401 protein-coding genes, 5 pseudogenes and 1 riboswitch (1 of these 407 only partly in view) are annotated in these 461,373 nt (G+C 72.9%); of the genes and pseudogenes, 220 read left to right on the top strand and 186 right to left on the bottom strand.

What is annotated here, in order from left to right; genetic code table 11:
• Both FHX81_RS38840 and FHX81_RS38835 read left to right on the top strand, forming a co-directional pair.
• A protein-coding gene (locus FHX81_RS38840; protein WP_170232338.1) for a ScbA/BarX family gamma-butyrolactone biosynthesis protein crosses the window boundary here: on the top strand, positions 1-908 show its 3' portion. It extends 19 nt beyond the left edge of the window; 908 of the gene's 927 nt are visible here — the last part of the coding sequence; its start codon lies off the left edge, out of view; the stop codon is at positions 906-908.
• The gene (locus FHX81_RS38835) at positions 905-1,798 is read left to right on the top strand and encodes an NAD-dependent epimerase/dehydratase family protein (RefSeq protein WP_170232336.1); all 894 of its coding nucleotides are present in this window, start codon (positions 905-907) and stop codon (positions 1,796-1,798) included. The genes FHX81_RS38840 and FHX81_RS38835 overlap by 4 nt, the downstream gene beginning before the upstream one ends.
• 12 nt (positions 1,799-1,810) lie before the next feature.
• Here the strand turns inward: FHX81_RS38835 and FHX81_RS38830 are convergent, their stop codons facing one another.
• From FHX81_RS38830 to FHX81_RS38775, 13 genes are all read right to left on the bottom strand, one after another.
• On the bottom strand, positions 1,811-2,410 hold the full coding sequence (locus tag FHX81_RS38830) for a helix-turn-helix domain-containing protein (protein ID WP_170232334.1): 600 nt from the start codon (positions 2,408-2,410) through the stop codon (positions 1,811-1,813).
• Complete coding sequence (locus FHX81_RS38825) at positions 2,340-3,365, bottom strand: DMT family transporter (protein WP_170232333.1); 1,026 nt, start codon at positions 3,363-3,365, stop codon at positions 2,340-2,342. Before FHX81_RS38825 ends, FHX81_RS38830 begins: the two co-directional genes overlap by 71 nt.
• Positions 3,362-4,381 (bottom strand): threonine aldolase family protein, encoded by a 1,020-nt coding sequence (locus FHX81_RS38820; RefSeq protein ID WP_281291771.1) that lies wholly within the window; start codon positions 4,379-4,381, stop codon positions 3,362-3,364. The genes FHX81_RS38825 and FHX81_RS38820 overlap by 4 nt, the downstream gene beginning before the upstream one ends.
• Positions 4,378-5,568 (bottom strand): MFS transporter, encoded by a 1,191-nt coding sequence (locus tag FHX81_RS38815; protein WP_211363700.1) that lies wholly within the window; start codon positions 5,566-5,568, stop codon positions 4,378-4,380. Before FHX81_RS38815 ends, FHX81_RS38820 begins: the two co-directional genes overlap by 4 nt.
• Positions 5,565-6,842 carry an oxamate carbamoyltransferase subunit AllG family protein gene (locus tag FHX81_RS38810; protein WP_141983414.1) on the bottom strand — a complete coding sequence of 426 codons (1,278 nt, stop codon included), beginning with the start codon at positions 6,840-6,842 and terminating at the stop codon, positions 5,565-5,567. The genes FHX81_RS38815 and FHX81_RS38810 overlap by 4 nt, the downstream gene beginning before the upstream one ends.
• Positions 6,839-8,125 carry an ATP-grasp domain-containing protein gene (locus tag FHX81_RS38805; protein WP_141983413.1) on the bottom strand — a complete coding sequence of 429 codons (1,287 nt, stop codon included), beginning with the start codon at positions 8,123-8,125 and terminating at the stop codon, positions 6,839-6,841. Before FHX81_RS38805 ends, FHX81_RS38810 begins: the two co-directional genes overlap by 4 nt.
• The gene (locus tag FHX81_RS38800) at positions 8,122-9,102 is read right to left on the bottom strand and encodes an aspartyl/asparaginyl beta-hydroxylase domain-containing protein (protein WP_141983412.1); all 981 of its coding nucleotides are present in this window, start codon (positions 9,100-9,102) and stop codon (positions 8,122-8,124) included. The genes FHX81_RS38805 and FHX81_RS38800 overlap by 4 nt, the downstream gene beginning before the upstream one ends.
• A gap of 13 nt (positions 9,103-9,115) precedes the next feature.
• Positions 9,116-10,909: an asparagine synthase (glutamine-hydrolyzing) gene (gene asnB / locus FHX81_RS38795; RefSeq protein WP_141983411.1), complete on the bottom strand. Its 1,794-nt coding sequence runs from the start codon at positions 10,907-10,909 to the stop codon at positions 9,116-9,118.
• 2 nt (positions 10,910-10,911) lie between these two features.
• Complete coding sequence (locus tag FHX81_RS38790; protein WP_141983410.1) at positions 10,912-12,123, bottom strand: phenylacetate--CoA ligase family protein; 1,212 nt, start codon at positions 12,121-12,123, stop codon at positions 10,912-10,914.
• Between the two features lie 58 nt (positions 12,124-12,181).
• A complete protein-coding gene (gene sbnB, locus FHX81_RS38785) occupies positions 12,182-13,189 on the bottom strand; it encodes a 2,3-diaminopropionate biosynthesis protein SbnB (protein ID WP_141983409.1) in 1,008 nt (335 codons plus the stop codon).
• 26 nt (positions 13,190-13,215) lie between these two features.
• Positions 13,216-14,172, bottom strand: a complete 957-nt coding sequence (sbnA, locus tag FHX81_RS38780; protein ID WP_246108185.1) for a 2,3-diaminopropionate biosynthesis protein SbnA — start codon at positions 14,170-14,172, stop codon at positions 13,216-13,218.
• A gap of 425 nt (positions 14,173-14,597) precedes the next feature.
• Positions 14,598-14,747, bottom strand: coding sequence for a hypothetical protein (locus FHX81_RS41020; protein ID WP_170232331.1), 150 nt, complete (start codon positions 14,745-14,747; stop codon positions 14,598-14,600).
• 188 nt (positions 14,748-14,935) lie between these two features.
• Complete coding sequence (locus FHX81_RS38775) at positions 14,936-15,460, bottom strand: GNAT family N-acetyltransferase (protein ID WP_141983407.1); 525 nt, start codon at positions 15,458-15,460, stop codon at positions 14,936-14,938.
• A gap of 21 nt (positions 15,461-15,481) precedes the next feature.
• Here FHX81_RS38775 and FHX81_RS38770 point away from each other — a divergent pair, with 21 nt between their 5' ends.
• Positions 15,482-16,078, top strand: coding sequence for a helix-turn-helix domain-containing protein (locus FHX81_RS38770; RefSeq protein WP_141983406.1), 597 nt, complete (start codon positions 15,482-15,484; stop codon positions 16,076-16,078).
• Positions 16,079-16,176: 98 nt separating this feature from the next.
• Here the strand turns inward: FHX81_RS38770 and FHX81_RS38765 are convergent, their stop codons facing one another.
• The 13 genes from FHX81_RS38765 to FHX81_RS38705 form a co-directional block, all read right to left on the bottom strand.
• Positions 16,177-17,322 (bottom strand): glycosyltransferase, encoded by a 1,146-nt coding sequence (locus FHX81_RS38765; RefSeq protein WP_141983405.1) that lies wholly within the window; start codon positions 17,320-17,322, stop codon positions 16,177-16,179.
• A 117-nt stretch (positions 17,323-17,439) separates the two neighbouring features.
• Complete coding sequence (locus FHX81_RS38760) at positions 17,440-18,351, bottom strand: alpha/beta hydrolase (RefSeq protein ID WP_141983404.1); 912 nt, start codon at positions 18,349-18,351, stop codon at positions 17,440-17,442.
• 14 nt (positions 18,352-18,365) lie between these two features.
• Entirely contained in the window at positions 18,366-19,334 is a 969-nt protein-coding gene (locus FHX81_RS38755) for an alpha-ketoacid dehydrogenase subunit beta (RefSeq protein ID WP_141983403.1), read from the bottom strand.
• A complete protein-coding gene (locus tag FHX81_RS38750; protein WP_246108184.1) occupies positions 19,334-20,335 on the bottom strand; it encodes a thiamine pyrophosphate-dependent dehydrogenase E1 component subunit alpha in 1,002 nt (333 codons plus the stop codon). The genes FHX81_RS38755 and FHX81_RS38750 overlap by 1 nt, the downstream gene beginning before the upstream one ends.
• Entirely contained in the window at positions 20,323-21,222 is a 900-nt protein-coding gene (locus FHX81_RS38745; RefSeq protein ID WP_141983402.1) for a phytanoyl-CoA dioxygenase family protein, read from the bottom strand. The genes FHX81_RS38750 and FHX81_RS38745 overlap by 13 nt, the downstream gene beginning before the upstream one ends.
• A 13-nt stretch (positions 21,223-21,235) precedes the next feature.
• Positions 21,236-22,324, bottom strand: coding sequence for a 4-hydroxyphenylpyruvate dioxygenase (hppD, locus tag FHX81_RS38740; RefSeq protein ID WP_141983401.1), 1,089 nt, complete (start codon positions 22,322-22,324; stop codon positions 21,236-21,238).
• Positions 22,305-22,559, bottom strand: coding sequence for a hypothetical protein (locus tag FHX81_RS38735; RefSeq protein WP_141983400.1), 255 nt, complete (start codon positions 22,557-22,559; stop codon positions 22,305-22,307). Before FHX81_RS38735 ends, hppD begins: the two co-directional genes overlap by 20 nt.
• Complete coding sequence (locus FHX81_RS38730) at positions 22,556-23,938, bottom strand: class I adenylate-forming enzyme family protein (protein ID WP_246108183.1); 1,383 nt, start codon at positions 23,936-23,938, stop codon at positions 22,556-22,558. Before FHX81_RS38730 ends, FHX81_RS38735 begins: the two co-directional genes overlap by 4 nt.
• A 124-nt stretch (positions 23,939-24,062) precedes the next feature.
• The gene (locus tag FHX81_RS38725; RefSeq protein WP_342787249.1) at positions 24,063-25,436 is read right to left on the bottom strand and encodes an aminotransferase-like domain-containing protein; all 1,374 of its coding nucleotides are present in this window, start codon (positions 25,434-25,436) and stop codon (positions 24,063-24,065) included.
• Positions 25,433-27,085, bottom strand: coding sequence for a condensation domain-containing protein (locus FHX81_RS38720; RefSeq protein WP_141983398.1), 1,653 nt, complete (start codon positions 27,083-27,085; stop codon positions 25,433-25,435). Before FHX81_RS38720 ends, FHX81_RS38725 begins: the two co-directional genes overlap by 4 nt.
• Positions 27,086-27,088: 3 nt before the next feature.
• Positions 27,089-28,735 carry a class I adenylate-forming enzyme family protein gene (locus FHX81_RS38715; RefSeq protein ID WP_141983397.1) on the bottom strand — a complete coding sequence of 549 codons (1,647 nt, stop codon included), beginning with the start codon at positions 28,733-28,735 and terminating at the stop codon, positions 27,089-27,091.
• Between the two features lie 158 nt (positions 28,736-28,893).
• On the bottom strand, positions 28,894-29,841 hold the full coding sequence (locus FHX81_RS38710) for a thioesterase domain-containing protein (protein ID WP_170232329.1): 948 nt from the start codon (positions 29,839-29,841) through the stop codon (positions 28,894-28,896).
• 26 nt (positions 29,842-29,867) lie between these two features.
• Positions 29,868-31,010 carry a glycosyltransferase gene (locus FHX81_RS38705; protein ID WP_141983395.1) on the bottom strand — a complete coding sequence of 381 codons (1,143 nt, stop codon included), beginning with the start codon at positions 31,008-31,010 and terminating at the stop codon, positions 29,868-29,870.
• Between the two features lie 117 nt (positions 31,011-31,127).
• Here FHX81_RS38705 and FHX81_RS38700 point away from each other — a divergent pair, with 117 nt between their 5' ends.
• The 3 genes from FHX81_RS38700 to FHX81_RS38690 are packed head-to-tail and all read left to right on the top strand — an operon-like array spanning position 31,128 to position 33,080.
• Positions 31,128-31,997: a 3-oxoacyl-[acyl-carrier-protein] synthase III C-terminal domain-containing protein gene (locus tag FHX81_RS38700; RefSeq protein WP_246108182.1), complete on the top strand. Its 870-nt coding sequence runs from the start codon at positions 31,128-31,130 to the stop codon at positions 31,995-31,997.
• 25 nt (positions 31,998-32,022) lie between these two features.
• Positions 32,023-32,304: a phosphopantetheine-binding protein gene (locus FHX81_RS38695; RefSeq protein ID WP_141983393.1), complete on the top strand. Its 282-nt coding sequence runs from the start codon at positions 32,023-32,025 to the stop codon at positions 32,302-32,304.
• Positions 32,301-33,080, top strand: a complete 780-nt coding sequence (locus FHX81_RS38690) for a 2-hydroxy-acid oxidase (RefSeq protein WP_141983392.1) — start codon at positions 32,301-32,303, stop codon at positions 33,078-33,080. Before FHX81_RS38695 ends, FHX81_RS38690 begins: the two co-directional genes overlap by 4 nt.
• A gap of 52 nt (positions 33,081-33,132) precedes the next feature.
• Here FHX81_RS38690 and FHX81_RS38685 read toward each other — a convergent pair whose 3' ends face one another.
• The 3 genes from FHX81_RS38685 to FHX81_RS38675 are packed head-to-tail and all read right to left on the bottom strand — an operon-like array spanning position 33,133 to position 36,030.
• Complete coding sequence (locus tag FHX81_RS38685) at positions 33,133-34,545, bottom strand: condensation domain-containing protein (protein WP_141983391.1); 1,413 nt, start codon at positions 34,543-34,545, stop codon at positions 33,133-33,135.
• A complete protein-coding gene (locus FHX81_RS38680) occupies positions 34,538-35,773 on the bottom strand; it encodes a beta-ketoacyl-[acyl-carrier-protein] synthase family protein (protein WP_141983390.1) in 1,236 nt (411 codons plus the stop codon). Before FHX81_RS38680 ends, FHX81_RS38685 begins: the two co-directional genes overlap by 8 nt.
• Positions 35,770-36,030, bottom strand: coding sequence for an acyl carrier protein (locus tag FHX81_RS38675; protein WP_141983389.1), 261 nt, complete (start codon positions 36,028-36,030; stop codon positions 35,770-35,772). Before FHX81_RS38675 ends, FHX81_RS38680 begins: the two co-directional genes overlap by 4 nt.
• Positions 36,031-36,181: 151 nt before the next feature.
• Here FHX81_RS38675 and FHX81_RS38670 point away from each other — a divergent pair, with 151 nt between their 5' ends.
• Genes FHX81_RS38670 through FHX81_RS38645 form a run of 6 tightly spaced genes read left to right on the top strand, consistent with a single transcriptional unit; the run spans position 36,182 to position 43,037 of the window.
• Positions 36,182-37,603 (top strand): AMP-binding protein, encoded by a 1,422-nt coding sequence (locus FHX81_RS38670; RefSeq protein WP_141983388.1) that lies wholly within the window; start codon positions 36,182-36,184, stop codon positions 37,601-37,603.
• Positions 37,594-38,370, top strand: coding sequence for a hypothetical protein (locus FHX81_RS38665; RefSeq protein ID WP_141983387.1), 777 nt, complete (start codon positions 37,594-37,596; stop codon positions 38,368-38,370). Before FHX81_RS38670 ends, FHX81_RS38665 begins: the two co-directional genes overlap by 10 nt.
• On the top strand, positions 38,364-38,873 hold the full coding sequence (locus FHX81_RS38660; RefSeq protein ID WP_141983386.1) for a phosphopantetheine-binding protein: 510 nt from the start codon (positions 38,364-38,366) through the stop codon (positions 38,871-38,873). Before FHX81_RS38665 ends, FHX81_RS38660 begins: the two co-directional genes overlap by 7 nt.
• Positions 38,874-38,875: 2 nt before the next feature.
• Positions 38,876-40,345: an AMP-binding protein gene (locus FHX81_RS38655; protein WP_141983385.1), complete on the top strand. Its 1,470-nt coding sequence runs from the start codon at positions 38,876-38,878 to the stop codon at positions 40,343-40,345.
• A complete protein-coding gene (locus FHX81_RS38650) occupies positions 40,342-41,277 on the top strand; it encodes a thioesterase domain-containing protein (protein ID WP_141983384.1) in 936 nt (311 codons plus the stop codon). The genes FHX81_RS38655 and FHX81_RS38650 overlap by 4 nt, the downstream gene beginning before the upstream one ends.
• Positions 41,278-41,282: 5 nt before the next feature.
• Entirely contained in the window at positions 41,283-43,037 is a 1,755-nt protein-coding gene (locus FHX81_RS38645; RefSeq protein WP_141983383.1) for a condensation domain-containing protein, read from the top strand.
• Positions 43,038-43,067: 30 nt separating this feature from the next.
• Here the strand turns inward: FHX81_RS38645 and FHX81_RS38640 are convergent, their stop codons facing one another.
• On the bottom strand, positions 43,068-44,258 hold the full coding sequence (locus tag FHX81_RS38640) for a serine hydrolase domain-containing protein (RefSeq protein WP_141983382.1): 1,191 nt from the start codon (positions 44,256-44,258) through the stop codon (positions 43,068-43,070).
• A 383-nt stretch (positions 44,259-44,641) separates the two neighbouring features.
• On the opposite strand from FHX81_RS38640, the gene FHX81_RS38635 reads away from it, so the two are divergent.
• From FHX81_RS38635 to FHX81_RS38530, 22 genes and pseudogenes are all read left to right on the top strand, one after another.
• On the top strand, positions 44,642-46,624 hold the full coding sequence (locus FHX81_RS38635) for an ABC transporter ATP-binding protein (RefSeq protein WP_141983381.1): 1,983 nt from the start codon (positions 44,642-44,644) through the stop codon (positions 46,622-46,624).
• Complete coding sequence (locus FHX81_RS38630; RefSeq protein WP_141983380.1) at positions 46,621-48,408, top strand: ABC transporter ATP-binding protein; 1,788 nt, start codon at positions 46,621-46,623, stop codon at positions 48,406-48,408. The genes FHX81_RS38635 and FHX81_RS38630 overlap by 4 nt, the downstream gene beginning before the upstream one ends.
• The gene (locus tag FHX81_RS38625; protein ID WP_141983379.1) at positions 48,401-49,486 is read left to right on the top strand and encodes an alpha-hydroxy acid oxidase; all 1,086 of its coding nucleotides are present in this window, start codon (positions 48,401-48,403) and stop codon (positions 49,484-49,486) included. The genes FHX81_RS38630 and FHX81_RS38625 overlap by 8 nt, the downstream gene beginning before the upstream one ends.
• Before the next feature lie 66 nt (positions 49,487-49,552).
• The gene (locus FHX81_RS38620; protein ID WP_141983378.1) at positions 49,553-50,128 is read left to right on the top strand and encodes a DUF4240 domain-containing protein; all 576 of its coding nucleotides are present in this window, start codon (positions 49,553-49,555) and stop codon (positions 50,126-50,128) included.
• A 191-nt stretch (positions 50,129-50,319) separates the two neighbouring features.
• Positions 50,320-50,643: a hypothetical protein gene (locus FHX81_RS38615; RefSeq protein ID WP_141983377.1), complete on the top strand. Its 324-nt coding sequence runs from the start codon at positions 50,320-50,322 to the stop codon at positions 50,641-50,643.
• A gap of 80 nt (positions 50,644-50,723) precedes the next feature.
• Positions 50,724-51,299 carry a TetR/AcrR family transcriptional regulator gene (locus tag FHX81_RS38610; protein WP_141983376.1) on the top strand — a complete coding sequence of 192 codons (576 nt, stop codon included), beginning with the start codon at positions 50,724-50,726 and terminating at the stop codon, positions 51,297-51,299.
• A gap of 41 nt (positions 51,300-51,340) precedes the next feature.
• Positions 51,341-52,534 carry a Cmx/CmrA family chloramphenicol efflux MFS transporter gene (locus tag FHX81_RS38605; RefSeq protein WP_141983375.1) on the top strand — a complete coding sequence of 398 codons (1,194 nt, stop codon included), beginning with the start codon at positions 51,341-51,343 and terminating at the stop codon, positions 52,532-52,534.
• A gap of 65 nt (positions 52,535-52,599) precedes the next feature.
• On the top strand, positions 52,600-53,478 hold the full coding sequence (locus FHX81_RS38600) for an NAD(P)-dependent oxidoreductase (RefSeq protein WP_141983374.1): 879 nt from the start codon (positions 52,600-52,602) through the stop codon (positions 53,476-53,478).
• 245 nt (positions 53,479-53,723) lie between these two features.
• Positions 53,724-55,382, top strand: coding sequence for an FAD-binding oxidoreductase (locus tag FHX81_RS38595; protein ID WP_141983373.1), 1,659 nt, complete (start codon positions 53,724-53,726; stop codon positions 55,380-55,382).
• 21 nt (positions 55,383-55,403) lie between these two features.
• Entirely contained in the window at positions 55,404-56,234 is an 831-nt protein-coding gene (locus FHX81_RS38590; RefSeq protein ID WP_170232328.1) for a maleate cis-trans isomerase family protein, read from the top strand.
• A complete protein-coding gene (locus tag FHX81_RS38585) occupies positions 56,231-60,298 on the top strand; it encodes an amino acid adenylation domain-containing protein (RefSeq protein ID WP_141983372.1) in 4,068 nt (1,355 codons plus the stop codon). Before FHX81_RS38590 ends, FHX81_RS38585 begins: the two co-directional genes overlap by 4 nt.
• 36 nt (positions 60,299-60,334) lie before the next feature.
• A complete protein-coding gene (locus FHX81_RS38580) occupies positions 60,335-61,534 on the top strand; it encodes an MFS transporter (RefSeq protein WP_141983371.1) in 1,200 nt (399 codons plus the stop codon).
• Between the two features lie 70 nt (positions 61,535-61,604).
• Positions 61,605-62,108, top strand: coding sequence for a VOC family protein (locus FHX81_RS38575; protein ID WP_141983370.1), 504 nt, complete (start codon positions 61,605-61,607; stop codon positions 62,106-62,108).
• Between the two features lie 71 nt (positions 62,109-62,179).
• Positions 62,180-63,256, top strand: a pseudogene (locus tag FHX81_RS42465) (IS30 family transposase).
• A gap of 359 nt (positions 63,257-63,615) precedes the next feature.
• Positions 63,616-64,077: a hypothetical protein gene (locus FHX81_RS38565; RefSeq protein ID WP_141983369.1), complete on the top strand. Its 462-nt coding sequence runs from the start codon at positions 63,616-63,618 to the stop codon at positions 64,075-64,077.
• Between the two features lie 8 nt (positions 64,078-64,085).
• On the top strand, positions 64,086-66,002 hold the full coding sequence (locus FHX81_RS38560) for an Hsp70 family protein (RefSeq protein ID WP_170232327.1): 1,917 nt from the start codon (positions 64,086-64,088) through the stop codon (positions 66,000-66,002).
• Positions 65,983-67,479: a tetratricopeptide repeat protein gene (locus FHX81_RS38555; protein ID WP_141983367.1), complete on the top strand. Its 1,497-nt coding sequence runs from the start codon at positions 65,983-65,985 to the stop codon at positions 67,477-67,479. The genes FHX81_RS38560 and FHX81_RS38555 overlap by 20 nt, the downstream gene beginning before the upstream one ends.
• Entirely contained in the window at positions 67,476-69,074 is a 1,599-nt protein-coding gene (locus FHX81_RS38550) for a hypothetical protein (protein ID WP_141983366.1), read from the top strand. The genes FHX81_RS38555 and FHX81_RS38550 overlap by 4 nt, the downstream gene beginning before the upstream one ends.
• The gene (locus FHX81_RS38545) at positions 69,034-69,270 is read left to right on the top strand and encodes a hypothetical protein (RefSeq protein WP_141983365.1); all 237 of its coding nucleotides are present in this window, start codon (positions 69,034-69,036) and stop codon (positions 69,268-69,270) included. The genes FHX81_RS38550 and FHX81_RS38545 overlap by 41 nt, the downstream gene beginning before the upstream one ends.
• Positions 69,267-70,910, top strand: coding sequence for a tetratricopeptide repeat protein (locus FHX81_RS38540; protein WP_141983364.1), 1,644 nt, complete (start codon positions 69,267-69,269; stop codon positions 70,908-70,910). Before FHX81_RS38545 ends, FHX81_RS38540 begins: the two co-directional genes overlap by 4 nt.
• 11 nt (positions 70,911-70,921) lie before the next feature.
• Positions 70,922-72,640: a toll/interleukin-1 receptor domain-containing protein gene (locus FHX81_RS38535; RefSeq protein WP_141983363.1), complete on the top strand. Its 1,719-nt coding sequence runs from the start codon at positions 70,922-70,924 to the stop codon at positions 72,638-72,640.
• The gene (locus tag FHX81_RS38530; RefSeq protein ID WP_141983362.1) at positions 72,637-76,107 is read left to right on the top strand and encodes a hypothetical protein; all 3,471 of its coding nucleotides are present in this window, start codon (positions 72,637-72,639) and stop codon (positions 76,105-76,107) included. Before FHX81_RS38535 ends, FHX81_RS38530 begins: the two co-directional genes overlap by 4 nt.
• 334 nt (positions 76,108-76,441) lie before the next feature.
• On the opposite strand, the gene FHX81_RS38525 is transcribed toward FHX81_RS38530, so the two are convergent.
• Complete coding sequence (locus tag FHX81_RS38525; protein ID WP_246108181.1) at positions 76,442-76,912, bottom strand: MarR family winged helix-turn-helix transcriptional regulator; 471 nt, start codon at positions 76,910-76,912, stop codon at positions 76,442-76,444.
• A 121-nt stretch (positions 76,913-77,033) separates the two neighbouring features.
• Between FHX81_RS38525 and FHX81_RS38520 the strand changes: the two genes are divergently transcribed.
• Positions 77,034-77,984, top strand: a complete 951-nt coding sequence (locus FHX81_RS38520; protein ID WP_211363697.1) for a hypothetical protein — start codon at positions 77,034-77,036, stop codon at positions 77,982-77,984.
• 64 nt (positions 77,985-78,048) lie between these two features.
• Here FHX81_RS38520 and FHX81_RS38515 read toward each other — a convergent pair whose 3' ends face one another.
• Entirely contained in the window at positions 78,049-81,303 is a 3,255-nt protein-coding gene (locus tag FHX81_RS38515) for a S8 family peptidase (protein WP_141983360.1), read from the bottom strand.
• A 191-nt stretch (positions 81,304-81,494) separates the two neighbouring features.
• Here FHX81_RS38515 and FHX81_RS38510 point away from each other — a divergent pair, with 191 nt between their 5' ends.
• A complete protein-coding gene (locus tag FHX81_RS38510; RefSeq protein WP_141983359.1) occupies positions 81,495-81,983 on the top strand; it encodes a DUF5980 family protein in 489 nt (162 codons plus the stop codon).
• Positions 81,984-82,054: 71 nt separating this feature from the next.
• Here the strand turns inward: FHX81_RS38510 and FHX81_RS38505 are convergent, their stop codons facing one another.
• Positions 82,055-83,443: a hypothetical protein gene (locus FHX81_RS38505; RefSeq protein ID WP_211363696.1), complete on the bottom strand. Its 1,389-nt coding sequence runs from the start codon at positions 83,441-83,443 to the stop codon at positions 82,055-82,057.
• A gap of 279 nt (positions 83,444-83,722) precedes the next feature.
• Here FHX81_RS38505 and FHX81_RS38500 point away from each other — a divergent pair, with 279 nt between their 5' ends.
• Positions 83,723-86,083, top strand: coding sequence for a helix-turn-helix domain-containing protein (locus tag FHX81_RS38500; protein ID WP_211363695.1), 2,361 nt, complete (start codon positions 83,723-83,725; stop codon positions 86,081-86,083).
• Here the strand turns inward: FHX81_RS38500 and FHX81_RS38495 are convergent.
• The 9 genes from FHX81_RS38495 to FHX81_RS38455 are packed head-to-tail and all read right to left on the bottom strand — an operon-like array spanning position 86,035 to position 92,323.
• Positions 86,035-86,781 (bottom strand): hypothetical protein, encoded by a 747-nt coding sequence (locus tag FHX81_RS38495; RefSeq protein ID WP_141983356.1) that lies wholly within the window; start codon positions 86,779-86,781, stop codon positions 86,035-86,037. The genes FHX81_RS38500 and FHX81_RS38495 overlap by 49 nt on opposite strands.
• 10 nt (positions 86,782-86,791) lie before the next feature.
• Positions 86,792-87,142 (bottom strand): hypothetical protein, encoded by a 351-nt coding sequence (locus FHX81_RS38490; RefSeq protein ID WP_141983355.1) that lies wholly within the window; start codon positions 87,140-87,142, stop codon positions 86,792-86,794.
• A 15-nt stretch (positions 87,143-87,157) separates the two neighbouring features.
• Positions 87,158-87,787 (bottom strand): hypothetical protein, encoded by a 630-nt coding sequence (locus FHX81_RS38485; RefSeq protein ID WP_141983354.1) that lies wholly within the window; start codon positions 87,785-87,787, stop codon positions 87,158-87,160.
• A complete protein-coding gene (locus FHX81_RS38480; RefSeq protein WP_141983353.1) occupies positions 87,784-89,220 on the bottom strand; it encodes a WXG100 family type VII secretion target in 1,437 nt (478 codons plus the stop codon). Before FHX81_RS38480 ends, FHX81_RS38485 begins: the two co-directional genes overlap by 4 nt.
• Complete coding sequence (locus tag FHX81_RS38475; protein ID WP_141983352.1) at positions 89,217-89,522, bottom strand: type VII secretion target; 306 nt, start codon at positions 89,520-89,522, stop codon at positions 89,217-89,219. Before FHX81_RS38475 ends, FHX81_RS38480 begins: the two co-directional genes overlap by 4 nt.
• Positions 89,519-89,944, bottom strand: a complete 426-nt coding sequence (locus tag FHX81_RS38470) for a YbaB/EbfC family nucleoid-associated protein (protein WP_141983351.1) — start codon at positions 89,942-89,944, stop codon at positions 89,519-89,521. The genes FHX81_RS38475 and FHX81_RS38470 overlap by 4 nt, the downstream gene beginning before the upstream one ends.
• Positions 89,941-90,762, bottom strand: a complete 822-nt coding sequence (locus tag FHX81_RS38465; protein WP_246108180.1) for an ESX secretion-associated protein EspG — start codon at positions 90,760-90,762, stop codon at positions 89,941-89,943. Before FHX81_RS38465 ends, FHX81_RS38470 begins: the two co-directional genes overlap by 4 nt.
• Positions 90,759-91,136 carry a hypothetical protein gene (locus FHX81_RS38460; protein ID WP_141983350.1) on the bottom strand — a complete coding sequence of 126 codons (378 nt, stop codon included), beginning with the start codon at positions 91,134-91,136 and terminating at the stop codon, positions 90,759-90,761. Before FHX81_RS38460 ends, FHX81_RS38465 begins: the two co-directional genes overlap by 4 nt.
• Positions 91,137-91,171: 35 nt before the next feature.
• Positions 91,172-92,323 (bottom strand): WXG100 family type VII secretion target, encoded by a 1,152-nt coding sequence (locus FHX81_RS38455; RefSeq protein WP_141983349.1) that lies wholly within the window; start codon positions 92,321-92,323, stop codon positions 91,172-91,174.
• A 414-nt stretch (positions 92,324-92,737) separates the two neighbouring features.
• Here FHX81_RS38455 and FHX81_RS38450 point away from each other — a divergent pair, with 414 nt between their 5' ends.
• From FHX81_RS38450 to FHX81_RS38435, 4 genes are all read left to right on the top strand, one after another.
• Positions 92,738-93,190 carry an RNA polymerase sigma factor gene (locus FHX81_RS38450; protein ID WP_170232325.1) on the top strand — a complete coding sequence of 151 codons (453 nt, stop codon included), beginning with the start codon at positions 92,738-92,740 and terminating at the stop codon, positions 93,188-93,190.
• 293 nt (positions 93,191-93,483) lie between these two features.
• On the top strand, positions 93,484-93,789 hold the full coding sequence (locus FHX81_RS38445) for a WhiB family transcriptional regulator (RefSeq protein WP_141984380.1): 306 nt from the start codon (positions 93,484-93,486) through the stop codon (positions 93,787-93,789).
• Between the two features lie 6 nt (positions 93,790-93,795).
• Positions 93,796-94,203 carry a hypothetical protein gene (locus FHX81_RS38440; protein ID WP_141983347.1) on the top strand — a complete coding sequence of 136 codons (408 nt, stop codon included), beginning with the start codon at positions 93,796-93,798 and terminating at the stop codon, positions 94,201-94,203.
• Between the two features lie 161 nt (positions 94,204-94,364).
• The gene (locus tag FHX81_RS38435; RefSeq protein ID WP_141983346.1) at positions 94,365-94,628 is read left to right on the top strand and encodes a hypothetical protein; all 264 of its coding nucleotides are present in this window, start codon (positions 94,365-94,367) and stop codon (positions 94,626-94,628) included.
• Positions 94,629-94,685: 57 nt separating this feature from the next.
• Here the strand turns inward: FHX81_RS38435 and FHX81_RS38430 are convergent, their stop codons facing one another.
• The 4 genes from FHX81_RS38430 to FHX81_RS38415 form a co-directional block, all read right to left on the bottom strand.
• Positions 94,686-95,969 carry a family 2 encapsulin nanocompartment cargo protein terpene cyclase gene (locus FHX81_RS38430; RefSeq protein WP_425473869.1) on the bottom strand — a complete coding sequence of 428 codons (1,284 nt, stop codon included), beginning with the start codon at positions 95,967-95,969 and terminating at the stop codon, positions 94,686-94,688.
• The gene (locus FHX81_RS38425) at positions 95,966-96,826 is read right to left on the bottom strand and encodes a geranyl diphosphate 2-C-methyltransferase (RefSeq protein WP_141983345.1); all 861 of its coding nucleotides are present in this window, start codon (positions 96,824-96,826) and stop codon (positions 95,966-95,968) included. The genes FHX81_RS38430 and FHX81_RS38425 overlap by 4 nt, the downstream gene beginning before the upstream one ends.
• Before the next feature lie 62 nt (positions 96,827-96,888).
• A complete protein-coding gene (locus tag FHX81_RS38420; protein ID WP_141983344.1) occupies positions 96,889-97,548 on the bottom strand; it encodes a hypothetical protein in 660 nt (219 codons plus the stop codon).
• 246 nt (positions 97,549-97,794) lie between these two features.
• Positions 97,795-98,826, bottom strand: coding sequence for a saccharopine dehydrogenase NADP-binding domain-containing protein (locus tag FHX81_RS38415; protein WP_141983343.1), 1,032 nt, complete (start codon positions 98,824-98,826; stop codon positions 97,795-97,797).
• Between the two features lie 71 nt (positions 98,827-98,897).
• Here FHX81_RS38415 and FHX81_RS38410 point away from each other — a divergent pair, with 71 nt between their 5' ends.
• The 3 genes from FHX81_RS38410 (at position 98,898) to FHX81_RS38400 (ending at position 102,449) form a co-directional block, all read left to right on the top strand.
• Positions 98,898-99,839, top strand: a complete 942-nt coding sequence (locus FHX81_RS38410; RefSeq protein ID WP_141983342.1) for a GlxA family transcriptional regulator — start codon at positions 98,898-98,900, stop codon at positions 99,837-99,839.
• Positions 99,840-100,022: 183 nt separating this feature from the next.
• Positions 100,023-100,778 (top strand): class I SAM-dependent methyltransferase, encoded by a 756-nt coding sequence (locus FHX81_RS38405; protein ID WP_141983341.1) that lies wholly within the window; start codon positions 100,023-100,025, stop codon positions 100,776-100,778.
• Positions 100,779-101,390: 612 nt separating this feature from the next.
• Positions 101,391-102,449, top strand: coding sequence for a hypothetical protein (locus FHX81_RS38400; protein ID WP_141983340.1), 1,059 nt, complete (start codon positions 101,391-101,393; stop codon positions 102,447-102,449).
• Here FHX81_RS38400 and FHX81_RS41015 read toward each other — a convergent pair.
• From FHX81_RS41015 to FHX81_RS38385, 4 genes are all read right to left on the bottom strand, one after another.
• A complete protein-coding gene (locus tag FHX81_RS41015) occupies positions 102,338-102,811 on the bottom strand; it encodes a hypothetical protein (protein WP_170232324.1) in 474 nt (157 codons plus the stop codon). The genes FHX81_RS38400 and FHX81_RS41015 overlap by 112 nt on opposite strands.
• A 400-nt stretch (positions 102,812-103,211) precedes the next feature.
• Positions 103,212-104,108: a hypothetical protein gene (locus FHX81_RS38395; RefSeq protein WP_141983339.1), complete on the bottom strand. Its 897-nt coding sequence runs from the start codon at positions 104,106-104,108 to the stop codon at positions 103,212-103,214.
• Positions 104,105-106,219 (bottom strand): hypothetical protein, encoded by a 2,115-nt coding sequence (locus FHX81_RS38390; protein WP_141983338.1) that lies wholly within the window; start codon positions 106,217-106,219, stop codon positions 104,105-104,107. The genes FHX81_RS38395 and FHX81_RS38390 overlap by 4 nt, the downstream gene beginning before the upstream one ends.
• Positions 106,216-106,821 (bottom strand): toll/interleukin-1 receptor domain-containing protein, encoded by a 606-nt coding sequence (locus FHX81_RS38385; protein WP_141983337.1) that lies wholly within the window; start codon positions 106,819-106,821, stop codon positions 106,216-106,218. Before FHX81_RS38385 ends, FHX81_RS38390 begins: the two co-directional genes overlap by 4 nt.
• Before the next feature lie 398 nt (positions 106,822-107,219).
• Here FHX81_RS38385 and FHX81_RS38380 point away from each other — a divergent pair, with 398 nt between their 5' ends.
• From FHX81_RS38380 to FHX81_RS38360, 5 genes are all read left to right on the top strand, one after another.
• Complete coding sequence (locus FHX81_RS38380; RefSeq protein WP_141983336.1) at positions 107,220-109,484, top strand: SNF2-related protein; 2,265 nt, start codon at positions 107,220-107,222, stop codon at positions 109,482-109,484.
• Between the two features lie 1,224 nt (positions 109,485-110,708).
• A complete protein-coding gene (locus tag FHX81_RS38375) occupies positions 110,709-111,950 on the top strand; it encodes a PQQ-dependent sugar dehydrogenase (RefSeq protein WP_141983335.1) in 1,242 nt (413 codons plus the stop codon).
• 106 nt (positions 111,951-112,056) lie between these two features.
• Entirely contained in the window at positions 112,057-112,869 is an 813-nt protein-coding gene (locus FHX81_RS38370) for an alpha/beta fold hydrolase (protein ID WP_141983334.1), read from the top strand.
• Positions 112,870-113,261: 392 nt separating this feature from the next.
• Positions 113,262-115,376 carry a PQQ-dependent sugar dehydrogenase gene (locus FHX81_RS38365; RefSeq protein WP_141983333.1) on the top strand — a complete coding sequence of 705 codons (2,115 nt, stop codon included), beginning with the start codon at positions 113,262-113,264 and terminating at the stop codon, positions 115,374-115,376.
• Between the two features lie 64 nt (positions 115,377-115,440).
• Complete coding sequence (locus FHX81_RS38360; protein ID WP_141983332.1) at positions 115,441-116,445, top strand: SMP-30/gluconolactonase/LRE family protein; 1,005 nt, start codon at positions 115,441-115,443, stop codon at positions 116,443-116,445.
• A gap of 744 nt (positions 116,446-117,189) precedes the next feature.
• On the opposite strand, the gene FHX81_RS38350 is transcribed toward FHX81_RS38360, so the two are convergent.
• The 3 genes from FHX81_RS38350 to FHX81_RS38340 form a co-directional block, all read right to left on the bottom strand.
• On the bottom strand, positions 117,190-117,960 hold the full coding sequence (locus tag FHX81_RS38350) for a class I SAM-dependent methyltransferase (RefSeq protein WP_246108179.1): 771 nt from the start codon (positions 117,958-117,960) through the stop codon (positions 117,190-117,192).
• Positions 117,961-118,129: 169 nt separating this feature from the next.
• Positions 118,130-118,756 carry a hypothetical protein gene (locus tag FHX81_RS38345; RefSeq protein WP_141983331.1) on the bottom strand — a complete coding sequence of 209 codons (627 nt, stop codon included), beginning with the start codon at positions 118,754-118,756 and terminating at the stop codon, positions 118,130-118,132.
• A gap of 297 nt (positions 118,757-119,053) precedes the next feature.
• Complete coding sequence (locus FHX81_RS38340; RefSeq protein WP_170232323.1) at positions 119,054-119,647, bottom strand: PadR family transcriptional regulator; 594 nt, start codon at positions 119,645-119,647, stop codon at positions 119,054-119,056.
• Between the two features lie 203 nt (positions 119,648-119,850).
• On the opposite strand from FHX81_RS38340, the gene FHX81_RS38335 reads away from it, so the two are divergent.
• On the top strand, positions 119,851-120,288 hold the full coding sequence (locus FHX81_RS38335; RefSeq protein ID WP_141983329.1) for a hypothetical protein: 438 nt from the start codon (positions 119,851-119,853) through the stop codon (positions 120,286-120,288).
• Positions 120,289-120,344: 56 nt separating this feature from the next.
• Entirely contained in the window at positions 120,345-121,553 is a 1,209-nt protein-coding gene (locus FHX81_RS38330; protein WP_141983328.1) for a hypothetical protein, read from the top strand.
• A 25-nt stretch (positions 121,554-121,578) separates the two neighbouring features.
• Here the strand turns inward: FHX81_RS38330 and FHX81_RS38325 are convergent, their stop codons facing one another.
• The gene (locus FHX81_RS38325; protein ID WP_141983327.1) at positions 121,579-122,739 is read right to left on the bottom strand and encodes a cytochrome P450; all 1,161 of its coding nucleotides are present in this window, start codon (positions 122,737-122,739) and stop codon (positions 121,579-121,581) included.
• Between the two features lie 217 nt (positions 122,740-122,956).
• Here FHX81_RS38325 and FHX81_RS38320 point away from each other — a divergent pair, with 217 nt between their 5' ends.
• The 3 genes from FHX81_RS38320 to FHX81_RS38310 all read left to right on the top strand — a co-directional run bounded on the left by FHX81_RS38320 (position 122,957) and on the right by FHX81_RS38310 (position 129,424).
• Positions 122,957-124,846: a multicopper oxidase family protein gene (locus FHX81_RS38320; RefSeq protein ID WP_141983326.1), complete on the top strand. Its 1,890-nt coding sequence runs from the start codon at positions 122,957-122,959 to the stop codon at positions 124,844-124,846.
• Between the two features lie 124 nt (positions 124,847-124,970).
• A complete protein-coding gene (locus tag FHX81_RS38315; RefSeq protein ID WP_211363694.1) occupies positions 124,971-127,646 on the top strand; it encodes a hypothetical protein in 2,676 nt (891 codons plus the stop codon).
• A gap of 56 nt (positions 127,647-127,702) precedes the next feature.
• Complete coding sequence (locus FHX81_RS38310) at positions 127,703-129,424, top strand: serine/threonine-protein kinase (protein WP_141983325.1); 1,722 nt, start codon at positions 127,703-127,705, stop codon at positions 129,422-129,424.
• A gap of 12 nt (positions 129,425-129,436) precedes the next feature.
• Here FHX81_RS38310 and FHX81_RS38305 read toward each other — a convergent pair whose 3' ends face one another.
• On the bottom strand, positions 129,437-129,991 hold the full coding sequence (locus FHX81_RS38305; protein ID WP_141983324.1) for a hypothetical protein: 555 nt from the start codon (positions 129,989-129,991) through the stop codon (positions 129,437-129,439).
• A gap of 116 nt (positions 129,992-130,107) precedes the next feature.
• Here FHX81_RS38305 and FHX81_RS38300 point away from each other — a divergent pair, with 116 nt between their 5' ends.
• From FHX81_RS38300 to FHX81_RS38285, 4 genes are all read left to right on the top strand, one after another.
• Complete coding sequence (locus FHX81_RS38300) at positions 130,108-130,698, top strand: TetR/AcrR family transcriptional regulator (protein ID WP_141983323.1); 591 nt, start codon at positions 130,108-130,110, stop codon at positions 130,696-130,698.
• 368 nt (positions 130,699-131,066) lie between these two features.
• Complete coding sequence (locus tag FHX81_RS38295; protein WP_141983322.1) at positions 131,067-131,498, top strand: hypothetical protein; 432 nt, start codon at positions 131,067-131,069, stop codon at positions 131,496-131,498.
• A gap of 507 nt (positions 131,499-132,005) precedes the next feature.
• Positions 132,006-133,562: a hypothetical protein gene (locus FHX81_RS38290; protein ID WP_141983321.1), complete on the top strand. Its 1,557-nt coding sequence runs from the start codon at positions 132,006-132,008 to the stop codon at positions 133,560-133,562.
• 24 nt (positions 133,563-133,586) lie between these two features.
• A complete protein-coding gene (locus tag FHX81_RS38285; RefSeq protein ID WP_141983320.1) occupies positions 133,587-134,690 on the top strand; it encodes a hypothetical protein in 1,104 nt (367 codons plus the stop codon).
• A 259-nt stretch (positions 134,691-134,949) separates the two neighbouring features.
• Here the strand turns inward: FHX81_RS38285 and FHX81_RS38280 are convergent, their stop codons facing one another.
• Positions 134,950-136,173, bottom strand: a complete 1,224-nt coding sequence (locus tag FHX81_RS38280; protein ID WP_141983319.1) for a PP2C family protein-serine/threonine phosphatase — start codon at positions 136,171-136,173, stop codon at positions 134,950-134,952.
• A gap of 692 nt (positions 136,174-136,865) precedes the next feature.
• A complete protein-coding gene (locus FHX81_RS38275) occupies positions 136,866-137,930 on the bottom strand; it encodes an outer membrane protein assembly factor BamB family protein (protein ID WP_141983318.1) in 1,065 nt (354 codons plus the stop codon).
• Between the two features lie 100 nt (positions 137,931-138,030).
• On the opposite strand from FHX81_RS38275, the gene FHX81_RS41010 reads away from it, so the two are divergent.
• A complete protein-coding gene (locus tag FHX81_RS41010) occupies positions 138,031-138,198 on the top strand; it encodes a hypothetical protein (RefSeq protein ID WP_170232322.1) in 168 nt (55 codons plus the stop codon).
• A 198-nt stretch (positions 138,199-138,396) separates the two neighbouring features.
• Here the strand turns inward: FHX81_RS41010 and FHX81_RS38270 are convergent, their stop codons facing one another.
• The 6 genes from FHX81_RS38270 to FHX81_RS38245 form a co-directional block, all read right to left on the bottom strand.
• Positions 138,397-139,041 (bottom strand): hypothetical protein, encoded by a 645-nt coding sequence (locus FHX81_RS38270; protein WP_141983317.1) that lies wholly within the window; start codon positions 139,039-139,041, stop codon positions 138,397-138,399.
• Positions 139,038-139,613, bottom strand: coding sequence for an RNA polymerase sigma factor (locus FHX81_RS38265; RefSeq protein WP_141983316.1), 576 nt, complete (start codon positions 139,611-139,613; stop codon positions 139,038-139,040). Before FHX81_RS38265 ends, FHX81_RS38270 begins: the two co-directional genes overlap by 4 nt.
• Before the next feature lie 43 nt (positions 139,614-139,656).
• Positions 139,657-139,920 carry a hypothetical protein gene (locus FHX81_RS38260; RefSeq protein ID WP_141983315.1) on the bottom strand — a complete coding sequence of 88 codons (264 nt, stop codon included), beginning with the start codon at positions 139,918-139,920 and terminating at the stop codon, positions 139,657-139,659.
• A gap of 246 nt (positions 139,921-140,166) precedes the next feature.
• Entirely contained in the window at positions 140,167-140,874 is a 708-nt protein-coding gene (locus FHX81_RS38255; protein WP_141983314.1) for a DUF6875 domain-containing protein, read from the bottom strand.
• A 36-nt stretch (positions 140,875-140,910) separates the two neighbouring features.
• Complete coding sequence (locus FHX81_RS42750) at positions 140,911-143,340, bottom strand: ATP-grasp domain-containing protein (protein ID WP_211363693.1); 2,430 nt, start codon at positions 143,338-143,340, stop codon at positions 140,911-140,913.
• Positions 143,341-143,387: 47 nt separating this feature from the next.
• Complete coding sequence (locus tag FHX81_RS38245; protein ID WP_141983313.1) at positions 143,388-144,626, bottom strand: MFS transporter; 1,239 nt, start codon at positions 144,624-144,626, stop codon at positions 143,388-143,390.
• 228 nt (positions 144,627-144,854) lie between these two features.
• Between FHX81_RS38245 and FHX81_RS38240 the strand changes: the two genes are divergently transcribed.
• From FHX81_RS38240 to FHX81_RS38225, 4 genes are all read left to right on the top strand, one after another.
• On the top strand, positions 144,855-147,770 hold the full coding sequence (locus FHX81_RS38240; RefSeq protein ID WP_141983312.1) for an AfsR/SARP family transcriptional regulator: 2,916 nt from the start codon (positions 144,855-144,857) through the stop codon (positions 147,768-147,770).
• 87 nt (positions 147,771-147,857) lie between these two features.
• On the top strand, positions 147,858-150,212 hold the full coding sequence (locus FHX81_RS38235; protein ID WP_246108178.1) for a xanthine dehydrogenase family protein molybdopterin-binding subunit: 2,355 nt from the start codon (positions 147,858-147,860) through the stop codon (positions 150,210-150,212).
• Positions 150,209-151,054, top strand: coding sequence for an FAD binding domain-containing protein (locus FHX81_RS38230; protein WP_141983311.1), 846 nt, complete (start codon positions 150,209-150,211; stop codon positions 151,052-151,054). The genes FHX81_RS38235 and FHX81_RS38230 overlap by 4 nt, the downstream gene beginning before the upstream one ends.
• Positions 151,051-151,539, top strand: a complete 489-nt coding sequence (locus FHX81_RS38225; protein ID WP_141983310.1) for a (2Fe-2S)-binding protein — start codon at positions 151,051-151,053, stop codon at positions 151,537-151,539. Before FHX81_RS38230 ends, FHX81_RS38225 begins: the two co-directional genes overlap by 4 nt.
• 4 nt (positions 151,540-151,543) lie before the next feature.
• On the opposite strand, the gene FHX81_RS38220 is transcribed toward FHX81_RS38225, so the two are convergent.
• The 3 genes from FHX81_RS38220 to FHX81_RS38210 form a co-directional block, all read right to left on the bottom strand.
• On the bottom strand, positions 151,544-153,430 hold the full coding sequence (locus FHX81_RS38220) for a DNRLRE domain-containing protein (protein WP_141983309.1): 1,887 nt from the start codon (positions 153,428-153,430) through the stop codon (positions 151,544-151,546).
• A 457-nt stretch (positions 153,431-153,887) separates the two neighbouring features.
• Positions 153,888-154,352 (bottom strand): PaaI family thioesterase, encoded by a 465-nt coding sequence (locus tag FHX81_RS38215; protein ID WP_246108177.1) that lies wholly within the window; start codon positions 154,350-154,352, stop codon positions 153,888-153,890.
• Between the two features lie 128 nt (positions 154,353-154,480).
• A complete protein-coding gene (locus FHX81_RS38210) occupies positions 154,481-154,966 on the bottom strand; it encodes a MarR family winged helix-turn-helix transcriptional regulator (protein ID WP_141983307.1) in 486 nt (161 codons plus the stop codon).
• An 84-nt stretch (positions 154,967-155,050) separates the two neighbouring features.
• Here FHX81_RS38210 and FHX81_RS38205 point away from each other — a divergent pair, with 84 nt between their 5' ends.
• The 4 genes from FHX81_RS38205 to FHX81_RS38185 all read left to right on the top strand — a co-directional run bounded on the left by FHX81_RS38205 (position 155,051) and on the right by FHX81_RS38185 (position 159,265).
• Positions 155,051-155,554: a carboxymuconolactone decarboxylase family protein gene (locus FHX81_RS38205; RefSeq protein WP_141983306.1), complete on the top strand. Its 504-nt coding sequence runs from the start codon at positions 155,051-155,053 to the stop codon at positions 155,552-155,554.
• A 15-nt stretch (positions 155,555-155,569) separates the two neighbouring features.
• Entirely contained in the window at positions 155,570-156,001 is a 432-nt protein-coding gene (locus FHX81_RS38200; protein ID WP_141983305.1) for a hypothetical protein, read from the top strand.
• Between the two features lie 692 nt (positions 156,002-156,693).
• Complete coding sequence (locus FHX81_RS41545; protein WP_211363692.1) at positions 156,694-157,773, top strand: RICIN domain-containing protein; 1,080 nt, start codon at positions 156,694-156,696, stop codon at positions 157,771-157,773.
• A gap of 34 nt (positions 157,774-157,807) precedes the next feature.
• Positions 157,808-159,265 (top strand): RICIN domain-containing protein, encoded by a 1,458-nt coding sequence (locus FHX81_RS38185; protein WP_246108176.1) that lies wholly within the window; start codon positions 157,808-157,810, stop codon positions 159,263-159,265.
• Positions 159,266-159,327: 62 nt separating this feature from the next.
• Here the strand turns inward: FHX81_RS38185 and FHX81_RS38180 are convergent, their stop codons facing one another.
• Positions 159,328-160,869, bottom strand: a complete 1,542-nt coding sequence (locus FHX81_RS38180) for a S8 family peptidase (RefSeq protein ID WP_141983303.1) — start codon at positions 160,867-160,869, stop codon at positions 159,328-159,330.
• A 395-nt stretch (positions 160,870-161,264) separates the two neighbouring features.
• Between FHX81_RS38180 and FHX81_RS38175 the strand changes: the two genes are divergently transcribed.
• Positions 161,265-163,985 (top strand): hypothetical protein, encoded by a 2,721-nt coding sequence (locus tag FHX81_RS38175; protein ID WP_141983302.1) that lies wholly within the window; start codon positions 161,265-161,267, stop codon positions 163,983-163,985.
• A 99-nt stretch (positions 163,986-164,084) separates the two neighbouring features.
• Here FHX81_RS38175 and FHX81_RS38170 read toward each other — a convergent pair whose 3' ends face one another.
• On the bottom strand, positions 164,085-164,714 hold the full coding sequence (locus FHX81_RS38170) for a superoxide dismutase (protein ID WP_141983301.1): 630 nt from the start codon (positions 164,712-164,714) through the stop codon (positions 164,085-164,087).
• 229 nt (positions 164,715-164,943) lie between these two features.
• Between FHX81_RS38170 and FHX81_RS38165 the strand changes: the two genes are divergently transcribed.
• The gene (locus FHX81_RS38165) at positions 164,944-166,056 is read left to right on the top strand and encodes a glycoside hydrolase family 43 protein (protein WP_141983300.1); all 1,113 of its coding nucleotides are present in this window, start codon (positions 164,944-164,946) and stop codon (positions 166,054-166,056) included.
• A 28-nt stretch (positions 166,057-166,084) separates the two neighbouring features.
• Here the strand turns inward: FHX81_RS38165 and FHX81_RS41540 are convergent, their stop codons facing one another.
• The gene (locus FHX81_RS41540; protein ID WP_211363691.1) at positions 166,085-169,228 is read right to left on the bottom strand and encodes a toll/interleukin-1 receptor domain-containing protein; all 3,144 of its coding nucleotides are present in this window, start codon (positions 169,226-169,228) and stop codon (positions 166,085-166,087) included.
• A 228-nt stretch (positions 169,229-169,456) separates the two neighbouring features.
• Between FHX81_RS41540 and FHX81_RS38155 the strand changes: the two genes are divergently transcribed.
• Entirely contained in the window at positions 169,457-170,857 is a 1,401-nt protein-coding gene (locus tag FHX81_RS38155) for a hypothetical protein (RefSeq protein WP_141983298.1), read from the top strand.
• Entirely contained in the window at positions 170,854-172,020 is a 1,167-nt protein-coding gene (locus tag FHX81_RS38150; RefSeq protein WP_141983297.1) for an ARPP-2 domain-containing protein, read from the top strand. The genes FHX81_RS38155 and FHX81_RS38150 overlap by 4 nt, the downstream gene beginning before the upstream one ends.
• A gap of 441 nt (positions 172,021-172,461) precedes the next feature.
• Here the strand turns inward: FHX81_RS38150 and FHX81_RS38140 are convergent, their stop codons facing one another.
• A complete protein-coding gene (locus FHX81_RS38140; protein WP_211363690.1) occupies positions 172,462-173,472 on the bottom strand; it encodes a PaaX family transcriptional regulator in 1,011 nt (336 codons plus the stop codon).
• Positions 173,473-173,684: 212 nt separating this feature from the next.
• Between FHX81_RS38140 and FHX81_RS38135 the strand changes: the two genes are divergently transcribed.
• On the top strand, positions 173,685-174,983 hold the full coding sequence (locus FHX81_RS38135; protein ID WP_211363689.1) for a poly(ethylene terephthalate) hydrolase family protein: 1,299 nt from the start codon (positions 173,685-173,687) through the stop codon (positions 174,981-174,983).
• Positions 174,984-175,431: 448 nt separating this feature from the next.
• On the opposite strand, the gene FHX81_RS38130 is transcribed toward FHX81_RS38135, so the two are convergent.
• Entirely contained in the window at positions 175,432-176,475 is a 1,044-nt protein-coding gene (locus FHX81_RS38130) for a DUF2330 domain-containing protein (protein ID WP_141983296.1), read from the bottom strand.
• A gap of 374 nt (positions 176,476-176,849) precedes the next feature.
• Here FHX81_RS38130 and FHX81_RS38125 point away from each other — a divergent pair, with 374 nt between their 5' ends.
• The 3 genes from FHX81_RS38125 to FHX81_RS38115 all read left to right on the top strand — a co-directional run bounded on the left by FHX81_RS38125 (position 176,850) and on the right by FHX81_RS38115 (position 179,186).
• Positions 176,850-177,089 (top strand): hypothetical protein, encoded by a 240-nt coding sequence (locus tag FHX81_RS38125; RefSeq protein WP_141983295.1) that lies wholly within the window; start codon positions 176,850-176,852, stop codon positions 177,087-177,089.
• A gap of 497 nt (positions 177,090-177,586) precedes the next feature.
• A complete protein-coding gene (locus FHX81_RS41535) occupies positions 177,587-178,135 on the top strand; it encodes a hypothetical protein (RefSeq protein WP_211363688.1) in 549 nt (182 codons plus the stop codon).
• Between the two features lie 337 nt (positions 178,136-178,472).
• Positions 178,473-179,186 (top strand): hypothetical protein, encoded by a 714-nt coding sequence (locus FHX81_RS38115; RefSeq protein WP_141983294.1) that lies wholly within the window; start codon positions 178,473-178,475, stop codon positions 179,184-179,186.
• Between the two features lie 17 nt (positions 179,187-179,203).
• Here the strand turns inward: FHX81_RS38115 and grrM are convergent, their stop codons facing one another.
• Complete coding sequence (grrM, locus tag FHX81_RS38110; RefSeq protein WP_141983293.1) at positions 179,204-180,334, bottom strand: cyclophane-forming radical SAM/SPASM peptide maturase GrrM/OscB; 1,131 nt, start codon at positions 180,332-180,334, stop codon at positions 179,204-179,206.
• Positions 180,335-181,227: 893 nt separating this feature from the next.
• On the opposite strand from grrM, the gene FHX81_RS38100 reads away from it, so the two are divergent.
• Entirely contained in the window at positions 181,228-182,037 is an 810-nt protein-coding gene (locus tag FHX81_RS38100; RefSeq protein ID WP_141983292.1) for an IS3 family transposase, read from the top strand.
• Positions 182,038-182,070: 33 nt separating this feature from the next.
• A complete protein-coding gene (locus FHX81_RS38095) occupies positions 182,071-182,511 on the top strand; it encodes a site-specific integrase (RefSeq protein ID WP_211363687.1) in 441 nt (146 codons plus the stop codon).
• Positions 182,512-182,695: 184 nt separating this feature from the next.
• On the opposite strand, the gene FHX81_RS38090 is transcribed toward FHX81_RS38095, so the two are convergent.
• Complete coding sequence (locus FHX81_RS38090) at positions 182,696-184,957, bottom strand: ATP-binding protein (protein ID WP_246108175.1); 2,262 nt, start codon at positions 184,955-184,957, stop codon at positions 182,696-182,698.
• Between the two features lie 497 nt (positions 184,958-185,454).
• Between FHX81_RS38090 and FHX81_RS38085 the strand changes: the two genes are divergently transcribed.
• The 7 genes from FHX81_RS38085 to FHX81_RS38060 all read left to right on the top strand — a co-directional run bounded on the left by FHX81_RS38085 (position 185,455) and on the right by FHX81_RS38060 (position 194,650).
• Entirely contained in the window at positions 185,455-185,817 is a 363-nt protein-coding gene (locus tag FHX81_RS38085; RefSeq protein WP_141983291.1) for a hypothetical protein, read from the top strand.
• A 394-nt stretch (positions 185,818-186,211) separates the two neighbouring features.
• A complete protein-coding gene (locus tag FHX81_RS38080; protein ID WP_246108348.1) occupies positions 186,212-189,829 on the top strand; it encodes a nitrate reductase subunit alpha in 3,618 nt (1,205 codons plus the stop codon).
• A complete protein-coding gene (narH, locus tag FHX81_RS38075; RefSeq protein WP_141983290.1) occupies positions 189,829-191,490 on the top strand; it encodes a nitrate reductase subunit beta in 1,662 nt (553 codons plus the stop codon). Before FHX81_RS38080 ends, narH begins: the two co-directional genes overlap by 1 nt.
• Positions 191,487-192,164 carry a nitrate reductase molybdenum cofactor assembly chaperone gene (narJ, locus tag FHX81_RS38070; protein WP_141983289.1) on the top strand — a complete coding sequence of 226 codons (678 nt, stop codon included), beginning with the start codon at positions 191,487-191,489 and terminating at the stop codon, positions 192,162-192,164. Before narH ends, narJ begins: the two co-directional genes overlap by 4 nt.
• Positions 192,161-192,886, top strand: a complete 726-nt coding sequence (narI, locus tag FHX81_RS38065; RefSeq protein ID WP_141983288.1) for a respiratory nitrate reductase subunit gamma — start codon at positions 192,161-192,163, stop codon at positions 192,884-192,886. The genes narJ and narI overlap by 4 nt, the downstream gene beginning before the upstream one ends.
• 191 nt (positions 192,887-193,077) lie before the next feature.
• Positions 193,078-193,254 carry a hypothetical protein gene (locus FHX81_RS41000; RefSeq protein WP_170232321.1) on the top strand — a complete coding sequence of 59 codons (177 nt, stop codon included), beginning with the start codon at positions 193,078-193,080 and terminating at the stop codon, positions 193,252-193,254.
• A gap of 472 nt (positions 193,255-193,726) precedes the next feature.
• Positions 193,727-194,650: a LacI family DNA-binding transcriptional regulator gene (locus FHX81_RS38060; protein ID WP_141983287.1), complete on the top strand. Its 924-nt coding sequence runs from the start codon at positions 193,727-193,729 to the stop codon at positions 194,648-194,650.
• A gap of 1 nt (position 194,651) precedes the next feature.
• Here FHX81_RS38060 and FHX81_RS38055 read toward each other — a convergent pair whose 3' ends face one another.
• Positions 194,652-195,956: an APC family permease gene (locus tag FHX81_RS38055; RefSeq protein ID WP_141983286.1), complete on the bottom strand. Its 1,305-nt coding sequence runs from the start codon at positions 195,954-195,956 to the stop codon at positions 194,652-194,654.
• A 66-nt stretch (positions 195,957-196,022) separates the two neighbouring features.
• Between FHX81_RS38055 and FHX81_RS38050 the strand changes: the two genes are divergently transcribed.
• From FHX81_RS38050 to tenA, 4 genes are all read left to right on the top strand, one after another.
• Positions 196,023-196,877, top strand: a complete 855-nt coding sequence (locus FHX81_RS38050; protein WP_141983285.1) for a DUF4253 domain-containing protein — start codon at positions 196,023-196,025, stop codon at positions 196,875-196,877.
• Between the two features lie 177 nt (positions 196,878-197,054).
• A complete protein-coding gene (locus FHX81_RS38045; protein ID WP_141983284.1) occupies positions 197,055-197,636 on the top strand; it encodes a DUF3558 domain-containing protein in 582 nt (193 codons plus the stop codon).
• A gap of 135 nt (positions 197,637-197,771) precedes the next feature.
• Complete coding sequence (locus FHX81_RS38040; RefSeq protein ID WP_141983283.1) at positions 197,772-199,091, top strand: amidohydrolase family protein; 1,320 nt, start codon at positions 197,772-197,774, stop codon at positions 199,089-199,091.
• A gap of 60 nt (positions 199,092-199,151) precedes the next feature.
• Positions 199,152-199,835 (top strand): thiaminase II, encoded by a 684-nt coding sequence (tenA, locus tag FHX81_RS38035; protein WP_141983282.1) that lies wholly within the window; start codon positions 199,152-199,154, stop codon positions 199,833-199,835.
• Between the two features lie 3 nt (positions 199,836-199,838).
• Here the strand turns inward: tenA and FHX81_RS38030 are convergent, their stop codons facing one another.
• The 6 genes from FHX81_RS38030 to thiE all read right to left on the bottom strand — a co-directional run bounded on the left by FHX81_RS38030 (position 199,839) and on the right by thiE (position 204,633).
• On the bottom strand, positions 199,839-200,612 hold the full coding sequence (locus FHX81_RS38030) for an HAD-IIA family hydrolase (RefSeq protein WP_170232320.1): 774 nt from the start codon (positions 200,610-200,612) through the stop codon (positions 199,839-199,841).
• Positions 200,609-201,085 (bottom strand): nucleoside 2-deoxyribosyltransferase, encoded by a 477-nt coding sequence (locus FHX81_RS38025; protein WP_211363685.1) that lies wholly within the window; start codon positions 201,083-201,085, stop codon positions 200,609-200,611. Before FHX81_RS38025 ends, FHX81_RS38030 begins: the two co-directional genes overlap by 4 nt.
• A gap of 1 nt (position 201,086) precedes the next feature.
• Positions 201,087-201,845: a class I SAM-dependent methyltransferase gene (locus FHX81_RS38020; protein ID WP_141983280.1), complete on the bottom strand. Its 759-nt coding sequence runs from the start codon at positions 201,843-201,845 to the stop codon at positions 201,087-201,089.
• A 35-nt stretch (positions 201,846-201,880) separates the two neighbouring features.
• Entirely contained in the window at positions 201,881-202,906 is a 1,026-nt protein-coding gene (locus FHX81_RS38015; RefSeq protein WP_211363684.1) for a thymidylate synthase, read from the bottom strand.
• A 66-nt stretch (positions 202,907-202,972) separates the two neighbouring features.
• Entirely contained in the window at positions 202,973-203,785 is an 813-nt protein-coding gene (thiD, locus tag FHX81_RS38010) for a bifunctional hydroxymethylpyrimidine kinase/phosphomethylpyrimidine kinase (protein WP_342787247.1), read from the bottom strand.
• A 182-nt stretch (positions 203,786-203,967) separates the two neighbouring features.
• Positions 203,968-204,633, bottom strand: a complete 666-nt coding sequence (thiE, locus tag FHX81_RS38005) for a thiamine phosphate synthase (RefSeq protein WP_141983278.1) — start codon at positions 204,631-204,633, stop codon at positions 203,968-203,970.
• 145 nt (positions 204,634-204,778) lie between these two features.
• Here thiE and thiS point away from each other — a divergent pair, with 145 nt between their 5' ends.
• The 3 genes from thiS to FHX81_RS37990 are packed head-to-tail and all read left to right on the top strand — an operon-like array spanning position 204,779 to position 206,503.
• Entirely contained in the window at positions 204,779-205,000 is a 222-nt protein-coding gene (gene thiS, locus FHX81_RS38000) for a sulfur carrier protein ThiS (protein WP_246108174.1), read from the top strand.
• Positions 204,993-205,748, top strand: coding sequence for a thiazole synthase (gene thiG, locus FHX81_RS37995; RefSeq protein WP_141983277.1), 756 nt, complete (start codon positions 204,993-204,995; stop codon positions 205,746-205,748). The genes thiS and thiG overlap by 8 nt, the downstream gene beginning before the upstream one ends.
• Positions 205,748-206,503, top strand: a complete 756-nt coding sequence (locus tag FHX81_RS37990; protein WP_141983276.1) for a tyrosine-protein phosphatase — start codon at positions 205,748-205,750, stop codon at positions 206,501-206,503. The genes thiG and FHX81_RS37990 overlap by 1 nt, the downstream gene beginning before the upstream one ends.
• Positions 206,504-206,547: 44 nt before the next feature.
• Here FHX81_RS37990 and FHX81_RS37985 read toward each other — a convergent pair whose 3' ends face one another.
• From FHX81_RS37985 to FHX81_RS37970, 4 genes are all read right to left on the bottom strand, one after another.
• Positions 206,548-207,687: an MFS transporter gene (locus FHX81_RS37985; RefSeq protein ID WP_170232319.1), complete on the bottom strand. Its 1,140-nt coding sequence runs from the start codon at positions 207,685-207,687 to the stop codon at positions 206,548-206,550.
• Between the two features lie 30 nt (positions 207,688-207,717).
• Complete coding sequence (locus FHX81_RS37980; RefSeq protein ID WP_141983274.1) at positions 207,718-208,491, bottom strand: ABC transporter ATP-binding protein; 774 nt, start codon at positions 208,489-208,491, stop codon at positions 207,718-207,720.
• Positions 208,484-209,272, bottom strand: a complete 789-nt coding sequence (locus FHX81_RS37975) for an ABC transporter permease (protein WP_141983273.1) — start codon at positions 209,270-209,272, stop codon at positions 208,484-208,486. The genes FHX81_RS37980 and FHX81_RS37975 overlap by 8 nt, the downstream gene beginning before the upstream one ends.
• Positions 209,269-210,306 carry an ABC transporter substrate-binding protein gene (locus FHX81_RS37970; protein ID WP_141983272.1) on the bottom strand — a complete coding sequence of 346 codons (1,038 nt, stop codon included), beginning with the start codon at positions 210,304-210,306 and terminating at the stop codon, positions 209,269-209,271. The genes FHX81_RS37975 and FHX81_RS37970 overlap by 4 nt, the downstream gene beginning before the upstream one ends.
• A riboswitch (TPP riboswitch) is annotated at positions 210,299-210,412 on the bottom strand. Its footprint overlaps the gene before it by 8 nt.
• A gap of 279 nt (positions 210,413-210,691) precedes the next feature.
• Here FHX81_RS37970 and FHX81_RS37965 point away from each other — a divergent pair.
• Positions 210,692-211,567: a serine hydrolase gene (locus FHX81_RS37965; protein ID WP_246108173.1), complete on the top strand. Its 876-nt coding sequence runs from the start codon at positions 210,692-210,694 to the stop codon at positions 211,565-211,567.
• A gap of 43 nt (positions 211,568-211,610) precedes the next feature.
• The gene (locus FHX81_RS37960; RefSeq protein WP_141983271.1) at positions 211,611-212,360 is read left to right on the top strand and encodes a class I SAM-dependent methyltransferase; all 750 of its coding nucleotides are present in this window, start codon (positions 211,611-211,613) and stop codon (positions 212,358-212,360) included.
• A gap of 45 nt (positions 212,361-212,405) precedes the next feature.
• Here FHX81_RS37960 and FHX81_RS37955 read toward each other — a convergent pair whose 3' ends face one another.
• The 11 genes from FHX81_RS37955 to FHX81_RS37905 all read right to left on the bottom strand — a co-directional run bounded on the left by FHX81_RS37955 (position 212,406) and on the right by FHX81_RS37905 (position 224,402).
• Positions 212,406-213,515, bottom strand: coding sequence for a DegT/DnrJ/EryC1/StrS family aminotransferase (locus tag FHX81_RS37955; protein ID WP_141983270.1), 1,110 nt, complete (start codon positions 213,513-213,515; stop codon positions 212,406-212,408).
• 27 nt (positions 213,516-213,542) lie between these two features.
• Complete coding sequence (locus tag FHX81_RS37950) at positions 213,543-214,778, bottom strand: FAD-dependent monooxygenase (RefSeq protein WP_246108172.1); 1,236 nt, start codon at positions 214,776-214,778, stop codon at positions 213,543-213,545.
• Position 214,779: 1 nt separating this feature from the next.
• A complete protein-coding gene (locus tag FHX81_RS37945) occupies positions 214,780-216,654 on the bottom strand; it encodes an anthranilate synthase family protein (RefSeq protein ID WP_141983269.1) in 1,875 nt (624 codons plus the stop codon).
• Positions 216,651-217,304, bottom strand: a complete 654-nt coding sequence (locus FHX81_RS37940) for an isochorismatase family protein (RefSeq protein WP_141983268.1) — start codon at positions 217,302-217,304, stop codon at positions 216,651-216,653. Before FHX81_RS37940 ends, FHX81_RS37945 begins: the two co-directional genes overlap by 4 nt.
• Before the next feature lie 16 nt (positions 217,305-217,320).
• Positions 217,321-218,106 (bottom strand): 2,3-dihydro-2,3-dihydroxybenzoate dehydrogenase, encoded by a 786-nt coding sequence (locus FHX81_RS37935; RefSeq protein ID WP_211363683.1) that lies wholly within the window; start codon positions 218,104-218,106, stop codon positions 217,321-217,323.
• Entirely contained in the window at positions 218,094-219,317 is a 1,224-nt protein-coding gene (locus FHX81_RS37930; RefSeq protein ID WP_246108171.1) for a 3-deoxy-7-phosphoheptulonate synthase, read from the bottom strand. Before FHX81_RS37930 ends, FHX81_RS37935 begins: the two co-directional genes overlap by 13 nt.
• Positions 219,314-220,318 (bottom strand): dTDP-glucose 4,6-dehydratase, encoded by a 1,005-nt coding sequence (rfbB, locus tag FHX81_RS37925; RefSeq protein ID WP_141983267.1) that lies wholly within the window; start codon positions 220,316-220,318, stop codon positions 219,314-219,316. The genes FHX81_RS37930 and rfbB overlap by 4 nt, the downstream gene beginning before the upstream one ends.
• The gene (locus FHX81_RS37920) at positions 220,315-221,376 is read right to left on the bottom strand and encodes a glucose-1-phosphate thymidylyltransferase (protein WP_141983266.1); all 1,062 of its coding nucleotides are present in this window, start codon (positions 221,374-221,376) and stop codon (positions 220,315-220,317) included. Before FHX81_RS37920 ends, rfbB begins: the two co-directional genes overlap by 4 nt.
• A gap of 67 nt (positions 221,377-221,443) precedes the next feature.
• The gene (locus FHX81_RS37915) at positions 221,444-222,328 is read right to left on the bottom strand and encodes an LLM class flavin-dependent oxidoreductase (protein ID WP_141983265.1); all 885 of its coding nucleotides are present in this window, start codon (positions 222,326-222,328) and stop codon (positions 221,444-221,446) included.
• Entirely contained in the window at positions 222,325-222,975 is a 651-nt protein-coding gene (locus tag FHX81_RS37910; protein ID WP_170232317.1) for an antibiotic biosynthesis monooxygenase family protein, read from the bottom strand. The genes FHX81_RS37915 and FHX81_RS37910 overlap by 4 nt, the downstream gene beginning before the upstream one ends.
• Positions 222,976-222,995: 20 nt before the next feature.
• The gene (locus FHX81_RS37905; protein ID WP_141983263.1) at positions 222,996-224,402 is read right to left on the bottom strand and encodes an NDP-hexose 2,3-dehydratase family protein; all 1,407 of its coding nucleotides are present in this window, start codon (positions 224,400-224,402) and stop codon (positions 222,996-222,998) included.
• A 732-nt stretch (positions 224,403-225,134) separates the two neighbouring features.
• Here FHX81_RS37905 and FHX81_RS37900 point away from each other — a divergent pair.
• Entirely contained in the window at positions 225,135-225,920 is a 786-nt protein-coding gene (locus tag FHX81_RS37900; RefSeq protein WP_141983262.1) for an AfsR/SARP family transcriptional regulator, read from the top strand.
• A 52-nt stretch (positions 225,921-225,972) separates the two neighbouring features.
• Here the strand turns inward: FHX81_RS37900 and asnB (FHX81_RS37895) are convergent, their stop codons facing one another.
• Positions 225,973-227,817 carry an asparagine synthase (glutamine-hydrolyzing) gene (gene asnB, locus FHX81_RS37895; protein WP_141983261.1) on the bottom strand — a complete coding sequence of 615 codons (1,845 nt, stop codon included), beginning with the start codon at positions 227,815-227,817 and terminating at the stop codon, positions 225,973-225,975.
• A gap of 45 nt (positions 227,818-227,862) precedes the next feature.
• Positions 227,863-228,993 carry a nucleotide disphospho-sugar-binding domain-containing protein gene (locus tag FHX81_RS37890; protein WP_141983260.1) on the bottom strand — a complete coding sequence of 377 codons (1,131 nt, stop codon included), beginning with the start codon at positions 228,991-228,993 and terminating at the stop codon, positions 227,863-227,865.
• Between the two features lie 225 nt (positions 228,994-229,218).
• On the opposite strand from FHX81_RS37890, the gene FHX81_RS37885 reads away from it, so the two are divergent.
• The 3 genes from FHX81_RS37885 (at position 229,219) to FHX81_RS37875 (ending at position 232,900) form a co-directional block, all read left to right on the top strand.
• Positions 229,219-230,787, top strand: a complete 1,569-nt coding sequence (locus FHX81_RS37885) for an MFS transporter (protein WP_141983259.1) — start codon at positions 229,219-229,221, stop codon at positions 230,785-230,787.
• Between the two features lie 101 nt (positions 230,788-230,888).
• Positions 230,889-231,374 (top strand): redox-sensitive transcriptional activator SoxR, encoded by a 486-nt coding sequence (gene soxR, locus FHX81_RS37880; RefSeq protein WP_425473867.1) that lies wholly within the window; start codon positions 230,889-230,891, stop codon positions 231,372-231,374.
• 56 nt (positions 231,375-231,430) lie between these two features.
• The gene (locus FHX81_RS37875) at positions 231,431-232,900 is read left to right on the top strand and encodes an MFS transporter (protein WP_141983257.1); all 1,470 of its coding nucleotides are present in this window, start codon (positions 231,431-231,433) and stop codon (positions 232,898-232,900) included.
• Here the strand turns inward: FHX81_RS37875 and FHX81_RS37870 are convergent.
• Positions 232,848-233,324, bottom strand: coding sequence for an SPW repeat protein (locus FHX81_RS37870; RefSeq protein WP_141983256.1), 477 nt, complete (start codon positions 233,322-233,324; stop codon positions 232,848-232,850). The two genes, FHX81_RS37875 and FHX81_RS37870, sit on opposite strands and share 53 nt — an antisense overlap.
• Positions 233,303-233,488: a hypothetical protein gene (locus FHX81_RS37865; protein ID WP_141983255.1), complete on the bottom strand. Its 186-nt coding sequence runs from the start codon at positions 233,486-233,488 to the stop codon at positions 233,303-233,305. Before FHX81_RS37865 ends, FHX81_RS37870 begins: the two co-directional genes overlap by 22 nt.
• Positions 233,489-233,735: 247 nt before the next feature.
• Here FHX81_RS37865 and FHX81_RS37860 point away from each other — a divergent pair, with 247 nt between their 5' ends.
• Positions 233,736-233,954 (top strand): hypothetical protein, encoded by a 219-nt coding sequence (locus FHX81_RS37860; protein WP_141983254.1) that lies wholly within the window; start codon positions 233,736-233,738, stop codon positions 233,952-233,954.
• Between the two features lie 2 nt (positions 233,955-233,956).
• Entirely contained in the window at positions 233,957-234,373 is a 417-nt protein-coding gene (locus FHX81_RS37855) for an SRPBCC family protein (protein ID WP_170232316.1), read from the top strand.
• A 4-nt stretch (positions 234,374-234,377) separates the two neighbouring features.
• On the opposite strand, the gene FHX81_RS37850 is transcribed toward FHX81_RS37855, so the two are convergent.
• Positions 234,378-234,938 (bottom strand): EF-hand domain-containing protein, encoded by a 561-nt coding sequence (locus tag FHX81_RS37850; RefSeq protein ID WP_141983252.1) that lies wholly within the window; start codon positions 234,936-234,938, stop codon positions 234,378-234,380.
• 134 nt (positions 234,939-235,072) lie between these two features.
• Entirely contained in the window at positions 235,073-235,225 is a 153-nt protein-coding gene (locus FHX81_RS40995; protein ID WP_170231863.1) for a hypothetical protein, read from the bottom strand.
• A gap of 94 nt (positions 235,226-235,319) precedes the next feature.
• Here FHX81_RS40995 and FHX81_RS41530 point away from each other — a divergent pair, with 94 nt between their 5' ends.
• The 4 genes from FHX81_RS41530 to FHX81_RS37835 all read left to right on the top strand — a co-directional run bounded on the left by FHX81_RS41530 (position 235,320) and on the right by FHX81_RS37835 (position 238,300).
• Entirely contained in the window at positions 235,320-235,475 is a 156-nt protein-coding gene (locus FHX81_RS41530) for a hypothetical protein (RefSeq protein WP_211363682.1), read from the top strand.
• 195 nt (positions 235,476-235,670) lie between these two features.
• Positions 235,671-235,901, top strand: a complete 231-nt coding sequence (locus tag FHX81_RS41525; RefSeq protein ID WP_211363681.1) for a hypothetical protein — start codon at positions 235,671-235,673, stop codon at positions 235,899-235,901.
• A 9-nt stretch (positions 235,902-235,910) separates the two neighbouring features.
• On the top strand, positions 235,911-236,627 hold the full coding sequence (locus FHX81_RS37840; protein ID WP_141983251.1) for a spermine/spermidine synthase domain-containing protein: 717 nt from the start codon (positions 235,911-235,913) through the stop codon (positions 236,625-236,627).
• Between the two features lie 113 nt (positions 236,628-236,740).
• Positions 236,741-238,300, top strand: a complete 1,560-nt coding sequence (locus FHX81_RS37835) for a serine/threonine-protein kinase (protein WP_141983250.1) — start codon at positions 236,741-236,743, stop codon at positions 238,298-238,300.
• Between the two features lie 9 nt (positions 238,301-238,309).
• Here the strand turns inward: FHX81_RS37835 and FHX81_RS37830 are convergent, their stop codons facing one another.
• The gene (locus tag FHX81_RS37830; RefSeq protein ID WP_141983249.1) at positions 238,310-238,702 is read right to left on the bottom strand and encodes an ATP-binding protein; all 393 of its coding nucleotides are present in this window, start codon (positions 238,700-238,702) and stop codon (positions 238,310-238,312) included.
• A 169-nt stretch (positions 238,703-238,871) separates the two neighbouring features.
• Entirely contained in the window at positions 238,872-240,542 is a 1,671-nt protein-coding gene (locus tag FHX81_RS37825) for a sigma-70 family RNA polymerase sigma factor (protein ID WP_170232315.1), read from the bottom strand.
• A gap of 245 nt (positions 240,543-240,787) precedes the next feature.
• Here FHX81_RS37825 and FHX81_RS37820 point away from each other — a divergent pair, with 245 nt between their 5' ends.
• A complete protein-coding gene (locus FHX81_RS37820) occupies positions 240,788-241,825 on the top strand; it encodes a LacI family DNA-binding transcriptional regulator (protein WP_170232314.1) in 1,038 nt (345 codons plus the stop codon).
• Between the two features lie 302 nt (positions 241,826-242,127).
• Positions 242,128-244,437 carry a M4 family metallopeptidase gene (locus tag FHX81_RS37815; protein WP_141983247.1) on the top strand — a complete coding sequence of 770 codons (2,310 nt, stop codon included), beginning with the start codon at positions 242,128-242,130 and terminating at the stop codon, positions 244,435-244,437.
• A gap of 51 nt (positions 244,438-244,488) precedes the next feature.
• Here the strand turns inward: FHX81_RS37815 and FHX81_RS37810 are convergent, their stop codons facing one another.
• Positions 244,489-245,646 carry a trans-sulfuration enzyme family protein gene (locus FHX81_RS37810; RefSeq protein ID WP_141983246.1) on the bottom strand — a complete coding sequence of 386 codons (1,158 nt, stop codon included), beginning with the start codon at positions 245,644-245,646 and terminating at the stop codon, positions 244,489-244,491.
• 63 nt (positions 245,647-245,709) lie between these two features.
• On the opposite strand from FHX81_RS37810, the gene FHX81_RS37805 reads away from it, so the two are divergent.
• The gene (locus FHX81_RS37805) at positions 245,710-247,110 is read left to right on the top strand and encodes an aminotransferase-like domain-containing protein (RefSeq protein WP_141983245.1); all 1,401 of its coding nucleotides are present in this window, start codon (positions 245,710-245,712) and stop codon (positions 247,108-247,110) included.
• A 16-nt stretch (positions 247,111-247,126) separates the two neighbouring features.
• Here FHX81_RS37805 and FHX81_RS37800 read toward each other — a convergent pair whose 3' ends face one another.
• Both FHX81_RS37800 and FHX81_RS37795 read right to left on the bottom strand, forming a co-directional pair.
• Positions 247,127-247,960, bottom strand: coding sequence for an inositol monophosphatase family protein (locus tag FHX81_RS37800; RefSeq protein WP_141983244.1), 834 nt, complete (start codon positions 247,958-247,960; stop codon positions 247,127-247,129).
• A gap of 90 nt (positions 247,961-248,050) precedes the next feature.
• Positions 248,051-248,293: a heavy-metal-associated domain-containing protein gene (locus FHX81_RS37795; protein ID WP_141983243.1), complete on the bottom strand. Its 243-nt coding sequence runs from the start codon at positions 248,291-248,293 to the stop codon at positions 248,051-248,053.
• 179 nt (positions 248,294-248,472) lie between these two features.
• Between FHX81_RS37795 and FHX81_RS37790 the strand changes: the two genes are divergently transcribed.
• Positions 248,473-249,006 carry a hypothetical protein gene (locus FHX81_RS37790; protein WP_141983242.1) on the top strand — a complete coding sequence of 178 codons (534 nt, stop codon included), beginning with the start codon at positions 248,473-248,475 and terminating at the stop codon, positions 249,004-249,006.
• A gap of 54 nt (positions 249,007-249,060) precedes the next feature.
• Here the strand turns inward: FHX81_RS37790 and FHX81_RS37785 are convergent, their stop codons facing one another.
• Both FHX81_RS37785 and FHX81_RS37780 read right to left on the bottom strand, forming a co-directional pair.
• Positions 249,061-250,314, bottom strand: coding sequence for an SGNH/GDSL hydrolase family protein (locus FHX81_RS37785; protein ID WP_246108170.1), 1,254 nt, complete (start codon positions 250,312-250,314; stop codon positions 249,061-249,063).
• 11 nt (positions 250,315-250,325) lie between these two features.
• Positions 250,326-250,982, bottom strand: a complete 657-nt coding sequence (locus FHX81_RS37780; protein ID WP_246108169.1) for a polysaccharide deacetylase family protein — start codon at positions 250,980-250,982, stop codon at positions 250,326-250,328.
• Positions 250,983-251,279: 297 nt separating this feature from the next.
• On the opposite strand from FHX81_RS37780, the gene FHX81_RS37775 reads away from it, so the two are divergent.
• On the top strand, positions 251,280-251,771 hold the full coding sequence (locus tag FHX81_RS37775; protein ID WP_141983239.1) for a helix-hairpin-helix domain-containing protein: 492 nt from the start codon (positions 251,280-251,282) through the stop codon (positions 251,769-251,771).
• A 10-nt stretch (positions 251,772-251,781) separates the two neighbouring features.
• On the opposite strand, the gene FHX81_RS37770 is transcribed toward FHX81_RS37775, so the two are convergent.
• A complete protein-coding gene (locus tag FHX81_RS37770; protein ID WP_141983238.1) occupies positions 251,782-252,567 on the bottom strand; it encodes an endonuclease/exonuclease/phosphatase family protein in 786 nt (261 codons plus the stop codon).
• Positions 252,568-252,622: 55 nt separating this feature from the next.
• Here FHX81_RS37770 and FHX81_RS37765 point away from each other — a divergent pair, with 55 nt between their 5' ends.
• The 3 genes from FHX81_RS37765 (at position 252,623) to FHX81_RS41515 (ending at position 255,648) form a co-directional block, all read left to right on the top strand.
• Positions 252,623-253,516 (top strand): LysR family transcriptional regulator, encoded by an 894-nt coding sequence (locus tag FHX81_RS37765; RefSeq protein ID WP_141983237.1) that lies wholly within the window; start codon positions 252,623-252,625, stop codon positions 253,514-253,516.
• A 71-nt stretch (positions 253,517-253,587) separates the two neighbouring features.
• The gene (gene kdgD, locus FHX81_RS41520; RefSeq protein WP_246108168.1) at positions 253,588-254,496 is read left to right on the top strand and encodes a 5-dehydro-4-deoxyglucarate dehydratase; all 909 of its coding nucleotides are present in this window, start codon (positions 253,588-253,590) and stop codon (positions 254,494-254,496) included.
• Between the two features lie 15 nt (positions 254,497-254,511).
• Entirely contained in the window at positions 254,512-255,648 is a 1,137-nt protein-coding gene (locus tag FHX81_RS41515; protein ID WP_211363679.1) for an L-talarate/galactarate dehydratase, read from the top strand.
• Between the two features lie 281 nt (positions 255,649-255,929).
• On the opposite strand, the gene FHX81_RS37755 is transcribed toward FHX81_RS41515, so the two are convergent.
• Positions 255,930-257,420 (bottom strand): alpha/beta fold hydrolase, encoded by a 1,491-nt coding sequence (locus FHX81_RS37755; protein WP_141983236.1) that lies wholly within the window; start codon positions 257,418-257,420, stop codon positions 255,930-255,932.
• Between the two features lie 147 nt (positions 257,421-257,567).
• Here FHX81_RS37755 and FHX81_RS37750 point away from each other — a divergent pair, with 147 nt between their 5' ends.
• Positions 257,568-258,290, top strand: a complete 723-nt coding sequence (locus FHX81_RS37750; RefSeq protein WP_141983235.1) for an alpha/beta fold hydrolase — start codon at positions 257,568-257,570, stop codon at positions 258,288-258,290.
• A gap of 256 nt (positions 258,291-258,546) precedes the next feature.
• Here FHX81_RS37750 and FHX81_RS37745 read toward each other — a convergent pair whose 3' ends face one another.
• Entirely contained in the window at positions 258,547-260,142 is a 1,596-nt protein-coding gene (locus tag FHX81_RS37745) for a pectate lyase family protein (protein WP_141983234.1), read from the bottom strand.
• A 282-nt stretch (positions 260,143-260,424) separates the two neighbouring features.
• Positions 260,425-261,270 carry a PaaX family transcriptional regulator gene (locus FHX81_RS37740; protein WP_246108167.1) on the bottom strand — a complete coding sequence of 282 codons (846 nt, stop codon included), beginning with the start codon at positions 261,268-261,270 and terminating at the stop codon, positions 260,425-260,427.
• Positions 261,271-261,372: 102 nt separating this feature from the next.
• Between FHX81_RS37740 and FHX81_RS37735 the strand changes: the two genes are divergently transcribed.
• Positions 261,373-263,214, top strand: coding sequence for a cellulase family glycosylhydrolase (locus FHX81_RS37735; RefSeq protein ID WP_141983233.1), 1,842 nt, complete (start codon positions 261,373-261,375; stop codon positions 263,212-263,214).
• Positions 263,215-263,217: 3 nt separating this feature from the next.
• Here FHX81_RS37735 and FHX81_RS37730 read toward each other — a convergent pair whose 3' ends face one another.
• A complete protein-coding gene (locus tag FHX81_RS37730) occupies positions 263,218-263,766 on the bottom strand; it encodes a hemerythrin domain-containing protein (RefSeq protein WP_141983232.1) in 549 nt (182 codons plus the stop codon).
• 232 nt (positions 263,767-263,998) lie between these two features.
• Between FHX81_RS37730 and FHX81_RS43115 the strand changes: the two are divergent.
• Positions 263,999-264,274 (top strand): annotated as a pseudogene (locus FHX81_RS43115) (DUF6055 domain-containing protein); the annotation flags it as partial.
• A 138-nt stretch (positions 264,275-264,412) separates the two neighbouring features.
• A complete protein-coding gene (locus tag FHX81_RS37725) occupies positions 264,413-265,567 on the top strand; it encodes a hypothetical protein (protein WP_141983231.1) in 1,155 nt (384 codons plus the stop codon).
• Here the strand turns inward: FHX81_RS37725 and FHX81_RS37720 are convergent.
• From FHX81_RS37720 to FHX81_RS37710, 3 genes are all read right to left on the bottom strand, one after another.
• Entirely contained in the window at positions 265,543-266,451 is a 909-nt protein-coding gene (locus FHX81_RS37720; RefSeq protein WP_141983230.1) for a bifunctional methylenetetrahydrofolate dehydrogenase/methenyltetrahydrofolate cyclohydrolase, read from the bottom strand. The two genes, FHX81_RS37725 and FHX81_RS37720, sit on opposite strands and share 25 nt — an antisense overlap.
• Entirely contained in the window at positions 266,448-266,957 is a 510-nt protein-coding gene (locus tag FHX81_RS37715) for a cyclodeaminase/cyclohydrolase family protein (protein ID WP_170232313.1), read from the bottom strand. Before FHX81_RS37715 ends, FHX81_RS37720 begins: the two co-directional genes overlap by 4 nt.
• Positions 266,958-267,050: 93 nt before the next feature.
• Positions 267,051-268,547, bottom strand: coding sequence for a DUF8189 domain-containing protein (locus FHX81_RS37710; RefSeq protein WP_141983228.1), 1,497 nt, complete (start codon positions 268,545-268,547; stop codon positions 267,051-267,053).
• Between the two features lie 146 nt (positions 268,548-268,693).
• Here FHX81_RS37710 and FHX81_RS37705 point away from each other — a divergent pair, with 146 nt between their 5' ends.
• Entirely contained in the window at positions 268,694-269,650 is a 957-nt protein-coding gene (locus tag FHX81_RS37705) for a LuxR C-terminal-related transcriptional regulator (RefSeq protein ID WP_141983227.1), read from the top strand.
• 4 nt (positions 269,651-269,654) lie between these two features.
• Here the strand turns inward: FHX81_RS37705 and FHX81_RS37700 are convergent, their stop codons facing one another.
• Together FHX81_RS37700 and FHX81_RS37695 are read right to left on the bottom strand one after the other, a co-directional pair.
• A complete protein-coding gene (locus FHX81_RS37700; RefSeq protein ID WP_141983226.1) occupies positions 269,655-269,852 on the bottom strand; it encodes a hypothetical protein in 198 nt (65 codons plus the stop codon).
• 410 nt (positions 269,853-270,262) lie between these two features.
• Positions 270,263-271,708 carry a serine hydrolase domain-containing protein gene (locus FHX81_RS37695; RefSeq protein WP_246108166.1) on the bottom strand — a complete coding sequence of 482 codons (1,446 nt, stop codon included), beginning with the start codon at positions 271,706-271,708 and terminating at the stop codon, positions 270,263-270,265.
• An 84-nt stretch (positions 271,709-271,792) separates the two neighbouring features.
• Between FHX81_RS37695 and FHX81_RS37690 the strand changes: the two genes are divergently transcribed.
• Together FHX81_RS37690 and FHX81_RS37685 are read left to right on the top strand one after the other, a co-directional pair.
• Positions 271,793-272,920 carry a sensor histidine kinase gene (locus tag FHX81_RS37690; protein WP_141983225.1) on the top strand — a complete coding sequence of 376 codons (1,128 nt, stop codon included), beginning with the start codon at positions 271,793-271,795 and terminating at the stop codon, positions 272,918-272,920.
• A gap of 34 nt (positions 272,921-272,954) precedes the next feature.
• Positions 272,955-273,569 (top strand): response regulator, encoded by a 615-nt coding sequence (locus FHX81_RS37685; protein ID WP_246108345.1) that lies wholly within the window; start codon positions 272,955-272,957, stop codon positions 273,567-273,569.
• A 3-nt stretch (positions 273,570-273,572) separates the two neighbouring features.
• On the opposite strand, the gene FHX81_RS40990 is transcribed toward FHX81_RS37685, so the two are convergent.
• Entirely contained in the window at positions 273,573-273,719 is a 147-nt protein-coding gene (locus tag FHX81_RS40990) for a hypothetical protein (protein WP_170231862.1), read from the bottom strand.
• Positions 273,720-273,793: 74 nt separating this feature from the next.
• On the bottom strand, positions 273,794-275,038 hold the full coding sequence (locus tag FHX81_RS37680) for a YncE family protein (RefSeq protein ID WP_425473904.1): 1,245 nt from the start codon (positions 275,036-275,038) through the stop codon (positions 273,794-273,796).
• Between the two features lie 296 nt (positions 275,039-275,334).
• On the opposite strand from FHX81_RS37680, the gene FHX81_RS37675 reads away from it, so the two are divergent.
• From FHX81_RS37675 to FHX81_RS37645, 7 genes are all read left to right on the top strand, one after another.
• Entirely contained in the window at positions 275,335-276,498 is a 1,164-nt protein-coding gene (locus FHX81_RS37675) for an RsbRD N-terminal domain-containing protein (protein WP_246108165.1), read from the top strand.
• 64 nt (positions 276,499-276,562) lie between these two features.
• The gene (locus tag FHX81_RS37670; RefSeq protein ID WP_141983223.1) at positions 276,563-277,261 is read left to right on the top strand and encodes a TetR/AcrR family transcriptional regulator; all 699 of its coding nucleotides are present in this window, start codon (positions 276,563-276,565) and stop codon (positions 277,259-277,261) included.
• 372 nt (positions 277,262-277,633) lie between these two features.
• A complete protein-coding gene (locus FHX81_RS37665; RefSeq protein ID WP_141983222.1) occupies positions 277,634-278,386 on the top strand; it encodes an SDR family oxidoreductase in 753 nt (250 codons plus the stop codon).
• A 37-nt stretch (positions 278,387-278,423) separates the two neighbouring features.
• Positions 278,424-278,987, top strand: a complete 564-nt coding sequence (locus FHX81_RS37660) for a hypothetical protein (RefSeq protein WP_141983221.1) — start codon at positions 278,424-278,426, stop codon at positions 278,985-278,987.
• 21 nt (positions 278,988-279,008) lie between these two features.
• Positions 279,009-279,692: a DJ-1/PfpI family protein gene (locus FHX81_RS37655; protein ID WP_141983220.1), complete on the top strand. Its 684-nt coding sequence runs from the start codon at positions 279,009-279,011 to the stop codon at positions 279,690-279,692.
• Between the two features lie 31 nt (positions 279,693-279,723).
• Positions 279,724-280,767 carry a pyridoxal-phosphate dependent enzyme gene (locus tag FHX81_RS37650; RefSeq protein ID WP_141983219.1) on the top strand — a complete coding sequence of 348 codons (1,044 nt, stop codon included), beginning with the start codon at positions 279,724-279,726 and terminating at the stop codon, positions 280,765-280,767.
• Positions 280,764-281,945 (top strand): ATP-grasp domain-containing protein, encoded by a 1,182-nt coding sequence (locus tag FHX81_RS37645; RefSeq protein ID WP_141983218.1) that lies wholly within the window; start codon positions 280,764-280,766, stop codon positions 281,943-281,945. The genes FHX81_RS37650 and FHX81_RS37645 overlap by 4 nt, the downstream gene beginning before the upstream one ends.
• 8 nt (positions 281,946-281,953) lie before the next feature.
• Here FHX81_RS37645 and FHX81_RS37640 read toward each other — a convergent pair whose 3' ends face one another.
• The gene (locus tag FHX81_RS37640; RefSeq protein WP_141983217.1) at positions 281,954-282,676 is read right to left on the bottom strand and encodes a zf-HC2 domain-containing protein; all 723 of its coding nucleotides are present in this window, start codon (positions 282,674-282,676) and stop codon (positions 281,954-281,956) included.
• A 64-nt stretch (positions 282,677-282,740) separates the two neighbouring features.
• Here FHX81_RS37640 and FHX81_RS37635 point away from each other — a divergent pair, with 64 nt between their 5' ends.
• Positions 282,741-283,313, top strand: a complete 573-nt coding sequence (locus FHX81_RS37635; RefSeq protein ID WP_141983216.1) for a sigma-70 family RNA polymerase sigma factor — start codon at positions 282,741-282,743, stop codon at positions 283,311-283,313.
• 6 nt (positions 283,314-283,319) lie between these two features.
• The gene (locus FHX81_RS37630; RefSeq protein WP_425473866.1) at positions 283,320-284,516 is read left to right on the top strand and encodes an MFS transporter; all 1,197 of its coding nucleotides are present in this window, start codon (positions 283,320-283,322) and stop codon (positions 284,514-284,516) included.
• A gap of 19 nt (positions 284,517-284,535) precedes the next feature.
• Here the strand turns inward: FHX81_RS37630 and FHX81_RS37625 are convergent, their stop codons facing one another.
• Both FHX81_RS37625 and FHX81_RS37620 read right to left on the bottom strand, forming a co-directional pair.
• Positions 284,536-285,435 (bottom strand): serine hydrolase, encoded by a 900-nt coding sequence (locus tag FHX81_RS37625; RefSeq protein WP_141983215.1) that lies wholly within the window; start codon positions 285,433-285,435, stop codon positions 284,536-284,538.
• On the bottom strand, positions 285,432-286,319 hold the full coding sequence (locus tag FHX81_RS37620; protein WP_141983214.1) for a LysR family transcriptional regulator: 888 nt from the start codon (positions 286,317-286,319) through the stop codon (positions 285,432-285,434). The genes FHX81_RS37625 and FHX81_RS37620 overlap by 4 nt, the downstream gene beginning before the upstream one ends.
• A gap of 82 nt (positions 286,320-286,401) precedes the next feature.
• Here FHX81_RS37620 and bla point away from each other — a divergent pair, with 82 nt between their 5' ends.
• Positions 286,402-287,334, top strand: a complete 933-nt coding sequence (gene bla / locus FHX81_RS37615; RefSeq protein ID WP_141983213.1) for a class A beta-lactamase — start codon at positions 286,402-286,404, stop codon at positions 287,332-287,334.
• Entirely contained in the window at positions 287,334-287,918 is a 585-nt protein-coding gene (locus FHX81_RS37610; protein ID WP_141983212.1) for a D-alanyl-D-alanine carboxypeptidase family protein, read from the top strand. The genes bla and FHX81_RS37610 overlap by 1 nt, the downstream gene beginning before the upstream one ends.
• Before the next feature lie 4 nt (positions 287,919-287,922).
• On the opposite strand, the gene FHX81_RS37605 is transcribed toward FHX81_RS37610, so the two are convergent.
• Both FHX81_RS37605 and FHX81_RS37600 read right to left on the bottom strand, forming a co-directional pair.
• Complete coding sequence (locus FHX81_RS37605) at positions 287,923-288,288, bottom strand: DUF1330 domain-containing protein (RefSeq protein WP_141983211.1); 366 nt, start codon at positions 288,286-288,288, stop codon at positions 287,923-287,925.
• A 76-nt stretch (positions 288,289-288,364) separates the two neighbouring features.
• Complete coding sequence (locus FHX81_RS37600; protein ID WP_141983210.1) at positions 288,365-289,411, bottom strand: glucose 1-dehydrogenase; 1,047 nt, start codon at positions 289,409-289,411, stop codon at positions 288,365-288,367.
• Positions 289,412-289,559: 148 nt separating this feature from the next.
• On the opposite strand from FHX81_RS37600, the gene FHX81_RS37595 reads away from it, so the two are divergent.
• The 3 genes from FHX81_RS37595 (at position 289,560) to FHX81_RS37585 (ending at position 293,131) form a co-directional block, all read left to right on the top strand.
• Entirely contained in the window at positions 289,560-291,713 is a 2,154-nt protein-coding gene (locus FHX81_RS37595) for an amylo-alpha-1,6-glucosidase (protein ID WP_141983209.1), read from the top strand.
• Entirely contained in the window at positions 291,710-292,813 is a 1,104-nt protein-coding gene (locus FHX81_RS37590) for a glycosyltransferase family 4 protein (RefSeq protein ID WP_141983208.1), read from the top strand. The genes FHX81_RS37595 and FHX81_RS37590 overlap by 4 nt, the downstream gene beginning before the upstream one ends.
• Positions 292,814-292,879: 66 nt before the next feature.
• Complete coding sequence (locus FHX81_RS37585; protein WP_211363678.1) at positions 292,880-293,131, top strand: putative antibiotic biosynthesis monooxygenase; 252 nt, start codon at positions 292,880-292,882, stop codon at positions 293,129-293,131.
• Between the two features lie 3 nt (positions 293,132-293,134).
• Here FHX81_RS37585 and FHX81_RS37580 read toward each other — a convergent pair whose 3' ends face one another.
• A complete protein-coding gene (locus FHX81_RS37580; RefSeq protein WP_141983207.1) occupies positions 293,135-294,181 on the bottom strand; it encodes an alpha/beta fold hydrolase in 1,047 nt (348 codons plus the stop codon).
• Positions 294,182-294,256: 75 nt separating this feature from the next.
• Here FHX81_RS37580 and FHX81_RS37575 point away from each other — a divergent pair, with 75 nt between their 5' ends.
• Positions 294,257-295,150 carry a LysR family transcriptional regulator gene (locus FHX81_RS37575; RefSeq protein ID WP_141983206.1) on the top strand — a complete coding sequence of 298 codons (894 nt, stop codon included), beginning with the start codon at positions 294,257-294,259 and terminating at the stop codon, positions 295,148-295,150.
• A 180-nt stretch (positions 295,151-295,330) separates the two neighbouring features.
• On the top strand, positions 295,331-295,834 hold the full coding sequence (locus FHX81_RS37570) for a YflT domain-containing protein (protein ID WP_141983205.1): 504 nt from the start codon (positions 295,331-295,333) through the stop codon (positions 295,832-295,834).
• 200 nt (positions 295,835-296,034) lie between these two features.
• Here the strand turns inward: FHX81_RS37570 and FHX81_RS37565 are convergent, their stop codons facing one another.
• Together FHX81_RS37565 and FHX81_RS37560 are read right to left on the bottom strand one after the other, a co-directional pair.
• Positions 296,035-296,448 (bottom strand): cold-shock protein, encoded by a 414-nt coding sequence (locus tag FHX81_RS37565; protein WP_211363677.1) that lies wholly within the window; start codon positions 296,446-296,448, stop codon positions 296,035-296,037.
• 133 nt (positions 296,449-296,581) lie between these two features.
• Positions 296,582-297,213, bottom strand: a pseudogene (locus FHX81_RS37560) (SAM-dependent methyltransferase).
• Positions 297,214-297,490: 277 nt separating this feature from the next.
• Between FHX81_RS37560 and dacB the strand changes: the two are divergent.
• On the top strand, positions 297,491-299,041 hold the full coding sequence (gene dacB / locus FHX81_RS37555) for a D-alanyl-D-alanine carboxypeptidase/D-alanyl-D-alanine endopeptidase (RefSeq protein WP_141983203.1): 1,551 nt from the start codon (positions 297,491-297,493) through the stop codon (positions 299,039-299,041).
• 8 nt (positions 299,042-299,049) lie between these two features.
• Here the strand turns inward: dacB and FHX81_RS37550 are convergent, their stop codons facing one another.
• On the bottom strand, positions 299,050-300,012 hold the full coding sequence (locus FHX81_RS37550) for a hypothetical protein (RefSeq protein ID WP_141983202.1): 963 nt from the start codon (positions 300,010-300,012) through the stop codon (positions 299,050-299,052).
• A 99-nt stretch (positions 300,013-300,111) separates the two neighbouring features.
• On the bottom strand, positions 300,112-300,849 hold the full coding sequence (locus FHX81_RS37545; RefSeq protein ID WP_141983201.1) for a FadR/GntR family transcriptional regulator: 738 nt from the start codon (positions 300,847-300,849) through the stop codon (positions 300,112-300,114).
• A gap of 110 nt (positions 300,850-300,959) precedes the next feature.
• Between FHX81_RS37545 and FHX81_RS37540 the strand changes: the two genes are divergently transcribed.
• The 4 genes from FHX81_RS37540 (at position 300,960) to ilvD (ending at position 305,573) form a co-directional block, all read left to right on the top strand.
• Positions 300,960-301,550, top strand: coding sequence for a gluconokinase (locus FHX81_RS37540; protein ID WP_141983200.1), 591 nt, complete (start codon positions 300,960-300,962; stop codon positions 301,548-301,550).
• Positions 301,551-301,553: 3 nt separating this feature from the next.
• A complete protein-coding gene (locus tag FHX81_RS37535) occupies positions 301,554-302,927 on the top strand; it encodes a GntP family permease (protein ID WP_141983199.1) in 1,374 nt (457 codons plus the stop codon).
• Between the two features lie 88 nt (positions 302,928-303,015).
• A complete protein-coding gene (locus FHX81_RS37530; RefSeq protein WP_141983198.1) occupies positions 303,016-303,783 on the top strand; it encodes a hypothetical protein in 768 nt (255 codons plus the stop codon).
• 92 nt (positions 303,784-303,875) lie between these two features.
• A complete protein-coding gene (gene ilvD, locus FHX81_RS37525; protein ID WP_141983197.1) occupies positions 303,876-305,573 on the top strand; it encodes a dihydroxy-acid dehydratase in 1,698 nt (565 codons plus the stop codon).
• 52 nt (positions 305,574-305,625) lie between these two features.
• Here ilvD and FHX81_RS37520 read toward each other — a convergent pair whose 3' ends face one another.
• Complete coding sequence (locus FHX81_RS37520; protein ID WP_211363676.1) at positions 305,626-307,503, bottom strand: hypothetical protein; 1,878 nt, start codon at positions 307,501-307,503, stop codon at positions 305,626-305,628.
• A gap of 202 nt (positions 307,504-307,705) precedes the next feature.
• Here FHX81_RS37520 and FHX81_RS37515 point away from each other — a divergent pair, with 202 nt between their 5' ends.
• The gene (locus FHX81_RS37515; RefSeq protein ID WP_141983196.1) at positions 307,706-308,452 is read left to right on the top strand and encodes an SAM-dependent methyltransferase; all 747 of its coding nucleotides are present in this window, start codon (positions 307,706-307,708) and stop codon (positions 308,450-308,452) included.
• Positions 308,453-308,583: 131 nt separating this feature from the next.
• Here FHX81_RS37515 and sigJ (FHX81_RS37510) read toward each other — a convergent pair whose 3' ends face one another.
• The 3 genes from sigJ (FHX81_RS37510) to FHX81_RS37500 all read right to left on the bottom strand — a co-directional run bounded on the left by sigJ (FHX81_RS37510) (position 308,584) and on the right by FHX81_RS37500 (position 312,314).
• Positions 308,584-309,495, bottom strand: coding sequence for an RNA polymerase sigma factor SigJ (gene sigJ / locus FHX81_RS37510; protein WP_141983195.1), 912 nt, complete (start codon positions 309,493-309,495; stop codon positions 308,584-308,586).
• Positions 309,492-310,223 carry an SDR family oxidoreductase gene (locus FHX81_RS37505; RefSeq protein ID WP_141983194.1) on the bottom strand — a complete coding sequence of 244 codons (732 nt, stop codon included), beginning with the start codon at positions 310,221-310,223 and terminating at the stop codon, positions 309,492-309,494. The genes sigJ (FHX81_RS37510) and FHX81_RS37505 overlap by 4 nt, the downstream gene beginning before the upstream one ends.
• Positions 310,224-310,298: 75 nt before the next feature.
• Complete coding sequence (locus FHX81_RS37500) at positions 310,299-312,314, bottom strand: MMPL family transporter (protein WP_141983193.1); 2,016 nt, start codon at positions 312,312-312,314, stop codon at positions 310,299-310,301.
• 74 nt (positions 312,315-312,388) lie between these two features.
• On the opposite strand from FHX81_RS37500, the gene FHX81_RS37495 reads away from it, so the two are divergent.
• The gene (locus FHX81_RS37495; RefSeq protein WP_141983192.1) at positions 312,389-312,859 is read left to right on the top strand and encodes a MarR family winged helix-turn-helix transcriptional regulator; all 471 of its coding nucleotides are present in this window, start codon (positions 312,389-312,391) and stop codon (positions 312,857-312,859) included.
• Between the two features lie 78 nt (positions 312,860-312,937).
• Positions 312,938-314,077, top strand: a complete 1,140-nt coding sequence (locus FHX81_RS37490) for a glycosyltransferase (RefSeq protein WP_141983191.1) — start codon at positions 312,938-312,940, stop codon at positions 314,075-314,077.
• A 41-nt stretch (positions 314,078-314,118) separates the two neighbouring features.
• Here FHX81_RS37490 and FHX81_RS37485 read toward each other — a convergent pair whose 3' ends face one another.
• The gene (locus FHX81_RS37485) at positions 314,119-314,919 is read right to left on the bottom strand and encodes a hypothetical protein (protein ID WP_211363675.1); all 801 of its coding nucleotides are present in this window, start codon (positions 314,917-314,919) and stop codon (positions 314,119-314,121) included.
• Between the two features lie 154 nt (positions 314,920-315,073).
• On the opposite strand from FHX81_RS37485, the gene FHX81_RS37480 reads away from it, so the two are divergent.
• Positions 315,074-316,291, top strand: a complete 1,218-nt coding sequence (locus FHX81_RS37480) for an SGNH/GDSL hydrolase family protein (RefSeq protein ID WP_141983190.1) — start codon at positions 315,074-315,076, stop codon at positions 316,289-316,291.
• Positions 316,292-316,396: 105 nt separating this feature from the next.
• A pseudogene (locus FHX81_RS42440) lies at positions 316,397-316,608 on the top strand (trypsin-like peptidase domain-containing protein); the annotation flags it as partial.
• 23 nt (positions 316,609-316,631) lie between these two features.
• Here the strand turns inward: FHX81_RS42440 and FHX81_RS37465 are convergent.
• Complete coding sequence (locus FHX81_RS37465) at positions 316,632-317,261, bottom strand: GNAT family N-acetyltransferase (RefSeq protein WP_141983189.1); 630 nt, start codon at positions 317,259-317,261, stop codon at positions 316,632-316,634.
• A gap of 297 nt (positions 317,262-317,558) precedes the next feature.
• Between FHX81_RS37465 and FHX81_RS37460 the strand changes: the two genes are divergently transcribed.
• Complete coding sequence (locus FHX81_RS37460) at positions 317,559-317,864, top strand: GNAT family N-acetyltransferase (RefSeq protein WP_141983188.1); 306 nt, start codon at positions 317,559-317,561, stop codon at positions 317,862-317,864.
• 20 nt (positions 317,865-317,884) lie between these two features.
• Here FHX81_RS37460 and FHX81_RS37455 read toward each other — a convergent pair whose 3' ends face one another.
• Positions 317,885-318,472 carry a superoxide dismutase gene (locus FHX81_RS37455; protein ID WP_141983187.1) on the bottom strand — a complete coding sequence of 196 codons (588 nt, stop codon included), beginning with the start codon at positions 318,470-318,472 and terminating at the stop codon, positions 317,885-317,887.
• Between the two features lie 183 nt (positions 318,473-318,655).
• Here FHX81_RS37455 and FHX81_RS37450 point away from each other — a divergent pair, with 183 nt between their 5' ends.
• A complete protein-coding gene (locus FHX81_RS37450) occupies positions 318,656-319,174 on the top strand; it encodes a hypothetical protein (protein ID WP_141983186.1) in 519 nt (172 codons plus the stop codon).
• Positions 319,175-319,178: 4 nt separating this feature from the next.
• Here FHX81_RS37450 and FHX81_RS37445 read toward each other — a convergent pair whose 3' ends face one another.
• A complete protein-coding gene (locus FHX81_RS37445) occupies positions 319,179-321,134 on the bottom strand; it encodes an endo-1,4-beta-xylanase (protein ID WP_141983185.1) in 1,956 nt (651 codons plus the stop codon).
• Between the two features lie 381 nt (positions 321,135-321,515).
• On the opposite strand from FHX81_RS37445, the gene FHX81_RS37440 reads away from it, so the two are divergent.
• From FHX81_RS37440 to FHX81_RS37415, 6 genes are all read left to right on the top strand, one after another.
• A complete protein-coding gene (locus tag FHX81_RS37440; protein WP_246108164.1) occupies positions 321,516-322,109 on the top strand; it encodes a CocE/NonD family hydrolase in 594 nt (197 codons plus the stop codon).
• A gap of 17 nt (positions 322,110-322,126) precedes the next feature.
• Positions 322,127-322,396: a hypothetical protein gene (locus FHX81_RS37435; protein WP_141983184.1), complete on the top strand. Its 270-nt coding sequence runs from the start codon at positions 322,127-322,129 to the stop codon at positions 322,394-322,396.
• 373 nt (positions 322,397-322,769) lie between these two features.
• Complete coding sequence (locus tag FHX81_RS37430) at positions 322,770-323,078, top strand: lycopene cyclase domain-containing protein (protein WP_211363674.1); 309 nt, start codon at positions 322,770-322,772, stop codon at positions 323,076-323,078.
• Positions 323,071-323,394: a lycopene cyclase domain-containing protein gene (locus tag FHX81_RS37425; RefSeq protein WP_141983183.1), complete on the top strand. Its 324-nt coding sequence runs from the start codon at positions 323,071-323,073 to the stop codon at positions 323,392-323,394. The genes FHX81_RS37430 and FHX81_RS37425 overlap by 8 nt, the downstream gene beginning before the upstream one ends.
• Complete coding sequence (locus FHX81_RS37420) at positions 323,372-324,088, top strand: class I SAM-dependent methyltransferase (RefSeq protein WP_141983182.1); 717 nt, start codon at positions 323,372-323,374, stop codon at positions 324,086-324,088. Before FHX81_RS37425 ends, FHX81_RS37420 begins: the two co-directional genes overlap by 23 nt.
• Positions 324,085-325,611, top strand: coding sequence for an FAD-dependent oxidoreductase (locus FHX81_RS37415; RefSeq protein WP_141983181.1), 1,527 nt, complete (start codon positions 324,085-324,087; stop codon positions 325,609-325,611). Before FHX81_RS37420 ends, FHX81_RS37415 begins: the two co-directional genes overlap by 4 nt.
• A gap of 67 nt (positions 325,612-325,678) precedes the next feature.
• Here FHX81_RS37415 and FHX81_RS41510 read toward each other — a convergent pair whose 3' ends face one another.
• From FHX81_RS41510 to FHX81_RS37395, 4 genes are all read right to left on the bottom strand, one after another.
• On the bottom strand, positions 325,679-326,545 hold the full coding sequence (locus FHX81_RS41510; protein WP_141983180.1) for a MerR family transcriptional regulator: 867 nt from the start codon (positions 326,543-326,545) through the stop codon (positions 325,679-325,681).
• 10 nt (positions 326,546-326,555) lie between these two features.
• Positions 326,556-326,840 carry a WhiB family transcriptional regulator gene (locus tag FHX81_RS37405; protein ID WP_141983179.1) on the bottom strand — a complete coding sequence of 95 codons (285 nt, stop codon included), beginning with the start codon at positions 326,838-326,840 and terminating at the stop codon, positions 326,556-326,558.
• Between the two features lie 78 nt (positions 326,841-326,918).
• Entirely contained in the window at positions 326,919-327,881 is a 963-nt protein-coding gene (locus FHX81_RS37400) for a DUF5914 domain-containing protein (RefSeq protein ID WP_141983178.1), read from the bottom strand.
• 16 nt (positions 327,882-327,897) lie between these two features.
• On the bottom strand, positions 327,898-328,824 hold the full coding sequence (locus tag FHX81_RS37395) for a phytoene/squalene synthase family protein (RefSeq protein ID WP_141983177.1): 927 nt from the start codon (positions 328,822-328,824) through the stop codon (positions 327,898-327,900).
• Positions 328,825-328,969: 145 nt separating this feature from the next.
• On the opposite strand from FHX81_RS37395, the gene FHX81_RS37390 reads away from it, so the two are divergent.
• The 3 genes from FHX81_RS37390 to FHX81_RS37375 all read left to right on the top strand — a co-directional run bounded on the left by FHX81_RS37390 (position 328,970) and on the right by FHX81_RS37375 (position 332,465).
• Positions 328,970-330,076 (top strand): polyprenyl synthetase family protein, encoded by a 1,107-nt coding sequence (locus FHX81_RS37390; protein ID WP_246108163.1) that lies wholly within the window; start codon positions 328,970-328,972, stop codon positions 330,074-330,076.
• 13 nt (positions 330,077-330,089) lie between these two features.
• Positions 330,090-331,556: a phytoene desaturase family protein gene (crtI, locus tag FHX81_RS37385; protein ID WP_141983176.1), complete on the top strand. Its 1,467-nt coding sequence runs from the start codon at positions 330,090-330,092 to the stop codon at positions 331,554-331,556.
• Between the two features lie 504 nt (positions 331,557-332,060).
• Entirely contained in the window at positions 332,061-332,465 is a 405-nt protein-coding gene (locus tag FHX81_RS37375; RefSeq protein WP_170232312.1) for an STAS domain-containing protein, read from the top strand.
• 64 nt (positions 332,466-332,529) lie between these two features.
• On the opposite strand, the gene FHX81_RS42430 is transcribed toward FHX81_RS37375, so the two are convergent.
• The 4 genes from FHX81_RS42430 to FHX81_RS37355 all read right to left on the bottom strand — a co-directional run bounded on the left by FHX81_RS42430 (position 332,530) and on the right by FHX81_RS37355 (position 337,847).
• On the bottom strand, positions 332,530-332,913 hold the full coding sequence (locus tag FHX81_RS42430; protein WP_246108162.1) for a Maf family protein: 384 nt from the start codon (positions 332,911-332,913) through the stop codon (positions 332,530-332,532).
• 39 nt (positions 332,914-332,952) lie between these two features.
• On the bottom strand, positions 332,953-335,292 hold the full coding sequence (locus FHX81_RS37365) for a SpoIIE family protein phosphatase (RefSeq protein WP_170232311.1): 2,340 nt from the start codon (positions 335,290-335,292) through the stop codon (positions 332,953-332,955).
• Between the two features lie 375 nt (positions 335,293-335,667).
• The gene (locus FHX81_RS37360; protein WP_141983173.1) at positions 335,668-336,525 is read right to left on the bottom strand and encodes a hypothetical protein; all 858 of its coding nucleotides are present in this window, start codon (positions 336,523-336,525) and stop codon (positions 335,668-335,670) included.
• 143 nt (positions 336,526-336,668) lie between these two features.
• Positions 336,669-337,847, bottom strand: a complete 1,179-nt coding sequence (locus tag FHX81_RS37355; RefSeq protein WP_141983172.1) for a serine hydrolase domain-containing protein — start codon at positions 337,845-337,847, stop codon at positions 336,669-336,671.
• A 786-nt stretch (positions 337,848-338,633) separates the two neighbouring features.
• Between FHX81_RS37355 and FHX81_RS37350 the strand changes: the two genes are divergently transcribed.
• Positions 338,634-342,152 carry an ATP-binding protein gene (locus FHX81_RS37350; RefSeq protein ID WP_211363673.1) on the top strand — a complete coding sequence of 1,173 codons (3,519 nt, stop codon included), beginning with the start codon at positions 338,634-338,636 and terminating at the stop codon, positions 342,150-342,152.
• A 52-nt stretch (positions 342,153-342,204) separates the two neighbouring features.
• On the opposite strand, the gene FHX81_RS37345 is transcribed toward FHX81_RS37350, so the two are convergent.
• Genes FHX81_RS37345 through FHX81_RS37335 form a run of 3 tightly spaced genes read right to left on the bottom strand, consistent with a single transcriptional unit; the run spans position 342,205 to position 345,037 of the window.
• Positions 342,205-343,344: a DegT/DnrJ/EryC1/StrS family aminotransferase gene (locus tag FHX81_RS37345; protein ID WP_141984350.1), complete on the bottom strand. Its 1,140-nt coding sequence runs from the start codon at positions 343,342-343,344 to the stop codon at positions 342,205-342,207.
• Positions 343,345-343,349: 5 nt separating this feature from the next.
• Positions 343,350-343,916, bottom strand: coding sequence for a cupin domain-containing protein (locus FHX81_RS37340; protein WP_141983170.1), 567 nt, complete (start codon positions 343,914-343,916; stop codon positions 343,350-343,352).
• Entirely contained in the window at positions 343,904-345,037 is a 1,134-nt protein-coding gene (locus FHX81_RS37335) for a type III polyketide synthase (protein WP_211363671.1), read from the bottom strand. The genes FHX81_RS37340 and FHX81_RS37335 overlap by 13 nt, the downstream gene beginning before the upstream one ends.
• A 455-nt stretch (positions 345,038-345,492) precedes the next feature.
• On the opposite strand from FHX81_RS37335, the gene FHX81_RS37330 reads away from it, so the two are divergent.
• A complete protein-coding gene (locus FHX81_RS37330; protein ID WP_246108161.1) occupies positions 345,493-347,061 on the top strand; it encodes a class I adenylate-forming enzyme family protein in 1,569 nt (522 codons plus the stop codon).
• Between the two features lie 61 nt (positions 347,062-347,122).
• The gene (locus tag FHX81_RS37325; protein ID WP_246108160.1) at positions 347,123-348,193 is read left to right on the top strand and encodes a methyltransferase; all 1,071 of its coding nucleotides are present in this window, start codon (positions 347,123-347,125) and stop codon (positions 348,191-348,193) included.
• 130 nt (positions 348,194-348,323) lie between these two features.
• Here FHX81_RS37325 and FHX81_RS37320 read toward each other — a convergent pair whose 3' ends face one another.
• The gene (locus FHX81_RS37320; protein WP_141983168.1) at positions 348,324-349,322 is read right to left on the bottom strand and encodes a class I SAM-dependent methyltransferase; all 999 of its coding nucleotides are present in this window, start codon (positions 349,320-349,322) and stop codon (positions 348,324-348,326) included.
• 262 nt (positions 349,323-349,584) lie between these two features.
• Complete coding sequence (gene wrbA, locus FHX81_RS37315; RefSeq protein WP_141983167.1) at positions 349,585-350,196, bottom strand: NAD(P)H:quinone oxidoreductase; 612 nt, start codon at positions 350,194-350,196, stop codon at positions 349,585-349,587.
• A 206-nt stretch (positions 350,197-350,402) separates the two neighbouring features.
• Between wrbA and sigJ (FHX81_RS37310) the strand changes: the two genes are divergently transcribed.
• The 5 genes from sigJ (FHX81_RS37310) to FHX81_RS37290 all read left to right on the top strand — a co-directional run bounded on the left by sigJ (FHX81_RS37310) (position 350,403) and on the right by FHX81_RS37290 (position 354,667).
• Complete coding sequence (gene sigJ, locus FHX81_RS37310; RefSeq protein ID WP_141983166.1) at positions 350,403-351,368, top strand: RNA polymerase sigma factor SigJ; 966 nt, start codon at positions 350,403-350,405, stop codon at positions 351,366-351,368.
• An 83-nt stretch (positions 351,369-351,451) separates the two neighbouring features.
• A complete protein-coding gene (locus FHX81_RS37305) occupies positions 351,452-352,522 on the top strand; it encodes a methyltransferase (RefSeq protein WP_211363670.1) in 1,071 nt (356 codons plus the stop codon).
• A gap of 148 nt (positions 352,523-352,670) precedes the next feature.
• Positions 352,671-353,150 carry a carboxymuconolactone decarboxylase family protein gene (locus FHX81_RS37300; protein ID WP_141983165.1) on the top strand — a complete coding sequence of 160 codons (480 nt, stop codon included), beginning with the start codon at positions 352,671-352,673 and terminating at the stop codon, positions 353,148-353,150.
• Between the two features lie 107 nt (positions 353,151-353,257).
• Complete coding sequence (locus FHX81_RS37295) at positions 353,258-354,157, top strand: LLM class F420-dependent oxidoreductase (protein ID WP_141983164.1); 900 nt, start codon at positions 353,258-353,260, stop codon at positions 354,155-354,157.
• 66 nt (positions 354,158-354,223) lie between these two features.
• Positions 354,224-354,667: a Clr5 domain-containing protein gene (locus FHX81_RS37290; RefSeq protein ID WP_246108159.1), complete on the top strand. Its 444-nt coding sequence runs from the start codon at positions 354,224-354,226 to the stop codon at positions 354,665-354,667.
• A gap of 14 nt (positions 354,668-354,681) precedes the next feature.
• Here FHX81_RS37290 and rpmF read toward each other — a convergent pair whose 3' ends face one another.
• Positions 354,682-354,843: a 50S ribosomal protein L32 gene (gene rpmF / locus FHX81_RS37285; protein ID WP_141983163.1), complete on the bottom strand. Its 162-nt coding sequence runs from the start codon at positions 354,841-354,843 to the stop codon at positions 354,682-354,684.
• Positions 354,843-355,094 (bottom strand): type B 50S ribosomal protein L31, encoded by a 252-nt coding sequence (locus FHX81_RS37280; protein ID WP_141983162.1) that lies wholly within the window; start codon positions 355,092-355,094, stop codon positions 354,843-354,845. Before FHX81_RS37280 ends, rpmF begins: the two co-directional genes overlap by 1 nt.
• Before the next feature lie 343 nt (positions 355,095-355,437).
• Here FHX81_RS37280 and FHX81_RS37275 point away from each other — a divergent pair, with 343 nt between their 5' ends.
• On the top strand, positions 355,438-356,235 hold the full coding sequence (locus FHX81_RS37275; RefSeq protein WP_141983161.1) for an alpha/beta fold hydrolase: 798 nt from the start codon (positions 355,438-355,440) through the stop codon (positions 356,233-356,235).
• Between the two features lie 132 nt (positions 356,236-356,367).
• On the top strand, positions 356,368-356,763 hold the full coding sequence (locus FHX81_RS37270) for an STAS domain-containing protein (RefSeq protein ID WP_141983160.1): 396 nt from the start codon (positions 356,368-356,370) through the stop codon (positions 356,761-356,763).
• 118 nt (positions 356,764-356,881) lie between these two features.
• On the opposite strand, the gene FHX81_RS37265 is transcribed toward FHX81_RS37270, so the two are convergent.
• The 6 genes from FHX81_RS37265 to FHX81_RS37240 all read right to left on the bottom strand — a co-directional run bounded on the left by FHX81_RS37265 (position 356,882) and on the right by FHX81_RS37240 (position 363,601).
• Positions 356,882-357,559 (bottom strand): response regulator, encoded by a 678-nt coding sequence (locus tag FHX81_RS37265; protein WP_141983159.1) that lies wholly within the window; start codon positions 357,557-357,559, stop codon positions 356,882-356,884.
• The gene (locus FHX81_RS37260; RefSeq protein WP_141983158.1) at positions 357,541-358,650 is read right to left on the bottom strand and encodes a hypothetical protein; all 1,110 of its coding nucleotides are present in this window, start codon (positions 358,648-358,650) and stop codon (positions 357,541-357,543) included. The genes FHX81_RS37265 and FHX81_RS37260 overlap by 19 nt, the downstream gene beginning before the upstream one ends.
• Positions 358,643-359,761 (bottom strand): sensor histidine kinase, encoded by a 1,119-nt coding sequence (locus FHX81_RS37255; RefSeq protein ID WP_141983157.1) that lies wholly within the window; start codon positions 359,759-359,761, stop codon positions 358,643-358,645. Before FHX81_RS37255 ends, FHX81_RS37260 begins: the two co-directional genes overlap by 8 nt.
• A gap of 291 nt (positions 359,762-360,052) precedes the next feature.
• Positions 360,053-361,804 (bottom strand): acetyl/propionyl/methylcrotonyl-CoA carboxylase subunit alpha, encoded by a 1,752-nt coding sequence (locus FHX81_RS37250; protein ID WP_141983156.1) that lies wholly within the window; start codon positions 361,802-361,804, stop codon positions 360,053-360,055.
• Between the two features lie 19 nt (positions 361,805-361,823).
• Positions 361,824-362,006: an acyl-CoA carboxylase epsilon subunit gene (locus FHX81_RS37245; protein WP_141983155.1), complete on the bottom strand. Its 183-nt coding sequence runs from the start codon at positions 362,004-362,006 to the stop codon at positions 361,824-361,826.
• Positions 362,003-363,601 (bottom strand): acyl-CoA carboxylase subunit beta, encoded by a 1,599-nt coding sequence (locus FHX81_RS37240; RefSeq protein WP_141983154.1) that lies wholly within the window; start codon positions 363,599-363,601, stop codon positions 362,003-362,005. The genes FHX81_RS37245 and FHX81_RS37240 overlap by 4 nt, the downstream gene beginning before the upstream one ends.
• Before the next feature lie 150 nt (positions 363,602-363,751).
• On the opposite strand from FHX81_RS37240, the gene FHX81_RS37235 reads away from it, so the two are divergent.
• Positions 363,752-364,255, top strand: a complete 504-nt coding sequence (locus FHX81_RS37235; protein ID WP_141983153.1) for a flavin reductase family protein — start codon at positions 363,752-363,754, stop codon at positions 364,253-364,255.
• A gap of 4 nt (positions 364,256-364,259) precedes the next feature.
• On the opposite strand, the gene FHX81_RS37230 is transcribed toward FHX81_RS37235, so the two are convergent.
• Entirely contained in the window at positions 364,260-365,168 is a 909-nt protein-coding gene (locus tag FHX81_RS37230; RefSeq protein ID WP_141983152.1) for an MBL fold metallo-hydrolase, read from the bottom strand.
• Between the two features lie 506 nt (positions 365,169-365,674).
• Here FHX81_RS37230 and FHX81_RS37225 point away from each other — a divergent pair.
• Positions 365,675-366,316: an AfsR/SARP family transcriptional regulator gene (locus FHX81_RS37225; protein ID WP_246108158.1), complete on the top strand. Its 642-nt coding sequence runs from the start codon at positions 365,675-365,677 to the stop codon at positions 366,314-366,316.
• Between the two features lie 139 nt (positions 366,317-366,455).
• Here the strand turns inward: FHX81_RS37225 and FHX81_RS37220 are convergent, their stop codons facing one another.
• The 4 genes from FHX81_RS37220 to FHX81_RS37205 form a co-directional block, all read right to left on the bottom strand.
• On the bottom strand, positions 366,456-367,340 hold the full coding sequence (locus FHX81_RS37220) for an NmrA/HSCARG family protein (RefSeq protein ID WP_141983150.1): 885 nt from the start codon (positions 367,338-367,340) through the stop codon (positions 366,456-366,458).
• 113 nt (positions 367,341-367,453) lie between these two features.
• Positions 367,454-368,368 (bottom strand): NADP-dependent oxidoreductase, encoded by a 915-nt coding sequence (locus FHX81_RS37215; protein WP_141983149.1) that lies wholly within the window; start codon positions 368,366-368,368, stop codon positions 367,454-367,456.
• A 31-nt stretch (positions 368,369-368,399) separates the two neighbouring features.
• On the bottom strand, positions 368,400-370,001 hold the full coding sequence (locus FHX81_RS37210; protein ID WP_141983148.1) for an MFS transporter: 1,602 nt from the start codon (positions 369,999-370,001) through the stop codon (positions 368,400-368,402).
• A 46-nt stretch (positions 370,002-370,047) separates the two neighbouring features.
• Positions 370,048-370,464 (bottom strand): DUF6069 family protein, encoded by a 417-nt coding sequence (locus tag FHX81_RS37205; protein WP_141983147.1) that lies wholly within the window; start codon positions 370,462-370,464, stop codon positions 370,048-370,050.
• 102 nt (positions 370,465-370,566) lie between these two features.
• Here FHX81_RS37205 and FHX81_RS37200 point away from each other — a divergent pair, with 102 nt between their 5' ends.
• Positions 370,567-371,034, top strand: a complete 468-nt coding sequence (locus FHX81_RS37200) for a MarR family winged helix-turn-helix transcriptional regulator (RefSeq protein ID WP_246108157.1) — start codon at positions 370,567-370,569, stop codon at positions 371,032-371,034.
• A 42-nt stretch (positions 371,035-371,076) separates the two neighbouring features.
• Here the strand turns inward: FHX81_RS37200 and FHX81_RS37195 are convergent, their stop codons facing one another.
• Positions 371,077-371,898 (bottom strand): DUF6081 family protein, encoded by an 822-nt coding sequence (locus FHX81_RS37195; protein WP_141983145.1) that lies wholly within the window; start codon positions 371,896-371,898, stop codon positions 371,077-371,079.
• Between the two features lie 24 nt (positions 371,899-371,922).
• Positions 371,923-372,708: an SDR family NAD(P)-dependent oxidoreductase gene (locus tag FHX81_RS37190; protein ID WP_141983144.1), complete on the bottom strand. Its 786-nt coding sequence runs from the start codon at positions 372,706-372,708 to the stop codon at positions 371,923-371,925.
• A 178-nt stretch (positions 372,709-372,886) separates the two neighbouring features.
• Between FHX81_RS37190 and FHX81_RS37185 the strand changes: the two genes are divergently transcribed.
• Positions 372,887-373,315, top strand: coding sequence for a nuclear transport factor 2 family protein (locus FHX81_RS37185; RefSeq protein WP_141983143.1), 429 nt, complete (start codon positions 372,887-372,889; stop codon positions 373,313-373,315).
• A 65-nt stretch (positions 373,316-373,380) separates the two neighbouring features.
• On the opposite strand, the gene FHX81_RS37180 is transcribed toward FHX81_RS37185, so the two are convergent.
• Positions 373,381-373,725 (bottom strand): antibiotic biosynthesis monooxygenase family protein, encoded by a 345-nt coding sequence (locus tag FHX81_RS37180; protein WP_141983142.1) that lies wholly within the window; start codon positions 373,723-373,725, stop codon positions 373,381-373,383.
• Positions 373,722-374,882: an acyl-CoA dehydrogenase family protein gene (locus FHX81_RS37175; RefSeq protein ID WP_141983141.1), complete on the bottom strand. Its 1,161-nt coding sequence runs from the start codon at positions 374,880-374,882 to the stop codon at positions 373,722-373,724. Before FHX81_RS37175 ends, FHX81_RS37180 begins: the two co-directional genes overlap by 4 nt.
• Before the next feature lie 270 nt (positions 374,883-375,152).
• Here FHX81_RS37175 and FHX81_RS37170 point away from each other — a divergent pair, with 270 nt between their 5' ends.
• The 7 genes from FHX81_RS37170 (at position 375,153) to FHX81_RS37135 (ending at position 382,001) form a co-directional block, all read left to right on the top strand.
• On the top strand, positions 375,153-375,845 hold the full coding sequence (locus FHX81_RS37170; RefSeq protein ID WP_141983140.1) for a hypothetical protein: 693 nt from the start codon (positions 375,153-375,155) through the stop codon (positions 375,843-375,845).
• A 197-nt stretch (positions 375,846-376,042) separates the two neighbouring features.
• Entirely contained in the window at positions 376,043-377,317 is a 1,275-nt protein-coding gene (locus FHX81_RS37165) for a beta-ketoacyl-[acyl-carrier-protein] synthase family protein (RefSeq protein WP_141983139.1), read from the top strand.
• The gene (locus FHX81_RS37160) at positions 377,314-378,531 is read left to right on the top strand and encodes a ketosynthase chain-length factor (protein WP_141983138.1); all 1,218 of its coding nucleotides are present in this window, start codon (positions 377,314-377,316) and stop codon (positions 378,529-378,531) included. Before FHX81_RS37165 ends, FHX81_RS37160 begins: the two co-directional genes overlap by 4 nt.
• A 37-nt stretch (positions 378,532-378,568) precedes the next feature.
• The gene (locus FHX81_RS37155; RefSeq protein WP_141983137.1) at positions 378,569-378,826 is read left to right on the top strand and encodes an acyl carrier protein; all 258 of its coding nucleotides are present in this window, start codon (positions 378,569-378,571) and stop codon (positions 378,824-378,826) included.
• Complete coding sequence (locus FHX81_RS37150; RefSeq protein ID WP_141983136.1) at positions 378,823-379,773, top strand: aromatase/cyclase; 951 nt, start codon at positions 378,823-378,825, stop codon at positions 379,771-379,773. Before FHX81_RS37155 ends, FHX81_RS37150 begins: the two co-directional genes overlap by 4 nt.
• A gap of 439 nt (positions 379,774-380,212) precedes the next feature.
• Complete coding sequence (locus FHX81_RS37140; RefSeq protein ID WP_141983135.1) at positions 380,213-380,941, top strand: SDR family NAD(P)-dependent oxidoreductase; 729 nt, start codon at positions 380,213-380,215, stop codon at positions 380,939-380,941.
• Positions 380,942-380,969: 28 nt separating this feature from the next.
• Positions 380,970-382,001 carry an LLM class flavin-dependent oxidoreductase gene (locus FHX81_RS37135; RefSeq protein ID WP_141983134.1) on the top strand — a complete coding sequence of 344 codons (1,032 nt, stop codon included), beginning with the start codon at positions 380,970-380,972 and terminating at the stop codon, positions 381,999-382,001.
• On the opposite strand, the gene FHX81_RS37130 is transcribed toward FHX81_RS37135, so the two are convergent.
• Positions 381,955-383,115, bottom strand: coding sequence for a Cmx/CmrA family chloramphenicol efflux MFS transporter (locus FHX81_RS37130; protein WP_141983133.1), 1,161 nt, complete (start codon positions 383,113-383,115; stop codon positions 381,955-381,957). The two genes, FHX81_RS37135 and FHX81_RS37130, sit on opposite strands and share 47 nt — an antisense overlap.
• A 494-nt stretch (positions 383,116-383,609) precedes the next feature.
• On the opposite strand from FHX81_RS37130, the gene FHX81_RS37125 reads away from it, so the two are divergent.
• The 5 genes from FHX81_RS37125 to FHX81_RS37105 all read left to right on the top strand — a co-directional run bounded on the left by FHX81_RS37125 (position 383,610) and on the right by FHX81_RS37105 (position 388,233).
• Positions 383,610-384,455, top strand: coding sequence for an alpha/beta hydrolase (locus FHX81_RS37125; RefSeq protein WP_141983132.1), 846 nt, complete (start codon positions 383,610-383,612; stop codon positions 384,453-384,455).
• Positions 384,456-384,544: 89 nt separating this feature from the next.
• A complete protein-coding gene (locus FHX81_RS37120) occupies positions 384,545-385,342 on the top strand; it encodes an SDR family NAD(P)-dependent oxidoreductase (RefSeq protein ID WP_141983131.1) in 798 nt (265 codons plus the stop codon).
• On the top strand, positions 385,339-386,571 hold the full coding sequence (locus FHX81_RS37115; protein WP_141983130.1) for an aminotransferase class I/II-fold pyridoxal phosphate-dependent enzyme: 1,233 nt from the start codon (positions 385,339-385,341) through the stop codon (positions 386,569-386,571). The genes FHX81_RS37120 and FHX81_RS37115 overlap by 4 nt, the downstream gene beginning before the upstream one ends.
• Entirely contained in the window at positions 386,568-387,500 is a 933-nt protein-coding gene (locus tag FHX81_RS37110) for a diiron oxygenase (RefSeq protein ID WP_141983129.1), read from the top strand. The genes FHX81_RS37115 and FHX81_RS37110 overlap by 4 nt, the downstream gene beginning before the upstream one ends.
• 37 nt (positions 387,501-387,537) lie before the next feature.
• On the top strand, positions 387,538-388,233 hold the full coding sequence (locus FHX81_RS37105) for a tryptophan 2,3-dioxygenase family protein (protein WP_170232310.1): 696 nt from the start codon (positions 387,538-387,540) through the stop codon (positions 388,231-388,233).
• A 4-nt stretch (positions 388,234-388,237) separates the two neighbouring features.
• On the opposite strand, the gene FHX81_RS37100 is transcribed toward FHX81_RS37105, so the two are convergent.
• Entirely contained in the window at positions 388,238-389,932 is a 1,695-nt protein-coding gene (locus tag FHX81_RS37100) for an HAL/PAL/TAL family ammonia-lyase (RefSeq protein ID WP_141983127.1), read from the bottom strand.
• 309 nt (positions 389,933-390,241) lie between these two features.
• Here FHX81_RS37100 and FHX81_RS37095 point away from each other — a divergent pair, with 309 nt between their 5' ends.
• Positions 390,242-391,720 (top strand): cellulose binding domain-containing protein, encoded by a 1,479-nt coding sequence (locus FHX81_RS37095; protein WP_211363669.1) that lies wholly within the window; start codon positions 390,242-390,244, stop codon positions 391,718-391,720.
• Between the two features lie 24 nt (positions 391,721-391,744).
• Here the strand turns inward: FHX81_RS37095 and FHX81_RS37090 are convergent, their stop codons facing one another.
• Entirely contained in the window at positions 391,745-392,707 is a 963-nt protein-coding gene (locus FHX81_RS37090) for a hypothetical protein (RefSeq protein WP_141983126.1), read from the bottom strand.
• Between the two features lie 206 nt (positions 392,708-392,913).
• On the opposite strand from FHX81_RS37090, the gene FHX81_RS37085 reads away from it, so the two are divergent.
• From FHX81_RS37085 to FHX81_RS37070, 4 genes and pseudogenes are all read left to right on the top strand, one after another.
• Positions 392,914-393,726 carry a cupredoxin domain-containing protein gene (locus tag FHX81_RS37085; protein WP_141983125.1) on the top strand — a complete coding sequence of 271 codons (813 nt, stop codon included), beginning with the start codon at positions 392,914-392,916 and terminating at the stop codon, positions 393,724-393,726.
• A pseudogene (locus tag FHX81_RS43110) lies at positions 393,719-394,051 on the top strand (multicopper oxidase domain-containing protein); the annotation flags it as partial. The gene FHX81_RS37085 and the pseudogene FHX81_RS43110, both read left to right, overlap by 8 nt.
• Positions 394,052-394,133: 82 nt before the next feature.
• Complete coding sequence (locus FHX81_RS42745) at positions 394,134-395,060, top strand: multicopper oxidase family protein (RefSeq protein ID WP_281291770.1); 927 nt, start codon at positions 394,134-394,136, stop codon at positions 395,058-395,060.
• Between the two features lie 10 nt (positions 395,061-395,070).
• Positions 395,071-395,964: an aminoglycoside phosphotransferase family protein gene (locus FHX81_RS37070; RefSeq protein WP_211363668.1), complete on the top strand. Its 894-nt coding sequence runs from the start codon at positions 395,071-395,073 to the stop codon at positions 395,962-395,964.
• A gap of 4 nt (positions 395,965-395,968) precedes the next feature.
• Here FHX81_RS37070 and FHX81_RS37065 read toward each other — a convergent pair whose 3' ends face one another.
• Complete coding sequence (locus FHX81_RS37065) at positions 395,969-397,951, bottom strand: APC family permease (protein WP_141983123.1); 1,983 nt, start codon at positions 397,949-397,951, stop codon at positions 395,969-395,971.
• 369 nt (positions 397,952-398,320) lie between these two features.
• Between FHX81_RS37065 and FHX81_RS43160 the strand changes: the two genes are divergently transcribed.
• From FHX81_RS43160 to fxsT, 4 genes are all read left to right on the top strand, one after another.
• The gene (locus FHX81_RS43160) at positions 398,321-398,542 is read left to right on the top strand and encodes a helix-turn-helix domain-containing protein (protein ID WP_141983122.1); all 222 of its coding nucleotides are present in this window, start codon (positions 398,321-398,323) and stop codon (positions 398,540-398,542) included.
• Positions 398,543-398,617: 75 nt separating this feature from the next.
• The gene (locus FHX81_RS37055; RefSeq protein ID WP_246108156.1) at positions 398,618-399,394 is read left to right on the top strand and encodes a DeoR/GlpR family DNA-binding transcription regulator; all 777 of its coding nucleotides are present in this window, start codon (positions 398,618-398,620) and stop codon (positions 399,392-399,394) included.
• Positions 399,391-400,572 carry an MFS transporter gene (locus FHX81_RS42410; protein WP_170231861.1) on the top strand — a complete coding sequence of 394 codons (1,182 nt, stop codon included), beginning with the start codon at positions 399,391-399,393 and terminating at the stop codon, positions 400,570-400,572. The genes FHX81_RS37055 and FHX81_RS42410 overlap by 4 nt, the downstream gene beginning before the upstream one ends.
• Before the next feature lie 51 nt (positions 400,573-400,623).
• On the top strand, positions 400,624-402,687 hold the full coding sequence (fxsT, locus tag FHX81_RS37045; RefSeq protein ID WP_141983121.1) for an FxSxx-COOH system tetratricopeptide repeat protein: 2,064 nt from the start codon (positions 400,624-400,626) through the stop codon (positions 402,685-402,687).
• Positions 402,688-402,694: 7 nt separating this feature from the next.
• Here the strand turns inward: fxsT and FHX81_RS37040 are convergent, their stop codons facing one another.
• Positions 402,695-403,591: a DUF4231 domain-containing protein gene (locus FHX81_RS37040; protein WP_141983120.1), complete on the bottom strand. Its 897-nt coding sequence runs from the start codon at positions 403,589-403,591 to the stop codon at positions 402,695-402,697.
• Between the two features lie 107 nt (positions 403,592-403,698).
• Positions 403,699-409,374, bottom strand: coding sequence for a CHAT domain-containing protein (locus FHX81_RS37035; RefSeq protein WP_141983119.1), 5,676 nt, complete (start codon positions 409,372-409,374; stop codon positions 403,699-403,701).
• A gap of 69 nt (positions 409,375-409,443) precedes the next feature.
• On the opposite strand from FHX81_RS37035, the gene FHX81_RS37030 reads away from it, so the two are divergent.
• The 3 genes from FHX81_RS37030 to FHX81_RS37020 all read left to right on the top strand — a co-directional run bounded on the left by FHX81_RS37030 (position 409,444) and on the right by FHX81_RS37020 (position 412,405).
• On the top strand, positions 409,444-409,842 hold the full coding sequence (locus FHX81_RS37030; protein ID WP_141983118.1) for a hypothetical protein: 399 nt from the start codon (positions 409,444-409,446) through the stop codon (positions 409,840-409,842).
• Positions 409,839-410,654, top strand: a complete 816-nt coding sequence (locus FHX81_RS37025) for a hypothetical protein (protein WP_141983117.1) — start codon at positions 409,839-409,841, stop codon at positions 410,652-410,654. Before FHX81_RS37030 ends, FHX81_RS37025 begins: the two co-directional genes overlap by 4 nt.
• A gap of 98 nt (positions 410,655-410,752) precedes the next feature.
• The gene (locus FHX81_RS37020) at positions 410,753-412,405 is read left to right on the top strand and encodes a glutamate--tRNA ligase (RefSeq protein ID WP_141983116.1); all 1,653 of its coding nucleotides are present in this window, start codon (positions 410,753-410,755) and stop codon (positions 412,403-412,405) included.
• Between the two features lie 56 nt (positions 412,406-412,461).
• Here the strand turns inward: FHX81_RS37020 and FHX81_RS37015 are convergent, their stop codons facing one another.
• A complete protein-coding gene (locus FHX81_RS37015) occupies positions 412,462-413,904 on the bottom strand; it encodes an RICIN domain-containing protein (protein WP_141983115.1) in 1,443 nt (480 codons plus the stop codon).
• A 288-nt stretch (positions 413,905-414,192) separates the two neighbouring features.
• On the opposite strand from FHX81_RS37015, the gene FHX81_RS37010 reads away from it, so the two are divergent.
• The 3 genes from FHX81_RS37010 (at position 414,193) to FHX81_RS37000 (ending at position 417,808) form a co-directional block, all read left to right on the top strand.
• Positions 414,193-414,831 carry a VOC family protein gene (locus tag FHX81_RS37010; protein WP_141983114.1) on the top strand — a complete coding sequence of 213 codons (639 nt, stop codon included), beginning with the start codon at positions 414,193-414,195 and terminating at the stop codon, positions 414,829-414,831.
• Positions 414,832-414,942: 111 nt separating this feature from the next.
• The gene (locus tag FHX81_RS37005; RefSeq protein ID WP_211363667.1) at positions 414,943-416,340 is read left to right on the top strand and encodes a family 43 glycosylhydrolase; all 1,398 of its coding nucleotides are present in this window, start codon (positions 414,943-414,945) and stop codon (positions 416,338-416,340) included.
• 16 nt (positions 416,341-416,356) lie between these two features.
• On the top strand, positions 416,357-417,808 hold the full coding sequence (locus FHX81_RS37000; protein ID WP_141983113.1) for a glycoside hydrolase family 43 protein: 1,452 nt from the start codon (positions 416,357-416,359) through the stop codon (positions 417,806-417,808).
• Between the two features lie 48 nt (positions 417,809-417,856).
• On the opposite strand, the gene FHX81_RS36995 is transcribed toward FHX81_RS37000, so the two are convergent.
• The 6 genes from FHX81_RS36995 to FHX81_RS36970 form a co-directional block, all read right to left on the bottom strand.
• On the bottom strand, positions 417,857-419,041 hold the full coding sequence (locus FHX81_RS36995; protein ID WP_141983112.1) for a glycoside hydrolase family 88 protein: 1,185 nt from the start codon (positions 419,039-419,041) through the stop codon (positions 417,857-417,859).
• Positions 419,042-419,081: 40 nt separating this feature from the next.
• On the bottom strand, positions 419,082-419,741 hold the full coding sequence (locus FHX81_RS36990) for a hypothetical protein (RefSeq protein WP_141983111.1): 660 nt from the start codon (positions 419,739-419,741) through the stop codon (positions 419,082-419,084).
• A gap of 5 nt (positions 419,742-419,746) precedes the next feature.
• Positions 419,747-420,598, bottom strand: a complete 852-nt coding sequence (locus tag FHX81_RS36985; protein ID WP_141983110.1) for a carbohydrate ABC transporter permease — start codon at positions 420,596-420,598, stop codon at positions 419,747-419,749.
• On the bottom strand, positions 420,598-421,524 hold the full coding sequence (locus tag FHX81_RS36980; protein ID WP_141983109.1) for a carbohydrate ABC transporter permease: 927 nt from the start codon (positions 421,522-421,524) through the stop codon (positions 420,598-420,600). Before FHX81_RS36980 ends, FHX81_RS36985 begins: the two co-directional genes overlap by 1 nt.
• Positions 421,525-421,597: 73 nt before the next feature.
• Positions 421,598-422,905 carry an ABC transporter substrate-binding protein gene (locus tag FHX81_RS36975; protein ID WP_141983108.1) on the bottom strand — a complete coding sequence of 436 codons (1,308 nt, stop codon included), beginning with the start codon at positions 422,903-422,905 and terminating at the stop codon, positions 421,598-421,600.
• 69 nt (positions 422,906-422,974) lie between these two features.
• Positions 422,975-424,930 (bottom strand): DUF2264 domain-containing protein, encoded by a 1,956-nt coding sequence (locus FHX81_RS36970; RefSeq protein WP_141983107.1) that lies wholly within the window; start codon positions 424,928-424,930, stop codon positions 422,975-422,977.
• Positions 424,931-425,128: 198 nt separating this feature from the next.
• Between FHX81_RS36970 and FHX81_RS36965 the strand changes: the two genes are divergently transcribed.
• Positions 425,129-426,289, top strand: a complete 1,161-nt coding sequence (locus FHX81_RS36965; RefSeq protein WP_246108155.1) for a substrate-binding domain-containing protein — start codon at positions 425,129-425,131, stop codon at positions 426,287-426,289.
• An 18-nt stretch (positions 426,290-426,307) separates the two neighbouring features.
• On the opposite strand, the gene FHX81_RS36960 is transcribed toward FHX81_RS36965, so the two are convergent.
• Both FHX81_RS36960 and kduI read right to left on the bottom strand, forming a co-directional pair.
• On the bottom strand, positions 426,308-427,078 hold the full coding sequence (locus tag FHX81_RS36960) for an SDR family oxidoreductase (protein ID WP_141983106.1): 771 nt from the start codon (positions 427,076-427,078) through the stop codon (positions 426,308-426,310).
• Positions 427,075-427,911, bottom strand: coding sequence for a 5-dehydro-4-deoxy-D-glucuronate isomerase (gene kduI, locus FHX81_RS36955; protein WP_211363666.1), 837 nt, complete (start codon positions 427,909-427,911; stop codon positions 427,075-427,077). The genes FHX81_RS36960 and kduI overlap by 4 nt, the downstream gene beginning before the upstream one ends.
• Before the next feature lie 137 nt (positions 427,912-428,048).
• On the opposite strand from kduI, the gene FHX81_RS36950 reads away from it, so the two are divergent.
• Positions 428,049-429,125 (top strand): substrate-binding domain-containing protein, encoded by a 1,077-nt coding sequence (locus FHX81_RS36950; protein WP_246108154.1) that lies wholly within the window; start codon positions 428,049-428,051, stop codon positions 429,123-429,125.
• A gap of 123 nt (positions 429,126-429,248) precedes the next feature.
• Here FHX81_RS36950 and FHX81_RS36945 read toward each other — a convergent pair whose 3' ends face one another.
• Entirely contained in the window at positions 429,249-430,190 is a 942-nt protein-coding gene (locus FHX81_RS36945) for a sugar kinase (RefSeq protein WP_170232308.1), read from the bottom strand.
• A gap of 179 nt (positions 430,191-430,369) precedes the next feature.
• Between FHX81_RS36945 and FHX81_RS36940 the strand changes: the two genes are divergently transcribed.
• The 3 genes from FHX81_RS36940 to FHX81_RS36930 all read left to right on the top strand — a co-directional run bounded on the left by FHX81_RS36940 (position 430,370) and on the right by FHX81_RS36930 (position 434,678).
• The gene (locus FHX81_RS36940; RefSeq protein ID WP_141983105.1) at positions 430,370-430,732 is read left to right on the top strand and encodes a hypothetical protein; all 363 of its coding nucleotides are present in this window, start codon (positions 430,370-430,372) and stop codon (positions 430,730-430,732) included.
• Positions 430,733-430,833: 101 nt separating this feature from the next.
• Entirely contained in the window at positions 430,834-432,177 is a 1,344-nt protein-coding gene (locus FHX81_RS36935) for a BNR repeat-containing protein (RefSeq protein ID WP_246108152.1), read from the top strand.
• 305 nt (positions 432,178-432,482) lie between these two features.
• Positions 432,483-434,678 carry a tetratricopeptide repeat protein gene (locus FHX81_RS36930; RefSeq protein WP_141983103.1) on the top strand — a complete coding sequence of 732 codons (2,196 nt, stop codon included), beginning with the start codon at positions 432,483-432,485 and terminating at the stop codon, positions 434,676-434,678.
• 316 nt (positions 434,679-434,994) lie between these two features.
• Here FHX81_RS36930 and FHX81_RS36925 read toward each other — a convergent pair whose 3' ends face one another.
• Positions 434,995-436,188 carry a hypothetical protein gene (locus FHX81_RS36925; protein WP_246108151.1) on the bottom strand — a complete coding sequence of 398 codons (1,194 nt, stop codon included), beginning with the start codon at positions 436,186-436,188 and terminating at the stop codon, positions 434,995-434,997.
• 299 nt (positions 436,189-436,487) lie between these two features.
• Between FHX81_RS36925 and FHX81_RS36920 the strand changes: the two genes are divergently transcribed.
• The 11 genes from FHX81_RS36920 (at position 436,488) to FHX81_RS40980 (ending at position 449,713) form a co-directional block, all read left to right on the top strand.
• Positions 436,488-439,454, top strand: coding sequence for an ATP-binding protein (locus tag FHX81_RS36920; RefSeq protein WP_170232307.1), 2,967 nt, complete (start codon positions 436,488-436,490; stop codon positions 439,452-439,454).
• Between the two features lie 142 nt (positions 439,455-439,596).
• Positions 439,597-439,722 carry a hypothetical protein gene (locus FHX81_RS42740; RefSeq protein ID WP_281291769.1) on the top strand — a complete coding sequence of 42 codons (126 nt, stop codon included), beginning with the start codon at positions 439,597-439,599 and terminating at the stop codon, positions 439,720-439,722.
• Positions 439,723-440,085: 363 nt separating this feature from the next.
• Positions 440,086-441,003, top strand: a complete 918-nt coding sequence (locus FHX81_RS36915; RefSeq protein ID WP_141983101.1) for a carbohydrate ABC transporter permease — start codon at positions 440,086-440,088, stop codon at positions 441,001-441,003.
• A 5-nt stretch (positions 441,004-441,008) separates the two neighbouring features.
• Positions 441,009-441,878 (top strand): carbohydrate ABC transporter permease, encoded by an 870-nt coding sequence (locus tag FHX81_RS36910; protein WP_141983100.1) that lies wholly within the window; start codon positions 441,009-441,011, stop codon positions 441,876-441,878.
• 31 nt (positions 441,879-441,909) lie between these two features.
• Positions 441,910-443,259, top strand: coding sequence for an ABC transporter substrate-binding protein (locus FHX81_RS36905; protein WP_141983099.1), 1,350 nt, complete (start codon positions 441,910-441,912; stop codon positions 443,257-443,259).
• An 82-nt stretch (positions 443,260-443,341) separates the two neighbouring features.
• Entirely contained in the window at positions 443,342-445,102 is a 1,761-nt protein-coding gene (locus tag FHX81_RS36900) for a glycoside hydrolase family 35 protein (RefSeq protein ID WP_141983098.1), read from the top strand.
• A 154-nt stretch (positions 445,103-445,256) separates the two neighbouring features.
• Entirely contained in the window at positions 445,257-446,243 is a 987-nt protein-coding gene (locus FHX81_RS36895; protein ID WP_141984336.1) for a LacI family DNA-binding transcriptional regulator, read from the top strand.
• 233 nt (positions 446,244-446,476) lie between these two features.
• Entirely contained in the window at positions 446,477-447,604 is a 1,128-nt protein-coding gene (locus FHX81_RS36890) for a transcription termination factor Rho, short form (protein WP_342787245.1), read from the top strand.
• Positions 447,605-447,756: 152 nt separating this feature from the next.
• Positions 447,757-448,866, top strand: coding sequence for a glycoside hydrolase family 53 protein (locus FHX81_RS36885; protein WP_141983097.1), 1,110 nt, complete (start codon positions 447,757-447,759; stop codon positions 448,864-448,866).
• 335 nt (positions 448,867-449,201) lie between these two features.
• Entirely contained in the window at positions 449,202-449,546 is a 345-nt protein-coding gene (locus tag FHX81_RS36880; protein ID WP_246108150.1) for a hypothetical protein, read from the top strand.
• Complete coding sequence (locus FHX81_RS40980; protein ID WP_170232306.1) at positions 449,543-449,713, top strand: hypothetical protein; 171 nt, start codon at positions 449,543-449,545, stop codon at positions 449,711-449,713. Before FHX81_RS36880 ends, FHX81_RS40980 begins: the two co-directional genes overlap by 4 nt.
• Before the next feature lie 68 nt (positions 449,714-449,781).
• Here the strand turns inward: FHX81_RS40980 and FHX81_RS36875 are convergent, their stop codons facing one another.
• A complete protein-coding gene (locus FHX81_RS36875) occupies positions 449,782-451,044 on the bottom strand; it encodes a COG1470 family protein (protein ID WP_141983095.1) in 1,263 nt (420 codons plus the stop codon).
• Between the two features lie 176 nt (positions 451,045-451,220).
• Here FHX81_RS36875 and FHX81_RS36870 point away from each other — a divergent pair, with 176 nt between their 5' ends.
• The 8 genes from FHX81_RS36870 to FHX81_RS40975 all read left to right on the top strand — a co-directional run bounded on the left by FHX81_RS36870 (position 451,221) and on the right by FHX81_RS40975 (position 460,813).
• Entirely contained in the window at positions 451,221-451,844 is a 624-nt protein-coding gene (locus FHX81_RS36870; protein ID WP_141983094.1) for a helix-turn-helix transcriptional regulator, read from the top strand.
• Positions 451,845-451,954: 110 nt separating this feature from the next.
• Entirely contained in the window at positions 451,955-454,993 is a 3,039-nt protein-coding gene (locus tag FHX81_RS36865; RefSeq protein ID WP_246108149.1) for a hypothetical protein, read from the top strand.
• Positions 454,994-455,039: 46 nt separating this feature from the next.
• Positions 455,040-455,822 (top strand): Pvc16 family protein, encoded by a 783-nt coding sequence (locus FHX81_RS36860; protein WP_141983093.1) that lies wholly within the window; start codon positions 455,040-455,042, stop codon positions 455,820-455,822.
• Positions 455,823-455,967: 145 nt separating this feature from the next.
• Positions 455,968-458,067, top strand: coding sequence for an ATP-binding protein (locus FHX81_RS36855; RefSeq protein ID WP_141983092.1), 2,100 nt, complete (start codon positions 455,968-455,970; stop codon positions 458,065-458,067).
• Between the two features lie 138 nt (positions 458,068-458,205).
• On the top strand, positions 458,206-459,732 hold the full coding sequence (locus FHX81_RS36850) for a phage tail sheath family protein (RefSeq protein WP_141983091.1): 1,527 nt from the start codon (positions 458,206-458,208) through the stop codon (positions 459,730-459,732).
• 21 nt (positions 459,733-459,753) lie between these two features.
• On the top strand, positions 459,754-460,197 hold the full coding sequence (locus FHX81_RS36845; protein WP_033440650.1) for a phage tail protein: 444 nt from the start codon (positions 459,754-459,756) through the stop codon (positions 460,195-460,197).
• Positions 460,197-460,658 (top strand): hypothetical protein, encoded by a 462-nt coding sequence (locus FHX81_RS36840; protein ID WP_141983090.1) that lies wholly within the window; start codon positions 460,197-460,199, stop codon positions 460,656-460,658. Before FHX81_RS36845 ends, FHX81_RS36840 begins: the two co-directional genes overlap by 1 nt.
• Entirely contained in the window at positions 460,655-460,813 is a 159-nt protein-coding gene (locus tag FHX81_RS40975) for a DUF6760 family protein (protein WP_170232305.1), read from the top strand. Before FHX81_RS36840 ends, FHX81_RS40975 begins: the two co-directional genes overlap by 4 nt.
• Positions 460,814-461,373: the final 560 nt, after the last annotated feature.

The raw sequence follows: 461,373 nt of genomic DNA, 5'->3' as shown, positions 1-461,373 counted from the left end.
CCACTTCCGGCTCCACCGGCCTGCTGGCTCGCCCCGACGCCGCCCAGGCGCCGCCGAGGTTCGCCGCCACCGTGCCCCGCCAGTTCGTCCACCGCTCGGCCATCGCCGAGGTGTTCCTGACGGGCTGGCGGCGGCGCGGTGACCACCGGATGCAGGTGGACGCGCAGTGGCCCAGGAGCCACTCCTTCCACCGCCCGGACGCCACCGGCAGGCACGATCCGCTGCTGGCCGCGGAGACGATCAGGCAGACATCCCTGCTGATCAGCCACGCGGCCTACGGCGTGCCGTTCGACCGGCACTTCCTGCTCAAGCACTTCGACCTCGACCTGGTCGACGGTCCGCCGGTGGTCGGTGCCACGGCCACCGAGGTGGAGCTGGACGTGCGCTGCACCGACGTCCGCGAGCGCGGTGGCGTGCTGTGGTCGATGGACCTGCACGTGGCCATCACCGGTGACGGCGTGCCGCTCGGGACCGGCCGGTTCGGCCTGTCGTGCGTCCCGCCGGCCGTCTACCGGCGATTACGGGGCGACCACGCGCACAGCGCGGCGCGAGTGCCGCTGCAACCGCCCGTGCCCGGCCGGGAGGTCGACCGCACTGCGGACCACGACGTGGTGCTCACCCGCGGTAGCGAGGGCACCTGGACGCTGCGGGCCGACGAGTCCCACCCCGTGCTGTTCGACCACCCGGTGGACCACGTGCCGGGCATGGTCCTGCTCGAAGCCGCCCGACAGGCCGCCTTCGCCCGGTCCGGCGCCCGGCTGGTCGGGTTCCGCAGCACCTTCGCGAAGTTCGTCGAGCTGGACGCGCCGTGCGTGGTCGACGCGACCCCGGTGGGGCCGCGCACCCTGTTGGTGCGGGCCGAGCAGCACGGCGAGGTCCGGTTCAGGTGCGAGGTGGACCTGCGGTGACCGTGCTCGTCACCGGGGCGAGCGGGTTCGTCGGCTCGGCGGTGCTGCGCCGACTCGCGCTCAGCGGTCGCGCGGTACGGGTCCTGGTCCACGAGCAGGAACCGGACGTGCCACGGGGCACGGAGGTGGTGCGCGGCGACGTCACCGATCCGCGGTCGCTGCGCGGCATCGGCGACGGCGTCGACGTCGTGCTGCACCTGGCGTCGTACGTGGGCACCGACCCGCAGCGCTGCGCGGCGGTCAACGAGCGGGGCACCCGCCACCTGCTGGCCGAGGTCGGCGCCCGCCCCGTGGTCCGGCTCGGCACCGCGGCCGTGTACGGATCGGGGCCCTTCACCGCCGCGACGGAACGGATCACACCGCAGCCCGCGTCGGTCCGCAGCGCGACCCGGCTGGCGGGAGAGCGCCTGGTGCTCGCGGCCGGCGGGGTGGTGCTGCGGCCGTACTTCGTGTTCGGCGCGGGTGACCGCTGGGTCGTTCCCGGCCTGCTGGACGTGCTGGAGCGGGTCGGCGGCGTGCCGGGTGACGCGCGGCTCTCGCTGACCGACGTGCGCGACCTGGCGCGCTGGCTGGTCGCCCTCGCCACCCCGGACGGGCCGCGGGGCGCGTTCCTCGCCTGCCCGCGCACCCCGACGGGTCTGGTCGAGCTGGCGAGCGCGGTGACCCGGACCCTCGGCCTCGCGGTGCCGCCGGTGGTCGACCCCGACGAGGCGGCGCGGCGCTGGACCGCTGCGGGCGGCACGCGGCACCACCTCGACCTGTTCGCCGTGGACCACTGGTTCGACGGGTCGGCGCTGCACGACCGGCTCGGTGGCGGGGACCGCGGGTTCGCCGCGGCCTTCGCCGACCACGCCGCGTGGTACCGGACGGCCCTCCAGCGCTCCGGTTGACGGGTGCCGGCCTCAGCCCGGCGCGGCGTCCACCGACGGGGTCGGGGTCACCGTGGGCAGCGCCGCGGCGGTCACCAGTTGCGGCAGGATCAGGCGCCACCAGGTTGCCGGCTCGACGGCCGGGACGTCGGCGAGCACGCCGAGCAGCGGCATCGCGGTGATCACCGGTTCGGCCGCGGCGGCGCCGGCGGTGGTGACGCCCTCGACGCGGGCCGCGTCGAGGGCGTGGCGCACGAAGTCCCGCCAGGCCGCGTACGCCGTCGCCGGGCCGCGGCGGGCGCGGTCGCAGCCCAGGACGAAGCCCGCCCGCACCACGACCTCCCCCTCCACCGCGGCGGCCAGGGCGTGGCTGCCGTCGATGAGCCGCTGCACGGCCGACCCGGCGCCGGTGCGGCGGAGCGCTCCGCGCACCTCGTCGAGGGCCAGCGCCTCCACCGCGTCGGCGAGGGTGCGCTTGCCCTCCGGGAAGTGGAAGTAGAGCGCACCCTTGCTCATGAGGGCGTCGGCACAGATGTCCTGCAAGGTCGACAGGGCGTAACCGTCACGGTCGAAGATCCGGGCCGCCGACCGGATCAGCCGGTCGTGGGTCGTCCAGGCCCGCGCTTGGCGCACTGCGTTCATCATCCCGAGACCAAACCACATGGGCGGTTTCTTTTGGCTTTCCACTCACGATCAGGACGCTCGCCAGGAGCAACGCCGAGCAGAGCACCACCACGACGAACTGGGTGGTGCCGGCCGTCCTCCCGACCGCCACGTCGATCACCACCGAGCCGACGACCTGGCCCGCGATCATGCCCAGCGCCGCGATGAGCACACCGCTGCGCCGCACCAGCAGCACCGACGACAGCACGAACACCGCGCCGAACACACCACCGGCGTACAGCACGGGTTCGTCGGGCCACCCGGAGGGCACGCCGTGCGCCGCGAAGTCCACGACCGCCGCGGTGCCGAGCACGACGACCCCGGCGATGAAGCTCATCAGCACCGACGGGTACGGGCTGCGCACCGCCTCGTCGACCCGGCCGTTCACGGCGAGCTGGAACGCCAACCCCGCGCCCGCCGCCAGCGGCAGCAGGACCAGCCAGGCCGCGTCACCCGGCCCGGTCGCGCCGAACACCGGCGGCACGACGGCCACCACGGTGAGCACGGCCCCGGCCACCCGCCGCGCGGTGATCGCCTGCGGTGAGCCCGGCCCGAGGCCGACGCGATCGACCACCACGCCGGCCGCGGTCTGCCCGGCCACGAGCGCCAGCGTGTAGAGGGCGGCGCCGAGCCGGTCCACCGCGGTCGCCTGGGTCAGCACCATCGCCCCGCCCGCTACCCCGCCGAGGCAGTGCCACGGGCGGAGGGTGCGTAATCGCAGCGCGGTGCGCAGTTCCCCGAACGCCCGCGACAGCCCCGGCAGCAACGGCGCCACCGCCAGCACGATCACCAGGCTGAGCACGTTGGAGAACGCCGCCGCGGTGACCGGCCGCACGGCCGCGCCCAGCCCGCCGTTGACGGTGATCTCCAGTGCCAGGACCGCGCCGGCCGCCAGCGATCCGACGACCGGCCACCCCGCCTTCACGCCGCCACCGGGACGAGTCGCCCCAACGCGTCGACCACGTCCTCCCGTCGCACGTCCCGGTGTGTCGTCCAGCGCACCCGCCCACCCACCGGCACGGTCAGCACGCCGCGCCGGGCCAGCCACGACACCGCCGCCCCCGGGTCGTCCGCGCGGGCCATGACGATGTTCGTCTCGGGCGGGTCGACCTCCCAGCCGAGCTCGGCCAGGCCCTCCGCGAGCAGCCTGGCGTTGTCGTGGTCGGTGGACAGCCGGTCCACCCGGTCCAGCGCCACGAGCCCGGCCGCCGCGAGCACGCCGCCCTGGCGCACGCCGCCGCCGAGCATCTTGCGCACCCGCCGCGCCTCGGTGACGAAGCTCGCCGACCCACCGACGAGCGACCCCACCGGCGCGCCCAGGCCCTTGCTCAGGCACACCTGCACGGTGTCGACACCCGCCACGAGGTCGGCGGCCGGGACGCCCAGCGCCACGGCCGCGTTCCACAGCCGCGCGCCGTCCAGGTGCACCGCGAGCCCGCGGTCGCGGGCGGCCTCGACCAGCGCCAGGTGCTCGGCCACGGGAGTGACCGTGCCACCCGCGGCGTTGTGGGTGTTCTCCAGGCACAGCAACGCGGTGCGCAGGGCGAAGTAGGGGCCGCCCGGTGCGGCGTGCGCCCGCACGGTGGCGGGCGTCGGCCGGCCGGGGCCACCGTCCCAGGGCAGTGGCTGGGGCGTGCCGCCGGCCAGCCAGGACGCGGTGCCGACCTCGTTGTCGAGGATGTGCGCCCGGTCCGGGACCAGCATCCGGTCACCGGGGCGCAGGTGCAGGAACAGGGCGACGAGGTTGCCCATCGACCCGCTCGGCACCCACAGCGCCGCCTCGACACCGAGCACCTCGGCGACCCGCTCCTCCAGTGCCCGCATGGTCGGGTCGCGGTCCAGCACGTCGTCGCCGACCTCCGCGCGCGCCATCGCGCCGCGCATCGCCGCGTCCGGCTTGGTCACGGTGTCGGAGCGGAAGTCGATCACGCGCCCGGTCACCGGGGCACCTCGCCGCGTTGGTGGCGCAGCGCCATGACGGCGGCGGCGACCAGGCTGAGCACGACGCCGAGCACCATGACCGCGGTGGGGCCCGCGTTGTCGATGGCGATGCCGCCGAACAGCGCGCCCAGCGAGATGGAGACGTTGAACGCCAGGATGTAGAGCGAGGTCGCGGCCTCGGGCGCCTCCGGCGCGCTGCGGAACACCAGGGTCTGCAACGCCACCGGCAACGCCGTGTACGCCACGCCCCACAGCAGGAGCAGGGCGATCGCGCCGGGGTGCCAGGTGCCGACGACCACCAGCAGCGCCACCGAGCCGCCCAGCCCGACCAGGCAGGCGATGATCGTGCCGCGCAGGGCCCGCGCCGCCGCCGCGCCCGCCGCGAAGTTGCCGACGATGCCGGCCACGCCGTAGAGCAGCAGCAGGCCGCTGATCCAGCGGGTCTCCACGCCCGTGTTCCGTTCCAGGAACGGGGTGACGTAGGTGTACGCGGCGAAGTGCCCGATCACGACGACGGCGGTGACCAGGAGGGCGACGCGGAGGTTGCGGACCCGGAGCAGCCGGGGCAGCTCCCGCAGGTTCACGACGCCCTGCGGCGCCAGGGGCGGCAGCAGCACGGCCGCGGCGACCGCCGTGACCGCGCCGAGCGCCGCGATCACCCAGAACGCGGTGCGCCAGTCGGCCACCTCCCCGATGAACGTGCCCAGCGGCACGCCGATCACCGACGCGACGGAGATGCCGGAGAACACCACGGCGGTGGCGCGCACCGAGGCCTCCGGCGCGACGAGCCGCACGGCGATGCTCGCCGAGATCGACCACATGACGCCGTGCGCGAACCCCGTGAGCAGGCGGGAGAACATGAGCAGGCCGTAGGTGGCCGACAGCGCGGTCATGGCGTTGCCGACGACGAACACCGCGAGCACCACCAGCAGCAGGGTGCGCCGGTCCAAGCGCCGCGTCGCGGAGGTGAGGACGGGGGCGAACAGGCCCGCGATGGCGCCGTAGAGCGTCACCGTGAGCCCGGTCGAGCCCTCCGACACCCCCAGGTCGCCGGACATGGTGGTGAGCAGCCCGATGGGCACCATCTCGGTGGTGGTGAACGCGAAGACGCCCAGTCCGACGGCCACCACGGCCAGCCAGTCCCGGATCGACGTCGACGCGCGCACGTCGACGGAGGTTGTGGTCACGGTTGTTCTCCAGTGTGTCCCGACCTGGCGGTCAACGTGTCGGCGGCGGCTCGGAAGGCCGCCACCGGCGGGGTGAACAGCCCCGCGCCCGCGTGCCCGCCGTGGCGCAGGGTGGCTCCCAGGTGGATCGCGGGCACGATGCCCGTGGTGGCGACGGCGCGGACGTCGATGCCGCAGGGCACGCCCCGGTACCGCAGGGCCGGGATGCGGTACTCGGGGTGCTCGGCCACGGTGATGCCGTACATCCGCTCGGTCAGCTCGACCATCGCCTCGGGTGTGCCAGCCGAGAAGTCCTGGAGCGGGAACGACGCCGCCGCGGCGAGCCCGCCGAGACCGGTGGTCTCGGTGATCAGGCTCTCCCCGCCCACGTAGTCGAGGTCGTCGGTCGTCCAGTCGTCGAACAGCCTGCCGCGCAGGTCGGCCGGCGGTGGCAGCGGCGCGCGGAACCACTCGCGCCCCAGGCCGGACACGCGCAGCGCGAACTCGTCGCAGCTGAGGACCATCGCGGTGACGACACCGCTGCCGGGCACGCCGGACGCGGCGTCCGCGGCGGCCTTGGACGCGGCCATCGCCACGTGCAGGAACAGGTACTCGGCCTCCTCCAGGTACTCGGCCAGGGCCCGCCGCGCGTCGGGCGGCACGAGGCCCGGCTCGCGGACGAGCGCGTCGAGCAGGTGCAGGCGCAGCAGCGCGCCCGACGCGGTGTGCCTGCTGTGCAGGTCGTCGCCCATCGCCAACGCCCGCCGCACGACCGGCCGCACGGGCAGGCCGCCGGTGGCGCGCAGCACCGCCCCGAACGCGGGCGCGACGACGTCCCGCACGTGCGCGAGCTGCTTGGCGACGCCCTCCGACCACACGCCGAAGGTCAACGACTCGGTCGAGCCGCCCTCGTTGAGCCGGCAGAAACCCCTGGTGCCGTTGGCCCGGTCGTGGACCACCACGACCGGCATGGACCACGTGGTCACGCCGGTCAACGAGCCGACCGCGCCGTGGTCGTGGCACGGCCGCAGCGCGATGTCCCCCGACGCCAGCCGGGCGTCGGCGTCGTCCTCGTCGGCCGCCAGCCCCTCGAACACCGCCGCACCGAGGATCGCCTGGCGCTGCCCGCCGCGGTACCGGTGCCACGGCAGGGGCGCGCCGGAGGTGAGGATGGTGCGCCGGGTCATCCCGGGCACCACCTCACCGGCCGGCGCGACGTCCTCGAAGACCGGGTCCGACCGCTGGATGCGCCGCACCGCCACGGTGTCGGCCGTTGTCGTCTCCGCCACGCTCACGACGCCACCTCCTCCACGACGAACGAGACCGTGCCCGCGAACCGGGCGCCCACCTCGTCCACGTCCTCGCCCAAGGGGCAGTCCACGACCACGGACACCGACCGACCGCCGGAGTCTGCGACCTCGCCCAGCACGTCGCCGCGGCGGCGCGTCACGACGACCGCGCACAGCCGGGCGGGTGCGTCCGGCTGGGCCGGGGCGAACCCCGGCCACCGCCCGTCGTCGGTGATCCACGAAACCTCCGCCGCGTCGCACCGCACGTCGCGGAGCACACCGCGCGGGTGGTCCAGGTACACCTGCTGCGCGCGCCGCAGCCGCGCGGGCGGCTTGGGCCGCACGCCCAGCGCGAGGTCGAGCAGGGCGGGCTCCAGCGGAGCCCCGGACGACAGCAGCCACAGCTTGGTGATGGCGTCACCGGGCGGCCGGGCCGCGACCTCCATCAGCACCACTCGGCCGCCGTCCAGCCGGAACTCCGCGTGGCTCATGCCGCTGCCGAAGCCGAGCGCGTCGAGCAGCACGGCGTTGGCGTCGAGCAGCAGGTCCTCCTGCCTCGCGTCCAGCCCTCCGGCCGGCGACGTGTGCCCCATCTCGGTGAAGAACGCGGTGCCGCTCTCGTTGGTGCGCTTGGCGGTGACGCCCGCCCAGACCACCTCGCCGTCGTGCACCAGCGCCTCGACGGAGTACTCGGGGCCGCGCACCCGCTCCTCGACCAGCAGCAGCTCGTCGCCGGGGGTTGCGGCGAGGGCGGCGTCCAGCTCCGCCCGCGAGCCGACCTCCAGCACACCGGAGCTGGACATCCGGCCGATCGGCTTGAGCACCGCCGGGAACTCGTCCCACTCGACCCGGCGGTCCGGGCCGACCAGCCGCCAGCGGGGCGCCAGGGAGGGCGCGGTCAGCCGCTGGAGCAGCTTGTTCCGCGCCACCCTGGCCGCCTGGCCGCCGGGGCCCGGCAGGCCGAGGGCCTGCGCGAGCGCACCGGCGGCGTCGACGAACAACTCGCCGCACGAGACGATGCCGCGCACGTCGAGGCGGTCGCCCAGGCCGACCACGGCACCGAGGAGGGTGTCCAACCCGTAGTCGGGGACGTGCACGACCTCGGTCACCGACGACAGCGGGTGCGCCGGGTCCGCCCGACGGGCGGCCAGCTCGGCCGCGGGCGTCTCGGGACCGAACACCAGGACCGGTTCCAGGTCCCGGCCGCGGATCTCCGCCACGAGGTCGAGGTGGCGGCACAGCACCACCAGGTCGGTGACGACGACGACGGCCGGGCGACCGGCGCTCATCGCCGGTCCAGCGGCACGGTCGCTTCCCGCACCTCACGACCCGCACGCACGCGCAGCACGGCACCGGGCGTCGGGCCGTCCACGAACAGCTGGATCGTGCGCTCCTCGCTCCAGCCGGCGAACCGGTACTCGCCGTCGCCGAGGTGCACCAGGCCCAGCCGCTGGCCGCTCTCCACCTCCAGCACGAGCAGGTCTCCCGAGTCGCGGACGGTGGCGGCCGTGGTGGGGCCGTCGAAGTCGGTCTCCTCCTCCCACAGCGTGAAGCCCGCGGGCAACCGGAAGTCCACCTCGTAGCGCCGGCGCTCGTGCGGGCGCTGCGGCTGGCTCTGCCGGTTGAACAGCACGTCCCCGTCGTCGAAGTACTCCTGCCACTCCGGGGGGAACACCGCGGCCAGGCCGGGCACCACGAGCGCGTCGATGACCAGGTGGGTGCGGGTCTCGGCGCCGTGGTTCTGCACCCGGTGCAGGCGGCTGAAGTCGCCGAACCAGAAGGTGCCCGGCTGCCAGTTGTGCTCGACGCCGTCGAGCACGAGCACCGCGTCGGGGTTGGTGACGACCGGCACGTGCAACCGGGCCACGCCCCAGCGGGGGCCGTACTTCGGGTCGTGGTGGTCGATGCCGACGGTGTCCGGCCCCAGCGCCATCAGGCGCACGGCGTGCAGCGGGGCGGGGATCGCCTCCAGCACCTCGCGCAGGTAGGGCAGTCGGTCGAGCCAGGACGTGTCGGCGAAGTCCTGCGCACCCGGGCCGCCGGGGTCGGTGCGGGTGGGGTCGCCGCCGGGGCTGCGCAGCGCCAGGCAGCGCCAGTCGACGTCGGTCTCGGCGCCGACGCCCTTCTCGTCGTACACCCGCTGGCGGTCCCACTTGTGCTCGCGGACGGACGTCAGCTCGTCCAGCATCCGCTCGGCGTCGAAGGAGGGCAGGAGGCGCGCCGCCTCGGCGGGCATGGGCACGAGGCGTGTCTCGGTCGTGGTCATGGTCTCCTCAATCTCAGTGAGCCGGTTCCAGTGCGAGATCGGTGCGGTCGACGTGCAGGCGGTGCCAGCGTTCGAGCATGTGGAGCGTCCAGAGCGCGTAGCTGTGCTCGGGGCGGAACTCCAGGGCGAGCGCCCGCAGCGCGTCGGGGTTGAAGTAGCCGCGGTCCAGGGAGCTGTCGGCGAGGAGGGTCGACTGGATGTCGGCGCGCAGCTCGGTGCCCAGCCAGCGCTCCAGCGGCACGGCGAGCTCCTGCTTGCGCCGGTTGACCACCTCGTCGGGCAGGTACCGGGCGGCGACCTTCTTCAGCAACGCCTTCTCGTTGCCGCCCACCAGCTTCCGGGAGGCCGGGATGCGGGCCGCGACGTCGATCAGGCGGTGGTCGAGCAGCGGGCTGCGCGGCTCGACCGAGTGCGCCATGGACATCCGGTCGATCTTCACCAGCTGGGCGTCGAGCAGCCACGCGCCGGAGTCGACGTGCATGACGCGGTCCAGGTCCTCCGCCCGCGGGTGGGTGCGCGCGAACTGCTCCCGCAGGTGGTTGACCGGGAAGTCGGGCAGGTGGTCGAGCAGGCCGCGGCCGTACAGCACCTTCTTCAGGTGGGTGGGCACGCCGTCGACCAGGACCGATTCGTAGCGGTCGGCGAGGTCGCCGCCGGGTGCGGCGAGGAAGCGCTTGTACCGGTTGTAGCCCGCGAACACCTCGTCCGAGCCGTCGCCGGTGAGCACCACCGTGACCTGCCGGGCCGCCAGCTCGTACATCGCGTGCGAGGCGATGGCGGAGGGGAACGCGAACGGCTCCCCCACGTGCCGCAGGATCGTGTCGGCGGTGCGCCGGGCGTCGGCCGCGGTGAGCCGCCGGGTGTGGTGCACGGTGCCGAAGTGCGCGGCGACGAACGCGGCGGCGGCCGACTCGTCGAAGGCCGGGTGGTCGAAGCCGACGGAGAACGTGTGCAGCTCCCGGCCGAGCAGGCGGCGGGCCACCGCGACCACGAGGCTCGAGTCCAGCCCGCCGCTGAGCATCGCGCCCAGCGGCACCTCGGACTCCAGCCGGTCGGCCACGGCCTGCCGGAGCAGGGCGTCGAGCCGGTCGACGGCCTCGTCCTCGTCGACGTCGGCCAGCTCACCGGTGTACGGGAAGGACCAGTACCGCCGCTCGTGCGTCGAGCCGTCGGCCTCGAAAACCAGGACCGTCGCCGGCGGCACCTTGCGCACGCCGCGGTAGATCGTGCGGGGTGAGTGCACCACCCGGTAGGACAGGTACTGGTCGACCGCCACCGGGTCGATCTCGCGGTCGATCCCGCTGTGCTCCAGGACCGCGGCCAGCTCGGAGGCGAAGGCGACGGTGTCGGGCGCGGGCCGCGCGTGGAACAGCGGCTTCTTGCCGACCCGGTCGGTGACCAGCAGCAGCCGCCGCCGGCGGCCGTCGTGCAGGGCGATGGCGAACATGCCGTGCAGGTGCTCGACGAACGCGTCCCCGAACTCCTCGTACAGGGCGGGGATGACGTGGACGTCGCTCGTGCCGCGCACGTGCCTGCCGCGGCGAGCCAGGAGCTCGCGCAGCGCCCGGTGGTTGTAGATCTCGCCGTTGACGACGCACACGACCCGCTCGTCCGCGCCGTAGGCGGGTTGCGAGCCGCCTACCAGGCCGATGACCTTCAGCCGGCACATGCCGAGCGAGACGTCGGCGCCGTGGTGGGTGCCGTCCTCGTCGGGCCCGCGGTGGCGCATGGCCGCGCAGGCCGCGGCGACGAACTCCCGGTCCGGTGCGGACCGCCCGAACGCGGTGGTGCCCGCGATGCCGCACATGGTCAGGACTCCTTGAGGTGGAAGCGGCGCTTGGCACCCCCGGACCGCATGGCCTCGGCGCGGATGGCCTCGACCTCGATCGGGCGCACGAGGCCGGACGCGACCATGGTCGCGACGTCGGGCGCGGCGGCGTCGACCGCGGCGCGGAAGGCGCGCACCTGCTCGGGGGTGACGTGGTCGGCGACCACGCGGACGCGCAGCCCGCCGTCGTCGACGACCTCGAACGCCCGGCCGGGGAACACCAAAGCCGCGGCCTCGCACAGGTCGTGGCTGCTGACCCGCTCACCGTGCTTGAAGTCGCCGGTCAGCCTGCCCTCGACCCGGTCGAACGCGGTCACCGGGCGGCCGCGGTGCTCGATCACCCGCAGGCCCGAGACGAGGTCGCCGGTGACGTAGCGCAGCGCCGGGAAGTTCGGCCGGGTCAGCGAGGTCAGCAGCAGCACCCCGTCGCCCGGCGGCAGGTCCCGTTCGGGGAGGTCGGGCAGCAGCACGTGCGGCGGCACGACCTCCGCGATGATGTGGTCGTGGAAGTGGTAGAGGCCGGTTTCCGGGTCCGTGTGGGCGATGGCGCCGATCTCGATGCTGCCGAAGACGTCCATCACGTCCTCGGGGCGCAACCCGAAGTGCCGGGCCGCGTTGGCCCGCCACGCCGCCGGCGCCAGGTCGCCGACGACCATGATCCTGCGTGGGCTGATCCGCAGCGGTTCGGGCGAGCGCACCAGCCGGTCGAGGATCATCGGCATGGTGAACAGCACGTCCGGCTGCCACCGGTTGAGCTTGGCGACGTGCTCGGGCAGCGGCGCGCGGAAGTCGATGTCGTGCGCGGTGAAGCCCATCTCCTCGAAGATCCGGCGGGCGGAGGCGGCGGCGTGACCGGTGCCCAGGTCCGCCACGGCCGTCGAGCCCGCCGGGATGCCGCGGGTGAACCGCTCGAACAACGCGCGCCGTTGCGCGACGTAGGCGTTCTCGTCCTCGACGCCGTAGAGGATCCGCTTGCGCCTGCCGCCGGACGTGCCGGAGGTGAAGAACGCGTGCGTGCCGGGCGGTTGGTCGTCGGACGAGTAGTAGTGGTGCTCCAGGGTGGCCTGGTCCATCAGCGGCAGGTCGGCGAGCCGGTCGCTGTGGCGCACGCCCAGCGAGTCGAGCAGGCGGCCGTACCAGGGGAAGCGGAGCGCGTAGCGCTCGACCAGGTTGCGCGGCGCCCGGACGGGCACCTCATGGTGGATCAGCGTTGTCGGTAACACGGGGAGCCTTTCCGCTCGGGAGGGCTGCTCAGGACCACCGTTCGGTTTCGCCGAAGAACTCCGGGACGGCGTCGGCCAGACCGCGGTCGACGGCGGCGCGGTGCAGGTGCCTGCCGACGGCGAGGTCGAGCACGCCGAGCCCGAAGGGCGAGAAGATCCGCGGCTTGTCCGCGCCGAGGGTGATCTCGCCGGTGAGGAGCTGGGCGAGCGTGCCGTCGATGAAGTCCGTGTGGCCGTAGCGCTGCTGGGCCAGGTGCGGCGAGGTGCCGGCGTTGAGGCAGTGGTCCACGTCGTCGACCACGTTGTGCGCCTCGGCGATGAGCTCCGGGCCGATGTCCCGCAGCGAGATGTTGAGCACGACCTGGCCGGGCCGCAGCGAGCCCGGCTCGACGACCCACGGCTCGGCGGCCGTGGTCAGGAACACGACCAGGTCGGCGGTGCGCAGCTCCGCTCGGACGTCGGGCGCGACCCGCGCCGGGTAGCCCAGCCGCTCGACGTGACCGGCCAGCGCCGCGGCGTGGCCGGGGACCTTGTCGTGGACGGCGACGTCGCCGAACTTCCAGCCGCCGGCGGCGAAGAAGTCGGCGGTGGTGCGCGCCAGGACGCCCGCACCGACGATCAGCACCCGGTCGGCGACCTGGCCACCGGTGAGCTGCTCCGCGCCCAGCACGGCGGACGCCGCGGTGCGCGCGGCACTGATCTGCGACGCCTCCAGCAACGCGAACGGGTAGCCGGTGGCGTAGTCGTTGAGGACGAGCACGGCCGACGCGCGCGGCACGTTGCGCTCGATGTTCTCCGGGAAGCTGCCGATCCACTTGATGCCCGCGACGTCGTGCTCGCCGCCGAGGTAGGCGGGCAGGGCGATGATCCGCGCGGAGGGCTTGTCGGGGAAGCGCAGGAAGTAGCTGCGCGGGTTGACCGAGAGGCCGGCGTGGTGCTCGAGGTAGGCGGAGCGCACGACGTCGGCGATCGCCCGGCGGTCTTCGGCGATGAGGGCGCGGATCACCGGTCCGCGCACGAGGTCGAAGTCGAACACGGGTCGTCCTTCGGGGAGTGTGGTGGTCAGACGGCAACCCGGTCCACACCGGGCACGAGCGGCAACAGGGCGTCGGGGCCGTAGGTGGCGGCGGCCCAGTCGTCGTTGTAGACGGTCTGCACGTAGCGGTCGCCCAGGTCCGGGGACAGGGCCACCACGCGCGAGCCCGGCGGTACGTCGGTCTGCATGACCGCCGCGACGATCGAACCCGTCGAGCCGCCGGCCAGCAGCCCGTACCGGCCGGCCAGGTGGCGACAGGTCCGCACGGCGTCCACTTCGGACACCAGCACGACGGTGTCCACCGAGCCCGGGCGCAGGATCTCCGGTTTGCGACTGGCGCCGAGGCCGGGGATGTACCGCGGCCCGGGCGGCGCGTCGAACGTCACCGAGCCGACCGAGTCGACCGCCACGATGCGCGTCGACGGGGAGAACGTCCGGAAGTGGCGCACGCAACCCATGAGCGTGCCGGTCGTGCCGGCGCCGACGAACAGGTAGTCGACCCGACCGATCTCGCGCAGGATCGAGGTCGCGGTGCCGGTGGCGTGGGCGTGCGGGTTGGCGGGGTTGGCGTACTGGTTGAGCCACACCAGTTCCGGGTCCCGGTCGAGCCGTTCCCGCACGGCCGCGATGCGCGTGCCGAGGTAGCCGCCGTTGGCGTCGCGCCGGTCCACCCGGACGACCTCCGCGCCGAGCGCCCGGATGACGTCCAGGCTCTGCGGGGAGACGTTGGGGTCGACCACGCACGTGAACGAGTAGCCCTTGCTCGCCGCGATCATCGCCAGCGCGATGCCGAGGCTGCCGGACGAGGACTCGATCATCCGGCCGCCCGGCCACAGCACGCCGCGGCGTTCGGCGTCCTCGACCATCGCGACGGCCGGTTTGAGCTTGATGGAGCCGGCGGGGTTCATCCCTTCCAGCTTGAGGAACACGTCGCTTCCACCGACCAACCCCTCCAGGTCGAGGAACACGTCGTCAGTGACCATCTCGTGTGGTTGTCGGAAGATCATCACTTCTCCGTCTCCACGGGTTCCGGTCCCGAACCCGCACGGGAGGACCGCATCCGTCCTCGGTGGCGAGCCACCAGGACTACTGGAAACAAACCTATCAAGCGGTTTGTTTTGACGCAAGAACCAGGTGTCATGCCTGTTCAGAGCAGATTCATCGCGTGGTCACTAAACCTGTCAAGCGGTTTGTTACGGCGATCGGCCGAGCCGGCTGCTCCAGCGCCACGGTTCCGGGTGTGGGTGCGCGCGCCGGCCGTGGTGGACACCATCGCGGTGGTCGTCGGTCTGGCGCTGTCGAACCCCGGCGAGGTCGCGGCCCGGCCGCTCGTGGCCGCGGGGATCGCCGCGCTCATCACGTTCGCCGCGGTGACCTGGAAACGGCGGAGCCGATCCCGACCGGCCCGTCAGGCGCAGTCGGCGAGAACCCGGCGTCCGACGCCGCCGACGGTGGTGCAGCCGCCGTGCGGGAGGTCCGCCGCGGGCCTGGCGTGGCCGACCGCGATGCCGACGAGGACGACCGCCTCCGGGTGGTGGCGGCGCACCACCTCGGCCACCACGTCACGGTGTTCGGCGCGCGACCGCTCCTGAACGGGCGGCCGGCGGTGAGGTCGACGCCGGCGGGCGGGCCGCGACGACCGCCTCGACCTCGCCGTCGGCGGAACGGTGGACCAGGTCGAGTGCCGCGTCCCGAACCCGAGCAGGTCACCGACGGGCACGCAGGGCGTTCACCTCCGCGCCGGTGTCAGGCTTGCGCGGACGGGGAGGTGGTGAGGTCGAGCGTCATGAACTCGCTCGTCGGGTCCGGGCGGTAGTCGGCGAACGGTGGGCACGGCACGAAGCCGTGGCGGGCGTAGAGGCGGCGGGCCGGGGCGAAGAAGTCCTGGGTGCCGGTCTCCAGGTTGAGCCTGCGGTAGCCGCGTCCGCGGGCCTGCTCGACCAGGAACGCCAGCAGGCGCGCGGCCACGCCGCGGCCACGGGCCTCCGGCCGGGTCCGCATCGCCTTGACCTCGCCCTCGACCGGGGACAGTTCCTTCAACGCGCCACACCCGAGCAGCACGCCCTCGCTCCACGCCGTCCAGAACGACACCCCCGGTTCGCGCAGTTCCACGTGGTCCAGGGCGTGCACGCCCTCGGCGGGCGAGGTCGCGTACATGTCGGCGAGGTGCTCGGTGATCAGGTCCCGGACCGGCCGGCGGGTGAGGTCGTCGGGTTCGATCGTCAGCACGAGCCCGGCTGACGGGCCCCGCAGCGGGTCCTGGTGTCCCATATTCGGGATACTATCCCTGATATGGGACACCTTGAAGGTGGCGCCGACCACGGCGACCACGGCGACCCGCTGGAGCTGCGCCTGGCCGCCCGGCTCGCCGAGCTGCGCACCGAACGGGCGTGGTCGCTGGACGAGCTGGCCCACCGGGCGGGTGTCAGCCGGTCGACGCTGTCCCGGCTCGAACGCGCCGAGATCAGCCCCACCACGGCACTGCTGGCCAAGCTGTGCGCGACCTACGAGCTGACGATGTCGCGGTTGCTGGCCGAGGTGGAACCGGCGGCGTCACCGCTGGTGCGCGCCGACCGGCAGGCCGTGTGGCGGGACGAGGACGCCGGGATCACCCGCAGGTCCGTGTCGCCGCCCTCGGCCGGGCTGCGCGGCGAAGTCATCGAGGTGACCCTGCGCCCCGGTGCGGACATCGCCTACGAGGGCTCCCCCGTGCCGGGCCTGGAGCACCACGCCTGGATCCTGGAAGGCGCGGTGGAACTCACCGTCGACGGCACGGTGCACGAAGCGCAGGCCGGCGACTGCCTGCGCTTCCGGCTCTGGGGCAACTCCCGGTGGCGCTGTCCGGGACCCGCACCAGCCCGCTACGTGCTGGCGATGGTTCTGCCCTGACCTGACGGTGGGAACGGTGTGCCGATGGTGTTCCGGACCGCGGCACGGTCGACGGGACGGACCGGTCGAAGCGGTGCCGCCCGGGCGCGGCCGGTCGGTCAGGCGTAGTCCGGCAGGGTGCGGGCCACGTCGTGCGGTGACGGCATCGCGGCCACCTCGGCGGCCATCGCGCGGGCCGCGTCGCGCACGGCCTCGTCGGTCAGCAGCCGCCGCGCCTTGGTCGTGATCGCCTCGGCGGTCACGTCCTCGGGCAGCAGGTGGTCGCCCAGCCCGGCCTCGGTCACCACCTCGGCGTTGTTGAACTGGTCGGCGGCCTGCGGCAGGACGAGGTGCGGCACGCCCGCGCCGAACGTGCCCATCGTGGTGCCCGCGCCGCCGTGGTGGACCACGAGGTCGGCGTGGGGCAGCAGGTCGCCCTGGCGCAGCCACGGCAGCACCACGACGTTGTCCGGCAGGTCGCTCAGCACCGCCGGGTCGACCTTCCGCCCGGCGGACACGAGCACCCTCGCGCCCAGCACCGCCAGCCCGTCGATGGCGGTCCGCAACAACGCCGCCTCGCTGAACGCCGTCCCCAACGTCAGGTACACCAACGGCTCCCGGTGCTCCACGACCCACGTCGGCAGCTCGCCCGGTGCGGCGAACGCCACCGGCCGCAACGGGATGCGGTGCGCCGACGAGGCCAGGAACGCCGGGTTCTGCACCGAAGGCGGGCAGATGTCGAGGTACGGGTGGCCCAGCGCCATGGAGTCCGTCCGGGGCACCTCGACACCCAGCTCCGCGCCGAGGGCGGTGAGGTAGTCGCGCGCGGGTTCGGCGAAGTCGGGCTCCTGCCACATCCGCCCGTACGAGTGGCACAGCGCGGGCACGCCCGCGACCTTCGCGGCCAGACCCGCGCCCGGGTTGCCGAACTCGTGCACGACCAGGTCGGGCTCGCGCTCGGCGAGGACCGGCGCGAGCCCGGTGGCGAAGGCGCGTGGCAGCACCGAGGCGAACGTGAACGCGACCCGTTCGACGGCGACGTCGCTCGGCGTCCGGGGCGTGGTGTCCGCGATGGCGGACTCGAACGCCTTGCGCGGCGACATGCCGCCCTCGACGTGCCCGATGCCGTGCGCGGCCAGGACGTCGGCGAAGAGCTTGCCGGTGAAGTAGTCGACGTCGTGGCCGAGCTCCCGCGCGGCGACGGCGAGCGGTAGCAGGGGGAACGTGTGCCCGTACAAGCCGAGGCTGGAGAAGAGGATGCGCACGTGATCAGCCTAGTGCTCCGGTCGCCCCGAACGACCGTGCGCGCCGACGAACCCTTTTGCGGGCAAGGGGAATTCGCGCGGCGAGCCATCTCGCACGCACCGTCACCGAGGTGGGCTTCACCGCGCGAGGTGGGTGCGCAGGAACCCCACGACCTCGGCCCGCGCCTCACGGGCCGCGGCCACCACGCCCGACATGGCGAAGAAGCCGTGCGCCGTCCCGGGATAACGGGTCGCGACCACGGGCACGCCGGCGTCACGCAGCCGTTCGGCGTACTGCTCGCCCTCGTCGCGCAACGGGTCGTGCTCGGCGGTGATGACGAGCGCCGGCGGCAGCCCGGTCAGGTCCTCGGCGAGCAGCGGTGACGCCCGGGGGTCGCGGCCGTCGTCCGGGTGCGCCAGGTAGTGGCCCCAGTACCAGGCGACGGATCGGCGGTTGAACGCGGCGGGGTCGTCGTTGTCGCGCATGGACGCGGTGTCGCCGCGGTGGTCGGTGTTGGGGTAGACCAGCACCTGGGCGGCCAGTGGGGGCCCGCCGCGGTCGAGGGTCACGGCGGCCGCGAGGTTGCCGCCGGCGCTGTCGCCCGCCACGGCGAGGCGGGCAGGGTCGACACCGAGGTCCGCCGCGTGCGCGGCGATCCACGCGACGGCCGCGCGGCAGTCGTCCACCGCGGCGGGGAACTTGTGCTCGGGCGCCAGCCGGTAGCCGACGGTGATCACCTGGCACGGCACCGCGTTCGCCAGGGCGCGGCAGATCTCGTCGGAGGTCTCGATGCTGCCCAGCGCCCAACCGCCGCCGAAGAAGTAGACGACGGTGGGCAGGGCCCCGGTCGCGTCCACCGGGCGGTAGACCCGGATCGGCAGGTCGCCACCCGGTCCGGGGAGGTGCCGGTCGGTGACGTGGCGCACCGGCTCGCCCGCACCCGCCGCCGCCCGGATCGCGGCGAGGTCCGCGGCCCGCGCCTCCTCGACCGAGAGGGTGTAGAGCGGCGGGTCGGCCGCGCTCCCGCGCACCCGCGGGTCCAGTGGCATGCGGGCTTCCGTCGTCACTGCTTGAGCACCTTCCGGATCGCGGCGGTCAACTGGGCCCGGTCGGGTTGCACGGCGAGGTCGAGCCCGAGGGCGAACGGCACCACGGCGCCGTCCGGCCTGGTCACCCTGGCGGGCGGCACGGCCAGGTCGCACCGCTCGGCCGCGGTGGCGACGACCTCGGCCGCGATGCCGCACATGCGGTTGGAGTCGTCGACCACGACCAGCCGACCGGTCTTGGCCAGCGAGGCGGCCAAGCCGTCCCAGTCGAAGGGGTACACCGTGCGCGGGTCGAACACCTCGACCGACACCTCACCGGCCAACTCCTCGGCCACCGCCAGCGCGTCGTGCACGAGGTGCCCGACCGCCACGACGGTGACGTCCTCGCCCTCGCGGTGGACCCGGCCGACGCCGAGCGGCACCGGCGCCAGACCCTCGTGATCGAGGTCCGCCCGGACGCCGAGCGCCCCCGCCGGTGCGAACACCACCACCGGGTCGTCGTCCCGGATCGCCGTGGTCAGCAGGCCGTAGGCGTCTTCGGGGGTGGCCGGCACCACCGTCTTCACCCCGGCGTGGGCGAACAGGGCGTACGGGTGGTCGGAGTGCTGCCCGGCCCAGCCGGTCTTCGACCCGGAGCCGGGCACCAGGTACGTCACGGGCACGCGGGTCTGGCCACCGGTCATCAGCGAGAACTTGTGCGCCTGGTTGACGATCTGCTCGAACGCCAGGTACAGCAGCGCCGGGATCTGGAACTCGATCACCGGCCGCCGGCCGCTCATCGCCGCGCCGGTGGCGAAGCTGGTGAACGCCTGCTCCGACAGCGGCGTGTCCAGCACCCGGTCCGGTCCGAACCGCTTGAGCAGGCCGGCGGTGACGTTGGAGACCGCGACCCGCACGTCCTCGCCCAGCACGAACACCGCCGGGTCACGGGCCAGCTCGTCGCCCAGCGCGCGGTTGAGCGCCTTGTGGTAGGACAGCCACGGCATCACCCACCACCGCCCGGACGGGCCCGCATCCCCGTGGCGTACAGGTGGTCGAGCGCGCCGACCGGGTCGGGGTGCGGGCTGTCGAGCGCGAACGCTACCGCGGCGTCCACGACGGACTGCACTTCGGCGTCGACCCGTGCCCGCTCACCGTCGTCCAAGCGCGCGCCCTGGATCTCCACCGGATCCCTCTGCCGTCCACTTCGGACCTCGTCGTCCTCGCGGTAGCGGACCCGGGCCTTGTGCTCCCACGTGTGGTGGGCGTCGAACCGGTAGGTCAGGCACTCGATCAACGACGGCCCGTCGCCCGCGCGGGCGCGGTCCACCGCCTCCCGCGCCGCGTCGAGCACCGTCCGCGGGTCCATCCCGTCCACCGTCGCCGACGGCATCCCGAACGCCGCGCCACGCCCGGTGATCGTGCCCGCGACGGCGTCCGACACGGTCAGGGTGGTGGCGTAACCGTTGTTCTCGCAGACGAACAGCACCGGCAGCCGCCACAGGGCGGCCAGGTTCATGGCTTCCAGCAGCACGCCCTGGTTGACCGCGCCGTCACCGAAGAAGCTCACCGCGACCCGGTCGCTCCCCTCCTGCCGGGCGGCCCAGGCCGCGCCCGCCGTGATCGCGCCGTTCGCGCCGACGATCGCGTTCGCGCCCAGGATGCCCAACGCGAAGTCCGCGGCGTGCATCGACCCGCCACGCCCACGGTTCAGGCCGGTGGCGCGACCGGCCAGCTCGGCGAGCACCCGGGCGGGATCGGCGCCCTTGGCGAGCACGTGCCCGTGCCCGCGGTGGGTGCTGGTGATCGTGTCGTCCACGCGCAGCGCCGCGCACACACCGGCGGCGATGGCCTCCTGGCCCGTGTACGGGTGGATGCCGCCGATGATGTCGCCGGAGCGGACGAGGTCGACCGCCCGCTCCTCGAACCGGCGGATCAGCCGCACCGCGCGGTACAGGCCGACGTCGGAGTCCGGGGGGTGCGCCACCACGGTGATCAGGACCGCCACACGGGCGGGCAGAACTCCGGGTCGGCGTAGTCCGGCCTGCCGTCGGGGGTGCGCCGCACGAGCGAGTCGTGGTTGTAGAAGGCCAGGCCGCCGTCGGACAGGGGGAACTCGCGGTAGGCGTTGTCGCCGTCCTGCAGGTGCAGCGAGATGGCCTGGCGCGGCCGGGTGGAGCGGTTGGGCCCGCTGCCGTGGTAGGTCCGGCAGTGGTGGAAGCTCATGTGCCCCTTGGGGATGACCATCGGGATCTTGGTGACCGTGGTGCCGTTGTGCTCGGCGTTGGCCGTGAGCAGGTTCTCCAGGTGGTCGCGGTCCCGTTCGGCGAAGTGCTTGGTGGCGCTGTCGTCCGAGCCGACCTCCTCCCAGCGGTGACTGCCGTCGACCATGGTGATCGTGCCCAGTTCCTCGTCGCAGTCGTGGAACGGGATGAACGCGGTGAGCATCCGGTCCGAGGAGGACGACGACCAGTAGTGCTTGTCGAAGTGCCAGGGCACGACGTTCGACGGCTCCTCGGCGATCGGCGGCTTGTAGATCAGGGTCGACTGGAACACCCGGATCTCGTCGGCCTCCGCCAGCCGTGCGGCCACCGCGCCGATCAGCGGCTTGAGCAGCGCCTTGGCGATCGCGTCGCTCTCGTAGTGCACGTAGTCGTTGTGGCGCTGGACGTCGCCGTGCTCGGGCGTCCAGTAGGCCAACCGGGGCGGCCGGGTCGGCAGCCTGCGGCTCCGCTCACCCGTGTAGTACCGGTCCACCGCCGCGGCCAGCTCGTCGACCTCGTCGTCGGAGAACAGCTTCTTCGACAGGTACCAGCCGTGCTCGGCGTAGAACCGGACCTCGTCGTCGGTCGGGAGCAGGGCGCGCTCCTGCTCGGTCAGCGTGAACTCGTTCACCGTGGTCTCCCCTTCAGCCGGCCGTCGTGCCGGACAGTTCGCCCCGCTTCGCCTCGTACAGCGCCTTGATGTTCCCGCTGCCGAAGGTCAACGCGCCCCGCCGCTCGATGATCTCCAGGAAGAGCGTCCGGCGCACGTGCATCGACTCGGTGAAGATCTGCAGCAGCCGGCCCCAGTGGTCCCGGTCGACCAGCACGCCGAGCCGGCGCAGTTCGTCCACCGGCTCGTCCAGGTGGCCGACCCGCTCCTCGAGCGCGTCGTAGTAGGTGCTCGGCGTGCCCAGGAACCGCACTCCCCTGTCGCCGAACGTGCTCACCGCCTTGACGATGTCGTCGGTGCCGAAAGCGACGTGCTGGACGCCCGCGCCCGCGTGCCAGGTCAGGAAGTTGTCGATCTGACCGGGCTGCCGCCGCGGGTCCGGCTCGATCAGCGTGAAGGTGACGTGCCCGGACGGGCTCTGCACCACCTTGGAGTCCATGCCCTGACCGCCGACCTCGACGTACTCCTCGAAGATCTGCGTGAACCCGAACACGTCCACGTAGTACTGGGCGGTCGGGGCAAGAGCGCCCGCGGGCACGCAGATCGCCAGGTGGTCGATCGTGCGCAGCAGCTTGTCGTCGGTGTGCGGCTCGGGGTCGGTCACCTCGATCGCGCCGGGCAGGAACTCCTTCGGCGAGCCGTGGCGCTCGACCAGCCGGTGCGTCACGTCGGAGAAGCCGGACACCTCGGCCACGACGACCCGCTGGTCGCGCCCGGCCGGTCCCCCGGACGCGTACTCGCGCGGCGGCGACACCGGCACGGCTCCGCGCTCGGTGAGGCCTCGGTAGGCGGCTTCGACGTCGTCCACGCCGATACCCACGACCGCCACGCCGTCGCCGTGCTTGCGCACGTACTCGGTCGCGGGGTGGTCGGGGACCAGGCCGGTGGTCAGGACGACCTGGATGTCGCCCTGCCGCAGCAGCAACGAGCGCACGCCCTCCAGCCCGGTCTCGGGTCCGCCCTGACCGCAGATCGTGAACCCGAACGCCGTGCAGAGGTAGAACGCCGCCTGCCTCGCGTCACCGACGTACAGCTCGATGTGGTCAATCCCGGAGATGTTCATCAGGCATCCCGATCACTTCCCGGAGCACGTCAGCGGCTCCCGAGACGGTGGTCATGCGGCCGTACTGGCCGCTGTCGAGTTCCATGCGCACGCCGTAGCGCTGTTCCACCTGGTGCACGAGCCAGGCCAGCTCCATCGACTCGATCAGCTCGGGGACGTCCTGCGCCGGCCTGCCGTCGAGGCTCGCGAGCATCGCCAGGATGTCGTCCCGACCGGGTGTGCCGCCCTGGTTCACCTCGGCACCCCGTTCCCGGCCGCGGCCGCGCGGAGCACCGAGCGGTCGCGCACCAGCTTCCCCGTCGTGGTCCGGGGCATCGCGTCGAGCACGTGCACCCGGCGTGGCCTCTTGTAGGCGGCGAGCCGTTCGGCCAGACCCGCCTGGACGGACGCCGCCGTGGCCGGCGCGTCGAGCTGCGCGTAGGCCGTGATGACGTCGTCGTGCAGCACGACGGCCGCCACCACGCCCGGCAGCTCGGCCAGCGTCGCCTCCACCTCGGTCAGGTCGACCTTGAGGCCGCCGACCGACACCTGCGAGTCGAGCCGTCCCTTGACGGTGACCAGACCCGTGTCCGGGTCGACCGCGCCCGTGTCCCTGGTGTGCAGCCAGCCGTCCGCCCAGCGGTCCGGGTCGGACAAGCCGACGTACGGCGACTCGGGGCGGCTCACCCACAGCTCGCCCCCGCGTTCGACGACCTGCAGACCCGGCGCGGGCGTGAGCGCGGGCCGGTGCTCGCCGAACAGGTCGGTCGCGATCACACCGACCTCGGTCATCCCCCACATGTTGCCCAGCGGAACGCCGTACCTCTCGGTGAAGGCGGTGGCGGTCGCCGCGGGCACCGCCTCGCCACCGGTGGTCATCCGCTTGAGCTGCGGCAGCCGCGGGGGGTCCACGACGGACGCGAGCAGTCCGATGTGGAACGGCACGCCCAGCACGGTCGCCGGGGTGGCCTCGGCGGCCACCGCGTCGAGCACGCTGTCGCCGGTGAGCCGTTCCGGCGGTCTCACCTGCACGCCCGCGTGCAGGCCGTACAGCAGGGCGCCGACCAGCCCCAGGACGTGCACCATCGAGGCCAGCACGATGATCCGCTCACCCGGCAGCGGCACGCCGTCGATCCGCGTGTACCGCTCGATCTCGGCGACCAGGTCGGCGGCCGTGCGGCCGATCACCTTGGACGGGCCGGTGGAGCCGGAGCTGAGCTGGATCACCGCGTGCGGTGTGCCCGCCGGACGGCCGGGGCGGGCCGTGACGGTCTCCTCCACGTCCGCGAACGGGCTCAGCGGACTGCTCGTGATCCGTCCCGGCTCGACCACCACCTGCGGTGCGAGCCGGTCGAGCGCGGCGTCGACCTCGAACGCGGTGAGCCGGTGGTCGAGCAGGCTCACCTGGGCCCCGATGCGCCACCCGGCGAGCAGGTTGGCCACGTACGCGACCGAAGGCGGCAGGCGCAGCGCCAGCGACCCGCCCGCGCGCAGCCCCGCCTCCGTGAGGCGCGCCTGCCGTTGCGCGACCAGCCGGCGCAGCGCGGCCCGGTCGACCGGGCCGCCCGAATAGAGGCAGCGGTCGTCGTCCGCGCCGCGGAGCAGGACTTCGTCGACCCATTCCGGACTCGTCACGAGTGCCGATCCGGCCGACGCCAGGCCTTTTGTCATCAGTTCTCCCGCCTGGTCCCGCAGATCATTTCGAAAAAGTTTCGCCGACGTTCCGGACCGACCGCGGCCGAGTGAGCCGAATCGTACGTCAGGGTTCACCCGACGCACCATCGGCCAATCGGCCGTGATGAATCAGGTTTTCCGATACACCCGGCCGGTCATTGATCAACGCGGCCAGCCGGTCGAGCGCGAGGTCGATGCGGTCGACCGAAACGACACTGCAGGAAAGGCGCAGCGCGCGGACTTCCGAACTGTCGTCGTAGAAATGCCCCATTGGTGTCCACAGCACCCCGTAGTCGCGGGCGGAGCGTTCCAGGAGCGCGTCGTCGACCACGAACGGGACGGTGACCACGACGAAGAACCCACCGGTCGGCACGGTCCAGGTGACGCCCGTTCCGCTCGGGAAGCGCTGCGCGAGCCCGGCCACGAGGTGCCGCAGGTTCCGGTCGTAGAGCCGCCGTTCCGGTTCGGTCGCCCCCGTGAGGCGGCAACCGTGCGCCAGCAGCTTGCCGCCGACGACGGCCTGCGCGATCGGCGACGTGTTCACCGTCAGCATGCTCTTGATCTTGGAAAGCTGGTCCGCGAACAGGCCGACCACCCCGCCGGCGGCGACCACCCGCTGATCCGCGACCACGTAGCCGACCCGTGCGCCGGGCAACACGGATTTGGCGAAAGAGCCCAGGTAGACGACCCGTCGGGCCTCGTCCAAGGCCTTGAGCGTGGGTATCCGGTCCGACTCGCCGTGGAACAGCCCGTAGGGGTTGTCCTCGATCAGCAGGACGTCCTCGGCGGCGGCCACCTCCAGCAACCGGCGCCTGGTCGCCACGTCCAGGCTCAGCCCCGACGGGTTGGCGAAGTCGGGCACCACGTAGCAGGCGCGCGGGCGGCGGCCGGCGGCGCGCTCCCGCCGGATCACGGCGACCAGGTCGTCGAGGTCGATCCCGTGCTCGCCGGTGCGCACCGGCCGCACGGGCAGGTCGACGAGCCGCGCCGCGCCGGTCAGCCCGACGTACGTCGGCGACACCGCGAGCAGGACGTCGCGCTCGTCGGCGCGCAACGCGCGCAGCACGAGGAACATCGCCTCCTGACAACCCGCGGTGACCACCACCGATTCCGGGTCGACCGCGATGCCCTCGTCGAGCCGTAGATTTTCCGCGACCAGTTCGTGGATGATCCCCTTGGTCCGACCGTACTGCAATACGGTGCGCCGCACCTGTTCTTCGGTGCACCCGCGCTCGTCCGCGAGATACCGGCAGAACTCACGCAGATATCGGTGCACGTCCGCCAGGTCGAAGAACTCCTCGCTCGGCCGGCCGGCCGCCAGCGGTATCGCATCCGGATAGTGGATCGCGACTTCGTTGAGGAAATTCATCGAGTTGAGCGCCGGATCCTCCAACGCGCCGAACAACGTCCCGACGGCCAGGTCGGCGACGTGCTCCGCGGTTCCCGGCGACGTGCTCACCGAAGGTCTCCCTCGGTGGTCCGACGGCGGTCGCGAGCGGCCACGACCGCGCGCAGCAGGTCGTCCAGCTCGTCGTCGGAGAGGTCGGCCAGCGCGGCGTCGCGAGCGGCGTCGTCGGGCGGGCCGGGAGCGAGTTCGGCCGACACGACCTCGGCCAGGGCCGCGATCGTGGGGGACGTGACGATGCGGTCCATCGGCAGGGTGACGCCGTAGAGGTCGGCGATCCGGGCGGCGAACCGGACCGCGGTCAACGACCCGCTCCCGAGGCCGAACAGGTTGTCGTGCCGGCCGATCGGCTCGGTGGTGCGCAGGAGCTCGGCCCAGATCCCGGCCATGGTCTCCTCGATCCGGTCCCGCGACGGCACCGGGTCCTCGGCCACCCCGGGCTCCGTCATCGCGGTGACGGGCCCGACCACGCCGTTCGACGACGACTCGACCCCCGCGGACCAGTCTCCCTCGGGCGCGGGCACCGGCAGCTCCGCCACCGCGGTGTCCGCAGCCGCGTGCTCCAGCACGGCCACCACCGACCGCAGCACCCAGTCGGCGAACCGCGGGTCGGTGCGGTGCTCCAGGGTCAGCGTGCCGCTCCCGTCCGCGCGCAGGTCGAGATCGGCTTCGGCGGCACCCGTCAGGACGACGTGGCTGCGCACGGTCACACCGGGGAGGTCCAGCGACGGCACGGCCGGCGACCCGAAGGTGAACCGCGCACCGGACAGGTCGGCCCCGAGCTCCGCGGCGAGCTTCGTCAGCGGAACCTCGTCGTGCGCCACCGCGTGCGCTACGGCGTCCCGCACTCGCAAGAGCAGGTCGCCGAACGCCGGGTCGCCCTCCAACGACACCCTGACGGGGACCACGTCGGCGAACGGGCCCGCGATCGGCTCCAGCTCCACCCGCACGCGACCGCTCACCGGGATCCCGACCACGAGGTCGGCCCGCCGGGCATACCGGGACAGCACCACGGCGTACGCGGCGAGGAACGCCGCGGACGGGGTGGCCCCGATCCCGTCCGCCACATCGGACAGCCGGCGGACCGCGGCCGGGTCGACCACCGCCGTCGACCGCGCGGCGGGGTGTCCGGCCGGGAGCCGCACCGGCGCGGGCGCGTCGCGCAACACCTCGCGCCAGTGCTCCAGTTGACGCGCCAGCTCCTCGCCGTCCAACCGCTCGCGCTGCCACACGGCGTAATCCCCGTAATCCATCCACGACGGCTGAAGCGCGGCCGGCCCCTCGCGGTACGCAGTGGACAGATCGGCGAGCAGCATCCCGAGCGCGGAGGCGTCGGCGATGACCCGGTGGGCCACCAGCACGAACAGGAACCGGTCCGCCCGGACCTCGATCACCGCGGCCCTCAGCAGCGGCTCGCGGTGCAGCTCGAACGGCCGCGCGACGAGCGCCGCGGCGGTCGACTCGGCCCGCTCGACGTCGTCGGGCAGGACGACGTGCTCGACCACCACACCACCCCGCTCCGAGACGACCTGCTCACCGGAGGCGGTGACGCTCGTCCGGAGCGTCGGGTGCCGGGCGACCACGACGTCCATCGCCCGTTGCAGCGCGACGGGGTCGACCGGACCGTCCAGCCAGGTCGCGTGGGACAGGAGCTCGGGCAGGGACAGCGCGTGCGCCTGCGCGAACGACAGCGGATAGCGCACGAACTACCTCCCGTTCGGCGCGTCCGCCAGGACCCGTTGCCGCATGAGGAACTTGCGGACCTTGCCGGTCGGCCCGACCGTCAGCTGCGCGTCGGGCACGACGTCGACCCGGCGCAGGGTGCGCGCCACCGCCTCGCCGACCGCGGCGCGGACCTCCTCACCCCGGTCCGACCCGGGGTCGGCGCCCTCGTGCAGCACCAGCAGCACGTCGGTGACCGGCGGACCGTCGTCCCGCGCGGCCGCGAGGACCGTGCAGTCGCGCACGTCCGGGCACCGCGCGAGGATGCGCTCCTCGGTCAACGCGGTGTAGAGCCAGTTCCCGTCGCCGAGGTCGATCGCGTCGTTGGCCCGGTCGAGGTGGTAGTAGTAGCCCTCCTCGTCCCGGTACATCAGGTCGCCGGTGAGGTAGTAGCCGTTGAGGCGGTTGCGGTAGGTGGCGGCCGAGTCGTTCCAGTAGCCGGGAGCGAGCGTCGGCGACTTGAGCCCGCACTGACCGACCTGGCCGACCGGCACCTCCTCGCCGGTCGTCACGTCCAGCAGCGCCACCTCCGCGAACGGGTACGGCTTGCCGACGCAGCGGTCGTAGCGGTCGCTGCCGAGCCGGTGGCTGATGGCGAACGCGGCGTGGCCCATCTCGGTCGAGCCGAGCGTGTCGATGAACTTCGAGCCCGGCACGTCGACCACGCCGTCCGGCGTCCACACGGGGTGGCTGCCGACCGCGACGAGCTTGCGGATGTGCGCCTCGTGCGCGCAGTCGCCGGTGCTGGACCAGTTGCGCACCGAGCTCAGGTCGCGCCGGGTCAGGTCGAACCGCGCCAGCTCCGCCCAGGTGACCGCGAAACCGAACACCCCGGTCGGCCGCCACCTCTCGATGGCGTCCAGGACCACCTCGCCGCTGTGCTCGAACGGCCCTCCCTGCCCGGACAGGCACAGCAGCTCGTACCCGTTGCACAGCGCCTGGTTCACCACGATGATCCCGGCGGCGTGCGCGGCCGGCAGCACGGACAGCTCGCGCACCCGGCCGTGCGGCCTGGCTTCGGTGAGCCGCACCGCGCGCACCGCGGCGAACAGGGAGTGGTGCGAGTGGACGACCGGCGTGGGCATCCGGGTGGTGCCCGACGAGTGCGTGATCACCACGGGGTCGTCGGCGTGGTGGCGGTAGGGCGGGGGCGCCTGGGCCGGATCGCCGGTGCCGGTCTCCGCGACGTCGCCCAGGACCGGCACGCCCAGTTCGTGGTCCCGCAGCGCCGCGTGGTCGGCGTCGACCACCACGCCGACACCGCGCAACCGGCGGACGAACTCCGCGGCGACCTCCACCGGCATGGAACCGTTCATCAGCGCCGGGATCGCGCCGAGGTGGTTGAGCGCGAAGAAGGTGAGGAACACGTCGGCCGCCGACGTGACGAACACGGCGACGGGGTCGCGTCGGCCGATCCCCTTGCGGGCGAACCAGTCCGCCCGTGCCGCGACCCGGTCGGCCAGGTCGCGCAGCGACAGCGGCGTCCACGCGGGTATGCCGTCCACGTCGACGTCGAAGGTCAGCCGCGGGGCGTCCGGGTCGGCGCCGTGCTCCAGCAGCATGGGCAGCACGTTGCCCGCACCGACCCGCATGTCCTGCGCCAGCGCGGTGCGCAGGTTCGCCCGACTCATCAGACCTCCCGTTTGCGACAGAACAATGGACCACCGATCGGACGCCACCAAGTCGGGTTCCCGCATCGGCAGGGTGAGGTGGGGCGCTGTGCGGACTGCGGCGCCGGCCGCCGGTCTCGTGAACCTGGCGACCGCGGGCGCGGGCGTGTGATCCGAGACTAGGTTCGCGATTCCCCTGTGGCAATCGGGCTTTCGGACGCGTCCGCGATCGGCGCGGACGACTTCGGGTTCCCGGCGAGGCGGGCCGCGATCGCGGCGCCGATCCGCGCGACCGGGGCCGGCAGCAGCATGTGCTCGTGCAGGCAGTCCACTTCGACGACGTCGACCGGCCCGCTCACGCAGTCGTCCCACGAGGCCACCTTCGCCCCGGTGGTCCGCCCGTCCTCGGTGGCCGACAGGAACAGCACCGGGCAGCGGACCCGGCCGGGGCGGTGCCGTTGTGCCAGCGCGAGGTTGTTCCTGATCACGTGCGGCAGGGCGAGCAGTTGGCGATCCGGCCACTCGTGCAGCCCCAGCCCCGGCCGGCCGCGGACCACGTCGAGCATCCGGCGCGCCGGGTCGGGATCGTCCGGCTCGACCACCGGCTGGTAGCCGAACTCGCGCAGCACGAAGTCGCACACCAGCCACAGGTTGTCGTCGGCCACGCTGAGGCTGTTCGGCAGGCCGGGCATCGTGTCGCCGAGGACGAGAAGGCCGACCTCGTGACCACGCCGCTCCAGCTCCTCGGCTATCGCGTGCGCCACGTTGCCGCCGATCGACCACCCGAACAGGTGGTACGGGCCGTGCGGCTGGGTGAGCCTGATCCGATCGGCGAAGTCCCGCGCCAGCTCGGCCATGTCGACCGGCAGCGGTTCGGGCCTGCGCAGGCCCCGCAGTTGCAGGCCGTACACCGGGTGCCCGGGTGGGAGGTGCGGCAGCAGCGCGAGGTAGCACCAGCTCGCGCCGACCAGCGGCGGGGCGCAGAACAGCGCGGGACCGGCACCACCCGTCCGCAGCGGCGCCACCAGGTCCAGCACACCACCCGCGCGGCGGATGTCGGCCCGCCGCTGCCTCGCCCACGCGAACTCCTCGGCCGCCGGCAGCGCCTTCACCCCGGACCCGTCCACCGGACCACCCTCCCCCTCGCGCGTGATCACGTGCGGGACGCCAACTCGACCAGGTGGGCCGCAGCGGCCGCCGCGCCACCGGCGGCGGCGAACTCCGCCCCGATCCGGCGGGCGTGCCGCCGGTAGTCCGGCTCGTCGAGCACCGCCCGCACCGCGGTGTCCAGTTCGGCCACCGTGACGTCGAGGATGGACACCTCGACGCCCGCGCCCGACCGGGCGACCTGCCGCGCCAGCGCCACCTGCTCGGCCCGGACCGGCGCGACGACCATCGGTACCCCGAAGGTGAGCGCCTCGTTGACGGCGCCACCGGCGTGGCACACCACCGCGTCCAGCTTCGGCATCAGGTCGAGCATCGGCACCAGCTCGGCGGTGATGGCGTTGTCCGGGAAGGACTCCGCGGCCACGCCGGAGGTCACGAAGACGGCCTGCACCTCGTCCGCCATGGGCGCGAGCACCGCCGCGGCCCGGTCGTAGAAGTCGCCGACCATGTGGCCGACCAGCGTGCCGACCGTGACCAGCACGTGCCTGCGGTCCGGATCCCAGAGGTGCCAGGGGAAGTCGGGTGCGTTCGGCCGGATGCCCAGCGCCGCGCCGGTGAGCACGCAGCGGTCGGGCAGCACGGAGTCACCCACCAGCCCGGGCGTCATCAGGGCGATCACCAGGTGCGGCGAGAACCGGGGGTCGATCGGTTCGTCGGACAGCCCCGCCATCGCCACCGCCTGCGCCATCTTCCCGGCCAGGTAGTCGTCGAACCCGACGAGGTCCTCCGGCGGCGTCAGCTCCAGCGTGCCGGTGCACAGGGTCGCCCACGGCACGCCGTGGCGGTGCGCCACCAACGCGCCGGCCAGCGCGTACTGCTCGGTGACGACGACGTCCGGCTTGTGCTCCAGCACCGCCTCGTCCACGGGGCCGAGGGTGAAGCGGGTGAACGGGATCAGGTACCCGTCCCACATCGCCCGCACACCGGCCATGCCCGTCTCCTCGTAGCGGCGGTAGGCCCGGGTGCCGGTGGGGTGCACCGTCGCATCCGGACCGACCAGCGGGCGCAGCACGTTCTCCGGACCGCACCAGACGACGTCGTGACCCGCGCGGGCGAGCTCCTGCCCGATCGCGAGCATGGGGTAGAGGTGACCTTGCAGCGGCAGTACGACCAGCAGAAACCGCGACACCGCAACATCGTGGCACACATTGACGTTCCCCGGAACGACGTGGTGGGATCCCGAAGTGTGACCGCTCTCGACGCGGTGTCGGTGTACACACCGGCTTTTCGCGTTCCCATCGAGGACTTGGCCGACCCGCTCGGCCTGACCGACATCCAGGTCAGGCTCTTCCGCCGGTTCCACGGGCTCGACCAGGTCCGGTTCGCCCCGGACCGGACTCCCGCCGAGCTGTTGCGGGCCGCCGCCGAAGGACTCGACGAGCTGCGCGGCCGGGAGCACCGCGTCCGGTACGTCATCCACGGCCGGGCGATGCCGGTCGTCGTGCCGTACCCGCACAACCCGCTGCACGACGTCTGCCGCCGGCTGGGACTCGGTCACGCGCTGGCCTTCACCGTCACGCACCAGAGCTGCGCCAGCGGGCTGCTGGCGGTCGAGCTGGCCGGCCGGCTGCTCGCCGGCGACCCGGACGAGGACGCGCTGGCGTTGGTGCTCACGGGCGAGAAGGCGTTCACCCGGCACGCGCGGCTGCTGCCGGGCACGTCGCTCTTCGGCGAGGGCGCGTCCGCCTGCCTGGTGAGCGCCAACGGGCCGCGTGACCGGATGTTGTCCTTCGTGTGCGCGCAACGCGGCGAGTTCGACGGCGAGTTCGGCGACCGGGAGGACGAGTTCCAGCGCCAGTACCGCCCGTCGCTGGCCGAGGTGATCACCCGGGCGGTCACCGACGCCGGACTCGTCCTGGACGACATCCGGTTGGTCCTGCCGCACAACGTCAACGTCGTGACCTGGCAACGCCTGTGCTCGCTCATGGACTTCCCGGTGCGGCGCGTATTGCTGTCGAACGTGCCCGACAACGGTCACCTGTTCTGCACCGACGCGTTCGCCAACTACCGCACCGCCCGGGAGCTGGACCTGCTCCGCGAGGGCGACCACTACCTCGTCGCGACCGTCGGCGCCGGAGCCGGGGCGACGTTCTCCGCGATGGTGTTCCAGCACTGACACCCGTACCACCCAGGAGGCCGACATGACCGCACCCGACGCCCAGATCGACATCGCCCTGCGGGACCGCGTGGTCCAGGCCATGACGACCGTGCTCAAGCGACTGGTCGAACGCGAGGAGCCGATCACCGAGGACATGCACATGGCCGACGAGCTGGGCGTCAGCTCGTCGCTGGGGTTGGAGCTGCTGCTGGAGGTGGAGGAGCAGCTGGGCATCCAGATCGACGTGGAGCGGATGCGCCCGGACGAGCTGCTGACCGTCGGCGAGCTGGCCACGTTCATCGCCGGCCACAGCCGGCCCTGGTGATGCGCCTGGTCCGCGCCGGGCGCAGGGGTTTCACCGGTGACGCCGCGGTGCTCGCCGACGACGAGCACCGCGCACAGGTGACCGACTACTTCGCCGACCTGGTCCGTCCCTTCGGCGCCGGGCCCGTCACCGCGTTGTCCGGCCAGTCCTACGGTGAGATGGCGCGGGCGTTGGTGGCGGGGGTCGTGCCCGCGACCGAGCCGGTCGACCTGCTGGTGCTGGCGTTCTCCATCCACGACGTGTGGCCGGGCCGCGCGACCGCGACCTACCTCAGCCACGTCTGCCCGGGCACGCCGATGTCGTTCGCCATCTGCGACCAGGGCAGCGCCTCGCCGTTCACCGGCTTGCGCGTCATCGGCGACTACGGCGCGCGGCGGGCGCTGCTCGTCGTGGTCGAGCAGTCCTCGCTGCCCTACGAGTCGGCGGCCGCGACACCGGCGGCGCACCGGGGCGTGGCCATGCTCTACGAATCGGCGCGGGGCACCCGGGTGACCGAGGTCCGCCAGTACCCCGACGTGGCGCCGGAGGCGGTCCCGGAGGCGGCTCGCCTCGAGGTGGCCGAGCTGTCGGCCGGCCACCCCCGCGCACGACTCGTGCTCAGCGACTCCCTCGTCGGGGTGTGGCCGGACCGCCCCGACCACACCGCGGCACCGGCCGGGCAGCCCACGACGGGCGTGTGGTGGCAGTTGGCCGGTGCGCCCGAGGGCGCGGTGCTGGTGGGCGACTACGACCGGGAGCTGCGGTACCTCTGCTTCGCCGTGGTCGAGGTCGAGTAGTCCTCAGTGGACCGTGACCCGGGCGGTTCCCGTCCGGGTCTCCGCCGGCCCGTCACGGCACCGGCGACAACCGGGCGGGCGATGCGCCCGTGGGCACGTCCGGGTGGAACGCGGCCTCGATGGCCAGTTCCTCAACCAGGTGCAGCATCGCTTCGACCTGCTCGGCGGGGAACACGTCGGTGTCGCTGACCACCTGGAGGTAGAGGGTGTCCGAGTGGTCCTCGATGTTGACGAACAGCTGGTCGGTCCACCGGTACACGAACTTGTTCCACTTGAGGTACGTCTCGGGCAGCCGGGCCCTGATCTCGTCCTTGGTGAGCGGCGCGGCGTCCGCCACCGCGTCGGCCCGGGTCCTGGTGCTGAACCGCCGGTCGTTGATCCGGCACGTGATCCGGGCCGGGTAGCCGCGTTCGGCGTCCAGGCGCGCGGTCAGCTCCGCCAGCCGGTCGGGGTCGTAGTAGGAGTTCATCAGGGCCGCGGTCGTGGCCTGGCGCGCCTGCGCGACCACGTCGTCGACCGTGCCGTCGAGGTCGAGGGTGAGCACGGCGTTCTGGACCACCGAGCCGATGACGTCGGCCAGCCCGGGCCGGTACCGGTTGCCGGCGGCCACGTGCAGGGTCAGCGGGGAGACGCCGGTGGTCCGGGCGATCGCGGTGGCGATCACCGCGAGCAGCACCCGTCCGGTGTCGGTGCGGGTCCGCCGGGCGAGCTCGACCACGGCCAGGTAGGCGGCCCGCGACTGGAACCGCACGTTGCGGCACCGCCGTCCCGCTTCGTAGTCGGGTGCGTCCGGTCCGCCGAACGTCAGCGGTGGCAGGGAGCGGAGGTGGGTCTCCCAGTGGCGCATGGCCCGGTCGCTGACCCGTCGCAGCTCCGGCGTCGCCTCGCGGCGGGCGAGGTCGGCGAGCCGCACCGCGTCCGGGTCCACCCGGCGGCCGACCAGCTCGCCCAGCCCGAGGTCGGTCATGAGCAGCAACCCGCCCACGCCGTCCACGACCAGGTGGCCGAGGGTGAGCACCAGGTACACGGCTTCGCCGCGGTGCTGCATCACGCCCATGCGCAGCGGCCACGGCGTGTGCTCTTCCAGCGGGGCCGCCATCCACTTGAGCCACAGCTTGTTGCCGTGGTCGACGGCGTCGGTGCGGTCGACGTGGTCGGCGAAGGTCATGACCTCGAGGTCGATCTCCCCGGAGCCGTGCACCACCTGGCACGGGTTGCCCTCGTCGTCGGTGCCGATCCGCGTCCGCAGCGCGGTGTGCTTGCCCATCAGCCGACCCAGGCGTTCGGCGACGTCGGCGACGGTGAGGCGCTCCGGCAGGTGGTGCGCACCGCTGATGTTGTAGGTCCAGTCGCTGTTGCGCATGTCCTGGAGGATGCTCTTCTGGCCCCAGCTGAGCGGCGCGGTGCCCGCGCCGGGCCCGGAGAACGGCACGGTGACGCGGTCGTGGACGACCTGCTCAGCCATCGGCACTCCCGAAGATCACGCTCACGTTGTGGCCACCGAAGCCGAACGAGTTCGACATGACCGCGCCGACCGCGGCGGGCAGCGCCTCACCGCGGACGTGGTTGAGGTCGCAGGCCGGGTCGGGGTCGTCCAGGTTGTGGGTCGGTGGGAGCAGCCCCTTGCGCAGGGCGGCGATGCCGATCGCCGCTTCGACCACACCGGACGCGCCCAGCATGTGCCCGGTCACCCCCTTGGTCGAGCTGACCGGCGGCATGGCGTCGCCGAACACGCCCCGGATCGCCGACGCCTCGGCGGAGTCGCCCGCCTTCGTGCCGGTGCCGTGGGCGTTGAGGTAGTCGATGTCGCCTGTGGACAGTCCGGCATCCCGAAGTGCGATCCGCATGCTCTCCGCCGCGCTGGAACCGTCCGGCCGGGGCGTGGTGGGGTGGTGCGCGTCGCTCGTCGCACCCCAGCCGAGCACGCTCGCGTGCACCGCCGCGCCGCGCGCCCGCGCGAAGTCGGACCGCTCCAGCACGAGCACACCGGCGCCCTCACCGAGCACGAAACCGTTGCGGCGCCGGTCGAACGGGCGGCTCGCGCCGGCCGGGTCGGGCCAGCCGCGGGCCAGTGCCAGCGCGTTGCCGAAGGCGTCGGCGAACGTCGGGAACAGCGGCGCTTCGGTGCACCCGCACACCACCACGTCCGCTTCGCCCGACCGGAGGATGCGCATCGCCTCGCCGATGGACTGGCCGCCGGCGGCGCACGCCGTGCCGGAGGACGACGTGTACCCGCGGACGCCGAACTTGATCGCGACCCGCGCCGCCGCCATGTTGGGCAGCACGCCGGGCAGCAGGAACGGGCTGACGCCCAGCCGGCCGCGCCGGGACCGCTCCACCGCCTGGTCCGCCAGCGTCGCGAGCCCGCCGACGCCGGAGAGCACGACCGCGACGCGGTACGGGTCGACGTCCCGGCCGATCTCGATCCCGGCGTCGGCCAAGGCGTCGTCCGCGGCGCGCACGGCCATCACGATCGAGCGGTCGACGACCCGCGCTTCCTTCGGCGGCATAACGCTTTCCGGGTCGATGACCGGCCCGATCGCGGCCGCGTCGAGCACACCGTGCAGCGGGTGGCCCGCCGGCGGGCGCACGACCGCGGACCGGCCTGCGCACACCGCCTCGAAGACCTCCTCGACCGCGGTGCCGACCGGGCTGACCAGCCCGATCCCCGTCACGGCAACGCTTGCGCTCACGTCGCCGTGGCGGTCTGCGCGCGTCGGGCCACCTCGGCGCAGAACTCGCCGACCGTCATGGCCGCGAACCGCTCGGCCTCGTCCTCGTTGAACCGGACGCCGAAGTGGTCCTCCACCCGGAGCGAGAGCTCCGCCAGGGCGAGCGATTCGAGGTCGGCGCCTGCCGGGCCGAGCACCGTGTCGTCGTCCATGTCGGCGGTGCTGTACTTCATGACCGTCAACGAGTCGAAAAGGAACTGGCGGATCTCAGAATTCATGGCGGCACTTCCCCTCTCCGGGAGGTCAACGGGAATCTGCCCCACCGGGGTCGAGGCCGTCAAGCACGAGTCCGCACCCGAATACGGGCTATGGACCGCCGTCCGGAACAGCCGCAGAATGTGCGCCATGCCCTCGGCGATGCTCGATCTCGTGACGCACGGAGAGGCGCCGCCGCGGTCACCTGCCGTCCACCTCGTCGGCGGGCGGACGCTGTCCTACGGCGACCTGGCCGCGCTCGTCGGCGAAGCCGAGCGGTCACTGCGCCACGACACCAAGGCGTTGGTGCTGTGCGCGGGAGACCGCGACCCGGCCACGCTGTTGACCTACCTGGCCGCGCTGCGGCTCGGCCACACGGTCGCATTCCTGCCCGCCTCGTCCGAAATACTTTCGAAGTACCAACCGGAATTCGTGGTACCGGCACCCGGTGGAGGGTCGGACCTGACCGCGCTCGGCTACGAGCCCGGTGCGGACGTGGGAGGTTCGCACGTCTTCCGCAGGCGTTCGACGCGGCCCGCGGGCGACATCTTCCCGGACACGGCACTGCTGCTGTCGACTTCCGGAACGACGGGGAGCCCCAAAGCCGTGCGGCTGTCGTACGACGCGTTGGCCGACAACGCGGCCGCCATCGTCCGCGCCTTGGGCGTCACGGCCGCGGAACGCGCCCCGACCACGTTGCCGATTACCCATGCCTATGGCTTATCGGTCGTGAACAGCCACCTGAGCGCGGGCGCTAGCATCGTGCTGACCGACCGGTCACCGCTGTCCTTGGCGATGTGGGACCACGCGACCAGGGCGGGTGCCACCTCGTTCGCCGCCGTGCCGACGACCTACGCGGCGTTCGGCCCGGCACACCTGAACCTGCTGGAACGCACCGAGATCCGCACGATGACCCAGTCGGGCGCCCGTCTCGGCGACGAGCTGACGATGCGGCTGGTGCGGATGATGGAGCGGCGGCGGGGCCGGTTCTTCCCCATGTACGGCCAGACCGAGGCCACGTCGCGGATCACGTGCCTCGACCCGGCCGCCCTCCCGGACCGCCTCGGCTCGGTCGGGACGGCCGTGCCCGGTGGCGTCATCACCATCGCGCCCACCGAGGCGCACGACCGGGCCGCGCCCGGCGAGGGCGCCGTGCACTACCGCGGCCCGGGCGTGATGCTCGGCTACGCGAGCGGTCGCGACGACCTCGGCCGGGGACCCGAGGTCGACCTCCTCGACACGGGCGACCTGGGATACCTGCGGGACGGCTACCTCTACCTGACCGGGCGCACCAAGCGGATCGTCAAGGTGCTCGGCGTCCGCACCAGCCTGGACGACCTGGAGCGCGTGGTCGAGCGGTCCGGTCACCCGTCCGCCGTGGTCCGCGGCGAGGACGACGTGGTGTACCTGTTCGGCGCGGGCGACCCGGAGGTGCACGAGCAGCAGCGGCGGCGGTTGGCCGAGACCCTGGGGGTGCCGAGCCGGCACGTGGCGGTCCGCCACGTGGACCGCCTGCCCCAGACGCCGGGCGGCAAGGTCGACTACCGGGCGCTGGCGGCGGCCGTGGACACCCGGGAGGCGGGGTCGTGGAACTGACGCACTGGCGGTGGCTGTCCGACCGCGGGCCGGACCTCGTGCTGTGCCTGGACTTCCCCGGTGGTCGGGCCGCGGCGGGGTTCGCCGACCTGGCGTCCGGTGTTGCGGTGGACGCCTCCTTCCTGCACATCACCCAGCCGGGCGCGGGGCCGCTCGACGCGTGCGTCGACCGCTGGGTGGCGGACGTGGAGGCGACCGGCCGCCCGGTCCGCGCGGTGCTGGGGTACTGCGCCGGGTCGTCGCTGGCCACCTGTGTCGCCGACGCCGTCGCGAAGTCCGCCCCCGCACCGGTGACCCTGCTCTTCGACGCCGTGGCGACCACGGCCGGTTCGGTGGGCCACCAGTTCACGTCCACCATCGAGACCTCCGCGGACCACCTGACCACCGAGGAGCTGGACGACGCGCGTGCCCTGGCGGACGGCCTGGTCGAGGCGCACCCGGACGACCTGCCCCGGATCGCCGCGGCCCTGGTCGACCGGTACGACGCGCTGATGGGCGAGGTCGCCGCCCGGCTGTCGCTCAACCAGTTCTTCCGGCAGCAGCTCACCGGCGGGTTCACCGCCTACGTGGACTACATGCTGCTGGCCGCCCAGGGCCGGTTCGACACCCGCTCCGGGACGCCGTTGTTCCTGTCCTCGAAGGACCAGGAGCCGCCCGTGGACGACGCCCGGCGCCTCGACCTGGACTTCGACCACGCCGACCTGCTGCGCGAGTCCGCGGTGCACGACCTCGTCGCCGAACTGTTGAGAGGAGAGCGTCCATGGTGAGCGTGGCCGAGATAGCCGACGTCCTGTCCGCGCACCCCGGTGTGAGCCGGGCCGGCGTCGCCGTCGTGGCGCACGACGGCCGTGAGGTCACCGTCGCGGCCGTCGAGCTGACCGAGTACCTGAGCGGGCCGGTGCTGCGCAACCACGTGCGGCAGCAGCTCGGCGAGGACTGCGGGCTCAACGGCGTGCTCGTCGTGGACCGGCTCCCGGTGGTCGACGGCGCGGTGGACGCCGCGCAGGTGGCGGCGGCCGTCGCCGACGGCCGGTGCACCCTCTTCGAGGACCCGCGCGACGACGTCGAGCGGCGGGTGGCGGCGATCTGGTCGGCGCAGATGGACGTCCGGCCGGTCGGCGCGACCGACGACTTCCTGGAGCTGGGCGGCGACTCGCTGTCCGCGCTCGGCATCATCGCCGCGCTCGAAGCGGAGTTCGACCGGCCGCTGGACGTGTACGAGTTCATGAGCGCGTCCAGCGTCCGGCGACTGGCCGAGATGCTGCGGTAGCGATGACCCTCCCCGTGCACCGGCGGATCGCCGACATCGCCCGCGCCGAACCCGGCCGGACGGCCCTGATCGGGTTCGACGCCGACCTGGCCGAGCGGACCCTGTCGTGGGGTGAACTCGCCGGGTCGGTGCGGGACGCGGTGGACGCGCTGCGGGCGGCGCTCGACCCGGACGTGCCGTCGTGCGTCGTAGTGGAAGCGGCCAACACCCTGGCCGCGGCGACCGGCATCGCGGCGGCGCTCGCGGCCGAGGTGCCCGTCTTCCCGTTGCACCCGGCCACCCCCGCGGCCGAGCGGGACGTCCTGTTCGGACTGCTCGGCCGCCGGTACGGGCACGTGCACCTGATGGACGCCGGGAACCGGCCGGGGCCGGCGGTGGTGTCGGCCGCCGCGCCGTCGACCCGGGACGGCGTCGCGGCCTACCTGCTGGCGACCGGCGCGAGCACGGGCGTGCCGAAGATCTCCGCACGACCGGGGCCGTTGCGCTACGACCCCGCGCGGACGCCGTCGCTGGTGATCCGGCAGACCGGGTGGCGGACCGGCCAGCGGCAGCTCATCGTCGGTCCGCTGTACCACGCGGCGCCGTTCACCGCGTTCGTGGACGCGCTGCTGGACATGAACACCGTTGTGCTGCAACCGTTCTTCGCCGCGCAGTGGACCGTCGACCTGGTGCGGCGGTACCGCGTCGAGTGGGTGCAGCTGACGCCGACCCACATGCGCGAGATCCTGATGCTCGCCGAAGCAGACCCGGCGGCCTTCGACAGCCTGCGGGCGCTCCTGCACACCGCGGCCGCCTGCGACGCGGACACCAAGCGCGGGTGGATCGACCTGCTCGGCCCCGAGCGGGTCTTCGAGCTGTACGGCGCGACCGAGGGCATCGGCGTGACGCTGGCCCGCGGTGACGAGTGGCTGGCCCGGCCGGGCACGGTCGGGCGCGGTGTGCTGACCCAGCTCCGCGTCCTGGACGACGACGGCGCACCGGTCGCGCCGGGCGAGGCCGGCACCGTGTTCATGCGCACCCCCCAGCGGGTGGGCCGGTCCGACTACGTCAACGACCAGGTCGTCCGCACCACTCCGGACGGCTTCGCCACCGTGGGCGACCGCGGCAGGCTCGACCGCGACGGCTACCTCTACCTCGAACCCCGCGACCACGGCACGATCAACGTGGGCGGTGAGAAGGTCGACCCGAACGAGGTCGAGGCCGCGTTGCTGGCCCACCCCGCGGTGGTCGACGCCGTCGCGCTCGCCGTGCCGCACCGGACCCTCGGGTCGGTGGTCGGCGTGCAGGTGGTGCTGCGCCCCGAGGTGCACGTCCGCAAGGCCGACCTCGCCGCGCACTGCGGTCGGCGGCTGGCCGGCTACAAGATCCCGAAGCACTTCGCGTTCGTCGACCGACTCCCCCGCTCCGCGGCCGGGAAGATCCAGCGCTGGCGGCTCGCCGCCGATCACGAAGGTGGTGCACCCACACCATGAACCCGATCGTGGACGACGTGCTCGACAGCGGCTACCGGTACCCCCGCGACCCGGTGGAGCTGTGGCTGGCCCGGCAGTGGCAGGAGGTCATCGGGTTCGCCGTCGGCATCCGGGAGAACTTCTTCGAGCTGGGCGGCAACTCGCTCGACGCGGCCCGGGTCGTCAACGCCGTGTTCGAGGAGCTGGGTGTCCAACTGCCCCTGAACGTGGTGACCGAGCACCCCACCGTGGAGGGGCTCGCCGCCCTGCTGCGCGACCACAACGGACGGTTGTCCGGCCCGCTGGTGGAGGTCCAGCGCGGCGACGGGACCGCTCCCCCGCTGTTCCTGGTCCACCCGACCAACGGGCAGGTCGGCGCGTACGCCGGACTGGCGCAGGCGCTGGGCGAGGACTTCACCGTGTTCGGGCTCCAAGCGGCCGGGCTGTACTCCGACGTCGACCCGGTCGCCTCGGTGCCGGCCATGGCGCACACCTACGTCGAGGCCGTCCGCGCGGCCTGGCCGACCGGCCCCTACCTGCTCGGCGGCTGTGCGACCGGCGCGCCGATCGCGCACGAGATGGCCGTCCGGCTCACCGAGGGCGGCGCCGAGGTGCGGCTGCTGGCCCTGGTCGACGACGGTCTCCTCGACCTCGGACCGCGGCTCGACCAGCCACCCGGTGACCTGGTCGAGGTCCTGGACCGGTGGAAGGAGCTCGACCTCGTGCCGTCGGACGCGACCACCGAGTCGGTCAGGCGTTCGGTGCGGGTGTGGCAGGCGAACGAGGACGCCGTCCGCGACTGGGAACCCCGGCCGTACCCCGGGCCGGTCGACGTCTTCCCCGGCCCCTCGCCCGACCGGCCGGCGTTCGCGGACTGGCCGTCGGCGGTGACGCGCGAGCACACGCCCCCGGACGGGGACGTCGCCGGCGTGCTGCGCGGGTTGATCGGCTGACCGGGATGAGCACCTCGACCGACACCGGTCGGCGCAGGCGGCGCGTCCGGCTCACCCCCGTCGACGCCATCCAGGTCACCGCCACCGGGTCGCGTGCGGCCGAGGGGCCCGTGACCCTCGGCCAGCTCAACACCATGCAGTGGCTGGGGCCCGACGACGACCACATCGCCGCCGTCCTGCGCGTCGAACTGCCCGTGCCCGACGGGCGGTCCGTGGCCGACGTGGTCGAGACGGCCGCCGTGCTGGTGGCCAGGCACGAATCCCTGCGGACCACCTACGTCCGGGGCGAGGACCCCCGCCAGGTGGTCTCGGCGACCGGCGCGTTCACGCTCCACGTGTGCGCCCTCGGCGAGGGCCCGTGGGGTCCCCGCGACCGCACCGCCGTGGCGGTGCGGCTGCTCGCGTGGTTGCAGGAGCGGCGGGACACGGCGGCCACCACGCTGCGGATGGCGGTGGCCACCGACGAGCACGGCACGGTCATCGCGTGCGTCGCGGGCTTCTCGCACATGGCCGTCGACTTCGGCTCCATCGAGGTGCTCAAGCGCGAGTTCGCCGGGATGCTCGCGCACCCGGACCGCCGGCAGGTGGGCGAACCCCGCCACCAGCCGCTGGACCAGGCCGAGCTGGAGGCGACGCCCGCCGAGCGACGGCGGACCCGGGCGGCGAACGACTACGTCCGCGACCTGGCGCGGCGGCAACCCCGCTACGTGCTCGCGCTGCCGGGGACCAGCCCGTCCGGCGAGTCGCTGGCGGTGGAGCTGTCGTCACCGGCCGCCGCGATGGCGGTGCGGCAGGTGGCGGCCCGCACGCGGTCCAGTCGGTCCTCCGTCGTGCTGGCCGCGACGTGCGCGGTGCTGGCCCGGCGCACCGGTTACCGCGAACTGGTGTTCCCGTCGCTGTCGAGCAACCGCTTCGAGCGCCACCTCGTCGACTTCGTCGGTTCCCTGGCGCAGGGCAACCTCGTCGCCGTCGAGGTCGGCGACCGCGGCTTCGACGCGCTGGTCAAGCACACGTGGGCGGCCGTGCTGGAGGCGAGCAGGCACTCCCGGTACGACGGCGTCGAGCGCGGCGCGGCGGACGCGCGGACCCAGCACGAGCGGGGCATGCACTTCCTCTACGACCCGTTGTTCAACAGCCTCGTGCCCGAGTCGTGGTCCGGCGTCACCGCGGGCGTCAAGCACCGGCCGGAGGAGATCACCGCCGCGTTGCGCCAGACGGAACTCCGAGGACGCCCGGTGCCCCACAACGGGACGCCACTGCGGTTCGGCCTGACCGAGGTGGACGGTCGGGTCCGGCTCGACCTGTGGAGCTCGGACACCGGGCTGGTGCCCCGGGCCGAGATGGAGTCGTTGTTGCTGGCCGTCGAGCGCCTGTTGGTGGCCGCGGCGGCGGGTGACCTCGACGCCCAGGGCATCCGCGAGGCCACCGGCGTGGAAACCATCACCCGCACGTCCGACTGGGTGCTGGTCGACTCGTGCTGGGTCGACCTCGTCGAGCTGCAGCGGTTGCTGGACGAGGCACTGGCACCCGCGACGGCTCGCGCCTTCGGCTCGGTCGACGGCCGCGACCTGGTCGCTTACCTGACCGCGACCGACGCCGTGCGTACGCCCGAGCAGGCACACGCCCGGTGCCTGGCCGCGTTGCCCGGTTACCTCAACGTCCTCACCCCGCGCCACTACGTCCTGTGCCCCACCGCCCCGACCGACCCGACGGACCCCGCCGCGTGGCCGGCACCCCTCGCCACCGGCACCGGGCGCTGACCGCTACCCGGTGACCCGGCCGCCTCGCGTTCAGTCCTCGATCGCCTGGTAGACCGCGGGCCAGAGTTCCTGCCACACCGGCAACCTCTGGTCACCCGCGTGCCCCCGTTGCATGAAGAACAGGGCGGTCAGGTCCTGGGCGGGATCGTTGTACCAGGCGGTGCCGTAGAAGCCGGACCACCCGTAGCTGCCGGCCGACGGGCCGTGGTGGCTGGGGCGGGTCAGGACCGACATCCCGAAGCCCCAGCCCATCTCGTTGAAGAACCCCGGCCAGAACCCGGAGTTCTCCCGCTGCGCCGGCGTCAGCTGGTCGGTGGTCATCAGCGTGACCGCCGACCGGGAGAACACCCGCCGGCCGCGGTGGGTGCCGCCGGCCAGCAGGGCGGCGGCGAAGGCGAAGTAGTCCTGTGCGGTCGAGACGAGGCCGCCGCCACCGGATTCGAACACCGGCGGCCGGCTCCACCGCCCATCGGGGCCGTCGTCCACCACCCGCGCGCCGGTGGCGGGACTGTCGCGTTGGTACGCCGTCGCCAACCGGGCGATGTCCTCGCCGCTCACGCTGAAAGCGGTGTCCTTCATCCCGAGCGGCTCGCAGAGCCGTTCCCGGAAGGCGTCCCCGAAGGACATCCCGGTGGCGCGGGCGATGAGCACGCCGGTCACGTTGGAGGCGGTGTCGTACAGCCAGCGCTCACCCGGCTGGTGGGCGAGGGGCAGCGCGCCCAGCCCGCGCATCCACTCGTCCGGCGTCGAGTAGTCGAGTGCGTTCAGCGCGTCGATGAGCGGTACCTTCCCCGGCTTGGTCGGGATCACGCCGATGCCGCAGGTGTACGCCAGCAGGTCCCGCAGCGTGATCCGGCGTCGCGCCGGGACGGTGTCGTCCAGCGGACCGTGGAAGTCGGCGAGCACGGTCATGTCCGCCAGCTCCGGCAGGAGGTCGTCGACCGGGTCGTCGAGGCGCAGGGTCCGGTCGTCGACGAGGGTCATCGCGCACGCGGCGACGAGCGGCTTGGTCATCGAGGCCGTGCGGCAGATCGTGTCGGCCGCCATGGGCGTCCCCGCGCCCGTGCCCTCGAAGGCGAGGGTGCCCGACGCCACGACGTGCACCTCGCCGCGGCGGGCGAGGACGCCCACCGCACCGGGCGCGAAGCCGGACTCGACCTGGTGCGCCACCACGTCCCGCACGCGCGCCAGCCCTTTCGACGAGAAGCCGCCGGTGGCCATCCGCCTCCACCCCATCCCATCCGCCCGCACGTCGCCTGTCGCGCGACGACCGTAGCCGTCCGCGACGACACCGGGGAGGAGGCATCGTCCCGGCACTACGGCTTGTCGGCACGGTCGACCGCCCGCTCTTCGGTCCGACGCCGGCACTGGCACCCGGTCGACCCGGCACCGTCGCCGGAGTTGCGCAAGAAATCGTTGCGGATCCACGAAATCACCTGCTTGAAGGTGCTCGCGCCCCCGTGCTTGGATGCCCTGGGGCGCCTGGCCGGCCGGTTGCGATCAGCGTCCCTCCGGGATCACGAGAACCGCGGCGGTGCGCCTGCGGCCGATTCGACGAGCGGTCGGTCTCCGAACCGCACGACCGAAGGACTCGCGGGAGCGCCATGACGACCGGAACACCTCCCGCGGCGGGGTCCGCGACGTCCGGGTTGCACGCCACGTGGGCGAACTGGGTGGACGAGGCGGTGCGGCCGCGGGTGCGGATCGCGCGGCTGCTGCCGTCCGGCGGTGTCGGCCTCGTCGTGTTCCTGGCCGTGCTGCACTTCGTGCTCGGCCTGTTGCCGGTGGCCTTCGTGGTGGCGACGAGCACGCTGCTCGGTGAGGTGCCGGCCGCGGTCGGCGGCGGAGTCGGCAGCCCGGCCTGGGACCGGCTGACCTCGATCTTCCTGTTCGCCGCCGCCGCCTTCCTGCTCACCCAGATCCTCACGCCCGTGGGCAACGCCTTCGGGCAGCAGTTGCGGCGCCGGGTGGACAGCGCGCTGCGGGACGACGCGATGGCGTTGATGCTGCGCCCGGTCGGCATCGGTCCGCTGGAGGACCAGCGCACGCTGGACGAGCTGAACGAGGCCGTGCGCGCCTTCGAGCGCGACTGGGGCACGCCGGGGCAGGCGTGCTTCGGCCTGGTGGCGCTGATCGCCCGCTACACCCGCCTGGCGGCCCTGGTCGTGGCCATCGGGCCGGCGATCGGCTGGCTCTCCGGGCTCGGGGTCGGCGCGGCGGTGCTGGCGTTCCGCTACGGCCAGCGCGGCGGGCTGCGCAAGTACTCGCGGGTCGGCCGCGACCTCATCGGCCGGATGCGCGAGATCGGTTACCTGCACGAGCTCACGATGACCGACGTGGCGGCGAAGGAGATCCGGGTGTTCGGCCTCACCGGCTGGCTCGCGGATCGCTACGCGGCCGTGTGGGAGGCCGTGCGCAACACCTTCGAACGGGCGCGCCGCCGCGTCTACCTGAAGCCGTACCTGGTGCTGACGGCACTGGGCCTGCTGCTGGCGGGTGGCGCGATGGTGCACGCCGCCCAGCTCGCCGCGACCGGGCGGGTGAGCCTGACCGCGTTGGCGCTCGGGGTGCAGGCGGTCGTGCTGGCGATCTCGCTGGGCGGCTACTACCCCGAGTCGGACACCAGCACCCAGTACGCGATGCAGTCGTTGACGGCCCTGCAACTCCTGCGCGACCGGCTGGACGAGCTGGACGCGGGTCAGCCACCGCGGGGTCGGGCCGAGGTTCCCCCGGGCACGCCGGCCGCGTCGCTCACGTTCGACCGCGTCGGCTTCCACTACCCCGGTTCGGACCGCGCCGTCCTCGACGGCATCGACCTGGAGCTGCCCGCCGGGCGGTGCACGGCCGTGGTCGGCGTCAACGGGGCGGGCAAGACCACGCTCGTGAAGCTGCTCGCGCGGCTGTACGAGCCGACGGCGGGTGCGGTGCGCGCGGACGGCGTGGACATCGCGGAGTTCGACCCGGTGCTCTGGCGGCGCCAGGTCGGCGTGATCTTCCAGGACTTCGTGCGCTACGAGCTGACGGCGGTGGAGAACATCGCGCTGGGCGCGGCGCACGTGCCGGTGGACCGCGCGGTGGTGCTGCGCGCGGCGGAGCGCGCCGGGATCGCCGAGGCGCTGCTCGCGTTGCCCGACGGCCTGGACACGCCGCTCTCGCGGGCTTATCCGGGCGGGACGGACCTGTCCGGTGGGCAGTGGCAGCGGATCGCCATCGCCCGGGCGCTCTACGCGCTGGAGGCGGGCGCCCGGGTCCTCGTGCTGGACGAGCCCACGGCGGCGCTGGACGTCCGCGCCGAGGTGGCGTTCTTCGACCGGTTCGTGGAGCTGACGCGCGGCGTGACGTCGTTGCTGATCTCGCACCGGTTCTCCAGCGTCCGGCGGGCCGACCACATCGTGGTGGTGGACGGCGGGCACGTGGTGGAACGGGGTTCGCACGACGAGCTGATGGCGGCGGGCGGCCACTACGCGCGCCTGTTCACCTTGCAGGCGAAGCGATTCGCCCACGGGCTGGGTGTCGAGGACGGTGGTGTCGAGGACGGCGGCGTACTGGACGGCGCGGACGTGGTGGCGGAGGGGGTCAGCCGGTGATCGAGGTCGTCCGCGGTGGCTGGGAGCTGCTCCTCATCGCCTGGCAGGAGAGCCGCTACCGCCTGGTGCTCGCGGTCGTGCTCATGATCGCCCAGGCGTCGGCGATGCCGCTGGCCGCGCCCGCCCTGGCCGCGCTCACCGACTCGGCGCTGGCGGGCGACGTCCGGGGCGCGACCGTGGCGGCGGTGCTGGTCGTGGTCGCGGTGATCGCCGCGCTGACGGCCGGGCACTTCGCGCACATCTTCTACTTCGAGCTGGGCGACCGCGCCGTGCCGCGCCTGGAGCGCGAGCTGATCGAGATGACCAACGGCTCGGCCGGGCTGGAGCACCACGAGCGGCCCGAGTACGCCGACAAGATCCAGGTGCTGCGGCAGGAGCTGCACCGGGCCGGGTGGGGCTCGATGGAAGGCCTGCTGAACAGCCTCGGCCTGCTGGTGGCGATCTCGATCACCGCGGTCCTGCTGGCCCGGCTCAACCCGCTGCTGTTGCTGCTGCCGCTGGCCGCCGTGCCGCCGCTGCTGCTCGGCCGGCGCGCCGAGTCGATCGTCAACGCCGCGCGGGAGCGTTCGGCACCGCCGTCCCGGCACGCCAAGCACCTCTTCGGGCTCGTGGCGAACGCGGCGTCGGCCAAGGAGCTGCGGGTCGGCGGGCTGGAGTCGGAGCTGCGCGCGCGCCAGCGCCGCGCTTGGGACGACGCGTCGGACCTGCTGTGGCGCGGTGAGCGCCGGGCCGTGGTGCTGCGCACCGGCGGTGAGCTCTTCTTCGCCGTGGCCTACGTGCTGGGCACGCTGCTGGTGCTGCGCGACGCGGTGGCCGGGCAGCGCGGCGTGGGCGACGTCCTGCTCGTGCTGACCCTGGCGTCCCAGGTGAACCAGCAGGTGACCTCGTCGGTGGCCACGTTGCAGGAGATGCAGCGCACCGGGCGGGTCATGGGCAACCTGCGGTGGGTCCGCGCGCTGGTGGCGGACCAGGCGCCGCCACCGCCCGACCGGGACGTGCCCGGGCGCGTCCGGGACGGCATCGAGCTGCGTGGCGTGTCCTTCACCTACCCGGGCACCGACCGGCCGGTCATCGCCGACGTCGACCTCACCCTGCCCGCGGGCGGCACGGTCGCGTTCGTCGGCGAGAACGGCGCCGGGAAGACCACCCTGATCAAGCTGCTGTGCCGGTTCTACCCGGTCACCACCGGCACGGTCGCGCTGGACGGCACGGACTTCACCCGCTTCCCCGTGGACGGGTGGCGCGCCCGCATCGCGACCGGGTTCCAGGACTTCGCCCGGTTCGAGCTGCTGGCCCGCGAGAACGTCGGTGTCGGCGAGCTGGCCGAGATCGACTCGACCGACGCCGTGCACGACGCCCTGCGCCGCGCCCGCGCCGAGGACGTCCTGGAACGCCTCGAGGACGGTGTCGAGACCCGGCTCGGCAAGACCTACGCCGACGGCGTGGAGCTGTCCGGCGGCCAGTGGCAGAAGCTCGCGCTGGGCCGGGCCATGATGCGCCGCGAGCCGTTGCTGCTCGTCCTGGACGAGCCGACCTCGGCGCTCGACGCGCAGGCCGAGCACCGGTTGTTCGAGCGGTACGCGGCCGGCGCGCGCGAGGTCGGGCGGCGGACCGGTGCCATCACCCTGCTCGTCTCGCACCGGTTCTCCACCGTGCGCATGGCCGACCTCATCGTGGTGGTGGCCGACGGACGCGTGCGGGAGCACGGTTCGCACGACGAGCTCATGGCCGCGAACGGCCTGTACGCCGAGCTGTACTCGATGCAGGCGGCGGCTTATGCGTGAGGTGTGGTCGACGGCCGACGTCGAGCGGTTGGCCGCCGAGCGGTCGGCGCCGGACGTGTGGGACTACATCGCGGGCGGCAGCGGTGAGGAGGTCACGCTCGCCGCGAACCGGGCCGCGTTGGACCGGGTCGCGGTCGTGCCGCGGGCGCTGGTCGACGTCTCCACCTGCGACCCGGGCTGCGAGCTGTTCGGTGCCTGGTCCACGCTGCCGCTGGCCGTGGCCCCGATGGCCTACCAGCGGCTGATCCACGAGGGTGGCGAGCGCGCGGCGGCCGCTGCCGCGGCGGCGGCCGGTGTGCCGTACGTCGTGAGCACGCTCAGCTCCGACCCGATCGAGGACGTGGCCGCGGCGGGCGGCACGACGTGGTTCCAGCTGTACTGGCTGCGCGACCGCGAGGTGGTGGTGAAGCTGCTGCGCCGCGCCGAGGAGGCGGGGTGCCGCGCGGTGGTGCTGACGGTCGACGTGCCGGTGCTCGGGCGGCGGCTGCGGGACCTGCGCAACGGGTTCGCGCTGCCGTCGTGGGTCAAACCGGTGAACACCGACGGCGAGGTCGGCGAACGGGTGCCCGGCGACTCGGCGATCGCCCGGCACACCAGCGCGGTGTTCGACCCGTCGTTGAGCTGGCGTGACCTGGAGTGGATCCGGGCGCGCACGAGCCTGCCGCTGGTGCTCAAGGGGGTGCTGGACGCGCGGGACGCGGCCCGGGCCGTGGATCTCGGCGTGCGGGGCGTGGTGGTGTCCAACCACGGCGGCCGGCAGTTGGACGGCGCGGTGCCGAGCGCGGTCGCGCTGCCGGAGGTCGTCGCCGCGGTGGCCGGGCGGTGCCCGGTGCTGCTGGACAGCGGTGTCCGCAGCGGAGTGGACGTCCTGCGGGCCTTGGCGTTGGGTGCCTCGGCGGTGCTGGTCGGCCGGCCCGTGCTGTGGGGTCTCGCCGCGGGCGGCGAGCGGGGTGTGACCGCGGTGCTGGACGTCCTGCGCGCCGAGTTCGAGACCGCGCTCCGCCTGGCGGGCTGCCCGGACGTGGCCTCGGCCCGCCACCTGACCGTCGCACGAGGGTCCTGCGTCCACGGCGCGTGAGTCCTGCGTTCAGCGCACCTGGATTCAACGCTCAGACACCACATCCGCGACCTATACGATGCGCCGGTGGAGATCGACGACTGGTGGGCCGTGGTCGAACGGGCCCGCACCGCGGTGGGCGACCGCGCCGGGGACCGCAACCACGCGGACGACCCGCTGCCCGACGCGCTGACCGACGAACTCGCACGGCTCCGCCCGGCCGACATCGTCGACTGGGAGATCACCTTCATCCGGGTCACGGACTCGGCGTACCGCCAACCGCTGTGGCTCGCGGCGTACCTGATCGAGGGCGGCTGCGGTGACGACGGGTTCATGGACTTCCGCGACGGGCTCATCCTCCAGGGCCGGGACGTGTTCACCCGCGCGGTCGACGACCCGGACACGCTCGCCGACGTGCCCGTGGTCCGCGCGATGGCCGGTGAGGACGGCGACGGCCGGCTGGGCTTCCAGGCGATCGGCGCGTGCGTCGAAGAGGCCTACGGACGCGTGTGCGGCGAGACGGACTCGTTCCACGAGGCGGTCGACAAGGCGCTCGCCGCCCTGACGCGCCCGGACGAGCCGGCGGGACCGACCTGGCACTGGTCCGACGACGACGCGTTCCGCGAGCACCTGCCCCGGCTGTCCGCGCTGTTCCCGCCGTGAACCTCAGCCCCGCGCGGGTCGTGCTCGACCGGCCCAAGACCGGCCGCCTCGGTTGCAGCCCGTGAGGTGGGGTGACGTCGACAGGATGAGCCCTCGGCCCGGTCGGGTGGATCGGTCGCGGCGCGGCGGATCGGGGTCGTCGGTCCGGTACTCCTGTGCCATGTCCGGGTAAGCGACGCGGGAGGCACGGCATGGCGATCATCAAGAAGCCCTTCGACTCCTACTCGATCGTGCACTCCAGCAACAACTCCCAGTACGAGGCCGACATCGCGTGCTTCGTCACCGGCACCACCGACATGATCGGGCGGATCATCTTCTTCGCGGATGACGGACCCGTGCCGCCGAACGTGCCGTTGTCGTACGGCCCGGAGATCCACTTCCCGCTCGGCAGGTTCGGCGAAGTGGTCGACACCCTGCGCCGGGAGAAGCCGCTCTACCTGTGGTTGGACACGGACTCCCTGGTCAGCGCGGTCGGCACCGCCGACAAGGAACCGGCGGGGGAAGAAGAGGGCTGAGGCCCCGCCCCGCGCACCGCTCTGAGCTGCGCGAACCCCCTGATTTGAACGTACGTTACAGAACTGCTACCGTCGATGTCATGGTCCGACCGAAGGCGTTCGACCCCGACTCGGTCCTCGACCACGCCATGAAGACGTTCTGGTCGAAGGGCTTCATGGCGACCACCGTGCAGGACCTGGTGGAGTCGACGGGCCTCGGGCGGGGCAGTCTGTACAACGCCTTCACCAGCAAGGAGCACCTGTTCCGCGACGCGCTGCGCCGTTACGACTCCGTGTGGACGGCGCGGCAGGAGCAGGTGCTCGCCGGGCCCGGCAGCCTGCGTGACCGGGTCTCCGCGTTGCTGATGACCGTCGTCGACGAGGAGACCACCCAGGGCCCGCCCCGCGGGTGCCTCGCCGTGAACGCGGCGCTGGAGCTCGCCGACCAGGACCCCGCGGTGCGCGAACTGGTCCGCGAGGTGTTCGTGCGCATGGAGAACGCGCTGCACGAGGCGATCCGCGTCGCCCAGGCCACCGGTGAGGTGACCGCCGACGACGACGCGCGCGCTCTGGCCCTGTACGTCCTGAACTCGATGTACGGCCTGCGCGTACTGGGGAAGACCGCCTCCCGCGAGTCCCTCGTGGGGGTCGTAGAGATGGTCCTGCGCGCTTTGTAGGGCGCACGGCGCGACCATCACCGATTCCGACGGGAGATGGAATGCCGCTCGCTGTGTACGTTCTCGGACTCAGCGTGTTCTGCATCGGCACGAGCGAGTTCATGGTCTCCGGCCTGCTGCCCGAACTGGCCTCGGACCTCGCGGTGTCCATTCCGGACGCCGGGCTGCTGATCTCGGGGTACGCGCTCGGGGTGGTCGTCGGCGGCCCGGTCCTCACCCTCGCCACGCTCCGGGTGCCGCGCAAGACCGCGCTGGCGGGGCTGCTCGGCCTGTTCATCGTCGGGCAGACCATCGGCGCGCTCGCCTCCGGCTACGCGGTGCTCATGACCGGCCGCGTCGTCGCCGCGCTGGCGCAGGGCGCGTTCTTCGGCGTCGGCTCGGTCGTGGCCGTCGAACTGGCCGGGCCGCGACGACGCGGGCGGGCGCTCGCGATCATGTTCAGCGGGCTCACGGTGGCCACGGTCCTGGGCGTGCCCGCGGGGACGGTGCTCGGCCAGTACGGCGGGTGGCGCACGAGCTTCTGGGTGGTCGACGCCCTGGCCGTGCTGGCGCTGCTCGGCGTGCTGTTCCTCGTGCCGCGCCTGCCGCCGCCCCGGCACGTCGGCGTGCGGGCCGAGTTCGGCGCGTTCCGCCGGCCGCGGGTGTGGGTGGCGCTGGCCACCAGCATGCTCACCCAGGCCGCCGTGTTCTGCTGCTTCAGCTACCTGGCGCCGCTGGTCACCGACGTCTCGGGCTTCCCGCAGGGCGCGGTGTCGCCGTTGCTGATGCTGTTCGGCGTCGGCTGCTTCGCGGGCAACCTGATCGGTGGCCGCTTCGCCGACCGCCACTTGCAGGCGACCCTGTACGCGGGGACGACCGCGATGGCGGTGGTGCTGGCGCTGCTGTCGGTGCTCGCCCACGACAAGTGGGCCACCGCGGTGGCCGTGGCGGCGTTCGGCGTCGCGGCGTTCTCGATCAACCCGGCGTTGCAGGCGCAGGTGATGCGCGAGGCCGGTGGCGCGCCGACGCTGGCCACCACGACCAACACCTCGGCGTTCAACGTCGGCAACACCCTCGGGCCGTGGCTCGGCGGCCTGGCGATCAGCGCGGGCCTCGGGTTCACCGCACCCGCCTGGCTCGGCGCGGTGCTCGCGGTCGCGGGACTCGGCGCGGCGCTGGTCGCCGGAGCGCTGCGCCGCGGCGAATCCGTCGAATCCGACAAATCCGACGAGATGTCGACTGCCATTCGCGGTTGACGACCGCCGCGAACGGGAAAGCAGGAAGCAGCGACACCCATCCCACGATAAGGAGACAACTTTCCATGAGCACGTCCGAAGCACCCGTCGTCGCTGTCCTGGGTACCGGGACAATCGGTTTCCCGGTGGCCCGGAATCTGGCCGAGAAGGGCTTTTCCGTTCGCGCGTGGAATCGTACCGCGAGCAAAGCTCAGGAATTGGCCGGACACGGCGTCGAGGTGGCCGACTCACCAGCCGAAGCGGTTCGGGAAGCCGATGTGGTGGTCACCGTCCTCAAGGACGGTCCGGTGGTGTCCGACACCATCAAGGCCGCCGAGCCGGGGCTGCGCGAGGGCGTCGTGTGGGTTCAGCTGAGCACGGTGGGCGAGGACGTCGGCAGCCTCGCCGCGTTCGCCGCCGACCGGGGCCTGGTGTTCGTGGACGCGCCCGTCCAGGGCACCCGCCAGCCTGCCGAGAACGGTCAGCTCGTCGTGATGGCCGCGGGTCCGCGGGACGTGCGGCCGAAGGTGCAGCCGCTGTTCGACGCCATCGGCAAGCGCACCCTCTGGGTCGGCGAGGACGGCGCGTCCGGGGCCGCGAGCAGGCTCAAGCTGGTGCTCAACACGTGGGTCATCGCCCTGACGCACGGCGTGGGCGAGTCGCTGGCGCTGGCCAAGGGCCTCGGGGTGGACCCCGCGCACTTCGTCGACGTGGTCACCGGCGGCCCGATGGACAACGGCTACTTCCAGCTCAAGTCCGCGGCCGTGCTGACCGAGGACTTCACCCCCAGCTTCACCGTCGACAACGCGGAGAAGGACGCCCGGCTGGTCCTCGACGCCGCCGAGCGCGCGGGCGTGCGGATGGACTCGACCGCCGCCGGCCACGCCCGGTTCGCGCGCGCCTCCGCCCGGGGCCACGGCGGCCAGGACATGGCCGCGGGCTATTTCGCCAGTTTCACCGACTGAGCACACCTTTCCCGATTCACCTCGGCACGCGGCCGGGCAGGTGCTTCCCACCTGCTCCGCCGCGACCTCCGCCACCCCTGATCGCAACGGCAGTTCCCACGTTCTTCGCGTGGTCGATGGCCGTGCCGTGGCGTTGATTTTCCCCGACCTCTGGAATATGAGATCCCGCTCGCACCGCTTGACAAATAGTCACCCGATCGTGAAAAGCTGGATTCACATCAGGAAATACCACCCGGAGGTTTCGCATGGGCTTTGTGACCCGTCGTGCCGTGCTCGCGGGCGCCGGTGCCGCGCTCGCCGGCACGGCCGTGTCCCCGCACTTATCCGTCGCGGCACCGGCCGCCGCCGACCCCGTCCACACCGACCCCGTCCACACCGTGCGCCCCGACGACCCCCGCTACCCGCAACTGGTCACCGGCAACAACCAGCGGTTCGTCGCCGCACCCGAGTACTTCCGGATGCTCCGCTCCCCCGCCGACGCCGAGCGGGCCGTGCGGCAGGCCGTCGAGACCGGCAAGCGGGTCTCCGTGCGCAGCGGCGGACACTGCTTCGCCGACCTCGTGTGCCACCCGGGGGCACAGGTCGTGCTGGACCTGTCCGGGATGCACGGCGTGGGCTACGACCCGGCGATGCGCGCGTTCTCCGTCGAGCCGGGCGCCCGCCTGCTCAACGTCTACGAGGACCTGTTCACCGGCTGGGGCGTCACGATCCCCGGCGGCATGTGCTGGAGCGTCGGCGCGGGCGGGCACGTGGCCGGTGGCGGCTACGGCCTGCTCTCCCGGGCCCACGGCCTGGTGGTGGACCACCTGCACGCCGTCGAGGTCGTCGTGGTCGACCAGGACCGTCGCGTCCGGACCGTGGTCGCCACCCGGGACCCGCAGGACCCCCACCACGACCTGTGGTGGGCCCACACCGGTGGCGGCGGCGGCAACTTCGGTGTCGTGACGCGCTACTGGTTCCGCTCACCCGACGCTCGGGGCGCCGACCCGGCCGGGCAGCTCGTGCGCCCGCCGTCGACGGTCCTGGTGCGCGCGGTGTCCTTCCCGTGGGAGGACCTCGGCGAGCGCGAGTTCACCCGCCTGTTGGCCAACTTCGGCCGCTGGCACGAGGAGCACAGCGCCCCCGACGCGCCGCAGCGCAAGCTGAGCAGCGTGTTCAACGTCTGCCACCGGGCGCACGGCTCGTTGGACATCTTCATCCAGGTCGACGGCGACGCGCCGGACGCGCAGCGGATCCTGGACGACTACCTGGGGCGGCTCACCGACGGCACCGGCCTCACCCCGAAGGCCCTGCGGAAGGGGTCCGGCGACCTGGCCGCGATGCCGGAGCTCGGCGAGGCGCAACGCCTGCCGTGGCTCAACGCCGCACGCCTGGTGGGTCTGAACAACCCGACCATCACCCACCCCTCGCTGCGCGGCGCGCACAAGTCGGCGTTGATGCGCAGGGGTTTCACCGACGCGCAACTGTCCACGATGTACCGGCACCTCACCTCGGCCGAGTACGCCAACCCGAACACGATGATCGTGCTGTTCTCCTACGGCGGCCGGGTCAACTCCGTGGCGCCCGACGCCACCGCCGCCGCCCAGCGCTCCTCGATCTTCAAGATGCTCTTCCAGACCTTCTGGGGCGACGCGTCCGGCGACCGCGCCGGGCTCGGCTGGACCCGCGGCATCTACGAGGAGTTCTTCGCCGACACCGGGGGCGTTCCGGTGCCGAGCGACCGGTACGAGGGCTGCTACGTCAACTACCCCGACACCGACCTGAAGGACCCGGCGCGCAACCGCTCCGGCGTCCCCTGGCACGACCTGTTCTACGGCGCGAACCACCGCCGCCTGCAAGAGGTCAAGCGCCGGTGGGACCCGACCGACTACTTCCGGCACTCGCTGTCGGTCCGACCGCGATAACCGACGACTCCAGGAGGAGCGATGACCGACCAACTGGGATACAGATTCAAGATCGGTGTGATCATCCCGTCCACCAACACCTCCTGCCAACCGGAGATGGACGCGCTGCGCGTGCCCGGTGTGACCAACCACGTCGCGCGCATGTTCATCCACGACGACTCCATGGAGGAGAAGCCGGGTTTCGACCACGTGATGCACAGCATCCGGTCGTCCACGGAACCCGCGATCCGCGCCGTCGTCACGTGCGCACCGGACCACCTGATCATCGCCGTGTCGCCGGAGAGCTACTGGGAGGGCCCCGAGAGCCACGGCCGCATCCTGGAGTCGATGCGGTCGATCGGCGGTGGCCTGCCGGTCACCATGAGCCCGGACGCGATCAAGGCGGCCCTGGGCTGTTACGGCGACGTGCGCCGCATCGCCGTCATCACGCCGTACCTGCCGCTGGGTGACGACCCCGTGTCCCGGTTCTTCACCGACAGCGGTTACGAGGTCGTCGCCATCACCGGCTTGGGCTGCACGAGCCCCGCGCAGATCGCCCACGTGTCCGAGGCGCGCCTGCGCCAGGCGGTGCGCGAGGTCGACGGGCCCGACGTGCAGGCGATCGTCCAGGTCGGCACGAACGTCGCCATGGCCCGGGTCGCGACGGCCGCCGAGGCGTGGCTGGACAAGCCGGTGCTCTCCAACAACGTGGCCCTGTACTGGCACGCCTTGCGCCAAGGCGGCGTGCACGACCCGATCACGGGCTTCGGCAGCCTGCTGGAACGGCACCTCGAACTGCCGCGGCACACCAACGGCACCACCCCCACCAACCCGCACTTAACGTACTCGACCACAGGAATCACAGGGCGATGAGTTCGAGCAACCAGAAGACCGGCACGATCGGCGACTTACCCGCGCTCCGGCCCACCCTGCCGGAGATGCTGCTGCACCAGACCGCGACCCGACCCGACGACCTCGCCGTCATCGCGGACGACCAGGCGCTGACCTTCGCCGAGTTGACGGGACGCGCCGCCCACCTGGCCGAACGGCTGCGCTCGGCCGGAGCCGGCCCCGACGACCTCGTCGGCCTCTACCTCTCACCGTCCGCCGGGCAGGTGACCGCGACCTGGGGTGCCCTCCTCGCGGGCGCCGCCTACGTGCCGCTGGCACCGGACTACCCCGAGGACCGCGTCTCGTACATGATCGCCAACTCGCGGCCGGCCGCGATCGTGACGGAGCCCGCGCTGCGCGCCGAGCTGGCGGACCTGCTGCCGCACGACCTCCCGGTGATCGCGCTGGACGACGCGGTGACCGCGACCGCGACCCCGCCGCGGGTCCACCCGGCCGAGGCCGACGCCGCTTACGTCATCTACACCTCCGGCACCACCGGCCGGCCCAAGGGCGTGGTGGTCGAGCACGCCGCCATCGCCAACCAGATGCTCTGGCTGCGGGACGAGATGGGGATCGACCCGAGCCGCACGATCCTGCGCAAGACGCCCGTCAGCTTCGACGCCGCCCAGTGGGAGACGCTCGCGCTCGCCGTGGGCACGCGGGTCGTCGTCGGCGCACCGGGGGTGCACCGCGACCCGTCCGGCCTGATCGAGTCGATCATCGAGCACGGCGTGACCGACCTCCAGTGCGTGCCGACGCTCTTGCAGGCGTTGGTGGACGACGAGCTGTTCGAGCGCTGCACGTCGCTGCGCGCCGTGTTCAGCGGTGGCGAAGCCCTGTCGAAGCGGCTCGCGGCCCGGTTCCGCCAGGTGCTGCCCGACTGCCGCCTGGTCAACCTGTACGGCCCCACCGAGTGCACCATCAACGCCTCCTCGCACGTGGTCACCGCCCGCAGCCTGGAGGGCGAGCAGCCCTCCGTCCCGATCGGGCGACCGGTCGCCGACACCACGTTCCACGTCCTGGACGCGCAGCACGCGCCCGTCGCGGACGGCGTGGTCGGCGAGCTGCACATCGGCGGCGTCCAGCTCGCCCGCGGCTACCTCGACCGGCCGGAGGAGACCGAGGCGCGGTTCGGGCACGTGACCATCGACGGGACGGCGCGCCGGCTGTACCGCACCGGTGACCTGGTCACCCGGGACGCCGACGGCGTGTTCCACTTCGTCGGGCGCGTCGACAACCAGGTCAAGCTGCGCGGCCACCGCATCGAGCTGGACGAGGTCCGGGTCGCGATCGAGAACCACGACTGGGTGAAGAACGCGGCGGTCCTGGTCCGACCCGACGACCGCACGGGCTCGCAGCACCTCGTGGCGTGCGTGGAGCTGAACCCCCGCGAAGCGGCCCTGATGGACCAGGGCAACCACGGCGCGCACCACCAGTCCAAGAAGGGACGCGTGCAGGTCCGCGCCCAGTTGGCCAACCTCGGGCTGCGCGACGACGACCCGGGTGCGAGCACCTTCCCGCTGCCCGGCAAGTACGGCACCGCGGCGCAGCGGCGACGCGCGTTCGCGCGCAAGACCTACCGCTTCTTCGAGGGCGGTCCGCTGACCGCGTCCGACGTGCTGGACCTGCTCCACCACGACGTCGACCCCGACCGGCCGTCCACCCGGGTCGAGGACGTGGACCCGGTCCGGCTGGGCGCGGTCCTGCGGAACTTCGGCCAGTTCCACAGCGACCAGCGCATCCTGCCCAAGTACGCCTACGCCTCGCCCGGCGCGCTGTACGCCACCCAGCTGTACGTGGAGGTCGCGGGCATCCCCGGCCTGCCGTCCGGCATCCACTACCACCACCCGGTCCGGCACGAGCTGGTGCTCGTCGCCCCGGTCGGGGAACCCGCGGTCGGGCCGCGGCTGCGCGTGCACCTGCTGGGCAAGCGGTCGGCGATCGAGGCGGTCTACCGCAACAACGTGCTGGAGGTGCTGCGGATCGAGGCCGGGCACATGCTCGGGCTGTTCGACGAGGTCCTGCCCGAGGAAGGGCTGGGGCTCGGCGCGACCACGTTCGATCCGGCCGTGCCGCGCCTGCTGCACGCCTCCGAGGACCACCACTACCTGGGCGGCTACGACGTGGTGCCGTTCGCCGAGCGGGTCGACCCCGGTCCGCTCGACACGTACGTGCAGGCGCACCCCGACCGGATCGCCGACCTGGCGGCCGGGCAGTACCGGTACGAGGACGGCGGGCTGCGCCGGATCTCCGACGCGCTGGTGCTGCGCAAGCACGTGATCGCGATCAACCAGCAGGTCTACGACCGGGCCGACCTGGGCATCTCGCTGATCAGCCGGTCCGACGACCCCGCGACGGCCTACGTGGACCTGGGCCGGCGGCTGCAGCGGTTGCAGCTCAACCCGTTCGGGATCGGCTTCATGTCCTCCGGCTACAGCTCGGAGACCGGCAACGACCTGCCCTCGGCCCGCCGGATCACGTCGGTGCTGCGCGAGAGCGGCTTGCCGTCCGGGCCGTCGTACTTCTTCCTGGGCGGCCGGATCAGCCCGGAGCAGATCGCCTCGGAGGGCATGAAGGAGGACGCCGTCCACACCATGGGCCCGGCCGAGATGATCAAGCAGGACATCGCCAAGTTCCTGCCGCGCCACATGATCCCGGGCCGGGTCGTCGTCCTCGACGAGCTGCCGCACACCGCGAACGGCAAGGTCGACCTGCGCGCCCTGGAGACGTCCGCCGAGGTGGTGGCCGGCCAGTCGGAACGGGTCGTGGTCGCGCCGCGCACGCCCGCCGAGCACCAGGTCGCCGCGGCCTGGGCGAAGGTGATGAAGACCGACGACGTCTCCGTGCTGGACGACTTCTTCGAGTCCGGCGGCAACTCGCTGCTGGCGGTGCTGCTCGTCCAGGAGGTCAACCGGTCGGCGAACGTGACGCTGCCGATCCAGCTGATCTTCGACGAGCCGACCGTCGAGGGCCTGGCCCGTCGGGTGGACCGCATCGCCGAGGAGGCCGTGTCACGCCTGGTCGCGCTCCAGCCGAAGGGCTCCGGCCGGCCGGTGGTGTGCTGGCCGGGCCTGGGCGGCTACCCCATGAACCTCAAGCCGCTGGCCCGGGCCATGGGCGCCGACCGGCCGTTCTACGGGGTGCAGGCCGCCGGGATCAACCCCGGCGAGGAGCCGGACGGGACGGTCGCCGACATGGCGCGCCACGACGTCGCGCTGATCAAGCAGGTGCAACCGACCGGCCCCTACACGCTGTGGGGGTACTCGTTCGGCGCGCGGGTCGCGTTCGAGGTGGCGTACCAGCTGGAGCAGCGCGGTGACACCGTCGACCAGCTCGTGCTGATCGCTCCCGGCTCGCCGGTCCAGCGCGAACGGCCCGCCGACGGGGTCGGGCCGTACGGCGACCCGGCGTTCGTGCGCCTGCTCTACTCCGTGTTCGCGGGCAGGCTCACCGGCGCCGACGCCGACGACTGCGTCGCCCGGGTCCGCGGCGAGGCCGACTTCGTCGACTTCGTCTCCGCGCGGTTCCCCGGTCTCGACGAGGGCACCGTCCGGCGGATCGTCACCATCGTCCGGCTGTCCTACAGCTTCCGCTACACCTTCGAGGAGATGCTCCACCGGCGGGTCCAGGCGCCGATCACGATCCTCAAGGTCCGCGGCGACGACTACTCCTTCCTGGAGGAAGCGGTCGACTCGCTGCCCCGGCCGCCGGAGGTCGTGGAGCTCGACTTCGACCACTACAGCGTCCTGCGCTCGCCCGACGTGGAACAACTGGCCGCCGTCATCCGCGACCGCACCCGCACGCCGGAGGAGGGGATCCACATGCCGCACGTCAGCATCAAGCACTTCCCCGTGCAGCTCAGCAGCGAGAAGCAGGACCGACTGGTCGACGCCATCAGCACCGCGGTGCAGCAGGCGTTCGGCGTCGACAGCGACGCGATCTCCATCGCCATGGAGCCCGTGCGCGCTTCGGACTGGAAGGCGGAGGTCTACGAGCCCGAGATCGAGGGCCGTCGGCACCTGCTGGCCAAGACACCCCGGTACTGACCGACCGGAACACCCACTCACGGAGGAAGAGCACCGATGGTCGACACGACCGAGCGAACGCGGGCACGGGCGGCACTGCCGCTGCTCGGGCTGCTGGCGTTCACCCTGGCGGGCTTCATCGCGATCATGACCGAGACGCTCCCGGCCGGCCTGCTGCCGCAGATCAGCCGAGGGCTCGGGGTATCGGAGGGGTTGGCGGGCCAGCTCCTGACGCTGTACGCGATCGGCTCGGTCGTGGCGGCCGTCCCGGTCATCGCCGCCACCCGCGGCTGGAACCGGCGGCCGTTGCTGCTGCTGGCGATCGGCGGGCTGCTGGTGTTCAACGCCCTCACGGCGCTGTCCACCGACTACGTGCTGACCCTGGCCTCGCGGTTCGTCGCCGGCATGGCCGCGGGTGTGGTGTGGGGCCTGCTCGCCGGGTACGCGCGCCGCATGGTCGCGCCGCAGGTGCAGGGCCGCGCGGTGGCGATCGTGGGCGTCGGCCAGCCCATCGCGCTGTCCCTGGGCGTGCCGCTGGGCGCGTGGCTGGGGTCGCTGGCGGACTGGCGCGGCGTGTTCTGGCTGATGTCCGCGGTCGCGCTGGTGCTGATGATCTGGATCCGGGTGGCCGTGCCGGACTTCCCCGGCCAGGAGGCGGGCGCCCGCAAGCCGATCCGCGAGGTGTTCACCATGCCGGGCATCCGGCCGATCCTGGCCGTGATCCTGCTGTGGATCCTCGGCCACAACGTGCTCTACACCTACATCGCGCCGTTCGTGTCCGAGCACGGGCTGGGCGGCCAGGTGCCGCTCATGCTGCTGCTGTTCGGCGTGGCCGCGGTGGCGGGCATCTGGATCTCCGGCGCGCTCGTGGACCGGCGGCTGCGCCTGGTCACGCTCGCCTCGCTGGCGGCGTTCGCCGTGTCGGCGGTCGTCCTGGCCGCCGGCACCGCGTGGACACCGCTGGTCTACGTCGGCGTGGCCCTGTGGGGCTTGACGTTCGGCGGCGCGCCGACGCTGCTGCAGACCGCCATCGCCGACGCGGGCGGCGACTCCGCCGACGTGGCCCAGTCCATGCTGGTCACGATCTTCAACCTCGCCGTCGCCGGTGGTGGCGCGCTCGGCGGCGTGCTGCTCGAGCGCGTCGGCCCGGGCTCGTTCCCGTGGACCCTGCTGGTGATGGCGCTGGCCGCGCTGGCGATCGTCTGGTCGGCCCGCTCCCACGGCTTCCCGTCGGGCCACCGCGTCACCACCGGTTGACCACGAGCCAGGAGCGGCCCACGACCCCAGCGTGGGCCGCTCCCTCCCACCACCCAGCGAGGAGGCGCCCATGCCCATGACCCTGCTCAACCACGTCGGTGTCACCGTTCCCGACATCGACGCGGCGTTCGCGTGGTACCGGGACGTGCTCGGCCTGTACCCCCACCGACCGCCGGAGGAGGTGGTCGACGACGGCTCCCACTTCGGCGACCTCGTCACCGACCTGTTCGGCCCGCGGCTGCACGGCATGCGCATCGCCCACCTGACCGCCGCCGACGGCCTGGGCGTGGAGCTGTTCGAGTTCACCGACCCGGCCACCGAGGCCGCCGACGAGACGTTCGCCTACTGGCGGACCGGCATCTTCCACTTCTGCCTGACCGTGGAAGACGTCACGGCCACCGCGGCGGCCATCGCGGCAGCCGGGGGCAAGCAGCTCAGCGGCGTGTGGCGCCTGTTCCAGAACAAGGACTACGAGGTCGTCTACACGCAGGACCCGTGGGGCACGGTCATCGAACTGTGCAACCGCCCCTACACCGCGGTCTGGGCCAACCACGAGCCTCCTACCAACGCCTGACCGTCGAGGAGGGGCCCGACGGCGCCCTTGGGTACTGGGAGTCGGCGCAACATCCCAGCTCAGCGGGTGCGATGGACTTCGAGATCCGGGCCGACCGGACTCCGCGGGGACCGAGGAAGCTCTCCGCTGAGCGAGTCGAACACCTGCGGCTCGTGCAGCGGGGTGTGAGCAACGAAGAGGCGTGCCGGCTCGTCAAGGTCAACCCGAAGACCGGCCGACGCCGGCGTAACGGGCGCAACGCGTCCGGCAGGAACAAGGCGGCGCCACCGATCCGGTCGGTGGCGCCGCCGTCCGCGTCTTCATCGGTGTCCTCCCGCTACCTGTGCGAGGACGAACGCGTCCGCATCGCCGACCGGTGGTGCGAGGGCGCGAGCATGAGCGCGATCGCCGTCCAACCGGGCCGTGACCGCTCCCACTCGGCCGGGAACTCAAGCGCAACAGCCATCCGTTCACCGGCGACCACCGGCCGCACGCCGCCCAGGCCCGCCGCCCGCGCCCGAAGACGCGCAAGCTCGCGGCCGACCCGGAGCTGCACCGGGTCGTGCAGGACGATCTGGCCAGGAGGCACAGTCCCGAGCAGATCGCGGCATCGCCACGCCGGGGACTTCTCCGAACGGCCCGCCGAGGGCGAGGACCGCGCGGTGCCCGGCCACTGGGAAGGCGACCCGATCATCGGCAAGGACGGAGTCTCCGCGATCGGCACACCGGTCGAGCGCTCCACCCGCTACGTCATGCTGCCGCACCTGCCCCACGGCCGCACCGCCGAACACGTCCGCGACGCCCTGGTCACGACCGTGACCACACTGCCCGCCCACCTCACCCGCTCGCTGCCCCGGGGCCAGGGTGCCGAGATGGCGAACCACGCCGCCTTCACCACGGCCACCGACATCCCGGTCCACTTCCGCGACCCGGCCAGCCCTTGGCAACGCGGCTGCAACGAGAACACCAACGGCCCGTTGCGCCAGTACTTCCCCGAAGACACCGACCTGGCCGTCCACGACCCCGAGCGCCTGGCCTTCGTCGCCACCGAACTCAACCAGCGCCCACGCAGAACGCCCGGCTGGACCACCCCGGCCGAGCGCTCGGCAAGATCCTGGCCGCAGCCGGTTGATCACTGTGTTGCGACGACCCTTCGAATCCACGCTTGACGGGTTGGGCCATGTCGTCTCGTCCGGCATGCCGCCTCCAGCGCTCCACTCGCCGGCGACCGCTCACGACGACGGTTCGTGACCGCGAAAGCGTCACCCGATCCGATGATGCGGGCACGAGGTGGTCACGGCAATACCTCGATGAATCGCCGTGAATTCGACACGCGTTGGTCCAACCGATCGAATCCGCAATCGTGTCGAGCGGGCTGCGCCAATCGAGTGAGGCTGCCCGGAACGCCCTTCGAGTGGACGCGGTCTGCTGGGATGATCGCAGTACCGATGGCAATCAGGGGACGCATCGATCAAAAATCCGGAACCGGCCGGGTCGTTGCCGCGGGCAACTCCATTCAACGTCGCAAGTGATCGGATCTGAGCACATGGACGTCACCTCGCTCTTCGCGCTGCCGCTGCTGGTGCCCCGCGCGAACCGCTATGCACAGCTCGGCATCGCACCGGAGGCGACGGCCGCCGAGGTCCGTGCGGCGACCGACCGGCACATCGCCCGGTTGAAGGCCGCGGGCGCGGGCGACGAGGAGATCGCGCAGGCGCACCGGCTCAGCCTGGAGAAGCCGGAGGATCGGGCCGCGTACGACGCCGAGCACCCGCCGCTGCCGCTGCTGCGGCTCGAGCCCGCGGGCGATCCGGTCTTCGACGACCGGGCGACGAGCCTCGCCGCGCTGCGCCGTGAGCTCGAACGGTTCCTGCTCGACGCCGGGGAGGTGGTCCACCACCCGGACGACACGACCCGGACCGACTTCACCGCGGACTTCCGCCCGACCCCCTTGCTCGACGACCAGCGATCCGGCCGCACCGACGGATGACGGGGAACATGGACGACCACAACCCGAACCTGCACCGGGTCGTCGGCATCGACCTGGGCACGACGTACTCGGCGATCGCGATGTTCGACACCGACGAGGACACCGCGGTGATCGTCCCGGATCGGACGTTCGACCCGCCCGCCGATACCACGCCCTCCGTGGTCGGCTTCGACCCGGGCGCCGGCGTCGTGATCGTCGGCGCTGCGGCGAAGCAGGCCATGTCGCTGCCCGGTCGCGGTCGGGAGACGATCATCGAGATCAAACGCGAGATGGGTGCGCTCTTCAGCGAGGAGACGCTCGAGCTGTTCGGGGCCAAGGGCACCTCGTTCCGAGTGGACGACCCGCTGCGCGTCCGCCTGCACGGCGAGTGGTTGCGGCCGCAGGAGGTCAGCGCGCTGGTGCTGATGCGGATGAAGGAGATCGCCGAACGGGAACTCGGACGCGGCGTGCACGACGCGGTCGTCACCGTGCCCGCCTACTTCACCGAACGCCAGAAGAAGGCCACCGAGGAAGCGGCGCTGCTCGCGGGCCTGCACCCGCGGCAGCTGATCCCGGAGCCCACCGCGGCGGCGATCGCGTACGGGGTGGACCGCGCCGAGGAGGAAGCGCGGATCTACCTGGTCTTCGACCTCGGCGGCGGCACGTTCGACGTGTCCATCATCGAGACCGAGGACCGGCAGATCACCGTCCTCGCCACCGCCGGCGACGCGCGGTTGGGCGGCGGCGACTTCGACGCCGCGATCGCGAAGTGGCTCAACGAGAGACTCGGCCGCTCGTCCCCCGGCGACGACGAGCGCATGCAGGCGCTGGCCGCCGCCGAGAAGGCCAAGCGAGAGCTCTCGCTGCACGAGACCACCACGATCGACCTCGGTGGCGGCACGGCGCCGATCGAGCTCGACCGCGCCACGCTCAAGTCGTTGATCAAACCCACGCTGGACCGGTCGCTGAAGAAGGTCCTCGAGGCGCTGGAGATGGCGAAGGGCGGACCGGACGAGCCGCCGCTCGACGTCGACGCCGTCCTGCTGGTCGGCGGGTCGACCCGCATCCCGCTCGTGCGGGAGATGCTCGTCGACCATTTCGAGAAGGACGACGACTTCGTCCGCGCCGACGGCGATCCCGACACCCTGGTCGCGCGGGGCGCCGCGATCCTCGCCGGCCGGTTCGAGGCGTCGGACTCCTTCGACCTCAACCGGCGGCCGACCGCCGAGCGCCAGTCCGACGCCGGCGACTTCGAGATCCGGCTCATCACCGAGCACACCCTCGGCGTCGGCGTGCAGGACAACAGGTTCGACCCGCTGATCGAGCGCGGCGCGAAGATCCCGACGCGCCGGGAGAAGCGCTACACCAACCAGAAGGACTCCGAGAACGTCGAGGTGCCGATCTACCAGGGCGAATCGGACCTGGTGTTCGACAACACCCGCGTCGGTACGATCGTGCTGGACAAGATCGAGCCGCGGGAAGCGGGTCACCACCAGTTCGACATCACGTTCAAGCTCGACGTGAACGGGCTGCTCGATGTCGAGGTGTTCCACGTCAACGCGGGGCGCAAGTACGAGGCGACGTTCCGGCAGAGCACCAGTATCAACAAGATCGACATGCTGGCCGAGAGCAGGCGGCGGCTGCTGCGGTTGCTGGAGCCGGGCGCGCCGGACGCGGGCACGGCGGAGAGCGCCGACGCGTCCCCGTTCACCGTTCCCCCGCCCGTCGACGTGATCGCCGACGGCCCTCCCGCAGTGGCGCCCGAGGCCGTGCCCGCCGAGTTCCGGCGGCTGTTCCGCAAGGTCACCGCGTGGGCTTCGGAGCGCGGAGCGCCGCAGGAGCTCACCGCCGCGCTGCGCGAGTTCACCGACGCCGTGCGCGCCGGCGGCGAACTGGACGACGTCGCCGACCGTCTCGAGGACGCCTATGACCGCGCCCGGCGGTGAACCCGTCCGGCTGATCGAGCACGAGCTGGACGCCGAGTACGTCGGAGTCGGCAGGCGCGGCACCCTCTACCGCGCGCCCGCCCGACAGCGGTGCTACCGGCTGATCAGGCCCGCCGAGCTCAGCGCCGACCACCGCGACGAGCTGAAGCGCTGGCAGCACCGGGGGTGGCGCCCGGGCCTGGCCACCGTGGTGCCCGCCGACACGGCGGGCGACCAGCAGCGCCTCGGCGGCCGCTGGTACCAGGTCGTCTGCTACGAGACGAACGGCAGGCGCAGCCTCGCCGACGCCATCGCCGACCCGGACCCGGCCCGGCGCGTGGACGCGGTCGTGACGGCACTGCGCGCGTTACCCGGCTGGTGGGAGTCGCTGGGGCCGGGGATGATGCCGATGCCCGCCGACATCGTGCTCACCGACGCCGGGCCGCAGTTGCTGCCGCTGCCGTGCTGGGGCGCGCCGTCGTTCACGGAGTTGCTGAGCGCTCCGGAACGGGTGCTGCACCTCGCCCCGGACCTCGCCCGCGGGCAGACGGCGGTCGGCCGGGCGGAAGACCTGTTCGCGCTCGGGGTCGCCGCGTTGCGCTGCTTCGGCACCACCCCGGACACCGACGCGGAGCGGTTGCTGCACCGCGCGGCCTGCGCGGTGGCACCCTCCGGGGAACGGCTCGACGGCAGGCTGCCGACGTGGATGCGGCGCGTCGGTCCCATCCGGGCGGTGCTCGAGGACCTGTGCGAGATGACCACCGCGCCCCGGCGCGGCGACGTCGACGTCACCTGGCTGGCGGACCGGTTGCAGCACGCCCGGGACGCGATGGACCCCGTGGCCGCGGTTCAGGGGCTGCGGGACGCCGGCGAGCCGGAACAGGCGCTCTCGCTGGCCCGCGCGGTGCTCGTCGACGCACCGCACTACGACGTGCTGGTGCTCGCCGCGACCATCGCCTACCAGGACACGGCCGCACCGCTCGAAGCGCTGACCCTGCTCGACCGCGCGGTGGAGATCGCCCCGGACCGCGTCGAGGCGTACGGGGAGCAGATGTCGGTCGTCGCCATCGGCGAGGTGTGGGCGGTGGTGCAGGCGCTGCTGTCGGACGCCATCGACGACTCCTTCACCCGCCGGCTCGACGCCACCGTGCAGACCGCGTTCCACCGCCTGCCCCGTGCGTTGCGCGGCAGGCACGCGCCCGCGATGGCGAGCCACCTCATCCGGCAGGGCCGGGTGCGCGAGGCGAACGCGTTCGCGCACAAGTGGTTGCACGACGGCAAGACGCTGATGTGGTGGCGGTTCGACCTGATGATCGTCTACGCCACCACGTTCTGGTTGCTCGGTCGCCACGCCCAGGCGTTCCAGGTCGTCGGCGTGATCCGGCAGGGCCTTGCGCGGGTCCGGGAGAACGGGTCGGTGGACATCGCCGCGATCGAACTGTACGAGCTGCTGCTCGGGCAACTCGAGGACGACATGACCGAGGAGGAGGGCCGGTGACCGCTGCACTGCTCGTGGTGTGCGTGGTGCTTTCGCTGGTGTGCCTGGCCGGTGCCTGGCACTTCCTCGTCGTCGTGCCGAGCCGGTGGCGCGGGCCGTTGCACGAGGCGCTCGGCATCCTCGCGCGCGGCCGGCACCCGCGAGCACAGCTCGAGAAAGCCGGACGGCTGCTCGACGAGGTGATGAACGCGGGTCCTCGGGGGCGTGACCTGGCCGAAGCGCGGTTCGCGCACGCCTACGTGCGAGCGATGCTCGGCACCTACCAGGCCGACCAGTACTGGGCAGCCGCGGGCACCGTCGACAGCCTCGCCACCGCCTCCGAGCCCGACCCGGCGGCCGCGCACCTCGCGGTGTGGTTGCAGCACAAGCTGGAACGCCACGAACGCGCGGTGGAGTTGTACCGCGAGCACGAGACGGCGCTCGCCGACCGGCCCGCGGCCCGTCTCGCGGCCGCCGCGTCGCACCTGCACCTGGCGGGCGCGCACTGGCGGCGCCGGGAGACCGACCAGGCCTTGCACCACTTCGACCGGGTCCGCGACCTCGGCGTGCTGACCGAGGAGATCCCGAAGGCCGCGGAGAACCTGCACGTGCTCAAGGGCATCCAGTTGTTCTTCGACCACCGGTACGCCGAGGCCCGCGAGGCGTTCGAGGCGGCTCGCGAACGCGCCACCGAGCGCGGGTTGAGCACCGCCGAGGCGGAGCTGGGGCTGTTGGCCTGCGACTGGGAGAAGGGCGACCCGGACGACCTCGACGAGCGGTTGGGCCGGGTGGAGCGGAACCCGCGCACGGGCGAGGAGTACCGCAAGCACCTGGGCACGGCGGTGGCGCTGCTCTCGGTGGTGGTTCTGCTGCGGCGTTGGGCGGACCGGCCGGAGATGTCCGGCGCGCCGGGCTCCGAGGACCGCCGGGAGCTGTCGGAGCGGGTCAACGCGATGCTCGAAGTCGATCCGGAGTTGGGCGACGCGTTCCTCGTCGAGGGCTTGCTCTGGTACTACTTCGCGGCCGGCGAGAGCGAGCGCGAGACGGCGCTCGCGATCCTGGAGCGCGGCATGGGGTTGAACGGCGCCAAGGCCATCACCGTGCCCGAGGTGCTGCACCTGGTGGAGAAGGAGCGGGCGCTGGGCGGGCAGGGTGACGCCCTGTCGCGCTTCCTGCGGCTGGTGCACGAGTTCCTCGCCGATCCCGCTGTGCCTTCGGGGCAGCGCAAGGAGCTGCGCTCGTTGCGCGACCGGTTCGCCCGTTACGCCGACGACCTCGGCGAGGACCTGGCACTACCGGTGCGACCGGCGTCACCCGAGGAACTGCGACAGCGGATCGAGGCGGTGCGCAGGCGCATCGAGCTGATCGTCTACCCGCGGTTGCGCGACCTGCCCGACGACGCGCCCGCCCGGGTCCGGCTGCGGGAGCGGTTGGCGGAGCTGGACGCGGTCGCCGACCTCTTCGCCGCGCAGGCGCAGGCGCTGCACCAGAGCGAGCACCAACTCCTGATCACGACCGGAGAGTTCCTGCTGCCGCAGGAGGAATGGGATGATCATGCGGTCACCGCTGACCCGGATGCGAACGGTGTGGAAGCGGCTGCCGAGGCTGGACCGTGAACGCCTGGTCGGGTTGCTGCCACCGGTGGAGTACCGCCGGGCGCCGGGCGAGCAGCAGCTGTTCGACGAGGCTTCGCTGCCGGTCTCGCTGCCGCTGATGCTGAAGCTCGACCAGGAGACCGAGTACCTGCTCTGCCGCGAGGTCGCCCGACGCGCACTCGGTTCCGTGCCCGAGCCAGAATCGCTGCCCGGATGACGGGCGACCGACGCGACACGCCGGCCCTCCCCCACCTGACGCCCCAGCTCCCCGACCTCTCGGGGCTGAGCTTCGGCGGCGGCGGGGATCTCGGCGAGCACTTCCGGCGGCTGGAGGAGATCACGCGGCGGCGCGCCGACCGCGCGGAGCCGTCCACGCTCTTCCTGCCCGAGTTCACCACGCTCGCCGCGGAGGACTCGCTCGATGTCGGCGACGACGGCGAGGACCTGCTCGAGGACGCCCGCGCGAACATCACCCGCGGCGAGTACGCGCTCGCGCTGGAGCAGCTCGCGGAGTTCCTCGACCTCTCGCCCGGTCACGCCGAGGCGCGTTATCTGCGAGGGTACTGCCACTACCGGCTCGGCGACCTGATGACGGCGCTGGAGATCACGCTGCCGATGCGGAGCGAGCGGCTGGACGACCGCCGCGTGCGCAGCGGCGTCCTGGAGCTGCGCGCCACGCTGCGCCGGATGGTCACGCCCGAGGAGACCGACGCGTTCCTCGATACCCGCGGCCGCGACCCGCGTGGCGCGGACGAGAGGTTCCGGCGGTTCATCGCGCTCGCGCCCGAGGAACCGGAACCGCCGTACCTGCTCGCGGTCATGCTGGTGCTGGACGGTGACCTCGCGGCGGCGTACCGAACCGCGCAGGCCGCCGTCGACGAGGTCGAGGGCGACGCGAGCCGGCTCCGCGCGCTCGCGGACGCGCTCCAGACGGCGGCGCTGGGGTCGTTGGCGGGCGACGCCGTGCGCGCACTCGCCGACGGGGCCTACTCGCGAGCCCGCAAGGCGTTGCAGCGACTGGACCGCGAGTGGCGGGAAACGGAGCTGGTGCGCGACTTCGACGCGTACCTCGGAGGACTGATCCGCACCGGCCGTTCACCCGCGAAGCCGTTGCCCCCGCCCGCGCTGTCACCCGAACGCGCCACGCGGCTCTACGGGCTGATCGCCGACCCGTACCGGGAGGAGGCCGTCGAGCTGGTGACGGACCGGCGCTGGGCCGAGGCCGAGCGGGTGCTGGCGAAGGTCCTGCACCTCGTACCCGCCTACCCGCCGCCGAACTACCTGTACGCGATCTGCCTCCTCGTCCAGGGCAAAGAGCCGGAACGCGCCATCACCGCCGCCGGGATCGCCGTGCGCGACCCGATGTTGCCCGAGGCGGAACTGCTGCTGCGACGGGCGGTGGAGGCGAAGGCCGTACTGGCCATCAACGCGGCGTTCGACGAGCACAACGCCGCGATGGCCGCGATCGGCAGTCCACCCACCCGCCAGCAGCTCATCACCTTGCGCCGCACCATGGAAGGCCTGCGCGACCGCATGCCCGGACTGCGGGAGCAGGCCGGTACCGGGGAGAACGAGCGGCACGTGCGCAAGCTCGCCGACGCCGTCGCGCAGCGGCTGGCGGAAATCGACCGCGCGACGGCCACCATCGAGGTCAACGAGCTGGTCAGTCGCTTCAACCGGTGGGCCGAGAGGTCGGGTCCCCACCCGCTGTACGCGGACTTGGACTTCGGCCAGACGGAGCTCGCGCTCATCGACCGGGACGTGCAGCGGTTGCTCCGCTCCACCACCGACCCCCGGGCGCGGAAGGTGCTCCAAGACCTCCGGGACGTCCTGGCCTCAGTCAACCGGTTCGGGTGAAAGGGCAGCAGATGACCGGGGCCGAGAGCCACGACGGTTGGGACGTCTTCATCAGCTACGCGCGCGAGGACTACCAGAAGGCGAGAGACCTCGCTGACAGCCTGCACAAGTGCATCACCTCCCGCGGTGTGCCACCGCGGATCTTCATCGACGTCGACCGGGAGGGCGTACCCCCGGGCGTCGACTGGGAGCAGTACCTGGAGGCGGCACTGCCCCGGTCCCGGTACTTCGTCGCCCTCTACTCGCTGCGTTACTTCAGCAAGAACGTCTGCCAGTTCGAGCTCCAGCGCGCCGTCGACCTGAACAAGGCCGGCAAGGTGGGGCTCATCCCCGTGTTGATGGAGGAGGCGGCCAAGGACAAGATCTGGTTCACCGCGAGCAAGTACAACTGGGTCGCCGTCACCCACCCGGACTGGTTCGAGACGCTGCGCGACGCGCTGGACCTGCGCCCCGCGCGGAACCGCCGGCAGCTCCGGTTCGAGGGACAGGTGCCCGGCGCAGTGGTCAACCACACCCTGCCCACCCTGCGCGTGTCGGTGACCGGCGCCGACGGCACGACGGTGCGGGAGAGCGGTGAGCCGATCACGCTCACCACCGTGCCGCCCGACTCCGGTCTCAACGGCACCCTCGTCAACCCGACCGCGCACGGCACGGCGACGTTCGCCGACCTGTCGTTCCGCCGGGCGGTCGACTCCGTTCGGCTGCTCGCGCAAGCGCCCGGCTGCGAACCCGTCGAGACCGCGCCGATCCAGGTGAGCCCGCCCGCGCCGCAACCGAGCGGCCCGGACCGCGTGCACCCGCGCCTGCCCGCGAGCGGCCGCCAGGCGTTCTTCCCCGACGCGCGGCGCGTCGTCGTGCTGAACGGTGAGCACCTGTCCGTTCACGCGCTCGACGAGCCCGGCCGCGTGCAGGGCACCGCCCGCCTCGCCGGACGACCGCGGCTGTGGGCGCGCGGCGACGCCCGGCTGGCGGTCGCCGACTGGACGGGACGGGTCGTGGTGGTGGCAGCCGACGGGAGCACCCGCACGGCCGAGCTCGCCCGTGCGCCCGGCCTCGCCGTGCCGGGAGCGCTGGTGTTCGACGGGGACACGCCGCTTGTCGGCATGTGGAGCGGCGCCGTCTGGTCGCTGGCGGGAGCGGAACCCGAGATGGTCCTCGATCACCGCGCGGGTGTGCAACTGCTCGGGATCGACGACGAAGGGCGGCTGCTCGTCGGTGGCCTGGACGGCGTGCTGACCGTGTACGACGGGGGTCGGGTCGAAGCGGAGCACCCGCTGGAACGACTGCTGCTGGGCCTCCACCACCGGTCGGGGTACACCCTGATCGCGGGCGAGCACCACATCTACCGCCTGGGCAACGGATCCGAACGCCCGCTCATCGTGGACTCGCCGGTCAGGCAGGTCGCCGACGCACTGGTCGGCCCGGGCCTGTCGATCGTGCTCAACGACGAGGGTCTCGGTGTCTGCTTCGACGCCGAACTGGCCGTGCACCTGGGTTTCCGCACGGTGCCCGGCGCCCGCGTCGTGTGCGCGTCGCGTGACGGCGCACTGGTCGTCTTCGAGTACCCGGACGGCTCGCACGTGCTGATGCAGGACGGCCGCATCGAGGTCACCTCGGCCCACCCGCTCGCGATCGCGCCTGACGGGCGTCTCGCGGCGACGTCGGACGGGCGGGGCACGCTGATCCTGCCGGTCGACAAGCTGCGCACCGGTGCGGAGGAACAGCCGTGACCTCTCCGGAGAACCGACCCGAGGTGCTGCGCCCGATCGCGGACGAGCTGCTCGCCCGCTACGAGCGGGGTGCCCGGCTCGGCGCCGACGAGCCGGCCGCGTTGGCGGAAGCGTGCTTCCGGCTGGCCGTGCACCCCGCGACGTCGTCGGACGAAGCGCTTTCGCTGCTCGCGACGGCACACCGCGTCGACCCGCTCGATCCCCGGCACCCCTACCACGTCGGCCTGATCCACCTGCGGCACGGACGGCTCGACGCCGCGCTGAGCTGGTTGACCGCGGCGGCCGAGGCCGCGCCGACCAACCACCGCGTCTGGGCACACCTGTCGATCGTGCACCAGGGCCTGCACGAGCGGCGCGTCGGTGATCCCTCCTACGAAGGCGAGGACCGACAACGGGTCGATGAGATCACCGCGGCCGTGCGCGAGGGCGAGGACCTCGACGGCGACGCGCCGTCGACGCTGGTGCGACCGGGTGAGTCCCGCTGGTCCGGTATCCACGACATCAGCGCGGAACGGATGATGCGCCGGCCTGCGGGCGAGCGCGGCCGAGACCTGGTCGCCCAGGACCTGCGACGGATCGCCGAGTTCGCCGGACGGCGGGGCGGCGGCGCCGCGGCGTTCACCGTGTCGGCCGTGCAGTGGCTGGTGCACGGGTATCCGACCGCGACGGTCCGCAGGCTGGCCGCGCCGCTGCCGGACGGACCGGCCCGCCGCGTGCTCGACCTGGTGTGCGAGTTGTTCGAGGTCGATGAGCAGTCGTTGCCCGCCCGTCTGGCCGAGTGCCTCGCACGACGTGAGTTGCCCGATCTGCTCGTCGCGCTGGTGCACCAGCGGCGGCTGCTGTGGCGGCCGCTGCAGGTGTCGAACCTGAGCGCGTACGCGGCGGCGCGGCGGTTCGTCGCCGGCGACCCGGCACCCCACCTCGACGCGATGACGTCGGCACTGCGGGCCGTCACCACCGCCGCGCCGCCGCGAACACCGGCCGACGTCACCGCGGAGAAGGTCCCCGGTGCCGACCCACGCGAGGTGCTGGCGGGATTCGAGCGGGATGTCGACTCGATCGCGCGGCACAAGAAGAGCGCGGGCGACCTCGCCAAGGCGCTGCGGCGGGCCGACCTGGCGGACGCTGCGGTGCGCGCCCGGGCCCACGCGGATCACGCGCTCCTGACCGTCATCGCGAAACGGCTCGAGCAGACGCGCGTCGAACGGGGCCGGGAACTGCTGGCGTTCAAGCAGACCGCGGTGCCGGCCGTGCGGGACGAGGAGTTCGACCGGCGCGTCGAGCGGTGCGAGAAGGCGCTGCAACAACCGATCGGGGTGAACGGGCACCTGAGCGCGGTGCGCAAGAAGCTGCTGTCGCACGGGGTTCCGCCCGCAGTGCCGATGTCGGCAGGTGTCGCGGAGCTCGCCGCGGAGCTCGGAGCACCCACGGCCACGCCGACCCCTACGCCCGTGACGACGCCGGGTTCCACGGACCCCGGGACCCGCGTGGCCGCCGCCGTGGCAGAGGTAGACCGCGCGCTCGCGGACAACGCCGCTCGCGCCTGGAAGTCGTTCGATGCGTATCCGCCGGAGCTGCGCCGCCGCTCCGCGCTCGTGCTGCTGCGATCCCACCTCAACGGTCGCCTCGCCGAGGCGCTCCACCGGATGGGCGCTCACACACCGGCTCGCAGGCACTGGCAGGCGATGCTCACCGAGAACCCGATGTCGACCGCGGTCCTGCGCAACCTCGCGGTCGCGCACACGGCGGCGGGCGAACTGGCCGAGGCGAACCGGTCGTGGAGCCGCTACCTCGAAGCCCTCTACGCGGAGTCGCTGCTGGCGGGCCAACCCGCGCGGGGCGCGGCCGAGCGGGCCGGGGTCCACCGCGTGCTGGCGGGCTCGTTCGGCACCGCGGCGTTGTGCGGCAGACCTGCCGACGACGGCACGCCCGACCCGCCGCCGCGCGGTGTCGCCGCCGAGCTGACCAGCCCGGCGCGGGTGGCGCTCGCCCTCGCCCACCTGCGCTTGGAGGAGCTCAACCGCGCGCTGTCGTACCGGTCCCCGGTGCTGCGCCTCGGTGTCACCCGGTCGGGGCGGCGGGCACAGCTCGACGAGGCGTTCGACGCCCGGCTGGGCCTCGTCGAGGCTGCTTGCGCGCCCCTGCCGGAACGGGTGCGCGCACCGTTCGAGGAACTGTGCCGCACGGCGTTCCAGGCCGCCCACGAAGCCGCGTGCGACCCCGGCAGCCGCGTGCGTGGGGCCACCGACCAGGACGAGGAGGAGGCGCACGTCGCCTGGACCCACGAACGCGTCCGGTGGAAGTCGCGCATCGCCGCCGAGCTGCTCGGCTCGGACGACTGGCCCGTCACCGAGAGCTCCGGCGAGGTCCTCACCAGCCTGCGCCTGCTCGACCAGGTGCGGCTGGACCCGTCCGACGACACCGTGCGCAAGGCGGTCCTGCGGCTCGGCGCGCCGATCACGTACCTCAGGCAGCTCAACGACCTGTCCGGCCTCGCCGCCGGGTTCGCCGTCGAACGGATCTTCCGCGCCGCGGAGAACAGGCTCGACTCCTCGGTCGACTTCCCCCTCCGCTACCAGCGCCTCTGCCGGTCCTGGCGCCGCAACGGCGCACCCGAGCGCCACCTCGACCTGCTGGAGGACCCGCACCCGGTCTACCTGCCGTCGGTGGAACACGCGATCGACCTGCTCAACGACGGCGCCTCGGACCGGGAGGTCCGGGAGGCGGTGTTGGCGGCGTTGCCCACCATGGCGCACTGGATCACCCGGCTGCGCGGCGCCCCCGGCCCGGCCGCCATGCTCGGCGAACTGCTGAACGCCGTGGGCGAGCAGGACCGGGGACGGTCCCTGCTCGCCGAAGCCCACGCCACCTGCGTCCCGCGCGACTCGCCGGCCTACGTGCGCCTCTGCATCCAGTGCGACGAACTCGAGGACGCCCGCACGCGGCTGCTGCGGATCGCCCGCAAGGGAGAACACCTGGAGGAGGTGCACCGGCTGCTGGTCGCGGTCCACCGCCGCCGGATGCTGTGGAACGGGGCCTTGCCCACGTCCACCGAGATCGAGGAGGACTTCGACCTGATGTCCCACCTCGACGCCGGCGACGCCCGACGCCAGCTCGTGGTCGAGGTGACGATCGCCAAGCACCGGCGCCGCCCCGGCGACGTGGACCCGGACTCGCTGGCCAACGATCTGCGCCGGCTGCTGCGTGCCGACAAGGGCAACTCCTACGCCCGCTACCAGCTCACCCAGCTGCTCTACCAGCACGCGGTCTCGGTCCGCACCGCCATGCGCGCGACGTTCGGCGCACGTCGCGAGGCCCTGCGCGACGAGCTGACCCGCTTGCGCACCGAGTGCGCCGACCACGCCGCCACCTTGCTGCTGGACCACGACCCGACCGACGACCGCCACGCCCTGGCCGACGCGTCCCGGTTCGAGGAGGTCCAGCGGATCCACACGAAGGTCGGCTGAGCACCCCGCGGCGACCGGGTGGTTCGGGATCAGTCGGATCCGCCCGGTCGTCGCTCCGCGAAGTCGCGGAACCGGGCCGGCAGACCCGGCAGGGACCGCAGGTCACAGGACGCCTGGCGGACCTTGCCGTCGAAGGAGGACCGGTGCCGGCGGTCGGGTTCCGGCTCGTGCTTCGCCCCGACAGGGTCTCGAGCCTGGTCCCGAACTCGTGCTCCCATTCGCCGTCGCACCGCTCCGCGTACCAGCGGTACAGGAAGTCCAACGCATCGGCAGCCATCGGGCAGCTCCTCGGGACACGGGTCGAGCGCCGTTCCGGCCGCACCGACGCCGGGCGTCAGCGGTCGGTGGTGGCGGCGGCGATCAGGGTGATCAGTTGGCGGCGGAAGTGGTGGTAGTCGTCGACGGCGCCCAGCAGCGACTCCGACTCCTGCTCCGCGCGGCGGGCGGCGGTCAGCACGTCGCGGCCGGTCGGGGTGATGCCGACCAGCGTGCGGCGGCGGTCGCGGGTGTCGGGGGTGCGGGTAACGTGCCCGGAGCGGTCCAGGCGTTCGATGGTGCGGCTCATCGTCTGGTCGGTCACCTTGCACAGGGTGGCCAGCTCGCGCTGCGCGCGCGGGCCGTCGGCGAGGTGGTGCAGCACGATCAAGCCCGCGTGGGTCAGGCCCAGGCCGTTGAGCACCTCGTCGAACCTGCTCTCCACGACGCGTGCCGCGACCGACAGCAGTCGCCCGGTCGGCCAGGAGTCGACGTCGGCGCGCACCCGGTCCGGCCGGTGCGACACCTCCCGCTCGTCCCCTTGGCCCACGCCGCCATCTTCGCAGAGCAGTCCGGGGGCCGATTGTTCAGCCTGCTGAGCGTTTGCCATGATGTTCAGCGTGCTGAACGTCGCGCGTGGTCGAGGTCGAGTGCCGGTACTCGGGGTGGTCGTGAGCTTCGCGCTCACCGGCCTGGTGTGGCTGCTCGGGCAGCGGCTGCACGGGATCGCCCTCCTGCCCGACCAGGGAGCCTCCTGGTACTACTGGAAGCTGCCCGACCCCACCTTCTGGACGCGCGCGTCCGCGTGGGCCGGGTACGCGGCGCACCAGGTCGTGTCCTGGGGGCTCATCCACCACGCGCAGACCAGGGTCCGCCGCTACACCGGCGGCCTGCACCGGGTGAACGTCGTAGCGCTCGCCGCCAACGGCGCGTTCATCGCCCTGCACGCCGTCCAGACGCAGGTGTTCTACGACGGCATCGCCCAGGACGTGTCGATCTTCAGCTCGCAGGGCTCGGTCGTGCTGCTGCTGGTGGCCGTGCTGCTGATGGAGAACAAGCGGCGCGGGTTGTTCTTCGGCCGGCGGGCGCCGATCTCGGCCGACGTCGTGGACTTCGTGCGGCGCTACCACGGTTACCTGTTCAGCTGGGCCGCGATCTACACGTTCTGGTATCACCCGATGGAGTCGACCAGCGGGCACCTGATCGGGTTCTTCTACATGTTCCTGCTGCTGTTCCAGAGCAGCCTGATGTTCACCGCCGCCCACACGAACCGCTGGTGGACGCTCACGCTGGAGCTGATGGTGGCGCTGCACGGCACGCTGGTCGCCGTGATGAACTCCGGCCCGGACGGTGTCTGGCCGATGTTCCTGTTCGGGTTCCTGGCCGTCTTCGTGATCACCCAGTTGCACGGCGTGGGGCTGAGCCCGGCCGCGCGCTGGTGGACCGCCGGGACCGTCGGCGTGGCGGTGCTCGCCGTCTACGCCTGGCGCGGCTTCGACCGGGTCGACGAGGTGGTGCGCATCCCGGCCATCGAGTACCTGCTGGTGGCCGTGCTCGCCCTGCTGGTCTGGGCGCCTTTGCGACTGGCCCGCAGGCAGCCCGCCGCGATCCCCGACCGGTGACGTGCGCCGGTGGCGGGCCCTTCGACGAAGGGCCCGCCACCGCGTCACGCACTGCGCGGAACCGCTAGCGGAGCTTGTACGCGCGGATCAGGGTGTGTTCGAAGGTGTTGCCCTTGCTGTCCGAGCCCGTCACCCGCAGCGAGGCGTACGTGCCCGCCCCCGCGGCGTTGTGGACCATCGCGGTGTGGCCGAGGACCGGGACCTTCTTCCACGTGCCGCCGTCGTCGAAGGACGCCTCCACGCGCAGGGCGCGCACGCGCCCGTTGTCGCCGCCGGCCTGCTGGGTGATCACCAACGGCACGGCGAGGAGCCGCCCCGCCCCGGCCGCGCCGGTGCCGTCCAGCTTCGGGGTGAAGCGGACGACGGTCATCGGCAGGGCCCGACGGTCCGCGCCGGGTGCGGCGTCGGCGCGGAAGGTCCAGGCCGTGTGCACGCGGGTGCCGAACTCGGAGACGTCGCCGGACCGCGAGCTCTCCGCCTCCAGCCGGTAGGCCGCCGATCCCGGCTCCATGGGGAACACGCCGATGCCGGGCAGCGGCGTCTCGCCCACCAGCTCCCCGTTGCGGTGCAACGTGGTCCGGGAGGTGCCGGTCATCGAGTCGCCGCGGTTGCCCGCGCCGTCGCCGAACAGCCACAGGTCGGCCACCAGGACGTCTCCCACGCGGAACAGGTAGGGCGCCGCCGAGTGCGGCGGGGTCGGACCGATGACCGGGAAGCCGAACGCCTCCGCGTACCGCCGGCCGGTCCGGTAGGTGCGGTCCGGGCTGATGAACACCGCCTCCGCCTCCTCCGGCGTGCCCTGGAGCACCTGCCAGCGCCAGGTCGCGTTGGCCGCCAGGACGTGGTCGATCACGCCCGACGGTTGCGCCGCGGTCGCTCCCCCGATCCCGTAGATGCCGTCGGAGGTCGTCGCGGCACCGGAGTGCTCTGCGACCCGACCGGGCCGACGCGGGCCGAACGCGGTGCGGACCTCGGTCAACTCGCCCTTGCCCGGGCTGCGCGCGAACCCGGTCGGCGCCTTGCCGCGCTCCTCCCACGCGAGCCGGTAGGTCACCGGTGTCCCGTCGACCGGCGTGCCCGTGAACTCCGCGCCGATCAGCACGCCGTACTGCGCCGCCGGCAGCTCCGGACCGCTGGAGCCCAGCGCCATGCCCGCCGGGAACCCCTGCGGGTACACGAGGCCCGTCACGACCGACGCGTCCTCGTGGTGGCGGCCGAACGCGATGTAGCCCGACCTCGGCGTGGCGGCCGAGTCCGGGGGTGTGATCTTCACCGGGGCCGCGGTGCGCGCGTCGAAGACCACCTCGGTGTCTCCTGTGACGGTGAGGTCCGGCCGCAGCAGCAGCGTCGTGTCGGCCTCCCCGAAGCCGTGCTCGGTCATGGCGGTGTAGACGCCCTTGGGCACGCGGGCGGTCACGTCGCCGTCCTGGTCGCTGATGACCGTGAACCGGTCGTTGCTGAGGCCGATGAGCAGGGTGGAGTAGTTGTCCTCGGGTTGGCCCGACCGGTCGAGCTGGGTGAAGCGGACGTCGTAGCTCTCCACCTCGCGGCCGAGTGACACGGGCGTGCGCAGCAGCACTTCCTCGCCGCTCCCGGCCAGGACCACGCCGGAGTACGCGCCGTCCACCGCGCCGGACCTGCCGTCACCGACCACGGTCACGGACACCTCACCGCCCGCCGGCACGGTGACCGACGACGGGGTGACGGTGAACAGGCCGGCGGGGGCGGGTGCGCCGTCGGGACCGCGCGCCTCGGTGGTCAGGTCGAGCGTCACCGGCGCGGAGCCCGCGTTGCGGTAGGTCAGCGCCTTGTCCAGCGGCACGTCGTCGTCGTGCGGCCACTCCTGCACGCCCAGGCTGACGTTCACGGGTGACGTGGTGAGCGTGGTCGTCATGACCCGGGCGGAGTCGACCCGGCCGGAGCCCTGGTCGAACACCGTCAGGTCGGGGTTGTACCGGGCCGCCGCCGTCAACGCGGCCTTGAGGCGGTCACCCGGCCAGTCGGGGTGCTGCTGCGCGAGCAGCGCGGCGGCGCCCACGACGTGCGGTGTCGCCATGGACGTGCCGGACATGGCGTGGTGGTCCGCCGGACCGGCGCCCGGCACGCCCCGCGACTTGGCGGCGACGATGTCGACGCCCGGTGCGGTGATGTCGGGCTTGACCCCGGCGTCGCCGACGCGCGGGCCGCGGCTGGAGAAGCCCGCGATCCGGTCCTCCCGGTCGACCGCGCCGACCGTCAGCGCGGCCTCCGCGCTGCCCGGCGACCCGACGGTCTCGGGGGCACCGCTGTTGCCGGCGGCGACGACGAACAGCGTGCCGTGCGTCGCGGACAGGGTGTTGACCGCTTCCTCCAGCAGGTCGACCTCCGGCCCGTCGGTGCCGCCCAGGCTGACGTTCACCACGTCCGCGCCCTGCTCGGCGGTCCAGCGCAGGCCGTCGACGATCGCCGACTCGCGGCAGCCCTCCCGCCCGCACACCTTGGCGTCGAGCAGCTGCACGTCCGGCGCGACACCGCGGTACGGCGTGCCGTTGCCCGCGATGGTCGACGCGACGTGCGTGCCGTGGCCGATGGTGTCGGTGGCGTCGGGGTCGGTGGTGAAGTTGTGCTCGGCGACCTCCCGGCCCACCAGGTCGGGGTGCCCGCCGTCCACGCCGGTGTCCACGACGCCGACCTTGACGCCCGCGCCGGTGTACCCGGCCGCCCACGCGGCGGGTGCGCCGATCTGCGGGACGCTGCGGTCCAGCACGGGCCGGCGCACGCCGTCCAGCCAGACCTTCGCCACGCCGGGCGCGGTCAGCAGCGCCTGCCAGTCGGCCCCGGACGCCTTGGCCGCCGTGGTGGCCGCCGCGCGCACGGTCGGCAGCTCCCGGTCGACCCGCAACGCGCCCAGCGCCGCGACCCGGTCACCGCTGCGCGTGACGATCAGCGGCACCCGGTCCTGGCGCGCGTCGTCGTAGCCCGCTTCGACCAGGCCCGTGACGTCGAACAGCCGCGGGTCGAGCCTGCCCTCCGCCAGCGGGCGCACGGCGTCGCGCGGGACGACGTGCACGTGGCCCCGGCGTTGGAAGGTCAGGTAACCGATGCTCTCCCGGCCCGCACCCGCGGTGACCGATGTGACCCGGTCGCCGTCGAGCACGACCCGGTCCCCGCTGACGAGCGTGACGACCCGCGTCGCGCCGGCCGTGCCGCTCCCCTGTGCGCCGCCGGCCGGAGCCGCCGCCGCGGGTGTCGCCGGGACCGCCACCGCGGCGGCGACGACCCCCAGGGCGAGCACCGCGGCCGGCCAGCCCTTGCGCCTTCTCGATCTCGAACCCGACACGATTCCTCCCGTTCGTTCGGTGATCGGGCCGGACGTTATGGGCCGCGGCCTTGTTCAGGTTCGTGTCCGCCGAGCTGAACAACGTTCTCCGAACAAAAGCGCAGGCCGCGCCGGGTGGAATATCAGTGGACCCTGAGATGCGGTCGCTAGCTTCGACCGGGCCATTTCCACGCTGGTTCGGGAGGATTTCCGTGAGAGCGATTCTTCGGTCCGTCAGGTCGGCGCTCACCTTCACCGCGGCGCTGTTGCTGCCGCTGGTCGGCTCGTCCGCCGTCGCTTCGGCGCAGGTCGACCCGCGGGCGCACACGTGGCACCTGGAGGACTTCGGCGACGCGCAGCGGATGTGCGTCCACTACAGCCCCGACCGGGTCCACGGGTCCTACTTCCTCTTCGCGGTGACCGGGGCCTGGTCCACGAACCTCCGGTTCGGGGTGCACGGACTGCCACCGGGGTGGACCGCCACGGAGGGCCACCTGGCACCGGGCTCCAACCACCCCGACCCCGACGACGGCTCGTTCAGGATCAACGGGGGGATGTCGGTGAGCGGTCCGGCGTCGGTTCCGATCGACGTGTACGACGGCAAGATCTGGGTGTCGGACGGAGTCGTGACCGAAACCACCGCGGTGGAGATCGTCGTCACGACCGCGTCCTGGCTGGAGTGCATGCAGGCACGGGACTGACCTCGTGCTCGTCCCGCCGACGACCGCCACGGGTCGCCGGCGGGACGAGCACGCCGGTCGAACCGCCGCCGTCAGGGGCGGTCGTCGAACAGCTGGGTCCAGCGACCGTCGAACCCGCCGTTGGCGGCGAGGTGCCACTGGGCGGGGAGCCAGGTGCCCGCCTCCCGCCGATCCGCGGTGTCGACGACGCCGGTGTGGACGAAGAAGTCGTGCTGGCGCCAGTACGCGCCGTGCGAGACGAGGTCACCGCTGACCACGCCCCGGCTCCGCCCGTGGCTGTCGAGCCCGAGCCCTTCGTACCCGCCGAAGTCGTCGGAGCTCGCGCTGTCGTCCGCGTTCGCCTCGCCCGAGTACGCGCCGTACAGCCAGCTCTTGGACGGGATGCCCTCGCGGCCGTCGGTGAGGTCGCCCGCGCCGACGTCGAGCGAGGCGGTGTAGAAGCGCCGGAGGCCGGCGGGCACCTCCGCCTGTCCCGCTTCCGACGTCACCGGGGACTCCAGCAGCACGTCGCTGGTCTCGGTGTCCCGCCAGTGCAGCTGCCAGTCCTGCCAGTGCGTCGGCAGGACGTCGGCCAGGTCCTGCAGCTCGTAGGTGACGCGCTTGACCGACCGCCAGGCCGTGGAGTCGCCGTTGTCGAGCCGGCTGGCCAGGACCGGGGCCGACGCGGAGGTCACGGCCCGCGCGCCCCACGTGGCGACGGCAGCCGAGGAGGCTTCCGGGACGAACACGTAGTGGACGTTCTTCTCGCTGTCGTTGTTGATGTCCACCTCGGCCTTGCCGGTGCCGTTCACGCCCGCCGCGACCGAGCTCCACGGCGTCGTCGCGAACCGGAGCTCGTGGCCGCGCGTGGTGGTGGGCAGCGCTGCGCTGCCGTCCGCCTGCCACAGCATCAGGTGCTTGCCCGTGGCCGTCGTCATGAACTGCACCGCGCTGTCGGTGGAGCGGCGCATGATGTGCTCGTGGTGGGTGGTCACCGTGGCGTGGGTGACGCTCTCGCCGGTACCCGGGTTCCCGGTCACGCCCCGCAGCACGATCTCGACGCGCTCCCAGTCGTGGATCTGGTCGAAGTCCTTGTCCGCCGCGTTGTAGACGTGGTAAAGCAGGACGAGGTTCTTCGTCCCGTTCTCGGCGTACTCGAGCAACGCGGTGTAGAGCGTCGGGCGGATGCGCCAGTGGGTGTTCGCGCCCTGCACGTACTGGTTGACGGTGCGCCAGTTCACCCGGTTGTCGGAGAACCGGCCGTTGCGGTCGAAGTCGTAGTTGGACAACCAGTCCGCGCCCTCCTGGCTGTTGTTCTCGTCACCGCGCTTGAAGATCAGCGGCGCGTAGTGGTACAGGTACGCCTGCCGCTGCGCCGTGGTCAGGGTCCACGGGACGGCACCGGCGCTGCCGGCCCCGGACCAGGTCACGGCCGTGGTCATCACCACGGCGGCGAGCAGCACGCGAACGGTTCCCAGCACCGCACAACCCCTTCGTCGACGGTTGCGACCCGGCCAGACCGCCCAGGTCGCGGCACAGTGGGCCAGAGTGCCACCCGCCCCGGCGGGCGCGACCCGCGATTCACCGGCCCGGACCAGCGCTGTCAGCACTGGGGAGCAACCGGGACTACGGGTGTCCGCAAGCGCGAGCCCCGGCAGCGGGCGGAGGCGGGCGCGACCCGGTGTTCACCCGTCCGCGCGTCGGAGAAGTCCTTTTGCGGATACGAGTGGTCCGGCCTTCGCTACGTTGGGGCCTCGGACGTGATCCGTGGTCGGGGGTACGAGGTGGCAGACCGGTTCGGCTCGTTGTTGCGCCAGTTCCGCCGGGAGGCCGGGTTGACGCAGGACGAGTTGGCCGTGCGGTCGGGGGTCGCGGTGCGGACCGTCCGGCGGTTCGAGACCGGGTCCGGGTCGAACCCGCAGCTGAGCACGGTGCGCCAGTTGGCGGAAGCGCTGGCGCTGTCCCCCTCGGAGCGCGCGACCCTGCTGGCCGCGGTGGGACAGGCCGCCGCGCCCGCCGAACCGTCCACACCGGACTCGCCGGTGGCGTCCGCACGACCGGCCTCCACCGGGTCCGTGCGCTACCTGACCGCGAACGAACGCGAGCTGATCGACGCGGCCGACGAGCTCGCCGACGTGGTCCGGGCGCGGTGGCAGCAGGAGGAGATCCGGCGTCGGATCCACGATCCCGGCCCGTTGCCACTGCGGTGGCGCTCGGCGGGCGCCGAGCTGACCGACCCGGACGCGCCGACCGACCTGGCCGGCGCGCTGGACGGGATCGTGGCCTGTTACCGGCGCGTCCCGTCCGGGCGGCTCGTCGTGCTCGGCCGGGCGGGAGCGGGCAAGAGCATGCTCGCCGTGCGGCTCGTGCTGGACCTGCTCAACCCGTCGACCGCGGCCGGCGCGGTCCCGGTCGTGCTCGGCATCGGCTCGTGGCACCCGCGCAAGACGTCGCTGCACGAGTGGCTGGTCGCCGAGCTGACCCGGCACTACCCCGGCCTGGCGGGGCCGAGCCGCAGCGGTTCGACGCTCGCCGCCCGGCTGATCGAGAGCGGTCGGGTGCTGCCGGTGCTCGACGGCTTCGACGAGATCGCCGACGGGCTGCACCGGGCGGCCCTCGTCGCCCTCAACCAGACCGTCCTGCCGCTCGTGCTGACCAGCAGGCCGGACGAGTACCGGGAGGCGGTCACGGCTTCCCGGGTGCTGCGCGGCGCGGCCGCGGTCGAGCTGGCCGACCTCACCGTCGCGGACCTCGCCGACTACCTGCCGCGCACCGCGCGCCGGACCGCGGCCGAGGGTGCGACGGTCTGGGACCCGGTGCTGCGCGAGCTGGCCCGACGGCCGGACCACCCGCCGGCCGTCGCGCTGTCCACCCCGCTGATGGTCGGCCTGGCCCGCGCCAACTACGGCGACGCGACCGGACGTGACCCGGCCGAGCTGCTGGACGCGCGGAGGTTCCCCACCGCGGAGAGCATCGCCGACCACCTGCTGGCCGGCTTCGTGCCGACCGCGTACCGCCGCCGACCGCTGGACCGCGCCGTGGGCCTGGACCAGCGCTGGTCGGTCGAGGACGCCACGCGGTGGCTGCGCTTCCTGGCCACGCACCTGGACCGGCGGCGCACCACCGACCTGGCCTGGTGGGAGTTCGGCACGGCGTCGGGGCGCTGGTCGCGGACCCTGGTGCTCGGGCTGTTCGCGGGCGTCACGGCCGCCGTGGTCGACTGGCTGGTGGAAGGGGTCGCGGCCGCGTTCGGGGTGCGGATCGGCGTCGGTTCCTGGTTCCCCTCGGGTCTGCTGGTCGGTGTCCTGGGCGCGGCGCTGATGGTGGTCAGCTACGCGGTGACGGTCGGCCGCGAGGTGCCGGCGCCGTTGTACCTCCGGATCAGCGTGTGGGGTGGACGACGGCGGTTGAGCGCGGAGACGGGAGGTCGGCTGCGGTTGGGCACCCTGTGCGGGTTCGTGTTCGGCGTCTGCCTCGGCACGGCGCACCGGCTGCTCGACGTGGTGACCTCCCGCTCCGCGTCCGCGCTCGGCACCTGGGTCTTCGACGCGGTGGCGTTCGGGATCGTCTACGCGGTCGGGGTGGGGCTGGTGTTCCGGGTCCTCGGCATGATCGAGACCCCGGTGGACCTCGGCTCCGCCGGCAGGCCCGCCGACCTCATCCGGGCCAACCGCGCGCTGTTGGCCGGACCGGCGCTCGTGCTCGCACCGTTGTTCGGCTGCTTCATCGTGGCGGCCGCCGAGGTGGTGGACGCGCTGGACGTCGGTCGTCCGTTCGGGATCGACCTCGACTGGGCACCGTCGCTGGTGGTGGCGGCCGGCCTGGTCAGCGCGATCGCCGGCGCGGCCGGGTACGTGCTCGGCATGACCCCGTGGGGCCACTGGCTGGTGTTCGCCCGGGTCTGGCTGCCGCTCACCGGCCGGCTGCCGTGGGCGGTCGTGGCGTTCCTCGAGGACGCGTGCCGGCGCGGTGTGCTGCGCCAGTCGGGCCCCTACTACCAGTTCCGCCACGCCCGCCTGCAGGCCCACCTCGCCGAGCGCGACCACGACCGCGGGCGCGCGGACCCCGGCGGTCAGCCCGCCACGGCCTCCGGCCACTTGCCGCCGGGGAACTTGGTGTAGTCCGCGAGCTGGCTCTCCACCTCGCGGATCTTGCCCAGCGTGGCCATGAACCGATCGGCCTCCTTGACCAGGTTCTTGAGGCCCTTGTCGACGAGGTTGCCGACGATGTCGGCCGCGTCGGCGGCGGCGAGCGGGAGCAGGACGATGGTGCCGGCCTTGACGGCGAGCTGGGCGACCTTCCCGGCCACCTCGGCGGCTATCCCGGCGAGCTCGACCATGTAGTTCACGTTGGCCTGGGCGATCTCGAACAGCCACTTGCTGATGAACTCCGCCTTGGCGGCGATGTCGTCGATCGCGCCCTGCTGCGCGGTGGCCTTGGTCCGGTAGGCGAAGCCCGCCGCCTCGCGCCAGTACTCGAAGTCCTGGTCGCGCCAGACGCTCGTGCGCGACGACATCTCCGACATCGGCGCCTTCACGTTCTCCAGCCAGTTGAAGCTCTGGTTGATCAGCGAGACGACGGGCAGGTGGTGCTGCACCGCGTAGTCCGCCAGGTCGATCACCTTCTGGACGAGCTCGCCCAGGTCCTCCACGTCGTTCCTGGTGAGGTACAGCGGGACGGGGCCCAGGACGAGGGCGACCTCCGGGCTCGACAGCTTGTCGGTCACCTCGTCGAACTTCGTGGTCATCTCCTCGACCGCGCGCTTGACCTTGTCGAACGCTTCGTTGAGCGGGTTGAGCAGTTCTTCTCTGGTGGTCATGTGACGGCCTCTACGGGTGGGCGCTGTAGGTCTGGTTGAGGTCGAGCTCGATGAGCTGCTCGGCCTCGTCGTAGCGGTTGGCGATGTCGATCAGCACGTCGCCGATCTGCGGGAACTCGGTCACCGCACCGCGCAGCGCGGATTCGACGAACGAGCGGAACTGCTCGTAGGCGTCCCGGTGCAGCTCGGACCGGAGGGTGCCGACCAGGGCCAACGCGCTGGGATCGCCGACGAAGAACGCGGAGACCTCCAGGTTGCCCGCCACGACCTGGCCCAGGACCTGCCTGGCCCGCTCGGCGAACTCGTCCCACTTCGGGGACTCGTTGCGCAGCGCCCGGGTGATGACTTGGTATCCGGCCAACGTTCTCCTCCTCGCTCAGCGCTCGGCCGTCAGGTCCGCGGCACGGAACGCGTCCGTGGCGTCCTCGCGGAGCGTGCCGGGTTTGGCCCACTTCAGGGCCTTGGTGTTCGCGGTGACGGCGGTGACGCTCCCGGCGGTGAGCCGCAGCGTCAGGTACCCGTTCGGGCTGCGGACCTCGCGGTCCGGCACCGCGGTGCCCGTGGGCAGGTCGCGCAGTTGCTCGTCGACCCGGTGCAGCTTGGCCCGCGTCGCGGCCAACCACTCCGCCACGGAGTGGCCGTCCGGGTCGGGGGGCGGCTCGCTGCCGGGTGTCGCGGTCGGCCGGGAGCGCTTCGCGGTCGACTCGGCGGCGAGCGCGGCGCGCACCGCCTCCCGGTACGCGTCGTGCAGCGCGCCGGCGAACCGGTCCGGCTCCAGGCGGCTGCGCCAGGTGGGTGCGATGTCGATGCCGAGCACGAGGCCGCGCGGGTCGACCTCCACCCGGATGGACCTGGTCGGGTCCGTGCCGTCGTAGCGGTCGCCCGGTTCGGGCTTCTCCGCCGCCAGGAACGCCTCGGCTCGCGCGCGGAGGGTGTCCGGGTCACCGAGCACGTCCAGCTTGGCGAGGGAACGGCCGATGTCGCCGCTGTCCACGGAAGGTGTCACGGGGCCGGCTCTCCCGGTTCCTCGCCGGCGATCGAGGTGATGACCCCGGAGTCGAGCAGGGCGGGCTGCTCCTCGGCGGTGAACGAATCGTCGTCGCTGATCTCGTAGCGCCGCTGGTGCTCGGCGTCGTCGGCGCCCTGGCCCCGGCCGGCGAGCGGCATGGACATCGGCATGGCCGACCCACCGGTCGACGGCGTGCCGCCGCCGGTGGCGGCGGTCGGTCGGTCCGCGCTCGTCTCCTTCGGCGCGCCCACCGCGGTGGAGCCGCCGGCGGCCAGGCGGTTCGACGAGCGGGCACCGGACGTGCCGGTGCCCGACCAGGCGGCCATCGGGGCCACGCCGCCGAGCGGTGGCGCACCCGTGGTGCCGAGGGAGGACGTGCTCGTGGTCGGCGAACCCGGGCTGGAGCTCGGCGTCGTGAGCGAGGACGGCGCGCCGACGGCGGTCGTGGTGCCGGCCGGGAGCGGAGCGGCCCGGTCCCGGTCGCCGGTCGTGCCGGTGGTCGTGCCGGTCGGGTCGGTCCGGGTGGAGGTCGCCTCCTGGCCGGCTTCGGCGGACGCGGGGGTGCTGTCGGTGGCGGGGTCGTCGGTGGCGGCGGGCCGGTCGTCGTCGGTGGCCGCCCCCTCGCCGGATTCCGGCGATTCCGGCGAGGTGCCGCCGGTGGCCGGTGTGTCGCCGCCGCTGCCCCGGGCGAGCTCGGCCAGCTTCCGCAGGAGCTGGACGACCGCGTCCACGATCGTCAGCACCATGGTGACGAGCTTCATCAGGTTCGCGGCGTTGGCCAGCAGGTTGGCCATGACCTTCGCGATCTCCGCGCCGCACTCGTTGGCGATGGCGACGCACTTCGCGATCGCCTCGGGGATGCTCGCGCCCATCGTCAGCGGGGCGCGGGCGATGCCGTCCGCCATCACCGGGACCATCTCGCCGACCGCCTCACCGATGAGCCGGACGATCTCGGCGAGCGCCTTGACCACCTCCTCGCCCGCGCCGGAGATCGCGCCGGAGATCGTCTTCGCCGCCTCGGAGATCGCCGTGACGCCCTCGGCGAACTGGGCGCTGGTGGCCCGGTGCTCGTCCGCGGCCTCGCCGGTCCACCCGCTGGTCTCGGTGGTGCCGGTCTGGCGGAGGGTGTCGGCGAGCGCGCGGAGGTCCGTGGCCGCGGTCGCCATGCCCTGCGCCGGCGTGCTGACCGCGCCCGAGTCGCCGCGGAACTGGTCGAGCGGTTTGGCCAGGAACGACACGTGCGGGGTCAGCATGCCCACGCCCGAGCTGCTCAACCCGGCCAGCGGGTTCGGCGACGAGATCAGCGCGCCGAAGTCCGCCGGTGCGGGCAGAGCGGCCAACGGGCCGGTGGACCACCGCGACTCGCGCACCGCGGTGGACACCTCGGAGAGCTCGGCCAGCAGCTGGGTGGTCGTCTTGTCGGTGCTCATCGGTGGTACTCCCGGACGAGGTGGTCGGCGGAGTTCCCGTCGGTGCGCTGGTAGCCGTCGGCGGAGCGGCGGATCCCGACGCTCATCGTGTCCACCGCGGCGGACACGTCGCCGATCGCGGCGTTGACCTGCCCGACCGCGCCGGACAACCCGGCGGTCAGGAACCGGGCGAACGAGCCGAGCGCGCCGTCGGCCACGCGGTCGGGCGCCCGACCGGACACCCCGGAAAGCTGGTCGGCGATGCCGGCGACCGTGGTGGCGTGCCACCGCAGCTGCTCGACGTCGACGTCGAAACCACTCATTCGCCTCGTACCTCCGGGTTCTCGAAGTAGTCGTCCTCGTCCGCGGCGGACCGCCGGGGCCGCCGGCCGCCGGTGTCCGCGGTCTCGGCAGGCAGGTGCGCCTCGACCAGGTCGAGCGCCGCGCCCGGGCCGACGAAGTCGGTCATGATCTCGGTGATCTGCCCGGCCGCCGACCGCTGTGCCGCCTTGGCGGTCGCCACGACCAGGTCGGCCAGCACGTCGGGTTCGAGCGCGCGGGCCTGCGCGGTCAGCCGCAACCGCTCCAGCGCGCCGCTCACCCCGACCCACGCCTCGACCTCGCCGCGTGGCGCGATGGCGTGCCCGCCGACCTGGCGCAGCCGGGCGTTCGCCCGCGTCGCGCCGTCCACCGCGCCGGCCAACTCCCGTTGGTAGTCGGCCAGCCACTGCTCTGCGCTGCTCACTGTCGTTCCTCTCCTGTTCCCGGTGCCGCCCCACCGCCGGTGAGTCGGTGGATGAAGCGGTGGATGTCCTTGGGGTGCAGCGGGTTCACGCTCACCCACCCGTCACCGCCGCGGTCGATCCGGACCCGCCCGGACGGGCCGTCCAGCCAGGACAGCTCGTGGGTGCGCCGGCCCGCGCTGGTGCCGCCGAGCTGTCCCCGGCTCGTCACCGCCGGCAGCAGGTCGGCCAGCCGGTCCAGCTCGTCCGGGTCACCGCCGGCGGCCGCGGTCATCGCGCGCAGGTCGTCCCGCGTGACGCCGCGCGCCCCGCCCGCAGCGGCCACGGCCCCGGCGTCCAGCGAGATCGGCACCACGAGCGCGCCGGGCAGCCTGGGCACGTCCCGGTACACCGCGTCGGCCAGCTCGTCCCAGGCGAGGCGGGTGACCGCGACCGGGTTGCCGTGCCCGCGGGTCAACGCCTGCCGGCACACCAGCGCCACCGACCCGTGCCGCAGTGCCAGCACGCCGACCGGGCCACCCACGCCCCCGGTCACGACCAGGTCGACGGTGTGCTGCCGGGCCCGCAGCGCGGTCACCAGCTCGGCCGCCGGGCCGACCGGCCCGGTGTCGTCGGCGAGGCCCCGCGCGGTCAGCGTCGCGCCCGCCATGGCCAGCACCGCGGCGCGTTCCCCGCCCGTCCGCCCGTAGGACGGCACCCTCACCGGGTACGGCATCCGCACACCGGCGTGCGTGGTGAGCAGGTCGAGCTCGGCGAGCCCGAGGTGGACGGCGGGGTGGCGGCCGGCGGACGCGCCGACCGGGTGCTCGGTGGCGATCACGGGAGCAACCTCCCCGCCCCGTCCGCGGCCGTGTCGAGCACGGTCTTCGCGGTGCCGAGCGTGGCCGACACGGTCTCGTCGAGGTCGACGTAGCCGGACAGCGCCGAGATCAGCGACCGGTGGTAGTCCCGCAGGTGGCGTTCCGCGGTGCCCAGCTCACCGGTCAGCCCGACCTCGCCCGCGGTGGCGCGCAGCCGGTCGGCCAGCACCAGCGCGAACGGCGAGGTGCCCAGCAGCGGCGGTCGCCGCCCGAGCCGCTCGGCGGAGGCGAGCAGCTCCCGGACCGCGTCCGCGACCTCACCCAGCGTCTTGAGCAGGGCGTTCAGCTCCTCGGGCGCGACCACGTAGCCGCGTCCGGATTTCTCGTCCGGCATGTCGTCTCCCCCTGTCCGTGCGTGCGCCTGGCCGGTCATTCGCCGATGATCGGTTTGCTGGGGACCCGGTCGTCGTCGAACAGACCCCGCACGACGTTCGGTTGCTGCCGCTTGTGGTCCTTGTCGCCGTCCGACCTCGCCATCGGGGTCATGAAAGGTGCGAACCCCGCACCGGCCGCAGCGCCCGGCCCGCGTCCGGACGCCTGGAGGTGGTTCACGGCGTTGTGGAGCACGGGCGCGCCGGCACCGGGCGGGACCGGGATCCGGCCGGTCGCACCACCGTGGTCGGGGGCACCGCCGTGGGTGAGCTGGGACCACGGCACACCACCGCCGGCGCTCCCACCGCCACCACCGGGCACACCCGCGGCCGCAGCGCCCGGCGTGACGCCGGCCGTGGTCGTCACGCCGCCCAGGTCCGTCTCGCCCACCGCGGCCTCGACCGGCGGCGTGATCAGCGCGTCGCTGCCGCGCAGGCTCGACTCGTAGCCGCGCATCACCTCCTCGGCCCGCGACTTGGCGGAGCCGGAGAGGAAGTCGGCGTCGAACATGCTCGTGCCGCCGGTGAACACCGCCCCGACCGCGAACACCACGCCGTCGTCCGGGGCGGTGCCGCCGGGCGGGCGGACGGTGTCGGGAACGTCGCTCGCGGCGGTGAGCGGCGGTTGTCCGGGCGGCGGGGGCATGGTGTTGCGGGCCAGCGCGAGCGCGTCCGCCGAGTCCTGCGCGGCCTGCCGGACCTGGCGGGCCCGCGCGCCGATCGCGCCGACCAGCCCGGCGAGCTGGTCGATCCGCTCGGCCGCCCGTTCGGCGGCCCTGCCCTGCCAGTTCGCGGCGAGCGCCGCGCGTTGCTCGCGCAACGTGTCGGCGTGGCCGGTCAGGGCGTCGGCGTGGCGTGCCCACTCGGCGGCGATCTCGCTGACGCCGCCGACGTCCGCCTGCTCCCGCAGCATCCGGTACAGCTCGTCGTGGCTGTAGGCCGCCCAGTTGGTCGGCCCGGACGAGGCCGCCTCGGCCGCGCCGGCCGAGGCGACCGGGTAGCGGGCGCCCGCCAACGCGGCGTTCAACGCGGCGACGACCGCCTGCCCGGCGACGTCGATCTCCGTGAGCACCGCCGTGATGGCGTCGGCCATCTCCGCCACCCCCGCGGAGACCTCGCCCGCCATCGCCGCGACCGGGTCGTCGATCATTCGTGCGCTCCCACCAGTTCGTCGGGGCTCGTGGCGACCGATGCTCGGCGCAGTGGGGCGGCCATCACCAGGCCACCGTGAGGCCATCGACCGGCCATCCATGTCCGGTGCCCCCGACCTGCGCGAACCCCTGCCGATCCGGGCGTGCGCGGCCTTGTGGGGCAGGAGGAAGGGCTGCGACGAACGAGTGAAGTCCGACCGATCGCCTGGACGAACCGGCACCGTGCGACGGCATGGGAGGTGAACGGTGGGCGACAGCCGGTCGGGCACGGTGGCTGATGGCGGGGTGAGGTGGTCGTGACCAGCATGAGCACGTGTCCGCGCGCGTCGTGCGCGTGCCCGCGTGACGCTCGGACCTGTCGGGCCCGGAAGTTGTCGGACACGTGGTTCGCGGAGTTCCACCGAGCGCACCGCGTGACCTTCCTCAAGTACCTGGCACTGCGCGGGCTCACCCGGCACGACTCCGAGGACGTCGTCAGCGACGCCTTCCTGGCCCTGTACCGGGCCCGAACCGCGCTCCGGGCCGCCCGCTCCCCCGAGGCGTTCGCGTTCAAGGTCCTGCGGGACGCGCTCGTCGACTTCCGGCGCGAGCGCGGCAGACAACCGGTGCCGGTGGCGGACCAGGCCGACGGCTGGACCGCGCCCGACGACGTCGCCGGCCTCGTGGCCCGGCTCGACTTCCGGCGGATGCTCGCGCGGCTGACCCCGCGACAGGCCGAGTGCCTGGAGATGCGCGTCCTGCTCGGCGAGGACGTCGCGGAGATCGGCCGGTACCTCGGGATCAGCCCGTCCGCTGTCCACTCCCACCTGTCGGACGCCCGACGGCGGCTCGAGGACCACGACGACCGACGGAAGGAGGAGCGGTGAACATCGACGACACGCTGCGCCGGATCGCGGCGGACCTGGACGCGCGTTACGCCGACTACGACCTGGGCGCGGCGCAGGAGGACCTGGAGAACCGCCTCCTCGCCGGTTCGGCCGGTGAGCAGGCACCGCGGACGACCGGCCGGCGCGGGTCGGCGGTCGGAGCCGGGTCGGCGGAGGCGCGGATGGCACCTGCGGAGCTCTCCGACCTCCTGGTCGCCGTCGCCGTCGACCTCACGGAGAACCCGTCCGCGGCGGACGAGGGGTGGGGGCCCCGGCTGCCCACCGCGGTGGTCGTGCGCCCGCCCGCCCGGACGGACGACTGGCGTGCGCGGGCGTCCTGTCGCGACGAGGAGCCGGACCAGCTCTTCGTCCGCGGTGCCGAGCAGCGCAAGGCGAAGCTCGTCTGCCTGGGGTGCCCGGTGCGGACCGAGTGCCTGGCCGAGGCGCTGGACAACCGGATCGGGTTCGGCGTGTGGGGCGGCATGACGGAGCGGGAACGGCGAGCACTGCTGCGTCGAAGGCCGGATGTCACGTCGTGGCGGGAGCTGCTCGACCTCGCTCGCCGCGAACACGGCTCCGACGACGCGGCGGCGGGGTGAGGGACAGTGCCCACCACTCCCGCGCGTCGCCCGAACCGCCCGACACCCGACCGCCCGACACCCGACCGCCCGACACCCGACCGCCCGACACCCGACCGCTCGGAGCCGGACTACTCGGAACCCGACCTGTCGGCGCTGGACCGGTCAGCGCCGGACCGGTCGGTGCCCGGCCGTCCGGCGCCCGGTCTGCTCGGTTACGTCCTGGCCGACGAGCAGCGCACCCGCAACGCGTTGTCGCTGCTGCGCTGGGCGCTCGGCGGTGCCGTGGCGGCCGTCGCGGTCGTCGCCGCCGTCATCGCGATCCTCGCCTTGCACGCCCCCGGTGGGGCGTGGCTGTACGGCGGGGTGTCGGGGCTCGCGGCGGGTGGCACGGCATTGTGCACCCGACGTGGTCGTGGCCGACGCCGTCGATAACGCGTTATCGGCACTCCACGTGATGCGCGACGACGGAATTCGCACGGATCGGGGGAATTCGTCGCGCGGAGGTCGGATTCCCTCTCGCCCCGGTGGCGAGGTCGACGGGTGGTGCGTGTACTGGGGCCGTCGAACCGGACGAGATGTATGGGGAGTCAACCGTGGGATCATTGTTGTCGAAGGGCTTGGTAGTGGGCGCCGCCTTCGCGTTGGCCGGGGCTTTCGTGCCCATGTCGGCGTACGCGGCCTCGGCACCGCGCGACTTCGGCGCGTGCATGACCATCGCGACCGACCACGACGCCGAGGCGTGGATCGCCCACGACGCGTGCGACTCGGACTCCCTCACCGGCTGCTACCGCATCTTCTACCAGGAGTACGGCCGGCAGCAGTGGGCGTTGGAGGCGTGCCAGGCACGCGGCGAGTAGGCACCACCCGGGCGTCGGCGAGCGGGCCGTGACCCCTCGCCGACGCCGGAACCCACGTCAGGACTCGGTCCGGTAGCGCGGGTTGGTGTTGTGCCACTCGAAACCGCCGCCCATCCAGGCGCGGAGGCCGCGCAGGAACCGGTGGAGTTCCGGTGACGGCACGACGGCGAGTTCCGCGTGCAGCTCCTCGAAGTCGCGGACGAACTTGTTGTGCAGGGTGACGGTGGCCTCGGTCGCCTCCTCGATCGAGCAGTTCCGGTCCGCCGCGATCTGCAGCACCATGTTGCAGACCGGGTTCTCGTCCGCCGCGTCCTTGGCCACCGACAACAGGTCGTTGATCAGGACGGACGCGGTGCCCGCCTGGGTGATGGCGCGCCGCACGCGCGGGTCGTAGTAGAGGTTGGCCGGCACCTCGTAGCCGCCGACGGGGTCGACCAGCGTCATCGAGGTGGCGAAGGTGTCGTGCTGCCGGGTGGCCAGGTACTTCCACGCCGGCGGGTACTCGCCGGTGTACCGCCACGCCGCATAGGTGTTCCAGCTGACGAACATGGTGAAGGTGGAGTAGCAGATCCGCTGCACCTGGGCCGGGGTGCCGGCGCGTTCCAGGTGCTTGACGGCCGACCGCAGCGCCACCAGCACCGGCTCGGCGCGGACCGCCTCCTCCAGCGGCTCGTCGAACTCGCCGGCGGGTGCCACGGGGTCCATCGCCGCCATCGCGAGCGCCAGGCGCGGCGGTAGTTCGGCGGGTGTGGCGCCCATGTCGGTGTTGTCCGCGTAGAGGTCGTCGGCGGCCCACCACGCGGCGTTGAGCCGGGCGGCGATCAGCAGTTGCTCCGGGTCGTCGGTGTCGGTGTGGGTGAGCATCGCCAGCCGCCCGAACCCGGCCCTGCGGAGCTGGTCGAGCTCTTCGCCCTGGAAGCCGCACTGCTCGCCCCACCGGACCAGCCGGTCGTCGACCTCGTCGGCGAGCGCGTCGTCGATCCGCTCCACCACGGGCACGTAGACCGGGGACGCGGTCCCGTCGCCCCACTCCCGCTCCACGTAGCCCGGGTTGGCAGTGGGAGTGGCCGACGGGGTGGGAGGGGCCGGAACGGCCTCGGCGAGGCCGCCCGTGAGGTGGGCCGCGAGCCGGGCCGCCGACGTGCCGAGCCCGGACGGCCCTCCCCGCACCACACCGGAGAGGGCCATGTCGAGAGGCCCGCCCTCCGCCGCGCCGGCCATCGCGCCAGGAGTGCCCGCGGCCAGGCCGGTCGCGAGCAGCCCTGCCGGGAGCGCCTCCACCGGCCGGCCGGGCGCGCGCGACACCCGCCCGGCCGGACCCTGCGTCGCCTCCGCGGTCATCGCACCCGGTCCGCCACGATCATCAGGTAGTGGAAGCTGCCCTCCCGGTACGCCGTGAGGAACGACTTCTCCACCCCCGTCGCCACCGACGACCGCTCGCGCAGCTCCCAGTACGGGATGGTCTGCGGCGTCAGGTCGACCACCTGGATCGGCACCAGGTTGTTGGCGGTGAGCGCCTTGAAGTACTGGCTGCGCGCGTGCACGCTGCACGTGTAGCGCTCGTCGATCTGGCTGACGGCCTTGGACCGGCCACCGGTCACGTCGTTGTAGCAGCCGGTGATGCACACGTACCGCCCGCCGTGGCGCAGCAGGCGGGAGAACTCGCCGAACAGCTCGAACAGGTCGACGTACATGGTCGTCTCGTTGGTCCAGACGCCCGCGAAGTCACCGGTCTCGAAACCCGTGTCCAGCATGTTCCTGAAGTGGAACGCCACCTTGTCCGCCACACCCCACCGCGCGGCCTGGGCGTTGGCGAAGTCGACCTGCTTCTGGGAGATCGTCACGCCGTCCACCCGGCACCCGAACCGGTCGTGGGCCATCAGGCTGGTGCCGCCCCGGCCGGATCCGCCGTCCAGCAACCGGTCTTCCGGCCGGATCGGGGCGAGGTGGTCCAGCAGCACGTCGGCCTGCGCGCTCTCCAGCCGGTGCAGCTCGGCGATGATGCGCGCGTCGCGGGTCTCCTCGGGACCGGACAGCACCGACTCGTCGTACTCGCCGAGCCCGTAGTGGTGGTGGTAGATCCCGTCGACCTCACCGAGCTTGATGTTCACCGGGTCCTGCTCGTTGTTCCAGTACTCCGCGATGGACCGCTGGTAGTCGGTGCGCAGGACGGTGGACGCCGGGGTGGTCGTCGTCATGTGGGGGTTCTCCTTCGGGTTGTTCGTCGGCTGGAGGTGACGCGCTGGTCCGGGACGGGTCGTCAGCGGGTGATCCCGACGTCGTCCAGGCCGCCCCGGGTGTCGGGGACGAGCACGGCCACCGAGTGGTGGGCGGTGACGAGGTACGAGGTGACCGCCTTGGCGTCGGTGCCCCTGTCCTTCACGGTCAGGCCGGGTTCGCGCTCGTGCGGCAGCCCGGTCTGGTGCGGGCCGATGACCCCTTCGGTCGGGTCGCCGTAGTCGCCGGCGCCGATCTCGTGGAGCCTGCCGTGCACGATCAGGAACGCCTCGTCCGACCGCGCGCCCGCCTCCACCACCACGTCACCGGGTTCGTGCTCGCGGCGCTCGGACCGGTCCGCCGGCGCGGCCGGCACGTCCGGCTCGTCGAACCCGCGCGGCAACGGCGACCCGCCCGGTTCCGCGGGGACGACGGCCGGTCCCGATCCGGTGTCGACGAACGTGACGCGGCCGTCGCCGACCCCGTGGCCGAGCCGGCGGTCGACCCGGAACGCACCGCCCTTCGCCTCGATCCGGGGCAGCACCTTCAGCAGCCGGCGCGACGAGACGGCCTGCGTCCGCGGCACGGACCCGGTGGTGGTGGCGAGGTTGCGCGCGGCGGCCGGGCCGAGGCTCAGCCGGGTGCGGGGCGCGTCGGGCGCCACCACGGGTTCCGCGAGGGTCACGAGCACCACCCAATCCACGTCACGGACGATTCACCGTCTTGCGGCCACGGCGAATCCGCGCTGCGGATGGTGATTGCGCGGCGCGATTCCGTGGCACGATCGATTCGACGCTAGCAGCGCGAATCGACCACGTGAAGTCACCCGAACGAGGAAAGAGTATCTCCTGGACCATTATGCCGTGCGAGTGATCTTCTACCCCGACAAGGTGAATTGTTGGGACAACGCCCGCTGTTTGAGTAGTGCTCGATTCACAGAAGGGGTCTCTTATCGAGAAGACTCGCGCGAGACGGTGATGACGTCGGCGTCCGCGCCCAGGGTGGACAGGATGTCGGTGGCGTCGAACGCTTCGCCGGGCGCCACGGCACCGGGACCCCGGTGCCGACCGTCGAGGAGGCGGACGGCGCCTTCGACCACGATCGGGGCGCTGACGGCGTAGATGTCACGGCCGGTCGCCGTGGTCCGGAGGGTGGTGGTGCCCCGGCGCACGACGACGTCCACGACGAACCGCTGCGCCGATCGCCCGCGCTCGTCGGTCGGGGTCGGCGCCGGGGTGTCGGCGTCGCGGAGGTCGTCGAGCGAGGCGGTGTCGAGGTAGGACCGGAGTTCGCCCACGTCCAGGTGGCGGGCGATCGTGATCACCTCGGAGAACGGCAGCTCCACGACCGACCGGTCGCCCAGGGGCGCCGGGTAGGACCAGGTGCGCGTCGGCGCGGGGCTCTCCAGCGCGGTCAGCCCGCCACCGCGGATCACCAGGCGGGCCGCGGTGTTGCGCTCGCCGGTGGTCCTGGTGCCGGCGGTCGGCCACCAGCGGTCCAGGCCGATCGCGACCTCGACCTCGTCGGCCCCCGACCCGCCGTCGAGCGCGGCGGTGACCAGCAGGTCGGCGAGACCACCGTAGAAGGCCATGGCCGGGACGACGGCGACGCCCGCGGCGCGAGCGGGTCCGTCGAGGTCGCGGTACAGCGCCCGCACGACGGGCTGCTCGGCGGTGACGTCGAGGTAGTGGGCGCCGACCTCGACGGCGGCGCGGGCGAGGGGAAGCGCGGTGTCGAGGAACGGCCCGGCGCAGTTGACGACCGCGCCGACACCGACCACCGCCCGACGGAGCAGGTCCGCGTCGTCGACGCCCACGACCCGGCGTTCCAGGGCCGCGTGCCGGGAGGGGACGGCGGCCAGGCGTTCGGCGCTGCGGCCCGCCACCACGGGGGTCAGCCCGCGCCGCAGCAGTTCATCGACGACGAAGCGCCCCGTGTGACCCGTGGCGCCGTAGACCAGGACTCGGTTGTTCGCGTTCACGTGATCATCGTCGTGCGCGACGCCGGTCCGCGACGAGTGTCCGAAACGACGCCGGCCGTACGATATGAGACATGCTCAGGACCGCGCTCGTCCTGCATGGCTCCGCGATGCTCTACGAGATCGCCATCGCCGCCGAGGTCTTCGGCGTCGACCGCTCCGAGCTGTCGCCCACCGCCACCTGGTACGACCTCGTGGTCTGCACCGCCGACGGTGCCGCGCACCCCTGGCTGCCGCACCTGACCACCACGTCGTACGACGGGATCGCCCGGGCCGACACCGTCCTCGTGCCCTCGTGCGACGACCTGGCCGACAACCCCGATCCGACGCTGCTCGACGCGCTGCGCGCGGCCCACGACCGCGGCGCGCGCATCGCCTCCCTGTGCACCGGCGCGTTCGTCCTGGCGGCGGCCGGGGTGCTCGACGGCCGGGTCGCCACGACGCACTGGATGCACGCCGACGACCTCGCCCGCCGCTACCCGCAGGTCGACGTCCGGCCCGACGTGCTCTACGTCGACGAGGGCGACGTGCTCACCTCGGCCGGCAAGACCGCCGCGCTCGACCTGTGCCTGCACCTGGTGCGCCGCGACCTCGGCGCCGCCGCCGCCAACGGGATCGCGCGACGGCTCGTCGTGCCCGCCCACCGCAGCGGCGGTCAGGCGCAGTTCATCACCCCACCCGCGACCCCGCGGAACCCGGACGGGCTCGCGCCCGCCCTGGAGTGGGCCCGCGCCCGCCTCGACCAGCCCCTGACCGTGCGCGACCTCGCCGGCCGGGCCAACCTCAGCACCCGCCAACTCGCCCGCCGGATGCGGGCGGAACTCCAGCTCGGGCCGCTGGACTGGCTGCACCACCAGCGCATCGCCCGGGCCCGGGAGCTCCTCGAGCGCACGGACGCCCCGATCGACCGGGTCGCCGTCAGCTCCGGCATGGGCACCGCCGCCACGCTGCGCCGCCACTTCCACCGCGCCCTCGGCGTCACCCCCACGGCGTACCGGGCGACGTTCCGCCTGTGACACCGCGAAATCCGTTCCGCGATCGGGCCTCGCACTGCTAGCGTCGGCGGCGAACGCCGACTGTGGAGGAAGCCATGGTTGCCCGGGACCTCACACCGGGCCACCGCACCGAGGCCGTGTGACGGACCGGTGCCGCCCGGTGACATCGCCCTGACGAGCCGATGCACCGCAAGGAGCTTTCCCATGTCCGGAATTCCTTCCTCCACCTGGTACGAGGACTTCTTCACCGAACTGCCCAACGAGTTCTGGCGGCGCGCCGTGCCGCCGGAGGTCACCGTCGACGAGATCGACTTCGTCGAGCGACACCTCGGTCTCGCGCCGCGCTCCCTGGTCCTGGACGTGCCGTGCGGCAGCGGGCGGCACAGCCTGGAACTGGCCCGGCGCGGGCACCGCGTGACCGGCGTGGACCTGTCCGCCGAGGCGATCGGGCACGCCCGACGCGCGGCCGCCGGCCTCGACGTCGACTTCGTCCGCGCCGACATGCGGGCGATCCCGCGCGAGGGCGGGTTCGACGCCGCGGTGTGCCTCGGCAACAGCTTCGGCTACCTGGAGCTCGACGGCCTGCGGGAGTTCGCCGCCGCGCTGGGTGCCGCCGTGCGGCCCGGCGGCGGTCTGGTCGTCGACTTCGCCTCGGCCGCCGAGTCGATCCTGCCCGGCTACCGGGCCGAACCGCGCACGATGCGGACCGGCGACATCACCGTGCACGCGACCGGCGAGTACGACGTCGCCGGGAGCCGGATGTTCAGCCGGTACCGGTTCACCCGGGGTGACGAGGAGCTCGACGTGACCGCGATCCACCACGTGTACACGGTGGCGCAGATCGTGGAACTGCTGTCCGACCACGGTTTCGCCGACGTCGGCCTGTTCGGCGGGACGGACGGCGAACCCTTCGCGGTCGGGGGTGGGCGACTCCTCCTGGTCGCACGTCGAACGTCCTGAGTAGACGGTCCGACGCAAGCGGATCCCGTCGCGGTCGGTTCGGGCGGTGCTCCGGGCCGACCGCGACGAGCCGCGGGCGCGCGCGTTTCGCCCGTCCGGTTGGTCAACGGCCGCCACCGGCCGCCGACCTCTCCACCCTCCCGACCGCGACTGGACGGCGGCTGGACGACGACTGGACCGCGCGGTCGCCGGCACCGGCGCCTCTCGTGCTGCACGCCGAACGAATACGTCCAGGTGGCCGAGGCAGCACGCCGAGCGGGTCGACCTTGCCCCGCAGGCACCGGCGGCGCCGCCAAGGTGCTTCGGAGTCCCTCTGACGGCGCGGGAACGTCTATGAGCAAAACATTTCGTCATGCACACTCGCCGCTGCGTAGACACCACTCACCTGAGTGACTACCGACTGACCACCTTATTCCGTTCAAACTGATCGTCGCACTCCTGTTGAGGCCGACGCGGTATTCCAGGTCACGATCGGCGCAACCCTTCCCATCCGTACACCCGAGCCCGTAGTATTGACACTTCGGACCGCATCGAGCACCCGATCGGCCGCTGGACATCGCGTCGACCCGGCTACAACACTCGAGCCATGTCATCCTCGACCAGAGGCCGGCGGTGATCGACCACTCGGTCCTCATCACCCGGATGTTGGCCATAGAATTACGCGCCATGCGAAGAGGGCTCGGTATCCATGACGCGCGGTTGCCGGCACGAATGGGCAGTACGGCGAAGCGGGTGTTCGCGGTCACGGACGCGGACAGCACCACAACAGTGCGGTGGAAGGTCACGGGAGCCTTGGAAAAGGCTCTGGTCCGCCTCCTCACGCACGAACGAGGCATTCTCACCGCGGCGTTCAACCTCTCCGCGGAGAACGTCCTATACCGTCACCGCGTGGAGCAGTACGGCAAGGAAAGCGGTGTCGGTGAGAGGACTGCCCGGCGGTGGGCCGACCGCAGCACGGAGATCCTCGCCCAAGTGCTGCTCGACACCGGGGTACCTGGTGTGCGCAGCACCTTGTGGACCGACCACCTGGCCATGACACTGGCCCTGGACCGATCGCGTGCCGAACTGCTGGAGGTGCGGCGGATCGTCACGGCCGAAGACGTCTCCGAAATTCCCCTTTCCCTCCACGTCGCGGGCCTGTCGTCGGGCGATTTGGCAAGGCACGCCTCCTTCGAGGTCTTCCACGGCGGATCACTGCGCATCGTCGGGCCCGAATCCTCTTCGCGGCTGGGACTGGCGCTGAAGCTGCCGCGGATCCTGCACGCGGGCGAGGCGCACGAGTATGCGATGCTGGTTCGACTGCCCGCGCGGTATGCGCCGGCAGCGCACTTCGTGTACGTCCCCCCGCACACGTGCACCAGGGTCGAAATCCGGGTGCGGTTCCCGCACGACGCCGTACCCCGCGGTCTGACCAGCATCATCGACGTGCACCACCAGGACGTCGACGACCCGGCTGCGGGAGGTGTTGCCGTCGACATGAACGACGCTTCCGAGGTGCACGTCGAGTTCGCTCATCCTACGCCAGGGCTGGCCTCCGGTATTCGCTGGCAGGTGCCCGTTCACGGTGAGTACGGCGTCGCGCTCTCGTCCACGAGCACCTCACCCGGCCTCGTCACGGTCAACCGGGACGCGGTCACGCGATACACAGTCGACCCATTGCGCGCGACGTAACCGGAAATGCTCTCCTCTGCGGGCAGCACGATGTGGGTGTCCGGCGTGACGGGGCGGTTCCTCTTGCGCCCGTCGTAGCGCAGTGTTCCGCTGCCGTCCCGACAGATCACCACGTCGAACGATGCGGTCCGGTAAGCCGCGACGAGCTCCGCGTCCGATCCTGCCGCCAGGTACCCGCGGACCTCGCCGGGGCAGTCGACGCGCTGCTTGGCCGAGGGCATCGGGAGCTTCCCGACGTCCAGCTGCGTGCTGACGACCAGCACGACGGCGACGCCGATGGCACTCTTCGCCCACTTCGGGACCTTCCGCTTGCGGATCAGGGTGCGCCACCACCCCCACGTCCTCCGCACGACGTGGGCCATCGGACGAGCCCGTGATGGTCGACTCGTGCTCTGCGGCGCGGACGCCTGACCGGTGCCACCAGCCGATGCCGAAGGCGGCGGCGCGAGTGGCGGAGGGGACACCGGCGGAGGTCCGAGAGTGATCTGGACCGGTTGCGGAACAAGCGGTTCGCCGGGCGAGGATCCATTGTCGTAGCCGCACAACACGCACCTGCCGCTCGACGCCAAGGCGGTCGTGCCGCAGGAATCACACCTTGGCACCGCACCGGTCACGAGGCACCGCCACGTGGTCGCAGCAGCGGCCACTCACCGCGCCCGCGGTCCGGGCCCAGCGTCGCGGCCCGATGTCCCGCCGGTACTCGACGTCGGTTCCTCCCGGGTTGCAGCGGAAAGGTGAGGCACACGAGCACGATGGACGACATCAGTCGCCCTCCGCCTCGGCCTGACCGGTCGCGTCGATGACGGGCCTCGCCCCGCCGGGTACGCCTGGCGGCGCCTTGGGGAGCCGGCCCCGGTACTGGCCGCTGCGGAGGTGCTGCGACGACGGCAACATGTGCTCCAGCATCCGCTTGCTGATGCGGGAACTCTCGCCCGCGGGCAATCCCCCGGACTCGAGCAGCACCTTGACCAGGTCAAGGTGGTTCTTGTCGTCCCTCTCCTGCGCTTCGCGCTCCAGCCGCAGGTAGGCCGACGGATCGCCACCGTTGATGGCCATGAAGTGAGCCAGCATCTCGTCGCGGGAGCCCTTCGCCACGTCCCGCCGCGCCTCGCGGTTGATCTGCTCCAACAGCAGGTTGCGCCTCGTCGTCATGAGGTCCTGCGCGTCCGCGGCCTCGACGTCGACGCTGACGACCGAGAGGTCGAGCCCATCAGGGGAGCGGGCGTCGCGCAACACGTCCTGGATCTCGATCGTCGCCCGGTCGGCTGCGAGGACGCCGAACTTCGGGGTGATGTTGCGAGCCACGCCGGCCATCGACTCGTACACCGCCGCAGCCATGTCGCGGCAGCTACTCCGCACGACGACCGTGGGATCGACGACTCGACACGACAGCCGGAAGGTGACCGAGAACGACCACGGGTCGGCACTCCTCGCCGGCACCGCGAAGGTCAGCCCGTGCACACTCGTGTCGACCAGGTAGGACGCCCGGTGGCCGCCACTGCGCCGGCCGGGCACCGGAACCCCGGCCACGACGACGTCGAGCCGGCCGTCCCGGCGTTCCAGAACCAGGGCGGTGCCGCGCTGCGGGCGCAAGGGCACGAGGAGCAGCGGGAGGCCGCTCCTCTGCTGGACGATCGGATCGTAGGTCTCGTGGATCACGCGCTCTGCCCCTCTGCTCGGAGGAAGTGGTCGTGGAATCGCGCCGCCGTCGGTGATGGCGGGTAGGTGTCGAAGGCCCACGTCGTGATCAGGTCATCGAGCCTCGCGACGTCGTCGTCTGATCTATCGGCGATACCCGCCAGGACGCGGAGAACCGACCCTTGTGGGACACGAGCGCTGTCGGCCGCGTCGAGCCACCCGTGCAGGGCGTTCTCCGCGATCTCCCGCACCGGTCCGCAGTCCAGGGCTCGGCCCCAGAGTTCGGCCAGCAGGTCCAAGTGGTGCTCCGGGCCAACGAGGAGGGACGGCAGCACATCGTTCGCACCGCCGGTGTGGCGTACCGCGTAGGTGAACACGGTCAACGCCTTGGCCGTGACCTGCTCATCGGACGGTGTACCGCTCCAGTCGAGCAAGGACTCCAGCAACGGTGTCACCGCGCCCGATTCCACCAGCGCGCGAGCACTGATCGAGACGGAGGTCATCGGCGCCCACTGTCGGTTGTGCACGAGGCTGCACAGGACATCCAACGCGCGTTCCGGATCGGCGGCGCCCAGTCGCCCCGCCGCCGCCAAGGCGGCGGTGTCGGCCAGGTGGCGGGACCGGGCGGTCGCCCCGAGGTCGTCGGCCCACCGCTGCACCTGCTCCCAGAAGACGTCCGCTTGTCCGCTCATCGCGCCCGCGACGTCGAGGCCAAGCGCCGCGCCCTGCCGGAGCACCGGGGACTTGTCCGTCGCCCAGGGCAGCAGGAGTTGGTGGACGCCGTAGTCGAAGTCCACAGCCGCGAGCACTCCCGCCGCGTTCGCCGCTCGGGCGTGGATTTCCACGTTCGGGTGGGCGGCGAGCCGGGTCAACCACGCCGCGATCTTGCCGCGGGCACCGTCGAGCTGGAGCCAGAGCCCGGCGAGCACCGCTTCGCGCAGGTCGTCGTGGCGGAACCGGAGCGTGTCAGGTCCGTCGGGATGCGTGACCCGCTTGATCCACGTCCGTTCTGCGACGAGCTTGCGCGAGTAGCGGAGGGTGGAACCCGCACCGCCGCCAAGCGCGCGTGACAACTGCACAGCCGCGTCGACCACCCACAGGTAGCTGAGCTGTTCGAGCACTGCGGTCGCCGCCACGAGCGCGATCTCCGACAGTGGTGGAGGGGCACTCAGCCACTCCGCCGCCTGCTCGTGAGGGCTTCGCAACTGCGCCACGGCCGCCCGCGGGTCCGTCCCCGTCCGCACTGACTCCACGACCGCCTGGGCCACACGGGTGGCGAAGTGCGGATCGTCCCGCTCCGCCAGGAGGTCGACGAGCTGCGTCCGCTCTACCAGCTCGTCGAACAGCGAGCCGTTCGTCTTCGGCAGCGCGGTCGTCACCCTCTTCCGCACGATCTCCACGGGATCAGGCAGGGCGAGGTCTTCCAGCACGTACTCGAAGCGGTGGACGGCGGAAGCGAGGATTCCTTCCGGCGGTCCGGTGACGACAACCAGGAACCTGTTCTGGTCGCGCAGAAGACCGGACACGCGGGTGAGCCACCCGTCGTCGAGCCGATGGGCGGCATGCCCGCCCCGAGTCGGCTGGTCGAACACGACGAACCCGCGCCCGCGGGCAGGCGGCTCCCATCGGGAATTGCCCAGGACGCTCACCGGCAGGTCCACGATCTCGGGGTACCTGGCACCGCCGAGGACGTGTCCCAGCATCGCCAGTGCCCGTGACGACCTCCCGGTCCGCGCTGGTCCCGAGAGGATCACCAGGTGCGAGTTCTCGAGGAGGTCGACCCCCGACTCGAACCCATCCGGTCGCACGTAGTTGACGAGGTCTGCCAGCAGCGTCGCGTTCACCGGCCCGGCGGTCGCTCGGCGCGAGTAGGTGCGTCGGGCCGAGCCGACCAAGAAGTCGCCGTGGACCGTGATACCGGCATGGAACTCGTTGATGTTGTCGACGCGGCCCCTGCCCAGCTTCGACACCAGCGCTCGCCGGACGTCGAACTCGTTCCCGTCGCTCATCAACTGCGCAAGGGCTTCTTCCCAGGACGTCGGCAGCACGTCCTGTTGTTCCGCGCGCGGATACGATTCCTCGACGCCGGTCTGCTCCGACGCGGGGTCGGGTGTCTCGACGTCGTCGATCACAGCTTCCTCCGGCCACGCCCGTAGCTGGGACCTGCGATGAAGTCCCTGGCGACCTCGATCCGTTCGGTCTGCCACACGTTCTCCGCGGGACCGGCGACCGTGAAGGTGCTCCCACCGGTGGAACGCGACTGCGGCTTGGGCAGTTCCGGCACCTCCGCGGCCAACCGATTGGCGAGGTTGTCGATGTCCGCCTGCGCTGTTCGGAACCGGATTTCGACGTCCTGGCGATCGGCCAACCACGACAAGCCGATCGGGAGATCGGCGGGTGCCACCCGTGGGCAGTCGAGCCGCACCGGCACGACGACCTTGTCCAGCGCGTCCGCCGCCAGCAGTTCACGCCGGACGAAGTCGTCCGAGTCGTCCAATCGGCGACTGCCGTCCGGGCGCTTCTCGCCCAACCAGTTCGGGCCCATCACCACCAGGAGCGCGGCCGACTGCGCGACGGCTTCCAACATCCGCGCCTCCCAGTCCGCACCCAACGGAATGGACTTCGAGGCCAGGAACACGGTGTCCGAGCCGAAGCGCTCGGACAGGGCGCGATCGAGCAGCACGGCGCCGAACGGCTGGTCGGTCACGCGGTAGTTGAGGAAAACCTGCGTCACTTGGAGTGCACCTCACGGTTAGGGATTGCGCTGAACGAGGAGCCGATGGCTCGGATGGGTCAGCGAATTGACCACAGTGCGGATAGTGCCACACCGGATCGCCACACTGACAGCCCCTACCGGCGAGTAGCGAAGGGTTTCCCGTTTCCTATCGAATGTCCTTGACGCTGTCCTTTACATGTCCAGTGGACAAATAGGTGACAGATTTGGTCGACGCACCGAGAAGCGGCTAACGTGTCGGTCGCCGATATCCCCACCCGTGCCAGACAAGAAGGCAACGGGAAACCCCTGCACTCGATCGCACGGCAGGTGGAAGTGTCGGCGGCACCGATTCACGCGTCCACACCGTGGGCGCTGCCTCCCCACGAGGACAGTGACCGAATGACTCAGGAGTGCACATGAGCACACCGGGACGAGCGGCCGACCAGGCGCACCGGCCGTCCAAGGCCGCCACCAGGGCTGTGGACTCGCTCATCCAGCGCGCGGCCGAACTGCAGCGGGCACCGAGGACGTTGCGCCGCGCGGCGGCCGAACAGATCACCGCCGTAGTGCACGCAGAAGCAACGGCCCGCGTGCAGGAGTTGTCCGCAGACGAGTTGAAACCGTTCGTCGGGCGGTCGATCCGGTTGAACGCCTTGATCAACGCCGGGTTCTCCACCATCGGCCGGATCGAGGCCGCTTCCCGCGAGCGGCTCATGGCCATCCCGAACGTCGGCGGGCAGACGGCCGACGTCGTGCTGCGCGCCGCGCGCGACTACCGTGAACGGCTCGCTCGCGACAGCGAGGTCGAGTTCGACCCGGACCACCGGACACCCCACCACACCCGACTGCTGGGACTTCTGTTCGCCATTCGCGGCGCCGACGTCGCGGTGTCCGATCTGGATGAGTCGGTGGCCCGGTTCCGCGAGCGCTCGGAACCCCTGCTGGAACGGGCCGGGTCGAACGCCTCCATCTTGTTCAAGCTGAGCCTGCTCTTCCGACGTGGGCGCCGCAACGCCGCGAAAGAGGCGCTCGACGAGTTGGCGTTGTTGGCCGAGGAGCCGGACACCCTGCGGCTGGCCGCGGCGATCGAGCGGGCCGAGCGCGCGACCGATCCGCGGGTCAACGATCCCGACCGGCTCTGGAGGCTCTACCTGAGCGACGCGGCGGCCGTCCACGCGCTGCTCTCCACGCTCGTCACCGACGGAGGGCACGACGACGTCGCCCGAGGCCAGGTCGACTCGGAGCTGGGGCAGAAGGTGGACGGCGTGTCACTCGACGTCAGCCTCCTGAAGCCGACGTTGGCGCTACGCCGGTACCAGGTCTTCGGGGCCCAGTACGCGATCCATCAGAAGCGGGTCATCCTCGGCGACGAGATGGGTCTGGGCAAGACCGTGCAAGCGCTCGCCGTGTTCGCTCACTTGGCAGCCACCGGAGCGATCAACCGGTTCATGGTGATCTGCCCGGCCAGCGTCCAGGTCAACTGGCTGAACGAGATCGAGAAGCACAGCTTGCTGAAGGCGTTCAGCCTGTACGGCAATGACAAGGAGGAGAACACGCGGCAGTGGTTGCGCGAAGGGGGCATCGCGGTCACCACTTTCACCACGCTCGGGCGGCTGAAGACCGCAGAGCAGGTGGAACTGTCCGCGCTCGTCGTCGATGAGGCGCACCAAGTGAAGAACCCGCACACTCTGCGATCACAGGACGTCAGCAAGGTCATCGACCGCGCCCAACGCGTGCTGTTCCTCACCGGGACGCCGATGGAGAACCGCGTCGAGGAGTTCCGCAACCTCGTGCAGCACCTCGACTCCGATCAGGCGGCGGCCATAGACCCCGCCGACGCGCTGCACGGCGCCAAGGCGTTCCGCCGCGCGGTTGCTTCGATCTACCTCAGGCGTAACCGGGAGGACGTGCTCAAGGAACTCAAGGGGAGGATCGAGGTGGAAGACTGGGTCCGCCTCACACCGACCGACGAGAAGGTGTACCGCGACGCGGTCGACTCCGGACACATGATGGACATGAGGCGGGCGCTCCTGACATCCGAGGACTCCGCCAAGATGGGGCGCTTGGTGGACATCGTCGAAGAAGCGGTCGAGGACGGCCGGAAGGTGGTTGTCTTCTCCTTCTTCTTGGAGGCGCTGGCGATTCTGCACAAGCGGTTGGGTGACGTCGCCATTGGTCCCCTGGTCGGCAAGGTGACGCCCGTCGGACGCCAGGCGATGGTCGACGAGCTCACGGAAAGAGACGGCCCAGCCGTGCTGCTCAGCCAGATCTCGACCGGCGGGCTCGGCCTGAACATCCAAGCGGCCTCGGTGGTGGTCATCGCCGACCCCCAGTGGACTCCGGGCAGCGAGGACCAGGCGATCGGCCGGGCGCATCGGATGGGACAGGTGCACACCGTGCAGGTGCACCGCCTACTGGCCAAGGACAGCATCGACGAACGGATCCGCGAAGTCGTGGAGCACAAGAAGTTGCTGTTCGACGAGTTCGCCCGCAAGAGCGAGGCGAAGTCCTCCGACGTACGAGCGGTGGACAGCGGATTCCACCGGCCTGAGGTGCTCGACGACGCGGCCATCCCCCTCGATCGTCGGATGGTCATGGCCGAGCGCTACCGGCTGGAGTTGCGCGACACCGACGGAACCGGCGGTGACACGGGAGGAAACGAACGCCGGAGTTCCTACTGACAGGTCCACAGCGGATCTTGCGTGCGGGAGCCGGCGCTCGACCGGGACGGGCCGGTGGTCAGGCAGCCGAGGTTCGACGCCTTCGCCACGCGGACCACCGCGCCGTCGGTTCGGAACGGGGCAGGAACTGGACGGATCGCCGTGCACCGGACCACTGACCGGCCACTGTCATGATCGCCTGCGGTGGAACGGCCGTGGCCGCTCCAAGCTGCGCCAGTGAGCCACCGGGCGCGCAAGGCGGTGCTCCGGCCCGCGATAGCCGCGGGCACCGTGGGCATGGGCAGGTTCGGAGGGCTGTTCGCGCTCGCGTCGACAGGTTCCCGGACCGGGCTGCCGGACCTGTGGAACTACCGGAGCGTGACTACCGCGCCGCGAATCTCCTGCCACTGTGCTGCGGAGCGCTGGTGTACGGGCACGTGGTGCTGCCGCCCCGATGATCGGACCGACTGGTCGGCGCAACGGCGGTGGTCCTGGCGCGCTCGGAGCCTCGCGACGCGACGCAGGACAAGTGATCAACGGATGATTTCCTGGGATCGAGCTGGATGTTGCCCCGACCGCACCACTTCAACGCCGCCGGCACGCACCAGGCGGTGCACCTGGTCACGATGTCAGGCGTCTTCGTCGCGCTGAGGTCTTCGGTCATCGGGCGGCTGCTCGCTGCTCCTCCCGGGGCGACTCGCCAGAAGGCCGCTCTGCGGCGTCGCTCGTCTCGCGGGTGGGTCCGCGCGGGTCGGACGGTGACGACGCCGCGCAGCCAGCAGACCACCACGAACTAGAACGCGTAGATCAGTTGCCCTCATGGTGGAGGCGAGTGCCGTCGAAAGTACCGAGTCCTTCAGATGGGCTCGGCGTTGCTCCGCCTCACCGGTGAAACCGCAGGGCGACACCGCTGCACCCGTCGTCACCACCCTGCATCGACCGTCGCATCGACAACACAAACCGACCCTTACTGCATCCGGCGGCGCGATACACCCGTATGTCGCAGTTGCACGGCTGGAAAGGCATGCGGCAGGAAGATGGCCGTCGAGGGTGTGTCCAACGTCTTCACGAGTGCGGTCGCGGCGGTCAGTCGGGCTGCACCACTCCGCGCACGCTCGGCCGTCCGGGCGGTCCACCCCGAAACGACGAAAGCCCCGAGACGGTGGCTGGATGCGGTTGACACGGCGCGGTACGTTCGGGAGCGCTCCCAGAACGTGTCTACGACCCTGCTCGAGGAGCCCAACCATGCTGCGACGGCGTAGTCGCCCGGTCACCCTGACGGCCGGCCTGCTCATCCTGGCCCTGTCCGCGTTCCTGCTGCCCTCGGTGTCGGCGGGCGGTAGCGCCGCGGCCGGCGCACCCGGCACCCGCGCGGTGCCGCTCACCGAGCTGACCGTGGTGTCCGAACAGGTGGCGTTCGGCCTGCGGCGCCCGATCGCGATCACCGGGCTGCCGGACGGTCGGATGCTGATCGTGGAGAAGGAAGGCACGGTCCGCGCCTACCACCCCGACACGGGCCTGGCCGCCGAGCCGGTGCTCGACCTGACCTCCCGGATCGACTCGTCGGACAACGAGCGCGGTCTCCTCGGCATCACGCCCGCGCCGGACTTCACGCGGACCGGGCTCCTCTACGTGGCGTACACGAGCCTGCCGGCCGGCGAGCTGACGCTGGCGCGGGTGCCGATCGGCGCTCCCGAGCGGGTTCAGGTGCTGCTCACCCAGGAGCACGCCGAGTACGGCAACCACAACGGCGGGCAGGTGGCGTTCGGCCGCGACGGGTACCTCTACTGGTCCCTCGGCGACGGCGGCCACACGCACGACCCGTTCAAGGCCGGTCAGAACCTCGGCACCCTGCTCGGCAAGATCGTGCGGATCGACGTCACCCGCGCCTGCGGGACCAAGCCCTACTGCGTGCCCTCCGGCAACCCGTTCCTCCGGGTGCCGGGCGCGCGTCCGGAGATCTGGCTCTACGGGTTGCGCAACCCGTGGCGGTTCTCGGTCGACCCGGTCGACGGCTCGCTGTGGATCGGCGACGTGGGCCAGGGCCTGGTCGAGGAGATCAACCACATCCGCCCGTGGCAGGGCGGGGCGAACCTCGGCTGGTCCTGCCGGGAGGGCACCCCGGTGTTCGACCCGCAGCAGTGCCGGGCGGGCGGGCGGTACACCGACCCGGTCTTCGAGTACGACCACTACAACGACAACTGCTCGGTGACCGGCGGCGTGGTGTACCGGGGCTCCCGCACCCCGCAGGCGTGGGGCACGTACGTCGCGAGCGACTACTGCTCGACCCGCGTGTTCGCCGTGCGCCCGAAGTTCGAGGGCGGTTACGAGTCCGCCGTGATCGGCAACTTCCCCACCCAGCCGACCGCGATCGGCACCGACGTGCGCGGCGAGCTGTACGTGCTCAGCGACCTCCCCGGGTACCTGAACCGGGTCCGGTTCGAGCACGTCCGGCCGGCCCCCGGCAGCCGCGCGTCGAGCCGCTGAGCACCGGGAGGACGACGGCGAGGTCGATGCGGGAGGCAATGCGACGTACGGTTGTCCGCGCCGGAGCCACCCGCCGGCACCGCTGAGGACTTCCCGGAGGCACCCCATGGCCGACGTCGAACGGACCGTCGTCGCACCGCGGACCGCCGTCCTCGTGGTGGACGACGGCACCGCGATCGCCCACCACCGCTGGGAACCCGACGCCGGGGTGGACCCGGACCCCGTGCCGGTGGTGCTGCAGCACGGCTTCTCGTCCCACACGCTGGTGGAGTGGGCCGATCACGGCACGGTCGCGGCGCTCACCGCGGCCGGGCGCGTGGTGGTGGGCGTCGACGCCCGGGGTCACGGCGCGTCCGCGAAGTCGCCGGACCCGGCGCGGTACGGCGAGCCGCGGATGGCCCGCGACCTGCGGGCGGTCGTCACCGCCCTGGGCGTGCCCGCGGTCGACCTCGTCGGGTACTCGATGGGGGCCGTGATCGCCCTGATCACGGCGGCCGAGGAGGACTCGGTGCGCAGGCTGGTCGTCGGCGGGGTCGGGGCCGGGGTGGTCGAGGTGGGTGGCGTCGACACCCGCGTGCTGCCCAACGACGTCCTCGCCGACGCGTTGCTGGCGGGCAGGCCCGATGACGCCCTGCCACCCGATGTCGCCGGCCTGGTCGCGTTCGCCGCCGCGACCGGAGCCGACTTCCCCTCCCTGGCCGCGCAGGCCCGCGCCGCGCACCGGACCGGCATCGACCTCGCGGCCATCACCGCGCCCGCGCTGGTCATCGCCGGTGACGACGACCCGCTCGCCGCACGCCCCCACGTCCTCGCCAACGCCATCGCCGGCGCGCGGTCGTGCGTGGTGGCCGGTGATCACGGCACGGCGATCGGCAGCCCCGCCTTCCGGGCGGCCGTCGTCGACTTCCTGTGCGGCTGACGTGACCGCGCTCGCCGCTACGCATTGCTTGTTAGCGCTAACGAGAACCGGGTAACCCTGCGGTCAGGCTTGTCGTCGGCGATCGCGTTGCGCTACGGTGCGATCTGGGAACGCTCCCAATTCGTGCTGACCCGGCACGGGGCGGTGACCGCAACGCACCCTGCTCGCAAGGAGGCGAAGCATGGATCCACGTGCGCGAAAGGCATCCGGGTCGTTCTCGTTCGGCACGAGACCGGGCACGCCCCGCTCCGCGACCGTCGCCCGGCACGTGTAGTCACCCTTCCGCCAGGCCCCTTCGGTGCACGTCGACCGCCGTCGACGCGGCCTTCCGCCGCCTTCCATTTGTTAGCGATAACAAGGCGATTGTCCTTGCATCCCGTGAGAGGAAGACGATGCGAGATCCCCTCGCGACCAGGAAGAACGCCGTGTCCCGCCCGCGACTCGGGGCGGTGGCGGTGGTGCTGCTGTCGGTCCTCGGCGTCGTGCTCCCGGTGCCCGCCGCGTCGGCCGCCACCGTGGACACCAGCGCCTGGTACGTGCTGGTCAACCGCAACAGCGGCAAGGTGCTGGACGTGTACGGGCGCAGCACCGCCGAGGGCGCCCGGATCGCCCAGTACACCCGCAACGACGGCGCGTGGCAGCAGTGGCAGTTCGTGGACTCCGGCGGCGGCTACTACCGGATCAGGTCCCGGCACAGCGGCCGGGTGCTGAGCTTCCCGTCGACCGCGGACGGCGCCGGCCTGGTGCAGACGACCTACGCAGGCCTCGCCGGGCAGCAGTTCCGGTTGGCCGACACCACCGGCGGCTCCGTGCGCCTGCTCAACCGCGCCGGTGGCAAGGCCGTGAGCGTGCTGGACAACTCCACCGCCGACGGGGCGCGGGTCGTCCAGCTCCCCGACACGGGTGGTGTCGGGCAGCAGTGGCAGTTGGTCCGGCTCGGCGCGGACACCACACCGCCGACCACACCCGCGAACCCCCGTACCTCCAACCTGACGTGCACCGGGGTGACGTTCTCGTGGTCGGCGTCCGCGGACGACGTCGGGGTGGCGTTCTACGACATCTACCACGACGGGCAGCTCATGACCTCGGTGCCGGGCACGGCGCTGTCGGCGGACCTGACCGTCTCGCCGGGCGCCACCTGGGGTCTGTACGTCAACGCGCGTGACGCCGCGGGCAACGTCTCCCAGGCCAGTTCGACGGTCACGATCACCGTGCCGCAGTGCCAGGCCGACACCACCCCGCCCAGCACCCCCACCGGCGTGACGGCGACCGCGTCGGGGACCTCGGTCACGGTCCGCTGGTCCCCCGCGACCGACAACGTCGGCGTCACCGGGTACGAGGTGCTGCGCGACGGCGCCCAGGTCGGCTCGACCAGCGGCGCCTCGACGACGACGTTCACCGACAGCGGCCTGTCCGCGAACACCCGCTACGAGTACCGGGTGCGGGCGCGTGACGCGCAGGCGAACCGGTCCGCCGCGAGCACGGCGGTCGCGGTCACCACCGGCGGCTCGTGCGCCACGGCGCTGTGCTCGGTCACCAGGGTCACCACCGAGACCGACCTGCCCTGGGGTCTGACCACCCTGCCCGACGGCCAGGTGCTCTTCGGCCGCCGCGACACCTTCGAGCTGGTCCGGCTCGACCCCGCCACCGGGGCGAAGACCGTCGTCGGGCGCGTGCCGAACGCGGCGGGCACGGACGGCGAGGGCGGGGTCCTGGGCATCGCCGTGGCTTCCGACTTCACGGCCGACCCGTGGGTGTACGTCATGCACACCAGCTCGACCGACAACCGGGTGGTGCGCATCCGCTACACCGGCGGCGCGCTCACGGGCACGCCGCAGGTGCTGCTCACCGGCATCCCGCGCAACAAGTACCACAACGGCGGCCGGCTGCGCTTCGGTCCCGACGGCAAGCTCTACGTCGCCACCGGCGACGGGCAGAACGGCGAGTGGGCGCAGGACCTCGACAACCTCGCCGGCAAGGTGCTGCGCGTCAACCGCGACGGCAGCGTCCCGTCGGACAACCCCTTCGGCACCCCGGTCTGGAGCTACGGCCACCGCAACCCGCAGGGCCTGGCCTTCGACTCCCAGGGTCGGTTGTGGGAGCAGGAGTTCGGCAACTCCGTCATGGACGAGACGAACCTGGTGGTGCGCGGCGGCAACTACGGCTGGCCCGCGTGCGAGGGCACGACCGGCGACTGCGGCCGGCCCGGTTTCGTCGCGCCCAAGCGCACCTACCCCGTGGCCGAGGGTTCGTGCAGCGGCATCGCCGTGGTCCGCGACGCGCTCTACATCGCGTGCCTGCGCGGTGCGCGGCTGTACCGGGCCGAGATCTCCGGTGACGGCCTGACCAACGTCCAGCAGTACCTCACCGGCACCTACGGGCGGCTGCGCACCGTGGAGCCGTCCGCCGACGGCGGCCTCTGGCTGACCACGAGCACCCGCGGTGACAAGGACAGCATCGCCAACAACAGCAACGAGAGCATCCTCAAGGTCGAACTCGGCCGATGACCCGGCCGCGGGGCGGTGCGACCGCGCCGCCCCGCGGTTCCCGCCGATCGCGGAAGGAACCTCCATGACCCACCGCACGACACCACGCCACCGCCGCGTGCGGACGCTCACGGCGGTGGCCGTCGCCATCGCGGGCGCGGTGACGCCCGTGGCGTCCGCTGCCACGGCCACGGCGTCGCCATGCATCCCGGGTGCGACCTACGGACCGCCGTTACCGAGCCGTGCGGTGACGTCCCAGCTCGTCCGGGGAGGGTTCAACTTCCTCGAAGGGCCCGCGTGGGACCAGCGGACGGGCAGCCTGTTCCTGTCGAACATGCAGAACCCCACCGGCCCTCAGGGCGTGCAACCGTCCTCCGTGCTGCGGTTCACGCCGCCGGCCACGTTCGAGACGTTCATCGCCGCCTCCGGCAGCAACGGCCTGGCGGTCACCCCCGACGGCACGCGGCTGCTCGCCGCCACCCACGACAACCGCACCGTCTCCTCCTACGACCTGACCGACCGCAGCCGCACCACCGTCGCGGCGAACTACCTCGGGCGGGCGTTCAACTCGCCGAACGACCTGACCACCGGCCGGGACGGCACCACCTACTTCACCGACCCGAACTTCCAGCGCGGCAACCGAGCCGACGAGCAGAACGGCCGGACCAGCGTCTTCCGCGTCCGCGAAGGGGTGGTCCGGCTCGTCGACGACACGCTGTCGCAGCCCAACGGCGTCGTCCTGTCGCCCGACGGCACGACCCTCTACGTGGGCGGCAGCAACTCGATCGTCAAGTACGCCGTGGCGTTCGACGGTTCGACCGGCAACCGCACGACGCTCGCGAGCATCCGGACGCCCGACGGCGCGACCGTCGACTGCGCGGGCAACCTGTACTGGGCGTCCTACGAAGAGGGCCTCGTGCACGTCTTCTCCCCGTCCGGCTCCCGGCTGGGCACGATCTCCGCGGGCCGCAACGCCACCAACGCGGCGTTCGGCGGTCCGGACGGTCGGACGCTCTACATCACGTCCGGTGTGCCCGGCTCGTTCGGCCTCTACCAGGTGCGCCTCAACGTGCCGGGGAACCCCTACTGACCGACGTGGTGCCGCGAGTAGCTCCTGGGTGGGCGCGCTGGAACCATCACGCGCATGGCACCTCACGCGGCATCGGCGGCGCAGGAATGCGTCTACTGCGCCATCGTGCCGCGACGGGCGAGGGCCGGCGTGGTGCACGAGGACGAGACCTGCCTCGAAGACCTCACTGACCGGTCTCGAGGGTGAGGACGGTGTGTGCACTCGCGCGGCGATTTCCACGTGAGTTCAGGCAGTGGGCCGTTCAGCGCCGCGGTTGGCGAGGTAACCCCTCCGGCATCGCTCCTCCAGATCGCCGATCTACCGACACGATGGCAACCATGCTCCCAGGAGCGCACGGCCCAGCCTCGCGCAGTGATGGTGCCAGTACCGCAGTTCCCAGAACCTGCCTGCCATCAAGCATGAGCGCGAGTACGACAAGGACACGCCGCCGCGTGCGGACTGGCGGATCACCTGCTTCACGTTGACCCGCGACATCGCGGTCAGGGGTCACACGGGCGGCGCTAGAAGGTGCGCTCGCCCAAGCCAGGCCGGGGGTGTCCCCGTCGAGGCCATCTCCGAGGTGACCACCGGCCGGCAAGTCGGCGAGCATGCGTGGATCGTGAGCAGGGTGATCGATCCGACGTGAACGTTGCCACCAGCCCTGAGGTTCCCCCGATGTCGGACGTCACACTCCCATGCCGATGAGAGGACGCAAGCTTCCTGGTTGCAACCGCGCGGTCCGGCCAGGGACCGAGAGGCCGTTGTCTACACCTTGCTCGCCACCACCATGTAGTTCTCGGCCTCAAGGTTGAACGTGCTCATTTCCGTCCGGAGTCCGACCCGGCGCAACTCGGCTTCGAGTTCTTCGTGTCGGTAGGGCCAGCTCGACAGCAGTTCCGAGCGGACGAGAACCGACCCGGTGGTGTCCACTTGCGCGATCGCGATCTCGATGTGGTGCTCATCCTCCCAGTTCGGCGCGATGTCCCAGCGGTAGACCACGACGGCATCGCGACCGTTCCGACGGACGAGTCGGTCACCGATGTCCAGTCGGGAACCTCTGGCCCTCACGAGTTCCCAAGTGCGGGAGGTGAGTACCAAGTGCCCGCCACGGCGCAGCAGCCGTGACATCGACTTCAGAGCAGCAACTCTGCCTCGCGCGCCCTCGGCATGGTGCAGCGAGTTGCCGACGCAGAACACCATGTCGAAGGTGTCGTCATCGAAATGGTCGGACAACTCATGCCAGTTCGCCCGCACTGTCCGGACAGATGCCCCGAGCTCCTCGGACAGCTCCGCAGTCCGACGAACCATCGCTTCGCTGGCGTCGGTTGCGACAACGCGCATGCCAAGACCGGCGAGGCCAACCGCCAACTGTCCGGTCCCGCACGAACAATCGATGACGCGAGCGTTCGACGGCAGGAGACCGAGGACGTCATCGAACGACGAAGCGAACCCGGCCGGAGCCAGCTTCGCATCTGAGATGAGCCACTCGTACACCTCGGCGAGCCCGTTGTAGCCACTCACAACTACCTCCGTCACGCGGCAGACTCTCGGTGGCCATCAGTACATCAGCGGGGCAGATCGGTCACCAACGGTTTTCGCGCAGACAACGCGTCCCCTCATGCCGCGGAGGAAGCGCTCCGGCGACGCCTGCACATGCCGATGACAGGACGGGGCTCGCGGGCGTGGGTGTCGGTGGGGTGGGCGGTCAGGGTTTCCAGAGTTCGTAGTCGATGACCACTTCCCCGGTCTCGGTGACCGAGTCGACGTGGACCGCGGCGATGCTGTGCTTGTCGGTCCACACGCACAACTGCGCCCCGTCGTGCAGGTCCTCCAGGAGGATCGTGCCGACGCCGTCAGTCCGGTCACGGCACGACGTGTGGGTGGCCAGGCCGTCCACGGGTGCGAGCAGGGGTTGGTCGTTGGGCGCGTGCAACCCGTAGGGCTCGACGATGAGGTCCGCGAGCTCCCCGCACCGCTTGCGGCCCACGGGGATGGAGGTCGGACCCCAGCCCGGGCAGCCCGTGTCCAGGTCGACCTTGTCGATGTCGTTGGTCCGCACGTCCGAGGACGGCTTGAGCCGGTACCCCTTCTTCGTCACGGTCGGCTCGGGCTCGCCGATGGACGTGTCCGGCCTGGGCTCCGACGACTGGACGGACGAGTGCGGCCGGGACGAGGACGGGCTCGCCGCAGCGGTGTTCGTGTTCATCGGCGAGTGCGATCCGGCCGAGGTGCGGTCGAGGGCGCCGCGCAGGTAAGCGGTCACGAAGGCCGTCGTCGCCGCGACGGCGATCACCGCGACCACAGCGATCGCGATCCGTTGCGGCGACCGCATTCCCGGCCTGGTGGAATCGTCGGCGCGGTTGAAGGTGACGTTCACATCCCGGCCCGCTTGCAGGATCGTTGCGTCCGAGGTCGCCCGCGCGCGTTGTCCGACGGTCGGGCCACCGCCCAGAGGACGCGACGTCTCATCGACGTCGACTGGATCTTCGTGTCCAGGACCGCGGGGCAGGGAGCCGTCGTTCACATCGCAATACTGCCCGATCCTGCGTGCTGTTCGGGTACTACGACGAACACGCGCTCATGCCGACGAGCGAGCGTCCCCGCGTGGTCGGGCTCGACGGTTGTCGTGCTACCAGGGTGTACGGCCGGTGCCCAGGTGGGTCAGCAGGTCGGTGGGATCGGGGCCGCTGCGCGTGTCGGGCCAGTTCCGGACCTGGCGTTCGGCCCAGTCCGCCCACTGGAGGGTCATCTGGGCCAGTCCCACCCGGTAGGCCTGGGTCAGGCCGACGATGTGCGCGCGGTCGGGGTAGGGCTCGGTGCCGGTCGTGTAGTCGTGCGTGATGACGGCCGCGCCGGCTTGGGTTCGTTCGGCCCAGGCGCGCATGGCCTTGATCGCGCCGAGCAGGTCTTCCTTGTCGCCGAGGTCGGAGAAGAGGATCTTCATCATCGCGTCGAACTGGAACTGCGGTTCGACGGCCGGATCGGCCAGCCAGCGGCGCAGTTCGCGGCGGCCCGCCGGGGTGATCGAGTAACGGGTGCGGCGCCGGCCGCCGTTGGTCTCGGTCGCCGCCGTGGCCAGGCCGTGGGCCACCAAGGCCTTGGGCTCGTTGTAGACGACGCTCTCCGCCGAGGCCCAGAACGTGCCGCTGCGGCTGAACTGCCGTGCCATCTCGTAGGGCGTGTGCGGGCGCAGGCCCAGAAGACCCAGGATGCCGTACGACACCGTGGTGAGTTTCTTGGTCCGACCGGCCAAACCTGCCTCCCCCGACCTTGCTCGATGCTCCGTTCCGGAGTATAGACATACTCCGGAACGGAGCATCCAATGCGAGGTGTCCCATGGTCCAGGCACCGCTCATCCGCGCCACCGAGTCGGCTTCCCCGTGCCGCTCCGGCGTGAGACGTCCAGCCCGTAGGCGGTTACCACGATTGCTCGGCGTCCTGCTGGGCGTCCTCGCGGCGGCGGGGTGCTTCCCGGTCGCCGAGATGGAGGCGCTCGAATCCCGCATCGTCGAGGCGGGCTACACCGATGTCGGGGTCGGCCACATCATGAGCACCAGCGGCTTCGACACGGTGACCGTCATGGCCGTCGAACCCTCGACCACCGACGAGGGCGCCGAGATCGCCCGCCTCGTCTGGGACACCTACCCGGACGAAGTGGACGAGGTCGTGGTCACCCTCAACGGGGTCAGCCGATCCGCCACCAGGGACCAGATGCTGCAGGCGTTCGGTCCCCGACCGCTCCAGCCGAACCCGGACGAGGACACCGACCTCGGAGACATCCTGCTGCGAGTGGTCGGCGCAGCCCTGGTCCTCGTCGTCCTGATCAAGGTGCTGAGCTTGCTGGGACGCCTCGGACGACGCTGACGGTCGTCCGCCCGGTCACGGCACCGTCGTGGTGCCCGGAGGGAGGAGGTGGTCGGATGGCGGTCCGCGTGGTGCTCGCGGTGGTCGTGGTCCTGGTCGGTGCGGTGGTGGCGGGGGCGCTGTTCTTCTTCGTGTTCACGACGTTCATGCGGTTGTGGCGGCGGGCGCAGGGCAAGGGGTACACCGGGCCGATCACGCCGATCGTGCTCATGACGGCCTGCCTCACCGGTCTCGTCGGCGGGGCGTTCGTCGCGGCGGTCACGGTGCCCGGCCGCGGGGTCGGCGGCACGGTCGTCGCCGTCGTCCTCGCCACCGCGCTCGTGGTCGTGGCACCGCTGGCCGGGCCGGGGCTGATCGTCCTCCTCCTGCCCGCGCGACCCGTCCGGTCCGGTCGTCGGCGGCGACCGCGGGCACCGTTCCGGTTGCTGGGCAACGTCGCGGTGGCGATACCGGTGCTGGTGATCGGGGTGCTGCTGCTGAACGGCCAACCCACGACGGTCGGCACGCGGCTGTTCCTGCCGATGGCGTTGGTGGCCATCCTGTGCCAGTCCGCGGCGCGGCGGGCGGACCGCATCGACGCACGGCCGCCGGTCGACCCGCGGCCGGCCGTGGTGTGGATCCGCGGTTTCGGCAACGAGCGGCGGTTGTTCGGCTTCCGGCGCCGCGACGAGCAGGAGGTGCGCGACCGGCCCGAGCTGAGGAAGGTCTTCGGCCGCCGCAGGGAGCCGATGTCGTTCGAGGAGTTCTTCGCGCCCGCGATCGCCAAGGAGCTCGGGCGCGGGTACGGCCTGGGCAACCCGCGCGACTACCTCCCGCCCGACGGGATCGACCGCCACTACGCCACCGACGACTCGTGGCGCGAGCAGTTCGCCGAACTGGTCGCGGGGGCCCGGTGCGTGATCATGGCCCCGGGCGACTGGCCGGAGCTGCGCTACGAGTTCCGGGTGATCAGGGAGCTGGGCGCGCACCGCAGGCTGTTCGTCTTCACGCCGCCCGCGTACCGGGCCCGCGGCATCCGGTGGGGCAACCGGATGAAGGGTTACCGCCAGGAGACGTGGGAGGACTTCCGGGTCGCGCTGGGCGACCGAGCCGGCTACCGACTCGGCCGCGACCCCGGGCCCGGTGCCGTGGTGACGTTCAAGAAGGACGGGCGCGCCGTCGTGCTGGCGTACGACGCCGAGGAGCCCGCCGACTACATCGCCGCCGTCCGGCGCCACCTCGCCGACATCGGGACCCCGCGACCGCCCGAGGTCACCTCGGCGTAGTCGCGGGTGGTCGTCGACGGCGGGGTCAGCCGGTGGTGACGTGCAGGCCGCGCAGCTCGTACCCGGCGATCTCGTCCTTGAACGCGACCCGCGGCGGCCGGACCATCCGGATGCCCTCCAGCGACAGCAGCTTGTGCAGGAACACGTCCGACTCCAGCATCGCGACGTGCGAGCCGGGGCACTTGTGCGGGCCGTCGCCGAACGACAAGCCGGTCGAGCTGCCGCCGTCGGCCAGCCGCCGACCGGGGCACACGGCCGCCGGGAGCTCGCCGACCACGGCGGTGTCGAGGTTGGCGTGGTCGAGCTGGACGCGAACCAGGGAGCCCGCCGGCACGGTGACGTCGTGCACCCGGACGTCGCGGGTGGTGCGGCGCTTCAGGTGGCCGATGACCGGTTCCAGCCGCAGCACCTCGTGCAGCACCAGCAGCCGTTCCGGCTCCTCGGCGGCCAGGTAGCGGGACCGCAGCCCGTCGTCGGTGAACAGGTGCCACGCCGCCACCACGATGAACTCGCGGGTGGTGACCATGCCGGCGGCGGCGAACGTGAGGCACTCGCCCAGGATCTCGGCCGACGTGCAGCCCTCGGCGAGCAGGTGCGAGATCAGGTCGTCCCGCGGGTGCGCCCGGCGCGCCCGCACCGCGGGCCGGACGTCGCCGAAGTAGATCGCCGACCAGCCCCGGAGCTGCCGCCACACCCAGTACAGGCCGCGCAGGCTGGTGAACCCCGGTTCGCCGAACTCCTCCGGGAAGAAGTAGTCCAGCCGTCGCCTGATCCCGGGCTTGCTCTCGGTCAGCCCGATCACCGCAGACGTGACGTCCACGGCCACCTGGAAGCTCAGGTCGGCGAGGTCGACCACGCGCCCCTCGCGCACCAGGGCCACCTGCTCGTCGGCCACGCGTTCCATCACCGCGCGGTAGGCCTCGTCGACCCGGCGAGGGGTGAAGAACCGCGCGGTCTGCCTGCGGTGCTCGCGGTGTTCCGGCCCGTCGCGGTACAGGACGGGGCGGCGGATCCGGCGCGGAAAGTTCTCCGTGGTCTCCACGCCCAGACCGGCCTGGACGGTGCCGTGGTCGCGCAGGAACGCGCGGGCGGCCGCGTAGCCGTCGACCTGCCACGTCCCGTCGTGCGTCCGGTGCACGGGACAGCCCGCCCCGGGCGCACCCCGATCGACCTTGCGAGCGTTCACGGCGGCCCTCTCCCCCCCGGCGGCGGTGCTGATCCCGGACCAGTATGCGGCCGGGAAGTTCCGCCGGGAGGTATCCACGGCCGTCGACCGCGCTCCTAACCAGTGTCACGGGTTCCGGTTGGGGAGCGGGAACCCGCGCGAGGGGGAAAGCGCACCACCCGCCCTTCGGGGCGGGTGGGCAGCGCGCGGTTCGCAATGCCCGGGGGGGGCGATTCTCATGACCGATCTCATCAGCACGCCCACGTCCGTTGCCGAGGGGCCCACGTTCGGCCTCACCAGGTTCCTGGACCCGTTGCGGGTGCCGCCGGTGATCCGGCCCCACTCGTGGTGGCACCAGGACGCGCTCACCGTGACCATGGTCCGCACGGCCGTGCGCCTGCACTCGCAGTTGCCGCCCACCGCCGTGTGGGCCTACGACGGCCACTTCCCGGGGCCCACCATCGAGGCCCGCAGCGGCCGTCGGTTGCGGGTGACGTGGACCAACGAGGTCGACGGGAAGATGCCGCTGGTCGCGGTGCGGGCGCCGCTCGCGTCCGGGCCGCAGAACAGCCCGGGGTTCCGCGCACCGGACGGTGCGCTGCCCGCCGGGGTCGAGCCGGTCGACGGGGTGTCCGACCTGCCGTCGTGGGCGGTGGTGCACCTGCACGGCGCGCTGACCGGCGGCGGCAACGACGGGTGGGCGCACAACGCGGTGCTCAAGGAGGGCTCGCAGCTCACGGAGTACCCGAACCGGCAGCAGGCGACCGCGCTCTGGTACCACGACCACGCCATGGCGATCACCCGCTTCAACGTGCACGCGGGTCTGGTGGGCATGTACCTCGTCCGCGACGAGGAGGAGGACGCGCTGGAGCTGCCCTCGGGCGAGCACGAGGTGCCGTTGGTGATCACCGACCGCAACCTCGACACCGACGCGTCGGGCGCGTTGACCGGGCAGCTGCTCTACAAGGTGCCCTACCTGACGACGCCGACGGGCCAGGTGCTGCACCTGCCGTTCACCGGCCCGTTCACCCTGGTCAACGGCGTGATCTGGCCGCACCTGGACGTGGCGGCGCGCTGGTACCGGTTCCGGCTGGTCAACGCCTCGAACGCGCGCACCTACCAGCTGCGCCTGGTCGACGACGAGACCGGTGAGCCGCTGGACGACGCCGCGCGGCAGATCGGCACGGACGGCGGCCTGCTGCCCGCGCCCGCCGCGCTGCCGGCCGGCGGCCTGGTGGTGGCCCCGGCCGAACGGGTCGACCTGCTGGTCGACTTCTCGCGGCTGCGCGGCAGGCGGGTGCGGCTGACCAACGCGCACCCGACGGCGGCGCCGGAGCCGTCCGTCCTGCAGTTCCGGGTGGAGGACCGCGACCGGCACGACCGCTTCCGGCTGCCGGAGGTGCTGTCCACCTCCTACGTGCGGCTGCACCACGGCACCACGGTCCCCGACGACCACGACCACGTCTTCATCGCGCTGGTACCGCCCGGCACGGCGGGCGAGGGCCACCCGCAGATGTGGGAGCTGCGCGAGCTCACCGACACCGACCGACCGCCCGGCGACGGGCCCGCGCCAGGGATCATCCAGCTCACCGATCCGCACACCGGGCGGGTGCGCACGTTCGAGCGGGTCGCGAGCCTCTTCGACGACACCACCAGCGTGTTCATCGACCACGACCGCTGGGCCGTGTGGAACTTCATCCACCTCGGCGGACCGGCGCACCCGATGCACGTGCACATGACGCAGTTCCAGGCGCTGTCCCGCGACCAGTACCCGAGGGACCCCGCGACCGGCAACGTCACGGGGTTCGACGTGGCCACGGGCGGCACCACCGCGCCGCTGCCCGCGCCCGGTCCGGGCCGGCCGCTCGACCCGCAGGAAGAGGGCTGGAAGGACACCTACCTGGTGGGTCCCGGCGAGTGGCTGACGATCGCGGGTCGCTTCGCGGGCGCGACGGGCAACTTCATGTACCACTGCCACATCCTCGACCACGAGGACGAAGGCATGATGCGGCCGTTCGTCGTCATGCCGGCGGAGGCTGCGCGCTTCCACGTCCACCGCTTCGGCGGCGGGCACCACCACGGCGAGGCGGCGAACGACACCCGCAGCCACGGCGGCAACGCGGCCTGAGCACGTCGGTCCACTGTGGACTGACCGGCGCGCGCAACAGTTTCGCCAACCTTGTGGCCCGGCGCCCGCGACCGCTAGAACTGGTTGCACGTCGGTCGATCAGGGGGGATCGCACATGCGCGCGATGAGGCTCTTGTTACCCGCGTTGGTCGTCACGGCCCTCGCCACACCGGTCGCCCAGGCCCGGCCGGCGGCGGACACCCCGCCACCGGCCGGCTGGGCGGTCACCGGCACGCGGCTGACGTGGACGGCGCCCAGCCCGGTCCCACCGGGCGGCGCCGCGCTCGAGTTCTGGTCCGGTGACCGGCTGCTGGGGGTGCCGCGCCCGTCCACCGACCTGCGCACCTACGCCCTGGACGCGGCCGACGTCGACGACGTCGACGGGCTCCAGGTCCGGGCGTCGGGCCGGCGGCTGGACGTCGAGGAGCCCGCTCCCCCGTCGACCGCGGCGAACGCCACACCGCCCACGTTGGCACCGGCCGGGGACACCGATCCGGGCCGGCCCGGGCCGTTCACCACGCGCACCGGGGAGTACCAGCTCGACCCGATCACCGTGGCCGGCTACCCGGCCCCGCTGGAGATGCAGGCCGTGGTCGTCGCGCCGACCGGCGCGCCGGGCAGGCGCCCGCTGGCGCTCTTCCTGCACGGCAGGCACATCACCTGCTTCAACGGGACGCAGGGCCTGCTGGACTGGCCCTGTCCCGCGGACGCCAAGCCGGTGCCGAGCCACCGCGGCTACCTCCAGGCGCAACGGTTGCTCGCCTCGCAGGGCTACGTGACGGTGTCCGTGTCGGCCAACGCGATCAACGCCCACGACACGCTGGACGTCGAGTCCGGCGCGGGCGCGCGGTCGGCCCTGGTCCGCGCGCACCTGGCGAAGTGGGCGGACTGGGCGGGCGCGGGACGCGCCACCGCGCCCGAGGTCGTGCGCGCCGCGCCCGTCGCCGACCTGGGCAACGTGCTGCTGGTCGGGCACTCGCGCGGCGGCGAGGGCGTCAACCGGGCCGCCGTCGACAGCCTCTCCCCGCCCGCCGGCGCCGGACCGGCGCGCTGGACCGTCAAGGGCACCTTCCTGATCGGCCCGACGCTCTTCGGGCACAACCCCGCGCCGGACGTGCCGTCGGTGACGGTCCTGCCCGGCTGCGACGGCGACGTGTCCGACCTCCAGGGCCAGCTCTTCGTGGACGCGACGAGGGGCGTGAGCCGGGGAACGGCGCTGCACAGCGCGTTGTACGTCGTCGGCGCCAACCACAACTACTTCAACACCGAGTGGACGCCGGGCCAGGCGGAGGCGCCGGCGAACGACGACTTCCCCGCCTCGTGGGTCGACGCGGTGTGCTCGCCGGGGACCGCGACCCGCCTGACGGCCGAGCAGCAGCAGACCGCCGGCGCGACGTACATCGCCGCCGCGGCACGCCTGTTCGTGGCGGGCGACCGGCGGGTGCTGCCGCTGCTGGACGGCTCCGGCGTCCGCGCGCCCTCCGCCGACCCGGCCCGCGTGCTCTCCCACGCCGTCGGCGGCGCGCGTTCCCCGTTCGTCGTGCCCGACGAGACGACGACGGCGAGCGGGTCAGCGCGGGTGTGCGCCCAGGTCTCGGCCGACCCGGTCGCGGCGTGCGTCGACCCGGCCGCCGCCCGACCGTCGCCGCACTTCGTCCGGTTCAACCGGATGGTGCCGGAAGCCGGCCGGTCCGCCGTGGCGCTGGGCTGGACCGCGGCCGGGCAGGCCGCGACCGTGCGCCCGGCGGCGCCGGTGTCCCTGGCGGGCTCGCGCCACCTCGCGCTCCGGCTGGCCGTGCCGCCGAACACCTCGGCCGCGCGGTTCGACGTGGCCGTCACCGACGCCGCGGGACGGCGTGCCGAGCTGGGCCAGGTGACCCTGGACGGGTTGCCGGCCACCGACCGGCTGTCCGCCCGCTGGGCGCAGGAGGTCCGCGTGCCGCTGCCGTCCCGCGGGGTCGACCTGCGCCGCGTCGCCGCGCTGGAGCTCGTGCCGCACGGCGAGTCCGGCCAGGCGTGGCTCATCGACGCCCACGGCTGGTCCCCCGGCCTGCCCGCACCGCACGCCGTGGCGCTGCCCCGCGTGGACGTCGGGGCGTTGACCGTCGAGGAGGGCGACTCCGGCACGCGGACGGTCCGGTTCCCGGTCTCCGTGACCGGTGACGGCGCGGCCTCCGTGCGGGTGTTCGTCCAGAGCGAGGACGGGCGCTCGTACACCGACCAGGTGCTGGCGGTCGAGCCCGGCCAGCATGAGGTCGGGATACCGGTGCAGGTCAACGGCAACACGCGGTGGAGCTTCGACCTGAGGCGCGTGGTGCTGGTCAAGGCCGTGCGGGGCGCGGTCGTCGGTCGCTACGCGGACCGGCTGACGGTGCCGAACGACGACCCGGAGCCCACCATCACCGCCACCCCCGTCACCGGCGCGGTCACCGAGGGCGGCACCCTGGCCTGGCGGCTGACCCTGTCCTCGCCGACCGACTCGAACTTCACGGTCGCGGGTCGGCCGGTCGCCCCGGACGGGGTCGAGCTGTCCACCACGGACGTCGACGAGACGTGGTTCCGCCAACGCGTCTCCCGGGAGGAACCGCTGCCCTCGCGGCCGTTGTCGAGCACCGGGCTGCAGGTGACGGCCTACTTCTTCCGCGGTGAGGTGACCAAGGAGGTCTCCGTGCTGACGGTGGCCGACGCGGAGGTGGAGCAGGTCGAGCGGATCCGCTTCGAGGTCGGGACGAACACCCCGGGTTCGCCGCGCGTCCCGATCACCGGCGAGGTCGCCGACGGCACGGCGGGTGCGCGCTGACGCGGACGTGACCTCCGGTTCTCCGGCCTCGGGAGGGCAATTGCTAGCGTGACGCGGTGTCTGAGAGAGAGCACGCCGGTCGGATCGTGGACGGCCGGTTCGAGCTGCTGGAACGGCTGGGCAGCGGCGGCATGGGTACGGTCTGGCGCGCCCTCGACCTGGGGCTGCACCGCGAGGTGGCCATCAAGGAGGTCCGTCCGGCCGACGCCGACCAGGTCGAGGCCAACCCCGCGATGGCGGCGCAGCTCCGGGAACGCGTATTGCGCGAGTCCCGCGCGCTCGCCCGGTTGCAGCACCCGAACGTCGTGTCGATCTACCAGATCATCGACTCGCCCGACTCGCCGTACCCGTGGATCGTCATGGAACTGGTTCGCGGCACGTCGCTGGACGCGCGGCTGGACCAGGGCGTGCTCTCCCCCGCCGAGGCGGCCAGGGTCGGGCGGGACGTGCTCGCCGCGCTGCGCTCGGCCCACTCCGCGGGCGTGATGCACCGGGACGTCAAGCCGGGCAACGTGCTGCTGCGGACCGACGGCAGCGCCGTGCTGACCGACTTCGGCATCGCCGCGCTGCAGGGCGCGACCCAGCTGACCGCGACCGGCGACGTGATCGGGTCGCCGGAGTACATCGCCCCGGAGCGGCTGCGCGGCGACGAGACGCACACCGCGTCGGACCTGTGGTCGCTGGCGATGCTGCTGTACGTGGCCGTCGAGGGGCACCACCCGATGCGCCGCGCGAGCACGATGGCCACCCTCGCCGCGGTGATGACGGAGCCGGTGCCGCCGCCGCGCCGGGCCGGGGCCCTCGCGCCCGCGCTGAACGCGGCCCTGCGCAACGACCCCGCCGAACGACCGACCGGTGACGTGCTGGACCGGATGTTCGCCGCGGCCGAGCACGCGCCGGCACCCCCGGTGGGACCGCCCACCCCGGCCGGGTTCCCGAAGCTCCCGGAACCGCCGAGCGGTCCCCAGCCCCATTACCGCTACGCGCAGCCCGTGCCGACGCCCGCCGGTGGGACGCCTGCCGCGGGGATGCCCGCCGGCGCGACACCGGGCGGCGGGCTCCCGGTGAGCGGGCCGCACCACCACGCCTACCAGCAGGTCTACCCGGCCGCGCCGCCGGTGGCGCGCAAGCGGACCGGCACCGTGGTGCTGTCGCTGGTCGGGGTGGCGCTGGTCGTCGCGGCGACCGTGCTGGTGGTCAAGCTGACGGGCGGCGGGAACGACCCGGCGAACACCGGCGCGGGCTCGTCCACCACGAAGACGACCACGCAGGCGGACACTCGGGCGAACACCGGCGCCCCGGTCGACCCGCCGACCACGGCGGCCGACGCGACGAAGGTCGACCTGCTCACCCCGGCCGGCGCGCGCACCGCCGTCGCCGCGCTCGTCGAGGCGATGGGCGGCACCAAGGTCTCCGACCTGACGCTGTGGTCGGACCACGCGAGCGCCGTCGCGCCCACCGCGGCGGTCGCGCACGGCTTCGACGACTTCGAGTACCGCGCCGGCAAGGCCACCCGGAAGGGCCCGGACGGGGTGGACGCCGACCGCGCCGTGCTCGACCTCGACCAGGTGAACTGGGACGCCCTGCCCGCGTTGTTCGAACGGGCGAACAGCGAGCTGGGCGTACCCCAGCCGACCATGCGCTACGTGATCGTGGACTGCGACATCATCGACAAGACTCCGTCGTTGCGGGTGTACCTGGCCGACGACTACGGCGGCGCGTACCTCCAGGCGACGCTGCAGGGCGAGGTGCAGAAGACCTACCCGCGCGACAAGTGACCTCCGCCGGGGTCAGCGCGTCCGGGCGGACCGGGTCAGGCGCACCGCCGAGACGAGGAAGAACAGGCCGCCGAGGGTGGCGTAGCCGGCCAGGTCGATCAGCGACGCGTCGGGCCGCGCGGCCCGCAGCACGAAGGCCGTTCCGGCGATCGTGGAGATGGCCCCGCTGAGGATCATCGGCCACTGGCCGCCCAGCCCCCGGCGGCCGACGCCGACGGCGAGCTGGGTGAGGCCCGACACGACCGCCCAGGCGCCCCACACGCGCAGCACCGCCGGGATGCCGGAAGCGGCGGCGACGGCGAGGCCCGCGGCCGCGAGCCCGCTGACGGCGACGTTCACGTACAGGCCCCGCGCGGGTTCGGCGGTCCGCGACGAGCGGACGTCGATCAGGGCGGCGGCGACGTCGAACAAGGGGTAGAGCATCAGCAGCGTGACGCTGACCGGTCCGAGTTCGGACGCGCTCGTGGCCAGCAGGCCGGCCCAGACGAGGGCGAACCCGAAGCGGGTGAAGTACAGGCGGCGGAGTGCGGGCGCGATGGTGGGAGCGGTGGCGGTGCCGGTGGTCACGAGGGCTCCTTCGACTGGCTGCGACTGAGTGAGGAGAACGTTCGGTCTTGCCGAAGGATGGCAGCCGCGCCGCGTCCACGTCAAGAACGAACGTTCTATCTGCTAATGTGGTGACCGTGACGAACGCCCACGGTCAGGTCTCCGAAGCGCGGTCGCGGTTGCTCGCCACGGCAACCCGGATCTTCTACGCGGAGGGGATCCACGCCGTGGGCGTCGACCGGATCGTCGCCGAGGCGAAGGTGACCCGCGCGACGCTGTACCGGCACTTCCCCGGCAAGGACGACCTCATCGTCAGCTACCTGCGGGAGGCGGACCGGGCCATCCGGAGCCAGGTCGACACCATCGTGGGCCGCGGGATGCCGGCGCCGGACGCCCTGCGCGCCGTCGCCGGGTCCATCGCCGACGGCATCCGCTCCCCCGGCTTCCGGGGCTGTGCCTTCCTCAACGCCGCGGCGGAGTACCCCGACCCGGCCCACCCCGTGCACCAAGCCGTCCTCGCGCACCGGCGGTGGTTCTCGCGCACGATCACCGAACTGCTGGGTCGCATCGGTGACGCACCGGCCGAACCCGCCGCCCGGCACGTCGTCATGCTCCGGGACGGAGCGATGGCCACCGGCTGCCTGTCCGACCCCGAGCCGATCTGCGAGACGTTCCTCGAAGGGGTCGAAAGCCTGCTCCGGCAGCGCACCGCGGGGGCGGGTTCGTGAGTTCGCGGTAAGCGCGCTGCACGATCACGGGCACGTACGTCGCCGTGCGCGGGTGGCTCGAGCTCGATCACGGTCGGCGAACGCGGACGGTTCGGCGATCGACGTCCCGGCGCCCGACGAGCTCCGCTCGTTCGCCCGACATCCGTGAACCGGGCGTGAGGCAGCACCTGCGGTGACTACCCGTTCACCCGATCGAGTTGGTGCCAATCCCCCACCAGTGGTGCGACCATGAGAATGGGCGGCAAGGCGCTCATGTCGGCTGGGGAGCGACGACACGAGCTGCGCCGGAGTGACGAACTCGCTCGGAATCGACGCGTGGACTCGGCCGGGACGTCGACCGCCTCGAGAACCGGCACCAGGGGGAAATCATGAGGAAGACGACGAAAGCGGCGGCCGTCGTGCTGACCGCCGCGGCCACCGGAGCGCTGTTCACCGCGACGTCCGCGACCGCGAGCGCGGCCGCTCCGTGGTGGAGTGATCCGGCGACGTGCACCAACCCGCTCACGGCGGTCCAGCGCACGGTCGACAACCGGGTCGTCCAGGTCCGCTACGGCAACTGCGGTGGCGCGCAGTACGGCTGGGGACGGATCCTGAACTACACCGGGCCCGAGTACATCCGCTTCGAGGTCGACCTGAACGGCGACCGCGTCGCGGACGACTTCTCGACCTACACCGCGGGCAACCGCAACTACACGCAGGCCTACCCGACGAGCTCCAACCCGAACCGCGCCTTCCGGGCGTGCTACGTGGTGCCCGCGAACGGGACGTGCACGGCGGGCAACTCCACCGCCTGGTGGTGACCGCCCCGACGAGGGGTGCGCCCGGACCGGTCCGTTGTGGACGGTGACGCACCGGTCCGGGCGCGTTCCCGACTCCGTGGCCCGAACGCCGTGGCGGCAGGATCGCGGGGAACCGCGATCTCGTTGCGCGACAGCGATGACACGCGTGAGGGCAACGCCTACGAGATCGCCCCGAAGACCCGCGCGGCTCGGCATCGTCGACCTCGACACGCGGGAGTCCTCGGTGGGCCGCGCGTGGTGCGGTTGCGCTGGCTCGCGTACGCGGTCCGCCGAACACGGCTCGATATTCACACTTTCGAGTTGTCGACGAGTGAGTCCTTGTGATCAGGGCACAGCGGCGCGCAGCCTGAACCGGCGGGAAACCGGGGGGCGCGAGGCGGTTTCGGCTATGGACGGGCAGAAGCCGGGCCGCCGACGAGCAGCGCATCACTCGACGGGTTCCGTGTGCTGCGGGTGTGGCGACCACCTCGGAGGTCGAGGGGAGACCACGTCCGGTCGAGGAGTGGGATGTCGCAGTTCGGACAGCGCAGGCGCGCCACGGCACGGTACGGGGACGTCAGGGCCCTCGACGGGGTGGCGCGCACCCCGCTGCTGCCGGACACCCTCTACCGGTTCGTCGACGTCGGGGACGGCGGCGGGCCGCGGGTGATGGGGACGGCGGAGCGGGAGGCGCTCGGCGATCCCATGGCGACGACCTTCTTCCGCCGGGGGCGCTTCCCGCTCACCGCGGGCGAGGTCATGGCCGGCCTCGACCAGGTCGGCGCGGTGCCGGCGGTGCGGTCGTACCTGATCAGCGAGGCCGGGCAGCTCGGGGACGCGCCGGGGTTGGTGAAGGACTTCCGCTTCGCGGTCGTGCGCGGTCGCGGGTCGGACGCGGACCTGATGATCAGCACCAGTGCCACCGACCACACCGCGGACGCGTTCCTCCAAGTGGCGGCGTGGGACGACGGGGCCGGCCGGTTCAACTTCTACATGCGGATCGACCGGGCCTGGGTGTGGTCCGGCGACTCCTACACCGCGCTGCGGCCCGAGTCGCGCGGCCGGGCGTGCTTCGACAGCCACGTCAACGGCAGCGTGGTGATGAAGGAGCTGAAGCAGCCGTGGCTGCACTGGCACTCCATGAGCGCGGCGATCCACCTCGCGCCCGACGACCCGGTCCGGACCAGCCCGCTGTTCGCCTTCCTCACCAACGCGGAGGTGCTGGAACCGACGATCCGGGCCGCCGTCGACCGGTGGACCACCGCACGGCTCGCGGCGGCCACCGCGTCGGGGACGATCGAGCACCCGGACTGGTTGCTGCGGCAGCTGTTCACCACCACGACGGTCAACCTGGCGAGCAGCACGACCGAGTACACCAGCCTCGACGACCGGCCGACGTTCACGCCGCCGCTCGGCTTCTGGCTGCACAACGACGCGTTGCTGGACGTCCTCGGCATTCCCGCCGGGTTCGAGGTCCCGACCATGTCGGCACCGGCCTACCTGGACCGAGTCCGCCACTACGACCACCGGCTGACCGAGGGCGACTTCTCGCAGCCGGGCGACACCTACTTCGCGTTCGTGGTGCCCGAGCCCGCGTTCGAGGACCTGCACGTGGTCGACCGGATGATCCAGGCCGGCATCCTCGGCGCGCGGTTCGTCGCGTGCGTGCTGATGGTCGACTTCCCCAACCCGGTCTTCAGCCGACGTCGGGCCCGGCTCCTCGCCCACTGCCCCACCACGCCGATGGCGGTCGGCACCGGGCTGGACGAGCGGTTGGCGGAGGCCATCGTGGCGGCGGCCGACGACGACGCCTGCCCCGAGGCCGAGTTCGCGGCGAACTGGGCGGTGCCCGACTGGCCGGACCGCTTCGCCGAGCGGATCGACGACTACGTGCGGGCCGTCACCGCCCGCCTCGGCACCCCGCAGGGCGTCGACGACTACGTCCGGCTGGCCGAGTCGCGCCGCCGGGAGTTCCGGTGGTCGAAGCTCGCGGAGTTCACCCTCACCGTGCCGCGGACCACCATCCCCGACACCGCGCCACTGCTCGGGATGGCGCCGGACGGCTCGGTCCACCCGAAGACGTGACACCACCGCACAAGGAGCCCTCCCATGCCGCCACTGCGAGCTTTCGACCCGCCGGGACACCTCACCGACCTCGACGCGGAGGGCCGGCAGGCCTGGCACGACTTCATCTCCGAGGCCACCGACCGGGCGATCACGGGCAACACCGACCGCACGAACGACAGCCCCCGTGCCCAGTACTACAACCTGACCAGGACCCCGACCGCCGACGACGCGGTCCACCAGGACGTCACGTGGACCGCGTTCCCCCGGCAGGTCAAGGTGCGCGCCACCTCCGACCGGCAGCGCTGGACGGCCGCCGACCGGTCGCGCGACGTCCAGGACGAGTACTGCGAGTGGAGCGTGGTCCGCGACGGCACGGGCAGGATCACCCGGGTGACCTTCACCTGCGAGGGGCCGGAGTACTGGGAGGTGCTCGCCCGGACCGACCCCGCGACCGTGCTGGCGCTGTACCGGGAGCACGTGGACGACCGGGTGCGGGAAGCGGACCTGTTCGACGGCTCCGGCGCCTACATCCGGCGCAACCGGTGGAACACCGACACGGTCAACGGGGCGATGCACCTGGTCCAGGCCTCGAACACGCTCGGCGCGGAGATCGAGCTGTGCGCCGCCGCCAGCATCGTGCGCCGCATCGACGGGAAGGTGCTCACCGACGAGCAGGAGCTGATCGCCTGCGGCGAGTACGGCGCGCCGCAGCGCAACAGCGACCCGCACATCGGCGGGGTGGTGAACTCCGTGGCACGCCTCAAAGCCGACCTCGCCCTGGCCAACCCGGTCGGGTTGTACTTCGACGACCTGTCGGTAGCCGGCTGGGCGACCCCGGACGGCACCGACCCGAAGGCGTTCTGGACCTACGTCCGCGGCGATGCCGACCACCCGGTCCGGGCGATGTTCGAGGTGCCACCGGACGCCGGCTACGCGGTGGGAGACATCCGGATCCTCGGCCGGCCCATCCTGTTCGGCGCGCAGATCGCGGACTTCATCTCGATCAAGGCGACGGCGATGGGGTGCCGGATCGGCCAGAGCACCGTCGAGCCGTTCACCGGCTGCGTGGCGGAGGTCGAGAACGCCCAGCAGGCGGTCCGGGCCCTCGGCGGCCAGTCGTCGTTCGCGGTGTCGCGGCTGCTGTGACCGTCGCCTGATCGCCGGGTGCGAGGACGTTCGGCCAGGGGCCGCGACGTCCCCTGCACGAGGACAGCACGGACGTCACGGCGTCTTGGAACCGCTTCGGCGGGAACACCGAGGCGCGACGCCCACCTCTACCACCACCGGGTGAAGGACCCGCACTACCGCGACGACACCGCCCGGCTGCGCCGGACGGGCGGCGTCGTGGTCAACCCCACGGGTCAGCGGAAGACCGGCGGCGACGCGTTCGACCCGCGGTCGCGCGTCAACCCTCGACCGCTGCGGGACGGCGGCGGACCACGAGCAGGGCGATGTCGTCGGCCGCGGCCTGGTTGCCGATCAGGGTGGCCATGATCCGGATGCAGGCCGTCTCGGCGTCCGTCGGCTCGACGGCCACGCGCAGCCGCTCCAGCCCGGTGTCCAGGTCCGATTCCCGGCGTTCCACCAGCCCGTCGGTGTAGAAGGCGAGCAGCGCGCCGGGCGGCAGCTCGACGGTCGTGCCGCGGCGACCGGAGACGGCCAGGTCACGGCCCACCGGCGGGTCGACCGGGGCCTCGACGAAGCGGGGCGCCGCGCCGGCGGCGGCGAGGAGGGGCGGCAGGTGACCGGCCAGCGCGAGGTCGACGCGGGCCGAGGCGGGGTGGATGACGGCGTAGGCGACCGTGGCCATGGTGTTCGCCTCGAAGTGGCTGGCCTTGCGGTCCAGCTTGCCCAGCACCACCGCCGGGTCGTCGAACTCCAGGGCGTAGGCGCGCAGCGCGCTGCGCAGCCGACCCATGACCACGGCGGCGGACAGCCCGCTGCCGACCACGTCACCGATCACCACGCCGATCCGGTCGCCGGGCAGCTCGAAGGCGTCGTACCAGTCCCCGCCCACATCGCTGCCCGCGCCGGGCACGTAGCGCGCGGCGAACTCCCACTCCGGCGCGGTCGGCAGCCGGCCCGGCAGCAGGCTGTCCTGCAACAACGCCGCCGCGGTCAGCTCGGCCCGGGAGCGGTGCATGTGCGCGGCCATGGCCAGCCGGTCGCCGGCGAGCTGGAGCAGGTCCACTTCCTCGTCGGTGAACCGGCGCGAAGTGGTGCTGCCCACGTGCAGGACGCCGATCAGCTCACCGTCGGTGACCATCGGCACACCGAGCATCACCTTCAGCCCCCGCTCCCAGAGCAGCGGGTTGACGACCGTGGACGCGTCGACGTGGTCGATCTGCAGCGGCTCGCGCCGCCGGGCCACCGTGCCGGCGAAACCCGAGCCGATCGGCACGCGGACGCCCTGGAGGACTTCCTCCTCCAGGCCGGCGGTGGCGCGGGCCACCAGCTGGCCGCCGCCGGAGTCGGCCAGCAGCACGGTCACGGTGTCGACCTCGAACAGCTCCTGGACCTGGCGCAACAGCACCTCGAACAGCTTGTCCAGGTCCAGCTCGCGCAGCGCGCTGTCGGTGATCGCCTCCAGCACGCGCAGACGTCGGGTCAGCTTCCGCACGTCTGTCATCGACGACTCCGTCTTCCTGTGATGGGCTCTGCGCCGAGTGAACAGCACGGGCGTGACAGGGCCACGGGGGGTGCGCCGAGCAGACGGTCGTGGTGAAGACGGTAGTTGCAATGCCCGCCACAAGCCAACGGACCGTGACCTCGGTGAGATGACCACCTCATCGGGCGAGTCCGCCCGCCGGACCCGGGGCCCGGCGGGCGTGACCTCGTCGTTCAGCCGGCGGTGCCGGGTTGGGCCGAAAGCAGGATCCGGCTCCGGCCTTCGGAGTCCCCGACCTTCGCGGCGTCCACGTCGTCGGCGTTGCCGTCGTGGGATCGCCGTCGGTGTAGCGCACCATCGACCCGGCCGGCGCAGCTCCGGTGCCCGCGGTGGAGAGCCGGGGTCCGGCCGGTTGGTCATGATCCCGGCGGCGCCGTCGGGTCGCCGGCGAGCCGCCGCGCTCGACGGGCATCCCGGGCCGGGCGGAGATGTGGTGCGGGTTCACCGTCCTCGGATCGACGCTGCGGCGTGAAGTAGGCGGTGATCATGCCGACGTTCGTCTGGTCGACCCCCGCGACCCCGTCCGCGGCGCCTTCTCGTCTTCCGGGCGGCGGGTGCCGGGAGTGGCTCCACGTGGTCCACCACCGCGTCTGCCGTTGTCTCGCTCACACCACTGGTTGCCCGGATCCGGCCGTCCCCTTACCCGGTGCCGGTCAGTCGACGTATCCGACGAGCTCTCCTCCGCTACCGGCAGTGGGGTACTCGACCACGAACCCGCGGGGGACGACCGTCCTGATCGCCCCGACCCGGTCGGTCAGGGCGACTTCCCACTGGCCGACCAGTTCGGGCAGCCGTACGGCGAGCACCTTGCCCTCCTCGTCGTAGTAGAGGGCGCCTCCGACGACGCGGGGCGTCCGCTCACCCGGCGACGGCATCGAGCCGACCAGCTCGCCCGTTACGCCCCTGCGGACGTCCAGGCGGTCACCGCGCTCGTTCAGCACGTGAGGTTGCCCGTCAACGCGGATGGCGGTCCCATCGCCCTCAGCCTCCCAGTTGACCTTGCCGGTGCTCAGCGCGAGGACGTACATCCCGTTGCCCGCGGAGTCGCCGCCGTCGACCAGCACGGTGCCGTCGTCCACGGACGTGACCTCGGCCCGGCCGAGGTGCTCCAGCGGGGTCTGCCAGAGCAGCGCGCCGGTGGCCAAGTCGTAGGCGGAAACCGAGTCCTCCGGGCCATCGAGGTCGCTGGTGACGACGAACGTGTCGCCGAAGACGTGGGCGTCGCTGAACAGCTCCCTGGGAACGGTCCGGCTCGGGTGGCCGGTCGCCGGGTCCAGCAGGCCGAAGCTCTTCGAGTCGTCGACGATCAGCCGCGTGTCGAACACCTCCACGAAGGCCTGGGTCTGCCACCGGATCGCGCCGGCGGGCACGTCGATGGCCGCGGTCCCCTCACCGACGTCGAGGAGGACCAGGTCACCGAGGGTCCTGACGCCGGACCCGACCCCCTTGACGGCGCCGCGCCACACGACCCGCCCGTCCGCCGCGTCCAGGATCACGGTCGCGGGGGCCGACGTGCTGCTCACCGAGACCAGCGACCCGCCCTGACCGACCTCCACCTCGGCGGGCACGGCGACATCGGGCAGCGGCACCGACCACAGGTCCTCGCCGGAAGCCGGGTCGACCCGGCGCACGGTCGCGGTGCCGCCGGTCCCGTCCACCATCGCGATCACACCGTCGGCGACCTCGTAGCTGCCGGCGCCGTCCGGATCGACCGGCACCCGCCACCGCTCCCGCGGAGCCGCGATCGCCGCCGAGGGCGCTGGCTGCCACCCGCCGTGCGGAGTCCAGAGCTCCACTGCGGGCACGTGGTCGCTCGGCGTGGACGGCGTCGTCGCGGTGGACGGCCCGCTCGACGAACTCGTGCACGCCGCAGCGACGTACCCTGCGGCGGCGACCAACGTGACCAATGCCGGGCGCACCCGTCCACGACTCCACACCACGTTCCGATTTCCCCCTTCGGCACCGGGCGAAGACCTGCTCCGGTGACGCGACGGATGGTAGCGACCGCGGGGCTCCCCTGGCGGGGATTACGTTGCAGGGAACCGGATCGGGGTCGACGGCGAACCTGGCGACCTGCGCCAACCGCATGGCGCACCGGCCCGACTGCGGCGTGGCGTGACCGTCCGGCGCACGGCGGAACGCCCCGGGGAGCGCCGACGCCCTCCCCGGGGCGTTCCCGCGGGGTCAGCTCCCGGATCGCCGGACCGCGCTCCCGGTGGGCTCGTCCGGCCGGACCTCCTGACCCCGCTCCCCGTTCGGGAGCTCGCCCGCGTGCCGCTTGGGCGTGCTCACGCAGTCCGGCGCCGCTCCCTTGATCAACGCGGCGCCCAGGGTGAGGCTGTCGGCCGACTCGGCCGCCGCCAGCAGCAGGGTGTCGCCTTCGGGGATCTCGTCGGCGTCGAACTTCATCGAGCCGGTGCGGTTGCCGTTCCTCGCGTCCGTGGACGCCGTGATCCCGGTGCCCCGGCTGGCGGTGTCCACCGGCAGGCTCGCCAGGTCCACGCACCCGTCGCGCATCGGCACGGCGACCGCCCGCACGCCCAGTCGGCGCAGTTCCTCGTTCGCGCCGGTCACACCGGTGAGGTCGCTGATCGACACCTCCACCACGCCGTCGGCCCCCTTGGTGACCGCGTAGGCGGAGGACCCGCCGGTGAAGAACGTGCCGGTCAGCGCGATAACACCCGCCGCGCCCAGCGCCGTGCCGCCGATGCCCAGCGCGCGGCCGACGCCGCGCCGCGACGTCGCCGGGCGGTCCGGCACGGTGTCCAGCGCCGACCCGTGGGCGCGCATCAGGTCGTCGAAGAGCTGGTCCTCGAACTTGGCCATCATCGTTCCATCCCTGTCGTCTTCCGCAGTGTCGCTCGGGCCCGGAACAGTCGGATGCGCAGCGCGCCCGCCGAGACGCCGAGCGCCTCGGCCGCTTCCTTCGGGCTCAGGCCGTCAAGATCCACCAGCTCCACGACCTCGCGGTCGAGCCGGGGCAGTTCGGCCAGTCTTGCGAGCAGGGCTCCTCCCGCCTGCTCCGCGTCGATGCGATCGACCAGGTCCTCCAGCACGTCGGCGTCGAGCAGCCGCTGCCCGGCGATCCGCCGCGTGCTGTCGCCACGCCGGCTGTGCGCCTCGCAGTGCCCGGCGAACACCCGGCTCGCGATGCCGAACAGCCAGGCCCGGGCGCTGCCCCGGACCGGGTCGAAGGTGGCGAACGAGGTGATCGCCCGGACGAAGGTGTCCGCGGTCAGGTCGGCCACCGTCTGCGGGTCCGAGCTGCGCCGCGCGAAGTAGGCGGTGATCGGGCCGACGTGCGCCCGGTAGACCTTCTCGAACTCCGCCGCGGCGCGTGACCGTTCCCGGGGCGGTGGGTGCCGTTGTGGCTCCACGTGGCCGGCCACCGCGTCTGCCATTGTCTCGCTCACACCACATGGTTGCGGGGATCCGGGCAACCCGTTACGCGGCGGTGCCGGAACGCGATGCCGGGCACGACTCGATCAGCCACGCCCGGGAGGCGGGCGGGTCGTCGAACGGGATCGCGTCGGAGGCGATCCCGTTCTCGCCGGTGCGGTGGGGTCCCAGGCCGACGCGCACGCGGACGTCGCCGTTGCGCTGCGCAGCCGGGGACATCCCGTCGCCGAGCACCCGGTGGTCGCCCTGCCCGACCATCGTCGCGAGATCGGGGTGCGGGCGGTCGACGGCGGGGACGCCGACCTCCACGACGGTTCCCGTTCGTGCACCACGGCCTCGATGCCGTGCAGGTCCAACGCGAGGCACGTCGAGCACGCCGTCGAGGACAGGTGCAGACCACCACCGACGGCAGGATCGTCGGCGTCCCCGTCCGCCGGCAGCCGCTGCCACCCGGCGCGACCGACCGGCTCGGCGAGGTGACCGTCGCCGGCACCACCCACGGGTCAGGTGACGGCGGTCGTCGGCGTCCTGCCCTGACCGGGGCGGGGCAGGCGATCACCCGATCGACGCGTCCAGGGCCGGCGGTACGGGCACCAGCCCGAAGTGGGCGGCGACCTCGATCACCTCGTCCCGCCACCGGGGTGGCACGTCGCCGGGGTCGACGCGGTCCAGGTAGGCGGCGACGAAGTCGCGGTCGTCGCGCAGGAACGGGAAGTCCGTCGGCACGAGGGACCGGATCGCCAGCAGGGGCACCGGGCTGCGCAGCGGGCGGAAGTCGGGGTTCCACAGGCCCGGCTTCGGCGGCGGCCCGTCGTGGAACTCGCCGATCATCAGACCCTGGGCGACGTAGTCGGCCTTGAGCCGCGACTGGGTCTCGTCCACCAGCCGGGACGCGTCCCGCAGCGGCAGGTCGGGGAACAGCACGAGGACGGTGAGGAACTGCGCGGCCGGCCCGGCGTGCTCGCGCAGCTCCAGGTACCACGCCCGGTAGCGGGCCAGCGCGTCGGTGACCTCGGCCGCCGAACGCGGTCGGCCCGGCTGGACGGCCAGGTACAGCAGCCCCTTGTCCAGGGTGCCCTGCACGAACGGGCACACCGGGCCCTTGCGACCGAGGTCGGGGTGCGGCCTGGCCAGGTACTGGTGGGCCCAGCCGACGACGGAGTACAGGGCGTGCTGGTGGCGGCGCACCTGCTCGGGCAGCGGTCCGCGCAGGTCGGACAGCTCGACCAGGAAGCGGTTCGGGTCGACGGGGTCGACGATCATGACATGCCTCTCGGACGTGCGGTGAGGTGACGCGGGTCAGCCCGCTCGGGTGCCGATGCGAACCTGTGAGACGGCGTCCTCACAGCGCGCCAGGGCTTCGGTCGCGTCGGCCCCGGTGGCGATCACGTGCCCGCACACCCGGTCGTCGGACCAGCGCAGCGGCGGCACCTCGGTGCCGGGCTCGGCGGTGACGGTCAGCGACACGGCCGGGTCCAGCGCCCCCGGCACGGTCACGTCGGTGACCGTGCCGGGCTCGGCGAGGAGGAACCGCACCGCCGCGCCGCCCTCCGCCGGCCGCGGTCCCGGCCGCCAGGGCACCAGCCCGAGCGGCACGCCGACGGCGAGCCGTTGCAGGTCCACGCCGTGGACGAGCCGGACGAGGTCCGGGATGAAGTCGCCGCCGACGCGGTTGTGCGACTCCACGATCCGCGGCCCGCGCCCGGTCAGCTTGATCTCGGTGTGCGACGGCCCCTCGACCAGGCCGACCGCGTCCAGCAGGGCGGTGGTCAGCTCGCGGACGCGCCGCCGCGTCGGTTCGGTCAGGGTGGCGGGCACCGCGTGCCCCACCTCGACGAACCCGGTGCCCAGCACCTTGTCGGTCAGCGCCACGACGGTGTGGACGCCGTCCTGGCTGAACGCCTCGACGCTGATCTCCGGCCCGTCGAGGTACTCCTCGGCGAGCACGGCGGTGCGCCCGGACCCCTCGACCCGGCGCCACGCCGTCGGTACGTCCTGCGGCGTCACGACCAGCGCCACACCGTCGCTGCCCCCGGAGTCCGGCGGCTTGACGACCACCGGCACCCCGTCCAGCTCGATCAGGAACTCCAGCAGCTCCTCCTCCCCGCGCACGGTCCGGTACCGGACCGGTGACAGGCCGACCTCGGCGAGCCGGTCGCGCATGAGCGCCTTGTCCTTCAGCAGCCGCACGGTCTCGACGCTGTTGCCGCCCAGCCCCCACTCGGCGTTGAGCCGCGCGGCGGGCAGCAGGCCCGGTTCGGTCAGCGTGAGCACCCTGGTGAACGGCCGCTCGGCGTGCTCGCGGCGCAGCAGCTCCACCACCCGGTCCGGCTCGGCGATCAGGTCCGCGGTCAGCACCTTCGCGCACAGCTCGTCCGACCGGCGGTCGTAGCGGTCCGGGAAGTGCACCAGCGTCACGTCCAGCCCGAGGTCCGCCGCCGCCTGGACCACCTCGACCCGGCTGCCGATCACCGCGACCCGCACCGGTTCGCTCACCACCCGGTAGGTCGCGGCCGTCGCCAGCACCCGTGCCGCGACCTCCGCGGTCGACCCGCCCCGGTGTCGGAACCGCCCACCGACGAACTCGTACGAGCCCGCGGTGCGGGGGATGACGGTTCCGACGGCGGGGATGGCCTCGGAGTAGGGGCCGTCGAAGGAGACCATGCTCTCGGCGGCGACCACCCGGCACGGCGCGGGCCGGTCCAGCGGCACGTGCAGGCAGCCGCCCACCGGCTCGTCGGCGTCGAACGGCGCGAGCTCCGGGGTCTCGCCGCACTGGAGGGAGAACTCGCACTCCATCAGGTCGACGCGGTGCACGTCCCGCCACACGAACGGGATCTCGCCGCCGCCCGGGCGGCACCCGACCTCCAGGAACACCCACTCGCCGTCCGGGGTCAGGAACAGCTCCAGGTGGAACACCCACGGGTCGACGGACATGCCGGGCACCAGCACCCGCAGGAACTTCTCCACCTCGGCGAGCACCGTCGGGTCGTCGACCTCGACCGACCCGACCGGCTCCCCCATCGCGAACGCCAGCGGCCCGCGGGTCACCCCGCCCGGCACGTTCAGGTAGGCGTTGAGCCGCCACGGCCCCAGCACGCCGCCGCCGAGGTGCACGCCGTCCACGTGGTAGATGCGGTGCGGCAGGTACTCCTGGGCCACCAGCGGGTGCTCGGCGTCGAACGGGACGTCCAGCCGGTCGACGGCGTCGGCCGAGTCGAGCCGCCGGACACCCGTGCTCGCCCGGCCCTGCAACGACTTCACCACCACCGGCCAGCCGACCCTCCCGGCGAACCGGGTCAGCCCGGCGGCGTCGGTCACCAGCTCGAAGCGCGGCACGGGCACTCCGGTGCGCTGCGCGGCCAGCAGCATCGCGTGCTTGTCCAGGAAGTGGTGCAGGTCGGCGCGTGTGCGGCCGCGTGCGGAGAACTCCTCCCGCAGCGCCGCCGCCACCGCGAAGTCGCTCTCCTGCAACGCGACCACGGCCTCCGGGCGGCCGTGGTCGCGCAACGCCGGTTCCAGCGCGGCGCGCACCTCGGCGTGGTCGAGCAGGTCCGCGACGACCACGACCTCACGGGCGTTCGGTGGCACCGCGGCCCGGCCGACGTCGGTCGTGACGTAGGTGACGCGGGCGACGTCGTGGTCGAGGTAGCGGGCGTACTCGGCGAACGAGTCGCGCCACCGGTTCAGCACGACGACGTGGCCGTCGCCGATGCTCTTGACTGCCATCGCGGCGTTTCCCTCTCTCCATGACGACTTCGTGGTGACGTGAGTGCCTAGGTGGACGTGCCGACCGCCCGCCGGGCGAGCAGGGGCCGGTAGGACGTGACGATCAGCGCCGCCAGCACGCCGAACCCCACCGCCATCCCCCACGGCGGCAGCACCGCGCCCGCGCTGATCCCCGCGGCCGAGATCAGCAGCCCGCCCTGGACGTCGAGCTTGAACACCGCCAGGTAGCGGGTGCGGGCGTGCTCGGGCACCAGGTCGGCCAGCATCGCCTGCATCACCGGGATGTGCAGCAGCTCGCCGATGGTCAGCACGAGCACGGCGAGCACCAGCACGACCAGGTCGGCGGCGAGGACCAGGGCCGCGTTGCCCGCGGCGAACAGGGCGATGCCGAGGTGGACTCGGGGCCGGTCGGCGAGCCCGCGCGCCAGCCGGTGCGAGAACGCCGCCAGCACCACGATCAGCAGCGTGTTCTCGGCGCGCAGCACGCCCAGCACCTCCACCCCGTTCAGGTGGACGTGCCACGGCCCGAGCGCGAGCCACTCGCGCCGCTGCGGGTGGGTCTGCGCGAGGTGCACGCCGATGTAGCCGACGAGCTGGGTCTCCAGACCGAGCCACAGCGTCATGCCCGCGACGAGCCGCAGGAACGGCCGGTTCCGCACCGCGTCGGCGTAGCCGCGCAGCAGCTCGCGGAACCGGGGCCGGCCGACCGACTCCGGCATGGTCTCGGTCAGGTACTTCAGGCTCACGAGCGCCGCCACGCCCGCGATCGCCGCCGCGACGGTCAGCATCGCGGTGAAGTACCCGCTGTAGAGGAAGCTCGCGACCAGCGCGCCCGCGGCGAGCGCGGCGTTCACCGTCCAGTACTGGAGGGTGTAGACGGCCTTGCGGTGCCCGGTCGGCGTGACGTCGACGATCATCGCCTCGTTCGCGGGCACGGCGAAGTGCGACACCGCGTTGTTGAGCACGTAGAACGCGAACACCGCCGGGGCCGAGCCCCACCACGGCGAGCTGGCCGCCGCCATGCCCAGGAACGCGACCGCGGTGCCCGCCGTGCCGACCAGCAGCGGCAGCCGCCTGCCCCGGCCGTCCGCGACCGGCCCGCCGACCAGGCTCGCGGCCACCGCGAGCACGACCGCCGCCCCGATCAGCAGGCCGGCCCGCGCCGCGCCGACCTCGCCGGCCAGGTAGATGGCCATGAGCGGGGTGATGATCGTGTTCAGCGCGCGTTCGACGAACGCCACGGCGATGCGCAACCGGAGGTTCGGGTGCAGCTCCCGCAACCGCATCCGCCCGTCCCCCTGGTCGTCCCGCCACCGGCGACCCGCCGGGCACTGCCATGCTCCCGATCCCGACTGGACGTGCTCTGGACGGCAACTGGACCGGAACACGTCCGACGAGCGCACGTTCGTCGGGCTCAGGAAATGGGTCTGGATGGCGGCTGGAGTGGTGTTGGACCGCGTGCCAGCCTGGAGCCGCCGAATTCCGCCGCGGGCGCGGCATGATGGGGGTCGTGGGTGCTGGCCGTCCAAGTGCTCGGACCTCTGCGGGTCCGGCGTGACGGCGTCGTGCTGGCGCTCGGACCGGCCGGGCGCAGGGCTGTGCTCGGCCTGCTGGCCCTCGCGCACGGCAAGCCGGTGACCCGCGCCGAGCTGGTCGACGCGCTGTGGGGCGAACGACCGCCGCCCAGCGCGACCAACGTCCTGCACACGCACGTCAAGCACCTGCGGCGGCTGCTGGAACCCGAGCGCGGTCGCCGCGCGCCGAGCACGACCATCCCGGCCGTGGACGACGGGTACGCGCTGGCCCTGCCGCCGGACGCGGTGGACGTGGTGCGGTTCCGCTCGCTGGTGGCCCGCGCCGACCCGGCCCGGGCCGGCGATCCCCACCACGCCGCCGAGCTGCTGGGCCGGGCCTTGGCGCTGTGGCACGGCCGTCCGCTGGCCGACGTGCCGGTGCTGGCCGGTCACCCCGGCGTCGTCACGCTGGACGGTGAGCGCCGGGCCGCGTTGGCCCGCTACGCCGAGGTGATGATCGGCGCCGGTGCGGCGCGCGACGTGCTGCCCGCGCTGGTCGAGCACGCCGCCGAGCACGCGCTGGACGAGGCGATGCAGGCGCTGCTCGTCCGGGCTTACACCGCTTCCGGTCAGCGCGACCGGGCGTTCGACACCTACAACGCGGTGCGCCGCAACCTCACCGAGGAACTCGGCGTCGGTCCCGGCCCGGAATTGAGCGCCGCCTACCTGGCCGCGCTCGAAGAACCAGCCGGGGACAGCGCCGCCGCACCGGCGAAACCGCGAACGCCCGGCGCGCCGGTGAACCAGCTCCCCGGGGACGTGGCCGGTTTCACCGGCAGGCAGGCGGAGCTCGCCGCGCTCGACCGGGTGCCGGCCGCCGGGCGGGCCGGGGTGCCGATCGTCGTCGTGTGCGGCACGGCCGGTGTCGGCAAGACCGCGCTCGCGCTGCACTGGGCCCACCGCATCCGGTCGGAGTTCCCCGACGGGCAGCTGTACCTGGACCTGCGCGGCTACGACCCGCGGTCGCCGGTGGCGGCGGAGGACGCCCTGACCCGCCTGCTCGACGGTCTCGGCGTCACCGGCGCGGACGTCCCGGTCGACCCCGACCAGCGCGCCGCGCGCTACCGCGCCGAGCTCGCCGACCGGCGGGTGCTGGTCGTGCTCGACAACGCGGCCGGCGTCGACCAGGTGCGGCCGCTGCTGCCCGGCACGTCGAGCTGCCTGGTCCTGGTGACCAGCCGCAACAGCCTGGCGGGCCTGGTCGCGGTGCACGGCGCGCACCGGGTCGACGTGGACCTGCTGCCCGTGCCGGACTCGGTGGCGTTGCTGCGCGCGTTGATCGGCGAGCGGGTGCGCGGGGAACCGGGGGCCGCGGCCGAGCTGGCCGCGCGGTGCGGCCGGTTGCCGCTCGCGCTGCGCGTCGCCGCCGAGCTGGCCGCGTCCCGGCCGGGCAGCTCGTTGGCCGAGCTGACCGGCGAGCTGGCCGACCGGCGGCGAAGGCTGCGCGTGCTCGACGTCGGCGACGACGTGCGCGCCGCCGTGCGGACCGTGTTCTCGTGGTCCTACCAGCAGTTGCGGCCGCGGCTCGCGCTCGCGTTCCGGCGGTTGGGGCTGCACCCGGGCGCGGACGTGACGCCGTTCGCGCTCGCCGCCCTCACCGGCCGTGATCCGGACGAGGCGCGTGCGGACCTGGAGTCGTTGGCGCGCAACCACCTGGCGCAGCCGGCGGGCGGCGGCCGGTTCACCGTGCACGACCTGCTGCGCGCCTACGCCGAGGAGCTGGCCGGGGAGCACGACCCGGAGCCGGAGCGGACCGCCGCCGTCGAACGGTTGCTGGACCACCACCTGGCCGCCGCGTCGGCGGCGTCGGACCTGCTCCACCCGGCCGACCGCCCCTACCGGCCGGACGTCCCCGTGACGCTGCCGCTCCCGTTCACCACCGGCGACGCCGCACGTGCCTGGCTCGACGCCGAGCGGTCCACGCTCGTCGCCCTGTGCCGCTTCGCCGAGCACGACGACCGGCCGCGGTTCGCGGTCGACCTGGCGAACACGCTGTACCGGTACCTGGAGGGCGGTCACTACGCGGACGCCTTGACCGTCCACGGGTGCGCGTTGCGCGCCGCCCGGCGGGCGGGTGAGGACGGCATGCTGGCCGCCGCGTCGACCAACCTCGGCGCGTTGCGGCGGCTGCTCGGTGACTACGACCAGGCGGCCGGGCACCTGCGCGAGGCGATCGAGCGGCACCGGCGCACCGGCGACCAGCACGGCGCGGCCCGGGCGTTGTCGAACCTCGGCGTCGTCCAGGAACGGCTCGGCGAGCACGAGGAGGCCGCGTCGCTGCACGAGGAGGCGCTGGCCCTGCACCGGAGGTCGGGCAACCGCTACGGCGAGGCGTCGGCGCTGCTCAACCTCGGCAACGTGCACAGCCGCCCCGGTCACCACGCCGACGCGGTCGAGCCCCTGGAACGCGCGCTGGACCTGTTCGGCCGGCTCGACGACGCGGTCGGCCAGGCCAGCGCGTTGTCCAACCTCGGCGACGTGTGCGCGAGCCTGCGGCGCTACCCCGACGCGGTCCGCCACCTCTCCCGGGCGCAGGAGCTGTTCCAGCGCCTGGACCACAGCTACGGCGTGGCCGTGACGCTGAGCAACCTGGGCAACGTGCACGCCCGGCTCGGCGACTGGGCCCGGGCGCACCGCTGCTACACGGCCGCCCTGGACGGGTTCCGCGACATCGGCCACCGGTACGGCGAGGCGAGCGCCCTGAACGGCCTCGGCGAGGCCCTGTGCCTGGCGGGCCGGCCGGACGACGCCCGCGCCGCGCACATCGACGCCCTGCGGATCGCCACCGGGACCGGAGACCGGGACGAGCAGGACCGCGCCCGTGCGGGGCTGGGAGTCGTCCGCCAGCGCGTGTGAGGGTCCGCGGCGGGCGCACCGGGTGTAACCCGACTGAGCGCTTCCCCGCTCCACCGGTCGGTGCCAGGGTGGACTGGACGATCGGGGGTGACCGTGGGCGGAGGCCTGATCGGCGCACGGGTGAGCCGTGCGGAGGACGTGCGGCTGCTCACCGGGCGGGCCGTGTTCCTCGACGACGTGCGGCCGCCCGGCCTGCTGGAAGCGGCGATCCTGCGCAGCCCGCACCCGCACGCCCGGATCGTGCGCGTCGACACGGCGGCGGCGGCCGCCCACCCCGGCGTGGTCGCCGTGGTCACGGGCGCGGAGGTGCGGGCGCTGGTGCGACGGCCGCAGCCGGTGATCTGGCGCGTCGCACCCGACGCGCCGGAGCCGGCCACGTACCCGCTCGCCGTCGACAAGGTGCTCTACAGCGGCCACGGCGTCGCGGCCGTCGCGGCGGTCGACCGGGCCACCGCCGAGGACGCCCTGGAGCTGATCGACGTCGAGTACGCGCCGCTGCCCGCCGTGACGACGCTGGAGCAGGCGCTCGCGCCGGACGCGCCCCGGCTGCACGAGGACTGGCCGGACAACGTCGCCGGCCGCGCGGTGGTGGCGCAGGGCGACGTGGACGCCGCGTTCGCGGGGGCCGACGTGGTGCTGCGGGAGACGTTCCGGTTCGCCCGGCAGCTCGGCGCACCGCTGGAGACGCGGGGCGCGGTCGCCACGTGGGACCCGTTCACCTCGCACCTGGACGTGTGGCTGAACACCCAGAGCCCGCACCTGGTCCGCGAGCTGTTCGCCGAGGTGCTCGGCGTGGCGGTGGACAAGGTGCGGGTGCGCGTGCCCGACATCGGCGGCGGTTTCGGCAACAAGTCGGGGTTCTACGGCGACGAGGTGGTGGCCGCGGTGCTGTCCCGGCTGTCCGGGCGGCCGGTGAAGTACGTCGAGGACCGGCGGGAGAGCTTCGTCGCCACCGTGCACGCCCGGGAGCAGCGCATCGACGTCGAGCTGGCGGCCCGCGCCGACGGCACCATCACCGGCCTGCGCGGCACCGTGCACGGCGTGCTGGGCGCGCACTTCAGCATGGTCGGCCTGAGCCCGGTGTGGACGACGGCGGCGGTGATGGCCGGGCCGTACGCCATCCCCGCGGTCCGGCTGGACGTCGTCGGCGTCGTCACCAACAAGACACCCTACGGCGCGTACCGCGGCTACGGCCTGCCCAAGGCGAACTTCGTGCACGAGCATATGGTGGAAACCCTCGCCCGGCACCTCGGCCTGGACCCGCACGACGTGCGGCGGCGCAACTTCGTGACCGACTTCCCCCATCAGAGCCCGGTGTTCGTCTACGACAGCGGGCGGTACGCCGAGTGCCTCGACCTGTGCCGCGACGCCGTGCGCCGGGCCGGGTGGGCGGAACGGGTGGCCGACGCGCGGGCCCGCGGTGGTCACATCGGGATCGGCTACGCCTTCCACAACGAGGTGTCGGCGTTCGCGCCGTCCCGGATCGTGAACATGTCGGGCCTGGACCACTCCGGGTTCGACGAAGCCGCGGTGCGCATCGACTCGACCGGGCACGTCAGCGTCCACACCGGGCAGACGTCCATGGGACAGGGCATCCACACGGCGCTGGCGCAGGTCGCCGCGCACGTCCTCGACGTGCCGCTGGAGCACGTCACGGTCGTCTCGGGCGACACGGACTCCGCGCCTTACACGGGGTACGGCACGGCGGCCAGCCGGGCCGCGGCCGTCGGCGGCGCGGCCGTCCTCAACGCCGCGACCCGCCTGCGCGCCAAGGTGCTGCGCATCGCCGCGCACGTGTTCGAGGCCTCGCCGGACGACCTGGTGATCTCCGAGGGCGTGGTGTCGGTCAAGGGCGTGCCGGGGCGGACCGTGACCCTCGCCGACATCGGCGACGCGGCCTACCGGCGGCCGCACGGCGTGCTGCCCGAGGACGAGGCGCCGACGCTGCACGAGCGCGAGGTGTACGACCCGGTGAACGTCGCCACGGCGTTCGGCTGCACGGCCGTGCTGGCCTCCGTCGACGTGGAGACCGGTGTGGTGGACCTGCTGGGCTACCTCATCGCGCACGACTGCGGCACGGTGATCAACCCGATGATCGTGGACGGCCAGCTCCAGGGCGGCGCGGCGCAGGCCATCGGCGGCGCGTTGTACGAGCGGCTGGCCTACGGCGCCTCGGGCGAGCCGCTGACCCGGTCGTTCGCCGAGTACCTGCTGCCGACGGCCACCGTCGTGCCGCCGTTCGGCATCAGCCACATGGAGACACCCGCCGACCACATCCCGGGCGGGTTCAAGGGCGCCGGGGAGGCCGGGGTGATCGGTGGCGGTGCGGCGATCGCGCACGCCGTGCAGGACGCGCTGGCGGAGTTCGGCGTGCGGATCACGTCGCTGCCGATCACACCGCCGGACCTGCTGGCCGCGATCCGCGCCGGGAGCGACCGGTGAAGGCCGCGCCGTTCGACTACGTGCGGGCGTCCAGCGCGGAGGCGGCGGTGGAGGCGCTGCGCGGCGGCGGGGTCGCGCTGGCGGGCGGCCAGAGCCTGATCCCGCTGCTGAACGCGCGGTCACGCCGGCCGCGGGTCGTGGTGGACGTGTCCCGGTTGCCGTTGACCCGCATCGAGCAGGACGGCCCGGCGCTGGCGCTCGGCGCGCTGACCCGGCTGCGCGCCGCCGAGACGTCCCCGGTCGTGCGCCGGACCGTGCCGCTGCTGGCCGAAGCGCTGACGCACGTCGGCCACGTGTCCGTGCGCAACCGCGGCACCGTCGGCGGCAGCGTCGCGCACGCCGACCCGGCGGCGGAACTGCCCGCGGTCCTCCTCGCGCTGGACGCGGTCTTCTCGGTCCTGGGCCCCGACGGCACCAGGGTCGTCGCCGCGCGTGACTTCTTCCTCGGCCGCCACCGGACCGCGCTGGCAGCCGGCGAACTGCTCACCGGCATCCGCGTCCCGCTGCCGCCCTCGACGGCCCGGCACGGCCTGGCCGAGCTGAGCCGACGCCCCGACGACCTGGCGATCACGGCGGTGTTCACGTCGGTCGTGCTCGCCGACGGCGTCGTCGCCGACGCGCGCATCGCCGTCGCGGGGGCGGGGCCGACCCCGATCCGGGCCGGTGCGGCGGAGAACCTCCTGCGCGGCCGAGCGCCGACGCCCGACGTGCTGGCGGCGGCGGCCGACGCGGCGGCCGCCGCGACCGACCCGGTGGACGACGTGCACGCCCCGGCCGCGTACCGCCGCGACATGGCGGCCGTGCTCACCCGTCGGGCGCTGCGAGAGGCGGTGGCCGGGTGAGGATCACCGTGACCGTGAACGGCCGGACGCGGTCGGCCGACTGCGAACCGCGCCGCACGCTCGCCGACTTCCTCCGGTACGACCTGGGCCTCACCGGCGTGCACGTCGGCTGCGAGCAGGGCGCGTGCGGCTCGTGCACGGTCCTGCTGGACGGCGCGACGGCCCGCTCGTGCTGCGTCCTGGCCGTCCAGGCGGACGGCTCGGACATCACCACGGTGGAGGGCATGGCGACCACGTCCCTGAGCCCCCTCCAGGAGTCCTTCCGCCGCCACCACGCCCTGCAATGCGGGTTCTGCACGCCCGGGATGCTCGCGGTGGCCACCGAGCTGCTGCGCGACAACCCGGAGCCGACCGAGGCCGAGATCCGCACCGCGATCGCCGGCAACCTGTGCCGCTGCACCGGCTACCACGCCATCGTCACGGCCATCGCCGCCGCCGCGCGGGGCGGGGACGGCGGCAGCCCGCCGTCCCCGCCCGAAGCCTGATCCGCTACCGGGGCCAGGCGACGCCGAACGAGTACGAGGCGTCGTAGGTGCCGACGCTGCCGTCCGGCCGGACCGCGTAGACGCTCAGGCTGTACCAGCCGGGCGTCGGCGGGGTCCACGTGATCGTCGCGGTGCCGTCGGGACCGGCGGCGACCTCGGTGTGCGGCTCGAAGTAGTCGAACGAGTACCGGTACGCGGCGACGTCGGACCAGCCGGGCGGCGGCGTGAAGGTGAACGTGCCGGGCACGCCCTCACCGCCGTGCGGCTGACCGTCGTCCGGGTAGACCTCCGACGTGACGCCCGGCCACGGCGGGAAGTGCACCGACCAGGACCCCTCGTCCGACGTCCAACCGTTGTCGCTGCGGCTGCGCACGGTCACCCGGTGGCCGCTCTCCCGGTCGGCGCGGAACGTGACGGTGGCCGTGCCGTCCGGGCCCGCCTGGACGACCCGCGGCTCCTGCTGGTCGACCCGGTAGGTGAAGTCGACCGTGCGAGCGGCGACGTCCGCGTGCGGCGTGACCCTCAGCGTCACGTCCTGGCCGAACCGGGGCGGCCCGCCCACGACGGACACCCCGGGACCGCTGCCCGGCACGAAGACCAGGAAGGTGGCCGGCTCCGAGTCGCGGCCCGCCGCGTCGACGGACCGGACCCGCAGCCTGACCGGTCCGGAACCGGACGGGGTGAGGTCCACGGTGGCCGTGCCGCCGGGCCGGTCGGCGCGGACGGTGTTCCGCTCGGCGAACCGATCGGGGCAGATCAGCCGGTCCAGCTCGCCGAACGTGCAGCCGGGCACGGAGAACTCGCCCCAGGTCCACTCGAAACCGGCCACGTCCGGGTCGCCGCCACCGTCGAAGGTGAACACACCCGGCTCGCCCACCGGGGCCCAGCCGGACCCGTCGAGCGGGTAGTTGGCGGACGTCACCGCGGGCGTGGGAGGGTCGGCGGCGTCGGCGGTGAAGTGGCACGGCGGCGACCACGCCGACGTGTCGACGCCGTCGGTGACCCTGGCCTGCCACGAGTAGGTGCGCCCGTCGGTGACCAGGTCCGCCGGGAACTGCGCCCGCGCCACCCGCGTGGTCTCGGCCGGCACCCGCTGCTCGGTCCGCGCCGCCGGGTCGTCCTGCGCCCACAGCGCGAAGTCGACCGCGAGCCCGGAGCCGAACCGCTGGTCGTCCGGGTCGAGGTCCGCGGGCAGCGCTTCGAGCGTGACGAAGTGCTGGTTCAGCCTCGGGTACGGGGCGGTGGTGGCGCAGGCCAGGCCACCGTGGTAGCGGTGCTGGTCCACGAGGGACGGAACCCGGTTGTGCTCCACGGTCAGCGCCGCGCCGTGGTACCCGGAGAGCGTGCGGCCGTAGGTCGCGTCCCGCTCGTACCGCCAGGGCACCTTGACCTCCAGCGTGGCCCTGGGCCTGCCCCGCTCGACGGCGTCGCGCACGACCGCCGCCACGTCGAACGACGGGTGGGCGACGCACAGGCTGGTGGAGGTGACGTCGTCCACCCACCGCCGCCGCTCCGGAGCGTTCGCCCAGGTCGGGTCGGCGGTGGCGGTCTCCGTTTCCCACACCTCGATCGCCCGCTTGGCGCAGTCGGCGGTCGTGCTCTCCTGCAAGCGCAGCGTGGCGGCACTGATCCGCGCGCCCGCGAACGCGGTGACGTCGAACGTCAGGTACACGCGGGACACGTGCGGCCGGCCGTCCGCCTCGGACCTGCCCAACGGCACGTCCTGACCGCTCCACGCGAACGCGGTGTGCGGCGCGGCGGAGTCCGTGTGGGATGCGAGCACGGGACTGAGCCGGCTGTGGTGCGGCGCGGCGGTCGCGGTCGCGGGCAACGCGGAGAGCGCGACGACGACCGCCCCGCCGAGCGCGAGCAGGGATCTTCGCTTGACCATGGGTCTCCCTCGGGGTGCGGTGGCCGAACCCGTCGCGGGTCGACCGCGGCCATCCTCGCGCACGCCGCCGCTTTCGACCGGGGCGTTTTTTCGCGGCCCCCGCGCTCGGAGGCCGGACCGGCACGTCCGGGAGGATTCCCAGGGCACCCCTGGACATCCGCCGCACCAACGGCCGACCGGCCGGTCCGAGCGTCAACGGCACGGTCCCCCACGCCGGCGTGGCGTTCGACAACACCGCAGTACGGCGCGGTCGACGCCGCCCAGGGCAACTCCCCCGTCCTCCAGCGACATGTTCGGCGATTGGCGCGAAGAGGTCCTTCACACCAACGGCAGCCTCAACGAGCTGATCAATCCGGCGTGGGGAGCGAGCGACCTGGGCCAGGGCATTCACCGGACCGGGTGATGACGATCCGACCCGGGTGCTCTCCGTCCACTGTGGCCCGCTCGTGGCACGGGCTCAGCCGCCGACCGCAGCCCGGGGCCGCCACCGCTTCCAGCGCGCCGTCGCCTCGGCACGGTTCTTGCCGTCCCACACGAGCGAGACGTCCACGGTCATCTCCGCCTCGGACGACGCCGTGACCACGGCCCGCAGCTCCACCGGTTCGGTCAGCGGCGCCGGCCTCAGGTAGCGGACGTCCAGGCCGGCGGTCACGTAGGACAGGGCGGCGTCCCCGAGCGGCTCCCACCCCCGCTGCTCGGCCTCCAGCATCACGGCGGCGGCGCTGTGGCAGTCCAGGAGCGTGCAGATGATGCCGCCGTTGAGGAAGCCCAGGCCGTTGTCGTGCGCAGGCCACGGCGTGAACGTCGCGGTCACCAGCCCGTCCTGCGCCGGGTAGCTGCGCAGTCGCAGCCCATCGGGATTGCCGTGGCCGCAGCCGAAGCACGGCAGGGTCGGGTACAGGCGCTCCTGGATGCTGGTCACAACGTCCACAATAGGCGGACGACGTGGTGCGACGGTGTCCCGGTACCGGTGGACGCGCCCCGGTGCCGGGCTTGCGGCGGCGGTCGATCCAGCCCGCTCCCCGCCCGACCGACCGGTGCCGCCGGTGATCAACCGAACCAGCCGGGCACGTCGACCGGGAAACCGGCGTCGGGCACGACCGTGCGCAGGGACGACTCCAGCCGCGCGACACCGTCCGCGCCCAGGCGCTCCACCCACCGGGCCCGCAGCTCGTCGAAGACCTCCGCCGCCCGGGCCAGTGAGTCGAGCCCGCGGGGGGTGAGCCGGATCAGCTTGCACCGACCGTCGCCGGGGTCGTCGACGCGTTCCACGTAGCCGAGCGCCTCGAGCCGGTCCACGGTCTTGCCGGCGGCCTGCTTCGAGACGCCGAGGCGTCGTCCGATCTCGGTGGCGGTCGCGCCGCGCACGCCGATCGCCTGCATCGCGAACCCGTACGCGGGCCGCAGGTCGGGGTGCCCGCGCACGGCCAGCTCGGCGTGCAGCTGGTCGATCAGCGACCGGAAACCGGCGAACAGCAGCAGCGGCAGCTCGAAGCCCGGCGGCTCGGCGGCACCCCGAACGGGCCGGTCAGGCATCACGGCCCTCCCGGCACTCGACAAACTCGACAACCCGGTTTACGGTTTCGACAACCACGTTGACGACTTTACCGGAGGTCCCCCGTGTTCACCCAGCACACGCTCGACACCGCACCCGCCGGCTCGCGCCGGTTCATGGAGTCCACGGCCGCGCACCTCGGCCACCTGCCCCCGGCCGTGGCGCTGCTCGCCGAGTCCCCCGAGATGCTCGGCGGCTTCCTGCACGCCAGCGGGTTGTTCGAGAAGAGCACGCTCGACCCGCTCGCCCGGGAAGTGGTGGTGATGACCATCGCCACCCGCAACGACTGCCGGGTCTGCGTCGCCATGCACACCGGCCGGCTGCGCGACCTGGACGCCGCACCGGAGCAGATCACCGCCCTGCGGGCGGGTGAACCCCTGGCGGATCCGCGGCTGGAGGCGGTGCGCCGCTTCACCCTCCGCGTGCTCGCCACCGCGGGCGAGGTGCCGGAGGACGAGCTGGCGGAGTTCCTGGACGCGGGCTTCACCACCCGCAACGCGCTGGAGGTGGTGCTCGGCATCGGCACGTACACGATGTCCACCCTGGGCAACCGTCTGGTGCGCGCCTGACCGCGCACCGACCCGGTGCCGTCGACCGCGGTCGGAGGTCGCCGGGACATCCCGCTGCCGCTGTCCACCCTGGACCACCCGCCGGGCGAGGACCGGTGCGGTTGCGACGTCGCGGCCGACGGCCTCGGGCGACCGGCGGGTACGCCGGCGTTCCGCCGCGCCGTGCGCGCCGACACGGTCGGGGGGACGCTCCACGGTGACCTGCGGCTCACCGCCCGGGTGCGGCAGGACGAGTGCGCCCCCGACCACGTCGGCGCAACGCTGTCCGGCAGCCTCGCCCAGCCGTTCTACGCCGACCACGCCGACCTGAACGCGACCGAGGTGGAGGACACCGCCGTGCCCGTGGCCGACCTCCTCGTGCCCGAGGTGATCGCGGTCGGCGGCGGGGTCGACGGCGACGCGCCGGGTGAGCGACCGGTCGCCGGACCGCCGGTGCCGGCGGTCTGACACCGCGACGCGGTCGGCAGCGGCCGGGCGTCACACCCTTGACACCGCCGCGTGCTTCCTCGCACACTATGACCGCTCCGATGTTAACGCAAACATCGCGGGCTCTTCACCCGCCGGAGCGCCGTCGACGCAAGTCGGCGGCGGTGCCGCGCCGGGCAACTGCCGATGGGCCGTCGGCGTTCTCGCCCTGCGGCGCGCCGTCGTGACGACGCTTGGCCGCCGCCCGCGTCACGACCACCGGCGCATCGTCGGCATCCCGAGGAGATCAACGATGAACTCTTCACCCTCCCGCGGGGCACGCCGCGCCGCGCCACCGAGCGTCGGCCGCGAGGCGACCACCCCCGGGCAGTCCACTTCGGACAGATAAACCCGCGCCGCCCTCTTCCAGCACCCCGCACGGCATCGACGTCGGTCGCGGCTGCGCAGCGGCCCCCGTTCCACCGACCCGGGGAGATCACCCGTGAACAGACACCCGAACGTCAGGCACTGGCCGGCCCGGCTCGGCCTGGCCGCGCTCACGGTCGCCGGCACCGCCGTGGCCGTCGCACCTCCCGCACAGGCCGCGTCCGGCTACGTCTACACGACGTTCACGGGCGACGCCGCCGCCGACCAGCAGCTCTGGGTCTACTCGTCGACCGACGGCACCAACTTCAGCGTGCTGGCCGACACGCATCACCGCGGCCCGTCCGGGCGTGCTGCGCGACCCGGGTGTCATCCGGCACAACGGGCTTTACTACATCGCCCACACCGTCCAGTCGTGGACCACGAACTCGACGCACTTCACCATCGCCTCCAGCCCCGACCTCGTCAACTGGACGCACGTGGCGGCCGTGAACTCCGGCGTCGCCACCACCCGGTTCACCCGGGCGCCCGAGTTCTACGTCGAGGGCGGCACCGTCCGGGTCGTCGTGAGCATCGCGCAGACCACGTGCTCCGAGTGCTTCCGCCCCTCCGTCTTCACCGCCCGGAACAGCGCGTTGACGTCCTGGGACGGGCCGGTGCAGATGGGTGGCCTCGGTTACAACCACATCGACACCTACGTGGTGAAGTCCGGCAGCACGTACCACGCCTTCGCCGAGAACGAGACCTCCAAGTACGTCGAGCACTGGACCAGCGCGAGCCTCACCAGCGGGTGGAGCAACCGGGGCCGGCTGTGGAGCTCGGGCTACGAGGGCCCGGCCGTGCTGCGCACGGCCGACGGCTCCTGGCGCATCTGGGTCGACAAGTACACCGACGGCGGCATCTGGACGGCCACCAGCTCGAACCTCGACCCCTGGTCCGGTCTGGCTCGGATCACCTGCCCGGGCTGCCGCCACGGCACGATCCTGCCGGTGGCCGACGTGCCCGGCTCGGCGCCCGCCCACCGGGTGACCAACCGCAACAGCGGCCGGGTCATGGACGTCGTCTCCGCCTCCACCGCGGACAACGCCGAGGTCAAGCAGTGGACGTGGAACGGCGGAGGCAACCAGGAGTGGGGGTTCCAGGACGCGGGCGACGGCTACGTCCGCGTCGTCAACCAGAACAGCGGCAAGTGCCTGGACGTGGCGAGCGCCTCCACCGCCGACGGGGCCAACGTCATCCAGTACGCCTGCGGCGGCGGTGCCAACCAGCAGTGGCAGTGGCAGGCCGTCGGCAGCTACTTCCGGCTCGTCGCGCGGCACAGCGGCGAGTACCTCGACGTCGTCGGCTCCGGCATCGGTGACGGCGCCGACATCCAGCAGTACACCTGCGGCAGCGGCGCCAACCCGCAGTGGAGCCGCGCGCAGGCCTGAGCCCGGTCCGGAACGAGCGATGGGACACACCCTGATGACACCAATCCTCCGATCACTGGTCGCCCTGGTGGTGACCGCGTTCACCGCGGCGGCGAGCCTCGTCGCCCTCGCGGCGCCCGCCAGTGCCGCCACCAGCCAGTTCCGGGGCATGAACTGGGCCGTGCTGGGCGACAACTTCAGCACCGGCACGCTCGTCGTGCAGGGCCTGAGCATCTCCGACAGCAACGCCACCGTGCGCGCCAAGGCCAACGCGCTCTACGACGACATGTCCGCCACCATGGGCGTCAACACCGTGCGCCTGCCCGTCAACACGCACACCGTGGCCAACACGACGTGGTGGAACGCCTACCGCGGCGCGATCGACGCCGCCACCGAACGCGGGTTCAAGGTCATCCTCGCCTACTGGGAGGACGGCGCGGCCTCCGGCGGCCGGATCACCAACCTCGCCGCGTGGAACACGATGTGGTCCAGCGTGACCAACACCTACGGCTCGAACCCCAACGTCTACTTCGAGCCGATGAACGAGCCGCACGGGTACTCCTCGGCGGAGTGGCGCACCGTCGCGGCGAACTGGCTGAGCTACCACACCTCCGCGGTGCCCGGCCGGGTGCTCATCGGCGGCACCGGTTTCAGCCAGGACCTGCGTGACATCTGCAACGACAGCCGCTTCAACTCCACGCTGCTGTCGTTCCACCACTACGCCTTCTTCTACGGCAACATGACCTACGACCAGTTCCGCGGCCACATCCAGACGCGGCTGGGCAACTGCGCCTCCCGCGCGGTGGCGACCGAGTTCGGCGCGCCGATGTCCACCGGCCTGAACTACGGCGACGCCAACAGCACCGACAACTTCGTCCGCCACATCCGCGCCATGGCGCAGGTCATGCGGGACAACCGGATGGGCGGCACCTACTGGCCCGCCCTCGGCGGCAAGCCCGGCACCATCGGCTACGACTGGTACTCGATGTACGCGCTGAGCGGCAGCGGCACCGACCTCAACCTGACCATCCGCAACACCTCCGGCGCCGACCGGATCCGGTACGCCTGGGGCGACGGCTCCACGAACCCGCCGGCCACCTACTACCGGGTCGACGTGCGCCACAGCGGCAAGGCGATGGACGTCCAGCAGCCCAACACCGACAACGGCGCCCGCGTCGGCCAGTACACCTACAGCGGCAACGCGTGGCAGCAATGGGAGTTCCAGGACGCGGGCAGCGGCTACTGGCGGCTGGTCAGCCGGCACAGCGGCAAGTGCCTCGACGTGGTGAGCGCGTCCACCGCCGACGGCGCCGAGCTCGTCCAGTACACCTGCGGCAGCGGCACGAACCAGCAGTTCCAGATGGTCGCCAACGGCAGCTGGTTCCAGCTCCGGGCACGGCACAGCGGCAAGTGCGTGGACGTGCCGGCCGCCTCGACCGCCGACGGCGCGATCCTCAAGCAGTACACGTGCAACACCGGCACCAACCAGCAGTGGTCGCGCACGGCCGTCTGACGGTCGTGCGTACGTGACCGCGCCCCGGCGCCGGGCCTCGTGCCCGGCGCCGGGGGTCCGGCTCAGACCGAGTAGCCGAGGACGCCCTCGACGACCTGGCCCTCGCAGTTGGCGTCGGGCGAGTCGAAGTGGTTGCCGTTGGCCGCCACGCGGCAGCGGTGGATCGGGTGGTTCGCGCCGGACGCCGGGGCGTCGAGCAGGTAGCCGATCACGCCGACGACCGCGGTGCCCTCGCAGTTGGCCGCGGGCGAGGTCATGTAGTCCCAGCCGCGCACGAGGCACTGGTAGATCGGGTGGGTGCCGGGGGCGGCGGCCGTGGCGACGGCGCCGATCCCGCCTTCGAGGGCGTAACCGGCGGGCGCGGACGTGGCGCTGGCGTGGTCGCTGCCCTTGCGGTAGCGGTTGAGCGCGACCTTGCCGGGTGGCTGGGTGCCGCCGTTGTCGACGAACAGCAGGCGGTTGGGCGAGCCCGTGCCCGGGTTCTGCACCACGTTCGGCGTGGCCGCGTTCAGGATCGCCGCGCTGACCTGGGCCGGCGTGGCGCCGGGGTCGGCCGCCAGGTGCAGCGCCGCGACGCCCGCGACGTGCGGGGACGCCATCGACGTCCCGCTGATCGTGTTGGTCGCGGTGTCACTGGTCGCCCAGGCGCTGGTGATGCCGACGCCGGGCGCGAACAGGTCGGTGCAGGTGCCCCAGTTGGAGAAGCTCGCGCGGGCGTCGTTGCGGTCGGAGGCGTTGACGGTCAGCGCCGCCGCGACGCGGGCCGGGGAGTAACCGCACGCGTCGGCGTTGGAGTTGCCGGCGGCCACCGCGTAGGTGACGCCGGAGGCGATGGAGTTGGCGACCGCGGTGTCCAGCGCGGGCTGCGCGCCGCCGCCGAGGCTCATGTTGGCCACGGCCGGGCCGGACCGGTTCGCGGTCACCCAGTCGACGCCCGCGACGACGCCGGCCGTGGTGCCGGACCCGGCGCAGTTGAGCACCTTGACCGCCACCAGCCTGACCGCCTTGGCCACGCCGTGCGCCGCGCCGCCGACCGTGCCGGCGACGTGCGTGCCGTGGCCGTGGCAGTCGGAGTCGTTGCCGTCACCGCTGGTGTTGGCGCCCCACGTGGCCCGGCCGCCGAAGTCGGCGTGCGTGGTGCGGATGCCCGTGTCGATGATGTACGCGGTGACGTTCGACGCCGTGGTGGGGTAGGTGTAGGAGTTGTCCAGCGGCAGGTTCCGCTGGTCGATGCGGTCCAGGCCCCAGGAGGGCGTGGGGCTCTGCGTGGCGGCGGCGGTGACCACGACGTCCTGCTGCACGAGCGCGACGCGGGGGTCGCCCGCGATCTTCGCGGCCTGCTTCGCGGTCGCGGTGACGGCGAAGCCGTTCAGCGCGTGGGTCCACACGTCGCGGATCTGGCCGCCGTGCGCGTCGACGACCGAGGTGGCCGCCACGCCGTCGTGGAGCACGACGACGTAGCTGCCCGGGACGGCCTCGGCCCCGGCGACGGTGACGACGGCTCCGGTGGTGTCGGCGGACGCGGTCGGGGTGAGCGCGGTCGCGGCCGCGACGACGGCCGTCGTGACGAGTGCCAGCGTGGTGGGTCTGGGACGTGATCTCAACGCTGCCCTCCTGAGGCATCGGGGGTGGATCACGGACCGGCCAGACGGTACGGAGGGACCGCGCCCGGGCGCACCGGTCGGGCGCGGGAAGCGGCTGAACAGCGCGCGAATTCACCTGAGCAGCCGCACCGGCCCCCATCCCTACGGTCGCAGGATCACGCCGACCTTGCGCCGACCGCCGCGCCAAGCCGCACTTCTTCGGCGTCAGGGCCCGCCCGATCCACCGACGGTGACCGTTGTGGGGCAAGAAGTTCGGAGGTCCGCACCGCCCGCTCGTCCGGTCCGCTGGCGGCGCTGGGCCAGCACGGTGACATCGGGGTGGCGTCCGGCGGCGGCGGTGGCACTCTGGGCCGTTGTCCGGCCGATGGCGCCCGGACGCCGCCCCGGGAGAACGTATGCGACGGCTGCTCGCGATCCTGTTCGCACTGGCGCTGGTCCCGCTGGTGCCGATCCCGCCGACCGCCTCGGCGCAGTCGTGGTCCGGGCCGGCGTCGACGATCGCCAACCGCAACGGCCGCAAGGTCATCCAGCTCTGCGACCAGGGCGGTCCGTGCCGCACCACGACCCCGTTCTTCATGGCGCTGAACTCGCAGAGCGTCCCGGTCGGCAACGGCGACTGGTCGTACTTCGACTACCAGGCGCGGCTCGCGGCGGCCAACACGGCGGCGGCGGACATGAACGTCGCGCCCATGCTGCAGGTGCACCTGATGAGCACCAGCGACGCGTTCATCGACCAGTTGGCGGGCAAGCTGAACGCGCTCAACCCCCGGCCGTACCTGATGGTCCGGATGTACCTGCAGGACGCGCCCGCGTTCGGCCGTGAAGCCGTCAGGATGAAGGACCTCCAGGGCAACGTGCGGGACGACACCAACGGCGCGGGCCACCCGTGGTCGCTCAACGAGGCGTGGCTCGCCTACCAGGAGGAGCAGATCTCCCGAGTGCTGACGCGCATGGACACCCGCTACCCCGGGCGGGTGATGGGTGTGCTCATCGCGTACGCCAACGGTGGCGAGTGGTTCCACCGGCCGTACGGCTACGACGACACCGCCGGGAAGATGCTGGACTGGGGCGACCCGAGGCTGTGCGGCCCGGTGCCCGGCGCGGCACCGAGGTGCGGCATGTTCCCGTGGACCAACGACTCCGGTTCCCAGCCCGGCGCGATCGGCCGCCACCACTTCTACCTGGGCGACTACTCGGCCAGTGCCGAAGCGGGCTTCTGCTCGTGGCCCGGGCTGCCCGCGAGCCTGCTCCCCCGGTGCCGGACGGCCACCCCGACCGAGCGCAACAACGCCGTCCCCGGCCAGGTCCCCCCGGTCTCCGGCGCGTCGCGCGGCACGATCCTGGACCCGGCGGACCCCGACTCGTTGCGCGCGGCCAAGCACAACCAGTACCACTCGTCGCGCACGGTGTCCGCGATCACCCGACTGCTCGCCAAGGCCAAGCAGGTCACCGGCAACCGCGTGCTGACCGCGGCCTTCTACGGCTACCAGTACGGGCTGGGCACCGAACTGCCCGTCAGCGGGCACAACGACCTCGCGACCCTGGTCGGCAGCCCGAGCGTGGACATCATCAGCGGCCCCTACTCCTACCGCGAGAGCCGCCTGCTCGCCCACGGGTTCGTGCAGCAGGGCATCACCGACACGATGAGGCTGTCCAACAAGCTGTGGATGGACGAGGACGACACCCGCACGTTCCTCGCCTGCGAGGTGAGCTGCCGGCCCGTCCCGTTCCAGACCGTCACCAACCTCTGGGACAGCATCCGGGTGCTGCGCCGCAACCTGATCGCGGCGGGCATCGGCGGCCGGGCCGTGCACATGCTCGACCTGCAGGGCGTCGGCTGGTTCGGCCGGCCCGACCGGGCGGGCGACTCGGAGGCGCTGTGGGCCAACCTCCAGTCGGTGTTCCGCGCCGTCGACAAGATCCGGCACGGCGGCGCGAACGCCTATCGACCGCAGGTGGCGGTGTTCGTGGACGACGTGTCGCCCAACTACCAGGCCGCGCTCACGCCGGCCGGCGAGAACTCGTACGGGTTCGCGGGCGACCAGCTGCCCAACCTCGTGGAGGACCTGACCCGGCTGGGCACGCCCGTCCGGCACTACCTGCTCAGCGACCTGGCCAAGGGCAACCTCGACCTGAGCGCGATCAAGCTCGCCGTGCTGCCCAACGCGTACGTCGTGCCGTCCGCCGTGCGCTCGGCGATCACCACGAAGCTCAAGACGCCCGGCCGGACCGTGCTGACCCTCTACGCCGCCGGGTACGTGCAGGACGACCAGGCCGCCTCGACCGCGTCGATGGCCGCGCTCACGGGCATCACCGTCGCCAAGGGCTCGGGCACGCCCGCGCTGACCCAGAACTACTCGTTCGTCGGCCAGACCGGCGGTCCCGGCTACCCGCTGACGCCGTGGTTCACCGTCACCGACCCGGCCGCCACGACCCTGGGCACCTACCAGGTGGGCGGGGTGTCGTTGGCGCGCAAGGCGATCCCGGTCAGCGGCGGCAGCTACACCTCCGTCTACGCCGCCGCGCCCAAGCTGCCGCTCGCCGCGCTGCGCCGGATCAGCGAGGACGCCGGCGTGCACCACTTCGCGCCGGTCGGCGACTCGGTGGAGGCCGACGGCAACATGGTCGCCGTCCACGCGGGCACCACCGGCTCGAAGACCATCCGCCTGCCCGCGTCGATGCCACGCGTGTACGAGACCGCGTTGTACCCCAACGACGTCGAGGTGTGCCGAAACTGCGCGCAGTTGGCGAACCAGGCGTTCAACGAGGGCGACACCCGCGTGTTCCGCTGGACCTCCCCACCGCGGGGCAACTTCGAACTGCTCACCGGCACGACGGTCGAGGGGTGGGCGGCCGACGTCGACCTGCCCGCCACTTCGTCGGCGGTGGCCGTGTACCGGGGCGGACCGGCGGGTGCCGGCACCTACCTGGGCGAGTTCCCGACGGGCACCGACCGGCCGGACGTCAACGCCTACTTCGGCATCACCGGCGTGCACGGCTTCCGCTTCACCGTGCCGAACTGCGCGCCGGGCACCCCGGTGCACGTCTACGCCGTCGACCCGGAAGGCGCGGCCGGTGACGGCAACACCTACCTGGGCGGTCGCACCTGCACCTGACGGCGGTGCCGGCGACCGTGCCCTCGCCTCCCAGGGGGAGGCGAGGGCACGGTGGTGGCAGTGCGGTGGTCGTCGGAGCACCCACTGCCGGTCCCGGGGCTACTTCGACGGGGCGGTCGGCCCGGTGCCGCCGGCGCGGGCGGTGTCGAAGCGGCGGGTGACGTCGGCCCAGTTCACCAGCGACCAGAGCTTCTGCACGTAGTCCGGGCGCACGTTGCGGTACTGCAGGTAGTAGGCGTGCTCCCACGCGTCGAAGACCAGGACCGGGGTGGTGTTCATGCCGACGTTGCCGTGGTGGTCGTAGACCTGCTCGACGACCAGGCGCTGCGACAGCGGCTCCCAGGCGAGCACGCCCCAGCCCGAGCCCTGCACCAGCGTGGTCGCGGCCGAGAGCTGCTTGGCCATGGCGTCGAACGAGCCGAAGTGCTCGTCGACGGCCGCGGCCAGCTCGCCGTCGGGCCGGTCGCCGCCGTCCGGGCTCAGGTTGTCCCAGAACATCGTGTGCAGGACGTGCCCGGACAGGTTGAACGCGAAGGTCTTCTCCAAGCCCACGATGCCGGAGAAGTCCTCCTTCTCCCGGATCTCGGCCAGCCGCTCCAGGCTGTCGTTGGCCCCCTTGACGTACGCGGCGTGGTGCTTGCTGTGGTGCAGCTCGAGGATCTCCCCGGTGATCGCGGGTTCGAGGGCCGCGTAGTCGTAGGGCAGGTCGGGCAGCACGTACTGGATCATGAGGCGCTCCGGGACTCCGTGGTGGCTTATTGCCACTCTGTAGCAAGAACCACTTTATGGCAACTATTGATCCGAGTGCGGGTTGCCACGGGTGGGTGATCCGGCCTGCACGACTCCGAACGCAGCCGTGCAGGCGTGTTACGTTCGCCGGGACGTGCACCGCCACGTCCACAGCCGCCGGAGGGCGTGCGGTCGCGCGAGTGGTTCCCTGCTACCGCTGAGGAGTCCCATGAGCTTCCCCTCCGGTGTCGGACGAACGATCGCGCGGCGCCTCACGGCCGCCCTGGGCGTCGCCGCGCTCCTGCTCCCCGCGCAGCCCGCCCTCGCCGCCGAGCGGGCCGCACCCGACGAGTGCGGGTTCTCCACCCTGGGACGGACCGGCCTGCGCGCCGCCGACCCGAGCGTGATCCGCGTCGGCGGCACCTACATCGCGGCCCAGGCGGGCGGTGGCGGGATCCAGGTGCGCCAGGCCTCGTCACCGGACGGGCTGGCCGCGGCGCCCGCGCGGCTGGTGTGGCGCGACGCCGCCGACCTCGGCTCGGTGTGGGCGCCGGAGATCGTGCGCGACGGCGGCCGCTACTACATCTACTTCACCGCGGGCAACGACTCGGCGCACCGCATGTACGCGATCAGCTCCACCTCGCCGGACACCGGCTACACCCCCGCGGTCGAGCTCGCCCTGCCGGGTGACCGGTGGGCGATCGACGGCGTGCCCGTGACGTTCAACGGTCAGCGCTACTTCATCTGGTCCGGGTGGGAGTGCACCGACAACGTCGAGCAGAACCTCTACATCGCCCGCATGGCCGACCCGCTCACGCCGGTCGGCGCGCGGTACGTCATCTCGCAGCCGCGCGAGCCGTGGGAACGGGTGGTCGGCAACCCGTTCATCAACGAGGCGCCCGAGGTCATCAAGGACCCCAACGGCCAGTTGCACGTCACGTACTCGGCCAACGGCAGTTGGAGCGAGCAGTACTGCATCGCGGACCTGCGGCTGCGCGCCGGGGGCGACCCCACCCACGTGTGGGACTGGTACAAGTCCAACGGCTGCCTGTTCGGCTCGAACCGGGCGACCATGATGACCGGGTGGGACCCGACGCTGCACGTCAACGGCCCCGGCCACCACACGTTCGTGCTGCTCGACGGCGACATCGCGACCAGCCCGCCGGCCGGGCCGAAGTTCCCGATGATGTACCACGCGGTGGCCAAGGGCACGCCGTACCACTGGGACAACCGCTACTGGTACACCGGCACGTTCGTCTGGTGGGGCGACACGACCTACCGCCGCGCGAACGTCCCGGGCCCCACGTCCGACACCGGGTGGGGCCTGAAGTTCTTCGAGTGACCCGCCGAGGGCCGGCCGCGGCGGACCGTCAGCCGGTCCCCTCGGCCAGCTCCCGGGCCTCCGGCGGCTCCTGGCCCAGGCCGTGCAGCCAGGGCCGGTGGTCGGGCGGCTGGTAGACCATCGGCGAGCCGACGAACCGGTGCAGGACGTCCGGCTCGCCCGCGGATCCGCTCAGGGCGTGCACCACCGCGGCCAGTCGCCGTGCCCGGTCGTCGTCGTCGGCCACCGCGAGCCCGCGCCGCGACAGCGGTGGCCGGGAGCCGTCGATCAGGTAGGCCAGCACGGCGATGCGCAGGTCCACCTCGGCGGCCACGCCATGACCCCAGGTCTCCTCGTGCAGGTCCCACGCACCGGTCAGCACGTCCTTGGCCTGCTCGTACCGACCGACCTCGGCGTGAGCGGCGGACAGCTCCACGATCGCCCACACCGCCCGGTCGTGGTCGCCTGCCGCGCGGTGCAGGTGCGCGGCGGCCAGGAACAGCTCGGCGGCCTCGGCGTCGGAGCCTTGGGCACGCGCGGCCCGCGCGCCGAAGAACGCGGCCAGCCCGGCGTTGCCGAAGTTCCGGTCCTGTTCGTAGAGCTCCGCGGCGGCGCGCCAGAGGGCCGGGGCGCCGGGACCGCTCGACGCCCGTGCTTCCTCGTAGGCGATGTCGGCGCGCAGCCTCGTCGGCGTGCGGGCATCCGCCAGGGAGTGGGCCACCGCGACCCAGCGCCGGGCGGCGTCGAAGTCGCCCAGGCGGATGGCGAGCCGGGTGTTGTTGATCGCCACCGGCAGCGCGGTGGCGTTGCGGTGGACCGTGCGCAACGCGGTGACCGACCGGTCGCCGGCCGCCAGCGCGGCGGTCAGGTCCGACCGGGCCTCGTGGTGCGCGGCCAGCTCGTGCGCGATCCGGCCGACCAGGTCCCAGAGCCGGGCGTCGGCCGCGATGCGCTCGGCGGTGGTGAACGCGTCCTCCGCGGGCGGGCCGTCGAGGGTGCGCGCCAGGTCCAGGTACTCGCGGGCGGCCGCCTCGGCGTTGCCGCCGCGGTGGCGCAGCCGGGCCGCGTGCTCACGGTCGCGGCGCGCGGACTCGTCGTCGGAGTCCGCCTCGTGCACGGTGCGCAGGCCGTCGGTCAGGTCACCGGCCAGGTCGAACCACTCCTCGCGCTCGGCCAGGTCGCGCGCGGCCACCAGCGGGGTCGGGTCCAGGCGCAGCGCGAGGTCGGGTTCCGCGCCGGACCGCAGGTCGTCGCGCAGCCTGGTCAGCAGCCGCCGGCGGAACCGGGCCACGGCCTCGGGCGGCTCCTCCTCGGCCAACCGCTCCCGGGCGTACAGGCGCACCAGCTCGAACAGGCGGAACACCGGCTCGGGCGGGTCGGTGGGCTCTTCGTACCCGGCCACGCTGCGGTCCACGAGGCGGTAGAGGGTGAGCCGGGTGAGGTCGGGATCGCGGTTCAGGCCGCGGCCGAGGTCCTCGGCGGTCGCGGCCGAGCCCGGCGCGGCGGGCAGGTACCGGAACGCCGTGCGGCCGTCGTCGTCGAGGTGCCGGTAGCTCAGCTCGATGGCCAGGCGCATCGGCAGCACGTCGTCGTCCAGGAACGCGAGCCTGGTCCGCTCCCGCGCCAGCAGGCGGGCCACGCCGTCGACGCCGGTCTCCGGGTGGTTGGTCATCCAGGCCGCGATGAGCCGCAGCGCCATCGGCAGGTCGGCGCACGCCGCCGCGATGCGGTCCAACGCCGCGGTGCCCGCGCCGGGCCGCACGTCGGCCAGCAGCTCCACCGACGCCGAGCGGTCCAGCGGCGGCACGTGCACGACCACGTCGGCGTAGGACTGGGTCCGGTTGCGGGAGGTGACGACGACCGCGCAGCCGGGCGGTGCGGGCACCAGGGGCGCGACGTGCCGGGCGTCCAGCGCGTTGTCCAGCACCAGCAGCAGGCGGCGGCCGTCCAGCGCAGCTCTCAGGTGCTCCGCCTCCGCCCCCGGCTGCGGCGTCACGCCGAGGCTGTGGCACACCAGCCTGGCGACGTCCGCCGCCGCCCGCTTCGCGTCGTCGAGCCCGTGCAGGTCGACGTACCGGACACCGCCGGGGAACCGGTCGGCCAGCACGTGCGCCGCCTCGACGGCCACCGCCGAGACCCCCGCGCCGAGCCGGCCGGTGAGCAGCGCCGTGACCCGGCCCCGGCGCAGGAGCCGGGCGTCGAGGCGGTCGACGAGGTCGGACACCAGCGCGGTGCGGCCGACCAGCGCCGTCTCGCGCGGCGGCAGGGCCGTCATGCCCAAGGCCGTCCGGTGCAGCGGCGCCAGCGCCACGGGCAGGTCGGTGGTGCCGCCCCTCGACGCCAGGACCGCCTGGGTGGACGCCGACCGCGGCGGTGGCAGCGCGGCGACGACGGCGGAGGCCAGGCGGCGGGCGTCCGGCGTGCTCGCCCGGCCGGACAGCACCTCGCGCCGCAGCCGCACCGAGGCCGCGTCCAGGTCGGTGCGCTCGTCGGCGAGCCGGCGCACGAGCTGCCGGCGCACGGCGGCGGGCAGGTCCCGCGCGCCCGGCACGGCCTCGGTGCCGAACGCCCACCGGGCCGCCGCCTCGTCGTGACCGGGCAGGGACGGCAGCAGCACGCGCGCGTCGAGACCGCGCCGGGCCAGGTGCAGCCACAGCGCGTCGGACTCGCCCACCTCGGCCAGCGCCGCCGCGAGCACATCCGACCGGACCCCGCTCAGGGCGTCCAGGTCGAGCTGCCGCAGCAGCGGCCCGAGCTGCCCGGCGACGACGTGCGGCCCTTCGCTGCGCGGCAGGCGGGAGTCCCGCAGCGCCTCCAGCAGCACGTCCGCCGCGCCCGCCAGGTCCAGGCCGTCACCCAGCCGCACGGGCGTGCGCAGCTCCAGCCCGTACGGCAGCGCGTCGACCTGCTCCAGCACCAGCGGCACCACCCGCCGCCGACCGTCCGACCGGGCCAGCGCGATCGCGCGGGCGATCTCCTCGCGCAGGTAGACGGCCAGTTCGGTGCGCCGCGACACGAGCACGACGGTGATCGTCGACGCGCGCAGGTGCCGGTCGAGGACGACGTCCCACTCCTCGCCCGCGCGCAGCATCGAGTCCTCGAAGACGGTGGCGTGCGGCTCCAGCAACGACCGCAGCCGTTCCGCGGCGGGGCTGTCCGCGCCGGCGTGCGCCAGGAAGAAATCCCACTCCAACCCCGGTCCCCCCTCGCACGCGGCGCCCCTCGCAGTCACTGTGTCGGTCGGACAGCACCCAGCGCTACGCCTTAATGTCGGGGCGCAGCGTGCCACGTGGTTGCTAGAGTTCGCCGGCCGGCCGCGGGACTCCGGTGCGACTTCCGGAACCCGCCTGTGAAGCGACGATTCGCTGCTCGCGCCCCCACTCCCCGGCCGGCCCCGAAACCACTCCCGGAGCGTGCACGCATGGACGCCATCACCGCCGACGACATGTTGATGTTCATCAACGCGGCGACGACGTCCACGGCGCAACGCGAGTTCCACGGCGGCGCCGAGGATCAGCGGCTGTCGCTGGACTTCCTGCACGACTACGTGATCGGCAACTACCGCGACCTGTACGCCGCCGCGCTGGCCCTGGACATCAACGACCACAACGCCGCGCTGATGGTCCGCAAGCTGCTGGAGACCACCGGTGAGGCGACCGAGGAGCAGCGGCGGGTCGAGGGCGCGCTGATCGCGCGGCGGCTGCGCGTGATGCCGCCGCAACGGGTGTACGACCTGTTCCGCGCGCTGCGCCGGGCACGGGTGAACAACCGGCGCACCCGCGCGATCATCCGCGAGTGGGTCGCGGCCCGGCCCGACCCGGCGTTCGACGCCGTCAAGTACCGCACCGGCCTGAAGCTGGCCCTGCGGCACGCGCACGTCGCGCCGGACGGCGAGCTGGGCCCGTTCCTGTTCACCGGCGGCCACCGCCGGTACCACACCCCGCTGCTGGAGACGTGGCGGCGGGCGCACTACGAGCAGGCGTCGGTGTACGAGCTGCCCTACACCGTGGCGGAGGGGTTCGCCGCCCGGCACCGGATCGACCGGGCGACGTTCCTGCGGCGCATCGAGCCCCGGATGACCCGGCTGGAGCGGCTGCGGGTGCAGCAGTCCGCACGCCGGGACAAGGCCGACGTGGCGGTCGACCTCGGGTCGATGCCGCTGACCCGGCTGGCCTCCTACGTCCTGTCCCTGCCGCTGCCCGAGCGGGTCGACCGGCGCGGCGAGCTGACCGGGGCCCTGCGGGCCGCCGCGGTGCGGGCCGCCGGCCGCGTCGCGGGCGGGTGGGGCCGGGTCGCGGCCGTGCTGGACGACAGCTTCTCGGCCTTCGGGTCCGCGCAGAAGCGCCGCCGGCCGCTGGCGGTCGCGTTGGCCTGCCACTACCTGCTGGCCGAGCTGGCGACCGAGTACGTCCCCCTGTGGACCTCGGGGCGCACGGACGCGCTGCTGGCCTACCCGTACGGGATGACTCCGTTGGGCGACCGGGTGCTCGACGCGCTGGAGCACGCGCCGGACCGGCTGTTGATCGTGTCCGACGGCTGGGACAACGCGCCGTACGGGCTCGCGTCGGAGGTGCTGCGGGTGTGGCGGGCCCGGCTCGACCCCGACCGCCGGGTGGTCGCGGTGCACCTCAACCCGGTGTACGACGCGGTCGACTTCGACGTGCGCCGGCTCACCCCGGCGGTGCCGACCGTCGGCGTGCGGGACGCGGAGGACGTGCCCGCCCTGGTCGGGTTCGCCCGGTTCACCGAGGGCCGGACCGGGTCCGCGGCCCTGCGCGCGCACTTCGACGACCGGGTGGCCCGGTTCCTGGAGGAGGGGTGACGGTGGAGCTCGACCTGACCGGGCTGACCACCCGTGCCGCGCAGGTGTGGGGCGGTGTCCGGCTCGTGCCCGTGACGCGGGACGAGCCGATCACCGGGCTGCGGCTGCACGCCCGCGCCTACGGTGACGAGCCGGGCGTGGTCGAGGTGGGACCGCGCACGCACTACACGTCCTACATCCCGCACGGGTTCGTGGCGACCTGGTTCGACGACGACACCGCGGTGGCGGCCTACGGCACGCAGCTCAAGCGCGACGGCGCCGGTGACGGCCGCCCGGCGCGCGGCCTGCGGCTGCGCTCCCACCGCCGGGTGGCACGCCGCGTCGAGCGCAACCGGCTGCGGTTCCTGCCGCTGCACGTGGCGGTCGAGGGGTACCTGGCGCTGCACTTCGGCGGCCCGGAGGTCGTGTGGGACGAGTGGTCGCGGCGCGCGATCCGCCGGGGCCTGTCGCCGCGCGTGGAGGAGGCGTACCTCGGCGCCCGGGTCCAAGGTCTGGCGGACGCGCTGAAGCACTTCGAGATCCACCCGGGCCAGTGCGGTGTGCTGGTGTACGTGGCCGACGCGCTGGCCTCGGCGTTCGTCGTGCCGCACCCGGACGACTACCGGGCACTGCACACCACGCTCCTGCAGGACATGTACGGCGAGCTGGTGCACCACTACGCCACCCTGGCGACGCCTTCGCCCCGGTTCGACGTCCGGCTGGCCGACGACGTGGAGTCGGTGGCGGACCTGCGCGCGGCGGCGGCACGGGAGCGGGCGGAGTGGGCGCGGTTCCACGACACGACGATGGCCGCCGGGCTGCTGGGCGAGACCTACGCGATGAGCCGCGTGTACCGGGCCGGCGACTACACGCTGTCCCGGTTCCTGCCGACGTTCCGGCTCAAGCAGGAGAACCACATCGGCGAGCTGATCACCGACCGCGAGGGGCGCACGGCGTACCTGAAGACGTTCCGCCTGTCCGAGGCGCAGGTCCGCCGCGGGCACCTGCTGACCACCCTGGCCGCGCACGACTGGCACCTCGCGACCACCGCGACGGCGTTGGGCGTCACCGAGCACCAGCTCGGCCTGCGCCTGGCCGGTGCCGGCTTCGGCGCCCTGCTGCGCGAGGACGTGCTGGCCCGCTACCGGGCGCAGGGCGACCCGCGACGCGGCACGAAGGACTGAGAGGACGACCCGCGTGACCAGCGGACCCGGCAACGCCGGTGCGCAGCGCGCCGCCATCGCCGCCGTGCGGGTGCTCGGGCTCGCCGTCTGGTTCTCCACGTCCGCCGTCGCGCCCGGCCTGCGCGGCGAGTGGGGCTCGACTCCGCCGGGCGGCGTGGCTGATCTACCCGGTCGGCATGAAGCTGATGGTGTCCAAGGCGCTCAGCGCCGGACGCGGCCGGACCACGGGTGTCCTCATCGGCGCGCTCCCGCTCGGCTCGACGCTCCCCACCTCGTCGCGGGCCTCGGCTCGCCGCCGTGGCGCGGGGTGCTGCCGACCGCCGCGGGGGCCGGGTTCCTCGCGTCCCTGGTCGCGCCGGCGTTCCTGCTCCCGACACCCGGCCCCTCGCCGGGGCCCTCGCGATGCACGCGCTGCGGGGTCGCCGCGCCGCGGACGCCCGGTCAGCGTGACGCCGTGCGCACCGGGGACCGGGCCGTCACGCCCGTGCTCATCTCGGCCACGGTGTGCGCCCGGATGCCGGGACGCGGTCCGTCCTGCGCGGCGACCGACCGGACGTAGTCCTGGGCCGGTTCGATCAGGCCGTCGTACACCGCGCGGAACACCTCGCGCGCCCGGGCCCGCGGCCAGTCGGCCGGCAGCAGGTCGACCGGCAGCAGGGGGTCGAGCGTCGGGAAGCGCCGGTAGGTGTCCATCACCTCGGTGCGGGACCGCACGGCGGACGCGCCGGTGACCTCGCCCGCCCGGATGCGGGGCAGCAGCGGCTCCCAGGTCCGGACGAAGGTCCGGTACCGCTCCGCGATGGCCGTCAGGTCCCACGCCTCGATCGGGTCGCGCGTGATGTCCGCCCGGAACCCGACCAGGCGCCCGCGGAACGCGGTCAGCGAGCCCGGGGTCGCCGCGACCAGCTCCGCGTGCGCCTGCTCGGTCAACGGGTGCGGCGAGACCCAGACCCCGTCGTAGAGCGGCCCGTAACCACGCCACCGCAGTTGCGCCCGCAGCGAGCTGCGCCGGGCCTTCTCCTCCTTCGGCATGGTGAAGACGACGACCGTCCACGAGCCGTCCCACGCGTCGGGCTCGGTGGCGAAGGTGGCGATGGAGATGCCGCCGGCGAGCAGTTCCGCGGCGGCGGGCTCGGTCAGGCGGTACGAGCTGGACCGCCCCTGGCGGCTGCCCTCGACCACGCCGCGGCGGGCCAGCCTGCTGATGGCGGTGCGCGCGGCACCGGCGGTCACGCCGAACCCGCCCAGCAGCGCCACGATCGCCGTGGTCGGCAACCAGGCGCGGGTGCCGATGGTGTAGTCGGCGATCAGCGTCACGGCCAAGCCCTGCGGCGAGCTGCCGCTCTGCCTGCGCGGCAACCGCGCCGATCCGGCCGCGACGTCGGGGAAGATCTCCTCCACGTTGAACGGGCTGATCACGCTGTGCTCCCGTCGCAGGTCCGCGCTGTCCACCGGACCCTATCGAGACGTTTGTTGACACTTCTCGGTACCGGAGCCAAACTACCTGACATATTCAGGCTCGCCGGGACGTCGCCACGACGGCCGCAGCCGCGGCACGGGTCGGCGTCACCGACCGACCGCACCACCGCACCCATCCCCGCGCACGCCGGGTCGCCGGTGTCGCGCCCGACCCTGTCCACGTCACGTGGTAGGAGGGACATCCAGTGGCAGAACGAGAAGGCGCTGCCCGGCCGTTAGCCGGTCGGCCTCGCACCCGACGGCTGTGGCGGCACGGAGCCGCCGCGGCCGCGGCGGTGACCCTGCTCGGCGCGCTGACCGTCACGAGCGGCACCAGTCCCGCGTTGGGCGCGGCGGACAACCCCTACCAGCGCGGGCCGGACCCGACGCCCGCCAGCGTCTCGGCCAACCGCGGCACGTTCGCGACCACCCAGGTCGCCGTCGCCGCCGGGAACGGCTTCGGCGGCGGGGTGATCTACTACCCCACCGACACCAGCCAGGGGCAGTTCGGCGCGATCGCGGTCGTGCCCGGCTACACCGCGACCTGGGCCGCCGAGGGCGCGTGGATGGGGCACTGGCTGGCGTCGTTCGGGTTCGTGGTCATCGGGATCGACACCAACAACCGCAACGACTGGGACACCGCCCGCGGCACCCAGCTGCTGGCCGCCCTGGACTACCTGACGCAGCGCAGCTCGGTGCGCGACCGGGTGGACGCCACGCGGACGGCGGTCATGGGCCACTCCATGGGTGGCGGCGGCGCGGCGTCCGCGTCGCTGCAACGGCCTTCCCTGAAGGCCTCGATCGGCCTCGCGCCGGCCAGCTTCTCGCAGAACCTGACGACGACCCGCGTACCGACCATGCTGCTCTCCGGGCAGAACGACACCACGATCACCCCGGCGAGCGTGGTGAACCTCTACAACGGGATCCCGGCGTCGGTGGAGAAGGCGTACCTGGAGCTCTCCGGCGCGGGCCACGGCTTCCCGACCTCGAACAACTCCACGATGATGCGCAACGTGATCCCGTGGTTCAAGGTCTTCGTCGACAGCGACACCCGCTACACGCAGTTCCTCTGCCCGCTGGCGAACTGGAGCGGCATCAGGACCTACCAGAGCACGTGCCCGCTGGTTCCCTCGACGCCGCCGACCAGTACCACCACCAGCACGACGACGTCGACCACTACCAGCACGACCACGACCACGACACCGCAGCCCGTCGGCGCGTGCAACGCCACCTACCGCACCACCAACTCGTGGCCGGGCGGCTACCAGGGCGAGGTCACCGTGACCGCCGGTGAGTCCGGCGTCAACGGCTGGACCACCCGGTGGACGCTGGGCAGCGGCCAGACCGTCACCCAGGTCTGGAACGGCACGCTCACCGTCGACGGGTCGACCGCGTCGGTGCGCAACGCCGCGTACAACGGTTCGCTGCCGGCCGGCGGGTCGGCCGCGTTCGGCTTCATCGGCGGTGGCACCCCGCCGACGTCCCTCACCTGCACCAGCCCGTAACGGGACGGTCCCGGCCGCCGAGGCGCTCACCTCGGCGGCCGGGATCACCGTGCGGCGGTCGGCACGGCGGTGCGCCTGGCCGGGCGGTCGAGCCGGTCGGGACGGGTGCGGCGACCTGACCGCGTCCAGCACGGCGCTGTGGAACCGGGCGGGTGTCGAGGGGAACGAAGGAGCGCTTCCCGCACCCGGCGGCCGGCGAGTCGCCCGAGGGCAGGGGCACCGACGTGCTGCGCGACCTCGACCCCACCACCGCCGAGGGACCGCGACAACACGCTGATCGGCGAGGCCCTGGCGCCCCACCCCGGGCCGGCCGACCACCCGCGCGGGACGCACCGGTGAGGGGCAACGTCGTGATCGAACCCGACGTGGTGGGCGGCTCCCGGTCGCGCGACCGGCCCACGGCGAGTGACCGCCCCCGACTCGGAGCCGTGCCGGGAGGCCGGCCGCGTCACGCGGCCGGCGACCGCCGTCGGGTGGTGCAGCGCCGCACGGCGAAGCCGGTACCGACGAGCACCGCCACGCCCACGAGCAGCAGGGGGACGCCCGGCAACGGCCAGGAGGACCGGACGTACTCGGTGACGGTCACGGTGGCCCGGTACGGGGTGTCGGTGGCCGACCGGGTGAAGTGGATGTCCTCGGTGATCTGCGCCGGGCGGAACCGGCCGTCGTAGCGGGTGAGGAAGCGGGGGCCGGTCAGGGTCGTGGACAGCACCGGGTACCGGGGGTCCGGGGTCACCTCGCCCGCGAACGTCAGGTCCGCCGGGCTGCCGGTCGGCGCGGGGTTGGTGATGTCCACCCGGTGGTCGGCCAGGACGTACAGGCGCAGCGGTTGCGCGGCCTCGGCGGTCGCGGACAGCCGCATCGGGTAGACCGGGGTGTCCGTCTCGAACGCCAGGCGCATCGGCGGCAGGCCGGCGGCGAGGCTGCCGGACGTCGGGGCCAGGCGGACGGCGACGACGAGCCAGCCCTCGGCCAGGTAGGGCCGCAATGCGCCACCGAGCGCGGTGGGCAGGGTGAAGTCGTGCTCGTCCAGCCACTGCGTCACGGCGGTCGCGTCGGTACCGGCGAGTTGCGCCACCTCGTACGGCCCCACCTCGACGTGGTCCACCACGGTGGCGCCGCCCTCGGCACCCGGCGCGCTGCCGGCGCCGTCACCGTCCACGACCACGCGCCGCACCTCGACCGCCGGCCGGCTGATCCGGTCGAGCTCGGTGAACAGCTCGCCGTCGGCCACCTCGAACCGGGCGCGGGCGGGCACCGGCATCAGGAACGCCGCCTCGGTGGCCTCCGACCGGGCCTGCACCGAGAGGGTGATCGACTCGGTGCGGCCGGTCAGCTCGACCAACGCGGTCTCGTCCTGCGCGCGCAACCGGTCGTTCGCCACGAACGCACCGCACGCGCACGCACCGGACGTCGCGGGATCGACCGCCACCGCGGTGAGGGCGAGCGCGAGCACCACGGCGGTCCGGGTCGCCATCCGGCTGGTTGCCATGGCCCGTCCGACGCGGTCGGCAGCTCCTGGGTTCCGGTCCGGTGTGACTACAGGCGGCAGTTGTCACCAGCGAGCCATCGCGATCGGGCGTTCCGTTCGTAGGTTCCGGCGGTACTTGTCACCAGGTACAGGTCCTACTTGTCACTTGGTTCTCACACAGGCCTTACTTATCACCAGATCGGGTTAATGTGCGGCGGTCGTCGCGCGTCGGTGCACCGGGCAAGGCGCGCTGTTGACTTGGATGTTGTAGTGAACTCGACTGGTTCCGGTCGGGTCGGTCAGTCCGGTACGGCACTGTGGTGGGACCGCTGTGGCTAAGACGAGCTGGCCGAGCACAGCACCGGCTCGGCACAGGCTCGGCACAGGCCCACGGAGTGCTGGACTCGGGGTTGGACTGGGCCCAGCGGTGGTCGGCCACGTGGCGGTACGCGGGCGACGAGGTCACCGCGCCGGTCCGGGCTCTCGCGTCGATGTCGGTGACGGGGTGCGAGCCCGTCAGACGGTCCTCGTGGGCGCGTCGGCAGCGGCACCGGCCGGGGTTGCAGTACATGGTGAGCACGGATCGACTCCACGGGTGCGAGTCGATGGAGGAGGCCCGCCTGCTGTTGGTGTAGGACTTCGCCGCCTCCGTGGTGGAGGTGATTCCCCAACCGTTCCGATTGCGGTTCCGGGTGCAGGATGGGAAGCGGGAGCATGTGCCGGACTTCCTGGCCGACACCCGGACCGGGCGGTGGCTGATCGACGTGCGTCCGGCGGCGCGAGTTCGTCCGCGAGCAGCACGGCCCGGACGCGGTCGCGGCGATTCCGAGCTACGAGACGCTGCGGCTGGTCTGGCGGGAGTGGTTCGGTTCGGGGGGCGGCCGGCAGCGCTATCTCCGCTCGGCCGCGCCGGCCACCAGCGGTAAGCACGTGGTGGTGCACCGGCCCGGTCAGGTCGTCGCGCTGACACGATCATCCTGCCGGTCAAGGTGCGTGAGACTGTGTTCGGCGACCCGGTCTCGGTGCACCTGACGCTCGCGTTTGACGTCTACACGCACTCGCTGAGCGCGTTCCGGCTCACGCTGGTGTCCGACAGCGCGATCGACGTCGCGATGCTGCTGCGGACATCACGATGCCGCTGCCGATGCGCCCTGACTGGGGTGAGGAGCTGGAGTGGCCCTACCCAGGGCTGCCCGCCGCAATGGTCGCGGAGTTCGCCGGACACCGGGTCGCCGGTTTGCCGTTCTTCACCCCGGGGACGATCATCACCGACTACGGCTCGGTCTACCGCAACCACCACCTGGTCGAGGTCCAGCGGGTGCTGGGGGCGATCATCGTGCCAGCGCGGGTGCTGCGGCCGACCGACAAGCACGCCGTCGAGCGGGCCTTCGGCGCGATCCGCAGCCTGCTGTTCGAGCATCTGCGCGGCCGAGAAGAAGCGTTGGGGTCCGTCCGATGCCATCACCGACTGGGGCGAGAACAAACACCGGATCGCGACCGTCCTGGTCTGGGCCGCGACGTGACCCACGGCGACTACCTCATGGCCCCGCCAACACCCGATGGGACACCCCCGCCGACGACAAGTTCAACGGCCTGCTTCGCATCGCGATGCACTACGTCCGCAACGGTCCCGACGCGAACAACCCCGGCGTGCACCTGCGCCATCTTCTGCACGCACTAACCTCGCTGACTACCACACCCACCAGTGCCGTCGACCGTCTTCGCGACGCCAACTACAGGGTGTCACCGGAAATGGCGTGATGCACCCGGCGTTGCGCCCGGGCGGGTGACCACGGTCGTACTAATCCTTTCGTTGTAACCGCGCCAGGCGATCACGCCTCCTTGAGCCAGCAGGAGCCGTTGTCCACATGGTCGGTGTTCTTGGGCTGATCGACAGTTTCCACTCGCCCGCCGCCCAGAACGAGCGGTCTCAGGGCTGTCTGATCGGCTCTACTTGACTTGTAGACCACGTGCTTAGGCCATCTGTGCCCTAGGGCACACTGCGGTAAGTTGCAGGCATGGAAGAGCGTGTCGAGGAGACAAGTCGCTGGTTTGCGGAGAGTCACCAGCGAGTGGTGCGTCGAAGCAGGACTTTCGTTGTGCTGCCAATCTCCGTCTTCGCGGTTCTGCTCGGCGATCTGTGCTGGGAGATAACTAGAGTTAATGTCGACGCCTCCTCGCAAGCAGGTTTGCCTTGGCGGATCACCCTTCTGGGTGTACCAGCGGCGGCCGCGCTGACCGGTTTGGTCGGAAGCCTGGTGCTTGCGCGTGGTCAGTTCGCCAGGTCGGTTCGTCCTAGTCTTGGCTGGTCCGGAAACACTCTTGGCGAAGGAGCCATGATGGGCTCGAAGGCTGCATGGACCGTCTTCGTAAACAACGGTGGCCCCGGCTCTTGTGTCGTCGAGCAAATTCACTATCGATTGATTCTCCACAGTGACGACGACCGGAATTCGCTTGCATCCCACGAACGTTGGGTCACTTTTCAAGAGGTATTTGACGCATTGAACTCCGCAGGATTGAAACCGGATGACGATTTCGCGCTCAGTGCCGTCGGCCCGGGAGCTCCGCTCGCCCCAACTAATTCTACGAAGGAGGTCCGAGAGTTCGCCGCCTTCAGCAAGAAAGCTCTTGCTGTCATCTGGAGTTTTGATGCGCGCATTCGCGCCAACGACATCGTTGGCGACACGCACGAACGCATAATTCGATGCCTGCACGCGGCTCCACTACCTTAGGATTAAACTACCGTCAACTATAGTCCATAGTGATCTAGAACGGCTTCCGTTGCAGTCATTATCCGAAGCCTGCAAGCAACGGTGTCAGTGGAGATAAAAGTCCCGTTCTCACTGATTTTATTACTGGGCGCCCCTCCGCCGCAGACGACGTAGAAACCGCACTCGGCGCGACACCGATCAACGCCGAGTCGGATATCCTTCGCTACACCTATGAACTTTTCATGTCCTACCACCTCGTCCCATGTGTGATTATTTACATTGCCCCAGGTGAAATTTCCGTAGGATTGATGACCCTGGTCTAGCAATTCGGGAGAAAAGGTTGAAATGTTCCCTTCGGTGTCGACACTGATAATTGCGCCCGGAGTGTTCTCCATGCTGGCGACCTCCAAGCCGGGGGCACAGCGTAGCGCTTGCTCTACAAACTCAAGTTCGCGAATGTGGATTTCCGGATACTGATCCCGCAACTCCAGCAGCCGTCGAAGAAAGCCATAGTATCGCGATCCCGCGTCGACACGGGACAAGCTACTAACTCGATTTGCCCCGTCTGCTTCTTCCGCGATGATCGCAACGGAACGCACTCCAATACTTCTCCAAAACCTGAATATTTCGTCGGGAAACTGCATGGCGTAGTACGTGAGGACGCCAATAGTCGAGACTGTGATGTCATGCTTCAATAAAGATTCAAACCCGGCTAGTGCACGAGCGTAGGTGCCACGGTTCCCGGTATCGCGCCTTTCTCTATCATGAATGTGGGCGGGTCCGTCGAGGCTAACACTTACGTGTACACCCCATCGCGTGAACAGTTCACACCATTGGTTGTTGATCAACGTCGCGTTTGTCTGAATAGTGTGCCGCAGAGGAGGACAGTCGGGCGACTCGGCCAGGATACTGAAAGCGCTCTCGTAGAAATCGCGCCCAGCGGTGAGAGGTTCTCCGGCGTGCCACGACACTGTTAACGGTTTCTCGGCGACCTGAATCGTGCCAAGAAATCTACCAAGGGCGCGGACCGTACTTGTACGCATCTTGCGTCGCGCCTGACGGTCCGCCAGATAGCAATAGCGACAATTGATGTTGCAAAAACCGGTGGGTTGCAGAACAAGAAGTCGTGTCGGCACAATGGAGGCTGCCGCTAAACCCGACATAGACATCGACTACTCCCGTTTCTCTGCTTTCCGAGGCGCTTGCTCGGGACCGGAAGCAAAACTGGAAAACACGGCAATCGGTCCGTCTTCACGCCCTCTTTCTTGCTCCGCGCCTAATATTTGGCGAGCGCGTCGAATCCTGTCTTCTATTTGGGCCTTATTTTCCACGACACCCCCTATCATATTTAGTGGATGATACGCGACACGGCATCATTGCAATAGGTACGAATGGCTGAACGACGCTCGCGATCCAAGGCGTTGGGAGTAAGTGAGGCCTGTCGGCATCGGAGCTTCGAGGCCCATGATCAACAAGACTGGCGCATTCGATGATGACCCGCCTTGACGGCGACTGAAAACGTATCCACTGATGGCGGCCTTCTGGTGCCCTTGGAGCTCCGACAAGACCGCGGGAGATGGGAACATTGAGGTTGTCCCTTTGAAACGAACACCCTGATCCCAGACAGCGGTCTGGGGAAGGATGTTCCCCGTGTCAGGCAAGTCGAAGTACCCCGAGCAGTTCCGCAAGGACGCCGTCGCGCTGGCCCGCTCCTGGGACCGGCCTTGCGGCAGGTCGCCCGCGAGCTGGGCGTGAACCACGAGACCCTGCGCAACTGGGTCCGCACCGCCGAACAGGCCCAGGCGGTTCCGCCGGCAGGTGGCGTGTCGGCCGAGGACGTCAGGAGCTGCGGGAACTGCGCACGCGGGTGGCCGAACTGGAGCTGGAGAAGGACATCCTCCGCAAGGCCGCCGCCTATTTTGCGACGGAGACGGGTCGTTGACCCGCAGCTACCGGTTCATCGCCGAACACCGCGCCGCCTTCGGCGTCGCCCGGCTGTGCAGGGTCCTGGGCGTGCGACGTCCCCAGGTTCTACGAATCGCTCGCCGCCGCCCCGACCAGAATGGAGCGGGCCCAGGACGACGAGCGTCTGGCCGCCGAGATCGGCGAGGTCCACGCCGGTCACCGGGGCGCCTACGGGCGTCCGCGGATCGTCGTCGCGCTGCGCCGCCGGGGCCGTCGGGTGAACCACAAGCGGGTCGGGCGCGTCATGCGCGAGTGCGGGATCGTCGGTATCACCCGCAGACGACGCAGGTCATTGACCAGGCCCGATATCGTCGCGGCGCCGGTGCCGGACCTGATCGGTCGGGACTTCACCGGCCCAGCACGCGGCCGACGACCGGTCGGGGACATCACATATCTGCCCACGCGGGAGGGGTGGCTCTACCTGGCCACGGTGATCGACCTGCACAACCGCGAGGTCATCGGGCACGCGATGGCCGGGCACATGCGTGCCGAAGTGGTCAGCGACGCCCTCGACCTCGCCGTCCGACGCGGCCTGACCAGTGATGATGCGGTTCTTCACGCCGATCGCAGGTCGCAATACAGCTCCGGACTGTTCCGTCCCACGCTCGCCGGTCACGGCATCCGCCCGTCGGCCGGAAGAACCGGATCGTGCGTCGACAATGCGGTCGCCGAGTCGTCCTTCGCCACCCTCAAGACCGAGATCGGCACCACCGTCTGGGACACCCGCGAGGACGCCCGACGCGACGTCTTCGCCTACCTCGGCTACTACAACCACAACCGTCTACATTCGACACTGGGCTACCGCACCCCGCATGAAGCCCGCGTCGACTATCGTCAAGACCTCGCCCTCGTGGCACAAAACCCGGTGTCCGGTCTCCGGGGACGACCTCACATCTGGCTCACCTGATGCGCCAGCAAACAGCACTGGACTGCGCCCGCAGTGCCGGACGCTGTCGAGCGACGGCAGGAGAACCAGGACGACACCAAGGCGGTGTCGCGGTCTCGGATCGACCGACTGTGCCGACGGCGCGACGTGCTCCTGCGGGAGAAGACGCTGTGGCGGATGCTCTACGAGTCCGCCTCCCGCGCCTCTGCTGTGCTCGCGCTCAACGTTGAGGACCTGGACCTGCCGAACAAGCAGGCGAAGATCTTCGCCAAGGGCGGCACCACTATGTGGATCACCTGGGGCACCGACACCGCGCACCTGCCGCCCCGCCTGATCGCCGGCCGGACGTCGGCCTCCTGTTCCTCTCGGAGTACCGGCCCGGCCCACACCGCCGGCCTCCAAGCTCTGGTCACCAGGCCTGCGCCCCGGAGGTCGAGACATGCCGCTGTCTCGGCACCGCACCCACTCCACCACCGCAGTCGCGACCTATTGTGACTCCCAGCCGTAGATGGCGACTTTGCGGCGAGGGAACTGTACATAGTGCGGCGCTCCCAGCGGTAGCCGGCGAATTTCCCAGGGTTAGCTGGCGTGGGGCGGCTCGGCGGGAGTGACAGCGGTCCCGGCCGAGATGGCGAAGCGGGGGGCGCCTACGTGGGTTGAGCACGAACTGGTTCGGCGATCAGGTCCTGCCCTGGGCGAGGTCGGTCAGGTTGTCGAGTTGCCGTTGGACCCGTTGGGCGTCGGTGTCGCGGCCTTGTTGCTGGTACAGGTACAGCGCCTCCCGCCACGCCTCGTAAGCCTGATCATGTTGTCCGAGGGCGGCATGCGTCTGCCCCGTCCAATCGTGGGCCAGCGCCTCGTGGAAAGTGTCGCCGCTCCGACGGAGGAGGTCGACGGACTCGCGGTAGTACTCGAGAGCCTGGTGGTACCGGCCGGTTTTGTGCGCGATGTACCCCAGGTTGCCCAGAGTCTGCGCCGCGCCGTTGGGGTGGTGGTGGTGTCGGTGCAGGATGAGGGCGGCGAGGCAGTGGTCGTGGGCGGTGTCGAAGTTGCCTAAACGCGCGGCGTACCAGCCCACCTGGTTGAGCGCGGCGGCTTCCCGCACAGGCTGGTCGAGGGTGCGGTAGAGGTCGAGTGCGTGTCGGGCGTGGACCGAAGCCCGCCGGTATTCATCCTGTCGTGCCCAGGCGACGGCGAGCACCTGGTGGGTGTGTGCCTGTTCTGTGGGGTTGTCGTGGTGCACGGCCAGGTGGAGGGCCTGGTCCAGGTTCCGGGTGGCCTCCTCGTGCAGGCCCAGTTGGGCGCAGGCGTGGCCAAGGAACCGATGGGCACGGATGCTGGTGGCCGGGTCGGGTAGGTGCGAGGCGGCGTCCAGCGCGGCCCGCCACACGGTGATCGCGTCGCGCCAGTGCCCTCGCCGGTGGTGAAACGTTTCCAGTGCCCAGGCAAGGTGCCAGGTGACGGGATGGCAGTCGAGGGCGACTGCGGCGCGCTGGGTGGCGAGCAGGGTGGCGTGTTCGGTTTCCAGCCAGGCCGTCGCGGCCGCGGCATCGGGCAGCGGATGGGAGTGGACGCCGGGCGCGGGCGGGTCGAGTCGTAGAAGTGGGCGAGGAGGGTTCAGGAGGCGATCGGCGGCGAGCGCAGTGTGCAGATAGAAGTCCACCACCCGGACCAGTGCCATCTCCCGCACGCCGTCGGGCAGGTCGTGGGCGGTGGTGGCTGCGTAGTCGCGGACCAGGTCGTGCATCGCAAACCGGCCGTGTGGTCGCCGTTCGAGCAGGGACGCCTCATCCAGCACCGACAGCGCTCTACGTACGCGGGACGGGGCTGTGCCGATGAGAGCGGCCACGGCGGGCAGGGTGGTGTCGGGGCCGGGGGCGATGCCCATCAGCCCGAACAGGGCGCGCTGTTCGCCGGTGAGCCGGTGCAGCGACCAGGACAGCACGGTGGGCAGGCTGGCGGCGGGGTCGGTGTCGTGGTCAAGCATCTCCAGGCCCAGCTCGCGCAGCTCGGTTGCCACCCCCGCGAGCGGAATGTCGGGGCGGGTGGCGGCGTTGCGGGCGGTGATCGACAGAGCCAGTGGGTGGCCCCCGCACAGGTCGACCAGCTCGTCGATGGCGTCGGGCTCGGCGGCGACGAGGTCAGAACCGAGGCGTGCGGTCAGCAGGGCGCGGGCCTCATCGCGGGTGAGGACGCCCAGGGTCACATGACGGGCGCCGTGCCGGTCGATCAGTGAGGCCAGCCGGTGACGGCCGGTGATCAGCACGGTACAAGTGGCGCTGCCGGGCAGCAGCGGGATGACCTGCTCACTCGTGGCGGCGTTGTCCAAGACGACCAGCATCCGCCTGCCCGAAATCAAACTCCGGTACAACGCGGCCTGCGCGTCCAAGTCGGTAGGGATCCGGCCGGGGTCGACGCCCAGAGCATCGAGGAATCCGCGCACCGCCACCGCAGACGCAGTCGGCTCCCCGGCGGGGCTGAACCCGTGCAAATCCACGAACAGTTGCCCGTCGGGGAACCGGTCCATGTGGCGGCGCGCCCACGCCAACGCGAGCCAGGTCTTGCCGATCCCCCCGGCCCCGCCGATCGCCGAGATCACCGCCGTCGCACCCTCGGCAGGTAGGTCGGCGGGGAGGTCGGCACGGGCTCGTCCTCGTCCGGCCGTGTCCGAGCCATCCGGTGTGACAGGGATCAGGACGCGATCCAACCCGACCAGCTCCGCCGCCCGACCCGCGAACAGCCCCGGCGCGGCAGGCAGTTGACGCGGCACCACCGGCATGGGCGGCGGCGGTACCGCGTGCAGGTGCACGTCACCGTGCACCGCACCAGCCTGTACCACCCCACCCACGACGCCGGACGCCGTATTGCGCGCACAGGGGCCAACTGCGTTTGCGGGCTTGGTGTCGGAATCGTTGGGCTTTTCCTCCTCAGGCGTCACCACCGGAAGACACCTCCCTGATCCGGTCCGACGACTGGCAGATCTCAGCGTTGCACCGCACCGCACCAACCCACTCCGCACAATGACGGACCTACAGCTGCGGACAGTTCCCAGACTTCCGCCCTACCGGCAGGCGGCTGCTGACGATGGAATTGCCCGCATCAGCGGTGTCAGCCCGACCACCGCCTGCCTGCTCGGTCGCCGAACCCTGAGGCTCCAGGGCGACGGACACCACCACCAGCTACCCACCTCAGATGCCACATCCGTCGCCCCGCAGCCATCAGCCGCCAGAGTGAACTGGGATCCGCCATCTATGGCTGGGAGTCACACCGATGGTGCCAAGACAACGATCTTAGTGACAACTATCGCTTGTAAGTGACAACTATGGCCTGTAGTCACATCCGGCACGGCCGTCGGAGCAGGTCCGCCCGGCGGTCGCGAGGCGTGACCAGGTGTCCACGTCTTGTTACGGTGCCGGAAAGTCGAAGAAGGGGCTCCCGATGGGCTTGGCGGCCTGCGCCTCATCGTTGCGTGACCACGGCAGGATCCGCGCGCGAGACGCCGGACACGCGTTCCGCGCGGCCCGGTGCGCGACCCGCGTCCACCCCTCGCCGGACGTGCGGATCGGCCCGGACCCGAAGGTGCCGCCCGAAGCGGCGTCGGGCGTGATCCACCGCGCGCGGCCGGACCTGGTCGCCGCAGTGTGCCGCACCCATTCGACACCGGCGGTCCCGATCAATCGCGACGACGCCTTCGGCACTCCGGCGCGGCGGACCGCGTACCGGCATTACGGCCGGCCGTTCACCACCGGGAAATTCACGCGTCCGGAATACCCGCTTCCTATCCCTACGCGGCGGTGGTGAACCCACCAACTGCCCCGGACGGCGTGACCCGGGTGTTAAAGATACGTGTCGCCCGCGCGGCACTTCCGGTCACGCGCGACACCGATCGGCCACACGAACCCTCATCGCAGCAGTTCAGCGCTATACCGACGGAACAGGTTCCGGCGCACCGAAGGAAGGTCCGTGAACACGACGTTACGTCCGACTCACCGCCTCGACACGGAAAGCGTGCGAAGCGGAATCCGTTCTTGGTGGGCGCCACCCCGGCCCCCTATGGTGGCCCGGCAGGGTCGATGACGACGGCTGTCGATTTAGCGATTCACTATTTGCTTCGGAGGTGATCGCCGTGTCGAAATTCTCTGCCGGCAGCGTTCGTCCGGACGGTGCGCGGGAAGATCCGGGGGTCGGCGACTCGCTGCTGCGCCTGGCCAGGCACTTCCAGCGGGGCGAGACCTCGGTGGACGGGCGCACCTTGCACCAGATCGGCGGCCGAGGCGCCGACGTCTTCTACCGGGACCGGTGGGCCTACGACAAGGTGGTGCGCTCGACCCACGGCGTGAACTGCACGGGGTCGTGCTCGTGGAAGGTCTACGTCAAGGACGGCGTGATCACCTGGGAGGCGCAGCAGACCGACTACCCGTCGATCGGCCCGGACAAGCCCGAGTACGAGCCGCGCGGCTGCCCGCGTGGCGCGTCCTTCTCCTGGTACACCTACTCCCCCGCGCGGGTGCGCTACCCCTACGTGCGCGGCGTGCTGCTGGAGCTGTACCGCGAGGCCAAAGAGCGGCTGAAGGACCCCGTGCTCGCCTGGGCGGACATCGTCGAGGACCCGGAGAAGTCCCGCCGCTACAAGGCGGAGCGCGGCAAGGGCGGGTTCGTGCGCGCCGAGTGGTGGGAGGCGGCCGAGATGGTCGCCGCCGCGCACGTGCACACGATCAAGGTCCACGGCCCGGACCGGGTCGCGGGCTTCTCGCCGATCCCGGCGATGTCAATGGTCAGCCACGCGGCGGGCGCGCGGTTCGTGTCGCTGGTCGGCGGCTCCATGCTCAGCTTCTACGACTGGTACGCCGACCTGCCGGTGGCGAGCCCGCAGGTGTTCGGCGACCAGACCGACGTGCCGGAGTCCGCGGACTGGTTCGACGCCGGGTACCTGATCATGTGGGGCTCCAACGTCCCGGTCACCCGCACCCCCGACGCGCACTACATGACCGAGGCGCGGTACCGCGGTCAGAAGGTCGTCGTGGTGTCGCCCGACTACGCCGACAACACCAAGTTCGCCGACGAGTGGCTGCCCGCGCGCCCCGGCACGGACGCCGCGCTGGCCATGGCTATGGGGCACGTGATCCTCCGGGAGTTCTTCGTCGAGCGGACCACCCCGTACTTCACCGACTACGTCAAGCGCTACACCGACCTGCCGTTCCTGGTCACGCTGACCGAGACCGAGGACGGCCACGTGCCGGGCAAGTTCCTCACCGCCGCCGACCTCGGCGACACCGGCGAGGGCGCGGAGTCCAAGACGGTCCTGCTGGACGCGCACGGCGAGCCCGTGGTGCCGCCGGGGTCGCTCGGGCACCGGTTCACCGACTCGGGCCAGGGCAACTGGAACCTCGACCTCGGCGACGTCGACCCGCTGCTGTCGGCGCACGGCGGCGAGCCGGTCACCGTGGCGCTGCCCCGGTTCGACACCGCCGAGCCGGGCGTGCAGCGCCGGGGCGTGCCGACGCGGATCGTCGCCGGCCGGCGGGTGACCACCGTGTTCGACCTGCTGCTGGCCCAGTACGGCGTGGGGCGTGACGGCCTGCCCGGCGAGTGGCCGACCGGCTACGACGACGCCTCCCAGCCCTACACCCCCGCCTGGCAGGAGGCGATCACGGGCGTGCCCGCCGCCGCGGCCGAGCGGATCGGCCGGGAGTTCGCCGACAACGCCGAGCGCTCCAAGGGCCGGTCCATGATCCTCATGGGCGCGGGCACCAACCACTGGTTCCACTCCGACCAGATCTACCGCTCGTTCCTGGCGCTGACCATGCTCACCGGCTGCCAGGGCGTGAACGGCGGCGGTTGGGCGCACTACGTCGGCCAGGAGAAGTGCCGCCCGATCACCGGGTGGTCCACGCTGGCGTTCGGGCTGGACTGGCAGCGCCCGCCGCGCCAGATGCAGGGCACGATCTTCTGGTACCTGGCCACCGACCAGTGGCGCTACGACCCGTTCACCGCGGAGGTCATGTCCTCGCCGCTGGCCACGGGCCGGTTCGCCGGGCGCACCGCGGCCGACAACATCGCGCTCGCGTCCCGGCTCGGGTGGATGCCGAGCTACCCGACGTTCAACCGCAACCCGCTCGACCTGGTCGACGAGGCGGAACGGCTGGGCAAGACCGCCGCCGACCACGTGGTGGACGGGCTCAAGTCCGGGCACCTGCGGTTCGCCTGCGAGGACCCCGACGCCCCGGAGAACTTCCCGCGCGTGCTCACCGTGTGGCGGGCGAACCTGCTGGGCTCGTCGGCCAAGGGCAACGAGTACTTCCTCAAGCACCTGCTCGGCACCGACACCAACCTGCGCGCCAAGGACGCCGACGGCGTGCGGCCGCAGGAGGTGACCTGGCGCGACGAGGCGCCGGTCGGCAAGCTGGACCTGCTGCTGTCGCTGGACTTCCGGATGACGTCGACCACGCTGTTCTCCGACGTCGTGCTGCCCGCGGCGACGTGGTACGAGAAGCACGACCTGTCCTCCACCGACATGCACCCCTACGTGCACGCGTTCTCGCCCGCGATCTCGCCGCCGTGGGAGACCAAGACCGACTTCGAGGCGTTCCACCGCATCGCCCGCGGCTTCTCGTGGCTGGCGGAGAAGCACCTGGGCAAGCGCAAGGACGTCGTGGCCGTCGCGCTCACCCACGACACCGCCGACGCCACCGCCCAACCGGGCGGACGGGTGCTGGACTGGAAGGCCGGCGAGTGCGAGCCGATCCCCGGCAAGACCATGCCCCGGCTGGTGGTCGTGGAGCGGGACTACCCGGCGGTCGCTGACAAGATGGCCGCCCTCGGCCCGCTGGTCGAACAGGTCGGGCTGACCACCAAGGGCGTCACCGTGCACCCCGACCAGGAGGTCGAGTACCTCAAGGGCGCGAACGGCACGGTCGCGTCCGGTGTCGCGGCCGGGCGGCCGTCGCTGGCCAAGGACACCCACGCCGCGGAGGCGATCCTGGCCCTGTCCGGCACGACCAACGGCCGCCTGGCCACGGAGGGCTTCCGCGCGCTGGAGCGCCGCACCGGCACCGGGCTGGCCGACCTGGCGGCGGAGAGCGAGGGCAAGCGGATCACGTTCTCCGACACGCAGGCGCGACCGGTGCCGGTGATCACCTCGCCCGAGTGGTCGGGCAGCGAGACCGGCGGCCGGCGGTACTCGCCGTTCACCATCAACACCGAGCGGCTCAAGCCGTGGCACACGCTCACCGGCCGGCAGCACTTCTTCCTCGACCACGACTGGATGTTCGAGCTGGGCGAGCAGCTTCCGGTCTTCCGGCCGCCGCTGGACATGACGGCACTGTTCGACGAACCGGCGGTCGGCGCGCTGAACGGCGGCGTGACCGTGCGGTACCTGACCCCGCACTCGAAGTGGTCGATCCACTCGGCCTACCAGGACAACCTGCACATGCTCACCCTGTCGCGCGGCGGGCAGGCCATCTGGATGTCCGACCGGGACGCCGCGAAGATCGGGGTCGAGGACAACGACTGGATCGAGGCGGTCAACCGCAACGGGATCGTGGTGGCGCGGGCGATCGTGTCCCACCGGATGCCCGAGGGCACGGTGTTCATGTACCACGCGCAGGACAAGGCGGTCGGCGTGCCGCGGACCGAGGCGACCGGCAAGCGCGGCGGCATCCACAACGCGCTCACCCGGTTGATGATCAAGCCGTCGCACCTGATCGGCGGCTACGCCCAGCAGTCCTTCGCGCTCAACTACCACGGTCCGACGGGCAACCAGCGCGACGAGGTCACGACCATCCGTCGCCGCAGCCAGGAGGTGCAGTACTGATGCGCGTGATGGCACAGCTCGCCATGGTGATGAACCTCGACAAGTGCATCGGCTGCCACACGTGCAGCGTCACGTGCAAGCAGGCGTGGACCAACCGCGGCGGCGTCGAGTACGCGTGGTTCAACAACGTGGAGACCCGCCCCGGGCAGGGCTACCCCCGCCAGTACCAGGACCAGGACAAGTGGAAGGGCGGCTGGACGCTCACCAGGCGCGGCAAGCTGACGCTGCGCACCGGGTCGCGGCTGCGGCGGTTGGCGAACATCTTCGCCAACCCGGACATGCCCACCGTGGCCGACTACTACGAGCCGTGGACCTACGACTACCAGAACCTGTTGTCCGCGCCGCCGTCGGACACGACCCCGACGGCGAAGCCGAAGTCGTCGATCACCGGCGAGGACACGAAGGTCACCTGGGGCGCGAACTGGGACGATGACCTGGGCGGCGGTCCCGCGCAGATCGGCAAGGACCCGCTGCTGGGCAAGCTGTCCGAGCAGGTCAAGCTCGAGTTCGAGCAGACGTTCATGTTCTACCTGCCGCGCATCTGCGAGCACTGCCTGAACCCGTCGTGCGCGGCGTCCTGCCCGTCCGGCGCGATCTACAAGCGCGCCGAGGACGGCATCGTGCTGGTGGACCAGGACAAGTGCCGCGGCTGGCGGCAGTGCGTCACGGGCTGCCCGTACAAGAAGATCTACTTCAACCACAAGACCGGCAAAGCGGAGAAGTGCACGTTCTGCTACCCGCGGGTCGAGGTGGGCATCCCGACGGTGTGCTCCGAGACGTGCGTGGGGCGGTTGCGCTACATCGGCGTGCTGCTCTACGACGCGGACAAGGTCGGCGAGGCGGCCTCGGTGCGCGACGAGAAGGACCTCTACCCCGCGCAGCTCGACGTCTTCCTCAACCCACACGACCCGCGCGTGGTCGCCGCGGCCGAGCGGGCGGGCATCTCCGCCGAGTGGATCGAGGCCGCGCAGAACTCCCCGGTCTACCGGCTGATCGTCGACTACCAGCTGGCGCTGCCGCTGCACCCGGAGTACCGCACCATGCCGATGGTCTGGTACGTGCCGCCGCTGTCGCCGGTCGTGGACGTGCTCAGCCAGACCGGGCACGACGGCGAGGCGGTGGGCAACCTGTTCGGCGCGATCGACGCGCTGCGCATCCCGGTGGAGTACCTGGCCGAGCTGTTCACCGCCGGTGACGTGGGGCCGGTGCGGGCGTCGTTGCAGCGGTTGGCCGCGATGCGGGCGCACATGCGCAAGGTCAACCTGGGTGAGGACGTGGACGACTCGATCGCCGCGTCGGTGCGGCTCGCGCCCGGCGAGATCGAGTCGATGTACCGGCTGCTCGCCATCGCCAAGTACGAGGACCGCTACGTGATCCCCGCCGGCGCGGGGTCGGACGCGCACCGGCTGGAGGCCTTGACCACGGGGTGCAGCCTGGACGGCGACGGCGGCCCGGGCATGACCGCGTTCGAGGTGATGGACGAGAAGTTCGGCCTGAGCGACACCAACGGCGCGGCGCCGCCCGACAAGGCCAAGCGCATCAACCTGCTGGACTGGGACGGGACCAGCACGAAGGGCCTCTTCCCGACCAACGGCAACGGCAACGGCAAGAGTGCCGGCACGGGTGCCGGGGCCGCGCACGAACCCGAGGCCATCGGATGAGCCTGCTGCGCAAGCGGGAGAAGGCCGTCGCCCCGCCGGGCCGGGACAGCCGGCTGGTGTGGCGGATCGCCGCGCTGCTGATCGACTACCCGAACGCGCAGCTCACCGTGATGCTGCCAGAACTCCGCGCGGCGGCCGCGGCGCTGCCCGCGCCCGCCGGGCCGGCGCTCGTGTCGTTCGTCGACCACGCGTCGGCCTCGACCGGGAACGCGCTCGCGCAGCACTACGTCGAGACGTTCGACCTGCGCAAGCGCAACTGCCTGCACCTGTCGTACTACGCCTACGGCGACACCCGGAAGCGCGGCATGGCGCTGCTGCGGTTCAAGCACGCCTACCGCGCGGCCGGGGTCGAGCTCGGTGAGCACGAGCTGCCCGACCACCTCGCGGTCGTGCTGGAGTTCGCCGCGACCGCGGACCCCGAAGCCGGCCGGCGGCTGCTGGTGGAGCACCGACCGGTGCTGGAGATGATCCGGCTGTCCCTCGCCGACGGCGGCTCGCCGTACCTGGCCGTGCTGGACGCGGTGTGCGCCACGTTGCCGGAGCTCAGCGCCGCCGACCGCCGCAAGATCGCGACGCTGGCCGCGGAGGGGCCACCCGAGGAGGACGTCGGGTTGGAGCCGTTCGCGATGGACCCCAGCCTGCACGCGCACGCCGAGTCGGGAGGACGACGATGACCACGCTGCTGTGGCTGGCGCTGCCCTACATCGCGCTGACCTCGTTCCTGGTCGGTCACGTCTGGCGCTACCGGCACGACCAGTTCGGCTGGACGACCCGGTCCTCGCAGCTGTACGAGAGCAGGTTGTTGCGCCTGGGCAGCCCGCTGTTCCACTTCGGGCTGCTCGCCGTGATCGGCGGCCACGTGCTGGGCCTGGTGATCCCGAAGAGCTGGACGGAGTTCGTCGGGGTCACCGAGGGGATGTACCACCTGGTCTCGGTGACCGCGGGCTCGCTCGCGGGCGCGGCCACCGTGGCGGGCATGGCGATCCTGCTGTACCGCCGCTTCACCGTGCCCGCCGTGCGCAAGGCCACCACGCGGGGCGACAAGGTCATGTACTCGCTGCTCGCGGCGGCGATCGTGACCGGGATGGTCAACACCGTGGGCGAGAACCTGATCGGCGGCGGCTACGACTACCGGGCCACGGTCTCGGTCTGGTTCCGGGGCCTGTTCACGTTCTCCGCCCGACCGGAGCTGATGGCGGGCACTCCCCTCAGCTTCCAGGTGCACAACGTGATCGTCCTCGTGCTGCTGGGCATCTGGCCGTACACCCGCCTGGTGCACGTGTTCAGCGCCCCGGTCGGCTACCTCGTCCGCCCCTACGTGGTCTACCGCCGGCGCGACCCGAAACGCCCCGACGCCAACCGCTACGCCCGTGCGTGGAGCGACCAGCACGAGTGACGAGGTCAACGGGCGGGGAAACCCGCGGTGGGGGCGGAGCCGCTTGATCACAAGGTGCGGTAGGGGGCATTGCGGCACTTGTCGTTGACAGACTTCGTGACGGCGCACCCGAACGAGGTCGAGGTCGAGGTCGCCAACATCAGCCTCGGCGGCTCGGGCACCGACAACGCCTCCGGCAGCAACGAGGACGCGTGCGCGAGGCGATCCGCCGCTCGGCCGCGGCCCGCGTCACCTACGTCGTGGCCGCGGGCAACAGCGCGACCGACTCCGCCTGTCGACGTGGCAGGTCGCCGGCCAGTCCGCACGTCGCCGGCGCGGCGGCGCTCGCGTTCGTCCCGCCTTGCGCGCCTCCTGGTGAGCAGGGATGAGCGTGAATCGACCACGGGGTCACCGTTCACGCAGGTGAACGCGCGTGCGTTGCGGCTGGGAGCGCCCCCGGTGGCAAGCTGACGCACTGGTTTCCGAAACGACAATAACCACTCGGTGTTCACCATGATGAACACCGCACCGCTTCGATAATTAAGCGGTTAAGTCACTGAAGGAGCGCAAGCGTCACACCGCGATGCGGATCTACCAAGGCGGCTTTGACCTGCGGAGAAAAAGTTCAGTGACCAACACCAATGATAACGTCGCAGGTCACAGACCCATGACGCACACCACCGGTATTGGTCTAGACTTTCTTCGGTGTCCACATATGCGAACGGCTACCCCGCGACGGATCGCCGCACCCGAGCGTTCGCGAACGCGAAACTTAAGCGTTAAATCCTTGCGTGCCGTCGAGCGCTCGTCTTCAGTGTCAGCAACCCGCGCAGAGGCGCGCGAGGAGAGGAGACGTGGCTGATGGAGGGATCCGACGTGGTCACCCTCGCCCAGGTCGCCCGGCACGCGGGTGTCGCGACGAGCACCGCGTCGTACGTGCTGAGCGGCAAGAGGTCGATCTCGGCCGCGACCCGCAGGCGGGTGGAGGAGAGCGTCCGGCAACTGGGGTACGCGCCCCGGTCGCTGCCGAACGTCAAGCTGATCGCCCTGGTGCTGCCGGACCGGGCGGACGGCGGGCCGGGCTGGCTCGGCGCGTTCCTCTCGGCCGCCACCGCCCTCGCCCGGCAGGCCGGGGCGGACCTGGTGATCTGCCCGTCCGCCGAGTCGGTGCGGCTGCGCAACCCCGACGCGGTGATCGTCGTCGCGCCCACCACGGCGCCGGTCGACGTGAGCGTGCCGGTGGTGCGCGTCGGTGGGACGCCCGACCGGAGCGGGCACGGCGCGGTCGACGTCGACCGCGCCGAGGCGGGCGTCCGGTGCGCGGAGTACCTGGCCGACCTCGGCCACCGCACGATCGCCGTCGTGCACGGCGGCGGGCCGGACGCGTTCGTCCACAGCGCCCGCGCGGTCGCCGAACGGCGGGGCACGACCGTGCGGTGCCACGCCTGGCCCGTGACGCCGGACGACCTGTTCGCGGGTCCGGCGCCGGTGACCGCCGTGGTCGCGGCCGACGGCCACCTCGTCGCACCCGTGCTGGCCCACCTCGGCCGACGGCACCTGCGCGTGCCGCGGGACATCTCGGTGGTGGCGCTGTGCGCGGACGAGACCGCCGAGGCACTGGGCCCGGGTGTGACGTCGATCGGCACGTCGGCCGCCGAGCTGGGACGTGCCGCGATGGACCTCGCCCTGGCCGAGGCGCCCGGCGCGACCGCGCTGCCGCCCCGGCTCACCGTCCGCCCCAGCACCGGACCGGCCTGGTCGGGCACGGACGTGCCGGTCGCCTGACCTACCCGACCGGGGTGTGGTCGGCCCGCTTGGCGCGCGCCAGGTTCACCGCGCCCAGCACCACGCCCAGCCCGACCAGGACCAGGCCGCGCACCCACACCGAGCCGTCGATCCGGGTGAACAGCAGCACGCACGACGCCAGGCCCAGCCACGGGAGGGCGACGGGCACCCGGAAGTGCTCGGCCTCGCCCTCGTCGCGGCGCAGGACCAGCACGGCCGCGTTCACCGCCACGAACACCACCAGCAGCAACAGCACCAGCGTCTCGGCCAGCGCGGTGACCTCCCCGGTCAGCGCCAGCACCAGCGACACCGCCGACGTCGCCAGGACCGCCACCCACGGGGTCCGCCGACCGGGCAGCACGCGGGCCAGCGCCGGCGGCAGCAGCCCGTCGCGGGCCATGCCGTAGGCCAGCCGGGACGACATGATGCCGGTGAGCAACGCGCCGTTGGCCACCGCCACCAGCGCGACCAGGCTGAACAGCCCTTCCGGCACGCCACCCGCCAGGCGCACCACCTCCAGCAGCGGACCGCTGGAGGCCGCCAACCGGTCGGTCGGCACGGCGGCGGAGGCCACCACGCCGATCAGCAGGTACACGACGCCGGCGGTGAGCAGCGCGCCGAACAACGCCCTCGGGTACGACCGCCGCGGCTCCTCGACCTCCTCGGCCAAGTTCACCGACGTCTCGAACCCCACGAACGAGTAGTACGCCAGCACGGCGCCCGCGAGCGTCGCGCCGACGACCCCGTGCCCGCCGGCGCCGAACTCGACCAACCGGCCGACGTCGCCGTCACCGCGCAGGACCACCCAGGCGCCCAGGCCGATGATCAGCACCAGGCCGCCCACCTCGACGAGCGTGGCCACGACGTTCGCGCCCAGCGACTCCTTGATGCCGCGGATGTTGAGCAGCGCCAGCGCGACCAGGAACACCACCACGACGGCCACCGTCGGCAACGACACCAGCGCGCGCAGGTAGTCCCCGGCGAACGCCCGCGCCAACGCGCCCACCGACACGACGCCCGCCGCGAGCATGCAGAACCCGATCAACGACCCGACCGCCGGGCCGAACGCCCTGGTGGCGTAGTGGGCCGACCCGCCCGCCCGCGGGTACTTGGTGGCCAGCTCCGCGTAGGAACCGGCGGTCAGCGCGGCCAGCAGGAGCGCCGTCACCAGGGGCAGCCACACCGCGCCACCGGACTCGCCCGCGACCGACCCGACGAGCACGTACACCCCGGCGCCGAGGATGTCGCCGAGGATGAAGAAGTACAGCAGCGGCGTGCTCACCGCCCGCTTCAGCGAGGAGACCATGCCGTCCAGTACCCCGTCCGCCGCCCGTCGAAGCAGGACCGCACGGGGCGGCTTACGATCCGGGTCATGATCTCCGAACCGCTGCCCGCCGAGCTCCGGTCGCTGTTCGCGGAGGGTGCCGACGCCGGTCGCGCGCTGCCGGTCCCGCTGCCGCCCGGCCGGCCGGTCGTGGCCGAGGAGGACGCCTCCGGCAGGCCCGCGTTCTGGCTGGCGGACGCGCCGGCGCCGGCCGGCCTGTGGCCCCGGCTGCGCGCGGCGCACGCCGAGTCGGGGCTGTGGCCGTTGTTGCTGGACTCGCTGGACGACGACGACCCCGACTACCGGCCGTGGGGCAACGGCGAGGTCCTGCCCGACGAGATGTCGTCGCCGGACGAGCACGATCCCGCCGCGCTGCTGGCGCGCTGGTGGGCCGACTGCACCTCGGGCGACCCGGACGACGTGCTGTCCCCGGCCGAGCGCGAAGCGGTCACCGCCCCGTTCGGCCGCACGTGGCCGGGGTCGGCGCCCCACGCGCGGCCGGCCGCCGATCCCGGCCCCATCGCCGACGGGCTCGCGGAGCACCTGCTGGCGGGTCACCCGTCCCTGCGCCTCGGCCTGGTCGCGGCGGATCGCGGCGCGGACGCGCTGACGGTGGCCGGCTGGACCGGTCCGACCAACCACACCGGGGACACCGCCGAGATCTCCGCCGTGGTGCGCGGCTGGGAGGACCGGTTCGGCGCACGCGTCGTCGGCCTCGGGTTCGCCACCCTGGTGCTGAGCGTCGCCACCCCGCCGACCACCCGCGAGGCCGCGCTGGCCGTCGCCGCCGAGCACTTCGCGTTCTGCCCGGACAACGTCTGGCAGGGCCCTGCACCCCAAACCCTGTCCGCCTACGCCGACCGCCTCGTGAACGACCACTCGTGGACCTTCTGGTGGGACTGATGTGCCACTAGCCGCACCGCAGGCCGGGACGCGCACGGTGGGGGGCGTGGCGAACGACGCGGCGCGCGCTGCTGAACCCACCGCGCACCGGGTGTTGGGGCGACGTCAACGAGCCACCCCGCCCATCGCGGTTAAGGTCGTCCGGCTCCGCCGGTTCCGCGATGGGAGAACACCGCCATGCCCCGCTCCGCCCCGCTCGTGCTCGCCCTGGTCGCCGTGGCGGTGACGGCCTGCACGACGGGCACGCCGACACCGGCCGCGACCTCCCCGTCCGCCGCGACCACCCCGTCCGCCGCGACCACCGGCCAGACCGACGTCCCGCTGTCGGTGGCCGCGTTGCGCGAAGCCCCGTGCACGGGCCTGACCGCCGACCAGGCCGCCGGGTTCGACCTGGCACCGGGCAAGGCGATCAGCGATGTCGGCTACGGCCCGAGCTGCATGTGGACGTCACCGCAGTACGACTCGAACGTGGTCACCCTGAGCTTCCACGACCTCGGCGGCGACGGTCTGGACCACCTCCGGGCCAACCGCGCGGACCACGCCTACCACGACGAGGTCGAGATCGGCGGCTACCCGGCGATCATCGCCTCGTCGTTCGACCTGCGCTCCGAAGGCGACTGCGGGCTGTGGGTCGGCGTGGCCGACGGTCTGGCGGCGAGCGTGGGCGCGGCGTTCAAGCAGGGCCGGGACGCGGCCGATCCCTGCTCGGGCGCGCGGCGGGTCGCCGCCGCCATCGTGGACAAGCTCAAGCGGACCTGAGAACGGGGCGGCGACGCGCTGTCGCGGGCGTTCGGGATGGCGCAGCGGCGGCCGTGACGCCTCGTCGAGCCCGGACGCGCAGTGAGGTGGATCACTACGCTTCGTGGCATCGGGTCGACTGGGTGAGGAGCTGTCATGGCTGATCGGCTGGTAATCGCCAACGGCATCGTGGTGACCATGAACGACGCCCGCGAGGTGCACCACGGCGGGACCGTCGTGGTCGAAGGGGACCGGGTGGTGGCGGTCCACCCGCGCGGTCCCGAGGCGGACGCCGCCCGCGACGGCGCGAGCCGGGTCATCGACGCCACGGACAAGGCGGTCTTACCCGGGCTCGTGGACCTGCACTACCACACCGCGCTGGGCAAGGGGTACAGCGACCACCTGCCGCTGCTGGAGTACCTGGAGACGTGCTGGTACCCGATCATCCGGGCGCTGGACCACGAGGCGGCCTACTGGGCCGCGCTGGCGAGCTACAGCGAGTCGTTGCGCTGCGGGGTGACCACGGTCAACGACATGTACCGGCGGCTGGACGCGCTGGCGCCGGCGGCCGAGCGGATCGGCATCCGGGCCGTGCTGTCCAACGACGTCGCCACCGACGAGCACCGGCTGGACACCCTGGCCGACAACGAACGCGCCTACCGGAGGTGGCACGGCAGGGCGAACGGCCGCATCGAGGTGTACGTGGGCATCGAGTGGCTGCCGCTGGCCTCGCCCGAGCTGTTGCGCGACGCCCGGGGCCTGGCCGACGACCTGGGCACCGGCATCCACGTGCACCTCAACGAATCCCTGGGCGAGGTGCGGACCGTGCTGGAGCAGTTCGGCCGGCGGCCCACCGAACTGGCCTTCGACACCGGGCTGCTCGGACCGGACTGCATCGCCGCCCACTGCGTGTGGCTGAACGACGCCGAGATCGCCCTGATGCGCGAGACCGGCACGCGGATCTCGCACAACCCGGTCTCCAACGCCAAGCTGGGCAACGGCATCGCCCGGGTGCCCGAGATGCTGGCCGCCGGCCTCACCGTCGGGCTCGGCCACGACGCGGCCGAGTGCAACAACAGCCGCGACCTGTTCGAGGTGATGAAGTACGCCTCGTTGATCCACCGCGCCAACCGCGTGGACGCGGGCTTGTTCCAGGCGCCGGACATCCTCGCCATGGCCACCCGCAACGGCGCCGACGCGCTCGGCCACCCGACCGGCCGGATCGAGGTGGGCCGCAAGGCCGACCTGGCGCTGGTCGGCCTGCGCAACCAGATGTTCACCCCGCTGGAGCCGGGCAACGCCGACCACCTCTACTCGCACCTGGTGTTCGCGGCCAACGGCAGCAGCGTCGACACGACGATCGTGGACGGCGTGGTGGTGCTGGACGAGGGCGTGTTCACCACGATCGACGAGGACGAGGTGCTGGCCAAGGCGAACGAGGCGTTCCTGCGCGTGCTCGACCGCATCCGCGCCTGACCGCAGCGGCAGGTCGGGCGACCCTGTCCGCGACGGCGGCGTGCGGGTTAGCCTGCTCGGGTGGCCACTCCGCACGCCGTCACGGCGCCCTTCACCGACACGCTGTGGGCCGGCGTCGAGGACATCTACGCGAACGTGCTCGCGCACCCGTTCCTCACCGGTCTGCTGGACGGCACGCTGCCGCGCGAGTCGTTCCGGCACTACATCGTCCAGGACGCCCACTACCTGAGCGGGTACGCCAAGGTGCTCGCGCTGTGCGCGGCCACGGCGACGCGTGACGAGGACACCGCCATGTTCGCCCGGCACGCGGCCAACACGGTGGCCGTCGAACGCGGCCTGCACGAGTCGCTGCTGGCCGAGCTGGGCACCACCCCGGAGCAGGCCGCGGCCGAGCCGGTCTCCCCGACCACGCGGGCGTACCTGGACTTCCTGTTCGCCAGCGCGCGCGGCGGTTACGCCGAGGCCGTGGGCGCGGTGCTGCCCTGCTACTGGATCTACGCGCGGGTGGGCTCGGTGCTGCGGGTGCAGGGCTCGCCGGACCCGCTGTACGACCGCTGGATCAACGCCTACGGCGACACCGCGTTCCAAGGGCTGGTGGACGAGGTGCTGGCCGCGACGGACTGGCTCGGCGAGCGGTTGTCCCCCGACGACCGGCTGCTGGTCGGCGCGCGGATGCGGACCGCGGCCCGGTACGAGTGGATGTTCTGGGACGCCGGGTACCGCCGCGAGTCCTGGCCCGTCTGAGGGTCAGCCGGGGGCGAGCAGCCCGGTCAGGTCGGGCACCACGTGGTCCGGGCGCGGGCCGGTGCCCTCCGGCACCGGGTCGGGTCGCACCAGCACCGTGGGCAGGCCGGCACGCCGGCCGCCCTCCACGTCGGTCTGGACCCGGTCGCCGACCACCGCCACCCGGCCGCCGCCGACCAGTTCGTGCGCGACCCGGAAGATCGCCGGTTCCGGTTTGCCCAGCGCGGTGGCCCGCCGGCCCAGCGCGGTCTCCACGGCGGCCAGCACCGCGCCGGTGCCCGGCCACAGCCCGTCCGGCATCGGGAAGGTGGCGTCCCGGTTGGTGGCGAACAGCTCCGCCCCGTTCGCCCCGGCCCGGCAGGCGGCACGCAGTTCCGCGTAGTCGAACCCGTCGTGGCCGGAGACCAGGATGCGGTCGGCCACCCCGGCCTCGTCGGCCGTGAGCACCACCGCGCCCGCTTCGGCCGTCTCGGCGCGCAGCTCGTCCGTGCCGATCACGAACACCCGCGCGCCGCCGGCCGCGACCTCGGCGGCGGCGAACCACCCCGAGGTGACCACGGCCGCCGGCGGGGTCGGCAGTCCCCACCCGGTCAGGCGGGCCGCGACGGTGGCGCGGGCGTGACGCGGGTCGTTGGTCAGGTAGACGATCCGCTTGCCGTCCCGGGCCAAGGCGGACAACGTCTCCACCGCACCGGGCAGCGGGTGCCCGCCGACGTGCACCACGCCGTCCAGGTCCACGATGAACCCGTCGAACCGGTCCGCCAGGACGGCCGTCACCGCTCCCTCACGGACGTCCGCGCCTCGATGTCCCGCAACGCACCGGCCACCAGCCCGGCCACGTCGGAGTCCGGGCCGACGGGCACGACCACGACGTCGGCGACGGTGTGCAGCCCGCGCACCAGGAACGCGTACTCGGCTCCGTCCTCCAGCAGCAGCACGACCGGCTTGCCCAGGGCCGACGCCCAGCCGATCTCCACGTGCGTGCCCGGTGACGCGGGCGCGCCGGGGAAGGCGATGAAGACGTCGCTGGCCGAGATCTCCTCGAAATCCAGCCGGGTGCACTCCTCGGGGGTCAGGAACGCCGCGCCCCACCCCTCCCTGCGGTGGGCGTTGTGCACCTCGTAACCGTCGCGTTCGAGCCGGGCGATCACGGACTCCAGCCGGGCCCGTTCGGCGGCGCGCAGCGTGCCCGTGGCCGGGTCGATCGACGCCTTGAACGGTCCGCCGAGGAAGACGCTTCGTGCGCTCACTTCACTTCACCCCTGTGGTGACGAGGAACGGCGGGTGGTCGGCCTCGGCCGGCCGGTCGACGTCCAGCGGCGACCCCGGCACGGCTCCCGCGCTGTCGGCCACGTCGCCCAGCAGCGGCGCCGTGGTGGTGACGTCGCGGAAACCCGCTTCGGTCAGCACGTCGACGTAAGTGTCGCGCGGCCAGTGGTGGTCGCGCAGTTCGAGCACCCCGCCGCCGGGCAGGTGCAGCAACACCCGGCGCGGCTGGCCCGCCTCGTAGCGGACGCCGGGCTCGCCGCTGACGAACGTGGAGAACCGGACGCCGGTGGTGTCGGGGTTCGTGTCCAGCACCGCGAAGCGGCCACCGGGCCGCAGCACCCGGTGCACCTCGGCGGCGATGGCGCGGATCCGGTCCAGGTCGCCGATGTTGATGAAGACGTAGCAGCACATCGCCGCGTCCACCGCGTCGTCGGCCAGGAAGTCCAGCCGCGGCCCGGTGAGCTCGTGGTAGCGGATGCGGGGGTGGGCACGGCGGGTGCGCGCGATCTCCAGCATGCCGGGCGAGATGTCGACGGCCTCGACCGCCACGGGGTGGTCCTCCGCCACCCGCAGCGACACCTTGCCCGGCCCGCAGCCGTAGTCCAGCACGGTGCGCACGTCCGGGTCGCCCAGCCGCAGCGCGGAGAACACCGTCGGGTAGCCCAGCACCCGCTCGGGCAGGTCGTCGTAGTCGTCGAACCCGGTGGCGACGGCGCCACCGGCCCGCCAGTCCGTCCCCATGCGACTCCTCTTCCGGTAGGTCCTCGTGCCGGTGGTCAGCAGGGCAGCGTGACCGGGTCGGCCACCAGGTCGGGCCGCCACCGGCCCACCAGCCACCGGTAGCAGGGCCACAACATCGCGACCGCGCCCGCGTCGGGTGCTCCCCCGTGGCGGACCGCGCGGTGCAGTTCCAGCACCAGCAGCACCTGCGCCCAGTAGTCGGGCAGCCCGTTCAGGTCGACGTCGGGATCCAGGCGGTGCCGGTCGAGGCGCAACGGCTCTTCCAGGTCGAGCACGCGCCGCACGAACGGCCAGTTGTCGCCCTCGGGCATCTCCGGGAACGGCAGCTCCGGGTCCGCCGCCGCGGCCGGGTCGGCCAGCACCTCGCGCGCCCGCCGGGCGTCGCTGTCGTAGACGTGCATCGAGCCCACGGAGTGCACGTACCCGCCGAGCCGCAGGCCGAGTTCGCGGGCCATCAGCTCCTGGAGGAACGTGAACGAGAACACGTCGCTGGACATGCCCCGGTAGGCGTCGTTGGCGCGCATGAAAGCCATGGCGTGCAACACACCCTCCCGGACGAGGAACTGCACGCCCAAGGTGCACGACACGTCCGGGTTGCCGGGCACGGCCAGCTCCTCGCCCCGGAAGATCTGCACCACCGCGCGTTTGCTGTCCGGGTCGTCGCGCAACTGGTCCACGACCGCGCGCCACTGGTCCGGCCGACCGTCGCCGCCGAAGATCGCGCGCCCGTAGGCGGTGCCCGTCAGCCGCACGCCGTCGGCGGAGTACTTGTGCATGCCGGGCGCGTAGTAGCCGATGAAGTCCAGGTCGTCGCGACCGGACAGGTACCACAGCGCCTCGGCCAGGTTGAACGCGATGTTGAGCCGCCGTGCGGGCACCAGCGGCACGCGCTGGCTCGGCCGGCGCAGCCGGTACTGCACGCCGAGCCGTTCGCTGCTGGGCTGACCGCGTGGCGCGTTGCGGTAGGACGGCTCGTCCACCAGCGATCTCAACACCGCGGTGTAGGCGTGGTGGAAGGTGTCGAACTCCACGGCGTCGAACTGCACGGCGTCGAACTCCACGGTGGTGTCTCCTCCGAAGCGGTCGGCTGCTCCCCGGGCGCTAACACAACCCGCCGGTGTCGTCGGCTACCCGGCGGGTTCCTCCCACCAGCGCCTGGTCGCCCACAGCGCGGACACGGGGCCGTACCCGGCGCCCAGGGCGAACGAGTGGCGCACCGCCTCCACGACGTAGCGCTTGCCGAACCCCACCGCCTCCGGCACGGACAGGCCGCGGGCGAGCCCCGCGGTGATGGCCGCGGCGAACGAGTCGCCGCCGCCGTGGGTGTTGTCGGTGTCGAACCGGGGGCCGGGGAACTCGGTGAAGGTGTGGCCGTCGTAGAGCACGTCCACGCTCACGTCGGTGTCACCGGCCAGGTGCCCGCCCTTCACCAGCACGTGCCGCGCGCCCAAGCCGTGCAACGCCTTCGCCGCCTCGTGCTGGCCCGCGCGGTCCCGGACGTCGACGCCGACGAGCAGGCGCACCTCGTCCAGGTTGGGCGTGGTGACCGTGGCCAGCGGCAGCAACATCGTCCGGTAGGACTCCACGGCGGACGCGGTGGCCAGCGCGTGACCGTGCATGGAGGCCAGCACCGGGTCGACGACGAGCGGCACGGGCCCGTCACCGCCGATGCCCACGGCGGCACAGGTCCGGACGACCTCGGCGACGACCTCGCCGGTGCCGAGCATCCCGGTCTTGGCCGCGTCCAGGCCGATGTCCTCGACCACCGCGGTGATCTGGGCGGCCACCAGCTCCGGCGGGACGCCGTGCACCGCGCTCACGCCCAGCGAGTTCTGCGCGGTGACCGCGCACACCGCCAGGCACCCGTGCACACCGCAGGCGGCGAACGCCCGAAGGTCGGCGGCCGCGCCCGCGCCACCGCCGGAATCGGTGCCCGCCATGGTCATCACCCTGGGTGGCGCAACACCGACCGCCCGCTCCCCCATCGGCCCTCCACACCGTCGACACCGCTGTCGCGGAAGCACTTTCGCACCGGTGGTGATACCCGGCGCCCGCCACGGCGGGATGCGAGTTCCTCACCGACCGTAGCCGCACCCTCGCTCACTGGCAACAGGCCGACGGGTCACCCCGCGACGGCCGCCTTCAGCTCGGCCGCCGCCCGGCGGGGATCGGCCGCGGCCCCGATGGCGCGCACCACCGCGACGCGACGCCCGCCCGCCGCCAGGACTTCCGGGAGGCGCGCCGGGTCGATGCCGCCGATGGGGAACCACGGCTTGTCCCCGGCGACCCCGGCGGCGTGGCGCACCAGGTCCAGCCCGGCCGGCGCGCGTCCCGGCTTGGTCGGCGTGGCCCAGCAGGGGCCCACGCTGAAGTAGTCCACCTCCGGGTCGCGCGCCGCCTCGGCCACCTGCTCCGGGGTGTGCGTGGAACGGCCGATCAGCACGTCCGGTCCGATCAGCTCGCGGGCGTGCGCCACCGGCAGGTCGTCCTGCCCCAGGTGCACCACGTGCGCCCCGGCGGCCGACGCGAGGTCCACGCGGTCGTTGACCGCCAGCAGGGCACCGTGGCGCGTGCACGCCTCGCGCAGCACCGCCAACGCGGCCAGCGCCGCCCCCGCCTCCAGCGGCCCGAACCGGCGTTCGCCCACCGATCCCTTGTCCCGCAACTGGATCACGTCGACACCGCCGGCCAGCGCGGCGTCGGCGAACTCCGCCAGGTCGTCGGTGTCACGACGGGCGTCCGTGCACAGGTAGAGCCGAGCGGCCATCAGGCGATCGCGCTGTCGCATGCCCGCGACGCTAGCGACATCCCGTGCCGGGCGGCACTCCTCCGGTTCGGGGAGGGCAGCCCCGCACGAGTGGCGGTATGGCGCGCCCGGAGATCGGCACTACGGTCGAAGATCCGGTGAGCGCACCGGAACCGACACCATGTCGATGCCCACGCTCGGGGAGGCGCTGGTGAACCTCGTGGTCAACGGACAGGCGACCGAAGTGGCGGACGGGTGCACCGCGGCCGAGCTCGTCGAGCGGCTGTCCGCCCGGCGCACCGGGATAGCGGTCGCCGTGGACGGCGAGGTCCTGCCCCGGCACGCGTGGGACACCGCGCTGCACGACGGCGCGTCGGTCGAGGTGCTCACGGCGGTGCAGGGTGGATGAGCCGCTGCGGATCGCCGACCGGGAGTTCGGTTCCCGGCTGATCATGGGTACCGGCGGCGCCATGAACCTCGCCGTGCTGGAACGCGCGCTGGTGGCGTCGGGCACGGAGCTGACCACCGTGGCGCTGCGCCGGGTCAACGCGTCCGGCGGTGGGGTGCTGGACCTGTTGGAGCGCTTGAAGATCGCCGTGCTGCCCAACACGGCGGGCTGTCGCGGCGCGGCCGAGGCGGTGCTCACCGCGCGGCTGGCGCGCGAGGCGTTGGAGACCGACTGGGTCAAGCTGGAGGTCGTCGCGGACGAGCGGACGCTGCTGCCCGACGTGACCGAACTCGTGCTCGCGGCCGAGCAGTTGGTGGACGACGGCTTCACCGTGCTGCCCTACACCACGGACGACCCGATCGTGGCGCGGCGGTTGGAGGACGTGGGCTGCGCGGCCGTGATGCCGCTGGGTTCCCCGATCGGCACCGGTCGGGGCATCGCCAACCCGCACAACATCGAGATGATCGCGGACCAGGCGGGCGTGCCGGTGATCCTGGACGCGGGCATCGGCACCGCCAGCGACGCCGCGCTGGCCATGGAGCTGGGGTGTGCGGCCGTGCTGCTGGCCACGGCGGTCACCCGGGCCACCGAGCCCGAGCGGATGGCGCGGGCGATGGCCGACGGGGTGGCGGCCGGGTTCAACGCACGGTTGGCGGGCCGCATCCCCAAGCGGTACTGGGCGCAGGCGTCGTCGCCGGCGGTGGACTGATGGACGTGGCGTCGAGGTTCCTCGACATCGACGGCCTGTTCAACTTCCGCGACCTCGGCGGCTACCGCACGGAGGACGGGCGCTCGGTGGCGTGGGGGCGGCTGTACCGCTCCGACGGCCTGCACCGGCTCACCGGGCGGGGTGCGGCGGCGTTCCTGGCGCTGGGCGCGGCCACCGTGCTGGACCTGCGCACGGCCGCGGAGCTGAGCGAGCGGACGTGGGAGCCGCCGCCGGACTGGCCTGGGCGTCTGCTGCACGTGCCGCTGCTGCGTCGGGTGCCCGACTGGTCGGCGTTGCCGTCGGAGGAGTCGGCGCGCCCGGACTTCGCGGTGGACCACTACCGGGAGATCGCGGTCGAGGGTGCCTCCGGGTTGAGGGCGGCGGTCGAGGCGCTGGCCGCGCCGGACGCGCTGCCCGCGGTGTTCCACTGCGCGGCGGGCAAGGACCGGACCGGCGTGCTGGCCGCGTTCGTGCTGCGCCTGCTCGGCGTCCCGGCCGAGGACGTCGCCGACGACTACGCCCTGAGCGAGACCGCCACCGCCCGCTGGCAGGCGTCGGTGACGGCGGGCGGTGAGGACGACACCCGGACCCACTGGTCGCACGTCCCGCCGTCGATGCTGACCGCGAACCGGGAGACCATGCTGGGCTTCCTGCGGGCGATCGAGGACGAACACGGCTCACCCGCGGGCTTCGCGACCGCCCTGGGCCTCCGTCCCACCACCCTCGACCGCCTGCGGGCCGCACTGCTCGACTGACGGGGCCGACCTTCCGCCCGACCGGTCACCGACCACGCGTCGCGTCACCCGGCCGCGCGTCCCGGCCGGTCACGCAGCACCCCGGCCCCCGCCGACACCGCCAGCGCCAGCACGACCAGCGCCGCCACCGCGAGCCGCAGCGACGACGCCGCCGCGATCCCGCCGATCAAGGCCGGTCCGGCCAGGAAGCCCGAGTACCCGATCGTCGACACCACGGCGATCGCACCCGCCGGGTTGACCCGCCCGTCCGCGGCGGCGCTGAACAGCGTCGGCACGACCCCGGCCAGCGCGAGCCCCACCAACCCGAAGCCGACCACGCCCGCCGCCACGCCGGGACCGAGCAGCACCAGCCCGAGCCCCGCCGCCGCCAGCACGCCCGCCACCCGCACGTACCGCACCCGTCCCACCCGGTCGACGAACCGGTCCGCCACCAGCCGGCAGCACGCCATGGACAGGGAGAACGCGGCGAACCCCAGGGCCGCGACCGCCGGGCTGCCGCCGACCTCGTCCCGCAGGTAGACCGCGCTCCAGTCGTACACCGCGCCCTCGCACAGCAGGCTGCACAGGACCAGCAGCCCCAGCAGCACCAGCCGCCGGTCACGGCGCGGCGACCCGCGGCGCCCGACCTCGCGGTCCGGTGACGCGGGCAGCAGCCCGGCGGTCGCGGCCATCCCCGCCACCAGCAGCACCGAAGCGACCACCGGCAGGTGCACCGCGGGCGGCGCGCCGATCCCGGCGGCTCCCGCCCCGACCAGGGCACCCGCCAGCCCGCCGAAGCTGAACTGGGCGTGGAACGCCGCCATCACCTGCCGGCGGTACCGGCGCTCCACCTCGATCGCGGCGGTGTTCATCGCCACGTCCAGCATCCCGTTGCCGACGCCCAGACCGGCCAACGCCGCCGTCAGCAGCACGAGGTCCGGAGCCACCCCCACCGCCACGAGCGCCGCCGCGTACCCGACCAGCACCGCCCGCACGACCGCCGTGCTGCCGAACCGGGACACCAGCACACCGGACAGCGGCAGGCCGACCACCGCACCCGCGCTCAGGCCGAAGACCGCCACCGCGATGGCCGCCGGGCCCGCGCCCACCCGGTCCGCGATCGCGGGCACGCGCGAGGCCCAACTGGAGAACACCGCCCCGTTGACGAAGAACACCACCGCGACGCAGAACCTGGCCCGCCCCACCGGCACCACCTCCCCCGCCGACCGACCCGCTCAAACCTCCGGGTGCCGCCCGCGCAACGCGTTGAGCAGCACGTCCTCCAACTGCGCGAACCGCGGCTCGGTGATCACGTCCAGGCGTCGCGGGTGCGGCAGGTCGACCTCCACCTCCAGGTGCACCCGGGTGGGCCGGGGCGCGAGCACCAGCACCCGGTCGGACAGCAGCACCGCCTCGCGGATGTCGTGGGTGATCAGCAGCACGGTCCACTCGAACCCGGTGCGGACGCCCTCCAGCCACTCCTGCATGTCGGCACGGGTCAACGAGTCCAACGCGCCGAACGGCTCGTCCAGCAGCAGCACGGCCCGGTCCTGCACCACGGTGCGCAGCAGGGCCGCCCGCTGCCGCATGCCGCCGGACAGCTCCTGCGGGTGCGCCGACTCGAACCCGGCCAGGCCGAACGGCCCGAACAACGCGCGGGCCCGTTCCCGCGCGACCCGCCGGGGCACGCCCGCGACCTCCAGCCCCAACGTGGTGTTGTCCAGCACGGTCCGCCAGGGGAACAGCAGGTCCTGCTGCGGCATGTAGGCGAACGGGTCGCTGCGCCCGGTGGTGTCGCGCCCGTCCACGACCACCCGGCCCGCGTCCGGCCGCTCCAGCCCGGCGATGACGTTGAACAGCGTGGACTTGCCGCAGCCGCTCGGCCCGATCACCGAGACGAACTCGCCCGGCGCGATGTCGAAGCGGACGCCGTCGAGCACCGGCAGCACGCCCGCGTCGGTCCGGAACGACTTGTGCAGGTCCTCGACCGAGAGCTTGACCTCACCCACGACGCCTCTTCACGTGCCACGGGATGACCAGCCGCTCGACGAGGTGGGTCAGCCCGAACAAACCGATCGACAGCAGCGCGGTGACCACCACCGCCGCCAGCACCAGGTCGGTGCGGAAGGAGTTCTTCTGCAGGCTCATGAAGATGCCCAACCCCTCCTTGGCACCCGCGTACTCGGCGAACACCGCCCCGGTCACCGCGTAGGTGATGCCGATGCGCAACGCCGTGAAGAACGACGGCAGCGCGCCCGGCAGCCGCACGTACCGGAACCGCTGCCAGCGCGAGGCGCCCATGCTGCGCAGCAGGTCGGTCGCCTTGCGGTCGGTGGCGGCGAAGCCCTCGATCAGGCCGATCGCGATCGGGAAGAACGTCACCAGCGCGATCACCACCACCTTGGGCAGCAACCCGAAGCCGAACCAGATGATGAGCAGCGGCGCGATGACGATGATCGGGATCGTCTGCGACGCCACCAGCAACGGGGTGAGGGCGCGGCGCAGCCACCGGGAGAAGTCCACCGCGATGGCCAGCGCCCAGCTCAGCGCCAGCGAGCAGGCGAACCCGATGGCCGTCACCTGCAGCGTCGGCACCGTGTGGGTCCAGATCAGCTCGCGGTTGCGCCACCCCTGCTCCAGCACGCGCAGCGGCGAGGGCAGCACCTGCGGCCGGACGCCGGTGGACGTCACCGCCCACTGCCAGACGACGAGGCCGACCACCACGAGCACCAGCGGCGGGAGGACCGCGGTCAGCGTGCGCCGGGCCCTCCCGCGCGCGGGTGCGATCACGGTGAGGGCGCCAGGTAGTCGTTGGTGAACCAGGTCGAGAAGTCCGGCCGCTCGGTCAGCGGCGAGCCGTCCGGCCCGGCCAGGACGCCGGAGTCGTAGAGGAAGCCGGACAGGCCCGTCCAGATCTCGGCCGTCTGCGGCCCCACCACGCCGTTGGCGTCGAGCAGGTACTCCTCGGCCATCATCTTCACGCCGCGCGACACCATCTCCTGCTCGCCGAACGCGGCCGGATCGGCCTCCGCGAGCAGCGCCGCGCCGCGTGCCGGGTCCTCGGCGGCGAACTGGTAGCCGCGCTGCACGGCCTGGACGAACTTCTTGGCCGTGTCGCTGTTCTCGGCCAGCCACGGCGTCTTGCCGACCAGGATCACGTTGTAGGAGTCGGGGAAGCCGAAGTCGGTGTAGGAGAAGGTCTTGAACGGCGTGCCGCGCAGGTCGGCCTGCACGCCCTCGACGTTCAGGAACGGCTCGGTGAAGTCCGCTTCGCCCGCGTAGACGGCCTCGTAGGCGGCGGTGCCCAGCACGATGGTCTCGAACTCGCCCTTGCCGCCCGCGTTCTTGATGACCTCTCGCATCTTCGGCTCTTCGTAGGCCGCGCCGAAGCCGCCGTAGGTCTTGCCGTCGAGGTCGGCGGGGGTCTTGATGTCGGTGCGGTCACCGCGGACCGCGATCGCGGTGGCCCAGTGCTGCACGATCGCCATCACCGACGTGATGTCCGCGCCGGACGCCTTCGAGAAGCTGAACGAGTCCTGGAAGCTGATGCCGAAGTCGGCCGCGCCGGAGGAGACCAGCGTGTCCGGCGAGGTGTTGTTGTAGGGCAGCAGCTCCACGTCCAGCCCGGCCTCCTCGAACCACCCCTGCTTCTGGGCGATGAAGATGCCGGTGTGGTTGACGTTGGGCGTCCAGTCCAGCGCGAGGCGGACCTTCGGGCGGTTCTCCCCGCCCTGCGCGCCCCCGCCGTCGCTGCCGCAGGCCGTCAGGGCGACGGCGACCAGCGCGACCACGGCGGTGACGCCGAACCTGGTGAACGTGCGCATGCAAAATCCTCCCTACGCCGGTACGAACCGGGTCAGGTGCGAACGGTCGACGGCCGATCGTGCCGTCCTCTCAGCCCGGACGCGCAGGGCTCCCGCGGGGATGGCCCCACCCTACGCGGTGCGGCCGGGCGTCGACACCGGCCCACCCGTGGCGCGCCCCACCCGTTCGGGGTGCCGCACCGCGAGCCGGCGTTCCCGTGCCCCTGGTCCCGACCGGCGGCTCGACCGACGCGCCGGTTCCCGCCGGCGGGACGAGGAAAACGATGTCCGCGCACTTGGGAGAACCGCGCCGAAAAGGTTGTCCACGATCGTGCTTCGTCATCATGAGGATGGTCACCGGCAATTCGTGGTCGATGTGAGTGGCGTCCTGCTAACTTCCGTCGACATGATCCCGATCACCCGACGAATGGTCGCCGTCGCACTGCTCGCGGCCACCTTCGCCACGCCGCTGGTCGCCCCGGCGGCCAACGCCGCGCCCCCGGTCGCCGCCGGCGCCGTCGACCACGCCAACCCGATCACCGTCCCGGGCCACTTCGACTGGACGCTGCTCCACCGGATCCGCCGGGCGAACGCCTACGCCGAGAGCCGCCCCGGGTTCGCCGGGATCGTGGTGCGCGACCGCAAGACCGGCGCGGTCTGGCGCAACACCCACTCGGACGTGCTCATCTGGGCCTGCTCCACGCCCAAGCTCGCCATGGTCGTGGACCTCCTGCTGCGCGACGACGCGGGCACCGTCACGTTGACCGCGGAAGACCGCGACCTCATGCACCGCATGCTGAACTCCAGCGACGACGCCGCGGCGCACACGCTGTGGACCCGCTACGGCGGCGAGCAGGAGTTCGCCGCCCGCTTCCCGTCCTACGGCATGACCGACATGCGGTTCACCGACGAGCACCCGCACCACTGGGGCTGGATCCTCACCACGGCCGACGACCTGGACCGGCTGGTCAACTACGTGCTGACCAGGCTGCCGGCCCGGCACCGCGACTACATCGTCAACGAGATGCGCGCGGTCGACGCCAACCAGCAGTGGGGCGTGTGGGGCGCGGGCGCCGCGGCCCGACCGGGCAACAAGAACGGCTGGTCCGACGACAACGACGACGGTTCGTGGCTGATGAACTCGGTGGGCTTCGTCGGCCCCGACGAGCGCTACACGCTCGCCGTCATGAACAACACCCAGGTCGTCGACAACGGTTACGACGTCGGTATGGAAACGACCACCGAAATCAGCCGGATCATGTTCGACGGCTATTTCCGCTGATCCGGTCGTAATCGCCGGCGCGCGCCGTGCCACGATGGGACTCATGTCCCACGCAGCCGAGGAAGACGCCCTGGTCGCCATTCCGTCGCGAGCCGGCGATTACGACAGCCTGGCCGAGGGGTACACGGCCGAGAACGAGACCAGCATCATCAACGCCTATTACGAACGGCCCGCGGCCCTCGCGCTGGCCGGTGACGTGGCCGGCCGGCGGGTCCTGGACGCCGGGTGCGGTTCCGGGCCCCTGTTCGCGGCGCTGCGCGAGCGGGGCGCCGCGGTGAGCGGCTTCGACGGCAGCGCCGGGATGCTGGCGCAGGCCCGGCGCCGGCTCGGCCCCGACGCGGACCTGCGCGTGGTCGACCTGGCCGGCCCGCTGCCCTACCCCGACGACGAGTTCGACGACGTCATGGCGTCCCTGGTCCTGCACTACCTGCGGGACTGGGGTCCTCCGCTGGCCGAGCTGCACCGCGTGCTCAAGCCCGGCGGGCGGCTGATCGCCTCGGTCAACCACCCCACCCTGATCAACGTCATCCGGCGCATGACCGGGCCGCGGCCGGACTACTTCGCCACGGCCGACCGGGTGGAGGAGTGGACCATGGGCGGCCAGACCGCCGAGCTGACCTTCTGGGACCGGCCGCTGCACGCGATGACCGACGCGTTCACCGCGGCGGGCTTCCGGATCTCGGTCGTCCACGAACCCCGGCCCGTGCCCGAGGCGCGGGAGCTGTTCGGGGAGGAGTTCCACCTCCTCGACACGTTCCCGAGCTTCCTGTTCTTCGTCCTGCACGCGGAGTAGGCGGGCGGACCGGGGCACGCGCGCCGGTCCGCCCACCGCTCGGCCTCACAGCGTCGCCAGCACCTCGATGAGCGCGTCGATCACCTTGTCCTGCAGGTCTTCCGGCAGCGACGGGTACATCGGCAGCGAGAAGATCTCGTCCGCCAGCCGCTCGGTCACCGGCAGGTCGCCCGCCTGGTACCCGAGGTGCGCGAAGCCGGACATCGTGTGCACGGGCCAGCGGTAGCTCACGTTCAGCTCGATGCCGTAGCCGCGCAGCCGCTCGATGATCTCGTCCCGCCGCGGGTGGCGGACCACGTAGAGGTAGTACACGTGGTCGTTGCCCGCGGTGATCGCGGGCAGCACGAGGTCGGTGTCCGACAGCCGCTCGGCGTAGCGGGCGGCGACCCGGCGGCGGCCGGCGAGGTAGTCGTCGAACCGGCGCAGCTTGCGGCGCAGGATCTCCGCGTGCACCTCGTCCAAGCGGCTGTTGTGGCCCGGCGTGGACGTCACGTAGTACTGCTTCTCCATGCCGTAGTAGCGCAGCCGGCGCAGCGACTCCGCGACCTCGTCCTGGTCGGTGACCACGGCGCCGCCGTCGCCGTAGGCGCCGAGGACCTTGGTCGGGTAGAACGAGAACGCCGCCGCGTCGCCCATGGTCCCGGCGATCCGGCCGTGGTGGGTCGCGCCGTGCGACTGCGCGCAGTCCTCCAGCACCACCAGGCCGTGCTCGGCCGCCAGGGCGGTCAACGGCGCCATGTCCACGCACTGGCCGTACAGGTGCACCGGCAGCAGGCACTTGGTCCGCTCGGTGATGGCGGCGGCGACCAGGTCGGTGTTCATCAGGTAGTCCTCGGCGCGGATGTCGACGAAGACCGGCGTCGCGCCGACCTGGTCGATGGCCACGACGGTGGGCGCGGCGGTGTTGGACACGGTGATCACCTCGTCACCGCGGCCCACACCGAGCGCGCGCAGCCCCAGCACGAGCGCGTTGGTGCCGTTGTCGCAGCTCACACAGTGCCGCAGCCCGTGCCGTTCGGCGTACTCGCGCTCGAAGCCCTGCACGCTGTCGCCGAGCACCAGCCGGCCGGACCGGAACACGGTGTCGACGGCGTCGAGGATGTCCGCGCGCTCGGCCTCGTACTCGGGAAGGTAGTCCCACACAGCAGTCGTCATCTGACAGGTTCGCCTCTCGTGTTGGATCTAGTGGCCGGCGTCGGCGAGGTCGACGGGGCGGGTGGCCGCGGGCAGCCCGAAGCCGCGGGAGCCGTGCAGCGGCGCGACCCGGTCGAGCAGGTCGGACGGGGAGAGCGCCCGCAGCATCTCGTTGCGCTGCCGCGCCTCCTCTCCCGCCACGTGGTACAGCTGCGTGCCGATCTCGGTGGACACGTGCTGCGCGAACGCGGCACGTTCGCGACGCACGTCGTTGTAGCGCTCCAACGTCGTGGTGACTTCGGCCGCGTGCTCGCCCAGCACCCGGCCGAGCACCACGGCGTCCTCCAGCGCCATGCAGGCGCCCTGCGCGGCGTACTGGAGCATCGGGTGGGCGGCGTCGCCGAGCAGGGCGACGCGGCCGTCGACCCACCGGTCCAGCCGGCCCCGGTCGCACAGCACCCAGGTCCGCCAGTCGCGGCCGAGGTGCAGCAGCCGCCGCGCGACCGGGGGCAGCCGGTGGAACAGGTTGCGGACGCGGTCGGTGGGCACCGGGTCGCCGACCACCGCCCGGCTCGCGCCGTCGTCGACCGTGGCGGCCAGGTTGAGCAGCTCGCCGCGGGCGATCGGGTAGTGCACGAAGTGCCACTTCGGCCCGGCCCACAACGTGACCCGGTTGGCGCGCAGGTCCTCGGGCACCTCGCCCATCGGGACCACGCAGCGGTAGATCGTGTGCCCGGAGACCCGGGGCGGCCCGTCGCCGACGAGCTGACCGCGCACCGCGGAGCGGATGCCGTCCGCGCCGATCAGCAGGTCACCGGCCACCTGGCGGCCGTCGGCGAGCACCGCCCGCACCCCGTCGGCGTCCTGCTCGTAGCCCACCACGGCGTGGTCGGCGAGCAGGTCGACGCCGGGGTGCTGCCGGCACGCCTGCAGCAGCGGCTGGAACAGGTCGCCGCGGTGCACGACCGCGTAGGGGTTGCCGAACCGCTTGCGGTAAGCCCCGGTGAGGGGCAGGCTCACCGCCACGTCGCCGCTCACGCCGTCCATGAGGCGCAGCTCCTCGGTGAACACGGCACGGCGGCGCACCTCGACCCCGACGCCGAGCGCGTCGAGCGCGTGGAACGCGTTGGGCGCGAGCTGGATCCCCGCGCCGAGCTCCTGGAACGAGGGCGCACGCTCCAGCACGGTCGCCCGGTGCCCCGCCCTGGCCGCGGACAGCGCGGCGGCCAAGCCGCCGATGCCGCCGCCTACCACCACGATGTCCATCCCGATCGTCGCTCCCATCTCAGCGGACCACCACCGAACGCCGTGCGAGCAGGTCGCGGACCAGCCCGCGCAGCACGTCGAGGCCGTCGCGGCTGATCACCGACTCCGCGTGGAACTGCACCGACCGGAACCCGGGACCGCGCAGCGCGTGCACCTCGCCACCCGCGTCCCGGCTGACCTCGACCCGCACCCCGCCGGGCGCCTCGTGGACGTCGTGCGGGCTGTGGGCGGCGAAGCTGTTGTAGAACCCGACGTCGACCCGCTCGCCGAACAGGTCGACGGTGCGGCGCACGCCCTGGTTCGGCGTGGCCCGGCGGCGCACCGCCAGCCCGAGCTCCCGGGAGAGCACCTGGTGCGACAGGCACACCGCGAGCAGCGGCCGTCCCTCGTCGAGCAGCCGGCGGACCAGCCGGCGCAACGCGGCCACCCTGGGGTCGTCGTCCGCGTTCGGGTCGCCCGGACCCGGTCCGAGCACGACGAGGTCGTAGTCGTGCGGGCGCACCGGCTCGTCGTAGCGGACGAGGTGCACCAGGAGGCCGAGGCTGCGCAACTGGCTCTCCAGCATGGCGGTGAACGTGTCCTCGGCGTCGACCAGCAGCACCCGCCTGCCCAGCAGTTCCTCGACGGGCCGGTCGTTCGCGCCCTCGTCCAGCCAGAACCCGGCCAGCGGGGTGTTGCGCCGCTCCAGGGCGTCGACCACCTCGGGGTGCGCGCCCAGCCGCCCGTCCGCGCCGATCGCGGCCAGCAGCGCGGAGGCCTTGGCCGCGGTCTCGGCCACCTCCGAGAGCGGGTCGGAGTGGCGCACCAGCGTCGCTCCGACGCCGATGCGCAGCCCGCCCCCGCTGATCTCCGCGGTGCGGATCAGGATCGCCGAGTCGAGCGCGCGCCCGCCGTCGCCGTCCCGCCCGATCAGCGCGACCACGCCGCTGTAGTAGCCGCGGCCGCCGGTCTCGTGCCGGGCGATCACCCGGCAGGCGTTCTCGATCGGCGAGCCGGTGACGGTCGGGGCGAACATCGTCTCACGCAGCACGTCCCGCACGTCGCGCGTGCATCGCCCGGTGATGAGGTACTCGGTGTGGGCCAGCCGCGCCATCTCGCGCAGTCGCGGCCCGTCCACGCGGCATTCGCCGTCGCAGACCCGGCACATCATCTTCAGCTCCTCGTCCACCACCATGTAGAGCTCGTCGGTCTCCTTCTCGTCGGCGAGGAAGCCGATCAGCCCGGACAGCTCGGGGCCGGTCGGCGGGTAGCGGTAGGTGCCGCTGATCGGGCTCATCGACGCCACGCCGGCGTTCAGCGAGACGTGCCGCTCGGGGCTCGCGCCGACCAGGGTGGACGTCCCGGTGTGCACGATGAACGTCCAGTAGGTGCCCTCCTCCCCCGCCAGCAGGCGGCGGAAGAACGCCAGCGCCGCCGCGGGCGTGGGATCGTCCAGGTCGGCCACGAAGGACCGGCGGATCACGAAGTTCGCGCCCTCGCCCCGGCCGATCTCGTGCTCCACCACGTCGGCCACCTGCCGGGCGTAGACGTCGTCGTCCGGCTCGAACCGCCGGTTGCGCAGGTCGATGGGCTGGTTGGGCAGGCTCTCCAGCAGTTCTTCGACGCCGATCACGGCCTGCTCGCGCACCCGCAGCGCGACGAGCGGGCAGCCGTCGTCGTGGTGGGCGAAGCCGCGTTCCGCGACCTGTCGGAAGGGCACCAGGACGAGCAGGTCGTGGCCCGCGCCGGGCGCCGGGGTCCGCGGGACGGGCAGCTCGGCGAGCGTGTCCACCACCTCGACGTCGCCCACCAGCACGTCCACCCGCTCGTCGTCGGCCTCGCGGCGGTAGAGCAGGGCGAACGGCGGCGGGTTGGGGCCCAGCACCCGGGCGAGCACCGCGGCCGCGGCGGTCATCGGACCGGCTCCGCGACCGGGAGCCGGGCCAGCACGTCGCGGGTCGTCGTGACGACGGCGCACCGGGCCGCCGCGTACTCGACGGTCCGCCGGTGGAAGTCGGCGTCGAAGTCCGCGACCGCGTCGGCCACCAGGAACGCCTGGATGTCGTTGGCCAGCGCGTCGACCATCGTGGAGAGGATGCCGACGTGGGCGTAGACCCCGCAGCAGAGCAGCTGGTCGCGGCCCGCCGCGGTCATCAGCTCCAGCAGCTCGGTGCGGTGGAACGCGCTGTAGCGCCACTTGGTGAGCCGCCAGTCGCCGGGCCGGGGCGCGAGCGGCGCGACGATCTCGCGGTGCTCGGGCCCGGCGGTCATCCCGGGTCCCCAGAAGTCCCGCAGCAGCCCGCGCCGGGCCGGCGACATGTCACCCGGTTGCGCCGTGTAGGCCACGGGCACGCCCAGCGCGGCGCAGCGCTCGCGCACCGCGGCGGTGTTGGCCACCAGCTCGGTCCGCGGCGACCGCGACTCCGGGAACGGCTCCACGAAGTACTTCTGCATGTCGTGCACGAGGAGCACGACCCGGCGCGGGTCGATCCGCCAGTCCGCGGCGTTGGCGGGCAACGACTCCTCGGTGGGCATCGGGTAGGGCTGGATGGGTGGGATGGGCATGATCGTCCTATCGCGGCTAGTGGCCGAGCGCCGCGCCGCCGTCGACCGTGAGGTCGTGCATGGTGACGTGTGCGGCCTGGTCGGACAGCAGGAAGTGCACGGCGTGGGCGACGTCGAGGGGGTGGGCCAGCTTCCCGAGCGGGATGCCGGTGCGGAAGGACTCGAGCGAGCCGTCGATCGACACCCGCTCGGCGTCGCCGCCGTTCCACAGGGCGGTCACCATGGGCGTGTCGGTCGAGCCCGGCGCGACCACGTTGCACCGGATGCCGTACCGGGCGACCTCCAGGCCCAGGCACCGGGTGAACGCCGCCACGGCCGCCTTGGACGCGGCGTAGGCGGCCATGTTCATCCGCGCGGTGCCGGCGGCGTTCGAGCCGATGGTCACCACCGCCCCCGCGCGGCGCGGCACCATGCGGCGCACCACGGCGCGGCTGACCAGGAACACGCCGGTGCAGTTGACCCTGATCGTGTCCAGCCAGTCCTCGTCGGACATGCCGACCACGTCGCCGGGCCGCAGGATGCCGGCGCAGTTGACCAGGTAGTCGATCGGGCCCAGGTCGCGCTCGACCGCGTCGACCACCTCCTCGACCTGGTCGGGGTCGGACACGTCCGCGCGGTGCACCCAGACCTTCCCGCTCCACCGGTCGTCGTCGGCCAGCCGGTCGGTGTCGCGGTCCACCGCCGCGACCGCGACACCGCGGGCGGACAGCAGCTCGACGATCGCGCCGCCGATCCCGCCGGCCGCACCGGTCACCAGGGCCCGCCGGCCGCTCATCCCGTCGGATCCGTTCACCTCGCCCATTGCGCCACCACCGCCACCGCCTGTTCCAGGTTCAACCGGGGGTCGCACAGGCTCGTGTACCTGCGCGCCACGTTGCGCCCCGCCTCCTTGTCGGGCACGCACTCGAGCACCTGGTGGGGCGTGGTCTCCAGGTGCAGGCCGCCGGCCACCGCCCCGGCGGCCCGGACCGCCGCGTGGAAGTCGCGCACCTCGGCGGCGATCGTCACGATGAAGCGGGTCTTGCGCCCGTCCCGCAGCTCCACGGTGTTGCCGTGCATGGGGTCGCACAGCCAGATCACCGGGTGGCCCGCGGCCCGCACCGCGGCGGCGAGGCGGGTCACCGCGTCCACCCGCCCGGCGCCCATCCGCGCGATCAGCGTGAGCCGGCCCGGTTCGCGGTCGGGGTCCAGCCGCTCGCACAGGTCCAGCAGCTCGGCGGGCGACATGCGCGGCCCGACCTTGCACGCGACCGGGTTGGCCACGGTGGACAGCAGGTCCACGTGCGCGCCGTCGACCTGCCGGGTGCGCTCGCCGACCCACGGCCAGTGCGTCGAGGCGAGGTAGCGGCCCAGCCGCTGGTCCCAGCGCATCATCGGCACCTCGTAGTCCAGCAGCAACGCCTCGTGGCTGGTCCACAGCGGCGGCTCGGCGACCGGCCGGTCGCCCGCGTTGTGCCGCCGGATCACCTCGGTGGCGGCCGCGGCGGCGACGTACCCGGTGAGCAGGCGTTCGGGGTCGGCGCGCCGCGAGAGCGCGTCGGGGCCGGGACCGTTGACCATGTGCCCGCGGTACACCGGCAGCTCCACGCCGTCGACCACCTCGACCGGCCGCGAGCGGGGCTTGGCGAACTGCCCGGCGATGCGGCCGACGCGCACGACCGGCTTGCCGGTGGTCATCCGCATCACGTTCGCCAGCACGTCGATCATCGCGATCTTGCGGGTGACCTCGGCGGGGGTGCACTCGGCCGGGTCCTCGGCGCAGTCGCCCGCCTGGAGCACCTCCATCCGCCCGGCCGCGACCTCGGCCAGCAGGGACCGCAGCGTGGTGATCTCGGCGGCGGTGACCAGGCCCGGCCGCCCGCCCAGCTCGTCGCGGACCCGCGCGACGCGGTCCTGGTCGGGCCACTGCGGCTGCTGCTCGGCCAGCACCGCGGGCCAGGTCCGCGCCACCGGTTCCGCCGCCCGGTCGGGCATCGCCTGCTGCCCCGTCGTGGACGCCTTCACGATGTTCATGTCGTCACCGACGCGGGTCGCAGGTGCCGCTCCGCCCCGGCCACGAGGGGCCCCCACCAGTCCGGGTTGTCGCGGTACCACCGCACGGTCCGCCGCAGGCCCTCGTCGAACGAGCGCTGCGGCCGGTAACCCAGCTCGGTGCGGATCCTGGTGTCGTCCACCGAGTAGCGCAGGTCGTGGCCCTGGCGGTCGGCCACGTGCCGGACCAGGTCGGGCGACGCGCCGCACAGCTCCACCAGCCGCGCGGTCAACTCGGCGTTGGTCACCTCGGTCCCGCCGCCCACGTTGTAGATCCGCCCCGCCGTGCCGTGCAGCAGCACCAGCGCCAGCGCGCGGCAGTGGTCCTCGACGTGCAGCCACTCGCGGACGTTGTGCCCGTCGCCGTAGAGCGGTACCGGCAGGCCGCGCAGCAGGTTGGTGACGAACAGCGGGATCACTTTCTCGACGTGCTGGTTGGGCCCGTAGTTGTTGGTGCACCGGGTGACCCGCACGTCCAGCCCGTAGGTCCGCCAGTACGCGCGGGCCATCAGGTCGGACGCGGCCTTGGAGGCGGCGTACGGCGAGTTGGGCAGCAGCGGCCGGTCCTCGTCCCAGGACCCGGTCTCGATCGAGCCGTAGACCTCGTCGGTGGACACGTGCACCACGGTGCCCGTGCCCGCCCGTCGGCAGGACTCCAGCAGGGTCTGGGTGCCGCGCACGTTGGTGGTGACGAAGTCGCCCGCCATCGTGATCGACCGGTCGACGTGGGACTCCGCGGCGAAGTGCACCACGGCGTCGTGACCGGGCAGCACCCGGTCGAGCAGCTCGGCGTCGCACACGTCGCCGCGGACGAAGGCCAGCCGGGGGCCGCGGTCGGGCAGGTTGGTGAGCGAAGCGGCGTACGTGAGCTTGTCCAGCACGGTGACCGACGCGCCCTCCAGGCCGGGTAAGGCGCCGTCGAGCAGCATGTGCACGAACCTGGAACCGATGAACCCGGCGCCGCCGGTGACCAGGACCCTCATGCGATCACCTGCGCGAGCGAGTGGTCGCCGATGAGCATCCGGCCCGCGCCGCCCCCACCGGTGCCGACCTTGGCCCACCGGCCGATCAGCGAGCGGCGCAGCTCCCGGGCGCCGAACACCTGGGCGCCGTCGAGCAGGATCGAGTCCGAGATGGTCGAGTCCTCGATCAGGCAGCCGGGGCCCACGGAGGTGAACGGGCCGAGGTGGCTGCCGTTGACCACCGCGCCCGCGCCGATGACGAGCGGGCCGACGAGCTCCGAGCCGGTGACCACGGCGCCCTCCTCCACCACGACCTCGCCGCGGACGGTGCTCGTGCTGTCGACGCGGCCGCGCACGGCGGCCGTGACGCGCTGGAGCAGGACGCGGTTGCAGTCCAGCAGGCCGTCGGCGCTGCCGATGTCACGCCAGTAGCCGGGGTAGTCCGACGCGGTCACCACCCGGCCGCGGTTGACCAGCCACTGCAGGGCGTCGGTGATCTCCAGCTCGCCGCGGTGGCTCGGCCGCAGGTCCGCGACCGCCTCGTGCACCGCGGCGGTGAAGAAGTACACGCCGACGATCGCCAGGTCGCTGCGCGGGTGCAGCGGCTTCTCCGCCAGCAGGTGCACCCGGCCGTCGTGGTCCACCTCGACCACGCCGTACTGGCGCGGGTCGTCCACCTTGGCCACCAGCACCTGCGCGTCCGGCCGTTGCGCGCGGAACCGCTCGGCCGCCTCCCCGATCCCGTCGGCCACGACGTTGTCGCCCAGGTACATGACGAAGTCGTCGTCACCGAGGAAGTCGGCGGCGATCCGCACGCAGTGCGCGAGGCCGAGCGGGCTGTCCTGCACCAGGTAGGTGATCTCCAGGCCGAGGTCGGCGCCGTCGCCGATCACCGACTGGATCTCCACCTCCCCGCCGCCGACCACGACGGCCACCTCGCGGACGCCGATCGACCGGATGTTCTCCAGGCAGTGCGTCAGCACCGGCGTGTTGGCCACCGGGACGAGTTGCTTCGCCATGGAGTAGGTGAACGGGCGCAACCTGGTTCCCTTGCCGCCCGCCAGCACTAGTGCCTTCATCGTCGCCCTCTCGAATGGTGAACGGGTCGTGCCCTTCCCGATCCGGTCCACATGCGACTCTCCCGTCTCAGCTCGTCAAGACCGACCCGGCTTCGGCCAGCAGCTCGCACTGCTCGGCCCACCCCGAGCCGAACGGCACCACGACCACCTGGCCGACACCCAGGTCCGCGTACCGCCTCAGCGCGTCCGCCACCTCTTCCGGCTTGCCGCCGACCACGACGGCGTCGGCGTGCTCGCGGGGGAACCCGAACCCGGTGGCGCACAGGTCGACCAGGGCCTCCCGGGTCATCCCGCCGCGATGGGCGTTGAGCGTGGCGAAGACCGACACGGTGGTCGGCGGTCGCGTGCCGGTGAGGTCTTCGACCGCCTGCCGCCCCACGGCCACCTGACCGGGGGTCACCGCCGCGGGCAGCCAGCCCGCACCGGTCCGCGCCACCCGCTTCAGCGCGGCCGGCGAGTCGCCGCCGATCCAGAGCGGCGGCATCGGCGCGGCGGGGCGCAGCGCCACGGACGCGTCGACGTCCGGCAGCCGCGTCGGTTCGCCGGACAGCAGGGCGGGCAGCACGTCCAGCGCCTCGTCGGTGCGCCTGCCCCGGTCACCGAGGTCCACCCCGGCCGCCGCCCACTCCTCGGCGGGGTGACCGCCCACGCCGACGCCGAGCTGCAACCGCCCGCCGGAGACCAGCTGGAGGCTGCCGATCTGCTTGGCGATCCACGACACGCGGCGCAGCGCGAGCTGCAGCACCGCGAAGCCGACCTCGATCCGCCCGGTCGCCGCCGAGGCCGCGGCGAGCGTGACGACGCTGTCCAGGATCGGCGTGCCCCAGGCCAGGTGGTCGCTCACCCACAGCGAGTCCAGGCCGAGGTCCTCGACGTGCCGGGCGACCGCGACCGGGTCGGCGATCGACCCGTCGGCCTCGAACATGGTGGAGTGAGCCAAACCGAGCTTCACGCGTCCGCCCCCCGCTCGCTGTTCTCGTACACCACGACGCACTCGTGGTTCTCGATCTCGATCTTGTCGTTGACCTCCGCGAAGATCGCGGTCAGGTCGTCCAGCCGGTCCAGGGCGCGGTAGTGGGAGAGGCTCGCCCACTCGGCGACGCTGAAGTACACCGACGGGTCTTCGCGCGAGCGCACCAGCTTGTGCCGCAGGTGCCCCGGCTGCGCGGCCATGAGGTCGCTGCCCCGCCGGTAGACCTCCTCGTAGAACGCGTCCGCGCAGCCCGCCAGCCGGATGCGGTTGAGGCACACCATCCCGGCCCGCTCGTCGTCCGGCGCGGTGCGGTCGGCGTAGACCACGTCGGCCTTGTGGTGCTCCAGCACGATCCGGTCGCCGTCGGCCGGCTCGGGGCCCGAGAGCGACACGACCCGCTCGAAGATCTCCATCAGCTCCGGCATGTCGTCGAGCCGGTTGTAGCGCTCCAGGTCCGACCAGACCAGCACGGTCACGTAGACGTCCGGGTCGGTCTGCGAGCGGACGAGCAGCTGGCCGACGTGCCCCTCCTGCTTGGCCATGAAGTCGCCGGCTTCGGCGTACATCCGCTCGTAGTCCTCGGGTGGGCAGTCGGTCAGGGTCGCCTTGTTGATGCTGATCAGCACCATGTGCTCCTTTCGGGGGGTCAGTGCGCCGTGGTGCCGACCGGCGCCGGCAGCGGGGTGCCCGCCACCGTGCGATCGGTGAACAGCAGGCAGGCCAGCAGGTTGCGGGCCTCGACGTTGACGTAGTTGCCGAACCGGGCCAGGTCGGCGAGCTGGGCCGCGGTGATCCAGGTGAAGTCCGCCGCGGGCTCGTCGGCGAAGTCGCCGTCCACCTCGACGATCAGGTAGCGGTTCTCGGCGTGGTAGAACCGGCCGCCCTCCTCGGAGTGCACCGAGTCGAACCGGACCCGCGAGGGTTCCGCGCCGAGCACGTCGTCGAGGTAGGCGGGTCGGTGCTCGGCGAGGGAGCCGGTGTAGTTGTCCGGCGAGCACTGCACGGTCGGCGCCAGCTCGATCACGTCCTGCGTGCCCGCCTGGGTGTGGGCGCGGGCCAGCAGGTGCGGCCGACCGCCGATCCACTTGACCAGGAACGCCACCACGCCCCGGTGGCGCGGCACCAGGATCGGCTGCGACCAGCTCCCCACCTCCCGCGTCTCGGCCTTCACGTCCACGCCGATCACGGCGAAGAAGCGGCCGGACGGGTGGCTGATCTCCTCGGGCGTGCTGGTCCACCCGGTCACCGCCGACAGCGGCAGCGGCCAGCGCACCAGCTCGTAGCGCGCCTTCATCTCGGTGAACCAGCTCAGCAGCGCCGCCGACTCCCGTCGGGTCGGTGCGCGTTCCGCGGTCGGGCCGGTGATCGCGGCGAACAGCTCGTCCACGGGACCGTCGTCGCGGCGGGTGTCGGCGATCTCGGTGATGGGGTACCCGGCCAGGACCGTGCGCGAGTCCATGTTCACCAGGTTGTCGACCCGGAGCAGCTCACCGAGCTGCTCGCGGGTCAGCCAGCAGAATCCGGGCAGGACCGGGACGTCGCCGGTGACCTCGATGATCATGTTGCGGTTGCGCTTGTGCAGGAACCACGAGCCCTGCTCGGACTGCAGCACGTCGGACAGCACCCGGCCGCGGCCGCGTTCGGTGAAGTACTCCAGGTAGGGCGTCGACCGGCCCCGGTGCACCCGCCGGTAGTTGCTCCTGGTCGCCTGCACGGTCGGCGACAGCTGGACGATGTTGATGTTGCCCGGTTCCATCTTCGCCTGCATCAGGAAGTGGGGTGTTCCGTGGAACCGCTTGACCAGGATGCCGAGGATCCCGGACTCCGGCTGGTCGATGATCGGCTGTGTCCACTGCTCCACCGGGCCGTGGTCGGTGCGCACGCCCAGGCCCTGCACGGAGAAGAACTTGCCGCTGTCGTGGCGGATATTGCCGGTGTCCGGCTCGACCGCCCAGCCGGCTAACCGGTCCAATCGCGTCCGGGTCACCTCGTAGGAATGTGCGGCGAGATGTTCGACGTACCAATCGTAGAACTCGGACAGTCGTTGGAACATCTGCGACCCTCTCATTCACCGGCGTATCGAGGCGGAACCCGGGCGGCGCACGTCGACGCACCCGCGAAATCCATCCTCGCCGGACCCCCTAGCGGCCGAACCGGACGTTTTCTAGAGCCGACCTAGAGCCGCCGCGGCCCGCTCCGCCGAACGAAGTCGCACCCTTGACCTCAACAATTGTTGAGGTTATAAGCTCGTCTTCAGGACTGTGACCAGGGTCGGGCCGGACCGCATCGAGGAGGGCAAGCGGGGCCCGAAGGGCCGGGTTCGGCAAACCGAAGTGACCACGGCCCGCCGGACGTGCTCCGGCAGCGCACTCGTGATAGCCGCATTCCGCTATTCCGCACACCAGCGCGGAACAGCCTCCGAATGGTACGCGAAAACATTGCGCACACCCGGTCGCACCCCCCTGATATTCCACTCCCCCTCGCCTGGCCCGGGGCCGGGGGAACAGCAGGTCAGCCGGGGTTGGTTTTTTACCCGCTACCGCCGCGACTGGCGTGCCGGTCACCCGACCTGCTAGACAGAATTCAGGGACACAGGCCGACCGAGTAGCCGAGCCGGGGGTGGCCCCGCATCCAGGAGGCGACACCGCGTGGTTCCACCGCGTTGGACCCGCGCACCACACGCACGGGCCGCCGGGCCCCGGCGAGCGAGCCCGCTCGCCGGGGCCCACCCGCGCCGGGTGCCCACCGGGCCGGTTCAGCCGAATAAAATGGGGGTGACAGGAACATGGATTTCGAGGTTCTGGGTCCGATCAAAGTTCACCACAAAGGGGTGGTGTACCTGCCCAGCGCACCGAAGCTGAGGCAACTGCTCGCGTTGTTTCTGCTCAAGGCCAACATGTTCGTTTCCGTGCACGACTGCGTGGAGGAACTCTGGGAGGATCGACCGCCGCGCACGGTGATCCCGACGTTGCAGACCTACGTGCTCCACCTCAGGCGGACGCTGGCGGCGTCGCCCGCGGTGGGCACGCTGGACGCGGCACGGCGGGTCCTCGTCACCGGGCGCGGCGGCTACTACCTGACCCTGCCGACGGAAGCGCTGGACCTGGCCCGGTTCGAGCGGTGGCTGCGCCAGGGCCGCGACGCGCAGCGGTGCGGGAACCCGGTGGAGGCGTCGGCGAACTTCCGCAAGGCCCTCGACGTCTGGCGCGGCCCCGCGCTGAGCGACGTGCAGGCCGGCCCGCTGCTGCTGCCCATGATCAGCGCGTTGAACGAGGCCAGGATCGCCGCGACGGAGCAGTTCTTCGACGCGGAGCTGCGCCTGGGCTACCACCGCGACATCCTCAGCCACGTCTACTCCGTCGCGGCCGAGCATCCGCTCAACGAGAAGGTGCAGTACCAGTACATGCTCGCGCTGTACCGGTCCGGGCGCCAGGTGCAGGCGCTGCAGGTCTACCAGCGGTTGCGCGAGGTGCTGACCAGCGAACTGGGGCTCGAACCGTCGCCCGCGGTGCAGCAGCTGCACCAGTCGATCCTCGAACGCGACCCCCTGCTCGACGACAGCGCCGCCTGACGGCTCAGGTGGTCAGCCACGACCGCGCTGACCACCCGGGCCGTGGGGCGGGTCAGTCGAGTTCGAGCCGCACGTCGTACTCGTCCAACCAGGTGTTGCACTCGATCAACCGCTCCAGGACCGCGCGGGCGCTCCACGGCCCGCCCATCACGTAGGACCCGACCGGCCGGTCCAGCAGCTTGCGGATGCCGGCCGCGGACACCAGTTGCAGCACCGGGTTGCCGGGCACGCACAGCTTCTCCACCGCGTCCCGCAGCGCCAGTTCGTACCCGGTGTCCTGGGTCGCCGGGTACGGGTTCTTCTTGCGGTCCAGCACCGCGTCCGGCAGCACGCCCCGCATCGCGGCGCGCAGCAGGCTCTTCTCCCGGCCGTCGAACGTCTTCATCGCCCACGGCGCGTTGAACACGTACTCCACCAGCCGGTGGTCGCAGAACGGCACCCGCACCTCCAGGCCCACGGCCATGCTGACCCGGTCCTTGCGGTCGAGCAGGAAGTTCTCCCACCGGGTCAGGTTGAGGTAGCCGATCTCGCGCATCCGGCGCTCCAGGCCGGTCTCACCGGGCAGGCGCGGCACCTCGGCCAGCGCCTCGGCGTACCGCTCGCGGACGTACTCCTCCAGCCCGAGGTCGTCCCACAGGCCGACCTCGCGCAGCGCGCCGATGCCACCGGCCCGGTTGAACGGGTCGTGCCACGGGAAGGTGTCGCCCTCCACCGCGGTCTTGTCGTGGAACCACGTGTACCCGCCGAACAACTCGTCGGCGGCCTCGCCGGACAGCGCCACGGTGACGCGCTCGCGCACCGCGCGGCACAGCAGGTACAGCGAGTACTCCATGTCACCGGTGGAGATCGGCAGGTCCTGCGCCAGCAGGGTGGCCTTGCGCACCGCCGGGTCGAGGATGTCCCGGTTGTCCAGCAGCACCACGACGTGCTCGGCGCCGACGTGCTCGGCCACCGCGGCCGCGAACGGCGTGTCGGGGTCCTCCCACTGCACGTCGGCCTCGAACCGCTGGGTGTGCCCCACGAAGTCGACCGAGAACGCGGGCAGCGGGTCGGTCACCCCGGTGGCGCGCCGGGCCCGCGCGGCCAGGGCGGTCACCGCGCTGGAGTCCAGCCCGCCGGAGAGCAGCGTGCCCACCGGCACGTCGGCGAACAGCTGCCGGTCGACGATGTCGGTCAGCAGGTCCCGAACGGTGGCGATGGTGGTGTCCAGGTCGTCGGTGTGCTCCCGGCTCTCCAGCCGCCAGTAGCGATGCGGGTGCAGGCCGTCCCGGTCGACCACGAGCAGGTGGCCGGGGCGCAGCTCGCGCATGCCGCGGAACACCGCGTGGCCCGGCGTCTTGACGATGGTGAACATCTCGCGCAGGCCGTCGCGGTCGACCACGGCGTCCACGGCGGGGTGCGCGAGCAGCGCCTTGGGCTCCGACCCGAAGACCACGCCGTCAGGGGTCGGGTAGTAGTACAGCGGCTTGACGCCCATCCGGTCGCGCACCAGCACCAGCTCGCCGGCCGGTTCGTCCCAGATGGCGAAGGCGTAGATGCCGTTGAGCCGCTCGGCGAACGCGCGGCCCCACTGGCGGTAGGCCCGCAGCACCACTTCGGTGTCGCTCGTCGTCTCGAACGCGTGGCCCAGCCCGACGAGCTCCTCGCGCAGCTCGCGGAAGTTGTAGACCTCGCCGCTGTAGGTGATGACGACCGACCGGTCGGCGGACATCGGCTGCGCGCCGGTCTCCAGGTCGATCACCGACAGCCTGCGGTGGCCCAGGGCGGCGTGCGCGCCGAGCCACACGCCGGCGGCGTCGGGGCCGCGGCAGGCCATCGTGCCGGTCATCCGCTCGATCAGCGGCCGGCGTTCCCGGACGTCGTCTTGGAAGCTGACCCATCCTGCGATTCCGCACATGCGCGTTCCGAACTCCCCTCAAAACCCGTTGGCGTGCGAGCGGTCTCAGCCGGCCAACGTCTCCACGGACCGCAGCACGTCGGACACCGAGGGCAGGCCGGCGATCTCCGCCGACAGCTCCTCGGCCCGCTTGCGGTAGGACGGGTTCTCGATCAGTTCGCGGCTCGACTCGACGATGCGCTCGACGGTGTCCTCGCCGGGCATCATCATCAGCGCCGCGCCGTACTCGGTCAGCCGCTCGGACGGCGCCACCGACGACGGCATGTTCGGGATCAGCAGCTGGGGCAGGCCCGCGCTCATCACCAGCAGCGACGTACCGCCACCGGCGTGGTGGACGAACAGGTCGCACGTGCGGGAGACGACGTCGAGCGGCAGCCAGCCCGCGCGCACGTTGTCCAGCCCCGCCGTCAGGTCGGCGGCCACCGCCTCGGGCGCGGCGACGACCAGCTCCATGCCGAGGTTGGACACCTTCTCCGACAGCTCGCGCAGGAAGTCGAAGTACTGGTCCTTGGTCACCCGGGCGCCCGCGGTGACGCACACCCGCTTGCGGTCGCCCTTGGTGTACATCCACGGCTCGAGCTTGCGCTGCGGGCTCGAACCGACGTAGCGCATGAACTGGGCGGGCGGCGCGCCCTCCGGGCGCAGCGACGGCGGGCACAGCTCGACGTAGAGGTCCGGGTCGGGCAGCCCGTCCAGGCCCAGCTCGCGCAGCTCGGGCGCCAGTTCCTCGGCCGCGCCGAGGTCGGCCTCCGGCGGCTCGCCGCTGTCCCAGGCGTGCCGCACCCACGGCACCCCGAGCCGGCGGGCCAGCAGCGCGGCGGCGTAGGAGAGGTGGCCGCCGACCACGACGTCGGGCCGCCAGCCGCGGGCCAGCTCCACCAGCGCGTCCATGCTCGCCGCGGCCAACCGCCCGAACCCCCGGCCCACGAACGGCTTCCACAGCTCGGGGTCCTCGGGCCAGGTCAGCGTGTTGCCGTCGCGGTCGTTGGTGAAGAAGTCGAGCATCGTGCGGTCGGTCAGCGCGAGCGCGGGCAGACCGGCCGAGGTGATGCTCCCGACCATGCCCTCCGTCGAGGCCATGAACGTCTGGTGCCCGGCGTTGCGGGCCGCGGTGGCCAGCGGTACCAGCGCGAAGATCGTCGCCGGGCTGGCGCCGGCCAGGAAGAGGATTCTCATGCCAGGGACGCTACGACCGGCCGATCGGGCCGACCTAGGGCCGACACAGTGCGCTGTTCGTCCCCGGCTGGACGCCGTCCCCGCCGCCGTCGCCCGACGCGGTGTCGGCTCCTCCCGCCGCGGTGGCGGTCGCCCAAGGTGACGGAATACCAGCCATTTCACCCGTTCGGGGTTCCGCGCCGCTCGCCTTGACCTGAACCTCTGTTGAGGTTTTAGCGTCGTCGCATGACCTCGATTGGTGCGTCTCGAGCCGGGAGACGCGAGTGGGCCGGGCTCGCCGTGCTCACCCTGCCGACCTTGCTGGCCTCGCTGGAACTGACCATCCCCAACCTCGCCCTGCCCGCGATCTCCAGGGACCTGGCGCTGACCAGCGCGCAGTCGCTGTGGATCATCGACATCTACGGCTTCCTCCTCGCCGGCTCGTTGATCACCATGGGCACGCTGGGCGACCGCATCGGGCGCCGCAGGCTGCTGATGATCGGTTCGGCGCTGTTCGGCATCGCGTCCGTGCTCGCCGCGTACTCCGTCAACGCCGAGATGCTGATCGTGACGCGAGCCCTGCTCGGCATCGCCGGCGCGACCCTCATGCCCGCGGCGCTGTCCCTGGCCGCGTCGCTGTTCCAGAACCCCCGACAGCGCACCGTGGCGATCAGCATCGTCATCGCCAGCGTCGCCGGCGGCACCGCCGTCGGCCCGCTGATCGGCGGGTGGATCCTCCAGCACTTCTGGTGGGGTGCGGTGTTCCTCATCGCGGCGCCGGTGGCCGCGCTGGTCCTCGTCCTGTGCCCGCTCCTGCTGCCGGAGCACCGCGAGGAGAGCTTCGGCCGGATGGACGTGGTGAGCGCCGTGCTGTCCCTGGCCGCCGTGCTGGCGGTCATCTACGGGCTCAAGCACATGGCCGTCAGCGGGCTCGACGTGGTGTCGATCGCGTCGGTCGTGGTCGGTCTGCTCATCGGGTTCTGGTTCGTCCGCCGCCAGCACCGCAGCGACCCGCTGATCGACCTGCGGCTGTTCCGCTCCGCCTCGTTCAGCGTCTCGCTGAGCACGCTGCTGTTCGGCGTCTTCGTGCTCTTCGGGGCGAACTTCTTCCTCGCCCAGTACCTCCAGCTCGTGTTCGGGCTGTCGCCGCTGCACGCGGGCCTGTGGACCGCGCCGTCGGCGTGCGGCGTGATCGTGGGCTCCACCGTCGCGCCGATGCTCGTGCGCCGGGTGCGCCCGGGGTTCGTGGTCGCGGCCGGTCTGGTGCTGTCCGCCGTCGGGTTCGCGGTGCTGACCCTGGTCGCGCCGGGCACCGGGCTCGCACCGCTGGTGATCGGCTCGGTCGTCGTCTCCCTCGGCCTCGGCCCGATGATGACCCTGACCACCGACCTCGTCGTCGGCTCGGCGCCGTCGGAGCGGGCCGGTGAGGCGTCCGCGCTGTCGGAGACGGCGCCGGAACTGGGCGGTGCGCTGGGCATCGCGATCCTCGGCAGCGTCGGCACGGCCGTCTACCGCGCCCAGGTGGCCGGCACGGTCCCCGACGGCCTGCCGGAGGACTCGACGCGCGCCGCCGAGGAGACGCTGGGCGGTGCCGTGTCGGCCGCCGAAGAGGTCGGCGGCACGGTGGGCGAGCAGCTCCTCGACACCGCCCGCACGGCCTTCACCGACGGGCTGCACCTGATCGCCGGGATCAGCATCGTCGTGCTGGCCGCCACCGCGGTCCTGATCGCCGTGATGCTCCGCCACGTCCCGCCGTCGAACGAGGCGGGGCAGGGGACGGAGGACGAACCGAGCGTGCTGGGGCAGACCACCTGATCCCGGCCGGCAGGGCGCGCGGGGTTGGGGCGGAATGCGCCCCGCCCCAACCCCGCGCACGCACCTGCGCGCGACGGCCCGGCCGCGAAGCTTGTGCCATCATGGCGAATATGCGACCCCCGGCCTGGGACCAAACGGAGTTCACCGTCGGTCAGCTCTCCGCGCGCAGCGGGGTGTCCGTGTCGGCCCTGCACTTCTACGAGCGCCAACAGCTCATCGAGAGCCGGCGCACGGCGGGCAACCAGCGGCGGTACAAGCGGGAGACCTTGCGGCGGGTGGCGCTCATCCAGATCGCCCAGCGCGTCGGCATCCCGTTGTCCGAGCTGCGCGAGTGCTTCGAGTCGTTGCCCGGCAACCGGACGCCCACGCGCCGCGAGTGGGCCCGGCTGTCCTCGCGCTGGCGGACCAAGCTCGACCAGCGCATCCACTACCTCCAGCAGTTGCGCGACGAGTTCACCGACTGCGTCGGCTGCGGGTGCCTGTCCATCGACCGGTGCCTGCTCGCCAACCCGAACGACAAGCTCGGCGCCACCGGGTTCGGCCCGCGCCGCCTGCTCTCCCCCGGCCGGGACACGGTGACCCCGTAGCCGGGTCCCCCTGACCCGCGACGACACGCGGGCGTTCGGCGGCTGTGAGGAGGGTGATGAGCGAAGCCGTCTCCCGGGGGTCGGCGGAGGTGCGCGAGTCCACCGGCAACTACGCGGCGATGCTCCTGGTGCTGCTGGCGGCGACGTTCCTCGTGCGGTTCGACTTCTTCGTGGTCAACGTGGCGGCGCTCAGCCTCGGCACGGACCTCGGGGCGGGCGCCACGGCGCTGGAGCTGATCGTCGGCGGCTACGCCTTCGCCTACGCCGCCGGCATGATCACCGGTGGGCGGTTGGGCGACCTGCACGGCCACCGCCGGCTCTTCGTGCTCGGTGTGATCGCCTTCACGGTCACCTCGCTGCTGTGCGGCATCACCGCCACCGCCGAGCAGCTCGTGCTCGCCCGACTGGCCCAGGGCCTGGCCGCCGCGCTGATGGTGCCGCAGGTGCTCGCGGTGATCACGTCCGACTTCCCGCCGCACGCGCGCGGCCGGGCGTTCGCGGGCTACGGCATCGCGTCCGGTCTGGGCTCGATCGCCGGGCAGGTGCTCGGCGGCGCGCTGGTGCAGGCCGACGTGGCCGGGCTCGGGTGGCGGCTGATCTTCCTGGTCAACGTGCCGATCGGCGTGGTCACCGCGATCGTGGCGGCCAGGGTGCTGCCCGACCGGCGGGACGCGCCGCGCACCGGCCTGGACCCGCTCGGCACGCTCGGCCTGTCCGGTGCGCTGGCGCTGCTCCTGGTGCCGCTGGGCCTGGGCCAACCGGCGGGGTGGCCCGCGTGGACCTGGGTCTGCCTGGCGCTGGCCGTGCCGGTGGGTGTGGCGACCGTGCGCTGGGAGCAGGTCCTCGGTCGGCGCGGCCGGAGCCCGCTGCTCGACCTGCGCCTGTTCCGGCTGCCGTCGTTCCGGCTGGGGCTCGTCGCCGGTGTCGCGTTCAACGCGTACTTCGGCAGCCTGATGTTCACGCTCTCGCTGCTGCTCCAAGCGGGTCTGCACCTCGGCCCGTTCGCGGCGGGGCTCGTGTTCTCGCCGATGGGCGTCTGCTTCTCGCTCACCGCGCTGTGCGGTGGCCGGCTCTTCGCCCGGTTCGGGCTGGACTCACTGGTCTGGGGCAGCCTGGTCACCGCGGCGGGGCTGGCGCTGCTCGCCGCGGGGCTGCACGTCTCCGGCGCGGGCGTCGGCGTGGCGTGGGTGCTGTTCTGCCTGGCGCTGGTGGGTCTGGGCAACGGGGTGGTGCTGCCGTCGTTGATGGGCGCGTCGTTGACCCACGTGCGACCGGAGTCCGCCGGCGTGGCCTCCGGTGTGCTGGCGACCTCGCAGCAGTTCGCGGTGTCCGGCGGCGTGGCGGTGATCGGCGCGCTCTACTTCGGCGTGGTCGGGCACGACATCGGCGGGGCGGCGCACGCGGCGGCGATGCGGTGGGCGCTGTGGGTCGACGTGGTGCTGGTGCTCGCGGTGATCGGCGCGGTCCTGGCGCTCAAGCGGAACCGTCCCACTCCGCTGTCCGGAGTGGACGGGTCACCAGCGTGACCGCGACGCCGAGCGCGGCCAGCGCACAGCCGACCACCAGGTCGTTGACGGTGGCGGCCGTCGGGTCGACCTGGTCCCGGTAGCCGACGAGCCACGGTGCGGCGGCGAGCCACGCGCCGGCCGACGTCACCACCGGCCCCGACCACCGGGCGTCCGCGGGGGCCATCGCGCCGGTCAGCGCGACCACCACGACCACCACCCCCGTGATCACCTCGTTGCTGTGCCCGGTGAACCACGCCCCGACGACGCCGTAGCCCAGCGCGAACGGTGACACGACCAACCACAGGCCCAGCAGGAACGCGGCCGAGCTCAGTCGGGCGGCGACCGCGTGGCGGCGCGCCGGCCCGACGTCGACGGCGCCGAACGAGTGGACGGGTTCGTGGTCGATGATGACCTCCCGGATCAGCCGGCGCAGCGCGGGCACGAGTGCGGCCCGATCGCGCGATCACGGCCGCCCCACCCGTTCGCCAGGGCGTGCGCCCACAGCACGGGCCAGACCTCGTGCGGACCGCTGTCGTCGGCTCGGCCGCAGTGGTCGCAGATCAGCAGGAGTCGGGCGGGATCGTGCTCGGCCGGGATCGCGGTCACGCTGCCGGAGCTCGTCTTTCTCGGTGGGGGACGGAGGGCGGGCGTCGGCCGCGACGGTGCGGCAGACGCCCGGTCGTGCGCGGGAACAGTCTCCACGAACGCCCGCACCACTGTCGCCCAGAACGGCCCCCGCGGACCTTGCGGTCGGCTTGCGATCGGGACGAGACGATTCGTCAGGCACTTGTCAGGTCGGCCACCTGCGGGTTCCCGCAGGATGGGCGGTGACCCGAGACGAACAGGAGCAGCCGTGGCCGCAGACACCACCACGCACGACCCGCTGTGCCGCGCGACCGCCGCGGCGCTGGCCGCCCACTTCGGCGGTCGCCTGTCCAGGAAGGTCGTGTCCCGGGCAGTCGCGCAAGCGCGGCACGACCTGGAGGGGCGCATCCAGCCGGAAGCGCTCGCCGAGATGCTGCACCACCTGGCCAGGCACCGGCTCGACGCCCTGATCCCGGCGCGGGCGTGAGCGTGGCCACCGCGGAACGGACGACGTCGGTGCTCGCGGACGCCGAAGCCGTCTTCGACGTCGTCACCGACCTGGAGCACCTGTCGGCCTGGCTGCCCGCGGGCGTCGAGGTGGAGCGGTACGGGCCCGACGTGGTCCGGCTGTGGCTGGGCGAGGACGTGGTCGAGCGCCGCGTCGCGGTCGACTGGGACAGGCTGCGCATCGACTGGGGCGGCCGGTCCGCGACGACCTGCCACGGCACCCTGCGCGTCCTGCGCCTCGGGCCGGGACGCAGCGCCGTCACCGTCCGGTTGACCGGTCCAGCGGGCTTCCCCGCGCCCCGCCTGGACGACTGGTTGGCCGCCGCGCTGGACGCGCTCGTCACCACCGTGCACGCGGAACGGGCCGCTCCGCCCCGGTCCACCGCGGCCTCGCGCTAGGGGATCACGCCACCGGGCGACCCATCCACCAGTTGCCCGGCGCCTCCGGGTCGGAGCTGGACCAGAACTCCACGCAGGCGTCGACGAACTCCTCCGAGGTGAGGTGACCGTCCCCGTCGCCGTCGAGGTGCTCGAACGCCTCGGCGGCCTCGGCCTCGGTCAGGCCGGGGAAGTGCCCTCGCTGGAACACGAGGTACTCGTCCGGGCTCACCCGGCCGTCCGCGTCGACGTCGGCGATGGCCAGGAACGCCCTGGCGAGCGCGCCGACGGTGGTCCGGGCGGCCTCCGGGTCGTCGGCGAGCGAGCCGGTGGACTCGAGGAACTGCTCGCGGGAGATCGCCGTGCCGCCGCCGGGGATGTGCGGCAGGTGCAGGTCGTGCCAGATCCGCAGGTACGCGTCGACGATGCGCCGCTCCTCCGGCGAGTCGGGCGCGTGCCCGAGGGCTTCGGCCGCCCGCCGGCCCATCAGGACGTGGTCCTGCTCGGTGAGCAGCCCGTCCCCGTCGACGTCCAGGTGGGCGAAGCCGCGGTTGATCTTTGCCTTCAGCAGGTCGTTGACCGGCACGAAACCTCCGTACGCAGGTGGCTGGGTGACGCGGACGGCACACAGGATGGGCCGGACGGACGTGCCCGGACAACGCCCGAACGGGTTCCCGGGCAACTCGATCGGGTGGTGACGCGGCGTCCACCGGTCGGCAGTCAGGGCCCGGCGCACTGGTCCTCGTGTTCCGCCAACGCGTCCAGGTCACCGTCCCGGTGGCCGCAGCGGTAGCACGAGTGCGTCAGGCGGCGCGTCACCCCCTCCCGCTCCTCGCCGGGCAGTCGGCGTTGCCGCGGTTCGAGATCGCCCACCCTCCACAATGGACACGCGGAACGTCCGGGTCGAGCGCGCCACCCCCGAAGGCCGCCCGGCCACGGGACCCGAGCCGGCGCCGAGCAGCCGCAGGTGCCCGCCGAGCAGCTCGGGCAGCCGGTCGGCGGCCTGCACGCGGAGGTCGGCCGCTCGGGCACGGTGGCGCGGGCACGGGTGCACGCGGCCCTCGGCGAGCCCGCCTGGCTCGCCGTCACCACCTGCTCGTGCTCGGCGACGCCTCCCCGGTGAGGTCGGCCTGCTCGGCAACCTGCTCGCCCACCACGTGAAGCTGCTGGAGCAGGTGGACGGCGCCTGCGCTCCGCCGCCCTGCCCCCTCGGGCCCAGCGGCCGCGGAAGGCTCCCCGCGTGGTGTTCGTGTGCAGCCAGACTCGGCCGCTCGCAGCTCGCGCCGCGTCGTGACAGCGGCGCAGCGAGGTGCCCGCCGTGAGCGCCGGCACCCGTCGCCCCGACCGCGTGCACCCGCTGGCCTCCGCCACCGCCCGCACCCACGGGCTCTGCCCGGCTCACGCCCGGCCCCACCACCACGAGGACCGGCTGCACCGGTCCGTGCCCGTTCCGGCCGCGTCCGACACCGCCCACCGCGACCTCGCCGACCGCGTCGACCGCCGCGTACGTACCCTGCTCGCCGAACTGCTCGACGGTGCGCCCGCGTAGATTGTCCGGATGAGCGCACGTTTCCAGGAACTCGACTGGCGCCGGACACCGCTCGGCGAACTCGTCCTGCGCCGCCGGTGGGACCCCGTGTTCGACCGCGAGGTCCACGAGATCAAGCTGAACGACGAGTTCCTGATGTCGAGCCTGTTCACGGTGTCCGAAGTGGAGCTCGCCCGGCTGGCGCTCGCCGACCTGCCCGGACCGCTGGACGTCGTGGTGGGCGGCCTCGGCCTCGGCTACACCGCCCGGACCGTGCTGGAACACCCGACCGTGCGCTCCGTGCTCGTCGTCGACGCGCTCGGCGAGGTCATCGAGTGGCACCGCGCCGGGCTGCTGCCGGGCGGCCGGGCGCTGACCGGCGACCCGCGCTGCCGCCTGCTGCACGAGGACTTCTTCGCCCTCGCGCGGTCGTCCGACGGGCTCGACCCGGACCAGCCCGGTCGCCGGTTCCACGCGATCATCGTCGACATCGACCACTCGCCCGGCCACCTGCTGCACCCCGGCAACGCGGACTTCTACGAGCCCGAGGGCCTGCGCCGGCTGGCCGACCGGCTGCACCCCGGCGGCGTGTTCGCCCTGTGGTCCAACGAACCGCCGGACGACGACTACACCGCCGCCCTCGCCGACCGCTTCGACCGCGCCTGCGCGGAGATCGTGCGCTTCCCCAACCCGCTGCAACGACGGGAGGCGACCGCCACCGTCTACCTGGCCCGGACGGCCGGGTGACCTCGCGCCCGGGTCGGGACGTCCTCGCCGTGGTCCGAGCGGTTGCCCACGCCGGGCGTCGCGGTCCGTATGGTTGTCCGGTCGGTGCCGGATGGGGGCGGGGTTCGCTGGTGATGGACGTGGGGCGCTTGGTGGCCGGTCGGTACCGGGTGCGCGGGCGTGTGGGTGCCGGGGCGATGGGCGTCGTGTGGCAGGCGTTGGACGAGCGCCTGGACCGCGTGGTGGCGCTCAAGCAGCTCGTGGTGCCCGAGGGTGCCGACCCGGTCGCGGCGGTGGCGCGAGCGGCGCGGGAAGGGCGCATCGCGGCCCGGTTGCAGCACCCGAACGCGGTCACCGTGCACGACGTCGTGGAGGACGACGGCAAGCCGGTGCTGGTCATGGAGTACCTGCCCGCGCGGACCCTGGCCGACTGGATGGCCGCGGGCCCGTTGCCCGCGGAGCAGGTGATGCGCATCGGGGCGCAGGTCGCCGGCGCGTTGGCGGCGGCGCACGCGGCGGGCGTCGTGCACCGGGACGTGAAGCCGGGCAACGTCCTGCTGACCGAGGACGGCACCGCGAAGATCACCGACTTCGGCATCGCCCGCGCGGTCGGGGACGTGACCGTGACCAGGACCGGTCTGCTGGCGGGCACGCCCGCGTTCCTCTCGCCGGAGGTGGCGCGCGGCGGCGAGCCCGGACCCGCCTCCGACGTGTTCGCGCTCGGCGCGACGCTGTACGCGGCGGTGGAGGGACGGCCGCCGTTCGGCGACGGGGACAACGCCATCGCCCTGCTGCACGCCGTAGCGGCGGGCCGCTTCGCCCCGCCGACCCACGCCGGACCGCTGACCGACGTGCTGCTGGACCTGCTGCGCACCGACCCGACCGCCCGGCCGACCATGGCGCGGGCCGCCGACCGGCTCCGCGCGCAGCCCGCCGCGGCCCGACCCCCGGCCACCAGGCTGGACCTGAACCCGGCCGACCTCCCGCCTCGTGACGACCGGACACCACCTCGGCCCACCGGCCCGGCACCGCGACCGACCGTCGCGGCATCGGCACCTCCGACGCCCTGGCCGACCGGTCCCCACCGCACCACCGTGGCGCCGCACCCGGCCGCTCCGCCACCGAAGCCGGTCCGCGGCGGACGAGGAGTGCTCGTCGCGGTGGCGGCGGCAGCCGTGGTGGGGTTGGTCGTGCTGGTCCTGGTGTCGGCGAACGGTCACCGGCCCACCGACAGCGCGGCCGGCGCGACGACGTCCACGACCACCACGTCCGACAACACGCCCTCCCCCGCACAGCTCGAACAGGCGGTGGCGGAGTACTTCGCGTTGCTGCCGAAGGACGTCGCGGGGGCGTGGGAGCGGGTCGGTCCCGGGCTGCGGTCCCGAGGTCGCCAGGAGTACGAGAAGTCCTGGCGGAACGTCGAAGACCTCGCGATCAGCTCACCGCCCGCCGCCGCCGGCCCGGACACCGTCACGGTCGGCATCGACTTCACCGGAGCGGACGGCAGGAAGTACCGCGCAACGCACCGGCTGCGGCTCGTCGTCCAGGACGGGACGCCGTTGATCGACTCCGACGAAGTGCTGTCGTCGCAACGCATCGACGAGGACCACCGCAAGGACGACGAGGACGAGAAGGAAGGGAAGGACGGGAAGGACGACCGGAAGCGCGGCGGCGGCAAGAGCGGCGAGGGCTGAGCACCCGGCTCAGGCGACCACTTCGCCCCACACCGCCTTGTAGCTGTGCCCGGGGTCCACGCCCCACCGGGAAGCCAGCCGGTTCACCAGCAGGAGTCCCCGGTTGCGCGGCCCGCGCCCGCCCGGCTTGCCGAGCACGGGCAGCAGTTCGGGGCTGGCGTCGTGCACCTCCACCCGGACGATGCGACCGTCGCGGTGGCTCAACCGCAGCAGGCGTGGCGCGATGGCGTGCTCGAACGCGTTGGTGAGCAACGCGTCGGCGATCAGCAGCAGGTCGAGCAGCTTGTACTGGTCCAGTTCCGGGACGTTGGCGACTATCCACCGCCGTGCGCAGCGCACGGGTGGAACGGGGTCCTCCAGGTCGAAGTCGGCGGGGTCAACGGACCGTTCGACGACGTCCACAACACGAGCCTTCCAACAATCGGCGCTCCCTCTCGAGCTCAGGGCGTAGACGCCGGGTTCCCCGCGTCACCGGCACCAAACAGTGACCCCGACCTCATGCCGTCCACCGGCACGAACCGAAACGATCCAGGGCGGTCGGACCTCGAAGGACCACCACAGCTCACGCGGCCTACCGGGGCGTGACCGCCAGCGGCACCTGCACCGGCACGGGCGGCGTCGAACCGCTGCCGACCGTGCCCTGGATCGTGCCGCCGACCGCCTTCGGCCCGGCCAGCAGCCGGAACAGGAACGTCGCCTGTCCGCCGACGGGGATGTCCCCCTCGGCCGCGCACGTGACCGTGCCCTTCCCCGCGGGACACCCGACCGTCTGCGCCGCCGCACCGTCGAACCGCACGAGGTCCCCGCCCCGCAGGTTGTTGCCCTTCCCCACCACCTGCACACCTTCGGGCAGGGACAACACGACCGTGGGGGACTCGAGGGGCGACGACCCGGTGTTGCGGACGATGACGGGCAGGTTCACGGGCGGCCCGCCGGAGGACACGGAGAACTCGGCCGGCACGTCCGGCGTCAGCGGTTGCCCCGCGGGCGCGGTGGTCGTGGTCGTCGGCACGTCCGACCCGGGCGGAGGCGACGGCCGGCCGCCGGGCTCGGTGGCCGTGGTGGTGGCGGACGGCAGGTCGACTCCCGAGGAGGGAACCGACGAAGTCCCCGACACCGCCACCGACGTCCCGAGGTCGACGGTCGTGGCGGGCGCCTGGGCGTCGACCGTCGGCACGACCGGCTGCTGCCCCGTGTTCACCCCGAGCACGACGGCCGCGACCACCGCCGTGGCCGACGCCGCCACGCCGAGCCACTGGGCCGTCGTGGTGACGGAGTGGGCCGCCGCGCCCGCGCCGACCGCCACCGCGCCCGCCTCCGCCGTGCCCGCCGTCGCGGCCAGGTAGCCGGAAACACCCGCGCCGAGCACCAGCGGCGCGACGACGGCGCGCAGGGTGCCGTTGACGTCGGCCAGTTCGGCGGCCATCGCGCGGCACGTGCCGCACTCGTCCAGGTGCGCCTCGACCTGCGCGGTTTCCCGTTTGGTGAGCCCTCCCCTGGTCCACGCGGCCAGCTTCGCGACCGTGGCGCGGCAGCGGGTCGTGGGGTTGTCCGCCAGGTGCGCCTGGAGGTAGGCGGTCTTGAGGCCCTCGCGCGCCCGGTAGGCCAAGGCCGAGGCGCCGTTCGCGGTCAACCCCAGCAACTTCGCCAGCTCGGACGCCGACTGGCCCTCGATCTCGGTCTGCCACAACACCGTCTGCCACCGCTCGGGCAGGCTGGCGAACGCCCTCGTGGCCAGCGACCGCTCCAACGTCGCCAGCGCCGGGTCGTGGAACGGCACCGTGGTGACCCTCTCCACCCCCGACACGGCTTCCAGGTCGTCGGCGAGCTTGAGCTTCTTGTCCCGCCGCGTCTTGTCGTACGCGGTGTGCCGCAACGCGGTCAGCAGGTACGCGCGGAACGCCGACTCGGGGCCGCCGCCCGCGCGCACCGCGTCCAGCACCTTCGCGAAGGCGTCCGACACCAGGTCGTCGGCCTCCGCGCCCGACCGGGCCAGGTGCCGGGCCAGGCTGCGGGCCGCGCGCACGTGGCGTTCGAACAACTGCCCGTAGGCCTGGATCTCCCCGCCCCGCACGGCGTCGAGCAGCTCGGCGTCCGACGGCGGCCGGGAGGATGTCGGCACGCCGGACGCGTCCGACGAGGCAGCGTCGGCGTTGAGCACGTGATCGAGGTCGTCGCGCAGCGCGGCCAGGTCCGCGCTCGCCCACCGCTCCAGGTCGCGCTCGTCGGGATGCCCGATCACCGGACGTCCTCCTCCCAGCACGGTATGTGAGCGATTCCCCGCGGACCATACTGAACACCCGGCGGTCGGTCGTACCGCTGCGCCACTCCGGGCGAGTCGATCCGACCTCATCGTTCGCGTGTTTCGGCGACGCACCCGAACCGTTGCCCACGGGACGCCGCTTCGGCAACCCGAAGGTGGGCACGGGGGTGGGGCCGGGTGGAGCACGATCGGCCCCGTGCCGCCGCCTCCGTACACTTCGGGCCGTGGCGGGGAGCATCGCGGACGGTCAGCGGCGTGGGCGGCGACGCGGTGAGTTGACGGTCGGCACGATCGCCCGGCTCGCGGGCGTCTCCAAGCCCACCGTGTCGAAGGTGCTCAACGGCCGGGCGGGCGTGGCGTCGGACACCCGGCAGCGGGTCGAGGCCCTGCTGCGCGAGCACGGCTACCGCCGCCCGGACGCCATCGCGCCCGCCGCCCTGCTCGAAGTGGTGTTCTACGGGCTGGAACGCCACATGGCGGTCGAGATCATGCGCGGGATCGAGCCGGTGGCGCGCGAGCACGAGCTGGCCGTCGCGTTCACCGAGGTGGTCGAGCCGACGCCACCGGGGCGGTCCTGGGCCGAGCAGCTGCTCGCCCGCCACCCGCTCGGGGTGGTCGCGGTGCACTCGGCCTTCACGCCCGAGCAGCACGCGCTGCTCGCCGCGAGCGCGATCCCGCTGGTGGCGCTGGACCCGTCCGGGGAACCGCTGCACGCCATCCCCTCGGTCGGCGCGACGAACTGGAGCGGCGGCATCGCGGTCGCGCGCCACCTGCTCGACCTGGGCCACCGCCGGATCGGCGTGGTCGGGGGGCCGCCCGACTCCCTGGGCGCCCGCGCCCGGCTGGAGGGGTGCCGCGCCGCGCTGGACGCCGCCGGCGTGCGGCTCGACGACCGGCTCGTGCGCACCGGCGAGTTCACCTTCGAACACGGCCGTGACCTCGGACGGGAGCTGCTGGAACGGCCCGACCGGCCGACCGCCGTGCTGTGCGGCAACGACCTCCAGGCGCTCGGCGTGTACGCGGCGGCGTGGCGACTCGGCCTGCGGGTCCCGCACGACCTGAGCGTGGTCGGCTTCGACGACATCGACAACACCCGGTGGTGCTGCCCGCCGATGACGACCGTGCGGCAGCCGTTGGCCGAGATGGGCGCGACCGCGGCCCGGATGCTGATCACGCTCGCCGGTGGCGGCGTGCTCGACCAGCCGCGGGTCGAGCTGGCCACCGCCCTCGTCGTGCGCGAGAGCACCGCCCCACCCGCCTGATCCGCCGGCACGTCACGCCGGGTCGCCGAACCCGGTGTCCGCTCGGGCCGCCTCCCGCAGTGCGAGGTGGTGCCGGCCGTCGGCCGCGTCCTGCCGACCCAGACCCACCTCTTGCCGAAGGCGAAGGCGGCGCGATCGGCGGCATAACAAATAGGAGATGATTTCCGCGTTATAGCCGAACGAATTCTGAGCATTTCCTCTGGCAACGGTCAATGCTCGATGAAAAGGCCGCCGAAGCGCTAGACACTGAGTTGTCATCGAGGCCGCCACTCGGGATTTCCCTGCATGCCTGAGGAGCTGGCGTGAAACGCAGATTCGGCATATACCTCGCCGCGTGCCTGACGGCGTTGTCCGTCGAGGTGGCCACGGCACAAGCGGCGCCCGCCGCACCGGAGAGCCCCGTGACCCTCGCCGTGCGGTCGGCCGACCAGGCCGCCGCGTCCGGGTTGGACGCGTTGGCCAAGGGCCCGCACGAGCAGTTCCACCGGCGGGCGGTCTACCAGGGCGGCGTCCCCGGCCGGAAAGACCTGTTCTACGTCTCCTACGACCGCACCTACCAGGGCCTGCCGGTCATCGGTGGTGACGCCGTGGTGGCGACCGACGCGGCCGGCGCGGTGCTGGACACCGTCGCCGCTCCCCTCGGCGGCCTCGCGGTCGACCCGACGCCGACGATCACCCCCGCGCGGGCCGCGGGCGTCGCCCGGGCGCAACTGCCCTCTGTGGACGAGGTCGAGGGCACCACGTTGTCGGTGCTCGCCGGTGGGCACGGCACGCTCGTGTACGAGACCGTGGTCTCCGGCCGCAAGGACGGCGCGCCGAGCCGCCTGCACGTCTACGTCAACGCCCGCACCGGCGCGGTCGAGGGCAGCCGGGACGACGTGCGGGCGGGCAGCGGCACGAGCCAGTGGAACGGGCCGAACCCGCTGTCCATCGACACGAGCGACAACAGCACGGTCGACGACACCCGGCCCGGTCTGCGCTGCGTGGACTACGCGACCAACGCGCCGTTCACGAAGGCCACCGACTCCTTCGGCAACGGCAACGCGACCAGCAAGGAGACCGGCTGCGCCGACGTGCTCTGGTCCACCCAGAAGCAGTGGGAGATGATGAAGACCTGGCTGGGTCGCAACGGCATCGACGGCAACGGCCGCGGCGTCACGGTCAAGGTCGGGCTCAACGCGGTCAACGCCTACTGGACCGGCCGGCACATCGAGATCGGCCGCAACAACGCCAACCAGTGGATCGCGTCCATGGACGTGGTGGCGCACGAGCACGGGCACGCCATCGACCAGTACACGCCCGGCGGCGCGGCGCGCGAAGCCGGCCTCGGCGAGGCCACCGGCGACATCTTCGGCGCGCTGACCGAGGCCTACGCCAACGAGCCGGCGCCGTTCGACACGCCGGACTACCTGGTCGGCGAGTCGGTCAACCTCGTGGGGCGCGGCCCCATCCGCAACATGGCGAACCCGTCCGCGGTCGGTGGTCACCCGAACTGCTGGTCCAGCGCCATCCCCGGCACCGAGGTGCACGCCGCGGCCGGTCCGCTCAACCACTGGTTCCACCTGCTGGCCGAGGGGTCGAAGGCGAGCCCGACGTGCGACGGCTCGACCGTGACGGGCATCGGCATCCAGGCCGCGGGCCGGGTGTTCTACAACGCCATGCTGCTCAAGACCTCCGGCATGACGCACTTCCGGTACCGCGTCGCGACCCTCACCGCGGCGAAGAACCTGGACCCGACGTGCCGGCAGTTCACCGCGGTGAAGGCGGCGTGGAACGCGATCAGCCTGCCCGCCCAGGCCGGCGAGCCGACGTGCGTCGGCGTGCCGGACGACGACTTCACCCTCGCGCTCGACCCGGCCTCGGGCACGGTGGAACCGGGCGGCAAGGCGCAGTCGACCGTCCGCACGACCACCACGTCCGGCGACCCGCAGGCGGTGGCGTTGAGCGCCGCGGGCCTGCCGTCGGGCGTGGCGGTGCAGTTCACGCCGTCGTCGGTGACCTCGGGCGGGTCGTCGACCATGACCGTGTCCACCACCTCGGACGTCGCGCCGGGCACGTACCCGATCACCGTGCGGGGCACGGGGTCCGCGAGCCACACGGTGACGTACACCCTCACCGTCGGCGGCGAACCCCCGGCCGACGACTTCGCCCTCGCGCTCGACCCGACCGCCGGTGCCACCCGGCCCGGCGGCACGGTGACCTCCACCGTCGGCACCACGATCACGGCGGGCGCGGCCCAGAAGGTGGCGCTGTCGGCCGCCGGGCTGCCGACGGGCGCGACGGCGGCGTTCGACCCGGCCACGGTCGCGTCGGGTGAGTCGGCGCGGCTGACGATCGCCACGTCCGCGGCCACCCCGGCGGGCACGTACAGCGTCACGGTGACCGGTGCGGGTTCGGCGGTGTCGCACTCCTCGACGTTCACGTTGACCGTCGAGGAGGGCACACCGGGCGGGTGCGCCGGGATGCCCGCCTGGAGCGCGACCCGGGCCTACGCGCCGAACGACGTGGTCTCGCACAACGCGCACAAGTGGACCTCGACCTGGTACTCCACCGGCGCCGAGCCGGGAGCTCCCGGTTCGTGGGCCGTGTGGCGGGACGAGGGCGCCTGCTGAGCCGCTGATCACGGCACGGAACGGGTGGCCGCCGCGGTCGGCGGCCACCCGTCAGCGTTCCAGGGCCTGGGCGATGTCGTGCCACAGGTCGTCGGCGTCCTCGATGCCGGCGGACAGCCGGATCGTGCCGCCGGTGATGCCGCTCGCGGCGAGCTGCTCCTCGCTCAGCTGCCGGTGCGACGTGCCGGCGGGGTGCAGGACCAGGGTCTCCGTGCCGCCCAGCGACGGCGCGAGCCGGACCAGCTCCACCGCCGTGACGAACTTCCGGCCCGCTTCGACGTCGGCGAGGTCGAACGAGAAGGCGCTGCCGAAGCCGTCGAGGAGGCGGGTCGCGACGGCGTGGCTGGGGTGCGCGTCGAGGCCGGGCCAGTGCACCACCCGCACCGCCGGGTGCGCGGCCAGCCGTCGGGCCAGGACTTCGGCGTTCTCCTCGTGCCTGCGGACCCGCAGCGCCAGCGTGCGCAGGCCGCGGAGGGTCAACCAGGCCGCGAACGGGTCCGGCGTGACGCCCAGCTCGATCGAGTGGTGCCACACCGCGCGGTAGCGCGCGTCGTCGGCGAACACGGCCACGCCGCCGGTCACGTCGCTGTGCCCGCCGAGGTACTTGGTGGTCGAGTGCACCACGACGTCCGCGCCGTGCTCGATCGGGCGGCACAGCAACGGCGAGGCGAAGGTGTTGTCCACGACCACGAGGACGTCGTCGCCGACGACCGCGCTCACCGCGGGCAGGTCGCTGACGTGCCCGGTGGGGTTGGCGATGGTCTCCAGGTAGAGCACCTTGGTCTCCGGTCGCAGCGCCGCGCGCACCTCGTCCGGGTCGTGGCCGCCGACGTACGTGACGGCGATGCCCCAGCGCTCCTCCAGGTCGCGCAACAAGGCCAGGGTGCCGCCGTAGAGCGCGCGCTGGGCGATCACGTGGTCGCCGGAGCCGAGGGTCGCGAGCAGCACCGCGTTGATCGCGCCCATGCCCGACGCGGTGGCCAACGCCGCCGTGCCGCCTTCGAGCGACGCCACGGCGTCCTCCAGCGCCCGGACCGTGGGGTTGCCGAACCTCGTGTAGACGAACGCGCCGTCCGGCCTGGTCATGCCGTCCGCGAAGGCCTCCGGGTCGTCGAACGAGAACCCTGAGGTCTGGTACAGCGGCACGGACAGGGGCCTGCTGGTCAACGCGGGGACCTCGGTGTGCACAACGCGGGTGTCAGGCTGCATGAGCCGAGCATCGGTCACCAAGTGGTCCGCTGGGAGGTCCAATACGCCTAGATTGGTCTCATCATGAAACCACTGTCGGTGGACGACCTGGCGGGGCGGCTCGGGCGCTGGTCGGCCGGCCGCGGCTCGCTGTACCTGCTGCTGGCCGCGCGGCTGCGCGAGCTGATCGACGAGGGGTCGTTGCCGGCGGGAACGGCACTGCCGCCGGACCGGTCGCTGGCCGCCGGTCTGGCCGTCGGCCGCACCACCGTGATCGCCGCGTACGACCTGCTGCGCGAGGAGGGCCGGGTGACCCGCCGGCGCGGCAGCGGCACGTGGGTGTCGCCGGGCGGGCGCGCGGCGGCGGCCCGGGCCGAGACCGCGAACCCGATGTTCGTGAACCTGCTGGAGCCGCCGGACGGCGTGCTCCAGTTCGCCTGCGCCGGGCCGATGGCGCCGCCCGCGCGGCTGGTCGAGGCGCAACGGCGGGCGGTGGACCGGCTGTCGGGCGATGACCTGGGCTACCACCCGTCCGGGCACCCGGCGCTGCGCGCGGCGCTCGCCGCCCGGTACCGCGACCGCGGCGTGCCGACGACACCGGCACAGGTCCTGGTCACGACCGGCGCGCAGCAGGCGTTGGCGCTGATCGCCCGCGCGCTGGTGCGGCCGGGTGACGAGGTGCTGGTGGAAGCGCCGACGTACCCCGGTGCGCTGGACCTGTTCCGGGAGGTCGGGGCGGTGGTGCGGGCGGCGGGCGACCTGGCGGGCGCGCTGGGTCGCCGCACACCGGCGCTCGTCTACGCGATGCCCGCGTTCCGCAACCCGACCGGCACGTCCCTGAGCCCGTTGCAGCGCGCCCACCTGGTGCGGGCGGCCGGGACCGTGCCGCTGGTGTTCGACGAGGCGCTGGCCGACCTGGACCTGACCGGTGCGCCCGCGCCGGCGCCCGAACCCGGGGCGATCGCGGTGGGGTCGTTGAGCAAGGTGGTGTGGGGCGGGTTGCGGCTCGGCTGGGTGCGGGCCGACGCGGCGCTCGTCGCGCGGTTGGCGCGGTTCAAGGCGGTGCACGACCTCGGCAGCTCGGTGCTCGACCAGCTGGCGGCGGTGGAGCTGCTGGCCGACCACGCCGCCGTGCGGTCGGAGCGCGTGACGGCGTTGCGCCGACAGCACGACCACTTGTGCGCGCGGCTGCGCGAGGAGCTGCCCGAGTGGGAGTTCACGCCCGCCGAGGGCGGCCAGACGCTGTGGGTGCGGCTGCCCGACGTGGACGCCGCGTCCTTCGCCCAGGTGGCGCTGCGGCACGGGGTGGCCGTGCTGCCCGGCGGGTCGCTGGACCCGACGGGCGGCAGCGCGGACCGGCTGCGGGTGCCGTTCACCGCCGCGCCACCGGTGATCAGCGCCGCCGTCGCCGCTCTCGCCGCCGCGTGGCGCGTGTTCGGCGCGGAGTCGACCCGCCGCCCGCTCGTGCCGTCGATGTCGGTCTAGGCGGGCGTTCCGGTGGTCATCGGGGATCGGTCGCGCGCAGCGCCTGCCAGTCCCGGGCGTGCGGGAGGCCGCGCGTCACGTCGAGCAGGGCGTCGTGCAGCACGCCGTTGGTGGCGAGCACCGTGCCGTTGCCGGTGAGCACGGGGTCGCCGTCGAGGTCCGTGACGCGCCCGCCGGCCTCGTGCACGATGACCGGCAGCGGGGCGAGGTCTTCGTAGCCCATCGGCGCCCCGGCGACCACGAACGCGTCGACGTGCCCGGTGACCAGGCCGACGACGTCACCGCCGGCGAACAGGAAGACCCTGCGGTGCAGCGCCAGCAGCAATTCCTCCGACCACGTGCCGAGGTTGGCCACGCCGGTCACGGCGCCACCGACCCGGTCCTGGCCGTTCACCCGCACGGGTGTCGCGGGTCCGCCGGCCGCCAACCGACAGCCGCGGTGTCGACCGGCGAACACGGTCCTGCGGGCGACCGGTTCGTGGATCACGCCGATGGCCGGACCGTGTTCGTCCTCGAGGGCGAGGGTCGTGGTGAACAGCGGGACACCGCGGGCGAAGTAGTAGGTGCCGTCGATCGGGTCGACCACCCAGCGCCGACCCGAGGTGCCGGCGGTGGTGCCGCCCTCCTCGCCGTGGACCTCGTCGTCGGGCGCGTGCCGGGCGAGTTCCGCGCGGACGAACTCCTCGACGGCCCGGTCGGCGGCGGTGACCTCGCTGCCGTCCGCCTTGAGCGAGGCAGCCGTGTCACCGCCGAAGAACCGGTCGCGGGCCAGCCGGCCGGCTCGTTCGGCCAGGCTGACGGCGAAGTCCACCTGGTCCCGGTCGATTGGCGGACCGTCGAAGAAGCTCACGTCCCGGGGACGTCCCGGCACTCGACAGGTTGCTCGCGACCCGTGAGGGCGGGGCCGGCGCCGCCGTGGCCTCGACGGCGCCGGCCGGCGTCACGCGCGTTCGAGGACGTAGCCCGCGTCCTTGACCGCCGCGGTGATCGCCTCCACGTCGGCCGAGCCCACCACGCGCAGCGTGGCGGCGTCGAGGTCGAGCTTGACCCGGGTGACACCGGACACGCGGCGGGCCGCGTTGGTCACGGTGGCCGCACACCCCTCGCAGGTCATGCCCTTGACCACGAACTCGAGCCCGGCCTGCTGCTCGGGGTCGGACAGCGCGCCATTCCTGTCGGACATGAGGTTCCCATCCTCCGGTTCCATACCCGCCAGGGGTATGAATGGAGCCTAACAGCGCGCGTCGCGGCCGGACATCTCGCAGATTGCCCTGTCGGTGGCGCGCGGTCACCGGACGGGATCGTGGAAGTCCGTGCCCGGCGATCGGACATGAACAGCGGGTTGCCGGGTACTCGGCCCGCATGCTGACACGCGCGCTACGACAGGGTCTGGTCGCCGGCTTGGTCGGGGCGGCGGTGATGACGGTGGGCGAGAAGCTCGAACAGCGGGTGACCGGCCGACCCGACTCCCACGTGCCCGCCAGGGTGCTGGCCCGGCTCGCCGGGCTGCCCGAGCGACCCGGTCGGCAGTCGCGCGCGATGAACCTCGGCATGCACTTCGGCCAGGGCGCGCTGCTGGGCGTCGTGCGGGCGCTCATGGCCAACGCGGGCGTGCGCGGCCCGGTGGCCTCGGCGATGTTCACGGTCGTGCGGTTGAGCAACGACCAGATCCTGGAGAACGCCACCGGGGTAGGCGCGCCACCGCAGACCTGGCCGAGGTCCGAACTGGTGGTCGACCTGGTGCACAAGACCGTGTACGCCTTCGCCACCGGCGCGGTGGCCGACGCGCTGGCGGCGCGGCACGGGCCCGGCCCGGGGCAGCGGCACGCCGCCCTGCTCCCCGGACGGCACTCGGACGTCGGTCCCCTGCCGCGTGACGCCACGCCCGGGCGGTGAGGCGCACGTGCGGGGTGCGGGGCCGCCCGGTGTCGTAGGCGGCCCCGCGGTCGGTCACCGGAACAGGCGCAGCGGCACGGCGGCGGCCATCGCGGCCATGCCCGCGTCGTTCGGGTGGAGGTGGTCGCCGCTGTCGTAGGCGGCCAGCAGGCGGTCCGGCTGCCGCGGGTCGCGGACGGCACGGTCGAAGTCGATCACGCCGTCGTACTCGCCGCTGGTGCGGATCCACCGGTTGACCGCTTGGCGCGCGGCCTCGTTCTCCGGGCTGAAGAAGCCGAACGTGTCGTCGCGGAACGGCGTGATCGTGCCGCCGTGGATGCGCAGGCCCGCCGCGTGGGCGCGGGCGATGAGCTGCCGGTGCGCGCCGATGATGTCCTGCGCGGTCACCTTCTCCGACAGCGGCGCGCTCGTGCCGGGGTGGCCGAGGTCGTTCACGCCCAGCAGCACGACCACGTGCCCGACGCCCGGCTGGGCCAGCACGTCGCGGTCGAAGCGGCGCAGCGCGGCCTGCCCGAAGTACGCCGCGTAGCCCTCCGCCGGGTGACCGGCCGGCGGGTTGGGGTCGTGCAGCAGCCGGTTGCCGCTGATGCCCTCGTTGACCACGCCCAGGTGCCGCAGGCCGCGGTCGGCCTGGAACCGGCGGGCGAGGACGTCGGGCCAGCGCCGGTTCGCGCCGCGCGTGGTCTCCGCGCCGTCGGTGATGGAGTCGCCGAATGCCACCACGGTCGAGGCGCGCTTGCCGCCCGTGACGCTGACGCCGGTGAGGAAGTGCCACTTGCCGAGCACGGCGGTCGGGGTGATGTCCGCCCGGCCCGTGACGTTGCCCGCCGCGACCCAGCCGTCCTGGTACGGGAAGGCGTGCACGGTGTTTCCGGGCGTGCGGTGCGGCAGGTGGATGCTGATCACCAGGTCCGAGTCGGCCGCCACCGACAGCGCCACGGGGTCGCTGAGCAGTGGCGTGCCGGGCGGCAGGGTCGCCGACGGCCGCCCGCCGAACGTCAGCCGCCGGTCGCTGCCGGGCTCGATCGCCGAACCCGCGCCCGACCGCCGGGCCACCCGTGCCTCGCCGACCACCAGCGGCGTGGTGCCGAACTCGTTCGACAGCCGCACGCGGACCGTGCTGCCGCCGACGCCGAGGTGCACGACCTGGCGCAGCGTCTGGTCCTCGAACGACGTGGTGTCCGACGCGGGCACGGTGGTGGGCGAGGTCGCCCACGCGCCGACCCAGGTGGCGCGCGGCGCCGCGGACGCCGCGGTCGGCAGCAGGAGCAGCAGGGCGGTCAGCGCCGCCGTCGTGGTGCGCTTCACGGTCGGCCCCTTCACCGGCGGGCGGGACGGTCGAAGCGCCAGCCGTCGGCGCGCAGTTCGGGGATGAGCCTGGCCACCGCGTCCACGGTCTGGCCGCGCTCGTTCGGGCCGTCGTGCATCAGCACCACCGCGCCCTCGGTGAGGCCGTCCTTCACCCGGCGCACCAGCTCGTCCACGCCCGGCGGCTCCCAGTCGCCGATGGCGAGCTTCCAGCCCAGCGACGTCATCCCCAGCCTGGCCGCGACCCGCGGGGTCTGCCCCCAGCTGCCGTAGGGCGCGCGGAAGTAGCGGATCGGCACGCCCGGCGCGGCGCGGTGGATGGCGGCGCTGGTCTGCCGCAGGTCCGCCGCGATCTGCTCGGGCGTCCACTCGCCCATGTCGTCGTGGTGCATGCCGTGGTTGCACAGGGTGTGCCCGCCGGCGACGATCCTGCGCACCAGCCCCGGGTTGGCCTCGACGTAGTCGCCCCACAGGCAGAACACGGCCTTGACGTGGTGGCGGCGCAGGACGTCGAGCAGGCGCGGCGTGTCGGCCGGGTTGGGGCCGTCGTCGAAGGTGAACGCGACCGTGCGGCCACCGTGCTTGGTGGAGTCGACGATCACCGGGTCGTCCGCCGCGCCCGCCGGCGCCGAACTCAGGCCGAGCACCAGCCCAGTGGTCAACAACACCGTTCTCCACCGCATCGCGGAACCCCTTCCGTCGGACGAGCGCTTGCCACTATCAGCTCGGGATCAAGCGCCTTCCAGACGTTTCGCGGATGTTTCGAGTCTCAACTGGCCGCACCCACCGGGGAATCCGGAAGTCGGCGAAACGGCCGGGTGCCGATCCACCTCGCTGAGACGAACTCGTGGATTGCCGGAAATCCCGCACCGGCCGCGTGGCTCCGGCGACCTCGGTTCGCTCACCGGCCACGCCGACCTGTGGCGGCTGCTGCCGGCGTGGCGGCTCCGTGGTCCAATCGCGGCGTGACGACGACCGACCAGCTGCGCGAGACCGCGCTGTCCCTGCCCGAGGTGGACGCGCGCGACCGGGCGTTCACCGTGCGGGGCAAGCGGTTCGCCTCGGTGGACGCGCACGACCGCGTGCACCTCCACCTGCCCGCCGAGGAGGTGGACGCGGTCCTCGCGGCCCACCCGACCGCCGAGCGGCAGCCCCGCGGGGTGCGCGTCCCGCTCGGCGACGTCGATGGCCGGCGGCTCGACCACTGGGTGCGGCGGGCGTGGCTGGCGCGGGCGCCGAAGAGCCTCGCCGCTCAAGCGGTCGCGGCCGAGGGCGCCGAGCCCGGTGAGGTCGGCAACCTGCCCAAGGGCATCGGGCGACCCGCCACGCGGGCGCTCACCGCCATCGGTGTCACCACGCTCGCCCAGGTAGCCCGCCTGGGCGACGCCGAGCTGCTGGCCGTGCACGGCGTCGGCCCGAAGGCCGTCCGGGTGCTCCGCGCAGCGCTCGACCGCTGAACGGCAGGCCTCAGAACGTGTAGTTCACCACGAACGCCGGGTGGTCCGTGCGGTACATCGCGTACGTCTGCGTCGACACGAACGTCAGCGCGCGGGCGATGACGTGCTGCACGTCGCCGTCGCCCTTGCGGAACCAGCCCGACGGCACGCAGTTCTGCGCGCTGGTCGCCGAACCCGGGCTGTACCTGAGGTTCAGGTCGCCCGCCACGACGTGCCGGGTGGTGGCGGAGCCGGTCGGGTCGTGGGCCAGCACGATCGAGGGCACGAGCTCCTCGCACTGCGCCAGCGCCGTCGTGGCGGTCGTGCTCAGGTGCGTGGTGCAGGCGGTGAAGGCGCGCACCTCGCTCAGCGCGCACGCCCAGGCCCGGACCTCGGTGCCGCTGTCCTGCGCGGTGTAGACCCCGTGGCCGCTGGACCGGATGCCCTCCTTGACGATGATCCCGCTGCCGTACGCGCCCCGGCCGTCGGTGCACTCGATGTTCGCGCCCGTGGTCTTCCGGCGGGCGAACGCGAACCGGTACCCGGCCGTCGCGCCCACGGCGGCGGTCAGCCGGGGCAGGTCGGACTGGCACACCTCGTTCACCGACACCACGTCCGGCAGGCGGCGCTGGATCATCGTCACGGCCTCGCCCACGGCCTGCCCGTCCTGGTAGCAGCCGGCCACCCCGCTGTTGCAGAGGTTCAGCTGGAGCACCTTGAACGCGGTGGCGGCGGTGGCGGGCGGCGTCACCGGCCCGCAGAGCAGGAGGACGGCCAGGACGGCGCTTGCGGCCCGGCGGGAACGAGGACGGCCCATGTCGACCATCCTCGCCCACCCCACCGGCCGTGACCAGGGTTGATACCTTCCCCGCATGGCGTTCACGCTGGAGCAGCTACGGGGTTTCGTAGCCGTCGCCGAGGAGTTGCACTTCAGCCGTGCCGCCGCCCGGCTGGCGATGACGCAGCCGCCGCTGAGCAGGCAGGTCCAGAAGCTGGAACGGGCGGTCGGCGCGCAGCTGCTGGTCCGGGACAACCGCCGGGTCACGCTCACCGCGGCGGGCGAGGTGTTCCTGGTCGAGGCGCGGCGGCTGCTGTCGCTGGCCGACACCGCGCCCGAGCTGGCCCGGCGGGTGTCCTCGGGGTCCAGCGGTGTGGTGCGCGTCGGGTTCACCGCCGCGGCGACGTACGGAGTCCTCGGCCGGCTGCTGGACGAGCTGGCCGGGCACCTGCCCGACGTCGACGTGGAGCTGGCCGAGCTGGTGACCCGCGAGCAGGTCGCCGCGCTGGTGAACGAGGAGATCGACCTGGGGCTGGGCCGGCCGCCGTTCGACGACTCGACGTTCGGCTCCCGGCTGCTGCACCGGGAAGGGCTGCTGGTCGCCGTGCCCGGTGGTCACCCGCTGACGGCGCTCGGGCGGGACGCGACCGCCGCGGACGTGGTCCGCGAGCGCGTGATCATGCACTCGCCCACCGACGCGCGGTACTTCTACGACCTGGTCGTGCGGACCGTGCCGGTGGCGCCGGAGCACACCGTGCACACGGTCGGCCAGGTGCTGACCATGCTCTGGCTGGTGGCGGCGGGTCGCGGGGTCGCGTTCGTGCCGGAGTCGGCGGCGCGGCTGCGCATCGACGGCGTCGAGTTCGTCCGGCTGGAGACCGCGGTGGCCCGGCCGGTGGAGCTGCACCTGGTGTGGTTGCGCGGGTCGGCGAACCCGGCGCTGTGGCGGACGTTGAGCGTCCTGGAGGGTTATCCGCCGTTCGAGTGATGCACGCCGAGCATCACGCCATGCCAAAGAACTCTTGGACAAGCATCACCGCTGGTCCATACGGTGTAGCCGTGACGAACCCCGCCGCTCTGGCCGACCGACTCGCCTCCGGGTTGCTCTCCTTCCCGGTCACCCACTTCGACGCCGACCTGGGGTTCGACGAGGCCCGCTACCGCGAGCACCTGGCCTGGCAGGCGAGCTTCGACGTGGCCGGCCTGTTCGCCGCGGGCGGCACCGGCGAGGGCTTCTCGATGACGCCCGACGAGGTGGACCGGGTCGTGCGCGCCGCCGTCGACGAGGTGGGCGGCAAGGTGCCCGTGATCGCGCCGGCGACCGGTGCCACCGCCGTGTCGGTGGCGCAGGCGCGGGCCGCCGAGGCCGCGGGCGCGTCCGGCGTGCTGCTGTTCCCGCCCTACCTCACCGAGGCCGGCCGGCGCGGCCTGGTCGAGCACGTCTCCGCGGTGTGCCGGGCCACCGGTCTGGGCGTGATCGCCTACAGCCGGGCCAACGCCGTGCTGACCGACGCGACCGTGGCCGAGCTGGCCGACCGCAACCCCAACCTGATCGGCCTCAAGGACGGCGTCGGCGACGTCGAGCAGCTGACCCGCACCTACGCCCGCGTCGGCGACCGGCTGATCTACATCGGCGGCCTGCCGACCGCGGAGACGTTCGCCCTGCCGCTGCTCCAGCTCGGCGCGACCACGTACTCCTCGGCGCTGTTCAACTTCGTGCCCGCGTTCGCGCTGCGGTTCTACGCCGCCGTCCGCGCGCAGGACCGGACCGCCGTGTACGGGATGCTGCGCGACTTCGTCATCCCCTACCTGGACATCCGCGACCGCGACCGCGGCTACGCGGTGTCGATCGTCAAGGCAGGCCTGACCGCCGTGGGTCGGGACGGCGGCCCGGTGCGCCCGCCGTTGAGCGACCTGACCGACGACGAGCGGGCCCGGCTCACCGCCCTGGTCCGGCGCGTCGCCTGATCGCGAAGGAGTCCGATGTCCGCCGTTTCCGACCGGATCAGGTCGATCACGCTGTCGTCGGTGGCCCTGCCGCTGCCGACCGGTATCAGCGACGCGAAGGTGTCCACCGGCAGGCAGCGGCCGATGACCGAGGTCGCGCTGCTGTTCGCCGAGATCCGCACGGAGGGCGGGCTGGAGGGCGTCGGGTTCTCCTACAGCAAGCGCGCGGGCGGACCGGCGCAGTTCGCGCACGCGCGTGAGGTCGCGCCCGACCTGATCGGCGAGGACCCCAACGACATCGGCCGGCTGTGGACCAAGCTGGTCTGGGCGGGCGCGTCGGTCGGGCGCAGCGGCGCGGCCACGCAGGCGCTGGCCGCGTTCGACGTCGCGCTGTGGGACGTCAAGGCCAAGCGGGCGGACCTGCCGCTGGCCAAGCTGCTCGGCGCGCACCGCGACTCGGTGCGCTGCTACGACACCTCCGGCGGGTTCCTGCACGAGACCGTCGGGCGGATCAAGGACAACGCCACCCGCGCGCTGGAGTCCGGCGTCGGCGGCATCAAGATCAAGGTCGGGCTGCCGGACCGGGCACAAGACCTGCGCCGGGTCGCGGCCGTGCGCGAGCACCTCGGCGACGGCGTGCCGCTGATGGTCGACGCCAACCAGCAGTGGGACCGGCCCACCGCGATGCGGGTCGGCCGGGCGCTGGAGGAGTTCGACCTGGTGTGGATCGAGGAGCCGCTGGACGCCTACGACGTCGAGGGTCACGCCGAGCTGACCCGGGCGCTGACCACCGCGGTCGCCTCGGGCGAGATGCTGACCAGCGTCGGCGAGCACTACGAGCTGATCCGCGCCGGCGCCGTGGACGTCCTGCAACCGGACGCGCCGCGCGTCGGCGGCATCACCCAGTTCCTCAAGCTCGCCGCGCTCGCCGACCACCACCACCTCCAGCTCGCGCCCCACTTCGCCATGGAGATCCACGTCCACCTCGCCGCCGCCTACCCGCGCGAGCCGTGGGTCGAGCACTTCGACTGGCTGCACCCGCTGTTCGAGGAGCGGCTGGAGACCCGCGACGGCCGGATGCACCTGTCCGACCGACCCGGCCTCGGCATCACGCTCACCGACCAGGCCCGCGCCTGGACCGTCGAGACCGCGGAGGTCGGCACACCCCGGTGACGGGCGCCCGCGGGCGAACGCGGTCCGGGCCGGGTTTCGCGACCCACCGCGCGGAACGTCGAGCGGTGCGGGTACAGCGCCCGCCTGCCGACGGACCCGCCCGTCCCGTGGAACACGCCCAGCCGGTAGGTCCCGCTCCGCGGCACGTCCACGTCGACCGTGACGTCGGAGCCGGGGTGGTCCATCGACCCGAACCGGATCAGCTGCCCATAGCGGCGGCCGTGGCACCGACCGTCGGCCGGCGGTGACCCGAGGACCGTCGCGGGGTCCGAGCCTCGAACCTAGCCGCGGACGGGGAGGTCCACGGTGACGTCGCGCAGCAGCATCGCGCCTGGCAGGCGGCTGCCGTGCAGCAGGAACATGTCGGAGAGCGGGGTGACCGTGAGGTACAGCGACTGGCCGGCGGGGACGGTGGCGGCGACGGCGGGCAGTTCGACGGTGCGGCGGGAGCCGAGGTTGAGGCTCTTCTCGCGGTGCGGCAGGACGTTGTTCTGGATGACCTTGGCGTCCAGGGCCGAGGTGCCGACGCTGAGGGCGAAGAACGCGCGGCTGTCCAGGCCGAGGGTGCTGACGAGGGCGTTGAGCCTGGGCGAGCCGGCGATCGTGAGAGGGCCGTCGGCGATCTTGACCGCTTGGGGCAGGCCGACGCCGGCGGTGGTGAGGATGTCGGGCAGCGCGGCGGTGGTGGTGGGCGCGACGGAGTCGGTGGTGACGCAGCGGCCGTCGGCGGTCATCAGGTGGTAGCGGCCGTGGCCGGTGATGGTGCGGGGCGCGCCTTGCAGGTTCTCGGCCAGGAACCGCAGTTCGAGCTCGTCGTACCCGCCGAAGGCCGCCGAGCACGCGTCACCCGCGACGGCGTACCCGAGGGGCAGGGTGCTGGGCAGCGCGTGGCCGCCGTTGTAGCCGATGAGCAGGCTGTTGGCACGGGCGCGCGGGGTCAGGGCGCGGTCGAAGTTGTCGATGGCCTGGTCGAGCGGGAACAGGTTGTCGCTGATGCCCTGGTGCAGCAGCACTGGGATGTCCAGTCGGCGTCCGGCGGCGACGTGGTAGCCGGGGCCGTTGTCGCGGAAGAACTCGTCCATCGTCGTGGGCCAGTCGCCGGTGAGCAGGCCTTCGGCGTAACCGGCGTGCAGCGTGGAGGTGTGCGCGTCGAGCGCGGCGGCGTAGAGGGCGGTGACCCAGGTGGTGCGGACGACCTCGCGCGGGGCGAGGCTGTCGTTGAGCGAGTGCCACGTGATCTGCGGCGCGAGCGCGTCGAACCGGGTCCGGCCGGTCTTCATGACCTCGGTGAACGCCCCGGCGAACTGGTACCCGCCGCCGTAGGAGCCGCCGACCGCGCCGAGGACGGGGTCGTTCGGGCCGTTGTGGCGGACCCAGTCCAGCGTGGCGACGTGGTCGATCACCCGGATGACGTCCTCACCCTCGAACGCCGGGTCCTCCACGTGCGCCTTGCCGCCGCTCTCGCCGAACCCGCGCTGGTCGATGCTGACCACGCCGAAGCCCGCGTCCAGGTACCGCCGGAACGAGCCGGGCGCGGACGTGCGGCTGCCACCCCAGCCGTGGCTGTGCAGCAGCACGGGCACGCGGTTGTCGCGTGACGCGGCGGCGGGCTTGAACACGCTGACGCAGATGTCGACCGGCCCCGGCTCCAGCGGGTCGGTCTCCGGCACGCTCGCGAGGCAGACGTTCACCGGCGCGGGGTGATCGGCGCTCGCGGCGGCGGGAGGGGCGACGGCGACAGCCGCCACCACGAGGGCGATCACGAGGCGCATCGGGTCCTCCGGTTCGTCGGGGCGCGGGGGGCGCAGTGGGTGCAACGAGCCACCGTGAAGATCGTCACGTTCGAGTTACCTTGTGCACAACTTAATCGGGCACTAGCTTTGTGGCATCGAACGGCACGACGAACCGAGGAGAACCCGATGACCGGCCACAACAACCCCACCGTCGTCCTGGTGCACGGCGCGTTCGCCGACGGCTCGAGCTGGGCCCGGGTGATCGAACTGCTGCGGGCGCGGGGCGTGGAGGCGCTCGCGGTGAGCAACCCGTTGCGCGGGCTCGCCCACGACGGCGACTACGTGGCGAGCGTGGCCGGCCAGGTCGACGGGCCGGTGGTGCTCGTCGGCCACTCGTACGGCGGCCCGGTGATCACGCACGCGGCCACGAAGGCGGCGAACGTCAAGGCGCTCGTGTACGTGGCGTCGTTCGGCGTCGACAAGGGTCAGAGCGCGCTGAGCTCGGTGGAGAGCTTCCCGCCGGTCGAGCTGAACACGTCCCTGGTGCCGCAGCAGTTCCCGGACGGCGACGACACCGACACCGAGTTCACGATCCGTCGTGACGCGTTCCCGAGCGTGTTCGCCGCGGACCTGCCGGACGACGTCACCGCCACCGCCGCGGTCAGCCAGCGCCCGATCGCGGCCCGCGCGCTGGCCGAGCCGCTGTCCGTCGAGCCCGCGTGGAAGTCCCTGCCGTCGTGGTTCGTGGTGGCGACCGCCGACAACGCCATCCACCCGGACTCGCAGCGCGCCGCCGCCGGCCGCCTGGGCTCCACCACCGTGGAGGTCGACGCCTCGCACGCCGTCGCCCTCTCCCGCCCGACCGAGGTCGCCGACCACATCCTCGCCGCCCTCACCTCCCTCTCCTGATCCCACGCGCGAGTCGAACCTCCAGGTCCCGCGTGTCGAACGCTCAGCGCCCGAGTGTCGAACGCTCAGGACCCCTGAGTTCTACGTCCGCGTCCGCCGCCCCCCCGACCGGGCGGGGTCCTGAACGTTGAATTCGGGGGGCCTGAAGGTTCGACACGCGGGACCTGGGGGTTCGACACGCGGGACCTGGAGGTTCGACACGCGGGTGGGGCTGGATGGGACGGCGTGGCCGGGTTGGCCGGCCACGCCGTGCCGGTCAGCCGATCCTGCCGACGCCCGCGCCCGCCATCACGGTCGCCTTCACCGTGTTCGGGTCGTCCAGCGTGTAGGCGTAGTAGTCGCGCGGTTCCTGCACGCTGCCGCTGCAGTCCGGCGGGCCCGACTCGCCGGCGAGCACGTTGTTCCGCGCCACGCACCGCCCGCCCGGGCCCGCGTAGCTGTTGCTCACCGGCTCCTCGACGTCCTCGAAGTAGTTGCCCTCGACGACGCAGCCCGAGTCCGCCTGGCACGCCACGCCGACGTCGGTGTTGTAGAGGTAGTAGTTGTTGAACACGTGCACCGGCTCGCCGAACCGGACGCGCGGGTTGCGTTGCGGCGTGCGGTCGAACCAGTTGTGGTGGTAGGTCACCCTCAGCCGGCCGACGTCCTGCGCGCCGTTGCTGTCGTCGTGGCCCAGCAGCATGTTCTTGGTGTGGTCGTGGGTGTGGTTCCACGAGACGGTGACGTAGCTGGAGCCGCGCTTGATGTCGATCGCGCCGTCGTAGCCGTCCGACAGGTCGTTGTGGTCGATCCACACGTGGTGGGAGAACATCTGCACGTTGATCGCGTCGTCGGCCCAGCCGCGGAACACCAGGTTGCGCACGATGACGTTGTGCACGGCGTCGGCGGGCGGGGAGGTGACGTCGGAGACCGGCAGGCCGATGTTCAGCCCGCCGCCGGTGAAGCCCGAGGCCGAGCCGATGCCGACGATCGTCTTGTCCGACGTGACGTTGTGCATCGGGCCGGGCAGCGCGATCATGCCGCGCACGCAGATGTTCAGCGGCCCGGTCTGCGCGACGGCGGTCAGGAACTCCGCGGCCGTGTCGACCTCGATGGTCGGTCCGCCCGCGCCGCCGGTCGTGCCGCTCTGGCCCCACGCGGTGACCGAGGCGAACCCCTCGGGACGCCCGGACGTGGCGCACGAGCCGGGTTGCTGCGTGGTGGTGGTCGTGGTGGTGGTGCTCGTCGGCCCGCCGGGTCCGGCCACGTCGGTGACCAGCACGTCGTCGAACGACGCCGAGGCGTAGTACGTGGCCACACCGATCCGGCCGCTGCCGAACGTCGCGTCGGTCGCCGTCAGGACCTGCGCGCCGTCCACGAAGCCGCGCAGCGTGCTGCCGAACGCCTCCAGCCGCACGGTGTGCCAGGTGCCGACGGTGACGCTGGTGGGTGCGGTGGCCAGGGCGGTGTGCCCGCCGCCGGCCCGCTTGCCGAGCACGGCGGTGCCCGCGTTGGTCAGGGCCAGGTAGTAGTAGTTGCCCGTGTTCTGCACGCGGGCCGTCACGGCGACGTGCCGGTTCGAGCCGTTGAACCCCGTCGGCTTGACCCGGGCCTGCACCGACTGACCGGCCCACGCCGTGCCCGCCAGCGCCCGGGCGTCCGAGCTGGTGCCCGACTGGCGCCACGCCCGCGACCCGTCGGCGACCACCGACCAACTGCCGCCGCTGGAGCTCCACCCGGTCGAGTCGCCGTCCTCGAAGTCGTCGCCGAACAACGTCGCGGCCGATGCCGAGGGCACCAGCAAAACCGCCACCGCGACCACGAACGCGCTCGCCGCGGCGGCGAGCGACGCTAATCTGCCGTGCTTGCCCACTAGAGCCTCCTGCTGCTGGAACGGGCGTTTCTTCGCCCGAATTCCGCCGACCGCCGACGTTCACGGTGGTGAATGCGTTCACGCTGGTGAACACGGGTGCGAACACGCCGGGGCGACGGCTGCCGACAAACGGAGGCGGCGGTTGGCGGCACGCTCTCGAAAGGGTTCGAAATCCTTGTCGCGAAGGTAGAGCACGTGTTTCCGGATCGTCAACGGCACGTCACCCGAGTGGTTCGGCCGCGCAATCACGGCGAAAAGACGCCGAACCCGCCGTTCGCGGGATCACCCGTCGACCGGGATCGCGTCCAGGACCGAGTCGGCGATCGACCGGGCCGGTGCGTCGTAGGCGGCGGCCAGAGCGCGGAAGACGTGCTGGGCGCGGATGGCGGGCCAGTCGGCGGGCAGGTGCTCGGCCGGCAGGCGCGGGTCCTGGCGGACGAGGTGCAGCCACTCGGTGTGCAGGAGCAGTTGCCTGGCCAGGTCGTCCGGCGCGTCGGCCAGCGGGCGGTCGTGGTCCCAGCGGCGCAGGAACGACCGGTAGCGGTCGGCGATGGCGGGCACGTCGAACGCCGCGTGGGCGATCTGCTCGGCCTCGGTCGGCTTGGCCGTGTGCGCGGTGAACACCTTCAGGTAGTCGCTCAGGTCCAGGTCCTCGACCAGTGCGGGCACGTCGACCACGCCGGGCGCGACCCACAGGCCGTTCTGCAGCGGGCCGAACCCGCCCCACACCAGGCGCGAGCGCAGGTCGTGGCGCTGGCTGCGCCACGACTCCGGCAGGGAGAACCCCACCATCGTCCACGTGCCGTCCCAGTCGTCGTTGATCGCGCCGCTGCGCCAGACCCGGTGCTCGCCGTCCTCCAGCACGGCCGCGGAACGCGGGGTGAGGCCGAAGTACATCCGCCGGCCGCGGCGGTGCCGCGCCAGCAGGTCCCGCTTGACCATGCGGGTCAACGTCGAGCGCACCGCCTCCTCGGACACGCCGACCCGGGCGAACACGTCGATGACGCTGCCGGAGAACACCGCGACGCCCCGGTTGAGCACGTGGATGCCGAGGAAGCTGAGCATCAGCGACTGCGGCCGGACCGATGCCTCCTGCTCACGGGCCTGCGGGTCGTCGTGCGGGATCACCGGCCGAGCGTAACCCCGGTTCGACGGCCTTGTGCGACCCGGCCGATGGGCTACCCTCAACGTGAAACGCCTTCATCTCCAGTCGAGTGAAGGGCGGTCGCGGTGAAGCGGATCGCGCTCCTGCTGGTGCTGGTGCTGACCCTGTCGACCACGTCGGCGTTCGCCGTGCCGAGCGCGCTGTGGTTCGACGGCTCCCCGATCACGGTCGCCGACGGCGCGTTCCGCGACCGGCACGGCCGCGAGGTGGTGCTGCGCGGGTTCAACGTCTCCGGCACGGCCAAGCTCGCCGAGCACCGGGGGCTGCCGTTCGCGAGCACGGCGGACGCGCGGTCGTCCGCGGCGGCGATGCGACGGCTGACCGGCGCGAACGCGGTGCGCTTCCTCGTCACGTGGGCGTGGGTCGAGCCGGAGCCCCGGCGCATCGACCACGGCTACCTCGACCGGGTGACCGAACAGGTCACCGCGTTCACCGACCAGGGCATCCGCGTCTACGTCGACTTCCACCAGGACCTGTACTCGCGGTACCTGTTCAACCGGGACAGCTGGTACACCGGCGACGGCGCGCCGGAGTGGGTCGTGCGCGCGGGCGGCTACCCGAAGGAGTCGTGCGGGATCTGCGTGCACTGGGGTCAGAACATGAAGAACAACAACGCCGTCACGGCCGCGGTGCACGACTTCTGGCACAACCGCGAGGTCACCACCGCCGCCGGGCCGGTCCGGATCCGCGACGAATTCCTGTGGCAGGCAGGTGAGGCCATGCGGCACCTGGAGGCGTCGCTGTCGACGGAGGCGTTCCGGCTCGTGCTCGGCGTCAACCCGCTCAACGAGCCCTACGCGGGCAGGTACGACGCCGGTCAGGACGGCGTCACCTGGGAACGCGACCTGCTCGTGCCGTTCTACCGGCAGTTCCGGCAGCGGATGGACGAGGCGGGGTGGGCCGAGAAGCCCGCGTTCGTCGAGCCGCTGGTGTTCTGGAACCAGAACGTGGAGTTCTTCGCGGAACCGGGTGGGTTCCCGGCGGTGCCGCCGCTCGGCGAGCGCTTCGTGTTCAACTCGCACTTCTACGACGGCAAGGCGCAGTCGGGGCTGCTCAAGCCCGGCAAGGCGGGTGACGGCGAGTACGCGGTGGACTTCGGCCGCATCCGGGACCGCGCGAACGCGCACGGCACGGCCGCGATCGTGTCGGAGTTCGGGCACCCGGTCGCGGGCTTCACCTCGGACAAGAACCCGAGCGTGCTCAAGGCGATGTACCAGGCGCTGGACTCGCGGGTGCCCGGCGCGCGGTGGTGGGCGGGCGCGGCGGGGTCCGGCCCGGTGCTGTCGGGCAGCCAGTGGCACTGGGACGTCAACTACGGGCGGCACCACGAGCTGATGAACGACAACCCGGACAAGGTCCGCACCGAGGGTGACGCGATGAACGACGAGCACTTCTCCGCGGTGCGCGTCGACGACGCCGGCAACCCCGTGCTGACGGTGGAGAGCCGGGTGGTCGACCGGCTGTTCCCGCGAGCCGTGGCGGGCCGCACGGCCGCGTTCACCTACGAGGACCGCGCTCGCGACGGCGGTGCGGTGTTGTCGTGGAACCGGATCCCCGACACGATGCCCGCCGTGCGCGCTCTGGTCGGCACGGGCCGGTTCGGCGTTCTGGTGTGGCGTGGCAACGGGGTGGCCGCGCCGACGGAACTCCACCTGCCCTCGTCGTTCCCGCCCGCGTCGACCGCGGTGGTGAGCGATCTCGGTGCCATCACCGGACTTCCACCGTACACCGGCACCGAGCCGGTGGCCTTCGCGCCCGAGCCGGGTGTGCCCGGCGTGCACCGACTCCTGTTGTCCACGAGGGACTCCGGCGTGCACTTCGCCTTGGTGGCCGACGGCGCGGCGGCCGGGTCGGTGGCCGCCGCCCGCGCCGAGCTGACCGCGTGGGTCACCGCCGCGTTCGGCTGACCGTCACCGCCGCAGCACGTCGCGGACCAGGTCGCGGGCCCGGTCGAACAACGCGATCGGCGGGCCGAGCAGCATGGTCGCGCCGGGCGACTCGATGCCGGGGTGCGGGCGGGTGGGTGCGACGGCCTCCGCGGCCCGCACGGCCTTCGCCATCGCCTCGAGCCGGTCCCCGTCGTACTGCTCGCGCAGCCTGGGGAACTCGTCGCGCTCCTCGTGCTCGGCGTGGGCCAGCACGTCGTCGCGCAACTGCGCCAGCAGCGTGTCGAACCCCTCCGCCTCCACGCCGATCTTGTCCATGGTGACCAGGAGTTCCTTGGCCCGGCGCTCCTCGGCGACCCGCGCGTCCACGATCGCGTCGCCGCCCTCACCGCGCCGCGCGGCCGGGTGCACGATCTCCTCCTCCGCCGTCTCGTGCACCGCGAGCAACCGCACCAACCGGTGGAACGCGTCCACGCGCTCGCTGCCCTTGGCGGTCTCGACCTCGGTGAACAGCGCGCGGAGTTCACCGTGCTGGCGGACAAGCAGCTCGATTACGTCTTCCCGTTCGCTCATGGCTCCGGTTTACCCGTGCGCCGATCCGTGAAACGAGCGCTTGCCGGAACTGTTTTCGCCGGTCGACGGCCCGAACGGCGCTCGCGGCGCTGCTCGTCGGTGTCCTCGCGATGACCACGCTGACCGCTGCCGCGGCGGCCAGGACCGTTTGCCTCCCGGCCCGGTGGACGCAGACCGGTGAAGTGCCGCGGTCGGCCGACCGGAGTCGGGAATCGACGAATTCCGCGCTGCCGTGGGTGAACGCCCGGGCGCGAACCCGGTGTCCGAGCCCTCGCCGTACGACTTCGACCCGAACAGCGCCATCGAGCAGTTGGCACGGCTCTACGCGTGCTACGTCGGCGCCATGCGGTTCACGCCGGAGGCCGGGCTGCCGGCCCGGCACCGGATCACCCGGGTCATTCACGCGGACCCGGGGCGGTGGAACCCGGAGACCTGGACCACCGGTGGGTCGGTCGACGGGCGGGTCGGCACCATCGACCTCGCGCCCGGCGCGGCGCTGCCGGGGTCTTGGCGCCTCGCGCTGAGCCGACCCCCGTGCCGCGCAAGGGGTTCCGCCGATGGTTGCGCTGTCCGGCCGACACCGCCGCGGACGGGGCCGGGTTACCGTTTGATCGATCCAGCAGGACATCCTCGCAACGGAGCGATCATGCCCGAGTTACGCGCGTCGCTGGCCGCCCTGGCGCTCGCGACCGCCCTGCCGCTGGTCGCAGCGCCGTCGGCGGTCGCCGAGCCCTCGATGGTCGTCGTGGAACTGGGCCGCCTGGCCGGCCAACCCGACCACTACGTCACCGGCATCAACGACCTCGGCCAGGTGGTCGGCAGCGCCCAGGGCAACGGGTTGCCGACGCGCGCCGTGCTCTGGTCGCCGGCCGGCGGCGCGACCGACCTGGGGCCTGGCCTGGCGGTGGGCATCAACCGACGCGGGCAGGTGCTCGGGCTGGAGACCCGCGCGGCCACCGCGCCGTACCAGCACAAGCCCTGGCTCTGGTCCGGCGGCGTGCGGACCACCGTCATGTCGACCTACGCCGCGTGGGCGACCGCGGCGGCGGTCAACGACAACGGCGCGGTGGCGGTGACCTACTCGACGTCCTTCATGCGCACGCAGCACAACCGCGCGGCGGTCTGGCAGGCCGGCCGGCACACCGAGCTGTCGCTGTCCGGGCCGGACGTGTGGGTGTACGCGATCAACGACGCGGGCGCGGTGGCCGGCATGTACGCGAACTCGGCCACCCAGGACTTCGCCGCCGTGCGGTGCGTCAACGGCGCGTGCACGCGGCTGGGCGGCTCATCGGGCTACGGTCCGTACATCCCCGAGGCGATCAACGAGGCCGGCGTCGTCGTGGGCAACCGCGCCACGGTCGCGCTGCGCTGGGAGGGCACCGAGGCGACCGTGCTGTCGGAGAACGGCCGCGTCGCGCACGGCGAGCAGGCGCTGAACGAGCGCGGTGACGCGGTCGGGTGGTCCGCCACCGAGGACGGCTCGCGTCACGCGGTGCTGTGGCCCGCCGGCGGCAAACCGGTCGACCTGGGCGTCCCCGCGCCGTCCGAGGCGGTGGCGATCAACGAGCGCGGCGACGTCGTCGGGTGGACCGCGGCCAACGACCTGGGTTCACCCCGCGCGTTCCTCTGGCGCGACGGTCGGCTCACCTACCTCGACCCGCCGACCGGCCACTCCAGCTCGCCGGTCGCGATCAACAACCACGGGGTCGTCGTCGGCCACACCACGGGCACGGACAGCTCCAACCGGCCCGTGATCTGGACGCCCGCGCCCACCGATCACGACGAGTGGGCGTTGCGGTAGAGGCGGACCGCGTTGCGCATCGCCATGGTCACGGTCATCGAGCCCACCCTGGGCACGAAGACCGAGGCGCGGTCGAGCACGTCGTCGGCGAAGTTCTTCATGGTGGAGAAGTTCAGGCACACCGCGCCGGGCTTCACCTCCTCCGCCCGCACCAGCGGGAAGTCGCGGGACGGCACGCCGGTGACGACCACGTCCGCCTCGGCCAGGGCGGTGGCGCGGTCGACGTGCACCGCGTCCACGTGGTGGCCCTGGATGCCGGGCGCGTGCCGGTACACCAGGGAACCGGAGACGTCGAACGACGTGACCTCGGCGCCGTCGTTGGCGAGCATGGCGGCCAGCGGGCGGCCGACGATCTCGCTGCGGTTGAACACGCAGGCCTTCACCGACGCCAGCGGGGTGTCCCCCTCGCCCCGGAACGCGCCCGCCGCGCCCAGCAGCTTCATCACGGCCAGCGGCGTGCACGGCAGGACCGCGCGGCGCACGCCCTCGTCGTCGATGAACCGCCGGTTCTCGTAGAGGCACCGGCTCCAGAACGAGTGCAGGCCCTCCACGTCCTTGCGCGGGTCGACCAGCTCGCGCAACCAGCGGTCCCGCTCGGGGTCGCGGACCGGGTAGTAGACGAACACGCCGTGCACGTCGCCGTCCGCGCCGGCGTCGCGGACGGCGGTCTCCACGTCGTCGGCGCGGGGCGTGCGCAGGTCGAAGTCGATGCCGACCTCGGCGCACGCCCGCCGGGTGTACTCCGCGTAGGTCCGCGCGGGCCGGTCGCCGTCGACCAGGAAGCCGACCACGGTGAGGCGTTCCGGGATCGTTGCCAGGTCGGCGCGGATCTCGACGCGGATGGACTCGGCGAGGTCGGCCGGGTCGATCGTGCGGGCGGTCATCGGGATTCCTCCGGGGTCCTCGCCATCGGGGTCCTCGCCATCGGGGTGCTGTCGATGCGGGCGTGCGCGGCCACGGCGGCGCGCCGCACGGCGTCCAGTCGTGCGGTGAGCGGCGTGGCGTGGCCGCCGGGCTGCGCCACGTCGGCCTCCGCGCCGCGCAGCGCGTTCAGCGGACCTTCGGTGGCCGCCACCGACGCCGCCTCCACCGCCACCTGCCGCCGCACGCGCTCCTCGTCGGTGGACCGCGGCAGCCGCCGTGCCCGCGGGTAGTCCCCGAACAGCTCGACGTCGCGGTCCGCGGCTCCGCTCAGGCGGTCGAGCGGGGACCTGCCTGCCGTGATCGCGCCACCGACCGAGGGGTCACGCCGAGCGGTGATCTCCAACGCCATCAGCACCGACGCGCAACGGAACACCGCCGCCACCGACCCGCCACCGGGCGTCGGGCCCGCGCTCGCCGTCCGCGCGCGCAGGTCGGCCGCGGTCACGTCCCACAGGCTCTCCGTCACGCGAAGATCTTCGCGTGACGGGGCCCCGGCTGCCACCGCGCGCGGTCCCGCCTGCCCCGGAGGGCGGGCGGGACCGGGTCGGGCCGGCGCCGATCAGCAGGCGGGCGCCCCCACCGGGCCGTGACCGGCCCAGTCGTACCAGCCGTTCGTGCTGGTCCACGTCTTGCGGATGAGGTCGGCGGCGCTGTTGCGGGTGAACACGTCGATGCGCTGCCCGCTCATGGACACGGCGGTCGGGCCGGTGAGGATGTAGCCGCCGAAGTCGCTGGTGGGGTAGGTCGTCCAGTCCGCGCCGTTGGGGCTGTAGCGGTGGACGAAGCTGTTGTCGTGGTCGCGGAGGAAGATGTCGACGCTGTCACCGCCGCGGGTGGAGGCGGCGGGGCGGCCGGTGAAGTTGCCGCCGCGGTCGGCCCAGCTGTACCAGCCGGCGTCGCGCGTCCACATCAACGACAGCAGGCTGCCGTCGGTGGCGCGGGCGAAGACGTTCATCCGGGTGCCGTCGGCGTTGGCCACGGCCGCCGGCGCGCCGGACGCGGTGACGGTCGAGGCGTTCAGGCCGATGTCGGACCAGTTCGTGGTCCACCCCCGCACGGTGTCGTAGTGCCGGTACACGATCTTGTTCGCGCCGTTCTTGGCGAACACGTCGATGCCGGTCGCGTGCCGGCTGGTGACCGCGGGCGACGACGTGACGGCGTACTCCCCCATGTCGGCCCACTGGTACCACCCGTACGTGGACGTCCAGGTGATCTTCTTCAACCGGTTGTCGATGCCCTGCGCGAACACGTCGATCCGACCGCTCGTGTGGATCGCCGCCGGATCGCCCTTGACCTTCGCGTTGTACGGCAGCGTCGCCCAACAACTCCACACGCCGTCGTTCATGTTGCGGTGCTTCAGGTGGCCGTCCGAGGTGGTGGCGAAGACGTCCAGGTCGCCGTTGGCCCGGGAGAGGGTCGACAAGCCGGGCAGCGCGGTCGTCTGGCCGTCGTCCTCGACGACGTTGTCGTAGCGGTAGGGCAGGTAGGTGCCGCTGTAGTAGGGGTACGGGATCTTCCGGTGGACGGCCCGGGGCGGTGTCTGCTCGTAGACGTAGTACTCGGTGCGCGCGGTGTCGGCCCACTTCTCGAAGATCGCCACGTGGTTGTCGTAGCTGAGCAGGATGTCGCCCGCTTTGAGGTCGTCCTTGTCGATGCGGTGCGCCACCTGGTCCAGGCTGCGGGTGGTCAGCGACTCGCCGAGCCGCCACGCCATCGACACGAAGCCGGAGCAGTCGGTGCGGTAGCCGCCGTAGTGGTCGCTCTGGCTGTACGGCACCGCGGCGGTCACCCACGTGCGGGCTCGGGCGATGATCTCCGACCTCGTCACGGCCGGGGTGGCGACCTCGGCGGCGACGGTCGCGCCGGACGCGTCGGTCGACGTGACGGCGGTGGTCGGCGTGCCGGAGCCGGCCCGGTAGCCGACGACCGGGGTGCGCTGCCCCTCGCCGCCGGTGGCGCCGGCCGACGGCGCGGCGGTGGCGACGCCGCCGCCGAGCACCGCCGCGGCGAGCGCCGTCGAGAGCAGCAACCGGGCCGCTCGCTGGTGGAGTCTCATCCTCGTGCCCTTCCGTCGTGGCTGGTCCGACCACGAGCGTGGAGCCGCGGGAGGACGGCGACGTAGGTGGCAGATCGGCCATTGGCCGCCACTGGACACGCCCGTACGCTGGGGCTCCGGTTTTGGGGAGAACCCGGGGGTGGGACATGTTGGAAGGGCTGCTGTCCATGGGCGCGGGGGCGCTGTACGACTCGTTGGTGCGTGGCGGGCCGATCGCCGTGGACGACCCGCGGGCCGAGAGCGCGGACATGGCCGAGCTGTTCGAGAAGGGATTCGTCCGCCGCGACTACCGCGGCGACCCGACCATCGCGCCGGTCGAGCCGGTGCGCGCGGTCGACCACGCGATCCTGGTCGCGCAGCAGCGGGTGCTCGACCAACAGCGGGCGATCGTGGCGGCACGGCACCAGCTCGACGCGCTGCAGGCCGCCTACCGGATGGCGAACTCGTCCGGCGACACGGCCGACATCGAGGTCGTCACCGACCCGCAGCGCATCGGTCAGATCTCGTTCGAGCTGTGCCTGTCCGCGCGGGAGGAGTTCGTGACGTTCTCCACCAGGCACTTCCGCAAGGCCCCGAGCGCGCAGACGGTGATGACGCTGCCCGCGGTCGTGGCCGAGCGGGGTGTGGTGCTGCGCAACGTGTGCGAACGGGCGGTGCTGGAGTTCGAGAGCTCCCGGGCCATGGTCGAGGGGAACCTCAAGGCGGGTTGGCAGATGCGGGCGGTGCCGGAGCTGCCGATGAAGATGGTGATCGCCGACCGGCACTCGGCGCTGGTGCCGCTGGACCCGACCGGCATGGAGGGCGCGTTGCTGGTCCGCACGCCGACCATCATCGCCGCGCTGCGGATGCTGTTCGAGCTGGTGTGGAGCCAGGCGGTGCCGGTCGGCGCGCAGGAGACCGGCTCGCGCAACGGGCTCACGCCGACCCAGGCCAAGGTGCTGGACCTGCTGGCCACGGGAATGACCGACGGCGCCATCGCCCGGCACATGAAGATCAGCGAGCGGACGGTCCGCCGCTACGTCTCGGGCCTGCTGGAGGCGTTGCAAGCCGACAACCGGGTGGCCGCGGTGTACGCGGCCACCCGGTTGGGGTGGTTGAACTGACCGGTCACGTGCCGGGGTTGGTCCAGCCGTAGTCGTCGTCGTCGCACTCCAGGTCGGGGACCGGGCACGGGGTCGGCGGGTCGGTCGGGTCGCCGGTGGCCGTCACGGCGGTGCTCGCGGCGGCGACGCCGAAGGCCGCGACCCCGAACGTCGCGGCGGCGAAGACCGCGGCGAGCACGGCGGCCACGATGCGCTTGGACATGTTCTCCTCCTGGTTGTTCCTGGTCCCCCGACCGGCGTTGACCGAATCCTGGCGGCCGGCGGCCCCCGGCGGCAGTGGCGGGTCCGGCCACCGTCCGCAATAGGTCAGCCGATCGGCGGTGGCCTGCTGCGGCCGTTGGCCGGAGCCGACCGCTGCGCGCGCCGCCGCACGTCCCTAGCGTCGGGCGCACCTGCTCGATGGCGGGAGGTGATGAGTGGAGTGCGAGCCGGGCGCTGAACCCCCGAGGCCCGTGCCGACCGGGTGGTGGCCCGAGCCGGACACGATCGCCTGGGTGGGCCGGGCACCCGATGACGAACCGGAGGACCACCCGGGGACCGGTCCGGACGACGAGGCGAATGACGGGGGCGAATGACGGGCGTGGACCCGGGGGCGCGCCGGGTCCACGCCCGTCACCCGGCGTCCGCCCGGCGCGCGGAGACCGCCACCGACCTCGCCACCAGGACGGCCACGCCGCCCAGCGACGCCACCGCCAGCAGCACCATGAACGTCGGGTACAGGTACGGCACCTGGAGCCACGCCACGTCACGGCCCCGGTAGAGGTAGCCGACCAGCCGGTGGACCGTGGCCAGGAGCAGCAGCGGCAGCACCAGCGGGACCAGGCGCGCCGACGACCGCCGCCGGTCGGCCCACCGCCGTGACCGGAGCACGCCCCGGACCGCCGCCGCCGCGACGACCGGGGCGAGGACCAGCAGCACCGCGTCGACGACCGCGGACGGGTCGCCGGCGGGCGCGAGCTGCCTGCCCTCGACCAGGGCGATGAGCCGTTCGCCGAGCTCCTGGGCGTCGCCGTGCCGCAAGCCGGTGTTGGCCATGACGGCGATCCCGTGGCCGGAGTCGGGCAGCAGCGCCTGGTAGGCCGTCGAGGTGAACAGGTCGCCGCCGTGGTCGATCAACCGCGCGCCGGACGGCGTGGCGCCGAGGAACCAGCCCAGGCCGTAGGACTCCGACACGGCGGACGGGGTGTGCGTCTCGGCGATGCTCCGCGGGGTGCTGACGGCCGTCCCGTCGGGTCCGCGACCCCCGTTGTTCTGCGCGATCAGCCACGCCGCCAGGTCGTGGGCCGAGGTGAGGACGCCACCGGAGCCGTTGCCGAACGCCGGCGGTTCGGGCAGCGCCACGGGCAGGCCGAGCACCTTGACGTGCCCGCGGGCGCTCGGTGGCAGGTCGCGCTCGGTGTCGGCGGTGCCGCTGTCGCGCATGCCGAGCGGTCCGAAGACGTACCGGCGCAGGTACTCGGCGAACGGCACGCCGCCCACGACCTCGACCAGGCGCGCGGCGACCTGGAAGTTCGGGTTGTGGTACTCCCAGCGCGTGCCGGGTTCGGCGGCCGGCTCGGAGTCGCGCATCGCCGCCACGGCCTCGGCCAGGGTGTGGACGGGCGGGCCGCTGAACGACCGGTGGGTGGTGTCCGACAGGCCCGAGGTCTGGTCGAGCAGCTGCCGCACGGTGATGTCGGCGGCACGCGGGCCGGCCATGGTGAACTCGGGCAGGTGCGCCCGGACCGGGTCGTCCAGCGCGATCCGCCCGTCCTCCACCAGCCGCATCACCGCCAACGCCGTGAACGACTTGCTCACCGACGCCGCGGCCATCACGGTGTGCGCGGACACGACGGCGCCGTCGGGGGTGTGGCCGTAACCGGCGGCGTGCACGACCCCGGTGCCGTGCGTGACGGCCACGGCCACGCCGGGCAGCGAGGTCTGCTCCCGGTACTGCTCCACGAGCGCGTCGATGGCGGCGGCGTCGACCGCGGCCGGCGCGGCGGTGGTCGGGGCGGTGGCGGTCGGGGCGAGGATCGTGACGGAGAGGATCAACGCGGGCAGGATGGAGGTGAGCACACCCGCAGTCTCGGAACGATCCGGTCCCGTGCCATCGGACCGTGGTCCGAGTTCCGTCGGGCGCCGGGCGGTTACCGTGCCGGCATGGCTCAGGCGAGGCTCGGTCCGGGAGGGCCGCTGGTGGTGGACGCGGCGGTCGCGGTCCTGGTCGCGGTGTGGACGGTCCTGCGCGCACCCGAGGTGGACGTGCCCGCCGTCGCCTCGGGCGTGGCGCTCGGTGCTCCGCTCGTGGTCCGCCGGCTCCGGCCGGTCGCCGCGCTGTGGGCGGTGCTGCCGGTGGGCGCGGCGGCCATCGTGGTCGGCACGGGCAACGAGTCGGTGCTGGCGGCCGTCGCGCTGGCGCTCTACCCGGTCGTGGTGGCCTCACCCCGCCCGGACGCCGCGGTGGCGTCGGTGGCGTGCGTGGTGGCGACCGGCGCGGCGGTGGCGACCGTGCCGGGCCTGCCGGTCGTCCCGCCCGGCGACGGGGAGTCGTTCGCGACGGCCCCCGCGTCGACCCTGCTGTTCAGCGCGGTGGTCATCGTCGGGACGTGGGCGGTCGCGGCGGCCGTGCGCACCCGCAGGCGGCACGACGCCGAGCTGGCCGAGTCGCGCACCGCGCGGGCGGTGGCCGAGGAGCGGTTGCGGATCGCCCGCGACATCCACGACGTGGTCGGGCACAACCTCAGCCTGATCGCGATGAAGGCCGCGGTCGCCACCCACGTGGCGGGCACGCGCCCGGACGAGCGGGAGGCGGCCCTGCGGAGCATCGAGCAGGTGAGCCGGTCGGCCCTGGCGGACGTCCGGACCGTGCTCGGCGGGGTGCGCGAGGCGTCCGCCGCCCCGGCCGGCGGGGTGGACCGGCTGGTGGAGGACGCGCGCTCGGCCGGTGTCACGGTGACCGCCGAGCAGGCCGACCTGACCGGGACGCCGGCGGCGGTGCGGGTCTCGGCCCACCGCATCGTGCAGGAGGCGCTGACGAACGTGCGGCGGCACAGCCACCCGCCGCGCTGCCACGTGACCACGGCCGTCGAGCCAGGCCGGCTCGTCGTGTCCGTCGTGGACGCGGGCACGACCGCGGCCGAGCCCGGCGGCGAGGGGCAAGGGCTGCTCGGCATGCGCGAGCGGGTCGCGCTGCACGGCGGCACGCTGCACGCGGGCCCGGAGCCGGGCGGCGGGTTCGCGGTCCGCGCCACGCTCCCGTTCGAGCCCGGGGGCCACCGTGACGGCTGAGCCGATCCGCGTGCTGCTCGCCGACGACGAGCCGATGTTCCTGGAGACCGTCCGGCTGCTGGTGGACGCCGACGCCGGGGTGGAGGTGGTCGCCCTGGCGCGGACCGGGCGGCAGGCGTGCGAGCTGGCCGAGCGGCACCGGCCGGACGTGGCGGTGGTGGACGTCCGCATGCCCGACCTGGACGGCGTCGCCGCCACCCGCCGCATCACCGCGCTGCCGAACGCCCCGAAGGTGCTCATCCTCACCACGTTCGACCTCGACGGCGTCGTGCACGAGACGTTGCGCGCCGGTGCGAGCGGGTTCCTGCTCAAGGACGTGCCGCCGGACCGCCTGCTGGACGCCATCAGGACGGTCGCGGCCGGGGAAGCGCTGCTCGCTCCCACCGTGACCCGCAGGCTCATCGCGGAGTTCATCCGCGCGCCCACCCCGAACCGCCCCCGACGATCACTCGACCGGGTCACCCCGCGGGAACGGGAGGTGCTCGCGCTGATCACCCGCGGCCTGTCCAACGCCGAGATCGAACAGGTTCTGCACCTGAGCCGCCACACGGTCAAGACGCACATCGGGCACCTCATGGCGAAGCTGGCCGCCCGCGACCGGGCCCAGCTGGTGATCGCGGGCTACGAGGCGGGTCTCGCCGGTCCGTGACGGTCAGTCCGGCGGACGACGCCCGGCCGCGCCCGGCACCAGCACCTGGCCGAGCCGGTTCCCGGTGAGGCGCAACGACATCGCCCGTCCGCGCAACCCCGGCGGCGTCGCCTCGGCCACCGCCGCGAGCCCCACCGCCGCCGGCGCCACGCTGCCTACAACGGGGCTCGGACGTGCGACAGCGGTGGTCGACGTGGTGTCGACCACCGCTTCCCCGGCGCGGTTCAGCCGCCCTGCGGGCCCGTCCACCCGGCCGGGACGTGGCCCACGCGCACGCGCTGGGGGTGGTCACCGACCGGCACCGAGACCAGCTTGCGCCCGGTGGCGAAGTCGATCGCGGTCACCTGGTCGGCCCCGCTCTCCGAGATCACGCAACTGCGCCCGTCACCGCTCACCGTGGCCCAGTAGGGCTTGGACGCGGGCACGAGCGCGCCTTCGCGCAGGGTCGCCCGGTCCACGACCACGGCGTAGTCGTCCATGGTCCCGGCGATGCACAGCCTGTCCCCCGCCGGGCTCATCGACATGCCGTGGTGGCGGGAGTCGTTGACCCAGGTGGTGCGGTCCTCGCTGGTGTCCGGGTTCTTCGGCAGCTCCTTCAGCCGGGTGACGCGGTCGGTGGCCACGTCGTACTCCAGGAAGCCGTTGAAGAACGACACCTGGAAGTACAGCTTCGACTCGTCGGGCGTGAACGCCACCGGCCGCACCGAGTCGGACAGGTCCGAGCGGCCGAACGCGTCCAGCCGCGGTCGCATGTCGATGACCTTCACCTGCTGGAACGTCGTGGTGTCCACGACCGTGATGCGGCGGTCGCCCTTGGTGAAGTCGAGCGCCGGGTCGTCCAGCGCGGTGTTGACCTCGCCGATGGACATGTTCCACAAATGGCGGCCGTCGTCGGTGAACACGTTCTCGTGCGGCTTGTCGCCCGTCTTGAAGGAGCCGACCTGGCGGCCGGTCCCGATGTCGAGCACGTGCACGGTGTTGGACGTGGAGGCGGACACCGCGACCCGCCGCCCGTCGGGCGAGACGGCCATGTGGTCGGAGCGGAAGCCCGACACCGGGAACCGCCAGTTGACCCGGCCCGTGGCCAGGTCGATCGAGACCACGTCGGCGAAGCTGGGCCGTGAGGCGACCACCGCGCGACCGTCGGGCGTGGTGTACATGTCGTCGACGAACTGGTCGTGACCCTCACCGGGGCCGGACCTGATGCCGAGGAAGAACGCGAGCCTGATCGGGTTGAGGTAGATCTCCCACAGCCGCTCCTGGCGGTCGGGGATGATGTTCACCCGGGCGATCTTCGCGAAGTCGCCGCTGGAGGCGATCACGTCGGCGGTGCCGTCCCAGTTGTTCCCGACGAACATCACCTGGCGCAGCGCCGCGCCGTCCGCCGGCGCGCCGTCCGCCGGCGCGGCGGTGGCGGGCGCGGCGGTGGCGGGCGCGGCGGTGGCGGGCGCGGCGGTGGCGGCCAGCACGCAGGTGGCCAGCGCACCGAGCAAGCGCGCGCGGCGGGGGGCGCGCCCGCGTGCCGTCGACCCGGATTTCTTGTCCACGAGAGCTCCAAACCGGATGCGGGGTTGTCACATCCGTGCAGGGTTCGAGTCGTCCACGGGAGGTCGCCGAACCCGTGGGCCCGCGGGTCCGGCCGGAGGTGTTACCGTTCAGTAGGTAATGGATACCGGCTCGCGGCGCGCCCGCGGTAGGGGCCGATGCCCAACGAGCCGCCCGCTCGTTATGCCACTGCCACAACGTCGCGGCGGGAGGTGGGCCGGTGGCGGCAGCGCACGGCCGCGGTCGCCTGCTCGGGCAGGTGCTCCGGGGGATGGCGACCGACCGGGGCGTGGTGGAGGAACTGGTCCGCGCCGCGCGCGAGCAGTCACCGGAGGTGGCCCGGCTGCCGGAGGTGGAGAACCGGCGGCACGTCGAGGTGCTGCTGGCGACCGGGCTCGACTTCCTCGAGCGGTCCGACGAGCCGGAGGCGCAGGACTTCGAGGCCGCCGAGGCGCTGGGCGCGGACCGGGCGGCGCAGGGCATCTCGATCGACGGCCTGCTGCGCGGCGTCCAGGCCGGTCGCACCAGGGCGATGAAGATCGCCATCGCGCGCAGCCGTGACGCGGGCGTGCCCGACGAGGTGCTGCTGGAGGGGATGGTCGACCTCGACCGCTACACCGGGGCGCTGGAACGGCACGTGATCAACGGCTACCACACGGCGGAGCTGGAGCTGTCCCGCACCGACCGCGACGCGCGGACCCACCTGCTGCGGCGGTTGTTGCTGCACGGTGATGGCGGGCCGCCGGAACGGGCGGAGCTGCGGCGCGCGGGCCTGTCGTCCGACGGGCGCTACCACTGCCTGGTGTCGGACGTGACGCAGCCGGGTGAGGCGCGGGCGTTGGAGCAACGCCTCCTGGCGTGCGGCGGCGTGTTCGGGTTGGTCGAGGGGCGGCTGACCGGGTTGTCGGCGCGCCGGCCGACGCCCGCGGACCTCGCGCCGGACGTGCTGCTGGTGGTGGCGCCGGCGACGGGGCTCACCGCCATGCGCGACGTGCACCCGTTGTGCGTGGCGGGCCTGCGGATCGCCGGGCGGGAGGGGCTGCGCGGCGTGCACGACCTCACCGACCTGGCGGGCGAGGTGGCCCTGGCCGCGCAACCGGTGCTCGCCGACCTGCTGCGCGGCACGCTGGCGGCCCTGGACCACGCCGACGACTTCCACCGCGAACTGGTCGGCACCGCCCTGGTCTACCTCGACCACGGGCAACGCCTGGGCCACGCCGCCGCCGCGCTGCACGTGCACCCCAACACCGTGCGGTACCGGCTCGACCGGTTGGCCGAGATCACCGGCACGCCCTGGGACGACGTCGCCACCGACCCGTCGACCGTGCTGGGCACCCTGCGCCACTGGTGGGCGCTGCGGGCCTGGCTCGACCAGCACCCCTGACCGCCGTATCGTCGCTAACAAGAAACCGTTGTCACCGATCGACGGGCGTGTTACCGTTGCTAACATGGACAACAGATCAGCGATCCTGGCGGCGGCCACCGAGCTGCTGGAGACCTCGCCGACCGGCGACATCTCCACGCGGGCCGTCGGGGAGCGGGCCGGCGTGCAGCAGCCGGTGATCTACCGCCTCTTCGGCGACAAGGACAGCCTGCTGGCCGCCGTCGTCGACCGCGGGTTCGCGGAGTACCTGGCGGCGAAGCGGTCCGCGACGCCGACCGACGACCCGGTGGCCGACCTGCGGCACGGCTGGGACGGGCACACGAGGTTCGCCCTGGACCACCCGAACGTCTACCGCCTGATGTACACGCCACGGCTGGCCTCGCCGCCGCGGGCCGTCCGCGAGGCGCGCGAGCTGCTGCGGGGCGTGCTCGAACGAGTCGCCCGGGCCGGCCGACTGGCGGTCGAACCCGACCACGCCGCCGACGTCGTGATGGCCGCCAACACCGGCGTCGCCCTGTCCCTGCTGAACCGCCCCGAGACCGACCGCGACCCGGAGCTCTCGGCCCGCATCCGGGACATCGTCCTGCCCGGCATCCTCACCCCCGACCCGGACGCCGGCCCCACCACCACCTCGCCAACCGTCGCCCAAGCCGCGACGACGCTGAGCGCACTGCTGCGCTCCAACCGACCGGAGTCGTTCAGCCGGGCGGAATTCGCCCTCCTGACCGAATGGCTGAACCACCTGGCCACCACCACCCCCTGACCCACACTGCCCACCCACCCACCCACTCACCCACCGCACCGCCCACCCGGCACCCCCGCGCCGCACTGCCCATCACCGCACGACGACCTCCGCCGCCGCACACGTCGCACAGCGGGGCACCACCGTCCCGGACACCGCTGCCGCCGAGCCCGGCACCACCACCGCTCGCACATCGCGGCTCCTCGCGCCGCCGCATCCGGCACCGCGCCTGCCGGCCGCAGCGGGATCTCCCCTCGCCCCACGGTGCCCCGTGCCCGCGCCGAGCAGCTCAGCGCGCCCGCGCGGGTGCCCACCTCCACCCCACCGGCGACCCGCTCGCCTCACGAACCACACCCCCACTCGCGCATTCGCGCACCGTGAAAGGACGTTCCCATGACCGAGAACACCCCCGTCACCGCCACCACCCGGGTCGCCCTCGTCACCGGCGGCAGCGGCGGGATCGGAAGGGCCGTTGCCGAGCGCCTGGCCGCGGACGGCTTTGCGGTCGGTGTGCAGTACGCCGGCAACAAGAACGGGGCCGGCGAGGTCGTCGCCGCCATCACGGCTCGCGGTGGGCAGGCACTGGCCGTGGCCGGTGATGTGGCCGACGAGCGGGACATGGGCGCCGTGTTCGACGCCGTCGAAGCGGAGTTCGGCGGGATCGACGTCGTCGTCAACACCGCCGGGATCATGATCCTCGCGCCGATCGCCGAACTGGCCCTGGACGACCTGGACCGAATGCACCGCACGAACATCCGCGGCACGGTCGTCGTCGCCCAGCAGGCCGCCCGCCGCCTTCGCCGCGGCGGGGCGATCGTCAACTTCTCCACCTCCGTCACCCGCACCCGGTTGCCCACCTACGGCGCCTACGTCGCGAGCAAGGCCGCGGTCGAGGGCATGACCCTGGTCCTGGCCCGCGAGCTGCGCGGCAAGGACATCACCGTCAACGCGGTCGCGCCCGGCCCGACCGCCACGCCGTTGTTCCTGCGGGACAAGGACGACACCGCGGTCGCCGCGTTCGCCGGGGCCGCCCCGCTCGAACGCCTCGGGCAGCCGGAGGACATCGCCGAGACCGTCGCGTTCCTCGCCGGTCCGGCCCGCTGGATCAACGGCCAGGTGCTCTTCGCCAACGGCGGCCTCGCCTGACCACCACCGTCCACCGAGCACACCAGGAGCACCGGCCATGGGCGACGTCATCGAGGTCGCCGGCGCGTCCGGCGGCTTCGACGCCCTCGCCGACCGGTCCCCGCCGACGGGGAACACCGTCTCCGCCGGGGTGCGCGAGACCACCGGCCGCACCGCGCCGCAACGGCGCGCCGCCGCCGACCACGCCCAGCACGTCCCTGCCGGTCACCGTCGCCTGTGCGGCTGGGGCGAGCACCCCGCGCTCCCGCCCGGGGGTGACGCCGACGCGGCCCTGGTCCACGAGCCGTTCGACCGCACCGGACTCGACGCCGAGACCATCGCGGTCGAGCGCCGCGTCGCCGCCGTGCCGATCGGACCCCGCCGGCCGCGCGCGACCAGGTCGGCCTCGCCGAGCGGCACGACGTCCGCGACCTGTCCCCACTACCCGCTACCCGGGGTCGCCGACCCGGACGTCCCGGACGCGCCGCCCGCCACGCTGGTGATCACCCGGCCCCCGCAGCCCCGGCAACGCCGCTCCTCGGTCACCGCCGCGCTCGTCCGCGCCGCGACGGCCGCGGAACGCCTGGAACCGAACGGGGGTCCCGACCGACCACTGGGGTGAGGTCGAACCCGGGAGGTCGCAGTGGAACGTCGCACTTTCTTGCGCGCGTCGGCGTTGTCCGTGGGAGCCGGCGGCGCGCTGGCGGCCGGCACGGCGAGCGCGGCGTCGCCGCTCCGGGTGCGGGTACTGGTGTTCGACGGGGTGGAGGAGCAGGACTTCGTCGCGCCGGTGGAGGTGTTGGGCCTGGCCGGGCGGATGAGCGGCGGCGCGGTGACGACGTCGCTGGCCGCCGCCGCGCGGCCCGGCACGGTCACGTGCACCTACGGCACGAAGGTCGAGGTCGCCGAGGCGTGGACGCCGGGCACGGCGGACGTGCTGGTCGTGCCCGGCGGCGGCTACACCGACAAGACCGGGCCGGGCGTCAACCGGCTCGCGGCCGACCGGGAGTTCCTGCGCCGGCTCGCCGCCACCCGCGCCCTGAGGGTCGGCATCTGCACCGGCACGATGGTGCTCTCCGCCGCCGGCCTCACCCGGGGCCGCAACGCGACCACGCACACCGGCGCGAAGGCGGACCTGGCGGCACAGGGCGCGAACGTCGTCAACGCCCGCGTGGTGGACGACGGCGACCTGATCACGGGCGGCGGCATCACGTCCGGGCTGGACGTGGCGCTGTGGCTGGTGGAGCGGTTCCTCGGGGCGAAGCTCGCCCAACGCGTGGAGACGGTCCTGGAGTACGAGCGGCGCGGCACGGTCTGGCGCGCCTGAACGCCCCGTCGACCCACGAGGGAACCCAGCGATGACCCCCACGCCGGTGCACGACCACATCACCGACGCGCTCAAGGCGCCCGCGCTCGTCCGGCTCTCCCCCGGCATCGTGCTGATCCGGTTCGAGACGCTGAAGGTGTACGCGGCGCTGGGCGCGGTCCGGCACCTGCTCCGCACCGGCGTGATCCACAAAGGACAGACGCTGGTCGACAGCTCCAGCGGCATCTACGCGCTCGCGCTGGCGATGGCCTGCCACCGGCACGGCCTGCGCTGCCACATCGTGGCTTCCACCACCGTGGACGACACGATCCGCGCCCAGCTCGAGATCCTGGGCGTCACCGTGGACCAGATGCCGCCGTCGGACGACCTGCGGCTGGACCAGAACCGCCGGGTCGCCCGGGTGCGCGAGCTGCTGGCCCGCGACCCCGGGCTGCACTGGATGCGCCAGTACCACGACCCCGTCCACCACCTCGGGTACGCCGAGCTGGCCGACCTGGTGCGCCGGGCGTTGCCGGAGCAGGAGCTGACGGTGGTGGGCAGCGTCGGGACCGGGGCCTCCAGCGGCGGGCTGACGCGGTCGTTGCGCGGGCACGACCCCGGCGTGCGGCTGGTCGGCGTGCAGCCGTTCGGCAGCGTCACGTTCGGCAGCGAGCGGTTCACCGATCCCGACGCCATCATCGCGGGCATCGGCAGCGCCATCCCGTTCGACAACGTCCACCACGAGCTGTACGACCGCGTGCACTGGTTGGACTTCCAGCACGCCATGGCCGCCACCATCGGCCTGATGCGCGACCACGCCGTGTTCGCGGGCCTGTCCACCGGCGCGGCGCACCTGGCCGCGCGCTGGGAAGCGAACCGCGATCCCGGTCGGACGCACCTCGTGATCGGGGCGGACACCGGCCACCGCTACGCGGCCCGCGTGTTCGCCCGCCACCGCGAGGCCCTGGACCCGGCGCGGCTCGCGCCGGTGGAGATCACCTCGCTGGACGACCTGGCGCCGCCGTGGGCCGCGATGGAGTGGGCCCGCCGGGCGGTCGTCCCCGCGCAGGAACGCCGGAAGGACCCCGTGCCGTGACCATCGTGCTGCTGGAAGCCCTCACGTTCGGCCTCGGCCGGCTCGCCGACGCGGCCGAGGACGCGGGCCACGACCTGTGCCTGCTCACCTGCGACCGGTCGATCTACACCCACGAGCTGACCACCCTCGGCCCGGACCGCGTGCGGGTGGTCGACCTCGACACCACCGACGTCCGGGCGTGCGAGGCCGCCCTGCGCGCGATGCCGAACGTGGCCGGGCTGATCAGCTCCACGGACACGTGGGCCGTCCCCGGCGCGGAGCTGGCCCGGCGACTGGGTCTGCCCGGCCCGTCGGTGGACGCGGTGCGCGTGCTGCGCGACAAGGGCGCGGTCCGGGCGCTGCTGTACCAGCACGGACTGAGCCGCAGCGGGCCGGTCGACCCGAGGTCGGCCGACGCGTTCCCGTTGGTGGTCAAGGACTCCGCGGGCACGTCGTCGCGCGGTGTGTGGCTGGTCCGCACCCGGGCCGAGTTGGACGCCGCGCTGCGGGAAGCCGAACGCACGCCGCTCAAGGGCCACCTGATCGCCGAACCGTACTTCACCGGGCCGCTCTACAGCGCCGAGACCGTCACGTGGGCCGGCCGCACGCGGCTGCTGGGGGTGCTCAGCCGCCAGCTCTCCCCCGAACCCGTGCGGCGGGAGGAGGCGGCCGCGTTCCCCGTCGCGTTCCCCGCCGCCGACCTCGCCGAGCTGGGGCGTTGGATCGAGCGGGTGCTGGCCGTCGCCGGGCACGACCGGGGGTTCGCGCACACCGAGTTCGTGCTGACCGCCGACGGCCCGGAGGTGGTCGAGGTCAACGCGCGCATCGGCGGCGCGCTCGTCGGCGAAGCGCTGTGCCGGTCCCTGGGCACCAACGTCTACGACGCGATGGTGTCGATGGCGTTGGCGGCGGAACCGGCGCTGCTGACCGAGCCGCTGAAACCCGGCGTCGGGGTGGCGTTCGTGCTGGCCTACCCGCGACGAGCCGGTGTCCTGCGCGGGTGGTCCGGGGTGGACCGGTTGCGCGGGCTGCCCGGCTCTCCCGAGTGGTACCCGACCGCGAGCCCCGGCGACCTGGTCGAGCACCTGACCGACCAGCGGTCGTGCACGGGCATCGTGCTCGCCGAAGGACCCACCGCCGAACTCGCCCTGCACCGCGCGCTCGCCGCCGCCGGTGGCATCACGCCGGTGACCACGTGACGGCGCGGTCAGGCGGCGCGGTGCCGGGCCGTCGGCCGCAGACCGCCCCGGCCGCGCTTCTCCGCCCGCGGCGGGCGGTGGTCGTCGGGCTCGCCCGTGCCGTCGTGCTCGTCGTGATCGTGCCGGGCCGGTGTGCCCGGCGTGGGCTGGTCGCGGTGCGCGCGGTGGACCAGGCACAGCAGCACGAGCCCGGCCACCAGCGGCAGGTGGGACAGCACGCGGGCCGCCGTCGCGGTGCCGGTGAACAGGTCGTGCGCGGAGAACGCGGCGAGCACCGCGACGAACCCGCCGAGCGTGGGCAGCAGCCCGGCGGCGCGGTGCGCGTGCACGGCGGCGACCAGCAGACCGATGCCCAGCGCCAGGTTCCACGCCGCGCCCTCGTTGAACAGGTGACCGGCCATGGTCTCGTCGTGCGCGGGCGGCGAGGTCGCCCCGGCGAGCAGTTGGGCCAGCGCCAGCCACAGCTGGGTGATCGCCACGGCGGCCAGCGCCAGGCGCGGCACCAGGGCGACGTGGCGCGGCGGCGCGTCCGCCAGCACGGTCGCGACCAGGTCCGGCGAGGACTGCGCCGGGCGGACCCGGATCGTCCTGGTCAGCGCCTGCGCCCGGACGAGCCACGTCGAGCAGTCGGCGCACTGCGCCACGTGCGCGTCCACGTCGGCGGCGGGCACGGGCTCGTCTTCACCGTCGAGGCGCGCGGACAGCGCTTCACGGCAGGTTGGGCAGTCCACGTCCCAGTAGTCGCTCCATTCGGCGCACGAGTTCCCAGCACCGGTGTGGTTACGATCCGGAACCGTGACCTTCCCCAACGTGACCGACCCCGACGACGAGGTGACGCGCTGGGCGTTGCGGGCGGCCCGGTCCGGCGACCGGGCCGCGCTGGAGCGGTTCGTGCGGGCGACCCAGCGGGACGTGTGGCGGTTCATCGCCCACCTCGCCGACGTCGACGTGGCCGACGACCTGGCCCAGGAGACCTACGCGCGTGCCTTGGCGAGCCTGCGCCGGTTCGCCGGTCGGTCGTCGGCCCGCACCTGGCTGCTGTCGATCGCCCGCCGGGTGGTCGTCGACCAGATCCGGATGGCGCGGTCGCGGCCCCGGCTGTCGCCCGGCGCGGACTGGGAGCGCGCGGCGGACCGGCGGCCGGTCGAGTCCGGGTTCGAGGGCGTGGTCGAGCTGACCGTGCTGCTGGACGCGTTGGACCCCGACCGCCGGGAGGCCTTGGTGCTCACCCAGGTGCTCGGCCTGTCCTACGCGGAGGCGGCGGAGATCGCGGGCTGCCCGATCGGCACGATCCGGTCGCGGGTCGCGCGGGCGCGGGAGGACCTCGTGCGCGCCACCGGCCGGTCCGACGCCACCGAGGCCGGCTGAGCGCTCGTGCGCGCTGAGGTCCGGTCGGGCGCCCCGCTGCTGCGCGACGCGGCGTTCCTGCGGCTGTGGACCGGCGCGACCGCGTCCGGGTTGGCCACGTGGGCGTTGCCGTTCGTGCTCGGGTTCGCGGTGCTGGAGCGGTCGCTGACCGCCGGCGGGCTGGGTGTCGTGCTGGCCGCCCGGACGGTCGGGTTCCTGGTCGCCGTGCCGGTCGCCGGTGTGCTGGCCGACCGCCACCCCCGGCGGCGGGTGGTGGCGTGGTCGGGTGCGGTGGCCGGGCTCGCCACGCCGTTGCTCGCGGTCGGGTTGGGGCGCTCGGTCGTGCTGGTGGCCGCGGCGGCGGCCGTGGTCGGTGCCGGGCAGGGCGCGTGCCGCCCGGCGTTCCAGGCGCTCACGGCGGAAGTCGTGGCCGAGGAGCGGCGGCGGCGGGCGAACGCGGCCATGACCGTGGCGGTGCGGGTCACCACGTTGGTCGCGCCGGGGCTGACGGCGTTGCTGGCGCTGGTCGTGGACACCCCGGTGTTGGTCGTCGGGACGGCGGTGCTGTGGTGGGTCGCGGCGCTCGTGCCGCCTTCGGGCGCGGCCGTCGTCCCCGTTGTCCGGCGGCGGTTCGCCGCGGAGTTCGTGGACGGACTGCGCGAGGCGCGGCGGCACCCGTGGTTCGTGGCGGGGTTGGGCGCGTTGACCGCGGTGATCGCCACGGGCTACTCGGCGACCGGCGTGGTGCTGCCACTGGTGAGCCGTGACCGTTACGGCACGGGGGCCGTGCTCGCCGCCGCCACGACCGCGTACGCGGTGGGCGCGTTGGGTGGTGCGGTCGTCGCCGCACGGCGGCGTTCCCGGGCGCAGGGCTGGACCGCGTTGGCGGGGTTGGCGTGCTACGGGTTCGTGCCGTTGGCGTTGTTGCTGCCGGTGCACGCGGTGGTCGTCGTGGCCGCGTACGCGGTGGCGGGCGCGGGGATCGAGCTGTTCAACGTGCCGTGGTTCACCGCGACGCAACGCGAGGTCGAACCCGCGAAGCTGGCGCGGGTGTCCTCTTTGGACTTCCTGCTGTCCTACGGCCTGGCGCCGGTCGGCCTGGCGTTGATCGCGCCCGCGGTCGCCGGGTTCGGCGCCGACGTGGTCCTCGCGGTGTGCGCGGTGGTCTGCTTCGCCGCGCCCGCCGCGGCCGCGTTCGTGCCGTCCTCGAAGGACTTCCGCTGATGGTTCGTCGCCGTCCGGCTCACCGGGACCGCAGGTGGTCGCGCAGCGTGCGGGCGACGTGCGCCATCGACGCCTCCGCGCCCGGCTGCACCACGGCCGGCACCCGTGACCCGGTGAGCGCGGCGACCGCGAACACCTGGCCGTCCGCGTGCTCGACCACCCCGACCTCGTGCCGGAGGTTGAGCAGGGTGCCGGTCTTGGACGACCAGCGCGACGCGTCCGAGCCGAAGTCCGGGGCGAGCCGGTGCCGCACCACGTTGTCGCCCATCAGCTCGCGCACCCGTTCGGCGACCGCGGGCCGGATCGTGGTCGGCCGCCACAGGCCCTGCAGCAGGTCGACGAACGCGCGGGCGGAGCCGGCGTTCGCCCGGCTGATGTCGAGCTGGGTCACCGGATGCCCGCGGCCCTCGGTCGCCGCCGTGATGGCCAACGAGTGCGCGAGGTGCCCCTCGGCCGGGGTGAACCGCTCGGCGGGCGTGTCGACGAGGTCGCGCATGAGGTGGCGCACGGCGATGCCGTCGTAGCCGAGCCGGCGCAGCTCGGCGGCGACCGCGGCGGGCGGGGTGAGGGCGAACAGGGCGTCGGCGGCGGTGCTGTCGCTGATCGCGACGCTCAGGTAGAGCAGGTCGTCCACGGCGATCGTGGCGGGGTGGCGGAACTTGGGCAGCCCGATCGGCCCCGGTGCGCCGACCCGACCGGGCGGCACCACGACCGGCGTGGCGGCGTCGAGCTCGCCCCGCTCGACGCGTTCCAGCGTGGCGATCGCGAGCGGCACCTTCACCAGCGACGCCGCCGGGTACTCGACGTCGGCGTCCAAGCCGATCTCCGCGCCGGTGTCCAGGTCGCGCACCAGGAACGACCCGCGCAGGCCCGCGTCGTCCAGCGCCGCCCGCGCGGCACGCAGCACCTCCGTCGTCACGGCCGGCCCTCCCCGCCGTCGAGGCAGCGCCCGATCGCGGCGGCCGGGAGGTCGCGGATCCGCTCGGCGTCCTCGCGCAGCCCGGCCGTGACGTCGTAGCCGCGGGCCAGGTCCAGCTCGCCGATCGGCCGCCAGTGCAGTCCCAGGTCGACGGCCTGGCCCGGCGAGCACAGCAGCAGGTCGGCCGAGCCGAGCACGTCGGCCGCGGCGGCGACCAGCGACGGCGCCACCACGACCTGGGAGGGTTGCAGGCCGACGGCGTCGCGCAGCCGGGTGAGGCGGTCGCGGACGTGCGGCACGTCGTCCTCCGGCTGGAGGCGGATGCGGCGACGGCGGGCGGTCCGCTCGGCGCGGCCGGCGCGCAGCGTCTCCACGTGGACGGCCGAGGCCGCGCCCGGGTCCGCGTGCCCGGCGAGGCCGAGCGGCACCCGCCACACGCCGTCGTCGGGCGGCACGGCGACCAGCGCGGCCCGCACGTCCAGGGTCCGCACCAGCTCGACCCGGTCGGCCGGTCCGGCCGGGCGCGGGTCCAGGTCCAGGTCGTGGCGGCGGGCGTCGGCCACGAGCCGGGCCAGCGGACGCGGCGCGCAGACCTCCGGCACGGCCAGCCGGAACGGGCGCAGCTTCGCGCGCCGGGCGTCGTGCTCCAGGGCCTCGGCGAGGTCGACCAGTCGTCGCGCCGACGGCAGCATCTCCCGGCCGAACGGCGTCAGCGCCACGGCCCGCGAGGTACGGGTGAACAACCGGGCCCCGAAGTGCCGCTCCAGGGCCGCGACACGCCGGCTGGCCACGGACTGCGGTATCCGCGCCGCGGCCGCGCCGACCGTGAAGCTGCCGTGCCCGCTGACCGCCACGAACGCCTTGCACGCCTCCACCACGTCCACGACCCGGGACTATGCCAGATCGGCATCGGTAGCCGCGTTCGCGTCTTGGACAGCATCACGGTCGGCTGTGAAGCTCGGAGTCGTGACACCGCCGCTCCGCACCGTCAGCCGCCGCGCGTTCCTGGGCGCGGCGGCGCTGCTCCCACTGGCCGGCTGCGCCCAGGAGACGACGTCGCAGCCCACCCCCACCACGACCGGTACGCCCGGTCCCGGTCCCGGTCCGTCCGCCGTCGCCCACGATCACCTGATCGGGCTGGAGCGGCGGTTCGACGCACGGCTCGGCGTGTACGCCGTGAACACCGGCACCGGGGCCGCGGTCGAGCACCGGGCCGACGAGCGGTTCGCGTTCTGCTCGACGTTCAAGGGGCTGGCGGCGGCCGCGGTCCTGCACCGCAACCCCCTGTCGCACCTGGACACCGTCGTGCGTTACACCGAGGGCGACCTGATGGCCAGCTCGTTCATCACCCGGCAGCACGTGGCCACGGGCATGACCATCCGCCAGGTGTGCGACGCGGCGGTGCGCCACAGCGACGGCACGGCGGGCAACCTGCTGCTGCGCGACCTCGGCGGCCCGGCCGGGCTGACCGCGTACGCGCGGGCGCTCGGCGACACCGTCACCCGCTCCGACCGGTTCGAGCCGAACCTCACCACGGCCGTGCCCGACGACCCCCGCGACACGACCTCCCCGCGCGCCATCGGCGAGGACTACCGCGAGATCGTGCTCGGCGACGCCTTGGACGCCGACAAGCGCGCCTTCCTGCGCGACCTGCTCGAGCGCAACGCCACGAAGGCCGGTGCCCTGCGCGTGCGGGCCGGTGTGCCGCAGGGGTGGACGGTGGCCGACAAGACCGGCACCGGTGACCACGGCACGGTCAACGACATCGCCGTGGTCTGGCCGCCCGACGCCGCGCCGCTGGTGGTGTCGATCATGTCCAGCAAGGCCGGCGCGGACGCCGCGTACGACCAGGCCCTGCTCGCCGAGGCCGCCGCCTACGTCGTGGACGTGGTGACGTGATGTCGAACGGGCTCAGGCGCACGGTGGTCGGCGTGCTGCTCGCCGTGCTGGTGGCCGTGGCGTCCCTGGGGGCGCTGGGTGCGATGGACCGGGTGACCCTCGTCCACCAACCCCTCCCGGGACGTCCGCTGGCGATCGTGGAGGAGGTCCCGGGCCCGGACACCGGCCCGGCCTGCGCGCTGGACGGGCGTTACGTCGACGAGCAGCCCGACGGCCTGCGCCCGGACGTGCTGGAGGCCTGGCGACGCCTGCGGTCCGCGGCGGACGCGCGGGGCGTCGGGCTGTGCCTGAACGACGGCAAGCGCAGCACCGGCCAGCAGCGCCGGGAGTTCGAGGACGCCGTGCGACGGTTCGGCACGGCGGAACTCGCCGCCCGGTACGTGCTGCCGCCCGAGAAGTCGATGCACGTCAAGGGCATCGCGGTGGACGTGCAGCCGCTGGAGTCGGCGGCCTGGGTGGAGCGCAACGGCCCCGCGCTGGGCTGGTGCCGCCGCTACCTCAACGAGGAGTGGCACTTCGAGCACGACCCCGCGTGGGCGACCGCCGGCTGCCCACCCATGCTGCCCAGCGCGAGCGGCGGCTGAGCGCTCAGCCCCACGGGACCGTCGCCTGGAGCACCGCCTCGCTCAGCGCCCGCGTGCGCAGGTGCGTGACCTCCTGGTACTCCGGGTCGGCGACCATGCGGCCGAACGCGGCACGGTCCGGGTAGCGGACGACCACCACCGCGTCCCAGCTCTGCCCGTCTTCCGCGGCCAGCACGGTGGAGCCCGTGCCCGCGTAGAGGACCTCCCCGCCGTACCGGGGCAGGAACGTCTCGCGCAGGTGCCGCGCGTACTCCTCGTACGACGCCCGCCCGCCCTCCGCGAACCGGAGCAGGTTGAGCATGACCACGGGACCGCCCGGGTCCTCGGCCAGCAGTCGCTTCAGGTCCGCGCCACGGGGATCGACAGCCATGCCCACCAGCATGACGGGCCGTGATCACGTCCGCATCGGTGGGTCCACCGGTCCGCGGTTCCCCCGGGCCGGGGGTTCACAGCGTGATGACGACCTTGACGTCGTCGGGCCGCGCGGTGAAGGCCTCGGCGAACCGGTCCAGCGGGACGCGGCGGCTGATCAGGCCGGCCGGCCAGTCCGGGTCGGCCCTCGCCAGCGCGTCGGCGGCCTGGTGGTAGTGGCGCAGGTTCGCGTTGACCGAGCCGACCACCACGTCGTTCTCCAGCACCATCGACCGGTTCGCGCCGGCGACGTCCACCTCGACCGCGCGGCCACCCGACGAGAGGCCGGTCAGGCACACCACCCCGAACGGCGCGGTGTTGCGCAGGGCGGAGACGACCAGGCTGCCCACGCCGGTCGCCTCGATCACCACGTCCGGCCGCACCCGGGAGGACACCTCGTCCACGTCACCGTGGTGGTAGGTCGCGCCCAACCGCCGCACCAGTCCCGGCTTCGGACCGTCCTCGACCACGTCGAGCACGTGCACGTCCAGTCCCTGTTGGACGCCGATCATCGCCGCCAACAGCCCGATCGGACCCGCTCCCGTCACCAGGGCGCGCTCCGGCTCGTACCAGGCCCTCTCCCCCACGCGACGGACCTGCTCCCACGCCTTCGCGACCACCGACGTCGGCTCCATGAGCACGCCGACATCGGTCAGCCGGGGGTCCAGCGGCACCGCGTAGTCGGCCTCGACGCACCAGCGCTCGGCCGCGTACCCGTCGAGCTGCTTGATGCCGCGCTCGGTGTAGCCGCCGTTGCGGCAGTTGTCGAACTCGCCGTGCGCGCACGCGCCACAGGGCTCCGGGTCGGGACGCCGCACGACGCCCACCACGAGGTCGCCGGGCTCGAACCCGCTCCCGGCGGGCGCCGTCATCACCCGGCCGAGCGATTCGTGGCCCAGCACCAGCCGGTGCCGCCCCGGCGGCGGCTCGCCGTACTCGGCGCGGGCGATCTCCTTGTCGGTGCCGCACACGCCCACCGCCAGCCCTTCGACGAGCAGCTCACCGGGTGCGGGTCGGGGCTCGGGCAACTCGGTCACCCGCAACGAGTTCGCGGTCCTGGGGTCGAGCGTGAGCGCGCGCATGGCGGTGGGCTACCCCGCGCGCGGCGGCGCATGCGACGTCCGGCGGGAGGGGTCCCCCGGTGGGATGGGTGGTGTTTGCCCGCCCTGCCGAGTGGCACCCGTGGAGGACCTGGTCGGCGGACCGAGCACCCGGCGGAGGAGGCCGACGATGACCGAGGGTGGTTGGGCTTACGACGGTGAGCCCGTCACGCTGTCACCCGACACCGTGATGCTCGTGCACGGCACTTCGTTCTGCGTGTGCGGCAGTGACGGCAACGTGGACGGCGCCGCCGCGCAGGGGGTGTTCTTCCAGGACACCCGGATCGTGTCCGAGTGGCGGCTCCGGCTGGACGGCGGGCCCGTCGAGCACATCACCACCCTGACCCGCGACCCGTTCCGGATGACGTTCGTCGGACGCGGCCGGTCCCGCGCGCACGACGCCGAGAGCACCTTGCTCGTGCGCCGCGAGCGGTACGTCGGCGCGGGCATGCGCGAGGACATCACGCTGCGCAACTTCGGCCGGGAGACCGTGACGCACGTCGTCACCGTGCACGTGGACGCCGACTTCGCCGACCTGTTCGAGGTCAAGGAGGGCCGGGTCCGCGAACGGGGGCGGCGCGAGTGCGACGTGGAGCCGGAGGAGCTGCGGTTGAGCCGGCGGCTGGACGGCCGGAGCCGGGGCGTGCGGGTGCGGGCCGACGGCGCCGACTACTCGCCGGCCACGCTCACGTTCCGCGCGGTCGTGCCGGCCCGGGGCGAGTGGTCGACGTCCGTGACCGCGCAACCCGTCGTGGACGGCCTGACGACCGAGACGATGTTCCCGCCGGGACGCCCGATCGACGAGTCCGTGCCCGTCCTGCGGGCGCGGCGGTGGCGGGAGGCCGTGCCCGTCCTGAGGTACACGGGCAGGCCGTCGTTGGCCGTGACGCTCCAGCGCAGCAGGCAGGACCTGGGTGCGCTGCGGATCTTCGACCCCGACCGCCCCTCGGACACCGCGGTCGCCGCCGGCGCGCCGTGGTTCATGACGCTGTTCGGCCGCGACTCGATCCTCGCTTCCCTGATGGCGCTGCCGATCGATCCCGCGCTGGCGCTGGGGACGGCCCGCACCCTGGCCCACCACCAGGGCACGCGGGTCGAGCCCGACAGCGAGGAGGAGCCGGGGCGCATCCTGCACGAGATGCGGTTCGGCGCGGACGCGTCGCTGGCGCTGGGCGGCCGCAACGTCTACTACGGCACCGCCGACGCCACGCCGCTGTTCGTGATGCTGCTGGGCGAGCTGTCCCGGTGGGGCATCGACCGCGACCAGGTCGAGCGGCTGCTCCCGCACGTCGACCGCGCGTTGGCGTGGATCGAGCACCACGGCGACCGGGACGGCGACGGGTTCGTCGAGTACCGGCGGGCGACCGAGCGCGGGCTGGTCAACCAGGGGTGGAAGGACTCCTGGGACGGGGTGAACTTCGCCGACGGGCGGATACCGCGCGGCCCGATCGCGCTGTGCGAGGTACAGGGCTACGTCTACAACGCCTACCTGGCGCGGGCGTGCCTGTGCGAGGACTTCGGAGACCTCGACGGCGCGCGGCGCTGGCGCGAGCGCGCGGCCGGGTTCAAGCAGCGGTTCAACGAGCGGTTCTGGCTGCCCGACCTCGGCTACTACGCGATCGCCCTGGACGGCGACAAGCAACCGGTGGACGCGCTCAGCTCCAACATCGGGCACTGCCTGTGGAGCGGCATCGTGGACGAGGACAAGGCCGAGCGGGTCGCGGAGGCGTTGGTGTCACCGGAGATGTTCACCGGGTGGGGCGTGCGGACCCTCGCGTCCGGGATGGGCGCGTACAACCCGATGAGCTACCACAACGGGTCGGTGTGGCCGCACGACAACGCCATCATCGTCCACGGGCTGATGCGGTACGGGTTCGTGGAGCACGCGCGGCGGGTGGCGACCGCCGTCATGGACGCGGCCGACGCGTTCGGCGGCCGGCTGCCCGAGCTGCTGTGCGGCTTCGACCGGGCCGAGTACCCCGATCCGATCCCCTACCCGACGTCGTGCTCGCCGCAGGCGTGGGCGTCGGCGACCCCCGTGCACCTGCTGCGCGTGCTGCTGCGGGTGGAGCCGTACGCGCCGCGCCGCAAGGTGTGGCTCTCGCCCGTGCTGCCCGAGTCGTGGGAGCCGCTGGCCCTCGACGGCATCCCGATGCTGGGCGCGCGGGTCGGACTGGAGGTCAACGGCCCCGACGTGCGGGTGACCGGGCTGCCCGACGACGTGGAGCTGGTGCGCGAGGCGGTGGGCGTGCACCCCGGGCTGGACCGGGGGCGGGGCCGGTGACCGCGCCGCGCGTCGCGATGATCGCACCGCCCTGGTTCGAGCTGCCGCCCTCGGGCTACGGCGGCACCGAGGCGATGTGCGCGGACCTGGTGGACCGGCTGGTCGCGCGCGGCAACCACGTCGTGCTCGTCGGCGTCGGGCGCAACGGCACGGCCGCCGACTTCCGCCGCACGGCGGACCGGCCGCAGCAGGACCGGATGGGCCAGGGCATCCCGGAGGTGGTGCACGCCGCCGCGCTGCCCGCCATCCTGGCCGACCTGGAGGTGGACGTGGTGCACGACCACAGCCTGGCCGGGCCGCTGCTCGCCCGCGGCCGTCCGGTGCCCACCGTGGTCACCGCGCACGCGCCCGTGACCGGTGACATGGGCCGCTACTACCGCGGGCTGAACGGGACCGTGCACCTGGTGGCCGTGTCGGACGCGCAACGCAGGCTCGCGCCGGACCTCGACTGGGCGGCCACCGTGCACAACGCCGTCGACGTGCGGCTCTTCCCGTTCCGGCGGGACAAGGAGGACTTCGTGCTGTTCCTCGGCCGCGCCACGCCGGACAAGGGCATCCCGGAGGCGATCGCCGCCGCCACCGAGGCCGGCCTCCCGCTGCGCATCGCGGCCAAGTGCCGCGAGCCGGAGGAGCAGGAGTACTTCGAGCACGAGGTCAAGCCGCTGCTCGGGCCGGGCGTCGAGTGGCTCGGGGAGGTGGGTCGCGAGGACAAGCTCGCCCTGCTGGCCGCCACGCGCTGCCTGCTGTTCCCGATCCGCTGGGACGAGCCGTTCGGACTGGTGATGGTGGAGGCGATGGCCTGTGGCACGCCCGTGGTCGCCACCCGGCGCGGTGCGGTGCCCGAGGTGGTCGCGCACGGCCGGACCGGCTTCGTGTGCGACGACCACGCGTCGTTGGTCGCCGCGCTGGGGCGGGTCGAGGAGCTCTCGCCCGACCGGTGCCGCGCGGAGGCGGCCGGCCGGTTCGACGTCGACCTCATGGCCGCCCGCTACGAGGACGTTTACTGCCGGGTTGCCGTCGGGCCGGTGCGCGCGACCGCGAAGCGGACGACCACGCGGACGACGGCTCTACCGCGGAGGGTGTCCGAGCAGGGCGCCTGACGTGGCGTTTCCCGGAAATGGCAACAGTGTTTGTCGTTTTCGGCACGCTCGGGCGAACCTTGTCCCATGAACGAGAACAACGCGGCGGCGATGAGACCGGTGGGTCCACCGCCCCGACACCACCTGGCCCTGATGATCTGGTTGGCCGTCTTCCCGACGCTGACCGTCCTGCAACTGCTGCTCGGCGACCTCCTCGACGGCGCGCCGACCGCCGTGAGGACCCTGGTCCTGGCGACGATCGCGGTGCCGATCGTCATCTACGGGCTCATGCCGCCCTTGCAGCGGTTGCGCGCACGCCTGCTCGCGCGGCGGTCCTGAGCACTAGCGGAGCCAGCGCAGCACCTCGTCGAGCAGCCGGTCGCGGCCGCGCTCGGCCCGGTCCAGGTGGACGAAGTGGGTGGCGCGCTCCAGGTGCGCCGCCCGCACGTCCCGGGCCCGGCCGAGGTCCTCGACCAGCGTGGTCAGGTCGTCCGCGCGGGACCAGAAGTCCAGCTCGCCGCGCAGGACCAGCGTGCGTGCGGTGATCGTGCCCGCGTGCCAGAGCCGTCGGCCGGTCGCCAGGTGGAAGCTGTCCTTCAGCGCGCCGGTCGGGGCGCGGAAGCCCGACGGCTCGCGGTCGGCCGACGTCGGGTCGCTCGCCAGTGCGTGCGCGACGTAGGCCACCGCCACGCGCGGGTCGCGCCACGCGGACTTGTCGTCCACCGGGATGCTCGCGTCCCAGCCGCCGAGCAGCCCCGGCCCGGTGGCGAGCCGGTACGCGCCGTGCCGGGCGTCGTCGAAGTGCCCCGGCCGTGCGGGGTCCTCGTAGTCGGAGCCCCGGCCGAGCAGGGGGTGGCCGTCGGTCGCGCCGTACAGGCTGTTGAGCACCACCAGGTGCGCGACCCGGCCCGGGTGCTCGCTCGCGTACCAGGCGGCCCAGTGCCCGCCGGTCGCCCACCCGAGCAGGTCGACCCGGCGGTGGCCGGTCTTCGCCCGCGCCCACTCCACGACCGCCGCGATGTCGCGCACCACCTGCTCCCCCGTCACGGCGGGAGGGTTCGCGGACGGCGGCGCGTCCAACGCCGGCGGGCGGTCGGACGCGCCGTAGCCGCGCGCGTCCACGATGAACACCCGGTGGCCCCTGCGCGCGAGGTCGGCGGCCAGCGACCCGCCGGGCACGGGCAGGTCGAACGACGCGACGCCGGGCACGCGCGCTCCGTGCAGCAGCAGGACCGGCCGGCCGCGCGCCGACCGGGTCGGGCGCACCTCGCGGACACCCAGGAGGCCGGCGTCGCCGCGCACCTTCCAGTCCTCGCGCGCCACCCGCCCCGCCGGTGACGCCCGGGTGATCGACGCCGCCGCGGAGAGGGTGAGGATCGTCCTGAGCATGCGGCCAGCATGCCGCTCGCGATCACACCTAGTCTGATTGTGCACCTGGTCCGTGGCGATTGATTCGAGGCCGGTATGGATCTCAAACACCTGCGCGCGGCCGTCGCGGTCGCCGACCACCTGCACTTCGGGCGGGCCGCCGCCGCGCTGGGCACGGCGCAGCCGCCGTTGAGCCAGACCGTGAAGGCGCTGGAGGCGGAACTGGGCGTGTCGCTGTTCGAGCGCGACACCCGCAACGTCCGGCTCACCCCAGCCGGTGAGGCGTTCGTCGCCGACGCGCGGGCGGCGCTGTCCATGGTGGACGCGGCGGCGCGTCGGGCACGGGCGGCCGGCCGGGGCGAGGAGGGCTCGCTGGCGATCGGCATGGTCGGCTCGTCGGTGCTGCGCCCGCTGCCGGTGATCATCCGCGCGTTCCGGTCCCGCTACCCGGCCGTGACGCTGTCGTTCGAGGTGCTGCCGACGATGCTCCAGGTCGAGCGGTTGCGCACGGCGGCGCTGGACCTCGGCCTGCTCCGCCCGCCGCTGCCCGGCCCGGCCGACGACCTGGAACTGGTGCCGGTGTCACGGGAGCCGCTGGTCGCCGTGGTGCCGAACGACCACCGCCTGGCCGGCCGCCGCCGCGTGCACGTGCGGTCGCTGGCCGATGAGCCGTTCGTGCTGTTCCCCCGCCACCTCGGGCCCGGCCTGCACGACGAGATCACCGCGCTGTGCCGGCAGGGCGGGTTCGCGCCGCGGGTCGCGCAGGAGGCCGTGCAGGTGCCGACCATCGTCGGCCTGGTCGCGGCCGGCTGCGGGGTGAGCATCGTGCCCGGCTCGTCCGCCGCCCAGCCCCGGCCGGAGGTCGCGTTCCTGCCGTTGAGCCCGACGGTCCGGTTGGTGGACCTGGCGATCGCGCTGCCCGTCGCGGGCCGGTCGGCGGTGGCCGCCAACTTCACCGCCCTGGCCCGCGACCTCACCCGGTTGAGCTGAGCCCGGTCGGCTCGAGAACGGAACCGGAAGGCGCGCGACGTCGTCCCGGAGGCGGAAGCGCGGGACGACTCGGCCGATCGGTTTCCGGTGGTGGCGTGCGGTCGATCCGGGTACCCCGGACCCACGCGGGCGATGCCGCGACGCATCGCCACCACCGGCAGAGCGACCCAGGGAGTTCCGATGACCACACCGCTGACCGCTCGGCGGCCGACGGCCGCACCCACGCCGCCCACCGGCTGGCCGATCGGCTCCTACGCCACCTACGCCGAGGCCCAACGCGCGGTCGACCACCTGGCCGACCAGGAGTTCCCGGTGCAGGACGTCACGATCGTCGGCGTGGACCTGATGGTGGTGGAACGGGTGACCGCCCGGCTGACCTGGGGCCGCGTGCTGGCGGGCGGCGCGGCGTCGGGCGCCTGGTTCGGCCTGTTCGTCGGACTGCTGCTCGGCGTGTTCGGCTCCGGCCCGCTGCCGGTGGCGATCGTGGCCGGCCTGGTGACGGGTGTCGTGTTCGGCACGACGTTCGCCGCCGTCGGCTACGCCTCGGTGCGGGGCCGGCGCGACTTCGCGTCCACCACCCAGCTCGTGGCCGGGCGCTACGACGTGCTGTGCGAACCGCGCACCGCGGAGAAGGGCCGCGACCTGCTGGCCGAACTGGCCCTCGCCGCGCCGCCGAGCCCGTGACCGGGCGGCGCCGGGCCACCGGGCGGTGGACGAGAGGTGCGCCCACCCCGGGCACGCCGCCCTGCGCGCCGGTCACGACGCGCCGCGCGAAGCGGGCCGGGCACTGGGCCGCGCCCCGCTGCCGGTGGACCACCCGCGCTCCGCGGGCGGCACCCTGCGGCGGGTGAGCGCCCGACCGTCCGCAGTGGACGGCCGGGTGCTCAGTCCTCGAGCCAGTTGTACTTGCGCGCCATCCCGACCAGGCTCTTGCGCACGTCGAGGATCTGCTCGGCGGTCATCCCGGGCGCCGCCGCGAGCAGCGTCTCGGTGACCTCCTGCAGGTACCTCTTGGTCGACACGACCTCGCAGAACATGTCGTTGCCGTTGACGTCGTCCCCCACGTGGAAGGACGGCGCGCTCCGCACCGCCGCCTCGCGCACCAGGCTCACCCGGGACGCCTTGGGCCCCCGGTCGCCCATCTCCACCAGGAACTCGACCAGCGCGCCGGGCGCCATCAACCGCTTGTCGAAGTCGATGTCGTTGACGTGGATGAAGACGTCCTCGCCACCCTCCTCGGGCGACACGAACCCGTACCCGCGCACCTCGTCGAACCGGACGACCTTGCCCTTCACCACCACCGCAACCCCTTACCAGCAGCACGCGCCACACCCGTGGCGACATCCCCACGATCCTATCCCGAGCCCCATCGCGCGAATCCTGCCCACGACACCGCCCGTTCGGAGGTGCCGCGCCCGGCCGGTGACGCGGTCAACCGGTCTTGCGGCCGACGGCGGCGAACGTCGACGTGCGCTTCGGGTCCGGGTCCTCGTCGCCCGGTCCCGGCCGCCACTCGGTCAGGTAGACCAGGCCCGGCTCGACCAGGTCCACCCCGGCGAGCAGGTCGCCGACCTCGGTCCTGGTGCGCATCGAGAAGTCGGTGACCCGGCTGCGGAACTGCTCGGTCGCCTCCTCCGCCCGCTCGGCCTCGCCGTCCAGGCTGGCGTGCGACAGGGCGACGTAGCTGCCCGGCACGGTGGCGTCGAGGTACCGGCGGATGATGCCGGCGGGGTCGTCGTCGTCCGGCACGAAGTGCAGCACCGCGAACATCAGCACGCCCACCGGCCGGGTGAAGTCCAACGTGCGCCGCGTCTCCGGGTGGTTCAGCACCTCCTCCGGCCGGCGCAGGTCGGCGTGCACCGCGGTGGCACGTTGCCCGCCGTGGGGATGCCCGAACCGAGGTCGAGGAACTGCGTGACACCCCGGTCGACGAGGAACCGCACCGCGCGGCGCAGGAACGCGCGGTTGGCCCGCAGGATGCGCGGTAAGTCCGGCATCACCTCGGCGATCCGCCGGGCGGCCTCCCGGTCGACCTGGAAGTTGTGCGCACCCCCGAGGTGCACGTCGTAGACCCGCGCCGGGCTCGGTCGGGACAGGTCGACGTCGGGGCCCACCCAGGCCGGTCTCTCCACGGTGACACTCCTCGGTTCCCGCACGTCGTGATGGACGGGTGCACGCTACAGCGGCCGGGGGCGCGCCATCCGGCGCTCGCGCGCGTTCACGCGGTGCCGGCCGAGGGCCGCCGGCCCGGCGCCGCGGACGGCACCGGTAAGAACTTCACAGGTGATCCGGATACGTGGACAATCGTCGACACAAATCCGCGTCCCCGGAGGAGGCCCCATGCCCCGATCACGGTCGCTCGCGCTCGTCCTGGCCGCCGTCGCGTTCGCCGCGGTCCCGGCCGCGGACCTCGCCACGCCCGCGTCCGCGCAGACCGACGACGCGCTCACCCGGGACCTCGACGCGATCACCACCAGCCCCGCCCTCGCCGGCGCGGACGTCGGGCTCGTGGTCCGCCACGCCGACACCGGGGCGCTCGTGTACTCGCGGGAGAGCGACGAGCGCGGGCAGCCGGCGTCCAACGGCAAGCTGATCAGCTCCGCGACGGCGCTGGACATCCTCGGACCCGACCACCGGTTCCGCACCACCGTGGCCGCGACCGGTCCGCACCGCGCCGGTGTGCTGGCGGGGGACCTCCACCTGCGCGGCACCGGCGACCCGACGATGCTCGCGGCCGACTACGACGCGCTGGCCGCCCGGGTCGCGGCGAGCGGCGTCGAGGTGGTGCGCGGCAAGCTCGTCGCCGACGACACCTGGTTCGACGCCGTGCGCCTGGGTACCGGTTGGGCCTGGGACGACGAGCCTTACTACTACAACGCCCAGATCTCGGCGCTGACCGTCTCACCGGACACCGACTACGACGCCGGGTCGATCATCGTCCGGGTCGCGCCCGGCGCGGCGGGTCAGCCGGCGACCGTCACCACCGAGCCGCCGACGGACTACGTGACGATCGCCAACACCGCCGTCACCGGCCCGCCCGGCTCGGCGTCGAGCGTGTCCGTCGAACGGCAGCACGGGACCAACGTGATCGCCGTGCGCGGCAGCGTCCCGGCCGGCGGCGCGGCGGCCCGCGAGTGGAGCACGGTGTGGGAGCCGACCGGGCTGGTCACGTCGCTGTTCCGGGACGCGCTCGCCCGGCACGGCGTGCGCGTCCTCGGCGGCACGGGCACGGGCACGACCCCGGCCGGCGCGCGGGTCCTCGGCGAGCACCTGTCGATGCCGCTGTCCGAGCTGCTGGTGCCGTTCATGAAGCTCAGCAACAACATGCACGCCGAGATCCTGGTGAAGACCGTCGGCCGGGCGGTGTCCGGCGAGGGCAGCTGGACCGCGGGGCTGCGCGCGATGACGGCGAAGCTGGGCGAGTGGGGCGTGGACCCGTCCGCGGTGTCCTTGAGGGATGGCTCGGGGCTGTCGCGGATGGACCAGGTCTCGCCGGACCAGCTCGCCGCGCTGTTGCTCGCCGCGCGGCGCGAACCGTGGTTCGCGACCTGGCACGACTCGCTGCCGGTGGCCGGGGCGGCCGACCGGATGGTCGGCGGCACCCTGCGCAACCGGATGCGCGGCACGCCGGCCGAGGGCAACGTGCGGGCCAAGACCGGCTCGCTGACCGGTGTCAGCGCCCTCTCGGGCTACGTGACCACCGCCGACGGCGTCCCGCTGGTGTTCGCCATGATCAGCAACGACACGCTCACGTCGGCGAAGCCGTTCGAGGACGCCGTCGCGATCCGGCTGGCGGGGCACGCGCGCGGGCAGGCACCGCTCGCGGTCGGGGTCGCGCCGGAGCCCGCCCCCGACCGCGGGGTGGAGTGCAGTTGGACCAAGTCCTGCTGACCCGCGCGTCAGATGACGACCGCGCGGAACGCGTGCACGCACCACGGGCCGTCGTAGCCGGTCACCCAGAGGTTGGTGGAGTAGCCCTCCAGCTTCTGGCCCTTGGCCGTGCCCTTGAGGTAGAGCTGCACGGAGTCGTCGCCGGTCGCGCGACCGTCCATCGCCGGGTCGATGCTCAGGTCCGGCTCGTGCCCGACCAGCTCCCGGACGTCCGCGGCGTCGGCGATGGCGTCCGCGCACAGCAGACCGGTCGCGCCCGCCGCGTCACCGGCGTTCACCCGGTCCAGGAACGACCGCATGGCGGCGAGCGCCTCCGGCGCGACCGGCTTGCCGCCGGCGGTGGGCTCCCGCCCGGTGGTCGGCGGAACGGTGGTCGGCGACGGCCGCCCGCTGGTCGCCTTGCCGCCGTCGGCCCGCGCGATGTCCTGCCAGCACCAGTCGCCGTCCTCGCGGACGACGGTGACCTCGACCTCCGACGTCTTGGACGCGGTGGTGACCTCGACGGTCGCCACCACCTTGGTGCCGGAGACCTCGTCGGTGTCGACGAGCTTCGCCTTCCTGAGCGCGGACACGTCGTCGATGGCGCTGTCCACGACGGACTTCGCCTTCGCGCACGCGAGCTTCTCGAGGGCGGCGTCGTCCTGGGAGTCCAGTCCGGCGACCACCGCCTCCACGACCTCCGTGGCATCACCGCCCCGGGCAGCGGTGGAGGACGCGGTGGTCGGCGGGGTGGTGGTCGCGGTCGTCGTGGTGCCCGACGCGTCCACGAAGAACCCCGGCCGGACGAACCCGGTGAACGCGAAGCCGCCGAGCACCAGCACGACCACCACCGCGGCCGCCGCGATCGCGCCGGTCCGCTTCTTCGGCGCGGGAGGGGGCTGCGGGGCGAAACCGCCGTACGGGTAGCCGCCGTACGGGGCCGGCTGACCGTACGGGTCGTGCCCGTTCGGCGGTTGCTGCGGGTGGTTCACGGTGCCTCCCCGTTCGTGGTTCGCGCCTTCGACGGCGAACGGGCACCGCGCGTTCCCGCCGATCACCGAGGTCGCGGGCGAGGCGGTCCGACGGGGTGGTCAGCGGACGGCGCCCGGCCCGTTCACCGGCACGACCGCGTCGCGCACCTCGCTCACCAACGCGCGCATGGCCAGCTCGGCGGCCTCCGGGTGCCGGCCCGCGACCGCCCGCGCCACCTCTTCGTGCAGGTCCAACGCGCTGGGCACGGGCTTGTCCGGCATCAGCCCGAGGCTCGTCCGGCCGCGCAGCACGACCGCCACCACCTCCCGGAGCGCGGCGAACATCTCGTTGCCGCCCGACTCCAGCAGCAGCGCGTGGAAGGCGATGTCCAGCTCCAGGAACTCCGCCAGCTCGCCGGCCTCGCCCAGCCGCCGCATCCGCGCGGCCAGGTCGACCAGGCGGTCGCGCTCCCTGGCCGAGGCGTTCCACGCCGCCCGCGCCGCGGCCACCGGCTCGACCGCGATCCGCAGCTCCGTGAGCGCGCGCAACTGGACGTCGCGGTGCGGGCCGGCCAACCGCCACCAGATCAACCGAGGGTCGTAGACCTGCCAGGACGACGGCGGTTGCACGGTGATGCCGACCCGGCGCCGCGACGTCACGAGGCCCATCGACTCCAGCACCCGCATGGTCTCGCGGGCGACGGTCCGGGACACCCCGAACCGCTCCTGGATGCCGTCCAGCGTCAGGACCCGGCCCTCCGCGAGCTCGCCGCTGGTGATCTGCAGCCCGAGGGTGTCGAGCACGGAGGCGTGCAGGACGTCGCCGCCCGGACCGCCTTCCCGTCGTTGTACCGGCACGGCAGCAGCGTATCCCGGCCGGCCTTCCCCAGCCCGGTCAAAGGTGCTACCTTTCGCCGCCAAAGGTACTACTTTTGATCATCTCGTCGTCGCAGCCGAGAGGTGTCCCCATGACCACGAGCGCCGAGCCGACCTGCGTGGTCGTGATGGGCGTGTCCGGATCGGGCAAGAGCACGGTGGCCGGCGCGCTGGCCGACCGGCTCGCCTGGCCGATGGCCGAAGCCGACGAGTTCCACCCCGCCGCCAACATCGCGAAGATGTCCGCGGGCACCCCGCTCACCGACGCCGACCGCGCGCCCTGGCTGGCCGCGATCCGCGACTGGATCACCGACCGGGCGGCCGCCGGCGAGAGCACGGTCGTCACGTGCTCGGCGCTCAAGCGCGCCTACCGGGACGTGCTGCGCGAGGCGGGCGCACGGGTCCGCTTCCTGCACCTGCGCGGTGCGGCCGAGGTCATCGGCGAGCGGATGCGGCACCGGTCCGGGCACTTCATGCCGCCGTCCCTGCTGCGGTCGCAGTTCGACACCCTCGAAGCGCTGCGGTCCGACGAGGACGGCGTCGCGGTCGACGTGACGCGGGCACCGGAGGTGATCGTCGAGGAGGCCGTGACCCGGCTGGGCCTCGACGCCGGTCGCCCGCCCGCTTCCCGAGTCCCACCTCGCGCTCCCCACTCGGAAACCCCTCGAAAGCAACGGAGCTGACGGATGACCACCGACGACTGGGTGCAGACCCTCGGCGCGGGCGCACTGCTCGGCATCGCCGGGGGCGCGGTCGCCCTCCTGCTGTTCCTGATCATGTACCTGCGGGTGCACGCGTTCCTGGCGCTGGTGGTGGTCAGCCTGCTCACCGCGTTCGCCGCGCGCATCCCGGCGGACGCGGTGGTGCCCACCCTCGTCGGCGGGTTCGGCACCACGCTCGGCAGCGTCGCGCTGCTGGTCGGCCTCGGCGCGATCCTCGGCCGGCTCGTGGAGGTCAGCGGCGGCGCGCAGTCGTTGACCGACGCGCTGATCCGCCGGTTCGGCGAACAGCGCGCGCCGCTCGCGCTCGGCGTCAGCTCGCTGGTCTTCGGCTTCCCCATCTTCTTCGACGCGGGCCTGGTCGTGATGCTGCCGATCGTGTTCGCGGTGGCCCGGCGGCTGGGCGGCGGCGTGCTGCGCTACGGCCTGCCCGCCGCGGGCGCGTTCTCGGTGATGCACGTGTTCGTCCCGCCCCACCCCGGTCCCGTCGCCGCGACCGAGCTGCTGGGCGCGGACGTCGGCCTGGTGATCGCGTTCGGCCTGCTGATCGCGATCCCCACCTGGTACGTGACCAGCTACCTGTTCGGGCTGGCCGTGGGCAAGCGGCTCGTGCTGCCCGTGCCGACGCTGCTCAGCGGCGGCCCGCGGGAGGAGGACCGCGAGGACCCGCCGAACCCGGGCACCGTCGTGGCGCTCCTGCTGCTCCCGCTGGTCATGATCTTCACCAACACCGGTCTGGACGCGGCCCGTGCCGCCGGGTGGGTCGACGGCGAGGCCGCCTGGTTCCAGGTCGCCCGCGCGCTCGGCTCGACGCCGGTGGCGCTGCTGGTGGCCGTGCTCGTCGCCTCCTTCGTCCTCGGGCAGCGCAAGGAGGTGGTCGAGAAGCTGGTCGACTCGGCCCTCGCGCCGGTGTGCGCGGTCATCCTGATCACCGGCGCGGGCGGCATGTTCGGCGCGGTGCTGCGGGCCGGCGGTATCGGCGCCGCGCTGTCGGACGGCCTGGCCGGCCTCGGCCTGCCGGTGTTCGTGGCCGGGTTCGTCATCGCCGCCGCGCTGCGCGTGGCGCAGGGTTCGGCCACGGTCGCGTTGACCACCGCGGCGGGCCTGGTGCAGCCGGTCGTGCAGACGGGCGGGTTCAGCGCGGTCGAGCTGGCCGCGATCGTGCTCGCGCTGGCGGCCGGGTCGGTGATCGCGAGCCACGTCAACGACTCCGGCTTCTGGCTGGTCGGCAACCTGATGGGGATGGACGTGCGGACCACGTTGCTGACGTGGACCGTCATGGAGACCTCGATCAGCCTGATGGGCTTCGGCCTGGCAGGAGTGCTGTTCCTGCTCGGTTGACCCCGGCCGGGTCCTCGGGGTCCGGCCAGGGTCGATCCCGGGGATCCACCGGATCATGGACGGGGCGCGGCGCGGAAGGCTCTGCGGCATGACCGCAACCTCCCGCCGCGCCGCCGTCGCGGCCCTGGCGGCCACCGCCCTGATCGGCCTCACCGCCGGGGCCGCGCGGGCCGACGCGCAGCCCGCGCCGACACCTCCGATCGGACACGGAGCCGCCGCGCGACCCGGGCCGGTGCCCGCGTTCGACTTCGCCGACTGCCCCGCGATCCCCACCGGCGCCGATCCCGCGCAGTGGCGCTGCGAGGTGCTGGTGTCCACCGGCACCATCGAATTCGGCACCCTGGCCGGGCAGAGCACCGGCGCGATGCGGCTGACGTTCGCCGAAGGGCAGCTGAACGGCGAGTTCGCGCAGGTCTTCGGCGCTCTGCGGGCCGAACCGACGACCGTCCCCGGCGGCCTGCTCGGCGTTCCCGCGCACAACCCGCTGCTGCGCACCGCCCTGCGCCTGGAGTACGCCGGGTTCGCCGACTTCCTCTCCGACGGCGACCGGATGGGCGTGCAGCACCTGAAGCTGCGCGTGATCAACGGCCTGCTGCCGCGGACCTGCACGATCGGTGACGAGGACGACCCGCTCGTGTTCCGGCCCGTCCGGACCAGCGGGCCGGACCGGATCTCCGCGGACCCGCCCGTGCTGCGGTTCACCATCGAGGACACCGCGTTCGCCGTGCCGTCCGCGAAGGGTTGCGGCGGCTTGGAGGGGTTGGTGGACAAGCGGTTCGGCCTGCCCTCACCCGCCGGAGCGAACTCGATGCAGCTCACCACTCTCGTCGGGCTCAAGAGCTACACCGAGCTGTGACGGACTCCCGGCCTCGACCGCGTCGACCGGTCGGGGCCGGGCCCGGCCGGTCGCCGGTGCGACGGCACCGCCGGGGCGTTAGGTTTCCTGCCATGAACGAGACCCCGGACATCAAGCCGCGCAGTCGCGACGTCACCGACGGCCTGGAGAGGACCGCCGCCCGCGGGATGCTGCGGGCGGTCGGGATGGGTGACGACGACTGGGTCAAGCCCCAGATCGGTGTCGCCTCGTCGTGGAACGAGATCACGCCGTGCAACCTGCCGCTGGACCGGCTCGCGAAGGCGAGCAAGGACGGCGTGCACGCGGCGGGCGGTTACCCGCTGGAGTTCGGCACGATCTCGGTGTCCGACGGCATCTCCATGGGCCACGAGGGCATGCACTTCTCCCTGGTGTCGCGCGAGGTGATCGCGGACAGCGTGGAGACGGTCATGCAGGCCGAGCGGCTGGACGGATCGGTGCTGCTCGCGGGCTGCGACAAGTCGCTGCCGGGCATGCTCATGGCCGCCGCGCGGCTCGACCTGGCCAGCGTCTTCCTCTACGCGGGCTCCATCCTGCCCGGCCGGGTCACCCTGACCGACGGCAGCGAGCGCGAGGTGACCATCATCGACGCGTTCGAGGCCGTCGGCGCGTGCGCCCGCGGCCTGATGAGCCGCGAGGACGTCGACCTGATCGAACGCGCCATCTGCCCCGGAGAGGGCGCGTGCGGCGGCATGTACACGGCCAACACGATGGCGAGCGCGGCCGAGGCGCTGGGCATGTCCCTGCCGGGCAGCGCCGCGCCGCCCGCCACCGACCGGCGGCGCGACGGGTTCGCCCGCAAGTCCGGCCAGGCCGTGGTGGAGATGCTGCGCAAGGGCATCACCGCGCGGCAGATCATGACCCGGGAGGCGTTCGAGAACGCGATCGCCGTGGTGATGGCGTTCGGCGGGTCCACCAACGCCGTGCTGCACCTGCTGGCCATCGCGCACGAGGCCGAGGTGGAGCTGAGCCTGGACGACTTCACCCGGATCGGCGCGAAGGTGCCGCACCTGGCCGACGTCAAGCCGTTCGGCCGGCACGTGATGACCGACGTCGACCGCATCGGCGGCGTGCCCGTGGTGATGAAGGCGCTGCTGGACGCGGGCCTGCTGCACGGCGACTGCCTGACCGTCACCGGCCGCACGGTCGCCGAGAACCTGGCCGACATCGCGCCGCCCGACCCCGACGGCACGGTGCTGCGCGCGATGAGCGAGCCGATCCACCGCACCGGCGGCATCACGATCCTGCGCGGCTCGCTCGCGCCCGACGGCGCGGTGGTGAAGTCCGCCGGCTTCGACTCGGACGTGTTCACCGGCACGGCCCGCGTGTTCGACCGCGAGCGCGCGGCGATGGACGCGCTGGAGGACGGCACGATCACCGCGGGCGACGTGGTCGTCATCCGCTACGAGGGCCCCAAGGGCGGTCCGGGCATGCGGGAGATGCTCGCCATCACCGCGGCGATCAAGGGCGCGGGGCTGGGCAAGGACGTCCTGCTGCTCACCGACGGCCGGTTCTCCGGCGGCACGACCGGGCTGTGCGTCGGCCACGTCGCGCCGGAAGCGGTGGACGGCGGCCCGATCGCGTTCGTCCGCGACGGCGACCGGATCACGCTCGACGTCGCCAACGGCACGTTGGACGTCGACGTGGACCCCGCCGAGCTGGCCGCGCGCCGGGAGGGCTGGTCGCCGCTGCCCGCCCGCTACCAGCGGGGCGTGCTGGCGAAGTACTCGAAGCTGGTCGGCTCCGCCTCCGGCGGCGCGGTCTGCGGCTGACGCGCGAGCGGTGCCCGACCCCCGGTCGCGGGGGTCGGGCACCGCGTCGGGCTCACGGAGCCGGGTACTCCGCCACGTAGACCGGAGCGCCCACGTTGGTCATGTCGGCCGGGCCGCCCACGCCGTTGACGACGTGGTCGATCACGCCCGCGCTGAGGTTGACCGTCATGATGTGGTGCAGCTTCACGCCCGGCGTCCGCGGGACCTCGAAGCCGTTCTCGGTGTGGATCGACGGGTTGTTCTGGTTGAACACGTACACGCCACCGCCGTGCAGGGTGTGCTTGCGCACGTGGTCACCGACCTTGTAGCCGGCCCAGCCCTCGACGTCGCCCTTCATCCAGTCCGCCTGCGTGGGCGGGTCGTAGGGCAGCTCGTTCTGGTAGAGCACGACCGTGCCGCGCTCGCCGTTCCACACCGTGTTGTGGCGCTGGAAGTGCTCGACGAACAGGCCGGTCGCGGTCACGTCGGCACCGTTGACGACCACGCCGGTGAGGCCGGTGTTGGTGTTCCAGCGCTGCGTGTCGGTGAAGCCCTCCACGCCGTGGTCGGCCCGCCAGACCCACGTGTGGTCGATGAGCACGTGGTCGCTGTTGACCTCCAGCGCGGTGTCGACCTTGCCCACGTGCGGCCCGCCGACGCGGAAGTAGACGTCGGACAGCGTGGTCGGGTTGGCCGGGTCGGCCGGTCGGTGGCCGTGCTTCTTGCCCACGCGGAGCAGCACCGGGGACAGCTCCGTGCCCGCGTCGATCGTGACGCCGGCGATGACCACGCCCGGGACGTCCGCGACGTCCAGCGGGGTCGAGCCGTTCACGGCGGTCAGCGTGGCGTGCCCGAGGCCGAGCACGACCGTGTTCGCCCGCTTGACCTCGATGCTGCGCGCGATGTCGTACACGCCCGGCGTGAGCAGCAGGTGCTTGCCGCGGGCGAGCTGGTTGTTGATGTCGCGCACGGAGTCGCCCGGCTCGGCGACGAAGAAGTCCGACAGCGGGATCGTGCGGCCCGGCGTCACGCCGTTCGCCCACGACACGCCGCTGGTGTTCCGCCGGGCGGACGGGACGCGGACGTTGTACCGGCCCTTGTCGTCCACGAACAGGTAGGGCTTCTCGCGGCTCACCGGGGTGGTGTCGAGCGTCGTGTACGGCGGGTTCGGGAACGCCGCGTCGTCGGGTGCGCCCGTGACGCCGGAGAACACCTGGTTCCACACGCCGTTGGACCAGCTGCCCAGCTCGCTGTTGCGGGTCAGCCACTGCTGCTGCGAGCCGTTGACGACCGACGGCAGCCGCGAGTCGGCGATGAAGCCGCCGCTGGCGTACTGCGGGCCTGCCGTGCAGTAGTCCATCAGCGTGAACGTGCCGCTGGTGACGTTGAGGCGGCGCAGCGAGACGGCCTGGGAGACGGCCCAGAAGTTCGCGCCGGCGCGGCAGCCGTCCTGGCCCTTGCCGTCGATGTTGATGGTGAGGTTGCCCAGGGTGCGCCAGAAGTTGACCAGGGCGAGGCAGTTGGACGTGCCGCCGTCGGCGAGGCAGCGGTTGTAGACCTCGACCTTGCCGTTGATCACGACGTCGGTGGGCGACGCGCCGAGACCCGCGATCTCGGTGTAGTAGCCGACCTTGAGCTGCAACGGCTGCTCGGGCGTGCCGTAGTGGCCGGGCTTGAACAGGTAGGCGTAGCGCTGGGTGCCCATCTCGTTGTCGACCTGGGCGGCGTGCGTGGCGTCGAGCGCGGCCTGGATCTCGGCGACCGGCGTGGCCGGGTCGAACACCTTCACCTGCACGCCGAGGTCCTGCGTGCGCCGGGGCGGGTCGGCGTGCACGGCGGGCGCCGCGGCGGCGGTGGTGGCGGCGGCCAGGGCGAGACCGAGCACGAACACCCGGCGGGCCTTCGCGGGAGCGCTCTCACGTCTGGCGTGGCGCATGATCGTCATTGACATGCCTCTGGAGGGTAGTGACGCCGGACCGCCGACGGAGAGAGCGCTCTCTCACGTTCGACGAGGTCCCGGCGTTGGCGATGTGGAGTTGGCTATTTCTACTTCACGATCCGGTCCAGCGCCATGCCCGGTGCCGACGAGTTCGTACCGGTCCGACCGGGAAAAGCACGCGCGGTTCCCGAGCGCGGTGTGTTAGTCACTGATCGTGGACCGACAAACCCTCACCGCCCTCGCGCACGCGGATCACCCCATCTCCGCGCCCTTGAACGACCGGAACGTCGCCGAAGTCCTGGACCGGGCGATCCGCCGACCGGACGCCCACCTGCTCGACCTCGGCTGCGGCGAGGGCGCGTGGCTGTTGCGCGCGGTGCAGGAGCACGACGGCGTCACGGCTGTCGGGGTCGACATCTGGGACGCGGGTTTCGACGCGACACGTGCCGACGCCGAGCGGCTCGGCGTGGCGGACCGGTTGGAGCTGGTGCACCAGGACGTGACGGCGTACCGGTCGGACCGGAAGGCGGACGTGGTGCTGAGCGTCGGGGCGGCTTACGCGTTCGGCGAGCTGCTGCCCGCGCTGGCCGCCGCGCGCGGCCACCTGGCCGAGGACGGGGTGGTCGTGCTCGGTGACTGCTTCTGGGAGCGCACGCCGAGCCCGGAGCTGCGCGCGGAGTTCGAGAACGGTCCGCAGTCCTACGCCGACCTGCCGACCACGGTGGCACGCGTGGTCGCCGACGGGTGGACCCCGGTGCACGGCCACGTGAGCACGCCGGCGGAGTGGGACGAGTACGAGTGGAGCTGGACCGGTTCGCTGGCCGCGTGGGCGCTGGACCACCCCGACCACCCGGACCGCGACCAGGTGTTGGCCACGTCGGCCGCGCACCGGGAGAGCTGGCTGAACGGCTACCGGGGTGTGCTCGGGTTCGTGACGCTCGTGCTGCGGCGGACGCCTTAGGGTCGGGCCGCCGGCCGGCAGGCCTCGTCGACGACCGCGGGCGAGGTGCCGTTCACCCGGGTGAGGACGGACTCGCAGGCGCGCACGTCGCCGTCCTCGCCGAGCCCGCACGCGCTGCCGGTGCGGCCGGATCACCCGCCGCCCGGTGGCGGAACGACCAGGTCGCGGGGCAGCTTGGCCGGTGCCACGACGATGTCCACCCGCGTGATCCGTCCCTTGTGGAGGCTGAACGAGCACACGAACCGGGTGGCCGCGCCGATCAGCACCGCGAAACCCGGCCCCCCGTTCACGGTCAGCGGGACGATGCGCTGGTCGGCGGGCATCTTGCGGCGCACGCCCACCAGGAACCTCCCCACCCGGTCCGCGCCGAGCACCGGCCGCCGGGCCGCGCCCGGCCCGCCACCGCCGTCGCTGGTCAGGACCACCTCCGGGTCCAGCACGGCCAGCAGACCGCGCAGGTCCCCCTGACCGACGGCCCGCAGGAACGCCCCGACCGCCCGCCCGTGCTCCGCCGACCCGACGTCGGTGCGCGGCGTCCCCGCCGCCACGTGCGCCCGCGCCCGCACGGCCAACTGCCGCACCGCGGCGGGACTGCGGCCGACCACGCCGGCGATCTCCGGGAACGGCATGCCGAACACCTCGTGCAGCACCCACGTGGTGCGCTCGGCCGGGCGCAGCGTCTCCAGCACCACCATCAGCGCGAAGCTCACCTCGTCGGCCAGCGTCACGCGGTCCGCCGGGTCCTGCGAGACGGCCTCCACGAGGGGCTCGGGCAGCCAGGGCCCGACGTACTCCTCCCGCCGCACCCGCGCCGACCGCAGCACGTCCAGCGCCCGCCGCGCCACCGCCACCACCGCCCACGCCTCGACGTCGCGCACGGCCTGCCGCTCGTCGGCCTCGGCCAGCCGCAACCAGCAGTCCGACACCACGTCCTGCGCCTCGGCCACCGTGCCGATCACCGAGTACGCGATGCCGACCAGGCGGGGCCGGACGCGGGTGTACTCGGCGGCCAGGTCGGCGAGCCGGTCGGCGCGAGCGGTCACACCGAGTCCAGGTAGTCGGCGAAGGTCTCCTCGCCCTCGGTGTACTCGCCCGCCGGGCAGAGCGCGCCGGTGGACAGCCCGGCCGGGCCCTCCCCCGCCTCCTCGACGCGCAGGTCGTCACCCCGCCGTGCCACGAACCGCCGCGCCATGTCCACCACCCGCATCCGCTCCGGCCCGGCGATCGGCAGGGCCAACCCCCGCGGCTCGCCCACGGCCAGCTCCACCAACCGGGCCGCCACGTCCGCGGTCGACACCGGCTGCGACAGCATCGGCGGCACCTGCGCCACCGGGCCGGTCGCCCCCGCCAGCACCTGTTCGGCGAACTCGAAGAACTGCGTCGCCCGCAGCACGGTCCACGGCACGGACCCGGCCGCCACCACCGCCTCCTGCCGCCGCTTGCCCAGGTAGTAGTCGAGGTCGACCACGTCCGAGCCCACGATCGACAGCACGACCAGGTGCCGCACGCCCGCCCGCGCCGACGCCTCCACCAGGTGCCCGGTGCCCTCGGTGAAGAACCGCTCCACGACCTCCCGGCTGCGCCAGTCCGGCGGGTTGGTCACGTCGATCACCGCCTCGGCGCCGGCCAGCGCCCCGGCCAACCCCGCGCCGGTGAGCAGGTCGACCCCGCCCGCCCGGCTCAGCACGACCGGCTCGTGCCCGGTCCGCCGCACCTGGTCGACCACCCGGCGCCCCGCCGCGCCCGTGCCACCCGCCACCGCGATCTTCATCGTCCGTCCCCGTGTCCCGTCGAACCGCTGTCGAGCTGAGGACGATCGTGCGGCGCGGACTGTGACACCGCCCGGTCAGTCACGCCCCCGGGTCAGCCGCGACGGCCACCAGATGCGCCGGCCCACGTCCACGGCCAACGCGGGCACCAGCAGCGACCGCACCACGAACGTGTCCAGCAGCACGCCGAACGCCACGATGAACGCGATCTGCGCCAGGAACAGGATCGGCAGCACGGCCAGTGCCGAGAACGTCGCCGCGAGCACCACCCCGGCCGAGGTGATCACGCCGCCGGTGATGGTCAACCCGCGCAGCACCCCGGCCCGCGTGCCCAGTTCGCCGGACTCCTCGCGCACCCGCGTCATCAGGAAGATGTTGTAGTCGATCCCCAGCGCCACGAGGAACACGAACCCGAACAGCGGCACCACCGGGTCGGCGCCCGGGAAGTCGAACAGGCCGTTGAACACCAGCGCCGCCACGCCCATCGTCGCGGCGAACGACAGCACCACCGTGGCGATGAGCAGCAACGGGGCCAGCAGCGACCGCAGCAGCAGCGCCAGCACCAGGAAGATCACCAGCAGCACGATCGGGATGATCACCAGCCGGTCGCGCTCGGACGTGGTCTGCGTGTCGAGCTGGGTGGCGGTGGGCCCGCCGACCTTGGCGTCCGCGTCCGGCACCGCGCGGACCGCCTCGCGCAGCCGCTGCACGGTCGCCAACGCCGCCTCGGAGTCGGCCGGGTCGTCCAGCACGACGTCGAGCCGCACCAGTCCCTCGGCCTCGCCCGACGGCCGCACGTCCGACACGCCGTCCACGTCTGCCGCCCGCGCCACCGCCTCCGCCCGACCGGCCCGGGCGAGCACGATCGTCGGCGCGCCGCTGCCGCCGGGGAAGTGCCGCGACAGCACCTCCTGCCCGGCCACCGAGTCGACGTCGGTGAGGAACACGTCCGACTGGGCCGTGCCGGACGCCTTGAGCTGCGGCACGAACGCGACGCCCACGAGCAGCACCAAGGTCGTGACGACCCACGTCGCGCGTGGCCGGGCGGAGATCAACCGGGCGACCCGGGCCCACAGCCCGCTCGCCTCCGGGTGCGGCGAGCCGAGCTCGGGACGCCGCGGCCAGAACGCCGAGCGGCCCAGCAGCACCAGCACGGCGGGCAGGAACGTCACCGAGGCCAGCAGCGCCGCGCCGATCCCGATCGCGGCCACCGGGCCGAGGCCCTTGTTCGAGTTGAGGTCGCTGAACAGCAGGCACAGCACGCCGAGCACGACCGTGCCCGCCGACGCGGCGATCGGTTCGATGGTGGCCCGCCACGCCACCCGCATCGCCGCGTAGCGGTCCTCGGTGTCGCGCAGCTCCTCGCGGAACCGCGACACCAGCAGCAACGCGTAGTCGGTGGCCGCGCCGAACACGAGGATGAACAGGATGCCCTGGCTCTGCCCGTTGAGGTCGATGACCTCGCCGTCCGCGAGCAGGTACACCGCGAGGCTGGCCAGCCCGAGCGCGAACACCCCGGACAGCAGCACCACCAGCGGCAGCAGCGGGCTGCGGTAGACGAGCACCAGGATCAGCGCGACCACCGCGCCCGCGACCAGCAGGAGCAGGCCGTCGATGCCGCCGAAGGCCTCCTTCAGGTCGGCGACCTGCGCGGCGGGCCCGGTGACCAGCACGGTCAGCCCGTCGGGCGGGTCGGCCACCTTCGCCCGGATGTCCTCCACCGCACCCGCCGGGTCGGCCGGGTCGACCGCGATGACGACCTGCGCGGCCTGGTCGTCGCGCGGCGACGGGATCACCGGTGACGCCTCGCCCGGGAAGTCCCGGCCGCCCAGGTAGTCGCGGTCGGCCGGGGTGAGCCCGGAGGCGCGTTCGGCCACCACGACCGCGGGCAGGCCGCGGGCTTCACCGAACGCCTTGACCCGCTCGGACACCTCGGTCGCCTCGGCGGACGACGGCAGGAACGCGGTGCTGTCGTTGACCGCGACCTCGCTGAGCTTGCCCGCGAACGGGCCGGAGAAGCCGCCGAGCGCCAGCCACGCGACCGCGACGAGGGCGGGCAGCAACCAGCGGGTGCGGGACGTGGGCGGGCGCACGGGAGAATGACCTCCGAGGTCACACAGTTCGACGGTCCAATAGTTCGATCGTCGAAATAATAACGGGAGGGCTCATGGCCGACCACTCGGCCCTGGTCAGGTTGCTCCGGCAGCTCACGGTCGAAACCGACCGCTTCGCCGAGATCTTCGGCGAGAAGCAGAGGATGCACCGCACGGACCTCAACGCGCTCGCCGTGATCATGGACGCGCGCTGGAGCGGTGAGCCGATGTCACCCACCCGGCTGGCGGAGGCGCTGCACCTGAGCGCCTCGGCGACCACGTCCGTGCTCGACCGGCTGGAGGCGTCCGGGCACGTCGAACGGGCACGCCACCCGCACGACCGGCGCAAGGTGGAGCTGCGCGCGTCGGACAAGGCACTGGAGCTGGGTCGGGGCTTCTTCGGACCGCTCGACCAGGCCTACACCGCGGCGTGGGCGCGGTTCGACGCCGCCGACCGGGAGGTGATCGCCCGGTTCCTGGCCGCGAGCATCGAGGCGACCGCGGCCGTGCGGGCGGACGTGGCGGCACGACCGACCTCGAAGTGATCTTCACCTCGTCCGGGGACGTGCCCGGAACGGACGAAATTCACCCGACGTAGAAAATTTCTGGCTACGCTCGAACCAGTGCGAATCCTCTTCTCGAGCCTCGGCTCACACGGACACACCTACCCCCTGGTGCCGCTCGCGGTCGCCGCCCGCGAACTGGGCCACGACGTCACCTACGTCACCGGTGAGGCGTTCGCGAACGCCCTGACCCGGCACGGGATCGAGCACGTGCCCGGAGGTCTCGACATGCGCGCGGCGGCCGCCGAAGCGGGCGCCGACGTGCGGCAGGCGCAGGACGTCGGACCGGAGCTCGTCTCGTTCGTCTTCGGCTCGGTGCTGCCCCGCCGCTTCGCGGCGGACGTCGCGCCGGTCATCGCCGACCGCAAGCCCGACCTGGTCGTGCACGAGTTCGCCAACCCCGGCGCGGGCCTGGCCGCGAAGATCGCCGGCGTGCCCGCCTTGTGCCACTCGTTCGGGCGAATGTGGCGGGCCGACGAGCTCGCCGACACCGCCCAGGGCCACCTGGAGGCGGTCGCCGCGGACCTCGGCGTCGACCTGCCCGACAACGACCTGATGACGTTGGGCAACCCGTACCTCGACATCTGCCCGCCGTCGGTGCAGGACCCGGCTTTCCTCGCCGAGCAGCGGCACCGGATCCCGCTGCGGCCGGTGCCGTTCGCCGAGCCGGGCGAGCTGCCGCGGTGGGTGCTCGACCACCGCGAGCCGTTGGTGTACCTGACGTTGGGCACGGCGTTCGGCGACCTCGGCGTGCTGCGCACGGCCGTCGAGGGCCTGGGTTCGGTGGACGCCAAGGTGCTCGTGGCCGCCGGACCGACGGTCGACGCCGACGCGCTCGGCGACGTGCCGGACAACGTCGTCGTCGTGCCGTGGGTGCCGCAGGCCGACCTGCTGCCGCACGTGGACCTCGTCGTGCACCACGGCGGCAGCGGCACGACGCTGGGCACGTTCGGCGCGGGCGTGCCGCAACTGGTCCTGCCGCAGGGTGCCGACCAGTTCAGCAACGCCGAGGTGGTGGCCGAGGCGGGGCTGGGCGCGCGACTGCTGGGCGCGGACGTGACCGCCGAGGCGATCGCGGACCGGGCGCGGCACCTGCTCGCCGACGACGCCGTGCGGGACGCGGCACGCGCGATCGCCGCCGAGGTCGCCGCCATGCCGTCACCGCACGACGTGGCCCGCACCTTGCCCGACCACGTCTGACCCACCCCCGGCCCGCCTGACCGCGGCGCCCGGGGTCGCGGTCAGGCGGGCACGGTGAAGAACTGGTGCGGCTGGAACACGCAGAGGTCGGCGTCGCGCTGCACGTTCCCGTCGGTGATCTCGACGAAGTAGCCGTAGGACTTGCCGGGTTCGAGCGCCACCGGCGGGATGACCTCGCCGCGGTTGAGGCCGGTCGTCGGCTCGCCCGAGCGCACCGCGTCCAGGTAGATGTTGTCCCACCACACCAGGCGCTGCGTGTCGAACTCGCGCAGCGTGCCGCCCTCGGCGAGCCGGAACACGTAGTAGGCGTCCGGGCCGCCCAGCCCGGCCAACGTCCGCCAGCCGATCCGCTCGACCGGCCCCGCGGGCTCGGCGGTGCGCGACGGGGTGAACGAGTCGAGCAGCCTGGCCCGGTGCTCCCGGTAGGCCGGCACGATCCGGTCGGTCGACTCCTGCCGCTGCACCCGTGACCGGCTGCCCACGGTGCCGTCCTTGGCGGTGACCTCGATCGTGTACTCGCCTTCGGGCAGGTACCCGGTCGGCAGGTTGACCATGTACCAGTGGAAGCCGAGGGCGGCGTCGTGGATGTGCCCGTTGAGGTTGCGCTGGGTGAAGGGCTCGTTGGCGAACTCGACCCGGTAGCCGCCCGGACCGGTGGCCACGATCGACTCGACCAGCTCGGGCGTCGGCGTGTCGGTCGGGTGGAAGGACACCAGGAACTTGTGCTGCTCGCGCGGCAGGTCGGAACCGTCGAAGTCCCAGTAGACGTTGCACGCCATGATGTCGTAGATCCGCACCGAGTCCATGCCGCCAGTCTCGGCGGGGCCGGTGGCGTCGCGCATCGGTGCGACCACCCACGACCACCCGTGCTTAACACGTAAGCCAGGCCGCTCATCGCAACTATCGCGCCGCTCGTCGTGGTGTGCTTGACCGGTTAATCTGGTCGCTGCCACCGTCGGCGACGCCATCACAGACGACCGGCGTTGGGAGACCTTCATGGCGAGACACGTGGGGAAGCCGGCCGTGGTGGCCGCGATCGTGGCCGCGGCGGTGCTGCCGTCGACCGCGACCGCGCACGGCAGGCCCTGGGTGGCCGGCTGGGCGGCGAGTCCCGTGGTGGGCAGCGACATCCCGTGGAGCGACTGCCCGGCGGGTGCGGGGCTGCGCGACCAGACCGTGCGCAACGTGGTGTTCCTCAGCGCGGGCGGCGAGTCGGTGCGCGTCCGGGTGACCAACGCGTTCGGCACGACGCCGCTGCGGGTCGGCCGGGCGACGGTCGCCGTGCAGGCCTCGGGTGACGCGGCCGTGCCGGGCACCGTGCGGGCGTTGACGTTCAAGGGCAGGCCGTCGGTGACCGTGCCACCCGGTCGGGAGCTGTTCAGCGACCCGGTCCGGTTGGACGTCGAAGCGCTGTCCACCCTGCTGGTGAGCGCGTACGTGCCGGAGGCCACCGGTCCGCTGACCAACCACCCGTTCACCGCGCAGGGCAACTACCTGGCCACCGGCGACCGGACCGGCGTGCTGTCGGGCGGGTTCCGGGACACGCCGTGCTGGATGGTCGTCAACGGCGTGGACGTCGCGCCCGCGCGGCGCGTCGCGGGCACGGTGGTCGCGTTCGGCGACTCGATCACCGACACGGCCGGCACCACCGGCAACGCCAACCGCCGCTGGCCGGACTTCCTGGCCCGGCGGCTGGACGCGGTGCCGGGCCGCACGCTGTCCGTGGTGAACGCGGGCCTGGGCGGCAACCGGCTCATCGCCGACCGGGACGAGCCGTACTGGGGCGTCGCGGGCGTGACGCGGGTGCGGCGGGACGTGCTGTCGCAGACCGGCGTCAAGGCGATGATCCTGCTGGAGGCGGTCAACGACATCGGCTACAGCGCGTCGGCCGCGGACCTGATCGCCGGGCACCGCCAGGTGATCGCGCAGGCGCGCGCCGAGGGCGTGAAGGTCTACGGCGGCACGATCCTGCCGTTCAAGGGGTCGTTCATCTGGACCGAGGAGCGCGAGGCGACCTGGCGGGCGCTCAACGACTGGATCCGCACATCCGGCGAGTTCGACGGCGTGGTGGACTTCGCCGCCGCGACCGCCGTGCCCGGCGACCCGGCCACGCTGGACCCCGCCTACGACAGCGGTGACCACCTGCACCCGAACGACGCGGGCACCGAGGCCATGGCGAACGCGATCGACCTGGCGATGCTGCTGGACCGCTGAAGGCGGCCGTCCGGGGCGGGTCCGCTGTCGGCGAACGCCCCGGACGGCACGGCCTCCGCGAGCGCACGACGGAGGGTGTGACCGGGTGATCAGGGGGTGCCGGTGCTGCGCATGGCGCGCGGCACCGGGTCGGCGGTCGTGTTCACCGACGACGGGCACCTGCTGACCAACGCGCACGTCGTGGCCGGCGGCCGGGACGGCACGGCGGTGTTCGCCGACGGGACCGAGTCGCCTGCACGGTCGTCGGCTCCGATCCCCTCGCCGACCTCGCCGTGCTCAGGGTGTCTGCGGACGCGCCGGGCGCGGCGGAGTGCGGCGGCTGTTCACCGAGGCCACCGGCCTACCCCTGCCGGTGACCGTCCTGCGCGACGGCGCGATGGTCGACGTGATCGCCACGCCGACCGAGCTCGCCGCGTAACGGCAGCGCGAACCGGCGGCAGACGTGCACCCGCGCGAACTCCCGCCGCAGCCGCGCCTCGTCGGCCAGGTCCGCGTGCAGGTACGCCTTCGCCACCCGCAGGCCGGGTCGCGCCACCACGGCGCGCGCCGGCTCGTCGGCCGACGTGCGGTGGTCGGCGATGACGTGCAGGTAGTGGTCGCTCTCCTGGAAACCCATGGCGCGGTACCAGCGCAGCGTCGGCGGGTCGTCCCGGGTCCACGCGTCCAACGTGGTCGCCCCGAGCTCCCGCGCCCGCGCTCGTGCCCGGGACAGCAGCGCGCCCCCGATCCCCCGGTGTTGGTGGTCGGGGTGCACCGCGATCGTCTCGATGGTGGCGTGCTCGCCGTCGACGGCCAGGTCGAGGATGCCGACGACCACCGCGCCGTCCACCGCCACCAGCTCCACCCCCGGCTCCCTGGGCTTCGCCGGCACCACGTCGTCGTAGAAGGCCGTACCGAGGAACGCCAACACCCGACACCGCAGCCACGACGGTTCGTCGTCGGCGGCGTACTCCCGCACCGCATACCCCATCGCGCCAGGGTGCCCGATCGGCGTCGTCGGGGTGTACCGATTTCCCCCTTCGCCCGGCGGCAACCGGAACGGGGGGAGCCGGGCCGGTGCCGGCGAACCGGGCCGCCCGACCCGACGGCCCGTGGCGCAGCACGGTGGCCGTGCCGAGCAGCCGCCTCGCGCCCGGTCGGCTTCTCCCCCGGACGTCGGGTGGAACCGAGGCCGTCGCGACACCACGGTCATCGCCGAGCGGACCGGTGGTGACCCGGCCGTGAAGCCGCAGGGGTGAGCGGCGGGTGGCTGTGCGAGGATCTCCGCATGGCCATCGAGGTGCGCGACGTTCCCGAGCAGAAGCACTTCGAGGCCGTGGTGGACGGCACGACGGCCGGCAAGGCGGTCTACATCCGCACGCCCGACCTGATCGTGTTCACGCACACCGAGGTCGAGCCGGCGTTCGAGGGCAGGGGCGTCGGCAGCGCGTTGGCCCGGGCCGCGCTCGACCAGGCCCGCGCGTGGGAGCTGCCCGTGCTGCCGCTGTGCCCGTTCGTCAAGGGCTTCATCGAACGGCACCGGGAGTACGTCGACGTCGTCTACCGCACGCCGAGGACCACCGCCGTCGACTGACCCCCAGCGGAACGCGCCCCTCAGCGGAAGGGCGCGGTGAAGCAGGCGATCCGGCCGCCGGCGCTGCCCGCCCGGCCCTGCTCCGTCTCGGTGGTCGGGTGCTCGTGCAGCACGATCGACGACGGCACGCGGTCGCCGAAGGTGAAGGGCACGGTCGTCTCGGCCACGCCGTTGCCGTGGGCGTCGGTCTTCAGCTCCAGCCAGATCTCGTTGCGCGGGTTGGCGTAGGCCGGGTCGACCGACGGCCGCTCGGGCGTCGCGGCGGGGTCGACCTCGTGCTGGTAGTGGGGACCGGCGTCGGTGCCCTTCCGGCCGCACGGGTCGGTGTGCGCGTGGGCGGCGTACCCGCGGTCGGGCTGCAGCAGGTCGGCCGACAGCCGCACGGTCGTCCCGTCGTCGCCCGCGATCACCTCCAGCTCCAGCTCCGCGCCGGGCGGTGCGGCTTCCTGGTCGTAGGTGAACGCCGTGACCGCCGCGTCGACGGGCGCGAGCACGCCGATCTCCCGGGCGGCCACCTCTTCTTCCGACGGTTTGGCGTCACCCGGTCCGGTGTCACCGCCGCACGCCACCGCGGCGCACAGCACGGCCACGACGATGACGACGCGCATGCCCGTCCCCTCCCACGTCCGCTGCGATCACCGCCCGACTACCCGTGCCCCCGGGCGGGAAACCGCGCCACCGGCACACCACCCGGCCGAGTGGTTCGAGCGCTGTCGCGAGGGACACCGGGAAACCCCACGGTGACACTCCGCCGCACGAAGCGGCGGCACACCGTGACCCGAGGGGGTTCGATGAGCACCCGCACCCTGATCGCCGCACTGGCCTGCACCGCGGCGGTCCAGGTCCCGGTCGCGCACGCGGCCGACGACCCCGGCGCGTTGATCGCGTGCGGCACGACCGAGGCGGACCGCACGACCTCGCGCACCGAAGCGCTGACCCGGTCGCAGTCCTGGTTGGACGCACGGGTGCCGTACAGCCAGCAGGCGTGCCACGAGAACGAGCACGGCAGCTACCGCACCGACTGCTCCGGCTACGTGTCGCTGGCGTGGGGCCTGACGCACTCGCGCACCACGACGACGCTGCGGGACGTCGCCACCGAGGTGCCGCGCGCCGACCTGCGCCCCGGCGACGCCCTCGTCGCGTCCCACCACGCGGCGCTGTTCGTGCGCTGGGCCGACGACGCGAAGTTGGAGCCGGTCGTGCGCGAGCAGACCGGCCCCGACGGCGAGCCACCGGTGGAGCGGACGTGGACGGCGCAGACGGCGGGCGCCTACACCCCGGTCCGCTACTACAAGGTGACCGAACAGTGACGCGTCAGGCCGCGCAACGCGTGCCGTTCAGCGTGAACGGGGCCGGCTTGCCGTTCGACCCCGTCCAGCTCCCGAGGAACCCGAAGGACGTGGAGCCGCCCGGCGGGATCATGCTGTTCCAGGACGCGTGCTTGACGGACACCGCCGCGCCGTCCTGGGTGTGCACCCCGTTCCAGAGCTGGCTGATCCGCTGACCGTCCGGGAACGTCCAGGCCAACGTCCACGCGGTGATCGGAGAGGTGCTCCGGTTGGTGATCCGCACCTCGGCCTGGAAGCCACCCTGCCACTGGCCGCCGACCCGGTACTCGACCGTGCACGGCAACGGCGGCATCGTCATGGACGTCGTCGTGGTCGTGGTCGTGGTGGTCGTGGTCGTGGTCGTGGTGGTGGTCGTGGTGATCCGGCTCGGGTCCACCACGCCCCAGTACGCGCCCTTGGCCTGCAAGCGCGTGTCGAACAGCAGCGGGTGGTCCTTGCGGGTCACCGGGAAGCTGTCCAGCCACGTGTTGTCGTCCGCGAGCCCCCACACCGTCACCGAGCTGATGTGCTGCGAGTACTCCTTGTAGAGCTCGAAGAAGTCCCGGTACCGGTACGCCTGCGTGAGCAGCACGTCGGCCGGCGGCGTCGGGTAGGACTGGCTGTTGTCGGTGTAGATCGAGACGTCCATCTCGGTGATCTGCTGGTCGATGCCCAGCGGCACGAACTTGGCCAGCATCGCCTCGGTCTCCGCCAACGACGGCCACTGCACGTTCACGTGCATCTGGTGGCCCACCGCGTCGATCGGCACGCCCTCCGCCCGCAGCCGCACGACCAGGTCGTACAGCTTGTCGCGCTTGGCCGGGACGTTGGTGTTGTAGTCGTTGATCACGAGCTCGGCGTCCGGAGCGACCTCGCGGGCCACCCGGAACGCCGTGCGCAGGTAGTCCAACCCGGTGATCTCGAACCACTTGCTGCGGCGCAGGCCGTCGGCCTGGTTCTCGTCGATGACCTCGTTCACCACGTCCCACACCGGGATGTCCGCGCCGAAGTGGCCCACGACACCGCGGATGTGCGCCTCCAACCGGGACAGCAGCAGCGCCTTGTTCTCCGGCGTGGCGGTCATGTCGTTGCCGGCGGCGTCCTTGAACACCCACGCCGGGGTCTGCTGGTGCCACACGAGCGTGTGCCCGCGCACGGCCGCGCCGTTGGCCTTCGCCCAGGCGACCAGCGCCTCCGCGTCGGCGAAGCGGAACGCGCCCTCGGTGGGCTCGGTGGCGTCCCACTTCAACGTGTTGCCCGGCGTGATCGAGTTGAAGTGCTTGGCGAGCAGTTGCCCGTGGTTGTTGAGCAGCTCCGCGTTCCCGACCGCCGCGCCCACGGCGAAGTGGTCGGCCAGCACGTCCTTCACCGACGGGATGTCGGTCTGGATCGGCGGCAGCGGGGTGTAGGAGAGGGAGAAGTCGTCGATGTGCAGGGACGCGGTGCTGCTCAGCTCCACGTAGGTGGAGAGGAAGTCGACGTCGGCGGCCGGCGTGTAGCTGCCGCGCAGGTTGACCCAGCCGTTCGCGGTCACCGCGGTGTCGCCCACGACCTGGTCGTAGCTCGGCGTGCCGGCGGTGCGGCGCTCGACGGACAGGCGGGCTTGCGTCGCCGCCTCGCCCGCGGCCAGGCGCACCCAGACCGACAGGTCGTAGCGGATGCCCTTCTGCACCTTGTCCAGCAGGTTCAGCGTCGGGCCCTGCCAGCTCTGCTCACGGCCGCTGACGGCGAGGCTGTGCGTGCCGCTGCGGGCCACCGCGGTGCTCGGTGCCACCACCTCGCTCGCGCGGGCCGTCCAGCCCTGCGCCGTGCCGTCGTCGAACGTGCTGGACACGACGACCACGGGTTCGTCGGCGGCGGCGCGGGGACTCGCGTGCGCCGCCAACGTGACCAGGCCGGCCACGACCGAGGTCGCGAGCACACCGGCGAGAACTCTCCTCATCGAGAATCCCTCTTCCGTCGGGGGTGTTCTGGGAGCGCTCCCAGAACATCTCGCCCGGACTATAGGCAGCCCGGCCGAACCCCGCCCAGCCCCCGTTCAGCCCAAACCGGCGGCCGGCGGTCGGCAGGACGTGCCCCGGTACAGGCGCAGCCCCGCCACACCTCGGGCCGGCCCGCGGTCGAGCAGGCCCCGCGGGGAACACCCGGTACGCCTCGCCGGGCCGGATGTCGGCGGACGTGCGCCCGCGCAGCCGGCCGTCCGCGTCATCCGACCACTCCCCGTCCGGTGCCCGCTCCCCGACCTGCCCGGCAGCGGTCCGGGCACCCCCCGCCGCCTGCCCGCCGCGGGTTTCGACCGGTCGCCCGGGGCAACCCGGAACTCGTGTTCATCGACGAGGACGTGCGGATCCCGCTGGACGGGCTCCCCCTGGACGCCCGGCTCTCGATGCCGACCCGCGGCAGCGGCGTGGTCGTGTTCGCGCACGGCGGCGGGTCGCCCGACCGGCACGTGGCACCGACGCTCCAGCGCGAGCACCTGGCCACCGTGCTGCTCGACCTGCGCCCGGACGGTGACGCGGACGTTCCGGTGCTCGCGGGCAGGCTGGCCGCCGTCGTGGACTGGTTGTCCGACCAGCCCACGACCGGCGGCCACCCGATCGGGCTGTTCGGTTCGGGCGTCGACGCGGCGGTCGCGCTCGTCGTCGCCGCGGAACGACCGGCCGCGGTGCACGCCGTGGTGGCGTGCGGCGGGCAGTCGGACCTGGCCGGGGACGCGCTGACCCGCGTGCTCGCGCCGACCCTGCTCCTCGTCGGTGAGGGGGACGACCGGGTCTCGCACCGGTTGCCGTCCGGGCACGTGGAGGTCGTGCCCGGGCTGTCCGAGGAGCCCGAAGCGCTCGATCAGGTGACCCGGTCGACCGCGCGGTGGTTCCACCGGCACGTCGGCACCGCACCCGCGCGACCGCGGACGTCCTGACCGGTCAGCTCGCCGCGATGAGGCTGCGGCGCCGCCTGCTCGACGCGGGTGCGCGGCCAGGTGAGCCGGCGGGCGGTGCCCCGCTCGCACGACGTGACGAGGTCGAGCAGCCCGTGGTCGCGCGGCAGGCCGACGGGACCGCGGCGGGTGGGCTGCAGGCCGGCCGCGTGCAGGCGCCCGGGCTCGTCCTCGCGGTGCTCGCCGGACCGCCGCACGTCGGGCTCCACCCGGTCGCGGTCAGCTCGTCGGTCGACCGCACGTACCGGTCGTCGTCGCGGTTCCGGTAGCCATGGCGGAACGGCACGGACACCACGACAGCACGCGGCCGGAGGTGCCGGAGATCCGCGCGGTGCGGGTCGCCCGGGTCGGTCCCGCACGTGTCGGCCACGCGCTCGGGCGCGCACGGCTCGACGGTCGCGGCCGGCTCGTCGAGGCCGGGGGTGAGCGCGGCCACGTCGTCGTGGTCCGCCCGGCCGATCGCGATCACCTCGCGGACCGGACCGGTTATCAGCGCCTGGTTGGTGCCGGGCACCGGGCCGGGTGCACGCTCCCGGCGCGGTCCGCCAACCCTCACACGATCGAGTGATGTGGCCGGCTGTCATGCAGACCGGGACGCGTGCTCTTACGGTCGTCGGGAGACCAACGCGCGGAGGTGCCCCATTGAGCCGGTACGAATACCTGGCCGTGTTGGCCGCGTGCCTGCTGATCACCGCACCGCTGGAGTGGTTCGGCCGCGTCTACCGCCGCGCACCCGACGTGGCCCGCGCGATCCTGCCCGTGTTGGCGGTGCTGGTGGTGTGGGACGTGGTCGCGATCGTCCGCGGGCACTGGAGCTTCCACCACGAGGGCACGACCGGCGTGGTGCTGGGCGGCGTGCTGCCGATCGAAGAGGTGCTGTTCTTCGTGGCGATCCCGCTGTGCGCGCTGCTGACCTACGAGACCGTCCGCCGGATGCTGCGCGATGGCTGAGTACCTGCTGGCCGCGGTGACGGCGGCGGTCCTGGTGGTGCTGCTGGAGGTCTTCGTCCTGCGCACCGGTCTGTTCCGCCGTCCCGCCTACTGGATCACGATGGCGATCGTGCTCGGCTTCCAGGTGCCGGTGGACGGGTGGCTGACCAAGCTGGACGCGCCGATCGTGCTGTACGCGGAGTGGGCGATCAGCGGTGTGCGCGTGCCGTGGGACATCCCCGTCGAGGACTTCCTGTACGGCTTCGCGATGGTGACCGCCGTGCTGTTGTTGTGGGAGCGGAGGAGGAATGCGGATGGCGCGGTTGACCGCCGCTGAGGTGCCGGGGTCGTTCGACGTCGCGGCGAAGGACTACGACCTGCTGGTCGGGCTGAACCCCGGTTACCACCGGGCGTTGCGGGCCTCCGCGCGGGCGCTCGGCCTGCCGCGGCGCGGCGCCGGGATGCGCGTGCTCGACCTGGGCTGCGGCACGGGCGCGTCGACCGCGGCGCTGCTCGCCGTCGCGCCGGAGGCCGAGGTCGTCGCGGTGGACGCGTCGGCCGGGATGCTCGCGCGGGCACGGGCCAAGCCGTGGCCGGACACCGTCGCGTTCGTGCACAGCCGCGTCGAGGACCTGGACGTGCGCGGGCCGTTCGACGCGGTGTTCGCCGCGTACCTGGTGCGCAACCTGCCCGATCCCGACGTCGCGCTGCGCGCGGTCCGCGGTGTGCTCAAACCCGGCGCGCCGCTGGTGCTGCACGAGTACTCGGTGCGCGACTCCCCGGTCAGCACGGCCGTCTGGACCGCGATGTGCGGGCTCGTGGTCGTGCCGGCCGGGTGGCTGCTCACCCGCGACCGCTCGCTCTACACCTACCTGTGGCGCAGCGTGCTGCGGTTCGACGGCGCGAGCGCGCTGCGGGACCGGCTGCGGCGCAACGGTTTCGTCGCCGTGCGCAGCCGTCCGGTGCCGGGCCTGCAACTCGGCGTCGTGCACACCTTCACCGGCCGGGCACCAGGACAGGAGCACTCGTGAAGCCTCGCGACCGCAAGGCGGTGCGCATCGCCGGACCCGCCGGACGAGCGCGGTTCGACGACGCCGTGCCGACCGTGGCCGTGATCGGCGCGGGCATCGCCGGGTTGGCCGCCGCGACGATCCTCGCCGAGCGCGGCGCGCGGGTCGTGGTGTGCGAGCGCGAGCACCACCTGGGCGGCCGGGTGGGCGGCTGGCCGACCAGGCTCGCCGACGGCAGCGAGGTCACCATGACCCGCGGTTTCCACGCGTTCTTCCGGCAGTACTACAACCTGCGCGCGTTGCTGGGCCGGGTCGACACCGGCGGCACGGCGCTGGTCGGGCTGCCCGACTACCCGCTGTGGCACGCCGGCGGGCACCGCGACGGGTTCGCCGGGCTGCCGACCGCGCTGCCGTGGAACGCGCTGGCGTTCCTGCGCCGCAGCCCGACGTTCCGCTGGGCCGACCTGCCGTCGGTGGACGCGCGGGCCGCGCTGCCGCTGCTGGACGTGTCCGCGCCCCGCGTGTACCAGGAGCTGGACCACCTCGACGCGGTGACGTACCTGGAGCGCATCCGCTTCCCCGAGCCCGCGCACGCGCTGGCTTTCGAGGTGTTCTCCCGCAGCTTCTTCGCCCACCCGAGCCGCATGTCCGCGGCCGAGCTGGCGCTGATGTTCCACATCTACTTCCTCGGCTCGGCGGAGGGGCTGCTGTTCGACGTGGCGGCCGACCCGTTCCCGCACGGACTGTGGGAACCCCTGGCGCGTCACCTCGCCGAGCTGGGGGCCGACGTGCGCCGGGGCGTCGAGGTGCGGTCGGTGCGGCCCGGTTCGACCAGGCGCTTCGCGGTCGACGTGGCCGGTGGCGTGCTCGACGCGGACGCCGTCGTGCTGGCCGCCGACGTGCCCGGCCTGCGCCGGCTCGTGGCCGCGTCACCCGGGCTGGGCGACGCGGCGTGGCGCGAGCGGATCGCCGAGCTGCGGACCGCGCCGCCGTTCCTGGTGTCGCGGTACTGGCTGGACCGGCCGGTCGAGCCGGACCGGCCGGGTTTCCTCGGCACCAGCGGGTACGGCCTGCTGGACAACGTCAGCGTGCTGAACCACTACGAGCACGAGGCACGGGCGTGGGCCGCGCGCACCGGCGGATCGGTGGTGGAGCTGCACGGGTACGCGCTGCCGTCCGACGAGCCCGACGCCCGCGCGCGGCTGTGGGAGCAGCTCACCGAGGTCTACCCGGAGACCAAGCGGGCCGGTGTCGTGGACGAGCGGCACGAGCTGCGGTCGGACTGCCCGCTGTTCCCCGCCGGGGGTTTCGCCCGCCGGCCGACCGTGCGCACGCCGGACGACTTCCTGGTGCTGGCGGGCGACCTGGTGCGGATCGACCTGCCGGTGGCGCTGATGGAACGCGCGGCCACCACGGGCTTCGCGGCGGCGAACCGGCTGCTGAGCCGGTGGGGCGTGGCCGGGACGGACCTGTGGACCGTGCCGACCACCGGCCGGGGACCGGTGCTGCGCGCCGTGGCCCGCCGGTGGGGCCGGACTCCGTAGGGCCGGTCGTCGGCGGTAGGCGTCGGGCGGCGCGACGAGGGAGCCGTCCGGACGCCGGGCGGGATCGCTAGACGCGGACCTGGTCGACGATCAGCCGCACGGCGTCGGGCAGGGTGGTCGGCCGGCGCACGGAGTCCGGCAGGTCGAACCCGTCCCAGCCCGGTCCGGCGGCCACCAGCACGGCGTCGGTGCGGCGGCGCACCTCGGCCAGCGGCACGGTGGCGGCGAGGTCGGCGTGGTGGGCCCAGACCACGGCCACGGCGGGCCGCAGCCGGTCCAGCGCGTCGCACAAGGCGGGCACGGGCACGCGTGCGCCCAGGTTGCGCCACCGGCAGTCCTCTTCGGACAGCGCGGCACCCAGGGCTTCCAGCGCCAGCGAGTGCTGTTCGTCCGGCGCGCACGCCAGCAACGCCGCCAGCGCGCCGTCGCCCTCCGGGTAGGGCACGGCGCGCAACGCGTGCAACAGCCCCGCGCTGGCCAGGTGCTCCACCTCGACGCCCGTGCCGCGTCGGGACACCCGGTCGCCCAGCTCGACCAGGAACGGCGCCAGCACCGACTGCCAGGCGGCCACCACGCCGTACCCGGTGATCAGCTCGACCGCGAGCCGGCGCACCCCCGGCTCGTCGAGCCGGTCGGCGGCGGTCAGGAAACCGCGCCGGGCGGTGCGGGCGGTGTCCGCGGTCAGGTCGACCTCGGTGCGCCGCGGGCGTGGGGGGCCGGGTTCCCGCGCCTGCCGGGCGGCGTCCGCCGGTGCGACGCCCTGCGCGGTCAGCGCGACCATGCGCCGGAGCTCGTCCACCTCGTCGTCCCGGTAGCGGCGGTGGCCGCCCGCGGTGCGGTCGGTCGGCCCCAGCCCGTACCGCTGGTCCCACGTGCGCAGCGTGGTGGGCGAGATGCCGAGCATCGCGGCGACCGCGCGGGGTGTCCAGCTCATCGGCTCCGGCTCACTTCCTGGCGCGTTCGGAGAGCATAGCCCGCAGCTCGCTCTCGCCGAGGCCGCCCCAGATGCCGAAGGTCTCGTGCACCTCCAGGGCGTGCTCGCGGCACTGCCGCATGACGGGGCACCGCTGGCAGATGGACTTCGCCATCGCCTCCCGCTTCTCGCGCGCCGCGCCGCGCTCGTTGGGCGTGTGGAAGAAGTAGGTGCTGTCCATGCCCCGGCACAGACCGGACAACTGCCAGTCCCAGGACTCGGTGACGGGACGGGGCAGGCGGGAGAGCTCGGGCATGGCGCACGTCCTCTGCGAGTCGACGACCTGACGACTCCACCCTAAAATCGACTCAGAACCGATGCAAGTTGACCTCGGTCAGCCGGGGAACGCGCCCTTCGACCGCAGCGCGTACCGGCGTTCGGCGTAGGCGAGGTCGTCGCGCCACAGCCGTGCGGCGGCCCAGCGCATCGCCGGCCGGATCGCCGGTGCCAGCCTCCTGACCAGCGCGAACCCGCGTCGGTCGGACTGCGCGATGGTGGCTTCCACGACCGCCGTCCGGCCGCGGTCCAGCGGTGTGGCGTGCGTCTCGACCACGCTGCCCTCGCCCTCGCCGGACACGATGCGCATCACGATCGTGCGCGGCTCGGGGCAGTCGAACTCGGCGGTGACCGGCACGCCGAACCGGCCCGCCACCCGGAACGTCACCTCCACCAGGAAGCGGTCCCGGTCCTCGGTGGGCGTCTCCAGCACCCGGAGGTTCGTGAACGAGTACGGGTGGAACCACGCGCCGTGCCACGGATCGAGCCGGTTCGCGATCACGTCCTCGGGCTCGCACCGGCCGACCAGCGTCGCGACCGCGTCGAGCGACCCCTCGCGCGGACGCGCGGGCAGCACCGGCTCGGGCAGCGGCTCCTCCCCACCCACGTCGTCCAGGCGCACCCACACCAGCACGCCGTCGTCGTGCGCGGGGAACGGGCTCCAGCCGCCGAACCGCTCACCGCCCAGCGCGAGCCCGTGCCAGCGGCAGACCAGCTCGCCACCCGCGACCGCGCCGTCGCACAGCGGCGCGCCCAGGTGCGGGCACGCGCCGGGACCGGCCCGGAGCACGTCACCCGGCCCGCGCCACAGCACCACCTCGCGCCCGGCGACCGTCCGGCCGAACGGCTTGCCGCGCACCACGTCCCGGCTCGCGCCGACCACGAACCAGTTGCCGGAGGGCCGGGCGGTGGCGCGTTTCAGCGCCGCCTCGATCAGCGCGGGTTTCGCGTCGCGCCACGTCGGCTCCTGCTCCGACCAGGGCGGGCTGGTGAACTTGCGCAGCGGCAGGCGGTCGGTCATGTCTCTCCTGTCGTGATCAGGCCGTGCGAGCGAGCACGGCCCTGGCGAACCCGGGCAGCGCGACGGCGAGCCGCCTGCCGTTGGACACCGCGACGCGCCGGGACAGCACGGCGCAGCCAGCTTCCTCGACCAGGTCGAGGATCCGGCCGTAGAGCCGGTAGGCGGCGTCGACGCACGGCCGCGACCGGGGTGCGAGCATCGCGATGCCCGGCTTGGCCTGCCCGTACACCCGGCGGGCCTGCTCGACCTGCTCGCGCAGCGCCGCCCGCACCCGGTCGTCGGCCCGGCCACCGGCGCGCGCCCACACCAGCCGGTCGCGGTCGACGCCGAAGGCCGCGAGCTCGTCGGCGGGCAGGTACACCCGGCCGCGGTCGAGGTCCTCGCCGACGTCGCGGAGGAAGTTGGTGAGCTGGAAGGCGATGCCGAGCGCGGCGGCGGCCGGTTCGGCTTCCCGGCCCGGCCCGACCGTGCCGAGCACCGGCAGCACCTGCAACCCGATCACGGCGGCCGACCCGTGGACGTACCGCAGCAGATCCGCCCGTGTCGCGTAGTCGGTGACGGTCAGGTCCATCCGCATCGACGCCATGAAGTCGTGGAAGTGGACGTGGGGGATCCCGTACCGGCGCGTGGTGTCCAGCAACGCCATGAGCACGGGGTCGGAACTCCGGCCGCGGTCGAACGCGGACGTGAGCGCCACGTCGATCGTCCCGAGCGCTTCCGCCTTCGCCTCCGGTCCACTGTGGAGGTCGTCCACGACGTCGTCGACCCAGCGGGCGAACCCGTACAGCGCGTGCACGGCCGGCCGCTGCTCCGCGCTGAGCATCCTCGTCGCGAGGAAGTACGTGCGGCCGTGCTCGGCGTTGAGCGCTCGGCACCGCCGGTACGCCTCGCGCAGCGACGGCCCGGTGATGCCCGCGGCATCCATTTCACGATCTGCGGACATGCGTTCGAGTCCTTCCGATGACGGCACCGCCCTCACGCTAAGTCGGCCGGCCGCGCCGTGCACAACCAGCGCGCTCGTTGTGCGGGGCGCCGGTGGCGCTGCTTAGCTCGTCCCACCGAGTTCTCCGACACGCGAGGGGGCGACGATGTCGCTGTTGGCCGGCATGGACACCCGCACGCCCAGTCCCCCGGCACCGGAGGAGTTCGCGTCGCGGTTCGCCACCGCGCTGGACGACTTCTTCCGCACCCGCCCGCGGCTCGACGCCGCGGACGAGCTGGCCGGGGAGATCCACGCCCTGGTCCTGGCCGGCGGCAAGCGCATCCGGCCCGCGTTCGCGTGGTGGGGCTGGCGCGCGGCGGGCGGGCAGGTGCGCGGCGACGCGGCGGACGCCACCGTGCGGGCCCTGGTGGCGCTGGAACTGCTGCAGTGCTGCGCGCTGGTCCACGACGACGTGATGGACCGCTCCGCGACCCGGCGCGGCCGGCCCGCGGTGCACGAGGCGTTCGCCGCGCGGCACCGGCGGTCCCGGTGGGCCGGCAGCGCCCGCCACCACGGCGACTGCGCCGCGATCCTGGTCGGCGACCTGGCGTTGGCGTGGGCCGACGACGCGCTCGTCACGGCCGGGTTGCCGGCCGCCGCGCTGGCCCGGGCCTGGCGGCCGTGGCAGGAGATGCGGATCGAGATGATGGCCGGTCAGCACCTCGACCTGCTCGCGACGGCACGCCGCGAGGGCTCGCTGGAGGCCGCCTTGCGGGTCGCGGCGCTCAAGACCGCCGCGTACACCGTCGAACGCCCGCTGCACCTCGGCGCGGCGCTGGCGGGCGCGCCGGCCGACGTGGTCGAGTGCCTGCGGGTGTTCGGCCGCGACGTCGGCGTGGCGTTCCAGTTGCGGGACGACCTGATCGGCATGGTCGGCGACAGCGCGGTGACCGGCAAGCCCGTCGGCGGCGACCTGCGCGAGGGCAAGCGCACCCCGTTGATGGCGATCGGCATCGCCCGCGCCACCGCGGCGGGCGAGCACGGCACGGCGCGGATGCTGGCGCGGTGCCTCGGCGGCGCGCCCGTGACGGACGAGACCGTCGCCGCCGTGCGGGCGGCGCTGGTCGACCTGGGCGCGGTCGACGCCGTGGAGGAGCACATCGACGTGCTGGCCGCGAGCGGTCTGGCCGCGCTGGACCGCGCGGACATCGACGAAGAAGCCCGCACGCACCTCAAGCACCTGGCGGCCAAGGCCGTCCACCGTCACGTCTGAGAAGGAGGACGCCGTGGCACGCGCGGTGAAGGGCCGGACCGACTCGGTCGTCGTGGTCGGTGCGGGGTTGGCCGGGCTGTCCGCCGCGCTGCACCTGCGCGGGGCCGGGCACGACGTGACGGTGCTGGAGCAGCGGGACCACCCCGGCGGCCTGGCCGGCCGGCTGGACCTCGCCGGGCACCGGATCGACACCGGGCCGACCGTGCTGACCATGCCCGAACTGCTGGACGACGCGTTCGCGGCGGTGGGCGCCCGGCGCGCCGACCACCTGGACCTCGTGCCGCTGAGCCCGGCCTACCGCGCCGAGTTCGCCGACGGCAGCGGCCTCGACGTGCACACCGACGCCACCGCGATGGAACGGGCGGTGGCCGAGCTGGCGGGCGACCGCGAAGCCGAGGGCTACCGCGCCCTGCGCGCCTGGCTGACCCGCCTGTACCGGGTCGAGCGCGACCGGTTCCTCGGCGCGAGCTTCGACTCGCCGCTGGACCTGCTCGGCCGCGACCTCGTCGCGCTCGCCCGGCTCGGCGGGTTCGGCTCGCTGTCCCGGGCGGTGGGCCGGTTCGTGCGCGACGACCGGCTCCGGCGCGTGTTCACCTTCCAGGCCCTGTACGCCGGGGTCGCACCGGCCGACGCGCTCGCCGCCTACGCCGTGATCGCCTACATGGACACCGTGGCCGGGGTGTGGTTCCCGCGCGGCGGGATGCGCGCCGTGCCGCGGGCGCTCGCCGACGCGGCGACCGCGGCGGGCGTGCGGTTCCACTACGGCGTCGAGGTGGTCGGGCTCGACCGCACCGGCCCGCGGGTGACGGCCGTGCGCACCTCGACCGACCGCGTGCCGTGCGACGCCGTGGTGCTGGCCACCGGTCCGGCGCAGAGCACCCGGTTGCTGCGCGGGCAACCGCGGCGGCCGCGCCCGCTGCGGTGGTCGCCGTCCGCGGTGGTGGTGCACCTGAGCGCCCCGCGGGTGGTCGACGGCCTCGGCCACCACACCATCTCGTTCGGCACGGCGTGGGAGAGCACGTTCGACGAGATCATCCGCCGGGGCCGGCTGATGAGCGACCCGTCGTTGCTGCTCACCACGCCGACGCTGACCGATCCCGGGCTCGCGCCGGCGGGACGGCACCTGCAGTACGCGCTGGCGCCGTGCCCGAACCTCGACGTCGCGCCGCTCCGGTGGGACGAGGTCGGCCCGCGTTACGCCGAGGAGGTCGTCGGCGAGCTCGTCGCGCGCAAGCTGCTCGACCCCGGCGTCGAGGTGCTGTCGGTCGTGACGCCGGGCGACTGGGCCCGGTCCGGCCAGGCCGCGGGCACGCCGTTCTCGGCCGCGCACACGTTCGGCCAGACCGGCCCGTTCCGGCCGCGCAACCTGCCGTTCCGCGAGGGCAACGTGGTGCTGGCGGGCAGCGGCACCACACCCGGTGTGGGCATCCCGCCGGTGCTGATCTCCGGCAGGCTCGCCGCCGAACGGCTGCGGCGGTGAAGGTTGGGCCGCGTCAGTCCTCCAGGGGGTCGTGGCCCCGGTTCACCGGCGAGTAGCGCCACCTCGTGTGCTCCACGTCCCCGTCGGGGCGTTGCGCGAGGTGGCGGTGGACGAACCCGACGACCTCGCGACGTGCGCCCGGTCGTCGTCGGTCAGCTCGCCCTCCTCCTGCCGCGGCGGGGTGACGATCCGCCTTCCCGACTCGTGCCCGCCCGGTGTCCCGGTGATCTCCGCCACACCTCGCCGTGCACCGTCCGCCCGCGGCTGGACCACGTCACGTCGTCGCCCTCGCGGAACTCCTCCTCGGCCATGTCCCCCGGTCCGGGCCGGCGCGGCGCGGCCCGCCGGACGACCTTGTCGCAGGTGGGAGGGGCGCAGTTGTGGATCTGGCGGAAGACCCGTAGCGTTGGGCCGTCCAACCGCCACACCAAGCTGCGCGGAAGCGACGATTCGGGTTGAGCAGAAGCTCGGTTGTTGGTTCTCGTACCAACCGAGAGGTGCCCCGTGGGCGACACCCGCACCGACACACCCAACGCGACCGTCCAGGTCCACGACCGCGACGGCATCACCGTCGTCGAGGTGGCCGGCGAGATCGACATGGCTTCGGAGACACCGGTCCGCGCGATCGTGGCCGAGCAGCTCGACCGCAGACCGGCCGCGCTGGTCGTGGACCTCGGCCGGGTCGACTTCTTCGGCTCGGCGGGCATCCAACTGCTGATCGAGGCCGCCACGACCGCGCAGCGGCGGGGCGTTCCCCTGGCCGTGGCCACCGACCGGCGCGCCGTCCTGCGGCCCTTGGAGATCACCCTCGTGATCGAGGCCGTGGACGTCCACCCGACCGTGCGCGACGCGCTGGCCGCCGTCCGACCGGGCGCCCGGTCCACGTCGCGGCCCCTGGCGAACCAGTGACGGGGGTGTCGTGGCCGGCGCGCGCCGACCACGACACCGCCACCGGGCCCGGCCGTCAACGCGCTCAGCTGTCGTCGGCGGCCTGCCCGCGCTGCTCGGCCTCGGTGCGGATCTCCGCCTCGCGCTCGTCGACGGCGTCCCGGCTCACCACGCCGTCGCCCGGGTACACCGGGTCACCGGCGGGCTGCTCCGGCCGCACGTCGGGCTGCTCCTCCGCGAGCCGGTCCGCCAACGGCCGGGGGTGGGACTCCTCCCACGGCGTCATGCCGTACTTGGTCACGCCGGACCACTGCTCCGGCGGGTCCATCCCCGCCTCCAACGGGTCCTTCCTGATCCGGTCCTCGTCCAAGTCCTCGGCGCTGTTCAGGGCCGCCGGATCGGTCTCGACCGAGTCGGGCGACCCGGTGGCCTGCGGTTCCGCGTAAGAGTTCAGGTCCTCCGTGCTCATACCCGGACGTGTACCCGCTCCGGCCGAGCGCAACCGACCTCAGGCCGTGATGGTCGCCGCCACGATGCACGTGTCGTCCAGCGGCGTGGCCGGGACCAGGCGCGACGTCAGCGCCTCGGGCATCTCCAGCGGGTCCAGGTCCGCGACGAACCCCCGGATCTCCTCCATCAGGCGTTCCAGGTCGTCACCGCGGGCGCCGGCGGACGGGCGCCGCTCGATCAGTCCGTCGGTGAACATCAGCACCGTGTCGCCGGGCGCGAGCAGCGTCCGCGCGGTCGCGTACACCGCTCCCCGCACGGCACCCAGGATCGGCCCCTCGGGGCGGTCCAGCCGCTGCACGTCGTGCGACCGCAGCAGCAGCGGCGCCGGGTGACCCGCCTGCGCCCACGACAGCCTGCGGGTCGTCGGCTCGAACCGGGCCACGATCCCGGACGCCAGCGTCACGCCCTCTCCCCCGGTCAGCATGCGGTTGAGCACGTCGAGCACACCGGCCGGGTCGGGGTTGGTCAGCGCGGCGCCGGTGAGCGCGAACCGCAGCTTCGCCATCGCCGCGGCGGTCGCCAGGCCGTGGCCCGCCACGTCGCCGATCGCCAGCAGCGTGCTGCCGTCGTCGATCGGGAACGCGTGGTACCAGTCGCCGCCCACCTCGGCCCACTGCTCGGCGGCGAGGTAGCGCACGGCGACCCGCATCCCCGGCAGGTCGAGCGGCCGGCTCGGCAGCGGCAGCACGGCCGAGCGCAGGTGGTCGGCCACCTGGTGCTCCTGCGCGAACTGCTCGCTCAGGTCGAACACCCGCTTCTCCGCCTTGCGCATGTCGGTGACGTCCTGCAACACCACGTCCAGCCGCACCGGCCTGCCCTGGATGTCCAGCACCGGCTCGCCGATGAACCGGCCGCACCGGATCTGGTCGCCCGCCTTCAGGCGCAGCTCGGAGTCGGCGCGCTCACCCCGCTCCAGCATGCCGCGCACGGCGTTCTGCAGGATCGGCAGGTCTTCGCGGACGACGGACGCCCGGATCTCGTCCAGCGACATGGGCCCCAGCGCCGGGTCGCGGTCGAAGATCACGTAGAGCTGGTCGGACCAGTCGATCTCGTCGGTCACCAGGTTCCACTCGCCCCAGCCGATGTTGCCCAGCCGCTGTACGCTGCGCAGCCGTTCGAGCTGCAACGGGTCCTCGTGCTCGTGCCAGGCCAGGATCAGGCCGTCGCCGAACTTGCCTATGGTCAACGTGTACCGGCCGTGCTGCGGCAGGCCCGGTGAGTTCTCCTCGTAGTCGAAGATGCTGACCACCTCCCTGACCCCGGTGCGCAGCACGCGGTGGTAGGCCGCCCACAGCTCGGTCCCGGCCACGGTCGGGTAGCTGGTCAGGATGCTGCGCCCGACCAACTGCCGGTACCGGCGGCCGGAGAAGTCGACGGCGTCGGGGCTGGCCGCCTCGAACCGGAAGTCCACCACGTCGCCGTCCTCGCCGTGGACCGCGGCGAGCAGCGCCACCGAACCGGGCAGCACGTCCAGCAGGTGCTGCACCCACAGCGTCCAGTTGCGGCCCAGCGCGGCACTCTCCGCGCTCACCAGCGCCATCAGCGTGGAGCCCGCGGCCCGCGTCAGCACCTCCAGCTCCCACCGCTCCTCGGCGGAGAACCGGTGGCCACCGGACCACAGCAGCCCGATGACGCCGACGACGCGGGTCCGGTCGCGCAACGGCAGCCACGCGCGCGACTCCCACACCGTCTCGGGGTCGCCGATGAGCACGTACCGCCGCCGTGCCTCCTCCGGGTCGGGCAGCCACTGCGGCAGGCCGCTGCGCACCGCGGCCAGGACGCCGGTCCTGAGCTGCAGCGGCACGCGTTCCCACTCCAAACGCACCTTGGCGGGCACGTTCGCCGAGGCCTCGAGCCGCAGCCCGCCGTCGGGTTCGACCAGGTAGACCAGCACGGCGTCGCAGTCGACGTGCTCGCGGACGAGCTCGGCCAGCTCCTCGGGGTCGGCCGCCGTGCCGATCGCGGCGAGCGCCACCGGCTGCGGCGTGCGCTCGCCGGGGGGAACGGCCGCGGGTTGCGGGATCTCGACCTGCCGCACGTACCGCGCCGGGTCGAAGAGCCCTTCGGCGGGCAGCGCGGACGGCGGTCCCGGCGGTGGCGGCACGCCGAGCACGCCCGCGGCGATCACGACCAGGTCGCTGCCGGTGGCCTGGGCCAGCCGCACCATGTCCTCGAACGCCTCGTCGGGCCGGCAGGAGAGCCGCTCGGCCAGCACGCCCTTGGCCTGCTCGACCACGGCCTGCCTGCGGGCAGCGGTCCTCAGCCGGTCGATCTCGTCGCGCTGCCGGGCGACGAGGTCGGCCAGCGCAGAACCGGTCGGATCCCGCTGGACTGCCATCGCGTCCAGCATCGTCCGCGGGCCCGCGCACGGCCAGCCGAACCGACGCGAACGTGCAGCCGACCACAGCGGACCACGCCGGCGCCGTCACCGCCGGAGGCTCGTCCCATCACACGGACGGGTGAAACGACGGGTAACACCCGTTCGGAGGCGCACCGCGGTCCGGTCCGGGCGGCACGCGGGTCCAGTCGTCGCGCCGCCACGGCGGCGGCCACCGGCACCTCGTGGACCGCGGGCGGGTGACCGGGCAGGCCGCGCCCGGAGTACGCGCACCGGCGGTGCCGAAGGCGGGGGCGCGGGCCGGCCGGCAGGGCGGTCACGGCCGGCCCGGCAGGGCCACCCGCAGCGCACCAGCCCGACGACACCGGCCCGCCATCACAGCGCCGACAACCCGGCCAACTCCTCCAGACCGGCCCGGTCGAGCAGGTCGAGCCGTTGCGCGTCGGCCGGGCCGGATCGTCGGACCAGGCCCTTGCGCTCCAGGTGACCCAACGCCTTGCGGAGCTTCTCGGTCGCCAGCGAGCCCTTGCCCTTCGCCGCGAACTCCGCCTTCGCCGCGATGTCGAGGGTCGGCGCGACCGCCTTCTTCCACGCGGGCAGCAGGGCGGCACGCGGCACGGAGGTGTCCTCGCCCGCCGCGTCCAGGATGATCCCGGCCAGCACCCGCCCGAAGTCGTCCTGGCGCGCCGCGTGCCGCCGGACCAGCTCCTCCACCGACGTGCGGCCCTCGTCGCCGGGCAGGTCGAGCGTGGCGAGCCGCGCCCACAGCGCCCGGTCGACCGCGCTGGGCTCCGTCCCTCCGGCGAGCACCGCGGCCCGGTGCGCGTCGATGGCGGAGCCCAGGGCGAGCACCAGGTCGGTCAGCTCGTCGCGGACGTCGTCACCGCGCAGCCGACGCGCCGCCGCGGCGATCAGCCGGTGGTGCTCGCGCACCAGCGTCTCGAAGTGCGCGGCCTTCGTGGCCCGGGTCGCGTCCTCGGCCGCGTCGCGCTGGTACTCGGCCTGGCTGATCTCCCCGTCCAGCGCCCGCGACCGCGCGGTGGCGCGCTCGGCCGTGCGGTGCACGCGCGCCACCGCGATCCGGTCGAGCATCGCCCGCAGCACCCGGTCGGTCTGCTCCACGTGGGAGTCGGCGGCCAGCAGCCGCCACGCCTCGGCGTCCCGGCTGCGCAGCGCGGCGTTGATGTAGCGGTCGGCGGCTTGGTCGTCGTCGGGCTCGTAAGGCAGCGTCACGTGTCGATCCTCGGTAGTGGGCGTGCGACCCCCGCCGCGGGTACAACAGGGACGACGACAAGGGTCCCCCGGACCGCTCCGACCTGCCGGCCCGGGGGTGGTGCGCGCCTCGTGGCCCGGCTGGTGCTATGCCGCCCCGGACGTCACGGCAGCGTCGGACCCAGGTACGGAACCCGCTCGCCCGCTGCCGCCGCGGCCACCGGCGCCGCACCGCACAGCCCGGTCGTGACCACCGACAACAGCATGTGCTGGTGCGCCGCGGCCGGCGCGGTGATGTCCTGGTTCATGCCGGCCGACACCTGGCGGGCCAGGTCGTCCGTGTGCATGCTCCACGTGTTGTAGCCGGGCACGTCGCCGCCGTGCCCCCACCAGTCCGGCCCGCCGCACGGGGAGGTCACGCCCATCAGGCCCAACCCGTAGCCGAACGGACCCAGCGCGCCGGGGCGGACGTCCTTCATCCGCGCCAGCAGGTCTGCGCGCACCAGCCGCCCGCCCAGCAGCGCGCGGAAGAAGCGGTTCAGGTCGTCCGGGGTGCTGACCAGGTTCCCGGAGGCCCACAACCGCGACCACACGTACGTGGTCACGTCGGTCAGCGGTGCCTGCTCGCCGTGCAGCCGTTCGTAGCCGTGCGCCGCGGGGAACGGCAGGAACGGCTGGTAGCTCGGGAACGACGTGTCGCGCAGGTGCAGCGGCCGGAAGACGCGGCGCTCCAACTCGGTCGCGAGGGGCCGACCCGTGACGCGCTCCACCAGCAGCCCCAGCACGGTGTACCCGGTGTTGGAGTACGAGAAGCCCGTGCCGGGCGGGAACAGCAGCGGCACGCCGTCGGTCGCGAGCCGGACCAGTCGCCGCGGCTCGAACGCCTCCCAGCGCTCGGTGTCGACCTCTTCGAGGGTCTGCCAGTGCGTGATGTCGCGCGGCACGCCGCTGGTGTGCCCGAGCAACTGGCGGACGGTGATCGGCTCGGCGTAGGGCAGCAGACCGGGCAGGTGGTCGCCGACCGGGTCGTCCAACCGGATCCTGCCCTCGCCCACCAGTTGCAGCACGACCGTGGCCACGAAGGTCTTGGTCACGCTCGCGACGCGGATCCGGCCGCGCGGGTCGGGCGCCCGGCCCGTGCGCACGTCGCCGACACCGGCCGAGCCGCGCCACGTGCCGGTCTCCTCGACCACGGCCGCGTAGGAGCCGGGCACGCCCGCCTCGACCACGCGCGCCAACGCCGCCCGCACCGGCGAGTCCGCACTCGCCCGAACCCCCGGCGCCGCCCCCGCGACGAGTGCCACCACCACGCCGGCGACGACGCCGGCCCGCTTGATCCCCATGGGCCCAGCCTGCCCGATCCGATCACCGGCCGTCCAGTCGCACCACCTCACCGACCGTCCACACCGGACTGGACCGAGGTGGCGGACATCCCTCCGGTGCCGAGTGGTCCATGCCCGATCCATCCGTCCCGGCCGCCCGAGTCCGGTGGACTTGGCATTGCGCTCGCACGGGGGTTGCGATTCGGTATCGGAGTTGAAATCCTTGACCACGCACGTTTCGGCTCTGTGAACACCTGCTGGGGGTAGGTCCTGGTGACAGCCAAGCGCACGAGCGAAGCGGACAACACGGGCGGGCGCGCCCTGAGACACCGGGGTCCCGCCACCCGTTCGGCCAGAACGACGTGCCGGACCGGGCGGTGGTAGGGCGCCGATCGCGGCGCTGACCGCACCCACGGACCGCTCGACCCGCGCGGTCGACCCGGGCGACGTTTCCCGGACCGGTGACGCGCGTCCGCCCGCACCGGGCCCGCCATTCACCGGCGAACGGTGCCGGACTTCATCCGCGACGCCATTCGAATCGTCTCGAATGGCGTCCGGAGCACGTTCAGCCGAGGTTTGATCGGTTCGGCACGTCGCATGCGCGGCAGTCCACGTGGTGCTATAGATGGGGGCGCAAGCCGAAATCGCTCACGTCGTTGACGATGACTTGTGGAGTCATGGGGAAGGTAGGATTAATTCCGTGTACTCGGGCTACGCCGACACCGAATACCGGCAGCACCTCCGCACTTGTCCCGAACATCGCCAAGTGGTGCCCGAACTGCTCTTCCCGACCGCACCGGAATGTGCATGAGAACGCGGCGCACGACCGAGGCGACGGTGGTCGGCACCACTCGTCGCACGCTGCCGGGTTCCGTCCGGTGGACCGAACCGCCACCGCCGGACCAGCGCGGCGCCGCACCGGCCAGGGTGCACCTGCGGGCCTTGGGCCCGCTCGAGGCGGTGGTCGGCGGCCGGGTGGTCGACCTGGGCACGCCGAAGCAACGCGCGCTGCTGGCGCTGCTGGTGAGCCGGGTGGGACAGCCGGTGGCGGTGGACGTGATGCTGGAGGCGCTGTGGGCCGGACACCCGCCGCCGTCGGCCATCACCTCGCTGCAGGCGTACGTGGCGAATTTGCGCAAGGTGCTGGAACCGGATCGCGCGCCGCGCGCACCGGCCACGGTATTGCGCACGTGCGCCCAGGGCTACCTGCTGGACAACCGCGTGGTGGACGTCGACGTGCACCGGTTCGGCGAACACGCCACGGCGGGTTGGCAGGCATTGGAACGCGGTGATTCCCGACCGGCGCTGAGCGAGTTCGAGGCCGGTTTGGCGCTGTGGCGCGGCCGGCCGTACTCGGAAGTGGCCGGCGCCACCTGGGTCGCGCCTGAGGTGGCCCGCCTGGACGAATTGCGATTATCGGTGGTGGAGGCGCGGTGCGCCGCGCTGCTCGCCGTCGGCGCCCACGAGGTGGCCGTCGCCGAATTGGAAGCCTTCGTGCAGGCGCACCCGTTGCGCGAATACGGGTGCGAACTGCTGACGCTGGCGCTGTACCGGGCCGGGCGGCAGGCGGACGCGCTGAGCGTGCTGCGGACCATCCAGTCGCGGCTGGCGGAGGAGCTGGGCGTCGACCCCCGGCCCGCGCTCAAGCAGCTCGAGCACGAGATCCTGAACCAGTCGCCCGCACTGGACTGGCAGCCGCCCGCGTCGAGCGTGCCGGCCATCCCCGCGACCAGGGCGGAGGACGGGTCCGCGGTCGTGCCGCAGGTCCGCGTGACCGGTGCGCCGCCCACGCCGGTCCCGGACGGAGAGGTCTTCGTCGGTCGCGAAGCGGAGTTGCGGCAGCTGGCCGAAACCCTGGCCGCGGCGTCGACCGGCCGGCTCCGGGTGGTGACGGTGTCCGGTGAGCCCGAGATCGGGAAGACCAGCCTGGTGCGGCGGTTCGCCGAGCTGGCGGGCGTGCCGGTGCTGTGGGGCACCTGCCCGGAGCACGTCGACGCGCCGCCGCTGTGGTTGTGGGAACAGGTGCTGCGCGCGGCGACCACCTGCTTCCCGCGGGCTTCGACGCCGGCGCCGGTGGCCGAGCTGCTCGACGACGACGCCCGGCGGACCGCCGAGGACGCGGGTGCCGACCTGCGCCGGTTCGAGGCGGTCGTCGCCTACCTGGCCGACGTGTCGAGCGCCAAGCCGCTGGTGGTCGTGCTCGACCACGTGCACCGGGCGGACCCGGGCTCGCTGCGGCTGCTGGCGCACCTGGCCGAGTCCGCGCCGCCGAGCAGGCTCCTCCTGGTCGTGGTCTACCGGTCGGACGAGGCCGCGGCCCTGGCCGGCACGGTGGCCGCGCTGGCCCGCGCGGGGGTGGCGCGGATCGAGCTCGGCGGCCTCGACGTCCGGGAGACCCGGACGCTGGCGAGCACGGTGCTGCGCCGCGAGGTCGGCGGTCGGACCGCGCAGGCGCTGTGGGCCCGCAGCGAGGGCAACCCGTTCTTCCTGCGGGAGCTCCTCAAGCAGACACCCGCCGAACAGCCGTTGGACCACCCGCACCCGGCGCCGGTGCCGATGCCGGTGCGCGAGGTGGTGCTGCGGCGCGTGGCCCGGTTGCCCCGGGCCGCGGCCGAGATCCTGTCCGTGGCCGCCATCGCCGGCAGGCACTTCGACATCGAGATCGTCGCCGAGGCCGCCTCGGTCGACGTCGAGGCGGCGCTGGAGGCGCTCGACCGCGCGATCGAGGCCGGGCTGGTGGTGGAGGACCAGCAGCGGCTGGGCTGGTTCCGCTTCACCCACACCCTGGCCGCCGAGGCGCTGTACGAGACGACCGGGCGGCTGCGCCGGGCGCTGGTGCACCGGCGGATCGGCGCGGCGGCCGCCCGGGTGTGGACCGGCAGCACCGAGAAGGCCGCCGAGATCGCCCGGCACTGGCTGCCCGCGGCCGAGCTCGACTCGACCGCCGCCGCGCAGGCCTCGGCCCACGCCGCCACCGCGGCCCGCGTCGCCGACGCCCGACTCGTCCCCGAGGACGCCGCACGCCTGTGGCGGCAGGCGCTCGCCGCCGCCGACCTGGCCGAGCAGGAGGACCTGGACCGGCACGCCCTGCTGGTCGGCCTGGGTGCGTCGCTGTACCGGGCGGAGAACTTCCGGGACGGGCTGCTGGTGTTCATCAGGGCGATGGAGGAGGTCCTGTCCGCGCCCGGCACCCCGGACACCTCCCGGCTGGTGACCACCGCGGTCGCGGCGGTGAGCGAGCTCGACCTGTGCCCGGACCACCGCGGCGAGGTCGACGACCGGCTCGTCGGCGTGCTCGAACGGGCGCTGCCGCACGTGACCGACCCGGTGCAGCGGGCGCACCTGCTGTCGTGCCTGGCGGTCGCCCGCCGCCACGACGGCGACCCGACCGGCCGTGCCGCGTTGTCGGACGAGGCGCTCGCGCTGGCGTGGTTGTCGACCGAGAGCCTCGAACTCGCGACCCTGCTGCACCTGCGGGCCGTGGCGCTCAACGGTCCCGACCACCTCGACCAGCGGCTCAAGGCGGTCACCGAACTGCTGGCGCTGCCCGACCTGCCGCCGCTGGCCGTGGCACGGGCACGACGGCTCCTCGCGCAGGTGCTGGTGACCCGGGGTCGCGTGCGGGAGGCCGCCGCCGAGCTGGACCTCGCGGCCGAGCAGGCGCAGGAGCGCAGCCCGGCCCTGCGCACGCGGCTGGGCTGGTCCCGCGCGGGTCTGCTGCTGCTCGACGGGCGCTGGGCGGAAGCGGACGAGGTGAGCCGGGCGACGTACGACCAGTGCGCCCGGACGGCGTGGGGCGACGCGCGGTTCAACCGGGCCGTGCAGCGCTGGGAGGCCGCGTTCCTCACCGGCGGCGGGCGGTACCTCGTCGACGAGCTGCGCGCCGCGGCGGAAGCGTCGAACCGGCCCGCGTTGCAGGCGATCCTGGTGATGGCGCTGGTGGACGCGGGGCTGGCGCGGGACGCCCGCATCGCCCTGCACCGGTTCCCCCGCGGGCCGGAGGAGGACCACCTGTGGCTGTACACGCGCTGCTGGGCGCTGCTGGCCGCCGCGCGGCTCGGCGAGACCGACCTGGTGGCGCGGTGGCGGGCCCAGCTGCTGCCCCACCGCCACCTGGCGTGCTCGGCGCCGGACCTGGTGATCAGCGGGTCGGTGGCGTACTTCACCGCCGAGGCGGCGCTGGCCCTCGGTGACCCGGACGCGGCCCTGGCCGACCTCGCGGTGGCCACCGACGTGGCGGGGCGGATGGGCGCGCTGCCGTGGCTGGCCCGCGTCCGCGACGTCGTGGAGCTCGCGCACCGGTTCGAAGCCGCGCCCTGCGGGTGAGCGCCGCGGTGTCCGTGCCCCCGGCCGGGGAGGCACGGACACCGCGCACGGCCTACACCCTGGCGGAGGCGTGGGCGCGCACCGCGACGCGCACCGCCTCCACCACCCGGTCGACCTGGTCCATCCGCAGCTCGGCGTGCATCGGCACGGCGAACTGGCGGCGGAACAGGTCCGCCGACGTCGGGCACTGCTGCTTGGCCTCGTACACCGGCTGCAGGTGGCTCGCCCACGTGCCGTGCCCGCACCCGATGCCCTGCGCCCGCAGGTCCGCCGCGACGGCCGCGCGGTCCACGCCGGCGTCCAGCGTGAGCAGGAACGACTGCCAGGCGTGCGTGCGGTCGTCCGGCACGTGCGGCAGCGTGACGAGCTCCTCGTCGGCGAGCAGCTCGGCGTACCGGGCCGCGACCGCGCGCCTGCGCTCCAGCAGCTCCTCGACGCGCCCCAGCTGCACCAGCAGGATCGCGGCGGCGATGTCGGCCAGCTTGTAGTTGTAGCCGATCTCGGTGAACTCCGGGATCGGCAGGCCGACGACCTTCGCCTGGTCGAAGATGCTGCCGATGCCGAACGACGAGCGCAGCCTCGCGTGCGCCGCGACCGCCGGGTCGGTGGCGATCAGCGCGCCGCCCTCGCCGCTGGTGATGCCCTTGCGGCCGTGGAAGGACAGGACCGCCACCGGCGCCAGCGCGCCCGCCTCACGCCCCTGGTAGGTCGCCCCGACGGCGCAAGCGGCGTCCTCGACGAGGAACAGCCCGTGCCGGTCGGTGATCGCCTTCAGCTCGGCGTAGTCCGCGGGCAGCCCGACGGTGTCCACCGCGATCACGCCGACGGTGCGCGGACCGATCAGGTCCTCCACCGCCGCCGGGTCGACGGTGCCGGTGTCGGCGCGCACGTCGGCGAACACCGGCACCGCGCCGACGTAGTGCACCGCGTGCGCCGGTGCCGGGAACGAGTAGTCCGCGACGATCACCTCGTCACCCGGCTGGACGCCGAGCGCCAGCAGGGCCAGGTGCAGCGCCGAGCCGCAGTTGTTCAGCGCCACGGCGTCGCCGGCGCCGTAGCGGGCGGTCAGCGCGGCCTCCAGCGCCTTGCCCTTCGGGCCCTGGCCCGCCTGCCACGCGGAGGCGAACACCTCCGCGACGGCGGCCAGCTCCTGCTCGCCCAGGCTCGCCTTGACCAGGGGGATCGGCTCCACCGCGGTCACCGCCCGCTCACCGACGACAGGCTGCCGTTGACGCCGGCGGGCGACGGCGGCTCGTAGCGCAGCGGCGTGATCTGCTTGACGTCGTACCGGTCGCGCAACCGCTGCACCGCTTCGGGGTCCACGCCGTCCGAACCCGCCGCGAAGATCTCGCAGATCTCCTCGAAGTACCGCTCGTGGTCCGGCGCGGGCGAGCTCTGGAACAGCATCCGCGCCGGCTTGTCGGTCGAGTTGCGGAACGCGTGCGGGCACCCGGTGGGCACGAACATGCTCGCGCCCACGCCCGCGCGCACGAACCGGCGGCCGTCGGGCGCCTCCCAGTCGTCCCAGCGGTCGCCCTTGCGCTCGACCGGCTCGAACGCGAGCAGGTCCAGCTCGCCTTCCAGCACGTAGAAGAACTCGCCCGTGCGCTCGTGCACGTGCGCGCCGACGTCGAACCCCGGCGGCACCACCACCTCGAAGATCGAGTTGGGCGAGCCGTGCGCCCCGGTGACCTTGAAGGTGACGTCCTGCGCCTTCGTCGTCAGCCGCCGACCCTGGCCCGGTGGGACGATCAGGCCGTCCATGTGGCTTGCCTCCCTGCCTCGTACGCGAAGTCCCGCTCGGCCCCGAACGCCGACGCGCCCCGGGGCGACGGCGTGTCGACGACCCACCTGCCCACCGCCATCTCGGCGGTGATGCCGGGCCCGAAGCCCGCGATCACGCCGGTGGCGCCCGGTGCCGGCGGCGCTTCCTCGAACAGCCGGCGCAACGCGTCCAGGACGACCGCGCTGGCGATGTTGCCGTGCTCGGTCAACGTCGCCCAGCTGTGCCGGAACGCGGTGCGGTCGACGCCGAGGTACTTGCTCAGGTCGTCCAGGATCCGCGGCCCGCCGGCGTGGATGATGTAGAAGTCGAGGCCCGCGATGTCCCACCCGTGGTCCGTGGCGAGGTCGCGCAGCACGGGCGCGAGCGGCTCCATCGTCCCGGGCACCCGGCGGTCGAGCTGGAAGTGGAAGCCGGTCGAGCGGACCGCGTAGGAGATCCACTCCTCGGTGTTCGGGATGAGGTAGGAGGCGTTGCGCTCCAACGCCACGCCCGTCCCGCCGCTGCCCCGCACCACGGCCGCCGCGACCGCGTCCCCGAACAACCCGTCCGACAGCAGCGAACCGACGCCGTCGTCACCGGGCTGGTAGCACAGCGAGCACAGCTCGCAGGACACGATCAGCACGTTGCCCTCGGGGTAGGCCGTGCAGAAGTCGTGCGCACGGCTGATCGCCGCGCCGCCCGCCGCGCAGCCCAGCTGCGCGATGGGGATCTGCCGGGTGTTCGACCGGAACCCCATGGTGTTGATCAGCCAGGCGGTCAACGACGGCATCATGAACCCGGTGCACGACACGTAGATGATCGCGTCGATGTCGTGCGCGACGACGCCCGCGTTCGCCAGCGCCTCCTCGACGACCTCGGGCACCCGTTTCTTGGACTCGACCTCGTAGATGCGGTTGCGCTCCTCGAAACCGGGATGGCGCAGCGTCTCCTCGATCGGCTGCACGATGTGCCGCTTGCGCACCCCGGTGTTCTGGATCAGTCGAAGCGCCAGCGGGAGCTGTGGCTTCCCGGCATGCACCCTCTCGGCAAATTCCAGGGTCTCTTCCATGGTGATGACGTGCTCCGGCACGCGCACCGACGGCTTGCATAAGATGGGCATGTCTGGCCGCAACCCCCTGCACGTAAGAGTGTTCCTCGAAACCCCGCCGCCACCGTCTGCGTGCAGCCGGTCGGCTGCGACGGTGCGGTTCGAGGGTCGGCTCGGGCATACGTCCAGCACTGTTCCCCACCCCGCTTGTGATCGGCTTGGCGTGGACTTCTCACCGGCCGGCGGTGCCGGGCGCGGGCACGCGGTTCACCGAGCGTCGTCGTGGTGCGGGCGGGCGCGGGCGCGAGGCGGGAGCGGGCGGGCGGCGGACCGCCCGGTGCGTCACGCCAAGCCGGCGCCAACCCGCCGCACAGTCCCGGCCAAGTCCCGGTGTCGATGCTAGGGCGGGCAGCGGCGCATGCGGTCCAAGGCGGCGACACCCCGGCGTGCCCCCGTGCTTCCGCCGACCGGTGCGGGCCCGAGTGTCGTCGAACACCCGGAAGGAGCAAGTCTGGATGAAGGGGTCCATGATCCACAGAGCGTGGAAGCGCGGTTTCTACCCCGGCATCTTGCCGGACGTGGCCGCGGCCAGGAACGGTTCGACGCTGCTCACCCTCGACCACGACCTGGACGTCCTGCCCGAGGCCGGGCGGCGGATCACCGTGTCCGAGCTCGTCGGCCACGTGGACGACCTGGCGGGCAGGCTGTGGGCGGCCGGCGTGCGGCCCGCCGAGCACGTCGCGGTCTACAAGACCGCCAACTTCGACGCGTGGGTGCTGGCCACCGCCGCGTCGCGGATCGGCGCGGTGCCGGTGATGCTGTCGCCCGCCCTGAAGGGCCCGACCGTCGCCGCCCTGCTCGACCGGCTGGACCGGCCGCACCTGCTCACCGACGTGCCCAAGCTCGACGCCATGGCGGACGTGCCGCTGGACGGGCGCACGTCGAGCGTGCTGATCGTGGCCGGGAGCAGGGCGGGTGCGGTGTCCCTGGCCGAGCTGGCCGGTTCGCCGCGGGTCCGGCCGGTGTTCCGGGTGCCCGAGGAACCCGCGATGATCACCCACACGTCCGGCACGACCGGCGTGCCCAAGCTCGTCGTGCACACACCGCAGACCATGAAGCTGCGGCTGCGGCCCCAGCGGTGGCTGCTGGCGCTGATGAAGAACCGCGAGACCGTCGCGATCCACATCCCGTTCGTGCACTCGCGGATGTTCGCCGCGATGGCGCTGGCTCTGGTGCGGGCGATGCCCGTGGTGCTCATCCGGCAGTCCGACCCCGACGAGGTCACGGAGGTGCTGCGGCAGTACCGGCCGGGCTTCCTGGAGGTGCTGCCCAACTCGTTGATGGACTGGGAGGAGCTCGCCGACGACCCGCGCAAGCCGTTCGCGTCCATCAAGTACTTCAGCACCACGTTCGACGCGATCCACCCCCGGACGATCAGCAGGCTGCTCAAGTCCTCGGAGCGCCGGTCGCCGCTGTTCTTCCAGATCTACGGCCAGAGCGAGGTCGGCCCGGCCGTCGGCCGGCCCTACTTCCCCGGCTCCGCGCACCGGGCGGACGGGCGCTGCGTCGGTTACGCCATGCCCGGCTGCGCGCGGGTGCGCGTGGTGAGCCGCGACGGCAAGCGGCCGTCCAAGGACAACCCCGGCTTCATCGAGGTCAGCTGGAAGGCCGTGGCCCAGACCTACCACGGCGAGCAGGACCGGTTCGACGAGAACCTGAACGGCAAGTGGTGGCGGACCGGCGACGTCGGCTACCGCACCAAGTTCGGCTGCCTGCACATGCTCGACCGCGAGGTGGACATGATCCCGGGCGTGCAGAGCAGCCTGGAGGTCGAGGACGTCGTGCTGGGCCGGCTGTCCGAGCTGAGCGAACTCGTCGTGGTGACGGGTCCGAAGGGCGAGGCGATCCCGGTCATCTGCACGACCGAGGACCAGCCGCTCGATCCCGAACGCTGGCGCGCGGCCGTCGCCGGCTTCCCCCAGCTGGCCGACCCGATCCAGATCCCGCGCGCCGAGCTGCCGCGCACCGCGACGCTGAAGGTGCAGCGGATCGAGTTGTCCCGCCGCTTGCAGGAGCAGCTGGAGAAGCGGGCGTGAACCGCGGCCGGCCCGACGCGGCGAGCTTTCGCGACAGTTACCAAACGAGGGGATCAGCGCGATGACACCGGACGCAACGCTTGCCCGACTTCGTGACTACATGGTGGGGCCCGCGAGGTTCATGAACCTGCTGTCCTGCTTCGAACTCGGCATCGTCGACGCGATCCGCGAGCAGCCCGGCGCCACCGCGGCCGAGCTGGGCAAGGTGGTGGGCGTCAAGCCCGACGCGGTGGAGCAACTGCTGCACCTGCTGGTCAAGGAGGGCTTCATCGCCTTCGACGGCGACACCGGCGGCTACTCCCTCGACGGGCTCGCCGACGTCGCCGCGCCCGACCTGAACCGGGCGCTGGCCTACATGAACCTGATCAAGGTCGTGTCGTTGCGGCAGCTGTACTACCTGACCGACAGCGTGCGGACCGGCACGGTCGCGGGCCTCAAGGAGCTGTACGGGTTCGAAGGCACCCTGTACGGGGCCGTGGCCGAGCACCGCGACCTGCGTGACGCCTGGTCGACGTTGATGGACAAGGTGACCGAGCGCATCGACCCGTGGTTCTTCGAGAACGTCGACATCCCGGCGGGCGCGCAGGTGCTCGACCTGGCCGGCAACACGGGCCTGGGCGCGATCCACACCTACCGGCACAAGGCCTCGCCCGGGTTGACGGTGACGACGTTCGACCTGCCCGAGAAGGAGCAGGAGGCGCTGGAGAACTTCCGGGCCAACGGCGTGGCCGAGCACTGCTCGTTCATCGGGGGCAACGTCTTCGACAGCATCCCCGCGGGCTACGACGTCGTGCTCATCAAGCACTTCCTGGACATGTTCGACCAGGACGACGTGTTCCGGATCCTCGACGGCGTGCACAAGTCGCTCAACGTCGGCGGCCAGGTGCACGTGATGGTGCCGGTGTACCCCGAGGACATCAAGGACACCGACAACTACAACGTGGACTTCTTCCCGTCGTTCTTCCTCGGCGCCACCATGGGCCAGGGCGGGCCGCAGAAGCTGTCGACCTACCGGCGGTGGCTGGAGGAGCGCGGGTTCACGGTGACCAAGGCCATCACCAAGAGCCCGGCCGACATCCCGAAGGACGTCATCCCGATCCCGGGCGTCCTGTCGGCGACGAAGACCGCCTGACCCCGCACGCCGCCGCGGCCGTCCTCTCCGGTGCGGAGAGGGCGGCCGCGGTCGTGTCGACCCGCACGACGCGACGGCCGTCCTCTCCGGAGTCGGAGGGGACGGCCGCGGTCGTCTCGGGAAGAGCGCGCTAGCGGGCGAAGATCAGGGTCGCCGGGGACGAGGTGGGTTGGAAGGTGATGTCCTCGAAGCCCGCCTTGGTCAGCCAGGCGTGGTAGTCGGCTCGCCGCCAGGTGCCGCCCTGCTTGCTCTTGAGCAGCATCTCCGAGGCGAACAGCAGCGCGAACGGCGGGCCGCTCCGGTCGTCGTCGACGACGTAGTCGTTCACCACCAACGTGCCGCCGGGCTTGAGGGCGTCACGCAACCGGGTGAAGGTCGCGATGTTGTCCTCCGGCCCTTCCTGGTGCGCGATGTGGGAGTACACCGCGACGTCGTAGGCGGCCGTGCCGAAGTCGGTGCTGTGCAGGTCGCCGTCGACGCAGGTGAACCGGTCGGCCACGCCGCGCTCGGCCAGCAGCCGCCGCGCGATCGCGTTGATCGGGCCCCAGTCGAGCTGGGTCGCGCGGGCGGCGGGGTTGAGCGAGAGCCAGATGGCGGAGTAGACGCCCGAGCCGCCGCCGACGTCGAGGATCGAGACCTCGCCCGCGTCGGCCAGCCGCAGCGCGTCGGCCGCGATCGTCGCCACCGGCACCGACTGCGCGGCGATGGCGGTGACCACCTTCTCCCAGTGCGGGTTGTCGGCCACCTCCGTGGTCACGTCGCTCACCGGACCGCCGGCCCGCACGACGTCGGGCAGCGACGCCATCGCGCCCATGTGCCCCAGCTTGAGCTTGGCGAACTCGCTCAGCCCGGCGGGCCTGCCCTCGACCAGGAACTCGGCCGCGTCGCCGGTGTTGCGGTAGCGGCCGTCGTGCAGCTCGACCAGCTCCAGGCTGACGAGCCCGTCGAGGAGCGTCTGCGCGCCGCGCTCGGAGATCCCGGCCCGTTCGGCCAGCAGGCCGGGGGTGTCCGCGCCACCGTCGAGGTGGGTGAACACCGAGTGGCTCGCCGCCGCGCCGAGGATGCCGGTGGCCCAGTAGCCGTTGATGAGCCGCATGATGCGATCCGGCGTCGGTCGGGTGTCCTGCATGTGCCCTCCTGGGTCCTGTGCGGGTGCGCGCGCGGGGTTCGGAGCGTGTCCGAGCGAATCCCACCCCGATGCCACCCGGGCGGCCCGCGGCGCGGTCGGCTGGGACACCGCCGCCACGGCGCGCGTCACGGGATTGGCTCGGGCATACGCCCAGTACCGTCGCCCATCCCGCTTGCCGGCGACTTGTGGTCGACTTGGCGCGCCGCGGCGGCGCCGGCCGGTGCGCCGGTGGTCGCCGCGGCGGCGGTGCCCGCGGTGGGGACTAGGAGTTCGCGCGACCGGCCTTCAGCGCCGCCGCGGTCTCGGCCACGCGCCGGGCCTGGTACTGCACCGCCTGCAGCGCCACGTCGTTGGGCGCCTCCGCGCCGCCCGCGTGGGACGCGCCGTAGGGGTTGCCCGACTGGAACTGGATCGGGTCGGTGTAGCCGGGGGGCACGATGATGCCGCCCCAGTGGTAGAAGGTGTTCGACAGCGCCAGGATGGTCGACTCCTGGCCGCCGTGCGCGGTGTTGGACGCGGTGAACGCCGAGTACACCTTGTCCGCGAGCTTGCCCGCGAACCACAGCGGACCGGTGGTGTCGATGAACGCGCGGAGCTGGCTGCTGGGGTTGCCGAACCGGGTCGGGGTGCCGAACAGCACCGCGTCGGCCCACTCCAGGTCGTCGTGGCTCACCTGGACGACGTCGGCGGACTCCTCGACGTGCTTGCCCCACGCCGGGTTGGCGGCGATCGCCTGCTCGGGCGCGGTCTCGGCCACCTTGCGCACGCGGACCTGGGCGCCGGCCTTCTCCGCGCCCTCGGCGGCGGCGTGCGCCATGGCGTGTACGGTGCCGGTGGCGCTGTAGTAGATGATGGCGACGTTCACGGATTCCATGATCGGTTCGTGTTCCTTCGGGTTGATCGTGTGGGCGTTGCCGGAGCGCGCGGCCGGACGGACGAGGACGGGGGCGCCCGTCCCGGCCCGGGGTGAGCCGGTCTCCACCACTACGACGACGCGAGCCCTCGCTATGTGAGGTGACGCGCGCCACTCGGTGCGTTGCCCCAGACTGGCGGGAGGCGACCGAGGGGGTTGACGACACCATGAGCACCCAGCACGAACCGGACCGGCCAGGAGACGACGGGCTCGACCCCGGCTTGAGCGCGATCATGAGCGAGCGGCGGCTGCTGCTCAACCTCGCGTACCGGCTGCTCGGCTCCCTGGCCGACGCCGAGGACGTCGTGCAGGAGACCTACGCCCGCTGGTACGCGATGTCCCGGGCGGAGCAGGAGGCCATCGACTCCCCCGGCGCCTGGCTGACCAGGGTGGCCAGCCGCATCTGCCTGGACCAGCTCCGCTCGGCGCGGGCCAGGCGGGAGCGCTACGTCGGCGAGTGGATCCCGGAGCCGCTGCCCGACCACACGGAGTGGGTCGGCGGCCGGTCCGCCGGCGCGACCGGTGACCCGGCCGACCGGGTCACTTTGGACGAGTCGGTCAACATGGCGCTGCTGGTCGTGCTGGACGCGATGACGCCGGCCGAGCGGGTGGCGTTCATCCTGCACGACGTGTTCCGCTACCCGTTCAGCGAAGTGGCCGAGATCGTCGGCCGCACGCCCGCGGCCTGCCGGCAGCTCGCCACGTCCGCCCGCCGCCGCGTGCGGGCCGCGCAGGCGCCCGCCGCGGTGACGGTCCGGCACGCCGCGGTGGTCCGGGACTTCAAGCAGGCGTGGGAGGCCAAGGACATCGACGCCCTCATCGGCCTGCTCGACCCGCAGGTGGTGACGATCGCCGACGGTGGCGGTCTCGCCAGCGCCGAGCCGCGCCCCGTCACGGGCGGCGAGCGGGTGGCGGCCTACTTCGTGGACCTCGTGGACCGGGTGCCCGGCCTGACCGTCCTCGAGCGCACGGTCAACGGCCAGCCCGGTCTGGTGACCCAGCACGACGGCGTCACGGTGACCGTACTGGCGTTCGACGTCGCGGGCGAGGTGATCAAGCACATCTGGGCGGTGCGCAACCCGGAGAAGCTGCGGCCCTGGCCGGGTGCCGCCAAGCCGGCACCAAGCCGCTGACCAGTCCCGACCAAGTCCGGTGGCCGATGCTGCGAGCCGAGTGCTCCGGCGGTGGATACAACGGACTCTAAGGATTGTGTTTGATGACGCCTGAAGCCACGCTCGCGAAGTTCCGCGACTACATGGTGGGACCCGCGCGCTTCGCGAACCTGCTGTCCTGCTTCGAGCTCGGCCTGATCGACGCGCTGCGGGACAAGCCCGGGGCGAGCGCGGTCGAGTTGGGCGATGCGGTCGGCGCCAAACCGGACCACGTGGAACAGCTCCTGCACCTGCCCGTCAAGGAGGGCTTCCTGGCCTACGACGCGGCGACGGGCGGCTACTCCCTCGACGCGCTCGCCGACCTGCCGAAGGAGGACCTGGACCGCGCACTCGTCTTCATGGACCTGGTCAAGGTCACCATGCTCCGGCAGCTCTACTACCTGTCCGAGAGCGTGAAGGCGGGCACGGTCGTCGGCCTCAAGGAGTTCTACGGCTACGACGGCAACCTGTTCGGCGCCGTGGCCGAGCACAAGGACCTGCGCGAGTCGTGGGCCACCGCGATGGACGCGGGCACGGCCCGGGTCGACCCGTGGTTCTTCGACAACGTGGACGTGCCGGCCGGCGCCCGGGTGCTCGACCTGGCCGGCAACACCGGTCTGGGTGCGATCAACACCTACCGGCTCAAGGCCTCGCCCGGGTTGACGGTGACGACGTTCGACCTGCCCGAGAAGGAGCAGGAGGCGCTGGAGAACTTCCGGGCCAACGGCGTGGCCGAGCACTGCTCGTTCATCGGCGGCGACGTCTTCCAGGAGGTGCCGCCGGGCTTCGACATCGTGCTGATCCGGCACTTCCTGACGCTGTGGGACCGCAGCGAGGTGCTCAGGATCCTGCACAACGTCAACAAGTCGCTGGACGTCGGCGGCCAGGTCAGCGTGCTGGTCCCGGTCTACCAGGACAACGTGCGCGAGCACGACTCCCGCTCGGTCGACTTCTACCCGGCGTTCTTCCTCGGCTGCGCCATGGGACAGGGCGGGCCGCAGAAGCTGTCGACGTGGAGCGGCTGGCTGGAGGAGTGCGGCTTCGAGATGACCCAGGTGGTCGTCGAGGACCCGGCCGCCATCCCGGCGGACGCGCTGCCGCTGCAAGCGGTGCTGACCGCGCGCAAGATCGCCTGACGCCGCCGCTCCCGCCGCGTCGCCCGCCCCTGTCGGGTCGCGGGTGGCGCGGCGGGAAACGGACGTGGGGGCATCCGCTCCTCACATCTCACCGGGCTGCCTCGTCGGAGAGGTGTCACCAACAGCACCACCAACGGAGGAGCACACCGTGGAAGCTCGCCTGGACCTCTTCGGCAACCAGGTCGCGGTCAAGGTCCTGAAGTACATCACCTCGGCGCACCACGTGGTCGCGAAGTCGAAGCTGCCCGACGCGACGGCGGAGCTGATGCGGCTGCGCGCCAGCCAGATCAACGGCTGCGCGTTCTGCGTCGACATGCACACCAAGGAAGCGCTGCACGCCGGTGAGACGCCGGTGCGCCTGAGCCTGGTCGCGGCCTGGCGTGAGGCCACGGTGTTCACCGACGCCGAGCGCGCGGCGCTGGAGCTCACGGAGGAGGGCACCCGCATCGCCGACGCGGCAGGCGGCGTCCCCGACGAGGTGTGGGCCCGGGTCGCCAAGCACTACGACGAGGAAGAGCAGGCCGCGATGGTGGGCCTCATCGCCATCATCAACGCCTTCAACCGCATCAACGTGATCAGCCAGCTGCCCCACGCCGGCGACTACCACGCCGGCCAGGTGCTCCTCTGACGACGCCGGAGCGCCCGGCCGGGACCGCCGGTGCCGTCCCACCGGCGACCGCACGACTCACCACCGGCGGACTCGACGTCCGCGACGGGAAGCAGAGGTTTGGAACAATGAAGTTCGGTGTGTTCTCCATGAACTCCGACGAGGGCCTCGACCCGCTCGAACTCGCCCGCGAGGCCGAGGGGCTCGGACTGGAGTCGGCGTTCGTGCCCGACCACAGCCACGTGCCGGTGCGGCGCTCGATCCGCTTCGGCACGGGCAACGAGCAGACCGTCAACATCGCCGAGCGCAAGGACCTGAGCGAGGGGTTCGAGGAAGCGGGCAGCGACATGCCCCGCGACTTCTACCGCAACCGCGAGCAGTTCGTGACGCTGACCGCGATGGCGGCGGTCACGTCGACCCTGCGGATCGGCACCGGGATCTGCCTGGTGGTGCAGCGGGACCCGATCTGGCTGGCCAAGCAGGTCGCCACCCTGGACCGGCTGTCGAACGGGCGGATGATCTTCGGCGTCGGCATCGGCTCGCCGTGGAACCACGAGGAGATCCGCAACCACGGCGTCGAGTACCGCAAGCGGATGTCGGTCATGGCCGAGCGGATGGAGGCCATGCGACTGATCTGGACGGAGGAGAAGGCCGAGTACCACGGCAAGTACGTCGACTTCGACCCGATCTACTCGTGGCCGAAGCCGGTGCAGCAGCCCGCCCCGCCGGTGTTCGTCGGCGGTGACGGCCCGACGGTGCTCGACCGGGTGCTGGCCTTCGGCGACGGGTGGATGCCCGGTCACCACGCCGACCCCGGCCTGTTCAAGGCCCGGGTCGCCGAGTTGCGGGAACGCGCCGCCGCGGCCGGTCGCGGGCCCATGGAGATCACCGTCTTCCTCGCCCACCTCGACAAGCTGGACGACTACCACGAGGCGGGCGTCGACCGCATCGTGGTCATGCTCCCGACGGGCGTGGAGCGGAAGTTCCTGAAGGACGTCGCGGACGCGATGTACAGCTCCACTTCCTGAGCACGCTCCACTGTCGACGTTCGGCAGCGGGCCCCGCCGGTGACGTCCCGGCGGGGCCCGTCGCGTGTGGCGGGTGTCACGAGCGCGTGCGGCACGGCGGGCTTCGCCGACCTGGTCGACACCTACGGCGAGGCGGTGCCGCCCGTCGAGCTGGACGTGATCGACGAGGCCGCCGTCGTCGACGGTGTGCGGCGGGCGGTCGAGCACTTCGGCCGGCTCGACGTGGTGGTGAACAACGCGGGTTACGCCCAGGTCGGCGCGGTGCAGGAGCTGAGCGGGCGGGAGCTGCGGACCAGTCGGAGACGCTCGGCAGCCCGCCGGCGACCCCGCCGCGGCCGCCCGAGCGCTGCTCAAGCTCGTGGACCTGCCCGAGCAGCCCCTGCGGGTCCTCTACGGCACGGCTTCCACCCGACGATCCGGCAGGCCTACGAGTCCCGGCTGAAGATGTGGGACGACTGGCAGGACCTCTCGGCCGACGCCCAGGGCGGCACCGCGCCGACCGACGCCTGACGCCGGCCGGACCGTCAGATGAGCCCCCGGCGGTACGCGGCGACCAGGCGTCGCGGCACGGTCAGCTTGCGGCCGTCCAGCGTGGTGACCGGGACCAGGTCGGGCGCGGTCGCCTTCCACCGCGCCCGGCGGTGGCGGGTGTTGCTGCGCGAGGTCTTGCGCTTGGGCACGGCCATCAGCGGGACCTCTTCCCGTAGCGGCGGTTGAACTTCTCCACCCGGCCCGCGGTGTCGACCAGGCGCTGCGTGCCGGTCCAGAACGGGTGCGAGTCCGCGGTGATGTCCACGGTGATGAGCGGGTAGGTGTTGCCGTCCTCCCAGACGACGGTCTTGCCCGACGTGGCCGTGGACCGGGTGAGGAACGCCTTCCCCGTCGACAGGTCCTGGAAGACCACCGGGTGGTAGTCGGGGTGGATGCCCTGCTTCACAGCTCCTCCATCTGGTCGTGCGGCCCGACGGCCGGGGCACCACTCTAACGGAAACGATTGTCGTTTCACACTGTGGCGTCGGGTGACGGAACGCACTCCCGGCCGGGAACAGCGGACCGCGCCGGACCGTTGTGACCAGTGGTCGGTGCGGTCCGTGTCCCCGGGCCTCACCCATCGCCTTCGCGGAATACCGTCCGGCTGGAGCCGCGTCGAGCCACTCGCCGAGAGGCGACCGCCGCGCCGACCCCCTTGCCGGCCTCCGGCCGCCGCCCCTCCCCCCGGCGCGGCCGGAGGCTGCTCCCGCTCCGGTTCGCCCGCACCGGCGGGGGGTATGCCCCACGGCATGCGCACCGTGACGGACGTGGTGAAGCGGCGTCGGCCGGACGGGTTCGAGCACGAGGTCACCGCCGGGGTCCACGCCGGGGTGCTGGGCGCGTCCGACGCGCCGGACGTGGTGTGCGTGCACGGCCTGGGGTGCTCGCACCGCTACTTCCTGCCACTGGCACGGCGGCTCGCACCCCGCGCGCGAGTGGCCGCGCCCGACCTGCCCGGCTTCGGCCGCACGCCCGGCCCGGCCGAGCCGCTGGACGTGCGCGGGCTCTCCCGCGCCCTGGCCGACTGGCTGCGGGCGACCGGGCGCGGCGGCGCGACGCTGGTCGCCAACTCGGGCGGGTGCCAGGTGGTGGTGGACCTCGCCGCGCACTCCCCCGACCTGCTCGGCCCGGTCGTCCTCATCAGCCCCACGATGGACCGGCACGCCCGCTCGGCGGTGCGGCAGCTCGCCCGGCTCGCGGCCGACATCCCGCGGGAACGGCCGACGCTGCCGTTCGTGGTCGGCCTCGACTACCTGACCTGCGGGCCGCGCCGGATGGCCGCGACGTTCCGCCACCTGCTGGACGACCCGATCGAGCACAAGCTGCGGCACGTCCGCACGCCGACCGTGGTCACCCGCGGCAGCCGCGACCCGATCGTGTCCCACGAGTGGGCCGCCGAAGTCGCCGGGTTGCTGCCGGACGGCCGGCTGGTCGAGGTGCCCGGCGCGGGCCACGCCCTGAACTACTCCGCCGCCGACGCCCTCGCCGACCTCGTCCGGCCCCTGCTGTCGCACCGTCGGCCGAACGACTCGTCGACAACCGGGTGACGACCTGGTCGTGGCGCCACCGCCGGCGTACCGTCGAAGGTGTCCAGCCGCACGACCACCCAGCGCGGAGCGACGATTCGGGTTGAGCAGAAGCTCGGTTGTTGGTTCTCGTACCAGCCCGAGGAGTGCCCGATGGGCGAGTTCGGCAACGACACCACCACCCCCACCACCACCCGGGTCCACCACCACGGCGGCGTCGCCGTGGTCGAGGTCGCCGGTGAGATCGACATGGCCTGCGACCAGTCGATCCGGGCCGCGGTGGCCGACCAGCTCGACCGGCGGCCCACCGGCCTCGTCCTCGACCTGACCGGGGTCGACTTCTTCGGCTCGACCGGCATCCAACTGGTGGTCGAGACGGTGGTGGAGGCCGCGGACCGCGGCGTGGCGCTGGCCGTGGCGACCGACCGGCGTGCCGTCCTGCGGCCCCTCGAGATCACCGACGTGCGCCGCCTGGTCACCATCCACCCCACCGTGCGGGACGCGCTGGCGGCCGTGCGGGTCGACGACCTGTCCACACCCCTCCGGTAGCCGGGGACCGCCCACCGCGCCCACCCCGCGAAGGCGCGGTGCGCGGGCGGCCACCGCGTGCCGACCGTACGCGGGTGCGGGTCGTCCCGCTGTCGGGTGAACGCCCGACAGCGACGCCTCATCCCGGGGTGTCGGACCGGTTGAGCTCGGCGAGCGTCACGAGCCCGTCGTCCAGCGCCCGGCTCACCAGCTCGCTCTTGGTGCGCGCCGTCCGCCCGGCGTTGGCGTACTTCACCCGCGCGCGGGCGATGTGCGTGTCGACGGTCTTGACCGTGATGTTGAGCTTGGCGGCGACGAGTTCCTTGGACGACGAGGTGAACCACGCCCGCAGCACCTCCGCCTCGCGCGGCGACAGCCGCGGCCGGTCGGGTGCGTCGTCCGCGGCCAGCGCACCCGACAGCGACGGCGCGGTGTACGGCAGGCCCTGTGCGGCGGCGCGGAGGGCGGGGATCAGGTGGTCCAGGCCCTCGCGCTTGGTCAGGTAGGCCAACGCACCGAGGTCAACGCACTTGAGCGCGGTGGCCGCGTCCGCGTGCTGGGAGTACACGACGACGCGCCGACCGTGGTCGACCAGCCTGCGCAGCTCGGCGAAGTCGGGCCGGCCGGGCACCAGCTCCAGGTCGAAGACCACCACGTCGGCGGCGGCGCCGGGCCCGGTCCACACGGCGGCGAGCCTGGCTCCCGCGTCGACCAGGTGGATCGGCGGCACGGCCTGCTCGCACCAGTACCGGACGCCCGCGGTGATCGCCGCGTGGTCGTCCACGATCACCGCCGTGATCACGCCGTCGGTTGCCACGTCGCCTCCACCCAGGTCGTCGTGCCGTGACCGAGCAGCTCGACCCGCACGCCGGGCGTCGACGGGCGCGGCGGCACGACGTCGTCGCAGTCCGCGACGACATTGACCGACACCAGGTCGTCGTCGCCGACCACCGTGACCCTCGCCCACGACCCGGCGGTGGCCAGCGCGGTGAGCGCGGCGTCGGTCAGGTCGCGCCGGACGGCGACGGGCGGCGTCGGCCAGTGGCCGCGCGCCTCCAGCTCCACCACGACGCCCTTGCGGTCGGCGATGTCCGCGCAGTGGCGCAGTTCGTGCAGCAACGGGTTGGTCACCACGTCGGTCTCGGCGCACAGCCGCCGCACCCGCGCGGCCTCGATCGCGCTGCGCCGCTGGACCGCGGCGTCCTCGGGGCTGAGCGAGCCGTCCGCGAGCCCCGCCAGCAGCGGGATCGTGCCCGCGGACAGCTCGGCGAACCGCTGCTGCCTGCGCCGGTGGGACTCGGCCGCGACGGCGTCCGCGGTCCGCACCCGTTCCACGACCGCGCACGCGGCGGCCGCCTCCGCGCCGAGCCGGTGCAGCACGGAGGCCACCACGGCGACGCACAACGGGAAACCGATCACGTTGACCGAGCCGGTCGCGAGCCGGGCCAGGTCGCCCTTGTCGACGTCGGCGACCAGCAGCAGGTTCACCAGGGCGATCGACTCGTGGGCCGCCAGGAACGCCACCACCGTCCACAGCGGGCGTTCCAGCAGCACCACGAGGCCGACCCAGTTGGCCGCGCCGAACGCCCAGTCCACCGCGGACGCGGTGCGCCCCTCCGGCAGCGTCACCGTGGCCAGCGCGAACGCCGCCAGCACCGCCGCGACGGCGAGCGGGCCCCACCGCCCCCACGATCGGCGCCGGGCCAGCAGCACGGCTTCCACCGCGATCACGGCCGCCAGCACCGCGAACGCCGCCACCTGCGCGAGCGGCAGGTCGTGGGACTCCCAGCGGCGCACCAGGTTGCCCAGTCCGAGCCCGCCCACGACCACCGCGCCGACCAGCGCGGTCGCCACGCGCAAGCCGAACAGCAGCTGCGCCCGCGCCTGGTGGCCGACGACGTCACTCACCGCCATCACCCCACTCCAGCCGGACGACGGTGCCCGTGCCGAGGGTGGACCGGACCGTCGCCGTGCCGCCGATGCGGCGCAACCGGCCGTGCACCGACTCCCGCAGCCCGCGCCGCGTGGCCGGGACGGCGTCGGGCGAGAACCCCCGACCGCGGTCGGCGACGTCGAGCGCGAGCCGCCGCTCGTCGCCGCCGAGCCGGATGGACGCCCGCGAGGTGCCCGCGTGCCGCCGCACGTTGTTGAGCGCTTCCCGGGTCGCGTCGGCGAACACCGCCGCCACGTCGGACGGCAGCACGAGCCGTTCGGGGGCGTCCAGCTCGACGTCCAGGTGCACGGCCTCGACCTCGGCGTGCAGCAGCCGCACGAGGTCGGTGTGCCGGGCACCGCCGGTGCCGCCCGAGCGCAGCCGGTCCAGGTCGCGGCGCGCCTGCGCGGCCAGCCAGGCGCTGTCCTCGCGCACCTGCCCGCTGCCGACCATCAGCAGCGTCGCGGCGGCGGTGTCGTGCAGCGACGCCGCGAACTCGCGTTCCTCGGCGCGCACGGCGGCGGCGACCGACGACTCCCGCTCGGCCCGCGCCGCGTCGGCGGCCATCCGGTCGGCCCGTTCGGCGGCCCGCCGGACGAGGAGCCACGCGGCCCGGGACAGCGCGGTGGCGACCAGCACCCACGCCTGCGAGAGCACCACGTCGCCGTCCGCGCCACCCGTGGTGGTGACGACCAGCATCGCGCCGTCGACCACCAGGGCCGCGGCGACGCCCGCCCGCGGTGAGGTGTGCCACTGGTAGGTCACGCACGCGAACGTGACGAGGAGCCTGATCCAGCCGACGTTGCGGTGGTCGATCGCGTCGGTCGGGTACGCGCTCAGGCACACGCCGAGCAACACCACCACGTCCACGACGACCGGCGCGGTGCCGGGAGTCCTCGGCAGCCACCACGCGTACGCGCAGGTCCACAGCGCGGCGACGCCGATCGTGACCGCGGTCGCCGCCAGGTGCTCCGGCGTCACCCGGAGCAGGGCGATGGCGCAGACGGGCAGCAGCGTCAGCAGCCGCACCAGCACCGCGTACCGCCGGCCGAACCGCCGCAGCACCAGTTCCGCCTGCCCCGGCACGCCCCCACCTCGCCCCGCCCCCCGAGCACTCGTGCGGAACGGCACGTTACCGGCTCCCGCTCGCCGGATGGGGCGTTTCAGGCACTCTCGCAGGTCGGGACCTCACCCCAGCGGATGGTCGCGGTCCCGCCGTCGGGCGGGTCCACCTCCGTTACGCCGAGGTGCACGAGGCTGACGTGGACCACCGTCCCGGTGGGCCGAGGCAGCGAAGCGGTCCCCGACCGCCCCGACCGAGCGACCCCGGCCGCACGACGTCGTCGGCCGCACGACGTCGCCGGCACCGTTCACCGGTCAGTCGCGGATCTCGCAGACGACGTCGCCGCCCGAGACCGTCGCACCCACGAGCGCCGCCAACCCGGTGACCGTCCCCGCGCGGTGGGCGTGCAACGGCTGTTCCATCTTCATCGCCTCCAGCACGGCGATCAGGTCGCCCTCCGCCACCTCCGCGCCGTCGCCGACCGCGACCCGCACCACCGTGCCCTGCATCGGCGCGACCACCGCGTACCCGCTGACCGCCGCCTTCCCCCGCCCGGCCGCGCGGCGGGGCGGCCGGGGCACGGGCGCGCCGCCGAGGGACGCGGGCAGCGTCACGTCGAGCCGCCGTCCCCCGACCTCCACCACGACGGTCCGCCGAGCCGGCGCCTCGACGTCACCGGACGTCGCCTCGAACGGCGGGACGGCGTTGACGTACTCGGTCTCGATCCACCGGGTGTGCACGTCGAACGCGTCGTCCCGGCCGTCGAGCTCCGGGGCGAACGCCGCGTCGCGCACGACCGACCGGTGGAACGGCAGGGTGGTCGGCACGCCGTCGACCTCGAACTCCAGCAACGCCCGGTGCGCCCGGCGCAGCGCCTGCTCCCGGGTGCTGCCGGTGACCACGAGCTTGGCCAGCAGGGAGTCCCACGCCGGGCCGACCACCGAGCCCGCCTCGACCCCGGCGTCGACGCGCACACCGGGACCGCCGGGCACGACCCACCGCGTGATCGTCCCCGGCGCGGGCAGGAAGCCCCGGCCCGGGTCCTCGCCGTTGATCCGGAACTCGATCGAGTGCCCGCGCGACGGCACCTCCTCGTACCCCAACGGCTCGCCCTCGGCGACGCGGATCATCTCCCGGACCAGGTCGACGCCGGTGACCTCCTCGGTCACCGGGTGCTCCACCTGCAACCTGGTGTTGACCTCCAGGAACGACACCGTGCCGTCCTGGCCGACCAGGAACTCGCAGGTGCCCGCGCCGACGTACCCGGCCTCGCGCAGGATCGCCTTGGACGCCGACACCAGCCGCTCGCGCTGCCGATCGGTGAGGAACGGCGCGGGCGCCTCCTCCACCAGCTTCTGGTGCCGTCGTTGCAGGCTGCAGTCCCTCGTCGACACGACCACCACGGTCCCGTGGCGGTCGGCCAGGCACTGCGTCTCGACGTGCCGCGGCCGGTCGAGGTAGCGCTCGACGAAGCACTCGCCGGACCCGAACGCCTGGGTCGCCTCGCGCACCGCGGAGTCGAACAGCTCCGGGATTCCGGCCATCGTCCGCGCGACCTTCAGACCGCGGCCACCACCGCCGTGGGCGGCTTTGACGGCGACCGGCAGCCCGTGCGCGCGGGCGAACTCCAGGACCTCGCCCGGCCCGGTGACCGGTTCCGGTGTGCCCGCGACCAGCGGAGCACCCACGCGGTGCGCGATGCGGCGGGCCGCTACCTTGTCGCCGAGCGCGCGGATGGCGTGCGGCGGCGGGCCGATCCACAGCAGACCCGCGTCCAGCACGGACTGGGCGAAGTCGGCGTTCTCGGACAGGAAGCCGTAGCCGGGGTGGATCGCGTCCGCCCCCGACCGCTCGGCCGCCCGCAGCACCTTCGCGCCGTCGAGGTAGCTGGTCGCGGGCAGGTCGCCGCCGAGGGCGAACGCCACGTCGGCGGCGCGCACGTGCGGCGCGGCGCGGTCGGGGTCGGCGTAGACGGCGACGCTGCGCAGCCCGGCGTCACGGCAGGCCCGCGCCACCCGGACGGCGATCTCGCCCCGGTTGGCGATCAGGACGGTGCGTGCGGTCATCGGTGCCCTCCGGTGTGCGTCAGGCTCTCCAGCCCGGCAGTGGTCTCGACGTCCACCCCGGGCCGTGACCACGCGGCCACGGCGCGGCGGTGGCCGCCGTCGGTCGTTCCGCGCGGTCGCGGAGCGCGGCGAGCAGCACCGCGGTCAGCGCCGCGACCTGCTCCGGTGTCGGGTCGCCGCGCACCACCCGGATGCCGGTCACTGCGGCTGGTTCCCGTGCTTGCGGACGGGTTGCGGCACGTGCTTGGCGCGCAGCATCGCCAGCGCGGCGATGAGCCGCGGCCGGGTCTCGGCGGGGTCGATCACGTCGTCCACCAGACCGCGTTCCGCGGCGTAGTAGGGGTGCATGAGCTCGTCGCGGTACTCCTCGACCCGCGCGCGCCTGGTGCGGGCCGGGTCGTCTGAGGCCTCGATCTCCCGGCGGAACACCACGTTCGCCGCGCCCTCCGCGCCCATCACGGCGATCTCGTTGACCGGCCAGGCCAACGACAGGTCCGTGCCGATCGACCGCGAGTCCATGACGATGTAGGCACCGCCGTAGGCCTTGCGCATGATCACCTGGACGCGGGGCACGGTCGCGTTGCAGTAGGCGTACAGCAGCTTCGCGCCGTGCCGGATGATGCCGCCGTGCTCCTGGTCGACGCCGGGCAGGAACCCGGGGACGTCCACCAGGGACACCAGCGGGATGTTGAACGCGTCGCACGTCGTGACGAACCTCGCCGCCTTCTCCGAGGAGGCGATGTCGAGCACGCCCGCCATGGCCGCGGGTTGGTTGGCCACGATGCCGACGACGTGACCGTCCAACCGCGACAAGGCGCACACGACGTTCGTCGCCCAGTTCTCGTGCACCTCGAAGAACTCGCCGTCGTCCACCACCTCGGCGATCACCGCCCGCACGTCGTAGGCGCGGCTCGGGTCGGCGGGCACCAGGTCGAGCAGCGCGTCACCGCGCCGGTCCACTGGGTCGGTCGACGGCACGTGCGGCGGCAGCTCGCGGTTGTTGGCCGGGAGCAGCGACAGCAGGTAGCGCACGTCCTGCAAGCAGCTCTCCTCGTCGTCGTAGGCGAACCCGGCCACGCCCGACACGGTCGCGTGCACGTCCGCGCCGCCGAGCCCGTCGTGGCTGATCACCTCGCCGGTGACCGCCTGCACCACGTCCGGCCCGGTGATGAACATCTGGGACGTGTCGCGGACCATGAACACGAAGTCGGTCAGCGCGGGCGAGTACGCCGCCCCGCCGGCGCACGGCCCCATGATCACGCTGATCTGCGGCAGCACGCCGGAGTTGCGCACGTTGCGGGTGAAGATCCCGCCATACCCGGCCAGCGCCGTGACGCCCTCCTGGATGCGGGCGCCCGCGCCGTCGCACAGCCCGACGATCGGCGCGCCGGCCGCCTCCGCCAGGTCCATCACCTTGTGGATCTTCTGCGCGTGCGCTTCGCCGAGCGCGCCGCCGAAGATGCGGAAGTCGTGCGCGTAGGCGAAGACCGTGCGGCCGTGCACCAGGCCCCAGCCGGTCACCACGCCGTCGGTGTGCGGCCTGCGCGCCTCCAGGCCGAAGCCGGACGCCCGGTGCCGGCGCAGCGGTTCCACCTCGGTGAAGCTGCCCTCGTCGAAGAGCAGGTCGATCCGCTCGCGGGCGGTGAGCTTCCCCTTGGACCGCTGCGCCTCGGTGGCCTTGGCGCTCGGTCCCTCGTGCACCCGCCCGCGCAGCCGGGCCAGTTCCGCCGTCCGCTCCCGCAGGTCGGGCCGGCGCGCGGCGGTGTCCGCGAGGGACCTGTCGTCCAGGATCGTCATGTCCACCCCTTCCGGTCGCACAGTGCGGTGGAGTCTCAAGCGGGCCGCTCCAGGCGGACTCGACGCTCCCTGGAGCCGAGCGCGGCTCCACCGCCGTTCCAGCGCCGCCGCCGAGACTTGCCCGCACCTCGACCGGAAGTGGTGATCAGCGTGGCGGTCAGCAGTGCGGTGTTCCGAGACCTGTTCGGGTCGTTCCCCACGGCGGTGGCGGTGGTGACGACCGTCGACGCGGACGGCGCGCCGCGCGGCTTCACGTGCAACGCGTTCGCCGCGATCTCGGCGGAGCCGCCCCTGCTGCTGGTGTGCGTGGACCGCCGGTCCCGCACGCTGCACGCGCTGCGCTCGTCGAAGGGCTTCGTGCTGCACGTGCTCGGCGACGGCGGGCAGGCGACCTCCGAGCTGTTCGCCGGGCGGTCCGAGCACAAGTTCGCCGGCCTGCCGTGGCGACCCTCCGCGGTCGCCTGCGGCGCGCCGGTGCTGTCCGGCACCACGCGGGCCCACGCGGAGTGCACCGTCGAGCGGATCGTGGAGGCCGGTGACCACAGCGTGGTGATCGGCCTGGTCCGGCACGCCGAGGTCACCGACCGCGACCCGCTGCTGTACCAGCGCCGGTCGTACGCGGTGTGGCCCGGCGTGCCGGCGCCCGTGCGGTGACGCCTCAGGCGTGGCAGACGGGGAGGGACCCGTGGTACTCGACCAGTTCGCCGAACATCGTGGCGACGTCGAGCACCGCGCCCTCCTCCGCACCGGCCGCTTCGGCGTACGCGCGGTGCAGGTTCGGCACCAGCCGTTCGCGGTCCAGCAGCTCGGCGAACTCGCCGAGGTCGGCCGCGCGGGCGGTCTCCAGCGGTGTCAGGCCGGCCGCGATGCCGTCCTCGGCGAGTCCGCGCACCCACCGCAGGTAGCGGTCCGCGGTGTCGAAGACCTCCGGGCCGCACACCGGTCCGTGCCCCGGAACGACGGTCTCCGCGCCGAGCGCGCGCAGCTTCGCCGTGACCGCCAGTGAACCGGAGACCGACCCCGTCATCACGAACGGCGTCACGCCGGCCATGAGCAGGTCGCCGGCGAACAGCACCCGCTGCTCCGGCAGCCACACGGCGGTGTCGTTGGTCGTGTGCGCCACGCCGAGGTGCAGCAGCTCCGCGGTGGTGGCGCCGACGGTCAGCGTGAGCCGGTCGCGGAAGGTCAGGGTCGGCAGGACGACTTCGAGCCCGCCCCAGCGCACGTCCGGCCACAGCCCGGTCAGGTGCAGGCCGATCTCCGCCATCTCCGCCCTGGTGCGCTCGTGGGCGACCACCAAGGCTTCCGGGAAGACGAAGTTGCCGAACGTGTGGTCGCCGTGCGAGTGGGTGTTGACGACCACCCGCGGCGGTGCGGGCGTCACGGTCAGCACGGCCTCGCGCAGGCGGGTGGCCCGCGCCTCGGTGGCGGCGGTGTCGACCAGGGCGGCGTCGCCGCCGGACGTGATCAGCCCGGCGTTGTTCAGGCACCACCCGCCGTCCGGCTGGACGTGGGCGAAGATGCCGTCGGCGACCTCGTGCAGCGCGGTGCGGGAGGCGAGGGTCATCCGCGGAGCATCGCCGGTCCGGGTCGTGATCCACTCGAATTCCGCTCAAGCCGGGATCGCGGTGGTACCGTGGGCCGCGCCGGTGGATAGGCGAAAGTCATCCGATCGGACCAGTGCGGTAAACCATCCGTGTTTCCCCACGCCGTGGACATATCGTCGGCCAATTCGCGTGTTCCGCAGAGTTGCGCTTTCAGCGCAGTGCGTGACGGAGTCGAGGTCGCCACCTGAACAGCGGAAAGGTGGATCCGGACAGATACCCGAGATCATTGCGCACAACCCGTTGCGGGATTCACAGACCGTGGCTAGTGTGACGCTGCGGAGTCACGTGGGGAGGACTCGCGGAGCCGGTTTCGGGGGAAACCGACTCGTATCAGGCACTGGGGGGATGAGTGTTCCAGTTCAGGCTGCTCGGACCGATTGAGGTCATACTCGCCGACGGCAGGGTGATCGAACCGAGTTCCGAGAAGATCTGCAAGGTACTGGCGATTCTGTCGTTAAGGCGGGAAGTGACCAGCGTCGAACTGCTGGTCCGCGAACTGTGGGACGACAAACCGCCGCGCAGCGCGCTCACCACGTTGCAGACCTACGTCTACCACACCCGTCGGATGTTCGAGCGCGAGGCGCTGACCAGGGACGGGAAGCCGCTGCTGGTCACCAGGCCGCCCGGCTACGAATTGCGGGTCGAGGTCGACGAGGTCGACGCCACGCTCTTCGAGCACTCCGTCGCCCGGGGTCGGTCGCTGCTCGACGCGGGTCAGGCGGCCGACGCCGCGCGCATCCTCCGGGAGGCATTGGCGTTGTGGCGCGGACCGGCATTGGCCAACATTTCCGGCGGTGACGTGCTGCGGGGGCACATCAGCCACCTCGAGGAGTTGCGCATCCGCGCGCTGGAACTGCGGATCGAGGCGGACCGCGCGTTGGGCCGGCGTCGTGACCTGATCCCCGAACTGCGCGCGCTCGTGGTCGCCTACCCGCTCAACGAGTGGTTCCACTGCCAGCTCATCCACGAACTGCGCCACGGCGGCCGGCGGGCCGAGGCGTTGCAGGCCTATCAGGACCTGCGCCGCATCCTGGACGAGGAACTGGGGCTGGAACCGATGGCCGAGGTCCGCCGACTGCACCTGGACCTGTTGGCGTCGAGCGCGTGATCCGTCCGGTCGCCGATCACCACCACGGGCATTGAACCGGACATTGCGCATAAAACCAGATATTCGTGATGAGAAACGTGCGGCGGCTCCGTCGGGAATCCCCGGCGGAGCCGCCGCACGTTGCGGGCCGGACGACCGGTCAGCCGGTGCTCGGCCTCGGCGTCCAGCCCACCTTCTTCAGCCAGTGCTCCAAGGTCGCCAGCCCCGGGTACCGGCTGCGCAGCGCCGGGATGTCGGCGGTGTAGCCGATCCGGTTGAGCCAGTCGTACGCGACGGCCTGCCACGGGTTCGTCCGCTCCAGCTCCGCCATCGGGATCGACTCGAACCGGGTCGGCATCCCGGTGTGGCGCTGGAACACCGCCGCGATCTCGTCCCCGGTCAGCTCGTCGCCGGCCAGGTCGACGTTCGCGCCGACGTAGGTGTCCGGGTCGTCGAACGCGTCCGCGGCGAAGAAGCCGTTGTCCGCGGCCGAGATCATCTGCAGCGGCACGCCGTCGGCGAGGCCCCGGCGGTAGACCAGCTCGTCGCCGACCAGGGTCGGCGGGAACATGTCGTTGGCCAGGTTCTCCATGAAGTACGCCGGCCGCAGGAACGTCGCGGGCAGGCCGTTCTCCCGGATCCGCTCCTCGATCCGCAGCTTCGCCTCGCGCCAGTGCACGCCTTCCGGCCGCTCCGCGCCGCCGACCGAGCTGTGCACGAAGTGCCCGACGCCCGCGTCCTTCGCGACGTCGGCGACGAGCTTGCCGTGCCGCTCCTCGCCGGGCACCCCGGCTTCGCCGAGCGGCGTCTGGACGCTGAACACGCCGTACGCGCCGGCCATGGCGGCGCGCAGCGAGTCCGCGTCGTCCATGTCACCGCGCACCAGGGTCGCGCCCGCGGCCCGCAACGCCCTGGCGGCGGGGCGGTCCGGGTCGCGCACCAGCGCGTGCACGGACCAGCCGCGCTCCAGCAGGTGGCGGGCCGTCGAGCCGCCCTGCTTGCCGGTGGCGCCGAACACGAGGATCCATCTCTCGTCTGTGGGCAACGGTCTGTCCTCCATCGGTTGGCACGTTTGGCTTCGCCTGTCGCCCCACCGTGTCACCGACCGCTGGAAGCCTGGTGGAACACCGATCGACCCGCCACCGGCAGCCCGGGACCTCAGTCGGCGACGAGCACGACCTTGCCGCGCACGTGCCCGGTCTCGACCTCGCGGTGCGCCCGCGCGGCCTCCGAGAACGGGTACGCGCGCTGGATGTGGATGCGCAGCCCGCCCGCCGTGTAGAGCTCCGCCAGCTCGGCCAGCCGCTCCGCCGTGCGGGTGCCGCCGAGCATGGCCACGCCGTACTGCCTGCTGCCCAGGTAGTCGCCGATGGTGCCGACCCGCTCCCGGTCCTCGACCAGTTCGAGCGACGGCGCGATGGCGTCCCGGCTCGCGGCGTCGAGCGCGGCGTCGACGCCCTGCGGCGCGACCTCGCGCACCCGCTCGACCAGGCCGTGGCCGTAGGTGACCGGGATGGCGCCCAGCTCGCGGAGGTAGTCGTGGTTGCGCTCGCTCGCCGTGCCGACGACCGTCGCGCCCCACGCCCGCGCGAGCTGCACGGCCATGGTGCCGACGCCGCCCGCCGCGCCGTGGATCAGCACGGTGTCGCCCTCGCCGACCTTCAGCGCCGACAGCGCGATGTGCGCGGTCTGCCCGCACACCGACAGCACCCCGGCCTCCTCCCACGGCATCGCGGGCGGCTTCGCGATCACCTGGTCGGCGCTGACCGCGACGACCTCGCCGCACGCGTTCATCGTGGTGAACGCGATGACCTCGGCGCCGACCTCCCAGCCGGTCACGCCCTCGCCGACCTCGTCCACCACGCCCGCGAACTCGTTGCCGACGGTCTGCGGGAACGTCACCTCGACGTACCCCTTGACCGCGCCGCGCCGCACCATCGTGTCGAAGGGCTGCACCCCGGCCGCCCGCACCCGGACGCGCAACTCCCCCGCGCCCGCGTGCGGCTCCTCGATCTCGATCGTCTCCAGCACCTCCGGTCCCCCGTAGCTGGAGAAGACAACCGCCTTGGACATGGCACTCCTCTGTTGTTGTGATCGCGGCACGTCAGCGCTCACCGGTGGGCGCCGGCGCGCTGTCGGGCTTCCACGACCGACCGCTGTTAGGGGCTCCCCCGCCCCAGGCGTTCGCCGCGCCGGGCGGCGGCTTGCCCGGCAACCACCGGAACACCACCGCCGCGCCGATCAGCGCCACGATCGCGGCGCACAGCGAGCTCACGTGCATGGCGGCGACGAACGAGTCCTTGGCCGCGCCGATCAGACCCCCCGCCTGGTCGGCCGCGCCCGCCGCCGCGGCGAACGTCGCCTCGATCGACTCGCCCGCCGCCGCCCGCCGCTCCACCGGCAGCACGCCGAGCGCGTCGCCGATCCCGGACCGGTAGGCGGCGCCGAGCACCGAGCCGAGGACCGCCACCCCGAGCGCCTGCCCGACCTGGCGCACGGTGTTGTTCATGGCCGAGCCGACACCGGCCTTCTCCCGCGGCAACGACATCATGATCGACACCGCGGCCGGTGGCATGACGTTGGCGATGCCCGTGCCGAGCACGAAGAACACCGGCAGGATCGCCCACAGCGGTGTCCGCTCGTCGATGAGCACGAGCGCCCCCATCGCGACCGCGACGACGAGCAGGGCGACCGAGCAGACCGCCTTGGGCCCGAACCGCGCCGCCACGCGCGCGCTGAGCGGACCGAAGACCATCATCGCCACGGCCAACGCCAGCGTGCACGCACCCGCCTGCAAGGGCGTGTAACCCCGCACCGACTGCATGTAGAACGCGCTGAAGAACAGGAAGCCCGCCATCGCGAACGACACCAGCCCCACGGCCGCGATGGCGACGGTGAAGGCCGGCTCGCGGAAGGAGGCGATGTCGAACGCGGGCTGGGCGGTGCGCCGCTCGTGCCGCACGAACAGCACCAGCACGGCCAGGCCCGCCACGATCGTCAGCCACACCTGCGGCGCGGCGAAGGACGCCAGCCGGCCGCCCTCGATGACGCCGTACACGATCAGCACCAGGCCGACGACGGACAGCAGCATGCCGACGACGTCCAGCTCGCGGGCGCGCGGCGCGCGCGACTCGGGCACGACCAGCGCCACCGCGATCAGCGTCGCGGCGACCAGCGGCACGTTGATGAGGAAGATCGAGCCCCACCAGAAGTGCTCCAGCAGCACGCCGCCGGTGATCGGGCCGAGCGCGAGGGCGACCCCGATGGCCGCGGTCCAGACGCCGATCGCCCTGGCCCGCTCCCGCGCCGGGAACACGGCCGCGACGATGGCCAGCGTGCACGGCATCACCGCGGCCGCTCCGACGCCCATCACGCCGCGGGCGACGACCAGCTGGACCGCGTCCTGGGAGTAGGCCGACCCGACCGACGCCAGGCCGAACAGCGCGAGCCCCAGCGAGAGCACCCGCTTGCGCCCGACCCGGTCGGCCAGGACGCCCCAGCTGAACAGCAGCGCGGCGAACACGAGGGTGTAGGAGCTGAGCGCCCACTCCAGCTCGCTGTGCGTCGCGCCCAACCCCCGGGTCGGGTCGGCCAGCGTCTTGAGGGACACGTTGAGGATGGTGGTGTCGATGATGATCGCCATCAGGCTGCCGACCAGCACCGCGAGGATCCGCCACCGCCTCGGGTGACCGAGGTCCTGGTTCACTTCGTCTCCTCGTTTCCGTTCCGGCCCGCCGCGGCGGGGTGTCCGGTCAGTGCCGTGCCCGTGCGGTCCGGCGCAGGCCGAGGACCAGGACCAGGGCGAGCGACAGGTGGACCAGGCCGAGCAGCAGGCGTTCGGCGACGGTGAAGCCCGGCATGTAGGGCAGCGTCCCGAGGAACACGACCACCGCGACGGTGGTCCAGATCGTCAGCGCCCGCCTGCCCGCGAACCGCTCGAGCAGCGCCAGCAACGCCCAGCCCGCCAGCACGGCCGCGACGGCCGTGGCGATGACCGGGACCGGTTCGAGCGCGGTGCGGGACGAGGAGCCGAAGCTCTCCGGGACGGTGATGTCGAACCCGAACGCGTAGGTGATGAGCGCCCAGAGGACCACCGGGGTGGCGACCGCCGTCACGGCGACGACCGCGCGGTCGCGCCGCCTGGTGCTCCGGGCCTGGGTGGTGGTCATGCGCGCCTCCGTCGACTGCCCTGCGCAAGTAGGTGAGTTTGGCAAATATATGCGCAACGCAGGTAAATCGCAATGCGCATACTTTCGGGTAACCTGGCCGCCATGGACGACCCGTCTCTGGCCCTCATCGAGCACGCGCTGGGTCGGCTGCGGCGCAACCAGGTCCGACGCAGCCTGGGCCGGATCTCCGAGGAGCAGCCCGCCGCGCGCGTCGACCTGAGCCTGATCCCGGTGCTGTACGCGGTGGAGGAGGGCGCGGAGACCGACAGCGAGGGGGTCACCGTCGGGCTGGTCGCCGACCGGATCGGCCTCGACCCGTCCCGGGCCAGCCGGATGGTCGGCTCGGCGATCCAGGCGGGCTACCTGGAACGGGTCGCCTCGCAGACCGACGGCCGGCGCATCCAGCTGCGCCTGACCGGGGAAGGCGCCGACCTGGCCCGCCGCGCCCACCTGTTCCGCCAGGCCTTCCTCGGCCAGGCGATCGCCCACTGGTCCGACCGGGACCGCGCCGAGCTGGCCCGCCTGTTCAGCCGCTTCGTCGAGGACCTGTCCAACACCGACCCCTGCTGACCACCCGGTGGCGCGGGCGGGGCTTCGCCCCGTCCGGTGTCCTCAAGCGACGGTCACGCGGGCGTGGCGGGCGCGCAGGCGGGCCCCCTGGCCGAACAGCCGGTCGGTGAACAGGCCGAAGCCCAGCGCGAGTTGGCGCGGCAGCACTTCCGACTCCGGGCCTTCCTCGTCCTTCTTCAGGTACTCCGGGTCCAGGCAGCGCAGCCCGATCCGGTCCACGGCCAGCACGTCGGCCCCGTCCAGCCGCCACCGCACCACTGCCCGGTCGGCGTCGAGACGCACCTCGAAGTCGTGGAACCGGTCGGGCTCGCGCACGGCCACCGGGACCGCGTACGAGAACGCCGCGTGCGTCAGGCCCGGCCGGGGCAGCCGCTCGTAGAGCGCGTACACCCGCCGCCTGGTCAGCACGAAGTCGAACACCAGGCCCGACTCCAGGTCGACGCAGATCATCCCGGCCATCCCGAGCCGCAGGTCCGAGTCCGGGTCGACGCCGGCACCGAGGTCGTGCTTGTCCAGCCCGAAGAACTGCGCCGACATCGCCATCGTCGCGCCGAACCGCGACCCGGGCGCCACGTCGAAGCCGGACCAGCCCGCCGCCGACGTGCTCGCGGCGAACGCCGCCCACCGGATGTGCTCGGTCGGCCCGTCCGTCGCGGGCCGGGCGAACGCGGGCTCGCCGGTCACCGGGTCGACCCCCGGCGGCTCCACCACCACGCCGTCCGACGAGGTCCGCACGACCCCGTCACCGGCCGGCAGGGCACCGGACGGGCGGACCCGCCACCGCGCGTCCGGCCCCTCGTGGCGGAACCCCGCGCTGAAGTCGTCCTGGAACGCCACCCCGTCCTCGACGGTGTGCTCGATCATGGTCTGCTCCTCCGCCGTCCGCGATCAGTAGTTGCCGAGCCCGCCGCAGACGTTGAGCGCCTGCGCGGTCACCGCGCCCGCGTCCTCGCCGATCAGGTACTCGACCATCGCGGACACCTCGCGCGGCTCCACGTAGCGCCCGATCGGGACCCTGGTGGTGATGCGGGCGTGGGTCTCCGCCTCGTCGACGCCCCAGATGCCCGCGTAGTGCGTGCGGACGCGCTCGGCCATCGGCGTCTCCACGAAGCCCGGGCACACCGCGTTGACCGTGATGCCGGTCTTGGCCAGTTCCAGGCCCCACGCCTTGGTCAGGCCGACGACGCCGTGCTTGGACGCCGAGTACGGCGCGCCGTGCAGCACGCCCTGCTTGCCGCCGGTGGACGCGATGTTGACCACGCGCCCGGAGTCCCGCCCGAGCATCCCGCCCGCGGTGAGGACTTCCTTGGTCACCACGAACACGCTGTTGAGGTTGGTGTTGATGACGTCGAACCAGACGTCGTCCTCGATCTCGGCGGTGATCCCGCCGCCGTTGCGGCCCGCGTTGTTGACCAGGACGTCGATCGGTCCGAAGCGCTCCACGGCCGCGCGCACGAGGTCGCGCACCTGCGCCGGCACGCTCACGTCGCAGGCCCGGCCGTCCACGTCCAGGCCCTGTCCGCGCAGCTCGTCGACGGTCTTGGTCACGACGTCGTCGTGCCGGGCGCAGATGTAGACGCTCAGGCCCGCGCGGGCCAGGCGCCGGGCGATGTCCAGGCCGATCCCGCTGGTGGCGCCGGTGACCAGGGCCACCCGCCGGGTCTTGTCCGCCATGTCGTCTCCTCCGTTGCCGGTGCCGTAGCCCGCGATGGCCGAATGCTGGCCGGACCGGCTCGACCGCCGGTCGAGCACGCCTCGACGCGCGGCGGCACGGGCCGGGCTCGAGCGGGCGTCGAGCCGCGCGGTCCACCGTGGGCCGGCCGACAGACCCGCTGCCCGCAGGAGGAGCCGCATGCCCACCACGCAATCCCGCACCGACCTCTACGCCGAGGTCCAGCAGTTCTACGCACGGCAGATGCAGCTGCTCGACGGTGGCGCGTTCGAGGCCTACGCCGACACGTTCACCGAGGACGGCGAGTTCCGGCACACCCCCGGCCGCGAGCCCGCCCGCACCAGGGCGGGCATCAGCACCGAGCTGCACGAGTTCCACCGGCGGTTCGACGGCGACCCGGTGCAGCGCCGGCACTGGTTCGGCATGATCGACCTGGAGCCGCAGGACGACGGCAGCGTCCGGTCCACGGTGTACGCGCTGGTGATCACCACCCGGCCCGGTGGCAAGCCCGACATCGCCCCGAGCTGCGTGGTGCACGACGTGCTCGTGCGGGTGGACGGCGAGCTGCTCAACCGGTCCCGCCGGGTCGAGCACGACCAGCTCCCCTGACCCGCACGAACGCGGTGGCGGCGACCGGTCGGGTCGCCGCCACCGCGTTCGTGCTCGTCGGGTCGCTACGCGGGCGCGGCGGTGATCGACCTCGCCAGCGTGTACCCCACCATCTCCAGCTTGTCGACGCCGTCGATCGCGGTGATCGCGGCGCGCAACGAGCCCGCGTCCGGGTTGCTGCGGAACGACTCCCGGTAGTCCTCCTCGCTCGCCCACTGCGCGTAGTTGACGATCCGGGAGCCGTCGAGGCTCACGTGGTAGTTCGCCGAGACGAACCCGGGCCGGTGCCGCACCCACTGCTCGACCTCGCGCGAGAGCAGGTCGAGCAGCGGCGCGTGCGCGGCCGGGTCGCTGACGTCGATGGTGACCAGGGCGACGAAGCCCGCGTCCGACCGGCTGACGTCGATCATTTCCCCTCCGGGGTGTCGTGGTCGGCCAGCAGTCGACCGGCGTACGCGGCGGCCGCCGGCTCGAACTGGAGCACGATGTGGCTGGACGCGGCGTTGGCGTCGCGCCAGAAGCGCTGGATGGCGTTCGTCGAGGACTGGCCCGACGTGCCCGCCGCGCGGAACAGCCGGTTCACCGCCGTGACGAGCAGGTCGACGGCGAACGCGCAGTCGCGGGTGTTGCGGGCGACCAGGTCGGGTGGGACGGCGCCCCGGTCCGCGACGCCCGCGGCGCGTTCGAGCAGCAGTTGCGCCGCCTCGACCTCGGCCGAGGCGCGGGTCAGCGTCAGCTCGTGCGTCTGCGGGGTGCCGGCGGCGACCCCGTCGCGGGCCGGTGCGTTGCGGGTCTTCTCCCGGATGTACCCGGTCCACGCGGCGAGCGCGCCGCGGGCCGCGCCCAGCACGGGTGCGGCGAAGGACAGGCCGTTGGCCGCGCGCAGCGGTGTCGCGTGGCACGGCGCCGTCGACCCCGCCGACCGGCCGGCCGCCAGCCGGTCACGGCTGAACGACCGCGTCGCGGGCACGAACACGTCCTCGAGCACGAGGGTGTTGCTGCCCGTCCCCCGCATGCCCACCGAGTGCCACGTGTCCTCGATCCGGTACGCGGCCCGGGGCACGGCGAAGAACCTCGCCTCGGGCGCGCCGCCGGTGGCGGCCATCGCGCACACCAGCGCCCAGTCGGAGAAGTCGACCGCGCTGACGAAGCTCCACGTGCCGGAGAGCCGCCAGCCCCCGTCGACCGGTTCGGCCCGGCCGATCGGCATGAGCGCGCCGACGATCAGCGCGTCCGGTCCGTCCGACCAGAGTTCGGCCTGGCCCTCGACGGGCAGGAAGGCCGCCATGCGGCCCAGGCTCGCGGTCAGCGAGGCGAACCAGGCGGTCGACGCGCAGGCCTCCCCGACGGCGGCCACCGCCCGGGTGAGGTCGAGGAAGTCGCCGTCGCGGCCCTGCCACGCGGCGGGCACGAAGTGCCGCGCGAACCCGGCGTCGAGCACGGCGCGCACGACGTCCGGGTCGAGCCGCCGGTCCGCCTCGGCGCGGTCGGCGCACCGGGCCGCGACGGCGGCGACCTCTTCCGTCGCCGTGGTCAGGCTGTCCTGTGTGAGCGGGTGGTCCAGCACGCCTGCTGCCTCCTTCGCCGGTCGCTGGTGTCTGGCGCCGCAGCGTGGCCGGCCCCGCTCGACGCCCGCTCGATCCCGGCTCGGCCACGCGGGCACGACCCCCGTTGGACCGGCGGTCGAGCGGCGTTCGACGAGGGCCGCCTAGACAGTCCCCGGACCGCGGAGGTCGCCGTCGGCCGGGCCGCGCCCGCCCGGCCGACCGGTCGCCGCGCCACCACATCCGCGCCACCACATCCGCGCCACCACATCCACGACAGCAGAGGACGACGAATGACCCTTCAGTCGAAATGGGCCACCCGCGTGGTCGCCGTCGGCGCCATCGCGCTCGCGGGCATCCTGCCGATCGGCACCACCACCGCCGGCGCCGACCCCTCGACGCCGGACGGGGCGGGCATCGCCCGGCTGGCCGAGGCGAGCTACGCGAGCACGCAGGTCACGGTCGACTACGGCTGCCTGGTGACGTTCCCCGGCGGCAGCGCCACCATGCCGTACAGCCTCACGTTCAAGGTGACCGCGCCGAGCTCGGTGCCGCCGAAGGGCCTCTTCGGCATCGCGTTCGACCCGCCGGTGATCACACCCAACCCGACGTTCCAGAGCGACGTCCGCGACGTCGAGCTCCGGTTCCGGCTGCCCTCGAACGCGTCGCTGCTCGGTTACGTCCTCTACGGCGGCAGCAACCTCAGCGGCGCGACGACCGTCGAGCGCAAGGGCGACGTCCTGGTGCTCAAGGCCGCGGGCCCGTTCACCGCGAACGTGCCGTTCGACCTGCCCACGCTGGCCGTCGGGCTGGTCGCGGGCAGCACCGGCGTGGCGCGGTCCGCGACCGGCGGCACGAGCGTCGACAACCCGTCGTTCCGCTGGGTCCGCAACAGCGTGACGCCGGGCGACCCGCCCAACACCCTGCGCCCGCTGCTGTGCGAGCCGCCCGCGCCGGTGACGCTCTCCTCCACCGCGATCGGCTAGCCGCCGGGTGGCGCGGGCGCCGGGAGCGATCCCGGCGCCCGCCCCTCGACCGCGTCGCACACCGGTGTTCGAGTCGCGCCCGAGCAGGGCCCGGCACGCTTCGCCCACCACCGCGGGGAAGTCCACCGACCCACGCCGTCCACATTCGACACGAGAGGTGCCGAGATGCTTCGTTCGACCAACACCGGGGGCGACCGATGACCCGCCGGGTCGTGATCACGGGGATCGGTGTGCGCGCACCGGGAGGAGCGGGCACGGCGCGGTTCTGGGACCTGCTGACCTCCGGCCGCACGGCGACGCGCCGGATCTCGTTCTTCGACCCGTCGCCCTACCGCTCCCAGGTCGCGGGCGAGACCGACTTCGACGCCGTCGCCGAGGGCCTGAGCCCTCGCGAGATCCGCCGCATGGACCGCGCCGCGCAGTTCGCCGTGGTCTGCGCGCGCGACGCCGTGCGGGACAGCGGGCTCGACGTCGGCGCACTCGACCCGCACCGGGTCGGCGTGTGCCTGGGCAGCGCGGTCGCCGCCGCCACCAGCCTGGAGAACGAGTACCGCGTGCTGTCCGACGACGGCGCGAAGTGGCTGCCGGACCCCGAGCACCTCTCGCCGTACATGTTCGACTACCTGGTGCCGAGCGTGATGCCCGCCGAGGTCGCCTGGACCGTCGGCGCGGAGGGCCCGGTGACCATGGTGTCCAACGGGTGCACGTCCGGGCTCGACTCGGTCGGCCACGCGGTCGCACTGATCCGCGAGGGCAGCGCGGACGTCGTGCTGGCGGGCGCGTCGGACACCCCCATCACGCCGATCGTGGTGGCCTGCTTCGACGCGATCAAGGCGACCAGCACCTACAACGACGACCCGGAGCACGCCTCCCGCCCGTTCGACGGTTCCCGCAACGGTTTCGTGCTGGCGGAGAGCGCGGCCATGTTCGTCCTGGAGGAGTACGAGAGCGCGCGTCGCCGTGGAGCCCACGTCTACGCGGAGATCTCTGGGTACGCCACCCGCTGCAACGCCTACCACATGACCGGCCTCAAGACCGACGGCCGCGAGATGGCCGAGGCGATCCGGGCGGCGCTCGACGAGTCCAGGGTGGACGGCACCGCCGTCGGGTACATCAACGCGCACGGCTCCGGCACCAAGCAGAACGACCGGCACGAGACGGCGGCGTTCAAGCGCAGCCTCGGCGAGCACGCCCGCCGCACGCCGATCAGCTCGATCAAGTCGATGGTCGGGCACTCGCTCGGCGCGATCGGCTCGGTGGAGATCGCCGCGTCCGCGCTGGCGATCGAGCACGGCGTGATCCCGCCGACCGCGAACCTGCGCACGCCCGACCCGGAGTGCGACCTCGACTACGTGCCGCTGGTCGCCCGGGAGCAGCGGGTGGACACCGTGCTCACGGTCGGCAGCGGGTTCGGCGGCTTCCAGAGCGCGATGGTGCTCCGCCGCCCCGGCGCCAGGGGGGCGGGCGCGTGAAGGTCCACGTCACCGGACTCGGCGTCACCGCGCCGAACGGCCTGGGCGCGGAGGCGTACTGGGACGCCACGCTCGCGGGCCGCGGCGGCATCGGCGAGATCACCCGGTTCGACGCGTCGGCGCTGCCCGCGCGGTTGGCCGGGCAGATCCTCGACTTCGACGCCGCGGAGCACATCCCGAGCCGGCTGCTGCCCCAGACCGACGTGTCCACCCGGTTCGCGCTCGCCGCGTCGGAGTGGGCGCTGGCCGACGCGAAGGTCGACCCGACCGCGCTGACCGACTACGACATGGGCGTCGTGACGTCCAACGCGTCGGGCGGCTTCGAGTTCACCCACCAGGAGTTCCGCAAGCTGTGGTCGCGCGGCTCCCGGTACGTCAGCGTGTACGAGTCGTTCGCCTGGTTCTACGCGGTGAACACCGGCCAGATCTCGATCCGGCACGGCATGCGCGGCCCGAGCAGCGCGTTGGTCGCCGAGCAGGCGGGCGGGCTGGACGCGATCGGGCACGCCCGGCGCACGGTCCGCCGCGGCACGCCGCTCGTGGTCACCGGCGGTGTCGACTCGGCGTTCGACCCGTGGGGCTGGCTGTCGCACCTGTCCAGCGGCCGCGTCAGCACCGCCACCGACCCGCGCCGCGCCTACCTGCCGTTCGACGCGGCCGCGCGCGGGTACGTGCCGGGCGAGGGCGGGGCCATGCTGGTGCTGGAGCGGGACAGCGCGGCCCGCGACCGGGGCGCGCACCGCGTCTACGGCGAGATCGCCGGGTACGCGTCCACGTTCGACCCGCCGCCGGGTTCGCCGCGCCCACCGGGGCTGCGCCGTGCCGCCGGGCTGGCGCTGGCCGACGCCGGGCTGACCCCGGCGGACGTGGACGTGGTGTTCGCCGACGCCGCCGGCGTGCCCGAGCTCGACCGCGCCGAAGCCGACGCGATCACCGCCGTCTTCGGCCCGCGCGGCGTCCCGGTCACCGCGCCCAAGAGCCTGACCGGCCGGTTGTTCTCCGGCGGCGGGCCGCTCGACGTGGTCGCCGCGCTGCTGTCCCTCCGCGACGGCGTGATCCCGGCGACGGCGGGCACCGCCGACGTGCCGGACGACTACGGGCTCGACCTGGTCCACGGCTCGCCCCGGGAGGCCCGGGTCGCCACGGCCCTGGTGCTCGGGCGCGGCCGTTGGGGCTTCAACTCGGCGGTCGTGGTCACCGCCGTACCCGGCTGAGACCTCGGCCGGGCCCATCGACTGCGAGGAGTGAGAGATGAGCACCATGACGATCGACGACCTGCGCACCATCCTGGTCAGCTGCGCGGGCGAGGAGGAGAGCGCGGACCTGCGCGCCGACATCACCGACGTGCCGTTCAGCGACCTCGGCTACGACTCGCTCGCGCTGATGGAGACCGCGGCGCGCATCGAGCGGGACTTCGGCATCAGCCTGCCGGACGAGGTGATGGTCGAGCTGGAGACGCCCCGCGCGCTGCTCGACCTGGTCAACGACAACCTGGCCGGGGCGAAGTGAGCGCGGCGCGCCGGCACACCGAGCACACCCTGGTCGTCGCCGCGCCCGCGGAGAGCCTGTACGCGCTGGTGGCGGACGTGACCCGGTGGCCGGTGATCTTCGCACCCAGCCTGCACGTGGAGCACCTGGAGCGCGGTGAGCGCGAGGAGCGGTTCCGGCTCTGGGCGCTGGTCAACGGCGAGGTCAAGTCCTGGACCTCGCGGCGCGAGCTGGACGGGGCGGGGTTGCGGATCACGTTCCGGCAGGAGCGCGGCCAGGCGCCGGTGGCGTCCATGGGCGGCGCCTGGCGGTTCACCCGGCTGCCCGGCGGGCGCACCGAGGTGGTGCTGGAGCACGACTTCACCGCCGTGGACGACGACGCCGACGCGCTGGAGTGGATCACCCGGGCGGTGGACCGCAACAGCCCCGTCGAGCTGGCCGCGCTCGCCCGGATCGCCGAGCAGGACCACCCGGTCGACGACCTGGTGTTCTCGTTCAGCGACGTGGTCCGGCTGCCGGGGGCCGCGGCGGACGCCTACGCGTTCGTCCACCGCTCGGACGCGTGGCCCGACCGGCTGCCGCACGTGCGCCGGGTCGTGCTGCGGGAGGACGAGCCGGGCGTGCAGCACATGGAGATGGACACGGTCACCGCGGACGGCTCGGCGCACACGACCGAGTCCGTCCGGCTGTGCTTCGAGCCGTCGTCGATCGTCTACAAGCAGTTGGTGCCGCCGAAGCTGCTGTTCGGGCACAGCGGTTCGTGGGCGTTCGAGGACACCGCGGACGGCGTCGTGGTCACCGCGCGGCACACGGTGGCCATCAACCCGGACGCCGTGCCCGAGGTGCTGGGCGAGGGGCGGACGGTGGCGGACGCCGCGGCGTACCTGCGGGAGGCGTTGGGGCGCAACAGCCGGGCCACGGTGAGCCGTGCGGGTGCCCACGCCGAAGCGCGGCACCCGTCGTCGTGAGGTGGGACGACGGGAACACCGCACCCCCACGACGAGAGGCGACCATGGGCATCTCCACCGCAGCCGAGACCGACTACCCCCGGTCGGGCCCCCACCGCGAACTGCCGGCCCGGATCGCGACCGCGGGCCGCGACGGCCTGCCGCACGTGTGCCCGGTCGGCTGGCGGCTCGACCCCGAGGTCATCGGGATCGGCGGCCACGGCATGGCGCAGAGCAAGGAGTGGCGCGACGTCGGCCGCACGCACCGGGCCGCCGTGGGTGCCGCGCGGCATCGAGGTCCGGGGCCGCGCCGAAGCGGTCGACGGGCCCGAGCCGCTCATCCGCATCCACCCCGGACGGGTGACGTCGTGGGGCATCGACGGTCGGCGCGACTCGCGCGCGACCGGGTAGCACCGGAGGTCCCGGACCGACCGGGCTCCGCGCAGGCAGGAGGTTCGTCGTGACCGACAAGAGGGTCGCCATCGTGACCGGCTCGTCGTCCGGCATCGGCAGCGCGGTGGCGCGCCGGCTCGCCGGGGAGGGCGTCCGGGTCGTCGTCAACTCGGTCCGGTCGGTCGAGGCCGGGCGGCGGCTCGCCGAGTCGCTGCCCGGCGCCGTCCACCACCGGGCGGACGTCGCCGTGGAGGAGCAGGCGCGCGGGCTGGTCCGCCGCGCGGTCGAGGAGTTCGGCCGGCTGGACGTGCTGGTGAACAACGCCGGCGCGACCCGGCGCATCCCGCACGCCGACCTCGCCGCCGTGACGCCGGAGGTGTGGCGGGAGATCCTCGGCCTCAACGTCGTGGGCACCTGGCAGACCTCCGTGGCGGCGATGCCGCACCTGCGGGAGTCCGGCGAGGGCTGCATCGTCAACGTGTCGTCGGTGGCCGGCAGCAGGCCCGCGGGCAGCTCCATCCCGTACGCGGTGAGCAAGGCGGCCATCGAGCACATGACCCGGCTGCTGGCCAACACGGTCGGCCCGGAGGTCCGCGTCAACGCCGTCGCGCCCGGCCTGATCGAGACGCCGTGGACCAAGGACTTCACCGAGATCGCCGAGATGACCAAGCGGGTGACCCCGTTGCAGCGGGTGGGGCGGCCCGAGGACGTCGCCGAGGCCGTCCTCGGCCTGGTCGACGCGCGGTACGTGACCGGGCAGGTGCTGCTGGTCGACGGTGGCGCCCACCTCGTCTGACGACTCCGGCGACCGGAAGGGGGAACCGATGGAGCTGGGTGTGAACCTGGTCTACCAGGGCGCGGGCGAGTTGGCGCGGGAGGCCGAGCGGTTGGGGTACGCCATCGCGCTGGCGCCGGAGGGCTACAAGTCCGACGCGCCGAGCGTGCTGGGGTACGTGGCGGCGCGGACCGAGCGGATCGCGCTCGCGTCGGGCGTGATGCAGGTGCCGGGGCGGACGCCGGCCATGGCCGCGCTGACCGCGGCGACCCTGGACAGCCTGTCCGGCGGGCGGTTCCGGCTGGGCCTCGGCGTGTCGAACCCGGACGTCGCCGACGGCTGGTACGGCGCGGCGTTCGACCAGCCGCTCGCCCGGACCCGCGAGTACGTCGAGATCGTGCGGGCGGCGTTGCGCGGCGGCCCCGTCCACCACGAGGGAGAGCACTACCCGCTGCCGCGGTCGGGGTCGACGCGGGCACCGCTGCACCTGTTCACCGAGCCGTTGCGGGCGGACCTGCCGGTGTACCTCGCCGCCGTGGGGCCGAGGAACCTGCGGCTCGCGGGCGAGGTCGCGGACGGCTGGATCGGCGTGTTCACCTCGCCCGAGCGGGTCGAGTCCGCGGTGGCCGAGATCGCCGCGGGGCGGGCGCGCGCCGGGCTCGGCCTGGACGGGTTCGACGTGCTGCCGTGCCTGGCGACGTCGTTCGCCGACGACCCGCGCGACGCCGCGGACGCGTTGCGCGGGCAGTACGCCTACCTCCTGGGCATCGGCGACCCCGAGCACAACTTCTACTGCAAGATGGCCGTGCGGCTCGGTTTCGCGCAGGCGGTCGCCGACCTGCACGGCCACCTCCGCGCCGGTGACCGCGCCGCGGCGGCCGCCTGCCTGCCGTTCGAGTTCATCGACGCGACGTCGCTGGTCGGTCCGGTCGACCGGGTGGCGGGCCGGATGGCGGACTACGCGGCGGCGGGCGTGACCACGTTGGGGATCATGGTCTCGGCCGCCGCCACGACGTTGGCGGGTCGCCTGGACATCATCCGGCAGGCGGCACTCGCCCTGGAGCGCTCCGGACGGGGATGACCGACACGACGAGGGCGAGCGCGACCAGTGCCGCGCTCGTCCACAGTGGACCGGTGGGCCCGGCGCCGAGGGTGGTCGCGGCGAGGAGCGGTCCGGCGGTCGCGCCGACGTTGAGCGCGGCGGTGGCGTAGGAGCCGGCCATGGTCGGCGCGCCGGCACCCTCGTACAGGACGCGGGCGATCAGCGTGCCGCCCAGCGCGAACGACAGCGTGCCCTGCGCGAGCACGAGCACCAGCAGGGCGGCCGGTTGCTCCGCCGCGGTGGCCAGGGCGACCCAGCCGACGGCCAGCAGCGGACCACCGACCGCGACCACCGGGCCGGGACGCCGGTCGGCCGCGCGGCCGGCGATCGTGACGCCGAGGAACGAACCGACGCCGAACAGCACCAGCACGACGGGTATCCACAGCTCCCCCAGCCCGGCGGTGCCGGTCACGACGGGGGCGAGGAAGGTGAACGCGGCGAAGGTGGCCGCGTTCACCAGCGCCCCGAGCACCATGACCCGGACCAGCCGGGGCCGCCGGAGCTGCGCCACCTCCTGCCGCAGGGGCGGGCCCGCGGTCCGCTCCCCGGTGCGCGGCGGGACGGTCCGCAGGATGCCGAGGGCGGCGGGCAGGCAGAGGGCGGCGACGGCCCAGAACGTGGCACGCCACCCGAGCAGCGCGCCCAGCACCGCGCCGCCGGGCACCCCGGCGATCGTGGCCACCGTCGTCCCGGACAGCAGCACGGCGAGCGCCCGCCCCTTCCGGTCGGGTGGGACCAGCGCGGTGGCGGTCGTCAGCGCCACGGCGAGGAACCCCGCGTTCGCGAGCGCCGCCACCATTCTGGTCACCACCAGGACGGGGAAGCTCGACGTCGTCGCGCCCACGACGTGGGCGGCCAGGAACGCGAGCACGAACCCGAGCAGGCCGAGCCGCCCGGGCCGGTCGCGGGCGAGCGCCGCCATGAGCGGCGCGCCGACCACCATGCCGACCGCGAAGGCCGAGGTGAGCGTGCCCGCCGTCCCGACGGTCACGTCGAGGTCGGCGGCGAGGTCCGGCAGGAGGCCGGCGAGCATGAACTCCGAGGTGCCCATGGCGAACACGGCCAGGGCGAGCAGGTACAGCGGAAGAGGCATCGAGTGGGCTCCGAGGTGGGAGAAGCACGGCAAGGGCCTTCTCGGCACCGCGGTCGGCTCCCTGAGCGCACACCCGTCCGGCCGTCGCGGTGCGACGGAACCGGTGTCCTCAGTGGTGCAGGGGGCTGACGGCGTGACCGAAAGCCCCCACCGTGTCCGCCTCGGGACTCGACATGGACCCCACTCTAGCCGCCGGCAGTCGGGTCGTGAGCGGGCGGTCGGGGCAGGGGGTCGGGGCAGGGGGTCGGGATTCGGCACCCCGCAGCTTCCGCACGGGTCCGGCGCACCGGGCGTCCGGTGGGTGGCCGTCGTAGCGGGACGGCCCTGTTTGCCCTGGTCGTCCCGCAAGTCCGAGTCGGGCCGACGGGCCGCGCACGGCGACGGGCGGCCCGCGGTGCGGGGCCGTCGTCCGGCCGAGCACCGGCTGTGTGTCCGGTTAGGATCGCCGCCGTGATCAACACCTTCACCCGGGGCGCGGTCGGCGGGCAGGGCCGGTGAGCGAGGGCGGGTTAGCCGCGGCCCGTGCGGGCCGGCTCGACCGCGATTACCTGCCCGGCTTGGGCGTCCCCTCGGTCCAGCCGTACCTCGACCGGTACGCGGACCGGTCCGCGGCGGCACGGGCGGAGCTGGCCTGGCGGACGGTGCCGTACGGCGCCGATCCCGCCGAGCGGGTGCACTTCTTCCCCGCGCCCCGGCCGAACGCGCCGTTGGTCGTGTTCGTGCACGGCGGTTACTGGCAGCTGCTGGACGAGTGGTCGTCCGCCTACGGCGCACCGGGGTTGGTGGCTTCCGGGGCGGCCTTCGCGGCCGTCGGGTACCCGCTCGCCCCTCGGGCGCGCGTGCGCGGGATCACCGAGTCGGTGCGGGAAGCGGTGCGGGCGCTGGTCGACGACGCCGAGGGCCTCGGTGTCGATCCCCGGCGGGTGGTGCTGGTCGGCCACTCCGTCGGCGCGCAGTTGGCCGGCATGTGCCTGGTCGGGCCGGACCCGGTGCCGGCGGCCGGCGCGGTGCTGCTCAGCGGTCTCTACGAGCTGGAACCGTTGCGGCACACCAGCGTCGGCGACGAGGTCCGGCTGTCGGCCGACGAGGTCGCCGAGTGCGGGCCGGCCCGGCACCTGCACGCCGGGCTCCCGCCCCTGGTGCTGGCCAGGGGTGTCCACGAGCCGGCGGGCTTCGACGCGCAGCAGCGGCTGGCCGCCGGACGGGCCGCCGCGCTGGGGGTTCCGGTGACCGAGCTGGTGGTGCCCGACCGCAACCACTTCGACCTGCCGCTCGGCCTCGGCGACCCGGACGACCCGGTCGGCGGTGCGGTGCACGCGCTGGCCTTCGCCACACCCTGAACCGGCACGTCCCCGATCCGGCACACCCCGGACCCGGCACACCTCGAACCACGCACGGCGAACGAGCCGACCACCGACAGGAGACAGTGATGCGGACCGTCCTGGTGACCGGCGGCTCCAGCGGGATCGGCCGGGCCGCCGTCGCGCGGTTCGCCACCGCGGGCGACCGCGTGTGGTTCACCTACCGCAGCGGACGCGACCGGGCCGAGCGGATCGTCGCCGAGCACGCCGCGGCGGGCGCCGAGGTCGTGGCGTTCCCGTTCGAGCAGGGCGACTGGGTGTCGCACCAGCGGCTGGCGGCCGAGCTGCCCGGTCCGGTCGACGTGCTGGTCAACAACGCCGCCGTCGGCTCGAAGACGGTGGAGTCGCAGGTCGACGGCGAGGCCGAGCAGGCGGCCGCGTTCTTCCGGGTCAACAGCCTCGGCCCGCTGTGGCTGGCGCAGCAGGTGCTGCCGGACATGCTGCACCGGGGCGGCGGCGTGGTGGTCAACGTCGCCAGCGTGGGCGGCGGCATCGCCACGTTCCCCGGCTTCCACGTCGCCGACGGCATGAGCAAGGCGGCGCTGACCTACCTGACCCGCCACCTGGCCGCCGAGCTGGCGCACGAGCCGGTGCGCGTCTTCGCGGTGTGCCCCGGCGCGGTGGACACCGAGATGCTGCGCGCCAGCACGTTCGACGGGCTCTCCCCCGAGGCCCGTGACGCCCTGCTGGCCCGGTTGCCCGGCGGCCGGCTGATCCGGCCCGACGAGGTGGCCGAGCTGATCCACTGGCTGGCGCAGCCCGCGGCGGCGCTGCTGCACGGCGCGGTGATCGACGCGTCGATGGGCCTGGGCGCGCACCCCGGCCTGCTCACCGGTCCCGCGGCCGAGCGGAGCGCGGTCCGATGACCTCCCGCGCCGCCGCCCGGCTCGCCGCGGGCGCGCCCGTCATCGCCACCGCCCACTTCGAGGCCGAGGCCGACCCGTTCCACCCGGTCGACAACCCGTCCGGGCACGTGAACCTCGGCACCGCCGAGAACCGGCTGCTGGAGGACGTGCTCCAGCCGCTCCTCACCGCCCGGCGGACTCCGGTCGACACGCGTTACGGCCTGCCGCACGGGACCGCGCCGCTGCGCGCCGCCGTCGCCCGGCTGCTCGGCGGGACGTGGCACGCCCCGGTCGACCCGGACGACCTGGTCATCACGGCGGGTGCCACGGCGGCGCTGGACATCGCGGCCACGGTCACGTGCGACCCGGGTGACGTGATCGTGGTGCCCGCTCCCTACTACTCCGCGTTCGCCGGTGACCTGACCGACCGCTCCGGGGCCCGGCTCGCGCCGGCGCCGATGAGCCCGGACACCGGTTTCGCGCTCGACGTCGACGTCATCGACCGGACCGTGCGCGAGCTCCGCCGCCAAGGCGAGACCGTGCGCGCGGTGGCGCTCAGCTCGCCCGCCAACCCGCACGGCGCGGTGTACCCCGCCCCGGTGCTGCGCGACCTGCTGCGCGTGGCCGCCGAGCACGACCTGGACGTGATCAGCGACGAGATCCACGCGCACTGCGCGTTCGGTCCCGAGCCGTTCGTCAGCGTGCTGGACCCCGCCGTGCTGGGCCCCCACGCCGACCGGGTGCACGTGATCTGGGGGTTCGCCAAGGACTTCGGCCTGTCCGGGCTCAAGGTCGGCGTGCTGCGCCCCGCCCGGCCGACCCGGGACGCGGCCCGCGCGCTGGCCTACTTCGCCACCGTCTCCACCGACACCCAGGCCCTGCTGTGCGACCTGCTGTCCGACGGGGAACGGGTCTCCGCGCTGCTCGCCGAGAACGGCCGCCGGCTGGGCGGGTCCCACGCGCACGCCTCGGCCCTGCTGACGGCACACGGCATCCGGCACGTGCCCGCGAGCGCGGGGCTGAGCATCTGGCTCGACCTGCGCGACCGGCTCGACGAACCGACGTTCGCCGCCGAGGACCGGCTGTGGCGACGGACCAGGGCGGCGCGGGTCAACGTCCTGCCCGGGTCCGCGTTCGGCGCGCCCGGACCCGGCTGGTTCCGGCTGTGCCACGCCGTGCCCGCCGACCTGGTCACCACCGGCATCGACCGCCTGGCCACGGCCACCGCACCGTCGAGGAGCACCCCATGAGCAGTCCGTTCGCGTCCTGGTACGAGACCGCCGGCGTGCGCGGCGGCGCGCGCCGGCTCTTCCACGACGAGACCGACCAGGGCAAGGTGTTCTACCCGGCCCAGCACATCCCGCACCTGGCGCACGAGGCGGTGGCCGCGCTGCCCGACCGGGCCCGCCGAGACCTCTCCATCCGCCACCTGTACCAGTTCCTGCTGTCCACGGCGCACCTGGAGACCAGGATCGTCAACCGGGCCGCCGAGCTGATCGCGAACAACCGGTCGGGGGTGGACCTGCCGGTGCAGGCCAGGATGGACGCGTTCAAGGTCTACTGCGACGAGGGTTACCACTCCCTCTACAGCCTCGACCTGGCCGACCAGATCGCCCGCGAGACCGGGGTGCCGCTGCCGCCGTGGGACTACGGCGGTTTCGTGGACGCACTGGAGGACGCGGGCGCGCGGCTGCTGCCCGACACGCCCGCCGTGGTGCCGCTGCTCCAGGTCGTGGTCTTCGAAACGATGATCACGGCGGTGCTCAACGAGATCCCGAACGACCCCACCGTGCTGACCGTGGTGCGCGACCTGACCCGCGACCACGCCAAGGACGAGGGCCACCACCACCGGTTCTTCGCCGACTTCTTCCACCGCCTGTGGACCCAGCTCGACCCCGGCCTGCGCGCGCCCGTCGCCCGCGCCCTGCCCGAGCTGGTCAAGGCGTGCCTGAACTGGGACGTCAAGCCGGTGCGGGGCGCGCTGCGGCTGGCGGGCCTGGACGACGACACCGCCCGTGCCGTGGTCGCCGACTCCTACGGCCCCGGTGCCGGTGACGCCCGCGCCGCCCACATCTGCCGGGCCACCGTGCGGGTGTTCCGGTCCGCCGGCGTGTTCGAGGTGCCCGGGGCCGAGGAGGAGTTCGCCGCGCACGGCCTGCTGCTGCCGGCCAACGGCTGAGGCCGCGGTCACCGTCACCGAAGGGAGGAGCACCGCCGTGACCCTGGACTACTCGGGTTACCTGTGCCTGGACGCCCTGCTGTCGTTGCAGCGGCCGCAGGCGCCCGCCGAGGTGTCGGACCGGGAGTCGGACGCGGTCCGCTCGGCCGAGCACCTGTTCATCGTGGTGCACCAGGCCAGCGAGCTGTGGCTGGCGCAACTGCTGCTGGACCTGGACGTCGCCGCGAGCGCCCTGCGGCACGGCTCGACGGGCGCGGCGGCCGAGCACGTGGAGCGGGCGGCCGCGCTGTTCGGGGTGCTGCGGGCCCAGCTGGACGTGCTCGACCGGCTGCCGCCGGCGTGCTTCGCCCGGTTCCGCCCCTACCTGGGCACGGCCAGCGGCGCGCAGTCCCGCCAGTTCGCCGCGCTGGAGCGGGTGCTCGGCTTCGGGCCGACCGAGGGCCCGCTGGCCACCGCCCTGGCCGACGCCGTCGCCGCCGCGGGCGTGACGCTGCCCGAGGTGTGGCGGTCGGGCGGACCGTTGCGCCGGGTGGCCGAGGCGATGTCCGCCGTGGCGCGCGGGTACCGGGACTGGCAGGCCGGGCACCTGGCCGTGGTGCGGCGGATGCTGGGCGACCAGCCGGGCACCGGCGGCACGGCCGGTGCGCGCCACCTGGCGAGCCGGGTGCGGTTGGCGTTCCCCGACCTGCACGCCGCCCGGCGCGAGGCCGGGGACACCGTCCCGACGGCCTGACCCGTCAGGCCGCGCACCTGTTGTGCTCCGGGGCGAGCGCGGCGCGCACCTCCCGGCCGAACTCGCCGCCGCGCACCAGGTCGGTCGCCCGTTCCAGGTCCGGGGTGAGGTACCGGTCGTCGGCCAGGGGCTCGATGTGCCGCCGCACCACCCGGTGCAACCGGTCGGTGCCCGCGCCCAGCGGGAACGCGGCCATCCTGTCCTTGATCAGGTCGATGCCCTGGGCCGCCATCAGCACGTGCACGGCCAGCACCGTCTCCAGGCGGTCCAGGTCGGCGTGCAGGGCGCGCACCGACGCCATCGCCATCGTGTTGTGGTCCTCCTGCCCGAACTTCGCCGGGCGCGACAGCGTGCCGGCGGGCGTGGCGAGCTGCTGCATCTCCGGCACCAGCGCCACCGCGACGGACTGCACCTGCACCATGCCGGAGTTCAGGCCCACCGCTCCCCCGGCCAGGTTCGCGGGCAGGTCGTAGCTCCACTTCTCGGCCAGCAGCCGCGCGGACAGCTCCTGCGACAGCACGCCCAGGTCGGTGACCTGCGCGGTGAGCGAGTCGATCTCGTGCCCGAGGAGGGCGGCGTCCCAGTTGCCGCCCATGACGAACTCGTGGCCGCCACCCGCTTTCGGGAACACCAGCGGGTTGGAGGTCGAGGCGTTGGCCTCGCGCTCGACGTGGCCGCGGGCGTCGGCCAGGCGTTGGCGCAGCGCCCCGACGACGTGCGGGGTGGCGCGGACGGACACGGCGTCCTGGATGCGCGGTCCCTCCTCGCCCAGCGCTTCGCGGCCCTCGTCGGTCATCCAGCCGGTGCCGCAGACCAGCGCCCTGGTCACGCGGGCCGCCTCGACCTCGGCGGGGATGCGCCGCTCGTCGTGGGTGCGGGCGTCGAACGCGCCCTGCTCGGCCCGGGTCGCCTCCAGGAACAGCGCGAACGCGCCCTCGTAGGTGTCGACCAGCCGTTCGGCGCGCACGACGGCGTCGACGTACCGGGCGGTGACCACGCTGCTGCCGCTGATCAGCGGCAGCGCCTCGCCCTGCTCCAGCCGGAACGACGGCGGGAGGCCGGCCGCGGCGAGGATGTCCGGCGCGGGACCTTCCCGTCCGGCGAAGCGGGCGGGCGCGGGTTCGCCGGTGAGCACCAGGCCGGCCGCGGCCATCGGCTGGAGGTCGCCGGTGCCCAGCGACCCGATCTCCGGCATCCGCGGCGTCACGCCCGCGTTGACCAGGTCCAGGATCCGGTCGACGAACTCCGGCCGCACGCCCATCGCGCCACGCGCCATCGTGTTGGCCCGCAACACCAGCGCCAACCGGGCAACCCGGTCCGACAGCGCGGGCCCGACGCCGGCCGCGTGCGAGCGCAGCACCCGGCGCTGGAACTCCACCCGGTCGACCTCCGGCAGCGGTTCGTCCTTCAACGGGCCCAACGCCTGGTTCCACCCGTACACCCGCTGCCCGGCCGCCAGCGCCGCCTCCGCGCCCCGGCGGGTCTCGGCCATCCGCTGCCGGGATCTCAGTCCCAGCCGGACGGTCACGTGGTCGGCTTCGAGCACCTCCACCAACCGCGCCCAGGTCAACGAGTCGCCGTCCAGCTCCAGCACGGCTCCCGACCGACTGGTCACGACCTCGGCAGGCGTGGCGGCCGTGCTCGACACCGTGACCGCGCCGACGGCGAGGACCACCAGGAACCGCCATGAGACCGGCATCTCGCGCTCCTCCGTCGTACCCGATCCGCGTCCCCCGATGCTGGCACCGGGAGCCGTACGGGGCCGGATCTGCGCGGCCGAACCGAACCATCGGGTGACGGGGTCGCCGCGGTCCGCCCGGTCCCGCCCCACGGGCGAGCCGCTCGTCAGTCCTCTGTGGACCTCAGGGCGGTTCGCGGGTGGTGCCGCGCCACCCACCAATCGATACGCGACCGCAGCCGTACCCGCCCTGACCCTTCTCGATGCGCAACATCTTCGTTACCGTCTTCCGGGAGCGCTCCCAGACAACGATGCCTTGTGGAGGTCCAGGTGCACAGCACGCGTCATCGGTCCCGGCCGGCGGTCGCCGGCGCGGTCGTCACCGCGGTGGCCGCGGCCCTGACCGCCACGGCCGTCACCCACGCGCCCGCCCAGGCGGCCACCGGCTGCCGGGTCACCTACCAGGTGGCCAACCAGTGGACCGGCGGCTTCAACGCGAACGTGACCGTCACCAACCTCGGCGACCCGGTGCCGAGCTGGCGGGTGGCGTGGTCGTTCGCCGCGGGGCAGCAGGTCGCCCAGCTCTGGAACGGCGCGGTGCGCCAGTCGGGCGCGCGGGTCGAGGTCGACAACCTGAGCTGGAACGGCCGGCTCGCCACCGGGGCGAGCGCCGCGTTCGGCTTCAACGCCTCGTGGACCGGGTCCAACCCGGTGCCCACCGAGTTCACGCTCAACGGCACCGCGTGCACCGGCTCCACCGTCACGACGACGACCACAACCACCACCACGACCACACCTCCGGCGGGCGACGTCCTCAGCCGGACGCACACCGTGGGCCGGGTCCGGGCCACCGAGGACACCGCCCGCTACACCTGGCCGGGCATCTACTTCGAGAGCCGGTTCCGCGGCACCGGCGTCGGCATCGTGCTCAACGACGCCGCCAACGACTACGACGTCCAGGTCGACGGGACCACCGTGGCGTCCCTGATCACGCCCGGCCGGACCACCCGCTGGATCACCGGGCTGACGAACGCCGAGCACACCGTCCGCCTGGTCAAGCGCACCGAGAGCCCCTGGGCCGCGGGCGAGTTCGGCGGGTTCCTCCCCGCCGCGGGCGGCCAGGTGCTGGACAAGCCCGCCGCCCGCACCCGCCAGATCGAGTTCATCGGCGACTCGCTGACCGCCGGCTACGGCAACCTCTCCACCACGCGCGACTGCTCGGCGAACGGCGGCGTCGACCGCAACACCAACACCGACCTGGCGTTCGGCGCGCTGACCGCGCGCGGCCTGGGCGCCGACTACCAGGTCAACGCCCACTCCGGCCGCGGCATGGTGCGCAACTACAACGGCGGCGAGCCGGGCACCTCGTTCCGCACCTACTACGACCGCGGCCTGCAGAACGTCACCGGCGACGTGTGGCGCAACCCGGACACCTGGCGCCCGCAGCTCGTCGTGGTCGGCCTGGGCACCAACGACTTCTCCACCGCCATCAACCCCGGTGAACCGTGGACGCCGGAGAGCCTGGCCACCGCCTACAAGACCGCGTACCAGGGCTTCCTGGACAAGCTGCGCACCCAGTACGGGCCGGACACGGTCATCGTGGTCAGCGCCACCGACCTCTTCGCCGACACGGCCCGCCAGGTGGTGACCGATCGCAACGCCCGCGGCGACGACCGGGTCCGCTTCTGGAACTACGACAACCCCGGCCTGGACCGCCTCGGCTGCGACTGGCACTTCTCCCTCAACGACCACCGCCTGATCTCGGGCCTGCTCAAGGACTACATCGCCACCCTGCCGATCACCTGGTAACGCCCAAGGCGGACGGAAGCCGCGTCATTCGCAGCCCTCGCGGTCGTTGTCGGCGTCGAGCCGGTACACGTCCGGCCCGATGACGGTCACGGGCCCGCGCACATACGCGGGCCCGTCGCCGGAGCCGCCCTCGCAGTCGACGTCGTCCGCGATCGGCACGCAGGGCGTGTAGCTGGGATGACAGCCCTGGTCGGGTGCCGGCGGCGGCGGTGCTTCGGTTCGCGGCTGCGGCGGCGGCGGCGGCTGCGGTTGGGGTTGGGGTTGGGGTTGGGGCTGCGGCTGCGGCTGCGGCTGCGGTTGGGGCTGCGGCTGCGGCTGCGGTTCGGGCTGGCGCTGTGGCGGCGGTGCCGGTTCGACGGTCGTCGTGGTGGTCGTCGTGGCCGTGGTTGTGGTTGGCGCGGTGGTGGAGGTGGTGGTCCTGGGTGGCACTGCGGTCGTCGGCGTGGTGGTGGTCGTGCGGGCCGCAGCCGTGCTGAGCGGATCAGCTGAGTCCGTTGTGGACTGTCTGCTATCCACGAGGTTCCCGATGATGCCGAACACGACCACCACGGCCCCGGCGGCGATCCACATCGGACGCCGTGACCTCTTCCGCACCGGAGGGGCGAAACACCCAGGGGGCACGACACCCGCCGGGTCACGCGGCAGGTAGACCACGATCTCGTGACCCCGCTCGCCGACCTGGACCACCGCCTCGCAGCCCGGGTGGCCGCCGGCGTCGATCACCGCCCCCATCAGCTCCGCGTACCGCCGTGACATCAAGTACGTCAGCTCGCCGACCCGCCGGCCGTCCAACCGGACTTCGATGGCGTACTGACCCCGGTACCGGCCGGTGGTGATCGTGCACCAGGTCAGGGCGACCACGACTCGCCAGTTCCCACCCGGCGCGACGGCGTACCTCGCCAGCCACGCCTGGTGGTCCTCCTCGCCGGTGACGACGACCGGGACCTCGGCCTTCAGCACGAACAGGCCTGCTGCAGGGTCCTCCACGAGGCACCCCCTCACACGGAACGGATGTACCCGGTCATCGGCGCGGTTCAGCCAGCCGTTACCACATCCCGAGATTGACTGAACACTCACATGGGCGCACACGGCACCTTCTCAGCCTTATAGAGCCAGGCTTGACAACGGCGCAGGCTTGACGGTGAGCTGTAGCCGTAGTGAGTGACTAATCAATCACAGATCCGGGAGCCGTCATGACCGCCCCTGCCGTCGAACGCCGAACAACGTCCCCGACCACCGCGCTCGCCGCCACCTGCGTCCTCGCCGTGGCGAACGCCGTCGCCTTCCTGGTCCTGGCCGGACAGCCGAACCCCGCGATGGCGGCCGTCTCGGTCTTCCCCCTGCTCGCGGCCGTGCTGCTGTGGCGAGGTGCGCGGGTGGCGCCGGTCGTGACGATCGCGGTGGCGGTGTCGGTGGTGTTCTTCCGGCCCGTCGACCTCGCGTTCGACCTGGTCCGGCCCGCCGACGTGGCACCGTTCGCGGTGGCTGCGGCGATCGTGTCGGCCGCCGGGGTGGCGGTCGTGTCGTCGTTGGTCCTGGCGTTGCGCCCGGCCGGGGGTGCCGGTGATCGGCTCGTCGGGGTGGGCGGTGGCGCGGCCGTCGGGGTGGCGCTGGCGGCGGCACTGGTGGTGGTGTGGCCCCAGTCCGACGACACCGCGTCGCTGACCGACGAGCAGATCGCCGCGCTGCCGACCGTCGACCTGGCGAACTTCCGGTTCTCCCCCGCCCAGCTGCGCGTCGGCCGGGGTCAGCCGGTGGCGTTCAGGTTCACCAACGACACCGACGACAACCACACCTTCACGATCACCGGGCTGGGCGTGGACGTCGAGGTGCCCAGCGGCCGCACGCGGATCACCGTGGTGGACGCCGCGCCGGGCCGGTACGCGGTGCACTGCGCGGCGGGTGACCACCGCGAGAAGGGCATGGTCGGCCGGTTGACGGTCACCGAGGACGCGCTGACCGCCGCCACCCACGAGGTGGAGACCGGGGCGCACCACCATGGCTGAGCGGACGGTGTCCCGCCGGACCGCGCTGATCGCGGGCGGCCTGACCGCGGTCGGCCTCGTCGCGGCCGGTGTTCCGCTGCTGCGCGCCACGCCCGCCGGACCGGCCGACGGCCCGGCACTCCCCCGACCCACCACCCTCCCGCTGCGCGTGGGCCCGGACGGCGTGCTGCGCGGTGAGCTGGTCGCCGCACCGGCCGGGAACTCCCTGCGCTACAACGGTTCCGCGCCGGGCCCGCTGGTCAAGCTCCGCGAGGGCGACCGGGTCCGGCTGGAGTTCCGCAACGACCTCGACGTCGACAGCAGCCTCCACCTGCACGGGCTGCCCCTCGCACCCGCCGTGGACGCACCGCTGACCCACCAAGCCCCCGGTGCGACGAGCGCGCAGGAGTTCGTCGTGCCCGGGGGGTGTGGCCGGCACCTACTGGTACCACCCCCACGCGCACGGCGATGTCGAACGACAGTTGCTGGCGGGTCTCGCCGGGCCGGTCGTCGTCACCGGCGCGACCGACGACCTGCTCGAGGCGTGCGACGACCGGCTCCTGATGATCACCCGCACCGGCGCCGACCTCCGCGTCGCCGGCGTCGTCCGGCCCGTGCTCACGCCCACCGCCGGCCGGACCCGGTTGCGCCTGCTCAACGCCACCGCGGGCGACCACCTGCTGGTCGGCGTGCTGCGGTCGGGCGACTGGACGCCCCTGCACCTGGTCGCGACCGACGGCGGGTTCGTCACCGAGCCGGTCGAGGTCACCGAGGTCCTGCTGGCCCCCGGTGAACGCGCCGAGGTGCTGGTGGACACCAGCACGGCCGGGCGGCTGGAGCTGACCGCGCTGCCGTACTCGGTCTACGGCCCGGGTGGGGCGACGAGCACCGCGCTCCGGCTGGCCGCGCTCGACGTGCCATTGGGCCTGACCCCGGTCCCGGTGCCCACCCGGCTGGGCGAGGTGGAGGCGTTGGACGAGACCGCGGCCGTGCGCCGCCGCCGGATCGCCTTCGGCGGCACGGGAACCGACCACTTCACGCTCGACGGCAGGACGTTCGACCACCACCGCGTGGACCTGGAGGCCCGCCTGGGCACGCTGGAGGTGTGGGAGGTCGTCAACGAGCACACCACCGACCACCCGTTCCACCTGCACAGCTACCCGTTCCAGGTGCTGCACCGCGACGGCGTCCCGGAGCCGCTGCGGGCTTGGCGCGACACCGTCAACGTCCCACCGGGCGGCACCGTCACGATCGCCGTCCCGTTCCGCGGCGAACCGGGACGCACGGTCTATCACTGCCACATCGCCTCGCACGAGGACCTGGGCATGATGGGTGTGCTGGACGTCGTCGTGTGAAGCTCGTGCCATGCGGATGCACCAGGACGAGCTGACCGTGTCACCGGAAACCGTGCGTCGGCTCGTGGACGCCCAGTTCCCCCGGTGGCGGGACTCACCCGTGACGCGAGTCGCCTCGGAGGGCACGGTCAACGCCACCTTCCGCGTCGGCGACCGGTTCGCGGCCCGCTTCCCGCTGCGGCCCGGGGAGGTCGGGTCGGTGCGGGAATCGTTGGAGTCCGAGGCCGACGCGGCGCGCGAACTGCTGGGCCGCACCGGGTTCCGCACCCCGGAGCCGGTCGCGGTCGGTGAGCCCGGGGAGGGCTACCCGTTGCCCTGGGCGGTGCAGACCTGGCTGCCCGGGACCGTCGCGACCGACGAGGACCCGGGCGGGTCGGTCGGGTTCGCACGCGACCTGGCCGAGTTCGTCGAAGGCGTCCGCGCGATCGACACGCGGGGGCGGACGTTCCGGGGACGAGGTCGAGGCGGCGACCTGCGGTCCCACGACGAGTGGGTGGAGGTCTGCTTCGAGCGCAGCGGCGACCTCCTGGACGTGCCGCGGCTGCGCGAGCTGTGGCGCGACCTGCGCGACCTGCCGCGCGAGGACGACGACGTGATGACCCACGGTGACCTGATCCCCGGGAACGTCCTGGTGGCCGGGGGTCGGCTGAGCGGGGTCATCGACGTCGGCGGCCTCGGACCCGCCGACCCCGCCCTGGACCTCGTCGGCGCGTGGCACCTGCTCGGACCGGTGCCGCGGCGGGCGTTCCGCGACGCCCTCGGGTGCGACGACCTCCAGTGGCGACGCGGCCGGGCGTGGGCGTTCGAGCAGGCGATGGGGCTCGCCTGGTACTACGTCGGGAGCAACCCGACGATGAGCCGGCTGGGCCGCCGCACCCTGGCGCGCCTCACCGAGGACGGCTGAACCCTCACCCGCCCACGTGGACGCGGGGACGGCGGGCCTCGTCGCGCTCGTTGGTGCGGATGATCTCGCGGACCACGGGTGCCGTGTCGCCGCGCCCCAGCAACAGGTAGCGGAACAGGTGCCCGACCGGGTTGCCCTCGCTCCACGCGAAGTGGCAGTGCGGCAGGACGTCGGTGGTGTCGCGCAGCACGAACAGGATCGCGGCGATGGCGTTGGGCGCGGCGGGGCTCCCGGCGCGCAGCACGCGGTGGCCGTCGACCTCGACGCCCCGGACCTGGAGCACGTCGCTGAAGTCCGACGGGTCCACCACGTCGATCTCCAGGAACAGCACGTCGGCCTGGCCGGGCACCGGGTTCGCGCCGCGCTGCTCGGCCTCCTTCTCCGCGTACTCCGCCGCGTCACCGGCCTGGCGCCGGTTCGCGATCAGCGTCAGCGCGCCGTCGTGGGCGATGGAGTCGGCGATGAACCGGCGGGCGTCGTCGTCGAACTCGACGTGGTCGGCGCGCAGCTCCGTGGTGCGGCTGACGCGGGAGACCAGGGAGACGGCGATGATGCCGAGGATGAAGAAGACCGAGATGGTGATGCCGTCCGGCTTCTCGATCACGTTCTCCACCAGCGCGTACAGCAGGATCGACGTCAGCACGGTGAACGCGACCGCCGCGCGCCGCCGCCCCTGCCGCGCGCACGACAGCGTCACGGCGGCCGAGGCGGAGACCATCATGGCCAGGATGCCGGTGGCGTAGGCGCCCGCCTGGGCGTTGACGTCGGCGCGGAAGAGGACCGTGATCAGGACGCAGACCGCCGTGTAGACCAGCACGACCGGTCGCACCGCGCGGGCCCACTCCGGGGCCATGCCGTAGGACGGCAGGTAGCGCGGCACGATGTTGATCAGCCCGGCCATCGCGGACGCGCCCGCGAACCACAGGATCAGGATGCTGCTGATGTCGTAGGCGGTGCCGACCCACTCGCCGAGCAGCTCGTGGGCGAGGTAGGCCAGGGCCCGGCCGTTGGCCGCGCCGCCGGGCTCGAACTGCTCCACCGGCACCAGGACCGTGGTCACGAAGCTGGTCGCGACCAGGTAGACCGACATGATCACGGCGGCGGTGGTGAGCAGCTTGCGCGTGTTGCGGACCCGGTTGTCCAGCCGTTCCTCCGGCGTGCGGCCGTCGGCGGCCACCAGGGGCATCATGCTCACGCCCGTCTCGAACCCGGACAACCCCAGCACCAGCAGCGGGAACGCCAGCAGGGCCGGGCCGACCACCCCGGCGACGCCGCCGCCACCGGCGGTGAGCGCGTCCAGCCACCGGTCCAGCGCGACGGGCCCGGACAGCACCTCCAGCACACCCGCCACGACGACCACCGCGTTGAGCAGCAGGAAGAGCGCGACCAGCGGGATGGCCACGCCGACCGCCTCGCTGAACCCGAGCAGGAACACCCCGCCGAGCACCAGCAGCAGCACGACGGTGACCAGCACCTCCTGCCCGTGCAGGAACTCCGGGGCCCGAGGGTTCTCCAGCGCGTGCACCGACGCGTCGGCGGCCGACAACGTGATCGTGATGATCCACGAGGTGGCCACGAACCCCAGCAGCACCAGCACGAACAGCTTGCCCCGCCAGAACGGGAGCAGGTCCTCCAGCATCGCCACCGAGCCCTGGCCGTGCGGGCTCTCCCGGGCCACCCGGCGGTACATCGGCAGCATCCCGAGCAGCGTCAGCGCCACGATCAGCAACGTCGCCAACGGCGAGACCGCGCCCGCCGCCAACGCGGCGATGCCGGGCAGGTAGGACAGGGTGGAGAAGTAGTCCACCCCGGTCAGGCACATGACCTTCCACCACGCCGTCGGTTTGGCGTGCTGCTCGGTTCCCGCGGGTCCGACCGGCTGGACGCGGTGCTCCAGGAGCCAGTGGCCGAGCCGGGACGACGGGGCGGCCGGTCGGACCGGGCTGTCCACCCGGGCCGGAACCACGCGCGGCGGCGTGACGGTCATGCGCTCTCCCCTGTCCCCTACCGGACTGTCCACACGGGGCAGTCAACACGCCGGCAAGTCGATCCGCCGCACCTCGGGCCGTAAGGATCCCGCCAAGACGACTGCGTGGCTGATCACACGCGGGAGCGACACCCAGGGCAGGTCGAGCGAGTCCCCGCCGGGCGGACCGGTGGAGTGGGCCGGCTCCGGCTGCGGCTGCGGCGGCACCCCGAACCCGGTGGCGACCCCGGGCAGCAACCCATGATCACGAACTCGTGGTGCCGATCCCGAATGCTCCGATGGCCGAGGCCACGAGCGCGCGCTCTCCGCGCTGCACGACCGGATCGAGGCCCGGGTCGAACGCGCCCTCCAGGCCGCGCGGCCACCCGCATGGTCACCAGGCTGGAGGACCGCGGCCTGCTGTCGCGCTACCTGTGCCCCACCGACCGCCGCGGCACCCGCACCGACGTCGCGGAGGCCGGCTTCGCCCCGCTGGAGGCCGCCCGTCCCACCCACGGCGCGGCGATGCAGGCGGCGCTGGACGAGGCCCGCCACGAACCCGGGCTGCGCCCGCTGGTCGAGGCCGTCGAGGAGCTGGGCACGTCCACCTGACCGGGAAAGACCGAAAAAGCGACCGTAAGCACAAAGTACTTGTTCGAACGCACATGATTTGCGACGGTTGCTCACGTGAAGAGCGCCGACCGCCACCGGGTGATCACCGAACGGCTCCGCTCCGGCGGGCAGGTCGCCGTGGCGGAGCTGGCCGCCGCCACCGGTGCGTCCGAGATGACCATCCGCCGCGACCTCGACCTGCTCGCCGCCGGCGGCGTGCTGCGCCGGGTGCACGGCGGGGCGGTGCCGCTGAGCCCGGCGGGCGTCGAGCCACCGTTCACCGCGCGGACCGCGACCGCGCACCACGCGAAGCGCGCCATCGCCGCGGCCGCCGTCGAACTCATCCGCGACGGCGAGACGATCGTGCTGGACAGCGGCACCACCGCGGTCGAGGTCGCCAAGCTGCTGCGCGGCCGGCCGGTCACCGTGATGCCGCTGTCGCTGCACGCGGTCCGCGAGCTGCTCGACGCGCCCGAGGTGCGGCTGCTGCTGCCCGGCGGTGAGCCCCGGCCCGGCGAGCTGGCCATGGTCGGCCCGCTGGCGCTGGCGTCGCTGCGGGCGCTGCGCTTCGACGTCGCCGTGCTCAGCCCGTGCGCCTTCGACCTCGACGCCGGGCTCACCGCGCACGACCTGGCCGACGCCGAGGTGAAGCAGCAGGCGATGGCCGTGTCCGGGCGCACGGTCGTGCTCGCCGACAGCACGAAGTTCGACCGCACCGCGCTCGCCCACGTCTGCCCCGCCGACCGGCCGGACGTGCTGGTCACCGACACCGACTCCCCCGCCGCCGTGCGCCGCGAGCTGGCCGCGCGCGGGGTGCTCGTGCACGCAGCCGAACGACTGGAGACCCTGTGACGACCGCCCTGCCGCGTGCCGCCCGCGTCGCGACCTGGACCTACTTCACCCTCAACGGGTTCGCCGTCGGCCTGTGGGTGGTGCACATCCCGACCATCGAGCGCGCGACCGGCATCTCGCACAGCGCCCTCGGCGGTCTGCTGCTCGTGCTCGGCGGTGCGGCGTTCCTCGGGATGCAGGTCGCCGGGCCGCTCGCCGACCGGTGGGGTCAGCGGAGGCTCCTGCCCGCCGCCGGGGTGCTGCTCGGCATCGCCCTGTTCTTCCCCGGCCTGGCCACGTCGTGGTGGACGCTCGGCCTGGCCCTGCTGTGCTTCGGCTTCGGCAACGGCACGATCGACGTGGCCATGAACTCCCACGCCGTGGTGGTCGAACGCGCCTACCCGCGGCCGATCATGGCGGCGTTCCACGCGATGTGGTCGATCGGCGGCGCGATCGCCGCGCTCGTCGGCGCGGCCACGCTGGGCGCCGAGGTGCCCACGGCGGTGACGTTGAGCGCGTGCGGCGCGTTCACCATCGTGGTGTCGCTGGTGACCGGCCGGTTCCTGATGGACGGCCGCCCCGAGGCCGAGGAGACCGCCTCGGACGTCCCGGCCGCCAAGCCGTCCACCAAGCTGGTGTGGCTGCTGGGCGCCATCGCGTTCGCCATGATGCTCGCCGAGGGCGTCGCCAACGACTGGGCCGCGCTGCACGCCGAGGACGTCCTGGGCACCTCCACCAGCACCGCCGCGTTCGCCTACGGCTCGTTCGCGGTGGCGATGACCGTGGGCCGGTTCGCCACCGACCGGGTCGCAGCCCTCGTCGGCCCGGTCGCGATCGTGCGGTACGGGGCGGCGCTGGCCGCGTTCGGCCTCACGCTCGTGGTGTTCTCGCCGTGGGTGTTGCTCGCGTTCGCGGGCTGGGCGCTGTTCGGCCTCGGCCTGTCCGGCAGCGTGCCGCAGCTGTTCTCCGCGGCGGGCAACCTGGACCAGCGCTCGTCCGGCGCGCTGATGGCCCGCGTCGTCGGCCTCGGCTACGTGGGTCTGCTCGCCGGTCCGGCGCTGATCGGCGGCCTGGCCCACTGGATCCCGCTGAACGTGGCGTTCCTGGTGCCGGTGGCGCTGTGCCTGCTGGCGGTCGGGTTCGCGAACGTCCTCGCGCCGCGACCCGCGTCCACCGAGGAGCACGCCGGGTCGCGGTGACCCCGCTCGTCCGAAAAATGCGGGGTCCGCGCCCCGTGCGATGCTGATCACGTGGACCGAGCGCGACCGCCTCGACGTGTCTTCATCAGCCACACCTCGGAACTGCGCGAGCTGCCCGCCGGCCGGTCGTTCGTGGACGCCGTCGAGTCCGCGGTCAGCCGCGCCGGCGACGCGGTGATCGACATGGCGTACTTCGCCGCGCGGGAGGAGGAGCCCGCGCAGGTGTGCCGTGAGGCGGTGCTCAGGGCGGACGTCTACGTGCTGCTGGCCGGGTTCCGGTACGGGTCGCCGGTGCGGGACCGGCCCGAGCTGTCCTACACGGAGCTGGAGTACGAGGTCGCGGGCGAGGCGGGCCTCCCCCGGCTGGTGTTCCTGCTGGACCAGGACGCGGAGGGGCCCGCGCGGCTGTTCCTGGACCGCGAGCACGGCTCGCGCCAGGACCGGTTCCGGGCCCGGCTGGCCGACGAAGGCACGATCGCCGCGGTGTCGTCGCCGGCTCAGGCCGAGACCGCGGTCCACCACGCGCTGACCGAGCTGGACGCCGACCGCGCGGGCACCGCGGGCACGCGGTTGTGGAACCTGCCCGCTCCGCTGTCCCGCTTCACCGGCCGCGACGACCTGCTGGCCCGGCTGCGGCGGGAGCTGACCCGCACCCGGTGCGTCACCCTGCTCGGCATGAGCGGCGTGGGCAAGACGACGACCGCGCTGGAGTACGCGCAGCGGTTCGCCGCGGAGTACGACGTCGCCTGGTGGGTGCCCGCCGGCGCGCCCGAGCTGGTGGTGAACCACCTGGCGGAGCTGGCGCGGGCGTTGCGGGTGGCCGGGCCGTCGGACAGCGCGGCCGCCGCGGCGGCCCGATTATCGGGCACGTTGCGCGCGCAGGGCCGGTGGCTGCTGGTGTTCGACAGCGCCGACGACCCGGCGGCGTTGCGCGGGTTGCTGCCCGGCGGCGCGGGGCACGTGGTCGTCACCACCCGCAACCCGGACTGGCACGACCTCGCCGCCTCCGTGCCGGTGGCGCCGTTCACCCGGGCCGAGTCCGTGACACTGCTGCGCGCCATGGCCCACCACCTGGACGAGGCGGACGCGGGCCGGGTCGCCGAGGCGTTGGGCGACCTGCCGCTGGCGGTCGACCAGGCGGCGGCGCTGCTGGCCGACACCACGCTGGACGCGGCCGGCTACCTGTCCCGGTTGCGGGTGGAGGCGGACAAGGCGCTGGGCGCCGGCAAGGGCGTCGGCGGCTACCCGACGTCCGTCGCCGCGTCGTGGTCCGAGGCGTTCGACCGGCTCGCGGACAAGGACGTCGCCGCGTTCCAACTGCTCACGCTGATCGCCTGGCTGGCGCCCGAGCCCGTGCCGCTGACGTTGTTCGCCCGGCACCACGACCTGCTGCCCGTGCCGCTGGCCGACATCGCGGCCGACCCCCTGCTGCTCCGGGCGACCCTGGCGGAGCTGCGCCGCCAGGCGATGGTGCAGCCGGAGCCGGACAGCGTGCGGCTGCACACCGTGCCCGCGACGCTGCTGCGGGCGCGGGCCGACGGCACCGCCGGGCCGCTGCTGGGTTGGCCGACCACCGCCGTGCTGCTCCTGTGCGCGGCGGTGCCGCAGAGCCAGGACGACGACCCGGCGGTGTGGGGGCCGCTGCTCCCGCACGTGCTGACCGTCACCGACCCCGACCGGGACCTGCGGCTGGTCCGGAACGACATCGCCTGGCTGCTCGACCGCACGGCCACCCACCTGAACCGGCGGGGTGAGCCCGAGCAGGCGCTGCCGTTGCGGCGGCGGGCCCACGACCTGTGCTCGGAGCTGCTGTCCGACGTGCACCCGCACACGTTGGTGGTGGCCAACAACCTGGCGGCCGACCTGCGGGGCGTGGGCGAGCACGCGGCGGCGCGGGCGTTGGACGAGAGGACCCTGGCCGACCGGCGGCGCCTGCTGGGCGACGACCACCCGGACACGCTCGTCTCGGCGGTCAACCTGGCGCACGGCCTGTGGGAGCTGGGCGAACGCGGGGAGGCGAGGCGGCTCAGCCAGGACGCGCTGGACCGGAGCACCCGCGTGCTCGGGCCGGACCACCCGACGACCCGGGTGGCCCGCGGCCACCTCGGCCGGTGAGCCCGCGTCAGGACGTGGCCCGCGTGCGGGAGGCGCGCCACATGGTGTGCTCGCGGCTGATGGCCTCCTCCGCGTCGGCGACCTCCGCGGCCCACGTCGTCTCGTCCACCACGAGCTCGAACCGGTCCTTGACGATGCCCAGCTCGGTGGAGGCGTAGGCGTAGGCACGGGCCAGGGTGGAGTACTGCTTGGTGCCCGCCCAGGCCGCGCCCGCCGCGATCAGCGCGGCCGCGACACCGGCCAGGTCGAACCCGATGTAGCCGAACGCCCGGGCGAAGGCGGCGATGATGCCGCCGAAGGCGAACGCGTACAGCACCCGCTGCGACAGGCGGGCCCGGCGTTCGTTGGTCACCGCCTTGCCCGCGTACCACGTCTGCTGGTCGTTGACGCGGTCGGCGACGTAGGTCCGCTTGCGCGTGGCCAGGTCCGCCCGGCGCAGCGCGCGCATGGCCGGGCTGATCGTGGGGCGGTCGGGCGGCCTGATGCCGCTGTTGGGCCCGTCCTTGAGCAGCGCGCCCATCTGCTGGATGAACCGCAGCTCGGCCTCGCGCTCGTCCTCGCCGAGCGGGAACGGGGCGCCGCCGACGGCGAAGCGCCAGCCCATGCTCTTCGCGGACTCGGCCAGCGCGCGGCCGTCGTACCACTTGGTCTCCGGTGAGCTGCCGCGGAAGTGCTGCTCGACCAGCAGCATGACCAGGAGCGCGACGCCGGTGCCCACGGCCGCGACGTCGACGCGTCCGACCTTGATCGCGAACACCCCGCACACCGCCGCCAGGACGGCCAGGACGAGCCGTGCGCGCAACGCGCTGAGGTAGTCCCGCTGGCCCCGCAGGGACATGGCGTCGGCCACGTGGAACAACCCGGGTAAGCCGTCGTCGGGCAACGCCTTCTCGCTGGACGCCACAGTGCTCTCCGTTCAGGGTGTGTGCTGCCCGCGTATCGACGCGTCTCTCGGAAAGGGTTACCACGTCGTCGGCACGTCACCCGGTTGCCGCAACGCGCTCGTCGTCGTCATGCTCCCGCGTGGATGTACGGCGCCCACCGCGTCGGGTCGCGCGGGGCGGCGTCGCGCAGCGCCCGCACGGTCCGGTGCAGCACGCGGGCGGTGTCGCCGAGGTCCAGGCCGGAGCCGTCGAGCAGGGCGGTGTAGACCGACGTCGCCACGTCGACCGCGGTGCGGTCGGTGACCGTCCACAGGGTCGCGATCACGTGCCGGTAGCCCGCGAGCTGCAGCGCCGCCGCGAGGTGGATGGCCTCGTCGGGCAGGGTCGTGCCGCCGACGGCGGTGTGGCAGGCCGACAGGTACGCCAGCTCGGCGTGCCCGAGGTCGAGGCCTGCGACGTCGAGCACGGTGAGCGGCTTGTCCCAGAGGTACAGCGCGCCCGTGGACGGGTCGTCGAGGTCCTGTCCGCCGTGGCAGGCGAAGTGCGCGTAGGCGTGCGTCCGCAGGTCCGCGGTGACGGTGGCGTGCGTGGCTTCCTCGCCGAGGCGCAGCGTGTGCGACCCGGGCATCGCGCGTTCGAAGAACCCGGCCTCCGCGCGGGCGCCGGGCAACGGGCTCAACGCCACGCCGCCGGCCGGGGTCTCCGGCAGGCTCACCGCGAGCAGCCGCCGGTCCGCCGTGGCCGGCGGGTCGGCCTTGCGCGCGCGGGCGAGGGCGCGCAGCGTCGGGGTGTAGGACGAGACGACGCGGTCGAGCACGGTCCGCCCGGCCGGGGTGTCGGCCGGGTCGTGGTAGCCGGCGGCGTGCAGCGGCAGCAGGGTCAGCAGCCCGGTGGGGCACCACCACAACCGTTCGCCGTCGGCCAGACCGAGGTGGTCCAGCACCGGACCGGCGACGGTGTCCCACAGCCACTCCAGCGTCACGTGCAGGGCCTGCTTGGCGCTCGTGCGGGTCAGGTCCCCGGGCACCGCCGGCCGGCCGAGCACCTGCAACGCGCGCAGGTACGCGGTGGCCCGGTCGCCGATCTCGGCCGCGGTCAGGTCGGGCAGCCCGACGTGCTCCACCGGCCCGTCGCGCCGGACCACCAGCGCGTCGCACCGCGCGTCGTGCACGTTGACCAGCACCACCGGCCCGTCCGGCAGGCCGTCGCGCAGGGCGGCCAGGGGCGGCACGCGCAACAGGTGCTCCAGGCCGGGCAACGCCCGTGCCCGGGCGAGCAGCCGGTCCCACTCCTCGGCCAGCCGGATGCGGCGGTCCTGGTCGAGCCGGGCGGCGTCGGCCGGCGAACCGGCGGGCGGCGTCGGCGTGAGGACGTCCGGCGTGTCGACCGCCGCCACCGCCATCTCGGCCGCCACGCTGCGCATCCGGTCGTGCAGCGCCGGGTCCCGCTCCCGCAGCACCGACGCGTCGTCGCGGGTCTGCAACGCCTGCGACCACAGCACCGAACGGCCCTGTTCGAGCAGCTCCACGGCCAGGTCCACCTCGCCCGCCTCCACCGCGGCCGCCGCGCCCGCCGTGGCCACGCCCTCCCAGCGGTCCAGCCGCCGTTCCCGGGCGCCGCGCTCGACGCCGTGCCAGGCCGCCTGCGGCAGCAGGGCCGCGGCCACCCCGAACGCCTCGACCGCGGTCGACCAGTCCGCGTGCCGGGCGGCCAGGAACGCCCACGTCAGCGCGGCGGACGACCGCATCACCGGCGTGGCGGAACGGGCGCCGGCGGCGGTGCGGCAGGCCGCCACGGCCTCGTCGTAGTCGGCCGGGACGCGGTGGCGGTCGTGCCGCAGACCCAGCAGCAGACCGAGGTTCAACCACACCACCGCGCGTCGGGGGTCGTCCTCCGGGATCGCGGCGGCGGCGCGGCGGCTCTGCTCGACCCCTTCGGTCGCGTCGTCCTCCTGGCCGCGGCGGTCGTAGCGGGCCCGCAGCACCGACGCCAGGTTGAGCCGGTGCATGGCGAGGGAGGCGTGCGCCGGGTCGGTGATCGCCACCGCTTCGCGCAGCAGGGCCACGGCCTGGTCCAGGTCGGCGCCGCCCGGCCGCACCTGGTCCCGGTTGTACCGCATCATGGCCAGGCTCGACAGCAGCTGCGCCCGGTGCTGGTGGTCCGCCGGGCAGCGCTCCACCGCCGTCGACGCGGCCTCGACCGCGGCGTCCAGGTCGGCGACGCGCCGGCGTTCGAGGTAGCGGATCTGCAGGGCGACCGCGAAGTTGAGCAGGCACGTGGTGGCCGTCGCCTCGGACGCGGCGTCGACCGCGGCGCGGGCGGTGTCCACCGCCGCGTCCAGGTCCGCCGTGGAACCCAGGTGACGCGCCCGGGCGCACAGCGCGTTGGCGAGGTTGGTCAGCATCAGGGACCGCTGCGCGCCACCGCCGCGGTCCGCCGCCGCACCCATCACGTCGATCGACTCGTGCAGGTCGGCGATGGCGCCGGTCCGCTCGTACCGGGCCCACAGGGCCGTGCCGAGCGCCATCAGGTGCAGCGGCACGAGGAAGTGCCCGGCGGGCAGGTCGGCGACGGCGTCGCGGCCGAGGTCGACCGCCGCGGCGAGGTCGGCGAGGTCACCGGTGTGCTGGCCGCGGACCAGCAGCGTGGTGCCCAGCGCCATCGCGGTCGACGCCCGTTCGGCCGGCTGCAACCCCGGCAGCTCCAGTGCGCGCCGGGCCGCCTCGACGGCCTCGGCCAGGTCACCCGGGTCGGCGCGGCGGACGTACCGGACGCGCAGCGAGTTCGCCAGCTCGGACAGGGCGACGGCCCGCGCGCCGTCGCCGGTGGACACCGCGGCGGTGGCACGGCGGTGCGCGTCGATCGCCTCGTCCAGGGCGGCGAGGTCGTCCGTCCGCTCGAACAACTGGGTGAGCACCGTGCCGAGCAGCACGAGCAGCGTGCTGTGCTGGGCGTGGTCCGGTCCGGTGGCGCGCAGGGCGGACCGGGCGACCTCGACCGCTTCCACGAGCGCGGCGGGATCGCCGGTCTCGTTGTAGCGCAACTGCAACGCGCGTCCCAGGTGCAGGCGGGCCGCGAGGTGACCCGACGTGCCGGGCGCGAAGGCGTCGCCGGCGTCCCTCAGCAGCCCGACGGCCTCGTCCCGCGCCTCCGGGGACGGGGACCACTGGGCGCGGGCCAGCAGCGCGAGCGCCAACTGGGGTCGCAACGCCTCGCGCAGGTCGCCCGGCCCTGCCTCGGCCATCCCCTCGCGCAGCACCTCGACCGCCTCCTCCACGTCGGCGACCTCGGCGTGGTGCAGGAAGCGCAGCGTCAGGGACAGCCCCAGGTGCAACCGGCACTCGGTCAGCGCGGGATGGGCGCCTCCCGCGTCCGCGACGGCGGCCCGCAGGGCGGTGATCGCCCGGTCGATGTCGACCCGGTCGCGCCGCAGCTCGTACCGGCCGGCGCGCAGGGCGGCCGCCTTCGCGGTCAGCGCCAACCGGTCGACGTGCCCCGGCTGGAGTTCGGGCAGCACCTGGTCGGCTGCCCGCAACGTCTCCTCGACCGCCTCCTCCAGGTCCGCGGACGTCCCCAGGTGCTGCACCTGCTGGTGCAGCGCCAGGGCCAGGTTGTTGAGCACCAGACCGCGCTCGTGGCCCGTCGTCGCGGGCAGCACCTGCCGCAGCGCCGCGGTGGCCGGCGCCAGGTCCGCGGCGGACCCGGTGCGCAGGTAGCGCTCGACCAGCAGCTCGCTCATCGTGAGGGTCGCGGGCACGGCGGGTGCGCCGGCCACCGCGATCGCCTCGCGGCAGGTCGAGATGGCCTCGGTCAGGGCCGCCGGGTCCCGCGCCACCCGCGCCGCCGACCCGAGCGCGCCGGCCAGGGCGTTCAGCGCGTGGGGCCGGTGCGGGTCGTCGGCCGGCGTGCCCGCCACGGCCGCGCGGGCGAGGCGGACCGCCTCGTCGACGTCGGCCGGGTCGCCCGCGGCCGTGAACCGCAGCTGCCGGACCAGCGCACCGGTCGTGCGCACGTGCGGCGTCCGGGGGTGGTCGGCGGGCAGCAGCGCGGCGGCCCGGTCCACCGCGTCCACCGCGCGGTCGAGGTCGGCCGGTCCCCCGGTGACGTTGAACCGCGTCGTGTGGGCCGACGCGAGGTCGTGCAGGAAGCCCGCGCGGTCGGCGTCGTCGGTGACCAGCGGCAGGAGCGAGCGCAGGACCGCGATCCGCTCGTCCAGGTCGCCGAGCCGACCGTCGCGGTCGAACCGGTGCCCCAGCAGGTTCGCGTGGTGCCACAGGTGCTCGGCGCGCAACACCTGGTCGGGGATGCCGGTGCGGACGGCCTCCCGCGCCGCGTCGACCGCCGCGTCCAGGTCGCGCGGGGCGCCGGAGAGCCGGAACCACTCCCGCGTCACCTCGGCCAGCTTGAGCCGGGCGGCCATCAGCACGTGGTGGTCCGCGTCCGCCACGGTCTCGCGCAGCAGCCGCGTCGCCTCCTGGAGCAGCGCGGTGTCGCCGGTCTCCCCGTACCGCGCGGTGAGCACGTCGGCCAGGGCGAACACGGCGGCGACGCGCTGGGCCGGTTCCGCGGTCGGCGCGGACACCGCGGCACGGGCCGCCCGCTCGGCCGCCGCGAAGTCGTCCCGCGCGGCGCGTCGGACGAGCCCCAGCGCGTGGTCCACCTCGTGCCGCACCGGGTGACCCTCGGGCACGGCGGCGTCGGCGATGGCGCACAGCCTCGCCGCCTCGGCCAGGTCGTCCTCGTCGGGCGTGCCGTAGGCCCGGGCGTGCAGCAGCCGGATCACCAGCGCGCCGACGTGCTTGAGCAACGGGGTGACGTCGGCCGGGTCGCCGGCCGACAGCACCGCCTCCGTGTGCCGGAGGCTCTCGTCGATGTCCGCGACGTCGGCGGTCTCCCCGGTGCGGACGAACCTGATCTTGAGCGCCTCCGCCAGCAGCAGGTGCGCGACGACCCGGTCGGGGTGCTCCTCTGGGCACGCGGCCAGCACCTCGCGGGCGACCTCCACGCACTCGTCCAGCTCGGCGACCGGGCCGCCGCGCTCACCGCGCAGCGCCAGCGAGGTGCCCAGGGCGAACAGGTACCTGAGCCGTTCGTCGTCCTCCATCGGCGCGGACCGCGCCGGGCGCAACCGCCCGGTGGCCTCCTCCAGGTCCGCGTCCCGCCCCAGCACCTGGAACCGCGTGTGCAGCGCCACGCCGAGGTTGAGCGCCGCGGCGCCGGCCAGCCAGTGGTCGGCGGGCTCCAGGGCGGCCCGGCCCACCGCCACGGCCTCGTCCAGGTCGGCCACCGCGCCGCCGCGCTCGTGCCGCACGCACAGCAGGACCAGCAGGTTGAACCGGTGCACGGTGAGGTCGTCGTCCGCCACCACACCGCAGGCGGCCCGGCACGCCCGCACCCCGAGGTCGACCAGCTCCGGGTGCCCGGTCGTCAAGGCCGCCCGGGCGACCACGGTCGCGTAGAAGCCGCCGACGTCGCCCGGCGACAGCACCGGCGCGTCGGGGTTCTCCGCGCGCCACTGGCGCACCGGCGGCGGCACGACGTCCGGTGCCACCGAGGCGAGCGGGCCGTAGAGGGTCAGGCAGGCGTCGAGGTCGGTCCCCGCGATCTCCGGCCGCAGGGCGTTGCCGCGGATCCAGTGCAGCGACGCCAGGGTCGTCAGGGTCTCGGTCGGGACGTCCCCGCCGATCGCGGGCAGCGCCAGTCGGGCGGCCTGCACCAGGGCGTCCGGGCCGAGCACGTCGGTGGGATCCCCGGTCTGCCCGCACCGCGCGACGCGTTCGTGCAGGGGGATGACGTCCCGCATGTCCACCGACCTCGTGTGCTCACCCGTTACGGTTCGAACCGACACCCAGCGTGACACAAGGAGGGCGGCGTGGCGGTGGATTTGGACGAAGGGCAGGCGTTGGTCCTGTGGTGCTTGATGCTGCCCGGGTTGCGCCGCGCCGCCGCCGCGGGCCGCTGGTCGGAGCGGCTCGAGCGCACCGCGGCCCTGGTCCGGGACGGCGGGTCGGCGCTCGACGCGTGCCGGCGGTTCGACCTCGTACCCGGCGCGGACACCGACGGCGCGGTCCGGGGCATCGGCGACCCGCCGGGCGTCGCCGGCGCCTACCCCGACCCGCGCGGGCCGCGCCCGCCGAGCACCGGTCGCGGCGAGTACCGCTGCCCGCGCGGGGTCTGCGGACGGCACGACCGCCGTGACGACGAGGGCCGCCCGCCGGTGTGCGCGTTGTTCGACGACGAGCCGATGCTGCCCACCGGGTCGCCGCGGTGAACCCGTTCCTGCAGACGCTGGGCGGCAAGCTCGCCGAGCGGTGGGTCACCACGCTGGTGCTGCCCGGCGCGTTGTTCGTCGCCGCGGTTCTCTGCGCGGTCCGGCTCGGCCACCGGCACGCGTGGGACGTCGTGCGGGTCGGCAACGACGTCGTCGCGGCGTTCCCCCGGCTGCCGGTCGCGGTCGCCGCCGTGGGCCTGCTGCTCGGCGCGGCGGCTGCCGCGTTCGCCGCGCAGGCGCTGGGCGGGCTGGCGCGGGTGGTGTGGGTGCGCCCGTGGCGCGGACCGGCCGCGTGGCTCGCGCGGCCGGTGGTGGCGGTGCGCGGGTGGTGGTTCGACCGGGCCGCGGCCAGGGCGGGGGTGGACCCGGTGCCCGCCTACCGGCCCCGGCGGGCCACCTGGATCGGCGAGCGGTTCCGCCTGCTCGACGCCCGGGTCGCCGCCCAGTACCAGGGCCTGCGGCTGGGCCCGCTGTGGCCGCGGCTGTGGCTGCTGGTGCCCGAGCCCGCGCGGCTGCCCGTGCAGGCCGCCGAGACCCGGTTCCACTCGGCGACCACGCTCGCCGGCTGGGGCGTGCTGTACGCGGCGCTCGGCTGGCGCTGGTACCCGGCCGCGGTGGTCGGCGTCGGCGTGGCGCTGGTGGCCTGGCGCCGGGCCCGCGCGGCGGCCGCCGCGCTCACCGAGCTGATCGAGGCGACCGTGGACACCCACCTCGACGTGCTCGCGACGGCGCTGGGCCACCCGCTGCCGCCGACCGGCCCGACCCGCGACCTGGCCGCGCGGTTCAACGACCGGTTCGGCAAGGGCGAGTAGGGCCCCGGCGGTCGGCGTCGGCTTCGTCGGGCGCGCCGGCCGCCGGTTGGTAGCCTCAGAGCCCTTCCGCCCACCCGTTGTTGGAGACCGTGAAACCGATGCTTGACCGCGCCGAGATCGACGCCCTGTTCCCCGCCGACCTGCCGGAGCCGGCCCACTGGGAACAGCGCTACCCGGCACGGCGGCTGCCCGAGGGCGCCGAGGTCACCCGGTTCGGCCCCTCCCCGACCGGTTTCGTGCACATCGGCGGCATCTACGCCGCCATGATCGACCGCGACGTCGCCCACCGCAGCGGCGGGTCGTACGTGCTGCGCGTCGAGGACACCGACCAGGCCCGCGAGGTCCACGGCGCCGCCGCCCAGTTCACCAACGCCTTCGCCTACTTCGGCCTGCCCGCCGACGAGCACGACGAGGTCGGCGACTACGGCCCGTACTACCAGTCGCAGCGCGAGGCGATCTACCTCACCTACGTCCGCGAGCTGCTGCGCGAGGGCAAGGCGTACCCGTGCTTCGCCACCCCGGACGAGCTGGCCGACATCCGCGCCCGCCAGGACGCCACCAAGATGCCGCCCGGTTACTACGCGGGCTGGGCGCTGTGGCGCGACCGCGACCCCGCCGAGGTGCGGGCCAAGCTGGCCGAGGGCGCGCCGTACGTGGTCCGGTTCCGCTCGCCGGGCGTCGAGGCCAGGGCGAAGTTCCACGACGTGATCCGCGGCGAGCTGGAGCACGAGGACAACCGCAACGACGTGGTGATCCTCAAGTCGTCGGCCAACGACGTCCGGCTGCCCACCTACCACTTCGCACACGCCGTGGACGACCACCTCATGCGCACCACGCTGGTGATCCGCGCCGAGGAGTGGATCTCGTCGGTGCCGCTGCACCTGCAGCTGTTCGCGGCGCTGGGCTTCGAGGTGCCCCGCTACGCCCACATCGCGCCGCTGATGAAGCAGATCCCCGGCGGCAAGCGCAAGCTGTCCAAGCGCAAGGACCCCGAGGCCTCGGTGGACTTCTACATCGAGCAGGGCTTCCCGGCCGAGGCGGTGCTGTACTACCTGCGCGGGCTGGCCAACGGCCGGCTGGCCGAGGTGCCGCTGGCCGAGGCGCTGGACGCGCCGATCCGGCTGGCCGAGTGCGGCGTGGCCGGACCGCTGGTCGACCTGGTGAAGCTGGAGGACATCTCCGCCGACCACATCGCCACGCTGACCGGCGAGCAGATCCTCGTCGCCGTGCGCGCCTGGGCCGTGGCGCACGACCCCGAGCTGGTGCCGGTGCTCGACGCCCGCCGCGACCTGGCGCTGGCGGCGCTGGCCGTCGAGCGGGGCGACGACGTGCCCAACCCGCGCAAGGACCTGCGCAAGTGGTCCGGGTTCCGGGAGGCGTACGGGTTCTTCTTCCCCGAGCTGTTCACGCCCCGCGACGTGACCGGCGAGGAGTTCGCCCAGCTCGGCGTGGCGCCGGAGCTGGTGCGCGCGTTCGCCGCCGACTTCGCCGAGTCCTACCAGCCGCTGGAGGACTCCGGCGAGTGGTTCGACCAGATCCGCACGCTGGCCGCCAAGCACGGGTTCGCGCCCAAGCCGAAGGACCTCAAGCAGAACCCCGAGGCCTACCCGGCCGGCGGGTCGATCCGCGAGGCCTCGCAGATCATCCGGCTCGCGCTGACCGGCTCCACCCGCAGCCCCGACCTGCACGCCGTGGCCACCACCCTGGGCGCGGACGAGGTGCTGCGCCGGGTGCGGGCCGTCGCCGGCTGACCTCCGGCGGACGGGGGACGCCGGCGAGGTCGCGCCGACGTCCCCCACCGTCCGGGTCAGACCCGGGTGAGCTGGAACTGCTGGTTCTGCCCGCCGTTGCACGGGTACTGCTTGAACTGCAGGTTGTCCTGCGAGCTGCTGGGCAGGTCGAGGCACTTGCCGGAGTGCCGCGCGACCAACCGGTGGTACCCGGACCCGGCGTCGACCAGCGACCACTGCTGGTTCTGGCCGGAGCCGCAGCTCCACTGCACCACGGCCGCGCCGTCCGCGGTGCCGGCGCCGCTGACGTCGAGGCACTTGCTCGAGTGCCGCGCGATCACCTGGTGGTAGCCGTTGCCGGCGGCCTGCAGGCGGAACTGCTGGTTGCTCCCGCCGCCGCACGGGTACTGCATCAGCGCCGCGCCGTCCGCGCCGCCGGCGTTGGCCACGTCGAGGCACTTGCCGGAGTGCCGCACGGTGATCCGGTTGTACGTCAGGGCTACCGTCCCGATCGTGCCTGCGGCCGTGTCGATGACGATCTGGCCCGCGTTCGACAGGCTCATCGAGGTGTTGCTCGGGAACGCGATGGGCAGCCAGACGTAGCTGGAGTCGCCGACCGGCCCGCCCCACGCCCCGGCCCAGCGGTCGCCCAGGTAGAGGTACGACGTCGCCTGGGTGCCCTGGATCGGCAGCACGTACGCCGGTTGCGAGCGGTACGTGGTCGAGTCGCCCACGTTCTGCATCGCGCTCCACGGCCCGGACACGCTGGTGGCGGTGGCGTACTTCGCCTGGTTCGGCGACCAGCCCGTGGCGCCCGAGGTGAGCATGAAGTACACGCCGTTGCGCTTGAACAGCGCCGGCGCCTCGCGGTGCCCGCCGGGCCACGGGTTGCCGACGAGCTGGGCGATGCCGCGGTAATCGGCGTTGAGCCGGTAGAGGTGCAGGTCGTAGTTCTCCCGGGCGGCCGAGATCATGTAGGCCGTGCCGTCGTCGTCCTTGAACAGCGTGATGTCGCGGGACATGTGGCCCAGCGGCCGGAAGCTGCCCTGGTAGGTGTAGTTGCCGTCCACTGTGGACGAGTAGGCGACGGCGGCGCGCGCCTGGCCGTAGTCCTGGCCGTTCTCCCAGTGCATCCACATCACGTACTGGCCGGTGGACGCGTTGTAGATGACCTTGGGCCGCTCCACCCAGGAGGTCCGCAGCTCGGCGTGGCTGTTCTGGGTGAGGACGTGGTTGCGGAACTCCCAGGTCTTCAGGTCGGTCGACCGGTAGACCGACACGGCGCGGAACAGGTTGTCCGGGTGCCGGTTCTCGCCGAACCAGTAGTAGTGGTTGCCGACCTTGATCACGCCACCGCCGTGCGCCTGGACGAGGTTGCCGCCGGTGTCGGTGAACTGCACGCCCACGTCCACGGTCACCGGCGCGGCGTGCGCCGTGCCGCCGGGGAGCAGCAGGGCGGCCAGGCCGACGACCGCGGCGGTCAGCACCGCGCGCCACCGCCTCGGGGACAAGCGGGACATCTGGACTCCTTTGTCCGGCCCACGACGGGAGGAACCAGCGACCGGGCGTGGGCCGGGCCCGCGCGCTGGCGCATCCGGGTGGTGCAGCCGGCCGCGGCGGTCAGCCGGTGGAGAGCGATGTTTGCGCAAACATCACCGCTTCGAGGCCCAGTGTGTGAGCCAGGTCATGCGGGTGTCAAGGGCGCGTCGGCGAGCGGGCGGGCGGCGGGACGGCGTGACGGGGGTGGCCGGTGGACCGGTCAGGAATCGAGAAGCAGCGGCGACCGGGGCGGACCTAGCGTTGTCGGCATGGCACACATCGACTCCGTCACCATCCACGTCGCCGACACCGAGGCCGCGGAACGCTTCTACGCCAAGGCCTTCGGCCTCGGGGACCGGCTGCGCTTCCGGGCCGCGCAGGAGCACACCACCGGGTTCCGCGGGTTCACGATGGCGCTCACCGTCGCCCAGCCGTCCACCGTCGACGACCTCATCGCCTCCGCCCTCGACGCGGGCGCCACGACGTTGAAGCCCGCCGTGAAGTCGTTCTGGGGCTACGGCGGTGTGGTGCAGGCGCCGGACGGCACGACCTGGAAGATCGCGACCTCCGCGAAGAAGGACACCGCACCCGCCACCCGGCACGTCGACGAGGTCGTGCTCCTGCTGGGCGTCGCGGACGTGGCCGCGAGCAAGCGGTTCTACGTCGAGCAGGGCCTGGCCGTCGGCAAGAGCTTCGGCCGCGCGTACGTCGAGTTCGCCGCGGGGTCGAGCCCGATCAAGCTCGCCCTCTACCGCCGCCGCGCCCTCGCCAAGGACGTCGGCGTCTCCCCCGAGGGCGACGGGTCCCACCGGATCACGATCAACGGTGGTGCGGGCGCTCTCACCGACCCGGACGGCTTCGCCTGGCACGCCGCGGCACCCGAGCCCTCCACCCCTGAGCACCCTTGATGTTAGCGCAAACATGGCACATACTCGGCCCAGCACAACCAGCACCGGGTGACCCGCCCGCCCGGTGTTAACGCTCACCAAGCCCCGACCGATGAAGATCGGAGCTCCTCGATGCCACGACGAACCGGCGCGGTCGCGCTGTCCCTGCTCGTCACCGCCTCGACCCTCGCGCTGCCGGCCCCGGCGGCCTCGGCCGCCGCCCTGCCGACCGGGGCGCGATCGCTGGAGTCGGTCAGCCACCCGGGCCGGTTCGTCCGGCACCTGGACTACCTGGGCCGACTCGACCCCGTCACGTCCGGTGGCACGGCGCAGGTCAAGCAGGACGCCACCTTCACCGTGGTCAACGGCTTGGCCTCGCCGTCGTGCTACTCCTTCCAGGCGGCCAACGGCCTGTTCCTGCGGCACCGGGACTACCGGGTGCGCCTGGAGGCGAACGCGGGTACGGCCCAGTTCCGCGCCGACGCGACGTTCTGCGCGGTCACCGGGTCGGTGACCGGCTCGGTGTCGTTGGCCTCGTTCAACTTCCCGGACCGACGGCTGCGGCACCGCGACTACGAGCTGTGGCTGGACACCTACCAGGACACCGACCGGTTCCGCGCCGACAGCTCGTTCCGCCTCACCGCGCCGTGGGCGCCGAAGACGGCCAAGGGCCCGGTCGTCCCCGGTCTGTTCGCCGACCCGCACATCGCGAACTTCGACGGCCGCTACTACCTCTACCCCACCACCGACGGCTACGCGAGCTGGGCGTCCCCGTACTACAAGGCGTTCTCCTCCACCGACCTGGTGAACTGGACCGACCACGGCGTGATCCTCGACCACGGGCCGGACGTGTCGTGGGCCGACGACTCCGCCTGGGCGCCGGCCGTGGTCGCCCGGAACGGCCGCTACTACCTGTACTTCAGCGGCGGCGCGGCGACCGGTGACACGGCCAAGCACCTGGGCGTCGCGGTGTCGGACTCGCCCACCGGGCCGTTCCGCGACGCGCTGGGCCGGCCGCTGGTCCGCGCGGGCGCTTACCCCGGCCAGGCCATCGACCCGATGGTGTTCACCGACGACGACGGCCAGTCGTACCTGTACTGGGGCAACGGCTCGGCGCACGTCGTCCCGCTCAACGCCGACATGGTCTCCTTCGACCCGGCGAAGGTCCGCACCATCACGCCCAGCGGCTACCGCGAGGCGTCGTTCGTGCTCAAGCGCAACGGCACCTACTACTTCATGTGGTCGGAGAACGACACCCGCGACGAGGACTACCGGATCGCGTACGCCACCGGGCCGTCACCGCTGGGCCCGTGGACCAAGCGCGGCGTGGTGCTGCAGAAGCGGCTGGAGCTGGGGATCAAGGGGCCCGGCCACCACTCCGTGGTCAAGGCGCCGACCAGCGACACCTGGCACGTCGCCTACCACCGCTTCGCCGTGCCCGCCGGCAACGGCACCAACCGGGAGGTGACCGTCGACCGGATGACGTTCAACGCCGACGGCACCATCGCCCCGATCGTCCCCACCCCGTGATCAAGGGAGATCACCCGTGACCGCAACCGCACGCAGGATCGGCGCGCTCCTCGCCGCCGTGGCCCTGCTGTTCACGTCCTGGTCGGTGACGACCGAGCGGCGGGCCGAGGCGCTGGAGCCGTTCACCGGCTACCTGATGGCCCACTTCACCGGCGAGTCCGCGAGCGGCGAGCAGATCTACCTCGCCCACAGCCGCGACGGCCTGCGCTGGACCGACCTCAACAACGGCGCGCCCGTGCTGCTGTCGACGGTCGGCACGCGCGGTGTGCGCGACCCCGCGCTCGTCCGCTCCCCCGCGGGCGACCGGTACTGGATCATCGCCACCGACCTGCGCATCGCGTCCGGCACCTCGTGGTCCGACGCGGCCAACAACGGCAGCAAGTCCCTGGTCGTGTGGGAGTCCACGGACCTGGTCACCTGGTCCGCGCCACGCCTGCTCACCGTCGCGGGCGCGATCTCCGGCGCGGGCAACGCGTGGGCTCCCGAGGCCATCCACGACCCCGCCACCGGTGACTACGTCGTCTACTGGGCGACCAACGCGACGCTGAACGGCGTGAAGAAGCACCGCATCTACTACACGCGCACGCGGGACTTCCGGTCGTTCACCACACCGGTGCTCTACATCGACCGCGGCGCGGGACAGGGCATCATCGACACGCAGATCATCGAGTCGCCGGGCAGCGTGGGCGGCTACCGCTACTACCGCGCCTCGGCCGACGGCCACATCACCGTCGAGGGCAGCAACTCGGTGCTGGGCTCGTGGACGACCATCGGGAACCTGTCGCACATGGGCATCTCCAACGGCACCGGCGGCGGCAACGTGGTCGAGGGTCCGATGTGGATGCAGTTCAACGGGCGCAACGAGTGGGCGCTGTGGCTGGACCAGTACGCCACCGGCCGCGGGTACATGCCGATCACGTCCACCAACCTCGGCAGCACGCGCAACTTCGTCACCCGGACCGACTACGCCCTGGGCGGCACGCGCAAGCGGCACGGTTCGATCCTCAACCTGACCGCGGCCGAGGAGGGCCGCGTCCTGGCCAAGTGGGGCACCAGCGCGCCGGTCAACCGCATCCAGTCCTACAACTTCCAGGACCGCTACGTCCGCCACGCCGACTTCGACGTGCGCATCGACCCGAACGTCAGCCCGGCGCAGGACGCGCAGTTCCGGGTGGTGCCGGGTCTCGCGGGCAGCGGCACGGTGTCGTTCCAGTCGGTCAACTACCCCGGCTACTACCTGAGGCACGTCAACTACGACTTCGTCCTCGCGGCCGACGACGGCACCTCGACGTTCAAGGCCGACGCGACGTTCCGCCAGGTCGCCGGGCTGGCGTCGGCCTCGTGGTCGTCGTTCCAGTCCTACAACCACACCGACCGGTACATCCGGCACTACGCCTACCAGTTGAAGCTGGACCCGATCACCGACGCGACCGGTCGCGCCGACGCCACGTTCCGGCTGACCTCCTGACCGGCCGCGAGGGGGTGGGCGTTGATCGACGCCCACCCCCTCGCCGTGTCACCAGTAGCTGCGCCAGTCGGACCGCAGCCGGCGGGACAGGGCTTCCAGGTAGAAGTAGTCACCCCAGAGGTTGCCCTCGTCGACGCCGACGTTCTTGGGCTTGTCGTACACGCCGTGCAGCAACAGCGCCGTGGACGCGGGGTCGTGGGCCGTGGAGTACCCGGTCGTGAGCGAGGTCAGGACGGCATCCGCCTCGGCGCGGTAGCGCGACGCGGCCTCCGGGTCGTCCACGTGCTCGGCCAGCTCGTACAGGCCGCACACGGCGATCGCGGCGGCCGAGGAGTCCCGTTCCTCGCCGCTGCCGTCGCCGAACACGAGGTCCCAGTAGGCGACCCGGTCGTCCGGCAGGTGGGTGAGGAAGTAGTCGGCGCAGCGCCTGGCCGCGTCGAGGAACGAAGGCTCGCGCACGTGCCGGTAGCCCAGGGCGAACCCGTAGACGCCCCACGCCTGCCCACGCGCCCAGCAGGAAGCGTCCTGGTGCCCCTGCTCGGTCGCGCCGCGCAGCGGCTCCCCGGTCGCGGTGTCCCAGTAGAACGTGTGGAACGTGGTGCCGTCCGGGCGGATGATGTGGCGTCGCAGCTGCTCGGTGTGCCGGATGGCGGCCTCGCGGAACGCCGGCGCGCCGGTCGTCTCGGCGGCCCAGTACAGCAGGGGCAGGTTCATCAGGCTGTCGATGATCGTGCGGCCGCGTTGCACCGGGTTCGCCAGGTCGCCCCAGGCCTGCACGATGCCCGCCGGTTCGAGGAAGCGGGTCATCAGGTGGTCCGCGGCGGCCAGCGCGGCGTCGCGGGCCCGTTCGTCGCCGAGCAGCCGCCACGGCGTCACGCAGGACAGCGTGTAGAGGAAGCCCAGGTCGTGGGTGTCCAGGTCGACGCCCCGCGTGACGCGGTCGGCGAAGTTGTCGACCTGGCGGCGCGCGGCGGCCAGCACGGCGTCGTCGCCGGTGGCCTCCCAGACCAGCCACAGCATCCCCGGCCAGAAGCCGGTGGTCCAGCCGACGTTGGCTCCCTCGGGGTGGCCGTCGCGGGGTGCGCGCGGCCGGTAGGCGCCCGCGGACGTGGTGTCGTCCGGGTACCAGGCGGTGAAGTCGGCTATGTTGCCCCGAACGGTCGCCACGGCGGCGTCCCAGGCCACGGCCAGGTGGTCGGTGGTCGGTGCGGCGCGGTCTGCTTCCGCGGACATGGTTCTCCCTCAGAACGGGTGACAGAACAGGGAACTCGGCTCAACGCGCGGCGGGCTCGGGTTCCTCGACGGCGCGCACGGGCCGCAGGGTCGCGCGGCTGCCCACCCACACGACGTACAGGGCGGGTCCGGTGAGCAGCGCGAGGACGGGCACGGGCATCGCGGCCACCGCCGCGGCGAGCACCCACAGCACGACGAGCGACACCGCGCTGAAGTGGGCCCGGCGCAGCGCCAGGAACAGGCAGGCGCGGGCGAGCCGCACCACGGGCACGTCCGGCCGCTCGACCAGCCCCGTCAGCGTCACCAGCGCCGTCACGGCGGTGAGCAGGCCGAGCACGGCCAGCACGGGGATGGCGACCGCCCCGAGCGGCGTGCCCCAGGCGGCGCGGGCGTCGACGGCCAGCACGACCACGACGCCGGCCGCCGCACCGGAGACCAGCGCGGCCCGACGGCCGTGCGACCGCCACCCCCGCGCGAACCCGCGGAGGACGTCGGACGTCCCGGCGGCGAACACCGCGTGCGCGGCGGCGACGGCCGGTCCCAGGAACGGCGCGGTCAGCACCAGCAGCGGCCACGTGACCGCGACCGGGGTGAACAGCAGCACGGCCAGGAACGGCGCACTCGCCACGACGACGAGCGCGCTCGTGCCCAACAGCGCGTACGCGGTGGCGAAAACCCGGTTGTAGACCTCGTACCCCATCGGCGTCAGCCCTTCAGCCCGCTGGTCGCGACGCCCTGGACGAAGTACTTCTGCCCCAGCAGGAACACGACGGCGATGGGGACGACGGACAGCACGGAGCCGGTCATGATCAGCGCGTGCTCGGCGTTGTACTCGCTGACGAACGACTTCAGGCCGAGCTGGATGGTCCACAGGTCGGGGTCGCGCAGGTAGATCAGCGGGCCGAGGTAGTCGTTCCAGGTGGTGACGAAGGTGAGCAGGGCGAGGCTGGCCAGCGCGGGCACGGACAGCGGCAGCATGATCCGGAAGTAGATGCCGTACTCGCTCAGGCCGTCGACCCGTGCCGCTTCGCACAGTTCGTCGGGGATGGTCAGGTAGTACTGGCGCATGAGGAAGACGCCGAAGGCGCCGAACGCCTGCAGGGCGATGATGGACCAGGGTGTGTTGGTGAGGCCGACCTCGGACATCATGATGAACTGCGGGATCATGTAGGCCTGCCACGGCACGGCGATCGTGCCGATGTAGACCAGGAAGAGCAGGTTGCGCCCGGGGAAGCGGGCCTTGGCGAAGCCGTAGGCGGCGAAGCTGCCGGTGAGCAGCTGCAGCAGGGTGACGACCACCGACAGGAACACGGTGTTCTTCAGCCAGGTCAGCATGTCCGAGATCCGCCAGATCTCGAGGTAGTTGCCCCACTGGGGCACGTCGGGCAGCCAGGTGACGGGGCTGGCGAAGACGGCGTTGTCGGTCTTCAGCGAGGAGGAGACCATCCAGAAGAAGGGCAACAGCAACCCGGCCGCTGCCAGCGCGAGGACGACGTAGCCCACGACCCTGCCGATGCCCGGGGACCGCCGGTCCGCCCTCGTGTCGAGCGTGGCCATCAGGCGTTCCTCCTGCGGTTGACGGCGAACTGCACGACCGTGACCAGCATGCAGAGCGCGAACAGCACGACGGAGATCGCGGAGGCGTAGCCGAACCGGTTCTCCACCAGGCCTTTCTGGTAGATGTACTGGGACAGCACCAGGGTGGACTGGCCCGGACCGCCGTTGGTCATCACCAGGATGAGGTCGAAGACCTTGAAGCTGCCGATGGTGAGCATGACGGTGACGAAGAACGTCGTGGGGCGCAGGCACGGCAGGGTGACGTTGCGGAAGCGCGCCCAGGCGTTGGCGCCGTCGATGCGGGCGGCTTCGTGCAGCTCGGGTGGCACGGTCTGCAGGCCGGCGAGGAAGAGCAGCATGTAGTAGCCCATCTCGCGCCAGACGCCGACGATGATCACGGCGGGCATGGCCCAGTCCGACGAGGCGGTCCAGCCGGGCGGGTCGTCCACGCCGACCAGGCCGAGGATCTGGTTGATCGGGCCGGCGTCGCGGCTGAACAGCAGGTTCCACGCGATGGCGATGGCCACGATCGAGGTGACGTAGGGGAAGAACGCGGCGGTGCGGAAGAACGCCACGCCGCGCAGCTTGCGGTTGAGCAGCAGCGCCAGGCCCAGCGACACGGCGAGCGTGAGCGGGATGTGGAAGGCGGAGTAGTACAGGGTGTTGAGCAGCGCCCGGTGGAAGCCGGCGTCGCCGAACAGGCGGGTGAAGTTGTCCAGCCCGATCCACTTGGCCTTGCCGAAGACGTTCCAGTTGGTGAACGAGATGTAGAACAGCGCGACGACCGGGCCCAGGGTGAGCAGGCCGAAGCCGAGGAAGTTCGGCAGGACGAACGACACGCCCTGCAACGACCGGCGTGCCCGGTACCACCGCTTCGTCCGGTCCGCCCCGGTCCCGGGGGGACCACCGACCGTCGTGGTGCTCATCGGCTCTCTGTGCTCCTGCGTAGGTGGGGTGGGAGTGGCGCGGGCCCGGGGACGCCGAGCCCGCGCCGGGTGCTCACCGGGACTCCAGGACCTCGCTGCGCGCCCGCTCGCCCGCCTTGGCCAAGGCCTCGCCCACCGGCGTGCTCTCGGACATGATCGCCGAGTGGGTCTCCTGGAGGATGTTCTGCAACGCGGCGGTCTGCGGTGAGACGGGGTTCTCCGCGCGGGTGTCGTGCGTGGCGAAGGAGAACCGGGACAGCTCGTCGCCCGGCACGCCGTCCACCCCGAAGTACGCCTGCACCACCGGCTCGGTCAGCGTCGCGGGCGTGATGCCGATGGACGCCAGCGCCTTCGCGCCGTCCTCGCCCGCGACGAAGGCCAGGAACTCCTTCGCCGCCGCGGTCTTGCCCTCGTCGATCGCGGCGTTGACGCCCAGACCGGTCGGGTCGCCGAAGGTGACCGGCTTGTCCTTGCCCGACGCGTCACGCTGCGGCGCGGGCGCGAACCCCCACTGGAATGCCTGCGCGTCACCCTTCTTCTGCTGCGCGACGAGCGTGGCCACGTACCAGCTGCCCATCAGCATCGTCGCGGCCTGCTGCGTGCCGAACTGCGCCTGGTACTGCAACGTGGTCGTGGTCGCCGTGCCGAAGTCCACCTGGACGCCGGCCTTCTGCTGCGCCAACGCACGCTCGTAGTACGGCGCGAGATAGCCGTAGTCACCGCTCCCGAGGTCCGCGCCCGGCGTCTGGGCCAGCGCCAAGCCCTGCACCGTCGACTGCCACACGTGCTGGTAGGCGGCCTTCGCCGGCGATCCCGCCGCCTTCAGCCCGGCCGCCAGGTCGGCCACCGCCTTCTCGTACTCCGCCCAGGTCCACGCCCCGCTGGGCGGCGTCACGCCCGCCGCCGTGAAGAGGTCCTTGTTGTAGTACAGGTACCAGGAGTCCTGGCGGTACGGCACCGCGTACGTGACGCCGTCCACCTTGTAGTTCCCCAAGCCGTTGACCTCGTCCCCGAGCCCGCCCGCCACGTCGGAGACGTCCAGCAACTGCTCACCCGCCTGGTAGGTGATGAAGTTCTTGAGGTTCTTCAGCACGTACAGGTCCGGCGCACTGCCCGCGGCCAGGTCCGCGGTCAGCTGGGTGTCGTAGTTGGTGGCGTCGTACTCCTTGAACTCGATCTTCACCTCCGGGTTCCGCGCCTGGAACGCTTCGGCGAGCTCGGCGAACTCGGGCGTGGTCTTCATGCTCCACGCGCTCATCGTCAGCGTCACCGGACCGCCGGCGTCGGCGGGTTCGTCGGAGCCACAGGCGGTGGCGACGAGCGAGAGCGCGGCGACGGAGGCGGCGAGGACGGCACGCCGGGAGTACCTGCTGCGTTGCATGGTTCCTTCACTTCCTGGTAGAGCCACGGGCCGGAGGGGGTGCGGGGGCGCGGACGGCAGCGCGGTCGGTCAGGGCAGCGCGACGCGGGTCCGCGCGCCGTCGGGCCACCGGGTGGTGACCCAGGTCGTCGATCCGTCGCGGGTGAGCCGGACGTCGGGTTCGACGGACCAGGACCCGGCGTCGCGGGTCAGTTCGAGCAGTGCGGCGGACCACTCGCCGGGCATGACGGGGCACCGGGCCCACGGGACCGCGGCGACCGGCCCCAGCGGACCGGCGTCCTCGTGCGTGGACACGCCCGAGTCGGTGGTCGGTCCCGACAGGACGGTGAGCGTCGACCGCGTCGCGTCGGCGCCCTGGACGCACGGGGGTTCGGTGGACCGGACCTCCGCGCCCGCCACGGGCCAGCCCGACAGCCGCAACGCCGTGGGCGGGTGGTCCGCGGGGACGTCGTCCACCCGGACCAGGCGCACCTCCCACGGGCCGCGGACGAGCGAGTGCACGGTGACGGTGCCGGCGTCGTGGTGGTGGCCCGTCCAGCCGGACCCGTGGCCCTGCTGGGTGGCGTCGGGCTCCAACCAGCGCACGACACCGGCCGAGGACCCGACGCCCACGGTGACGCCGTCGACGTCGACCACCTCGACCGGTCCGACGTCCATGCCGGACCGGTGCGACGCCCGGCCTTCGGCGTCGAGCAGCACCACGGCCTGGTCGTGCGGGTTCGCCCAGCTCTCGTGGTCGAGCAGCGGGCTGGTCGCCGTGGAGTAGCCGTAACGGGCGTAGAGCGGGGAGTCGCCCCTGGTGTCCCCGGGTCGTGCGTGGTCGGTGCCGTGGTTGACCACGCGGACCACGCCGTCCGCGGCCGTGCCGCTGACCAACCAGCGAGGGGCCCTGACCGCTCGCACGTAGTCGCCCTGCTCGACCGGGAGCGGCAGTTCCTCGGCCGTCCACGCGGGGTGGTCGGCGGGCAGGGCGAGCCCGAGCATGCCCTTGACCGCCCAGTACGGCGATCCCGGACCCGAGTAGGACTGCGCGATCCGCGGCCAGGAGCCGTGCCAGCCCAAGGTCAACAAGCCCCGCTCGTCGAGCGCGCCGCGGTCGACGAAGTGGCGCACCACCGCCGAGGCGGCACGGCGGAGGACGCCGAGCGGGGTGGACGGGACCTCGGCCAGGGCGCCCACCCAGAACGGGGCCGCGGCGGCGAAGCGGTAGGTCAGGCTGCGGCCCTGCACCAGCGGCGAGCCGTCCGCGCCGACCAACCGGACCGCGTCGAGCAGGAACCGGTCGAGCAGCGCCGCGTCCCGCTCGCGGCGTGCCTCGGCGAACCCCTCCGCGCCCGCCATCCGCGCCCACAGCTGCGGGTAGACGTGCAGCGCCCACCCCACGTAGTGGTCGAACGCGCGCTCGTGGCCGTCGGCCAGCCAACCGTCCTCGCGCAGGAACCCGTCGTGCGTGGCGAGGTCCTCCTCGACGTCCGACGCCGACCACGGACCACCGACCGACCGCAGGAACGCCTGCACCACCAACCGGAACCAGACCCAGTTGATCCGCGGGTACGTGGGGTCGCCGACCGCCGGGGCGAGGTAGGCGACCACCCGCTCCTGGACGGCCGGGTCCAGCCGGTCCCACAACCACGGGCGGGTCATGTCCAGGGCCAACGCCAGCGACGCGGCCTCCACCTTGGCCTGCCCGTGCTCGTCCAACCGCATCCAGCGCTCCGGAGAGGCCGGGTCGGTGCCCGCCGCGATGCCCTCGGCGTAGAACCCGGCCAGGTCGTCCGGGTCCGCGCCGCGCTCGCCGGCGATCCGGAACCCCGCGAGCAGGAACGTCCGGGCGAAACCCTCCAGGCCGTCCACATCGGTCCCGTAGCCGCCGGCCGGTCCGGGCAGCGTGATCCGCGCGCGTCCGGGCGAGGCGAACGGGCGCACGGCGCGCAGCATGGCGTCGGCCGTGCTCGCCCACGTCTCGCGGGTCCACCCGGCGCGCGGGTGCGGTGCGTCTGCCCTCAGGAGGGGTTCCGGCGGCATGTGACTCGTCCTTCAGCGTCGAAGGCGTTCGATCAAACGATGCACAGTTACTTTCGTTTTTGATCGCTTTGTCTGTTAAGCAGTAAATACGTGCATGACCGATCGTGTCAAGACTCACAGGACCGGCCTGTCGCCGGCGGGTGCCGCGACGGGCCGCCCACATAATTGGGGCCACGATCAACGACAGGAGGACGCGCGGTGACGAGAGCGCGCATGGGGGACGGTGCGGCCGGTGGCGGCGGCCACGCGGTGAGCGCCGAGAGCCGCACGCTGGCGGCCAAGCGGCGCGCGTCGATCCTGGAAGCGCTGCACCGCGACGGGGTGGTCCGCATCTCCGACCTCAGCGAGAAGATGGGCGTCACCGCGGTGACGCTGCGCCGCGACATCGCCCACCTGGACGGGGAAGGGCTGCTGCGCCGGGTGCACGGCGGCGCGACCCTCCCGGCCGCCGAGTTCCTGCCGCCGGGCGTGCAGCCGTTAGCGGTCGCGCCGGAGCCCCCGCAGCTCGGTGCGGCGGGCATGCTCGTCCCCTCCCTCGACTACTACTGGCCGGAAGTGGTCCGCGGCGCGGAGGAGGAAGCCGCCGCCCGGGGTCTGGGCATCCTGCTGCGCGGGTCCTCCTACGGCAGCGCCGACGACCGCCCCCAGCTGGAGCGGCTGCTGGACAACGAGGACGTGTGCGGGCTGATCGCCGCACCGAGCCTGACCGCGCCGTCCGCGGCGGCGACCATCGAGTGGCTGAGCACCATCGACACCCCGGTCGTGCTGGTCGAGCGGGTCGCGACCGTCGGACCGCGCCAGGCCGTCGTGGAGTCCGTGGTGTCCGACCACGCCCTGGGCGCGGCCATGGCCGTGCACCACCTCGCGTCCCTGGGGCACCGCAAGGTCGGCGTGGTGACCAGCGAGAACAGCCCCACGTCACCGCACGTGCACCGGGGTTGGCTGGACGCGTGCGCGGAGACCGGCCTCGACCCGGGCGCCACCGTGGACACCGCCGTGCCCGCACCCGGCACGCCGGGGTGGGACACCGCGCTGGACGAGGTGCTGGACCGGCTCGCCGCCACCGGCACCACCGCCGTGCTCGTGCACGCCGACAGCGAGGCGATGGCCCTGGTCCAGCGTGCCGAGCAGCGCGGCGTGCAGGTCCCGTCCGGGCTGTCGGTCGTGGCCTACGACGACGAGGTGGCGGCGTTGTTCACCCCGCCGCTCACCGCCGTGCGCCCGGCGAGGCGCTCCATCGGCCGGGCGGCGGTGTCGCTGCTGGCCGCCCGCCTGCACGACCCCGACCGCCCGGCGCACCGCGTGGTCATCGCCCCGTCCCTGCGCGTGCGCGGCTCGACCGTCCCGCCGCCCGACTGAGCCCACCTCGCCGACGCCTCACCTCGCCAGCCAGCCGCCGTCCACCGGCAGCACGACGCCGTGGACGTAGTCGGCCGCGCGGGAGCACAGGAACAGCACCGCGCCCGCGATGTCCTCCGGTTCGGCCCAGCGCCCGGCCGGGATGCGCTCCAGGATGGACCGGCTGCGGTCGGGGTCCGCGCGCAGGGCGTCGGTGTTGTCGGTGCTGACGTAGCCGGGCGCCACGGCGTTGACGTTGACGCCGCGGTGCGCCCACTCGTTGGCCAGCGCCTTGGTCAGGCCGGCCACGCCCGCCTTCGACGCGGTGTACCCGGGCACGGTGATCCCGCCCTGGAAGCTCAGCATCGACGCGATGTTCACGATCCGGCCCGAGCCGCGGGCCAGCATCGCCCGGCCGACGTCGCGCGACAACGTCCAGGTGGCGCGCAGGTTGACGTCGAGCACGTGGTCGAAGTCCGCGTCGGCGTGCTCGGCGGCGGGCGCGCGGCGGATCGTGCCGCCGTTGTTGACCAGCACGTCCACCTCCCGTGCGGCCAGCAGCGCGCCCAGCCCGGCCACCTGCGCGTGGTCGGACAGGTCGGTGCGCACCGGCGTGAACACGCGCCCCTCGGCCTCGACCGCGGTCCGCGCCGGGCTGTCGCCCGCAGGCATGGACGCGCTGATCCCGATCACGTCCGCGCCCGCCGCGGCCAGCAGCCGGGCCACCGCGAGCCCGATGCCCCGGCTCGCACCGGTGACGGCGGCCGTCCTGCCGCTCAGGTCGAGCAGGCCCGCGACCCCCGGCGTCATCGCAGCGCCGCCGCGGGGTGCGGGTCCATGTCGTCGAACGCCTGGTTCTCCCCCGCCATCGCCCACACGAAGCTGTACGCGGCGGTGCCCACACCGCTGTGCACCGACCACGGCGGCGAGATCACCGCCTGGCGGTCGGCCACGACCAGGTGCCGGGTCTCGGTCGGCTCGCCGAGCAGGTGCACGACGCGGGCGTCCTCGGGCAGGCCGAAGTAGAGGTAGACCTCCATGCGGCGCTCGTGGGTGTGCGCGGGCATGGTGTTCCACATGCTGCCGGGGTGCAGCGCGGTCACGCCCATCACGACCTGGCAGCTGCGGACGCCGTTCTCGTGGATGTACTGGGTCAGCGTGCGGCGGTTGGAGGTCAGCGGGTCGCCCAGCTCGCGGACCGTGCCGCCGCCCGGCTCCACCAACGTGGTCGGGTACGCGGTGTGCGCGGGCGCGGAGAACAGGTAGAACGCGGCGGGCGCGGACTCGTCGTCGGACGCGAACACCACCTCCTCCGCACCCCGGCCGACGTACAGGCACGCGGTCGGCTCCAGCCGGTGCTCGGTGCCGTCCACCGTGACCGTGCCCGGTCCGCCCACGTTGACGATCCCGGCCTCGCGACGGTCGAAGAAGCGCTCGGCCCGGATCTCCGCGAACCCCGGCAGGCCCAGGGGGCCGGTGCGCGGCAGCGCGCCCACGAGCACGACCCGGTCGTGGTGGCTGTGGACCGCACGCACCTCGTCGTCGGCGAACAGGTCTTCGACCAGGTAGTGCCGCCTCAGGTCGTCCGTGCTCATGGACGGCACCTGCTGCGGCGCGGTCGCGTAGCGCTGCTCCACGAGCATCGCCTTCCTTCCGTCGGATCGTTTCACGACTAGGTCAGTCAGAAACAGTCAATCTCAGACACAAAGCGCAGGCAAGACTGTACAGTTTGCTTGTTACGATCAGTTTCGATCAGGACAGCGAGGCGGGCAGGCGGGTCATGGACGAACCGGAGGCCAGGGGCGTGATGCTGCCCGCCGCCCGACGGCAGTGGCTGCTGGAGCACCTGGAGGGCCGGGGCGTCGTGCGCATCGCGCACCTCGCCCGGGCCATGGGCGTCACGCCGGTCACCGTGCGGCGGGACGTCAACGACCTGGCCGCCGAGGGCCTGGTGGAACGCGTGCACGGCGGCGTCCGGCTCGTCGCCGCCGAGCCGGCCGACCCGGACGCCGCACCCGCGATCGGGATGGTCGTGCCGTCGCTGGACTACTACTGGCCCGAGGTCATCCGCGGGGCGCAGGACACGGCGCACGAGCGGCGTGCCCGGCTCGTGCTGCGCGGCGCGTCGTACCAGGTGGACGACGTGCGGCACCAGGTGGAGTGGATGATCGGCAGCGGTGCGGTCGACGCGCTGCTGGTCGCGCCGCCCACCCGCGGGCCCGGGGCCGAGGAGCTGGTCGCGTGGCTGACCGCCCTGCCGGTGCCGGTCGTGCTGGTCGAGCGGTCCGCGGTCACCGGCCCGTACCGGCAGCACGTCGAGTCGGTGCGCACCGACCACGCCTCGGGCGCGGACCTCGCCGTGCGCCACCTGCACGCCCGCGGCCACCGGGCCATCGGGCTCGCGACCAGCGCGGGCAGCCCGACGTCCGGGCAGATCCGCGACGGCTGGCACCGGGCGATGACCGACCTCGGCCTGCACCCGACCCCCGAGGCGCTGGTCGCGGCGTACCACGAGCCGGGCTGGGCGGTCGACGTCGACCGGGTGCTGGACCTGTGCGCCGAGCACCACGCCACCGCACTGGTCGTGCACTCGGACCGGGAGGCGGTGTCACTGGTGCAACGGGCCGAGGAGCGGGGCATCCGGGTGCCCGCCGACCTGTCGGTGGTGGCCTACGACGACGAAGTCGCCCGCTTCGCCCACCCGCCGCTGACCGCCATGCGCCCGCCGAAGTACGCCGTGGGCGGCACCGCGGTCCACCTGGTCCTCGCCCGCCTGGCCCAGGGCCCCGACCGCCCGGTCCGCCGCGTGGTCCTGAGCTCCGAACTGCACGAACGCTCGTCGACCTCCGCCGTCTGACCCGAGAGTCGAACCTCCAGGGTCCGCGTGTCGAACCTCCACGCCCCGAGAGTCCTACGTCCAGGACCCGAGAGTCCTCCGTTCGGAACACCCGAATTCAACACTCGCACCAGAACCCGCAGGTCACCGCACGCCCGCCGCGCTGACCCGGGCCGCGGCCCAGGCAGCCGGGTCGGCGGTCAGCAGGCGCGCCACGTCGGCCGCCGGCAACGGCACGGCGACGTCGGACAGCGTGCACAGCGCCCCCGCCGCGGCCAGGTGCCCGGCCCGCAGCCGTCGGGCGGGCGCCTCGCCGGACAGGCAGGCCGCGAGGAACCCGGCGGCGAACGCGTCACCCGCGCCGACCGGCTCCACCACGTCCACGGCCAGCGCGGGCTCGAACACCGGCGCGGCGCCCGCCTCGATCACGGTGGCGCCGACCGGGCCCTGCTTGACCACCAGCGTCCCGGGTGACGGCAGCACCTCGCGGACGGCGGCCGGCTCCGACACACCCCACAACGCCCCGGCCTCGTCGTCGCCCACCAGCACGACGTCCGCCGTGGCGGCCAGCTCCCGCAGCACGTCCGGCCCCGACGGCCCCCACAACGCGGGACGCCAGTTCACGTCGAACGACGTCCGGACGCCGGGGTGGTCCAGCAGGGCGTGCACGAGCGCGAGGCAGGACGGCGACAACGCGGCCGTGATGCCGGTGAGGTGCACGTACGCCACCGCGTCCAGGTCCAGCCCGTCGACCACCTCCGGACCGAGCGCGGACGCGGCCGAGCCGGCGCGGTAGTAGCGCGCGGTGCTCCCCGCCTTGCCTGCCTCCTTGACGTAGAGCCCGGTGGGCCGCGCCGGGTCGACCCGCACGCGCGTGACGTCCACACCCGCCCCGGCCACGGACGCGACGACCGCCCGCCCGAACGGGTCGTCGCCCACCGCGCTCACCCAGCCGACCTCCACGCCGAGCGCCGCCAGCGCGCACGCCACGTTCGACTCCGCGCCCCCGACACCCCGCACCCACGTCCGGACGTCTTCGGGTGGGCCGGCTTCGGCGGGTGTGAACACGGCCATGGTCTCTCCCACGCACAACACCGCGACCACTTCGACTCCTTCGGCGTCCGAACCTGGGCTAAACGATCGTAAACGAAAAAATAGTGCTTGACCCGACCGAATCGATCACCGATGCTCGGTCGGCACCGCTCGCTCTCCTGTTCGTCCTGCTGCCCGGACAGGCGCGAACACCGCAGAGGAGATCAACGACGATGAGCCTTCACCGAACACGCGGGCTGACGGCCGCCGCGTCGGTGACCGTGCGGGGCCACCCTGCTGTTCGGCGGGACGGCCTGCGGCTGGACATCGCCCGCCACAACATGGGCGACGGCAACGCCTCGGTGACACCGGTGGTCACCGACGCCACCGGCACCCTGGTGCGCGGCAAGCCGGTCCGACTCGCGGCGGACCGCTCGGCCACGCTCACCGTGCCCGCCAAGTCGGTGACGACGTTCGTGGTCGACGGCGTGGTGCCCGACCCGTCCCCGGTGCAACTGGGTCACGTTTACGCGCTGACCGGCGTGCAGAGCGGCAAGCCGTTGGCGCCGACGTGCGGTGGCACGTGGAGCGAGTGACGACGGGCGTCGGCAATTGGGAGCGCCACACCGTGCGCCACGCGGTGGGCGGTGGCCGACCTGACCCCGCGCGGGCTGACCACCCCAGCAGAGGAGTGATGATGGTGTCGGAGACCGGGCCGAACGGACCCAGCGCGACCCTGGTGTCCGACACCTTGTTGGACCCCGCCGCGCTGTTCTTCGTGTCCTACGACGGCGTGGTCAACAACAACTCGTTCCAGCGCGACGCGATCCTCACCCACGCCGGGCACCAGTACGCCACGTGGTACACCTCCAGCCGTCACGCCGTGGTGGCGCGCAGGCCGCTCGGCGGGGAGTGGGAGCACGTCGTGCTGCCACACCGGTTGCGCGTGGACGACTCGCACAACGTGATCTCGCTCGGCATCTGCCCGCGGGACGGCACGCTGCACGTCGCGATGGACACGCACGACAACCGCGTGTTCTACGTGAAGTCGGTCGTCGGGCTCGCCACGTCACCGCTGCCCTGGGACGCGGCCGCGTTCGGCCCGGTGCGGCGGACGGTGGACGGCGTGGAGCTGGGCGAGGTGACGTACCCGCAGTTCGTCGTGACGCCCGGGGGCGACCTCCAGCTGAGCTACCGTACCGGGTGCTCCGGCAACGGCGTCAACGAGCTGGCCGAGTACCGCGACGGCGTCTGGACGCGGCTGGGCGCGTGGAGTTCCGCGGTCGGCGACTACACCGGGCCGAACGGCGTCGTGTCCACGACCCGCAACATGTACCTGCACGGGCTGGACTACGACCGGACCGGACGCCTGCACGCCGCGTTCACGTGGCGCGAAGGTGACAGCGGTGTGCTGTGGGCCCCCGGCGGCCTGGCCAACCACGACACGGGTTACGTCCACAGCGACGACCGGGGCCGGACGTGGCGCACGAGCGCGGGAACCGTCGTCGCGACCACGGGCGGCACGCCGGTCGGCGTCTCCTCGCCCGGCATCCTCGTCGACCATCTGGGCCCCGACCACGCCCTGATGAACCAGGAGAGCCAGGGCGTCGACTCGACCGGCACACCCCACGTGGTGATCAGCTACGTCCCGGAACGGCTCGTCCCCCGCGTCTCGGACTACTCGCCGCAGCGGACGGACCACGCGCGCACCTTCCACCTCACCCGCGTGGCCGGCACGTGGACCAAGCGAGAGGTCCCCGTCGCGCCGAACAGCACCCAGCGCACCAAACTCGCCTTCGACCGCTTCGACAACCTCTACCTGGTGATGCCGCGAGGGCTGATCGTGGCGGCGAGCCGGGCGAGCGGCTGGACCGACTGGACGACGGTGTTCACGCCGACGTCGCTGCGGGCGTTCGGCGAGGTCAACGTGGACACGAGCCGCATCCCGGTCGACGGCGTGCTGTCCGTCCAGTACCAGCGGACGTCAACGGGCACCACGCCGTCCCCGATCCGCGTGGCGGACTTCCGACTGGGCCCGTGAACGCGAGGCCGTCACGCGAATCCCGGTACACCGATCAGACGACCGATCCGCCACCCCTATTACTCCGGATGAAACATTCGTGCCGTGCGAATGTCCGAAAGGGCAGCGGCGAATCCGCGGACATGCGGGGCGGCGCCCCCACTAATCGGATGATCTTCGGATCGGCGTGCCGCCGCCTTTCCGCTCTTCGCACTGCGGTTTCCCGGAATCGCCGAACGCTGTTGGTGGTGCCGCCTCCCCGGATCGACTCCTACCCTGGCCGACGGGGGCGGTTGCACGTGTGATTCGTCGGGCGCTCGCCCTCGGTGCTGATCGCGCAGTCGATACCGGGGAGTGGTGAGCTGATCGTGCCGGTGGAGCGGAACTCGACCAACGAAATGGGCGGCTCGGTCACCGGGGCGATCGTGCAATCCGGCACGGTCCACGGAGGCGTGCACATCACGACCCCGATCCCGGCCCCGGAGATCCCGCACCAACTGCCGCCCGCACCGGCGTTCTTCACCGGGCGGGACGACGAAAGCGCGGAGGTCGACGTGGCGGCGTCGGACGTGGCCGGGAGACCCGCTCTGGTCGTCATCTCGGGACCGGGCGGTGTCGGGAAGTCCGCGCTCGCGCTGCGATGGCTCCACATGAACGCCGAGCGCTTCCCGGACGGACAGCTGTACGCCGACCTGGGTGCCTTCGGCGCCGGAGTCCCGGTGTCGCCGAGCCACGTGCTGCCGAGGTTCCTGCGGGCGATGGGCGTCCACGTCGACGACATCCCGGTCGACCTGGCCGACCAGTCCGCGCTGTTCCGCTCGGTGACCTCGAACAAGCGGGTCGCGGTGTTGGCCGACGACGCGGAATCCGTGGCACAGGTGCGGCCGTTGCTGCCCGCCGCCGGCGGGGTCGTGGTGGTCACGAGCCGCTGGAGGTTGGCCGGGCTCGCGCTGGACGGCGCCCGGCTGATCCTGGTGGACGCGTTGGACGTCGACGCCGGAGTCGACCTGCTGTCCCACGCACTGGGTCACGACAGGGTCGCCGGTGAGCCCGACCAGGCACGGGATGTCGTGACGATGTGTGCCGGGCTGCCGCTGGCGCTGCGGCTCGTCGCGGCTCGCATGGCGACCAAGCCGCGGTGGCCGCTGGCGCGCGTGGTCGACTCCTTGTCCGACGAGCGCAGGCGGTTGTCGGTGCTGGCCGTGGCGGGCGAGCTGCCGGTGGGGACGAGCTTCGACCTCTCCTACCGCGAGCTGACGCCGGCCGCGGCGCGCCTGTACCGACTCCTCGGCCTCTACCCGGGCACCGAGTTCGGCGTCGGGTTGGCGGGTGCGACAGCCGACGTGTCCGAGGAAGAAGCCGAACAACTGCTCGACGAGCTGTTGGACGCGAGCCTGCTGATCGACCGCGGACCGGACACGTACCGGTTCCACGACCTGCTGCGCCTGCACGCGGCACGCCACGCCGACAACCAGGACAGCGCGGACGAGCGCGAGCACGCGGTGCACCGTATGGTGCTCTGGCACCTCGACCACGCGATCGCGGCCGACCTCGTGGTGATGCCGCTGAGACAGCGCTGGGGTCCCAGATCCGAGGTGATCCGACAACGCCCGCCCGCGTTCACGAACCCTCGGGACGCGTTGGACTGGCTGGATCGCCACCACATCGGCATTCTCGCCGTGCTCCGCGCCGCGGTGGGGCGTTTCGACGACGAGGCCTGGCAGCTGTGCCAGGCATTGTGGTCGCTGTACCACAACCGGCGTCCGCCGCTGGCGGACTGGGTGGCCACGCACGAACCGGGCCTGGAATCGGCACGGCGCGCCGGTGACAGGATCGCCGAAGCGCGAATGCACGTGCAGTTGGGTTACGGGCACCTGACGGTGGAAGCGTTCGACGTGGCCGCCGAGCACTTCACCGCGGCGCTCCACCTGGGCAGGTCGGTCCGTCACCGCGACACCGAGGCCACAGCACTGGAACACCTCGGTCTGGCGGCCAAGGGCGCGGGTCGCCTGGATCAGGCGTTGGACCACTTCACCGCGGCCCTCGCGATCACCGACGAACTCGGGCACACCCGCGTCACCGTCCTGCTGCTGCGCAGGCTCGGGGAGACGTTGTGCGACGCGGGCCTCGTGGCCGAGGCGGTCGCCCCGCTGCGTCGCGCCGAGGAACTGGCGGCCGGTCTGGGCGACCGCGTGCTGCGGGCCCGTGTCTCGCTCAGCCTGGCCATCGCCCACACCCGGTCGGGCCGTGCCTCGGACGCCGTCACCGCGCTGGAGGAGGTGGTGGACACCTTCCACTCGACCGGCGCGGATCACTACCGGGCGGAGGCGCTGGAGGCGCTGGCCGACGCGCACCTGGGGATCGACGACCCGGTCGGTGCGCGTCGGCACCTCGAAACAGCGCTCGTGCTCTACGACCGATCGCCGGGACCGCGGTCCGCGAAGGTGAGAGAGCGGCTGGAGGTCCTCGGCCGAGGCCCGGGAGCCTCCGCTCCCGCACCACCCGACGTGACGTCGAAGTAGCTGAACAGCCCGACGCGTTCGACCATTCCGACGCCCGGTCCCCGCCGCCTGTACCTGACTCCGCGCCCGCGTACCGCGACGACGCAGTGCCGGCCGCCGCACGGGACGACGACCACCGTGACGCCGGGCAGCCCGGACATCAGCCGACCGGTCACGTCCCGCGCCCGGTCACAGCTGTCCTGCGGCGCGCCCACCACGATGTCCGCGATCGCCAGCCACCCGGCATCGGCGACGCCCTCGTGGGCGAGGACCAGCCGGTCGGCGTCCCACTCGACCAGGACGACACCCACACCGGTGACCGCCCTGCCGGGCCCGCTCAACACGCCACCCCCAGACCACCCGCGAACGGGTGGCTGAGCAGAACCGGCAGGGGCACCGGCTGCACCGGAGCCGGCCTGGCAGGCTCGGGCAGGCGGAGGATCTCGTAAGCAGTCCGCCGCACGAGTGCCGCGGCCTGTCCCGGGCGGGACGTGACGAGGGCGCCGAGTTCCGCATGCCGACCCGGCCGGTGCGCCGAACGCACCTCGCGGAGCTGGCGGGTCAGATCACGGTCGTCCAACGCGTGCGCGAGGCGCCGCAACGCCGAAGCCACGCTGCCCGGTGCCTCGTCCCGCGCGGAGGACCGGTTCATCAGCACGGGCACGCCGAGCGCGGCCGCGTAGACGGTGACCGAGCCGTGGTCCCCGATGACGGCGTCGGCGGCGACCACGGCGGCGCGCCAGCCGTCCTCGGGTGGGAGCAGAGCGTGGCCGGCATCGAGGTAGTCGGCGAACCAGGACCGCACCTGCCAGGACCCGTGCAGCGCCCACACGAGCGGGTGGACCGCGGTGACCACGCGGTACCGGTCCGCAGGCAGGTCGGTGGTCAACCGCGCGACCAAGTCGGACTCGCTGCCCAGCAACGAGTGCGAAGACCACGTGGAGCTGACCACCACGAGCTGCTGACCACGCCGAACGCCGAGCGCCTCGCGGTACCGCGTCCTCAGCGGCCGGCTCACCCGCAGGCGGTCGAAGCACAGGTCGCCGGCGATCACCGCGCGTGGCACGGCTTCCGGGCAGCTGTCGCGCAACCTGGCCAACTCCGCCTCGTGCGTCAGCAGCAAAGCCGCGGGCACGATCCGACCGTCCCGCACCACGAGCTCACGTGACAACCCGAGGGTCGGCGGAACCTCGCCGTCCCGGTCGTCCCACGGGCTCAGCCTCGACTTGACCAAGCCCACCCCGTGCGGCGACAACACCACCGGCGCCTGGATCCGGTGGATCTGCTGGAAGCTCGCTGCCAGCGCGAGGTCGAACCTCATGCGCACGACCTGCTCCCACGGCAGCACCACCCCGTCCCAACGCCGCACGTACTCGTCCGCGCCGTGCCACGCGTCGGCCATCGACGGGACCGTGAAGACGACCTGCAGCCGCTGGTCCCCGGACAAGAGCTGCAGCAGGTCGGCGAGCCGAGTGCCCGCCGTCACGTGCGGCACCACCACGAGCACCGTGCGGCAGCCCTTCCTCGTCACCCAACGATCGGCTCCCGGACTCCCGGGCGCCATCACCCACCCCTGGAACACGCACATTTGCGGCCTCCCCGACCGAATAGCGGATGAACACACCATCGCGTGCCGTCATTTCATCCGGCCGTCAGCGGTCGCAGCGCAGCTCACGCCGGCCAGGCGGTGCCGCATGTCATCTTTTCGGCTCATTCACCGGTTGGTGTCAACGGCCTATCGGCCGGCTATCACGTTCGGCCGAACGAGCGCATTGCACGGAGACCGAAGTGGGAGCACACTGTTTTTCGTCGACGCCGGGGGTGGCGCACGTGGAGATTCGATTCGCGATACTCGGGCCGACCGCCGTGCTCGTGGACGGTCGGCTCAACGAGGAGTGGGGGGCTTTGAAGCTCCGTGCCCTGCTGGGCGCGTTGCTGGCACGACCTGGCTCTTCCCTGCCGTCGACCGAGCTGGTCGACTGGATTTGGGGCGCCGGCGACGAGCTGCCGAACGATCCCACGCAGGCCCTGTACCTGTACGCGTCGAGGATCCGTAGATTCCTCAAGAAATCCGGCACGGATGTCGACATATTCGTGGACAACCGGAATTTCCGACTCGACGTGGACCCGTTGTCCATCGACTACTTCCAGTTCCGGGAGCAGCTCCACCGCGCTCGTGTAGAGGCCCGCCGAGGAGAACACCACCGCGCACTCGACCTCATCACCGACGCATTCCGCATGTGGCGACAACAGCCCCTGGCCGACGCGGCGGGCGACTCGGCGGACGCTTGGCGGCGCCGCGTCACGAAGAATGTGCTGCTACCCGCGTACGACACGCTGTTCGCCCAGCAGCTCGCGGTCGGCGAGGCGGACGCGGTGATCACCCGGCTCGACGAGCTCGACGTGGACCACCGGTCGCACCTGGCGCTGGTCAAGCGGCGTCTCCAAGCCCTGTACGCCTTGTCGCGCCACGACGAGGCCACCGAGGAGTTCCTCGCGGTGCACAAGGCACTCAGGGTCGACTTCGACGACATCGGTGCCCGTGACCTGCGCGAGTTCCACGACGGGCTGCAGGAGAACAAGCCCACTGCCGCGCCTCGCGTCGTTGCGGCCCGCAGGCCGAACCAACTCCCCCCTCCCCTGCTCAAGTTGGTCGGCCACGAGAACCTCCTGGCGTGGCTGGACTCGGTGACGACCACCCCCTGCCTGGTCGTCGTCGACGGCCCCGGCGGCGTCGGCAAGACGGCGCGCGTCGTGCACTGGGCGCACTCCCGACTCGACCGCTTCCCCGACGGAGTGCTGTTCGCCGACCTCCACGGCTTCTCGGACAGCCCGACCGTCGACGCGGCGGCGGTCGTCGACCAGTTCCTCGAGGCCCTGGGCGGTGTCCCGGACCGCGTGCCGGACCGCGGTCGGCGGGCGGCGAGGTTGCAAGCGCAGCTGAACGGGCGACAGGTACTCGTGGTGTTGGACAACGCGGGCCACACCGACCAGGTGCGACCACTGCTGCCGCTGCTGTCCTCCAGCGTCGTGATCGTCACGAGCCGGTCGCACCTGTCCGGTCTGGCCGTGCGGCACGCGCCGCACCGCTTCACGGTCAAGCCCCTCGACACCGACCAGTCCGTCCGCCTGCTCAGCGAGCACATCGGGCCGCGGGCGACGACGCAACCGCGGGAGCTCCGGGACCTCACGGACCGCTGCGGAGGGTTGCCGCTCGGCCTCGCCACGCTGGCCAACTACATCGCCATCCGACCCCTCACCTCGCTGACGGACTTCGTCGACCAGCTCAACGAGCTGACGTTGCTGGACCTCGGCGCGATCGGCGACGGCGCGAACCACGGCCTGCGCGCCGTCTTCGGGCAATCGGTCCGCGCACTCGCACCGGAGGCGCAGCGGTTGTTCCGACTGCTCGGAGCCCATCCGGGACCCGACTTCGGCGTGGGAGTGGCGGCGGCCCTGCTGGACGCGGAACCGCGGCACGCCCGTCTGGTGCTGGACGCGCTGGTCGAGGCGCACCTGTTGGAACAGCAAGGCCCTTTGGGCCGGTTCAAGTTCCACGATTTGGTCAAGGAGTACGCCGTCGGCCTCATGATGAGCGCCGACGAGCACCATGACGCGGAGTCGCGCGTGCTGTCGTACTACTTCCGCAGCGCGGAAAACGCCGACAAAGCGGTGTTCCCCACCCAGGCGCGGGTGCGCACCGATCCGGCCTTCGCCACCCACCACGTCGCGGAGTTCACCGACGAGGTCTCTGCCCGGCTGTGGTGCCTGACCGAGATGGCGAACCTCATGGCGGTCATCCACTCGTTCTCGACCCGGGGTCACGGTGAGATGAGGGTGCAACTGGCGCAACTCGTGAACCTCGCCGGGCAGCCGCTCTTGCGCCACGGGGCTTTCCCCGAAGTCCTGGCCCTGCTCCAGGCGGGGTACGCCGCCGTCGCGCACGAGGAATCGTCGATCGAGCCGCAGGCCGACGCCCTCCAGGCGATCGCGACACTCCACCTCCTGCGCCGCAACTTCGCCGAGGCCGAGCACTACGCCCACCTGGCGCACATCAAGTACCGCCTCATAGAGGACGAAGTGGGCATCGCCGCGTGCCTGCACACCACCGCCCGGATCATGGTCGAGACGGGCAACACGCTGATGGGCATCGATTCGCACGAGCGCGCCCTGCGCGTGGTCCGCCGCACCGGTGAAACGGGTCTCGAGATCACGTTCCTCTACCGGGCGGCCGAGGCGTACCAGAAGGCGGCCGAGTACGGGAAGGCCGCCGCCTACTACCGCGAAGCACTGTCCCTGGCGCGCGATCTGGGCGACACCACGGCCGAGGGACGAGTGCTGACCCTGCTCGGTTCGCTGAGCTTCGACAAGGAGCAGACCGCCGAAGCGCGTGACTTCCTCTACGAGGGGCTGCGACTGCTGGAGCGGGCACACGACCTCGGTACCGCCGCGATGGCGTGTCATGGGCTGGCGCGGGTCGAATTGGAGTTCGGCCGGGTGCGCGAGGCGGTGGAGTACGGCCGCCAAGCCCTTCGATTGAGCCGGCGCGCTTTCGACCCGAAGGTCGAGGGTGATTCGCTCGAGACGCTCGCCGAGGCTCTCCAGCGCCGCGGACACCGGGACGCGGCCATCGAGGCTTATGAGCAAGCGCGTGACATCTTCGACGACCTCGACCCCGATCGGGCGAGGGAAACTAGACGATTGCTCAACATTCTCGTCACCCGAACAGTCGATCTACCCTCCGTTCGAACCGACACGGACGTGCAGCAACAGCGCGTGAACCCTCACGGAAGGTAGCGAACCACGATCGGTGGTAACCTATCCGGTGCGACTGCAGATGGGTTTGACCAACAGGTCAGATTTTGGCCATGTGGTTTCTTGACGCTACGATTCCTGGCCAGGTGGATTAGCCGAACCCGGCCGAGGAGTAGCCAAACCCATGAGCAAGGCTCTTGCGATGACGTTCGCGATCGTCGCGCTGACCATGTCGGCCATGTTGTTCAGCAAGGTCTGGGTGCAATCGCCCCCACAGGCCGACACGGCGAGCACCGTGTCGGAAGCCTGACCTTTCGCGTCCGTAGTTCGGCCACCGGGAACAGCGACTCGATCGCGACCGGTGGCCGGTTCACACCATGGCCGCCAGTAGCCCGGCGCGAAACTCGCGGACTCGTCGGAGCCGCTTCGCGTCGGGCTTCGCCCATGCCCGTCACCGCCTGATCGCCGCCGGGCCGCGACGACCCGCGCCCGACCCTCACCGCGACCGAGCGCCGGTTGTGACCCACCCGAGAGCAGGCTCCGCCATGGCGGACGTCTGGCTCCCGTGACGGGACGGTTACCGGACCGAGGCTTGCGGACCGCCGAATGTTTGCGTAAACATTAGCCCGCCGATGTTTGCGTTAACATCCCGCCGCGGTCCCCAGGAGTGACGATGACGTCCAGCTCGACGCCGGTACGGGCTTCGCCGCGGCCGGCACGCCGGCGGCGCGTCGACCGCCGCGGGTGGTTGTTCGTGGCGCCGTTCCTGGTCGTGTTCGCACTGGTGTTCCTGGCGCCGATCGCCTACGCGATGTGGCTGAGCCTGTTCCGCGAGCAGGTGCTCTTCGGCGGCACGCAGTTCGTCGGGCTGGACAACTACGCGGCGGTGCTCGGGGACGGCAGGTTCTGGGAGTCGTTCCTGCGGGTGCTGCTGTTCCTGGTCGTGCAGGTGCCGGTCATGTTGGGGTTGGCGTTGGTGGCGGCGTTGGCGATCGACAGCGCGCGGCTGCACGCGGCCGGGTTCTTCCGGATCGTGATCTTCCTGCCGTACGCGGTGCCGGGTGTCGTGGCGGCGTTGATGTGGGGCTTCATCTACGGCGACCACTTCGGCCTGGCCGCGGACCTCAACGAGTGGCTGGGGCGGCGGGTGGTGGAGCCGTTGTCGGGCGACTGGGTCCTCGCCTCCATCGGCAACATCGTCACCTGGGAGTTCGTCGGCTACAACATGCTGATCCTGTACTCGGCGCTCAAGGTCGTGCCGGGCGACCTGTACGAGGCAGCGGCCATCGACGGTGCCGGGGCGCTGCGCACGGTGGTCAGCATCAAGCTGCCCGCGATCCGCGGCGCGCTGGTGATCGCCACCATCTTCTCGATCATCGGCAGCTTCCAGCTGTTCAACGAGCCGAACGTCCTGCGGTCGTTGGCGCCCAACGCGATCAGCACCTTCTACACACCGAACATGTACGCCTACAACCTCTCGTTCGGCGGCCAGCAGTACGACTACTCGGCCACCGTCGCGATCGTCATGGGCGTCATCACCGCGATCATCGCCTACGTCGTGCAGCTGCGCGGCTCCCGGAAGGGCGTGTGAATCCCATGGCGACCACGACCCGTTCCCCGCTCAAGCCGCGCAAGTCGCCGGTGCTGACCGCCGTGATGGCCCTGTACCTGCTCTACACGCTGGTGCCGTTGGCGTGGTTGCTGATCAGCGCCACCAAGACCCAGTCCGACCTGCTGTCCACGTCGGGCCTGGCGTTCGGCGGCTCGTTCGCGCTGCTGGACAACATCGCGCAGACGTTCACTCACGACAACGGCATCTTCCTGCGCTGGCTGGGCAACACGCTGCTCTACGTCGTCGTGGGCGCGGGCGGCGCGACGGCGCTGGCCACGGCCGCGGGCTACGGCCTGGCCAAGTACCGGTTCCGGGGCAGGCGCGCGGTGTTCGCCGTGCTGTTGGGGGCGATCGCCATCCCGGGCACGGCGCTGGCGGTGCCGACGTTCCTGATGTTCAGCAACCTGGGGCTGACCAACACCCCGTGGGCGATCATCATCCCGTCGCTGGTCAGCCCGTTCGGCCTGTACCTGGTGTGGACCTACGCCACCGAGGCCGTGCCGGACGAGCTGCTGGAGGCGGCGCGCATCGACGGTGCGGGCGAGCTGCGGATCTTCTTCACCGTCACGCTGCGGCTGCTGCTGCCCGGCGTGGTCACCGTCGCCCTGTTCGCGGTGGTGTCGACCTGGAACAACTACTTCCTGCCGCTGATCATGCTCAGCGAACCCGACTGGTACCCCCTGACCGTCGGCCTCAACCAGTGGAGCGCGCAGGCCTCCGGCGTCGGCGCGCAGCCGATCTACCACCTGGTGATCACCGGCTCGGTCATCACCATCGTCCCGCTCGTCGTGGCGTTCCTGCTGCTCCAGCGCTTCTGGCAGTCGGGCCTGACCGCGGGCAGCGTCAAGCAGTAGTCCCTCCCACCGCCGCGAAAGGACTCCACCCATGTCACCCACCCGGCGCAGCCGCCAGGTGGCCGCAGTCCTGGCCACCGCTCTCGCCACCGCGCTCTCCGCCTGCTCGTCCGGCGACGGCGGCACCGCGCCCGCAGGTGGCGCCACGGGCACCCAGGACGCGGTCGACGCCGCTCTGAAGGCAGGCGGCGAGCTCACCTACTGGAGCTGGACCCCCTCGGCGAAGGCCCAGGTCGCCGCGTTCCAGCAGGAGTTCCCGAACGTCAAGGTGAACTACGTCAACGCGGGCACCGGCAACGACCACTACACCAAGCTCCAGAACGCCATCAAGGCCGGCTCGGGCGCACCCGACGTCGCCCAGGTCGAGTACCAGGCACTGCCCCAGTTCGCCATGACCGGCGCGCTGGTCGACCTCGGCCAGTACGGCTTCCAGGCGTTCGAGGACGACTACACCCCCTCCACCTGGAACTCGGTCAAGGTCGGCGGCGGGCTGTACGGCCTGCCCCAGGACTCCGGTCCGATGGCCCTGTTCTACAACAAGCAGCTGTTCGACCAGCACGGCATCACCGTGCCCAAGACCTGGGCCGAGTACGTGGCGGCGGCGGAGAAGCTGCACGCCGCCGACCCGACCAAGTACATCACCTCCGACACGGGTGACGCGGGTTTCGCCACCAGCATGATCTGGCAGGCCGGCGGCAAGCCGTTCACCACCGACGGCAGGAACGTCAGGATCGATCTCCAGGACGCCGGCGTCAGGAAGTGGACCGCCACCTGGAACCAACTGGTGGAGAAGAAGCTGGTCTCGTCGATCCCGGGCTGGTCGGACGCCTGGTACAAGGCGCTGGGCGACGGCACGATCGCCACGCTGGTGACCGGCGCGTGGATGCCCGGCGTGCTGGAGTCCTCGGTCGAGGACGGGGCGGGCAAGTGGGCCGTCGCGCCGATGCCCACCTACGACGGCGGCACGCCGATCACCGCCGAGAACGGCGGCGGCGGCCAGTCCGTGCTCAAGCAGAGCGCCAACCCCGCGCTCGCGGCCGGGTTCGTGCGCTGGCTCAACAACGGCAACGGCGTCAAGCCGTTCCTGGAGAGCGGCGGTTTCCCGGCGACGAAGGCGGACCTGGCGTCCCCCGCGTTCACGGACGAGGCGTCGGACTACTTCGGCGGTCAGCAGATCAACCGAACCCTGACCGCCGCCGCGGGCCAGGTCGTGCCGGGCTGGAGCTACCTGCCCTACCAGCTCTACGCCAACAGCGTCTTCGGCGACACCGTCGGCAAGTCCTACGCCGAGGGCAAGTCGCTCGACACCGGGCTGGCGGACTGGCAGAAGGCGCTGGCCGACTACGGCAACCAGCAGGGTTTCACGGTCACGACCGGCTGACCCGACGGCGGGACGGCCGGGCCCGGCCGTCCCGCCCCCACCCGCACGCACCCGTGCCCACCCGGAAGGACCACCCACCCCCGTGCCCGAGTTCAGCATCGGCGAGCGCGACTTCCTGCTCGACGGCAGGCCGTTCCGCATCCTGTCCGGGGCCCTGCACTACTTCCGCGTGCACCCCGACCAGTGGGCCGACCGCATCGACAAGGCCAGGCGCATGGGCCTGAACACGATCGAGACCTACGTCGCCTGGAACGCCCACGCGCCCGACCCGGACACCTTCGACCTGACCGGCGGGCTCGACCTCGACCGGTTCCTGCGGCTGGTCGCCGACGCGGGTCTGCACGCGATCGTCCGGCCCGGCCCCTACATCTGCGCCGAGTGGGACAACGGCGGCCTGCCCGCCTGGCTGTTCCGCGACCCCGACGTCGGCGTGCGGCGCTCCGAGCCCCGCTACCTCGCCGCCGTGCGCCGGTACCTCGACCGGGTGTACGAGATCGTCGCGCCGTTGCAGGTGCAGCACGGCGGACCCGTGATCCTGGTGCAGGTGGAGAACGAGTACGGCGCGTTCGGCGACGACAAGACCTACCTCAAGGCGCTGGCCGAGCACACCCGCGACGCCGGCATCACCGTGCCGCTGACCACGATCGACCAGCCCGCGGACGGGATGCTGGCGGCGGGCAGCCTGGAGGGCCTGCACCGGACCGCGTCCTTCGGTTCGCGCGCCGCCGAGCGGCTGGCGGCGCTGCGCCGCCACCAGCCCACCGGGCCGTTGATGTGCGCGGAGTTCTGGAACGGCTGGTTCGACCACTGGGGCGGCCACCACCACACCACGTCGGCCGCCGACAGCGCCGCCGAGCTGGACGCCCTCCTGGCCGCCGGCGCGTCGGTCAACCTCTACATGTTCCACGGCGGCACGAACTTCGGCTTCACCAGCGGCGCCAACGACAAGGGCACCTACCAGCCCACCACCACGTCCTACGACTACGACGCGCCGCTGGACGAGGCGGGCAACCCGACCGCCAAGTACCACGCCTTCCGCGAGGTCATCGCCCGCTACCACGACGTGCCCGGCGAACCGCCGCCCGCCGCGGCCCCCGCGCCGCGGTTCTCCGTGCCGCTGACCGACCCGGTGGCGCTGCTGGACGCGGCGAAGCACTGGGACGCCTGGCAGCGCCACGACGCCCTGCCCGTCCTCGACGACCTGGGCGGCACGCCGCGGCTGGCGTTGGCGACCACCCGGGTCGACGTGCCCGGACCGGCCGTGCTGTGCTTCGGCGAGGTGCGCGACCACGCCTCGGTGTTCCTCGACGGCCAACCGGTCGGCACGCTGATGCGCGAGCACCACCAGCGCGCGCTCGGGCTGCACCGCGCCGTCGGTGACTTGACCATCCTGGTCGAGGACCACGGCCGGGTGAACTACGGGCCGCGCATCGGTGAGCCCAAGGGCGTCGTCGGCGGCGCGACCCTGGCCGGCCGCCCGGTGGCCGGGTGGGACGTGCTGCCGCTCGTCCTGGACACCCCGCCGCCGGCGTGGCCCGACCCGGACCCGGCCGCGGCGGTCGACGGGCCGGTGGCGGGGCCCGTGCTGCTGCGCGCCCGCTTCGACCTCGACCGGCCCGCCGACCTGCACCTGGACACCGGCGGCTGGGGGCGCGGGGTGGTGTGGGTCAACGGCTTCTGCCTCGGCCGCTACTGGTCGCGCGGTCCGCAGCGCACGCTCTACGCGCCCGGTCCGGTGCTGCGCGCGGGCGGCAACGAGCTGGTCGTGCTCGAACTCGCCGCGCTGACCGAGCCCACCGCCCGGTTCGTGCCGGAACCACTGCTGGGTCACACGGAGGCGTGACGCGATGTTTGCGCAAACAACGATCGGCGCGCACCGGCTATAGTGACCAAGCGTCACGACCACCGCTGGAAGGAGCCCTGACGTGACAACGGAGTCCACGTCCGGGACACCCCGGCACCCCTCCGCCCGGCGCGCACCCGCACGCCGGGTGTCCATGGCCGACGTCGCCCGCCTGGCCGGCGTGTCGGCCCAGACGGTGTCGCGGGTGTCCAACGGCCACCCCAGCGTCGTCGGCTCGACCCGCGAGCAGGTGCTGGACGCGATGCGCCGCCTGGGCTACCGGCCCAACAGCGCGGCCCGCGCGTTGAAGTACGGCGAGTTCCGCACGATCGGCGTCATCCTGTTCACGCTCTCCTCGGTCGGCAACAGCCGCACCCTGGAGGCCATTGTGGACCACGCCGCGCACGAGGGTTACGCCATCACGCTGATCCCGGTGGCCGTGCCCACCCAGGACGGCGTGCTGGGCGCGTTCACCCGCCTCGGCGAGCTCGCCGTCGACGCCGTCATCGTCATCATGGAGGTCCACCTCCTCGACGCCGCCACGATGACGCTGCCGCTCGGCATCCCGGCCGTGGTCGTGGACTCCAACGGAGGCGACCGCTACACCGTGGTGGACACCGACCAGGCCGACGGAGCCCGCCAGGCCGTCCGCCACCTGCTCGACCTCGGCCACCGCACCGTCTGGCACGTGGCCGGCCCCGAGGACTCCTACGCCGCCGAACGCCGCGCCGAGGCGTGGCGCGCCACGCTGACCGAGGCGGGGTCGGCCGTGCCGGGGATGCGGCGCGGCGACTGGTCGGCCGACTCCGGCTACCGCGCGGGGCTGGCGCTGGCCGACGAGCCCGGCTGCACGGCCGTGTTCGCGGCCAACGACCAGATGGCGCTCGGCCTGCTGCGCGCGTTCCACGAGAAGGGCAAGGTCGTGCCGCGCGACGTCAGCGTGGTCGGGTTCGACGACATCCCCGACGGCACGTCGTTCATCCCGCCGCTGACCACGGTGCACCAGGACTTCACCGAGGTCGGCCGCCGCTGCGTCGAACGGGTGCTGCGCCAGGTCCACCACCGTCGCGCCAAGGCGGGCACCACGCTCGTGCCGACCCGCCTGGTGGTCCGCGAGAGCACCGCGCCGCCGCCCGCCTGACCTGCGACAACCTCCGTCCACACCGGACGCTCTTGCGCATCGGCCCGACCGGCGACTATGCTGCCCGTCATCTCGTTCCCGTGGCCGTAGGCGGCTTCAGCCCCATCCCACGGAGTCCCGCGAAATCCCCGGTTCGTCCGGACGTGGCCCGCGCGGCCTTTCCCGACGTCTCCCCCGGTTCGCACCGCGGCGTGGCCGCGCATCCCACCATTCCCCGATCAGGGAGAGAACCCTTGACACACCACGACATCACCCACACCCGGCTCGTCTCCGGCGTCCTCGACGCGGTGGACCGCCGGACCGTGCTGCGCGCCGGCGGCTACCTGCCGGGCCCGCGGGACGTCACCGTCACGCCGCGCCTGGTGGCCGAGCACGGGCTGCGCCGCGGCGACGAGGTGCACGGCCGGGCCGCGCCCGCGCCCCGCGAGGACGGGCCGCCCGCGCTGGTCACGGTGGAGGCCGTCAACGGCGCGCACCCGCGCCACTCCCCCGCGCGGCCCGCCTTCGCCGACCTGGTGCCCACCCACCCGCAGGAGCGGCTGCGGCTGGAGACGGAGCCGCACGAGCTGACCACCCGCGTGGTCGACCTGCTGATGCCGATCGGCAAGGGGCAGCGCGCGCTGGTCGTCGCGCCGCCCAAGGCGGGCAAGACGACCGTGCTGCGGTCGATCGCGCACGGGATCGCCAAGAACCACCCGGAGTGCCACCTGATGCTGGTCCTGGTCGGCGAACGGCCCGAGGAGGTCACCGACCTGGCCCGGGCCGTGCCTGCCGAGGTCGTCGCGGCCACGTTCGACCACCCGCCCCGCGACCACACCGCGCTGGCCGAACTGGCCGTCGAACGGGCCAAGCGCCTGGTCGAGCTGGGCCGGGACGTGGTGGTGCTGCTGGACTCGGCGACCCGGCTGGGCCGCGCCTACAACCTCGCCGCGCCCACCGGCGGGCGGACCCTGTCCGGCGGCGTGGACGCCGGCGCCCTCACCGCGCCCAAGCGGTTCCTGGGCGCGGCGCGCAACGTCGAGGGCGGCGGTTCGCTGACGGTCATCGCCACCGCGCTGGTCGAGACCGGCTCGGCGGGCGACACGCTGCTGTTCGAGGAGTACAAGGGCACCGGCAACGCCGAGCTGCGCCTGGACCGCCGGAGCGCCGCCCGGCGGGTGTTCCCGGCGGTGGACGTCCACCAGTCCGGCACCCGCCGCGAGGACCTCCTGCTCACGCCCGGCGAGGCCGTCGCCACCCGCCTGCTGCGGCGCGTGCTGGCGGGCCAGGAGGACGCGCTCGACGTGCTGCTCGACGGCCTGCGCAAGACGAACGACAACGCCGAGTTCCTCACCCGCCTCAGGGGCACCACGCCCCGCTGATCCGTCGGGGAGGAGCGGGCGGTCCGGAGGCGGTGGTGTGCACGCTCCCAGTGTTCAGGTCGAGATGAGGCCTTGAGGCGGCACGTCGTCTGCGCTTTCATAGTGTGCACGTTCACAGCCTGCCGCCGGCACCGTCGATCAAAGGAGATCGGATGTCCGGATCCCACCGGACGGCCCGCGCCGTCCTCGCCCTGGCGACCGCCGCCCTGCCGCTGACCACGCTCACCCCGGCCGTGTCCGCGGCCGGCACGCTGAGCATGCTCGGAGCCGACGTCTCGACCGCGCAACGCGCGCTGGACCTCGGGGCGAAGTACTACGACGCGTCCGGCGTCGCCCGGGACCCGCTCGACATCCTCAAGGGCGCGGGCGTCAACTACATCCGCCTGCGCGTGTGGAACAACCCGCGCAGCGGCTACAACAACAAGGCCAAGGTGCTGGCCTACGCCAGGTCGGTGAAGGCCAGGGGTCTCAAGCTGCTGGTCGACTTCCACTACTCCGACACGTGGGCCGACCCGGGCAAGCAGTACAAGCCGGCGGCGTGGGCCGACCACGGGATCGGCCAACTCCAGACCGACGTCTACAACTACACCCACGACGTGTGCAGCAGCCTCAAGGCGCAGGGCACCACGCCGGACAGCGTGCAGATCGGCAACGAGATCAACGTCGGCATGCTGTGGAACGACGGCAAGGTGGTGAACAACGACTTCACCAACCTCAGCCTGCTGCTCAAGGCCGGGTACAACGCGACCAAGGCGTGCAACAGCGGCACCCAGGTCATGATCCACACGGCGAACGCCGACAGCCTCGACCACGCGCGCTGGTTCTACGACGGCATCCGGGCCAAGGGCGTCGCCTGGGACATCACCGCCCTGTCGTACTACTGCATGTGGCACGGCACGCTGAGCACCCTCTACAACGTCATCACCGACGTGCGCTCCCGCTACGGCAGGAACGTCGTGCTCGCGGAGACGGCCTACCCGTTCACCACCGGGAACGCCGACGGCACGGGCAACTCCATCACCACCGGCTGCAGCGGCTACCCGCTGACGTGGTCCGGCCAGGCCACCAACTTCACCCACGTGCAGAACACCGCGCGCAACGCGGGCGCGATCGGCGTCTTCTACTGGGAACCGACCTGGTACGCCGTCCCCGGCAACGGCTGGGACCCCGCCGACATCGCCGGCAGCGGCAACGGCTGGGACAACATGGCGGTCTTCGACTGGTCCGGCCGGCTCAACCCGAACGTCCGCTGGACGCCGTGACCCGAGGCGGTGCGGGACCGTCACCCGGCCGGTCCCGCACCGCTCCACAGTGGACGCGCCGCCGCCGCGGCGGTCGTGCGGAACGGCCGTTCCGGTGGCCGCGAGGACGAACGCCCAATCACCCGTTCGGCCGAACGAGGGCGTGCGGGCGACCACCAGCCCGGGTACGGACGGGCAGACCTGCGCCGCCGGCCTTCCGGCGCACCCGTGCGGCGTGGTGGGCTCAAGCCGGCTCCCTGCCGCCGAACGGACGGGGGTCTCCGGAGGACCGGTACCGGCCCCGGTGCCGGTGCGGAGGTGTGAAGGCGATGTGGTCCCACGAGGACGGAGGTCGCGTGGCGGACGGTCCCACGCCCGAGAGGTTCGCGGGCGACCTGGTCCTCGGCCTGGCGGCCAAGGGGTGGCTGGTGGTGGAGCCGGAGGAGGCCGCGCGGGTCGTCGCCGAGCTGGAGCGGACCCTGGAGGCCGTCCGGTCGCGCGCGCACCGCATCGAGGTGTCGCGGCGGCTGCGGGACGCGGCGGGCGACGACATCCGCCCCGACGTCGACCGGCTCGTGGTCGACGCGGTCTTCGACGGTCAGGTCATGTCGGGCTCGTGGGAGCGCGCGCTGGTCGAGCTGCCCAAGTACATCGAGGCGTTCCGGTTGGCGGCGCGCAACCCGCCGCCGCGTGAGCCGTGAAGCCGACCTACGAGGACATCTCGTCGTGCGACCTGCGGTTCGAGCTGACCGCGGCGAGCGGCGACCTGCGCCACTACCGCGCCCGCGGCGACCACGCCACGGTCGAGCTGATGCTCGCCTGGATCGACGCCCTGCTCGACGAGTGGAACCGCCGCTCCCGGCGGTGAGCCCCGGGCACGACTTCCGCCGCGCACCCGAAGGGGTGCGCGGCGGTCACGTGTCCGCTGCGGTGGTCTCAGCCGGCGATGTCGCCCAGCTCGCCGCTGACGTTGAGCAGTTGCGAGCACTGCTCGGCTTGACGGCCGTTCGCCGGGGTGCCGGGCTTGGCGCAGGCGACCGTGGCGGTGACCGTGCCGTTCTCCGGGATGTCGATCGGCGTCACCCAGTGGTAGTCCTGGTTGCGGAAGGTCTCCAGCGCGATCACGGTGATCGTGCGCTCCCCGAACGCGATCGTCAGCACGCCCTCGTCGCCCTGGTGGTTGGCCAGCACGATGTCGGTGATGTGGAAGACCTTGCCCGCCGGGACGACGTAGGTGCCGGTCGCCTGCTGGCCGGCGTTCGTGCGGACCTCGACCGTGCCGGAGCTCTGCTCGCCACCGCCGCCCACCGTGCCCCGGCCCTGTCCCTGCCCCTGGCCCGGTTCACCGGCGGCCGGCTGGTCCGCCGCGCCGCCCGGTTCGTCGACCGGGCCGGCCTGCGGCTCCACGGCCTCGGCGATCTCCTGGGCGCGGCCGTCGGCGGCTTCCCGTGCCGCGCTGAGCACCGCGGGCCGCACCAGCAGCAGCCACGCCAGCAGCAGCGCCAGCAGGGCGCCGAGCAGCGACAGCAGCCACTTGGACAGGATGGGCAGCTGCACCAGCTCCCCGGCCAGCTCGTGCTCGTGCCGCTCGTCCGCCGCCAGCGCCACCACGTCCAGCCGCACCGGCCACACCGCGGGCTTGCCGAACCACAGCAGCTTCACCACCCGCACGCGCACGTCCAGCTCGGCCCGCCCGCCGGGGTCCACAGTGGTCGGTGCGGTGGTGACGGTGTGCTTGAGGTGGTCGTCGGCCTCGGGCAACGCGGGCGTCACGACGGTCGGTGTGTTGCCGTCGTTGAGCACTTCGACGCGGTAGCGCGCGCTGCGCCACGCACGGCGGCGTTTGGGGATCAGCCGGGCCCGCTGCTTCGCGAACGGCTCGACGATCACCGTGGTCTCGGTCACGACCACCGATTCCGGCCGCTCGGCGGGCACGACGCGCACCCCGAGCGGCACCTCGCCCGCGCGCACCTCGGGTGATCGGGGCGGGCGCAGCACGATGGCCACCTGCTCCGACGTCCCGGGGTACAGCGACAGCCGTGCCGGTTCGACGGTGGTCCAGGGGGCGCACCCGCCCACCACCTCGAACTCGTACGCCTCGACGATGTCACTGTCGTTGCGCACCGTCATCGTCGTGCTGGTCTCCTGACCGGGCGTGACAACCACGGTGGGGAGACCGAACTCGGTCGTTGTGGTCACCCCGGAAACGGTAGGCACGGCGCACCCGCGGCCGACAGGGAGAAAAGGGCACCATACGGGCAAACCCGTGCACCGAAGCCCTCACGCCGGTGCCCGCGAACCCCGCCGCGGCAGCAGGATCGGTGACGACGAGGTCGCCGGCCGTGCGGTCCGGCCGTTGCCCCAGGGAGGGTCGCATGAGCAGGATTCCGGTGGCCGTGTACGCCGAGGACCCCGTGCTGAAGGCCGGGATCACGCACCAGCTCCGACCGCGCCCCGAGGTGGAGGTCGTGCGGCCGGACGAAGGGCGTGAGGCCACCGTGTCGCTCGTCGTGGTGGACCGCGTCGACGACGAGACGACGCGGTTGCTGCGCCGGCTGCGGCGGTCGTCGGCCACGCGCATCGGCCTGGTGGTGGGCCGCTTCGACCAGGACGCCCTCCAGACGACGATCGACTGCGGCGTCACGGCCGTGCTCCGGCGGGCCGAGGCCGACCAGGACCGGTTGGTGGGCACGGTGTCCGCGCTGGCGAAGGGCGAAGCGGTGCTGCCCGGCGACCTGCTCGGCACGTTGCTCGACCACGTGGGCCGGTTGCAGCGCAGCGTGCTCGACCCGAACGGCCCGTCGCTGTCCACGCTCACCGCGCGGGAGGTGGACATGCTGCGCCTGGTGTCGGAAGGCTTCGACACCGCCGAGATCGCCGCCAGGACGTCGTTCTCCGAGCGGACGGTGAAGAACGTCCTGCACGAGGTCACCACCAGGCTGCAACTGCGCAACCGCGCGCACGCCGTCGGCCACGCCATGCGGCACGGCCTGATCTGACTTGCCCGAACGCCCTCCAGCCGTGCCCCGACCGTGCCCGCGCGGACCTCCGTGCCGCCGGGCGCGCCGGACCACGATTGCCCGCACCCGAACCAGACGGAGGTGGCACCTTGTCCAGCTGGCTGCCGACCCGACCCCTGGCCACGATCGGCGCGGTGGTGGCGTTGACCGCCGCGGTCGTCGTGGTGCACGACGTCACCACCTCGGTGTCGGCGTCGGTGCTCCAGGACGACCCGGTGTCCGGCCGGATCGCCTACACCGGTACCGGGCACCGCAGCCTCGGCGTCCTCGCCGGACCCGTGCCCGACCGGTTGCGGCCCACCGATCCGCTGCTCGGCGCGGGACCCGCGCACCACGACGACCACGTGTCCGCGCGCGGCGACCTCCTCGTGTTCACCAGCCTGCGTGACGGCCCCCGGCCCCAGGTGTACCTGCGCGCGTCGGACGGCTCGGTGCGCAAGCTCACCGAAGGCCTCGACGCGGGCCACCCGCGGTTGTCGCCGGACCTGCGGACGGTGGTGTTCGACTCCCGCGCCGGCGAGCGGCGCGACCTGTGGCTGGTCGGCGTGGACGGCACGGGGTTGCGGCGGCTGACCGACACCCCGTCCGACGAGTCGTGGCCGACGTTCTCCCCGGACGGCGCGACCGTCGCGTTCTCCGGTGACCGCGACGGCGGCCGGGAGATCTACCGGGTGCCGGTGGGCGGCGGCCGGGTCACCCGGGTCACCGACGAACCCGACGGCGACGCGGGCGAGCCGGACTGGAACCCGCGTGACGACCGCATCGCCTACACCCTGGACGTCGGCGGCGAACGGCGACCGCGGGTGCTCGACGGCGGCCGGGTCGGCGTGCCGCTGCTGGGCGGCGACCAGGCCGGGTGGCGCGGCCGGTGGCCCACCTGGAAACCGGACGGCACGGGCCTGCTGTTCCTCACCACCGACCAGGTGTGCTCGTGCCCGGCCGACCCGGACGTGGAGAAGGTCTACCAGGTCGACACCGGCCCGGGCCTGCCCGTCACCGCCGCGCCCGGCCTGCTGCTGGCGGAGAACCGCGCGGTCGGCTCGCCGACGTGGCTGGTGGACGCCGGCGGCGAGCACCTGGTGGTGGCCCGCACGAGCGCCGAGACGTACTTCACCGCGACGCTGCAGGACGTCCTTCCGGACGGCTCCGACCCGCGCGACCTCGGCGTGGCGGTGCTGCGGGAGGACCCGGAGAGCGTCGACGACCCGAACCTGCTGTTCCGGCCCCGCGCGGGGTTCGACCCGTGGACGCAGCGCCAGTCCTACTCCCCCGACGGGCGGACGATCGTGCTCAGCCGCTTCGAGGACGGCGACGGCGGGCGGGTGCAGCGGCTGTGGCTGGTGGACGCCGACGGGAGCGAGCCGCGGCGGCTGCCGGTGGCCGACCGGCAGCCCGCGGACTGGGAGTTCGACGCCGTGTGGTCGCCGGACGGCCGGTTCGTCGCGTTCGCGCGGCGCTCGCCCGGCGGGGTGCGCCCGGACGGTGGCCTGAGCCGGATCGTGGTGGTCGAGGTGGCCACCGGTGCGGTGGCGGGGCGGTTGGCGGCACCCGCCGACCAGGAGGACACGCAGCCCGCGTGGTCGCCGGACGGCGGCACGCTCGCGTTCACCCGCGGCCGGGTCTTCGACGGCCCGACCGGCGAAGTGCGCGACAACCACGTGTGGACGGCGCGGGCGGGGACCTGGGACGGGCAGCGGGACGTTTCGGCGGCGGTGTGCGGGTTCGACTGCGAGGTGACCGACGACAGCTCGGTGTTCAGCCCGGACGGGGGGACGCTGGCGTTCAACCGGGAGGCGGACGGCGTGCTGCTGGTGTCGTTGGCGGACAACGGGTGCCGGGTGTTGTTGCCGTCGGTCGGCACGTGCGCCGGACCGGTGACCGCACCGCCTTCGGGGCCGTTCCAGCCCCGGGACGTGTCGTTCTCGCCGGGCGGTGACCGGGTGGTGCTGACCGCGCGGCGGGTGGGTGACCTGGCATCGCCGGAGGAGTTGGTCGTGGTCGACGTGGCGACGGGGGCGGCGCGGTCGATCACCGCCGACCTGCCGGGGCGGCAGAAGGAGCCGACGTGGCAGCGTGCCGTGGACTTGGCGGTGGAGGCTCCGGAGGTGGTCGGGGAGGTGGGCACCGGGGTGGTGACGCCGGTGGCGGTGCGCGTGGTGAACCGGGGTCCGGCCGTGTCGCCGGGGACGGAGCTGACCGTCGCCGTTCCGGAGGGGGTGCGGTTGGGGGGTTTGCGGCCGTCGCGCGGGTCGTGCGACGTTGATGGGTTGCGGTGCGTGCTCGGGGCGGTGGAGCCCGGCGGGGTGGTGGAGGTCGTCGCCGACGTCGTGGGGCTGGTGGCCGGGCGGCGGAGCGTGACGTGGTCGGCGGCGGGGGCGGTGGTCGACGTGCTGCCGTCCGACAACTCCGCTTCGACCGCTGTCCCGGTGCGCGACCCCGTCGTCCCTGCGCCTCCTCCGGCTCCTGTTCCCGCGCCCGTGCCATCGGCCGGTCCTTCGCTGGCGGTGGTCGTGCAGCCGAATCCGTCCTACGTGGGCGGACGGGCGACGGCGATCTTCACGGTCCGCAACGGTGGCGGCGCGTTGGCGACGGGGCTGCGGCTGGACTTCGCGCTGCCCGCTCAGGTGCCGGTGGCTTCGGTGCCGCCGGGGTGTTCGACCGCGGGGTGCGCGGTGCCGGACCTGCCGCCGGGCGCGTCGCAGGTGGTGCAGGTCGTGCTGGCGCCGGACGCGGCTCTGGAGACGACGGTGCGCGGGACGTTGCGCACCTCGGGCACCGATGCCGATCCGGCGGACAACGCGGCTTCCGCGCCGATGCGGGTGCTGTTGCCGCGGATCGAGGCCGTGCCGCCGATCGGGGAGCCGGGTTTCGTGACGTCGGTGCGCGGCGTGGACTTCCCACCCGGCGTGCCGGTGCGCTTGTCGTGGTCGCCGGGGATCACCGCCGCCGCCACCCCGACCACCCCCCGCCCGGACGGCGGTTTCACCGCGCAACTGCTGATCCTGGCCAAGGACCAGACCGGCCCGCGCACGATCACCGCCGCCGGCCCCGGCTTCCGCCCGGCCACCACCGACTTCCTCGTCGTGCCGGGCTCGTTCGGCCCACCCGACATGGTGCGCCGCCGATGACCGCCCGCCCGCACCCCACCCACAACTGCCGCCGTCGGAGGTCACCGTGATCCACGAGGTCGACGAGGGCATCCGCCGCCTGCTCCACGCCGGCGGCGTCCCCGGCGGGGGCGGCGAGCTGGCGTTCGAAGCACCCACCACCGACTGGACCGCGCGCCGCAACGCCCCCACCGTCAACGTGTTCCTCTACGACATCCGCGAGGACCAGACCCGGCGCAGCACGGGCAACCTCGAAGTCCTCGCCCGCGACCACCTGGTGGCCCACCGCCGACCACCCCGCTGGTTCCGGCTGTCCTACCTGGTCACGGCCTGGACCAACCGCCCCCAGGACGAACACCGCCTGCTGTCCGAGGCACTGGCCTGCCTGGCCTGCCACAGCCGGCTGGCCGAGGAGTGGCTGACCGGCTCACTGGCCGACCTGGACCTGACGGTACTGGTGGAGTCGGGCGGCCCGGTCTCCGAGGGCCGCGCCGCCACCGACGTGTGGTCCGCCCTGGGCGGCCGGCTGAAACCGGCCATCAACCTCGTCGTGACCGCCCCGGTCGCCGGCCCCCTGACCCCACTACCCCCTACCGCCGACGCCGGCCTCGTCCTGGTCGACCACCCCGACAACGCCCCCCGACGCCTGCGCTACGACGACAACCCGCACAACACCCACCCACAGCACACCGGGCCCGAGCACACGGGTCCCGAGCACACCGGGCCAGGCAGCAGCCCCGAAGGCTCCGACGACCGCAGCCCCGGCGACCGCCTCTCCCCCGAGCACGGCTTCGCTCCCCCGCGCCCCCGCCCACCCGACCGCCGCCGCCGCAACACCCCGATCCGCTGACCACCCGACCACCGGGGCCGACCACCTCACCGCGGGTGGCGGGGTGCCGGCCCGCTGTCCGTCCAGCCGCCGACTCGTCCCGCTGTCGCGGCCAACGGCGAGCGGCCGCCCGAGCCCTCCTCGACCACGACGACAGGGTGGTGCGATGACTACGACGGTTCCCACGCCGAAGGTGGAGTCCGAGACGACGCCGACACCGGGAAGGGCAGCCGACCTCGCGTATCTCTGGGCGCGGTTGGCGGTGGTGGAGTGGCGGGTCCGGCGGGCGGTGGCGGGGAGGGTGGTGGAGGAGCCCGAGGTCGATGATCCGTATCGGGGGCTCTACCTGACTCCTGATGCGGTGCGGCGGGTGCTTGACGGGCGTGCCGAGCCGGTGGCGCCGCAAGGCGAGCCGGATCTCGATGAGCTGGCCGCGTTGGTGCCGGAACCCGGTCCCCGGTTGGTGGCGGTGCAACGCCGGTTCGGGTTGCTGCCGGTCGACGTCGACTTCCTCCTGGTGGCCATGGCGCCGGACGTCGACGCCCGGTTCGAACGGCTCTACGCCTACCTCAACGACGACGTCACGCGCCGCCGGGCGACGGTCGGGTTGGCGTTGGAGCTGTGCGGCCTGCCGGCGGCCGGGGCGGCACGGTTCCGGTTCGCGGGGTCCGCGCCGCTGATCACCGCGGGACTGCTGGAGATCCGGGACGACGAGCGGCCCGCGTTGTCGCGGACGTTGCGCGTGCCCGACCGGGTCGTGGCCCACCTCCTCGGTGACGACGAGCCCGACCCGGCCATCGGCGACACCGCGCGGCTGGTCTCCGCCCGTCCCACGACCGACCCGCTGGCCCACCGGATCGGCCAGGCGCTCGGCAGGGGCATCACGACCGTCCACCTCCGCGACACCGACGGTGACGCGGCCCGCGTCGCGGTCGATGCCCTGGCCGTGACGAACCGGGACGCGGTGGTGCTGGACGTCGCGGCCCTGGCCGACCGCGCCCACCCGCCCGTCGCCGCACTGGTCCGGGAAGCCCGGCTGCGGGGCGCGGGGCTGGTGCTCGGTCCGCTGGACACCCTGCTGCCCGAACGGATCGCGCTCATCCGGGACGTCGTCGCGCAGTCGGGTGACGTGCCGCTGGTCCTGCACAGCCGGCGGCACTGGGACCCGCGGTGGACGTCGCGGCAGGTGGTGTCGGTGCCCGTGCCGGCGTTGGACGCGGACCGCAGGGCCGAGCGCTGGGCACGGGCGCTCGCGGACGTCACCGGCACGGCGGCCGATCCCGCGCTCGTCGAGGACCTGGCGGGCTACCGGCTGGGCGCGGACGAGGTGGACCGCGCGGTGACGGCGGCGGCGCGGTTGGCCGTGGTGGAGGATCGGCCGGTCGGGTTGGCGCACGTCCGAGCCGGGGTCAGGGCGCAGAGCGGTGCGGGACTGGAGCAGTTGGCCCGGCGCATCACCCCGGCCGTGGACTGGGACGACCTGGTGCTGCCCGAGCCGACCCGGCGCCAGTTGGACGAGCTGGTGATGCGCGCACGGCACCGTGACCGGGTCCTCGGGCAGTGGCGGATGCGTCCCGGCGGTGGGCGGGGACGCGGGGTGGTGGCGTTGTTCGCCGGCGAGTCCGGCACGGGCAAGACGATGTCGGCCGAGGTGGTGGCCGGAGCGGTCGGCATGGACCTGTACGTGGTGGACCTGTCGTCGGTGGTGGACAAGTACATCGGCGAGACGGAGAAGAACCTGGAGCGGATCTTCACCGAGGCCGCGGGTGTGCACGGGGTGCTGTTGTTCGACGAGGCGGACGCCGTGTTCGGCAAGCGGTCGGAGGTGAACGACGCGCACGACCGGCACGCCAACACCGAGTCGGCGTACTTGTTGCAGCGCATGGAGTCCTTCGACGGCATCGCGGTGCTGACGACGAACCTGCGGTCCAACATGGACGAGGCGTTCACCCGGCGGATCGACGTGATCGCCGACTTCCCGGTGCCGGACGCCGCGCAGCGGCTCGCGTTGTGGGACCGCTGCCTGGGCGACCGGGTGCCGCGGGCGGACGACGTGGACCTGGCGTTCTGCGCGGAGCGGTTCGAGCTCGCGGGCGGGTCGATCCGGGCGTGCGCGGTGACCGCCGCCTACCTCGCCGCGGCCGGTGCGCGGCCGGTGCGGATGGTCGACGTGATCGCCGCCGTGCAGCAGGAGTACCGCAAGTTGGGCCGGCTCGTGCTGGCCGGCGAGTTCGGGCCGTGGCTGGCGGTCGACGCGGCCGGCTGACACCGGACCCGGTTGCCTGTTGGGGCAACGGGAGTGCCCGGGGCAGGGACCGCCGGTCCTGCCGCGACCGGGTCGCGGGCGCGAGGCTTGTGGTGCCAGACCGGGAGACCGGAGCGGATGAGCAGAGAAGGAGCGACCATGCCGCAGTACCTCTCGCCCGGCGTGTACGTGGAGGAGGTCCAGACCGGTGCGCGCCCGATCGAGGGGGTCGGCACCGCGGTGGCGGCCTTCGTGGGCTTCGCCGAACGCGGTCCGTTCCACGAGCCGACCCGGGTCGCCAACTGGAACCAGTACGTGCGCGAGTTCGGCGGCTTCGTCGAGGACGCCTACCTGCCGCACGCCGTCTACGGCTACTTCGCCAACGGCGGCGGTGCGGCGTACGTGGTGCGGGTGGGTGGTCCGGCCGGTGACGCCGATGCCGAGCCCGCTGCCGCGACGCCCGTGACGCTGGGCGGGTTGCGGGTCTCCGCGCTGCCTTCCGCCGGTCCGGACCTCTCCGTGGAGGTCGCCGACGCCGACGGCGAGAACCCGCCGGACGACCGCTTCAAGCTGCTGGTCCGCCAGGGCGACAAGGTGGTGGAGACGTTCGAGGTGTCCACCCGCAAGAACCTCAAGAACTACGTGGTGACGCAGGTGGCCGAGCGGTCGAAGCTGATCGAGGTCGCCGAGCGGTCGACCAGCGCGTTGGCCCGGCCGGACAAGCAGTCGGTGGCGGTGCCCGCGCCGAAGGCGCCCAAGGCGCCCAAGGCCGTCGCGCTGGACGCGCAGGAGTACGTCGGCGACGCGGCGGCGCGGACCGGGTTCGGCGGTCTGGAGAACGTGGACGAGGTCACCATGGTCGCGGTGCCGGACTTGATGAGCGCCTACCAGCGCGGTCTGATCGACTTGGAGGGCGTGCAGACGGTGCAGGCCGCCGTCATCTCGCACTGCGAGCAGATGGGCGACCGGGTCGCGGTGCTGGACGCGCCGCCCGGCATGTCGGCGCAGCGGGTGCACAAGTGGCGCATGGAGGAAGCGAACCACGATTCGCGGTACGCCACGCTGTACTTCCCGTGGATCAAGGTGTTCGACCCGGTCGGTGGCCGGAACACGCTCGTGCCGCCGTCCGGTCACGTCGCCGGGGTTTGGGCGCGCAGCGACGCCGAGCGGGGCGTGCACAAGGCTCCCGCCAACGAGGTGATCCGCGGTGCGGTGGACCTGGAGCTCGCGTTGAGCAAGAGCGAGCAGGACCTGCTGAACCCGGTGGGCGTCAACTGCGTGCGCACGTTCCCCGGCCGGGGCATCCGCATCTGGGGTGCGCGCACGTTGTCGTCCGACCCGGCGTGGCGCTACCTGAACGTGCGGCGGCTGTTCAACTTCCTGGAGGAGTCGATCCTCCTGGGCACGCAGTGGGTCGTGTTCGAGCCGAACGACGACCGGCTGTGGGCGGGCATCCGGCGCAACATCACCGCGTTCCTCACCGAGCAGTGGCGTCAGGGCGCGTTGTTCGGCCGCACGCCGGACGAGGCGTTCTACGTGAAGTGCGACCGGGACAACAACCCGCCGGAGTCGGTGGACCTCGGCCAGGTGGTGTGCGAGATCGGCGTGGCGCCGGTGAAGCCCGCCGAGTTCGTGGTCTTCCGGCTCTCCCAGTTCTCCGACAACACCAGCCTCGTCAGCGAGTAGCACCGAAAGGCGGCACCAGCCATGGCAGACGGCGACGCTCTCTCCACCCACATCTTCGGCCTCCAGCTCGGCGCGTACATGGTCGAGTCGTTGCAGGAGGTCAGCGGGGTGACCATCGAGGAGGACGTGGTCGAGATCTCGCAGGTGACCCCGCAGGGCAAGCCGTTGCTGCGCAAGCAGCCGGGTGCGCGCAAGGGCGGCGAGATCACCGTGACCAGGGGGATGGACAAGAGCAAGGAGTTCACCAAGTGGCTCAAGGAGACGGTGAACAAAGGTGACGTCGAGACGGCGCGCCAGAACATCACGATCGAGATCATGAACAGCAAGGGCGAGACGGAGCGGCGGCTGAACCTCGTCAACGGGTGGGTCAGCAAGTGGGAGGGCCCGTCGCTGAAGGCGGGCGAGTCGAGCGCGGCGATCGAGAAGGTGACCATCACCTTCGAGGACATCACCCTGGAGGACTGATGAGGCGGCGGGTGATCGGGCTGGACTCGTTGGACGAGCTGGCCGAACCGGTCGAGAGCGGGCAGCGGGCGGTGGTGGCGCGGGAACCCGCGCTGCGCACCGAGTTCGACTTCGAGCTGCCGCGCGGGTACGTGGACGCGGAGGGCGTGGTGCACCGGGCCGGCCGGATGCGGCTGGCCACGGCTCGGGACGAGCTGCGGCCGCAGATCGACCTGCGGGTCAAGGAGAACCCGGGCTACCTCAGCGTGCTGCTGCTCAGCGTGGTGATCACCGAGCTGGGCACGGTCGACGAGGTGAACGTGGGTGTGGTGGAGCGCATGTACGCCACGGACATCGCGTTCCTGCAGGACTTCTACCGGCGGATCAACAGCGAGGGGCACACCCGCGCCGGGGTGACGTGCCCGTCGTGCGGCAGCGGGTTCGAGGTCGACCTGGCCGGTGGTCGCCTGGGGGAATCGTGACGTACGCGGCCGACCGCCTGCACGAGGAGGTCGCGTACGTGGCCTACCACTTCCACTGGTCGTGGGACTCGATCGTGGACATGGAGCACCACGAGCGCAGGCGCTGGGTCCGTGAGATCGCGCGCATCAACACCAGGGTGAACGAAGGGGGGTGAGGTGGTGGGTTTCTGGGACAGGTTCCGCCGCAGGGCCGTGGCCGGGACGCCGGAGCCCGTGCGGCGTCCTCCGGCCGGTGGCTGGCGCGCGGTTCGGCCGATGGACGGGGTGATCGGGCGGGCGGGCATCGCGGTGGGTGACGGGCTGCGGTTCCGGGACGGGTTGGCGTCGTGGCAGGACCACACGCTGGGCGGGCAGTTGGGGCACGCCGTGCTGCCCGGTGCTCCGGCGGGGGTGATGCACGGGGTGGTCCGGCACACCGGGGAGGCCGGTGCGCACTCGGGGGACGATCAGCTCACGGTCGCTCTGCGGCCCGGGTTGGACGGGGCTGGGTCGGCGGCCGGGTCGGGTGGTGGCGGGACGGTCGCCGCCGGGCCGGTGGTCGCCCGGCGGTCGGCTGCCGCGTCGGAGCCGGTCGTGCAGCGGTCAGCCGCTGCGGTCACGCCGCCGGTTTCGCCGCAGGCGGTGGCCACGCCGGTGTCGGCGGTCGATGGGCAGGCAGCGGGACCGGCGGTCGTTCAGCGGGCAGCGGCCACGGCGGTACCGGTGGTGGGGCCAC

It is taken from the genome of Saccharothrix saharensis, from assembly GCF_006716745.1.
GTDB classification, from domain to species: domain Bacteria; phylum Actinomycetota; class Actinomycetes; order Mycobacteriales; family Pseudonocardiaceae; genus Actinosynnema; species Actinosynnema saharense.
This window is presented reverse-complemented; position numbering and strand designations above follow the sequence as displayed.

Excerpts from the sequence above, each read along its gene's own strand:
- FHX81_RS38805 (WP_141983413.1), bottom strand. The coding sequence starts at position 8,125 with ATGAGCGCCGGTCGCCCGGCCGTCGTCGTCGTCACCGACCTGGTGGTG.
- FHX81_RS38800 (WP_141983412.1), bottom strand. The coding sequence starts at position 9,102 with ATGACCACGACCGAGACACGCCTCGTGCCCATGCCCGCCGAGGCGGCG.
- asnB (WP_141983411.1), bottom strand. The coding sequence starts at position 10,909 with ATGTGCGGCATCGCGGGCACCACCGCGTTCGGGCGGTCCGCACCGGAC.
- sbnA (WP_246108185.1), bottom strand. The coding sequence starts at position 14,172 with ATGGTCACTGACGACGTGTTCCTCGACCTGGAGGGGTTGGTCGGTGGA.
- FHX81_RS38775 (WP_141983407.1), bottom strand. The coding sequence starts at position 15,460 with ATGGGACACCAGGACCCGCTGCGGGGCCCGTCAGCCGGGCTCGTGCTG.
- FHX81_RS38770 (WP_141983406.1), top strand. The coding sequence starts at position 15,482 with ATGGGACACCTTGAAGGTGGCGCCGACCACGGCGACCACGGCGACCCG.
- FHX81_RS38760 (WP_141983404.1), bottom strand. The coding sequence starts at position 18,351 with ATGCCACTGGACCCGCGGGTGCGCGGGAGCGCGGCCGACCCGCCGCTC.
- FHX81_RS38755 (WP_141983403.1), bottom strand. The coding sequence starts at position 19,334 with ATGCCGTGGCTGTCCTACCACAAGGCGCTCAACCGCGCGCTGGGCGAC.
- hppD (WP_141983401.1), bottom strand. The coding sequence starts at position 22,324 with ATGAACATCTCCGGGATTGACCACATCGAGCTGTACGTCGGTGACGCG.
- FHX81_RS38715 (WP_141983397.1), bottom strand. The coding sequence starts at position 28,735 with ATGAGTCGGGCGAACCTGCGCACCGCGCTGGCGCAGGACATGCGGGTC.
- FHX81_RS38695 (WP_141983393.1), top strand. The coding sequence starts at position 32,023 with ATGACCGCACCCGACGCCCAGATCGACATCGCCCTGCGGGACCGCGTG.
- FHX81_RS38685 (WP_141983391.1), bottom strand. The coding sequence starts at position 34,545 with ATGGCTGAGCAGGTCGTCCACGACCGCGTCACCGTGCCGTTCTCCGGG.
- FHX81_RS38675 (WP_141983389.1), bottom strand. The coding sequence starts at position 36,030 with ATGAATTCTGAGATCCGCCAGTTCCTTTTCGACTCGTTGACGGTCATG.
- FHX81_RS38660 (WP_141983386.1), top strand. The coding sequence starts at position 38,364 with ATGGTGAGCGTGGCCGAGATAGCCGACGTCCTGTCCGCGCACCCCGGT.
- FHX81_RS38655 (WP_141983385.1), top strand. The coding sequence starts at position 38,876 with ATGACCCTCCCCGTGCACCGGCGGATCGCCGACATCGCCCGCGCCGAA.
- FHX81_RS38650 (WP_141983384.1), top strand. The coding sequence starts at position 40,342 with ATGAACCCGATCGTGGACGACGTGCTCGACAGCGGCTACCGGTACCCC.
- FHX81_RS38645 (WP_141983383.1), top strand. The coding sequence starts at position 41,283 with ATGAGCACCTCGACCGACACCGGTCGGCGCAGGCGGCGCGTCCGGCTC.
- FHX81_RS38640 (WP_141983382.1), bottom strand. The coding sequence starts at position 44,258 with ATGGCCACCGGCGGCTTCTCGTCGAAAGGGCTGGCGCGCGTGCGGGAC.
- FHX81_RS38635 (WP_141983381.1), top strand. The coding sequence starts at position 44,642 with ATGACGACCGGAACACCTCCCGCGGCGGGGTCCGCGACGTCCGGGTTG.
- FHX81_RS38625 (WP_141983379.1), top strand. The coding sequence starts at position 48,401 with ATGCGTGAGGTGTGGTCGACGGCCGACGTCGAGCGGTTGGCCGCCGAG.
- FHX81_RS38615 (WP_141983377.1), top strand. The coding sequence starts at position 50,320 with ATGGCGATCATCAAGAAGCCCTTCGACTCCTACTCGATCGTGCACTCC.
- FHX81_RS38610 (WP_141983376.1), top strand. The coding sequence starts at position 50,724 with ATGGTCCGACCGAAGGCGTTCGACCCCGACTCGGTCCTCGACCACGCC.
- FHX81_RS38605 (WP_141983375.1), top strand. The coding sequence starts at position 51,341 with ATGCCGCTCGCTGTGTACGTTCTCGGACTCAGCGTGTTCTGCATCGGC.
- FHX81_RS38600 (WP_141983374.1), top strand. The coding sequence starts at position 52,600 with ATGAGCACGTCCGAAGCACCCGTCGTCGCTGTCCTGGGTACCGGGACA.
- FHX81_RS38595 (WP_141983373.1), top strand. The coding sequence starts at position 53,724 with ATGGGCTTTGTGACCCGTCGTGCCGTGCTCGCGGGCGCCGGTGCCGCG.
- FHX81_RS38590 (WP_170232328.1), top strand. The coding sequence starts at position 55,404 with ATGACCGACCAACTGGGATACAGATTCAAGATCGGTGTGATCATCCCG.
- FHX81_RS38585 (WP_141983372.1), top strand. The coding sequence starts at position 56,231 with ATGAGTTCGAGCAACCAGAAGACCGGCACGATCGGCGACTTACCCGCG.
- FHX81_RS38580 (WP_141983371.1), top strand. The coding sequence starts at position 60,335 with ATGGTCGACACGACCGAGCGAACGCGGGCACGGGCGGCACTGCCGCTG.
- FHX81_RS38575 (WP_141983370.1), top strand. The coding sequence starts at position 61,605 with ATGCCCATGACCCTGCTCAACCACGTCGGTGTCACCGTTCCCGACATC.
- FHX81_RS38560 (WP_170232327.1), top strand. The coding sequence starts at position 64,086 with ATGGACGACCACAACCCGAACCTGCACCGGGTCGTCGGCATCGACCTG.
- FHX81_RS38555 (WP_141983367.1), top strand. The coding sequence starts at position 65,983 with ATGACCGCGCCCGGCGGTGAACCCGTCCGGCTGATCGAGCACGAGCTG.
- FHX81_RS38545 (WP_141983365.1), top strand. The coding sequence starts at position 69,034 with ATGCGAACGGTGTGGAAGCGGCTGCCGAGGCTGGACCGTGAACGCCTG.
- FHX81_RS38540 (WP_141983364.1), top strand. The coding sequence starts at position 69,267 with ATGACGGGCGACCGACGCGACACGCCGGCCCTCCCCCACCTGACGCCC.
- FHX81_RS38535 (WP_141983363.1), top strand. The coding sequence starts at position 70,922 with ATGACCGGGGCCGAGAGCCACGACGGTTGGGACGTCTTCATCAGCTAC.
- FHX81_RS38495 (WP_141983356.1), bottom strand. The coding sequence starts at position 86,781 with ATGACCACCAGAGAAGAACTGCTCAACCCGCTCAACGAAGCGTTCGAC.
- FHX81_RS38480 (WP_141983353.1), bottom strand. The coding sequence starts at position 89,220 with ATGAGCACCGACAAGACGACCACCCAGCTGCTGGCCGAGCTCTCCGAG.
- FHX81_RS38475 (WP_141983352.1), bottom strand. The coding sequence starts at position 89,522 with ATGAGTGGTTTCGACGTCGACGTCGAGCAGCTGCGGTGGCACGCCACC.
- FHX81_RS38460 (WP_141983350.1), bottom strand. The coding sequence starts at position 91,136 with ATGCCGGACGAGAAATCCGGACGCGGCTACGTGGTCGCGCCCGAGGAG.
- FHX81_RS38455 (WP_141983349.1), bottom strand. The coding sequence starts at position 92,323 with ATGATCGACGACCCGGTCGCGGCGATGGCGGGCGAGGTCTCCGCGGGG.
- FHX81_RS38430 (WP_425473869.1), bottom strand. The coding sequence starts at position 95,969 with ATGACCGCGGAGGCGACGCAGGGTCCGGCCGGGCGGGTGTCGCGCGCG.
- FHX81_RS38425 (WP_141983345.1), bottom strand. The coding sequence starts at position 96,826 with ATGACGACGACCACCCCGGCGTCCACCGTCCTGCGCACCGACTACCAG.
- FHX81_RS38410 (WP_141983342.1), top strand. The coding sequence starts at position 98,898 with ATGCTCAGGACCGCGCTCGTCCTGCATGGCTCCGCGATGCTCTACGAG.
- FHX81_RS38405 (WP_141983341.1), top strand. The coding sequence starts at position 100,023 with ATGTCCGGAATTCCTTCCTCCACCTGGTACGAGGACTTCTTCACCGAA.
- FHX81_RS41015 (WP_170232324.1), bottom strand. The coding sequence starts at position 102,811 with ATGGCCCACGTCGTGCGGAGGACGTGGGGGTGGTGGCGCACCCTGATC.
- FHX81_RS38380 (WP_141983336.1), top strand. The coding sequence starts at position 107,220 with ATGAGCACACCGGGACGAGCGGCCGACCAGGCGCACCGGCCGTCCAAG.
- FHX81_RS38375 (WP_141983335.1), top strand. The coding sequence starts at position 110,709 with ATGCTGCGACGGCGTAGTCGCCCGGTCACCCTGACGGCCGGCCTGCTC.
- FHX81_RS38370 (WP_141983334.1), top strand. The coding sequence starts at position 112,057 with ATGGCCGACGTCGAACGGACCGTCGTCGCACCGCGGACCGCCGTCCTC.
- FHX81_RS38365 (WP_141983333.1), top strand. The coding sequence starts at position 113,262 with ATGCGAGATCCCCTCGCGACCAGGAAGAACGCCGTGTCCCGCCCGCGA.
- FHX81_RS38360 (WP_141983332.1), top strand. The coding sequence starts at position 115,441 with ATGACCCACCGCACGACACCACGCCACCGCCGCGTGCGGACGCTCACG.
- FHX81_RS38345 (WP_141983331.1), bottom strand. The coding sequence starts at position 118,756 with ATGCGGTCGCCGCAACGGATCGCGATCGCTGTGGTCGCGGTGATCGCC.
- FHX81_RS38330 (WP_141983328.1), top strand. The coding sequence starts at position 120,345 with ATGGCGGTCCGCGTGGTGCTCGCGGTGGTCGTGGTCCTGGTCGGTGCG.
- FHX81_RS38320 (WP_141983326.1), top strand. The coding sequence starts at position 122,957 with ATGACCGATCTCATCAGCACGCCCACGTCCGTTGCCGAGGGGCCCACG.
- FHX81_RS38315 (WP_211363694.1), top strand. The coding sequence starts at position 124,971 with ATGAGGCTCTTGTTACCCGCGTTGGTCGTCACGGCCCTCGCCACACCG.
- FHX81_RS38295 (WP_141983322.1), top strand. The coding sequence starts at position 131,067 with ATGAGGAAGACGACGAAAGCGGCGGCCGTCGTGCTGACCGCCGCGGCC.
- FHX81_RS38290 (WP_141983321.1), top strand. The coding sequence starts at position 132,006 with ATGTCGCAGTTCGGACAGCGCAGGCGCGCCACGGCACGGTACGGGGAC.
- FHX81_RS38285 (WP_141983320.1), top strand. The coding sequence starts at position 133,587 with ATGCCGCCACTGCGAGCTTTCGACCCGCCGGGACACCTCACCGACCTC.
- FHX81_RS38280 (WP_141983319.1), bottom strand. The coding sequence starts at position 136,173 with ATGACAGACGTGCGGAAGCTGACCCGACGTCTGCGCGTGCTGGAGGCG.
- FHX81_RS38270 (WP_141983317.1), bottom strand. The coding sequence starts at position 139,041 with ATGATGGCCAAGTTCGAGGACCAGCTCTTCGACGACCTGATGCGCGCC.
- FHX81_RS38265 (WP_141983316.1), bottom strand. The coding sequence starts at position 139,613 with ATGGCAGACGCGGTGGCCGGCCACGTGGAGCCACAACGGCACCCACCG.
- FHX81_RS38255 (WP_141983314.1), bottom strand. The coding sequence starts at position 140,874 with ATGATCGTCGACCCCGTCGACCCGAACCGCTTCCTGGTCGAGCTGTCC.
- FHX81_RS42750 (WP_211363693.1), bottom strand. The coding sequence starts at position 143,340 with ATGGCAGTCAAGAGCATCGGCGACGGCCACGTCGTCGTGCTGAACCGG.
- FHX81_RS38245 (WP_141983313.1), bottom strand. The coding sequence starts at position 144,626 with ATGCGGTTGCGGGAGCTGCACCCGAACCTCCGGTTGCGCATCGCCGTG.
- FHX81_RS38220 (WP_141983309.1), bottom strand. The coding sequence starts at position 153,430 with ATGGTCAAGCGAAGATCCCTGCTCGCGCTCGGCGGGGCGGTCGTCGTC.
- FHX81_RS38210 (WP_141983307.1), bottom strand. The coding sequence starts at position 154,966 with ATGCCTGACCGGCCCGTTCGGGGTGCCGCCGAGCCGCCGGGCTTCGAG.
- FHX81_RS38185 (WP_246108176.1), top strand. The coding sequence starts at position 157,808 with ATGACACCAATCCTCCGATCACTGGTCGCCCTGGTGGTGACCGCGTTC.
- FHX81_RS38175 (WP_141983302.1), top strand. The coding sequence starts at position 161,265 with ATGCGACGGCTGCTCGCGATCCTGTTCGCACTGGCGCTGGTCCCGCTG.
- FHX81_RS38170 (WP_141983301.1), bottom strand. The coding sequence starts at position 164,714 with ATGATCCAGTACGTGCTGCCCGACCTGCCCTACGACTACGCGGCCCTC.
- FHX81_RS38165 (WP_141983300.1), top strand. The coding sequence starts at position 164,944 with ATGAGCTTCCCCTCCGGTGTCGGACGAACGATCGCGCGGCGCCTCACG.
- FHX81_RS38155 (WP_141983298.1), top strand. The coding sequence starts at position 169,457 with ATGGACGCCATCACCGCCGACGACATGTTGATGTTCATCAACGCGGCG.
- FHX81_RS38130 (WP_141983296.1), bottom strand. The coding sequence starts at position 176,475 with ATGGCAACCAGCCGGATGGCGACCCGGACCGCCGTGGTGCTCGCGCTC.
- FHX81_RS41535 (WP_211363688.1), top strand. The coding sequence starts at position 177,587 with ATGCCGCTGCCGATGCGCCCTGACTGGGGTGAGGAGCTGGAGTGGCCC.
- FHX81_RS38115 (WP_141983294.1), top strand. The coding sequence starts at position 178,473 with ATGGAAGAGCGTGTCGAGGAGACAAGTCGCTGGTTTGCGGAGAGTCAC.
- grrM (WP_141983293.1), bottom strand. The coding sequence starts at position 180,334 with ATGTCTATGTCGGGTTTAGCGGCAGCCTCCATTGTGCCGACACGACTT.
- FHX81_RS38100 (WP_141983292.1), top strand. The coding sequence starts at position 181,228 with ATGGAGCGGGCCCAGGACGACGAGCGTCTGGCCGCCGAGATCGGCGAG.
- FHX81_RS38085 (WP_141983291.1), top strand. The coding sequence starts at position 185,455 with ATGGGCTTGGCGGCCTGCGCCTCATCGTTGCGTGACCACGGCAGGATC.
- narH (WP_141983290.1), top strand. The coding sequence starts at position 189,829 with ATGCGCGTGATGGCACAGCTCGCCATGGTGATGAACCTCGACAAGTGC.
- narJ (WP_141983289.1), top strand. The coding sequence starts at position 191,487 with ATGAGCCTGCTGCGCAAGCGGGAGAAGGCCGTCGCCCCGCCGGGCCGG.
- narI (WP_141983288.1), top strand. The coding sequence starts at position 192,161 with ATGACCACGCTGCTGTGGCTGGCGCTGCCCTACATCGCGCTGACCTCG.
- FHX81_RS38060 (WP_141983287.1), top strand. The coding sequence starts at position 193,727 with ATGGAGGGATCCGACGTGGTCACCCTCGCCCAGGTCGCCCGGCACGCG.
- FHX81_RS38055 (WP_141983286.1), bottom strand. The coding sequence starts at position 195,956 with ATGGTCTCCTCGCTGAAGCGGGCGGTGAGCACGCCGCTGCTGTACTTC.
- FHX81_RS38050 (WP_141983285.1), top strand. The coding sequence starts at position 196,023 with ATGATCTCCGAACCGCTGCCCGCCGAGCTCCGGTCGCTGTTCGCGGAG.
- FHX81_RS38045 (WP_141983284.1), top strand. The coding sequence starts at position 197,055 with ATGCCCCGCTCCGCCCCGCTCGTGCTCGCCCTGGTCGCCGTGGCGGTG.
- FHX81_RS38040 (WP_141983283.1), top strand. The coding sequence starts at position 197,772 with ATGGCTGATCGGCTGGTAATCGCCAACGGCATCGTGGTGACCATGAAC.
- FHX81_RS38020 (WP_141983280.1), bottom strand. The coding sequence starts at position 201,845 with ATGGGGACGGACTGGCGGGCCGGTGGCGCCGTCGCCACCGGGTTCGAC.
- thiD (WP_342787247.1), bottom strand. The coding sequence starts at position 203,785 with ATGGCGGGCACCGATTCCGGCGGTGGCGCGGGCGCGGCCGCCGACCTT.
- thiE (WP_141983278.1), bottom strand. The coding sequence starts at position 204,633 with ATGCGACAGCGCGATCGCCTGATGGCCGCTCGGCTCTACCTGTGCACG.
- thiS (WP_246108174.1), top strand. The coding sequence starts at position 204,779 with ATGCCCACGCTCGGGGAGGCGCTGGTGAACCTCGTGGTCAACGGACAG.
- FHX81_RS37990 (WP_141983276.1), top strand. The coding sequence starts at position 205,748 with ATGGACGTGGCGTCGAGGTTCCTCGACATCGACGGCCTGTTCAACTTC.
- FHX81_RS37970 (WP_141983272.1), bottom strand. The coding sequence starts at position 210,306 with ATGCGCACGTTCACCAGGTTCGGCGTCACCGCCGTGGTCGCGCTGGTC.
- FHX81_RS37965 (WP_246108173.1), top strand. The coding sequence starts at position 210,692 with ATGATCCCGATCACCCGACGAATGGTCGCCGTCGCACTGCTCGCGGCC.
- FHX81_RS37960 (WP_141983271.1), top strand. The coding sequence starts at position 211,611 with ATGTCCCACGCAGCCGAGGAAGACGCCCTGGTCGCCATTCCGTCGCGA.
- FHX81_RS37955 (WP_141983270.1), bottom strand. The coding sequence starts at position 213,515 with ATGACGACTGCTGTGTGGGACTACCTTCCCGAGTACGAGGCCGAGCGC.
- FHX81_RS37950 (WP_246108172.1), bottom strand. The coding sequence starts at position 214,778 with ATGGGAGCGACGATCGGGATGGACATCGTGGTGGTAGGCGGCGGCATC.
- FHX81_RS37945 (WP_141983269.1), bottom strand. The coding sequence starts at position 216,654 with ATGACCGCCGCGGCCGCGGTGCTCGCCCGGGTGCTGGGCCCCAACCCG.
- FHX81_RS37940 (WP_141983268.1), bottom strand. The coding sequence starts at position 217,304 with ATGCCCATCCCACCCATCCAGCCCTACCCGATGCCCACCGAGGAGTCG.
- FHX81_RS37935 (WP_211363683.1), bottom strand. The coding sequence starts at position 218,106 with ATGGGCGAGGTGAACGGATCCGACGGGATGAGCGGCCGGCGGGCCCTG.
- FHX81_RS37930 (WP_246108171.1), bottom strand. The coding sequence starts at position 219,317 with ATGAACATCGTGAAGGCGTCCACGACGGGGCAGCAGGCGATGCCCGAC.
- rfbB (WP_141983267.1), bottom strand. The coding sequence starts at position 220,318 with ATGAGGGTCCTGGTCACCGGCGGCGCCGGGTTCATCGGTTCCAGGTTC.
- FHX81_RS37920 (WP_141983266.1), bottom strand. The coding sequence starts at position 221,376 with ATGAAGGCACTAGTGCTGGCGGGCGGCAAGGGAACCAGGTTGCGCCCG.
- FHX81_RS37905 (WP_141983263.1), bottom strand. The coding sequence starts at position 224,402 with ATGTTCCAACGACTGTCCGAGTTCTACGATTGGTACGTCGAACATCTC.
- FHX81_RS37900 (WP_141983262.1), top strand. The coding sequence starts at position 225,135 with ATGGATTTCGAGGTTCTGGGTCCGATCAAAGTTCACCACAAAGGGGTG.
- asnB (WP_141983261.1), bottom strand. The coding sequence starts at position 227,817 with ATGTGCGGAATCGCAGGATGGGTCAGCTTCCAAGACGACGTCCGGGAA.
- FHX81_RS37890 (WP_141983260.1), bottom strand. The coding sequence starts at position 228,993 with ATGAGAATCCTCTTCCTGGCCGGCGCCAGCCCGGCGACGATCTTCGCG.
- FHX81_RS37885 (WP_141983259.1), top strand. The coding sequence starts at position 229,219 with ATGACCTCGATTGGTGCGTCTCGAGCCGGGAGACGCGAGTGGGCCGGG.
- soxR (WP_425473867.1), top strand. The coding sequence starts at position 230,889 with ATGGCGAATATGCGACCCCCGGCCTGGGACCAAACGGAGTTCACCGTC.
- FHX81_RS37875 (WP_141983257.1), top strand. The coding sequence starts at position 231,431 with ATGAGCGAAGCCGTCTCCCGGGGGTCGGCGGAGGTGCGCGAGTCCACC.
- FHX81_RS37840 (WP_141983251.1), top strand. The coding sequence starts at position 235,911 with ATGAGCGCACGTTTCCAGGAACTCGACTGGCGCCGGACACCGCTCGGC.
- FHX81_RS37835 (WP_141983250.1), top strand. The coding sequence starts at position 236,741 with ATGGACGTGGGGCGCTTGGTGGCCGGTCGGTACCGGGTGCGCGGGCGT.
- FHX81_RS37810 (WP_141983246.1), bottom strand. The coding sequence starts at position 245,646 with ATGCAGCCTGACACCCGCGTTGTGCACACCGAGGTCCCCGCGTTGACC.
- FHX81_RS37805 (WP_141983245.1), top strand. The coding sequence starts at position 245,710 with ATGAAACCACTGTCGGTGGACGACCTGGCGGGGCGGCTCGGGCGCTGG.
- FHX81_RS37795 (WP_141983243.1), bottom strand. The coding sequence starts at position 248,293 with ATGTCCGACAGGAATGGCGCGCTGTCCGACCCCGAGCAGCAGGCCGGG.
- FHX81_RS37790 (WP_141983242.1), top strand. The coding sequence starts at position 248,473 with ATGCTGACACGCGCGCTACGACAGGGTCTGGTCGCCGGCTTGGTCGGG.
- FHX81_RS37770 (WP_141983238.1), bottom strand. The coding sequence starts at position 252,567 with ATGGGCCGTCCTCGTTCCCGCCGGGCCGCAAGCGCCGTCCTGGCCGTC.
- FHX81_RS37765 (WP_141983237.1), top strand. The coding sequence starts at position 252,623 with ATGGCGTTCACGCTGGAGCAGCTACGGGGTTTCGTAGCCGTCGCCGAG.
- FHX81_RS41515 (WP_211363679.1), top strand. The coding sequence starts at position 254,512 with ATGTCCGCCGTTTCCGACCGGATCAGGTCGATCACGCTGTCGTCGGTG.
- FHX81_RS37755 (WP_141983236.1), bottom strand. The coding sequence starts at position 257,420 with ATGCGCCTCGTGATCGCCCTCGTGGTGGCGGCTGTCGCCGTCGCCCCT.
- FHX81_RS37750 (WP_141983235.1), top strand. The coding sequence starts at position 257,568 with ATGACCGGCCACAACAACCCCACCGTCGTCCTGGTGCACGGCGCGTTC.
- FHX81_RS37730 (WP_141983232.1), bottom strand. The coding sequence starts at position 263,766 with ATGAGCGAACGGGAAGACGTAATCGAGCTGCTTGTCCGCCAGCACGGT.
- FHX81_RS37725 (WP_141983231.1), top strand. The coding sequence starts at position 264,413 with ATGCCCGAGTTACGCGCGTCGCTGGCCGCCCTGGCGCTCGCGACCGCC.
- FHX81_RS37720 (WP_141983230.1), bottom strand. The coding sequence starts at position 266,451 with ATGACCGCCCGCACGATCGACCCGGCCGACCTCGCCGAGTCCATCCGC.
- FHX81_RS37710 (WP_141983228.1), bottom strand. The coding sequence starts at position 268,547 with ATGAGACTCCACCAGCGAGCGGCCCGGTTGCTGCTCTCGACGGCGCTC.
- FHX81_RS37705 (WP_141983227.1), top strand. The coding sequence starts at position 268,694 with ATGTTGGAAGGGCTGCTGTCCATGGGCGCGGGGGCGCTGTACGACTCG.
- FHX81_RS37700 (WP_141983226.1), bottom strand. The coding sequence starts at position 269,852 with ATGTCCAAGCGCATCGTGGCCGCCGTGCTCGCCGCGGTCTTCGCCGCC.
- FHX81_RS37690 (WP_141983225.1), top strand. The coding sequence starts at position 271,793 with ATGGCTCAGGCGAGGCTCGGTCCGGGAGGGCCGCTGGTGGTGGACGCG.
- FHX81_RS37685 (WP_246108345.1), top strand. The coding sequence starts at position 272,955 with ATGTTCCTGGAGACCGTCCGGCTGCTGGTGGACGCCGACGCCGGGGTG.
- FHX81_RS37670 (WP_141983223.1), top strand. The coding sequence starts at position 276,563 with ATGGACAACAGATCAGCGATCCTGGCGGCGGCCACCGAGCTGCTGGAG.
- FHX81_RS37665 (WP_141983222.1), top strand. The coding sequence starts at position 277,634 with ATGACCGAGAACACCCCCGTCACCGCCACCACCCGGGTCGCCCTCGTC.
- FHX81_RS37660 (WP_141983221.1), top strand. The coding sequence starts at position 278,424 with ATGGGCGACGTCATCGAGGTCGCCGGCGCGTCCGGCGGCTTCGACGCC.
- FHX81_RS37650 (WP_141983219.1), top strand. The coding sequence starts at position 279,724 with ATGACCCCCACGCCGGTGCACGACCACATCACCGACGCGCTCAAGGCG.
- FHX81_RS37610 (WP_141983212.1), top strand. The coding sequence starts at position 287,334 with ATGTCGAACGGGCTCAGGCGCACGGTGGTCGGCGTGCTGCTCGCCGTG.
- FHX81_RS37605 (WP_141983211.1), bottom strand. The coding sequence starts at position 288,288 with ATGGCTGTCGATCCCCGTGGCGCGGACCTGAAGCGACTGCTGGCCGAG.
- FHX81_RS37600 (WP_141983210.1), bottom strand. The coding sequence starts at position 289,411 with ATGCGCGCGCTCACGCTCGACCCCAGGACCGCGAACTCGTTGCGGGTG.
- FHX81_RS37595 (WP_141983209.1), top strand. The coding sequence starts at position 289,560 with ATGACCGAGGGTGGTTGGGCTTACGACGGTGAGCCCGTCACGCTGTCA.
- FHX81_RS37585 (WP_211363678.1), top strand. The coding sequence starts at position 292,880 with ATGAACGAGAACAACGCGGCGGCGATGAGACCGGTGGGTCCACCGCCC.
- FHX81_RS37580 (WP_141983207.1), bottom strand. The coding sequence starts at position 294,181 with ATGCTCAGGACGATCCTCACCCTCTCCGCGGCGGCGTCGATCACCCGG.
- FHX81_RS37575 (WP_141983206.1), top strand. The coding sequence starts at position 294,257 with ATGGATCTCAAACACCTGCGCGCGGCCGTCGCGGTCGCCGACCACCTG.
- FHX81_RS37570 (WP_141983205.1), top strand. The coding sequence starts at position 295,331 with ATGACCACACCGCTGACCGCTCGGCGGCCGACGGCCGCACCCACGCCG.
- dacB (WP_141983203.1), top strand. The coding sequence starts at position 297,491 with ATGCCCCGATCACGGTCGCTCGCGCTCGTCCTGGCCGCCGTCGCGTTC.
- FHX81_RS37540 (WP_141983200.1), top strand. The coding sequence starts at position 300,960 with ATGACCACGAGCGCCGAGCCGACCTGCGTGGTCGTGATGGGCGTGTCC.
- FHX81_RS37535 (WP_141983199.1), top strand. The coding sequence starts at position 301,554 with ATGACCACCGACGACTGGGTGCAGACCCTCGGCGCGGGCGCACTGCTC.
- FHX81_RS37530 (WP_141983198.1), top strand. The coding sequence starts at position 303,016 with ATGACCGCAACCTCCCGCCGCGCCGCCGTCGCGGCCCTGGCGGCCACC.
- ilvD (WP_141983197.1), top strand. The coding sequence starts at position 303,876 with ATGAACGAGACCCCGGACATCAAGCCGCGCAGTCGCGACGTCACCGAC.
- FHX81_RS37520 (WP_211363676.1), bottom strand. The coding sequence starts at position 307,503 with ATGTCAATGACGATCATGCGCCACGCCAGACGTGAGAGCGCTCCCGCG.
- FHX81_RS37505 (WP_141983194.1), bottom strand. The coding sequence starts at position 310,223 with ATGAAGATCGCGGTGGCGGGTGGCACGGGCGCGGCGGGGCGCCGGGTG.
- FHX81_RS37495 (WP_141983192.1), top strand. The coding sequence starts at position 312,389 with ATGGCCGACCACTCGGCCCTGGTCAGGTTGCTCCGGCAGCTCACGGTC.
- FHX81_RS37485 (WP_211363675.1), bottom strand. The coding sequence starts at position 314,919 with ATGCGCGACGCCACCGGCCCCGCCGAGACTGGCGGCATGGACTCGGTG.
- FHX81_RS37480 (WP_141983190.1), top strand. The coding sequence starts at position 315,074 with ATGGCGAGACACGTGGGGAAGCCGGCCGTGGTGGCCGCGATCGTGGCC.
- FHX81_RS37465 (WP_141983189.1), bottom strand. The coding sequence starts at position 317,261 with ATGGGGTATGCGGTGCGGGAGTACGCCGCCGACGACGAACCGTCGTGG.
- FHX81_RS37460 (WP_141983188.1), top strand. The coding sequence starts at position 317,559 with ATGGCCATCGAGGTGCGCGACGTTCCCGAGCAGAAGCACTTCGAGGCC.
- FHX81_RS37455 (WP_141983187.1), bottom strand. The coding sequence starts at position 318,472 with ATGCGCGTCGTCATCGTCGTGGCCGTGCTGTGCGCCGCGGTGGCGTGC.
- FHX81_RS37450 (WP_141983186.1), top strand. The coding sequence starts at position 318,656 with ATGAGCACCCGCACCCTGATCGCCGCACTGGCCTGCACCGCGGCGGTC.
- FHX81_RS37445 (WP_141983185.1), bottom strand. The coding sequence starts at position 321,134 with ATGAGGAGAGTTCTCGCCGGTGTGCTCGCGACCTCGGTCGTGGCCGGC.
- FHX81_RS37435 (WP_141983184.1), top strand. The coding sequence starts at position 322,127 with ATGAGGCTGCGGCGCCGCCTGCTCGACGCGGGTGCGCGGCCAGGTGAG.
- FHX81_RS37425 (WP_141983183.1), top strand. The coding sequence starts at position 323,071 with ATGGCTGAGTACCTGCTGGCCGCGGTGACGGCGGCGGTCCTGGTGGTG.
- FHX81_RS37420 (WP_141983182.1), top strand. The coding sequence starts at position 323,372 with ATGGCGCGGTTGACCGCCGCTGAGGTGCCGGGGTCGTTCGACGTCGCG.
- FHX81_RS41510 (WP_141983180.1), bottom strand. The coding sequence starts at position 326,545 with ATGAGCTGGACACCCCGCGCGGTCGCCGCGATGCTCGGCATCTCGCCC.
- FHX81_RS37405 (WP_141983179.1), bottom strand. The coding sequence starts at position 326,840 with ATGCCCGAGCTCTCCCGCCTGCCCCGTCCCGTCACCGAGTCCTGGGAC.
- FHX81_RS37400 (WP_141983178.1), bottom strand. The coding sequence starts at position 327,881 with ATGACCGACCGCCTGCCGCTGCGCAAGTTCACCAGCCCGCCCTGGTCG.
- FHX81_RS37395 (WP_141983177.1), bottom strand. The coding sequence starts at position 328,824 with ATGTCCGCAGATCGTGAAATGGATGCCGCGGGCATCACCGGGCCGTCG.
- FHX81_RS37390 (WP_246108163.1), top strand. The coding sequence starts at position 328,970 with ATGTCGCTGTTGGCCGGCATGGACACCCGCACGCCCAGTCCCCCGGCA.
- FHX81_RS42430 (WP_246108162.1), bottom strand. The coding sequence starts at position 332,913 with ATGAGCACGGAGGACCTGAACTCTTACGCGGAACCGCAGGCCACCGGG.
- FHX81_RS37365 (WP_170232311.1), bottom strand. The coding sequence starts at position 335,292 with ATGGCAGTCCAGCGGGATCCGACCGGTTCTGCGCTGGCCGACCTCGTC.
- FHX81_RS37355 (WP_141983172.1), bottom strand. The coding sequence starts at position 337,847 with ATGGGGATCAAGCGGGCCGGCGTCGTCGCCGGCGTGGTGGTGGCACTC.
- FHX81_RS37350 (WP_211363673.1), top strand. The coding sequence starts at position 338,634 with ATGAGAACGCGGCGCACGACCGAGGCGACGGTGGTCGGCACCACTCGT.
- FHX81_RS37340 (WP_141983170.1), bottom strand. The coding sequence starts at position 343,916 with ATGGACGGCCTGATCGTCCCACCGGGCCAGGGTCGGCGGCTGACGACG.
- FHX81_RS37335 (WP_211363671.1), bottom strand. The coding sequence starts at position 345,037 with ATGCCCATCTTATGCAAGCCGTCGGTGCGCGTGCCGGAGCACGTCATC.
- FHX81_RS37330 (WP_246108161.1), top strand. The coding sequence starts at position 345,493 with ATGATCCACAGAGCGTGGAAGCGCGGTTTCTACCCCGGCATCTTGCCG.
- FHX81_RS37325 (WP_246108160.1), top strand. The coding sequence starts at position 347,123 with ATGACACCGGACGCAACGCTTGCCCGACTTCGTGACTACATGGTGGGG.
- FHX81_RS37320 (WP_141983168.1), bottom strand. The coding sequence starts at position 349,322 with ATGCAGGACACCCGACCGACGCCGGATCGCATCATGCGGCTCATCAAC.
- wrbA (WP_141983167.1), bottom strand. The coding sequence starts at position 350,196 with ATGGAATCCGTGAACGTCGCCATCATCTACTACAGCGCCACCGGCACC.
- sigJ (WP_141983166.1), top strand. The coding sequence starts at position 350,403 with ATGAGCACCCAGCACGAACCGGACCGGCCAGGAGACGACGGGCTCGAC.
- FHX81_RS37305 (WP_211363670.1), top strand. The coding sequence starts at position 351,452 with ATGACGCCTGAAGCCACGCTCGCGAAGTTCCGCGACTACATGGTGGGA.
- FHX81_RS37295 (WP_141983164.1), top strand. The coding sequence starts at position 353,258 with ATGAAGTTCGGTGTGTTCTCCATGAACTCCGACGAGGGCCTCGACCCG.
- rpmF (WP_141983163.1), bottom strand. The coding sequence starts at position 354,843 with ATGGCCGTGCCCAAGCGCAAGACCTCGCGCAGCAACACCCGCCACCGC.
- FHX81_RS37275 (WP_141983161.1), top strand. The coding sequence starts at position 355,438 with ATGCGCACCGTGACGGACGTGGTGAAGCGGCGTCGGCCGGACGGGTTC.
- FHX81_RS37270 (WP_141983160.1), top strand. The coding sequence starts at position 356,368 with ATGGGCGAGTTCGGCAACGACACCACCACCCCCACCACCACCCGGGTC.
- FHX81_RS37250 (WP_141983156.1), bottom strand. The coding sequence starts at position 361,804 with ATGACCGCACGCACCGTCCTGATCGCCAACCGGGGCGAGATCGCCGTC.
- FHX81_RS37240 (WP_141983154.1), bottom strand. The coding sequence starts at position 363,601 with ATGACGATCCTGGACGACAGGTCCCTCGCGGACACCGCCGCGCGCCGG.
- FHX81_RS37230 (WP_141983152.1), bottom strand. The coding sequence starts at position 365,168 with ATGACCCTCGCCTCCCGCACCGCGCTGCACGAGGTCGCCGACGGCATC.
- FHX81_RS37215 (WP_141983149.1), bottom strand. The coding sequence starts at position 368,368 with ATGTCCAAGGCGGTTGTCTTCTCCAGCTACGGGGGACCGGAGGTGCTG.
- FHX81_RS37205 (WP_141983147.1), bottom strand. The coding sequence starts at position 370,464 with ATGACCACCACCCAGGCCCGGAGCACCAGGCGGCGCGACCGCGCGGTC.
- FHX81_RS37200 (WP_246108157.1), top strand. The coding sequence starts at position 370,567 with ATGGACGACCCGTCTCTGGCCCTCATCGAGCACGCGCTGGGTCGGCTG.
- FHX81_RS37195 (WP_141983145.1), bottom strand. The coding sequence starts at position 371,898 with ATGATCGAGCACACCGTCGAGGACGGGGTGGCGTTCCAGGACGACTTC.
- FHX81_RS37190 (WP_141983144.1), bottom strand. The coding sequence starts at position 372,708 with ATGGCGGACAAGACCCGGCGGGTGGCCCTGGTCACCGGCGCCACCAGC.
- FHX81_RS37185 (WP_141983143.1), top strand. The coding sequence starts at position 372,887 with ATGCCCACCACGCAATCCCGCACCGACCTCTACGCCGAGGTCCAGCAG.
- FHX81_RS37180 (WP_141983142.1), bottom strand. The coding sequence starts at position 373,725 with ATGATCGACGTCAGCCGGTCGGACGCGGGCTTCGTCGCCCTGGTCACC.
- FHX81_RS37170 (WP_141983140.1), top strand. The coding sequence starts at position 375,153 with ATGACCCTTCAGTCGAAATGGGCCACCCGCGTGGTCGCCGTCGGCGCC.
- FHX81_RS37165 (WP_141983139.1), top strand. The coding sequence starts at position 376,043 with ATGACCCGCCGGGTCGTGATCACGGGGATCGGTGTGCGCGCACCGGGA.
- FHX81_RS37155 (WP_141983137.1), top strand. The coding sequence starts at position 378,569 with ATGAGCACCATGACGATCGACGACCTGCGCACCATCCTGGTCAGCTGC.
- FHX81_RS37135 (WP_141983134.1), top strand. The coding sequence starts at position 380,970 with ATGGAGCTGGGTGTGAACCTGGTCTACCAGGGCGCGGGCGAGTTGGCG.
- FHX81_RS37130 (WP_141983133.1), bottom strand. The coding sequence starts at position 383,115 with ATGCCTCTTCCGCTGTACCTGCTCGCCCTGGCCGTGTTCGCCATGGGC.
- FHX81_RS37120 (WP_141983131.1), top strand. The coding sequence starts at position 384,545 with ATGCGGACCGTCCTGGTGACCGGCGGCTCCAGCGGGATCGGCCGGGCC.
- FHX81_RS37115 (WP_141983130.1), top strand. The coding sequence starts at position 385,339 with ATGACCTCCCGCGCCGCCGCCCGGCTCGCCGCGGGCGCGCCCGTCATC.
- FHX81_RS37110 (WP_141983129.1), top strand. The coding sequence starts at position 386,568 with ATGAGCAGTCCGTTCGCGTCCTGGTACGAGACCGCCGGCGTGCGCGGC.
- FHX81_RS37100 (WP_141983127.1), bottom strand. The coding sequence starts at position 389,932 with ATGCCGGTCTCATGGCGGTTCCTGGTGGTCCTCGCCGTCGGCGCGGTC.
- FHX81_RS37085 (WP_141983125.1), top strand. The coding sequence starts at position 392,914 with ATGACCGCCCCTGCCGTCGAACGCCGAACAACGTCCCCGACCACCGCG.
- FHX81_RS37070 (WP_211363668.1), top strand. The coding sequence starts at position 395,071 with ATGCGGATGCACCAGGACGAGCTGACCGTGTCACCGGAAACCGTGCGT.
- FHX81_RS37065 (WP_141983123.1), bottom strand. The coding sequence starts at position 397,951 with ATGACCGTCACGCCGCCGCGCGTGGTTCCGGCCCGGGTGGACAGCCCG.
- FHX81_RS43160 (WP_141983122.1), top strand. The coding sequence starts at position 398,321 with ATGGTCACCAGGCTGGAGGACCGCGGCCTGCTGTCGCGCTACCTGTGC.
- FHX81_RS37035 (WP_141983119.1), bottom strand. The coding sequence starts at position 409,374 with ATGCGGGACGTCATCCCCCTGCACGAACGCGTCGCGCGGTGCGGGCAG.
- FHX81_RS37020 (WP_141983116.1), top strand. The coding sequence starts at position 410,753 with ATGCTTGACCGCGCCGAGATCGACGCCCTGTTCCCCGCCGACCTGCCG.
- FHX81_RS37015 (WP_141983115.1), bottom strand. The coding sequence starts at position 413,904 with ATGTCCCGCTTGTCCCCGAGGCGGTGGCGCGCGGTGCTGACCGCCGCG.
- FHX81_RS37010 (WP_141983114.1), top strand. The coding sequence starts at position 414,193 with ATGGCACACATCGACTCCGTCACCATCCACGTCGCCGACACCGAGGCC.
- FHX81_RS37005 (WP_211363667.1), top strand. The coding sequence starts at position 414,943 with ATGCCACGACGAACCGGCGCGGTCGCGCTGTCCCTGCTCGTCACCGCC.
- FHX81_RS36995 (WP_141983112.1), bottom strand. The coding sequence starts at position 419,041 with ATGTCCGCGGAAGCAGACCGCGCCGCACCGACCACCGACCACCTGGCC.
- FHX81_RS36990 (WP_141983111.1), bottom strand. The coding sequence starts at position 419,741 with ATGGGGTACGAGGTCTACAACCGGGTTTTCGCCACCGCGTACGCGCTG.
- FHX81_RS36985 (WP_141983110.1), bottom strand. The coding sequence starts at position 420,598 with ATGGCCACGCTCGACACGAGGGCGGACCGGCGGTCCCCGGGCATCGGC.
- FHX81_RS36980 (WP_141983109.1), bottom strand. The coding sequence starts at position 421,524 with ATGAGCACCACGACGGTCGGTGGTCCCCCCGGGACCGGGGCGGACCGG.
- FHX81_RS36975 (WP_141983108.1), bottom strand. The coding sequence starts at position 422,905 with ATGCAACGCAGCAGGTACTCCCGGCGTGCCGTCCTCGCCGCCTCCGTC.
- FHX81_RS36970 (WP_141983107.1), bottom strand. The coding sequence starts at position 424,930 with ATGCCGCCGGAACCCCTCCTGAGGGCAGACGCACCGCACCCGCGCGCC.
- FHX81_RS36960 (WP_141983106.1), bottom strand. The coding sequence starts at position 427,078 with ATGACGCCGGGGGTCGCGGGCCTGCTCGACCTGAGCGGCAGGACGGCC.
- kduI (WP_211363666.1), bottom strand. The coding sequence starts at position 427,911 with ATGCTCGTGGAGCAGCGCTACGCGACCGCGCCGCAGCAGGTGCCGTCC.
- FHX81_RS36950 (WP_246108154.1), top strand. The coding sequence starts at position 428,049 with ATGGACGAACCGGAGGCCAGGGGCGTGATGCTGCCCGCCGCCCGACGG.
- FHX81_RS36940 (WP_141983105.1), top strand. The coding sequence starts at position 430,370 with ATGAGCCTTCACCGAACACGCGGGCTGACGGCCGCCGCGTCGGTGACC.
- FHX81_RS36935 (WP_246108152.1), top strand. The coding sequence starts at position 430,834 with ATGGTGTCGGAGACCGGGCCGAACGGACCCAGCGCGACCCTGGTGTCC.
- FHX81_RS42740 (WP_281291769.1), top strand. The coding sequence starts at position 439,597 with ATGAGCAAGGCTCTTGCGATGACGTTCGCGATCGTCGCGCTGACCATG.
- FHX81_RS36915 (WP_141983101.1), top strand. The coding sequence starts at position 440,086 with ATGACGTCCAGCTCGACGCCGGTACGGGCTTCGCCGCGGCCGGCACGC.
- FHX81_RS36910 (WP_141983100.1), top strand. The coding sequence starts at position 441,009 with ATGGCGACCACGACCCGTTCCCCGCTCAAGCCGCGCAAGTCGCCGGTG.
- FHX81_RS36905 (WP_141983099.1), top strand. The coding sequence starts at position 441,910 with ATGTCACCCACCCGGCGCAGCCGCCAGGTGGCCGCAGTCCTGGCCACC.
- FHX81_RS36895 (WP_141984336.1), top strand. The coding sequence starts at position 445,257 with ATGGCCGACGTCGCCCGCCTGGCCGGCGTGTCGGCCCAGACGGTGTCG.
- FHX81_RS36885 (WP_141983097.1), top strand. The coding sequence starts at position 447,757 with ATGTCCGGATCCCACCGGACGGCCCGCGCCGTCCTCGCCCTGGCGACC.
- FHX81_RS36870 (WP_141983094.1), top strand. The coding sequence starts at position 451,221 with ATGAGCAGGATTCCGGTGGCCGTGTACGCCGAGGACCCCGTGCTGAAG.
- FHX81_RS36855 (WP_141983092.1), top strand. The coding sequence starts at position 455,968 with ATGACTACGACGGTTCCCACGCCGAAGGTGGAGTCCGAGACGACGCCG.
- FHX81_RS36850 (WP_141983091.1), top strand. The coding sequence starts at position 458,206 with ATGCCGCAGTACCTCTCGCCCGGCGTGTACGTGGAGGAGGTCCAGACC.
- FHX81_RS36845 (WP_033440650.1), top strand. The coding sequence starts at position 459,754 with ATGGCAGACGGCGACGCTCTCTCCACCCACATCTTCGGCCTCCAGCTC.
- FHX81_RS36840 (WP_141983090.1), top strand. The coding sequence starts at position 460,197 with ATGAGGCGGCGGGTGATCGGGCTGGACTCGTTGGACGAGCTGGCCGAA.